The 461,373-nt window shown below is 63.7% G+C and carries 403 protein-coding genes, 10 tRNA genes, 3 rRNA genes and 2 pseudogenes (2 of these 418 cut by a window edge); 227 read left to right on the top strand and 191 right to left on the bottom strand.

Annotation, left to right across the window (positions count from 1 at the left end):
* The 6 genes from FB466_RS05965 to FB466_RS05940 all read right to left on the bottom strand — a co-directional run.
* Positions 1 to 521 carry the 5' portion of an MFS transporter gene (locus tag FB466_RS05965; protein WP_211344763.1) on the bottom strand. 835 nt of this gene lie to the left of the window's left edge, so the window shows 521 of its 1,356 coding nt (coding positions 1-521); the start codon lies at positions 519 to 521; the stop codon falls past the left edge of the window.
* A gap of 152 nt (positions 522 to 673) precedes the next feature.
* Positions 674 to 3,064, bottom strand: coding sequence for a bifunctional salicylyl-CoA 5-hydroxylase/oxidoreductase (locus FB466_RS05960; RefSeq protein ID WP_141916638.1), 2,391 nt, complete (start codon positions 3,062 to 3,064; stop codon positions 674 to 676).
* Entirely contained in the window at positions 3,064 to 4,710 is a 1,647-nt protein-coding gene (locus FB466_RS05955; protein WP_141916637.1) for an AMP-binding protein, read from the bottom strand. Before FB466_RS05955 ends, FB466_RS05960 begins: the two co-directional genes overlap by 1 nt.
* Before the next feature lie 193 nt (positions 4,711 to 4,903).
* The gene (locus FB466_RS05950; RefSeq protein ID WP_141916635.1) at positions 4,904 to 5,815 is read right to left on the bottom strand and encodes an acyl-CoA thioesterase; all 912 of its coding nucleotides are present in this window, start codon (positions 5,813 to 5,815) and stop codon (positions 4,904 to 4,906) included.
* A complete protein-coding gene (locus FB466_RS05945; protein ID WP_141916633.1) occupies positions 5,812 to 6,246 on the bottom strand; it encodes a cupin domain-containing protein in 435 nt (144 codons plus the stop codon). Before FB466_RS05945 ends, FB466_RS05950 begins: the two co-directional genes overlap by 4 nt.
* A gap of 63 nt (positions 6,247 to 6,309) precedes the next feature.
* Complete coding sequence (locus FB466_RS05940; RefSeq protein WP_141916632.1) at positions 6,310 to 7,167, bottom strand: fumarylacetoacetate hydrolase family protein; 858 nt, start codon at positions 7,165 to 7,167, stop codon at positions 6,310 to 6,312.
* Positions 7,168 to 7,287: 120 nt separating this feature from the next.
* On the opposite strand from FB466_RS05940, the gene FB466_RS05935 reads away from it, so the two are divergent.
* Together FB466_RS05935 and FB466_RS05930 are read left to right on the top strand one after the other, a co-directional pair.
* A complete protein-coding gene (locus FB466_RS05935; RefSeq protein ID WP_141916630.1) occupies positions 7,288 to 8,058 on the top strand; it encodes an IclR family transcriptional regulator in 771 nt (256 codons plus the stop codon).
* A gap of 49 nt (positions 8,059 to 8,107) precedes the next feature.
* The gene (locus FB466_RS05930) at positions 8,108 to 8,503 is read left to right on the top strand and encodes a RidA family protein (protein WP_141916628.1); all 396 of its coding nucleotides are present in this window, start codon (positions 8,108 to 8,110) and stop codon (positions 8,501 to 8,503) included.
* A 67-nt stretch (positions 8,504 to 8,570) separates the two neighbouring features.
* Here FB466_RS05930 and FB466_RS05925 read toward each other — a convergent pair whose 3' ends face one another.
* Entirely contained in the window at positions 8,571 to 10,253 is a 1,683-nt protein-coding gene (locus FB466_RS05925) for a PucR family transcriptional regulator (protein ID WP_170206043.1), read from the bottom strand.
* A 267-nt stretch (positions 10,254 to 10,520) separates the two neighbouring features.
* Between FB466_RS05925 and FB466_RS05920 the strand changes: the two genes are divergently transcribed.
* Entirely contained in the window at positions 10,521 to 13,991 is a 3,471-nt protein-coding gene (locus FB466_RS05920) for a bifunctional proline dehydrogenase/L-glutamate gamma-semialdehyde dehydrogenase (RefSeq protein WP_141916625.1), read from the top strand.
* Between the two features lie 75 nt (positions 13,992 to 14,066).
* Here the strand turns inward: FB466_RS05920 and FB466_RS05915 are convergent, their stop codons facing one another.
* The 3 genes from FB466_RS05915 to FB466_RS05905 all read right to left on the bottom strand — a co-directional run bounded on the left by FB466_RS05915 (position 14,067) and on the right by FB466_RS05905 (position 16,140).
* Positions 14,067 to 14,831 carry an SGNH/GDSL hydrolase family protein gene (locus FB466_RS05915; protein ID WP_141916623.1) on the bottom strand — a complete coding sequence of 255 codons (765 nt, stop codon included), beginning with the start codon at positions 14,829 to 14,831 and terminating at the stop codon, positions 14,067 to 14,069.
* Positions 14,832 to 14,945: 114 nt separating this feature from the next.
* Positions 14,946 to 15,200: a hypothetical protein gene (locus FB466_RS05910; RefSeq protein ID WP_141916622.1), complete on the bottom strand. Its 255-nt coding sequence runs from the start codon at positions 15,198 to 15,200 to the stop codon at positions 14,946 to 14,948.
* Between the two features lie 373 nt (positions 15,201 to 15,573).
* On the bottom strand, positions 15,574 to 16,140 hold the full coding sequence (locus FB466_RS05905) for an NADPH-dependent FMN reductase (protein ID WP_141916620.1): 567 nt from the start codon (positions 16,138 to 16,140) through the stop codon (positions 15,574 to 15,576).
* Between the two features lie 209 nt (positions 16,141 to 16,349).
* On the opposite strand from FB466_RS05905, the gene FB466_RS05900 reads away from it, so the two are divergent.
* The 3 genes from FB466_RS05900 to FB466_RS05890 all read left to right on the top strand — a co-directional run bounded on the left by FB466_RS05900 (position 16,350) and on the right by FB466_RS05890 (position 24,195).
* Positions 16,350 to 18,215 (top strand): HSP90 family protein, encoded by a 1,866-nt coding sequence (locus FB466_RS05900; protein ID WP_141916618.1) that lies wholly within the window; start codon positions 16,350 to 16,352, stop codon positions 18,213 to 18,215.
* A gap of 124 nt (positions 18,216 to 18,339) precedes the next feature.
* Positions 18,340 to 21,231, top strand: coding sequence for a tetratricopeptide repeat protein (locus FB466_RS05895; RefSeq protein ID WP_141916616.1), 2,892 nt, complete (start codon positions 18,340 to 18,342; stop codon positions 21,229 to 21,231).
* Between the two features lie 132 nt (positions 21,232 to 21,363).
* Positions 21,364 to 24,195, top strand: a complete 2,832-nt coding sequence (locus FB466_RS05890; protein ID WP_141916614.1) for a hypothetical protein — start codon at positions 21,364 to 21,366, stop codon at positions 24,193 to 24,195.
* Positions 24,196 to 24,275: 80 nt separating this feature from the next.
* On the opposite strand, the gene FB466_RS05885 is transcribed toward FB466_RS05890, so the two are convergent.
* On the bottom strand, positions 24,276 to 24,659 hold the full coding sequence (locus tag FB466_RS05885) for a hypothetical protein (RefSeq protein WP_211344762.1): 384 nt from the start codon (positions 24,657 to 24,659) through the stop codon (positions 24,276 to 24,278).
* 445 nt (positions 24,660 to 25,104) lie between these two features.
* Positions 25,105 to 25,980 carry a hypothetical protein gene (locus FB466_RS05880; RefSeq protein ID WP_141916613.1) on the bottom strand — a complete coding sequence of 292 codons (876 nt, stop codon included), beginning with the start codon at positions 25,978 to 25,980 and terminating at the stop codon, positions 25,105 to 25,107.
* 279 nt (positions 25,981 to 26,259) lie between these two features.
* Here FB466_RS05880 and FB466_RS05875 point away from each other — a divergent pair, with 279 nt between their 5' ends.
* The 4 genes from FB466_RS05875 to FB466_RS05860 all read left to right on the top strand — a co-directional run bounded on the left by FB466_RS05875 (position 26,260) and on the right by FB466_RS05860 (position 30,067).
* Complete coding sequence (locus FB466_RS05875; protein WP_141916611.1) at positions 26,260 to 28,413, top strand: TPM domain-containing protein; 2,154 nt, start codon at positions 26,260 to 26,262, stop codon at positions 28,411 to 28,413.
* Positions 28,414 to 28,441: 28 nt separating this feature from the next.
* On the top strand, positions 28,442 to 29,176 hold the full coding sequence (locus tag FB466_RS05870) for a PspA/IM30 family protein (protein ID WP_141916609.1): 735 nt from the start codon (positions 28,442 to 28,444) through the stop codon (positions 29,174 to 29,176).
* Between the two features lie 154 nt (positions 29,177 to 29,330).
* Complete coding sequence (locus FB466_RS05865) at positions 29,331 to 29,801, top strand: DUF6325 family protein (RefSeq protein WP_141916607.1); 471 nt, start codon at positions 29,331 to 29,333, stop codon at positions 29,799 to 29,801.
* A 2-nt stretch (positions 29,802 to 29,803) separates the two neighbouring features.
* On the top strand, positions 29,804 to 30,067 hold the full coding sequence (locus tag FB466_RS05860) for an SHOCT domain-containing protein (RefSeq protein ID WP_141916605.1): 264 nt from the start codon (positions 29,804 to 29,806) through the stop codon (positions 30,065 to 30,067).
* A gap of 6 nt (positions 30,068 to 30,073) precedes the next feature.
* Here the strand turns inward: FB466_RS05860 and FB466_RS05855 are convergent, their stop codons facing one another.
* A complete protein-coding gene (locus FB466_RS05855) occupies positions 30,074 to 30,556 on the bottom strand; it encodes a VOC family protein (protein ID WP_141916603.1) in 483 nt (160 codons plus the stop codon).
* 209 nt (positions 30,557 to 30,765) lie between these two features.
* Here FB466_RS05855 and FB466_RS05850 point away from each other — a divergent pair, with 209 nt between their 5' ends.
* Positions 30,766 to 33,210: a Tex family protein gene (locus FB466_RS05850; RefSeq protein ID WP_211344761.1), complete on the top strand. Its 2,445-nt coding sequence runs from the start codon at positions 30,766 to 30,768 to the stop codon at positions 33,208 to 33,210.
* A 102-nt stretch (positions 33,211 to 33,312) separates the two neighbouring features.
* Here FB466_RS05850 and FB466_RS05845 read toward each other — a convergent pair whose 3' ends face one another.
* Complete coding sequence (locus FB466_RS05845) at positions 33,313 to 34,596, bottom strand: M18 family aminopeptidase (RefSeq protein ID WP_141916602.1); 1,284 nt, start codon at positions 34,594 to 34,596, stop codon at positions 33,313 to 33,315.
* Between FB466_RS05845 and FB466_RS05840 the strand changes: the two genes are divergently transcribed.
* The 4 genes from FB466_RS05840 to FB466_RS05825 all read left to right on the top strand — a co-directional run bounded on the left by FB466_RS05840 (position 34,595) and on the right by FB466_RS05825 (position 37,853).
* Positions 34,595 to 35,218, top strand: coding sequence for a hypothetical protein (locus FB466_RS05840; RefSeq protein WP_246054534.1), 624 nt, complete (start codon positions 34,595 to 34,597; stop codon positions 35,216 to 35,218). The genes FB466_RS05845 and FB466_RS05840 overlap by 2 nt on opposite strands.
* Before the next feature lie 202 nt (positions 35,219 to 35,420).
* Positions 35,421 to 35,885, top strand: coding sequence for an SRPBCC family protein (locus FB466_RS05835; protein ID WP_141916600.1), 465 nt, complete (start codon positions 35,421 to 35,423; stop codon positions 35,883 to 35,885).
* A gap of 226 nt (positions 35,886 to 36,111) precedes the next feature.
* Complete coding sequence (locus FB466_RS05830) at positions 36,112 to 37,200, top strand: S-(hydroxymethyl)mycothiol dehydrogenase (RefSeq protein ID WP_141916599.1); 1,089 nt, start codon at positions 36,112 to 36,114, stop codon at positions 37,198 to 37,200.
* Positions 37,197 to 37,853, top strand: coding sequence for an MBL fold metallo-hydrolase (locus FB466_RS05825; RefSeq protein ID WP_141916597.1), 657 nt, complete (start codon positions 37,197 to 37,199; stop codon positions 37,851 to 37,853). The genes FB466_RS05830 and FB466_RS05825 overlap by 4 nt, the downstream gene beginning before the upstream one ends.
* A gap of 39 nt (positions 37,854 to 37,892) precedes the next feature.
* Here the strand turns inward: FB466_RS05825 and FB466_RS05820 are convergent, their stop codons facing one another.
* Complete coding sequence (locus FB466_RS05820) at positions 37,893 to 38,768, bottom strand: PhzF family phenazine biosynthesis protein (RefSeq protein ID WP_141916596.1); 876 nt, start codon at positions 38,766 to 38,768, stop codon at positions 37,893 to 37,895.
* A gap of 198 nt (positions 38,769 to 38,966) precedes the next feature.
* Here FB466_RS05820 and FB466_RS05815 point away from each other — a divergent pair, with 198 nt between their 5' ends.
* Positions 38,967 to 40,856: a DNA methyltransferase gene (locus tag FB466_RS05815; RefSeq protein WP_141916594.1), complete on the top strand. Its 1,890-nt coding sequence runs from the start codon at positions 38,967 to 38,969 to the stop codon at positions 40,854 to 40,856.
* Positions 40,853 to 43,906: a DEAD/DEAH box helicase family protein gene (locus FB466_RS05810; RefSeq protein WP_141916592.1), complete on the top strand. Its 3,054-nt coding sequence runs from the start codon at positions 40,853 to 40,855 to the stop codon at positions 43,904 to 43,906. The genes FB466_RS05815 and FB466_RS05810 overlap by 4 nt, the downstream gene beginning before the upstream one ends.
* 57 nt (positions 43,907 to 43,963) lie before the next feature.
* Here FB466_RS05810 and FB466_RS05805 read toward each other — a convergent pair whose 3' ends face one another.
* Complete coding sequence (locus FB466_RS05805; RefSeq protein ID WP_141916591.1) at positions 43,964 to 44,266, bottom strand: helix-turn-helix domain-containing protein; 303 nt, start codon at positions 44,264 to 44,266, stop codon at positions 43,964 to 43,966.
* Between the two features lie 287 nt (positions 44,267 to 44,553).
* Positions 44,554 to 47,436 (bottom strand): FAD-binding and (Fe-S)-binding domain-containing protein, encoded by a 2,883-nt coding sequence (locus FB466_RS05800; RefSeq protein ID WP_246054533.1) that lies wholly within the window; start codon positions 47,434 to 47,436, stop codon positions 44,554 to 44,556.
* 218 nt (positions 47,437 to 47,654) lie between these two features.
* Here FB466_RS05800 and FB466_RS05795 point away from each other — a divergent pair, with 218 nt between their 5' ends.
* On the top strand, positions 47,655 to 48,449 hold the full coding sequence (locus tag FB466_RS05795; protein ID WP_141916589.1) for a GntR family transcriptional regulator: 795 nt from the start codon (positions 47,655 to 47,657) through the stop codon (positions 48,447 to 48,449).
* A gap of 7 nt (positions 48,450 to 48,456) precedes the next feature.
* Positions 48,457 to 48,891, top strand: coding sequence for a DUF1801 domain-containing protein (locus FB466_RS05790; RefSeq protein WP_141916588.1), 435 nt, complete (start codon positions 48,457 to 48,459; stop codon positions 48,889 to 48,891).
* Positions 48,892 to 48,902: 11 nt separating this feature from the next.
* On the opposite strand, the gene FB466_RS05785 is transcribed toward FB466_RS05790, so the two are convergent.
* On the bottom strand, positions 48,903 to 49,301 hold the full coding sequence (locus FB466_RS05785) for an NUDIX hydrolase (RefSeq protein ID WP_141916587.1): 399 nt from the start codon (positions 49,299 to 49,301) through the stop codon (positions 48,903 to 48,905).
* A gap of 32 nt (positions 49,302 to 49,333) precedes the next feature.
* Complete coding sequence (locus tag FB466_RS05780) at positions 49,334 to 51,307, bottom strand: M13 family metallopeptidase (protein ID WP_141916586.1); 1,974 nt, start codon at positions 51,305 to 51,307, stop codon at positions 49,334 to 49,336.
* A 144-nt stretch (positions 51,308 to 51,451) separates the two neighbouring features.
* On the opposite strand from FB466_RS05780, the gene FB466_RS05775 reads away from it, so the two are divergent.
* The gene (locus tag FB466_RS05775; RefSeq protein WP_141916584.1) at positions 51,452 to 52,771 is read left to right on the top strand and encodes an MATE family efflux transporter; all 1,320 of its coding nucleotides are present in this window, start codon (positions 51,452 to 51,454) and stop codon (positions 52,769 to 52,771) included.
* A 26-nt stretch (positions 52,772 to 52,797) separates the two neighbouring features.
* Here FB466_RS05775 and FB466_RS05770 read toward each other — a convergent pair whose 3' ends face one another.
* Positions 52,798 to 53,913, bottom strand: coding sequence for a LacI family DNA-binding transcriptional regulator (locus tag FB466_RS05770; protein WP_141916582.1), 1,116 nt, complete (start codon positions 53,911 to 53,913; stop codon positions 52,798 to 52,800).
* Positions 53,914 to 54,000: 87 nt separating this feature from the next.
* Between FB466_RS05770 and FB466_RS05765 the strand changes: the two genes are divergently transcribed.
* The 4 genes from FB466_RS05765 to FB466_RS05750 all read left to right on the top strand — a co-directional run bounded on the left by FB466_RS05765 (position 54,001) and on the right by FB466_RS05750 (position 57,362).
* Positions 54,001 to 55,233, top strand: coding sequence for an MFS transporter (locus FB466_RS05765; RefSeq protein WP_141916580.1), 1,233 nt, complete (start codon positions 54,001 to 54,003; stop codon positions 55,231 to 55,233).
* A 20-nt stretch (positions 55,234 to 55,253) separates the two neighbouring features.
* Positions 55,254 to 55,946, top strand: coding sequence for an endonuclease NucS (gene nucS / locus FB466_RS05760; protein WP_141916578.1), 693 nt, complete (start codon positions 55,254 to 55,256; stop codon positions 55,944 to 55,946).
* Positions 55,947 to 55,973: 27 nt separating this feature from the next.
* Entirely contained in the window at positions 55,974 to 56,489 is a 516-nt protein-coding gene (locus FB466_RS05755) for an SseB family protein (RefSeq protein ID WP_141916576.1), read from the top strand.
* Between the two features lie 120 nt (positions 56,490 to 56,609).
* On the top strand, positions 56,610 to 57,362 hold the full coding sequence (locus tag FB466_RS05750; protein ID WP_141916574.1) for an HAD hydrolase-like protein: 753 nt from the start codon (positions 56,610 to 56,612) through the stop codon (positions 57,360 to 57,362).
* Here FB466_RS05750 and FB466_RS05745 read toward each other — a convergent pair whose 3' ends face one another.
* On the bottom strand, positions 57,363 to 57,785 hold the full coding sequence (locus FB466_RS05745) for an acyl-CoA thioesterase (RefSeq protein WP_211344760.1): 423 nt from the start codon (positions 57,783 to 57,785) through the stop codon (positions 57,363 to 57,365).
* 103 nt (positions 57,786 to 57,888) lie between these two features.
* On the opposite strand from FB466_RS05745, the gene FB466_RS05740 reads away from it, so the two are divergent.
* Positions 57,889 to 58,563, top strand: coding sequence for a metal-dependent transcriptional regulator (locus FB466_RS05740; protein WP_141916570.1), 675 nt, complete (start codon positions 57,889 to 57,891; stop codon positions 58,561 to 58,563).
* A gap of 21 nt (positions 58,564 to 58,584) precedes the next feature.
* On the opposite strand, the gene FB466_RS05735 is transcribed toward FB466_RS05740, so the two are convergent.
* Positions 58,585 to 59,247: a C40 family peptidase gene (locus FB466_RS05735; protein ID WP_170206042.1), complete on the bottom strand. Its 663-nt coding sequence runs from the start codon at positions 59,245 to 59,247 to the stop codon at positions 58,585 to 58,587.
* A 234-nt stretch (positions 59,248 to 59,481) separates the two neighbouring features.
* Between FB466_RS05735 and FB466_RS05730 the strand changes: the two genes are divergently transcribed.
* The 4 genes from FB466_RS05730 (at position 59,482) to FB466_RS05715 (ending at position 62,979) form a co-directional block, all read left to right on the top strand.
* On the top strand, positions 59,482 to 59,952 hold the full coding sequence (locus FB466_RS05730) for a DUF2867 domain-containing protein (protein ID WP_141916567.1): 471 nt from the start codon (positions 59,482 to 59,484) through the stop codon (positions 59,950 to 59,952).
* A 218-nt stretch (positions 59,953 to 60,170) separates the two neighbouring features.
* A complete protein-coding gene (locus FB466_RS05725) occupies positions 60,171 to 60,416 on the top strand; it encodes a hypothetical protein (protein WP_141916565.1) in 246 nt (81 codons plus the stop codon).
* Between the two features lie 5 nt (positions 60,417 to 60,421).
* On the top strand, positions 60,422 to 61,324 hold the full coding sequence (locus tag FB466_RS05720; RefSeq protein WP_141916563.1) for an FHA domain-containing protein: 903 nt from the start codon (positions 60,422 to 60,424) through the stop codon (positions 61,322 to 61,324).
* Positions 61,325 to 61,410: 86 nt separating this feature from the next.
* Complete coding sequence (locus FB466_RS05715) at positions 61,411 to 62,979, top strand: cryptochrome/photolyase family protein (protein WP_141916561.1); 1,569 nt, start codon at positions 61,411 to 61,413, stop codon at positions 62,977 to 62,979.
* Between the two features lie 90 nt (positions 62,980 to 63,069).
* On the opposite strand, the gene kdpC is transcribed toward FB466_RS05715, so the two are convergent.
* The 5 genes from kdpC to FB466_RS05690 all read right to left on the bottom strand — a co-directional run bounded on the left by kdpC (position 63,070) and on the right by FB466_RS05690 (position 68,559).
* Complete coding sequence (kdpC, locus tag FB466_RS05710; RefSeq protein ID WP_141916559.1) at positions 63,070 to 63,681, bottom strand: potassium-transporting ATPase subunit KdpC; 612 nt, start codon at positions 63,679 to 63,681, stop codon at positions 63,070 to 63,072.
* Between the two features lie 10 nt (positions 63,682 to 63,691).
* Entirely contained in the window at positions 63,692 to 65,827 is a 2,136-nt protein-coding gene (gene kdpB, locus FB466_RS05705) for a potassium-transporting ATPase subunit KdpB (protein ID WP_141916557.1), read from the bottom strand.
* Positions 65,824 to 67,497 (bottom strand): potassium-transporting ATPase subunit KdpA, encoded by a 1,674-nt coding sequence (kdpA, locus tag FB466_RS05700; protein WP_141916556.1) that lies wholly within the window; start codon positions 67,495 to 67,497, stop codon positions 65,824 to 65,826. The genes kdpB and kdpA overlap by 4 nt, the downstream gene beginning before the upstream one ends.
* On the bottom strand, positions 67,497 to 67,586 hold the full coding sequence (locus FB466_RS05695) for a potassium-transporting ATPase subunit F (RefSeq protein WP_170206041.1): 90 nt from the start codon (positions 67,584 to 67,586) through the stop codon (positions 67,497 to 67,499). The genes kdpA and FB466_RS05695 overlap by 1 nt, the downstream gene beginning before the upstream one ends.
* 232 nt (positions 67,587 to 67,818) lie before the next feature.
* Positions 67,819 to 68,559: a hypothetical protein gene (locus FB466_RS05690; protein ID WP_141916553.1), complete on the bottom strand. Its 741-nt coding sequence runs from the start codon at positions 68,557 to 68,559 to the stop codon at positions 67,819 to 67,821.
* Positions 68,560 to 68,955: 396 nt separating this feature from the next.
* Between FB466_RS05690 and FB466_RS05685 the strand changes: the two genes are divergently transcribed.
* Positions 68,956 to 70,068, top strand: a complete 1,113-nt coding sequence (locus tag FB466_RS05685) for an IS1249 family transposase (protein WP_141916551.1) — start codon at positions 68,956 to 68,958, stop codon at positions 70,066 to 70,068.
* Positions 70,069 to 70,194: 126 nt separating this feature from the next.
* Here the strand turns inward: FB466_RS05685 and FB466_RS05680 are convergent.
* Positions 70,195 to 70,278 (bottom strand) — tRNA-Leu (locus tag FB466_RS05680).
* Between the two features lie 403 nt (positions 70,279 to 70,681).
* Between FB466_RS05680 and FB466_RS05675 the strand changes: the two genes are divergently transcribed.
* The 7 genes from FB466_RS05675 to pknB all read left to right on the top strand — a co-directional run bounded on the left by FB466_RS05675 (position 70,682) and on the right by pknB (position 79,689).
* Entirely contained in the window at positions 70,682 to 71,434 is a 753-nt protein-coding gene (locus FB466_RS05675; protein WP_141916549.1) for an FHA domain-containing protein, read from the top strand.
* A complete protein-coding gene (locus FB466_RS05670; protein ID WP_141916548.1) occupies positions 71,431 to 72,003 on the top strand; it encodes an FHA domain-containing protein FhaB/FipA in 573 nt (190 codons plus the stop codon). Before FB466_RS05675 ends, FB466_RS05670 begins: the two co-directional genes overlap by 4 nt.
* 65 nt (positions 72,004 to 72,068) lie before the next feature.
* Positions 72,069 to 73,304, top strand: a complete 1,236-nt coding sequence (locus tag FB466_RS05665; RefSeq protein ID WP_246054532.1) for a Stp1/IreP family PP2C-type Ser/Thr phosphatase — start codon at positions 72,069 to 72,071, stop codon at positions 73,302 to 73,304.
* Positions 73,297 to 74,697 carry an FtsW/RodA/SpoVE family cell cycle protein gene (locus tag FB466_RS05660; RefSeq protein WP_141916546.1) on the top strand — a complete coding sequence of 467 codons (1,401 nt, stop codon included), beginning with the start codon at positions 73,297 to 73,299 and terminating at the stop codon, positions 74,695 to 74,697. The genes FB466_RS05665 and FB466_RS05660 overlap by 8 nt, the downstream gene beginning before the upstream one ends.
* Positions 74,694 to 76,154: a peptidoglycan D,D-transpeptidase FtsI family protein gene (locus tag FB466_RS05655; protein ID WP_141916544.1), complete on the top strand. Its 1,461-nt coding sequence runs from the start codon at positions 74,694 to 74,696 to the stop codon at positions 76,152 to 76,154. Before FB466_RS05660 ends, FB466_RS05655 begins: the two co-directional genes overlap by 4 nt.
* On the top strand, positions 76,151 to 77,914 hold the full coding sequence (locus FB466_RS05650; RefSeq protein WP_141916542.1) for a protein kinase domain-containing protein: 1,764 nt from the start codon (positions 76,151 to 76,153) through the stop codon (positions 77,912 to 77,914). The genes FB466_RS05655 and FB466_RS05650 overlap by 4 nt, the downstream gene beginning before the upstream one ends.
* A gap of 80 nt (positions 77,915 to 77,994) precedes the next feature.
* Positions 77,995 to 79,689 carry a Stk1 family PASTA domain-containing Ser/Thr kinase gene (gene pknB, locus FB466_RS05645; protein ID WP_141916541.1) on the top strand — a complete coding sequence of 565 codons (1,695 nt, stop codon included), beginning with the start codon at positions 77,995 to 77,997 and terminating at the stop codon, positions 79,687 to 79,689.
* A 72-nt stretch (positions 79,690 to 79,761) separates the two neighbouring features.
* Here pknB and FB466_RS05640 read toward each other — a convergent pair whose 3' ends face one another.
* The 3 genes from FB466_RS05640 to FB466_RS05635 are packed head-to-tail and all read right to left on the bottom strand — an operon-like array spanning position 79,762 to position 81,425.
* Positions 79,762 to 80,424 carry an anthranilate synthase component II gene (locus FB466_RS05640; RefSeq protein WP_141916539.1) on the bottom strand — a complete coding sequence of 221 codons (663 nt, stop codon included), beginning with the start codon at positions 80,422 to 80,424 and terminating at the stop codon, positions 79,762 to 79,764.
* The gene (locus tag FB466_RS13460; RefSeq protein WP_170206039.1) at positions 80,421 to 80,585 is read right to left on the bottom strand and encodes a hypothetical protein; all 165 of its coding nucleotides are present in this window, start codon (positions 80,583 to 80,585) and stop codon (positions 80,421 to 80,423) included. Before FB466_RS13460 ends, FB466_RS05640 begins: the two co-directional genes overlap by 4 nt.
* Positions 80,586 to 80,588: 3 nt before the next feature.
* On the bottom strand, positions 80,589 to 81,425 hold the full coding sequence (locus tag FB466_RS05635; protein WP_141916538.1) for a class E sortase: 837 nt from the start codon (positions 81,423 to 81,425) through the stop codon (positions 80,589 to 80,591).
* A 66-nt stretch (positions 81,426 to 81,491) separates the two neighbouring features.
* On the opposite strand from FB466_RS05635, the gene FB466_RS05630 reads away from it, so the two are divergent.
* Positions 81,492 to 81,761 carry a cell division protein CrgA gene (locus FB466_RS05630; RefSeq protein WP_141916536.1) on the top strand — a complete coding sequence of 90 codons (270 nt, stop codon included), beginning with the start codon at positions 81,492 to 81,494 and terminating at the stop codon, positions 81,759 to 81,761.
* 186 nt (positions 81,762 to 81,947) lie between these two features.
* Here the strand turns inward: FB466_RS05630 and FB466_RS05625 are convergent, their stop codons facing one another.
* Positions 81,948 to 82,601, bottom strand: coding sequence for a rhomboid family intramembrane serine protease (locus FB466_RS05625; protein WP_342777446.1), 654 nt, complete (start codon positions 82,599 to 82,601; stop codon positions 81,948 to 81,950).
* A gap of 248 nt (positions 82,602 to 82,849) precedes the next feature.
* Positions 82,850 to 83,359, bottom strand: a complete 510-nt coding sequence (locus tag FB466_RS05620; RefSeq protein ID WP_141916533.1) for a peptidylprolyl isomerase — start codon at positions 83,357 to 83,359, stop codon at positions 82,850 to 82,852.
* A 156-nt stretch (positions 83,360 to 83,515) separates the two neighbouring features.
* On the opposite strand from FB466_RS05620, the gene FB466_RS05615 reads away from it, so the two are divergent.
* Positions 83,516 to 84,037: a DNA/RNA helicase gene (locus tag FB466_RS05615; protein ID WP_141916531.1), complete on the top strand. Its 522-nt coding sequence runs from the start codon at positions 83,516 to 83,518 to the stop codon at positions 84,035 to 84,037.
* A gap of 107 nt (positions 84,038 to 84,144) precedes the next feature.
* Here the strand turns inward: FB466_RS05615 and FB466_RS05610 are convergent, their stop codons facing one another.
* The 11 genes from FB466_RS05610 to dnaA all read right to left on the bottom strand — a co-directional run bounded on the left by FB466_RS05610 (position 84,145) and on the right by dnaA (position 95,914).
* A complete protein-coding gene (locus FB466_RS05610) occupies positions 84,145 to 84,627 on the bottom strand; it encodes a hypothetical protein (protein WP_141916530.1) in 483 nt (160 codons plus the stop codon).
* 5 nt (positions 84,628 to 84,632) lie between these two features.
* Complete coding sequence (locus FB466_RS05605) at positions 84,633 to 85,385, bottom strand: metallophosphoesterase family protein (protein ID WP_141916528.1); 753 nt, start codon at positions 85,383 to 85,385, stop codon at positions 84,633 to 84,635.
* A gap of 245 nt (positions 85,386 to 85,630) precedes the next feature.
* Positions 85,631 to 85,703 (bottom strand) — tRNA-Ala (locus FB466_RS05600).
* Positions 85,704 to 85,735: 32 nt separating this feature from the next.
* Positions 85,736 to 85,809: transfer RNA gene (locus tag FB466_RS05595), tRNA-Ile, on the bottom strand.
* 97 nt (positions 85,810 to 85,906) lie between these two features.
* Entirely contained in the window at positions 85,907 to 86,317 is a 411-nt protein-coding gene (locus FB466_RS05590; RefSeq protein ID WP_141916526.1) for a DUF3566 domain-containing protein, read from the bottom strand.
* Complete coding sequence (gene gyrA / locus FB466_RS05585; RefSeq protein ID WP_141916525.1) at positions 86,307 to 88,847, bottom strand: DNA gyrase subunit A; 2,541 nt, start codon at positions 88,845 to 88,847, stop codon at positions 86,307 to 86,309. The genes FB466_RS05590 and gyrA overlap by 11 nt, the downstream gene beginning before the upstream one ends.
* A gap of 94 nt (positions 88,848 to 88,941) precedes the next feature.
* Complete coding sequence (gene gyrB, locus FB466_RS05580) at positions 88,942 to 90,930, bottom strand: DNA topoisomerase (ATP-hydrolyzing) subunit B (protein ID WP_141916523.1); 1,989 nt, start codon at positions 90,928 to 90,930, stop codon at positions 88,942 to 88,944.
* A 121-nt stretch (positions 90,931 to 91,051) separates the two neighbouring features.
* Positions 91,052 to 91,666 (bottom strand): DciA family protein, encoded by a 615-nt coding sequence (locus FB466_RS05575; protein WP_141916522.1) that lies wholly within the window; start codon positions 91,664 to 91,666, stop codon positions 91,052 to 91,054.
* Positions 91,656 to 92,900 carry a DNA replication/repair protein RecF gene (gene recF / locus FB466_RS05570; protein WP_141916520.1) on the bottom strand — a complete coding sequence of 415 codons (1,245 nt, stop codon included), beginning with the start codon at positions 92,898 to 92,900 and terminating at the stop codon, positions 91,656 to 91,658. Before recF ends, FB466_RS05575 begins: the two co-directional genes overlap by 11 nt.
* Before the next feature lie 21 nt (positions 92,901 to 92,921).
* Positions 92,922 to 94,064: a DNA polymerase III subunit beta gene (gene dnaN / locus FB466_RS05565; RefSeq protein ID WP_141916518.1), complete on the bottom strand. Its 1,143-nt coding sequence runs from the start codon at positions 94,062 to 94,064 to the stop codon at positions 92,922 to 92,924.
* A 512-nt stretch (positions 94,065 to 94,576) separates the two neighbouring features.
* Positions 94,577 to 95,914, bottom strand: a complete 1,338-nt coding sequence (gene dnaA, locus FB466_RS05560; protein WP_425460898.1) for a chromosomal replication initiator protein DnaA — start codon at positions 95,912 to 95,914, stop codon at positions 94,577 to 94,579.
* A 412-nt stretch (positions 95,915 to 96,326) separates the two neighbouring features.
* Here dnaA and rpmH point away from each other — a divergent pair, with 412 nt between their 5' ends.
* The 8 genes from rpmH (at position 96,327) to FB466_RS05520 (ending at position 101,365) form a co-directional block, all read left to right on the top strand.
* Complete coding sequence (rpmH, locus tag FB466_RS05555; protein WP_141916515.1) at positions 96,327 to 96,464, top strand: 50S ribosomal protein L34; 138 nt, start codon at positions 96,327 to 96,329, stop codon at positions 96,462 to 96,464.
* 27 nt (positions 96,465 to 96,491) lie between these two features.
* Positions 96,492 to 96,860, top strand: coding sequence for a ribonuclease P protein component (gene rnpA, locus FB466_RS05550; protein ID WP_141916513.1), 369 nt, complete (start codon positions 96,492 to 96,494; stop codon positions 96,858 to 96,860).
* On the top strand, positions 96,857 to 97,171 hold the full coding sequence (gene yidD, locus FB466_RS05545) for a membrane protein insertion efficiency factor YidD (RefSeq protein WP_141916511.1): 315 nt from the start codon (positions 96,857 to 96,859) through the stop codon (positions 97,169 to 97,171). Before rnpA ends, yidD begins: the two co-directional genes overlap by 4 nt.
* Before the next feature lie 6 nt (positions 97,172 to 97,177).
* A complete protein-coding gene (yidC, locus tag FB466_RS05540) occupies positions 97,178 to 98,143 on the top strand; it encodes a membrane protein insertase YidC (RefSeq protein ID WP_141916510.1) in 966 nt (321 codons plus the stop codon).
* Positions 98,144 to 98,152: 9 nt separating this feature from the next.
* On the top strand, positions 98,153 to 98,674 hold the full coding sequence (locus FB466_RS05535) for a Jag family protein (RefSeq protein WP_425460891.1): 522 nt from the start codon (positions 98,153 to 98,155) through the stop codon (positions 98,672 to 98,674).
* A gap of 14 nt (positions 98,675 to 98,688) precedes the next feature.
* The gene (gene rsmG, locus FB466_RS05530) at positions 98,689 to 99,339 is read left to right on the top strand and encodes a 16S rRNA (guanine(527)-N(7))-methyltransferase RsmG (protein WP_141916506.1); all 651 of its coding nucleotides are present in this window, start codon (positions 98,689 to 98,691) and stop codon (positions 99,337 to 99,339) included.
* 78 nt (positions 99,340 to 99,417) lie between these two features.
* Entirely contained in the window at positions 99,418 to 100,320 is a 903-nt protein-coding gene (locus FB466_RS05525) for a ParA family protein (RefSeq protein ID WP_141916504.1), read from the top strand.
* Positions 100,310 to 101,365: a ParB/RepB/Spo0J family partition protein gene (locus FB466_RS05520; protein ID WP_141916503.1), complete on the top strand. Its 1,056-nt coding sequence runs from the start codon at positions 100,310 to 100,312 to the stop codon at positions 101,363 to 101,365. The genes FB466_RS05525 and FB466_RS05520 overlap by 11 nt, the downstream gene beginning before the upstream one ends.
* A 243-nt stretch (positions 101,366 to 101,608) precedes the next feature.
* Here the strand turns inward: FB466_RS05520 and FB466_RS05515 are convergent, their stop codons facing one another.
* The 7 genes from FB466_RS05515 to FB466_RS05485 form a co-directional block, all read right to left on the bottom strand.
* Positions 101,609 to 102,631: a D-alanine--D-alanine ligase family protein gene (locus FB466_RS05515; protein WP_141916501.1), complete on the bottom strand. Its 1,023-nt coding sequence runs from the start codon at positions 102,629 to 102,631 to the stop codon at positions 101,609 to 101,611.
* 37 nt (positions 102,632 to 102,668) lie between these two features.
* Positions 102,669 to 103,979 carry an aminotransferase-like domain-containing protein gene (locus FB466_RS05510; protein ID WP_141916499.1) on the bottom strand — a complete coding sequence of 437 codons (1,311 nt, stop codon included), beginning with the start codon at positions 103,977 to 103,979 and terminating at the stop codon, positions 102,669 to 102,671.
* A 183-nt stretch (positions 103,980 to 104,162) separates the two neighbouring features.
* Positions 104,163 to 104,489: a thioredoxin gene (trxA, locus tag FB466_RS05505; RefSeq protein WP_141916498.1), complete on the bottom strand. Its 327-nt coding sequence runs from the start codon at positions 104,487 to 104,489 to the stop codon at positions 104,163 to 104,165.
* A 103-nt stretch (positions 104,490 to 104,592) separates the two neighbouring features.
* Entirely contained in the window at positions 104,593 to 105,519 is a 927-nt protein-coding gene (gene trxB, locus FB466_RS05500; protein ID WP_141916496.1) for a thioredoxin-disulfide reductase, read from the bottom strand.
* A 144-nt stretch (positions 105,520 to 105,663) separates the two neighbouring features.
* Positions 105,664 to 106,482 carry a putative protein N(5)-glutamine methyltransferase gene (locus FB466_RS05495; protein WP_141916494.1) on the bottom strand — a complete coding sequence of 273 codons (819 nt, stop codon included), beginning with the start codon at positions 106,480 to 106,482 and terminating at the stop codon, positions 105,664 to 105,666.
* A gap of 6 nt (positions 106,483 to 106,488) precedes the next feature.
* Positions 106,489 to 108,138, bottom strand: a complete 1,650-nt coding sequence (murJ, locus tag FB466_RS05490; protein WP_246054531.1) for a murein biosynthesis integral membrane protein MurJ — start codon at positions 108,136 to 108,138, stop codon at positions 106,489 to 106,491.
* Positions 108,135 to 110,216, bottom strand: coding sequence for a DUF6049 family protein (locus FB466_RS05485; RefSeq protein ID WP_141916493.1), 2,082 nt, complete (start codon positions 110,214 to 110,216; stop codon positions 108,135 to 108,137). The genes murJ and FB466_RS05485 overlap by 4 nt, the downstream gene beginning before the upstream one ends.
* Before the next feature lie 79 nt (positions 110,217 to 110,295).
* Here FB466_RS05485 and FB466_RS05480 point away from each other — a divergent pair, with 79 nt between their 5' ends.
* The 6 genes from FB466_RS05480 (at position 110,296) to FB466_RS05455 (ending at position 114,522) form a co-directional block, all read left to right on the top strand.
* The gene (locus FB466_RS05480; protein WP_141916491.1) at positions 110,296 to 111,729 is read left to right on the top strand and encodes a CCA tRNA nucleotidyltransferase; all 1,434 of its coding nucleotides are present in this window, start codon (positions 110,296 to 110,298) and stop codon (positions 111,727 to 111,729) included.
* A complete protein-coding gene (locus tag FB466_RS05475; protein WP_141916489.1) occupies positions 111,716 to 112,450 on the top strand; it encodes a PIG-L family deacetylase in 735 nt (244 codons plus the stop codon). Before FB466_RS05480 ends, FB466_RS05475 begins: the two co-directional genes overlap by 14 nt.
* 110 nt (positions 112,451 to 112,560) lie before the next feature.
* Entirely contained in the window at positions 112,561 to 112,959 is a 399-nt protein-coding gene (locus FB466_RS05470; protein WP_141916487.1) for a YbaB/EbfC family nucleoid-associated protein, read from the top strand.
* Entirely contained in the window at positions 112,956 to 113,270 is a 315-nt protein-coding gene (locus FB466_RS05465) for a hypothetical protein (protein ID WP_141916486.1), read from the top strand. The genes FB466_RS05470 and FB466_RS05465 overlap by 4 nt, the downstream gene beginning before the upstream one ends.
* A 10-nt stretch (positions 113,271 to 113,280) precedes the next feature.
* Complete coding sequence (locus tag FB466_RS05460) at positions 113,281 to 114,120, top strand: WXG100 family type VII secretion target (RefSeq protein WP_141916484.1); 840 nt, start codon at positions 113,281 to 113,283, stop codon at positions 114,118 to 114,120.
* A gap of 9 nt (positions 114,121 to 114,129) precedes the next feature.
* A complete protein-coding gene (locus FB466_RS05455; protein ID WP_141916482.1) occupies positions 114,130 to 114,522 on the top strand; it encodes a YbaB/EbfC family nucleoid-associated protein in 393 nt (130 codons plus the stop codon).
* A gap of 1 nt (position 114,523) precedes the next feature.
* Here FB466_RS05455 and FB466_RS05450 read toward each other — a convergent pair whose 3' ends face one another.
* The 3 genes from FB466_RS05450 to FB466_RS05440 are packed head-to-tail and all read right to left on the bottom strand — an operon-like array spanning position 114,524 to position 116,180.
* On the bottom strand, positions 114,524 to 115,492 hold the full coding sequence (locus FB466_RS05450; protein ID WP_141916480.1) for a hypothetical protein: 969 nt from the start codon (positions 115,490 to 115,492) through the stop codon (positions 114,524 to 114,526).
* A gap of 34 nt (positions 115,493 to 115,526) precedes the next feature.
* The gene (locus FB466_RS05445; protein WP_141916479.1) at positions 115,527 to 115,814 is read right to left on the bottom strand and encodes a WXG100 family type VII secretion target; all 288 of its coding nucleotides are present in this window, start codon (positions 115,812 to 115,814) and stop codon (positions 115,527 to 115,529) included.
* A gap of 33 nt (positions 115,815 to 115,847) precedes the next feature.
* Complete coding sequence (locus tag FB466_RS05440; RefSeq protein WP_141916477.1) at positions 115,848 to 116,180, bottom strand: WXG100 family type VII secretion target; 333 nt, start codon at positions 116,178 to 116,180, stop codon at positions 115,848 to 115,850.
* Between the two features lie 277 nt (positions 116,181 to 116,457).
* Between FB466_RS05440 and FB466_RS13455 the strand changes: the two genes are divergently transcribed.
* From FB466_RS13455 to FB466_RS05425, 3 genes are read left to right on the top strand one after another with little or no spacing between them, the layout of a single operon-like run.
* The gene (locus FB466_RS13455) at positions 116,458 to 116,973 is read left to right on the top strand and encodes a hypothetical protein (protein ID WP_170206038.1); all 516 of its coding nucleotides are present in this window, start codon (positions 116,458 to 116,460) and stop codon (positions 116,971 to 116,973) included.
* The gene (locus FB466_RS13615; protein ID WP_141916475.1) at positions 116,970 to 118,349 is read left to right on the top strand and encodes a S8 family peptidase; all 1,380 of its coding nucleotides are present in this window, start codon (positions 116,970 to 116,972) and stop codon (positions 118,347 to 118,349) included. Before FB466_RS13455 ends, FB466_RS13615 begins: the two co-directional genes overlap by 4 nt.
* 4 nt (positions 118,350 to 118,353) lie before the next feature.
* Positions 118,354 to 119,682, top strand: coding sequence for a hypothetical protein (locus FB466_RS05425; RefSeq protein WP_141916474.1), 1,329 nt, complete (start codon positions 118,354 to 118,356; stop codon positions 119,680 to 119,682).
* Positions 119,683 to 119,736: 54 nt separating this feature from the next.
* Here FB466_RS05425 and FB466_RS05420 read toward each other — a convergent pair whose 3' ends face one another.
* The 9 genes from FB466_RS05420 to FB466_RS05380 form a co-directional block, all read right to left on the bottom strand.
* The gene (locus FB466_RS05420) at positions 119,737 to 120,984 is read right to left on the bottom strand and encodes a glycosyltransferase (RefSeq protein WP_170206037.1); all 1,248 of its coding nucleotides are present in this window, start codon (positions 120,982 to 120,984) and stop codon (positions 119,737 to 119,739) included.
* Between the two features lie 100 nt (positions 120,985 to 121,084).
* On the bottom strand, positions 121,085 to 122,785 hold the full coding sequence (locus FB466_RS05415; protein WP_246054530.1) for a long-chain-fatty-acid--CoA ligase: 1,701 nt from the start codon (positions 122,783 to 122,785) through the stop codon (positions 121,085 to 121,087).
* 93 nt (positions 122,786 to 122,878) lie between these two features.
* The gene (locus FB466_RS05410) at positions 122,879 to 124,237 is read right to left on the bottom strand and encodes an acyltransferase family protein (protein WP_170206036.1); all 1,359 of its coding nucleotides are present in this window, start codon (positions 124,235 to 124,237) and stop codon (positions 122,879 to 122,881) included.
* A gap of 155 nt (positions 124,238 to 124,392) precedes the next feature.
* Entirely contained in the window at positions 124,393 to 125,064 is a 672-nt protein-coding gene (locus tag FB466_RS05405; RefSeq protein ID WP_141916467.1) for a response regulator, read from the bottom strand.
* Positions 125,061 to 126,317: a sensor histidine kinase gene (locus tag FB466_RS05400; protein ID WP_141916465.1), complete on the bottom strand. Its 1,257-nt coding sequence runs from the start codon at positions 126,315 to 126,317 to the stop codon at positions 125,061 to 125,063. The genes FB466_RS05405 and FB466_RS05400 overlap by 4 nt, the downstream gene beginning before the upstream one ends.
* 113 nt (positions 126,318 to 126,430) lie before the next feature.
* A complete protein-coding gene (locus FB466_RS05395; RefSeq protein ID WP_141916463.1) occupies positions 126,431 to 127,126 on the bottom strand; it encodes a PepSY domain-containing protein in 696 nt (231 codons plus the stop codon).
* A gap of 70 nt (positions 127,127 to 127,196) precedes the next feature.
* Complete coding sequence (locus FB466_RS05390) at positions 127,197 to 128,600, bottom strand: sensor histidine kinase (protein ID WP_211344759.1); 1,404 nt, start codon at positions 128,598 to 128,600, stop codon at positions 127,197 to 127,199.
* Positions 128,593 to 129,270 (bottom strand): response regulator transcription factor, encoded by a 678-nt coding sequence (locus tag FB466_RS05385; protein ID WP_141916462.1) that lies wholly within the window; start codon positions 129,268 to 129,270, stop codon positions 128,593 to 128,595. The genes FB466_RS05390 and FB466_RS05385 overlap by 8 nt, the downstream gene beginning before the upstream one ends.
* 92 nt (positions 129,271 to 129,362) lie before the next feature.
* The gene (locus tag FB466_RS05380) at positions 129,363 to 130,463 is read right to left on the bottom strand and encodes a glycosyltransferase (protein ID WP_141916460.1); all 1,101 of its coding nucleotides are present in this window, start codon (positions 130,461 to 130,463) and stop codon (positions 129,363 to 129,365) included.
* Positions 130,464 to 130,663: 200 nt separating this feature from the next.
* Here FB466_RS05380 and FB466_RS05375 point away from each other — a divergent pair, with 200 nt between their 5' ends.
* The 9 genes from FB466_RS05375 to FB466_RS05335 all read left to right on the top strand — a co-directional run bounded on the left by FB466_RS05375 (position 130,664) and on the right by FB466_RS05335 (position 137,696).
* The gene (locus FB466_RS05375) at positions 130,664 to 131,653 is read left to right on the top strand and encodes a GDP-mannose 4,6-dehydratase (RefSeq protein WP_141916458.1); all 990 of its coding nucleotides are present in this window, start codon (positions 130,664 to 130,666) and stop codon (positions 131,651 to 131,653) included.
* A gap of 33 nt (positions 131,654 to 131,686) precedes the next feature.
* Positions 131,687 to 132,610 (top strand): NAD-dependent epimerase/dehydratase family protein, encoded by a 924-nt coding sequence (locus FB466_RS05370; RefSeq protein WP_141916457.1) that lies wholly within the window; start codon positions 131,687 to 131,689, stop codon positions 132,608 to 132,610.
* 181 nt (positions 132,611 to 132,791) lie between these two features.
* The gene (gene rpsF, locus FB466_RS05365) at positions 132,792 to 133,145 is read left to right on the top strand and encodes a 30S ribosomal protein S6 (RefSeq protein ID WP_425460897.1); all 354 of its coding nucleotides are present in this window, start codon (positions 132,792 to 132,794) and stop codon (positions 133,143 to 133,145) included.
* Between the two features lie 3 nt (positions 133,146 to 133,148).
* A complete protein-coding gene (locus FB466_RS05360; protein ID WP_141916454.1) occupies positions 133,149 to 133,652 on the top strand; it encodes a single-stranded DNA-binding protein in 504 nt (167 codons plus the stop codon).
* A 65-nt stretch (positions 133,653 to 133,717) separates the two neighbouring features.
* Positions 133,718 to 133,984 carry a 30S ribosomal protein S18 gene (gene rpsR / locus FB466_RS05355; RefSeq protein ID WP_141916452.1) on the top strand — a complete coding sequence of 89 codons (267 nt, stop codon included), beginning with the start codon at positions 133,718 to 133,720 and terminating at the stop codon, positions 133,982 to 133,984.
* Positions 133,985 to 133,996: 12 nt separating this feature from the next.
* Entirely contained in the window at positions 133,997 to 134,452 is a 456-nt protein-coding gene (gene rplI, locus FB466_RS05350) for a 50S ribosomal protein L9 (protein ID WP_141916450.1), read from the top strand.
* A gap of 416 nt (positions 134,453 to 134,868) precedes the next feature.
* On the top strand, positions 134,869 to 136,248 hold the full coding sequence (gene dnaB / locus FB466_RS05345) for a replicative DNA helicase (RefSeq protein ID WP_141916448.1): 1,380 nt from the start codon (positions 134,869 to 134,871) through the stop codon (positions 136,246 to 136,248).
* A gap of 49 nt (positions 136,249 to 136,297) precedes the next feature.
* Complete coding sequence (locus FB466_RS05340) at positions 136,298 to 137,257, top strand: endonuclease/exonuclease/phosphatase family protein (RefSeq protein ID WP_141916447.1); 960 nt, start codon at positions 136,298 to 136,300, stop codon at positions 137,255 to 137,257.
* A 52-nt stretch (positions 137,258 to 137,309) separates the two neighbouring features.
* Positions 137,310 to 137,696, top strand: a complete 387-nt coding sequence (locus FB466_RS05335; RefSeq protein WP_141916445.1) for a hypothetical protein — start codon at positions 137,310 to 137,312, stop codon at positions 137,694 to 137,696.
* Positions 137,697 to 137,765: 69 nt separating this feature from the next.
* On the opposite strand, the gene FB466_RS05330 is transcribed toward FB466_RS05335, so the two are convergent.
* The 5 genes from FB466_RS05330 to FB466_RS05310 form a co-directional block, all read right to left on the bottom strand.
* Positions 137,766 to 140,102 carry a Xaa-Pro dipeptidyl-peptidase gene (locus FB466_RS05330; RefSeq protein ID WP_211344758.1) on the bottom strand — a complete coding sequence of 779 codons (2,337 nt, stop codon included), beginning with the start codon at positions 140,100 to 140,102 and terminating at the stop codon, positions 137,766 to 137,768.
* A 270-nt stretch (positions 140,103 to 140,372) separates the two neighbouring features.
* The gene (locus FB466_RS05325) at positions 140,373 to 142,718 is read right to left on the bottom strand and encodes a M64 family metallopeptidase (protein WP_141916444.1); all 2,346 of its coding nucleotides are present in this window, start codon (positions 142,716 to 142,718) and stop codon (positions 140,373 to 140,375) included.
* A 301-nt stretch (positions 142,719 to 143,019) separates the two neighbouring features.
* Entirely contained in the window at positions 143,020 to 144,081 is a 1,062-nt protein-coding gene (locus FB466_RS05320; RefSeq protein WP_141916442.1) for a COG1470 family protein, read from the bottom strand.
* Positions 144,082 to 144,232: 151 nt separating this feature from the next.
* Positions 144,233 to 145,498, bottom strand: coding sequence for a PucR family transcriptional regulator (locus FB466_RS05315; RefSeq protein WP_141916441.1), 1,266 nt, complete (start codon positions 145,496 to 145,498; stop codon positions 144,233 to 144,235).
* 189 nt (positions 145,499 to 145,687) lie between these two features.
* Positions 145,688 to 146,926 (bottom strand): MFS transporter, encoded by a 1,239-nt coding sequence (locus FB466_RS05310; RefSeq protein WP_141916440.1) that lies wholly within the window; start codon positions 146,924 to 146,926, stop codon positions 145,688 to 145,690.
* 55 nt (positions 146,927 to 146,981) lie between these two features.
* Here FB466_RS05310 and FB466_RS05305 point away from each other — a divergent pair, with 55 nt between their 5' ends.
* Positions 146,982 to 147,350, top strand: coding sequence for a MerR family transcriptional regulator (locus FB466_RS05305; protein ID WP_141916438.1), 369 nt, complete (start codon positions 146,982 to 146,984; stop codon positions 147,348 to 147,350).
* 71 nt (positions 147,351 to 147,421) lie between these two features.
* Here the strand turns inward: FB466_RS05305 and FB466_RS05300 are convergent, their stop codons facing one another.
* Positions 147,422 to 148,333: a CPBP family intramembrane glutamic endopeptidase gene (locus FB466_RS05300; protein ID WP_170206035.1), complete on the bottom strand. Its 912-nt coding sequence runs from the start codon at positions 148,331 to 148,333 to the stop codon at positions 147,422 to 147,424.
* A 141-nt stretch (positions 148,334 to 148,474) separates the two neighbouring features.
* Here FB466_RS05300 and FB466_RS05295 point away from each other — a divergent pair, with 141 nt between their 5' ends.
* The 4 genes from FB466_RS05295 (at position 148,475) to FB466_RS05280 (ending at position 151,497) form a co-directional block, all read left to right on the top strand.
* Positions 148,475 to 149,689, top strand: coding sequence for a sensor histidine kinase (locus FB466_RS05295; RefSeq protein WP_141916435.1), 1,215 nt, complete (start codon positions 148,475 to 148,477; stop codon positions 149,687 to 149,689).
* Between the two features lie 8 nt (positions 149,690 to 149,697).
* Complete coding sequence (locus FB466_RS05290) at positions 149,698 to 150,324, top strand: response regulator transcription factor (RefSeq protein WP_141916433.1); 627 nt, start codon at positions 149,698 to 149,700, stop codon at positions 150,322 to 150,324.
* Positions 150,325 to 150,550: 226 nt separating this feature from the next.
* Entirely contained in the window at positions 150,551 to 151,222 is a 672-nt protein-coding gene (locus tag FB466_RS05285; protein ID WP_141916431.1) for a hypothetical protein, read from the top strand.
* A complete protein-coding gene (locus tag FB466_RS05280) occupies positions 151,219 to 151,497 on the top strand; it encodes an ABC transporter ATP-binding protein (protein ID WP_141916430.1) in 279 nt (92 codons plus the stop codon). Before FB466_RS05285 ends, FB466_RS05280 begins: the two co-directional genes overlap by 4 nt.
* A gap of 47 nt (positions 151,498 to 151,544) precedes the next feature.
* Here FB466_RS05280 and purB read toward each other — a convergent pair whose 3' ends face one another.
* The 4 genes from purB to FB466_RS05260 all read right to left on the bottom strand — a co-directional run bounded on the left by purB (position 151,545) and on the right by FB466_RS05260 (position 154,647).
* Complete coding sequence (purB, locus tag FB466_RS05275) at positions 151,545 to 152,942, bottom strand: adenylosuccinate lyase (RefSeq protein ID WP_141916428.1); 1,398 nt, start codon at positions 152,940 to 152,942, stop codon at positions 151,545 to 151,547.
* Complete coding sequence (locus tag FB466_RS05270; protein ID WP_425460896.1) at positions 152,939 to 153,418, bottom strand: low molecular weight protein-tyrosine-phosphatase; 480 nt, start codon at positions 153,416 to 153,418, stop codon at positions 152,939 to 152,941. Before FB466_RS05270 ends, purB begins: the two co-directional genes overlap by 4 nt.
* Positions 153,419 to 153,565: 147 nt before the next feature.
* Positions 153,566 to 154,225 (bottom strand): pentapeptide repeat-containing protein, encoded by a 660-nt coding sequence (locus tag FB466_RS05265; protein WP_141916426.1) that lies wholly within the window; start codon positions 154,223 to 154,225, stop codon positions 153,566 to 153,568.
* Positions 154,226 to 154,230: 5 nt separating this feature from the next.
* Positions 154,231 to 154,647: a phage holin family protein gene (locus tag FB466_RS05260; protein WP_141916424.1), complete on the bottom strand. Its 417-nt coding sequence runs from the start codon at positions 154,645 to 154,647 to the stop codon at positions 154,231 to 154,233.
* 99 nt (positions 154,648 to 154,746) lie between these two features.
* Here FB466_RS05260 and FB466_RS05255 point away from each other — a divergent pair, with 99 nt between their 5' ends.
* The 11 genes from FB466_RS05255 to FB466_RS05205 all read left to right on the top strand — a co-directional run bounded on the left by FB466_RS05255 (position 154,747) and on the right by FB466_RS05205 (position 165,706).
* Positions 154,747 to 155,868, top strand: a complete 1,122-nt coding sequence (locus tag FB466_RS05255) for a histidinol-phosphate transaminase (protein WP_141916423.1) — start codon at positions 154,747 to 154,749, stop codon at positions 155,866 to 155,868.
* Positions 155,865 to 157,028, top strand: coding sequence for a thiamine pyrophosphate-dependent dehydrogenase E1 component subunit alpha (locus FB466_RS05250; protein WP_141916421.1), 1,164 nt, complete (start codon positions 155,865 to 155,867; stop codon positions 157,026 to 157,028). Before FB466_RS05255 ends, FB466_RS05250 begins: the two co-directional genes overlap by 4 nt.
* Positions 157,028 to 158,020 carry an alpha-ketoacid dehydrogenase subunit beta gene (locus tag FB466_RS05245; protein WP_141916419.1) on the top strand — a complete coding sequence of 331 codons (993 nt, stop codon included), beginning with the start codon at positions 157,028 to 157,030 and terminating at the stop codon, positions 158,018 to 158,020. The genes FB466_RS05250 and FB466_RS05245 overlap by 1 nt, the downstream gene beginning before the upstream one ends.
* Before the next feature lie 47 nt (positions 158,021 to 158,067).
* Positions 158,068 to 159,366 carry a dihydrolipoamide acetyltransferase family protein gene (locus tag FB466_RS05240; protein WP_141916418.1) on the top strand — a complete coding sequence of 433 codons (1,299 nt, stop codon included), beginning with the start codon at positions 158,068 to 158,070 and terminating at the stop codon, positions 159,364 to 159,366.
* 51 nt (positions 159,367 to 159,417) lie between these two features.
* A complete protein-coding gene (locus FB466_RS05235) occupies positions 159,418 to 160,824 on the top strand; it encodes an MFS transporter (protein ID WP_141916416.1) in 1,407 nt (468 codons plus the stop codon).
* A gap of 31 nt (positions 160,825 to 160,855) precedes the next feature.
* Complete coding sequence (locus FB466_RS05230) at positions 160,856 to 161,908, top strand: metal ABC transporter substrate-binding protein (protein WP_141916414.1); 1,053 nt, start codon at positions 160,856 to 160,858, stop codon at positions 161,906 to 161,908.
* A gap of 4 nt (positions 161,909 to 161,912) precedes the next feature.
* Positions 161,913 to 162,692 (top strand): metal ABC transporter ATP-binding protein, encoded by a 780-nt coding sequence (locus tag FB466_RS05225; protein ID WP_246054529.1) that lies wholly within the window; start codon positions 161,913 to 161,915, stop codon positions 162,690 to 162,692.
* 4 nt (positions 162,693 to 162,696) lie between these two features.
* Positions 162,697 to 163,665 (top strand): metal ABC transporter permease, encoded by a 969-nt coding sequence (locus FB466_RS05220; protein WP_246054528.1) that lies wholly within the window; start codon positions 162,697 to 162,699, stop codon positions 163,663 to 163,665.
* Positions 163,666 to 163,667: 2 nt separating this feature from the next.
* Positions 163,668 to 164,492: a metal ABC transporter permease gene (locus FB466_RS05215; RefSeq protein WP_141916411.1), complete on the top strand. Its 825-nt coding sequence runs from the start codon at positions 163,668 to 163,670 to the stop codon at positions 164,490 to 164,492.
* Positions 164,473 to 164,871: a Fur family transcriptional regulator gene (locus FB466_RS05210; RefSeq protein ID WP_141916410.1), complete on the top strand. Its 399-nt coding sequence runs from the start codon at positions 164,473 to 164,475 to the stop codon at positions 164,869 to 164,871. The genes FB466_RS05215 and FB466_RS05210 overlap by 20 nt, the downstream gene beginning before the upstream one ends.
* A 199-nt stretch (positions 164,872 to 165,070) precedes the next feature.
* Positions 165,071 to 165,706, top strand: coding sequence for a ScbR family autoregulator-binding transcription factor (locus tag FB466_RS05205; RefSeq protein ID WP_141916408.1), 636 nt, complete (start codon positions 165,071 to 165,073; stop codon positions 165,704 to 165,706).
* Between the two features lie 3 nt (positions 165,707 to 165,709).
* On the opposite strand, the gene FB466_RS05200 is transcribed toward FB466_RS05205, so the two are convergent.
* A complete protein-coding gene (locus FB466_RS05200; RefSeq protein WP_170206034.1) occupies positions 165,710 to 166,705 on the bottom strand; it encodes a ScbA/BarX family gamma-butyrolactone biosynthesis protein in 996 nt (331 codons plus the stop codon).
* Positions 166,706 to 167,613: 908 nt separating this feature from the next.
* Between FB466_RS05200 and FB466_RS05195 the strand changes: the two genes are divergently transcribed.
* From FB466_RS05195 to FB466_RS05135, 13 genes are all read left to right on the top strand, one after another.
* A 16S ribosomal RNA gene (locus tag FB466_RS05195) occupies positions 167,614 to 169,134 on the top strand.
* 413 nt (positions 169,135 to 169,547) lie between these two features.
* Positions 169,548 to 172,659, top strand: a 23S ribosomal RNA gene (locus FB466_RS05190).
* A 126-nt stretch (positions 172,660 to 172,785) separates the two neighbouring features.
* Positions 172,786 to 172,902: ribosomal RNA gene (gene rrf / locus FB466_RS05185) — 5S ribosomal RNA — on the top strand.
* Together the 16S, 23S and 5S rRNA genes form the textbook arrangement of a ribosomal RNA operon.
* 282 nt (positions 172,903 to 173,184) lie before the next feature.
* On the top strand, positions 173,185 to 174,048 hold the full coding sequence (locus FB466_RS13710) for a G5 domain-containing protein (protein WP_141916405.1): 864 nt from the start codon (positions 173,185 to 173,187) through the stop codon (positions 174,046 to 174,048).
* Positions 174,049 to 174,247: 199 nt separating this feature from the next.
* Positions 174,248 to 174,484: a 50S ribosomal protein L28 gene (rpmB, locus tag FB466_RS05175; protein WP_141916404.1), complete on the top strand. Its 237-nt coding sequence runs from the start codon at positions 174,248 to 174,250 to the stop codon at positions 174,482 to 174,484.
* Positions 174,484 to 174,651, top strand: coding sequence for a 50S ribosomal protein L33 (rpmG, locus tag FB466_RS05170; protein ID WP_141916402.1), 168 nt, complete (start codon positions 174,484 to 174,486; stop codon positions 174,649 to 174,651). The genes rpmB and rpmG overlap by 1 nt, the downstream gene beginning before the upstream one ends.
* A gap of 2 nt (positions 174,652 to 174,653) precedes the next feature.
* The gene (rpsN, locus tag FB466_RS05165) at positions 174,654 to 174,959 is read left to right on the top strand and encodes a 30S ribosomal protein S14 (protein ID WP_141916400.1); all 306 of its coding nucleotides are present in this window, start codon (positions 174,654 to 174,656) and stop codon (positions 174,957 to 174,959) included.
* Positions 174,960 to 175,080: 121 nt separating this feature from the next.
* Positions 175,081 to 176,196 carry a glycosyltransferase family 4 protein gene (locus FB466_RS05160; RefSeq protein ID WP_141916399.1) on the top strand — a complete coding sequence of 372 codons (1,116 nt, stop codon included), beginning with the start codon at positions 175,081 to 175,083 and terminating at the stop codon, positions 176,194 to 176,196.
* Positions 176,197 to 176,343: 147 nt separating this feature from the next.
* Positions 176,344 to 176,622 (top strand): HU family DNA-binding protein, encoded by a 279-nt coding sequence (locus FB466_RS05155; RefSeq protein ID WP_141916397.1) that lies wholly within the window; start codon positions 176,344 to 176,346, stop codon positions 176,620 to 176,622.
* A gap of 115 nt (positions 176,623 to 176,737) precedes the next feature.
* On the top strand, positions 176,738 to 178,813 hold the full coding sequence (locus tag FB466_RS05150) for a bifunctional copper resistance protein CopD/cytochrome c oxidase assembly protein (RefSeq protein WP_141916395.1): 2,076 nt from the start codon (positions 176,738 to 176,740) through the stop codon (positions 178,811 to 178,813).
* A 251-nt stretch (positions 178,814 to 179,064) separates the two neighbouring features.
* Positions 179,065 to 179,874, top strand: a complete 810-nt coding sequence (locus tag FB466_RS05145; protein WP_141916394.1) for a hypothetical protein — start codon at positions 179,065 to 179,067, stop codon at positions 179,872 to 179,874.
* On the top strand, positions 179,871 to 180,638 hold the full coding sequence (locus FB466_RS05140) for a WXG100 family type VII secretion target (protein ID WP_141916392.1): 768 nt from the start codon (positions 179,871 to 179,873) through the stop codon (positions 180,636 to 180,638). The genes FB466_RS05145 and FB466_RS05140 overlap by 4 nt, the downstream gene beginning before the upstream one ends.
* On the top strand, positions 180,635 to 181,090 hold the full coding sequence (locus tag FB466_RS05135) for a hypothetical protein (protein WP_141916390.1): 456 nt from the start codon (positions 180,635 to 180,637) through the stop codon (positions 181,088 to 181,090). Before FB466_RS05140 ends, FB466_RS05135 begins: the two co-directional genes overlap by 4 nt.
* A gap of 18 nt (positions 181,091 to 181,108) precedes the next feature.
* Here FB466_RS05135 and FB466_RS05130 read toward each other — a convergent pair whose 3' ends face one another.
* Complete coding sequence (locus FB466_RS05130; protein WP_211344755.1) at positions 181,109 to 181,633, bottom strand: hypothetical protein; 525 nt, start codon at positions 181,631 to 181,633, stop codon at positions 181,109 to 181,111.
* A gap of 43 nt (positions 181,634 to 181,676) precedes the next feature.
* The gene (gene dcd, locus FB466_RS05125; RefSeq protein WP_141916389.1) at positions 181,677 to 182,282 is read right to left on the bottom strand and encodes a dCTP deaminase; all 606 of its coding nucleotides are present in this window, start codon (positions 182,280 to 182,282) and stop codon (positions 181,677 to 181,679) included.
* A gap of 138 nt (positions 182,283 to 182,420) precedes the next feature.
* On the opposite strand from dcd, the gene FB466_RS05120 reads away from it, so the two are divergent.
* The gene (locus tag FB466_RS05120) at positions 182,421 to 182,780 is read left to right on the top strand and encodes an ImmA/IrrE family metallo-endopeptidase (RefSeq protein ID WP_141916387.1); all 360 of its coding nucleotides are present in this window, start codon (positions 182,421 to 182,423) and stop codon (positions 182,778 to 182,780) included.
* A gap of 82 nt (positions 182,781 to 182,862) precedes the next feature.
* On the opposite strand, the gene FB466_RS05115 is transcribed toward FB466_RS05120, so the two are convergent.
* The 9 genes from FB466_RS05115 to FB466_RS05075 form a co-directional block, all read right to left on the bottom strand.
* Positions 182,863 to 183,306, bottom strand: a complete 444-nt coding sequence (locus tag FB466_RS05115; protein WP_141916385.1) for a hypothetical protein — start codon at positions 183,304 to 183,306, stop codon at positions 182,863 to 182,865.
* Positions 183,307 to 183,320: 14 nt separating this feature from the next.
* Positions 183,321 to 183,623 (bottom strand): hypothetical protein, encoded by a 303-nt coding sequence (locus tag FB466_RS05110; protein WP_141916383.1) that lies wholly within the window; start codon positions 183,621 to 183,623, stop codon positions 183,321 to 183,323.
* A gap of 35 nt (positions 183,624 to 183,658) precedes the next feature.
* Positions 183,659 to 184,477, bottom strand: coding sequence for a peptidoglycan recognition protein family protein (locus tag FB466_RS05105; RefSeq protein WP_170206033.1), 819 nt, complete (start codon positions 184,475 to 184,477; stop codon positions 183,659 to 183,661).
* Between the two features lie 348 nt (positions 184,478 to 184,825).
* Complete coding sequence (locus tag FB466_RS05100; protein WP_141916380.1) at positions 184,826 to 187,204, bottom strand: glycosyl hydrolase family 28-related protein; 2,379 nt, start codon at positions 187,202 to 187,204, stop codon at positions 184,826 to 184,828.
* A 311-nt stretch (positions 187,205 to 187,515) separates the two neighbouring features.
* Complete coding sequence (locus FB466_RS05095) at positions 187,516 to 189,747, bottom strand: glycosyl hydrolase family 28-related protein (RefSeq protein WP_211344754.1); 2,232 nt, start codon at positions 189,745 to 189,747, stop codon at positions 187,516 to 187,518.
* Positions 189,748 to 189,899: 152 nt separating this feature from the next.
* A complete protein-coding gene (locus FB466_RS05090) occupies positions 189,900 to 190,544 on the bottom strand; it encodes a DUF7341 domain-containing protein (protein WP_141916378.1) in 645 nt (214 codons plus the stop codon).
* Positions 190,537 to 190,827 (bottom strand): hypothetical protein, encoded by a 291-nt coding sequence (locus FB466_RS05085; RefSeq protein WP_141916376.1) that lies wholly within the window; start codon positions 190,825 to 190,827, stop codon positions 190,537 to 190,539. Before FB466_RS05085 ends, FB466_RS05090 begins: the two co-directional genes overlap by 8 nt.
* A 128-nt stretch (positions 190,828 to 190,955) precedes the next feature.
* On the bottom strand, positions 190,956 to 191,165 hold the full coding sequence (locus tag FB466_RS05080) for a helix-turn-helix transcriptional regulator (protein ID WP_211344753.1): 210 nt from the start codon (positions 191,163 to 191,165) through the stop codon (positions 190,956 to 190,958).
* Entirely contained in the window at positions 191,165 to 191,401 is a 237-nt protein-coding gene (locus FB466_RS05075; protein ID WP_141916375.1) for a helix-turn-helix domain-containing protein, read from the bottom strand. The genes FB466_RS05080 and FB466_RS05075 overlap by 1 nt, the downstream gene beginning before the upstream one ends.
* Before the next feature lie 170 nt (positions 191,402 to 191,571).
* Here FB466_RS05075 and FB466_RS05070 point away from each other — a divergent pair, with 170 nt between their 5' ends.
* The 3 genes from FB466_RS05070 (at position 191,572) to FB466_RS05060 (ending at position 192,609) form a co-directional block, all read left to right on the top strand.
* The gene (locus FB466_RS05070) at positions 191,572 to 192,036 is read left to right on the top strand and encodes a hypothetical protein (RefSeq protein ID WP_141916373.1); all 465 of its coding nucleotides are present in this window, start codon (positions 191,572 to 191,574) and stop codon (positions 192,034 to 192,036) included.
* Positions 192,033 to 192,476 (top strand): ImmA/IrrE family metallo-endopeptidase, encoded by a 444-nt coding sequence (locus tag FB466_RS05065; protein WP_141916371.1) that lies wholly within the window; start codon positions 192,033 to 192,035, stop codon positions 192,474 to 192,476. Before FB466_RS05070 ends, FB466_RS05065 begins: the two co-directional genes overlap by 4 nt.
* A gap of 59 nt (positions 192,477 to 192,535) precedes the next feature.
* Positions 192,536 to 192,609, top strand: a tRNA-Gly gene (locus FB466_RS05060).
* Between the two features lie 500 nt (positions 192,610 to 193,109).
* Here FB466_RS05060 and FB466_RS05055 read toward each other — a convergent pair.
* Positions 193,110 to 194,729, bottom strand: a complete 1,620-nt coding sequence (locus tag FB466_RS05055; protein ID WP_170206032.1) for a leucine-rich repeat domain-containing protein — start codon at positions 194,727 to 194,729, stop codon at positions 193,110 to 193,112.
* 527 nt (positions 194,730 to 195,256) lie between these two features.
* Positions 195,257 to 196,564, bottom strand: a complete 1,308-nt coding sequence (locus FB466_RS05050; protein WP_141916368.1) for a serine hydrolase domain-containing protein — start codon at positions 196,562 to 196,564, stop codon at positions 195,257 to 195,259.
* 91 nt (positions 196,565 to 196,655) lie between these two features.
* Between FB466_RS05050 and FB466_RS05045 the strand changes: the two genes are divergently transcribed.
* Positions 196,656 to 196,952, top strand: a complete 297-nt coding sequence (locus tag FB466_RS05045; RefSeq protein WP_141916366.1) for a DUF2470 domain-containing protein — start codon at positions 196,656 to 196,658, stop codon at positions 196,950 to 196,952.
* A gap of 80 nt (positions 196,953 to 197,032) precedes the next feature.
* Positions 197,033 to 197,686, top strand: coding sequence for a biliverdin-producing heme oxygenase (locus FB466_RS05040; RefSeq protein WP_141916365.1), 654 nt, complete (start codon positions 197,033 to 197,035; stop codon positions 197,684 to 197,686).
* Here the strand turns inward: FB466_RS05040 and FB466_RS05035 are convergent.
* Positions 197,683 to 199,005, bottom strand: coding sequence for an ATP-dependent DNA helicase (locus FB466_RS05035; protein ID WP_141916363.1), 1,323 nt, complete (start codon positions 199,003 to 199,005; stop codon positions 197,683 to 197,685). The two genes, FB466_RS05040 and FB466_RS05035, sit on opposite strands and share 4 nt — an antisense overlap.
* 121 nt (positions 199,006 to 199,126) lie before the next feature.
* Here FB466_RS05035 and FB466_RS05030 point away from each other — a divergent pair, with 121 nt between their 5' ends.
* Both FB466_RS05030 and FB466_RS05025 read left to right on the top strand, forming a co-directional pair.
* A complete protein-coding gene (locus FB466_RS05030; RefSeq protein ID WP_141916362.1) occupies positions 199,127 to 200,116 on the top strand; it encodes a DUF2804 domain-containing protein in 990 nt (329 codons plus the stop codon).
* Between the two features lie 52 nt (positions 200,117 to 200,168).
* A complete protein-coding gene (locus tag FB466_RS05025; protein ID WP_141916360.1) occupies positions 200,169 to 200,537 on the top strand; it encodes a DUF6578 domain-containing protein in 369 nt (122 codons plus the stop codon).
* A 313-nt stretch (positions 200,538 to 200,850) separates the two neighbouring features.
* On the opposite strand, the gene FB466_RS05020 is transcribed toward FB466_RS05025, so the two are convergent.
* Positions 200,851 to 201,105: a hypothetical protein gene (locus FB466_RS05020; RefSeq protein WP_141916358.1), complete on the bottom strand. Its 255-nt coding sequence runs from the start codon at positions 201,103 to 201,105 to the stop codon at positions 200,851 to 200,853.
* A 221-nt stretch (positions 201,106 to 201,326) separates the two neighbouring features.
* On the bottom strand, positions 201,327 to 202,757 hold the full coding sequence (locus FB466_RS05015; RefSeq protein WP_141916357.1) for an MFS transporter: 1,431 nt from the start codon (positions 202,755 to 202,757) through the stop codon (positions 201,327 to 201,329).
* A gap of 118 nt (positions 202,758 to 202,875) precedes the next feature.
* Between FB466_RS05015 and FB466_RS05010 the strand changes: the two genes are divergently transcribed.
* Both FB466_RS05010 and FB466_RS05005 read left to right on the top strand, forming a co-directional pair.
* Positions 202,876 to 203,640 (top strand): methylenetetrahydrofolate reductase, encoded by a 765-nt coding sequence (locus tag FB466_RS05010; RefSeq protein ID WP_170206031.1) that lies wholly within the window; start codon positions 202,876 to 202,878, stop codon positions 203,638 to 203,640.
* A gap of 236 nt (positions 203,641 to 203,876) precedes the next feature.
* Positions 203,877 to 204,791, top strand: coding sequence for an alpha/beta fold hydrolase (locus tag FB466_RS05005; RefSeq protein WP_141916353.1), 915 nt, complete (start codon positions 203,877 to 203,879; stop codon positions 204,789 to 204,791).
* 212 nt (positions 204,792 to 205,003) lie between these two features.
* On the opposite strand, the gene FB466_RS05000 is transcribed toward FB466_RS05005, so the two are convergent.
* Positions 205,004 to 205,300 carry a HipA domain-containing protein gene (locus tag FB466_RS05000; RefSeq protein WP_246054527.1) on the bottom strand — a complete coding sequence of 99 codons (297 nt, stop codon included), beginning with the start codon at positions 205,298 to 205,300 and terminating at the stop codon, positions 205,004 to 205,006.
* 217 nt (positions 205,301 to 205,517) lie between these two features.
* Here FB466_RS05000 and lplAB point away from each other — a divergent pair, with 217 nt between their 5' ends.
* On the top strand, positions 205,518 to 206,567 hold the full coding sequence (gene lplAB / locus FB466_RS04990) for a lipoate-protein ligase LplAB (RefSeq protein ID WP_141916349.1): 1,050 nt from the start codon (positions 205,518 to 205,520) through the stop codon (positions 206,565 to 206,567).
* Here lplAB and FB466_RS04985 read toward each other — a convergent pair.
* On the bottom strand, positions 206,551 to 206,880 hold the full coding sequence (locus FB466_RS04985) for a GNAT family N-acetyltransferase (protein ID WP_141916347.1): 330 nt from the start codon (positions 206,878 to 206,880) through the stop codon (positions 206,551 to 206,553). The genes lplAB and FB466_RS04985 overlap by 17 nt on opposite strands.
* A 183-nt stretch (positions 206,881 to 207,063) precedes the next feature.
* Between FB466_RS04985 and FB466_RS04980 the strand changes: the two genes are divergently transcribed.
* A complete protein-coding gene (locus tag FB466_RS04980) occupies positions 207,064 to 207,888 on the top strand; it encodes a DNA-methyltransferase (RefSeq protein ID WP_211344775.1) in 825 nt (274 codons plus the stop codon).
* A gap of 13 nt (positions 207,889 to 207,901) precedes the next feature.
* On the opposite strand, the gene FB466_RS04975 is transcribed toward FB466_RS04980, so the two are convergent.
* Positions 207,902 to 209,353: a GH1 family beta-glucosidase gene (locus FB466_RS04975; RefSeq protein WP_141916343.1), complete on the bottom strand. Its 1,452-nt coding sequence runs from the start codon at positions 209,351 to 209,353 to the stop codon at positions 207,902 to 207,904.
* Between the two features lie 287 nt (positions 209,354 to 209,640).
* Between FB466_RS04975 and FB466_RS04970 the strand changes: the two genes are divergently transcribed.
* The 4 genes from FB466_RS04970 (at position 209,641) to FB466_RS04955 (ending at position 218,199) form a co-directional block, all read left to right on the top strand.
* Positions 209,641 to 214,377, top strand: coding sequence for a type VII secretion EssC family protein (locus FB466_RS04970; RefSeq protein ID WP_246054554.1), 4,737 nt, complete (start codon positions 209,641 to 209,643; stop codon positions 214,375 to 214,377).
* 248 nt (positions 214,378 to 214,625) lie between these two features.
* A complete protein-coding gene (dnaK, locus tag FB466_RS04965; protein ID WP_141916338.1) occupies positions 214,626 to 216,485 on the top strand; it encodes a molecular chaperone DnaK in 1,860 nt (619 codons plus the stop codon).
* A gap of 90 nt (positions 216,486 to 216,575) precedes the next feature.
* Complete coding sequence (locus FB466_RS04960) at positions 216,576 to 217,202, top strand: nucleotide exchange factor GrpE (RefSeq protein WP_141916336.1); 627 nt, start codon at positions 216,576 to 216,578, stop codon at positions 217,200 to 217,202.
* Positions 217,195 to 218,199 carry a DnaJ C-terminal domain-containing protein gene (locus tag FB466_RS04955; RefSeq protein ID WP_141916334.1) on the top strand — a complete coding sequence of 335 codons (1,005 nt, stop codon included), beginning with the start codon at positions 217,195 to 217,197 and terminating at the stop codon, positions 218,197 to 218,199. Before FB466_RS04960 ends, FB466_RS04955 begins: the two co-directional genes overlap by 8 nt.
* A 187-nt stretch (positions 218,200 to 218,386) precedes the next feature.
* Here the strand turns inward: FB466_RS04955 and FB466_RS04950 are convergent, their stop codons facing one another.
* Positions 218,387 to 219,493 carry a Fic family protein gene (locus FB466_RS04950; RefSeq protein ID WP_141916332.1) on the bottom strand — a complete coding sequence of 369 codons (1,107 nt, stop codon included), beginning with the start codon at positions 219,491 to 219,493 and terminating at the stop codon, positions 218,387 to 218,389.
* Positions 219,494 to 219,597: 104 nt separating this feature from the next.
* Complete coding sequence (locus FB466_RS04945; RefSeq protein ID WP_141916330.1) at positions 219,598 to 220,128, bottom strand: Lrp/AsnC family transcriptional regulator; 531 nt, start codon at positions 220,126 to 220,128, stop codon at positions 219,598 to 219,600.
* A 167-nt stretch (positions 220,129 to 220,295) separates the two neighbouring features.
* Between FB466_RS04945 and ald the strand changes: the two genes are divergently transcribed.
* From ald to FB466_RS04915, 6 genes are all read left to right on the top strand, one after another.
* Positions 220,296 to 221,408, top strand: coding sequence for an alanine dehydrogenase (gene ald, locus FB466_RS04940; RefSeq protein ID WP_141916328.1), 1,113 nt, complete (start codon positions 220,296 to 220,298; stop codon positions 221,406 to 221,408).
* Positions 221,409 to 221,417: 9 nt separating this feature from the next.
* Complete coding sequence (kynB, locus tag FB466_RS04935; protein ID WP_211344752.1) at positions 221,418 to 222,092, top strand: arylformamidase; 675 nt, start codon at positions 221,418 to 221,420, stop codon at positions 222,090 to 222,092.
* A gap of 2 nt (positions 222,093 to 222,094) precedes the next feature.
* Complete coding sequence (gene kynU, locus FB466_RS04930; RefSeq protein ID WP_141916325.1) at positions 222,095 to 223,393, top strand: kynureninase; 1,299 nt, start codon at positions 222,095 to 222,097, stop codon at positions 223,391 to 223,393.
* Between the two features lie 162 nt (positions 223,394 to 223,555).
* Positions 223,556 to 225,046 carry an amino acid permease gene (locus tag FB466_RS04925; RefSeq protein WP_141916323.1) on the top strand — a complete coding sequence of 497 codons (1,491 nt, stop codon included), beginning with the start codon at positions 223,556 to 223,558 and terminating at the stop codon, positions 225,044 to 225,046.
* A gap of 179 nt (positions 225,047 to 225,225) precedes the next feature.
* On the top strand, positions 225,226 to 225,639 hold the full coding sequence (locus FB466_RS04920; RefSeq protein ID WP_141916321.1) for a heat shock protein transcriptional repressor HspR: 414 nt from the start codon (positions 225,226 to 225,228) through the stop codon (positions 225,637 to 225,639).
* Positions 225,636 to 226,763: a class I SAM-dependent methyltransferase gene (locus FB466_RS04915; protein WP_141916319.1), complete on the top strand. Its 1,128-nt coding sequence runs from the start codon at positions 225,636 to 225,638 to the stop codon at positions 226,761 to 226,763. The genes FB466_RS04920 and FB466_RS04915 overlap by 4 nt, the downstream gene beginning before the upstream one ends.
* Before the next feature lie 26 nt (positions 226,764 to 226,789).
* On the opposite strand, the gene FB466_RS04910 is transcribed toward FB466_RS04915, so the two are convergent.
* From FB466_RS04910 to FB466_RS04900, 3 genes and pseudogenes are all read right to left on the bottom strand, one after another.
* The gene (locus tag FB466_RS04910; protein WP_141916317.1) at positions 226,790 to 227,149 is read right to left on the bottom strand and encodes a hypothetical protein; all 360 of its coding nucleotides are present in this window, start codon (positions 227,147 to 227,149) and stop codon (positions 226,790 to 226,792) included.
* A gap of 54 nt (positions 227,150 to 227,203) precedes the next feature.
* A pseudogene (locus FB466_RS04905) lies at positions 227,204 to 228,245 on the bottom strand (IS30 family transposase).
* Positions 228,172 to 229,320 (bottom strand): hypothetical protein, encoded by a 1,149-nt coding sequence (locus FB466_RS04900; RefSeq protein ID WP_141916315.1) that lies wholly within the window; start codon positions 229,318 to 229,320, stop codon positions 228,172 to 228,174. The pseudogene FB466_RS04905 and the gene FB466_RS04900 overlap by 74 nt, the downstream one beginning before the upstream one ends.
* Positions 229,321 to 229,602: 282 nt before the next feature.
* Between FB466_RS04900 and FB466_RS04895 the strand changes: the two genes are divergently transcribed.
* Positions 229,603 to 230,802 (top strand): glycosyltransferase, encoded by a 1,200-nt coding sequence (locus FB466_RS04895; RefSeq protein ID WP_246054526.1) that lies wholly within the window; start codon positions 229,603 to 229,605, stop codon positions 230,800 to 230,802.
* 5 nt (positions 230,803 to 230,807) lie between these two features.
* On the opposite strand, the gene FB466_RS04890 is transcribed toward FB466_RS04895, so the two are convergent.
* Genes FB466_RS04890 through FB466_RS04880 form a run of 3 tightly spaced genes read right to left on the bottom strand, consistent with a single transcriptional unit; the run spans position 230,808 to position 233,259 of the window.
* On the bottom strand, positions 230,808 to 231,542 hold the full coding sequence (locus tag FB466_RS04890; protein WP_141916313.1) for an ABC transporter permease: 735 nt from the start codon (positions 231,540 to 231,542) through the stop codon (positions 230,808 to 230,810).
* A complete protein-coding gene (locus FB466_RS04885; protein WP_141916311.1) occupies positions 231,539 to 232,273 on the bottom strand; it encodes an ABC transporter ATP-binding protein in 735 nt (244 codons plus the stop codon). The genes FB466_RS04890 and FB466_RS04885 overlap by 4 nt, the downstream gene beginning before the upstream one ends.
* 32 nt (positions 232,274 to 232,305) lie before the next feature.
* Positions 232,306 to 233,259 (bottom strand): methyltransferase family protein, encoded by a 954-nt coding sequence (locus FB466_RS04880; protein WP_342777445.1) that lies wholly within the window; start codon positions 233,257 to 233,259, stop codon positions 232,306 to 232,308.
* 160 nt (positions 233,260 to 233,419) lie between these two features.
* Between FB466_RS04880 and FB466_RS04875 the strand changes: the two genes are divergently transcribed.
* From FB466_RS04875 to FB466_RS04860, 4 genes are all read left to right on the top strand, one after another.
* On the top strand, positions 233,420 to 234,472 hold the full coding sequence (locus FB466_RS04875; RefSeq protein WP_211344750.1) for a LacI family DNA-binding transcriptional regulator: 1,053 nt from the start codon (positions 233,420 to 233,422) through the stop codon (positions 234,470 to 234,472).
* A gap of 125 nt (positions 234,473 to 234,597) precedes the next feature.
* Positions 234,598 to 235,875 (top strand): ABC transporter substrate-binding protein, encoded by a 1,278-nt coding sequence (locus FB466_RS04870; protein ID WP_141916310.1) that lies wholly within the window; start codon positions 234,598 to 234,600, stop codon positions 235,873 to 235,875.
* A gap of 76 nt (positions 235,876 to 235,951) precedes the next feature.
* Positions 235,952 to 236,842, top strand: a complete 891-nt coding sequence (locus FB466_RS04865; RefSeq protein ID WP_141916307.1) for a carbohydrate ABC transporter permease — start codon at positions 235,952 to 235,954, stop codon at positions 236,840 to 236,842.
* Positions 236,839 to 237,768 (top strand): carbohydrate ABC transporter permease, encoded by a 930-nt coding sequence (locus FB466_RS04860; protein ID WP_246054525.1) that lies wholly within the window; start codon positions 236,839 to 236,841, stop codon positions 237,766 to 237,768. The genes FB466_RS04865 and FB466_RS04860 overlap by 4 nt, the downstream gene beginning before the upstream one ends.
* A 108-nt stretch (positions 237,769 to 237,876) precedes the next feature.
* Here FB466_RS04860 and FB466_RS04855 read toward each other — a convergent pair whose 3' ends face one another.
* On the bottom strand, positions 237,877 to 238,575 hold the full coding sequence (locus FB466_RS04855; RefSeq protein ID WP_141916305.1) for a ScbR family autoregulator-binding transcription factor: 699 nt from the start codon (positions 238,573 to 238,575) through the stop codon (positions 237,877 to 237,879).
* Between the two features lie 55 nt (positions 238,576 to 238,630).
* On the opposite strand from FB466_RS04855, the gene FB466_RS04850 reads away from it, so the two are divergent.
* Positions 238,631 to 239,551: an AfsA-related hotdog domain-containing protein gene (locus tag FB466_RS04850; RefSeq protein ID WP_141916303.1), complete on the top strand. Its 921-nt coding sequence runs from the start codon at positions 238,631 to 238,633 to the stop codon at positions 239,549 to 239,551.
* Between the two features lie 720 nt (positions 239,552 to 240,271).
* Here the strand turns inward: FB466_RS04850 and FB466_RS04845 are convergent.
* From FB466_RS04845 to FB466_RS04825, 6 genes are all read right to left on the bottom strand, one after another.
* Entirely contained in the window at positions 240,272 to 244,012 is a 3,741-nt protein-coding gene (locus FB466_RS04845) for an SCO7613 C-terminal domain-containing membrane protein (protein WP_141916301.1), read from the bottom strand.
* 105 nt (positions 244,013 to 244,117) lie between these two features.
* A complete protein-coding gene (locus tag FB466_RS04840) occupies positions 244,118 to 244,327 on the bottom strand; it encodes a hypothetical protein (protein ID WP_141916299.1) in 210 nt (69 codons plus the stop codon).
* A gap of 7 nt (positions 244,328 to 244,334) precedes the next feature.
* Entirely contained in the window at positions 244,335 to 244,493 is a 159-nt protein-coding gene (locus tag FB466_RS13445; protein WP_170206030.1) for a hypothetical protein, read from the bottom strand.
* Between the two features lie 78 nt (positions 244,494 to 244,571).
* Entirely contained in the window at positions 244,572 to 244,934 is a 363-nt protein-coding gene (locus FB466_RS04835; RefSeq protein ID WP_141916297.1) for a helix-turn-helix domain-containing protein, read from the bottom strand.
* A gap of 151 nt (positions 244,935 to 245,085) precedes the next feature.
* Positions 245,086 to 247,239 (bottom strand): YhgE/Pip family protein, encoded by a 2,154-nt coding sequence (locus tag FB466_RS04830; protein ID WP_141916295.1) that lies wholly within the window; start codon positions 247,237 to 247,239, stop codon positions 245,086 to 245,088.
* Between the two features lie 3 nt (positions 247,240 to 247,242).
* Positions 247,243 to 250,191: an MMPL family transporter gene (locus FB466_RS04825; protein ID WP_141916293.1), complete on the bottom strand. Its 2,949-nt coding sequence runs from the start codon at positions 250,189 to 250,191 to the stop codon at positions 247,243 to 247,245.
* Between the two features lie 150 nt (positions 250,192 to 250,341).
* Here FB466_RS04825 and FB466_RS04820 point away from each other — a divergent pair, with 150 nt between their 5' ends.
* The gene (locus FB466_RS04820; protein WP_170206029.1) at positions 250,342 to 251,088 is read left to right on the top strand and encodes a TetR/AcrR family transcriptional regulator; all 747 of its coding nucleotides are present in this window, start codon (positions 250,342 to 250,344) and stop codon (positions 251,086 to 251,088) included.
* 18 nt (positions 251,089 to 251,106) lie between these two features.
* On the opposite strand, the gene FB466_RS04815 is transcribed toward FB466_RS04820, so the two are convergent.
* A complete protein-coding gene (locus tag FB466_RS04815; RefSeq protein ID WP_141916289.1) occupies positions 251,107 to 251,682 on the bottom strand; it encodes a TetR/AcrR family transcriptional regulator in 576 nt (191 codons plus the stop codon).
* A 94-nt stretch (positions 251,683 to 251,776) separates the two neighbouring features.
* Here FB466_RS04815 and FB466_RS04810 point away from each other — a divergent pair, with 94 nt between their 5' ends.
* The 5 genes from FB466_RS04810 to FB466_RS04790 all read left to right on the top strand — a co-directional run bounded on the left by FB466_RS04810 (position 251,777) and on the right by FB466_RS04790 (position 257,196).
* Complete coding sequence (locus FB466_RS04810) at positions 251,777 to 252,085, top strand: YdhR family protein (RefSeq protein ID WP_141916287.1); 309 nt, start codon at positions 251,777 to 251,779, stop codon at positions 252,083 to 252,085.
* Entirely contained in the window at positions 252,078 to 252,818 is a 741-nt protein-coding gene (locus FB466_RS04805; protein WP_141916285.1) for a VOC family protein, read from the top strand. Before FB466_RS04810 ends, FB466_RS04805 begins: the two co-directional genes overlap by 8 nt.
* A 111-nt stretch (positions 252,819 to 252,929) precedes the next feature.
* The gene (locus tag FB466_RS04800) at positions 252,930 to 255,527 is read left to right on the top strand and encodes a hypothetical protein (protein ID WP_141916283.1); all 2,598 of its coding nucleotides are present in this window, start codon (positions 252,930 to 252,932) and stop codon (positions 255,525 to 255,527) included.
* Positions 255,524 to 256,225, top strand: a complete 702-nt coding sequence (locus tag FB466_RS04795) for a hypothetical protein (protein WP_141916281.1) — start codon at positions 255,524 to 255,526, stop codon at positions 256,223 to 256,225. The genes FB466_RS04800 and FB466_RS04795 overlap by 4 nt, the downstream gene beginning before the upstream one ends.
* Positions 256,226 to 256,236: 11 nt before the next feature.
* Positions 256,237 to 257,196 carry a hypothetical protein gene (locus FB466_RS04790; RefSeq protein WP_141916279.1) on the top strand — a complete coding sequence of 320 codons (960 nt, stop codon included), beginning with the start codon at positions 256,237 to 256,239 and terminating at the stop codon, positions 257,194 to 257,196.
* On the opposite strand, the gene FB466_RS04785 is transcribed toward FB466_RS04790, so the two are convergent.
* Positions 257,193 to 257,924, bottom strand: a complete 732-nt coding sequence (locus FB466_RS04785; RefSeq protein WP_141916277.1) for a ribonuclease H family protein — start codon at positions 257,922 to 257,924, stop codon at positions 257,193 to 257,195. The genes FB466_RS04790 and FB466_RS04785 overlap by 4 nt on opposite strands.
* Positions 257,925 to 258,248: 324 nt before the next feature.
* On the opposite strand from FB466_RS04785, the gene FB466_RS04780 reads away from it, so the two are divergent.
* Entirely contained in the window at positions 258,249 to 260,393 is a 2,145-nt protein-coding gene (locus FB466_RS04780) for an ATP-dependent Clp protease ATP-binding subunit (RefSeq protein ID WP_246054524.1), read from the top strand.
* A 452-nt stretch (positions 260,394 to 260,845) separates the two neighbouring features.
* Here the strand turns inward: FB466_RS04780 and FB466_RS04775 are convergent, their stop codons facing one another.
* The 9 genes from FB466_RS04775 to FB466_RS04735 form a co-directional block, all read right to left on the bottom strand.
* Positions 260,846 to 262,015, bottom strand: coding sequence for a globin domain-containing protein (locus FB466_RS04775; protein ID WP_141916275.1), 1,170 nt, complete (start codon positions 262,013 to 262,015; stop codon positions 260,846 to 260,848).
* Between the two features lie 117 nt (positions 262,016 to 262,132).
* The gene (locus tag FB466_RS04770; RefSeq protein WP_141916273.1) at positions 262,133 to 262,585 is read right to left on the bottom strand and encodes an RrF2 family transcriptional regulator; all 453 of its coding nucleotides are present in this window, start codon (positions 262,583 to 262,585) and stop codon (positions 262,133 to 262,135) included.
* A 30-nt stretch (positions 262,586 to 262,615) separates the two neighbouring features.
* A complete protein-coding gene (locus tag FB466_RS04765; protein WP_141916271.1) occupies positions 262,616 to 263,539 on the bottom strand; it encodes an AEC family transporter in 924 nt (307 codons plus the stop codon).
* A 69-nt stretch (positions 263,540 to 263,608) separates the two neighbouring features.
* Positions 263,609 to 264,700 carry a threonine aldolase family protein gene (locus FB466_RS04760; RefSeq protein WP_141916269.1) on the bottom strand — a complete coding sequence of 364 codons (1,092 nt, stop codon included), beginning with the start codon at positions 264,698 to 264,700 and terminating at the stop codon, positions 263,609 to 263,611.
* 25 nt (positions 264,701 to 264,725) lie between these two features.
* Complete coding sequence (locus FB466_RS04755) at positions 264,726 to 265,826, bottom strand: ABC transporter permease (RefSeq protein ID WP_141916267.1); 1,101 nt, start codon at positions 265,824 to 265,826, stop codon at positions 264,726 to 264,728.
* Positions 265,823 to 266,710: an ABC transporter ATP-binding protein gene (locus FB466_RS04750; RefSeq protein ID WP_141916265.1), complete on the bottom strand. Its 888-nt coding sequence runs from the start codon at positions 266,708 to 266,710 to the stop codon at positions 265,823 to 265,825. The genes FB466_RS04755 and FB466_RS04750 overlap by 4 nt, the downstream gene beginning before the upstream one ends.
* 145 nt (positions 266,711 to 266,855) lie before the next feature.
* A complete protein-coding gene (locus tag FB466_RS04745; RefSeq protein WP_141916263.1) occupies positions 266,856 to 267,890 on the bottom strand; it encodes an NAD(P)-dependent alcohol dehydrogenase in 1,035 nt (344 codons plus the stop codon).
* A gap of 107 nt (positions 267,891 to 267,997) precedes the next feature.
* A complete protein-coding gene (locus FB466_RS04740; RefSeq protein ID WP_281285155.1) occupies positions 267,998 to 268,729 on the bottom strand; it encodes a response regulator in 732 nt (243 codons plus the stop codon).
* Positions 268,726 to 270,177: a sensor histidine kinase gene (locus FB466_RS04735; RefSeq protein WP_246054523.1), complete on the bottom strand. Its 1,452-nt coding sequence runs from the start codon at positions 270,175 to 270,177 to the stop codon at positions 268,726 to 268,728. Before FB466_RS04735 ends, FB466_RS04740 begins: the two co-directional genes overlap by 4 nt.
* Positions 270,178 to 270,407: 230 nt before the next feature.
* Here FB466_RS04735 and FB466_RS04730 point away from each other — a divergent pair, with 230 nt between their 5' ends.
* Genes FB466_RS04730 through FB466_RS04720 form a run of 3 tightly spaced genes read left to right on the top strand, consistent with a single transcriptional unit; the run spans position 270,408 to position 272,819 of the window.
* The gene (locus FB466_RS04730; protein ID WP_141916261.1) at positions 270,408 to 270,704 is read left to right on the top strand and encodes a WXG100 family type VII secretion target; all 297 of its coding nucleotides are present in this window, start codon (positions 270,408 to 270,410) and stop codon (positions 270,702 to 270,704) included.
* A 7-nt stretch (positions 270,705 to 270,711) separates the two neighbouring features.
* Positions 270,712 to 270,978, top strand: coding sequence for a hypothetical protein (locus FB466_RS04725; protein WP_141916258.1), 267 nt, complete (start codon positions 270,712 to 270,714; stop codon positions 270,976 to 270,978).
* Complete coding sequence (locus FB466_RS04720; RefSeq protein WP_141916257.1) at positions 270,975 to 272,819, top strand: alpha/beta hydrolase; 1,845 nt, start codon at positions 270,975 to 270,977, stop codon at positions 272,817 to 272,819. Before FB466_RS04725 ends, FB466_RS04720 begins: the two co-directional genes overlap by 4 nt.
* A 33-nt stretch (positions 272,820 to 272,852) precedes the next feature.
* Here the strand turns inward: FB466_RS04720 and FB466_RS04715 are convergent, their stop codons facing one another.
* Both FB466_RS04715 and FB466_RS04710 read right to left on the bottom strand, forming a co-directional pair.
* Complete coding sequence (locus FB466_RS04715; protein WP_141916255.1) at positions 272,853 to 273,743, bottom strand: exodeoxyribonuclease III; 891 nt, start codon at positions 273,741 to 273,743, stop codon at positions 272,853 to 272,855.
* A 32-nt stretch (positions 273,744 to 273,775) separates the two neighbouring features.
* The gene (locus FB466_RS04710; protein ID WP_141916253.1) at positions 273,776 to 274,324 is read right to left on the bottom strand and encodes a hypothetical protein; all 549 of its coding nucleotides are present in this window, start codon (positions 274,322 to 274,324) and stop codon (positions 273,776 to 273,778) included.
* A gap of 99 nt (positions 274,325 to 274,423) precedes the next feature.
* Here FB466_RS04710 and pyrE point away from each other — a divergent pair, with 99 nt between their 5' ends.
* Positions 274,424 to 274,987, top strand: a complete 564-nt coding sequence (gene pyrE / locus FB466_RS04705; protein WP_141916251.1) for an orotate phosphoribosyltransferase — start codon at positions 274,424 to 274,426, stop codon at positions 274,985 to 274,987.
* A 28-nt stretch (positions 274,988 to 275,015) separates the two neighbouring features.
* Here the strand turns inward: pyrE and FB466_RS04700 are convergent, their stop codons facing one another.
* The gene (locus FB466_RS04700) at positions 275,016 to 275,813 is read right to left on the bottom strand and encodes an HAD-IIA family hydrolase (protein WP_141916249.1); all 798 of its coding nucleotides are present in this window, start codon (positions 275,811 to 275,813) and stop codon (positions 275,016 to 275,018) included.
* A gap of 246 nt (positions 275,814 to 276,059) precedes the next feature.
* On the bottom strand, positions 276,060 to 277,520 hold the full coding sequence (locus FB466_RS04695; RefSeq protein ID WP_141916247.1) for a dicarboxylate/amino acid:cation symporter: 1,461 nt from the start codon (positions 277,518 to 277,520) through the stop codon (positions 276,060 to 276,062).
* Between the two features lie 220 nt (positions 277,521 to 277,740).
* On the opposite strand from FB466_RS04695, the gene FB466_RS04690 reads away from it, so the two are divergent.
* The 4 genes from FB466_RS04690 to FB466_RS13440 all read left to right on the top strand — a co-directional run bounded on the left by FB466_RS04690 (position 277,741) and on the right by FB466_RS13440 (position 281,284).
* Positions 277,741 to 279,315, top strand: coding sequence for an APC family permease (locus FB466_RS04690; protein ID WP_141916245.1), 1,575 nt, complete (start codon positions 277,741 to 277,743; stop codon positions 279,313 to 279,315).
* A gap of 57 nt (positions 279,316 to 279,372) precedes the next feature.
* The gene (locus tag FB466_RS04685) at positions 279,373 to 280,662 is read left to right on the top strand and encodes a saccharopine dehydrogenase family protein (protein WP_141916243.1); all 1,290 of its coding nucleotides are present in this window, start codon (positions 279,373 to 279,375) and stop codon (positions 280,660 to 280,662) included.
* A 22-nt stretch (positions 280,663 to 280,684) separates the two neighbouring features.
* The gene (locus tag FB466_RS04680; protein ID WP_141916241.1) at positions 280,685 to 280,927 is read left to right on the top strand and encodes a hypothetical protein; all 243 of its coding nucleotides are present in this window, start codon (positions 280,685 to 280,687) and stop codon (positions 280,925 to 280,927) included.
* 189 nt (positions 280,928 to 281,116) lie between these two features.
* Positions 281,117 to 281,284, top strand: a complete 168-nt coding sequence (locus tag FB466_RS13440; RefSeq protein WP_170206028.1) for a hypothetical protein — start codon at positions 281,117 to 281,119, stop codon at positions 281,282 to 281,284.
* Positions 281,285 to 281,334: 50 nt separating this feature from the next.
* On the opposite strand, the gene pgm is transcribed toward FB466_RS13440, so the two are convergent.
* Entirely contained in the window at positions 281,335 to 282,954 is a 1,620-nt protein-coding gene (pgm, locus tag FB466_RS04675) for a phosphoglucomutase (alpha-D-glucose-1,6-bisphosphate-dependent) (RefSeq protein WP_141916239.1), read from the bottom strand.
* 52 nt (positions 282,955 to 283,006) lie between these two features.
* Here pgm and pheA point away from each other — a divergent pair, with 52 nt between their 5' ends.
* Positions 283,007 to 283,972 (top strand): prephenate dehydratase, encoded by a 966-nt coding sequence (pheA, locus tag FB466_RS04670; RefSeq protein ID WP_141916237.1) that lies wholly within the window; start codon positions 283,007 to 283,009, stop codon positions 283,970 to 283,972.
* Here the strand turns inward: pheA and FB466_RS04665 are convergent.
* Entirely contained in the window at positions 283,969 to 284,298 is a 330-nt protein-coding gene (locus FB466_RS04665) for a hypothetical protein (RefSeq protein WP_141916235.1), read from the bottom strand. The genes pheA and FB466_RS04665 overlap by 4 nt on opposite strands.
* Positions 284,299 to 284,351: 53 nt before the next feature.
* Between FB466_RS04665 and FB466_RS04660 the strand changes: the two genes are divergently transcribed.
* Positions 284,352 to 285,101 carry an SDR family oxidoreductase gene (locus FB466_RS04660; RefSeq protein WP_141916233.1) on the top strand — a complete coding sequence of 250 codons (750 nt, stop codon included), beginning with the start codon at positions 284,352 to 284,354 and terminating at the stop codon, positions 285,099 to 285,101.
* A 6-nt stretch (positions 285,102 to 285,107) separates the two neighbouring features.
* Here the strand turns inward: FB466_RS04660 and FB466_RS04655 are convergent, their stop codons facing one another.
* Positions 285,108 to 286,100, bottom strand: a complete 993-nt coding sequence (locus FB466_RS04655) for a diacylglycerol/lipid kinase family protein (RefSeq protein WP_141916231.1) — start codon at positions 286,098 to 286,100, stop codon at positions 285,108 to 285,110.
* Positions 286,101 to 286,157: 57 nt separating this feature from the next.
* Here FB466_RS04655 and serS point away from each other — a divergent pair, with 57 nt between their 5' ends.
* The 4 genes from serS to FB466_RS04635 all read left to right on the top strand — a co-directional run bounded on the left by serS (position 286,158) and on the right by FB466_RS04635 (position 289,279).
* Entirely contained in the window at positions 286,158 to 287,426 is a 1,269-nt protein-coding gene (gene serS, locus FB466_RS04650) for a serine--tRNA ligase (RefSeq protein ID WP_141916229.1), read from the top strand.
* Position 287,427: 1 nt separating this feature from the next.
* Positions 287,428 to 288,228, top strand: a complete 801-nt coding sequence (locus tag FB466_RS04645) for an HAD family hydrolase (RefSeq protein WP_141916227.1) — start codon at positions 287,428 to 287,430, stop codon at positions 288,226 to 288,228.
* 119 nt (positions 288,229 to 288,347) lie between these two features.
* Positions 288,348 to 288,432 (top strand) — tRNA-Ser (locus tag FB466_RS04640).
* Between the two features lie 97 nt (positions 288,433 to 288,529).
* Complete coding sequence (locus tag FB466_RS04635) at positions 288,530 to 289,279, top strand: DUF3800 domain-containing protein (RefSeq protein ID WP_141916225.1); 750 nt, start codon at positions 288,530 to 288,532, stop codon at positions 289,277 to 289,279.
* 757 nt (positions 289,280 to 290,036) lie between these two features.
* Here the strand turns inward: FB466_RS04635 and FB466_RS04630 are convergent.
* Entirely contained in the window at positions 290,037 to 291,407 is a 1,371-nt protein-coding gene (locus tag FB466_RS04630) for a hypothetical protein (RefSeq protein WP_141916223.1), read from the bottom strand.
* Between the two features lie 277 nt (positions 291,408 to 291,684).
* Here FB466_RS04630 and FB466_RS04625 point away from each other — a divergent pair, with 277 nt between their 5' ends.
* Both FB466_RS04625 and FB466_RS04620 read left to right on the top strand, forming a co-directional pair.
* Positions 291,685 to 293,004: an LCP family protein gene (locus FB466_RS04625; RefSeq protein WP_246054522.1), complete on the top strand. Its 1,320-nt coding sequence runs from the start codon at positions 291,685 to 291,687 to the stop codon at positions 293,002 to 293,004.
* Positions 293,005 to 293,102: 98 nt separating this feature from the next.
* Positions 293,103 to 293,194: transfer RNA gene (locus FB466_RS04620), tRNA-Ser, on the top strand.
* A gap of 470 nt (positions 293,195 to 293,664) precedes the next feature.
* Here FB466_RS04620 and FB466_RS04615 read toward each other — a convergent pair.
* From FB466_RS04615 to FB466_RS04590, 6 genes are all read right to left on the bottom strand, one after another.
* The gene (locus FB466_RS04615) at positions 293,665 to 294,132 is read right to left on the bottom strand and encodes a hypothetical protein (RefSeq protein ID WP_246054521.1); all 468 of its coding nucleotides are present in this window, start codon (positions 294,130 to 294,132) and stop codon (positions 293,665 to 293,667) included.
* A gap of 102 nt (positions 294,133 to 294,234) precedes the next feature.
* Positions 294,235 to 294,768 carry an ankyrin repeat domain-containing protein gene (locus FB466_RS04610; RefSeq protein ID WP_141916222.1) on the bottom strand — a complete coding sequence of 178 codons (534 nt, stop codon included), beginning with the start codon at positions 294,766 to 294,768 and terminating at the stop codon, positions 294,235 to 294,237.
* 686 nt (positions 294,769 to 295,454) lie between these two features.
* On the bottom strand, positions 295,455 to 295,868 hold the full coding sequence (locus FB466_RS04605; RefSeq protein ID WP_141916219.1) for a hypothetical protein: 414 nt from the start codon (positions 295,866 to 295,868) through the stop codon (positions 295,455 to 295,457).
* Between the two features lie 432 nt (positions 295,869 to 296,300).
* On the bottom strand, positions 296,301 to 296,564 hold the full coding sequence (locus FB466_RS04600; protein ID WP_141916217.1) for a hypothetical protein: 264 nt from the start codon (positions 296,562 to 296,564) through the stop codon (positions 296,301 to 296,303).
* A 30-nt stretch (positions 296,565 to 296,594) separates the two neighbouring features.
* Complete coding sequence (locus FB466_RS04595; protein ID WP_170206027.1) at positions 296,595 to 297,083, bottom strand: SMI1/KNR4 family protein; 489 nt, start codon at positions 297,081 to 297,083, stop codon at positions 296,595 to 296,597.
* A 42-nt stretch (positions 297,084 to 297,125) separates the two neighbouring features.
* Complete coding sequence (locus FB466_RS04590; protein WP_141916214.1) at positions 297,126 to 297,674, bottom strand: GAD-like domain-containing protein; 549 nt, start codon at positions 297,672 to 297,674, stop codon at positions 297,126 to 297,128.
* Between the two features lie 263 nt (positions 297,675 to 297,937).
* Between FB466_RS04590 and FB466_RS04585 the strand changes: the two genes are divergently transcribed.
* From FB466_RS04585 to FB466_RS04570, 4 genes are all read left to right on the top strand, one after another.
* On the top strand, positions 297,938 to 298,573 hold the full coding sequence (locus FB466_RS04585; RefSeq protein ID WP_170206026.1) for a GntR family transcriptional regulator: 636 nt from the start codon (positions 297,938 to 297,940) through the stop codon (positions 298,571 to 298,573).
* Complete coding sequence (locus FB466_RS04580) at positions 298,570 to 299,067, top strand: OsmC family protein (RefSeq protein ID WP_141916210.1); 498 nt, start codon at positions 298,570 to 298,572, stop codon at positions 299,065 to 299,067. Before FB466_RS04585 ends, FB466_RS04580 begins: the two co-directional genes overlap by 4 nt.
* A 110-nt stretch (positions 299,068 to 299,177) precedes the next feature.
* A tRNA-Arg gene (locus FB466_RS04575) sits at positions 299,178 to 299,254 on the top strand.
* Positions 299,255 to 299,349: 95 nt separating this feature from the next.
* Positions 299,350 to 300,420 (top strand): acyltransferase family protein, encoded by a 1,071-nt coding sequence (locus tag FB466_RS04570; RefSeq protein ID WP_170206025.1) that lies wholly within the window; start codon positions 299,350 to 299,352, stop codon positions 300,418 to 300,420.
* Between the two features lie 71 nt (positions 300,421 to 300,491).
* On the opposite strand, the gene FB466_RS04565 is transcribed toward FB466_RS04570, so the two are convergent.
* From FB466_RS04565 to upp, 3 genes are all read right to left on the bottom strand, one after another.
* Positions 300,492 to 301,481 (bottom strand): malate dehydrogenase, encoded by a 990-nt coding sequence (locus FB466_RS04565; protein ID WP_141916205.1) that lies wholly within the window; start codon positions 301,479 to 301,481, stop codon positions 300,492 to 300,494.
* 464 nt (positions 301,482 to 301,945) lie between these two features.
* The gene (locus FB466_RS04560; RefSeq protein WP_141916203.1) at positions 301,946 to 302,662 is read right to left on the bottom strand and encodes a winged helix-turn-helix domain-containing protein; all 717 of its coding nucleotides are present in this window, start codon (positions 302,660 to 302,662) and stop codon (positions 301,946 to 301,948) included.
* A gap of 413 nt (positions 302,663 to 303,075) precedes the next feature.
* Positions 303,076 to 303,711: a uracil phosphoribosyltransferase gene (upp, locus tag FB466_RS04555; protein WP_141916201.1), complete on the bottom strand. Its 636-nt coding sequence runs from the start codon at positions 303,709 to 303,711 to the stop codon at positions 303,076 to 303,078.
* Positions 303,712 to 303,819: 108 nt separating this feature from the next.
* On the opposite strand from upp, the gene tadA reads away from it, so the two are divergent.
* Complete coding sequence (tadA, locus tag FB466_RS04550; RefSeq protein WP_281285154.1) at positions 303,820 to 304,305, top strand: tRNA adenosine(34) deaminase TadA; 486 nt, start codon at positions 303,820 to 303,822, stop codon at positions 304,303 to 304,305.
* A gap of 10 nt (positions 304,306 to 304,315) precedes the next feature.
* Here the strand turns inward: tadA and FB466_RS04545 are convergent, their stop codons facing one another.
* Positions 304,316 to 305,278: a cation diffusion facilitator family transporter gene (locus tag FB466_RS04545; RefSeq protein ID WP_141916830.1), complete on the bottom strand. Its 963-nt coding sequence runs from the start codon at positions 305,276 to 305,278 to the stop codon at positions 304,316 to 304,318.
* Between the two features lie 57 nt (positions 305,279 to 305,335).
* Between FB466_RS04545 and proC the strand changes: the two genes are divergently transcribed.
* Entirely contained in the window at positions 305,336 to 306,184 is an 849-nt protein-coding gene (gene proC, locus FB466_RS04540; protein WP_281285153.1) for a pyrroline-5-carboxylate reductase, read from the top strand.
* Positions 306,185 to 306,353: 169 nt separating this feature from the next.
* Positions 306,354 to 306,959, top strand: coding sequence for a hypothetical protein (locus FB466_RS04535; protein ID WP_141916199.1), 606 nt, complete (start codon positions 306,354 to 306,356; stop codon positions 306,957 to 306,959).
* Here the strand turns inward: FB466_RS04535 and FB466_RS04530 are convergent.
* Complete coding sequence (locus FB466_RS04530) at positions 306,956 to 307,627, bottom strand: potassium channel family protein (protein ID WP_141916197.1); 672 nt, start codon at positions 307,625 to 307,627, stop codon at positions 306,956 to 306,958. The genes FB466_RS04535 and FB466_RS04530 overlap by 4 nt on opposite strands.
* A complete protein-coding gene (locus FB466_RS04525) occupies positions 307,620 to 309,062 on the bottom strand; it encodes a TrkH family potassium uptake protein (RefSeq protein ID WP_246054520.1) in 1,443 nt (480 codons plus the stop codon). The genes FB466_RS04530 and FB466_RS04525 overlap by 8 nt, the downstream gene beginning before the upstream one ends.
* Positions 309,063 to 309,155: 93 nt before the next feature.
* Between FB466_RS04525 and FB466_RS04520 the strand changes: the two genes are divergently transcribed.
* The 4 genes from FB466_RS04520 (at position 309,156) to FB466_RS04505 (ending at position 310,549) form a co-directional block, all read left to right on the top strand.
* A complete protein-coding gene (locus FB466_RS04520; RefSeq protein WP_141916195.1) occupies positions 309,156 to 309,599 on the top strand; it encodes an ArsR/SmtB family transcription factor in 444 nt (147 codons plus the stop codon).
* Between the two features lie 174 nt (positions 309,600 to 309,773).
* Positions 309,774 to 309,872 (top strand): 30S ribosomal protein bS22, encoded by a 99-nt coding sequence (locus tag FB466_RS04515; protein ID WP_003792170.1) that lies wholly within the window; start codon positions 309,774 to 309,776, stop codon positions 309,870 to 309,872.
* A 99-nt stretch (positions 309,873 to 309,971) separates the two neighbouring features.
* A complete protein-coding gene (locus FB466_RS04510; protein WP_141916193.1) occupies positions 309,972 to 310,247 on the top strand; it encodes a glutaredoxin family protein in 276 nt (91 codons plus the stop codon).
* A complete protein-coding gene (locus tag FB466_RS04505) occupies positions 310,244 to 310,549 on the top strand; it encodes a Dabb family protein (protein WP_141916191.1) in 306 nt (101 codons plus the stop codon). The genes FB466_RS04510 and FB466_RS04505 overlap by 4 nt, the downstream gene beginning before the upstream one ends.
* Before the next feature lie 8 nt (positions 310,550 to 310,557).
* Here the strand turns inward: FB466_RS04505 and FB466_RS04500 are convergent, their stop codons facing one another.
* The 3 genes from FB466_RS04500 to FB466_RS04490 are packed head-to-tail and all read right to left on the bottom strand — an operon-like array spanning position 310,558 to position 312,187.
* The gene (locus tag FB466_RS04500) at positions 310,558 to 311,226 is read right to left on the bottom strand and encodes an HAD-IA family hydrolase (RefSeq protein WP_141916190.1); all 669 of its coding nucleotides are present in this window, start codon (positions 311,224 to 311,226) and stop codon (positions 310,558 to 310,560) included.
* A gap of 18 nt (positions 311,227 to 311,244) precedes the next feature.
* The gene (locus tag FB466_RS04495; protein WP_141916188.1) at positions 311,245 to 311,733 is read right to left on the bottom strand and encodes a YajQ family cyclic di-GMP-binding protein; all 489 of its coding nucleotides are present in this window, start codon (positions 311,731 to 311,733) and stop codon (positions 311,245 to 311,247) included.
* A 10-nt stretch (positions 311,734 to 311,743) separates the two neighbouring features.
* A complete protein-coding gene (locus tag FB466_RS04490) occupies positions 311,744 to 312,187 on the bottom strand; it encodes a hypothetical protein (protein ID WP_141916186.1) in 444 nt (147 codons plus the stop codon).
* Positions 312,188 to 312,644: 457 nt separating this feature from the next.
* Here FB466_RS04490 and FB466_RS04485 point away from each other — a divergent pair, with 457 nt between their 5' ends.
* The 4 genes from FB466_RS04485 to FB466_RS04465 all read left to right on the top strand — a co-directional run bounded on the left by FB466_RS04485 (position 312,645) and on the right by FB466_RS04465 (position 316,291).
* The gene (locus FB466_RS04485) at positions 312,645 to 313,109 is read left to right on the top strand and encodes a prevent-host-death protein (RefSeq protein WP_141916184.1); all 465 of its coding nucleotides are present in this window, start codon (positions 312,645 to 312,647) and stop codon (positions 313,107 to 313,109) included.
* Between the two features lie 216 nt (positions 313,110 to 313,325).
* Entirely contained in the window at positions 313,326 to 313,832 is a 507-nt protein-coding gene (locus FB466_RS13990) for an IS3 family transposase (protein ID WP_425460890.1), read from the top strand.
* Between the two features lie 105 nt (positions 313,833 to 313,937).
* A tRNA-Tyr gene (locus tag FB466_RS04470) sits at positions 313,938 to 314,020 on the top strand.
* A gap of 369 nt (positions 314,021 to 314,389) precedes the next feature.
* Entirely contained in the window at positions 314,390 to 316,291 is a 1,902-nt protein-coding gene (locus tag FB466_RS04465) for a beta strand repeat-containing protein (protein ID WP_170206023.1), read from the top strand.
* Positions 316,292 to 316,299: 8 nt separating this feature from the next.
* Here the strand turns inward: FB466_RS04465 and FB466_RS04460 are convergent, their stop codons facing one another.
* The 3 genes from FB466_RS04460 to FB466_RS04450 form a co-directional block, all read right to left on the bottom strand.
* Entirely contained in the window at positions 316,300 to 317,610 is a 1,311-nt protein-coding gene (locus FB466_RS04460; protein ID WP_141916178.1) for a heparan-alpha-glucosaminide N-acetyltransferase domain-containing protein, read from the bottom strand.
* A 165-nt stretch (positions 317,611 to 317,775) separates the two neighbouring features.
* Positions 317,776 to 319,455, bottom strand: coding sequence for a glycoside hydrolase family 13 protein (locus FB466_RS04455; protein WP_141916176.1), 1,680 nt, complete (start codon positions 319,453 to 319,455; stop codon positions 317,776 to 317,778).
* A gap of 23 nt (positions 319,456 to 319,478) precedes the next feature.
* Positions 319,479 to 320,513: a LacI family DNA-binding transcriptional regulator gene (locus tag FB466_RS04450; protein WP_141916174.1), complete on the bottom strand. Its 1,035-nt coding sequence runs from the start codon at positions 320,511 to 320,513 to the stop codon at positions 319,479 to 319,481.
* Between the two features lie 260 nt (positions 320,514 to 320,773).
* On the opposite strand from FB466_RS04450, the gene FB466_RS04445 reads away from it, so the two are divergent.
* From FB466_RS04445 to FB466_RS04420, 6 genes are all read left to right on the top strand, one after another.
* The gene (locus FB466_RS04445; protein WP_141916173.1) at positions 320,774 to 322,012 is read left to right on the top strand and encodes a sugar ABC transporter substrate-binding protein; all 1,239 of its coding nucleotides are present in this window, start codon (positions 320,774 to 320,776) and stop codon (positions 322,010 to 322,012) included.
* A gap of 185 nt (positions 322,013 to 322,197) precedes the next feature.
* On the top strand, positions 322,198 to 323,742 hold the full coding sequence (locus FB466_RS04440; protein WP_141916822.1) for an ABC transporter permease subunit: 1,545 nt from the start codon (positions 322,198 to 322,200) through the stop codon (positions 323,740 to 323,742).
* Positions 323,742 to 324,665 (top strand): sugar ABC transporter permease, encoded by a 924-nt coding sequence (locus tag FB466_RS04435; RefSeq protein ID WP_141916171.1) that lies wholly within the window; start codon positions 323,742 to 323,744, stop codon positions 324,663 to 324,665. Before FB466_RS04440 ends, FB466_RS04435 begins: the two co-directional genes overlap by 1 nt.
* 131 nt (positions 324,666 to 324,796) lie before the next feature.
* A complete protein-coding gene (locus FB466_RS04430; RefSeq protein ID WP_246054517.1) occupies positions 324,797 to 326,992 on the top strand; it encodes a glycoside hydrolase family 13 protein in 2,196 nt (731 codons plus the stop codon).
* Between the two features lie 114 nt (positions 326,993 to 327,106).
* A tRNA-Thr gene (locus FB466_RS04425) sits at positions 327,107 to 327,178 on the top strand.
* Between the two features lie 51 nt (positions 327,179 to 327,229).
* Positions 327,230 to 327,303 (top strand) — tRNA-Met (locus FB466_RS04420).
* 115 nt (positions 327,304 to 327,418) lie between these two features.
* Here the strand turns inward: FB466_RS04420 and FB466_RS04415 are convergent.
* Entirely contained in the window at positions 327,419 to 327,970 is a 552-nt protein-coding gene (locus FB466_RS04415) for a GNAT family N-acetyltransferase (RefSeq protein ID WP_141916169.1), read from the bottom strand.
* A 49-nt stretch (positions 327,971 to 328,019) separates the two neighbouring features.
* On the opposite strand from FB466_RS04415, the gene FB466_RS04410 reads away from it, so the two are divergent.
* Entirely contained in the window at positions 328,020 to 328,469 is a 450-nt protein-coding gene (locus FB466_RS04410) for a hypothetical protein (protein ID WP_141916167.1), read from the top strand.
* Positions 328,470 to 328,655: 186 nt separating this feature from the next.
* On the opposite strand, the gene FB466_RS04405 is transcribed toward FB466_RS04410, so the two are convergent.
* Positions 328,656 to 329,132, bottom strand: coding sequence for a DoxX family protein (locus tag FB466_RS04405; protein WP_141916166.1), 477 nt, complete (start codon positions 329,130 to 329,132; stop codon positions 328,656 to 328,658).
* Between the two features lie 88 nt (positions 329,133 to 329,220).
* Here FB466_RS04405 and FB466_RS04400 point away from each other — a divergent pair, with 88 nt between their 5' ends.
* Both FB466_RS04400 and FB466_RS04395 read left to right on the top strand, forming a co-directional pair.
* Positions 329,221 to 329,862, top strand: coding sequence for a MerR family transcriptional regulator (locus FB466_RS04400; protein ID WP_141916164.1), 642 nt, complete (start codon positions 329,221 to 329,223; stop codon positions 329,860 to 329,862).
* Positions 329,863 to 330,026: 164 nt separating this feature from the next.
* Positions 330,027 to 330,473, top strand: a pseudogene (locus FB466_RS04395) (DDE-type integrase/transposase/recombinase); the annotation flags it as partial.
* Between the two features lie 87 nt (positions 330,474 to 330,560).
* On the opposite strand, the gene FB466_RS04390 reads toward FB466_RS04395, so the two are convergent.
* Positions 330,561 to 332,165 carry an ABC-F family ATP-binding cassette domain-containing protein gene (locus FB466_RS04390; protein WP_141916163.1) on the bottom strand — a complete coding sequence of 535 codons (1,605 nt, stop codon included), beginning with the start codon at positions 332,163 to 332,165 and terminating at the stop codon, positions 330,561 to 330,563.
* A gap of 314 nt (positions 332,166 to 332,479) precedes the next feature.
* On the opposite strand from FB466_RS04390, the gene FB466_RS04385 reads away from it, so the two are divergent.
* Positions 332,480 to 335,263, top strand: a complete 2,784-nt coding sequence (locus tag FB466_RS04385; RefSeq protein WP_141916161.1) for an InlB B-repeat-containing protein — start codon at positions 332,480 to 332,482, stop codon at positions 335,261 to 335,263.
* Between the two features lie 10 nt (positions 335,264 to 335,273).
* On the opposite strand, the gene FB466_RS04380 is transcribed toward FB466_RS04385, so the two are convergent.
* The gene (locus FB466_RS04380) at positions 335,274 to 336,005 is read right to left on the bottom strand and encodes a TetR/AcrR family transcriptional regulator C-terminal domain-containing protein (protein ID WP_141916159.1); all 732 of its coding nucleotides are present in this window, start codon (positions 336,003 to 336,005) and stop codon (positions 335,274 to 335,276) included.
* A 65-nt stretch (positions 336,006 to 336,070) separates the two neighbouring features.
* Between FB466_RS04380 and FB466_RS04375 the strand changes: the two genes are divergently transcribed.
* Positions 336,071 to 337,114 carry an NAD(P)-dependent alcohol dehydrogenase gene (locus FB466_RS04375; RefSeq protein WP_246054516.1) on the top strand — a complete coding sequence of 348 codons (1,044 nt, stop codon included), beginning with the start codon at positions 336,071 to 336,073 and terminating at the stop codon, positions 337,112 to 337,114.
* A gap of 110 nt (positions 337,115 to 337,224) precedes the next feature.
* Positions 337,225 to 337,671 (top strand): hypothetical protein, encoded by a 447-nt coding sequence (locus tag FB466_RS04370; RefSeq protein WP_141916157.1) that lies wholly within the window; start codon positions 337,225 to 337,227, stop codon positions 337,669 to 337,671.
* 16 nt (positions 337,672 to 337,687) lie between these two features.
* Here FB466_RS04370 and cyoE read toward each other — a convergent pair whose 3' ends face one another.
* Complete coding sequence (gene cyoE / locus FB466_RS04365; RefSeq protein ID WP_141916156.1) at positions 337,688 to 338,641, bottom strand: heme o synthase; 954 nt, start codon at positions 338,639 to 338,641, stop codon at positions 337,688 to 337,690.
* A gap of 153 nt (positions 338,642 to 338,794) precedes the next feature.
* On the opposite strand from cyoE, the gene pnuC reads away from it, so the two are divergent.
* Genes pnuC through FB466_RS04350 form a run of 3 tightly spaced genes read left to right on the top strand, consistent with a single transcriptional unit; the run spans position 338,795 to position 341,270 of the window.
* On the top strand, positions 338,795 to 339,490 hold the full coding sequence (pnuC, locus tag FB466_RS04360; protein WP_141916154.1) for a nicotinamide riboside transporter PnuC: 696 nt from the start codon (positions 338,795 to 338,797) through the stop codon (positions 339,488 to 339,490).
* The gene (locus FB466_RS04355) at positions 339,487 to 340,632 is read left to right on the top strand and encodes an AAA family ATPase (RefSeq protein WP_141916153.1); all 1,146 of its coding nucleotides are present in this window, start codon (positions 339,487 to 339,489) and stop codon (positions 340,630 to 340,632) included. Before pnuC ends, FB466_RS04355 begins: the two co-directional genes overlap by 4 nt.
* Complete coding sequence (locus tag FB466_RS04350; RefSeq protein WP_141916151.1) at positions 340,629 to 341,270, top strand: NUDIX hydrolase; 642 nt, start codon at positions 340,629 to 340,631, stop codon at positions 341,268 to 341,270. The genes FB466_RS04355 and FB466_RS04350 overlap by 4 nt, the downstream gene beginning before the upstream one ends.
* Here the strand turns inward: FB466_RS04350 and FB466_RS04345 are convergent.
* Positions 341,267 to 342,649, bottom strand: coding sequence for a DUF7507 domain-containing protein (locus tag FB466_RS04345; RefSeq protein ID WP_170206022.1), 1,383 nt, complete (start codon positions 342,647 to 342,649; stop codon positions 341,267 to 341,269). The genes FB466_RS04350 and FB466_RS04345 overlap by 4 nt on opposite strands.
* Before the next feature lie 948 nt (positions 342,650 to 343,597).
* Here FB466_RS04345 and FB466_RS04340 point away from each other — a divergent pair.
* The 5 genes from FB466_RS04340 (at position 343,598) to FB466_RS04325 (ending at position 347,239) form a co-directional block, all read left to right on the top strand.
* A complete protein-coding gene (locus FB466_RS04340) occupies positions 343,598 to 343,912 on the top strand; it encodes a hypothetical protein (RefSeq protein WP_141916148.1) in 315 nt (104 codons plus the stop codon).
* A 30-nt stretch (positions 343,913 to 343,942) separates the two neighbouring features.
* Positions 343,943 to 345,165 (top strand): IS3 family transposase gene (locus tag FB466_RS04335; RefSeq protein WP_141916055.1). Its coding sequence is split into 2 segments (ribosomal slippage): positions 343,943 to 344,228 and positions 344,228 to 345,165, totalling 1,224 coding nucleotides; the frame shifts between segments, so codons are not numbered across the junction.
* A gap of 64 nt (positions 345,166 to 345,229) precedes the next feature.
* Positions 345,230 to 345,403, top strand: coding sequence for a hypothetical protein (locus FB466_RS13430; RefSeq protein WP_170206021.1), 174 nt, complete (start codon positions 345,230 to 345,232; stop codon positions 345,401 to 345,403).
* An 868-nt stretch (positions 345,404 to 346,271) separates the two neighbouring features.
* A complete protein-coding gene (locus FB466_RS04330; protein WP_141916147.1) occupies positions 346,272 to 346,520 on the top strand; it encodes a hypothetical protein in 249 nt (82 codons plus the stop codon).
* An 83-nt stretch (positions 346,521 to 346,603) separates the two neighbouring features.
* On the top strand, positions 346,604 to 347,239 hold the full coding sequence (locus FB466_RS04325; protein ID WP_141916145.1) for a DedA family protein: 636 nt from the start codon (positions 346,604 to 346,606) through the stop codon (positions 347,237 to 347,239).
* On the opposite strand, the gene FB466_RS04320 is transcribed toward FB466_RS04325, so the two are convergent.
* Genes FB466_RS04320 through FB466_RS04305 form a run of 4 tightly spaced genes read right to left on the bottom strand, consistent with a single transcriptional unit; the run spans position 347,202 to position 351,829 of the window.
* Entirely contained in the window at positions 347,202 to 348,014 is an 813-nt protein-coding gene (locus FB466_RS04320; RefSeq protein WP_141916144.1) for a DUF4184 family protein, read from the bottom strand. The two genes, FB466_RS04325 and FB466_RS04320, sit on opposite strands and share 38 nt — an antisense overlap.
* 13 nt (positions 348,015 to 348,027) lie before the next feature.
* Entirely contained in the window at positions 348,028 to 350,025 is a 1,998-nt protein-coding gene (locus FB466_RS04315; RefSeq protein ID WP_141916142.1) for a PTS fructose transporter subunit IIABC, read from the bottom strand.
* Between the two features lie 29 nt (positions 350,026 to 350,054).
* Positions 350,055 to 351,044, bottom strand: coding sequence for a 1-phosphofructokinase family hexose kinase (locus tag FB466_RS04310; RefSeq protein WP_141916141.1), 990 nt, complete (start codon positions 351,042 to 351,044; stop codon positions 350,055 to 350,057).
* On the bottom strand, positions 351,041 to 351,829 hold the full coding sequence (locus FB466_RS04305; protein ID WP_141916139.1) for a DeoR/GlpR family DNA-binding transcription regulator: 789 nt from the start codon (positions 351,827 to 351,829) through the stop codon (positions 351,041 to 351,043). The genes FB466_RS04310 and FB466_RS04305 overlap by 4 nt, the downstream gene beginning before the upstream one ends.
* Positions 351,830 to 352,046: 217 nt before the next feature.
* Here FB466_RS04305 and FB466_RS04300 point away from each other — a divergent pair, with 217 nt between their 5' ends.
* Together FB466_RS04300 and FB466_RS04295 are read left to right on the top strand one after the other, a co-directional pair.
* Positions 352,047 to 352,892: an isocitrate lyase/PEP mutase family protein gene (locus FB466_RS04300; protein ID WP_141916137.1), complete on the top strand. Its 846-nt coding sequence runs from the start codon at positions 352,047 to 352,049 to the stop codon at positions 352,890 to 352,892.
* Positions 352,889 to 354,496: a DNA-3-methyladenine glycosylase 2 family protein gene (locus FB466_RS04295; protein ID WP_141916135.1), complete on the top strand. Its 1,608-nt coding sequence runs from the start codon at positions 352,889 to 352,891 to the stop codon at positions 354,494 to 354,496. Before FB466_RS04300 ends, FB466_RS04295 begins: the two co-directional genes overlap by 4 nt.
* 48 nt (positions 354,497 to 354,544) lie before the next feature.
* Here the strand turns inward: FB466_RS04295 and FB466_RS04290 are convergent, their stop codons facing one another.
* The 4 genes from FB466_RS04290 to FB466_RS04275 form a co-directional block, all read right to left on the bottom strand.
* On the bottom strand, positions 354,545 to 355,993 hold the full coding sequence (locus FB466_RS04290; protein ID WP_246054515.1) for an amino acid permease: 1,449 nt from the start codon (positions 355,991 to 355,993) through the stop codon (positions 354,545 to 354,547).
* 182 nt (positions 355,994 to 356,175) lie between these two features.
* Entirely contained in the window at positions 356,176 to 356,754 is a 579-nt protein-coding gene (locus tag FB466_RS04285) for a DUF2165 domain-containing protein (RefSeq protein WP_141916131.1), read from the bottom strand.
* A 183-nt stretch (positions 356,755 to 356,937) separates the two neighbouring features.
* A complete protein-coding gene (locus tag FB466_RS04280; protein ID WP_141916130.1) occupies positions 356,938 to 357,306 on the bottom strand; it encodes a hypothetical protein in 369 nt (122 codons plus the stop codon).
* 115 nt (positions 357,307 to 357,421) lie between these two features.
* Positions 357,422 to 357,760, bottom strand: a complete 339-nt coding sequence (locus FB466_RS04275; RefSeq protein WP_141916128.1) for an ArsR/SmtB family transcription factor — start codon at positions 357,758 to 357,760, stop codon at positions 357,422 to 357,424.
* A 96-nt stretch (positions 357,761 to 357,856) separates the two neighbouring features.
* On the opposite strand from FB466_RS04275, the gene arsB reads away from it, so the two are divergent.
* The 10 genes from arsB to FB466_RS04230 all read left to right on the top strand — a co-directional run bounded on the left by arsB (position 357,857) and on the right by FB466_RS04230 (position 376,879).
* Positions 357,857 to 358,975: an ACR3 family arsenite efflux transporter gene (arsB, locus tag FB466_RS04270; protein ID WP_141916127.1), complete on the top strand. Its 1,119-nt coding sequence runs from the start codon at positions 357,857 to 357,859 to the stop codon at positions 358,973 to 358,975.
* Between the two features lie 33 nt (positions 358,976 to 359,008).
* Positions 359,009 to 359,419, top strand: coding sequence for an arsenate reductase ArsC (locus FB466_RS04265; RefSeq protein ID WP_141916125.1), 411 nt, complete (start codon positions 359,009 to 359,011; stop codon positions 359,417 to 359,419).
* 37 nt (positions 359,420 to 359,456) lie between these two features.
* Positions 359,457 to 360,806: an FAD-dependent oxidoreductase gene (locus FB466_RS04260; protein WP_141916124.1), complete on the top strand. Its 1,350-nt coding sequence runs from the start codon at positions 359,457 to 359,459 to the stop codon at positions 360,804 to 360,806.
* A 795-nt stretch (positions 360,807 to 361,601) separates the two neighbouring features.
* Positions 361,602 to 366,044: an Ig-like domain-containing protein gene (locus FB466_RS04255; protein WP_141916122.1), complete on the top strand. Its 4,443-nt coding sequence runs from the start codon at positions 361,602 to 361,604 to the stop codon at positions 366,042 to 366,044.
* Positions 366,045 to 366,121: 77 nt separating this feature from the next.
* Positions 366,122 to 367,657, top strand: coding sequence for an RNA polymerase sigma factor (locus FB466_RS04250; protein WP_141916120.1), 1,536 nt, complete (start codon positions 366,122 to 366,124; stop codon positions 367,655 to 367,657).
* Between the two features lie 267 nt (positions 367,658 to 367,924).
* The gene (locus tag FB466_RS04245) at positions 367,925 to 368,143 is read left to right on the top strand and encodes a hypothetical protein (RefSeq protein WP_141916119.1); all 219 of its coding nucleotides are present in this window, start codon (positions 367,925 to 367,927) and stop codon (positions 368,141 to 368,143) included.
* A 288-nt stretch (positions 368,144 to 368,431) separates the two neighbouring features.
* A complete protein-coding gene (locus tag FB466_RS13425; protein ID WP_170206020.1) occupies positions 368,432 to 368,608 on the top strand; it encodes a hypothetical protein in 177 nt (58 codons plus the stop codon).
* Between the two features lie 474 nt (positions 368,609 to 369,082).
* Positions 369,083 to 374,317 (top strand): Ig-like domain-containing protein, encoded by a 5,235-nt coding sequence (locus tag FB466_RS04240; RefSeq protein ID WP_141916117.1) that lies wholly within the window; start codon positions 369,083 to 369,085, stop codon positions 374,315 to 374,317.
* 68 nt (positions 374,318 to 374,385) lie between these two features.
* The gene (locus FB466_RS04235) at positions 374,386 to 375,885 is read left to right on the top strand and encodes a sigma-70 family RNA polymerase sigma factor (RefSeq protein ID WP_141916115.1); all 1,500 of its coding nucleotides are present in this window, start codon (positions 374,386 to 374,388) and stop codon (positions 375,883 to 375,885) included.
* A 247-nt stretch (positions 375,886 to 376,132) separates the two neighbouring features.
* Entirely contained in the window at positions 376,133 to 376,879 is a 747-nt protein-coding gene (locus tag FB466_RS04230) for an SAM-dependent methyltransferase (RefSeq protein ID WP_141916114.1), read from the top strand.
* Positions 376,880 to 376,964: 85 nt separating this feature from the next.
* Here FB466_RS04230 and FB466_RS04225 read toward each other — a convergent pair whose 3' ends face one another.
* The 3 genes from FB466_RS04225 to FB466_RS04215 all read right to left on the bottom strand — a co-directional run bounded on the left by FB466_RS04225 (position 376,965) and on the right by FB466_RS04215 (position 380,503).
* Positions 376,965 to 377,534 (bottom strand): TlpA family protein disulfide reductase, encoded by a 570-nt coding sequence (locus FB466_RS04225; RefSeq protein WP_141916112.1) that lies wholly within the window; start codon positions 377,532 to 377,534, stop codon positions 376,965 to 376,967.
* On the bottom strand, positions 377,535 to 378,023 hold the full coding sequence (locus tag FB466_RS04220) for a hypothetical protein (RefSeq protein ID WP_141916110.1): 489 nt from the start codon (positions 378,021 to 378,023) through the stop codon (positions 377,535 to 377,537).
* Positions 378,024 to 378,145: 122 nt separating this feature from the next.
* Positions 378,146 to 380,503 (bottom strand): immune inhibitor A domain-containing protein, encoded by a 2,358-nt coding sequence (locus FB466_RS04215; protein ID WP_211344748.1) that lies wholly within the window; start codon positions 380,501 to 380,503, stop codon positions 378,146 to 378,148.
* A gap of 389 nt (positions 380,504 to 380,892) precedes the next feature.
* Between FB466_RS04215 and FB466_RS04210 the strand changes: the two genes are divergently transcribed.
* From FB466_RS04210 to FB466_RS04195, 4 genes are all read left to right on the top strand, one after another.
* Positions 380,893 to 382,533 carry an ABC transporter substrate-binding protein gene (locus FB466_RS04210; protein WP_141916108.1) on the top strand — a complete coding sequence of 547 codons (1,641 nt, stop codon included), beginning with the start codon at positions 380,893 to 380,895 and terminating at the stop codon, positions 382,531 to 382,533.
* 121 nt (positions 382,534 to 382,654) lie between these two features.
* Positions 382,655 to 383,737, top strand: a complete 1,083-nt coding sequence (locus tag FB466_RS04205) for an ABC transporter permease (RefSeq protein WP_211344773.1) — start codon at positions 382,655 to 382,657, stop codon at positions 383,735 to 383,737.
* A 104-nt stretch (positions 383,738 to 383,841) separates the two neighbouring features.
* Entirely contained in the window at positions 383,842 to 384,834 is a 993-nt protein-coding gene (locus FB466_RS04200; protein ID WP_141916815.1) for an ABC transporter permease, read from the top strand.
* Positions 384,831 to 386,555 carry a dipeptide ABC transporter ATP-binding protein gene (locus FB466_RS04195; protein ID WP_141916106.1) on the top strand — a complete coding sequence of 575 codons (1,725 nt, stop codon included), beginning with the start codon at positions 384,831 to 384,833 and terminating at the stop codon, positions 386,553 to 386,555. The genes FB466_RS04200 and FB466_RS04195 overlap by 4 nt, the downstream gene beginning before the upstream one ends.
* Positions 386,556 to 386,639: 84 nt before the next feature.
* Here the strand turns inward: FB466_RS04195 and FB466_RS04190 are convergent, their stop codons facing one another.
* From FB466_RS04190 to FB466_RS04145, 9 genes are all read right to left on the bottom strand, one after another.
* On the bottom strand, positions 386,640 to 389,282 hold the full coding sequence (locus FB466_RS04190) for an AAA family ATPase (RefSeq protein ID WP_141916104.1): 2,643 nt from the start codon (positions 389,280 to 389,282) through the stop codon (positions 386,640 to 386,642).
* Between the two features lie 112 nt (positions 389,283 to 389,394).
* The gene (locus FB466_RS04185; protein WP_141916103.1) at positions 389,395 to 389,892 is read right to left on the bottom strand and encodes an HXXEE domain-containing protein; all 498 of its coding nucleotides are present in this window, start codon (positions 389,890 to 389,892) and stop codon (positions 389,395 to 389,397) included.
* Complete coding sequence (locus FB466_RS04180; RefSeq protein ID WP_141916101.1) at positions 389,873 to 392,563, bottom strand: beta-ketoacyl synthase N-terminal-like domain-containing protein; 2,691 nt, start codon at positions 392,561 to 392,563, stop codon at positions 389,873 to 389,875. The genes FB466_RS04185 and FB466_RS04180 overlap by 20 nt, the downstream gene beginning before the upstream one ends.
* Positions 392,560 to 395,739 carry a non-ribosomal peptide synthetase gene (locus tag FB466_RS04175; RefSeq protein WP_170206019.1) on the bottom strand — a complete coding sequence of 1,060 codons (3,180 nt, stop codon included), beginning with the start codon at positions 395,737 to 395,739 and terminating at the stop codon, positions 392,560 to 392,562. Before FB466_RS04175 ends, FB466_RS04180 begins: the two co-directional genes overlap by 4 nt.
* A 955-nt stretch (positions 395,740 to 396,694) precedes the next feature.
* Positions 396,695 to 399,400: a helix-turn-helix transcriptional regulator gene (locus FB466_RS04165; protein ID WP_141916097.1), complete on the bottom strand. Its 2,706-nt coding sequence runs from the start codon at positions 399,398 to 399,400 to the stop codon at positions 396,695 to 396,697.
* A 106-nt stretch (positions 399,401 to 399,506) separates the two neighbouring features.
* Entirely contained in the window at positions 399,507 to 399,734 is a 228-nt protein-coding gene (locus FB466_RS04160; protein ID WP_141916096.1) for a hypothetical protein, read from the bottom strand.
* Between the two features lie 158 nt (positions 399,735 to 399,892).
* A complete protein-coding gene (locus FB466_RS04155; protein WP_141916094.1) occupies positions 399,893 to 402,496 on the bottom strand; it encodes a beta-ketoacyl synthase N-terminal-like domain-containing protein in 2,604 nt (867 codons plus the stop codon).
* A gap of 880 nt (positions 402,497 to 403,376) precedes the next feature.
* Positions 403,377 to 403,973, bottom strand: coding sequence for a methylated-DNA--[protein]-cysteine S-methyltransferase (locus FB466_RS04150; RefSeq protein WP_141916093.1), 597 nt, complete (start codon positions 403,971 to 403,973; stop codon positions 403,377 to 403,379).
* The gene (locus FB466_RS04145) at positions 403,970 to 404,509 is read right to left on the bottom strand and encodes an RNA polymerase sigma factor (protein ID WP_141916091.1); all 540 of its coding nucleotides are present in this window, start codon (positions 404,507 to 404,509) and stop codon (positions 403,970 to 403,972) included. Before FB466_RS04145 ends, FB466_RS04150 begins: the two co-directional genes overlap by 4 nt.
* Before the next feature lie 172 nt (positions 404,510 to 404,681).
* Here FB466_RS04145 and FB466_RS04140 point away from each other — a divergent pair, with 172 nt between their 5' ends.
* From FB466_RS04140 to FB466_RS04110, 7 genes are all read left to right on the top strand, one after another.
* Positions 404,682 to 405,674, top strand: a complete 993-nt coding sequence (locus FB466_RS04140) for a hypothetical protein (protein WP_141916090.1) — start codon at positions 404,682 to 404,684, stop codon at positions 405,672 to 405,674.
* The gene (locus tag FB466_RS04135) at positions 405,674 to 406,033 is read left to right on the top strand and encodes a GntR family transcriptional regulator (RefSeq protein ID WP_141916088.1); all 360 of its coding nucleotides are present in this window, start codon (positions 405,674 to 405,676) and stop codon (positions 406,031 to 406,033) included. The genes FB466_RS04140 and FB466_RS04135 overlap by 1 nt, the downstream gene beginning before the upstream one ends.
* 219 nt (positions 406,034 to 406,252) lie before the next feature.
* Positions 406,253 to 406,687, top strand: coding sequence for a DUF1801 domain-containing protein (locus FB466_RS04130; protein ID WP_141916086.1), 435 nt, complete (start codon positions 406,253 to 406,255; stop codon positions 406,685 to 406,687).
* Between the two features lie 515 nt (positions 406,688 to 407,202).
* Positions 407,203 to 407,805 carry a DUF3060 domain-containing protein gene (locus FB466_RS04125; RefSeq protein WP_141916084.1) on the top strand — a complete coding sequence of 201 codons (603 nt, stop codon included), beginning with the start codon at positions 407,203 to 407,205 and terminating at the stop codon, positions 407,803 to 407,805.
* A 108-nt stretch (positions 407,806 to 407,913) separates the two neighbouring features.
* The gene (locus tag FB466_RS04120; protein ID WP_141916083.1) at positions 407,914 to 409,077 is read left to right on the top strand and encodes a type III polyketide synthase; all 1,164 of its coding nucleotides are present in this window, start codon (positions 407,914 to 407,916) and stop codon (positions 409,075 to 409,077) included.
* A 3-nt stretch (positions 409,078 to 409,080) separates the two neighbouring features.
* Positions 409,081 to 409,842, top strand: a complete 762-nt coding sequence (locus tag FB466_RS04115) for a methyltransferase domain-containing protein (protein ID WP_246054514.1) — start codon at positions 409,081 to 409,083, stop codon at positions 409,840 to 409,842.
* A complete protein-coding gene (locus FB466_RS04110; protein WP_141916081.1) occupies positions 409,835 to 410,968 on the top strand; it encodes an FAD-dependent oxidoreductase in 1,134 nt (377 codons plus the stop codon). The genes FB466_RS04115 and FB466_RS04110 overlap by 8 nt, the downstream gene beginning before the upstream one ends.
* A gap of 585 nt (positions 410,969 to 411,553) precedes the next feature.
* Here the strand turns inward: FB466_RS04110 and FB466_RS04105 are convergent.
* Complete coding sequence (locus FB466_RS04105; protein WP_141916079.1) at positions 411,554 to 412,324, bottom strand: class I SAM-dependent methyltransferase; 771 nt, start codon at positions 412,322 to 412,324, stop codon at positions 411,554 to 411,556.
* A 453-nt stretch (positions 412,325 to 412,777) separates the two neighbouring features.
* Here FB466_RS04105 and FB466_RS04100 point away from each other — a divergent pair, with 453 nt between their 5' ends.
* The 6 genes from FB466_RS04100 to FB466_RS04075 all read left to right on the top strand — a co-directional run bounded on the left by FB466_RS04100 (position 412,778) and on the right by FB466_RS04075 (position 421,631).
* Entirely contained in the window at positions 412,778 to 414,421 is a 1,644-nt protein-coding gene (locus FB466_RS04100; RefSeq protein WP_170206018.1) for an RCC1 domain-containing protein, read from the top strand.
* Between the two features lie 148 nt (positions 414,422 to 414,569).
* Positions 414,570 to 415,415 (top strand): NUDIX hydrolase, encoded by an 846-nt coding sequence (locus FB466_RS04095; protein ID WP_425460889.1) that lies wholly within the window; start codon positions 414,570 to 414,572, stop codon positions 415,413 to 415,415.
* A gap of 88 nt (positions 415,416 to 415,503) precedes the next feature.
* The gene (gene nadA, locus FB466_RS04090; RefSeq protein WP_141916075.1) at positions 415,504 to 416,772 is read left to right on the top strand and encodes a quinolinate synthase NadA; all 1,269 of its coding nucleotides are present in this window, start codon (positions 415,504 to 415,506) and stop codon (positions 416,770 to 416,772) included.
* Positions 416,773 to 416,839: 67 nt separating this feature from the next.
* The gene (gene nadC, locus FB466_RS04085) at positions 416,840 to 417,748 is read left to right on the top strand and encodes a carboxylating nicotinate-nucleotide diphosphorylase (protein WP_141916073.1); all 909 of its coding nucleotides are present in this window, start codon (positions 416,840 to 416,842) and stop codon (positions 417,746 to 417,748) included.
* Positions 417,702 to 418,889, top strand: a complete 1,188-nt coding sequence (locus FB466_RS04080) for a cysteine desulfurase family protein (RefSeq protein WP_246054513.1) — start codon at positions 417,702 to 417,704, stop codon at positions 418,887 to 418,889. The genes nadC and FB466_RS04080 overlap by 47 nt, the downstream gene beginning before the upstream one ends.
* A gap of 249 nt (positions 418,890 to 419,138) precedes the next feature.
* Positions 419,139 to 421,631 (top strand): IPT/TIG domain-containing protein, encoded by a 2,493-nt coding sequence (locus tag FB466_RS04075; RefSeq protein ID WP_170206017.1) that lies wholly within the window; start codon positions 419,139 to 419,141, stop codon positions 421,629 to 421,631.
* 215 nt (positions 421,632 to 421,846) lie between these two features.
* Here the strand turns inward: FB466_RS04075 and FB466_RS13985 are convergent, their stop codons facing one another.
* From FB466_RS13985 to FB466_RS04065, 3 genes are all read right to left on the bottom strand, one after another.
* Positions 421,847 to 422,224, bottom strand: a complete 378-nt coding sequence (locus tag FB466_RS13985; RefSeq protein WP_141916070.1) for a WXG100 family type VII secretion target — start codon at positions 422,222 to 422,224, stop codon at positions 421,847 to 421,849.
* Positions 422,181 to 422,465 carry a hypothetical protein gene (locus tag FB466_RS13420; RefSeq protein ID WP_170205953.1) on the bottom strand — a complete coding sequence of 95 codons (285 nt, stop codon included), beginning with the start codon at positions 422,463 to 422,465 and terminating at the stop codon, positions 422,181 to 422,183. The genes FB466_RS13985 and FB466_RS13420 overlap by 44 nt, the downstream gene beginning before the upstream one ends.
* Before the next feature lie 388 nt (positions 422,466 to 422,853).
* A complete protein-coding gene (locus FB466_RS04065; RefSeq protein WP_141916068.1) occupies positions 422,854 to 423,672 on the bottom strand; it encodes a DUF998 domain-containing protein in 819 nt (272 codons plus the stop codon).
* A gap of 172 nt (positions 423,673 to 423,844) precedes the next feature.
* Here FB466_RS04065 and FB466_RS04060 point away from each other — a divergent pair, with 172 nt between their 5' ends.
* A complete protein-coding gene (locus FB466_RS04060) occupies positions 423,845 to 424,882 on the top strand; it encodes an LLM class flavin-dependent oxidoreductase (protein ID WP_141916067.1) in 1,038 nt (345 codons plus the stop codon).
* A 31-nt stretch (positions 424,883 to 424,913) separates the two neighbouring features.
* Here the strand turns inward: FB466_RS04060 and FB466_RS04055 are convergent, their stop codons facing one another.
* The 4 genes from FB466_RS04055 to FB466_RS04040 all read right to left on the bottom strand — a co-directional run bounded on the left by FB466_RS04055 (position 424,914) and on the right by FB466_RS04040 (position 430,928).
* Positions 424,914 to 425,432 carry a DoxX family protein gene (locus FB466_RS04055; RefSeq protein WP_141916060.1) on the bottom strand — a complete coding sequence of 173 codons (519 nt, stop codon included), beginning with the start codon at positions 425,430 to 425,432 and terminating at the stop codon, positions 424,914 to 424,916.
* A gap of 511 nt (positions 425,433 to 425,943) precedes the next feature.
* Positions 425,944 to 426,453: a DUF6174 domain-containing protein gene (locus FB466_RS04050; protein WP_141916059.1), complete on the bottom strand. Its 510-nt coding sequence runs from the start codon at positions 426,451 to 426,453 to the stop codon at positions 425,944 to 425,946.
* 86 nt (positions 426,454 to 426,539) lie between these two features.
* A complete protein-coding gene (locus FB466_RS13600) occupies positions 426,540 to 429,173 on the bottom strand; it encodes a helix-turn-helix transcriptional regulator (RefSeq protein WP_211344747.1) in 2,634 nt (877 codons plus the stop codon).
* A gap of 532 nt (positions 429,174 to 429,705) precedes the next feature.
* Positions 429,706 to 430,928 (bottom strand): IS3 family transposase gene (locus FB466_RS04040; protein ID WP_141916055.1). Its coding sequence is split into 2 segments (ribosomal slippage): positions 429,706 to 430,643 and positions 430,643 to 430,928, totalling 1,224 coding nucleotides; the frame shifts between segments, so codons are not numbered across the junction.
* Between the two features lie 344 nt (positions 430,929 to 431,272).
* Between FB466_RS04040 and FB466_RS04035 the strand changes: the two genes are divergently transcribed.
* From FB466_RS04035 to FB466_RS04015, 5 genes are all read left to right on the top strand, one after another.
* Positions 431,273 to 433,414 (top strand): DUF7927 domain-containing protein, encoded by a 2,142-nt coding sequence (locus FB466_RS04035; protein ID WP_170206016.1) that lies wholly within the window; start codon positions 431,273 to 431,275, stop codon positions 433,412 to 433,414.
* An 81-nt stretch (positions 433,415 to 433,495) separates the two neighbouring features.
* Complete coding sequence (locus tag FB466_RS04030; RefSeq protein ID WP_141916051.1) at positions 433,496 to 435,028, top strand: SpaH/EbpB family LPXTG-anchored major pilin; 1,533 nt, start codon at positions 433,496 to 433,498, stop codon at positions 435,026 to 435,028.
* 107 nt (positions 435,029 to 435,135) lie between these two features.
* Positions 435,136 to 436,071 (top strand): class C sortase, encoded by a 936-nt coding sequence (locus FB466_RS04025; RefSeq protein WP_141916049.1) that lies wholly within the window; start codon positions 435,136 to 435,138, stop codon positions 436,069 to 436,071.
* Between the two features lie 85 nt (positions 436,072 to 436,156).
* A complete protein-coding gene (locus FB466_RS04020) occupies positions 436,157 to 436,567 on the top strand; it encodes a hypothetical protein (protein WP_141916047.1) in 411 nt (136 codons plus the stop codon).
* A 10-nt stretch (positions 436,568 to 436,577) separates the two neighbouring features.
* On the top strand, positions 436,578 to 437,111 hold the full coding sequence (locus FB466_RS04015) for a hypothetical protein (RefSeq protein WP_141916046.1): 534 nt from the start codon (positions 436,578 to 436,580) through the stop codon (positions 437,109 to 437,111).
* A 52-nt stretch (positions 437,112 to 437,163) separates the two neighbouring features.
* On the opposite strand, the gene FB466_RS04010 is transcribed toward FB466_RS04015, so the two are convergent.
* Both FB466_RS04010 and FB466_RS04005 read right to left on the bottom strand, forming a co-directional pair.
* Positions 437,164 to 438,345 (bottom strand): AI-2E family transporter, encoded by a 1,182-nt coding sequence (locus FB466_RS04010; RefSeq protein ID WP_141916044.1) that lies wholly within the window; start codon positions 438,343 to 438,345, stop codon positions 437,164 to 437,166.
* A 129-nt stretch (positions 438,346 to 438,474) separates the two neighbouring features.
* A complete protein-coding gene (locus tag FB466_RS04005; protein WP_141916043.1) occupies positions 438,475 to 441,498 on the bottom strand; it encodes an FHA domain-containing protein in 3,024 nt (1,007 codons plus the stop codon).
* Positions 441,499 to 441,889: 391 nt separating this feature from the next.
* Here FB466_RS04005 and FB466_RS13410 point away from each other — a divergent pair, with 391 nt between their 5' ends.
* The 11 genes from FB466_RS13410 (at position 441,890) to FB466_RS03955 (ending at position 449,729) form a co-directional block, all read left to right on the top strand.
* Positions 441,890 to 442,066: a hypothetical protein gene (locus FB466_RS13410; RefSeq protein WP_170206015.1), complete on the top strand. Its 177-nt coding sequence runs from the start codon at positions 441,890 to 441,892 to the stop codon at positions 442,064 to 442,066.
* A gap of 190 nt (positions 442,067 to 442,256) precedes the next feature.
* A complete protein-coding gene (locus FB466_RS04000; RefSeq protein ID WP_170206014.1) occupies positions 442,257 to 442,940 on the top strand; it encodes a CD225/dispanin family protein in 684 nt (227 codons plus the stop codon).
* Between the two features lie 9 nt (positions 442,941 to 442,949).
* A complete protein-coding gene (locus tag FB466_RS03995) occupies positions 442,950 to 443,762 on the top strand; it encodes a sulfite exporter TauE/SafE family protein (protein WP_141916040.1) in 813 nt (270 codons plus the stop codon).
* A 9-nt stretch (positions 443,763 to 443,771) separates the two neighbouring features.
* Positions 443,772 to 444,221, top strand: a complete 450-nt coding sequence (locus FB466_RS03990) for an FAS1-like dehydratase domain-containing protein (RefSeq protein ID WP_141916038.1) — start codon at positions 443,772 to 443,774, stop codon at positions 444,219 to 444,221.
* Positions 444,218 to 444,643: a MaoC family dehydratase gene (locus tag FB466_RS03985; RefSeq protein ID WP_141916037.1), complete on the top strand. Its 426-nt coding sequence runs from the start codon at positions 444,218 to 444,220 to the stop codon at positions 444,641 to 444,643. The genes FB466_RS03990 and FB466_RS03985 overlap by 4 nt, the downstream gene beginning before the upstream one ends.
* Positions 444,640 to 445,809: a UDP-N-acetylmuramate dehydrogenase gene (locus FB466_RS03980; protein WP_141916035.1), complete on the top strand. Its 1,170-nt coding sequence runs from the start codon at positions 444,640 to 444,642 to the stop codon at positions 445,807 to 445,809. The genes FB466_RS03985 and FB466_RS03980 overlap by 4 nt, the downstream gene beginning before the upstream one ends.
* 68 nt (positions 445,810 to 445,877) lie before the next feature.
* Positions 445,878 to 446,261 (top strand): DUF3592 domain-containing protein, encoded by a 384-nt coding sequence (locus FB466_RS03975; RefSeq protein WP_141916033.1) that lies wholly within the window; start codon positions 445,878 to 445,880, stop codon positions 446,259 to 446,261.
* Between the two features lie 150 nt (positions 446,262 to 446,411).
* A complete protein-coding gene (locus FB466_RS03970) occupies positions 446,412 to 448,328 on the top strand; it encodes a hypothetical protein (RefSeq protein WP_141916032.1) in 1,917 nt (638 codons plus the stop codon).
* Positions 448,325 to 448,849: a hypothetical protein gene (locus FB466_RS03965; RefSeq protein WP_141916030.1), complete on the top strand. Its 525-nt coding sequence runs from the start codon at positions 448,325 to 448,327 to the stop codon at positions 448,847 to 448,849. Before FB466_RS03970 ends, FB466_RS03965 begins: the two co-directional genes overlap by 4 nt.
* A 38-nt stretch (positions 448,850 to 448,887) precedes the next feature.
* Positions 448,888 to 449,211, top strand: coding sequence for a hypothetical protein (locus FB466_RS03960; RefSeq protein WP_141916028.1), 324 nt, complete (start codon positions 448,888 to 448,890; stop codon positions 449,209 to 449,211).
* Positions 449,212 to 449,213: 2 nt separating this feature from the next.
* Complete coding sequence (locus FB466_RS03955; protein WP_141916027.1) at positions 449,214 to 449,729, top strand: hypothetical protein; 516 nt, start codon at positions 449,214 to 449,216, stop codon at positions 449,727 to 449,729.
* Between the two features lie 119 nt (positions 449,730 to 449,848).
* On the opposite strand, the gene FB466_RS03950 is transcribed toward FB466_RS03955, so the two are convergent.
* The 10 genes from FB466_RS03950 to hemE all read right to left on the bottom strand — a co-directional run bounded on the left by FB466_RS03950 (position 449,849) and on the right by hemE (position 460,589).
* Positions 449,849 to 451,048, bottom strand: a complete 1,200-nt coding sequence (locus FB466_RS03950; RefSeq protein WP_141916025.1) for a pyridoxal phosphate-dependent aminotransferase — start codon at positions 451,046 to 451,048, stop codon at positions 449,849 to 449,851.
* Positions 451,049 to 451,153: 105 nt separating this feature from the next.
* The gene (locus tag FB466_RS03945) at positions 451,154 to 451,681 is read right to left on the bottom strand and encodes a hypothetical protein (RefSeq protein WP_141916024.1); all 528 of its coding nucleotides are present in this window, start codon (positions 451,679 to 451,681) and stop codon (positions 451,154 to 451,156) included.
* A gap of 197 nt (positions 451,682 to 451,878) precedes the next feature.
* Positions 451,879 to 453,222, bottom strand: coding sequence for a glutamate-1-semialdehyde 2,1-aminomutase (gene hemL, locus FB466_RS03940; RefSeq protein WP_141916022.1), 1,344 nt, complete (start codon positions 453,220 to 453,222; stop codon positions 451,879 to 451,881).
* The gene (gene hemB, locus FB466_RS03935) at positions 453,219 to 454,211 is read right to left on the bottom strand and encodes a porphobilinogen synthase (protein WP_141916020.1); all 993 of its coding nucleotides are present in this window, start codon (positions 454,209 to 454,211) and stop codon (positions 453,219 to 453,221) included. Before hemB ends, hemL begins: the two co-directional genes overlap by 4 nt.
* A 22-nt stretch (positions 454,212 to 454,233) precedes the next feature.
* Positions 454,234 to 455,238, bottom strand: coding sequence for a uroporphyrinogen-III synthase (locus FB466_RS03930; protein WP_141916019.1), 1,005 nt, complete (start codon positions 455,236 to 455,238; stop codon positions 454,234 to 454,236).
* Between the two features lie 8 nt (positions 455,239 to 455,246).
* A complete protein-coding gene (gene hemC / locus FB466_RS03925) occupies positions 455,247 to 456,215 on the bottom strand; it encodes a hydroxymethylbilane synthase (protein ID WP_141916017.1) in 969 nt (322 codons plus the stop codon).
* Entirely contained in the window at positions 456,212 to 457,270 is a 1,059-nt protein-coding gene (locus FB466_RS03920; protein WP_141916016.1) for a ferrochelatase, read from the bottom strand. Before FB466_RS03920 ends, hemC begins: the two co-directional genes overlap by 4 nt.
* Positions 457,267 to 457,989, bottom strand: a complete 723-nt coding sequence (gene hemQ, locus FB466_RS03915; protein ID WP_141916014.1) for a hydrogen peroxide-dependent heme synthase — start codon at positions 457,987 to 457,989, stop codon at positions 457,267 to 457,269. Before hemQ ends, FB466_RS03920 begins: the two co-directional genes overlap by 4 nt.
* A complete protein-coding gene (locus FB466_RS03910; RefSeq protein ID WP_170206013.1) occupies positions 457,986 to 459,401 on the bottom strand; it encodes a protoporphyrinogen/coproporphyrinogen oxidase in 1,416 nt (471 codons plus the stop codon). The genes hemQ and FB466_RS03910 overlap by 4 nt, the downstream gene beginning before the upstream one ends.
* A 30-nt stretch (positions 459,402 to 459,431) precedes the next feature.
* Entirely contained in the window at positions 459,432 to 460,589 is a 1,158-nt protein-coding gene (gene hemE / locus FB466_RS03905) for a uroporphyrinogen decarboxylase (protein ID WP_141916010.1), read from the bottom strand.
* A 184-nt stretch (positions 460,590 to 460,773) separates the two neighbouring features.
* Here hemE and FB466_RS03900 point away from each other — a divergent pair, with 184 nt between their 5' ends.
* A protein-coding gene (locus FB466_RS03900) for a type I-E CRISPR-associated protein Cas6/Cse3/CasE (protein WP_141916009.1) crosses the window boundary here: on the top strand, positions 460,774 to 461,373 show its 5' portion. Its footprint extends 171 nt past the window's final position; the window shows 600 of its 771 coding nt (coding positions 1-600); the start codon lies at positions 460,774 to 460,776; the stop codon falls past the right edge of the window.

The raw sequence follows: 461,373 nt of genomic DNA, 5'->3' as shown, positions 1-461,373 counted from the left end.
ATGGCCACAATCGCCGCAATCACGCCACCCACCGAGTAACCGCTAAACATCACGGCATTGGCGATCTGGCGGCGGCTCTTGGGCGCAAACTCGACCGTCATGGCAATGCACGTGGGCACCACCCCGCCCAGGCCGAGGCCGGTAAGGAATCGCAGCACCGCGAAGATTTCGACGGTGGGAGCAAAGAAGGTGAGCAGCATACACAGCGAGAACCAGGCGATACAGCCCAGCATGATGCGTCGCCGACCCAGGCGGTCGGTGAGCACACCGACGGTGAGCGTGCCCAGCAGCATCCCCACGAGGGCAAGGCTGCCGATGGAACCGGCGAGCGCGGCATCCACACTCCACGCCGGGTATTCAAGGATGGCCGGCACGGTTGAGCCAAAGACGACGAGATCGTAGCCGTCGAAGATGATGGTGACAAAGCAGAGAATCAGCACGGTCAGACCGCTGCGCCGGGCAGGGGCCGGGTGTGCGGATCGTTCAGATGAGGCGGACGGGGTAGAGAGTGTTGTCGCCATTGACAGCTCCTCGGTTTGGGTGTGTCGGCTCGCCGACGCACGATTCTGCGGTGAAGGGTGTGGTGTCGGGGTAACTCACGGGCGTCGTTGCCCGCGGGAGGGAGGGGGCCGGGTGCTGCACGCACCACCCGGCCCCGGTCGCGGACGTACCGCTACACGCTCACCTTCTCGCCCAGCCGGTTGGGTGTCCATCGAACGTGGTTGTTGACGGGCTCCCCCTCGGCGGGGAGTACCAGTTCGAGGCGGGGGCGCACCGCCTCGGTACGGGATGTCGGCGGACGACGGCGACCGGCCCGGTAGGGCATCGGCCACTGGGCCCCGACCCCCACGTACCCTTGCTCGGCGGCGGCGTGCAGGGTCCAGTGTGGGTTGTAGAGGTGTGAGCGACCGAGCGCGCACAGGTCGGCGCGGCCCGCGAGCAGGATCGAGTTGACGTCGTCGTAGGAGGCAATAGCCCCGACCGCGATCACTGTGACACCGTGCCGGGCCGCAACCCGGTTGCGGATAGCATCGGCAAACGGTGTCTGATAACTGCGGCCAAAGGCGGGTTTCTCGGTCGATACCACCTGGCCGGTGGACACGTCAATCGACTGCGCCCCGTGCGCGATAAACGCCTCGGCGATTGCAACGGCGTCCTCGGTGTGGTTACCGCCATCCGCCCAGTCTGTGGCGGAGAGTCGCACACCGAGGGGTCGCTCGGCGGGCCAGGCGGCTCGCACAGCGTCGAAAACCTCCAACGGAAACCGTAGTCGGTTCTCGAGCGAGCCGCCGTACACGTCAGTGCGGGTATTTGACAACGGCGACAGGAACGACGAGAGCAGATAGCCGTGCGCCGCGTGAACCTCCAGCAGGTCGAAACCAGCCTCAGCGGCACGGCGAGTGGCCTCAACGAACTGCTCTCGCACCGTCTCCATATCGGCGCGGGTCATTTCCCGGGGAACCTGATTCTTGTCGCTGTAGGGGATGGCGGAGGGGGCGATAACCTCCCAATTCCCCTCCTCCAGGGGCTGGTCGATACCCTCCCACATGAGCCGAGTGGAGCCCTTGCGGCCCGCATGGCCCAGCTGCACACCCACCTTGGCGGCGGAGTTCGCGTGGGCGTAGTTGACGATGCGACGCCAGGCATCCGTCTGCTCGTCACTGTACAGACCCGTGTCTCCGGGTGTAATGCGTGCCTCGGGTGAGACGCACACCATCTCGGTCATGACGAGCCCAGCACCGCCCGTGGCACGGCTGCCCAGGTGAGCGAGGTGGAAGTCGCCGGGCACACCGTCAACCGCCGAGTACATGTCCATGGGTGAGAGCACAACACGGTTTACGAGCTCCAACTGGCCGATCCGATGGGGCTGAAACATAGCGGGAGCTGAGGTCTCGCCGGTCCCGACCGCTGCCGCAAACGTCTCGTCCACAAGCTCCGTGAACTCGGGGTCGCGCAGCTTGAGGTTGTCGTGTGTGATGCGGCGGCTGCGGGTGAGCAGGTTGAAGCAGAACTGCACGGGCTCCTGATCGACATACTGCGCAATGTTTTCAAACCATTCCAGGCTGGCCTGGGCGGCGCGCTGGACGGAGTCGGCCGAGGGTCGGCGCTCCCGCTCATACGCCTCCAACGCCTCGGGCACCCCGGCGTGCTCATGCAGGCAGGCAGCGAGCGCGAGCGCATCTTCAAGGGCCAGCTTGGTCCCCGAGCCGATGGAGAAGTGCGCGGTGTGGGCGGCATCCCCGATCAGCACGATGTTGTTGTGGCTCCAGCTCTCGTTCTTCACGGTGGTGAAGTTGATCCACTTGGAGTTGTTGGCGAGGATGTTGTGGCCCGCCAACTCGTCGGCGAAGATCTCGGCGATTTTCGCGATTGATTCTTCGTCGCTGACCCCGGGCGGGAAGGATTTGTCGGCGCTGGCACCGAAGCCTGCACGCTCCCACACATCGGGGTGCATCTCGACGATGAAGGTACTGCCCTGGTCGGAGTAAGGGTATCCGTGGATCTGCATCACCCCGTAGTCGGTCTCCTTGATGAAGAATTTGAACGCCTCGAAGACAAGATCGGTGCCCAGCCAAATGAACTTGCAGGGACGCGGGTCGAGGTGGGGCTTGAACGAGTCGGCGTAGCGGGTGCGCACCATCGAGTTGAGGCCATCGGCGGCGAGCACCAGGTCGTAGTCGCGGCTGAGTTCGTCGGTATCGGGTGCCAGGGTGGAGTAGTGCACGGTCACGCCGAGCGACTCGCAGCGGCGCTGTAGCAGGGCCAGAAGCTCTTTACGGCTCATCGCGGCGAAGCCTTGGCCACCAATCGTGTGCATCTCTCCCTTGTAGTGCACGTCGATATCGGTCCAGCGGGCAAACTGTTCGGCCATCTGGGCGGAGAAAACGGTGTCGGCGTTTTCGATACCGCCGAGTGTTTCATCGCTGAACACCACGCCAAAGCCGAAGGTGTCGTCGGCGGCGTTGCGCTCCCACACCGTGATGTCGTGTTGGGGGTTGAGCTGTTTCATCAGGGCGGAAAAGTAGAGCCCTCCGGGGCCTCCGCCGACGACTGCGATGCGCATTAGTTGTCCTTTCCTACGTAGCTGTACTGCTCTTTAAGCTGCTCACGCAGCCGGAAGTGTTGAAGTTTGCCGCTGGGGTTGCGCGGGAGGCTGTCCACAAAGGTGACCTCACGCGGGTATTTATAGGGGGCGATGGTCTGCTTAACGAAGTCCTGTAGCTCTTTGCGTTTATGGTCGTCGCCGACGATGCCGTCACGGAGGACAACGTAGGCGGCCACGAGGGTACCGCGGGCAGCGTCTGGTTTGCCGATCACGGCGCTCTCCACCACATCGTGGTGTTGACCGAGAGCTCCCTCCACCTCGGGAGCACCGATGTTGTAGCCGGAGGAGACGATCATGTCGTCGGAGCGGGCCTCGTAGTGGAAGTAACCGTCCTCGTCCATTCGGAAGGTGTCCCCCGTGACGTTCCAGCCGTTGCACACGTAGTTGGCCTGGCGGGCGTCGTCGAGGTAGCGGCAGCCGGTGGGCCCGATTACGGCCAGCCGTCCGAGCTCGCCCACGGGGGCCTCCTCGCCGTTCTCATCAAGAATTGTGGCCCGGAATCCGGGGATAGCTTTGCCCGTGAATCCGGGCCGAATATCGTCGCCAGCGGCCGAGATGAACACGTGCAGTAGTTCGGTGGATCCGATCCCCTCGATCAGCCGGAGCCCGGTGCCCTCGTAGACCTCCTGCCAGACGCTCTGCGGCAGGTGCTCCCCGGCCGAGATAGCCACGCGGATGCCGGCCAGCAAGTGGGACCGCCCCTCACGCAGAATGGCCCGGTACGCCGTCGGCACCGTGAAGAGCACGGTCACCCCGTTGTCGGGGCACAGTTCGACGAGTTCTACCGGAGTTGCCCGCTCCACGAGCAGTGATGAGGCCCCAAACCGCAGCGGGAACACGACCGAACCACCCAGCCCAAAGGTGAAAGCAAACGGTGCCGAGCCAGCAAAGACATCGTCTTCGCGCGGCTGCACCATGAAACGGGCGAAGGTGTCCGCGTTGGCGAGAATATCGCGGTGAAAGTGCATGGTGATCTTCGGCACCCCCGTGGTGCCGCTCGTGGGGCAGAGCAGGGCCACATCATCGGCAGCGGTCACCACATCGGTGAACTCACCGCTCTTAGTAGCGCAGCGGCTGGTGAGATCTCCCGAGTCTTCGGCCCCATAAGACACTACCGAGAGGGTGGAGTCGGCCACCGCGAGCACGTCACCGGCGAAGCGGTGATCCACGAGCGCTACGGTGGGTTTCGTGCGCTCCACAACGGGTGCGAGTTCCCGAGCGCGCAGGGCGTGCATGGTCGTGACAACCACGGCACCCGCTTTGAGCGAGCCGAGCCAGGCCGCCACAATCCAGGGCGTGTTGGGGCCGCGCAGCAGCACCCGATTTCCGGGCACAACGCCGAGATCCTCGGTGAGGACCTGAGCCACCTGGTTGGCGCGGTGCAGCAGATCGCCGTACGTCCAGACCTCACCGTCAGGCGTACGCAGGCAGGGGCGGTCGGCACCAAACCGGGCCACCCCGTCGGTAATCAATTCGGTGGCGGCGTTGAGTCGGGCCGGATACTGCACCTCGGGAATCGTGAACTCCAGAGTGGGCCACTGCTCGCGAGGCGGCAAGTGATCTGCGGCGAAGGTATCCACGTGCGCCGTTGCACTGAGAACCATAACGAACCTTCCTAAGCTAATTAAGATGATGCGGCCGGTGATGCGGCCGCATGTGGGGTGGTAACGAGAGTAGAGGGGGTGTCAATCACAGGGGGCGGGACGGCGCGGATGGGGATAGCATCCGTCTGTCGTCGCCTGTGGAGGGGAGCCGGGGCCTACCGTTTACGCCAGGCCCCGGCGGAGGTGCAACCGCCTAGCGGGGCGAACGCACCATTCCCTCCTGCGCAACGGTCGCCAGGAGCGAGCCGTGGCGATCGTAGAACCGTCCGAGGGCGAGACCACGACTGCGCTGCACCGACACGGCCTCCTGGGCGTACAACACCCAGTCGTCCGCCCGGCCAGCACGGTGGAACCACATGGAGTGGTCCAGGCTGGCGGTGACCAGCCCCGGGTCGGTCCAGGCGATGCCCTGCACCCGGAGCAGCGACTCCAGGATCGTGTAGTCACACACGTAGGCGAGGGCGGCCCGATGCAGGATCGGGTCATCGGGCAGGTGCTCGTAGGCTTTTACCCACACGGCCTGGTGCGGGGTACGTTCACCCTCAACCGTGAGGTAGACCGGACCCTCCACATGCCTCATATCGAAGCTGCGTTCGGAGGACCAGTAACGGGCTGCCGCCGAATCCACCCCCGCCAACGTCTCGGCCGATGAGGGTAGTGACTCGGGCTCAGGGACACCCGCGGGTAACTCGCTCGCCCACTCATGCCCCGCCTCGGGCACGTGGAACGAGGCCAGCGCCGCGTAGATGGCCTTGCCACCCTGGTAGCCGCGCACCTGGCGGGTGGAGTATCCACGGCCATCCCGAAGCAGCTCCACCTCGTAGCGCACGGGCGCTCCGATATCGGCGGGCCGCATAAAGTAGCCGTGCATGGAGTGCAGCTCCCGGTCGCTGTCCACCGAACGCATGGCGGCGAGTGCGGATTGTGCCACCATATCGCCACCGTACGCTTTGGGCCAGGGCACCGGTTGGGTGACGGCCTCAAACGCCTGGTCAAACACCTCAGGCTCGACGGCGCGCAGGGTGAGCGCGTCGAGGAGCCGCTGCGAGGTGGGCTCGGTGGCGGCCACCGCCGGAGTGGCCGAGGCGACGGGGGCGGGGGTCATGCTCGGCGGTATCCGGCCAGCGTGGAGTCGTCCACGTCGGGGAGGTTGACGACGATGTTGTCGGGTGTACGGGCGGTCAGCCAGACGAGCTCCTCGGTGGTGCTCATATTGACCTCCACATGGGGCATGAAGGGGGGAACAAAAACGAAGTCGCCGGCGGTCATGTCCACGTATTCCTGGTAGCCCTCACCGAAGTAGATGCGGCCGTGCCCGATCAGCACGTAGCCGCCGGTCTCGGCCTCGCCGTGGTGGTGGGGCAGGGAGCGGAAGCCGGGCTCGTTGCTCACGCGGCCAAACCAGATCTTGGTGGCGGGCGAGCTGTGGATGCTCACGCCGGAGAGGCGGTGTGCTCCGCCCGAGTGTCCGGTGTCTTCGTGCAGCGCGTTGGCGCGGGTAACGACGGGAACAACAGCAGCAGTGGTGTCGGTCATGGGTGTGTCCTTTCGGGGTTAATACGGTGTGTGTGGATTCCGGGGTTTAGTGGGGGGTCGGGACTATACGCGCGCAGGCTCGGCAATGCGGATGCGGTTCGTCATCGTGCCGATCCCCTCGATTGTGGTTGTCAGTACGTCGCCCTCGGTGAGGAACTGCGGCGGCTGCATGGCCATGCCCACCCCGCCGGGAGTGCCCGTGAGCACAACATCGCCGGGGCGCAGGGTGGAGAACTGGGAGATATAGGAGACGAGGGCCGCGGCCGAGAATACGAGCGTGGCGGTGTTGCCGTGCTGCACCGTGACGCCGTTGACCTGGCAGGTGATGTCGAGACCGGCTGCCGGGTCAACGGCATCCGCGGTGACCAGCACGGGGCCGAGCGGGGTGGAGGCGTCGAACGCCTTGCCCTGTAACCACTGAAGCGTGCGGTGCTGCCAGTCGCGCATCGATACGTCGTTGGCAACCGTGTACCCGGCGATAGCCCGGGATGCTTCGGCCTCGTCACCCCGATAGATGGTCGCCCCGATCACGACGGCCAGCTCGGCCTCCCAGTCCACACGGGTCGAGTCTCCCGTGAGGAGGATGTCGGCCTCGGGCCCGCACAGCGTATCGGCGAATTTGGCGAAGAGGGTGGGGTACTCGGGGATGGCCCGCCCGGTTTCACGAATGTGCTCGGAGTAGTTGAGGCCGCAGCAGAAGATCTTGCCGGGGCTGGGCACAACCGTGGCAAACTCTGGATGGGGCAGGGGCTCGGTGCGGCCCGCTGCGGTGGTGGCCCGGTCGCGCCACTGCGGGTCAAGCAGCAGTTCACTGACGCTCGCCGCGCGGAGCCGGTACCACGTACCGTCGAACTCAACGGCTGCGGCCGTCCGGGCCCCGTGGTTGGTGTCGGGGGAAACACTCACTGTTGCTAACCTCACGGCTGGCCACACCCTTTCTTCGTTGAATCGGTGTTGTGAGTGGAAAGCTATCACAATTTCCCGGAGATAGGAATTTGATGATATGTTTTTCCTGCATGCGGAATTTTTAGGAGGGTTGACGTGGCTCAGACACTGCAATCAGTGAGTCAAGCGCTCAAGATCTTGGAGCTGCTCCAACAGCATCCGAGTCTCGGCGTCTCCGATATCTCGGAGTTGTTAGCTGTGAGCCCGTCAACCGCACACCGCCTACTCTCCACCCTTCTGGAGAGCAACTTTGTGAAGCAGGAACAGCCCGGGCGCAAGTATCAACTGGGGCCACTGATGAGCGGTAGCCGCACCGCCTCGGCCGTGGAGCACTGCATCGAGATTGCCACGCCCCACATGCTCACCCTGCGCGACACCACCCAGGAGACCGTGCACCTTGCGACCCTCACCCGGGCACACACCCGCTTTGTGGCGGCCTACGAGTCGCCCCACATCATGCGAGTGACCAGCCGAGTGGGCCGCCAACTGCCCGCGCACGCGACCGCCGCGGGAAAGATCCTGCTGTCTGCACTGAGCGATGCCGAACTCGCCGAGCTCTACCCGGAGGGGGACCTGGCGCAACCGACAACCGGCAGCATCGGCACCGCCGCCGAGTTGCGCCGCCACGTGGCACACGCCCGCGAGGTGGGCTACGCGCGCAATATGTCGGAGGCTGAACCGGGGGTCGGCGCGTTGGCCGTGCCACTACGGCATCCGGCTGGCGGGGTCGTCTGCTCACTAACCGTCACCGGCCCGGATGCCCGCCTCAACCCTACGGGAGACGTCCGTCTCTCCGCCCACGAGCGCGACCTGCTGCGGCAGCTCTCTGCCACCGCGCGATCCATCGAAGCCGAACTGCGCTACTAAACGTTTTCGACCCCACCTCATTACCCCCACCAATCACAGGAGATGACCCATGGCACACCTCACAGCCAACCCCGCCCACATGGCCAAGCCCTCCGGCTACGCACACGGTATTGTGGCCGGTCAAACCGTTTATCTGGGCGGACAGACCGCCCTCGACCAGGACATGAATATTGTGCCGGGAGGGATTGTGGAGCAGTTCACGCAGTGCTTTAAAAACGTGCTTGACACCCTGGCAGAGGCCGGGGGGAAACCGGAAGATCTCGTCTCGGTGACGATCTACCTCACCGATGTGGACGACTACCAGAAGAACGGCCGCGAGATCGGCCGCATCTGGCGCGAGATGGCCGGCACCAACTACCCCGCAATGGCCGGGATCGGTGTGACCCGGCTGTGGCAGAAGGAGGCCCTGATTGAGATCGAAGGGGTTGCGGTTCTAGGGTCATAGCCCGCCACCGCACCGGGTGAGTTTTCCTCACAGATCGACGTTTATTTCCTCGTACCTCGACTTTTTCTCACCCGTTAGCACCATCGCACGACAGCCGCAACAAGACACCCAGCACAATCCGCGTCGCCGGGTCGTTGAGGGCCAGGCCGCTAAGATCCTCGGCCCGACCCAGGCGGTAGCGCAACGTGTTGGGGTGCACGCGCAACACGGCGGCAGCGGCACGCACGTCGCTAAAAGCATCCAGGTACGCGCGGATACTCGCCACCAGCTCGCCCCCCGACCGCGTGTCGTGCTCCCGCAGCGCGTCCAGGCGGGGGTCGCGCAGGCGCGGCTGATCGGCCACGAGCGCAACGATATCGCTCAGCAGCACATCAGAGCGTAGGCCCGAGAGCGACACCACGGCGGGGTATCGGGCAGGGTCGCGGCGCACGGCATCCAGCAAATGGTCTACCGAGCGGCGGGCCTCGGGCAACGCGACCATGCCCCCCGGTGCCTCAGCGACGGCGGCGCGCAGGCTACGGCCGAAGCGGCCGCCCGCGTCGGCGAGCGCGCTGGCAGCCCAGTGCTGGAGGGCATCCGGGTCGGAGGTGGCGACGACGCCATAGATCGTGCCGCGATGAGCGGCGAGCGCGATGGGCCTGCGGTAGCTGGCGGCGTGCAGTCGCAGGTAACTCATGGTGTCGGCGGTGAGTTCCGCGGCGGGCGGGTCGGCCACGGCATCCGTGTCGACTGTGGGCACCTCCGGCACCGGCAGCACCGTCACCCCGATCACGGCGAGCAGGTCGTGTGGCTGCGGGTTGAGCAGCGACGCGAGCGCGTACGTCTCGGTCACGGTGGCCAACCGCGGGGCCTCGCCCGCGGGCTCCGCGCCGAGCCCCAGCCCCACGAGAACGAGCCGGTCGTCACGGTGCGCGGGGTGCTCCCGGCCACGCATGAGCCGGGCGGCCAAGCGCGCGGCACCGGGAATCAGCGCGTTGGCATCCGCCGAGAACGGTTCGCGGCCTTCCTGCACCCACAGGGTGCCCAGCTGTCGGCCGTCGCTGTGGATACCGGCGGCCAACCGCGCCGCCCGCCCCAGTTCCTCGTTGGCCGGCACCCGCAAGACACTGCCCTCGCTCGCCAGGGCGCTCAGCACGCCCTCATCGCTGAGTCGGCGCATCTGATCGGCGGGGCCGCGACGGCCCAGAATGGAGGAGATTCGCAGCTCATCGGCTCCCTCAATCGCGCGCGAGTAGGCGAGCACCTCACCACCACTGTCCTCGATGGTGACGAGCCCGCGAACCTGTGCAGCAACAGTCTCAGCGAGAGCGAAGAGATCACTGACGGTACCGGCGAGTGCAGAGGTGGCGGGGTCGGCGGCCTCAAGCGTGCCGAGCAGACGGTGCAGGATGCTCGTGAGCTGGTCCCAGCTGGCCTCACGGTGCACACGCACCACGCTGATTCCGCGGCGGGCGGCGGCGGACAAGAGCCCGACATCCGGCTCTCCGCTGAGCTTCACAAAGACCACGCTGTTGTCGGGTACAAACGGCAGCAAACCGGGCAGGAGGGCATCACGCGCGCCAACGAGTAGGAGGGCGTCGGCGGCCGGGAGGCTGCGCTCGCGTAGCTCCTCGGCCTCGACGAGCGCCAGGGTGCGGAGGGGCTGGTCGCGGGTGCGCGGGCCGGAGAGGAGGCGCACGAGCGGCTCACCGACGGTGTGCAGGAGCGCACGCAGGGTGACGGAGCCGGGGGTGCGGTGTGGGGCGGGCATGGCTTCTCCTGGCTGGTTGGCGGGGCGTGGGGCGGGGCACACCCCGCGCATCCATTGTGCAGCTGAACTAGAAAATGGCATAACTATTTAACGATTGGCCAAAAGATTGACGGGTCTGCGCGCCTATCGTGGACGCAGGGATACTCGCACCCGCACCGCCGCGCCGCCGAGTGTCGGTGGCTCGTGCAACACTCTCCACACGACACCATCCCGCTCAAAACGCATCATCAGACCGCATAACCACCCTTCGTCGTCAGGACCCTCATCATGGCTACCCCGCACCCCACCTCCTCCGAGACCGACCGCCCCGGCACGGAGGTCACCGGTGAGCAAACCGTCGCCCTCGTGGAGCGCTGGCTCACCGAGAGCGAACGGTACAAGCCGAGCACCTCGGCCTCGCTGCTCGCCGATACCCTGAAAGACCCGGCCGGACTGGCCTTCACGCTCGGCTTCGTGGACCGCGTGGTGCGCCCCGAAGATCTCGGCGTGGCCGCCCGCAACCTCAAGAAACTGGCTTCGGGTGCCCCCACCTTCCTGCCCGGCTACATGCGCCTGGCCATTGGCGCTGGCGGCGTGATGGCCCCGGCGCTGCCCGGCGTGGTGGTGCCGATCGCCCGCAGGGTACTGCGCGGGATGGTCAACCACCTCATTCTGGATGCGCGCGAGCACAAGCTGGGGGCCGGAATCACGCACCTCACCGCGAGTGGCAACCGCCTTAACATCAACCTGCTCGGCGAGGCCGTGCTGGGCGATGCGGAGGCCGACCGCCGACTCCAGGGCACGCATAACCTGCTCAGCCGGCCAGACGTGGACTACGTGTCGATCAAGGTGTCCTCGGTGGTCAACGAGTTGAGTCTGTGGGACTACAGCAACACGGTCACCAAAGTGGTCGAGCGACTCACCCCGCTCTACCAGCTCGCGGCCAACTCACCCACGCCCAAGTTCATCAACCTGGACATGGAGGAGTACCACGACCTCCACCTCACCATCGACGTGCTCAAAACCCTGCTGGATAAGCCCGAATTCCTCACGCTGGAGGCGGGTATCGTGCTCCAGGCCTACCTGCCGGATGCCCTCGCCGCCCTCCAGGACCTCACCGCCTGGTCGCAGGCCCGCCGTGACCGCGGCGGCGCACCCATCAAGGTACGCGTGGTCAAGGGGGCCAACCTGGCGATGGAAACCGTCGCCGCCACGGTACACGGCTGGCCGCTGGCTACCTACAGCACCAAGCAGGACTCCGACACCAACTACAAGCGCGTGCTCGACTGGGCCCTCCGCCCCGAAAACACGGATGCCGTGCGCATCGGTGTCGCCGGCCACAATCTCTTCGATATCGCCCACGCGCACCTGCTAGCCGGGGCCCGCGGCGTGACGAAGCAGATCGAGTTTGAGATGTTGCTGGGCATGGCCGAGGGCCAGGCGAAGGCCATCACGAAAGATGTTGGCGATCTGCTTCTCTACACACCGGTTGTGCACCCCGACAACTTCGACGCGGCAATCAGCTACCTGGTGCGCCGCCTGGAAGAGAACGCCAGCCCGCAGAACTTTATGTCGGCCGTGTTCGAGCTTTCAACCAACCGTGAGCTGTTCGAGCGCGAGAAGAACCGCTTCCTCGCCTCGCTCGCAGCCGTAGATGACGTGGTACCCGGCCCCAACCGCCAACAGTCTCGACTCACGGAGGCGGCGCCCCTGCCCGCCGCTCCGTTCGAGAACGCCGCCGACACCGACTCCTCGCTCACCGAGAATCGGGCGTGGGCTAGCCAGATCATCACCAACATCCCCGCCTCGCAGCTGGGTGTTGAGACCATCGCCGCCGCCCGAGTGAGCGATGCCGCCCGGGTGGAGGAGATGGTGACAACCGCCATCGCCGCCCAGAGCGCCTGGGCCACGGGCGGGGCCGCCGCCCGCGCCGCCATCCTGCGCCGCGCCGCGCAGGGCATGGAGGCTCGCCGCGGCGACCTGATCGAGATTGCCGCCGCCGAGACCGGAAAATCGGTCGAACAGGCGGACCCCGAGGTCTCCGAGGCCATCGACTTTGCCGCCTACTACGCCGAGCAGGCCGAACTGCTGGAGAGTGTCCAGGGGGCATCCTTTACCCCCGCTCGACTGACCGTGGTAACACCACCGTGGAACTTCCCCATCGCCATCCCCACCGGCTCGGTTGTCTCCGCGCTGGCCGCGGGCTCGACCGTGATTATGAAGCCCGCCTCGCTATCCAAGCGCTGCGGGGCCGTGATCGCCGAGATTCTGTGGGATGCTGGCGTCCCGCGCGATGTCCTCCTGCTGGCCAACATGGCCGAAAGCGTCCTGGGCAAGCAGCTGGTGTCACACCCGCTGGTCGAGCGCGTCATCCTCACGGGGGCCTACGAGACCGCCGAGCTCTTCCGCTCGTGGCGGGATGATCTGCCCCTACTGGCCGAGACGAGCGGTAAGAACTCGATTATCGTCACGCCGAGCGCCGATATCGACCTGGCCGTCGCCGATGTGGTCTACTCCGCGTTTGGCCACGCCGGCCAGAAATGCTCGGCGGCGAGCCTCGTCATCCTGGTGGGTTCGATGGGTAAATCCGAACGTTTCCTCAATCAGCTGATCGACTCGGCCTCGAGCCTGCGCGTGGACTACCCCACCAATGCAGCCGCACAGATGGGGCCGATTATCGAACCCGCCGCGGGCAAGCTTGAGTGGGCCCTCACCACGCTGGATACCGGCGAAACCTGGGCCGTGAAGCCCGAGAAACTCGATGACAGCAACCGTCTCTTCTCCCCCGGCATCCGCCTGGGGGTCACCGAGGGCAGCCGCTTTCACACCACCGAGTTTTTCGGCCCGGTGCTCGGCGTAATGAGCGTGCCCACGCTGGCCGACGCGATCCGCGTGCAGAACGGCACCGCCTACGGTCTCACCGCGGGGCTGCACTCCCTCGACCCCGAGGAGCTCGGCCAGTGGCTGAGCGGGGTTCAGGCCGGAAACCTGTACGTGAACCGCGGAATCACCGGGGCCATTGTGCGTCGGCAGCCGTTTGGCGGTTGGAAGCGTTCGGCCATCGGCGCGGGCAGCAAGGCCGGCGGCCCGAACTACCTGTACGGCCTGGGCTCCTGGCAGCCCACCGAGGTGGCGTCCGCACCACCCGTCAACCCGCTGCACTCGCGTGTGAACGCCGTGTTGGATGCCGCTGGGGCCCTCACCGGGGAGGACTCTGCCCTGCGCACCGCCGCCCTGCTCGACGAGGCCGCCTGGCGAGCCGAGTTTGGGGCCAGCACCGATGTGTCGGCGCTGGGCGTGGAGCGCAATGTGTTCCGTTACCTGCCGCTCGGCACGGGCATCCGCGTTCGTGAGGGTGCCAGCCAGGATGACGCCGTTCGGGTGATTCTGGCCGCCGTGCGCGCCGTGGTCGCCTCGCCCGCCACGACGACCGACCTGAGCTGCGGCATTCAGTTGCCCGACGCCATCGTGCGCGCCGCCCGCACCGCCGATATCACGGTACGCACCGAGAGTGATGCCGCCTGGCTGGGCGGCCTGGCCGAGACGCCGCTGCCGCGCATCCGCGTGGTCGCCGCCCCCGGCACACCCGCGGGCGACGCCCACACCGCCCTCGCCGGCCGCGTGGATGTGGCCCTCTACACGGACCCGGTCACGCTGGCCGGGCGAGTGGAGATCCTGCCCTTCCTGCGGGAGCAGTCCGTGACCATCACGGCGCACCGCTTCGGCAATCCGGACGCCTGGTCCGAGGGCGTTATCTAGACCTATCCGCCGCAGCAACCGCGAAGCGGGTCACGATGAGGTTCGTGGCCCGCTTTGCACCGTGCAGCTCCCCCACTATCCCCGCGGCCCGATCTCGACCCACTCCGCGTACTTGGCCACGCGTCCGTCACCCGACGAACGACCCGTCAATCGGCGCTTAATCCACGGCATCACGTGCTGGCGGTAATACGCGGCATTGTCGCGGAAGCCCGGGGCGCGCTCGGGGGCCGGGGCGGTGACGACCCAGCGTTGCGGGGCGGCGTAGCCCATGGCGTCCAGCACCCGCGCGGCCACGCGGTGGTGGCCCGTTGCGTTGAGGTGTAGACGGTCGGTGGACCAGTACTGCGCGCCTATGAGTTCTTCGTCGGACCAGTTGTCGGCGAATGGCACGCCGAGGTCGGCAGCCAGGTCGCGCACAATCGCGTTCAGCTGATCGCCCTTAGCCTGAATGGCCTCACGCAGGGGAAGGCCGCGTGTGGGGTTGGCTCCGCTCAGCACGATCAGCTGTGCGCCCGACTCGTGCACGCGGCGAAACACCTTCTCGGTGCGCGCGATGAGGGCGGGTAGATCGGCCCTGGGGCGCAGGATGTCGTTGCCCCCGCCGTTGAAGGTCACGAGGGTGGGGCCCAGGGCGAGTGCCGGCTCCAGCTGCTCGTCGATGATTGGCCCCAGCAGACGACCACGGATGGCCAGGTTGGCGTAGCGAATCGGCCCACCCTCAGCCTCCGCAAGCCCCTCGGCAACGAGGTCGGCCCAGCCGCGGACCCGACCGTCAGCCTGATCGTCGCCCACACCCTCGGTAAAGCTGTCACCTAGAGCGACATATCTCAACTCTGACATTCCCCCAGCATACGGCCGGATGCGCGCGGCCCGGGCCACACCCCGCATCCCACCCCGCTGTGGGTGACTTTTCTCTCCCAGACCGGGTAAAAAAGTCGGTCTGGGGGAGAAAAGTCACCCACGGTTCACAGCCGGTCCAACCTCGGAGTCGCACGCCTCAACCTTCAGCGACTCGCGGTAACGAAGCCGCAGATAGCGCGGGCGTAGCACATCTCGCCAGGCCCACCCCCATACGCTCAGGCGCGGATCGAGCTTCTCGCGCCGCCACAGCACACCCGCATAGACCGTGGATGCGACAAAGAAACCAACAAAAAATGCGTAGCCATCATAAGGTACGCCCGGCTCCCGAAGAAAAAAGAAATAGATCATAACAACAAGCAGAAGCCAGGCACTCAGAAATTCCGGCCACCGCAACCGGGGGACACGAGTTCCCGCCGTCAACACGCCAAGAAAGACACCAACAAACCCGGCTAATACCATTTTGATTCGCCCTTCATAACCCACATTTTCGCTTTTTCATAAAAATGTTTAATTGCCCCCCCCGGAACGATTTATCGACTAGATAACAAAAACACTAAAGCGCATCCTTGAAATATAATATTGAATTATCTTCACGCTATCAGAATCAATAAGAATCCGTGCAAATAAATTTCCAACCGAAATTTCGCTCCCGAAATATTATTCGCACTAAAAAAGTCCGAATACCCAATATGAGCCATTGGGATTGATGGCCTCTGGCGGTCTAGGCGGGGGCGGCGAGCGCCGCCGTCAGACCGGCATCAAGCGCACGAACCTGATCGCGGTACGGGGCCAGGGTGGCCTCGACTTCCCGGAGGTGACCGGCGGCGTCTTTGTCGGCCTCCGGCAGCGCGAGCTCCAGGCTCGTATCGATCACCCGCAGGTGGAGACGGTTGAGTACGGCGAGAAACCCGGCCGCCGCCCGGTTACCACCCCGCGTTCCGTAACTGACCAGAGCGGCCGGTTTATCCCGCCACTCGGCATACAGAAAATCGACGGCGTTCTTGAGCACCCCGGGATATCCCCCGTTATATTGCGGAAAGACAAAAACGACAGCGTCGAAGGAAAGAATCAACTCACTCCACGCACGAGTGTGGGCGTGAGCGTACTCGCCGAGGGCGGGCATCCGGGGCTCATCCAGAAACGGGAGGGCCACCTCCGCGAGGTCAACCAGCTCGTAGTGGAGGCTGCTGCCCTCCCGAAGGGCATCCCGCACCCAGACCGCAATCTCGGGGCCAATCCGGTTGGCCCTCGTGCTGCCGATAATGACCGCTACCCGTTGAGATATCACAGGGGCAGCCTAAACCGCGCAGACACGTTGAACCAGCGTCCCGTGCCGGAAATCCGGGGATCTCCTCTGCGCGGTACCCGCCGGGTACGCGTCAATCGGTCCAGCTTAAAACCGTATAATCGGCGGATGGGCTCGCGGGGTTGAGGCGACCCACGGCAACACCATCACCCACCGGTCGCCCCGCGGCCGTTCCGCTAGGAGCATCCCACATGACTACCCTGCCCAACGCAGCCACCCCCTTCCAAGTTGATCTCCGTGGGGTCGTCGATCTACTCAGCCGACACATCTACTCCAGCCCCCGCGTGTTCCTGCGCGAGTTGATCCAGAACGGTCGGGATGCCGTGGCCGCCCGCCACGCCGACAACCTGGCCGCCCCGGATGGGCTACTCCAAATCATCCCCCTCGACGCCAACGAGGCCACCACCCCCACATTTGTCTTCCGCGACAACGGCATCGGCCTCACCCGCGCGGAGGCCACCGAGCTGCTCGCCACCGTGGGCCGCTCCTCCAAACGCGACATGCTCAATATGCGCCGCGACGACTACCTCGGCCAGTTTGGTATCGGCCTGCTCAGTTGCTTCATGGTGTCCGACACCATCACGGTGCGCAGCCGCTCTGCCCGCGGGGACGCCCCCATCGAATGGCAGGGGCACACGGATGGCACGTTTACCATCCGCGAACTGGACGAGCGCGAGGCCCGCGATCTGGAGATCGGCACCGAGGTGCGGCTCAGCCCGCGCCCCGACGACAGCACCCTGCTGATGTCCTCAACTGTCACCCGCCTGGCGGAAAGCTACGGGCGCTACCTGCCGCTGCCCATCCAGGTGGCGGAGGTGGTCTCGGAGACGGCCCACGGCATCCGCTGGACCGACATTAACGCCGAACCGCTCTTCAGCAAACCCTTCGACCAGCCCAGCGAAGAGCTGATGGCGTTCGGGGAGAAGATACTGGGCCGACGGCCCTTCGACGCGATTGAGATCGTGGTACCCGGCACCGGCACCCGCGGCACCGCATTTGTACTGCCCTACTCGCCCCGCCCCGGCGGACGCCAGGCGCACCAGGCCTACCTGGGCGGGATGCTGCTGAGCGAGAGCATCGACGATCTGCTCCCCGAGTGGGCCTTCTTTGTGCGCTGCGTGATCGACACGACAGGGCTGCAACCCACCGCATCCCGGGAACAGTTTGTCGCCAGCGGAGCCCTGGAACAGACCAGCGAGGAGATCGGGGCGGCCGTGCGTCGCTGGATCATCCTGATGGCGGCGACGAGGCCACACCGCCTTCAGGAGTTCATCCAGATTCACGAGCTGGGCCTCAAGGCGCTGGCCGTGTACGACGATGAGCTTGCGGAGTCTGTGGTCAACTGGCTGCGCATCGAAACCTCCGTGGGTACCATGACCCTCGCCGACTACCGCGACCAGTACGGAGTACTGCGCTACACCTCCACGGTGGACGAGTTTCGCCAGCTCGCCCCCATCGCCTCAGCCGACGCCCCGATCACCAACGGCGGCTACGTGTACGACAACGACCTCTTCGAGCGCCTGCCGCTCCTGAACGATGGGATGCCCACCGAGCGGGTGACGGTGGCCGACGAGCTGGACAGCCTCGACATCCCACCGCTCGCTGACCGCGACCGGGTGGTCTCGCTGGAGGACCGCGCCTCCGCGGTACTCGCCGGGGTGGACTGCCGGGTGTCGGTGCGCTCCTTCAACCCGCACGACATCCCAGCGCTATACGTGGCCGACCCGGCCGTGCTCAAGCGCATGGAGCGCACCAAGGCCGCGACGGTGGCACCGGGCCTGTGGTCACAGGTGGTGAAGAATGTGGACAGCTTCCTCACCGCCACCCAGGGCGAGGAAGCAGCGGCGACGGCCCAGGCCCAGCTCTGCCTCAACTGGGGCAGTGAACTCGTGCGCACACTCGCCGGGCTGAACGACCCGGTGGTCTTTGACCGCAGCATCCAGCTGCTCTACGTGCAGGCGCTGCTCGCCGGACACCGCCCGCTGAGCACCGCGGATCGTGGGATGCTGGGGCAGGCCATGACCGACCTCATCCAGCTCTCGGTGGGGCTGGACTAGGGCCGCGCACCCACAGCGTACGCCCATCACAACGGTGTTAAGCTCGTCGCTATAGGTCGCACCCAGACCTCCTCGCACACCGGGCTGACAAGCGACACCACCACCCCAACACCCGAGGACCCCCATGTCTGACACCCCCCGCGCCGATATTCTGGAACAGATTGACAACCTTCCCTACGGACCGGAGCTACGCAATCTCATCGACGAGGCCATCCGCCAGGCCGAGGAGAGCGGTGACAACGATCTGGCGTACGCCGCCCGGATGCGACTCAGTAACCTGGCCTTCAATATGGGAGACCATGACACCCTCCTGAGTTCATTTGCCTGGTGCCTGGGGATGCACGACAGCGACCCCCTCCGATACCCCTACGAGACGGACGGGGGCGATCTGCTCTGGCAGTTCAAGTGGATCTCCGAGGCACTCGGAGTCAACCCGCTGTTTCCTCTCGAAAAGATCACCGAGATCCACGGCGATATGGAGCGCCGTTACCGGGAGGCGGGTCTCTCGCAGAGCGGCGTGCTACAGGCCAAGCTGGGCGTCGCGGTACCGATGGGCTATCTGGATGAGGCGCGCCGCCTCCGCGCGGAGCGCGACCTGATCGAGCGTGACGACTACAGCCACTGCGAGGCCTGCGTTCGCAGAGAGGATGCGGGTTTCTACCGGGTGTTCGGCGACGAGACCGAGGCCGTCCGTCTCTACGACGAGATCTTCGCCAACAACTTCAGCTGTGGCGATGAGCCGGAGCGCAGCGAGGCCGAGGTGCTACTGCCCTACCTGCGCGCCGGCCGCCTGGACGATGCCCGCACCGCCCACCTGCGCAGCTACCGGGCCTCACGCAGCAAACTCGACGGCATCACCATCATTGCCGACCACCTCGTGTTCTGCGCCGTCACCGGAAACGAGGCCCGCGGGCTCGCGATGCTGGAGCGTCACATCGGTCGGGTGGTCGGCGACCCGCTCAACTTCCTCGACCACTTCATCACCTTCACCGCCATGGCGGTGCTGCTGGATGCCGTCACCCGCGCGGGCCACGGCCACCAGCCCGTCCGTGGTGCCGACGCCCCCCGACTCCACGGGTACCTTGGTGAGCGCGACACCTCCTGGACGGCCGCGGAGCTCGCGGCAGCCTGCTGGGTCGCCGCCGAGAGCCTCGCCGAGAAATTCAACACCCGCAACGGCAACACCCACTTCAGCACCCGCCTCGCCGAGGCGCGGGCGCTTGCCACCGAACACTACGAGGTGCGCATCCAGAGCGAAAGCTTCCGGGCACCCGAGCCGGTGCGAGCCACCCCGCAGTCGGCCGCGGAGTGGCTCAGTCTCGCCCATGCGGCCCTGTTCTCGGAAGACCGTGAGGCCACACAGGCCGCGGTCTCGGCCGGACTGGCCCTCGCGGAGACCCCCACCGACGGTGGAACCGACCCGGCACGCATCGCCACCGCGCTCACCCATGCCGAACTGTGGGGAACCCAGTCACTGCTGTATACCCGCCGCGCGGAGCACGCTCTCGCCGCCGAAGCGCAGCGCAGCGCCAACGCCGTCCTGCGGGCTGCGGGCTTCACCGAGTACGCAGATTTCCGAGATGCCGTTCTTAACGAGAACCCCGTCGGTGAGGAAGCCCCCGACGACGCCGACACCCGCCTGGCCACCCTGCGCGAGCGGGTGACCGGGGCCCGGGCCGGGGGCAATACACAGATTCTCATCCGGGCCCTTCTCGATGTGTCGGGCAGCCCTCAGAGCGCTGCCGAAGCGGCTGCCCTCGCCGTCGAAGCGGAGACGCTCAGCGCCGAAGCGGTGGCCCTCGCCGCACGCGATGATTCGCTGCATCTGCTGGGCGTTGCGCGCCTCCATCACGCGGAGGCCCTGCTCGCACTCGACCGGATTGATGACGCCATCCACGAGTTCGACGCCATCCTCGCCGAACCCACGAAGAGCACCTTCATTCAGCTGTCGGCACTGTTCCGCCGCAGTCAGACGGCGACAGCCCAGAACGACAGCGCCACGGCCATTGCCCGGGCCGAGGACCTCCTCAACGCGCTGGTCACGTATGACGTGCGCGGCGGTATCATCCAGGTCGCCGACTACTCGGCCAATCTGCTGGGCAACGCGGGGCGCACGGAGGAGGCCGTGCAGCGGATACTCTACGCGCTCACCCAGGCCGAACGGGCCGAAAGCCCCCGTGTGCTGGAACTGCGCAGCGCCCTGGGTCGCCACCTTCTGTATGCCGGTCACCCAATGGAGGCGCTGGAACAGCTGGACGCCGTGTACCGCGTGCTGGATGCCGATGAGACGGCGGCTCCATTCGACATTGCAAGCACCCTGTACTGGATGGGGAGCGCGGCGTACAACTCCGAAGAGTACGGCCTCGGCTACTGGGCCTGGAACCGCGCCCTGGGGCTGCTCGCCGAGGAGGCCAACGGAGCCGCCCTCCTTCACGAGGTGGGCACCTCGCTCACCACGCTACTCCTGCGTTTCCGGGATGAGGCGGCCGTGGAGGTGGCGGAGATCACCCTCGCCTCGGCCCGAACCACGGAACACCCCGAGTTCATCGGAGCCGCACTGCACAAGCTGGGCGTCGCCCAGACCCAGTGCGCTCGGGCGGAGGAGGCCCTCGACACCCTCGCCGAGGCGCACCGAATCGTGGAGCAGTTGGGAGCGGAGGCCTGGGCCGCCGACATCCTCGACGACACGGCCCGCGCCCTCGGGGCGCTCGGCCGCCTGGAGGAGGCCGTGAGCATGGCCCTCCGGGCCGCCGACGCCTTCACTCAGGTCGAGCTGCTTCCGCAGGCCGGGGCCGCGGAGTACTACGCCGCGACCCGCATCGCCGATACCGACCCCGAGGCCGCCATCGGCCTCTTCCGCTCGGCCTGTTCCCGGTTTGAGGAGGGCTCCTCCAACTGGGCCGCCATGGCAGTCCGGCTCGCAGACACCCTCGAAAGCGTGGGTCGGCATGGTGAGGCCGCCGAGGTGCGCGCCGGGATCACCCCGACGGGTGACGAGCCGACCACCGGGGAGTAGGGCATCATGGCCGCCGTGGATCGCCAACTCGACCGTGCCCGCACCCGCGCAGGGCGGTAGGCCGGGCCTCGGGTATTCCTCATCCCGTTCACGGTACTGTGGACCCCGACGGGAAGGGAGGACCCACTCACCATGACTGACGAACCCACATACGACGTCATCCAACAGATCGACGGGATGCCCTACGGGCCCGAGGAACGCGCGCTCCTCGCCGAGGCCATCCGCCTCGCCGACGAAACCCGCGACACCCAGCTAGGCTACGCCGCGCGGATGCGGCTCACCCAATCCGCCCACATGACGGGCGACACCGACGCCATGTTCAGCTCGTTCGGCTGGTGCGTTGGGATGCACGACAGCGACCCCGTGCGCTTCCCCCTCGACACCCCCGGCGGAAACCTCCTCTTCCAGTACAAGTGGATGGTCGGCCGCCTCACCACCAACCCCATGTTCAGCCTCGACCAGATGGACGCCATGCATGTGGACATGGCCAGTCGCTACCTGGAATACGGGGCCACCCAGAGCGGCGTGCTCCAGTCGCGTTTCACCACCGCGGTGTTGACCGGTCGGTACGACGAAGCCGAGGAACTGCGCGAGGCGCGAAACGCCGTCCCCGAGGACGAGTTCAGTCACTGCGCCGCCTGTGTGCGCAGCGAAGATGCCTGGTACTTCCAGCAGATCGGGGATGAACCGCGAGCGCTCAGCGTCTATGACGACATCATCGAGAACCACCTCAGCTGCGGGGCGGAGCCCGAAACGGCCGAGGCCGAGGCTCTTCTCCCCCTGCTGCGGGCTGGCCGCTTCGCCGACGCCCGCGCTGCCCACCTGCACAGCTATCGAGTTGCCCGCCGTCAGCCCAACTCGTTTAACCTCATCGGCCATCACCTCATCTTCTGCGCCGTCACGGGCAACGAGGCCCGTGGCCTCGCCCTCCTGGAGCGTCACATCGGGATGATCGCCAACGACCCGCTCAACCAGGCGGCGCACTTCAGCGCCATGCTCGCGGTGGGCGTGATTCTGGATGCCGTGGCCGCGGCAGGCTACGGCCATCAGCCCGTCCGCGGTGCCGACACCGCCGAACTTGCGGGTATCTACGGTGGCCACTCCCAGCCGTGGACGGTCAATACGCTCTCGATGGCCGCGTGGAACACGGCGGAGCGGCTGGCCGCATCCTTCAACGCCCGCAACGGCAACGCGCACTTCACCCAGCGGGTGCGCGCCGCGCGGGCCCTCGCCGATGAGCATCACGATGTGCCCATCGCCACGGACACTTTCCGCGACCCGGAGCCCACGGTTGAGGAGCCCACCACCGCCGATGAGTGGTGCGAGCGGGCCATCGTCTTCCTCATGTCCGGCGATGCGGCGGCCGCGAAGGAGGCCGTGGAGACCGGGCTGCGCCTCCCCATCGACAACCGGCGGGCCTCCCTGCTCGGTTTGGCCGTTCGCGTCAACCAGTCGCTGGGCCGGGAGGAGGCTGCCGAGGAGTCGTTCCAGCAGCGTCTCGCCGAGCTGCGCGCCACGGGCCGAGCCGACACGGCCGCCCTGGAGGAGCGGCTCGGGATGCTGCTCTACGACGACAACAATCCCGCCCGCTTCCGAGTCCTCCGCGACGAGTTGGAACGCAGCCGCGACGGCGGGGACCCCGACGATGTGGTGGTGGAGTTGCTCCTCACGACCGCCGAGGCTGCACTCGGCGATGCTGAGGGCACCACCGCTGAGGCCGTCACCTGGGTGGAGGAGCTCGTGAGCGAGGCCGTCACCCGCACCACCGTGTCCGACCCGCACGATATCCAGCCCTCAGCCCGCCTCCTGCACTCCCACACGCTGCTCGCGCTCGGCCGCCTCGAGGAGGCCATCGCCGAGCTAGATGTCCTGGTCACGGCCGATAACCGCCCCCGCGTGCGCATCCCGGCTATGGTCATTCGCGCCCAGATCGCCGGGGCCTCCAACGACTACCCCACCGGTATTGCCCTGGCCGAAGAGCTTGTCGCGCTCCAGGCCCGTCTGGGCAACCGCACCGGCACCGTGGCCGCGAGCCTGCTCTCGGCGGTGCTCCTGAGCGACCACAACCGCGACGAGGAGGCCGCCCACCGGATGCGCTACGCCATCGCCCAGGCGGAACTCGCCGAGTTGCCCAACATCCCGGAGTTCACGGCACAGCTGGGCCGTTACCTGCACTACGCGGGCCACTCCGCCGAGGGACTCGAAAAACTCGATGAGGCCTACACGCAGCTGCGAGCGGCGGATGCCGAACTCACGGTTCTCGCCGACATCCTGTACGTTATGGGCGAAGCGGCCCGCGTCATTGACGAGAACGCCATGGCCTACGGTGCGTGGCAGCAGGCCGTCCGTTACGCCACCGAGGCGGGCGACAATGTGCTACTCATGCGGGCCAGCCTCGCCCTCGGCACCCTGCTGGTGAACCAGGGCGATAAGGATTCTGTGGGGGCGCTCCGGCAGGCCACCGCGGCAGCCCGTGCCCTCGACAACCCCCAGGCCACCATTCTCGCCCTGCAACGGCTGGGCAACGCGCAGGCCTTCTTCGGAGAGGAGGCGGGCCTCGCCACCATCGAGGAGGCCATCGCCCTGGCCGGCGATCAAGGCTCACCGTGGCTGATCGCGGACCTCACCGATAGCCTCGCCCGCGGCTATCAGGCCCTGGGCCGGATCGACGAGGCTGTGAGTGCTGCCCTGCGTGCGGCCGACGGGTATGCGGAGTCGCAGGATGACGCCTCCGCCGCTCTCGCCGAGCTTTTTGTGGCCCGCGCGCTGGCGGAGCGTGAGCACCGTGAGGAGGCGGTGCCCCTGTACCAGTCGGCACGCGAACGGCTGCCGATCGCGTCTCCCCACTGGAACATCATGTCGCTCGAACTCGGCGATATTCTGGCGGACCTGGGCCGTCACGAGGAGGCCGCTGCGGTCCGTTCCGCCGTCGATTCACCACCGGCCGACCTGCCCGCCGACTAACCGTCGGTATCCCCGGACGCTGAAAAGGCCCTAGGTGGGGGGGAACCTAAGGCCTTTTCATTGTGTGGGTCGATGCGGGCTTAGCCCTGGCTATCGACCCATTCCCGGAGCGAGCTCGCCACGAACTGAAAGAACGGCGGAACTAACGCGCCGAGTTCGCTGGAGTAAACGCTGAGGTCGTCGCTCAGGGAAACCAAAAATCCGTGGGTGCCGTTATCCCCCACCAACACGTAGCCGGGGCACTGCCCGGCGATGCCGTGGAGGGCGTTCTTCTCGGCAATCACACCGAGACCGTACACATGGACACCCGTCGCCAGGTGCAGCCCCTCGATGTTGGCCACGAGCAACTCCAGAACCGACTTGGGTAGGGAGGGCAGGGACAACGTGACGGGCGCTGAACTGGCGGAGGGACCGTGCGCATCGCCATCCATAACGGCTGCTGATGCGTGCGGTGGGTTAGTCATGGGCACACCTTATATCGGTGCTGGCGGGGGGCCGCGAACCCGGTCGCCGGTAACGGCACCCCCCGGGTACCCGAGATAGAACACAAAACCGATCACACAGCACGAACACTGGCTGCTCTCCCGCGGCGCTGTCACCACCACGCCCCCCAAAAAACCTTGATAATCCGCATTTTTTGACCGCATCGAGGGAGCCACCATCGGGGTGACCGAGCGCGCACACGGTCGGCAGACCGGCCACCCCCTCCCCATTGTCAGGCAAGTTTACGCCCATGATAAACCCGAAGAGACGGCGTTAAATCATCCCGCACCTCACCTTTGGCCCGACGAGTAGACAACCCCCGGGAGGCTGAGCCATCATCCCGTCAGTCAGGCCATTCCGGCCGCGCTGCACAGATGCGGCAGACCGCGCACGCATCATGCCGGGTACCCGTCGAGGGATACCTCGTTACAGGCGACGCAGGCGCTCTGAGGCGTAGCGGCGGATGCGCTTGGTGCGCCCGCGCGAGGCGATGACGGCCAGGACATCCCAACTCATCTCGGTCTCGGCGATGCGCTGCTGCAACCAATTGGACCAGTTATCAACCGACATTTTGACGTCGCTGACATTTTTCTGACCCGCGTTGAGGGAGTCGAGTACGCCGATTTCCCACTCACGAGTGCGCACGGAGTCTTTCTGCGAGTCGTCAACGGCCTCCACCCAGCGACCGCGGTCTTGCGGAGGCACCGTCTCCAGCACCTCAACCACGACGGCGGAGGCCAGGGCCGGGTCGGGCTCGGACTTCACACACGAGTAGAGCAGATCCACATGCGCACGGGACTCGATCACGCGGCGGTACGCGTCCCACCGGGCATCCTCGTTGGCCAGGGCGGAACTGTCAACACCGACAGTACGGGCCAGCTCCGCCAGGGCATCCACCGAGTACTGAACGGGGAGCGGCTCGGGGGCGGGGTCTGCCACGCGCGTACGTGCACGCTTACTCATGGCCGCCGCAGCAGCGGCCACGGGGCGCGCGATGCGGAATTCGTCGAGCAGCGTGAAGAACTCGTCAAACGCTCGACTGGGGTCGCGGTGGTAATAGGCGATCTTGGCCTCAAAGCCGCTCGTGTCGTGCCACGAATACTTGTTTTGCACAAACGTGTCAAAGTGCGTGAATTCCTCCTCCTCGGGAGTATTCACCCCCATCTGAGCGCGCGCGTAGCGGTAGCCGTCAAGCCAGACCCGGAGGTCATGCAGGGAGCGATTCCCGAGGTATGCCTCCGGGCGACGACGAATGGAGCCAAGGAGCTCATAGAAAGAGCTTGGCTTTTCTGAGTTCGTCATAGTCGGTCACCAGAGAGTGGCATGTTGGCTAGCATAGATGACCCCGCCTGAAAGCTTCCCGGAACGACAGCGGGGGTCGGGGAAATCCTCAGGGACACAGTGCAAAGCGAACTCAGGGGCCCACCAAACTATCACCTTTGTGATCACCCGCCCCGGCGTAGCGGGGTGAAATATTTGGGTGGTCCCTCAACCGTCCACACCGCGGGACGCACTCAGGGTTTACTCCTCCATCGTGAAATAGACTCTGGGTGCAACATTCGGCGCTTTTATGGAGGAGCTATGCGGATTCGGTGGAGCACACTGGTGGGGGCGTCGCTCCTCACCGCGGCCCTGACCCTCTCCGGGGTCGGCCCGGCCCTGGCCGCCAACCCCCTTGACCTCGGGTCGGAGCACGTGACCGATACCGTCAATGCGCTCGGTGACCAGACCTCCGCCGTCAACCAGACCCTCACCGACCTGGCCGACACCCGCAACATTGACCTCTTCGTGGTGTTTGTTGATCGCTTCTCCGGCCCGAGTGCAGCCGAGGAGTGGGCCAACGAGACGGCAGAGCGCAACGGCCTGGGCCCGCGCGACTACCTCCTCGCCATCGCTACCGAGGGTCGCACCTATTACCTGTCAGCCGATTCTGCCGGGCCGGTGAGCTACGACCAGATCGGCACCATCGAGTCCACCGTCATTGAGCCGCAACTCACCGCCGGCAACTGGGCCGGTGCCGCCACCGCGGCCGCCTCGGCGCTGGGGGATGCCGTGTCAGGCACCGGCTCAACGAGCGGCACCGATGCACGCACAACCGACTCAAACGACACCGGAACAACCGCAACCGATCCCGCCGCCGGGGCGGTATCCAGCGCAGTAGTTGGCGGTTTGTCCTTTTTCCTCCTCCTCATTGTTGTGGGCGGCATTATCGCTCTCGTGGTGATCCGCCGCACTCGCGCCCGCGCCCGGGGAGACATCGAATCGCGCATCGAGTCGCTGCAACAGCAGGGCGGTGCCGCCCTCGTGCAGACCGATGACGCGATCAAACGCAGCGAGCAGGAACTCGACTTTGCCCTCGCCTCCTACGGTGCGGAGGCCACGGCCCCCTTCACGCGAGCCCTCAACGACGCCCGTGCCGCGCTCATGACGGCGTTTGGCCTTCGGCAGAAACTGGATGACCACATCCCGGATACCGACCAGGAGCGTGAGGCCTGGAACCGCCAGATTCTCGACCTGTGCACCCAGGCCAATGCCGCCCTCAATGCCCAGGTAGAGTCGTTCAACCGGATGCGCCAGCTGGAGCAGAACGCGCCGCAGGCCATTGCCGCCGCCGAGGCGAGCGCGCAGGCCACGCGCACCCGGCTCGGGGCGGCCCGCAGCACAATCGACATCCTGAAGACCCAGCTCACCGAGGATGCCGTTGCCCCTATCGCCGACAACGCCGTGCAGGCCGAGGAACGCCTCAACCTCGCCGACGGCCTGATCGCCAACGGCCGCGAACAGATCGCGAATGGCACCAACGCCCAGGCCGTCGTGGCCGTACGCACCGCCGAGGATGCCATTGCCCAGGCCAATCTGCTGGTCGAGGCGGTTGATCGATTTTCGCGCGACCTTCAGCAGGCCTCTGGCAGCATCGAGAGTATGCTCGCGCGCCTCCAGGCGGATGTGGCGAGCGCCCGCCAGATGCCGGCCGCCAACGACTCGGCCACCTCGGGAACCGTGTGGGGGGCCATCGAGAGCGCTGAACGCACCTTGACCGGTGTGCGCACCCGCATGAGCAACCCTCCCGTCAACCCGTTCCAGGTGGTCCACGAACTGACGGCGGCGCAACAGAACATCAATATGACCCTGCACAACGCGATCAACACGCAGGCGGCTGTGCAGCGCCAGCGCGACATGCTCGACCGCGAAATGATGAACGCGGGCGCACAGATTTCGGCGGCGTCTGACTACATTGCCGCCCGGCGCGGGGCGGTCGGGGCGAAAGCCCGCACCCTCCTCACCGAGGCAAGCCGCGAGTTGGAGAAGGCCGACGAGATGGCCCAGTACAACATGGCGCAGGCCCTCACGAGTGCCCAGCGCGCCTCACAGCTGGGCGATAAGGCCGCGCGCACGGCACGTCAAGACGTCAACCAGTACGAGCCTCCCGTTGTTGATATGCGGATGTCCAACAACCGCTATACCAGTTCCACCGATATCGCAGGGGCCTTCCTCGGCGGCCTCGTCGGCGGGCTCGTCGGCGACCTGCTGGGCTCCGACGACGATAACGACCGCGGCGACAATCGACACCGCCAGTCGAGCGGTTGGGGTGGGTACACCCCGGGCCCGTCGCGCCCCTCAGCATCCCGGCCCTCCTCCGGCGGCGGGGGACGATCACGATCCGGGGGCGGCGGCAGTCGCTCTCGCCCCGGGGGTGGCGGGGGTCGCTCTCGCCCCGGCGGCGGACGATTCTAAAAGAACCAACGAAAGGGAACCATCACTCATGGCAAAACAGTCAATTTTTGGCCGCATCGCACAGCTCACAAAGGCAAACATCAACGCCCTGATCGACTCCGCGGAAGATCCGCAGAAGATGCTCGACCAGATGGTGCGCGACTACACCAACAGCATCGCCGAGGCCGAGAGCGCGGTCGCCGAGACCATCGGCAACCTACGCTTTTTGGAAGATGACCACCGCGAGGATGTTGACGCAGCTCGCACCTGGGGGTCCAAGGCTCTCGCCGCGAGCCGCAAAGCCGACGAGTACCGCGCAGCCGGTAACGCCGCCGACGCCGACAAGTTCGACAACCTCGCCCGCGTCGCGCTCCAGCGCCAGGTACAGTCCGAGAACGAGGCGCGCGTAACAGAGCCACAGATCGCGTCCCAGACGCAGGTGGTTGAGCAGCTCAAGAACGGCCTCAGCGGCATGAAGCAGAAGCTCACCGAGCTCCAGTCCAAGCGCAACGAACTCCTCTCCCGCGCGAAGATGGCGCAGGCCCAGGGCAAGGTTGTGGATGCGCTCAAGAGCATCAACCTGCTGGACCCCACGAGCGAAATCAACCGCTTCGAGCAGAAGATCCGCCACGAGGAAGCCCGCGTGCGCGGAGCCCAGGAACTACAAGCCTCCAGCCTGGACGCTCAGTTCGAGAGCCTGGAGGACATCGGCGAACTCACCGAGGTCGAGGCCCGTCTGGCCGCCCTCAAGAGCGGCACAACACCACAGTCGCTCGAACAGTAAAGACCCACACGGAAGACGGGCCGGGCCGACCTGGACGTGACTGGTAGTTGGGTGGGATGCTGCGACATCCCACCCACTGCGTCCGAGGTCTTCCCCCCGGCACCCCCGATGATTAGGCTGGGTCCATGCCGATGTGGCAGCTGAGGGGGTTCACATGACAGTCACTTTTGACGATCAGCTCGGGCCGATCGACTATCTCATCATCGAGTTTCCCGGTGGGCGGGTCACCGCCGCCGGGTTTGCACAGCTTCTTGAGCTGGTTGACGGGGGCAGTATCCGCGTACTCGACCTGGAATTTGTTGCGGCGACTGCCGACGGTGGGGCGCGTATTATCGGACTGGACGAGTTGGGACCGGTGGAGGGCTTCGATATGACCGTGTTTGACGGAGCCTCCTCGGGGCTGGCCGATACAACCGACCTGGCCGAGATCGGCCGGGCGCTGCGGCCGGGAAGCATCGCGGCAATTCTGGTGTACGAAGAGTTGACGATGCTGCCCGTGATTGCCGCGTGGGAACGGGCCGATGCACGAGTGCTGGGCGAGGGCGTCATTCCGGTGGCCGATATGCTGGCCGCGCTCGACACCGAGCCGAATACGGTGGCTCCCGATTCTCACGGGAGGAGCTGACCATGAGTCTCTTTCGCACAGCGGCACGGGTGGCCGTCGCCAGTTCCGTTCACGGCCGGGTTCAGGAGCGCCAGCGGCAACGGTGGGGGGCGCAGAGCGCGGCCCCGGATACCCTCGGGCAACCGGTTCCGCCGGCCACCCCTCCTGCTGCCCTCGATGCATCGCTCGCACAGTTGAAGCAGTTGGGCGAGTTGCGCGATGCCGGTATCCTCAGCCAGGCGGAGTTTGAGACCAAGAAGGCACTGATTCTCGGGCCCTCGGCGTAATGCGGTTTAGGCGGCGGTGCCGTCGCGCGCGGCTTCAAGCTCGGCAATAACGATCTTGGTCATCCCCATGAGCGCGCCCGTGGCTCGGCCGGCCTTCTCCGGGTCGGGGTCGGAGAGGATCTCCCCCAATTGCGCCGGAATAACCTGCCACGACAGACCAAACTTGTCGTCGAGCCACCCACACTGGCCGGGGGTTCCACCGTCGCCAGAGAGGGCATTCCAGTAGTGGTCAATCTCGGCCTGGTCCCGGGCGGAGATCGCAAACGAAACCGCGGGGCTGAACTGGAAGTGTGGTCCGCCGTTGAGCGCCTGAAACAGCACGCCATTGAGCTCAAACTGCACCACCATCACGGTGCCGACCGGGTAGGGGGCACCCTCCGAGTAGTAGGAGGTGGACAGGATGCGCGAATTGGGGAAGATGGAAACATAAAACTGTGCGGCGTCCTCGGCCTGGGTATCAAACCAGAGAAACGGGCTGATCGGCTGCATGGTGAACTCCCTCGTTGTACCTCGCGGTTGGTTGTGCGAGTCATTTTACGCCCGACCTGGGTTTTTGTACCGACTATTTCGCGTTCGTGGCCGCGGTTGTGAAGGAGAACGCCCCGCGGCTCTCCTCCACAACCCGGCCCGGGCAGAATATTTCCACAACCGCGTTGGCCCGGCCCCGAACATCCGCAGAACCTGACAGAATTCTTCTCGTGACTTCTCTTCCGCTTCCCTCCATTGACCAGCAGATCGCCACCGAGTTGGGTGTGCGCGGCGACCAGGTCCGCGCGGCCATTGAGCTCCTGGATGGCGGGGCCACCGTGCCTTTCATCGCCCGATACCGCAAGGAGGTCACGGGCACGCTCGACGACACCCAACTGCGCACACTGGAGGAGCGGCTGCGCTACCTGCGCGAACTGGCCGAGCGCCGAGTCACTATCCTGGAGGCCATCCGGGAGCAGGGCAAACTCACGCCGGAGGTGGAGGCACAGATCACCGCGGCCGACTCGAAGGCGCGATTGGAAGACATCTACCTGCCCTACAAGGTAAAGCGCCGCACCAAGGCACAGATCGCGCGCGAGGCCGGGCTAGAGCCGCTCGCACACTCGCTACGTACCGACCCCTCCCAGGTGCCCGAGCGGGCCGCCACCGCCTTTATCAATGCGGAAAAGGGCATTGAGGATGCCGCAGCCGCGCTCGACGGTGCCCGCTCCATCCTTACCGAACTTTTCGCCGAGGATGCCGACCTGATTGGCCGCCTGCGCGAACGCCTGTGGAACACGGGCCGCCTGGTCTCCGTGGTGCGCGACGGCCAGGCCGTGAAGGGGGCCAAATACGCCGACTACTTCGACTTCTCAGAACCGTTACCCCAACTGCCGTCGCACCGCATCCTGGCGCTGTTCCGCGGGGCCAAGGAGGATGTGCTCACCCTCACGATAGACCCCATGCCCGAGGTTCTCGACGATACCCCGACTGATCGTTCTGCACTCACCCCCTACGAGATGGCCATCGCCACCCAGTTCGGGATCAGCGATCAGGGTCGCCCGGCCGACGGGTGGCTACTGCTCGCGGTGCGCACATCGTGGCGCGGCCGCATTATGGTGCGGCTGGAGCTCGATCTGCGTACCCGGCTACGCGAGCGCGCCGAGGAGGATGCCATCACGGTGTTTGCCGCCAACCTGCGTGACCTGCTCCTCGCGGCCCCCGCCGGTCAGCGCGCCACCCTCGGCCTCGATCCCGGCCTGCGCACCGGCACCAAGGTCGCCGTCGTGGATGCCACCGGCAAGGTTGTCGCCACCGACACCATCTACCCGCACCAGCCCCACAACAAGTGGCAGGATGCACTCGTCACGCTTGATCGGCTCATCACCGAGCACAACGTGGAGCTGATTGCGATTGGCAACGGCACCGCGTCCCGCGAGACGGACAAGCTCGCCGCCGAGCTCGTGAAGCTGCGGCCCGAGCGGAAGGTGACCAAGGTTGTGGTCTCCGAGGCGGGGGCCTCCGTATACTCAGCATCCGCCTTCGCCTCGCAGGAACTGCCCGAGCTGGATGTGTCGATCCGCGGTGCCGTATCCATTGCACGGCGCCTGCAAGATCCGCTCGCCGAGCTCGTGAAGATCGACCCCAAGTCAATCGGTGTCGGCCAGTACCAGCACGACCTCCCCGACTTCACGCTGTCCCGCTCGCTTGATGCCGTGGTGGAGGACTGCGTGAACGGCGTGGGGGTTGACCTGAACACGGCATCTGCCCCCCTTCTGCGGCGCGTATCGGGCATCGGGCCCGGGCTGGCCGAGAGCATCGTGGAGTATCGGGACGCTCACGGACCGTTTACGTCGCGCAAAGCGCTGGCTCAGGTGCCCCGGCTGGGGCCGAAGGCGTTCCAGCAGTGCGCGGGCTTCCTGCGTGTGCGCGGCGGGGACAACCCCCTCGATGCCTCGGGGGTGCACCCGGAGGCATACTCGCTCGTGGGCCGCATCGTGGAGGTCTCGGGGGCCGAGGTATCAACCCTTCTGGGCAACGGCTCGGCGCTGCGCGGCATCCGGGCGGCCGATTTCGTGGACGGCACCTTTGGCCTACCCACGGTCACAGATGTTCTCCACGAGTTAGAAAAACCGGGTCGGGACCCCCGCCCCAGCTTCGCCACCGCAACCTTCGCCGAGGGTGTCGAAAAGATCGGCGACCTGGTTCCCGGGATGATCCTGGAGGGAACCGTCACCAATGTAGCCGCGTTTGGTGCCTTTGTGGATATCGGCGTGCACCAGGACGGCCTCGTGCATGTCTCGGCCCTGAGCGACAGGTTCGTGAAGGACCCCCGAGAGGTGGTCAAACCGGGCGACATCGTGCGCGCCAAGGTTATGGAGGTGGATGTCGAGCGTAAACGCATCTCGCTGAGCCTCCGGCTGAGCGACGAACTGCCTGCACGTAGCGGCGGGCGCGATACGTCGGGCAGTGCCGGGAACAGCGGCGGGCGCGGGCGGGCGGACAGCGGGCGCGGCGGCGCTGGCGGGCGTGATGGCCAGGCGCGCGGTGCACGCGAGGGCCGCGGCGCTCCGGCTCCCCGCGGCGGCACGTCTGATCGCGGAGCAAAACCCCCGGTCAACAGTGCAATGGCAGACGCGCTGCGGCGAGCAGGGCTCGTGGCGGATGATCGCTAGCGGTGGCAGCGCTACGGGTGAGAAAACCTCACAAGACCGGCAAATTTTCGTCGATATGTGAGGTTTTCTCACCCGTAGTAGCTTTGCCGGGGCACGAGCACCCTACGCCCCCGCGAAGAATGCGCCCGCTGCCGCACCCAGCGCCACGAGGTCGTCCACCTGCGCCAACTCGCGAGCCGAGTGCATCGAGAGCAGCGGCACGCCAACATCCACCGTCCTGATGCCCAGCCGGGTTGCCGTCAGGGGGCCGATGGTGGAGCCGCACGGCACCGTGTTGTTCGACACAAACTCCTGGTAGGGAACGCCAGCGGCGGCGCAGGCGCGCGACCAGAGGGCCGCGCCGTGGGCATCCGTGGCATAGCGCTGGTTAGCGTTGATCTTAAGCAGTGGGCCACCACCGGCAACGGGACGGTTGGCGGGATCATGCTTCTCGGGGTAGTTGGGATGCACCGCGTGACCCGCATCAGCCGAGAGACACCAGGACGCGGCGAGCGCCCGCTGCCGGTCCCCCTCCGAGGCACCCAACCCCGCGGCCAGCCGCCCCAGGACGTCGGCCAGGAACGGCCCGCTCGCGCCCGAGCGCGTCTCGGAGCCCAGCTCCTCGTGATCAAACGCGGCGAGCACGCTGATATGCCCGGCATCCTCGGAGGCACCCAGTAGCCCGCGCAGCCCGGCAAACACCGAGGTCAGGTTATCCATCCGCCCGGCCGCACACAGGTCATGGTTCAGGCCAAACCGCGCGAGCGGGGCGGTATCGGCCGTGAGGATGTCGTACCCGGCAACATCCCACGCCGCAACGCCCGCGAGCTGCGCAAGGTGGCCCAGCAGGTCGGCTTGCGTGGCATCACCAACGGCATAGACGGGCGCGGTGTGCCGCTGACGGTCGAGGGTCAGGCCACTATTTGCCTCCCGGTCCAGGTGAATCGCCAGTTGCGGGATGCGCATGAACGGCCCCGTGCGCACCAAATGCTCGGTTCCGCTGCGGGTCACGAGCCGTCCGGCGAGTTCAAGCTCGCGGTCGAGCCACGAGTTGAGCAGCGGGCCACCATACACCTCAACCCCCGCCTGAATCCAGCCGTGCGCACCAATCGTGGGCTTGGGCTTGAGCTTAAAGCCGGGCGAGTCGGTGTGCGCACCGAGCATCCGAAACGGGGTCAGCCCGGTGGATGCCGCCGGCTGGCTCCACGCAATAATCGCGCCATCCCGAATCACGTAGTGCCTGCCCGCCGTCGTGTCCCAGGCGTCGGTCTCACTCAGCGGCTCGAAGCCCGCCGCGCGCAGCAGTCGGGCGGTCTCGGCGGCCGCGTGGTAGGAGGAGGGGCTGGCCGCGATGAAGGCGGCGAGCGCGTCAACGTACTCGGTGGTGTGCTCGGCGGTGATTGACATGGGTCCATCCAATCATGTGCGGGCGGGCTCGGGTCCGCGCAACCCGGCTGGTACCCTGGCCGGTAGGCTCCGTCGCACCCGCAGCATCCCCGGCAGAATCGAGCACGATATGACCACGCCCTCCACCGCGTCACCCGGCACCTCCGAGGCCCCGACCACGCCCGCTCGCTCGCCCCGCTCGGGCGCGTTGGGCGCCTTCGTGATGGTGTCGGGCGTTCTGCTGGCCGCGTGGATGACCGCGGGCCGGGCGCTTTTTGGGGCCGGCGGCGATATGGTGGCCTGGTTTGCGTTCTCGCTGGGGCCCGTGATGGCAACGCTTCTGGTGGTGACCGGGTGGTGCATCCGGGTAACGGCGCGGCGCGGGTTCCGCACCCGGCGGTCCACGGTCGTCTCCCTCTCGATCACCGGGGCGCTGGGGCTACTCTTTGGGCTGACCGTGCCCGACACGACGGACGAGGGGCTCGCCTCTCTTCTGAGCGTCTGGAGCGGGCCCGACTCGCTTGAGATGTCCATCGGGCTGTGCAACCCACTGGGCACCATCACGGTGGCACTCGCGGTCTTTTCGCTCGTGTTTGCGGTGGGCGATTCACGCGGGCCCAAACCCATTATCGAGGAAGACTAGGCCGCTCTGCCGGGGCTGAAAGGTCACCGGAGGATGCTCCCGGGATGACCGCGGAGACGAGCAGAAACCGGTGTACGCATCGCACCGTGGATCATTAACAACGCGATTCCGCTGCTCCGGATGCCCGCAGGACATCCCCGCAACCCCCTGGTAGTAACCTCGCCACCGTCCTACACTGCGGAGAAAAGTACAGGAGCTTCTCATGAGCGGCATCACCCAGGATCTTGTTATTTTCCGGCATTTTGCGGCACCCCCGCGGCAGGTCTACCACGCGTTTATTGACCCGGACACAATTGCCGAGTGGTTTGGCCCGGACGGCTGGCACGTCCCACGCGACACCATCGCCGTGGATGCGCGGGCGGGCGGATATCAGCGCCTGGTCATGGTCAGCGATGACAATCCCGAGCTGACCGCCGTGGTGGACACCACATTCTCTGAGGTTATTGAGAACCTTCTCCTCGTGGCACACCAGGATGTCCCAGATATGGATGGCGACGGTACCATCACCCGCCTCACCACGAGCCTCACCTTCACCGAGGAGGGTTCGGGTACGCAGCTGGAACTGGTGCAGGGTCCGTTCAGCGCCGAGGTGGCGGCCGGTCCACGGAGTGGCTGGGAGGAGTCATTCGCGACCCTGGACCGCGTTCTTCAGAAGCGGGAGAAGTAGCGCGCCTCCCGCAGCAGGTGTGATCTGGAGCCGTGGGCTCTCGTCGGACAAAGATCGCTATTGGGCCTTCGAATTGCAGCCGCCATCAGGATTTCTTGTGATCTCCTCACGACTCCCTCCGGTCAGCACTTATCCACAGGCTGCACAGGTGGTCGTCAACGCCTGCGTGGAGTGGGTACCGTAGAGGGTGAAACGTGAACGCGAGATCTATGAAGGGACCAGCTGTATGGTTTACGAAGTGCAGGGCGTTGTTGTTCGCTCCAAAAACGCACCGGCCACAATCGAGACCATCCTGGTGCCCGAACCCGGCCCCGGGGAGGCTCTCGTTGACATCCTGACCAGCGGGGTCTGTCATACCGATCTGCACTACAAACAGGGGAGCATCAGCGATGATTTCCCGTTCCTATTAGGACACGAAGCCACTGGCATCGTGAGCGGTGTGGGGCCAGATGTGACCAACATCGCCGTGGGCGACCGCGTCATCCTCAACTGGCGCGCGGTGTGTGGCACGTGCCGCGCCTGCGCCAAGGGTAAACCCCAGTACTGCTTTAACACCCACAACGCCACCCAGAAAATGACCCTGAGAGATGGCACCGAGTTGTCACCCGCGCTGGGCATCGGTGCCTTCATCGAGAAGACCCTCGTGGCCGCCGGTCAGTGCACCAGAGTGGATACTGAGTCGGATGCGGCCGCAATCGGCCTGCTGGGCTGCGGCGTGATGGCCGGCATCGGTGCGGCCATCAACACGGGCGAGGTGCAGCGCGGCGAGTCGGTGGCCGTGATCGGCTGTGGTGGCGTGGGTATCGCGGCCATTGCGGGCGCTCAACTGGCCGGTGCCACCACCATCATCGCGGTCGATATCGACCAGGCCAAGGTAGACATGGCACTCTCGCTGGGGGCAACGCACGGGGTGAACTCTCGCGAGACCGATCCCGTGGAGGCTATCCGTGCGCTCACCGGCGGCAACGGTGCCGATGTTGTGATCGAGGCCGTTGGTCGGCCCGAAACCTATCGGCAGGCCTTCTACGCCCGCGACCTCGCCGGGCGCGTTGTCCTCGTGGGTGTGCCCACACCCGAGATGATGATTGAGCTACCCCTGCTAGACGTTTTTGGCCGCGGTGGGTCGCTCAGGTCTTCGTGGTACGGTGACTGCCTACCCAGCCGTGACTTCCCCATGCTGGTTGAGCAGTACGCACGTGGCCGCCTCAATCTGGATGCGTTTGTGTCGGAACGCATCGGGCTCGCCGATATCGAGTCGGCCTTCGAAAAAATGCACGCTGGCACAGTACTTCGATCGGTGGTTGAACTCTCATGACGGACACAACACACACAACAGGGACTCTCGCTCGCATCGAGCACCTGGTCACGAGCGGAAAATTCTCCCTCGATGGCGACGAGTGGGATGTTGATAACAACGTGTGGATCATCGGCGACGACACCACCGTCATCGTGATCGACCCCTCGCACGACGCCCGCGCAATTGCTGCGGCCGTTGGCGGCCGCGAGGTCGCCGCGATCCTGCTCAGCCACGGCCATGACGACCACATCCGCGCCGTTGGCGAGTTTGTGCGCACCAACGGCGCACCCGTCTACCTCAACAGCAACGACCGGATGCTGTGGAACGACGTCTACCCAATGCTCGCCCCGGACCACGACATCCGGGAGGGTGACACCTTTACGGTGGCGGATGTCACGCTCACCGCCCGGCATACCCCCGGTCACTCGCCCGGCTCGGTCAGCTTCTACTCCGCAGAGTTGGGCACCGTCTTCACGGGCGACACGCTCTTCCAGGGCGGCCCTGGGGCGACCGGACGTCTCTACAGCAGCTTTGACACCATCATCGAGTCGATCACCACCCAGTTGCTTACGCTCCCGGCCGAGACGGTGGTGCGCACCGGACACGGCGACACAACCACAATCGGGGCGGAGGCTCCGCAGCGCGACGAGTGGATTGCTCGGGGGCACTAAACCTGGGCGGTCGGGTCGATACGAAGAAGTGGCATCCGACTAGCTTTCCGCCGGACTCGCCGGGATTTCTACCGCGGAGCCCGTCACGATGATCCCGCCCGAGGGTGGGATGTCAACCGTCAGCAGGCTGGGTCGGCCCACGTGTTCGCCCTGATGGATGAGCACGCGCGCGGGCGCGGTGACCCGCCCGATTGCACGCAGGTAGGCCCCGACGGCCGCGGCGGCGGAGCCTGTGGCGGGGTCCTCGCGAACACGTCCGGCTGCGAAGGGGTTGCGGGCCACAAACTCCGCGGGTGAAAGTTCCCGCAGGGTGGTGATCGTGCCGGTCCAACCCTGGGTCTCTTTCAGGTCGCGCACGGCCGAGAAATCAAACGTGTAGGTGTCGAACCGGAGCGGGTCGGCAATCACGATCACGGGGTGCCAGTTGCCGGCGTACGACAGTCCGGGCGGGTACACGGGATTCAGGTCGGCACGGGTGAGACCGAGTACGGCGAGGAGGGCCTCGAACGCGGCGGCATCAAGGGGAGCCTGCTGCGGCTCGACGCTGGTGAAGGAGGCCCGTAGACCCTCGACGGTATCAGCCGTCTCAATCACAACGGGGCCGGCAGCCGTGTCGAAGGTAAAGGTCCCCTCGCCCTCCCGCTCGGCGAGTGCGGCAGCCGTGGCAACCGTGGCGTGCCCGCAGAACGGCACCTCAGCCACCGGCGAGAAATACCGCACGCGACTGCGGCGCGGGTCTCCACCCACGGAGCGCTCGGTGAGGAACGCCGTCTCGGCGTAGCCGATCTGCGCGGCGATCTCCTGCATCTCGGAGACGCCCAGGGCGGCAGCATCCAGCACAATTCCGGCGGGATTTCCCCCCTCGGGTCGGGTGGTGAAGGCGGCGTAGCGGAGGGCGGAGGAGAGCACAGTCATGACACGATTTTTTCACGCAACCCGAGAAACCACGAGAGGCCGGTTGCGGGTTCGTGGCCTGACACGCACAGGGGTGTTGGAGAGACGATGACCAGAGCCAGTCGCCACATCGAGCCCCAATGTCGGTGGCTTATGCTTTTATACCTATAGTTAACAGTGCCGCATGTGCTGGCGGCCCGCGCAGCTATAAGGAGATTCATGGCGCCCTCGCTTCTCGAACAACTGCCCGACATCGTGCGCGCTGGCAAACGCCAGGCGCAACAGATCCTCGCCCAGCTGGAGGGCGAACAGCGGGTCAGTCTACAAACCCGGGAGTTGGTCTTTCCCCATCGTGACGCGGCGGGGATGGATATCTTTACCTCGGGAGCGGGTCCAGAAGATGCTCTCAACCACCTGATCTACGGCGACAACCTCCTCGCCATCGCCGCCCTGCTGGCGGGTGACGAGCACACCCCCAGCCTGCGCGGGGCCGTTGACCTCATCTACATCGATCCGCCCTTCGATTCCAAGGCCGACTATCGCACCCGCGTGGAGCTTCCCGTTGGTGGGGTTGACCAGCGGCCCACCGTGGCCGAGCAGTTTGCCTACTCGGATACGTGGAAGAAAGGCACGGCTTCATACCTGGAGATGATCACGCCACGGCTCGTTCTGATGCGCGAATTGCTGAGCGAGAGCGGCTCGATTTACGTGCATCTGGACTGGCATGTGGGGCACTACGTGAAAGTGGTGCTTGACGAGATCTTTGGCAAGCAGAACATGCTCAACGACATCTCGTGGTTGTACGGTCTGGGCGGTAGCTCCTCGCGTTACTGGCCGCGTAAGCACGACCAGATCATGTGGTATTCCAAGGCTGTGGATGGGCAGTATTTTGTGGCCGACATGATCCCAGCCACCTCGAATCGGATGAAGGGCGAGTTGAAGAAGGCCCCCGACTACTGGGACATTCCCACACTCAACAACCAGGCACATGAGCGACTCAACTACGGCACCCAGAAGCCAGAGGCCCTCTTGGAGCGCATCATCGGCTCATCGTGCCCGCCCGGCGGGCTTGTCGCCGATTTCTTCTGCGGTTCCGGCACCACAGCGGCTGTGGCCGAGCGTCTCGGGCGACGCTGGGTGACGAGCGATATTGGTAAGCCTGCCACGATGATTACCCGCAAGCGACTCGTGGACCAGGATGCCCGCCCCTTCCTCTACCAGGCCATTGGCGACTACCAGGTTGAGCAGGCCCGCAGCACCCTCGGGCGTCGATTCAGCGTTGGCCAGCTCGCCAAAACCGTCCTGGAGGTCTACGGCGCACAGCCGCTACCCGCCGAGATCAGCGCCAACGGGTCCCTCGGCCGGATGCCGGGCACCTCCACACTCGTGTACGTGGACAGCCCCAGCAGATTGACCACGGCATCCACCCTGCTGCGAGCGCAAAGCTACCGCGACTCGGTGCTGGGCGGATGTGAGCGGGTGATTGTGCTGGGCTGGAATTTTGCCGAGGGTATCGGACAGACCGCGGCGGACCTGGACGATCCACGATTGGAGGTGCGGGTCATTCCGGCAAACCTACTGGACGAATTGAAGAAGAAGGGCCTCGACCGGCTGAGCCGCAACGGCAACATACGATTTGCCACTCTGCAATACGTGAGCGCCACCGCTGGCCGCAGCGTCATCAATTCGGAGTGGGAGTCGCTATCCGTCACCCTCGACAACTACGTGTTGCTTGACCCGTCCGCGATGCCGCTTGACGCGGCCAACCGGGCTCGGGTGATCGACGTGATGAACCGCGACCCACTCGCTCTGATTGAATACTGGGCAGTGGACCCCGACTACGACGGGATAACCTTCCGCTCGACCTGGCAGGACTACCGGGGCAACACGGCCAACGATGGCGATAGCCTGCACGTGGAAACGACCACCACACTGACTCAGCCGCGTGACGGGCGCACCGACACGGCCCGCACGGTGTGTGTCCGTGCCGTGGACGTGTTTGGGTACGAGTCTGAAACGGTGCTGCACCTGGGGGCGCTGGTGCCCGAGAGTGCCGTGGACACCGTGTCGGCCACCCCTCAAAAATCCGCAGCGGAGAACACAGCATGAACCTCCAGCGACACATTTTTCCGCTCGCAGAGCGGCTCGGGTTAGCCGTGGCCGACGATATAGCCGCGTTTGAGGCGGGGCTGCCCGCGCCCATCCTCACCCGGGTAACCCCCACGACCGCCGAGTTGCTGCGCTATTGGTTTGCACCCGAGTATCGCGACTCACGGCAGGTAAACTTTCATCGCGGACAGCGGGACGCCATCCTGCACATCATCTACGCCCACGAGGTGTTGGCCTGCACCAGTCTGAGGGACCTCTTCCAGCACCTCGCCCCAACAGCTCCCGAGGCGGGGCCGGAGGCCGGCGGGAGGCAACCCGGCTCGCAGCATCCGCTCTACGCCGCCAAAATGGCCACGGGAACGGGTAAGACCTGGGTCTTGAGCGCCCTGCTCGTGTGGCAGTATCTCAATGCCGCTGCCAGCCCCGAGGACGTTCGTTTCACACGAAACTTTTTGATCGTGACCCCGGGGTTGATCGTGTATGACCGGATGCTGGATGCTTTTCTCGGGCCACGCATCACGCCACCCCCGCCCGCGCCACACGGCCCAGCCACTCGCGGCCACGGCGCAGCCGCCCGGCTGGGTACCACCACGCCCAGCACCGGACAGCGCGATTTCTCGGGCAGCGACCTGTACCGCTTCCGTGACCTGTTCGTGCCCGATGGGTCTCGCACTGCCGTGTTCAGTTTTGTGCGGGGGAACGTGGTCACCAAAGAGGATATCGGGGTGCGCACAACCGGCTCGGGCGTCATAGCGATCACCAATTGGCACCTGCTCGCGGGAAAACGTGACCCCGGGATGCTTGACGAGGCCTACGCAGACACCACAGAGGCCGCCGAAAACGACGAGAACGACGCAACATCCACTGCCCGGACCGCCGCCCTCGCTATCGTGCCTCTGACACCGGGAACAGCAACGGGTAATGACCTGGACGCCCTCGACCGCCGCGCCCAACGCGGCCGCGCCATGCGTTGGCTCGCCGAACTGCCGAGCCTGCTCGTGTTCAACGACGAGGCGCACCACGCACGCTCGGCCCCCGCAGGGCAACGCGGAACGATCACCGGCGAGGCCGCCGCAGGCGAAGTTGAGTGGCACAAATCCCTCACCCGCCTGGCCACCCCGCTCGGTCGCCGCTTCATGCGGGTGGATTTCTCCGCGACACCGTACACTCCGACGGGCCGCGGCCGCAAAGACCGCGCCTACTTTCCACACATCGTGGTTGACTGCGACCTCCTGGATGCCATGAATCAGGGGTTGGTGAAATCGATTGTGCTGGATACCCGACGCGAGGTACTGGCACTCGGCGAGCACCCCCTCGACTTTCGGGCAGAACGGGATGAGCATGGCCGCGTCTCCTCTCTCTCGGCGGGCCAGCGGGTGATGCTCCGCGCGGGCCTCAGTAAACTGGATATTCTTGACCGCCAGTTTGCCGACGCGGGGCCCACTAAGCACCCCAAACTCCTCGTGGTTGTGGAAAACACGGAGGTATCACCCCTTGTGGAGGACTACCTCCTGGAGTGCGGGCTTGCACCCGATGACGTACTGCGGGTGGATTCGGGTCGGAAAGCTGAACTCGGCGAAGCGCAGTGGGCGCATCTGCGCGATCGGCTCGACGCGATTGACACTCAGCCCCACCCCCGCGTCATCATTAGCGTCCTCATGCTGCGCGAGGGGTTCGACGTCAATAATATCTGCGTGATCGTTCCGCTGCGGTCGAGCGCATCAGACATTCTGCTGGAACAGACCATCGGCCGCGGCCTTCGTCTCATGTGGCGGGGAGACCCGACCCTTGATGAGCTCAAACGCGACACCCGGGAGCGGATGCACGCACACCGCGAACCCACCAACTACCACGACGTTCTCTTTGTTGTTGAGCATCCGCGCTACGCCGATTTTTATCGCAACGAGTTGGGCGATGGGCTCGTCGCCCAGGTCGGTGACACGGAGGTGACCGCCCGCGGCGACGCCATCACGGTTGAGCGGCGTCCCGACTACGCGAACTTCGACGTTGCGGTACCGATCATCCTGCACACCGCAGACGAGCGGTTACGCCCACCCACCATCACGGTCGGCGAGCTCCCCCTCAGCCCCTACCTCCTCGACGACCTCCTCAGCCTCGCGGGGCGGCACGAGACGTTTGTGTCGCAGGATATCCAGGAAGGCACCCAGTTTGGCGAGTATCGCGTGGATGCGGGTGGATCGCCGACCCGCGGCTACAACGACTATCTCGCAGACGTGACGGCACGCGTGACCGGCACAAAAAATCGCAGCTTCACCCGAGACGGGCTACTCCGCCGACACCCCGCGCCCCGCCCGGTGCTCCCCCTCTACAGGCCGCTGGTTGCCCGGGTTGCCGACAACTATATCCGCACCCGGATGTTTGGCCGTGACTTCGACCCGCGGGCGGGCGACGCCTGGCGGGCGCTCCTGCCCGAGGCGGTCACGAACAATCTCGTTGGCACACTCACGGCTGCGCTCCTCTCGGCGCTCCACACCGAGACCGTCGGCGAGGCGGAGGTCCGCCACCGGCGAATATCCGAGGTTGTCAGCATCACAGCGCGCAGTAGCTCCGCCATCCCCGTCACCAAAAGCGTGTACCCGCTGCTTCCGGTCCCCTCGCGGGGCGGAGGGCTGGAACGGCTCTTCATCGAGTGGGCGGATGCCGACGGTGCCGTCGAGGCCCTTGTCAAGGTGCACGAACACCGGCACGATTTTCTGCGTCGGCCCTACCTCACCGCCCAACACGTCCCCGCCCACTACTCACCCGACTTCCTCGTGCGCACGGCCGAGTGCGTCTACGTGGTCGAGACGAAAGCGTCGAGCGCGCTGAGCGACGACAACGTTCGGCGCAAGGCGGATGCCGCCCGCGCCTGGTGCCACCAGCTGAACGAGTTGCCGGCCCACCATCGCGATCATCGCTCCTGGCACTACGTGATCCTCGATGAGGAGAGTGTGCGCAGCTGGCATTCCGGCGGTGGACGAGCGAGCGATCTATTGGCCCACGCACGACTGGTCCCACCGCAGGTGGGTGCCCCGGGGCGGCTCTTCTAATCAGCGGTGACGGCTGGAATAGGTGGCACGGCGGCGATCGAGCGAGTCCGGGGTGAGCTAGGAGTTGCCTTTCTGCCGTTCACGGATCAGGTCAGCCGCGGTGACCCGGTGGGAACGGTCGGGCAGGTCGTCGCCGGCAATTCCCGCGACAAGTTTACCGGGGTCGGTATCGAGAGCCACGGCGATGCGCACGATCGTTGTCAGGCTCGGATTGGCCTCACCCCGTTCGATCTTGCCCAGGTTCGTGAAGTGCATTGAGGCCAGATCTGCCAGGTCCATTTGGCTCACCTGAATCGCCAGACGATGCTCGCGAATGCGGCTGCCGAGGATGCGTGCGGCTTCGGAGTGAGGTGCGGACATAACATTCATGTTCGCGTGCCCCAAGCTTCTGTACCAGAGCGAATGTCAATGTAGTTTTTGTACCTGAAGAATACATGTTGAGCGTCCTCCACAGGCGGCACGCGACGAAAGTTCTCCACATCCTCATATTTACAAGGATTAATGACGGGTGCTACCCGATAGAACGGAGGTATGACTCGAACACCACACCTCGAAAAAATCCATGCGAACCCGCTTCGGTGCCACCTCCTCCGCGGCTGCGCGGGCCACCACCCGACGAAAAACCAGCTCTCTGAGGATGCGGAACGTCACCCGCCGTTCCCCTCCGGTGCGGTATCCGGATTACGAGACAGGGCAAGCAGCAGCGCCTCGGCCAGATGCAACCCGTGCACACCCGTGCCCTGCGATACCTGCGTGCGACACGAAAACCCGTCGGCCAACACGAGCGAACCCTTCCCCCGCTCACGTACCCGGGGAAATAGCTCACGCTCCGCCAGCGCCGTCGAAACCTCATAGTGGCCGGGCTCAAAACCAAAGTTACCGGCCAGGCCGCAGCATCCCCCGCCCACCTCGTCCGGCACGATACCCAGGCGTCGCAACACCTCACGATCCGGGTCGTACGACCCCTGAGCCGCCTGGTGACAGTGCACCTGGGCAATCGCAGGCAGGTCAAGCCGACCAAATGGCCAGGTTCCCGTGTGGCTGGCCACCACGTCGGCGAGCGTCACCACCTGCCGGGAGAGCGCGATCGCGCGCGGGTTTCCCGGCAGCAATTCGGTGATCCCCTTGGCAAGCATCACGGTACAGGACGGCTCCAGGCCGATGATCGGGATGCCGGAGTCGAGGGCCTCCCCCAGGGCGTCAAGCGTCTGCGCAACCACCTTCGCGGCCCGCGTGAGCTGACCGGTGGAGTGCCAGGTGAGGCCGCAACACACCTGCCCCTGCGGCAGGATCACGCGGTAGCCCAGCGCCTCCAACACCTCGACGGCCGCGCGGCCCACGCCAGGGGTACTGAAGTTGGTGAACGTGTCGGGCCAGAGCATCACGGTGGGTCGCGGGCTGTCAGCACCTCCGGGAACCCCGCCCCGTATCGCCGGGGCGGCCGAGGTATCACCTGCTCGCTCCCGCCGCCTCAGCCAGACACGCAGGGTCTCGGGGGCGCAGTGGATCATACGTCGGCGGGGTTCAATACCACCGACACGTTTGACCAGTTCCTCGACGGGGCGGAACCCGAGCAGCCCGTTGACCACCCGGGCCGAGCCGGGCAGCCGCTCCAACGCCCGCAGAATCAGCGGCAACCAGCCCATGACGTAGTGCGCCGTGGGCCGCAGCCGGTGGCGGTAGTGGTGGTGCAAAAACTCGGCCTTGTAGCTGGCCATATCCACGTTGACCGGGCATTCCGTGGCGCAGGCCTGACACGAGAGGCACAGATCAAGCGCCTCCCGTGTTTCTCGGGAGCGCCAGCCATCGGTGACAAGTTCGCCACGCAGCATCTCGGAGAGCATCCGGGCACGACCGCGTGTGGAGTGCACCTCATCGCCCGTGACCTGGAAGGAGGGGCACATCGGCCCCGCCTCCGACCGGCAAGCTCCCACACCCACGCAGCGGTTCACCGCACTCAAAAACGAACCGCCATCGCCAGCGAGCGCGTGCACGGGAGTGAGATCAAAGAGGCGACTACCCGGTCCGGGGCGGATCCCCTGGGTGATCGGTTCTGGAGCCACCAGGATGCCGGGGTTAAAACATCCAGAACCGTCAAATATGGCTTTGAACTGGGTAAAAGCCGCCAGCACCCGGGGCGAGTAGAGGGTGGGCAGCAGGGCCGAACGGGCCCGACCGTCCCCGTGCTCACCGGAAACCGAGCCCCCGTAGCGGGCCACGAGTCGGGCGGCCTCCTCGATGAACGCGCGGTAGCGCTCAACACCCTCCGTCGTACCCAGAGTGAAATCAATGCGAATGTGCACACAGCCCTCACCAAAGTGCCCAAACGGGATGCCCCGCAGGCCGTGCGCATCCAGGACCCCATACAGGTCGCGCAGGTAGTCGGCCAGATGCTCGGGCGGGACCGCGGAGTCCTCCCACCCGGGCCACGCCTCGCCGCCGTCGGGCAGGCGCGTCACAATACCCGCCCCGGCCTCGCGGATACGCCACAGCGCCCGCGCCTGAACCGGGTCGGTCACAACCGTGAACCCCACAATCTGCCCGCCCGTGAGTAGTTCAGCAACAAGCCCGCGAGCAGCCGCGGCGACCTCAGCGGCGGAGGCCCCACCCAGCTCCACATACAGCCAACCGCCACCCCGGGGTAGTTCGGCCCCCGCGCTCCCGGCACCGGGTCGAGCGTGCAGCGCCTCCAACAGATCGGCGCCCATCCCCTCGATTGTCAACACCTCGGGGCGGCGCAGTCGGGGTGCGATCTCGGCGGCGGCAAACACGTCTACGCAGCCGAGCACCACGAGGGCCGTTGCGGCGGGTGGTTGCACGAGGCGCACCGTGAGCTCGGTCATCACGCCGAGGGTGCCCTCAGAACCGGCGAGCGCCCTGGCCACGTTGAAGCCGTTCTCGGGCAAGAGGTGGTGCAATCCGTAACCGGATACCTGACGAGCGAACCGCCCCAGTTCGGTGCGGAAGACGGCGAGGTTGCGGTCACGCAGGTTCCGCAGTTGCTCCTCAATAACCGGGTCATCGCAGCCGGTCTCGGTTGCGGTGATGATGCGACCATCCGCGAGCATCATGGTCACGGAGAGGATATTGTCGGCCGCGGTCCCCCAGGCGACCGAGTGCGACCCGCACGCGTTATTGGCCACCATCCCCCCCACGGTGCACCGGGAGTGTGTTGACGGGTCCGGACCGTAGGTGAGACCGTGGGCCGCAGCCGCGGCGCGGAGGGCATCGCAGATCACACCGGGCTGGACGGTGGCGGTGCGCGCAACGGGGTCAACCCCGAGGATGCGGTTAAAGTGGCGGCTCGTGTCGATGACAAGACCGTCACCGATAGCGTTACCGGCCACGGAGGTTCCACCACCGCGCAGTGTCACGGGCCACCCGCGCTCACGGGCGATGACGAGCGCCTCGGCGATCTCGGTGACGCTGTGCGGCTCCACGATGGCCGCGGGGACCCGCCGATAGATGGACGCATCCGACACGTAGGCGGCGCGGGAGGCCAGATCATCGCGCAGGCTCACTGGGCTCACGTCATCTCCTTCGCAACCGGACGCCATTGTGTTGTAGGGGGAGGCCTCTGACGGAGACTACCCCAGGAGTGCTCTGCGGCACGAGAGTTTTATCTGAGGGTGTGCCGCTGTGTTCCCCCGGGTAACCCGCACACCCGGCCGCTTCACCATATGCCGAGAACCGTATATTCCCTCGCTCGTTCACAGGAATCCTGACCTTACCCGGTTATGCTGTCGTCATGCCGACACACGCCCTCAGCTTCGATGCTCCCGAGGACCCGACAACATCCCTCACCGATCAGGTAAAACGGTCGGTGCGCGCGGCCATAGCGTCCGGCAACATGAAGCCGGGAGAACTGTATTCAATTTACCAGTTGGCGGATGCCTTCAACGTCTCCCGCTCCCCCGTGCGCGACGCGATGGTGCGGCTGGAGGAGGCCGGGCTCGTGCGCTTCGAACGCAACCGGGGTTTCCGTATCCTGCAGTCCCGCCCCGAGGATGTCGCCGAGATCTTCGCCATGCGCATCGCCCTGGAGGTGCCCTCGGCCCGCCGCGCGGCACTCGTGATCGCATCCGGTGAGTCCCTCATCACCGTTCCCGACGACGGATTCTCTGCCGAGGGGGGTGCGACTATCCAACTCGCCGACGCCCTCCGCAACGAGATCAATCAGATGCAGGCGGCCAGCGAGGAGGGGGACGAGGACGGTTTCTTCCACCACGACCAGCGGTTCCATGACCTCATCATGCACGCGGCCCGCAACAACCACCTGCGCGACTCGGTCAACCGGATGCGCGTCTCCACCCGCATCCTCGGCTCGTCAACGGCGGGCGTGGACCGCACCCTCGCCACCATCGCCCACGAACACGATCCCATCTTCACCGCGATCTGTGCCGGCGAGGCGGAGGCCGCCGCCGCCGCGATGCGCACCCACCTGGCCACGACGGGCCGTCTCCTGGTGAAGCAGGCTGTCAACAAGCAGGGTCTCGACCTGGACGGCGAGCAGATCTGGGCGCAGATGACGGTCGGATACTAGGCGCATCATGGCTGACTCCGGCAATAAGACCCGCCCCCACGATGGCAGCATCGAGGAGTTTATCGCGAACCTGAAGCGCGACGCACAACGCCAGGACTGCCTACAACTCGTGGATCTCATGCGCGCGGTGACGAACGAGGAACCCCGAATGTGGGGGCCCAGCATCATCGGCTTTGGCGAACACCACTACGTGTACGCATCCGGCAGGGAGGGAGACTCCCCGATCATGGGCTTTGCGCCCCGTCAGGGCAAGCTCTGTCTCTACCTGCCACGCAACGCCTCGGAATACGCTCACCGGCTCACTGAGGTCGGCCCACACACCACGGGGGTGGCGTGCATCTACGTCCGCACACTCGCCGACCTCGATCTGGCTGCCCTAGAGCGGTTGCTTCGAGACGCCTTCCTCGCGGGCCCGGAAACCCGCGGGCCTGGATCCGCATAGCGATGATGTGGTTAGTCGATCACCCCGAGCCTCCTCAGCCGCGCCAGCACCTCGGCCCCGGCCGGCGGGCAACGGTGCAGTTCAGCGGTTGAGGCCCAGTGCAACTCGCTCACCTCGGCGGAGGCCACCGGTTGCTCCCCCGTCCTGGCCAAGAAAATCGTCATTCGCACGAGACGACCCGCGGGCTCCCCGTGTGCCTGTGTCACCACCGTAAACATCTCGCTCAACGCCGACTCGGTGAGCGCCAAGCCCACCTCCTCCCTCGCCTCACGGGCCGCGGCCTGGGGCAGGGTTTCCCCCGCATCCACCTTGCCACCGGGCATGTAGATCACGTCGCGGCCGCGCGCGGTCACCATGAGCACGCGGCGATTCCGGATGAGTGCGATGGCGGCCACCAGGATGTCTGGCATCTCCGCACCCGGCAGGTCACCGGCAGCGCTCCCTACCAAATGGTCACCCGTGCGGCCGGGTCAAGCCAGAGGGCATCTCCCTCCACAACCTCAAAAGCCGAGTAGAACTCGTTGATGTTGCGCACGATCTGGTTGCAGCGGAACTCGTTGGGTGAGTGCGGGTCAATCGTCAGCAGACGGATGACCTCCTCGTCACGTCCCTTCTGCTGCCAGGCCTGCGCCCAGGACAGGAAGAAGCGCTGGGCGGCGCTGAGGCCGTCAATCACGGGAGGCTCCTGACCGCCGAGGGACAACAGGTACGCCTCCCACGCGATTGAGAGGCCGCCGAGGTCACCAATATTTTCGCCGATTGTGAGCTCGCCATTCACAAAGTTGTCGGGCACCTGGGCCGGGGCGAGGGCGTTGTACTGGTCAATGAGCGACGCCGTACGCTGCTCGAAGGCCGCGCGGTCGGCATCCGTCCACCAGTCGGTGAGTTTGCCGTCGCCGTCGTAGCGCGAACCCTGATCGTCGAAGCCGTGACCAATCTCGTGACCGATCACGGCACCGATGGCACCATAGTTGGCGGCTGCATCCCGCCCCACGTCAAAGAACGGAGCCTGCAGAATAGCCGCAGGGAAGACGATCTCGTTGAAGCCGGGGTTGTAGTAGGCGTTGATGGTCTGCGGGGTCATAAACCACTCGTCGCGGTCGATGGGGCTGCCGATTTTGTCAAGCTCGCGACGAAACTCCATCTCGGAGACCCGGCGCGCATTGAGCACGGGGTTGGCCGCGTCCACCTCCAGCATCGAATAGTCGCGCCATTTCACGGGGTAGCCCACCTTCGGGGTGAACTTATCCAGCTTCTGCAGCGCACGCTCGCGCGTCTCCGCCCCCATCCAATCCAGGCCGGTGATCGAGTTGCGGTAGGCCTCAATGAGGTTGCCCACGAGATCATCCATCGCCCGCTTGGCCCGCGTATCAAAGTGCCGCTCCACGTAGACCTGGCCAATCGCCTCACCCACGGCACCCTCCGTGAAAGCCACGGCCCGCTTCCACAACTCACGCTGATCCGGCGTGCCCGTGAGGGCCGTACCGTAGAAGTCGAAGTTGGCCCGCGAGATCTCCTCGGAAAGGTACGCGGCCGACGAACGCACAATCTGCCAGACGAGCCAGTTACGCCACGCGGGTAGGTTTTCTTCGCTCAGGAGATCGGTGATTCCCGTGATAGCGGAGGGCATCCCCGCCACCACCTCGGCAAACGAGGACTCCGGGATACCGATCTCGCCCAGATACTGCGACCAGTCGAGCGCCGGGGTGAGGTGCCGCAGCTCGGTGAGCGTGCGCAGATTGTAAATCTTCTGGATGTCGCGGCTCTCGACATTGTTCCAGTGCACCTTCGCGATGCGGGTCTCCAGCTCGAAAATGCTAGCGGCTGCCGCAGCCGCATCGGCGATACCGACGAATGTAAGCATTCGTTCCAGGTGGCTCCGATACGCGGCGCGTACCTCCGCAAACTGCTCCTCCCGGTAGTAGGCCTCGTTGGGCAGACCGATGCCGCCCTGCATCACAAAGATGATGTAGCGCTCGGGGTCACCCGGATCGTTATCGACCCCCATCCCCAAGAATCCGCTGGTTCCTGCGCGCTCCAGGCGAGCGGTGAGACCGACAAAATCGCGGATGTTCGACACGGCGAGCGCCCGCGCCACATCCTCCGCGATGGGCTGAACGCCCCGGGCGTTACGGCCCTCTGCATCCATGAAACTCGCGTAGAGGTCACCGATCTTGCGCTGCTCGGTGCCGGGCTCTGCGGATTGGGCCTCCACGATGATGTCGCGCACGGCCCGCTCAGCCTCCTCGGCGAGTTCGGTGAACGCACCGTAGCGCGCCTTGTCGCCGGGGATCTCGGTACGGTCGATCCACCGACCGTTCACATGCCGAAAAAGGTCGTCCTGGGGCCGGATGCTCGGGTCGAGCTCTGCCAGGTTGATGCCGGAGGGGAGGTGATCTGTCGAGTTCTGAGCCATGCCCACTACCCTATGCCGTGCGGCTATCACTCGGCCATGCGGCAACCGGGACTGTGGAGAGGCGGGCACCCTCACCGGGCTGTGGAGGGGAGTCTGCGCCCGCCACCCTCTGCACTGCGTGACCCCTCCAGTAGCCTGGAGCGCATGAGGCTCACCGACACCGACCGCTCCATCGGTCGTCTGGCGATCCCGGCGCTCGGCGCGCTCATCGCCGAGCCCCTCTTTCTGCTCGCGGACTCCGCGCTGGTGGGCCACCTCGGGGCGGCACAGCTGGGCGGCGTGGCGGTCGCCGCCGCCATCCTACAGACCGTGATCGGCCTGATGGTGTTTCTCGCCTACGCCACCACCCCGCTCGTTGCCCGGCGAATGGGGGCCGGTGACCCCCGCGGTGCCGTGGCGGTGGGCATTGACGGCCTGTGGTTTGCGGGCGCTCTCGGCCTCGTGGTCGCTGCGGTGGGGGGCCTCGGTGCCACCCCGCTCATCGCCCTCGTGAACCCGTCCCCCGAGGTCGCCGAACACGCACACACCTTCCTCACGGTCTCGCTTCTGGGCGTGCCCGCGATGCTCATTGTCTTCGCCGCCACTGGCCTGCTCCGCGGGATACAGAACACCATTACTCCGCTCTGGGTTGCGCTCGGCGGCTGCGTGCTCAACGTGGGCCTCAACGCCGTGCTCATCTACGGCCTCGGCTGGGGTGTGCTCGGTTCGGCGATCGGCACGGTTGCGGTGCAGTGGGGGATGGTCGCGGTCTACGTCATCGTTTGTGTGCGGCTGGCCCGACGGGTGGGGGCGACCCGGCGACCCAGCCTGGCCGGTATCCGCCTCGGGGCCGCCAACGGCGGGTGGCTATTCGTGCGCACGCTCAGCCTGCGCGCATCCCTGCTGATCACGATTTTTGTGGCCACGAAACTCGGCACAGACGAGCTCGCGAGCTACCACGTGGTCTACACCCTCTTCTCGACGGCCGCGTTTGCCCTCGACTCGATTGCCATCGCCGCCCAGGCGCTCGTGGGCACGAGTTTGGGCGCGGGTGACCGTGAGCGTACGCGTCTCATCGTGACCCGCTGCATCCGCTGGGGGGTCCGATGCGGCCTGGCCGGGACCCTCCTGATGGCAGCTCTCAGCCCGGTGCTGGGAAACCTTTTTTCACGCGATCCGCAGGTGCTCGGGATGCTCACACCGGCCATCCTGGTGATGTCCCTCAGCCTGGGCCTCGGCGGCTACGTCTGGGTGGTTGACGGCGTGCTGATGGGGGCGGGGGATGTCCGTTACCTGGCCGCCGTCGGCGCGGTGAACCTTCTCCTCTACCTGCCTATTGCCGCGGCGGTATGGCGGTGGGCTCCCGGTGGTGTCGGCGGCGTCTGCCTGCTCACCGCCTCCTTCACAATCGGCTACATGCTTGTTCGGGCATGTACTCTGGGATTGCGCGTGCGTGGGAATAAATGGATAGCCATAGCGGCATAAATGCGGATTCTCACCCGTTTATCGACTCACGGGTCGGGAACCGGGCCCGTCGTATCCCCCGCGTGCAGCACCGAGTGGTATCGCAGCCGCTCCGGCTGCTCCCCGGCGACGAGCGCGAGCGCCGCACGGCCCGCAGCCCGTCCCTTCTCCTGGGCGGGCTGGATCATGGTGCTTAGATCTCGATCACTCAACCCATCGAGCCGGATGCCGTCAAACCCGATCACGCTCACATCGGCAGGCACCCGTAACCCCAGTTCTCCTGCAGCACGAATCATGCCGAGCGCCAGGAGATCACTCTGCGCAATGATCGCGGTGGGTCGGGCGGATGCCGCACACGCGCCGCCCTCGCCGTATCGCGGAGCGTCCGCCCCACCCAGTAATTCGTGACCGGCCACCCGACCCTCCTCAACGAGGCTCGCGGCACACACGATGGTGTGGGCCTCCGGGAACACCTCGCGCACCCCGAGCAGACGCTCGACCGCGACAAAGTTGTGGCCGGGAACAGGGTCGGCCGCGGCGAGCGCGCGGTGAACCCGCGGTCGATCAAGGGGAAGGGTGAGGGTGGCGACACGGCGATGGCCCAGATCGTAGAGGTGCTGGGCGGCAGCGCGGGAGGCCCCCCGATTATCGGAGTCAACCGCGAACACATCACTCTCCACGCGCCCCTCCAGTTCCACGAGGGGGAGCCCGCGGCGACGCGCCTGCTCAATCGAGTCGAGGGTCCCCGTGCTACAGCCGAAAAGGATGACGGCATCTACCGGGGCCGTGGCGATGCTGAGTGGACCGGCTGCCACGTCGCCGAGCAGGGCGAGACCCGAACCGGCAGCGCCCACCTCCTCGGCGATGCCATCGAGAAGCGAAATGCGCACGGGGTCACGAAAAGCCTCACCCAGCCGCTCCTCCAGAACCACCCCGATCAGGCCGCTGCGCCCGCGCCGCAAGGAGGCGGCGCGCGGATCTGGTCCGGTGTAGCCCAGCTCGGCGGCGGCGGCGTGCACCCGCAGGCGCATGGCATCCGAGACGGGACCGCCCTCGCCGAAGGCAATCGACACCGTCGAGGTACTCACTCCGGCGAGCCGCGCCACATCGGCGAGGGTGACACGGCGGGCCGGTGAGCCCGCGGCTTGACGGGAAGAGGTCATACGCGTTAGCTTAGTCGAATCGTTTCGAATTCGAAACGATTCGATCTCGATTCGCCCCACAAACCACGCCCCAGAGAAAGCTCCCGGATGCCCCACCCCGCCACCTCCGCCACCCCCGCGGCCTCGCGTCACACCACAATCGGCTGGCGCAACGGGGTCTTTGCCGTGTTTGCGCTGTGCGGATTTGGTATTGCTAATTGGCTCAGCCGCGTCCCAACAGTGCGAGACACGCTGGGGGCCAGCACGAGCGAGATGGGGGTGATTATCCTGGGTATCGCCATCGGCTCTATCAGCGGACTGCTGCTCTCCAGCCATGTGGTTGCCCTCCTGGGGCCGCGCCGCACGATTGCCGTCTTTCTCAGCTCAAGCGTGTGGGGCCTCCCCCTCGCCGCCCTCGCCGTGGCCGGTGATAGTGCGCTCGGTGCCGTCGTAGCACTGGCGCTCTTCGGCGCGGGCTACAGCATCTGCGATGTGGCAATGAATGTATCCGGTGCCGCGAACGAACGCGCAATCGGCCGCACAATCATGCCCCTGTTCCACGCCCTCTTCAGTGGCGGGACCGTGCTGGGTGTGGCCACGGGCACCCTGGCCGAGGTGGCCGACCTGCCCATCCTGATCCATATGCTCGCCACCGCCGTGCTCGTCTCCGGTGGTGCCCTGCTCAGCGTGCGCTACTTCCCGCACAACGAAACCGCCGCCCACTCGACCGCCGATACCGCCGAAATCGCCCTCACCTGGAGGGATCGCCTGGCCGTCTGGACCCAACCGCGCACCCTCCTCCTCGGAGTGATCGTCCTGGGCATGGCCTGGGCCGAGGGCTCGGCCAACGACTGGCTGCCGCTCGCCCTCGTGGATGGTCACGGGCTCGACAACGCACTTGGTGCCGCCGTACTCGGCATCTTCCTCGCCGCCATGACCGTCGGTCGCATTGTGGGCGGCCCCCTACTCGACCGCTTCGGTCGGGTGGCCGTCCTGCGCACATGCGCCGCCCTGGCCGCGGTGGGCCTGTCCATCGTGATCTTCGTGTCGGTACCCTGGCTCGTCATCCTCGGCGTGGTTCTGTGGGGCCTCGGTGCCTCCCTCGGCTTCCCGGTGGGGATGTCCGCCGCCGCCGACGACCCCCGCTCGGCCGCCGCCACGGTGAGTGCCGTCGCCACAATTGGCTACCTCGCCTTCCTCGTCGGCCCGCCCGCCATCGGCTTCCTGGGTGAACATATCGGCCTGCTCAACGCCCTGATTCTTGTGCTCGTGCTCATCGTGCTCGCGGGCCTCGCCTCACACGCCGCCCGCACCCCCGCAAAAACATCGTCACCCGGGTAACGTCCCGGTAAGATGTGTGGGTGCGAGTGGTGATAGCAAAGTGTTCCGTTGACTACGCGGGTCGGTTAAACGCCCACCTTCCCCTCGCCACCCGGCTCCTCATGCTCAAGGGCGATGGCAGTGTGCTCATCCACTCGGATGGCGGCTCCTACAAACCCCTCAACTGGATGAGCCCGCCCTGCACCCTCAGTGCCATCGAGGTCGAGCCCGACCAGGCGGAGGCCGGCATCACCGAAATCTGGAAGGTCACCCACGCCAAAACGGCGGACCTGCTCGTCATCAACATCCACGAGATGTTCAGCGATACCAGCCACGACCTCGGCGTAGACCCCGGGCTCATTAAGGACGGCGTGGAGGCCGACCTCCAGAAGCTGCTCGCCGAACACATCGAAACCCTCGGCGAGGGCCACACCCTCGTGCGGCGCGAGTACTACACGGCTATCGGACCGGTCGATATCCTCGCGCGAGACGCGATGGGTGTCCACGTGGCCGTCGAGCTCAAGCGCCGCGGTGATATCGACGGCGTTGAACAGCTCACCCGCTACCTCGAACTCATGAACCGCGACCCGCTCCTGGCTCCCGTGACGGGAGTCTTTGCCGCGCAGGAGATCAAACCTCAGGCACGCACGCTCGCCGAGGATCGCGGCATCCGCTGCGTCGTGCTCGATTACGACGCCCTCCGCGGCCTCGCCAACCACAACACTCTCTTCTAAGCCCGCACCCTCGATAGCATCGTTGCTATGGCTCATCGCGATAACGAAACCCCGCCCGAGACGCCCTCGGGCGGTGCGCTCCCGGATGGCAGCGCCCCCAGTGTGGTTCCCGAAGGGGTCACGGCCGACTACCGCAACGACGCGGCCCGGGCCGCACTCGACACCCTCATGGCAAGCCCCGACTACACCACACTCGCCGCGTTTTTACGGGCTATTAGCACCGACTACCTCGTGGTTGACGTGAGCGGGTCGCGGCATAAGAAGGGCACCCGCATCCGCACCGTGCGCTCCACTCAGGGCCAGCTCATCCTGCCGCTGTTCACCTCGATGGCCGAGCTACGCGCCGCGGTTCCCGTGGCCCAGCGCAGCACCGTGCAGGGTGCCGTGATGCCCGCCATCACCGCCCTCACGCTCATCACCACCGACTCGTTTGTCGCCGCACAGTTTGACGCGGGCTCGGCCAAATTTATTGTGCTGCGAAAGTTCATCTCCCGTATCCTCACGGGGGAGGAGATCACGGCCGAGGCCCTCGAAAAGAAGTAGGCCCCTCCCGCCCCGACGCAGCCCGGCACCAGAGCGGCCGACCTCGACCCACAAAATCCCCGAACAGGAATAGAAACGGCTCCCGCCATACGCCCAGAAACGCCGGGTAGTATTGGCCGAATGTTCACTCAGGTTGACAGTTCCCTTGTCTCACGCCCCACGCCAATCGCCCCCGATATCGCCGCTCAATTGGCGGCCAAGACGGCCCCGTGGTCCTGCGTACTCTTCGACCTCGACGGCACCATCACCGACTCGGCCCCCGGCATCATGAGCCGCATCTCCGAGGCCCTCGCCCAGGTTGGCCACCCCATTCCCAGCGACGAAGAACTCTTTGCCCTCATCGGCCCGCCCCTGCGCGACTCCTTCATCCACACGCTCGGGATGTCGGAAGAACTCGCCGACCAGGCCCTCATCATCCAGCGCGACATCGCCGCCCTGCGCGGCCCCAGCTCGGGCGCGGCTGTCTACCCGGGCGTCGCCGGTCTCCTCCGCGAGCTGCACGCCGCGGGGATGCCGTTGGCCCTCGCCACGTCCAAGGGGGAGTTGCAGGCCGTCGATATCCTCACCTTCTTCGACCTGACCGAAAACTTCACCGCCATCGTCGGCGCTTCCCCCGACGAAACGCGCAGCGCCAAGGCCGACGTGGTTGCGGAGGCCCTACACCGGCTCCGCGCGGCCGGTATCGACACGAGCAACCCTGTGATGGTGGGCGACCGCATCTTCGATATCAACGGAGCCGCGGCCCACGGCATCCCCACCATCGTGGTGGAGTGGGGCTACGGCTCACCCGAAGAATCAACGGCCGCGCTGTCGATCGTGCACTCAATCGACCAGCTCCGCTCGCGTCTGCTCACACCAGCCGCTGCCGAGTAGTTACAGCCGCCGACTCGCCCGCCGCGGGATCCGCTCGTTACCCTCGGCTGCCTCGATAAACCCGTGCTCAACGGGCAGTCCGTTGTCGCCCAGGCCCACGAGCACAATCGTGCTGATGGTGAGTACCTCGTCGTCGGTAAACACGTTACGGACGTGGCATTTGAGGGTGACGGATGTACGACCAAACGCCACGACCCGGAAATTCATCTCAATCAGGTCGCCCCGCACCGAGGAACTGACGAAGTTAATCTCCGAGAGGAACTTGGTCACCATCCGGTCGTTGCCCAGCTGGTAGATCGCACAGATCGCGGCCTCCTCGTCAATCCAGCGAAGGAGGCTGCCGCCGAAAAGGGTTCCATGCTGGTTAAGGTCCTCGGGTTTGACCCACTTGCGCACCGTGTAGCTGGCTGTCGTCATTGTCATACCCTACCCACCCGGCCTGTGTGCGCCCTCCTCTGACCGCCGGGTCACAGGATCTTTTACACCGGTCATCCCCTATTTTTTCTGTTTATCGTAGAATTGGCGAATGGCTGTTTCTTCTCTCACCGCATCAACCCAGGACTACCTGAAGGTGATTTGGGCTGCGACCGAGTGGGAAGAGGACACGACGGTCAGCGTCACGTACGTCGCCGAGTCGCTCGGGGTACGCACCTCGACCGCCTCGGACGGCCTCAAGAAGCTCACCGAGCAGGGACTCGTGGTGCACAAACCCTACGGCGGTGTCACCCTCACCGAGTTGGGCCACAGCCACGCGGTCGATATGGTACGACGCCACCGTCTCATCGAGACGTTCCTCGTCAATATGATGGGCTACACCTGGGATGAGGTGCACGACGAGGCCGAGGTACTAGAGCACGCCATGAGCGACACCCTCGTCAACCGCCTTGACGCGGTACTGGGCCACCCCGAACGCGACCCGCACGGCGACCCCATTCCGGATGCCGCGGGAACCCCACGCCGCCAAAACGCGTTCCAGCTCGGCGGTGCCGAGGTCGGCGTCACCCTCACCGTCAGCCGCATCGCCGACGACAACCCCGAGATGCTGCGCTACTTCGCCGACCTGGGCCTGCGCCCCGGCGTGACCGTATCGGTCGTGGAGCACCGCCCCTACGCGGGCGTGAGCAGCGTCATTATTGGGGATGCGGATGCCGCGGTAGACCTCGGATCGGTCGCCCTCGCCTCCGTCTGGGTCGAGAAGTAACCGCCACCGGAACCGCAGCGGCTAGAAGCGCAGAAAAACCGGCGCAAACCACATGGTTGATACGTGGACGCCTGTCGCGGGTGTTCCCGCATCAATCATCTGATTGCCACCAATGTAGATGCCCACATGGCCGGGGGTCCACACAATATCTCCCGGCTGTGCCTCGGCCGCGGAGACCACGGTGCCCTGGTAGCGCTGGGCGTCCGAGCTGCGCGGCACGGAGACGCCGAGCTGCGCGTAAACCCACGAGGTGAATCCCGAACAGTCGAAGGCGTCGGGGCCAGCCGCACCGGAGACGTAGACGGAGCCCACCTTGGTGGCGGCGATATCCACGAGGCTGCCACCGTTCACGTTCACGGGTGCCGCCACCGGGGGGAGGGCTGCCGCGGCGGTGTCGGATGCCGCGCTGGCAACCGAGGCCCGCGCCGCCGCCGCTTCGGCCTCCTGTGCGGCGGTTTCGCTGGCAATCTGCGCGTCAATCGTGGCGAGGGTCGTCGCCGAGAATGAGCTCACATCGAGGGGATCCTCGGTCACAGCGGAGCCGACAGTCAACGATTGAAAACTGACCGGCGCAATCGCGGCCGAGGAGTCCTCCGGGGTGGCCGCGTAGGCGGGAAGTGCACAGGTGGCGAGCGTCCCCACCCCGATAAGGAGGGCACAGGCCTCACGCAGATGTGACCGCACCGACGACCTCAATCCCATTACTCCGTCATCCTCATATCTTCACGCTGGTGTATCACGTATGGGTAACAAACCGATCTCAACCCCACCGACGCTACCGCACCGCGCCTGGGATGTTGCCCCATGAACACGGAGCTCCCAGGGGCCGCCCGGAGTTACGCCCCACCGGCCACGCGCCACGCACGGTCCCCACACCGGGTAGGGTGGCGACCATCCCCGGCTGTAAAGGAATATTGGATGTCCGAACCCCGCTTCGATTCCCTCGCCTTCGACGAGATCCCCCGCCCCCACTTCGCCGATGTCATCGTGCGCCCCCTCCCACCCGGGGTCACGCTTGACCCGGCCGAGTGGGCGGATGCCATTTTCAGCCCCGAGGGTGCGCCCCGCTGGGTCCGCGCTGCCTTCATCCTGCGCGAGGCACTCGTCCCCTTAATAGGGGTGCCCCGCGGCTCACCAGACACGTTTACCGTCGCCCGGGTGGAGGGGGAGGAGGCTGTGATCGTGGCTCCCGATACCCACCTCTTCTTCTGCTGCGCCGTGGGGGTTGATCCGCGGCGACGGCTCGTGCGGGTGACCACAACGGTGCGACTGCACGGCTGGCGCGGCCGCCTGTACTTTGCGCCCGTGAAGCTGGTGCACCCCGTCGTGGTGCAGTCGATGCTGCGGCGGGCATCGCGCACGCTGCATCGGCGGGCCAGAGCCCGCTAGCGCCGACCCCCCGCGCATCCGGATCACACTCGTCGGCCCCACCGCCGGTGTCCTCAGTGCGTTAACGTTTATACAGATCATGTGCTTTTTCGTGAGATTGAGAAACCGCTTTACCTCTCCGTAAAGCCGGTATAAGGTTATGGAAAATGACCAGATCGGCTCACTATTCCAGTAAATTCGGTGGTCTTTTGAGTCGCCCACGATTAAAGGAGCGAATCATGTCTGAGCACGAAAAAAATAGCCAGGTTGAACCGTCAGAAGAAACACACAGTATTCGCGATTGGGCAGATCTCGGCCAAGAAATGTGGTCCTATCTAACCGGCCGACACGCAATGGTCAACTATTCTTTTGAGGATATGACCGTCGAGGTTCCCCGTGATATCGGCCCGGATGCACCGCGAGCCGTCTGGAAATTTAACGGCTCGGTGAAGATTACAACAAACGATGATCATGTTCGGGAATAAGCGTCATGACCACCTCAGCGCGGTTTGATATTGATCTTCACTTCGAGGTCCACATTCCTGCATCCCCGAGCGGGGAGAGTCGGCAGATTACGGGGAGAATCGAGGCGGCGGGGGCCGATATCGTTCTGCACTGCTCCGAGCCGGAGATTTTTCTCGACAGTGGGGCCAGCGACCCGGCACTGTTCCGTGCCCTCGCCGAGGTTCTTGCCACACACGGCACAACCTTTGCCATTCATGGCCCGCAGGGGCTTATCGTTCGAGCGGGCAGCCTGAAAAATCCGCTCGTGCAACGGTTACTGACACGAAGCCGACACATCGAAATTGGCTCAGCCTCCACCTTTGCCGCCCTGCTCGGCCAGCGCCTCTCAGAACACGGCACCGCACGGCCGTCACCGCTTCTGCCCCCGCCAACGCTCAGCCCCATCCTGCCCACCTTCCTGAAGCGCAGGAGAAGACGTGTCACCACCACAAACTACGCCTACGGAGCAGGCCGTCCGCGGTTGATTTTTGTGGTGGATTCTGCGCGCTGGGATGGCAGGCCTCCGCGCACCTTTGACCTCACACAGGAGGTCACCTCACTCGGCTCCTCCCCGCTTGCGGACCTTGTCCTGGCGGGCTCGCACCCGTTCCACGCCGAAATCAGGCACACAGAAGAGGATGAGTATGCGCTCTTCCCGCTTGCCCCGATGGGATTGGGCATTGACCCGGCACACACGACGGCGGAGTGGGCCCAGGGGGGAGTCGCGCTCAGAACCGGTGCCCGCCTACAGATCGGCGAGTGGAAGCTGGCATTTTTCCGGGAAGAATACGCCGATCACGGTCGGCCATTCGGCGGGCGGGCCGGGGGAGAGTGGGCGCATCAAAGCCCGCAACCCGCACGACGAATCCACGGGGAGGAAAACGGCTAGGCACCGCGCGATGTTTTCCGCAGGACTCCGGGCAGCAAGGAGAGCGGTGGTCGATACTGTCGCTGCCCGGCAGTATCTTTAGCGGTATGTCCAATCGCACCACTACGGCCGTCGCACCCGCTGCGAGCGCGACCCTCCCCACCGACACAGGTCATCCTGCGAGGGCAGTATCCCCGCGCACACCCCCGGGAACGGATGCTCCGGTCAGCATCGTCTGGCTGCGCAACGACCTTCGTCTCGCCGACAACCCGGCGCTCCGCGCCGGGGTTGAGGCGGCGGGGTCGAGCGGTTCAACACTCGTCGTGTACGTGCTCGAAGAGGCCGTCGCACCGCACGATCACGCCGAGCTGCACGACTCAGCGGCTCCCCGCCCCCTGGGCGCGGCCGCGCGCTGGTGGCTGCACCACTCGCTGGCCGCCCTCGCCTCCGACCTGCGTGCGGTGGGCGGCGAGTTGGTGCTACGCCGGGGAACCGCGGTGGAGGTCATACCGGCACTGGCCGACGAGGTAAACGCCTCGGCCGTGTTCTGGAACCGCCGCTACACCAACGCGCGCAACGCCGACAGTACGATCAAGAAACAGCTCACGGCGGCCGGGCTCCGGGCCGAGAGCTTTCACGCAAATCTGCTCAACGAGCCGTGGACCGTTCAGACCGGCGGCGGGACCCCTTTCCGCGTGTTTACACCCTATTGGCGGGCGTGCCTCGCCCGGCCGGAGCCGCGGGAGCCACTCCCGGGTCCGACAAGCATCCGTGCAGCCTCCGCCCCCGGTGATGCCCTCAACGACTGGGCTCTGCTCCCCACCGACCCCGATTGGAGCGGTGGCCTGCGCGAGACCTGGACTCCCGGCGAGCGGGGAGCCCACGAGCGCCTCGCCGCCTTTATGGGTGACGGCCTCGCCGCCTACCACCGCAGGGATGAGCCGGCCGCAGGGGGAGCCTCGATGCTGAGTCCACACCTCCGTTTCGGTGAGATCAGCCCCTTTACCGTGTGGGAGGCCGTCCGCTCGGCCCGTCGCGCGGGGCTTGACGGGCAGAGCGCCCACAACACCGCCACCTTCCTGAGCGAGGTGGGCTGGCGCGAGTTTCACGCGAGCATCCTCTTCTCGCTGCCCACGCTGCGTGAGCGCAACGTTCGCCCCGAGTTTGATGGCTTTCCCTGGGGCGAGCCGCACCCCGCCGAGTTGGCCGCGTGGCGCGAGGGGCGCACCGGCATCCCCCTGGTGGATGCGGGAATGCGGGAACTCTGGCACACCGGAACCATGCACAACCGGGTGCGGATGGTCGTTGCCAGTTTCTTGGTGAAGAACCTGCTGATCGACTGGCGGGTGGGCGAGACCTGGTTCTGGGATACCCTCGTGGATGCCGACGAAGCCAGCAACCCGGGCAACTGGCAGTGGGTGGCCGGCAGCGGGGTGGATGCCGCACCATATTTTCGCGTGTTCAACCCCGAGCTACAGGCCACAAAGTTCGACCCGCGGGGCGAGTACGTGCGGCGCTGGGTGCCCGAATATGGCACCGCCGAGTATCCGGCTGCCCTCGTTGACCTGCGCACGACGAGGGCGAACGCGCTGGCCGCGTACCAGGCGATGCGGGCGGCAGCGGGGGTATCCGAGGATATGCCCGGCGAGACCGGGAACCACCCACGGGTTCGATAAGAAAGAGACAGGTGGTGCTGTCGCGTAGCGGTTTGCCAGGACTCAGGATGATGCGCCGCTGTGGGTCGGACGGTCCAGGGTTGTGGTCGCTCACCCGAGCCCGTCAAGCGCGAGGTTCAGTTCAACCACGTTGACCCGGGGTTCGCCGAGGAACCCGGCATCCCGCCCCGTAGTGGACCGTTCGAGCATCGCGGCAACTCTCTCTACCGACAGGCCTCGCGCCTCCGCCACGCGCCGTACCTGGATGCGCGCATACTCGACGCTGATGTGCGGGTCGAGACCGGACCCCGATGCGGTAACCGCGTCAACGGGAACCTCCGATTCTGTGACCCCGTTGAACGCGGCGATCTGCGCTGTGCGCTCCCGGATCTGGGCAAACAACTCCGGACTTTCCGGGCCGAGGTTTGATCCGGCAGACGCCGTCGGGTCGTATCCGTCCCCGGCCACAGAGGGTCGGGGCTGAAAGTACTGCGTCAGGGGGGAGCCGTCGGCCGCGTCGAAGCGCTGCCCGATCAACGCCGACCCCGCGACCCTCCCCTCATTCGTGTGCACGAGTGAGCCGTTCGCCTGGCCGGGGAACACCGCCTGGCCAATGCCGGTGACGAGCAGCGGGTAGGCGACCCCCAGCAACACGGTGAGGATCAACATGAGGCGGAGGCTGATCCAGAGGGGTGCGAGTCTGCGAGTAATGGGACGGGTCATGGCGGACTCCTCAGTATCCCGGCATCAGGCTGACGACCAGGTCGATGAGCTTGATGCCAATGATCGGGACGAGCAAGCCGCTGAGTCCGTTAATAACGAGGTTTCGGCTGAACATCGGTTTGAGCTCCGTGCTGCGGTAGGGGACGCCGATGAGGGCCAGCGGGATCAGGATGCCCATGACCAGACTGCTGAAGATCACGGTTGAGAGAATCGCCGACGCGGGTGAGTGCAGCTGCAAGACGTTGAGCGCGGCGAGCCCGGGGAATACGCCGACAAACAGCGCCGGGAAGAGGGTGAAATACCGCACGACGTCGTTCGCCAGGTTAAACATCATGAGCGCACCGCGCGTCGCCATCTGGCGCCTCCCCACCTCGATGATGTCCACAAGATGCGCGGGGTCGTCATCCAGAATAATCATGTTGGCCGACTCTTTGGCCGCCGAGGTTGCGGTGTTCATCGCAATGCCGATGTCGGCTTGGGCGAGCGCAGGAACATCGTTGAAGCCGTCACCGCTCATAGCAACGAGGTGTCCCTGCTCCTGCTCACGCACGATCAGGGCGAGTTTATCTTCGGGCGTGGAGTTGCCGACATACTCGTCGATACCGGCCTCCTCGCTGATCGCCTGCGCGGTCAGCTCGTGGTCACCCGTAACCATAACGGTGCGAATTCCGAGTGCCCGCAACACGCTGATTCGCTTCGGAACGGTGTCTTTGACAACATCCTGAAGGTGGATGACGCCGAGGGCGTGCCCCGGGCCGGGGGAGGGTTTCATCACAACCACGAGCGGGGTGCCGCCCGTGCGGGCGATCTCACGGGCGGTCGCCTGCAATTCCTCGATAACCTGGCGTTGCGGTTGTGTGCCCTGTTTTTTCAGCCAGGTGACGGCCGCCGTGACCGCACCTTTGCGAACCTTCATCCCGTTCGGGAGGTCGATTCCCGAGATGCGCGACACCGCGCTGAACAGCACCGGGTGACCGCCAGCGGTGTCTGCCGCGCTCGGCTCAACACCCGATTCGGCGGCAAGCCGAACAATTGAGGCACCCTCGGGGGTTGGATCCGCGACGGAGGCCAGCGCCGCAAGCCGTATGAACTCGTCAGGTTCCTCTCCCGCAAGCGGCAGAAACGCAATCGCGCTGCGGTTTCCCCTGGTCACAGTTCCGGTCTTATCGAGCAGCACGGTGGTGATGTCCCCCGCCGTCTCAAGTGCTTTCGCCGAGGTCACGAGCACTCCCCGGCGCAGGAGTTGGGACATCCCGGCGATTCCCGTCACCGACATCAGCGCCGCAATCTCTGTCGGGATCAGGCACACCACGAGGGCCACGAGCACGGGGATCGAGACCGGCGGAGCGACGGGCGACACCACAGAGTTCAGCGTCAGCGCGACGATCACGAAGGACAGCGAGAACGAGGTGAGGAGCGCGCTGAACGCGACCTCGATGGGCGCTTTCTTGCGGCGTGACTTGCTGGCGAGGCGGATCGTGCGCTCAAAGGCGCTCGCCTCGTAGGAGGCGGTGATTCGGATGATGAGGCGATCAGACAGATCGCGGGTGCCGCCGGTGACTGCCGTGCGGTCGCCGCCGGCCTCGCGGATCACGGCACCGGCGTGCCCGGTGAACTCGGACTCGTCAACCTCGGCCGCGCCCCACAGCACCTCGCCGTCTGCCGGAATCGCCTCGCCGGGCTCGACAATCACCACGTCACCCGCCACCAGCTCGTGGGAGTCAACCTCTTCAACCACGGCTCCCCGCGCGGCACGATTCTTCGCGTAGTCGTAGTCGCAGATCCGGCGCGCCATCGTGCTGTTCCGGGCGTGACGCAGCGATTCGGTCTGCGAGCGCCCGCGGCCTTCGGCGATTGATTCCGCAAGCGTCGCGGTAAACAGGCACACCCAGAAACCGATCGCGAGCGCCCAGGTGAAGCCTGGCGGCATGACGGACCCGCCCGAGGGCATCGCGCCACCAACAAACGGCTCCAGGATGGCGATGCAGGTCGTCAGCGCCGCCCCCACCTCCGTCAGGAGGAGCACCGGGTTGTGCCACAGGTAGCGGGGGTTGAACTTGCGGAGCGCGTCGAGAAGCACCGCCCGGATGGCGGTCGGTGCGAGGACGCTGTTGCGGCGGCCCGGGGCGAGGGTGGGGGCGGTCATCTGATGAACCCTTCAGCAAACGGCCCGACGAGCAAGATCGGCACGAACATCGGGACGGCGATGAACACGATGAGACCGACCAGCAGCCCGACGAACTGCGGACGGTGCAACGGAAGTTCGAGCGTGCTCTCCGCCTTCCCCTGCATCGAGAGCGACCCGGCAAGCGCAAGCACGAGCACGATAGGAATAAACCGCCCGAGCAGAATCACCACGCCCAGCATGATGTTGAGCAGCGGCGTGTTTGCGCTCAGGCCGGCAAACGCCGAACCGTTATTGATCGCGGCCGAGATGAAGGCGTAGAACACCTCGGAGAGCCCGTGCGAACCGTCGTTGCCCATACTCGACACGATCTCGGCTTTCACGGAGGGGATCGCGAAGCTCATCGCGATGCTGCCGATGGCGAGTGTCGGCATCACCAGGATCGCGATGCTCACGATCTTCAGCTCCCGCACACCGAGCCGCTTCCCCAGGTAGACGGGTGACCGACCCAGCAGCAGCGCCGTGAGGAACACCGCGATCACCATGAGGATGAGCAGGGTGTAGACCCCCGACCCGGCACCTCCGGGGGCGACCTCACCGAGCATCATGTCGAACATGAGCATCAGCCCACCGAAGGCCGTGTACGATCCGTGCATCGAGTTAACGGCACCGCCGGTCGTTCCGGTCGTCGCCGTCGCGAAGAGGGTGGAGCCCACGATCCCGAACCGCTGCTCTTTGCCCTCCATCGCCCCACCGGCGAGTTGGGGTGCGGATCCCGAGCCGGCGAATTCAAACGCCGTGAGTGACGCGTACACGAGGATGAAGAGCACGGCCATCGTCGCAAGCAGCGCGTATCCGGCACGCTGGTTCCCGACCATCGTGCCCAGGGTGCGCGGCATCGTGAACGGGATGAGGAGCAGGAGCAGGACCTGAAGCATATTCGTCCAGGGCGTGGGGTTCTCGAAGGGATGCGCGGAGTTCGCGTTGAAGAATCCGCCGCCGTTGGTTCCGAGCATCTTGATCGACTCTTGGGAGGCGACCGGGCCCCCGGGAATCGCCTGGGTGACCCCGGCAACAGATTCAACGTTGGTGAAGCCCGAGAAGTTCTGGATCACCCCGCCCGCGAGCAGCAGCACCGCGGCCACAATCGAGATCGGCAGTAAAATACGCAGGTTTGCGCGCACCAGGTCCACCCAGAAATTGCCGAGACCGCTGCGCCCACCCCGCGACGCAATACCGCGGATGAGGGCGATAGCGACGGCCATACTGACGGCGGCCGAGACAAAATTCTGGACGGCCAGACCGGCCATCTGCGCCACATATCCGACCGTCTGCTCGGGGGAGTAGGACTGCCAGTTGGTATTCCCCACGAAGGACGCCGCGGTATTAAAGGCCAGATCTGAACTCATCGGCGGCAGGCCCAGCGAGTACGGGAGCAGGTGCTGGAGGCGCAACATCACGTAGAGCAACACAAGCCCTGCAAGCGAGAAGGCGATGATCGACCGCAGGTAGGTACGCCAGGATTGCTGCCGCTCAGGATCAACACCGGCGAGCCGATAACAGAGACGTTCGATGCGCCAGTGCCGCTCCGAGGTGAACACCCACGCCATGTAGTCGCCCAGCGGCCGGTAGAGCACCGCGAGCACAAGGGCCACGAGGAGGAGTGCCGTGACGGCAAATACCCAGGCCATCAGAACCGATCCGGATTCAGCAGGGCATAGGCAAGGTACAGGAGAGCCCCGAGACCAACGATTACGGCCACGACTTCGATGATGCCCATAACTTCTCCATCTTGAGGACTGCCCATTGAGCATAGTCCACCGCGCACCGTGTTATGCGCGCGGGTTCAGGCTGCACGAGGCTATTGGCCACAAGAGGTTGTCGAAAATTGGGTCTCAAGCGCTATCACGAGGTAAGAGAGGAATCACGCGCACAGGCCTTTACGAGAGAATATGGACTCGATACTCCTCCGGCTCAGTGGTCACCACCTGATGAGGTCGGGGTGAGTCAACTCAGCTGAGAACAGACTCATTGGTTACGTGCACGGGTGTCCAGGATATTGGTTTCATGGCCAATATCCTGGGCACCCTGTCAATTCGCTTGAGCGCGTCCGAAGCGGCTGGACTCACTGCCCGCAGCAATACGGTCATGTCTTTTCTCAACCGCGAGTGATTCACGGTAAGAATCTGCTCATGGTGTCCAATCCTGTTCCTCAGACGAAGAAGCCGACCTAATGCTTGTCCCACCGCATATCCGGCGACAACGTCAGGAGGTACGTCTGCGGGGAGGTTCACGACCCACCGCTTTGCAGCCTCTTCTGTGAGTCTCGGAAACGCACCGAGAAGTCCTGTTTTCCAGAGGTTCTCTCTTTGGGTGTACCCGCTGCGCAGACTTTGACGATTCGTTGGAGGATCAGCCGGCATGAGAAACGAAATGCTGCCAAAAGAGAGCTGAGCGATCAAGTCATCGAGCCCCACTGGCGAGTTCTTGCGGGGATGGTCCGGGGCGCGTCGCTTCTTGGCGGTGTCAGCTTGGCGCTCTGCATCCTTCGCTGATTTTTTCACCAGAGAAGCCAGTCTGCTATTGGGGGTACGGAGCCAATCTTCACTTCCCGACCTGGCAAAGTTCCAGCTCCTGAGGGCGGTATCTGCTGAGTGTCGCAGGATCGCTTCCGTATAGGCAAGATTCTCAAACCAGGCGGCACCCAGCGCGGTCTGCCAGACATAGAGTGCTGCTACCTGCTCCTCGGGCACACTGTCAGCAGAAACCCCGGCTGTTCGAGCGCACTCCTTCCTATAGGTATCCAGGCGAACCGGGTTCATAGGGGTCAGGAGTCTGAGCGGCATCGTTGTCCTTTAATAACAAAACAAAGACCCCGCACGAGGCAGGGTCTTTGGCTAGTAACGAGGGATCTGGTCCACGTTGTTCAAAAGAACGGTATCACACGGATAGCCGGGTATTCAACCGAAGCTCGTATCCGGACTCTTAGCCCTGGGCGTCTCGACTCACCCCGCTCCACGAGAGTGCTGTCTTATCTACGCATTACTGCGGCCCACAGGGTTATAGGACAAAAAGAGTGGATGAGATCTTGATCTAGCCCCGTGATCATGAGGCAGAACGGCGCTGGTCATACCCCGGCATGATTAGGAGTGCCAAACACCCCCAACTCCGGCAAATGTGCGGTATGCGATTCCAAGCTCGTGAAGAACGGGAGACATCGTTCTGGCACGCAGCGTTGGCGTTGCCCGAATTGCGGGGCTTCCGCGACCCGAAAACGTGCCGATCTCACACAGCGACATCAACTCCACGAGTTCCTGAGCTGGCTTGCCGGGAAGCACTCCCAGGCTGACCTCGGTGGCCCGTCTGCCGCGCGGCAGTTTCGACGCTCAACGAGGTGGTGTTGGGATATTGAACCCCGCCTGGGTCCCGTCACGACCGCGCACCACACGATCCTGGTCGACGGCATCTACATCGGTTCCTGGTGTCTACTCATCGCGGTCACGCAATCGTTGCAAGTGCTGGCGTGGCAATGGTGCGCGCGAGAATCAACTGCGGCGTGGCTGGCACTCCTGGAACGTCTCCCGGCACCAACGGTCGTGGTCTGTGACGGTGGCACCGGGATTGCGTCTGCGCTCCGCCAACAATGGCCCGCCACCCGGATACAACGCTGCATCTTCCACGTCCGCATGAACCTCCGCCGTCACCTCACCCTCAACCCGAAAACAGGCGCCGGCAAGCACCTCGCGCAGATCGGTCGCGCGCTTTCAGAAGTCACCACCATTCACGACGCGATCGAGTGGCAGAAACTCCTGAACGTGTGGTGGCAGGCATACGGACACCTCACGAAAGAACGCACCCGATACCGTGACGGAAACTGGGGATACACTCACGACCGGTTACGCAAAGCCTGGAATCTGCTCCACAGCCTCAACCGAAAAGGGGTCCTATTCACATACCTCGAACACGGAAATGCTCGAACCACGTCGCCACTCGAGGGCGGGATCAACAACGGCATTAGGACGGTATTGCGGAACCATCGCGGAATGAGCGAAGTACACATGAAACGAGCCGCGGAATGGTTCCTCACACTGAAAGAGATCCCCTCTGACCGCGCACACGAACTCATCCAACACACACCAGAACCCGCCCCAGACAACACCACCGAGCCAGCCGAACAAACAGACCAGCCACCGCTCTACGACACCGGCCTCGACGCCAGCGAAGGCCTCTGGGTACGCGCCGGATGGGCAGGCAGCGGATGACGCACCCGGGGCCATCCACTCTTTTTGTCCTATAAGCCAACGCTTAGCACATATCTCAACACACGGCACGAAAATGACCCCCAACCCGGAGAACTAAATCCCAGGTCAGGGGCCATTTCATTCGCGTGCGCGAGGGGGGACTTGAACCCCCACGCCCTTGCGGGCACTGGCACCTGAAGCCAGCGCGTCTGCCAATTCCGCCACTCGCGCGTGTTACTCCGCCAATCTTTCCGGTCTCACCCACGGGCACTATCCAGAAAATTTCGACGACTAAGCGAGATTATCAGGAACCAGACGAAAACCCAAAAGCCAGCCCAACTATTATTCACGGGAGACCCTACATCGCACTCCGTCTTCACACCATCACAACCTCGTCCCCGCCCAGCACACCGCCCACTCTGCCCACCCTTTCCCGGCCCCTACCCCCGCACAAATCCCGCACAATCCACCCCAGCCTCCGCACCAACTTCCACCCCACATTCCACGTAATTCCACAGAAAGAACCCGCACCTCAGCGGCACGCACAGACACCTCCTAGGCATCCCAGGTATCGCTTACTCAGGCTAGCCGAGTAGCATTCTGTTGATACTGTTCGATAACAATCGGAGAAGCCGTGGGCATTCTGGACAACTTTGAACGCGGGCTGGAGCGCGCGGTCAATGGTGCCTTCGCGCGCACGTTCCGGTCGGGCCTCCAGCCGGTAGAGATCGCCGCCGCTCTCAAACGCGAACTGGATATCAACGCCGTTGTCGTTGATCGTGATCGCATCCTGGCCCCCAACTCGTTTACCGTGCGCATGTCCGCCACCGACTACACACGCATGTCCGCCCTCGGGGCCGCACTCAGCGACGAACTCATGCAGATCGTGCATAAACACGCCAAGCGCCAGCGCTACCAATTTGCTGGTGGCCTCACGATCACACTCGCCCCCGACCCCAAACTCACCGACGGAGTGCTCGAGGTTGATGCTGCCACGCTCAAGGGCACCGTCTCCTGGACCCCGGTTATCGACATCGGCGGCACTCGATACACACTTACCGGATCCCGCACGGTGATTGGCCGCGGGTCTGACGTCGACATCACCATCAACGACACGGGCACGTCCCGAAAACACGTCGAGATTCTCTGGGATGGTCGCCGCGCGAAGGTGCGCGACCTGGGCTCCACAAACGGATCAAAACTCAACGGCCATCCGTTCCGTGAGGCCACACTCGAACCGGATTCCGAGATATCCATCGGACAAACGCGTATTATCTATCGGGTGCTCCCTCAAGCGGCAGCCCTGAAACCCAAGGTGGACAATCGCGTGAGCGACAACACGACGGTTCAGCCCCGAGTTGATCAAGACTTCTGGAGAGACCTGTGAGTGATGAACTGACACTTCTTGTCCTCCGCCTGGTGTTCCTTCTGGTGCTCTGGGGCTTTATCTTTGCTCTCGTCTATGCCCTGCGCAGCGATTTGTTCGGTGCCCCCGTGCGCCGCATCAAAAACGCCGGCCGCAACGACGATCTGATTGACCCGTTTCTTGCGGAACCCATGCCGGTGGCCACAGCCCCGCAGCAGGCCCCCACCAACCCGGTCGTCGCCGGAGCCCTGACGGAGCCCCTGGCCAAGGTACCCAGCGCAGCCGCCGGCCCCAGCGGAACAGCGACTCGCCTCGTCATCACCACGGGCACTAAGGCCGGTGTGGAGATTCCCCTCAATGGCGAGCCATTGACGATCGGTCGGTCAAGTGATTCGAGCCTCGTCATCCGCGACGAGTACACCTCAACCCACCACGCACGCCTCGTCTTTCAGAACGGAGAGTGGTATCTGCACGACCTCGATTCCACCAACGGCACGTTCCTGAATGCGCGGCGCATCGGCTCACCCGTTGTCATTCCCAACAACACACCGTTCACCATCGGTAAAACATCCTTCGAGCTGAGACGCTAAGTCGTGATCATCATCCGCGCCGAGATCCCCCGGCCCTCCGACCGCACGGCGAGACGGAGGGCCCTGTGAGCGTCTATTTTTCGAGCGCGAGTGGATCCCATGTGGGTATGGTCCGCGCTAACAACCAGGATTCCGGCTATTCGGGCCACAACATGTTTGTGGTTGCGGACGGCATGGGCGGTCACGCCGGCGGCGACGTAGCATCAGCCCTCACGATCAAGAACATCGTTGAACTCGACCACGAGTTTGACACCCCAGAGGAGGCGGCTGAGGCTTTCCGCAAGCGGCTCCTCAGCACCAACCGGCTTCTTTCGGAGACCGTCTACGAGCATCCCGAGTTGGCCGGAATGGGCACAACCGTCAGTGGCGTCATCGCCGTCGGCAACCAGCTGGCCCTCGCGCACATCGGCGACTCCCGGGTCTATCTGCTCCGGGACGGCGAATTCAGCCAGATCACGGCCGACCACACCTTCGTGCAGCGTCTCGTTGATAGCGGCCGCATCACCGAGGAAGAGGCCAAAACTCACCCCCGCCGCTCGGTCCTGATGCGTGTGCTCGGAGACGTTGACTCGTCCCCCGAGATTGATACCTCGGTGTTCACGACACTGCCGGGGGATGTCTGGCTCCTGTGTTCCGATGGCCTGAGTAGCTACGTCGAGAACGACGAATTACACAGCATCCTCACCAACCGCCACTCACTCGACAACGCGGTCGATAAGCTCATTGAGAAGAGCCTGGTGCACGGCGCACCGGACAACGTGACCGCCGTTCTGCTGGAGGCCCACACCGAACCACAGCCGCCCCTGGAGGCTCGGATGGTGGGCGCAGCTTCGATGCCCATCGCCTACGGCGAGCCCGAGGCCGATGCCTCCCACGGCGGCGGCTGGCTCCGCGGCGGACGGCGCGGCACCCCCGTTCCCGAAAGCCATTTCGAACCCCGCGGTGACGAATACCTGGACGAACTGATCGCCGAGGACCGCCGCCGGATACGCCAACGCCGCGTCTTCTGGCTGCTCGCCATCACCCTGGTGATCGCCGTGCTATCCAGCGCGGCCTTCCTCGGCTACCAGTGGACCCAGTCACGCTACTACGTGGGCACCAACGGCGGAACCGTCGTGATTTACCAGGGGATCCAGCAAGACCTGGGGCCAATCTCGCTGTCGTCGGTGTTTGAGGACACCGGCATCCCGGTCGATGAATTGGGCGCTTACGACAGGCGTCGGGTGGAGGCAACGATCAGCGCCGAGTCAATCGAGAACGCCCGCGAAATTGTGTTGCGCCTTGAGGACCTCAATGAGTAGCCCCGAACTGGTCGCCGATGATGCCCCCGCGGATGTATCTGTTGGTCGCATCCGCGGCGACCGTACCCCGCGCAAACTGCGCAACCTCGAACTGATCCTGCTACTCGCCGCGTGCGCGATTAACGGCGGTGCCATATACCTGGTGCAGCTCGCCGTCCTCGACACGATCGACCCCACCCCCTTCCTTCTCACCTCGATGCTCACGATTGCCGTGCTCGCGTTGCACATCACGGTACGTTCTGTGGCACCGGATGCCGACCCCATCATCATCCCCGTCGCCACCCTACTGAACGGTATGGGCATCGCCCAGATCTACCGCATCGACCTCATCGTCAAGTCGAGCGGCTGGGAGGCCACCGCCAACCGGCAGGTGGTCTGGACGGCCCTCGCCATTGTGCTCGCCATCCTCGTGCTACTCTTCATCCGCAACCATCGCGTACTGCTGCGCTACACCTACATCGCGGGTATCCTGGCCCTCGTTCTCTTGCTACTGCCCCTCGCCCCCATCATCGGCAAGGCCGATGGCGGCGCACAGGTGTGGATTAATCTGGGCATGTTCAGCTTCCAGCCCGGTGAGATCGCCAAGATTCTGCTGGCCATATTCTTTGCCGGTTACCTGGTACGTAATCGCGACTCACTCTCCATGGTGGGAAAAAAGTTCTTGTGGATGTCCTTCCCCCGCATCCGCGACCTCGGCCCCATCATGGTGTTCTGGCTTCTCGCCATGTCTGTTCTGGTGTTCCAGCGCGATCTGGGCACCTCGCTGCTCTATTTCGGCCTGTTTCTCGTGATGATCTACGTTGCCACCGGGCGCGCCAGCTGGGTTTTTATCGGCCTCGGCCTGTTCCTCACCGGTGCCGTCGTGGCAAGCCAGTCGCTTGACTACGTTAACTCGCGCTTCCGTAACTGGCTCACCCCGTTTGATCAGGCTATTTACGATGCGAAACGCAGCAGCTATCAGCTGGTGCAGGGTCTTTTCGGCCTGGCCCACGGCGGGATGTCCGGCACGGGTCTCGGCCAAGGACGGCCCAACATCACCCCCCTGCCACAGAGCGACTACATTGTGGGGAGTATCGGTGAAGAACTCGGTCTCGTCGGCATATTTGTGCTCCTCGCGCTCTACGCGATCCTGGTGGCCCGGGGCCTGCGTATCGGCTTCGCGGGCCGGGACGACTTCGGCAAGATGCTCGCAACGGGTCTGTCCTTTGCCCTCGCCCTCCAGGTTTTTATCGTCATTGGTGGGATCACCCGGGTGATCCCGCTCACGGGTCTTACCGCACCGTTCCTCGCGGCCGGTGGCTCCTCCCTGCTCTCAAACTGGATCATTGTGGCCTTGTTTTTACGTCTCTCCGACACCATCCGCAACCAACCTAAGCTGGTGATTGACGCGTGAATAAGCAGCTCAAGCGTGTCAGTATCCTCATCTTCCTGATGTTCGTGGCGCTCATGACCTCGACGAGCATCATCCAGGTATTCCAGGCGGATAACCTGGCCGCAGACCCCCGCAACAAGCGCACCCTCTACGACAGCTTCGACGTGGAGCGCGGTGCCATTCTCGTCAACGGGGTTCCCGTGGCGCAGTCGATGCCGACGGGAGACAACTACAAGTTCCAGCGCGAGTACCCGCAGGGCGATCTTTATGCCGCCGTGACCGGCTACTACACGATTGACCAGGGCACGACGGGCATCGAAAGCTCCATGAACTCCGAATTGAGCGGCACCTCCAGCTCGCAGTTCCTCGACAAGATCAACCGCATCGTCACGGGCCAGCCGCCGCAGGGTGCGTCGGTGGAGCTCACGCTCGACCCCGTGGTGCAGCAGGCGGCCCGGGATGCTCTGGGTACCCTCCAGGGCGCCGTCGTGGCGATGCGCCCCAAGACCGGCGAGATTCTCGCCATGGTGTCCACCCCCACATACGACCCCAACCTCATGACCAGCCACGACTCGGCCGAGGTCATTGCCAACTACAAGGCACTGCTGGCCGACCCCGCGAAACCCCTCGACAACCGAGCCATCACGGGCAGCCTCAACCCGCCCGGCTCCACATTTAAGCTTGTCGTCGCCGCAGCAGCCCTCGAATCGGGTAACTACACTCCCGAGTCCACGTTTGCCAACACCGGCGGGTATCAACTCCCCGGCAGTTCATCGGTCGTGCGCAACTCCTGGCGGGGCACGTGTGGCTCCGGGCCCACCACCACGCTGCTACTCGGCCTGACGATGTCGTGCAACACTCCCTTCGCCGAGTTGGCCGCCACGATGGGCAACACCGACCTACACGCCCAGGCCGAAAAGTTTGGGTTCGGTCAGGACCTCGGCATCCCCACCAAGGTCACCCCCAGTATTTTTCCCCGAACACAGGATTCCGCCCGCACCGCCCTCTCGGGCATTGGCCAGGCGGATGTCCGGGCCACACCCCTCCAGATGGCCATGGTCAGCGCAGCAATCGCCAACGACGGTAAGCTCATGAAGCCGCAGCTGGTGCAGCGAGTCGTCGCACCCAACCTCAGCACGATCAGCGAGTTTGAACCCGAGGTTTTCTCGGAGCCAATCAGCAGCGCGACGGCTGAGACCCTGACCGAAATGATGGTGAATGTGGTTTCGGCACCCAACGGTAGTGCACGAACTGCCACAATAGACGGTGTCAGGGTTGCCGGAAAGACGGGAACGGCGGAAAACGGCACGGTTGCACCATACACGCTGTGGTTTACCGGGTTTGCTCCCGCCGACGATCCCGAGGTTGTTGTCGCGGTCGTGGTAGAAGACGGCGGGGGACTAGGACAAAACGGCACCTCTGAAGGAATTGCCGCACCAATTGGAAAGAAAGTTATAGAGGCGGTGCTGAACCAATGAGACCAACAGCAGGACTAACATTCGGTGGACGTTACGAGCTCATCTCCCGAGTTGCCATCGGTGGCATGGGTGAGGTGTGGAAAGCCACCGACCGCATCATTGGACGCACGGTTGCCATCAAGATCCTTAAAGACGAGTACATGGGCGATCCGGGATTCCTGGAGCGCTTCCGCGCCGAGGCCCGCCACGCCGCCCTGGTCAACAATGAGGGCATCGCCAACGTCTTTGACTACGGCGAGGAGCAGGGTTCCGCCTACATTGTGATGGAGCTGGTTCCCGGTGAGCCGCTATCAACCATCATCGAACGCGAGGGGGTCCTCCCCACTGATCGGGTCCTGGGCATCGTGGCGCAGACCGCCAGTGCGCTGCACGCGGCGCACGAGGCTGGCCTGGTGCACCGCGATATTAAGCCGGGAAATCTGCTCATCACGCCCGAGGGTCGCGTAAAAATTACCGACTTCGGCATCGCCCGGATCGCCGACCAGGTGCCGCTCACGGCTACCGGTCAGGTGATGGGCACCGTGCAGTACCTCGCACCGGAGCAGGCCAGCGGCCACACCGCCACCGCCGCCACCGATGTCTACTCACTCGGGATTGTGGCCTACGAGTGCCTCGCCGGTAAACGCCCATTCACGGGTGAATCGCAGGTCGCCATCGCGATGGCTCAGATCAACGAAACACCGCCCGAGCTACCGGAGACCGTGAGCGAGCCCGTGCGCAACCTCGTCTTCGCCTGCCTCGCCAAAGACCCGAAGGAACGTCCCGCGAGCGCCATGAAGCTCGCCCAGGCGGCAGCGGCCCTGCATCGCGGGGATATCCGTGCGGCAGCCCTGTCTGTTCCCGCCATCATCAGCGGCGACGTATCCGGTGAGGATGACGCCACGCGCCTCCTCACCTCACTCAGCGATACCGCCGCCGAGGACGCCACCACCGTGTTGTCCACTGCCAGCCTGGCTGGCCTGGATGATGACGAGGAGGGCGACCCGGATGCCCTCGACGACGAGAAGAAACGCAGCCGCTGGACCTGGCCGCTCGTGGCACTCATCGCTATCCTGCTCATCGTTGTGGTGGGCACCGTCTGGGCGATCAACTCGGGCAACAAAGAGGACACCCCCGCCAGCACCACACCAACATCGTCATCTCCCTCTTCGCCACCACCCACCACGGAGGAAACCTCGGAGCCCCCTGCCGAAACCGGTGCGCCGATTAACGGCTCCGATTGGGAGGGCAAGTCTGAGGCTGATGCGCGCGCTGGTCTGGGCGCGCTGGGTTTCAATTCCATCGTGTCCGCCCCGGGAGATGTCGCCCCCTCGGATGCCGCCGTCGGCACCGTTCAGTCCATCAACCCCACCGGGGCAAACGTTCCGTTCGACCGCGAGATCACCCTCACGGTGTACACGGCACCCTCGGCACCCTCGGCACCCTCAAGCGCCCCGTTCATCTCGGCTAACCAGGATCCGAGTATCGACCCGGCGACCAACACCGTTCCCGCCGACACCGAGTTCGAGATCCAGTGGAGCGACGCCTCCAGCAGCTGCCCCGCTGGCACAACCGTGCAGTCCTATACCGTGTCGGTGGATGGTGGCGCCTCGATTATCCGCCAGCCCAATGCGGCCACAAGTGCACGCATCCGGTCGGGAAGCAGCAACTTCTCGATCTCGTACACAGTCTCGTGTGGTTCGGGAACCATCTCGCCGCAACAATCGCCCGCATCTCCCACGCTGGCCGTGTCGATTGCGAGCGATACCAGCCTCGGTTAGATCGGAAACTCAGCTTTCCGTGACATCCCACGCCCTAGAATAAAGCAGCAATACAGCAGTTCATCCCAGAGAGGCCTTTAGTGACCGACCCACAACGAATCCTTGCGGGGCGCTACCTGGTTGGCGATCTCATCGGCCAGGGTGGTATGTCAACCGTTTTCCGCGGCACCGACACGAAGCTGGGGCGACCCGTTGCCGTGAAGATTTTGAAGGCGTCCCTCGCCAACGACTCAACATTCCGGGAGCGGTTCCGTCAGGAGGCGCAATCGGCCTCGCGGATGGCGCACCCCACTATCGTGCGGGTCTTCGACGCGGGTGAAGAGCTCATGCAGACGGCAGACGGCACGCAATTGCAGTTGCCCTTCATCGTGATGGAGTACGTCGAGGGCCAGAATCTCAAGGAGATTCTGGCTCCGGGGCCGCTCGCGGGCGAGGAAGCGTGCCGCATCATGGAGAGCGTCCTCACCGCGCTCGAATACTCACACCGCGCTGGTGTGGTGCACCGTGACATCAAACCCGCCAACATCATGATTACCTCGGCCGGGCAAATCAAGGTCATGGACTTCGGGATCGCCCGCGCCATTTCAGATACCTCGTCAACCGTTGCCCAGACCACCGCCATCCTCGGCACGGCCGCCTACTTCTCTCCGGAGCAGGCTAAGGGCGAGACCGTAGATGCCCGTACCGACCTCTACTCTGCGGGCATTGTGCTCTACGAGATGCTCACCGGCAAGGTCCCGTTTACGGGAGACACGGCCGTCGCTGTCGCCTACCAGCACGTCAGCGAACCAGCCACCCCGCCGAGTGACCGGAATCCCGAGGTGAGCGCCCCCCTAGACAAAATCGTGATGCGCGCCATGGCAAAGGATCGCGCCAAGCGGTTCCAGACCGCCGCGGAGTTTCGCGAGTTTGTGAAGGTTGCCGCGAGCGGCAAGATGCCCGTCTTCCGCACCGAGGAAAACGTCGAGGATTCTCTGTTCAGTTCCTCCGGCGGCAGCCAGCTTTCCGAGTCGGAATTGGCCCTCAAGCAGCTCGCCGACAACACCTCCGTCGTGCGCACCCAGAGCCGCCCGCCCGTCATGTGGATCTGGGGCACTATCCTCAGCATCGGTGTCATCGTCATCGCCGTGATCTTCTGGCTTCTTTTCACCCTGGTACCGGCAAACATTGTGCCCGAGACGACACGCATCATCCCCGACCTTGTCGGGCAGACCCAGGAGGAAGCCACCGACGCACTCAACGAGCTCGACCTGGTGGCCCAGCCCCTGAACGAGGAGAGCAGCGAGGTGGAGGCTGGCACCGTCATCCGTACCGACCCCGCCACCGGGGCCAAAGTCTCACCCGAGACGGTCATCAACGTGTACATATCGGTGGGCCCGTCGAGTGTTGTGATTCCGAACTTCCAGAACATGACGGTGGAGGCGGCCTCGGCCGCACTGACAAAACTGGGGCTCACGGTGGGCACCATCGACCAGGTTGACGATGCCACGGTACCCAAGGGTGCCGTAATTGATGGAACCCCCACTGTGGGCACCTCCGTCCCCGGCGGAAGCACGGTTGATCTCAAGGTGTCCAACGGCAAGGTGTCGGTGCCGGATGTGGTGGGCCAGAGTATGACCGTGGCCCGCGATATCCTCTCCGACCTCCAGCTGGATGTAAAACTCACGCCCAATAATCAGTGCCCCACCGAGAGCGGCTCACCCGTGGTGTCGCAGTCGATTGCCGGCTCCCAGCCACAGGGAAGCACCGTCGAGATCGGCTACTGCAGCGGGTAGGAGCGAGTTAACGTGTGGGGGCCCCGGCAGTGCCGGGGCCCCCACACGTTAATCCTGTACTCGCGCTGTGGCTCAGTTCGGGGCCGCAGACGGAACGGGAACCGCGCCCAGTAGCGGAGAGAGGGTGGCGGCAGTGGCGGGAGCCTCGGCCAGGCCCGCGCGCGCCAACCAGTTACCCAGCATGGCGTAGCCGCCCTCCGTGAGCACCGATTCGGGGTGAAACTGAACACCATAAATCTCGGCCTCCCGGTGTCGGAGCCCCATAATAACCCCGGATGCCGTACGTGAGTTCACGACCAGCTGCTCCGGAACGGTGTCGCTCACCACCGCGAGCGAGTGATACCGTGTGGCATTAAAGGGTGTACTCACCCCGCGGTAGAAGTCGCTCTCGTCATGCTCAACGCGCGACACTTTCCCGTGCATCAGTTCTTCGGCATAGGTGACGGTTGCCCCAAAAGCCTCGGCGATAGCCTGATGCCCCAGGCACACACCCAGCAGCGGGGTCCCCGTGCTCAACGCGGCGTGCACCATGCCAATCGAGACCCCCGCATCTGCGGGCTTGCCGGGCCCGGGGGAGAGGAGTACACCGTCATACCCGTCAAGGACGGCCACAGCGTCCGCCTCGGTGATGGTGTTGTTGCGTACCACGTCGGTCTCGGCGCCCAGCTCCTGCAGATAACCGTTGAGCGTGTAGACGAAGCTATCGAAGTTGTCGATGACCAGGATGCGCGTCACTCGCCACTACCCACCGTCGAGCCGGGCTCGGGCAGCATCGTCGCCACCCACGGGTACGCATAGAAAAACAGCCCGTACACAATCGCGGCCACGATGAGGAGCGACTCAACGACCTTGAGCCAGGCGGGGCCGGGCAGAATACGCCAGATCAGTCCGTACATATTTTAGGCCTTCACATTCGGGTTGAGTTCAACAAGTTCGGCGGGCGGGCCGTCCTGCAGAGCTTGCCAGTTATCAAAGACGGCGTAGCCAATCGCCCGCTCATCACTACCGGCCAGTTTGGGGTGGCAGGTGGTCATGGTGAGGATGCGGTCGGTGCCGGGGGTGCCCTCCAGCCGGGGAAACGGGTTGAGCACATCCGTCTGGGTGGGCTGCACATACTCCAGGTCGCGGAAGCGGTAGGTGTACCACCCCGCGGGGGTCTGGATAAAGATGGGGTCACCGATGCGGAGGTTCATGATCTCGCGGAAGGGCGTGGGCACCCAGCCGGAGCGGTGGGCTGCCATCGCAAAGTTGCCGATCTCACCGGGCTGCTGACTCAACTCGTAGTGGCCAGTGCCCAGGGTGCGCTTGTTTAACACGGTGCGCAGGTCGGTGGTCTCGCCGATTGCCGAGGAGAAGTCAGCGCCAAACGCCGGAACGTAGATCACGCCCAGGGGTTCGCCTGCGGCAACCGCACCGGGAATGGGGATATCGCCATCCGTCATGGTGGGGGCCGGCTGGCCCTCCGCATCCTTCTGCCACTTGTCGCTCCACACCTGTGCCGAGCTGCGCTGCTCGCTGGCAACCACTGTGGACGACCAGAGGGGCTGCCACACAATAAAGCCGAGCACCAGGACGCCCGCAGTGAGCAGCAACTCGCCAAGCACGGTTGTGACCGACAGTTTACGGCGACGGCTGCGACCCTCGGGTTGGCGGCGGGCTCGGTATCGGGGGTCGTCAGCACCCTCGTGGGGATCGAATGACGACACGTCTGAGCGCGCGGAAGGAACCTGGGACATAGGCATTATTCTAATCCGCCAGGGCTGGATGCCCGGTGAGTTAATTTATTGGCTAAACTCTTACGCATGGCAGCATCCAAAGAGGTCAGTAAAAAGAAGTCCGGCATCGATAAGCGGCGGGCGCCTCAGACTACCCGTCCCGACGAGCAGGCCCCCAACCCGGTGTGGTTCAAGCCCGTCATGTTTGGGTTCATGCTACTCGGCCTGATCTGGATCATCGTATATTACGTGGGTGGCAGCCTTCAGCTTCCCGTCCCTGCTCTTCAGCAGGGCAATATATTTGTCGGCTTTGGGATCATGTTCATCGGGTTCCTCATGACTACCCGTTGGCGCTAGCACCCGTATTCCGGGAATTTTCATCCACACGTTCTCCATAGACCGGATGAACTACACCGGTGTAGTTCTCCCCAACTGGGGATAAGCCTGTGGATAACCTGACCGAAAAACTGCGACGTGGGGCCTCCATCACACACGGTGATGGAGGCCCCACCTGCATATCGGGTTCCCGGAGAAGCGCTCTTCCTAGGACCAGAAGGTGGTGTAGGGCACCACAAAGTAGGCGCAGCTCAGCACGATCAGGGCGGCCGCCCACGCGGCGACAAGCCCCACCCGGAGCCATTTCTGCTGGGGCTTGCGTGCGTACATATATATCGCAGCAACCACGAGCCCACCAATGAGCCCGCCCACGTGGGCCTGCCAGGCGATGTTCATACCGGGCAGGAAGGTAATCACAAAGTTGATCCCGAGCAGCACCAGCAACTGCCGGGTTTGCCCGCCGCCCGTGCGCTGAATCACCAGGAAGGCTCCGAGTAGACCAAAGATGGCACCGGATGCGCCCACCACCGGGGTGAGCAGGTAGTCCTGCGAGAGATAACCCGAGAGCAGCACCATCACCGAGCCGGCGAAGCCGGAGACCAGGTACAGCGCCAGAAAACGCCACCGACCCAAAAAGAGTTCCAGTGTGCGGCCAAAGATCCACAGCGAGTACATATTGAGCAGGATGTGGAAGATAAAGCCGGGCGAGTGGGCGAACATTGAGGTGACCATCCGCCAGGGCTCAAACTGGCCGGGAATGCCGTAGGCCGGGGCGTACCAGATGGCCTGCGTGACAAACGGCTGAATAAGCCACTGCAGGGCGAAGACCGCCACGCAGATGCCAATAATCCAGTAGGTCACAAGGGGTTTGTCGTTCTGAGTGACGGCCCGGAGGCGCCGACCCAGGGGCCGACGGGTAGCCTGCTGTCCCTGCCGGAGGCAGTCGGGGCAGATCACACCCACCGGCGCCTGGGTCTGGCAATCGGTACAAATCGTGCGGCCGCACCGCTGACAGAGAATAAAACTCTGGCGATCAGGATGCCGATAGCAGGTATCGGATGATCGACCCGTTGCCTTTTCCCCGTATGTCGGTGCCACTGCGAGTGAGCCTAAACGACCGTGATGGCGACGCTGTTGATGACAACATCCTCAACGGGACGGTCGTTGGCACCGGTCTTGACCGCGGCAATGGCGTCCACGACGGCGCGCGACCCATCGTCTGCAACCTCACCGAAGATGCTGTGCTTACCCATGAGCCAGTCAGTGTTGCCCACGGTCACGAAGAACTGTGAGCCGTTGGTTCCGGAGAGCTTGCCAAAGCTGTCGGGCCGCTTCCCCGAGTTGGCCATGGCCAGCATGTAGGGGGCGTTGAAGTTCAGTTCGGAGTTGATCTCATCGTCGAAGGTATAGCCGGGGCCACCCGTTCCGGTACCGGTCGGGTCACCGCCCTGAATCATGAAGCCGGGAATAATACGGTGAAAGATCACGCCGTTGTAGAAGTTTTTCTCGGCGAGATCGGTGAAGTTTTTCACCGTCTTGGGGGCGTGGTCACCAAAGAGGTTGATCGTGATGGGGCCGTGGTTAGTGTCAAGTGTCGCAACTGCGGTATGTAGAGCCATGCGCACGATTCTACTGCTCAGTTCTCACAATTTTTCGGCCATCACACACCTGGCGATCACCTGTCAGCGAACAGACCCGGATGTCATCCCATAACGATTCGGTGTAGCGTTGGACCATACTGGCGTCGTCGCCGACTAGAAGCGGAGGAACCCACTGTGTCGCTCTCACGCAAGCGCAAACGCGAACTCAAGAAACTCAAGTCCTATGCAGAGGACGTCCTGCATGACCAGAAGATTGTTCTGGACCGTGCAAAGGATGTCCTGCTTGAGGCTGGCGTCCAAGCCAAGCACCTGTCGGACGAGTACGTTGCCCCACGGGTGAACGATGCCTGCGAGAATGTGCGCCCCACGGTTGAGCGGGGGATTCGCTCCGCTAAACAGGCCGCCAACAGTGTGCGCCGCACCGCGGCTCCGGCCGTGACGGCAGCGCTCATCACAGCAGTCAATGCCCTGGATGCCGCCGACAATCCCGGTGCCCGCAGGGCATCGGAGAGCATCGTGCGCCTGGGCACGAAGACCGGCTTCCCGGTGAAGCAGCAGAAGAAGAAGAAGCGCTCAGCGGGCGGTGTCATCGCTCTTATCCTGGGTGCCGTCGCTGCCGTCGGTGTTGCTGCCGCCCTGTGGCAGACCTTCCGGGCCGATGACGAGCTGTGGATTGCCGCCGAAGACGCGGAGTAGTCAACAAACCATCCGCACGCAGAGCTTGTTAACAGTGGAGACCCACCCTGGAGGGTGGGTCTCCACTGTTAACCGCGACTGTTAACCGCGGAGAAAAAGAGGGAGAGCTACGCCGCGCGCTCGGGGGAGATCAGCAACCGCGGACATCCACCACCCTCTTGTACGGGGGCGAGTAACACGTCATCCGTGAAGGAGCGTGACGTACCGCCACTGCGTAATTGCAGGTTGTCGGCGGTGATGGCGCGCGCAACGTGGCCTGTCAACTGGAAAACCAGGAGGACGCTGTCCGGCGCGACGAGAGTCTCCGCGACGACGGGTTCACCAACCTCTCGATTAATATCGGTGGCGGTGGCACCATCCTCAAAGATTGAGACACGATCCCATTCCCACTCCGTCATGGTGGTGAGGGGAAATGAATCGGGCGAACCGCACATTTCCTGCACCCGGGCGGCAAAAGCCTCATCAACGGAAACCGTCGGGGTAGAGGTGGGGGCGGGGGTCTCCGGCGCGGCGCACCCCGAAAGCACCAGGGGGAGCGCCAGAAGCGCAGCGCAAAGGCCATTCACGCGGATCTTGAGAGATGTTGTCACCGCGCTCACCGCCCCGCCATGACGCGGCCGGTGCGGAGCGCGCAGGCAACATCTGGCCGGTTGAGTCCCTCAGCATCGCGCGCGGCCGCCTCCCAGTCGTAGTGCACGGTATAGAAGGCAGCCTCCCACTGGCCGCTTGTATCCTCCACAATCGCGTAGCGGGCACCGGGAGACCCGGCCTCCATCACGTGCGGAAATGGCTCATCATCGTCGTACGCCGGCCAGCCAACGCTGCCGGGGTTGACCACGAGCGTTCCACTGTCGAGCCGGAGGGAACGTGGGATATGGGTGTGACCGCACAGCATAAGGCCCCACCCGGAGGACCATTCGCCGAGCCGCTCCACCACCTCGTCGGCCGTGGCCGCCCGCGCACCGTCGGTATCCACCGATTCGAGCAGGTAGGTGGCATCGTCGTTCGGCGTGCCGTGAAACATGAGCACCCCGGGGGCTGGCTCACACGCGAGGGGCAGTGATGCGAACCATCTCAGGTGCTCGGCGGTCATGGTGTCACGAGCCCGACCATCCGACAGGCCCATCAGCTCACGAGGAATCGTGAGCACCTGATGCTCGTGGTTACCGCGCACGGTGGGCAGGGCCAGGGGGATGAGACGATCGGCCGTCTCCGCCGGGTGCAAGCCACCCGAGAGCAGGTCGCCCAGGTTGACGGTGAGATCCACGGATCGCGACGCGCTATCGGCCAACACCGCATCGAGCGCACGAAGGTTGCCGTGTATATCGGATACAACTGCGATTCTCATGGCGCCACTTTACGGGTCAAACCTACCCGCCAACCGTGAATATCTGACAACGGTGGATAAAAGCGGGCGGAGAATGCCCCGTGAGGGAGGAAGCTGCGGGAGTCACAGGGGAAGCGCCAGCACAATCCCCAGTGCCGCAGATCGTAACCTCGGCGCGATGAGGTAGTGGTGGGACGGGTCTCGGCCCTGCCCGCTACCCCCAATACAACGAAACCCGCCACGGGGGCGGGTTTCGTTGTGTGCTGTGGAGCCTGGGAGAATCGAACTCCCGACATCCTGCTTGCAAAGCAGGCGCTCTACCAACTGAGCTAAGGCCCCGTACTACGGGAGAGATATTTATCATATCTCAGTGGGGCTACCAGGACTTGAACCTGGGACCTCTTCATTATCAGTGAAGCGCTCTAACCACCTGAGCTATAGCCCCGTTTGACCAAGAAGAAACATTACCGGATATTGAGCCAAACTCCCAATCGAGAGTGAGAAAAAATACTGAACCCGGAGATTTCCGCTCGAAAAACCCGTTAGTTACTCGTGAAACCGAGCTGAAATCCGCCCGTCACCTTCACGATGAGGTTGTAAATCACGGCCGAAATCGCACCGAGTGCGGTGCCGATAATCACGTTGAGCACGGCCACAACAATCGCAAAACCCATCACCTGCTGGATACCCAGGATGTTCATGAGATTGAGGTCGTCGCCGGTGACAATATCCATAAACAGCTTGTTGATGCGCTCGAAGATGCCCGTCTGGTTGAGCACCATGTACACCAGGAAGGTGGCCACAATGAGCACGATGGCGGTGCTGAGCGACAGCAGGAACGAAAACTTCACCGCAGACCAGAAGTCAACGTAGACCAGCTTGAGCCGCACCTGCTTGGCTGGCGTCTTCTTACGAGACTTACTCGCCAGCTTGTCAGCGACACTATTGCTCATCGGTTGCGTCCTTCTCTCGTGCGTCCGTCACCGGCTGACCATCGACCTCGTCGATCTCATCCGATTCAAGATTGCGTTCTGAATTTCGTGCGATACCGATGATACGGTCGCCGTCTGGGAATCGTGCGAAGACAACTCCCATGGTGTTGCGTCCCTTTGCGGGAACCTCCGCCACAGCGGAACGCACAACTTTACCACTCGCCAACACCACCAGGACCTCATCAGCCTCGTCCACGATCAACCCACCAACGAGATCACCGCGGTTCTCGTCGAGCTTAGCCACCTTGACGCCGAAACCACCACGGTTCTGTACACGGTACTCGTCCACCCTGGTCCGCTTGGCATAGCCGCCCTCGGTGACAACAAAGACAAAGCCGTCGTCGGAGACAAGGCCGGCATCCAGCAGATGATCTCCCTCACGGAAGCCCATACCGCGCACGCCGCTCGTGGAGCGGCCCATCGGACGCAGGGCGGTGTCATTAGCCGTGAAACGGATCGACATCCCTTTACGGGAAACCAGCAGGATATCGTCATCCTCGTTAGCGAGTAGGGCAGAGACAAGCTCATCGCCCTCCCGCAGCTTGATCGCAATGATGCCGCCGGTACGGTTGGTGTCGTACTCGGTCAACGCGGTCTTCTTGACCAAGCCCTCCTTCGTGGCCAGCAGCAGGTACTGCGCGGCCTCATAGGTGGGGATGTCAAGAATCTGTGTGATCTGCTCGTCAGGCTGCAGCGCGAGCAGATTGGCCACGTGCTGACCCTTTGCGTCTCGACCACCCTCGGGAACCTCGTAGGTCTTAGCCCGATAGACCCGACCCTGGTTAGTGAAGAACAGGAGCCAGTGGTGTGTGGTCGTCACGAAGAAGTGCTCCACGATGTCGTCGGCGCGCAGTTGGGCACCCTTTACGCCCTTACCACCACGGTGCTGACTGCGGTAGTTATCGCTGCGTGTGCGCTTGACGTAGCCACCGCGGGTAACCGTCACCACCATCTCCTCCTCGGGGATGAGGTCCTCGATCGACATATCACCGCCGTAGCCCATCATGATCTCGGTGCGGCGATCATCGCCAAACCGATCAACGATCTCGGTGAGTTCCTCACTCACAATCTCGCGCTGGCGCGTGGGCGTGGCCAGGATGTGGTTGTACTCGGCGATCTTGACGGAGAGCTCATCGGCCTCCTCCATGATCTTCTGGCGTTCGAGGGCGGCCAAGCGGCGCAGCTGGAGGTCGAGGATGGCGCGAGCCTGCAACTCGTCAACCTTCAGCAGGTCCATCAGGCCGTCACGAGCCTCCTCGACAGTGGGGGAGCGACGGATGAGCGCAATCACCTCGTCGAGCGCGTCGAGCGCCTTGAGGTAGGCGCGCAGGATGTGCATCCGCTCCTCCGCCTTGCGCAGACGGAACTGGGTGCGGCGCACGATCACCTCAATCTGGTGTGCCACCCAGTGCGTAATAAAACCGTCAACCGGGAGCGTGCGGGGCACACCATCCACAATCGCGAGCATATTGGCACCAAAGTTGTCCTGGAGCTGCGTGTGCTTGTAGAGGTTATTGAGCACCACCTTGGCCACGGCGTCGCGCTTGAGCACGATCACCAGGCGCTGACCGGTGCGACCGCTCGTCTCGTCCCGGATGTCGGCGATACCGCCGATCTTGCCATCCTTCACGAGGTCAGCGATCTTGATGGCCAAGTTGTCGGGATTCACCTGGTAGGGAAGTTCGGTGACCACCAGGCAGGTGCGGCCCTGCAGCTCTTCCACACTGACAACCGCGCGCATGGTGATCGAGCCGCGACCGGTAGTGTAGGCGTCCCTGATGCCCTGGGTGCCCAGGATCTGAGCTCCGGTCGGGAAGTCTGGGCCCTTAATGCGTTCCATCAGCGCGACAAGCAGCTCCTCGCGGGTGGCCTCGGGATGCTCCAGGTGCCACAGCGCACCCTGGGACACCTCGCGCAGGTTGTGCGGTGGGATATTGGTGGCCATACCCACCGCAATACCCACCGATCCGTTGACCAAGAGGTTTGGGAACCGGCTCGGAAGAACCGCGGGCTCCTGGGTGCGACCGTCGTAGTTGTCCTGAAAATCGACGGTTTCCTCGTCGATATCGCGCACCATCTCCAGCGCGAGCGGGGCCATCTTGGTCTCGGTATACCGCGGCGCCGCGGCACCGTCGTTACCGGGGGAGCCAAAGTTTCCCTGGCCGAGCGCGAGCGGGTAGCGCAAACTCCACGGCTGCACCAGACGAACGAGCGCATCGTAGATTGCGCTGTCGCCGTGCGGGTGGAACTGGCCCATCACATCCCCCACCACGCGTGCGCACTTAGAGAAGGCCCGATCGGGTCGGTAGCCGCCGTCGTACATCGCGTAGATCACGCGGCGGTGCACGGGCTTGAGCCCATCGCGCACCTCGGGCAGCGCCCGACCCACGATCACGCTCATCGCGTAGTCGAGGTAGCTGCGCTGCATTTCCAGCTGCAGATCTACCTTGTCAATTTTGCCGTGGTCGTGTGCTGTGATCTCTTCTGCCATGTCTCTTCTCACTCGCTGTGTCGAGTCGCGCTGCTCGCTATCTGTATTCGGGATGCCCGGTGCGGCTCCGTGGGACACTCACCGGGGTTTCGTCCTAGATATCGAGGAACCGCACATCCTTTGCGTTGTTCTGGATAAAGCTTCGACGGCTCTCCACATCCTCACCCATCAGGGTGGAGAAGATGGTATCGGCCGCAACCGCATCGTCCAGGGTGACCTGCAACAGTGTGCGGGTTTCGGGAGCCATTGTGGTCTCCCACAGCTCTTTGTAGTCCATTTCTCCCAGACCCTTGTACCGCTGGATGCCGTTATCTTTGGGAATCCGGCGGCCGGCGGCCTGACCCGATACCAGCTTCGCGTCGCGCTCCTCATCGCTATACACGTATTCGTGCTCGGCGTTGGACCACTTCAACCGGTAGAGCGGTGGTTGAGCCAGGTAGACGTATCCCTGATCGATCAGCGGGCGCATGTACCGGAATAAAAGCGTGAGCAGAAGCGTGGTGATGTGCTGGCCATCGACATCGGCATCCGCCATCAGGACGATCTTGTGGTAGCGCGCCTTTTCGGGGTCAAACTCATCGCCGATACCGGCACCGAACGCCGTAATCATGGCCTGTACTTCGGCGTTGCCGAGCGCGCGGTCGAGGCGTGCCTTCTCAACGTTGAGGATTTTTCCGCGCAGCGGCAGGATTGCCTGCGTCTCGGGATTACGACCCTGCACGGCGGAGCCACCGGCCGAGTCACCCTCCACAATAAAGATTTCGGAGACAGATGGGTCCTTTGACTGGCAATCCTTAAGCTTGCCGGGCATCCCACCGCCCTCCAGGAGACCCTTGCGACGCGCGGTCTCGCGAGCCTTACGGGCCGCCATACGCGCGGTGGCCGCCTGAATGGACTTGCGGATAATGTCTTTTGCCACGGTGGGATTGCGACCGAACCAGTCGCCAAGCTGGTCGCCCGTGACCTTCTGCACAAACGCTTTAGCCTCGGTGTTGCCGAGCTTGGTTTTGGTCTGACCCTCAAACTGAGGCTCACCCAGCTTGATCGAGACGACCGCAGTGAGACCCTCGCGAACGTCGTCGCCGGAGAGGTTGTCGTCCTTGTCTTTCAGGAGACCCTTTTCGCGAGCATATTTGTTCACAAGCGTGGTGAGGGCAGCGCGGAAACCCTCCTCATGGGTACCCCCCTCATGAGTATTGATGGTGTTGGCGTAGGTGTGGACGCTCTCGGTATAGGAAGTGGTCCACTGCATAGCCACCTCGAGGGCAATCTTTTTCTCGGGATCCTCCAACTCGAAGGAGATGATCTCCTCGTTGACGATTTCTGCCCGCTTAGCTTTGTTCAGATGCTGAACGTAGTCAACCAGACCGTTTTCGTACAGGAAAACGTCGCTGCGGGGGACGGCTTCTTCCTCGCCTTCGGCGAGCTCCATCACACGCTCATCGTTGAGTGAGATGCGGAGACCCTTGTTCAGAAATGCCATCTGCTGAAAACGATTACGCAGGGTGTCGTAGTCGTACTCGACGGTTTCAAAGATCTCGGGGCTGGGCCAGAAAGTAATGGTGGTGCCGGTCTCATCGTAGGTTTCATCCTGAACCAGGGGGACCTCCGGAACTCCCGTGTTGAAGCTCTGGCGGTAGACCTTACCCTGACGACGAACCTCCACCTCAAGGTGCGTGGAAAGCGCATTAACCACGGAGCTACCCACCCCATGCAGACCACCGGAGACCGCGTAGCCGCCACCGCCAAACTTTCCACCGGCGTGCAGAATCGTCAACACCACTTCAACGGTGAACTTCTTTTCCACAGGGTGGATGTCCACCGGAATTCCTCGTCCATTGTCCACAACCCTGACGGCACCGTCTTTCAGGATGGAAACCTCAATGTGGTCGCAGTACCCGGCAAGAGCTTCATCCACAGAGTTATCCACAATTTCGTACACGAGGTGGTGGAGACCTCGGGGCCCGGTAGAACCGATGTACATACCCGGGCGCTTACGCACCGCTTCGAGCCCCTCAAGAACCTGGATGTCTCCAGCTCCATACTCGTTTTCAGTGTGATCCGTGTGAACTTCGGGACTCATATAGAAACGTTTCTCCTGACATGGAACATCCGACTATTAATCCTATCAAGTTAAGCTGAAAGGACGCGTCTATTCGGCGATCTAACGGGCGAAATTTTCCCGGGTGACCTATTTTGCGTCCCTAGCCGTATGTATCGCGCGGGCCGCGCCCTGGAACCGATCTGAAGCCGTGTTTCCAGGATGGAACGTCCGGGCCAATGAAGCGGATCGAAGCAACCTTGGCATCGGCGTGAGCGAGGGCGATACGCTCCAGTATTTCCGCGCGCATAAATCGGAGTTGCGTTGCCCAGGCGGTTGAATCGCATTGAACCATGAGCACACCATCGGCTAGGTCCACCACCGTGGCGTGCTCAGCCAAATTTTCACCCACGAGCGCTGGCCACCCCAACAGAACCTCGGATTGCGCAAGCTGGGGACTCCACCCCAGCTGCTTGGTGAGGTCACCGATGGTGTCGCCGACCGGACGAGGATCACGACCGCGGCCAAAGGGGAGAGACTCGCCCTGGTCATGTTTCCGCGCGCGCCGGTGCACGGAGTGCCGACGCCCGGACCAGGCCTCCTTGAGATGGATATAGACCCGGGTGGTTTCGGGGAGGGCACGAACCGCCTCGGCATAGGGGGAGCGGGGAGCGGGGAGCGCATCATCGGGCGCGTCGGTTCCTTCGATTGCAGCAGCACCGAGTGCGGGTGGGGCTGGCTCATCGACCGCGGACCGATCACGATCATTACTCGACATCAGGTGTCCGTTCCGAGGTCGAGTGCTGATCCGAAAAATCCGGCCGTACTGCCCCACCGTGGATGTAGATAGTGTTCCACGTGAAACCCTCGGGAACATCTTCGGCGACTGCCGCGGTCACGATGACCTGCTCATAACTGCGGATGGCCGCAAGTAACCGCTCTCGACGACGCAGGTCTAACTCAGCAAAGACATCGTCCAGGATAAGTACGGGATCACCCGTCGTGCTGTGTGCTCGCATCCTATCTGCGGAACCCAGTCGAAGCGCGAGGGCATATGACCATGACTCACCGTGACTCGCGTATCCCTTAACTGGGAGGTTATTGAGTTCCAGAAAGAGATCGTCGCGATGGGGACCCACAAGCGTTATTGCACGTTCGATTTCCTTCGGTCTGATGGCCCGAAGGGCCGCGCGAAATTTTTGCATCGTGTGTGGATGATCTCCGCCGCGATCCGTTGCCATGCTGATATCCGGTGGTGCCCCCACCGCAATCTCACCGAGCTCTGCCTCGGAGAGAGCGACGCCGGCAAGAACCGTTTCGGTGCTACGGATGATCGTCATCCGAGGTGAGTGGTCATCGTTCGCAATGTGGTGGTAGGCCGCGGCAACCGGGGGACCGAGTTCATGGATAAGCCGGGTTCGGGCATCCATAATCTCGGAGCCGAGCTCAACCAAGCGATCATCCCACACATCGAGTGTGGAGAGCTGATTAGCTTTGGTGCCCGAGGTTCGTGCCGATTTAAGTAACGTATTACGCTGCTTAACCACACGATCATAGTCGGCCATTACCGTCATCATGCGCGGAGAATCAGCCACGATTCGCTCGTCCATAAAACGGCGACGCAGCGAGGGGTCGCCGCGCACAATACTGAGATCTTCTGGCGCAAAGAGGATGCTCGAAAAATATCGAGGTAGATCACGCGGCTTACTCGCGCCACGGTTGATCTGGGCGCGGTTAGAGCCCGAGCGATTGATCTGCAACTCAAGCAGAACCTCACGTTCCTCGTGAGCTACCCGCATCCGTACAACCGCGGCGTCCTCGCCCTGACGAATCAGCGCGTGGTCACCGCTCACCCGGTGCGAGCTGAGAGTAGCAAAATACCCGATCGCCTCGGCAATATTCGTTTTGCCCTGGCCATTCCGACCGAGCAAAAGATTTGGCCCCGGCTGGAACGAAAGGTGCGCGCCCCGGTAGTTGCGATAATCGGCCACGCTGAGCTGGGTGACCCGCATTCAATCAGTCCTCCGAAACACCTAGCGTAGAAGAAGGTTGGGCTGGAGCAGATACTTGTAGCTGTCGAGTCCCGCCTCGTCCTTGCTGGTCTGGCTGGTGATGAGAACCGGACCCGGTTTATTGGGGTTGTCGGTTTTCGTGAACGAGATGCGCGCATATTCGGAGTGTGCCGAACGCAGGCCATCCAGCAGAAACTGCGGCTTGAGGGACACAACCGTGTCGTCGCCAGCGAGGTGTGCATCAATAGTTTCGGAGGCCTGGGCGGCTTCCGAACCCGCAGCCTCGAGCGTAACCGAGCCCTCACGGAAACTAAATCGCAGCGCAGCCTCACGATCAAGCACCAGACCGACACGGTTAGTTGCCTCGATGAGATCGTTGGTGTTCACAACGGCATAATTCTCGACCTTCTCAGGGAAGAGACGACGAACGGGTGGGAAATTTCCCTTGATCAGGAGCGACGTCACAGTCTTATTGTCGGCAGTGAAGGAGATCAACTCGCGCTCGTCTTTGCTGACAATGGCAACGGATACCGTGGTGCTGTGCGCAAATGTCTTGCCCACCTCGGTCACGATGCGGGCCGGAACCAGGGCAGTCAGCGCATCGCCAGACATCGAGTTTTCCCAATCAATCTCTCGCACCGCTACCCGGTAGCGATCGGTAGCAATCAGGCCCAGACTGTTTTCGTTGATCTCAAACTGGACCCCCGTAATCACGGGGGTAACGTCATCTTTCGAGGCGGCAAGCGATACCTGGGCAATTGCCGACGCAAAGTCCTCGCCCGGAACCAGACCCGAAACATCGTCAATTTGCGGAACCGTGGGGTATTCATCAACGGGCATCGCCGGCAGGCTGAAGGATACCGAACCACACTTGACCTGGATTCGACCGTCCTCAGTTGAAATGACGATGGGTGCCTGGGGAAGACGGTTGGCAATGTCGTTCAGGAGCCGACCGGATACGAGTGCCCGGCCTCCCGCTTCCACATCGGCTGTGACCTGTGTGCGGGCCGAAACCTCGTAATCAAACGAGGAGAGCGTGAGAGTGGATCCGTCGGCCTCAATGAGGGCACCGCTGAGCAGCGGGAGCGTGGTTCGTTGGGGCAGTAGTTTCACAACGAACGACACAGCCTCGCTGAAAACATCTCGGTTGACAGTAAATTTCACTCAGGTCACCCCTGCGTTGTAAATGGAGACAAATATGCACACTCATCCTTGCATACCTGGAGCCGGTGGGGGAGACAGGATTATCGGATCTCCGTGGTACTGCTCCCGAGAGGTGCCTCCCTGTCGTGGCGCCACGACAAGTTCTCCCCAGGTCACGGCAAATGACAGGAAATATGTCATGCCTCCGACGCCAGTCACAGCAACAAATTGTCATTCGTTTCCACAGCTCCTGTGGATAACTTTCGGGTGCTGGGCCAAAATCTGTTGATGAATGACCTCAGCTTGTGGAATCACGCTTCGGGAGCATCCCCGGTTTTGGGCCGGAATGACGGTAATCTACAGGCCATCAACAAGTAACACCGGTGTAGTTCCCTAGTGAAATATGGCCACGCGGGAGTTATCCACATTTTCCACAGGGGTTAAGACTATTAACGAATAACAAGTTAATTAAGCAACTCGATAACCATCTCCGCCACACAGTTTCTGTGGCGCCACAGCCGGTGAGTTGAAGGCTAGTTGTAACGATTCGTCTGCTTGATACGACTCGTGAGCTCGGTTACCTGGTTGTAGATGGAGCGACGCTCCTTCATCAACTCGCTGATCTTCTTGTTGGCGTACATCACCGTGGTGTGATCACGACCACCAAAAAGCTGACCAATCTTGGGCAAAGAGAGGTTCGTGAGTTCACGGCACAGGTACATCGCAATCTGCCTGGCCGTGGCAAGCGTCTGCGAACGGGAGGAGCCGTAGAGATCATCCACACTGAGTTTGAAATAATCAGCCGTGTGATTGATGATGTCGATCGGCGAGATCACATTATCTTCGTCGAGGGTAATGAGGTCTTTCAAGACCGTTTGGACGAGCGGCATGTCAACAACCTGACGGTTGAGACTTGCGAATGCGGTCACCCGAATAAGTGTGCCCTCCAGCTCACGGATGTTTGACGATGCTTTCGAGGCGATGTACTCCAGGATCTCGTGGGAGACCTGTAGCTGGTCGTTCTGAGCCTTCTTCCGGAGAATTGCGATGCGCGTTTCGAGGTCAGGCGTCTGCACATCCGTAATCAGGCCCCACTCAAAGCGGGACCGCATCCGGTCTTCGAACCCGGTGAGGTGCTTGGGTGGGAGGTCACTCGTGATGACAAGCTGTTTGTTGTGGTCATGCAGTGTGTTGAACGTGTGAAAAAAAGCTTCCTGGGTTTCAGCTTTCCCCTGCAAAAACTGGATGTCGTCGATCAGAAGTACGTCAATGTTGCGGTAGCGGGCGTGAAATTGGTTGCCCTGGTTGTTCGCAATCGAGTTGATGAAGTCATTGGTGAACTCTTCACTGCTCACATACCGAACACGGATGCCGCTGTAGAGGCTCTGAGCGTAGTGTCCGATTGCGTGCAGTAGGTGGGTCTTACCCAGCCCGGACTCACCATAGACAAACAACGGGTTGTAGGCTTTGGCCGGCGCTTCGGCGACAGCGACGGCCGCAGCGTGTGCAAAACGGTTTGATCCGCCGATCACAAAGTTGTCGAAGCTGTATTTGGGGTTGAGGCGGCTATCCTCAATGCTCTGCTGTGGCTCGCGTTCGGTGGTGGTGACGGGTTCGACAATTGCAACCGACTCCGGGCGTTCGTCGCCGGGGAGAGAGTCGTTACTTTCTGATTCCGGTTCGATCTCTGGGTTTACCACGACCGCAAATGTGGTGATGCCGTGCTCAGCGTCCAACTCGGAGATCGCCTTCATGAGTGGAAGACGGAGTCTGTGTTCGATCATGCTGCGGGTGAATTCATTGGGAACTTCGAGGTAGATGGTGCCCGCCATCACTCCCCGAGGCTCGGCCAGAGTCACAAATCCGCGCATAGCGGAGGTTACTCGCTCGTCGCTGACTAACTTGTCAACAATCGTTGACCACGCCCATACGACGCCATCTGAACCCGACATGAACCCTCAGCATTCTCAGTGATTTATACACAGGTTTATCAACATATTTTAGGGAATCGCGCGGGGGGAACGCCTGATTTCGGTTAAAACTGGGGATAACTTACTCACAACGGTAGTCAATGGGGGAGGCCGTAATCAAGTTGAGGGTGGGACACGCCGCTGTCATGCCCCGTCTCGCCCGGTTCGTCTGTGCATAATCGTCTGTTATTGTGTTTACGGTTTGACGTGGACACAGAACCAGCGTATTTTTAATCCTTTGGATGGGCGCACTGTGTGCCCCAGGACTTTCCGGCCGATCAGGTCGGCCAATCGCAACAGTGTGGAGTTTGTCATGAGTAAGAGAACGTTTCAGCCCAACAACCGTCGTCGCGCAAAGGTTCACGGCTTCCGTCTGCGTATGCGTACGCGCGCCGGCCGTTCAATTCTCTCGGCACGTCGTACCAAGGGGCGCACCAAGCTTTCTGCCTAGAGCACCAAGCGACCGTGCACAATAATCGTGCTCTCCCAGGAACACCGAATCCGGACTGCGGCTGACTATCGCCGCGTTGTACGTTCCGGAGAGCGCCTGCGCGGTCGCTTTTGTGTGGGTTATCTGGTGTCTGCTGAAGGCGATGCACCCGCGCGGTTTGGATTTATCGTTTCGCGCGCGGTGGGTATGGCCCACACTCGAAATCTGGTGCGTCGTCGGTTGAAAGCGATCACCGCTGAGTTCGTTGCCGAGGGGCTGAGTGGCGTAGATGTGGTTTATCGGGCGTATCCTCAGGCTGCTTCTGCCAGCTTTGATCAGCTACATGAGGATCTCCGACGTTCTCTTGAGAAATCGCGGACAGTCACTTCCGCATCCGTGGAGGTGACCTCACCATGAGCGCAGTGGCGAGTAATGCGCTTCTGATTCCGCGGAATATTGCGGTTGGTCTTCTCGTGATTTACAGATTTCTTATCTCACCCCTGTATGGTGATGTGTGTCGGTACTACCCGTCATGCTCCCGCTACTCCCTTGAGGCCATGCAATCTCACGGTTTTTTGCGCGGTGTATGGCTCACGGCTCGTCGGCTCATACGCTGCCATCCGTGGTCTGCCGGGGGTATTGATGACGTTCCGGAACGGGCATCCTCTGATCTCAGGGTCACGAAACACGGTTTCGTGGTTGCTCATCCCCACAGAAAGGCTCAGTAACACCACATGGACTTTATCGGTACCATTCTCTGGCCAATCCGGTGGGCGATCGAACTCATCATCGTGGGGTGGCACTACCTGTTTACCTTCATCGGGCTTGACCCGAATGTCGGTATCACCTGGGTGCTGTCCATCGTGGGTCTGGTGGTTGTGGTGCGTGCCGCACTCATCCCCCTCTTCGTCAAGCAGATCAAATCTCAGCGTCGAATGATGGAGATTTCTCCTAAGCTGAAGAAGATTCAGGATAAGTACAAGGGCAAAAAGGATCAATTTTCGCGCGAGGCTATGTCCCGCGAAACTATGGCGATGTACAAGGAGAACGGCACAAGTCCGTTCAGTTCGTGTATGCCCATCCTGGTGCAAATGCCCATCTTCTTTGGCCTGTTTTCGGTGCTGCGCAACGCGAGTGACGATAAAGCCGGTGTTGGTCTCCTGACCCAGAATCTTGCGCACTCGTTCGCCAACGCTGAGATTCTGGGCGCCCCTTTGAACGCAACGTTCATGGATGCCTTGAACAACGGACCCTGGCAGGTCATGGTGATCGCCGCCACACTGGTGATCCTGATGACCGCCTCCCAGTTCTATACTCAGCTGCAGATCACCTCAAAGAACGTCTCTGATGAGACGAAAGAGTCACCGATGTACAAGCAGCAGCGAATCCTGCTCTACATCATTCCCTTCATGTTTGTCTTCTCTGGAGTGGCTTTCCCCCTGGGACTCAATTTTTATTGGTTCACCTCAAATGTGTGGGCCATGGTTCAGCAGTTCATTATTATTCGACAGATGCCGACGCCCGGCAGCGAGGCCTATCGTCTGCGTCAGCAACGTCTTGAGCGTAAGGGCAAGCTGGAGGTTACGGATGAGGGTACCGAAACATCTGGCCAGGGTCCTCGTAGTAACCAACGTCAGCAACCCATGAATAGTAAACGAGCAAAGAAGAAGAATCCGGGTTCCACCGGACCGAACAGTTAGGTTGTTATCGTGACGGACAGCGTACAAGAACTCCCCCTGCAGGATGAAACTCTCAGCGAGGTTCGTTCGGTGTCACAGCTGGACGATGAGGGTGATATTGCCGCAGATTATATCGAGGAACTACTCGATATAGCCGATCTTGATGGTGATATCGACATTACGGCCCGTAACGGCCGGGCCTATGTGTCCGTGAATGATGAGGCCGGTCAGAGCCTGATCCCGCTATCGCGCCCCGAAACGGTTAACGCCCTTCAAGAGTTGACGCGGCTTGCGGTCCAGAACAAGACGGGACTGTTCTCACGGCTCATTTTGGACATCGGCGGATCTCGTGCCGCCCGCATCCAGGAACTAAAAGATCTGGTGGATGATGCGATTGATCGGATTGATCGGGGAAGTAATCGGGAAGCTTTTCCCGCCATGTCTTCGTATGAGCGCAAGCTCGTCCACGACTTTGTTTCGGAGGCCGGTTACCACTCGGAATCCGAAGGTGAGGATCGTGCTCGCCACATTGTTGTCAGTCCCATCGTTTAGTTTCACGTGAAACAGTGACGAATAACACGATTGAAGTTGAGCCTGCCGTTGCGGCAGAGTTGCTGGGCGACCGTATTGAACTGCTCCGACAATTTACCGAGAATCTTTCCGCGCGTGGAGAAGAGTTGGGGCTTATTGGCCCGCTCGAACTTCCTCGTATCTGGACTCGTCATATCCTGAACTGTGCGATCGTAGCTCCACTGCTTCGACCCGGTCTTGTGGGTGATGTTGGCTCGGGTGCGGGATTGCCGGGCCTGGTACTGGCAGTTGCTCGACCGGATGTGAACTTTGCTCTGATTGAGCCCATGGAACGCCGCGTGGCCTGGTTGAATGATCAAGTTGATGAATTGGGATTAGTTAATGTAACTGTTGTTCGAGCACGTGCCGAGGAGGTTCGGCTCGCCGACCCGCTCGATCAGGTGACGGCTCGTGCGGTGAGTTCCCTGCAGAAACTTGTTCCGCTTACCGCACCACTGGTGCGCCCCGGGGGTGAACTTGTGTTAATGAAGGGTGCTGCGGTGGATAATGAGATTGTGGCTGCGCAGAAGCAGCTGAGGAAGTATCGGATTTCTCTGCCGGAGGTTCTTGTTTTAGGAACAGGGGTTCTCAGCGAAGAAACCCGAGTCTTTCGGGCTACAGTAGGAGAACGGGTCCCGGCAAACTGATGATTGTCAGTGCTGGACGGTAGCGTTTCACGTGAAACTTTACAATCCAATTCTCCCCGACAGTACAACAAAGGAATCATGAGTTTAGACGCCAGTGCGCCGCTTGGTCGGCACGTTGCCGATAAGGCACGTCGTCGCCGATTACTGAAAGAGCAGCCCGCGCCGCTTCCTACCCACACCCGAGTCTTAACGATTTCGAACCAGAAGGGTGGAGTGGGTAAGACCACAACGACGGTTAATTTGGCGGCCGCGCTCGCGCAGAGTGGCGCACGCGTTCTTGTGATTGACCTGGATCCACAGGGGAACGCTTCAACGGCTCTGGGTGCGGAGCACCGGGAAGAAACTCCTAGTGTGTACGACGTGATTCTGGGCGATAAAGCCATGAAGGATGTTGTTCAGAAAAGTTCAGAATTTGACTCTCTCTACTGTGTTCCCGCAACCATTCACCTTGCGGGGGCAGAGATTGAGCTTGTTTCCCTCGTTGCCCGAGAACAACGATTGCGTCGAGCACTCGATACATACCTTGCCGGGACAGAGGAGCCCTTCCACTACGTTTTTATTGACTGTCCACCGTCACTAGGGTTACTTACCATCAACGCTTTTGTCGCTGCCCGTGAAGTGCTGATCCCAATTCAGTGTGAATACTATGCGCTGGAGGGTCTGAGTCAGTTGTTGAAGAATATCCAGCTCATTGAGCAGCACCTTAACCCTGATTTACGTGTGTCAACCATCCTCCTGACGATGTTTGATTCTCGAACAAACCTTGCCCAGGAAGTCGCTAACGAAGTGCGGGAACATTTTCCCCGTCAGACGCTGAATTCGGTCATTCCGAGATCCGTTCGTATCTCTGAGGCTCCCAGTTATGGGCAGAGTGTCATTGAATATGACGAGTCATCAACGGGTGCCCTGGCGTATCTTGAGGCGGCGGCAGAGATTGGGCATCGTGGAACGCGCTGGGAAGGAACAACTGATGGCAGCTAAAAAACGTACGGGTCTAGGTCGGGGGATCGGGGCGCTCATCCCCAATGTTGAAGAAACGGGTAAGCGTCCGGTTGATATTTTCTTCAATTCGCAGACGACCGCGAATGTTGCACGTGACACACAGGTGGGAGAAATTCCCGAAAAGTCGGTAGCTGACACTACTGCTCCGTCAGTAGAGGCACCAATTGTGCCGGCTTCTACCGCGCCGGAGCACGAGCTTGTTCAGGTTCCCGGTGCTCGACTCGCCCAACTGAGCCCCAGCGACATTGTTCCCAATTCGCAGCAGCCTCGCACCGAGTTTGCGCCGGAGGCTTTGGCTGAACTGGAACACAGTATCCGCGAGTTTGGCGTGCTGCAGCCGATTGTGGTTCGTCCAATCGAACCAACTCCGCCCGCAGGTCAACCTCAGTATGAACTCATCATGGGTGAACGTCGGTTGCGGGCGAGTAAGGCCGTTGGCCGCAAGTCGATTCCCGCTGTGATCAGGGAAACTGCTGATGAGGATATGCTCAGGGATGCGCTCCTGGAGAACCTTCACCGGGCCGAGTTAAACCCTTTGGAAGAAGCCTCGGCCTATCAGCAACTTCTTGCCGACTTTGGAATTACGCAGGAACAGCTCGCTCAGAAAATTGGACGTTCGCGACCGCAGATCAGTAACACCATGCGTCTTCTTCAGCTTCCGGAGAACGTTCAAAATCGGGTTGCCGCCGGTGTTCTCTCGGCCGGACACGCTCGGGCAATTCTTTCCTTAGGGGGAGATCCAACGGCAATGACCTCACTTGCCGATAAAATCGTGAACGAAGACCTGTCGGTACGAGCTGCTGAAGCTGTGGCGAGCCAGTCGCCTCAGCGTAAGAATAAGCCCAAGGCGGGTGGACGACTGGGACAGCTTAACGTGATTTCGGAGCGGTTGGGAGATCGGCTTGATACCCGGGTCCGGATTAACCTGGGAGCCAAGAAAGGCCAGATCGTGATTGAGTTTGCAACGGTGCAGGATATGAATCGGATTCTGAACGAGCTTGGTGACCCCGGGTTTGGTGCCTAAGACATACACGCATCGGAAGGGGTCTGTGTTTCACGTGAAACACAGACCCCTTCCGATGTCTTGACACTCAATGCTTGACCCTCAACACTGGGGGACAGTCTTTCTTCGGATTTAGTCCGGACCAACAATCCGCAAACTACAAACAAGCCCCTGATCAGGTGATTTTTAGGGAATAGCTGGGTTGCTAATGACGCCTTCGGTGACCCCTGTGTATTACAACCGGGCAATGGCTCTATCGTGTGGTTACTCGGTGACGGGATCGTCGGCGAAGGCCTCGGTATTGGAGTAGAGAGGCGGTATAGCCCCACGATCTGAGGCGGCCATGGCATCCAGTGCCAACTGTGAGCAGATCTCAGGCAGGGTGAGGTTCGCAGCACTCGCGGCCAGGGGAAATAGTGAGGTTTCGGTGAGGCCAGGCATCACGCTCGCTTCCAAAAACACGGGCGAACCATCGCTATCGACGATGAAGTCGATGCGGGAGAGCTGTCGGAGACCGAGCGCGTCATGCGCGGTGAGAGCCGCCTCAGAGACGGCCGTTGTGACAGTATCTGTCAGGCGGGCCGGGGTATAAAAGTAAGTTTCGCCGGCGTTATAGCGTGCCTCGTAGCTGTAAATACCTGATCGGGGCACTATTTCTACGGCGGGAAGAGTGGTGGTGATGCCCTCGTGCTCGACGATACTGACGGCCACCTCGGTGCCGATAATGCGCCGCTCGATCACCGCGATATCGCTGTACGTGTAGGCGTCTACCATTGCTCGGGGCAACTCGCTGGCCTCCGAGACAATCGTGACCCCCTGTGCCGAACCACCCTGGGCGGGCTTAACGACGAGGGGGAACCCCAGCGCTTCAGCGATCAGAGGGAGGACGCTATGAGCGCCAAGTTCGCGGAACTCGTCACGGGGGAGCGTGATGGACGCCGGTGTGGCCACACCGGCTGCGGCAACGATGGCCGCGGCGTGTGGTTTTGACCAGGCTAATCGTGCTGCACTGGCGGGGGAGCCCACATAGGAAATCTTCATCGCCTGAAGGAGCGAAAGGAGCGCACCATCCTCACCACTCGCACCGTGCAGAGCAGGCCAGACGAGGTCGGGGGTATTGGCCCGCAGATAGGGGAGGAGCGCGGCGTCCGGTTCTCGTTCGATGACGCTGTGACCGGCAGCCTCAAGGGCCTCGGCAACACGGCGCCCCGTGCGAAGTGAGACCTCGCGTTCGTGTGAAATCCCCCCGGCTAGGACGACGATGGTGAGTGCAGAAAAGTCCGTCATGATCAGGTGTGTCCTTGTTGTGCTAGGAAGTTTCGTACTAGGAAATGTTGGGCGGAGGTGCGTTGTAGCGACCGGGTGTGGGCACTGCGCTGATGGATCCGGAGCCACCGAACGTGTTGAGTAAATCAAGTTCACCGCGAATTACTGTGGTGAGGCGCCGGATGCCGAGAGCGATACTCTCTTCGGTCGGGTAGCAGAACGAGAGCCGAATATTCTGTCTGCCGCCACCATCCGCGTAGAACGCGGTGCCGGGGGTGTAGGCAACGAGTTCCTTGACCGCCCGGGGGAGCATAGCCTTGGAATCCAGTTGCTCTGGCAGGGTGAGCCAGACAAAGAAGCCGCCGTTGGGGTTGGTCCAGCTGAGGCTGGGGAGATTGTCTTCGAGCGCGGTAATCATGGCGTTTTTGCGGCTGTGATAGATGCCCCGGAACGTGTTGATCTGGGTCAGCCAATCGGTGTTGTCCAGATAATCACTGATGACAAATTGACTAAACGAACTGGGGCAGAGAATAGCCGACTCGTTAGCCAGGATAAGTTTTTCGCGGATCGCGTGTGGTGCGAGAGCCCAACCGATACGGAAACCGGGTGCGAGCGTCTTTGAGAAAGAGCCCAGGTAGATTACGCCATCGTCAAGAGAGCGCAGGGCGGGCGGGGCTGGCTCATCGAAGGCGAGCATACCGTAGGGGTTATCTTCCAGCACCAGGATGCTGTGCCGACGGCAGATTTCCAAGATTTCAACCCGCCGATCGGTTGTCAGGGTGACGCCGGCAGGATTGTGGAAGTTGGGGATTGTGTACAGAAACTTGAGGGTCTCCCCGGCCGCCATCAACTCGACGATGCGTTCCTCTAGTGCGGCGGGAATCAGGCCATGAGCATCCATCGCAACGTGGGAAATTTTTGCCTGGTAGGAGCGGAAGATACCAATAGCACCCACGTAGCTGGGGGCCTCAGCCAGAATGACGTCTCCCGGGTCGATGAACAGCTTGGTAACCAGGTCAAGTGCCTGTTGGGATCCCGTGGTGACAACCACATCGTCCGGACTCGCGGTAATTCCCTCCGCAGCCATCACCCGTGTGATGTGCTCGCGTAACTCAGGGACCCCCTGGCCGGAGCCGTATTGGAGGGCTTGCGGGCCGTGCTCGGTCATTACCCGCTCCAGGGAGGCTGAAACGACCGTATTGGGCAGGCCAGCTACAAACGGCATTCCCCCCGCGAGGGAGACCACCTCGGGCCGGGAGGCAACGGCAAACAGCGCGCGAACCTCCGATGCGCTGAGACCCGCGGCCCGGGCCGCATAGTGGTCGTACCACGGGTCAAGACGGGTACCGAGGTTGGCCTGTGCCGTCACAGATCCTCCTAAAGACGAAGCGAATATCTGTCCACCCTACCCCCCGAGCAGTCGTGGAATAGCCCGCATATCCCTTTCAGTGGACTGATCTGGTGGTGGGGTTGGGGTGCATATAAATGCGCCCGCCCCACCGGAAAGGTGGGGCGGGCGGCAGGCGGTGAATCCGCGCGGCGCGGATGCGGACTAGGAGAGATAAGGGGCGAGCTTTTGTTCGAGGGCAACCTTGGGCTGGGCACCGATGAATGTATCGACAACTTCGCCACCCTTAAACACCTTCATCGCGGGGATGTTAGTGATCCGGTACTTTGCCGCGAGTGATGGGTTCTCGTCTACATTAACCTTGACGATAGTGATTTTCTCGGTGTTTTCTGCCGCGATCTGATCCAGGATGGGGCCCACCAAACGGCAGGGGCCACACCACTCTGCCCAAAAGTCCACCAGGACGGTCTTGTCGCTGCTGAGGACATCCTCCGCGAAGCTGGACTCGGTTACATTGACTGCTGTTGACATGGTATCTCCTTGTGAAAATCTGTGATGTGGGAGGGCCGGATGCGTTGTCGGTGCTGGCACCATTCCTTAACGCACGTCGGCACGAATTATTCGCGGGGGCTTGTTACTCTCCGAGGGCTGCCAGGAAATGCTCAGCATCCAGAGCGGCCACGGTGCCCGAGGCGGCCGCGGTGACGGCCTGGCGGTAGGTGGGGTCAATCACGTCGCCGGCAGCAAAAACCCCGGAGACGCTTGTTCGTGAGCTGCGCCCCTCGACGGCAATGGTGCCCTCGGCAGTGAGCTCTAACGTGTTGTGGATCAGGTGAGTGCGCGGGTCGTTACCAATCGCGATGAAAAGACCGCCGACATCGAGTGAGCTCTCGGCCCCCGTGACCGTGTTGCGGAGGGTGAGACCCTCAACCGCCTCCGCGCCGGTGATGCCGATAACCTCGGAGTTCCACACAAACTCAATCTTGTCGTTATCGAACGCGCGTTGCTGCATGATCTTGGAGGCGCGCAGGGTGTCTGTGCGGTGTACCACGTAGACCTTGCTGGCGAAGCGAGTGAGGAAAGTTGCCTCCTCCATAGCGGAGTCGCCCCCACCCACGACGGCGATGGTTTTTTCTTTAAAAAAGAAGCCATCGCAGGTGGCGCACCACGAGACCCCGCGGCCAGAGAGACGCTCCTCATCCGGTAGACCCAGCTTGCGATAGGCCGAACCTGTCGCAAAGATGAGGGCATGTGCCTCGTGGCTCTCGCCATTACCGAGGATAACCTTCTTCGTCGTGCCGGTCAGGTCTAGTTCGGTGACATCGTCGTAAGCGACGGTGGTGCCAAACTTCTCGGCCTGTTCCTGAAGTTTCTCCATGAGCGCCGGGCCCTGAATTCCCTCGGGAAAACCGGGGAAATTTTCGACCTCGGTGGTGTTCATGAGCTCACCACCCGCCTCAACCGAACTGGCGAGGAGCAGCGGCTCCAGCCCCGCACGTGCGGCATAAATAGCGGCGGTGTATCCGGCCGGGCCGGAACCAATAATGATGATCTCTCGCACGCGAAACTCTCCTAGTGTGTCGGGGAATACAACCCATCCTATTGTTCGACTATTCCCCGTGGTGTCTGTAGGGGGCGAGTGTGGATGGCGGGAGAAAGGTGCGGCCTGTGGAGGATAACCTGTCACCGGGCAGAACCGATTGGTTTAGAGTTGTCGAATTCCGATCACAACTGTGGCATCCCACTCCTCGGAGCGTTCGATGCGTGCGAGGAGGCCCACAGCCGCCAGGAGGTCTCGGGTGCGTTCCGCCTGGCGTGCGCTCGTCTCGATCACTAAGCTGCCACCCGGGCTCAGCCAGCTCGGGGCATCCGTGGCAACCCGGCGCTGGAGGGCGAGTCCGTCCTCCCCGCTGTCGAGTGCGGCGGGGGCCTCGTAGAGTCGTGCCTCGGTGGGCATCAGGGCGATCTCGTCGGTGGGAACGTAGGGGGCGTTGGTGACCAGGACATCCACCCGGCCGCGCAGTGACGTGGGTAGCGGCGCATAGAGGTCGCCCAACCAGGTGTGGCAGGCCTCGGGATGCCACGCGTATTCTGCGAGGTTGCGCCGGGAACAGGCCACAGCCGCCGGGTCGATGTCTGCGGCGTGCACCGTGACCCGGTCGAGTGCGGCGGCGAGGGTGACCGCCGCGGCCCCTGCCCCGCAGCACAGATCGAGGACGACAGGATCGGCGCTGGCGCGGGCACAATCGAGGGCGCGCATCGCCAGAAATTCGCTGCGGTGCCGCGGCACGAAAACCCCCGAGGTCACGGACAGGCGCCGCCCTCCAAAATCGGCCCAGCCGACGATGTACTCAAGCGGTTCGCCCGCGACTCGCCGAGCAACGAGGGTGTCGAGATCCGGCCCGGTTGGTGCCTCGGCACGAAGCAGCGCGGCCTCCTCCTCGGCAAACACGCACCCCGCAGCTCGCAGGAGTGCGACGATAGGCTTGGCCTCCTCTGATGCGGATGCAGGCGTGGAGGTCACGGAATACTACCGCCGCAGCCGACGCATAACAGGGTTGAGGACGGCCTGAAGGTCGGCGGATCGCATGACCACGAGCATCCCGAGGTAGATCACGCTCATTACGGCACCCACAATGGCCATAGTGACGAGCGCGCCCAGGACAGAAGAGTTTCCCCAGCCGCCCTCGCTATTGCCCCCCAGCCAGCGGGTGACAAGATAGCCCGCGAGGGAAGACACCACACCGGCGATCGTAAACAACACAATGCTGCGGGTGATACGGGCACCATCGAGTCCTACCGTGAGCACGCGTTTGAGCCACATCAGGGCGACCGGCATTGTGATGGCCATGGCGAGACCCTGGGCAATCGAGATGCCGAATGCGATGAACTGGTCGGTGATCGTCAGCGCGACCACCACGCACAGGATGGACTGTAAGCCGTATTGCAAGACAAAGAAGAGGAACGGCTTACGCGTGTCACCGAGCGCGTAAAACGTGCGCTGCACAAGAAAGATGAAGGTGAAGAAAAGGAGCCACACCATATGCCCCACGAGCACGAGTGCCATCGGCATGACCTGGGCATCGGTGTTGGCAAAGAGGCGGCTGACCGGGATGGCGAGCACGATAATCCCGCACATAATGAGGGTGATGAGAAGGAAGACACTGCGTGCCATCTCCGAGAAGTCCCGGCGCACCGCCGCCAGATCACCCGCTGCGGCGTGTTCGCTCATACGGGTGAAGTGGGCGGTGGTGATGGAGACCGTGATGATTGAGTGGGGCAGGACAAAAACGAGCCACGCCATGTTGAGCACAAATACCGAGGGGAAACCCGAGTCGGCCGCGATCCAGGCCACATTATTGGTGACCAGGTAGGCTAGCTGGCCCGCGATCATAATGCCGAACGCCCAGCTTGACGCCTTTCCCGCGGCCTTGAGACCCACGCCCCGCCACTGAAAATCGAAGCGGAACTTCAGGCCAACGCGCCGCCAGAAGACCATGAGGATGCCCGCCTGGGCAATCACCCCGAGGGTGGCGCTCCCCGCGAGCACGGCGATCTTGCCGGCATCCCACGCGCCCGCGGTCAGGGTTCCCTCGGGGTCTGCCCCAAACATCACCGTGAAAAGCACCAGGCCACCGATGGCGACCACATTGTTGAGGATGGGGGCCCAGGTAAACGGGCCAAACATCCGACGGGCGTTCAGAATCTCGCCGAGGACCGTGTAGAGACCGTAAAAGAGGATCTGGGGCATACACCAGTAACCGAAAGCGATTGCCAGCGCCAGAATGGCGTCACCCGAGGCGGAAGAGCCGGTCACCGAGGATACCGCATAGATCGACACGATCCACGGTGCCAGCAGGGTGGTGAGCAGGGTCGTGACCCCCAACACCACGATTGCCAGGGTAACCAGCTTGTTGATGTAGCCGAGGCCGCCGTCACCCTGTTTGGTTGCCCGAACGATCTGCGGCACGAGCACCGCGTTGAGCACGCCGCCCGCAATGATCATGTACAGCTGGTTGGGCAGCGAATTGGCGAGGGTGAACGCGTTGATTCCCACGCTCGCGGCCCCAATTGTCTGGGCGAGGACGGCGACCTTCACAAAACCCAGGACCCGAGAGATGATCGTTCCCGAGGCCAGCCACATGCTGGCCCGACCGATATTGTCGGTGCGTGTTGTCACTCGCTATCACTCTCTGTTGCGGTAGGGGATGCCGTGTGTGCCTGCTTGCGCCGATTGCGTACGCTGCGCCACGCGCCGAAGCCGAAGAACAGCACAACCAGACCGCCGAGGATCACGATGCCGATGCTCTCCCAATCGCCGTGTAGGGACACATCCGCGGTAACGGGTGATCCGACAGGTTGGTCCGCACCGTTGTGCAGTGTCATGATGATCTTGACCTCGCCGTTGGACACGGTTGCCTTCACGGGTACCGCAATATTGACCTGGGAGGACGGCGCAATGGTGGTGACCTCCGTTGAGGCCGGGATGTACAGGCGGTTATTGCTGGCCTCGGCGTGCACACGGACGGCAACCGGGAAGAGCAGCGAGTTGCTCACCTGCACCGGGATGGCCGACTCGGTGCCCAGCAGAACAAGCGGTGTGGGGGTAATTGTTACACCGTTGAGGGTGTCGGAATCACGGGTGAGGGCGGGGCGCACGCGAGCCGAGAACGTATCCTCTCCCGTGGCCAGACCGGCACCGAAAGTGTGAAGAACTCGGGAGCGTTGCAGGCTGGCAAGTAAATCTGGTGTGACGAGTACGGACGCAAACGAGTCAATGGCTGTCTCGTTGCCGAGCACGGTCATCAGGGTTGTCAGGCGGTTCTCGTCGATGGGTCGGTTGTTGATGGTCACGCTGTCTGAGCGTTCGGCGGCCGAGTCGAGTGAGGCCAGGGTGAGCCCGGAGAGTGAGCGCAGGGTGTTAACAGTCGAGGTGATTCGTGTGGAATCGGCCACGGCGCCGCGATCAAGTGGAAGCAGGATGTGCTGCGGCGTGGCCCCGGTTTGCTGCGCCTCCAGCGTGAGCTCGGCGGCGGCGAGGGAGGTCGCGGCACTGTAGTCGGTGGTGGTCTTGGCGGCGAGGGCATCGCCAACGGCATCCGCGATGCCACTATCGGTGATGAGTGCCGAAAGGCCCTCTACCGTAGCTCGCGGGGTGGTGCGGGCGGTGGCGCTATCGGCCACATTGGTGGAGTCGAGGATGACGGTGCCCCGGCCGGACTGCTGGAAGAAGGCGAGGTCCTCGGTGACAACGGAACCGGCGGCGGGCCAGACCACATCATCCATGCTGTAATTCCAGGCGGTTAGTGCGGGGAGGGCGGTGGCCCAGTCGGAGGTACCGAGGAAGGTGCCGTCCTGGTCGGCGTAGGAGAGGCTGGTGATAGCGAGAGGTGCGGTGAGGCCCAGCTGAGACTGGGCCGCGAGGTCGGCATCCGCAAATTGCAGCTCGAAACTGGGATTACTCAGGGCCGCCAACTGGTCCAGCCAGGTGATTGCGCTCTGTGGCGCCCTCTTGCCCAGAATGCGGATGGAGGCCAGCACGCGCGGGTCGATGGCCAGGATGCCGCCCGTGCGCTCCGCAATCGGGATGAGCTGGGAGAGGGTACCCGTCTTGCTCGTGAGGTCACTCAGCTGAGCTGCGGTGGCGAGGGCGTCGAGTGAGCTGGGGAGCGTGACGGGAATGATCAGGGTGGCGGTGGTCTGCGTATCCGCGGTGGCGTTACCCCAGACGAGGGCGCTGCGGGTGACGGGAGTCTCGCCCCGGTCGGATAGCGCGCCCGAGAGCAGATATACACCCGGTTCGTCGGCACGCAGGCCCAGGGCCGATACGGGCACCGTGAGGGTCTGTTCGAGTGAGTCACCGGCCGATATCCGGTCGAGTTTGCTATTGAAAACCTGGGTTCCGAGCTGGGAGGTACTGGCGGTGGGGGTCGCGTTGATCTGGCTGCTCAGACCCTCGCTTGTGGTGACCCGGTCGCGATCGACGTAAAGGTTGAGAGTGGGGGCCTCGACGGCTGCATCAGTGTTGTTGGTCACCTGCACGTTGACGCTGAGCGTCTTCTGGTCGGTGGCGAGCATCGGGCTCGCGGAGGCGACCGTGAGGGTGACGCCGACGGAGTCACCGCCCGTGCTGGAATCCTCGTCGGCGAAAGAGGCCGCCGGCCCGGTGAGCGTAGAGCCGACCAGAAAGAGTGCTGCACTGAGGCCGAGAGCGGGGTACCTGAGCAGGCGAAAACGGGGTCTGCTCGTTACGGCCATACGTGTGATTCTACGATGTCCGTCTGTGTTTTGTGCCCGGGTCCCTCCCGCGACAGCCGTACCCTCTAACATTGCAATCATGCTTAACATGGCCGACTCTCTCGCTGCCCTGCGCTCCGTAGCCGAATCGCCCACGGTGGAAATACTCTCCGCGGCCTTCAGCCGGGCCGGTCACGAGTTGGCTCTGGTGGGCGGTCCGGTTCGGGATGCGCTGCTGGGGCGCCCCGTGAACGACCTGGACTTTACCACCTCCGCTTCGCCCGAGGAGATCATCCGTATTGTTAAGCCGCACTCCTCGGCGCTGTGGGATGTTGGCCGTGAGTTTGGCACGATTGCCGCCCGGGTTCTTGATGAGACCGTTGAGATTACCACCTATCGCGCCGATAGCTATGATGCCGATTCACGCAAACCCGAGGTGGTCTTTGGGGACACCCTGGAGGGCGATCTGCGCCGCCGCGACTTCACCGTCAACGCGATGGCCCTCCGCCTGCCCGGGCAGGTGCTGGTTGACCCCGCCAACGGGGTGGATCATCTACTCGCTCGCGTGTTGCGCACACCGAGCACACCCGAGCAGTCGTTCAGTGATGACCCGCTGCGGATGCTGCGGGCCGCCCGCTTCGCCGCCCAGCTTAACTTTCGTGTCGATGAGGAGGTCTCGGCTGCCATGGCCCGGATGGCCGACCGACTCACGATTATCTCGGCTGAGCGTATCCGTGACGAGCTCAATAAGTTGCTGCTCAGCGATATCCCGCGTGTGGGAATCAGCCTGCTGGTGGATTCCGGACTGGCCGAGCGGTTTCTCCCCGAGTTGCCAGCCCTCACGCTGACCCAGGATGACCACAAGCGCCACAAGGATGTGTATGAGCACAGCCTCACGGTGCTTGACCAGGCCATTGCACTCGAATATGAGCGCTCGACTGACGAGGTTTTTGTGCCCAACCTTGTGGTGCGCCTGGCCGCCCTACTGCACGATATTGGCAAGCCACCCACGCGTCGCTTCGAGCCTGGAAACGTGGTCACCTTCCACCACCACGATGTGGTGGGTGCAAAAATGGTCAAGAAGCGGTTGCGTGAGTTGCGCTACGACAATGACACGATTAAGGCTGTGGCCCGCCTGGTGGAGTTGCACCTGCGTTTCTTCGGCTACACGGATGCCAAGTGGTCGGACTCCGCGGTGCGCCGCTACGTGCGTGACGCCGGACCGTATCTGGAAGAGCTGCACATTCTGGTGCGCGCCGATGTCACCACGCGCAACGTGCGCAAGGCAGACCGTCTCGCTTTTGCCTACGACGATCTTGAGAACCGTATCGAGGAACTCAGCAAGGAAGAGGAGATGAACGCCGTTCGCCCGGATCTGAACGGTGAGCAGATTATGGCGATACTCGATCTTCGCCCCGGCCCGATCGTGGGGCAGGCGTACGCTTTTCTGATGGAGCTGCGACTCGATCACGGCCCGCAGAGCGAGGAGGCTGCGACAGCTGCCCTGTTGGAGTGGTACCGTGACCCCGCCTGATCCGTCTCCGCTGCTGGAGGCGCGCCGACCGTTATTTATTCACGCGCATCCGGATGATGAGACGATTACCACGGGCGGGACTCTCGCGACGCTCGTGGCTCGCGGCGCCGAGGTAACCGTGCTGACCCTGACGCGGGGGGAGCGCGGTGAGGTTGTGGCGGGGCCGCTGCACCATCTCGAAGGAACAGAGCAGCTGGGGGCATACCGCGAGGGTGAACTCGCCGCGGCTATGCGTGCACTTGGTATCTCTGATCAGCGGTTTTTAGGGTTTCCGGGCCGAGTTTTTCGGGATTCTGGGATGCGGTGGGGGCCGGACGGTTACGCGGTTGCCGACCCCTCGGCCTCGGCCGACTCGCTCTGCCTGGCACCGTTTGATGAGGTTCTGGATGCTGCGCGTTTGGTGGTGGCGGAGGTCCGGCCCGACGCCCTCGTGAGCTATGACGAGCGGGGTGGGTACGGGCATCCAGACCACGTTCGGGCGCACGAGGTGGCGGTACGGCTGGCCGAGGAGTGGGCGGTGCCGCTGTATCTCATTGTTCCGGCGGATGCTGTGCGTGCCGACGTGGGTGCCGTGGACGTGGATCCTGTGGCGTGGTCGCGCAAAGTTGCTGCACTGCGCTGTCACGCCACGCAGGTAACGGTTGACGGGGATGACCTGGTGCACTCGGGCGGGCAGCGGCAGGCGATTGATCGGGTCGAGTGGTTTCGACGGGTTCTGTGAGTTATCCACAGGGGTGCAAAAAGAATTTCAATGTTTAAGGTACGGGTTGCTAGAGTCTGAAGAGATTTCATGAGCAGCCCGGGGGGACTGCCGGACCTGTAGAGGATTCAATGTCAGAGTCAGCCCCCCAGTCTCACACCGATGATGCGTTGCGCGCCGTTTGGGAGCGGGCCGAGCGTGTGCGGGAGGCTTCGGAGAAGCTCCGCGAGATCGTGGGTACCGCCGAGTCGCCGGATGGCGGCATCCGCATTACGGTGGGCGGGAATGGCATCATCACAGAGTTGAGCCTCAGCCCGGTTGTTGACGGGTATTCGCCCGAGGAACTTCGTGAGGCTATCCTTTCGACCCTGCAGCGGGCCCGAGGTGAGTGGCAGCAGCGCAGCGAACCTATCCTGGGGCTCGTTAAACCCTCGGAGGAGGAGCAGGCCCAAGCGGATGCTGCTAAAGCTCGGTTGGAATCTTTTCTTGCACTATCCGTTCCCCGATCCCCCCTGGGAGGAAATGTATGACCACCTATGAGGTTAACCTCGATCTGCTCGATCACCATTCGGAGGCGATGTCTCGTTTGGCAAGTGACCTTGACCCGATCACGAGTGCGATGTCTGCGAGCCAGCTTCAGTGGTCACATCTGGGTCTCTACGGGTTGCAATTTCTGGATGGTTCCAACCATACCCGTGCCATGGTGCAGACCGTGGTTACCGCGATGGCAACCCTGATTGACACCGTGTCACAGGCCGACCAGGTGATGCGAACGGGCTACCAGGACATTGACGATCAACAGAAAACGAAGTTTTCTCGTCACCGTGAGGAACTGGGATAGGGAGCGTACTATGACAAATCTTATCGTTGAGCCCGGAGAGGCTAATCACGAGGGGACGCTAGGGTACATCTTTCGAGATTTGCCGGGGGAGGCGTTAGCAATGAGTCCCCTCAGTGTGAAAGTGATTCAGTTCCGTCCGATTGTGGATGAGGTGGCAGCCTCCATTGAATCCGCGCGTGAGGGGCGGTCGGCGGATGCCGCTTTGGGATTCGTTGAGGCGGCATTGGATACCACGGGCAATATCATCGACCCGATTGGATCGCTGGTATCTGCTGGACTCAGTATTCTCATTAATGAACTCCAGCCCATCACGGCGATCCTTGACGCACTTACCGGCGACAAAGCCGGGGTCGAGGCGAATGCAGCGACCTGGCACAATATTGCACAGTCGCTAAGAGATCAAGCTGATCCGCTGAGTCAGGAAGTCGTTCGAGGTCGCGAGGGGTGGGTGGGGGCAACCGCGCAGCGTTACACCCGAGACCTTCAGGATGCCGATCAACTTTTTACCGTATTAGCTGATGCTGCCACTTTGGTGGCGGACGGTACGCTGTCCATCTCGGCCCTCCTAGAGGCGCTGCGGAACCTGATCATCGGTGTGTTGAGTGACACAATTTCTTTTATTCTCATGAAGGCCTGGGAAAATATTTTGCCAGCAGTCGGTACTGCAATCTTTATTTCACAGTGCATGGTACTCATTTATCGAAATGTCGTTAAATTGTTGGAGTTTGTCAATCTGTATTGTGATACAAATGCGGAGCTCGCTCGAGAAATGGAAATCCTCAACGAATCTCTTGAACTTGCGGTGCGAGAAATTGTGAAGATTACTCAAGCTTTCGCCGGAGTGCGGTAGGCCAAGCCGATGACGAAAAATCAGGAGGGTCACGGGATGGTTGACCTCACATCTCTGGGGGTTTTGCTCGATGAGGCGTCCCAGCGTCTCGCAGCTGCCGAACGGTTGAGAGATTCTCTGGGTGCACTGTCGTGTGAATCGGAGTCTCGTGGCGGGCACATCACGGTTCAGGTTGATGGCTCGGGTAACCTGACCGATCTGCGGGTGACACAGAGTGCTATTGACTCCGGGTACCGCAACCTTGAATACACAATCCTTCTCACTCTGCGCCAGGCACTCGCTGCGTTGCATGATCGGGTGGAGGACACAACGGCTGGAATGGGGGAGACTGGTGCCGCGATTGTGCGGGGGTACTCCCGGGATTGTGGTGGAGACCTGTCGAGCCACGACATAATCCGCTAGATCAGTGTGGTGGTGTGCCCTGCTGTTCGGGATAGTTGGGCACCGGGAGACGGTTCGCGAGAGCCGTGAGCAGCTCCAGTTGTTGGTAAATACTCAAGGCTGACCCCTCGTAATTGCGGTAGGCGACGAGTTGACCATTGACCTGGGCGATCGAACACAGCAAAGGCGGTGCGGTCAGTAAGACGCGCACCACTTCCGGTGTCATCATGGTTTGGATAAACCGGGGGTCAGCGGATTGAACCACCCACCGCTCGTTGAGCGGGTTGTTGCGTGCTGCAATGTGTGGAAGATTATCGCCGTAGTCGTGCTGCGACGACATATTGTTGTTGGTGAGCCGAAACGGGGGAAGCCAGTGGGGAAGCTGAAGAACCACGATATTTTCGGACATATCGGCGTCGCGGAAGCGTGGTCGGCGCTTACTCTCGGCGCGAGCATCCTCGTCGATCCACGCCCACAGGGGCAGAAATAACACGACCAACGAAGCGGTTTCGTGGTATCCGACGATATGGGCTGATGTGAAGGAGTACGACCTGTGGGTGCCCGTGACGACGTGGGTCGTGTTCCATACTCGGATCCACCGGGAGGGAGAGAACGTCGCGTACAGAATATCCAGCGGTGGTGATCCGCTGTCGGATTGGTAGACCCACCGATGTGCGTCTGCCCACGGCTGGATCGAATCTCGGTAGGAGCGGTAGCGGGCTGTAACGTTCCGCTTCGCGACGTAGTGCAGCTTTGCGAAGGGGAGGGGAAGCGTAAACAGCACAAGAGCGAAGTACACCAGCGTGAAGATCAGAAAACCCGTGGGTGTCCAGGGTGGGCGTAGCCCTCCGCCTCGCTCCGTACTTACAAAGAGGGTGAGAAGGTACAGAAAAAAGAAGCCCAGCATGAGCACCCCCCACCCCAGCGCGAGGGGGATGGCATACCTGTTGAGCGCTTGCTTCTCGGACATCGTTGCCGGAGGCGGTGGCATGATAGGTGCGTACGTCTGCGGAAAAAAGGCGGAGTTAAAGCTGTTGCTCATAGCCGTTTTCACGCTCGGCATACTCGGTCTGTGCCGCGCTAATATCGGCTGCGTAGGCTTCTAATTTGGCGTTGAGGTCGTCCATATCACCGAGCCAGGTGGACAGGGAAAACTGGAATGCGTTGGCGGCGGCCCCCGTCCATTGAACGCTCAGCGTGCGGGCAGTGATTGCAAGACGCTCGTTGATTTTGTCCATCTCCTCGGCAACCGTATCTACGGTATCCGAGAGGGCGAGGATGCTTTCGCACGTGACTTTTTGTTCAGAAATCATGGGGATGCTCCTGGAGGGAAGTTGTGGTGGGTGTTAGGGGCATGAGCAGGTAGACCCGCACATCAGCGCGCACAGGCCTTTACTGACCTCAACGTGTTCTTCTTCGAGCTGGGCGAGGTCTTCTTCGGCGCGACGAAGGGCTGTGTTGAGGGTGTCAAGGTCAGCGTGCTTGCGGCGAACTAGATCCATCCACTCGTTTAGCAGGGTTGCGAGCTCGACACTCGCATCCGTGCTCCAGTACCCGGGAATAGCATCGCAGGCAAGGTCAAGATTTTTTAGCTGGGTGGAGATGTCGTCATACGCCTCGGTGAGAATCTGCTGGGCAACTGCGAGTGCACCTTCTTGTGCAGAAATAACCAAATTCATGTGCTCGTTCCGTTCAGGGGGTTCGGAATAATCTCACTCATCCTAGCGACGTTAGGGAAGTGAACCCGAGTTATCCACAGGCCGTGCAGTGGGCTGGCCAGCAGTGTCACGTTGTGGAGTGAATCGAGGGGTTCAGGTTGCGGTGGTTCGGATAAACCATTACCCTGGGGATGTTTTATGTTGGGTGTGTGTGCCTGGCGTGCTGGTTGTGGGGGCGTTACCGAGTTGTTCGGTGGTGCTCCTTTTTTTGTTTTTTGTGCGGTGATGGAGTAGGGATATGACGTACAACATTGGGATCCGGGAAGAAGAGGTTCTCACGGCTATTCAGAAACTCCGAAATGCGCAGGAAGATCTCGCGGCGGCGTATCCTGGTCCGCCGCCGAATCTTACGTGTGCGGCGGATCCTACGGCTACTCAGGAGCTTGACGATACGTTGGACTGGGCGATGGTGCAGTTGAAGAAGCGTACTGATGGGTGGCAAGGGTATCTTGCGACTCAGGCGGATAATATCAAGGCCACGGTTGAGGATCTTAGTGCTCTTGATGAGAACTTTGCGCATGAGTTGCGGGTTGAAACGGAGTGGGTTGAGGGTGTCGTGGCCGCTGTGGTCCCGGTGTCTTCGCCGGTGGCGGGGCCGGGTGCGGCTCCGGGTGGTGCGGGCGGTACTGGTGCTGCGGCATCTGGTGCGGGCACCGGGCCGGGTGTGGTGTCTGGTGGTTCGGGGCCGGGGGCGGCTCCGGGTGGTGCGGGTGGTTCGGGGAGTAGTGCGTCGTCGGCTGGGGGCGAGGGGTGACCCGCCCCTGGAGGGTGGGGGTGCGGGTGTTTGGTGCCGGGGTTGTGGTCGCGGTGCTGGGGGGTGTGGGGCTTGTCCCGGCTGCGGCGGAGGGCACTCCCGGGCTCTGGTACTACGACAATTATGGTGTGCAAGAGGCTCATGACAGTGGGTTCACGGGGCAGGGTGTCACGATCGCTATTATTGACTCGCCTTTGTATCGTGAGATGCCCGCTCTCGCGGACGCGAATATCACGGTGCGTGAACCGTCTTACTGTGGAACCCTTGATAACCCCGGGACGCGTGCCCCGGCCACCAGCAGTAACCCGGCGGAGGCCCGTCACGGGACTGCTATGGCGATGTTTATCGCGGGTAATGGGGATGGCGGTGCGCCCGGGGTGCAGGCACCCCTCGGCGTCGCACCGGATGCCCAGATCAACTACTACGCGGCAACGCTTAAGAATGTGGACTTTGGCAAAGACCCCTACATACACTGCTATCGCGGTGATGAAGACCTGAGTGATGTGGGCGTGGCTGAGGCGATTACGCAGGCGGTTGATGATGGGGCAGACATTATTTCCATGTCACTCGGAGCGGGTGCTACTCGTCCGGTGGTTCAGGCGGTGACCTACGCGTTGCAGAAGGGGGTTGTGCTCGTTTCGGGGACCTCGAATGATCTGGTCACCGCCTCGGGACTCTCTACGCTCAATGGCGTTGTGACTCTGCAGGCGGAAACGCCCGCGGGTGCGATTGTCGCTAACTCCGCGAAAGTGGATCCAGCGGTGACCGTAGTCGGTCCCGGTGGAGACATCCTGACTCTGAATCGTTCGTGGACAAGTTTTGGGACGAGTTCGGGAACGTCGATGGCGACCGCGATTACGTCGGGTTTCTTGGCCCTGGTGAAATCAAAGTATCCAGAGGCCACGGGAAACCAGTTGTTACAGACTCTTATTCGTAATACCGGGAGTGAGGATCATGATCTTTTCTTTGATCCCGCTGGGTATTGGGGGTATGGGTCTGTGTCGTTGCAGCATATGCTTCGTGTTGATCCGACGCAGTACCCGGATGTGAATCCTCTTTTCGACAAGGATTTCGGTTCTCCGTTGTTTGAGGATGTTTTTGGGGCGTCCGCGCAGCCGACCTCGGCCGCGCCTGCGGGTGCGGTAACTCTGCCTGATCTCTTGCTGTGGGGTGGGGTGGCGGTTGGCGGGTTGGTTGTTGTTGCAGCGGTCACCACGGTGCTTATCCTTCGAAACCGACGAAAAACGACTCCCACGACTCCCACGACTCCCACGACTCCCACGACTCCCACGACTCCCACGACTCCCACGACTCCCACGACTCCCACGACTCCCACGACTCCCACGACTCCCACGACTCCCACGGAAGGATTGTAGCGATATGGGCTACTACGAAGAACTCTTGTATGAATCGGCGTACCGATCGAAGTGGAATAACAGTGATTTTGTGCGGATCGCGACCGTGGCCGATACTGCTGCGGCAGCGATGAAAGTGGTCGCGGGTAACCCGGGGTGGGACGGGAAATCAGCGGATGCCGCGCGCGACAAGCTCGATGTTGACGGGCGTAAGCTTTCGTATAGTTCTCGTTCTATTGCGGAGATTGCTCGTGTGGTGGAGTCGGCGAATATGCTGATTGATTTCGCGCGTGATGCGTATGAGGAGATCCAGGGAATTGCTCTCAGCCCCGTGGATAAAGCGGCGGTGATCGCGGGAGGAACGGTTCTCCTCCCGGGGTTGGGCACGATTATCAGCGCGGCCGGTATCGTGACTGCCGAGTCTGCTCTTGCGGCTCAGCGTGAACAGGAAGCACAGAAAGCCGTCAAAGAACTCGCTTCCGCTACACAAATCATCGCCCAACGCATCACAAGCAGCGTGAAGGAGCTGTGGCCAGGAGAGGGCTACCAGAAGCCTGAAGCGGGTAGTGATGTTCCGCCGGAGTATGACTATCCGGACCCGCTTGAACGGGGTAGGACCGGTGGTCTTGAAACACCCGGTGGTGGGGGCCCGGTTTTCCCAGGCCCGGGTTCCACGGTCCCGGGCATAACACCCCCCGGCGGCGGCGGTGGTGGCCCGGGCGGTGGCGGTGGTACCGGCCCCGGTGACGGCGGTGGTGGCCCGGGCGGTGGTGGCGGTACCGGCCCCGGTGACGGCGGTGGCGGTGGTGGCGGTGGTGGTACGCTGCCGGGTGATGGAATCGTGTGGGATCCTGAGTCTCCGTACTATCCCGGAGACACGTCCGCGGATGACGGCAGTGGTTCTGGTGGCGGTACCACGGGCGGTTTAGGGAACGGTACCGGCGGTGTCCTCGGGGGTATCGCGGGTGCGGGAGTAGCCGTAGGGGCCGCGAAACTCAGCACGGGCGGCCTGGGCGGCGGCGGTGTGGTCCTGGGTGGTGGTAACACCCCGGGCGGTACAGGACTCAAACCCGCACCCGCGAGCACGACCCCCACGGGCACGGGTGGTGCTCGTGGTGGGATGGGCATGATGGGCGGCGCCCCGGCCGGTAGCGGATCAGGAGAGAAAAAACGACCCACCACACGAGGACTCATCGCGCCGAGACTCGAAGACGATGAACCCTTCGTGCAACCTAAAGCCGGTGCCGGCTCACGCGTCCCCGGTGATCCCCTGTATGAAGCCGCGCAAGCACAACGCCGCGCCGAAGAAGAACGCAACAAACCCACACCCAAAAAACGATGGTGGCACCACTAACCACGAACAACCTGACAACAACTGAGCAGACAAGGAGGAGGCCCCCAGCGGCAGTCAGATGCGAGCGACCGGAGAAGTTGTCGCACCCGCTAGTCGCGCGTAAAGATCTTCCACTCGTGCGGCGTGCGCCTCCCAGGAATGGTTGTGGGCCCAGTCGCGGGCGCTGCGGGAGAGTCCATCCAGCCGAGTCGGGTCATCCAGAAGCCTCGCGGCCTCTCGGGCCCACGTCTCCGGGTCCCGGCCGTCGCAGAGGATACCGCTCTCACCATCCGATATTGACTCGATAAGACCCGTGGTGCGCTGCGCCAGCACGGGTGTGCCCGAGGCGGCCGCTTCGAGGGCAACCAGCCCAAACGTTTCGGAGTGCGAGGGTACGAGCGCCAAGCGGGCTCCGGCGAGCAGTGCCGCCGCGTCTGCCCGGGAGCGCGCGGGTAAAAAATGTACCCGCTCGGCCACGCCGAGCGAGGTGGCGAGGGCACGTAATCCGGTCGCGTAGTCCTCCTGCCCGAGGGTCGGTTCCCCTGCGAGCACCAGATCGGGCCGGGCGGCTGCGGGCAGGGCGGCGAGCAGGCGAATCGCCAGATCCTGGCCCTTGAGTGGTTGCACCCGGCCCAGCACCGCCAGGTAGCCGTGGGGGAGTGCGCGCAGTGGGGCCGGGGAATTCGCTGCTCGCGCGGGGGAGAACAGGTCGGTATCCACACCGGGTGGGATGTGGTGCACCCGCTCGGGGGCGGGGCCATAGTGCCGGATGATGGCGTCGCGCTCCCGCTCGCTGCCTGCCACGGTATCCCCCGAGCGGGTGAGCATCCGCTCGGAGGCGCAGCGTTCGGGAGATTCGGGGCTGTCGCCGGGAGCCCGATGTTCATCTTTGAGCGCCACAACCGTGTGCAGATTGAGTACGTGTGGGATGCCGAGACCTGCGGCCACGGGCTGCGCCGCGAGCCCCGAGAGCCAGTAGTGTGAGTGGATGACGTCGGGGGTGGGCAGCGCGGCGAGATGGTCACTAAACTCGGCCACGACCTTCGGTAGCTGCTCTTTGCGGAGCGGCCCGAGTGGGCCCGCGGGCAGCGCCAGCACCTCGGCGCCACCGGGGGTGAGGGCGCGTTCGGGTTGATCGCGGCCGTGGCGTCGGGTGAGGATGGATACGCGGTGGCCACGGGCCGTGAGAGTGTCGGCGAGGGCCAGCACCTGCACGTTGAGACCACCGGCGTCGCCCCGCCCGGGCAGGTCGAGCGGGGAGGTGTGGAACGAAACAAGGCTGACGGTGAGCGGTCGCACGCCCGCGTTGTCAGCTATCGGCACCGCATCCACCCTTTCTCCGTTTTACGTGAAAAATCGTTTCACGCCCCCACCAGGGTAGCCCGAACCCCTGAACGTGGCGGACGGTGTGGGTGGGGGAGTCCTACGAGTCGCGTAGTGCGATCAATTCGTCGCGCACGGTGCGTCGCAGGACCTTGCCGATGAGCGAGCGGGGCAGGTCGCTCACGGCGATGACGCGTTTGGGAACCTTGTAGGCCGTGAGGTTCTGACGACAGAAGTCCCGCAGAGCCTCCGAGTCAAATGTGGTGCCCTCCCGGAGTACCACCGCGGCCGAAACATCCTCACCACCCGAGGTGCGGGGAAGGCCCACGACCGCGGCACCCTCGATATCGGGGTGACGGAGGAGCACCTCCTCGACCTCGGAGGGGGACACATTGAAGCCGCCGGTAATGATGATTTCCTTGACGCGATCAATGACCGTGACGAAGCCGTCCTCGGATACCGTGACAATGTCCCCCGTGCGCAGCCATCCGCCCGGGAGGAGGGTGGCCGCGGTGTCGCTGTCGCGCCCCCAGTATCCCTGGAATACCTGAGGCCCCCGCACGAGCAACTCGCCCGATTCGTTCGCGTTGCGGTCCTCGTGCGGATCGTCGGGGTTCACCACGCGGATCTCCGTGCTCGGAAATGGCACCCCCACGGTGCCGGGGCGCCGCGTGGCACCCATGGGGTTTCCGAGGGCGATGGGGGAGGCCTCGGTCATTCCGTAGCCCTCCACGAGCAGGCCGCCTGTGGCCTCCTCCCAGCGGGCGACCGTGGCCACCGGCAGCGACATGGCCCCCGAGATGGCAAAACGGATGCTCGAGAGATCGACTCCACGCCGCTCGGAGGCCCGGGCTAACTGCTCGTAGATGGGCGGCACGGCGGGCAGGAACGTGGGCGGTGACTTCCGGGTGGCCGCGATCACCATATCTACGTCAAACGTGGGGAACAGTACGAGCCGCGCGCCCATGGCCATCGCGTAGGTGAGGCAGAGGGTCATCCCGTAAGCGTGAAAGAGGGGGAGCACACCGTAGAAGGTCTCCTCACCCTCGCGCAGCCCGGGCACCCAGGCCTGGCCCTGCATGGCGTTGGCTCGCAGGTTACCGTGGGTGAGGATGGCCCCCTTGGGTGTCCCGGTCGTTCCGCTCGTGTACTGCAAGAGCGCAATATCACCCACACCGGGTCGCACGTAGCGCTTGGCGATGCGGCGGTTCTTGAGCAGGGTTTTCCAGGTGAAAACGCGGCGGGCCGAGGGGGTGGCGGTCATCGCCGCTCGGGTCTGACGGGCTCGGGGCACGGGCAGCCGCAGGGCGAGGCGTTTACCCAGAGGCAGGGCTTCCGGCAGGGTGACCGAGATGAGGTGATCGATGGGGATATCCGCCGGGAAATCACTCACGGTATCGTGCACCTTGTCCCAGACAATCGCCACTCGGGCACCGTGGTCTTCAAACTGGTGGCGTAGCTCGCGCGCGGTGTACAGCGGGTTGTGCTCAATCACGATGGCACCGACGCGCAGGGCCGCGTAGAAGGCGACGACGTGTTGCGGACAGTTGGGGAGCACAATCGCCACGCGGTCACCGGGAGCGACCCCCACCCGGCGGAGGCCTTCGGCCGCACGGGCTACCTGATCGCCGAGCTCGGCGTAGGTGGTGGTGGCACCAAAAAATTCGAGGGCGACTCGGTGGCGGAACCGGGTGATTGAGTCATCCAGCATATCCACGAGGGATTGAGTGGGCGTCTCAATTTCGGGTGGAACGCCTTCGGCGTAGGAGGCGAGCCAGGGCTTGTGTTCGTACCGGTTCACCGGGTCCTCATTTCTTATGGCATCCGGCCGTGGTGCGTGACAGTGAACGAGCACACCGGGAGATGGTTCCATAACGACAGTGTTCGGCCCATTCTAGTGACGGTGGATACGGCCGTCAGCATATATCTGCGTGGCCGCTCGGGCGGGTGCACGGGCAGCCGCGAGGCGCAGCGTGGCCAGTAGCACGGCACTCGTCATCATCACGAGTGCGATGCCAATGCCAACCAGGGACAGACCCGTCACGAGCAGGACGAGGACGCCGCCGGCTCCCAGCAGCACGGCAATCCCGGTGCGCACACGCACGGGGGTCGAGGTGCCAAGAAACGGCATCGCGAGCCGCATATTCTCCAGCCGCCCGGTGAGCCGGACGACCGGGATGAGGGCCAGGCCCACGGCTGCCAGCCACAGCGGGCGGGTGGCCCACCAGTCGCCGGTCACGGGTGCGGGCAGCGAGATCTGGGCGAGCAGAAGAATCGCAGCAAAGACGAGAAGAACCGGCATATGCCAGAGGTAGATGGTCATCGAGCGGGTGTTGATGCCGTCCATGATTGCCTTCGCCCGGGGGTGTTCGGCGAGCAGCCGCAGGCGGTCGCGCACGAGAGTGAACGCGCACAGCTGGGCCAGGCCGAGCAGTACCAGGCACAGGGTTGGCGGGTTGAGGTTCTCGATCATGTCGAGCGAGTAGGGGCCGCCGATGGAGAGCACCAGCAGGGCGAGCAGTGCGTTCACCCCGAGTTGGATGCGTGCGGTGCGGCTCAACCCCTCGAAGCGGTTATCGGCTAGCCAGAAGCCCAGCTGCTGCACGCACAGCCAGACGAAGAGGAGGTTGAGGAACCCGATTGCCTCGATGCCGGAGATGAAGCGGATGGTGTCCACCGCGGCGATGGCGCCGAGCAGGACGCCCAGGGTTGCCACAGGGCGCGATTCGTGCAGGCGCACGAGCAGCGGCACGGCTGCCGAGCACAGCACGTAGACACCCAGGAACCAGAGCGGCTGGCTGAGGCGGAAGCCGGCGGTGGCGACGATCTCGGCCGGGACTCCGCTCATCGACATCACGAGCAGGCTGGTGCCGGCCGTGGCGATCACGGCGAGTGTGGGGGTGAGCAGGCGGTGAATGCGGGCGCTCACATAGTCGCTCGCGCTGTGACCGCGCTCGCGCATCCGCCGCCAGTGGGTGATGCTGGAGTATCCGCCCACGATGAAGAAGAGGGGCATTACCTGGACGACCCAGCTGACGGGGGCAAACCAGTCACGGTTTTCGAGGGCGTTTTCGAGCAGTGGGCCGTGCGGGCCGATGCTTACGCCGACCATCATGGAGTGCAGCGCGACCACGACAACGAGGCAGAAGGCGCGGGCCAGGTCGATGCTGCGGTCGCGGTGCGACCCGGCGGGCGGCGCTGCGCGTGGCGTTGCCGTCTGGGTGGGCGTGGGGGCCGGACCAACCAGTGTCATGATGCTCTCCTCGGTGCGACGGCCTGTCCGTCGGCACATGAAGAGTAAAACGGCGGTGCAGGTGGACCCATCACCCCGGGGAGTGATTGTGCACCCCTACCCCGGTAGGGGGTGTTTTGCCACCCCGGATGTCACCCCCGGTGGGGTCTCACCGTCTACCGGTGTGGCTCTACCAGGCCCGTGTCGTAGGCGAGCACGACGGCCTGCACCCGGTCGCGCAGTCCCAGCTTGCTGAAGATTTTGCTGACGTGGGTTTTGACGGTCTGCTCAGCCACAAAAAGTTGCGCAGCAATCTCGGTGTTGGAGAGACCGCGCCCCACGAGTGTGAGTACCTCGCGCTCGCGGTCGGTGAGATCGTTGAGCTCGACCGCGCGGCCAGGCTGTGTCGGTGCGGTCTCGGCGAACCGTTCGATCAGCCGCTTCATCACGCGCGGCGCGATCAGGGCCTCCCCGGCCGCGATGACACGTACGGCCTGCACGAGATCCTCGGGCAGGGCATCCTTCAGCAGGAAACCACTTGCCCCGGCCCGCAGTGCGTCGTGCACGTACTCGTCAATGTCGAAGGTGGTGAGCACGAGGATGAGGGGGGTGTGGTGGTCGCCCCGGCTGGGGTGGGTGAGTTCACGCGTGGCGTCGATACCGTTCATGACGGGCATCCGCACATCCATCAACACCACATCGGGTCGGAGTCGGCGTGACAGGGTGACGGCCTCGGCCCCGTCGCAGGCCTGGCCCACAACGGTGATGCCCTCGTGGGCGTCGAGAATGGCGGCAAAGCCGGCGCGTACCATGGCCTGGTCGTCGGCAATCAGGACGGAAATGGTCACGGTTTCTCCTGAGAATGGGGGTTGGTGGTGGATTCCCGTCCCGGCGCTGTTCCGGGGTCCGGCGAGGGTAGCAGTGCGCACACCCGGTACCCGCCCTCGGGGGTGGGGCCGTGTTCCAGCGTGCCGCCCAGCAGGGCCACGCGCTCGCGCATCCCGACGAGACCGTGCCCGCCACGGTCGCGGTCGGCCAGCGGTGGTCGCGGTGGCGGCTCGTTGCGTACCGTCACCCGCACACTGCCCGATTCGCGTTCAACGGCAACGAGGGTCTCCGCCTCGGGCGCGTGCCGCACCACGTTGCTGATGGACTCCTGCACAATACGGTAGGCGGCGAGGGCCACCGGGCCGGGGGTGGGGTGCGCGGTGATGTCGGGTGACCACGCGAGCGTCACCGGGTTGCCCGCCCTCCTGCTCGACTCCACGAGACCGGGGATGTCGTGCAGCGAGGGCTGTGGGCCCAGCTCGGCCGGGTCGGTGCTGCGCAGCACGCCCAGCAACTGCCGCATCTCGGTCAGGGCGGTGCGGGCGGTTGCCCCGATCTCGTCAAACTCGCTGGCCGTGGTCTCGTCCATGCCGGATAGCCGGTACCGGGCCGAGGTGGCCTGCACCTGGATGACCGACATACCGTGGGCGACCACGTCGTGCAGTTCGCGGGCGATGCGGTTGCGCTCCTCCATCAGCTCGCGGCGCGCCTGCTCGGCGGCCGTCGTCTGCCGCTCGTGCACGAGCTGCGCGCGGATGCTGCGTCGCTGCGCCAGGAGAAGGGAGATGCCCAGGGCACCCCCCGAGATACAGGTGAAGACAACCGTGTTGGCGACGGAGCCATCGGCCTCCGGGTATCGGGGGATGGTGGCGGCGATCACGAGGGCCGAGACCAGAACGCTCAGCAGCCAGGCCATGATGGCCACCGACCAGCGGGCGGTGAGGGCGAGCACCGCGATCACGGCGCTCTGCGTGATCAGCAGGGTCACCGACCACGGCCAGGGTCCGTCAACGGATGCGCTGCTGAGCGATTGCAGCAGCAGGACGGCAGTGAGCGACAGGGCAACCGCGAGCCGCGGCATCCGCACGGCCAGGGGCAGGGCCCCACAGTGCAGGGCTCCGAGCACAAACGCGAGGGCGAGGGGGGTGCCGTAGAGGACGGTGTGGATGGGCACGCTAATCGCCATCAGGGCGATGCCCAGCAGCCCGAGCAGCAATCGGCTGAGCAGGCTGGGCTGTCCGGTGTCGGGGTCGGTGAATTTGAGCGCTGGCATGATCCTGCGTCTACTCTGACACACGGGGGGTGGGTCCGCCTGTCCGGCACGTACGGGCACGACCACTTCTCGGTGTTCTTCGGGTAGCGGCGGTGTCGCCTGGATCGGAGCTCCTAGTTGGCGAATCCGTCCTCGTCAACCCGCAGTGTGGTGAGGTCGCCATTGAGGAAGATATCCGCCTCGGTACCGTCCGCTCGCTGCACCTCGACCTCGTAGACGGTGCCGTTGCGGCTGCTCCACTCCACGTCGAGGTCGGTCACCACGCCGCCGGTTCCCCCGGCCGCTTTCAGCGCGGCATCCTTCACGCGGGTGAGCGTCGCGTCGTCGAGCACAACGTCGTCACCGCGCACGGTCAGACCGTCGGTATCCTCGGCGATGTTTTGCCGGTCCTCATCCGCATCGTTGAGGTGGTCGTTGTCGTCGAAGCGGTCTACCTCATCTCCCCGGTTCCCGGTGCTGCTGTCGTCCGGCGTCCGGTGTGTTGTCACGGTGTACGGCTGGTCCCGGTCGTCGTCAAAGGCGTTGGCACCGACGGCCACGCCGCCGCCCAGCAGGACCAGACCGGCCGCGGCTGCTCCGCCGATCAGCCACCACTTCTTGGGGGTGGATGCCGGGCCTGTCGGTGCGCCCGGAGCCGGGTATCCGCCCCCAGCGTTTCCACCGGCATACGCGTTGGCAAACGCCTCGGCGCCGGGCTGTGCGGGCGGTTCCGGGAATATCGGCTGCTGCACCGTGGGCTGTGAGTCGGCCTCCTGGCCCGGGGTGACCGGTGTGGTGGGTGTGCTCTCGGGGGTTTCGTTGTTGTTCATACCCGTACCCTCTCAACCGGGTGCTGAAGCGTTCCTGAAGTATCCTGAAGCCGCCTTCAGAAACCCGCGCTCACAGCCGTGCGGGCAGAAACACCCGCACCCGGGCTCCGCCGCTCGGGGCCGCGCCGATCACCACCTTCCCCCCGTGTGCCGCCACAATGTCTCGCACAATTGCGAGCCCCAGACCCGACCCACCATCGTCGCGAGCCCGCGCCTCATCGAGCCGCACAAAGCGGTCACATACGCGCTCTCGGTCGGCCTCGGGGATGCCCGCACCGTCATCGTCCACCGTGAGCGTCACCCCGCTGGCGTCTTCCGTGAGGCTCAGCGTCACGGTGCTGCGCGCGTGTCGCGCCGCGTTGTCCACGAGGTTGCGCAGTACCTGGCCGAGCAGGCCCTCGCTGCCCCGCACCTGCGCGGCGGAGACGTCGGCTGTTTCAACCGTGACCGTCCCGCTGCTCCGCAGCCGGTGGGCCTCAGCGAGCACGAGGTCGTCGAGGTCAACCGGGGTGGGCGGAATGTGTAACCGTCGTTCATCTGAGCGGGTGAGTATGAGTAGTGACTCCACCAGCCGCTGCATCCGCAGGGTTTCCGCCAGGGTGAGGCGGGCCAGTTCGTCGTCGCCGAGTGCCCCCGGGTAGGTTGCTGCGACCTCCGCATTCTGCCGGATTGCCGCGAGGGGTGAGCGGAGCTCGTGCGAGGCATCCGAAATAAACTGTCGCTGGGCTGCCTGGGCGGAGTCGAGCCGTGCGAGCATCGAGTTCATGGTTGTTGCGAGGCTCGCGATCTCGTCCCGTCCGCCCGGGTGTGCCACCCGCCGATCAAGACTCGACGAGCTGATCTCCTCCACCTCCCGCCGCATCAGCTCAACCGGCCGCATCGCGCGGCCCGTCAACCACCAGGTGAGTAGGCCCACCACGACCAGGATTGTCGGGATCGCTACGACAAACATCACCAGGACCACCCGCACCGACAGCTCGGGGTCCTCGGTGCTGCGGCCCACGAGCACGGTTACCCCGGCGTTATTTTGGGCATCGGCCGGGATCACCTGGTTTACCATCGTAAACAGGGCCTCATCCCGGTCCGAGTCACTGTCCTCATCGTCATCGGAGTCCTCGCGGAGCACCAGCTGAAGGGGCCAGGCGTCCGACACGATCGGGTCGGCACCCTCAAGGTCATCGGAGGCCGCGATCACCAGCCCGGTGGGGCTGAGGATCTGGATGAGGTCGTCGCTATCCGCGAACTCCTCCACCAGCTCCCCGGCCTCCTGCCCCGAGGCGAGTCGTTCCGCGAGGAAGTTCGCTTGGGATTGTGCGGCCGCGGTCACATCGGTAACGGGGAATGCCTCGCGGGCGTAGCGCAGCGCCAGGCTGGCTCCGATGACCAACACCACGGCCAGCACGGCCACGGCGGCACCGGCGGCCCGCAGTCGTACCGAGCGCCAGGGCCGGCCGCGCTCGCCGCGCTCAGCCACCGTTGCTCGCCAGCCGGTATCCGGCCCCCCGCAGCGTCTCGATGGCGGTTCGCCCAAACGGCCGATCCACCTTGTTGCGCAGGTGCCGTATATAGACCTCCACAATGTTGGGGTCGCCCTCAAAATCGTCGTCCCATACGTGGTCCAAAATATTGCGCTTCGACACGGCCTCACCCCGGTGCCGTAGCAGGTATTCGAGCACCGCCGACTCCCGTGAGGTGAGTTCCACCCGGGTATCGCCGCGCCAGGTGGTGCGTGCGGCCGGGTCGTAGCGCAGGTCGCCCGCAACAAGCTCCGCGGGCCGCTCCTGGGCCCCGCGTCGCAGCAGAGCCCGGATGCGCGCCAGCAGGATCGCAAACGAAAACGGCTTGGTCAGGTAGTCATCGGCTCCGGTATCCAGACCCTCCACCTGGTCCCACTCGCCATCCTTGGCGGTGAGCATGATGATGGGCGTCCAGTTTTCCTCGTCGCGCAGCGCCTGGCACACCTGGTAGCCATTGAGGTAGGGCAGCATGATGTCGAGCACGATGACGTCGTAGGGCTTCTCCCTGGCCAGCCACAGGCCGTCCGTCCCGTTGTGGGCCACATCCACTGCACACCCCTCGGCCTCCAGACCCGAGCGCAGGCCTGATGCCAGGCGCACCTCGTCCTCTACCACCAGAATCCGCAACGATAACCTCTTTTCCTGGTCTGAACCACCAGCGTAACCTTCGCATTCGGATGCTGAAGCTGCGCTGAAGGCCCGGTGCGGTACCAGCCGGGTTACGTTTTCGGCAGCCAGGCCCTAATGTTTTTGAGAAACACGGAGCGGTCAAACTCCCAGGCCCGCGCCACGCAGTCTTCGGGGCGGGCCTGTTCTGCTCGGCGGAGCGCGTCGCGGCAGCTCTCGGCGCTGAAATCGGCGAGGAGGGCACCGGTCTTTCCATCCACAACGGTTTCGGTCGCCCCGCCCACATTGCGGGCCACCACGGGAGTGCCTGTGGCCATCGCCTCGACGGGCATGATGCCAAAATCTTCCACCGGCGGGAAAACAAAAACGCGCGCCCTGCGATACATTTCGCGGAGGAGTGGCTGCGACGGGCGCGGGATAAACGTGACCTCGGCCTCGCTTGCGGCGGCTACCCGTACGAGTTCCTCGCGGTGTGGTCCGTCACCGGCCAGCACAACGGGTGCGCCGGTATGCCGACCAAACTCGATCACATCTTCAAGCCGCTTGTAGGGAATGAATCGGGAGGCTCCCAGCACAAAGCCATCGGGTAGCGATGCCAGGATGGCCGCATCCTCCGGCGTCAGGTCGGCCGCGCTGCCTGAGGTAAAAACGGTCACATCAACCGGGGGGTAAATGACCACACTCTCACGGCCCCAGCACTCCCGAATTCGCTCCGCAATCACGTTACTTATCGCGGCATAGCTCGTCGCTTCCCGTGCGCGGGCGCGGTCAATGCGGCGCAGCAGCGGGGTGATGAGACGCACGATCGGGTTGTTCCCGCGCTGATCGAGCTCCGGGTACCAGATATACCGTGCGGGGGTATAGGTATAGACAAATTTCTGCGGCGTGCGTTTCCACCGCGGGAACCGGGCGTGGTGCGCAAAGAGGTGTGAGCTGCACAACATCCAGTCGGCTTCGGGGGCTTTCAGTCGACGCCAGACGAACGGCATAATCGGCACCGAGAGGGCCTTGCTGCGGCGCAAGGGTGTTCGGGCCAGCCACGTCTCGATCACTCGTCCGGGTGCAAATCGAGTGGGGGCGTCGTCCCACAGGCAGACGATTCGAGCCTGTGAGTATTCTGCGGCCAACTGCTCGACAACGTACTCGGCTCCGCCGTGCGGTTCCAGCCACTCATGCACAATGATTCCAGTCACAGGTCTCTACCCTAATGCGGAACGCTGAGTTCGCATCAATTCGGGAGCGCCGGGGTGCGGGGTCGGCCTGCGAGAATATTTTCGGTGCGGTATCCAGGGTGAAGAAACCCTGCCCACAGCCAGATGCCGCACCGGTCTTGCTATACTCCAACAGAATCACGGGTCGGGACCCAGAGAACGCTAAAAAGAATAGGGGCACTATGCCACAGGGGAAAGTCGCACTCGTCACGGGTATTACCGGCCAGGATGGCGGACATCTCGCCGAGCTGCTGCACAACGAGGGATACGAGGTGCACGGTCTGATCCGTGGCCAGAGCAACCCGCGTCGGGTTGCGCTGGAGGCCGAGATGCCGTGGATCAACCTGGTGGAGGGTGATCTCACCGATCCCACGTCGCTGATCCGGGCCGTGGATCTCACCGACCCCGATGAGCTCTACAACCTTGCTGCTGTCAGTCATGTGGGCTACTCGTTCAAGAACCCCACCCTCACCGCCGATGTTACGGGCAAGGGTGTGCTCAATGTCCTGGAGGCTGTGCGGCTCACGGGTCGCGCCGAGAAGACACGCATCTACCAGGCCTCCACCTCCGAAATGTTTGGTGGCCTCGACTACAACCGCCCGGGCCAGGGGTACGACGAGAGTTCGTTGTTCCACCCGCGCAGCCCCTACGGTGTGGCCAAGCTCTACGGCCACTGGATTGCCAAAAACTACCGCGAGAGCTACGGGATGTTCGTGACCTGCGGCATCCTCTTTAATCACGAGGGCGAGCGCCGGGGTGTGGAGTTCGTCACCCGCAAGATCACGCACGCCGTTGCCCGAATCAAGGCGGGTCTGCAAGACACCATCGAGCTGGGCGACCTCTGGCCCAAGCGAGACTGGGGCTACGCCGGAGACTTTGTGCGCGGGATGCACCTGATGGTGCAGCATGATGTGCCCGACGACTTTGTGCTCGCCACCGGTGAGACGCACTCAATCGAGGAATTCCTGACCCTCGCCTTTGCCGAGATCGGCGTTGATGATTGGCGCCCCTACGTGGTGCAGAACCCCGCGTTCATGCGCCCGGCCGAGGTGGACATCCTCTTGGGGAACCCGGCGAAGGCCGAGAAGGTGCTCGGCTGGAAGCGTGAGGTAGATTTCCCGGGCCTCGTGAGCCGGATGGTGCGCCACGACCTCGCCCTCCTGGATCTGTAGGCACCGCGTATCGCTTTTTATCAGAGGCAGAGCATGACCGTGAACCGTGTGACCGTGACCGGTGTGGACGGTTTTGTGGGCCGCCACGTAGCCCGCCTGGCCGCTGATGCCGGGCTTGAGGTGATTGGTGTGTCGCGCTCGCCACAGCTCGATCCCGAGCTCAGTGGCGTGGTACATCGCTACCTCAGCGCGGACCTCACCGAGGAGTGGCCGGCGGATGCGCTCGGCGACGCCGTGATCCACCTCGCCGGTCTCGCCGCCGTGGGTCCATCCTTCGACGCCCCCCAGGAGTACCTGAGTGCTAATAGCGCTATGGTCACCCACCTGGGTGAGGCGATTCTGCGGGAGGGCCGGGCCGGGCAGACGCGTATCCTGGCCGTCAGCTCGGGCTCGGTGTACGGCCAGGGGCTCGGTGAAACGCCCATTGACGAGAGTGCCCCCGTGCAGTTCACCTCGCCCTACGTGGTGAGCAAAGTGCTGGTCGAGAACCAGCTGGCCTACTACGGTCGGCGCGGTATCGCCACGGCAATTGCCCGCCCGTTCAATCACATCGGTCCGGGCCAGCGGCCCGGCTTCCTGGTGCCAGACCTCCAGCGGGCACTCGCCGCGCACCGGCCGGGTGAGCCACTTGCGGTGGGAAACCTCGACACGCGGCGCGACTATTCGGATGTGCGGGATGTTGCGGACGCCTATCTGCGCCTGGTCACGTCTCCCGAGCCCGTCACGGGTGTGTTCAATGTGTGCTCGGGTCGGGCCCGCTCCGGGTGGGAGATTCTGGATGCACTGTGCGAGTCGATGGGTCGTCCGCGCCCCGAGGTCGTGGCTGACCCGTCGCGGTTCCGGCCCACGGACCCGCAGGTTATTGTGGGGTCCGCCGACCGGCTGCGCGCCGAGACGGGGTGGGCACCCGAGCGGGATGCGGGCCAGAGCATCCGCGACTTCGTGGATTCCCTGTAAACAGGACGATCCACCCGGGCAATATCACGATTGTGCTGCGCGGCCGGGTAAAAACACGCTACAATCGGAAGGTTGTTCGCGCTATCTGGCGTGAACACGATGCTATTTACCCTCCTGTTACAGACCGTCTGTAACCGTTAAGTCCGAAGGAGGTGGGTTAGTGACGCATCAGTACGAACTCATGGTCATCCTCGATCCAGAAGTGGACGAGCGCACCGTGGCACCCAGCCTGGACAAGTTCCTCGCCGTCATCACCAAGAGTGGTGGCAGTGTTGACAAGGTTGACATCTGGGGCAAGCGACGTCTCGCCTATGAGATCAATAAGAAGTCGGAAGGCATCTACGCCGTTGTTGACTTCACCGCGACCTCAGAAGCAACCGACGAGCTCGACCGTCAGCTGGGTCTGAGCGAAGCCGTGCTTCGCACCAAGGTCCTCCGCGCCGACGAGGGCATTGCCCAGCGCGCCGAGCAGGCCGAGCGTGACGCCGCCAAGGCTGCCCGCGCCGCCAAGGCCACGCCGAAGCAGAGCGCTTAGTCTATGGCCGGCGAAACCGTCATCACCGTGGTGGGAAACCTCACCGCTGACCCGGAGCTGCGTTTCACTCAGAGTGGCGTAGCCCTGGCAACCTTCACCATCGCATCGACTCCGCGGACTTTTGACCGCCAGTCGAACGAGTGGAAAGATGGCGAAGCTCTCTTCCTGCGCGCAAGCGTGTGGCGGGAGTTTGCCGAGCACGTCGCGAGTTCGCTCACGAAGGGCTCGCGCGTGATCGCCACCGGTCGCCTCAAGCAGCGTTCTTACGAAACAAAAGAGGGCGAAAAGCGCACCAGCATGGAGATCGACGTCGATGAAATCGGCCCGAGCCTCCGGTACGCCACCGCATCCATCACCCGCTCGCAGTCTCGCGGTCCCGGTGCTATCCCCGGCGGTGCCGGTGGAGCAGCCCCCGCCGCGAGCGAGCCGTGGGCCGCGGCTCCCCCGTCAAACGACGGATGGGCTAACCCCGGTGCCAGCTTCGATGGAAACGACGCACCCTTCTAGTTTCGTCACACGTTTCGCCGGCACTCGTGCCAGGCACTGCAGAATTATCAGAAAGTTAGGAAACCATGGCTGGAAAGTCGAGCGGCGGAAGCCGCAAGCAGGGCGGTCGCAGCGGTAAGGGTGCAAAGACCCTCGCCCCCGCGAAGTCCATCACCGTTGGCGTCATCGATTACAAGGATGTTGCTACACTTCGTAAGTTTGTCTCTGAGCGTGGCAAGATCCGCGCGCGTCGTATCACCGGCGTTTCTGTTCAGGAGCAGCGCCTGATCGCTAAGGCCGTGAAGAACGCCCGCGAGATGGCTCTTCTTCCCTACGCCGGCTCTGGCCGTTAGGAGTTCGCCACCATGTCGAAGATTATTCTGACCCACGAGGTGACGGGACTCGGCGCGCCCGGGGACGTCATCGAGGTCAAGAACGGCTACGCCCGTAACTACCTTCTGCCCCAGGGGTTCGCGATTTCGTGGAGCCGTGGAGCCGAGAAGCAGGTTGAGCAGATTCGGGCAGCCCGTGCCGCCCGCGAGCTGGCAACCGTTGAAGAGGCACTGGATATCAAGGCCAAGCTGGAGAACGCCCGCGTGCGTCTTCCCGTGAAGACCGGTACCGGTGGGCGCCTCTTCGGCTCCGTCAAGACCGGCGATATCGCCGCCGCCGTGTCGGCTGCGGGCATTGCCGAGTTGGACAAGCGCAAGATTGAGATTCCCACGGCTATCAAGACCGTTGGGGACTACCAGGCCACCGTGCGTCTGCGGGAGGACCTCATTGCCACCATCACCCTCCAGGTGATTGCGGCAAAGAAGTAGCCACACACTTCTGCGGCTGGCGGGATGCTTTAACAGCATCCCGCCAGCCGTTTTTTATCCCCAAAATTCTCCCCAACCCGCCACCTCTGCTCGTGACAAACGCAGAGTTATCCGCAGGGTTACCCCCAAGCATCACCCGATTATCCAAAGAAGTTTTAATCCACAGGGTGTGGGATTTGAAATCCCTGTTCAGGGCATATATTTTAAAGTTATTCCGATGTTTATCCACAGTTATCCACATGACTTTTGCACATGATTTACGGCGTTTCGCGCAGTCTATCCACAGATTTATCCACAGGCTTGTTTGAGGGTGTGCTATGGAGTGCCTAGGGTGGGGATAACCGCTCGGTGCTGTACCCCTCATCCTGCCCGTTTCCCGGGTAGGGTGGCTCACGGTTAGTTAGTAAGGAGAATCGTTGTCCATTGCGCATCTCGGTATCCCGGATGATGTTCCCCCGGCCCACGAGGGCTACGGCGGGGAGCGCACACCACCGCACGACCTGCTCGCGGAGCAGAGCGCGCTCGGCGGTATGCTCCTCAGCAAGGATGCGGTAGCCGATGTGACCGATGCCGTGCGGGGCACCGATTTTTACGTGCCCAAGCATGAGGTGATCTTTGACGCCATCCTCAGCCTGTACTCCCACGGTGAACCCACCGATGTGATTGCGGTCACCGATGAGCTCACCAAAGCCGGTGACCTGCAACGGGCGGGTGGGGCCGAGTACCTGCACACGCTCACGAGCCTGGTGCCCACCGCGGCCAACGCCGGCTACTACGCCGAGATTGTGGGAGAGCGCGCCCTGCTACGCCGCCTGGTTGAGGCGGGCACGCGCATTGTGCAGATGGGCTATGCGGGGGAGGGCGAGGCCACCGATCTTGTCAACAACGCTCAGGCTGAGATTTACGCGGTAGCGGGTGGCAAGACGAGTGAAGACTACGTCTCGCTCAATGTGGCCGTGGATGCCGCCGTCCAGGAGATTGAGGCCGCCGAGAGCGCCGGATCCGGTATGACCGGTGTGCCCACGGGTTTCCGGGAGCTGGACCAGATGACGAACGGCCTGCATGCCGGACAGCTCATCATCATCGCGGCCCGGCCCGCCCTCGGTAAATCGACGTTGGCGCTGGATATTGCGCGCGCCGCCTCCGTCGGCCACGGCCAGGCCACCGTGTTTTTCTCGCTCGAAATGGGCCGAGCCGAGATTGCGATGCGTCTCCTCTCAGCCGAGGCGGCCATCCCCTTGCAGGCTATGCGCAAGGGAACGCTGGAACCGCGCGACTGGACCCGCATCGCCTCGACAACCGCGCGGGTCAATGACGCCCCCCTCTACATCGACGACAGCCCCAATATGACCCTCGTGGAGATCCGGGCGAAGTGTCGGCGGCTCAAGCAGAAGAATGAGCTCAAGATGGTCGTGATCGACTACCTCCAGTTGATGACGAGCGGGAAGCGGGTGGAGAGCCGCCAGCAGGAGGTGAGCGAATTTTCGCGCGCGCTCAAGCTCTTGGCCAAGGAAATCGAGGTCCCCGTGATTGCGCTCTCGCAGTTGAACCGTGGGCCCGAGCAGCGCGCCGACAAGATGCCCGCGATCAGCGACCTGCGTGAGTCGGGGTCGCTGGAGCAGGACGCCGATATGGTGATCCTGCTGCACCGCGAGTCCGCCTACGAGAAGGACAACCCGCGCGCGGGCGAGGCCGATTTTATTGTGGCCAAGCACCGTAACGGGCCCACCGGCACGGTCACGGTCGCCTTTCAGGGCCATTTTTCTCGGTTCACGGATATGGCTCCTGGGGTGTAGCCGAGAACGTATTCGGTGGATATGGATGTCGGCTGGTTAGGCTTCTCCTATGTTCGCATCGCCCCGCTCCTCGCGCCCGGCATCATTGCCGCGCTCACGGCGTGGCCGTGCCTCCGCCTGGTTTGTGGTGATCGTGTCCCTCGCGCTGCTCGCGGTCTTCATCGGGCACCGTGTGATTCGTGGCACGCTGGGCACGGTGGTGGCTGCGGCGCTGCCCTGGCTGGGTCTGCTCCTCCCGGTGCTCCTCCTTGTGGCCCTGGTTGCCCGGCGGCCGCGTGCGGCCCTCGTGGTGCTGGCCCCCGCCGTGGCCTGGTCACTGATTTTTGTGCCGCACCTGGTGCCGCTCACACCCCCGACAACTGCCGCGCCGAGCGGCACAATCGTGGCTGCCAGTCAGAACGTGGAGGTGTCCTCGGGTACCGCCGCGGAGTCGGCGCTGGGGCTGGTGGATGCCGGGGCCGATGTGATTGCCCTCGTCGAGCTGAGCACCGACGCGAGTGCGGAGGCGGCGGCCGCTCTCGCGGACACGCATCCGTACTCGTATGTGGTGGGCACGCTCGGGGTGTGGAGCGTTTTTCCGATTCGAAACGAGCAGCCGCTCACCCTGGGCCTGTCCTGGAAGCGTGCGATCACGCTCGATGTGGAGACGGAGGCCGGGCTCGTGAGCATCTACGCGGTGCATGCGGCCTCGTTTCGCCCCGGGGAGCAGGTTGACCGCGATGTGATGCTCAATAACCTGGCCGAGATGGTCAAGAATGACCCCAACGAGCGGGCGATCATCCTGGGTGATTTTAACGCCACGAGTGACGACCCGGCCCTCTCGCGCCTCTACGAGTACGCGGTCGAGGCCAACCAGTCGGATATCTCGCTGGGTTTCACCTGGCCGACCATTTTTCCCGTGGCCCGCATCGACCACATCTTTGCGGTGGGCCTTGACCCGGTGGAGAGTACCGTACGCCGGGTCGGGCATAGCGACCATTTGGCGGTTATCGCTACGTTTAATCTGTAAAAACCTTTACCCTGTACTCAGCCCCCAGAAAACTCAACGATGAGGACACCACATGGGCACGAGCACTCTTGACCTGACAATCATTAACCGCCGCAGCGTTGTGGTAGGACGGCCCGTCTTCTTCGTGTACATGGAGTTGCGTGAGGATTCCGTGCTCCTTGAACTGAAGCTCCTGGACCGGTTGAACTCCGATGACCCCGGACCGCTGAGTCGGCACGAGGCGTCACGGTTGGGCTTGCTGCCCGGGGATGTCCTGGCTCGGCTGGGTCTGCGCGACTCGCTGGGCCGTGAGTATCCGTTTCGCCTCGGCACGGGGGGCGATGAGCATAACGCGACGTGCATCGTCACGTACGGTCGGCCGAAGGGCCCGCGGCCGGGGTGGCTGGAGATCGTTGCCGGTGCCGGGGAGGCGCTCGTGCGCATCCCGCTCGGTTCCTGATGCGTCGATCCGGTTAACGTGGTGAGGCCCGCGCCGAGTGATCGGTGCGGGCCTCACCTGTTCATCCGGTTAGATCAGCGTGAGCGTCAGAATACCCGTGTAGGTGCCCACACGCGTGGCACCCGGGATACCCAGGTTGAGCCCGCCGGAGCAGGTGAAGCTGCCCGAACTCTGCCCGGTGGGGGAGGCGCACAGCGTCTTGGCCTCGCCGAGACCCGTGCCGGGGGTGGCCGTGGTTCCCGCGTTCACAAGGCTGGCCTCGCCGGGAGCTGTGGGTAGTGTGCCCACGTAGGTCTCGGCTTTCGGGCTCCAGCCGAGGTTGTTGGCCAGGATGGTGCCCTTTCCGCTCGTGAAGTTGGAGACCTGACCGGTCAGGTCCCAGCCGGCCGAGGTGCCGCGGGAATCAACCACCTGCACGGGGTGCAGGTTACCGCTCGTCACCTGGTCGATGCCCGTGAGGGTGACGGGGGTCATTGTCACGGGGTCGGTGCTCGACACGGTCAGGGTCAGGGGAGAGCCCGAGACACTGGCCGTGATGACCTGGTAGTTAGTGCCGGGCTCGCTTGCGCCGAGGCTCGTGGCGAGCTTCTGTGCGCCGCCAACGAGGGGCAGTGAAACTGAGGATTTCGCCGGGTTCACCGTGAGCGTGGTACCCGTCGCCGGACGAACCGTGTACTCGTTATCGGAGGACATCACGACGACACCGATGCGTGAGCCGGTGCTGAAGATGTAGTCCTTTGGCTCGAAGTCGAAGCTGAACTGGTACGCCTTTCCCGCCGTGATGGGGTCGGTCGCGGCGGCCGAGTTGCGGTTCTCCACATCCATCCAGCCCCGCGTGATGATCTTCGGTGAGCCCGTCGCCGGGTACTCCACGAGCAGTGCTGTGAGGTTGGCCTTCGTGCGGTCCACCGCCACGTTGAGTGACACCGTGGGTGTGCCGGATAGCCGCACGGAGTCCGTGAGTGGGCGGGTCTGGTAGACGAGCCGGTTCGCGGAGGTGGCGGCGGCGGCCAGCGCGGCGGCCTTCTTGGTGGCGTCATCCGTCACCGTCTCGGTCTTTCCGCTCGTGTCGAGTTTGAAGTCCAGCACGCCGAGCGCGTTGGGCGTGGCGGAGGAGGTGAGGTTGAGCGATACGGGGGTGGCCGCGGCATCGGGCCAGTCGGCGTACTCGACGAGGGTCTTATCCTCGCGCTGGATGTACGCCTTGTTCAGGTTCTCCACCCCGTTGTTCTGCTTGTACAGGTAGCGGGTGAACCAGCGGTTGAGCAGTGTGTCGTTGGGTGCCCCGCCGTGGCCGCCCTGGTGCAGATAGATCTGGTGCGGGGTGCCGTTCGCTTTCACGGCCTCGTAGAGGTCGGAGGCGTTCTTGGTCATCACGTTCCAGTCGTTGAGGCCGTGCGCCACGAGGGTGGCCGCCTTAATCTTGTCTGCGTTGTTCAGGTAGTTGCGCTCGTCCCAGAAGGAGCTGTAGTCGCCGGTGTTGCGATCCTGCTGGGCGGCGAGGTCGGCGATGACGGGCTTGCAGGTGGCCTGGGGCAGGCGGGTGTGGACGTAGTCGGCGAGGACATCCGCATCCTCACCCTGGTAACCGCCGGGCGCGCGCACCGCGCCGTTGGAGCGGTAGTAGTTGTACCAGCTGGAGATCGCCGAGATGGGCACAATCGCGTCGAGGCCTTCCACCCCGGTGCTGGCCACTCCCACGGGGAGTGTGCCGTTGTAGGAGGTGCCGATCATGCCGACGGATCCCGTCGCCCAGTTCGCGGTGACGGCCCCGGTGCGGTTGGCGCTCGTGTAGCCCGTGGTGCGGCCGTTTAGCCAATCGACCACGGCCTTGCCGCCGAGGGATTCGTTGGTTCCCCCGGTGGTGGGGCACCCCTCGGAGAAGCCGCTGCCGAGAGATTCGGCGTGCACAATGGCGAAGCCGCGGGGAACCCAGGTGGATTCAAATGTGCTCGAAACTTTGGGGCTGGTTTTGGGTGCTGCGGGGGCGGCAAAGTTGGCCTTGCTGGTGGGGGCCGAGCCGATCTCGTGGTCAACCGACCAGTTGGGGACGGTGCTGCCGCCCGCATAGTAGGGACTCATCTCCATGATGACCGGGACTTTCAGCCCCGCCGTGTTGGTCTCGGGGACTCGGGTGACGTCGATGTGGACGAGGTCATTTTTACCGTCACCATCCGAGTCCACCTCGCTCTCTACCCAGACCTCCTGGCGAATCCACTCGCTGGAGGTTTTGGTAAAGACCGCCTGCGAGAGGCCGTCCACAAAGGTGGGTGTTGCGGGTGCCGGGGCGGCGGCGGCAATCGCGGAGGAGGAGAGAACGAGCGTTCCGGCCATCAGCGGTACCGTGGCGCACGCGAGCCAGCGGGTTGCCCGGCGGCGCTGTGCGCCGGGGTGGGGTGTAGACATTTAATAACTCCCTCGTTATACAACATGAAACACGACACGCGCCGGGGTGGGGTTGGCCTTCCCCGAAGAGACCCCGGGCAACGTTAACGTGCAGCTTAGGGAGGGCGTGGCGCGGGCGCATCCGCCACATGTCGGAGGTTTGGGGGAGCGGGGGCGACGCGGTGTCGGGTGGGGATAACGCCGTGAGCGTGCGATCCGGTGGGGGATGACCCACTCGCTGCGGGGGCTCGCACCAACCGGCGTGATCCGAGCCCCCGAGGTATCGTCCCGCTAAATGAGGGTCAGGGTGAGGATGCCCGTGTAGGTGCCCAGCCTGCTGGCCCCCGGTATACCAAGGTCAAGCCCGCCACCGCAGGTAAAGCTGCCCGAGCTGTGACCGCTGTCCGCCGCGCAGAGGCTGAGTGGTGAGCCGAGTCCCGAGCCGGGTGCGGCCGTGCCGCCCGCGCGCACGACGCTGGCGTCCGACTCCGTTGTGGGTAGGCCACCGCCGGTCACGGATGCGCTGGGTCGCCAGCCCAGGTTATTGGCCAGGATGGTCCCCTTCCCGCTCGTGAAGTCGGAGACCTGGCCGGTTAGGCCCCAGCCCACGGCCGTGCCGCGGGCATCCGCCACCCGCATCGGGTGCAGCGAGCCGCTCGTCACCTGATCGACACCCGTGAGGGCCACCGGTGGCAGCGTGATCGGGTCGGTGCGTGACACCGTGAGGGTGAGCGGTGCGCCGGTGGCTGTGGCCATAATCACCTGGCGAGGGTCGGCGTCGTCGCCGCCCAGCACGGTGACGGTGAACGCTCCGACCTCGCCGATATTGCCGGCGGCATCCGTGGCCCGATATTCGACGCGGTGGGTGCCGTAACCGGGTTCGCGGTCCTGGAACGGGGAGAGCGACATGCCGCCGGTGCCCAGGTTGCCGTAAACCAGGTCGTCAATGTTGGTGCCGGTGGGGGTGAACAGGAACGGTGCCTCCTTATCGGTGGGCCACCCGTAGTAGTTGTGCCAGCCATCGCCGTCGAGGCGGAACTCGGTGACCACGTAGCCGGGCTGGTCATCCGCGGGCGTGAGTTTCAGGGCAAACGACTCGTTGACGGTGTAGTGCGGCTCGCCCGTGCCGTTCTGGGTCACCGCGATGGGTGCGGTCACCTGGGCCGTAACCGTGGGGCTGCCGTTATCGACGGTCCAGGAGGTGGTGTCGGAGGGTGCCCCGCGCGTGGTCGGGTCGCTCACGGTCGCCGTCACGGTGTGCGAACCCGCCGTAAGATCCAGCCGCGCCAGGGCGAGGTTGCGGGATTGGCTGGGGTTGGGTACGGGTGTCCCGTCGAGCGTCCATTGCACGTCGAAGACGCGATCCTCCATGTGTGACGTTTCAACGTAGAGCACCTCCGTGGCCCCGGTGGGCCGGGTGGTGGGGCTGGACTGGGTGAACTTTGGTGCGGTATCACCGCGACTCACGGTTGTGTCACCCACGGTCCAGGTGCGCACCTGGGTCATGGATGCGCGGCCCCGCAGCGCGGGGTCGCGCACGTACTCGGTGTTGTCTACGGTGGTGGCCGTGACGGTGTCGCCCGCCCGGGCACCGTGATCCTCCAGGGAGAACTGTCGCGAGTTGTTGGTGTCGGTCACGGGTGTGCCGTTGATGGCCCAGGTCACATCGAGCTCATGGTAGACCGGGTGGGCCGTCTCGACCCAGAGGATGGAGTTTTCGGCGACCGGTGCATTCGTTGGTGTGGAGCGGGGCACCAGCTTGGTCTTTGCCGAGATTTTTTCGGTCATGATTTCGCGTGAGACCTGGTCGTACTGGTAGCCGAGGGTCTTCATCTGTGAGTGGCGGCTGGGCCGGTACACCCCCGTCGAGTAGTACTGGCCGCCCTCGTAACGGCCGATGATCCCGCCGGATTCGCTGGGTTCACCCATCCATCGCCACCATTTTTTCTTCTGGTCCACCATCTGCTGCTCGGTGAGGAGCGTGTGGTGTGCCGAGCTGGGCTCGCTGCCCGTGTAGTTACCGGTGGTGACACCGCGGCTGTAGTAGTCGTACTCGTCTTGGAGTCCGCCGAGGGAGTGCCCCAACTCGTGGGGTGAGATGAGAGCGGAGAGGGCGTTTCCGCCGCTGGCCGTGGCGTACGATCCGCCAGCGCCGCCATACGTGTCGCTGTTGGCGAGAGCCAGAATCTGGTCCACCTTGGGTGCGGTGGCGGCGTACTGCTTGGCGAGGGTGCTGTTGACCGTCAGGAGTCGCTGCACGCTGCTCGCGTTACAGCCGCCCCAGAAGGCCATCTTCAGCGGGGTGTTCTTTGTGCCTGAGGTCAGCTGGTTGTCGCAGCTCACGCCCGACTCGCCGGAGACGATCTCGACCGCGTACACGTTGAAGTAGTTGCGATAGCTCTTGTAGGGCTCAATGCTCCACATCACGTTCAGGTGCTCCTCGACCTGCTCCCGGAAGAGCGGCATCTCGGCGGCCGTGTAGCCGTCGCCCAGGATGACGAGCGAGAAGCGCTCCTGCGGGTCACCCGTTACCTGGATGGGCACAACGGTTGAACTGCCAACCGCGGGTTCGTTGGCCTGGGCGGGGAGGGCCGTTGACACCATGAAGCCCAGCGCCATCACGGGCGCGGTGAGCATCGCGATCAACCTCCGCCCCCGATGCGGGGGTCTGCGTGTGAGTATGGACATAATTAACTCCGTCGTTAATGTCGTGGTGGATGCGGCCGCCCGGTGGGCGTGCCGCGGGGACTGTGTCCTAGGAGCCTAGACATCCCGCCGCGCGCCGTCATCGTCGCTATGACGAAGGAATCCGCGCCGGGTGCCGACGATCGTCGAGGGCATTGCCCCGTACCCTTCCGGGTGACTTTTCCTCACACATCGACGTTTATTGCTCGGTCGCATGAACAGAACTCACCCAAAACGGGTCCGGCCGTCTCGGTCAGGCGGTGGGTTGCGGATGCTCGCTAGCCGTGCCGGCCAGCGCCGCCTTCGCCTGCGTGCGCCAGCGGCGTCCGCGCCACCAGAGCCAGAAGATCAGCCCGGCCAGCAGCAGGATAATAATGAGCACCGTATAGGGCAGCGCCAACGCCCACCCGCTGGCCGAGTCGTTCGTGCCCACGTCGTCGCCCGCGTCACCTACCGAGGTGGGGGTGAGCGAGACATCCGCGTTGACAAAGACCGCGGGGGCCACGCCCGTGACAGTCTCGGTGAACTCCACGGTTGAGCCGGGCAGCACATCCGGCAGCTGGCGATCCTCGGCGGCACCCAGTGACCAGCCGAGCAGGCCCGTGAGGGTGAGCGCGGCGGTGCCGCCTAGGCGCACATTTCCGGTGTTTTTGACGCTGTAGGTGACGGTGCTGGTGCCACCAAACAGGTCCCAGCCGCCGTCGTAGTTCACCGTCACGTCGGAGACCTCCAGGTGCGGTGTGCGCTCGCCGGGGATGTTCACGTACAGTCGCACGCCCACGCGCCGGTCCACCGAGACCTGCTGCGCGCCGTCGCCGGAGGTGCCCAGCTCGCTCAGCGAGGCCACGATGCCACCCGCGTGGTCGCCCGGTGACGCGGTCGGCGGCACGGTCAGGCGGAAGGGGATGTCGAGCCGTTGGCCGGGTTCGATTGTATAGGTGCCTTCGCCCGTGATGCCCACCCAGTTGCCCACGTCCACCGAGGGCGTGCTAGCGGGTGGTAGCGTGAAGGAGCCGTCGGTGGTCATGGCCGCGTCCATCGCATACACCCGCATCGAGAGGGTGTTGTGGCCGAGGTTGGAAACTCCCACGTAGTCCGTGACGGTGTCGCCGGGGGAGAGGGTGTAGCTCATCACGTCGCGGCCGTCGGGACCCTCGGCGGAGGAGGGCTGCACGGCCCACGAGATGTCGTCGTCGGCCGCAAACGCGGCCGGAGCGAGACCTCCGCTGAGCACGACGACCAGGGCGAGCGCGAGAGCACCGGTGAGCCCTCGCCGGTGGGGGGCACGGGTGGGTGCGGAGGGGTTCGACGTCATTGGTGATCTCCAGTGTGCTGCTGTGGCTGCCCGTAGGGGGCACGGGCGGGTGGGGTCGGGATGCGCGGGCAGGGCTGGGCTGCGGCGGGCCGGTACCGGCGTCCCCAGCCTAGAGCGCGGTGGGGTGGACGACATGGGCCGTCTGTCGGGTTCACGCGGCTCCCGACGCAACATCTGTCGAATAGACTGCCGCGTCGGCGAATTGGTCGGTGCCGATGCGCGTGAGCATGATGGCGAGGTGCAGGCCCAGGCGCTGCACGCCATCCTGAAGGTCAACGCCCACGATGCGTTCGATGCGCTCCAACCGGTAGTAGAGCGACGTGCGGTGTAGGTTGAGCTGGGCCGCCGCATCCTGCACCCGGCAGCCCAGGTTGAGGTAGCACTCGGCGGTTTTGAGCAGTGTCCGTCCGTCTTTTTCGCTCAGTAGGGCGGCGAGTCCGGCCTGCACGTCGCTCGCCTGGACGCCGTGCGCCGCGATCGAGTACACGCTGCGGTAGACGCCCAGCCGTCCCCAGTGCACGATCCGGTCGGGGACGTCGAAGGCGACAGCGATCTGCGTCGCCCGGCACGCGTTGGTGTAGCTCTCCTGCGCCCTGTCGAGCCGGTCGTGACCCTCGCCAATCCCCACGATCACGCGGTCCACGCCGGGCAGGGTGGCCAGGATGTCGTTGGCGGCGGCGAGCAGGCGCTGCGCGGTGTCCTCCGCATCGGGAAATCGGCCGGGTGTGTCCGATGTGGGGACGAGGAGCACGGCGTGGTCGGGGCGCACGAGGCTCAGGACGTTGATCTGGCCACAGGTGCGGGTGGCGGCACGCACGGTCTTGTCGAGCCGCTCGCGCAGTTCGCTGGCGTGTGGGCCACCCGCTGTCATGACCGGGCGGATGACGAGGGCGCGCACGGCTGCCCCCGCGGCAAAGAGGCCGTCCTCCGTCACGTCCTCCGCGGCGCGCGCGACGGTCTCGCCCGAGCCCAGTAGCAAGTTGCGCACGCTCACCGAGTTTCGGGAGGCGGCGGTGTTCTGCTGCATCCGCCACCGGTACCATTCCTCGGCGAGGCGGTCGCCGAGGCCGTGGGCGCGCTCCACGTCGAGGGCGTCCATGCGGTCGGGTGCCTCGATGAACCAGAGGTATCCGAGTGGCAGGTTCGACTTCCAGATCGGCACGCACAGCCGCGGCAGCATGTTTAGCTCGGCATTCTGCGGCAGGTGGAAGGACTCGCGGGCCTGGTTCACGCCCAGCCCGAGCAACCAGGAACTCACGTCGGGGCCCGCGTGGTGCTCCAAGATGGTCTTGCGTCGCACCTCGTCAATGAAGTTCGACTGGGGACTGTACGCCACCACCCGCTGCTTTCGGTCCTCGATCAGGGCCGGCCGCCCCAGCACCTGAGCAATGTAGTTGACGGTTTGCTGAATACTCATTGAAACCCTACTTTTGTCTGACTGTCACGCTCCTCGTCTTTGAGGTGCGCCACACGGTGGACTGTCATACACAGGTAACACACTACACTCACCCGGGAGTTTCCTGCACGTTCGGCCGTGATCGGGCGGTAACGCCAAAGGGCATATATAATGCAAGCTTCGTTGTTATCTTGCGCCGCCAGTACCGCACTACGGATGCCGCGGCCCGGCCAGCGGGAAGGCCCGCTTCCGCCCCACCACGGCCACAACAAGCGCCACTGCGGCGGCGGCGAACGCGAGCCAGGCCGGCCCTCCGTCGCCCAGTGTGCCCAGGGTCACGCCGCCCAGCACGGCACCCAGGCCGATGCCGAGGTTCCAGATGGTCACGATCATCGCCTGCGCGACGTCCAACTCGCGGCTCATGAGCTTGGCCGGCACGGTCTGGAAGAGGGGTGAGACCGAGCCGTAGGTGAGACCCCACAGGGCGACGGCAACCAGCGTAACGGCCACCTCACCCGACAGGGCCGCCAGCGCCAGCATGGTGGTGGCGAGGAGGGCCATGGCCCCGAGAATCAGCAGGCGCAGGTGGCGGTCGATAAACATACCCACAAGCCAGATGCCCACGAGTGCGCTCACGCCAAAAACGAGCAGCACCGTGTCGAGCGAACTGGTCAGCCCGGATGTGCGCATGAGGGGTCCGATATACGTGTAGGCCACGTTGTGGGCCACCACAAAGGCGAGTGTTGTGGCCAGCAGGAGGAGCATCCCGCGCGTGCGCAGCACCCGGCCAAACGACCCGTGGGCACCGGCTACCTCGCCGGGCAGGGGCGGCACGGCGGCCACGATCCAAACGATGACCAGGGCCGTGACGGCCGCGATCCCGCCGAACACCGGGTGCCAGCCCACGATCCCGCCCAGGAAGGTGCCGAGCGGCAGCCCCACGGCAAAGGCCAGCGGTGCCCCGGCCATCGCGATTGTGAGCGCCCGCCCCTGGTGCTCGGGGCGCACGATCCGCAGGGCGTAGCCGGCGAGCATCGACCACAACATCCCGGCAATCATGCCGCCGAAGATGCGCGCCACGACGGTGAGCGCGTAACTGTCCGAGACGGCGGTCACGGCGTTGACGGCGGCAAACCCGGCGACCAGGGCGAGCAGGAGCGTGCGCCGGGGTACCCGGCGAGTGAGCGAGGTGAGCAGGATGGCCGTGAGCGCGCTTGTGGCCGCGTAGACCGTGATGAGCTGGCCGATCTCCGGCTCGCTCGCCCGCAGGTCCGCGGACATCGCGGTGAGCAGCCCGGCGGGTAGCGTCTCGGTGACGATCGCGAGGAAGACCACGAGTGCGAGGGCGCTGAGGGCGCTGAGCGGCAGTCGCTCGCCACGGGGTTCCTGATGTCGGGGTGCGGGTGATGCCGTCTCAATCGTGCCGGTCTGTGGTTCTTTAAGTGTCATTCGGATAGTATGAAACCTTCACATCTATGTGAAGGTCAAGTGGGGGAGAGATATCATGAAAATTGGCGAGCTTTCGGCCCGGACGGGTGTGGTCGCGCGCCTCCTGCGCTACTACGAGGAGCAGGAGCTCCTGTTTCCGGAGCGCACGGCCAACGGATACCGTGCGTACGCCGAATCAGATGTGGAGCGGGTGCGCAACATCCGCGAACTGCTTGATTCGGGCATCCCCACCTGGATCATCCGGCGCATCCTGCCGTGTGTGATGAACTGCGGGTCGCCGTCGGACGCCTCCGTTGTGCCCTCGATTGACGCCGAGACGGCCCGGGTTCTCAACCAGGAGCGGGAGCGCCTGACGTGCAAAGTAGAGTGCCTCACGCGCAACCGCGACGCCATCGCGCTGTACCTGAGTAAGGCGCAGTGGTAATTAGCCGTTTTTTCGCAGTGTTATCTGTCATTCCCGCTGCGACAAACTCCGCTTCCTTCGCGACTGTTTCCTCAGCTATCGCCGTCCAGAATGCGCTTGCCGCGTCGCAGGGCTGTAATGACTAGTGCCAGGCCGATGGCGGCCTGGACCCCGCCGATGGCGAGCCACGATGCGACCGCATCCACCTGGTGCAGGAATCCCACGGCGAGGTAGTTTCCGACGTGGAAGCCGCCGTGCACCCCGATGGCTGCCCAGAGCGATCCTGTCCAGAGCAGCAGCCCCACGGCGAGAAGAGCAAAGCCGAACGGCTGAGCAAGGTAGAGTACGTGCTCCCACGCCGACTGCTGTCCGCCGTTGGACACGAGGTGGATCGCTGTGAAGGCGAGCGTCGTCACGACGACCGCGAGGAGGGGGCGCTCTCGCACGCGCCACAGCAGCATGCCGCGGAACAGCAGTTCCTCGGGAATGCCCTGCTGCACGAACGCCAGGCCCAGGTAGTAGACGATCAGCAGCGCGAGCATTACCGGCGTCGCGGTCTGGTCGCCAAGCAATGCCTCCTCGCCGAGCACGGGGCCGGTGGCGGGCAGAAGCGCGACGACCGCGAACAGGCTGGCCGCCGCCGCCGCGACGCCGAGCAGAAGCCACACCGCTGAACGCTTGCCCCAGCGCCACCCGGCGGCGCGGATCGGGGTGCGCTCGATCCACCGCATCCACATCCACACCCCGAGCACCACGATGCCGAGCGTGAGCGCCTGGAGCACCAACGCCAGCGCGAAGCCCCACGGCGACGACCCGCCGAAGATCTCGACGGCGCCGGGGATGATGCTCAGCGCTGCGGGTGCGAGACTCGCGACGAGGTTGGCGATCATGAGGATTCCGATGGCCGCCACGACCCGCACGGCGATGCCGAGCGGACCTAGGCCGAGCCGCGGAGACAAAACGGGCCAAGTGGGCGAGACTGATGAGTCAGGTGTGGTGTTCATACAGGGGACGCTACGGAGTCGCCAGGCATCCCGCGCGCCCCCGCAGTCACGTCTGCGACTTACCCCGGTCATCAACGACGCTGCGCGAATCGTGACCCCGGTCACGTGTGGCCGAGCCCGCGACTGTATACGCTGAAGGATATGTCCAGCATCCCGACCCGCCGCGCCCTGCTGCTCGACCTCGCCGCGGCCACCGGATTGGGTGGGCCGGCGCTCATGGTGCTGTACTCCTACGATCGCAGGCCAACGTGGATATCGGTGGCTGTCGTGCTGCTGCTCACCGCCGCCATTGCGATCTGGGTGCTGTGGCGCCGCGACCGGCTACGGTCGCACGTCGCAGCGATCGCGTTCGCGGTGATCGCCACGGCGACCATGACGCTCGGCGATGGCTCGCTGTACTACGGCATCATTTGGGTGGCCTGTCTTGTGCTCGGTATCACGTTCGCGTCGGGGTTCGTCGTGTGGGGTTACGCGGCGGCACTGGTCGCGCTGGTCGTCGTACTGCACCTGTCGACCGGCAGCTCGGTCGAGCTTATGGTGAGCGAAGCGATCGCCGCGATGTTCTTCGCGGGCATTGCTGCGGTGGTCGCGGCGATGCTGGGCGACAGCCTTCGCGCCGGTGAAGCGTTGCGTGACGCGCTTCGGCAACTGGATGCGGCCAACGTTGACTTGCGCGGCCGTCTCAACACCGACCGCGACCTCGTGCTCGCGCGCGAGCGAGAACGCACAGCGCGCGAGTTACACGACAGCCTCGGGCATCGCCTCACAGCCATCGGCCTCTCCCTCGACTACGCCGCCCGCGTCGATGACTCGGATGCGGCGCACGAGGAGCTGCGCCGCGCACGCGAGCTTGTTGGGGAGTCTCTCGACGCGATGCGGTGCCTCGTGCGCGCGATGCACCCTGTCGAGCTCAGTACCCTTCGCAACGCCGAGGCGTTCCGCGCGGTCGCCGAGGCGTTCCGCGGCACGGGCATCGACATTCGCGTGTCAATAGAGGGCGACGACTCCGCGCTGAGCCACGAGCACTCCCTGCTGCTGCTGCGCTTCGTGCAGGAGGGGCTGACAAATGTGGTGCGCCACTCGAATGCGACCACCGCGGAGCTGCGCATGATCCTCGGCGGGGCGAACGACACCGTTGCACCTGCCGCAGTTGTGCAGGCCGTGCTCGAGGATCACGGCGTCGGGCCGTCCACCATCCCATTCACCGAGGGATTCGGCCTCCGCTCCCTCAGAGCTCGAGCCGAGGAGCTCGGGGGAACGCTCGACGTGACCCCGATGCTAGACGGCTTCCGGCTTGCAGTTGCCCTGCCAGCGGCGGCGAACGACATGCGCCTCGTGAGCAGCGCCACGGCATAGGACGTAGCATGAGTGCAATCCGCGTGATCATCGTAGACGATCAAGAGCTGCTGCGGCGAGGCCTGCGCATGATCCTCGAAACCGATCCGGTTATCGACGTTGTCGGCGAAGCCGAGAATGGGATGCGGGCACTCGCGCTCATCCCGCACCTCGCGCCCGACGTTGTGCTCGCCGACGCCAGGATGCCCGTGCTCGACGGGCTCGGTCTCGTACAGCAATGTACGGTGTCGCATCCCGGCCTGCCCGTGCTCGTGCTCACGACATTCGACGACGCTCGCCTCGTGCACCAGCTGCTCAACGCGGGGGCCGCCGGATTCCTCCTGAAAGACATCTCGACGGAAGCGCTCACGGATGCCATCCGCCAAGTGCTCGCGGGCGGTCTCGTGCTCGATCCCCGCGTCGCACGTGCAGCACTGTCGTTCGGTTCGTCGGCTGACAGGCAACCCGCTCTCACCGATGCCGAGCAGGCAGTTGCCGACCTCGTCGCACGTGGCTTGCCGAATGCTGAGATCGCCACGCGCCTCCACCTCGCGCATGGCACGGTGAAGAACACCGTGTCCGCACTGCTGCGCAAACTTGACGAGCCCGATCGCACCGCTCTCGCGCTCCGACTCGCCCGCGGGTTAGCGATTTGACGTCGTGACGGCGTGATAGTCGGTGCGGGGCACGTGGCCGGTTCATCGAACATGACGCGCGCGGGCCTAAGCGGTCAGGATCTGCACTTATTGGCCTCGCCGTCCTTGCTGCCGAAACCGGCAGGAAAGTGGTCGTGAATACGATCGGTCCAGAACCCGGGGCCGGATTGCGCTAAGCGTCCAGCAGGTACACTGGTCACATTCCCACACGAGAAGAGATCTAAGCGTGTCTGCTGTTCTACACGAATCCGCCACCGCGGCAACGGGCGAGGCATCCGCCTTTCGGCTGGTGAGTTCTATCCGTGCCGCCGTGTACGTGCCGGGCGCGATTGTGCTGGCGTTCACCGCCCACCTGCACCGGACCATCATGTTTGATCTGATCTTTGTGGGCATCTTTGGGATCGTCTCCGCCCTGGCTCTGGGCGCGACGGTGTTCCGTGTCGGCGTGCGTTCGCTGGGGAGGGCGGTCGTGGCTCATGCCGCGCTGAACGCCGCGGTGGGAATTCTGGCGCTCACCCTGGTGGCTTCGGCCCTGGAGGCTCAGTCCCTCGTCTCGGGGGACGCCGCTGCCGTGGCGCAGGCGTTGACCCTGCGCGAGGGTGTCATCGATATGCTCGCCATCCTGGTGATCGCCTGGGCGGCCGGTACGGCGGTTATTGACGTCCTGCTCGGCTGGTTCAGCCGCGGCCGCAGCTATGCACGCGACTACTTCGTGCTGGCGGCGTGTGCCGCCATACTGGCCATTGTGTGTCTTTTTGTGGGTGAGGACATCGTTGCGCTCATGGGCTTCTGTGGTGGATACCTCGCCATTGCCGGTGTCTACCTGGGGATTGCGGCCGCCTCGGTAGGAGTCACCCCCCACCCTCGCGGCAGCGTACAAGCGGAGATCCAGTCATGACCCTGATGCCCCCGACCCCCTCACACGAGCCCAGCAAGCGCGACCGGCTCAAGCCGGTCGAACTGGTGGGTTTCGCCGCCATCCTCGCGATCTTTGCCGGTCTCATCAGTCTGATGTCAACCCGTCAGATCGAGCTGGCGCTCATCTTCGCCGGTGGGGCCTTCATCGTCACGCTCGTGCTGCTGGCCCTGCTCGGCATGGGGATGAAACCCAACGACCTGGAGAAGCGCGACATCGACGCGCAGGACCGCGACGATGCGGGTGGCGGGCACTAGATCGGACGATCACCACCGGGGCGGTTGTGTGCGCTCGGTTGATGCCGCTACTCTGCGGCGACCGCGGGCAAGTACCCCAGCAGTTCGGAGGCGAGCCCCACGTAGCTGGCGGGGGTGAGCGCGAGGAGGCGGGCCCGGGCATCCGCCCCGATCTCCAGCCCCTCCACAAAAGCGGCCAGGTCGGCGGCACCGATGCGCTTGCCGCGTGTGAGTTCTTTGAGCGCCGCATACGGGTCCTGAATGCTCGACCGCCCGGCGGTCACCTCGGCGCGGATCACGGTCTGGATAGCCTCACCCAGGACCTCCCAATTGCCGTCTAAGTCTGCGGCCAGCAGCTCGGGGGCCGCATCGATCTCGCCCAGGCCGCGCAGGATGTTGTCGAGCGCGAGCATCGAGTGGCCAAAGCCCACACCGATGTTGCGCTGCGCCGACGAGTCGGTCAGGTCTCGCTGCATGCGGCTGGTGACGAGCGTCGCGGCGAGCGAGTCGAGGATAGCGCAGGACAGTTCCAGGTTGGCCTCGGCGTTCTCAAACCGGATTGGGTTGACCTTGTGCGGCATGGTCGAGGAGCCCGTGGCCCCCTCCACCGGGATCTGCCGGAAGTAGCCGATCGAAATGTACGTCCAGATATCCGTGGCCAGGTTGTGCAGGATGCGGTTGGTGTGTGAAATCCGTGCGTACAGCTCGGCCTGCCAGTCGTGCGATTCGATCTGCGTGGTGAGCGGGTTCCAGGTGAGCCCCAGTGAGGTGACAAACTCCTCGGAGGCTGCGGGCCAGTCCACGGCGGCATCAGCCGCGATATGCGCGGCAAACGTGCCCGTGGCCCCGCTGAACTTGCCCAGATACTCGGCCGCCTCGATCTGCTCACACTGGCGTTCCAGGCGGTACACAAACACCGCGAGTTCCTTGCCCAGCGTGGTGGGCGTCGCGGGCTGGCCGTGGGTGCGGGCCAGCATGGGCAGTTCGCGGTACTCCTCGGCCTGGCGGCGCAGCTCGGCGATGACCTGGCGTAGGCGGGGCAGCCAGGTGCCCTGCACGGCCTCGCGCACGGTGATGCCGTAGGAGAGGTTGTTGATGTCCTCGCTTGTGCACGCAAAGTGCGTGAGCTCGGCGATGGAGTCGAGGCCCAACTGGGAGAGTTTCTCGCGCACCAGATACTCGACGGCCTTCACATCGTGCCGTGTGCGCGCCTCGATGGTGGCGAGGGTGTCGATCTCGGTTTGGCCGAAGTCGCGGGCAAACGCGCGCAGGGCATCCTGATTCTCGGCACCGAGCGGGGTCGAACCGAATAGTGAGTGGTCGGTGAGGTAGAGAAGCCACTCCACCTCCACATGCACGCGCGCCTTGTTCAGGCCGGCCTCGGAGAGCGTATCGCCCAGGTCGGCGACGGCAGCGCGGTAGCGGCCGTCAAGCGGGCTGAGGGGCTGGGGAGGAAGGGTGCTCATGCGGTGATATCTCTCTGTCGGATGGCGGGCTCAAGCTGGTGGAACAGGGCGGCACACGCCGCCTCGACGGTGTGCAGCACCTGGCTGAACATCGCATCGTCCGAGTAGTAGGGGTCGGGCACGTCAAGCTGGTCACCGCTGCGCGAGGCGAATATCATGAGCAGTTCTACCTTGTCGAGCTCCTCGGGCGTGGGTGCGAGGGTGCCGAGCACGCGCAGATGGGTGCGGTCGAGGGCCACGATCAGGTCGTTATTGGTGAAGTCGTTCAGATCCATCTGGCGGGCGCGGTGGCTATGACCGTCGTAGCCGCGGGCTGTCAGGGCCGTCAGGGTGCGGGAATCTGCCTTCTCGCCGACATGCCAATCGCCCGTGCCGCGTGAACTCACCTCCACCTCCCCACTCAGGCCAGCGACATCCACAATGTGACGAAAAACAATCTCGGCCATGGGGGAGCGGCAAATGTTGCCGGTACACACAAAGCACACGCGAAAGGCATCTGAGGAACTCTGCTTGGGCTGGGGCACAGTCTCTATTGTGGTGTAGTTCGAGGCGAAAGACACGTTCGGTTCTGTCACCCGGGCACATCCAGCACAATCGGGTGGTCTCGTGAGGGGATGCGCATACTATTCCTCGATCCGGATGCCGGCCTGCTGCGCCAGCAGCGTCGCCAACTCTGCGACCTGCGTACCGTTGAGGGTGGCCCCGCGTAGCCCGGACATCCCGTGAATCACCCGCAGGTCGAGCCCGCGCAGATCAACGTGTTCGAGGGTGGCGTTGGTGACGTCGAGTGTCTGCACGGCGGTGTCCACACAGGCCACGCGGGTGGCGGTTGCGCCGCCCAGGTCAAGCTCCTCCACGCTGCAATTGCTGAGGAGCACGTCTCGTAGGTGTGCCCCGCGCAAGTTGAGGTAGCCGATCTTGCAATTGCTGATGTGCACCGAGTTCCAGCTGGAGTCGTAGAACTCGGCGGACCCCCAGCGGCAGGTATCCACCCTCACATCTGCGAGCCGGGAGCGTGGCGCTCGCAGGGTGGGCGCGTTGAAACGCTCCAGCGTGGTGTCGAGAAATGTGGCGGCACGCAGCGTGGTGTCATCGGCGGTCACCTCAACAAACGCGCACTCACGGAAGGTGACACCCGAGAGATCCCGTTCGCTGAGGTCATCCCCCCGATAGCGTTCGCCCTCGCGAGTGTCGTGGGCACGGAGGCTGCCGAGCTCGGCCTCCGCCAGGTCGGGGGTGGTGAGGGAGTCGATACGGGGGGCGTGGGTGAGTTGGTGGGCCATGTCGGTCAGTCGCGGTCCCGCTTCGAATCCTGCGACGGCTTGACCACGAGGTTAATCGCCCAGGTAAACAGGCTCAGCACGATGGCCCCGAGTACGCCCCACCAGAAGCCGTCCACCCGCAGGCCAAACCCAATCAGGTCCGAGAACCACGCGGTGAGCAGCAGCATCAGGCCGTTCACAATAAAGGCAAAGAGCCCCAGGGTAATGATGTACAGGGGGATCGACACGATGCGGATGACCGTGCCCAGCGTGGCATTCACGAGACCAAAGATGAAGGCCACCACCAGAAAGGTGAACGTGACCCCCACCGCGGTATCCGAGAGGGGATCCACCCAGACGCCGGTGTTGCCATTGCCGCCCACAATCAGGGTCGTGAACCACAGAGAAACGGCGCTGATCAGAACACGAATCACAAATGCCATGCGTCTACTATTGCACCGCTTTGGTGCGTGTGCACGGGGGTTATCCACAGCCCGCCGAAAAATGCCCGCCTGAGAATACGCCGTCGGTAGACTCTATGGATGACCAGCACAAACGATGCTCCGGTACGACTACGCAGCGAGATCCTCGCCACGCCGCCCTACGCGCAGGGCGTCGCACCGGCACCGGGGGGGTACAAACTCTCCAGCAACGAAAACCCTTTCGATCCGCTGCCCTCGGTGGCCAGCCGGGCTCTCACCGTCGCCGATTTTAATCGGTATCCAGATGCCAGAATGCCCGCCCTCCGCGCCGCCCTCGCCGAGCGTTACGGCGTGCCGACCGAGAACATCCACGTTACCGCGGGCTCTGTAGCGCTGCTCTATCAACTGGTCTCCGCCGCTGCCGGACCGGGAGACGAATACATTTACTCGTGGCGTAGCTTCGAGGCGTACCCCGGTCTCGGTGTTATTTCGGGGGCCCGCTCGGTACAGGTACCCAACACGCCCAGCTACGCGCACGACCTGGCGGCGATTCTGGCGGCGATCACCGACCGTACCCGCATCATCCTGCTGTGCAGCCCCAATAACCCCACCGGCACCGTCATCGCCGCGGCCGAGTTCGAAGACTTTATGGCGCGTGTGCCCGCCACCCTGCTCGTGGCCCTCGATGAGGCCTACTGCGAGTTTGTCACCGACGGCTCGGCGGTCAACGGTCGCGACTACATTGGCCGCTACCCCAACCTCGTCATTCTGCGCACCTTCTCCAAGGCGTACGGTTTGGCCGGGCTGCGCGTGGGCTACGGAATTGGTGATAGCCGCATCCTGGATGCCGCCCGCACCGCCGCCATCCCGCTCGCCGTCACGGATGCCGCCCAGCAGGCCGCCCTCGCCTCGCTCGACGCTGAGCGCGAGCTGATGGCGCGGGTGGCGCACCTCACCGCGCGCCGTGACCGAGCCGTCACCGCCCTGCGCACCGCTGGGTGGAATATCCCGGAGGCTCAGGGCAACTTTTTTTGGCTGCCGCTCGGGGAACAGACCGAGCATGCCAACCGGCTGTTCACCGACGCGGGACTCATCGTGCGCCCCTTCCCGCCCGAGGGCATCCGCGTCTCGGTGGGTGAGGACGCGGCCATCGCCACCCTCCTCTCTGTTGCCGAGACCATCCTGTCCGACCTCCCCGCCGATTCACCGGCCCGCAGCGCGCAGAAAGCGAGTACACGATGAGCCCCGCTACCCCGGTGCCGCAGAGCGACCCGGCCCCCGTGCAATTCCTCACGCCCGCGGGCGAACTGGTTGAAGATGCCGCCAACGAGGAGTACCTTCCCTATCTGAACACCCTCGATGAAGCCGACTACCAGCGGTTCCATCACGACATGGTGATGACCCGCTACTTCGATGAGGCCTGCACCAACCTCCAGCGCCAGGGTCAGCTGGGTCTGTGGGTGCCCAGCCACGGCCAGGAGGGTGCCCAGGTGGGTTCGGCTCACGCCGCGAAACCGCAGGACCACATCTTCCCGTCGTACCGGGAGCACGCGGTGGGCCTCGTGCGCGGTATTGATCTGCTGGGCATTGCGGCGCTACTTCGCGGCGTCACGCACAGTGGGTGGGACCCTAACGACCCGAAAAACGGCAACTTCCGTCTCTACACGCTCGTCATCGGCTCGCAGGCGCTGCACGCCACAGGCTACGCGATGGGCCAGCAATTCGACGGTGTCGTGGGCACCGGCAGCCCGGAGACGGACGAGGCCACCATGGTCTACTTCGGCGATGGTGCGACGAGCCAGGGAGACGTGAGTGAGGCGTTTGTGTTCGCCGCAAGCTACCAGACCCCGCAGGTGTTCTTCCTTCAAAACAACCAGTGGGCGATTTCAGTCCCGGTGAGCCGGCAGTCACGCACCCCGCTCTATCGGCGCGGCACGGGTTTCGGCATCCCGAGCGTGCAGATCGACGGAAACGACGTGCTCGCGGGCTTCGCCGTAACCGCCAAGCACCTGGATGACGCCCGCGCCGGCCGGGGCCCGTCACTGATTGAGGCTCTCACCTACCGCATCGGTGCCCACACCACGAGTGACGACCCGACCAAATATCGCGGCGACAGCGAGGTGGCGGGCTGGGTTGCCCGCGACCCGATCACCCGGATGGAGGCGTTCCTGCGCTCGCGGGGGGTGGGGGAGCGGTACTTCACCGATCTGACGACGGAGGCAACCGATTTTGCTGCCGATATTCGTCGTCGCACACTCGCGCTCGACAACCCGCCCACCGACGTGATCTTCGACTACGTCTATAGCGAGCCGCACGCTGTGCTGGATGCGCAGGCTGAATGGTTTGCCCGCTACGAGAACTCGTTCGAAGACTCCGCGGAGTCAGGACAGGGGAACAACTAATGGCTCAGAACGACGACATTCAGAATATCCCGATGGCCAGGGCCATTAACCTCGGCCTCCGCCAGGCATTGCTCGATAATGAGAAGGTCATCCTGATGGGCGAGGATATCGGCACGCTCGGCGGCGTCTTCCGGATCACCGAGGGGCTGCACGCCGAGTTTGGCGACAAGCGGGTGCTGGATACTCCGCTCGCCGAGTCCGGCATCATCGGCACCGCGATTGGCCTGGCCATGCGCGGCTACCGGCCCGTCTGCGAGATTCAGTTTGACGGCTTCATCTTTCCCGGATTTGACCAGATCACCTCACAGCTTGCCAAGCTGACTAACCGCTACCTGGGTTCGCAAACGTTCCCCGTGGTGATCCGGGTGCCCTACGGCGGGCACATTGGCGCGGTTGAGCACCACCAGGAGAGCCCCGAGGCCTATTTCGCGCACAGTGCTGGCCTGCGTCTGGTGAGCCCCTCCACCCCCAACGACGGCTACTGGATGATTCAGGAGGCCATCGCCAGCAACGACCCCGTGATGTTCTTCGAACCCAAGAGTCGCTACTGGCCGAAGGGCGAGGTCGATTTCCGGGTTCCCGTTGCGGGTTTGCACACGAGTCTCGTGGCCCGCACGGGCACCGATGTGACGGTCGTGGGCCACGGCGCGATGGTGTCGGTGCTGATGCAGGCCGCCGCGCTCGCCGAGGAGGAGGGTACGAGTATTGAGGTCATTGATCTGCGCACGCTCTCACCGCTCGACTACGATCCCATCCTGGAATCGGTGCGCAAGACCGGCCGTCTCGTGGTCGCACAGGAGGCTCCCGAAAACGCCAGCGTGGGCAGCCAGATCGCCGCAACCATCGGCGAACGGGCCTTCTACTCGTTGGAGGCACCGGTACTGCGGGTGTCTGGTTACGACGCACCCTTCCCACCCGCCAAGCTAGAGTCTCAGTACCTGCCCGATGCCGACCGCGTGCTGGAGGCCGTGGACCGCGTCCTGTCCTACTAACAGCATCCGTTTCTACCCGTCCAGATCTACTCTCCGAGGAGAACCCCATGAGCGACACACCGTTCCTTCTGCCCGACGTCGGCGAGGGGCTCACCGAGGCCGAAATTGTCTCGTGGCGCGTGGCCCCCGGCGACTCGATCGCCATTAACCAGGTGATTGTGGAGATCGAGACGGCCAAGTCGCTCGTAGAATTGCCGTCGCCGTTTGCCGGCACCGTGGGCGAGTTGCTGGTGAAGGAGGGCGACACCGTGGCGGTGGGTGCCCCCATCATCATGGTGAGTGGGGCCGCCTCCGATGAGCCCGCTGCCGACACCGATGTCGCCGAGGCGGTTCAGGATGCCGCGGCCACCATCACCGATGAGGCTGCGGTCGGCACGGTCCTCGTGGGCTACGGCACCTCCGGTCACGCCAAGAGTCGCCGTCGCCGCGGCGGCGAGTCGCCGCTTGTCCCGGTGCGGCCCAGCTCGGTGCCCGCTGCCTCCGCCTCCCCGGTTGTCGCCAAGCCGCCCATCCGTAAGCTGGCCAAAGATCTGGACGTGGATCTCGCCGAGGTGCAGGGCACGGGTCTTGCTGGTGAGATTACGCGGGATGATGTTATCCGGCACGCATCGCAGGCGAGCTTGTTCCGCAACATCCAGACCCCGGAGGAGTCGGATGAGCGTGAGGAACGCATCCCCGTCAAGGGCGTGCGCAAGACTATCGCCAAGGCGATGGTTGACAGCGCCTTCACCGCCCCGCATGTGAGCCTCTTTGTCGATGTGGATGCCACCCGCACCATGGAGTTCGTCAAGCGACTCAAAGCCTCGCCAGACTTTGCCGGGGTGAAGGTGTCACCGCTGCTCATTATCGCCAAGGCGATTATCTGGGCCGTGCGACGCAACCCCACCGTCAACTCGGAGTGGACCGATGAGGAGATCATTGTTCGCCACTTCGTCAACCTTGGTGTCGCCGCCGCCACCCCGCGCGGGCTCATCGTGCCCAATGTTAAAGAGGCGCAATCGCTCAGTCTGCTCGCCCTGGCGCAGTCTCTCGAACAGCTCACGCTGACCGCACGGGAGGGTCGTACGAGCGCCGCCGAGATGACTGGCGGCACCATCACGATCACCAACATCGGTGTGTTTGGGATGGATACGGGTACGCCCATCCTCAACCCCGGCGAGGTTGCGATTGTTGCCCTGGGTACGATCAAGCAGAAGCCCTGGGTGGTTGACGGCGAGGTCCGCTCGCGTTACGTTACGACGGTGGGTGCCTCGTTTGATCACCGCGTAGTGGATGGCGATGTGGCGAGCCGATTCGTCGCCGATGTGGCGAGCGTGATTGAGGAACCGGCCCTCCTCCTGGACTAGGCGTGCGGACCGGGCCGGAGGCTCACCCCTCAATCCGATAGGGAGCAGTGGATGGCCGAGAGAATGACGTCCGAGAAGCGCACCGTGCTCTCGCTCGCGGTACTCGCATCCTTCGTCGTGTTCCTGGATGGCTCGGTCGTTAACGTGGCTCTGCCCGCGATCACGGCGGATGTCGGCGGCGGCCTCGTGGTCCAGCAGTGGATTGTGGATGCCTACCTCATCACCCTCGGCTCGCTCATCCTGGTGGCCGGCTCGCTCAGCGATGTTTTTGGTCAGGTCCGGGTGATGCGGTACGGCTTGATCGGTTTTGCGGCCGCATCCGTGGCGATTGGTTGTGCGCCCACGCCCGAGCTCGTGGTAATTATGCGCGGTGTGCAGGGCATCGCTGGCGCGTTGCTCGTGCCGAGTTCTCTTGCGCTCATCACGTCCACCTTTCGCGACGAGGAGCGGGGTCGGGCTATCGGGGTCTGGACCTCTCTCACGAGCGGTGCCATGATTGTGGGGCCCATGCTCGGCGGTCTCTTTGTGGACCTCGGCCTGTGGCGCGGTATTTTCTTTATCAATGTGTTCCCGGTCGGGGTCGCTCTCTTCCTGCTGGCGGGCCTGCGTCGGGTTGATGTTCGAGCCCCCGGCTCCGCCGTCGATTATCTGGGTGCCGTGCTGTGCGCCGCGGGTCTCGGCGGGGTGGTTTTTGCCCTCATTGAGCTGCCTCGTCTGGGGGCCGATAATCCGGCCATTTTTGTGCCCGCTGTGGTCGGCGTGCTGGCGCTCGCCGGTTTTGTCTGGCGGCAGGCGGCTATCACTTACCCGCTCATGCCTCTCGACCTGTTTCGGGTGCGTAATTTCTGGACCGGCAACATTGCCACGGTTTTCATCTACGCCGCGCTGAGCCTGAGCGGCTTCGTGATCGTGGTGTATTTGCAGCAGGAGGCCGGTGTGTCCGCGCTGGAGGCGGGGCTCTCGATGCTGCCGGTGACGATCCTGATGATCCTGTTCAGTTCCCGGGTGGGTCGCCTATCCGGTCGCTACGGTCCGCGGTTTTTCATGACGGTGGGCCCACTCGTCTCGGCAGCCGGGACGCTACTGATGCTCGGTATCCGCCCCGACTACAGTTACTGGACCCAGCTGCTCCCCGGGGTGGTTCTCTTTGGTGTGGGTCTCACCCTCACGGTGGCCCCGCTCACATCCGCGATTCTGGGCTCAATCGACACGGGTCGCTCGGGTATCGCCTCGGCGGTCAATAATGCGGTTTCTCGGATTGCCGGCCTGGTGATTACTGCCATGCTCGGCGTGATTGTGGGGGAGCGGCTCGATCTGGCCGGATTCGGCCGCAGTCTGATCGTGTGTGCCGTGTTACTGGCGGCGGGTGGTATCGTGTCGTTTTTGGGCATCCGCACCCCGCGGTTATCGGAAACGAGCCCTGTTTCGGGGCCATCAGAGAAGCCTCGCCAAGATTGAGAATCGTTCTCAATAGAGGTAGTGTGGTCGAATGCCCCACCATCGAGGGGCCGATACGATCAACTTAGACAGGCACCACCGCATGAAGCGAGCCTCGCTGCTCACTGCCCTCACCCTCACCGCCGTTCTTTCGGCCACAGGTTGTTCGGCCACCACCGCACCGAATCCCTCTCCCGCCAGCAGCCTCGCTGTTGTTGCGACCACAACGCAGGTGGGTGATTTCACCGCCAATGTGGGGGGCGACCTGATTGCCCTCACCCAACTACTGACTCCCGGGGCCAGTGCTCACCACTTTGATCCCACCCCGGCCGATTTGGCCACGCTCGCGGATGCGGATGTCCTGGTCATCAACGGTGCAGGCTTGGAGGGTTTCCTGGATTCCGCGATTGAGGCCTCCGGTTTTGACGGCATCACAATTGATTCGAGTACCGGTATTGCCCTGAGCGGCGGCGAGGATCACGCCGAGGCGGCCGAATCAGAGGGTGCCCCTGAGCGCGCGACCGGGGAGGCCAAAGGCAACCCCCATGTCTGGACGGATCCCGCGTTGGCGGAGAAGATGGTCATCACTATTGCGAGCGGCCTGGCGAAGGCCGACCCGGCGCACGCCAGCGCATTTGAGGCCAATGCCACGGCATACAACGCCAAACTGGCCGAGTTGGACACGTGGGTCAGAACCAATGTCAACGCGGTTCCGGCCGAGAAGCGCCTGGTGGTGAGTAATCACGACGCGTTTCATTACTTCCTGGATGCGTACGACATCACGTTTGTCGGCTCGATTATCCCGAGTTTTGAAGACAATGCGGAGCCGAGCGCGGCCGAGATTGACGCTCTCGTCGCCAAGATCACGAAGCTCGGTGTCCGGGCGATCTTCTCCGAAAGCTCTGTGAGCGACAAGACCGCGGCGGCGATTGCTCAGGCGGCCGGTGTGACGGTCTACTCGGGGGAGGACGCGCTGTTTGGGGATTCCCTGGGAGCGGCTGGCTCTGGCGGTGAGACCTACATTTCGGCGACCATCCACAATGCCACGGTGATTATGGAGTCCTGGGGCATCACACCGACCCCTGTTCCCGCTGGCCTAGAGTAGTTTCGTGACCGAGATCTCCACCGACTCCGCGGCGATTGACCTGCGGCACGCCTCCTTTTCCTACGGTGGCGCGCCGCAGTTGAGCGATGTGACCGCCCGTATCGAGCGCGGCGAGGCGGTGGCCCTGGTCGGTCCCAACGGGTCCGGTAAGTCCACCCTCCTGAAGGGCATCCTGGGCCTGGTTGATGTGGTGGATGGCGAGATTACTGTCCTGGGTGGCTCACCGCGAGAGGCCCTCCGCCGCGTCGGCTACCTGGCCCAGTTGAGCGAGGTTGACCGCGAGTTTCCGATCAGCCTGCGTCAGGTGGTCACGATGGGCCGTTACCGTTCGCTCGGCCCGTTCGGCTGGCCGGGGCGACGTGAGCGCGAGCTGGTGGATGCCGCGATCACGCGTGTGGGTCTCGCCCCGCACGCTCATCGCCGGTTTGGCGAACTTTCGGGTGGCCAGCAGCAGCGCGCACTCCTGGCGCGCGCGCTCACGGTCGAGCCCGAGATCCTCCTGCTTGACGAGCCCTTCAACGGGCTTGATCGCGCGAACCGCAGCGCTCTTCTGGATACTCTCAACTCCCTGCGAGCGGAGGGTGTCACGATTGTCACCTCAACGCACGACCTTGAGCTGGCTCGCGAGGTCTGCACGCGGGCGATGCTCCTCAATCGCACGCTGATCGCGTTCGGGTCGGTGGAGGAGACGCTCAAGCTGCCGCTCGTGGAGCGCACGTTTGAGGGCACCGTGGCGCATGTGGACGGCCACAATATTATCCCCGTCCCACCCGAGCACGGATAGCCCCGTGGATCTCGGTTTCTTCTTCGACCCGTTTAGTGTGCCGTTCATGGCGCGCGCCCTCACGACCGTGCTCGTGCTGGCCGTGGCGAGTGGCATCGTGGGTGTTTTCATCAATCTTCGCAATCTGGAGTTCATCAGTGATGGCCTGGTGCACGCGGTCTTTCCCGGGCTGGTCGTGGGCTTTGTCGCGAGTGGCACCGATGGCCTGCTCCCCGGAGCCCTCGTCGCGGGTGTGCTTGCCGCCCTCCTGCTCACGGTGGCGAGCCGCAGGGGGGTGGGGTCGGATGCCGCGATTGCGGTCGTTCTGGCCGGTAGTTTCAGTATTGGCATCGTTATTGTTTCCCGTGAAACAAACTATGTCAGTCAACTGGAGCAACTCCTCTTTGGCGGTGTGCTCACCGTCACGCCATCCCAGCTCACGCAGATCATCATCGTGGGGGTGGTCGCGGTTGTTCTCGTTGTCATCACCTGGCGTCGGCAGCTCTTCCTCGCCCTCGACCCCGTGGGCTCGCGGGCCGCCGGTTACCGGTCGCTACCCACCGAGATCGTCCTCAACTGCGCCATTGCCTTGCTGGTGGTCGCCGGCTCTCAGGCGTTGGGTAACCTGCTTGTGCTCGCGCTGCTTGTGGTTCCCGTGGCCATCGCCCGCCTGCTCGTGCGTCGCCTGATGCTGCTCGCCCCCCTCGCGATCATCTCTGCGGCCCTGGCCGGCTGGCTCGGTTTGGTTACGAGTTTCCACGCCTCGATCTCCTATGGGATTACGGCCTCTCCGGGTTCGCTCATCGTGATTATTCTGATTACCCTGTATGCCGTCGCCTTGTTGGGTCATCTGCTCGTCGAGCGCATCCGCACGGCGCGTCGCGCGGTTCCGCACACCTGCTTTGAGCACACGGGCCAGCACCCGGTTCTTGACCTGGACCAGGATGTCTCGGCCCGCCGTCGCTGGTCCGCTCGCTTCCGGCGGGCGGTGTAGTCGTGGGTTTCTTCGAACTGGCCATCCTCGAGGCGGCCCTCCTTGGTGCCCTGAGCGGCATCGTCGGCACAATCGTGGTTCTGCGCCGCCGTGCTTTCTTCACGGTGGCCCTCACCCATGCAACCTTCCCCGGCGGGGTGATTGCCGCCCTGCTTGGCCTCAATATTCTGCTCGGTGCGGCCGTATTCAGCATTGTTTTAGTCGGGATCATGTTGGTTATTTCACGCGTTGATCGCCAGGGGAGCCAGGTTGCCTCCGGCGTTGTGCTCACATTTGGCTTCGCGCTGGGTGCACTGCTGCAATCGCTCAATCGCGATATGTCGGTGCAGGTGGATACCTTCCTGATCGGCAACATTCTCACGGTGTCACCCGGTGATATCGCGGTCACGGCGGGCGTTCTTGTGCTTGCCGTCCTGTGCGTGCTGTTCGCGGGTAAGCAGTTGCTCTTCTCCAGCTTTGACCCCCAGGGGTACCGTCTGGCAGGATTCCGTCCCGTGGCTATTGATCTTGTGGTGCTCGGCCTGATCGCGGCAACGGTGGTTGTGTCGATGCCCGCTGTGGGTTCGATTCTCGCCATCGCGCTGATTGCCGGTCCGGCCGTGAGCGCTCGGCTCATCATGCGCCGCATCGAGTGGATGATTCCCCTGGCGGTCCTGTTCGGTCTTGTTTCCGGCGTGGGGGGTCTCTGGGTATCCCGCGTCTTTTCGGTTGCGGCCGGGGGGGGCATTGCTCTCACGGCCTGTGCGATTGTGATGTTGGCTGTGGCCTATGATCGGGTCAGGCAGTACCGGGCCGAGAGGAGCGCCAATGGCGGCCGTGAAGCGTAATACGTGGCAGCGTGAGGCTGTGCGGGCCGCTTTGCTGGCCGGGGAGGGCTTCGTGAGTGCGCAGCGTCTGCACGCCACTCTGCACGCCACGGGCTCACCTATCGGGCTGGCGACCGTGTACCGGGCCCTTGCCGATTTGGCTGTGGTGGGGGAGGCGGATTCTCTCCAGTCTCCCGAGGGCGAGAATCTCTACCGCGCCTGCGATTCGAGCGGCCACCATCACCATCTGATCTGTCGTGTGTGTGGTACGACGGTCGAGATCGCGGCGCACGACGTGGAGTCGTGGGCGCAGTCGATTGCGCTGGAGCACGGCTTCACGGATGCCCACCATGTTGTCGATGTTTTTGGTCTCTGTCGGCAGTGTTCGGCCTCCACCTAGGTACGTATTCCCGCGTTCTCTGATGTCTCGGGCGTGTCGCAGACCTCCCATTTTGAACAAAACGCTCGGTATGCAAGGCAAGATCTCAGGCTTTTGGCGTATTTTGTACCGAATATTCGCTTTTCACGTGTGAGATTGCTCGTTTTCGCGCAAAACTGCGGATACTCTTGGTTTAGGAATAGTTCAGAAAGGGAGGCTCGTGGCAAAGCAAGCTCGTGCAATTGCTACGCGGGAGGCCATCATCCAGGCTGCTGGAATGGTCTTCTCCGATCTTAGTTACTCGGCGGCAAAGTTGTCCGACGTGTTACGTGAGGCGGGGGTTACGCAAGGTGCATTATATTTTCATTTCGAATCGAAACATGATCTCGCGGTGGAAGTCATCAAACGCCAACATGAAACGACTTGGAGCGCAAGCGAAAAGTTCTTAGAGGCCGATATGCCCGGCATCGAGGCGTTGGTGATGATTTCTAAGTCAATTGCGACGCAACTTACGGGTGATCCCGTGGTTAGCGCCGGTTTTCGATTGACGACCGAGTCGGCCAACTTCTTCCCTGAGTCCGCTAGCAGTCCATACATCACGTGGATTCAAACTGCCGAGCGTTTCTTGGAGAAGGCCGTTGCCGAGGGTGATGTCGATCCCGATATCAACATCCCAGATACGGCTAATTTTGTCATTCAAAACTTCACCGGCGCGCAGTTCATGTCGCAGTCGTTGAGCAACCGTCAGGACCTGTTTGAGCGTCTCGAGAAGATGTGGAACCGTCTTCTCCGTCTCCTTGTTCTTCCGGACCGTTTTGAGAAGTTCGCTGATCTTCCGGTGAAGTCGCGTCCTTAGGTTTTAGCTGACGGTTCTCCCGCCAATCACTGGCGGGAGAACCGTCATATGAATATCGACACTGGGTCGGTCTTTCTCCTGCGTGACAATACATGTCAGGGTGTTAAGACCGGCCTTGTCTGTTGTCTGGGCGTGCAACTGTAGTCGCGCCTGCCGGTCGAGTTCCACCCAGTCTGTCCCCCTCAGGGAGTAGCGGAGGCTGTGTGACCCCGCCGCCCCACACACCGCCTGGGCCGCCTGGGCCGCCTGTCGAGCCGCCTCAAGCAGCACTAGCGGGGGAACCTGGTCGGTCGGCCCGTCGAAGAACACCGGTTGTGTGCGCGGTGGGACGATGAGCCATTCGCGCCCCGAGGCTGTCGTAGATTCGTCGTCTCCGCTCCGTGGTGGTTGTGAAATGTCGATAATCACGGATCTGTCGTGGTCGTCACCGTCGAACGGTTCGGGCACGGACGAATGCGGCCGTGCGCCTCGGATGCGGTTGTAGGTGCGCGCCGGGATGACCCGTATCCGCACCTCTCCGCGTGCGATCGGTGTGTCATTGCGCCGAAGCGTCACGGTGGACCGTAGGTCGCGCGGGCACGTACCGCCACCAACCAGCACGTCGATGCTGATGTCGGCGATCACGTTCTGGCCGTCGCCCGCCGTATCTCCGGTGCCGACTAGCGGTTCGATGAGCAGTTCTGTCGGTTGAAGGTGGTGGGTCACGGGTACGGCGTAGTATGCGTGTGCGATGAGGAGCGTGGCTTGCTGTACCGTTTCGGCAACGAGCAGGATGTCCACTTCGCCTGGTTGAGTTCGAAAAAAGTGGTGTTGCCGCGGCCATTGCGCCGCGGCCACATAGTGGTGGGCATCGACTCGGCGGTGATCGGTGAGAAGAACGTCTGTCACCGAGCTCTTGTGGACGTAACTTCGCGCAACGGTCTGTTCGAAGCGCAGGGCCTGTGTCGCCGGACGCGCTGCATGCACATCCGGCGGCGCATAGTTAACCGGGTTCTGCATCAGGTCTCCCCTCGGTCTGGGGTAAGCAATCGGTGGATACGGGCCCCATTCAGCGCAGCCCTCTGGGCTGGCCCATATACTACTCAGGTTTTCCTGGGTGGATGTCGTGTGCCGGCTGTCCCGCCCATCGTTACCCCCGTCCATTCCGGGCACTCCTGTTGCCGCTCATACCGCGTGATACCTGCGTCTGAGGCGACCGACCGCGGTCCCGATCCTCAGCTTCTGCACCAACTTCCTGCGTACCACCTGGCTTCGGCGCGCTTGTGGGCGCACGCTAATCGTGTTCGTCTGCTGCGTGCGGTACGAAGCGCAGTCCGTTTTTGTCAGTGTGTTGACGTGTGACACGCCCGGGTTGTGTTGGTGGTTGGGGTGGTTTGGCCTGTGGTGGTGGGGTTTTTGGGTGGTGTGGGGTGGTGTGGATTTGCGTGGTGTTGAGTTTCGGCTGTAATGTAATCCAAGTACCCCACAGGTGCGGCAGAGCGGTTAGCTCGCCGGCCTCAAGTGGCACCGATTCATACTCCACATTCCCTGCTTGGTTGCGGGGGTCAGGTTTTAGTGTGATGATGTAACTCCTGCTCTTGTGAGTGTCAGGTTCTTTTCTTCTGCTGTTATGGCGGGGTTGATTTGACAGGAGCTTGTGGGAGTGGCAGGATAGAGAAGTTGCCTAGAGGGCAGGTTGTGAGACTGGAACTCTGGTGCGTCCGATCCTTGAGAACTCAACAGCGTGCACAATGTCAAATGCCAAATTATCCTCGCCATCAGCTTTGGTTGGTGGGAGAGATTCCTTTGGATTAGACAGATTGTCAGACAATCTGATTTAGTCAGATCAAACTCGTGTGTTGTCCGCCTTTTTCCGGTGGCTTCATGCACAAGATTTAGTGGCGAGCTTGCTTGCTGCTTATTAATCATTTACGGAGAGTTTGATCCTGGCTCAGGACGAACGCTGGCGGCGTGCTTAACACATGCAAGTCGAACGATGAACTGGGAGCTTGCTCCTGGGGATTAGTGGCGAACGGGTGAGTAACACGTGAGTAACCTGCCCTTGACTCTGGGATAACTGCTGGAAACGGTAGCTAATACTGGATATGACCCCTGAAGGCATCTTCTGGGGGTGGAAAGAATTTCGGTCAAGGATGGACTCGCGGCCTATCAGCTAGTTGGTGAGGTAATAGCTCACCAAGGCGACGACGGGTAGCCGGCCTGAGAGGGTGACCGGCCACACTGGGACTGAGACACGGCCCAGACTCCTACGGGAGGCAGCAGTGGGGAATATTGCACAATGGGCGCAAGCCTGATGCAGCAACGCCGCGTGAGGGACGACGGCCTTCGGGTTGTAAACCTCTTTTAGTAGGGAAGAAGCGAGAGTGACGGTACCTGCAGAAAAAGCACCGGCTAACTACGTGCCAGCAGCCGCGGTAATACGTAGGGTGCAAGCGTTGTCCGGAATTATTGGGCGTAAAGAGCTCGTAGGCGGTTTGTCGCGTCTGCTGTGAAAACCCGAGGCTCAACCTCGGGCCTGCAGTGGGTACGGGCAGACTAGAGTGCGGTAGGGGAGATTGGAATTCCTGGTGTAGCGGTGGAATGCGCAGATATCAGGAGGAACACCGATGGCGAAGGCAGATCTCTGGGCCGTAACTGACGCTGAGGAGCGAAAGCATGGGGAGCGAACAGGATTAGATACCCTGGTAGTCCATGCCGTAAACGTTGGGAACTAGATGTAGGGGCCATTCCACGGCTTCTGTGTCGCAGCTAACGCATTAAGTTCCCCGCCTGGGGAGTACGGCCGCAAGGCTAAAACTCAAAGGAATTGACGGGGGCCCGCACAAGCGGCGGAGCATGCGGATTAATTCGATGCAACGCGAAGAACCTTACCAAGGCTTGACATATACAGGAAACGGCTAGAGATAGTCGCCCCGCAAGGTCTGTATACAGGTGGTGCATGGTTGTCGTCAGCTCGTGTCGTGAGATGTTGGGTTAAGTCCCGCAACGAGCGCAACCCTCGTCCTATGTTGCCAGCACGTAATGGTGGGAACTCATGGGAGACTGCCGTGGTCAACACGGAGGAAGGTGGGGATGACGTCAAATCATCATGCCCCTTATGTCTTGGGCTTCACGCATGCTACAATGGCCGGTACAAAGGGCTGCAATACCGTAAGGTGGAGCGAATCCCAAAAAGCCGGTCTCAGTTCGGATTGAGGTCTGCAACTCGACCTCATGAAGTTGGAGTCGCTAGTAATCGCAGATCAGCAACGCTGCGGTGAATACGTTCCCGGGCCTTGTACACACCGCCCGTCAAGTCATGAAAGTCGGTAACACCCGAAGCCAGTGGCCTAACCGTAAGGGAGGAGCTGTCGAAGGTGGGATTGGTGATTAGGACTAAGTCGTAACAAGGTAGCCGTACCGGAAGGTGCGGCTGGATCACCTCCTTTCTAAGGAGCATTTGGCGCTCTTCGGAGTGTCCAGAGCCATTACAGGAGCGAATGTTTCCTGGTGGTTGCTCATGGGTGGAACATTGACATTGATGCATCATGCCGGATGGTGTGGTTTTAGTACGGTCTCTTCGGGGATTTGGAACGGGCTGTGCCGGGGGTGTGGTGTTTGCACGCTGTTGGGTCCTGAGGGACCGGGCATGACCTTTGGGTTGTGACTGTTCCTTCTGGGCCTTACTGAGGTCAGGAATTGTTTCCTGGTTGAGGTTTGGTACCGCCCGTACTTTGAGAACTACACAGTGGACGCGAGCATCTTATTGACAGCAACTTTTGTTGTTGTTTTTACAAGATCTAAATTTTTATAGATCATTGGTCAATTTTTCTTTAATGATTAATCGATTCAACTCATGTGATTTCAAGTTTATAAGAGCAAACGGTGAATGCCTTGGCATCTGGAGCCGAAGAAGGACGTAGTAATCTGCGATAAGCCTCGGGGAGTTGATAAACGAACTGTGATCCGAGGATGTCCGAATGGGGAAACCCCGCTGGGCTAGCGATAGACCCAGTGACTCCCGCCTGAATATATAGGGCGGGTAGAGGGAACGTGGGGAAGTGAAACATCTCAGTACCCACAGGAAGAGAAAACAAAAGTGATTCCGCTAGTAGTGGCGAGCGAACGCGGAAGAGGCTAAACCGGTCATGTGTGATACCCGGCAGGGGTTGCATGGTCGGGGTTGTGGGACTTTTCATTGGTTTCTGCCGAAGCCTGAGAGTTAGAACGTTGTATAGGCGAATGGTTTGGAAAGACCAATCATAGAGGGTGATAATCCCGTAGTCGAAATGCAGCAATCGCTCGAAGAGTATCCCAAGTAGCACGGGGCCCGAGAAATCCCGTGTGAATCTGTCAGGACCACCTGATAAGCCTAAATACTCCCAGATGACCGATAGTGAACAAGTACCGTGAGGGAAAGGTGAAAAGTACCCCGGGAGGGGAGTGAAATAGTACCTGAAACCGTTTGCTTACAATCCGTTGGAGCAGCCTTGTAGCTGTGACAGCGTGCCTTTTGAAGAATGAGCCTGCGAGTTAGTGATATGTGGCGAGGTTAACCTGTGAGGGGAAGCCGTAGCGAAAGCGAGTCTTAATAGGGCGTTATAGTCGCATGTTCTAAACCCGAAGCGAAGTGATCTATCCATGGCCAGGTTGAAGCGCGTGTAAGAGCGCGTGGAGGACCGAACCCACTTAGGTTGAAAACTGAGGGGATGAGCTGTGGATAGGGGTGAAAGGCCAATCAAACTTCGTGATAGCTGGTTCTCTCCGAAATGCATTTAGGTGCAGCGTTGCGTGTTTCTTACCGGAGGTAGAGCTACTGGATGGCCGATGGGCCCTAAAAGGTTACTGACGTCAGCCAAACTCCGAATGCCGGTAAGTGAGAGCGCAGCAGTGAGACTGTGGGGGATAAGCTTCATAGTCGAGAGGGAAACAACCCAGATCACCAAATAAGGTCCCAAAGCGTGTGCTAAGTGGAAAAGGATGTGGAGCTGCTTAGACAACCAGGAGGTTGGCTTAGAAGCAGCCACCCTTGAAAGAGTGCGTAATAGCTCACTGGTCAAGTGGTTCCGCGCCGACAATGTAACGGGGCTCAAGCACACCACCGAATTTGTGACATTCATATTATTGGTAGGCCTTCGTGGTCCAGCCGTGTGGATGGGTAGGAGAGCGTCGTGTGGCGAGTGAAGCGGCGGTGTAAACCAGCCGTGGACGCTACACGAGTGAGAATGCAGGCATGAGTAGCGAAAGACGGGTGAGAAACCCGTCCTCCGGAAGACCAAGGGTTCCAGGGTCAAGCTAATCTTCCCTGGGTAAGTCGGGACCTAAGGCGAGGCCGACAGGCGTAGTCGATGGACAACGGGTTGATATTCCCGTACCGGCGAAAAACCGCCCAAGCTAATCTAGTAGTGCTAAGAGTACTAATCCTGGTTTCGAGCCCTTCGGGGTGAGTTTCTAGGGGTAACCCTCGACCCCGTTCTAGTGCGGTTAGCGTATTAACAGGTGTGACGCAGGAAGGTAGTCAATCCCGGGCGATGGTTGTCCCGGGCTAAGGATGTAGGGCGAACGATAGGCAAATCCGTCGTTCATGTGTCTGAGATCCGATGGGGAGTCTTAAGTGACGAAGTTGATGATCCTATGCTGCCGAGAAAAGCATCGACGCGAGGTTTTAGCCGCCCGTACCCCAAACCGACTCAGGTGGTCAGGTAGAGAATACTAAGGAGATCGAGAGAATCGTGGTTAAGGAACTCGGCAAAATGCCCCCGTAACTTCGGGAGAAGGGGGGCCTGAGGCGTTAGCGGACTTGCTCCGTGAAGCGTTTGAAGGCCGCAGAGACCAGTGGGAAGCGACTGTTTACTAAAAACACAGGTCCGTGCTAAGTCGCAAGACGATGTATACGGACTGACGCCTGCCCGGTGCTGGAAGGTTAAGAGGAAGGGTTAGCTTTGGCGAAGCTCTGAATTTAAGCCCCAGTAAACGGCGGTGGTAACTATAACCATCCTAAGGTAGCGAAATTCCTTGTCGGGTAAGTTCCGACCTGCACGAATGGCGTAACGACTTCCCAGCTGTCTCAACCGCGAACTCGGCGAAATTGCATTACGAGTAAAGATGCTCGTTACGCGCAGCAGGACGGAAAGACCCCGTGACCTTTACTATAGTTTGGTATTGGTGTTCGGTGTGGCTTGTGTAGGATAGGTGGGAGACTGTGAAGCTTGGACGCTAGTTCAGGTGGAGTCATTGTTGAAATACCACTCTGGTCACTCTGGATATCTAACTTCGGACCCTAATCGGGTTCAGGGACAGTGCCTGATGGGTAGTTTAACTGGGGCGGTTGCCTCCTAAAAAGTAACGGAGGCGCCCAAAGGTTCCCTCAACCTGGTTGGCAATCAGGTGGCGAGTGTAAGTGCACAAGGGAGCTTGACTGTGAGACTGACAGGTCGAACAGGGACGAAAGTCGGGACTAGTGATCCGGCAGTGGCTTGTGGAAGCGCTGTCGCTCAACGGATAAAAGGTACCTCGGGGATAACAGGCTGATCTTGCCCAAGAGTCCATATCGACGGCATGGTTTGGCACCTCGATGTCGGCTCGTCGCATCCTGGGGCTGGAGTAGGTCCCAAGGGTTGGGCTGTTCGCCCATTAAAGCGGTACGCGAGCTGGGTTTAGAACGTCGTGAGACAGTTCGGTCCCTATCCGCTGCGCGCGTAAGAAATTTGAGAGGATCTGACCCTAGTACGAGAGGACCGGGTTGGACGAACCTCTGGTGTGTCAGTTGTTCCGCCAGGAGCACCGCTGATTAGCTACGTTCGGAATGGATAACCGCTGAAAGCATCTAAGCGGGAAGCCGGCCTCAAGATGAGATTTCTATCCCTTCGGGGGAGAGGCTCCCAGTAGACGACTGGGTTGATAGGCTGGATGTGGAAGTGAGGACTAAAGACTCATGGAGCTGACCAGTACTAATAAGCCGATAACTTGATAACACTTTTCTATATTGATCCTGATTTTGTGATGATAACGCGTCCACTTTGTGGTTCTCGATGTACGGTCGAGAACTAGTGACACAAACTTTGTTGTGTGTTACTTTTCGTTTGATACATCAATAGTGTTTCGGCGGCCATAGCGCGAGGGAAACGCCCGGTTACATTCCGAACCCGGAAGCTAAGACTCGTTGCGCCGATGGTACTGCAGGGGGGACCCTGTGGGAGAGTAGGTCACCGCCGAACTTAACCTGTGAGAAAGCCACCCAGAAATGGGTGGCTTTCTTGCGTTAACAACTTCTTTCTAGCTGTGTTCTCCTTCCTGTGGGTTTGTTGGCTTGCTGAGAGTTACTGTTCCTCTCGTTCTTCGGATGACGGCGAGTTTTTCTATCGTCGCGCCTGTACTCAGCCAGAGGTGCGATTTTGCGAGAATCGCACCGTCTGAGATGATGTTGACGGCACGCACATACTGAGTGATCGGTTTGTGAAACCGTGTGCCGCTTAATGGTGAGCGAAGAGGGTGGGGATATGAACGAGCAGTACGAAGGTGCCCGTAAGCACGCGGGTGTGCAGGGTGTCGAACAGTTGGCTGGGAAGCGCAACGAGGAGCGCGAGGATGCGATATCCCTGCCGTGGCCCATCGCCCGGACCGCCGTCCTGGTGGTGGCAGGAGGGTGTGCGCTACTGGGACTTCTCGCCGGTGGCCTGGGGGGATTTTTGATCTTTGTGGGCTTGCCGCTGCTGATTGTGGGTCTGTGTGGGACAGCATCCGGTCGGCTGCACACGCTGTGGTTGCGGTCACGACGTGCTTCTGTTGTGACCCTCGGGGCCGGGCTGATTGTGGTACTGGTGGGTTCGGCCGCATACGGAGCGCAGAGGGATCCGGATGTTTCGGTCGCGGCGGTCACCACATCCGGGCATTCGACAGCGCTACCCAGCTCTACGCCGACAGGGCCGGTGGTGACGGAGGCCGACGTTCCCGTCGTGGAGCCGATTCCCTTCGAGAGCACGGTTGCGGAGAGCGGCGGGATGGATGTGGGCACCAGCGTTGTGACGGTATCGGGCGTCAACGGCGAGCGGACCACGATGTATCGCGTGACCTACGAGGATGGTGTGGAGGTGGCCCGTGTGATTGCCTCAACGACGGTGACTCGGGAGCCGGTCAACCAGGTGACGACCAACGGGACCAGGGTGCCCGCTCCGGTGCCGGCACCCGCTGCGGCATCCGGATGTGATCCCAACTACACGGGGGCGTGCGTTCCCGTTGACTCTGACGTGGACTGCTCTGGCGGAAGCGGTAACGGCCCTTCCTATGTGAGGGGGCCGGTGACGGTGGTCGGGAGTGATATTTACGATCTGGATCGGGACGGTGACGGGATCGCCTGCGACTAGAGCATCCGAAAACGGGGGTCGGGTCACAGATTCGCGTTGGCATAGTTGGCAGAATGTGTGTATAGTTGCTCTTTGGCTGTGTGGACTTCCCCGCACAGATCGCACAGGCGCTCTCAGCTCTCGAAAGATGGCCAGAGGCTTGTGCCGACAAGAGATCTTGGGCAGGACATTCGTCCTGCGGTATTGATGGAGGATAACTATGGCAGCAGTCTGCCAGGTGACCGGAGCCGTTCCCGGCTTTGGGCACAACATTTCACACTCACACCGACGCACCAAGCGTCGTTTTGACCCGAACATCCAGAAGAAGACGTACTACGTACCGTCGCTTCGTCGCAACGTTACTCTGACACTGTCGGTAAAGGGCATCAAGGTCATTGATGCTCGCGGTATCGAGTCGGTTGTTAAAGACCTGCTCGCCCGAGGGGAGAAGATCTAATGGCTAAGGCACAAGACGTACGTCCGATCATCAAGATGCGTTCGACTGCAGGCACGGGATACACCTACGTGACGCGCAAGAACCGTCGTAACAACCCCGACCGCCTCGTGCTCAAGAAGTACGATCCCGTAGTGCGTAAGCACGTTGAATTCCGAGAGGAGCGCTAAACATGGCTAAGAAGAGCATGATTGCGAAGAACAACCAGCGCCAGGAGATCGTCGCGCGCTATGCCGCGAAGCGTCTTGAGCTGAAGAAGGCCCTGATTGATCCCAAGGGCACCGATGAGAGCCGTGAGGCTGCACGCGTGGGGCTGCAGAAGCTTCCCCGCAACGCGTCGCCCGTGCGTGTTCGGAGCCGCGACGTGATCGACGGCCGTCCCCGTGGTGTGCTCACCAAGTACGGTGTCTCCCGTGTGCGTTTCCGCGACATGGCACACCGTGGTGAACTGCCCGGTATCACCAAGTCGAGCTGGTAAGCATCCGTTCGGGGCAACTCGAATAATCAAGAGGGCATCATCCATCAGGATGATGCCCTCTTGATGTTAACGGTTGTGCGCCGGAGGGTGGTGCGGGATGCCGCTGGTAGTCTCGATAACCATGAAGGTTCTGTTCGACGCCCGCTACATTCGAACCGACTTTCACGACGGCATCAGCCGGTACTCGGCCGAGTTGGGGGCGGCGCTGGCCGAATTCATCCCGGTAACCTTTCTCATCCACGATGACGCGCAGCGGGCCTCACTGCCTGCGGGTGCCGATTGCGTGCTGATCCACCCGCCGACCTCGGCGAAGGAGCCGTGGACGGCGCGCATTCTGAACAAGCACCGACCCGATGTGGTGTTCTCACCCATGCAAACAATGGGGACGGCCGGGCGCCGCTTTGGCCTGATTCTGACCCTGCACGACATGATCTACTATCGACACCGCACGCCCCCCCGAGACCTGGCCTGGCCAATCCGGCTGGGGTGGCGGATGTTCCACCTGAGCTACCTGCCTCAGCGGGCAACGCTGAACGCGGCGGATATGGTGGCGACCGTGAGCGAGACGAGTAAGCGAGACTTTGAGCGGGTGCGGCTGACGAAGCGACCGATTGTGGTGATCCCGAATGCGCCCCGCCCGGATGATGCGCTGAGCCCCTACCGTGAGGTGCCGAGGGAGGCTCCCACCAATCTCATCTACATGGGCTCGTTTATGCCGTATAAGAATGTGGAGACGCTTATCCGGGGGATGGCGGGCCTGCCCCAGCACACATTGCACTTGCTGAGCCGGATCAGCCCCCAGCGCAGGGCGGAGCTTGCGGCCATCATTCCGTCGGGCTCCCGGGTGGTTTTTCACGGCGGGGTGACGGATGAAGAGTATGCCCGATTGCTGCGGGATAACGCCATCTTGGTGAGTGGAAGCAAAGATGAGGGGTACGGATTGCCCCTGGCGGAAGCGCTTGCCCTCGGGGTATCGGCTGTGGTGAGTGACCTCCCCATCTTCCGGGAGGTTGCGGCGGGCGGTGCCCTGTATTTTGCGCCGGATAGTCCCGAAGATTTTGCCGAAAAAGTGCGGAAACTCAACGATTTTGAGGTGAGGGAGGCCGTGATCGAGAGCGGGAGCGCGCACATCCGTACGTTCTCCTGGACGCGCTCCGCCCAGATTCTGCTGACGACGCTGCAATCGGTCACGGAGAAACGGCAGCTCGCACGGAAAACACGACACGCTGCATCTTGAAATACCGCCGAAAAATGCAGAATTTGCGCGAAAAGCTGGTAGATTACAGGCGATCGTTCGATCACGCGAGGCAGAACCTTTTGCCGAGCGACAGAACAAACGGGCTGTAGTTTCAGCAGCACTGAACGTCCAAGGAGGACACCCACAATGTCATTGAACAAGACTGAACTTGTTGTCAAGATCGCTGCGGAGACCGGCCAGAGCCAGGCTGCTGTACTCAGCGTTGTTGACGGCTTCTTTGCTGCCGTGTCCGAGACCGTTGCTGCTGGCGGTAAGGTCACTGTTCCCGGCTGGATCGCCTTCGAGTCAGCCGACACCTCCGCTCGCACGGGTCGCAACCCTCAGACGGGTGAGACCATCAACATCCCCGCGGGCAAGCGTGTCAAGGTGAGCGTTGGCAGCAAGCTGAAGGCTTCGGTCAAGTAGTCCTTCCAAGACTCTGAGGGAGCGCACCCACTCGGGGGCGCTCCCTCTTCGGGTTAAAGCCCACACAACCCCGGCCCGGTGTGCTCGACCCCACGGTAGCGCGTAGGGTAGACGTGTGCCCCGATTACTCCGCGTCGTTGGGCCTGGTCTTCTGCTGCTATCCGGGCTTATTGCGCTACTCATCAGTCTTGCCGTTGGTGGAGCAGCCGCCCCGCCGACCAGCGCGCTCTCTTCGATTGACCCCGGTGCTGCGGTTCGTTATGGGCGCCCCATCGCCGGACTAGTGGTGAATCTCTCGGCTGCAGTCGCCATTGGCTCTCTTGTCCTGGCGTGCTTTGCGCTATCTCCCGGGAAAAAAGAGTACGACCTGGCGCTGGATACCGCAGCAGGTGCGGCGGGTGCCTACACCGTGAGCGCAATAGCCGTCACGATCCTGACCTTCCTGGAGATCGCGCCCGACGTCACATTTGGCTTTGACGATAAGTTTGGGATGGCGCTGGGGCAGTTCGTCTCCCAGATTCCACTCGGTCAGACCTGGCTTGTTGTCATACTGCTCGCGTCGATCGTGACGGTTTTGTGTTTTGCCGTGCGAGACCAACGCGTGTTGCTTCTCGTTGTTGTTGTCGCCCTGGCGTCCCTGGTGCCCATGGCTTTGCAGGGTCATGCCGCCGGCAGCGCCGGGCACGATGCCGCTGTGAACGGGCTCGGGCTTCACCTGGTTGCGGCTGCGGTGTGGCTGGGCGGGCTTGTGTGCCTGGCCATCCTGTCGCCCCGGGTGGAGGCCAAACGGATGATTATCCTGGTGGGTCGGTACTCGTCATTGGCGCTTCTCGCTTTTATTGTGGTGGCTTTTTCCGGTTATGTGAGTGCTCAGCTGCGCCTGGGAACGCTTGAGAGCCTGTGGGGCCCCTACGGGATTCTTGTGCTGTCTAAGGTGGGCCTGCTGACGATCCTCGGGTTGTGCGGGGTTTTCCAGCGGAAATTTCTGACGGGGAAGATGTCACAGACACCCCGGCTGCGGATGCGCTACTTCTGGGTGCTCGTCGCCTCCGAACTGTTTTTTATGGGGGCTGCTTCCGGCGTTGCGGTCGCCCTTGGCCGGACCCAAACCCCGGTGTCACAGGTTCCCGCTTCCGATGTGGATGGTTCCCAACCCGCGCAATTCCTCACCGGCGAACCCCTTCCGCCGGAAATTACGGGCATCGGCTCGTACTTTACCGAGTGGCGCTTTGATCCGCTGTGGACGTTGATTGTGGCGTGTGGAATCTTCTTCTACCTGGCCGGTGTGTGGCGACTACGCAAGCGGGGGGACTCCTGGCCTGTGTACCGCACGGTGCTGTGGTGTCTCGGTCTCCTCGCCCTCTTCTACGCCACTAATGGCGCGCTCAACGTATATGAGCGCTACCTTTTTAGCGTGCACATGATGGGGCATATGGTGCTGACCATGGCCATCCCGGTGATGCTCGTGTTTGGCGCTCCCGTGACGCTTGCTGCCCGCGCGGTTAAGAAGCGTCAGGATGGCTCGCGCGGAGTTCGTGAGTGGATTCTGTGGGCCGTGCACACACCCTGGGCCAACGTGATCTCCCACCCGATCTTTGCGGCCATCATGTTTGCCGGGTCGCTGTGGGTGTTCTACTACTCGGGCCTGTTCCGTTGGGCGACAACCGAGCACCTGGGGCACCAGTGGATGCTTGTGCACTTCCTGATGAGCGGGTACCTATTCGCCCAATCACTTGTGGGAATTGATCCGGTCAAGTATCGCTTGCCCTATCCGTTCCGACTGTTGCTGTTGCTGGGCACCATGGCATTCCACGCATTCTTTGGCCTGGCGATTATGACAGGCACGGGCCTGATGCTCGCCGATTGGTACGGAGCGATGGGTCGTACGTGGGGGGCGCTTCCGCTCGTTGACCAACAGAACGGCGGTGGCATCGCGTGGAGTATTGGGGAGATCCCCACCCTCGTGCTGGCCATTATGGTGGCCGTGATGTGGAGTAAAAATGACGATAAAGAGTCCAAGCGCACCGATCGCAATGCGGACCGGACCGGTGATGCTGATCTGAACGAGTACAACGCGATGCTGGAGCAGATGGCGGCCCGCGATCAGCGCGCTGACGAGCGGGCGGCGGCACGGATCGCGGCGGCTGATGCTGCTAGTGGTGCGGCGAAGGCGGGCACGGCCGTCGAGTAACCGCGGGTATCGCCAGAATCGTGTCATGCGGTGGGTCCACGGGGGGGCAACGTTGTGATGGGAGGGCGGTGTCACCCCTGTGGAAAACACATTGCGTTGTGAATAACACATGCCGTAGGGTGTCACATGGTTGTGGGTCGGATTCTTTACCCGAAGACACAGCGGTGGGGGCGTTGCCGAGATATCGGGACGCCCTTTTCTGTGGGTGTCGGTGGTGTCGGCTATAACGGGTGATGACGAGAGGTGAGAGTGTGGCGAGTGACGATTACATGCTGGTGGTGGAAGCGGAGGTTTTTCCGGAGTTGACCGGCTTTTACCGGGATCAACGGGCCGCTGTCGAGAGGGCAAGCGGAGTTCTCACCGCACACGGTGACCTGGGCGGTGGTGAGTGGGGTGCCATCCTGAAGCCGTTGAGCGGGCTTTACGCATCGGGCGTCCGGGTGACGGGGGAGATCCTCTCAGGTCTCGGTGAGATGTTCGACGGGGTCACGCACAACCTCACCGGTTATCTGGCGGATACCATTCGAGAGGAGGAGGCTCGAATACGCGAGATTGGTCGCCTCGACCAGCCCCGTGGGGAGGGCCAGGAGGTGCCTGGTGGGGAAATGCCGGGGGCGGGGGAGCCGGCCAGCGCGGATCCGGCCGCAGAGGAGGGGCCCGTGAGAGAAATTGCTCACGAACCGGTGCCGGACAATTCCGTTACTCCGCTTCCGGCTGTTGCGATTGACCCTGTTCTCGGACCCCCGGGGGGGAGGGATTCGCTTGAAAACCACACTCTGCCCCTCGCTATTGCCCCTCTGGGTGATGGTGACGGAGCAGCCCCCGATGTGGATCGGCTGCGTGAGGCATCCGCCTGGGAACGTCGTGCGGAAACGGATCCTCTGGGGCGCACCGCCGAAGAATTGCGGGTGGCCTGGGAGAATCGTGACCCGATCAGCGTACCCGAGCCCGAGGCTCTTGCCGACGGTGTGCAGGGGTCCGCTGACGGTTCTGGGAGGTCAGGCTCGTGGGGCAACATCCACTACCCGTCGTATTTTGAGGCGAGGGGGAACAACTCGTGACTATTACCGCGCCAGCCGACCCGGTATCCTGCCTGTCTCTTCCTCGGAATGGTCCGGATAATTTTCTGCACGACACTGTTGTCGAACTCCAGGGGTGGATGCGTCCGGTTGATTGGGTGCTGAGCGAGGTCATTAGCTGGAGTCCCATTGAGGAGTGGATTGTGAAGCCGCTTGGGGGCGACTGGGGGGCTATGCAACTCGCCGCCGATGCGTGGACGGGGGTTGGTAAGGCCATTGCTGCGACGGCGGAGAACCTGGAATCGATCCCGGCCCAACTCGTCGGCAGGTGGGAGGGTCAGGCCGCTAGCGCGTTTATGCAACAGAACCAAGCTGTTGCAGAGCGGCTAGCAGACTATCCGGATGTTTGCTTTTCGATTGCCGAGTTCTTGGAGAACTTGATCCGCCTGATGAAGGCGGCGCTCGCGGTGATTGTGAACACCATCAATCTGTTGATCGAGCATCTGAAGAATCTGTCGCACCTCGTGTCCGGGGCCGATGATATTTGTGGACGCATTGACGACATCCGCAACCTTCGGAATCGGATCGCCACCTGGTCGCAGGACGCCGCCGATGCCGCGAACACGGTGCTGGAGGCTGTCAATAATTTCTTGGCGTTTTTGCGGAACCTAGAAGGGGAGGCGGACGATGTGGGTGACCTGTTGAAACGTATTCGGGACAGGGTCCTGGGCGTACTTGGGCGGGGCTCCTCCGGGCCTGAATCGTCACCCGGTGGTGGCGCTGGTCGGTCGGTGGGGGCGCGATGAGTCGGTCAATTCACCTTAACAGTATGCTCGCCGAGATGCGGGAGGCGGCCGAGGAGCTAACCCAGCAGGCCAGGCACCGCGCCGACGAGATTGTTCGAGTGCGCGCAGAGGGGGAGGATGCGGAGCGTCTCACCGCCCAGAAACGCCGTGCTGGTGATTGGGGGGCCGATTGGCGGACGCTTCAGGGCCGCATCGACCTTAACCAGACAAGCGCGGAGGACATCTACAACGGTCTCGACCACTCTCCTGAGGCTCGGGCGGTGCGCCGCGCAATCGGTCAGGGTCTGGCCATGACGCGCGCCGCCATGCTGGCGCGGCACGAGGCGGAGGCCGCGGTTGATCCGTTCACGCGTGACATTGCCACCATTGAGGTGAGCGGATACGACGTTGCACTGGTCTACCGGGAGGAGTTGCTGTGCGAGATCCAATCGGAGATTGACCGTCGGGGGTGACCGGGGAGAGGGTGGGCCTTATCCCCTGCGGGTGGCGAGCATTCGCTGCTGCAACCACCAGGTGCGGCCCTCATCATTGGAGACGTAGCCTTCCCAATCGAAGGATTTCTCGGTGATATTGAGGTAGTTCCAGCGGATGGGACGGCCATCTGTCTGTGTGCCATCCTGCAGGATATCGCCGTGACGGTCAATGGCCACCAGCGCGCAGAACTCGTTGGTGGCCGTGCCAAACCAGTTCACCCGCCACGCCCCGATGGAGGCGTCATAGACGCGCACGGAGGAGCCGAACGCCTCGTCGTGGTTGCCCGTGCAATCGGCGGAGCCCGTGATCACATCCTGCACGGCGCGGCCGCCGAGCACGTAGGAAAATACCCAGGTGCGGTCGGACTCGGACCACTCCTGGGTGCGCTCGTTGAAGTATTCGTTGGCGATTGACCATGTTCCCACGAGGCGGCCGAACAGGGCCATGCGGGATGGGTAGGCGGCGGTGGGCGCGTCCGCAACCAGATGGCTTGCAAAGGTCTGGGCTGTTGGCACGCTCATGCATTCCAGCGTAACCGGCGAAGGGCCCGCGGGAAAGTGAAGATTACCGACCTGGGCTGCCGGCATCCGTCACGGTAACATCGCTCCGGTGGAAGTTGAGGAACGAGCGGGACGCCGTCGGCCCACGCTGCCCCTGGTACCGGGAGCTGTACTCCTGCGAGCCATAGGGGTGCTCGGCGGCAGAGGACAGCCGGAAGAAGCACAGCTGGCCGATCTTCATGCCGGGCCACAGCTTGATGGGGAGGGTGGCCACATTGGAGAGTTCGAGAGTGACGTGACCCGAGAATCCGGGGTCGATGAACCCCGCGGTGGAGTGCGTGAGTAGGCCGAGGCGACCCAGCGAACTCTTCCCCTCAAGGCGTGCGGCGATGTCGTCGGGCAGGGAAATTTTCTCGAAGGTTGAGCCGAGCACAAATTCGCCGGGGTGCAGGATGAACGGGTCGGTGCCATCCGTTTCGATCAGGTGGGTGAGGTCGGGCTGATCGACCGACGGGTCGATGAAGGGGTATTTGTGGTTATCAAAGAGGCGGAAGAAGCGGTCGAGGCGCACATCAACACTGGAGGGCTGGACCATGGAGGGGTCGTAGGGGTCGAGCCCGATGCGGCTGGCGGACAATTCGGCGGTGATGTCGCGGTCTGAGAGAAGCACGATTACAGCCTAGTGTGTGTGGGTTGGCGGGTACCGGCATGGAATGTCGGTGGTGTCGGTCACACTGGAGGAGTACCAAATGCCGACCCGGTTTTTCGTTCGGGTGGCGGTACAGCACACGAAAGGCCGTTACCCCTCATGTACGATCCGTTCCAACACGCAGAAGAGCTGGGCGTTAGCATCGTCTATCGTCGGCTGCATTCCGGCAGGGGGCTGTGGGTGCCCGAGGCGCGCACCGTCTTCCTGCAGCAGCGGATGGGTGCCGTGCATGAGCGAAATACTCTCGCTCATGAGCTGGGTCACGCGGTACTCGGCCACAGCGGTACGAGCGAAAAGTACGAGTTGCAGGCCGATCGTTTTGCGGCACGCAACCTGATTAGTCGCGAGCGGGTGCTGTGGCTGGCCCAGGAGCGCTCGGATGTGGCCGCCTGGGCGAGCGACCTGGGGGTGAGTGAGTATCTGCTCACGCTGTGGCTGCGCGAGAACAGGTCAGCGTGAACACACGAGCGAAATGTATCGTCGTTAACGACCGCCTGGCCCCCGCCTTGGGTTCCGAGGAACCGAATGCGGGGGCCAGGCGTCAGGTGGTGTATGAATCGCGAGTCTCCTTTCCGAGGCCGAGCCGGCCCAGCCACCCGTCTACGGCCGGGATGGCCATGATCTGAGTGAGTACTACCTGGATAGCGATAAGCTGCCCCATCGTGGCAACGAGCCACTGCGACGACCAGGTGCCGAGGACGATCTCGCGCAACTGCGGGAGGATCGGCAGCAGAGAGACGACCACCTGCAGCAGGCCACGCAGGACGCGCTGTCTGCTATCCAGCCGGTTGGCGGTGCGGACCTTAGCTAGCTCGCGGGCGGTCTCGGCCTCTGCGGCGGCGGCCAGGAGGACATCCACTTTCTGGGCTTCGGCCTCCTCTTCGGCTTCGACTTCAACCGCGGCGAGTGCCGCGGCTTCTGCCGAGTCCTCCAGTTCGTGCACAAACGGTGTGGCCGGGGCAATTGATGAACGGCGACGCACCATGATGCTCCTTTCTGTCAAGCGGGTACGATGGCACGGATGAGTGTAATGATGGCCACGAGGGCCGATACGCCGAGGGCCCCGTAGGGTACCCACGAGGTTGAGCGACGTTCAAAGCGCGTCAGGTCTCGTTCGTGTTTTTCGCGAACGCGCTTGAGCTCGAGTGCGACGTGCTCGCGAAAAAGCTCCCACTCGGCCCGGGTCACGTAGTTGGCTTCGAGTCGCTGGATATCGCTTTTAATCTCGATGAGATTGTTTTCCATGCGGGCCATAAGTCGGACGACTTCGGCCAGCGAATAGGATTTGGGATCATTGACCATGCGCATTCTCCCCCCTCGTGGTGGGTTCTCGGGCGTCACGCCCGGACGCCGCCGTTCCCCGGCTCGTCCCGGGTGAGGATATCTGCGAGAATCTCGTATCCTCGTGCGCTAATCAGTCGCGGCTCTCCCCAGATGTCGCGGCAGAGGGCGATCTCGCCCTGCCCTGACCACGTGGTGATGCCGCGTTTGGACTCGGATTTGAGCCCTTTAATCGGGTAGCGCGCGTCCACCCCCACGAGGATGTGCGTTTTTGTTCCTTTCACGTGGATGTAGGCCATTCCACTTCTCCTTATCTCTGCGAATACCCGCGCAACCTCCTGTTGTGCGAGAGCTTCCTGATCTGGCGGTGCAGCGGCACCAACGCTTGAACCGGGAGGGGATGATTCCAGGATCTGGTTGGCGCGGGCGATGAGCCAGCTCAGGTTGGTACCGCCCGGACAGGCGGTGGGTTTATCTGCGACTTCGTTGTGGCCGTAGACGTTGACTCCGCGGCGTAGCGGCAGGGAGTACTCCCACCGCCGAGCCGCGGACGCCATGATCTGTGCCGCCGACTCAAGGGTCGCCTGGCTGGGCGGCTGCATACCCGGTGCGTTGGCCAACTCAAAAGTGATCGACTTTGTGTTGCTCGCCCAGTTGTTGTTGGTCCACGGGGTGTCTCCCTCGGGGACCGAGGCCACGACATCCGCACCGGAGATGATGTAGTTGGCCGAGGGCGCACCCTGGCCGGTGGTGAGTGCGCGGATCGAGTTCTCTTGGTACCCCGCTTGGTGATGGATAACGAACAGGTTGGGTGTGCCGTTGGGGCGGCCACGGGTGTACTTCCGGCCGTCGGGGACGATGGTGCGGATATTCATCCGGGGGCTCCTTTGACACGATGCCGCCGCGACGTGGGTGGTCGAGGGCGGAATGCCGCGCACAGCACAGCGGACAAGAGAGAGAAACCGGTTGTGCTGTGCGCGGCCGACGGGCGTTACTGAGAAGCGCCTGCCGTGTGTTTCTGGTTGAACGGGGAAACACGCCCGTGTGTGCCGCGCGGTGTGACGCGGCACCTTCCCTGAGGGGGCTTGTGTGAGTTGGTCCACCCTGTTTTTTAGACAGCGGTAGAAGCTCATTGATAAATTTACACAAGTCGTTGCAGATAAGCAACACAATGCGGGAAGAATATTTTCAATTATTCTTCCCGCATGGGCGCACCCGTGCGATTATCCGTAGGTGTTGACCCGCATATTACTGATCGTGAAAGACGTGCCAGCGCTACCGGAATAATCGGTTTTCGTCGTGCCCCCCTCGGTTGTCACGGTGTTGCGGCAGGGGAGCACAATGCGGATATTCCTCACGGCCTGGGGATTCCAGCCCAGCTGATAGCTCCAGTCAACTCCCTGGTGATCGTTGTGGCGAACGAGACGGTAGTGTGTGCGCGTGGTAGAGACCGTGACCCCCCACGAGGAGGTTGTCGCGGTGGTGGTGAGGTACGCTTTCTTGTTTTCCTCAAAGAGGCGTCCGATCGTGTTGCCCCGGGCATCATTGAAGTCGATGTGGGGTCGGCCGAGGATATCGTCTCCCTCCACGTCAAAGCTGAACCCCGTGATTCGTCCGACGCCTGTTACCGGAATCACGAGTGCCGCGCTGAAGTCGCCCGCAGCCGTCTGGGTAATCTTAATCTCGCGGGAATTTTTGCTCTCGACGCCCGTCACGCTGGCGTTGATGGCTGTCCATCCGGAGAGCGCCGGAAAGCTGGTCGTGCTGTTTGTGATCCGGTGGGTGCCCTGTGGCATCAGGTCGTGCTGGGGGTTACGCCCCAGCAGGGGGATATCGTAGGACTCGGTCGCAAACCGGGGGTTGGTGATCGAGATCCGTCCGCCGCCCGTGCTGAAGGCCTCCACAGCGGGTGTGTGGAGGGAGCACTGGTCGAGGCTGACGCTCCCGAGTGGGCTGATGTAGAAGAGGAACGGGACCGGGTTGGGGATGTGGGGCGGTTCGTCCACATAATTGACGGTCATTACGGTCTGTGAAATGTTCACCGAGGCATTGCTGTGTACCGAGGCAAAACACTTATTGATGAAGGCGGAGTCGTCAGCGTCCGTGGGGTCGCCGGTGTTGGACTGGTTGACATAGGTGATGACTTCGCTGTTGTCGGTTGAATTTGGGTGACGCGATCCACGCAGCATCTGCCCGTCGCCCGGGGACTCGATGTGGCTGTTGGCGATGTTGATCTTGGCACCGTTCTCCGCGCGCAACAGCATCCCGAACCAGTCGAAGGAGCAGTTCATGAACTGGAAGGTTTCGCCGGCGGCCAGGTGGATCAGCCAGGAGAAACGATTGTTGTTCACGAAGTCGCAGTTGTCGTAGAAGATGCGCTCGCCGCGGTCTACGTGGCGGGTGGGTGCCGATGCCTTGGTGATGGGAACGCCGCTCTCCGTGTAGGAGACCGCGCCCATCTCGGCGGCCGGGAGGTAGGCGGCCGTGTTGTTGTCGCGGAAGGTGCAATCGCGAAAACCCGTCATGAAGGTGTAGCTGCTGATGCAGTGGGCGATGTTGAAACCCTCGAAAACGAGATTGTTAAAAGTCAGATGGGCATCTTTGCGGCGACCCCGTTCGAAGGTGCCGTTGACCGATTGAGACTCGCCAATTTTACCCTCGAGGAGCAGGCCGTTACAGGACCTGTTTCGCGCGAAGAAGCGGATGCCACCGCTGTGCACGAGTCGGTTATGCGCCGTTGACCCGTTGCGGAACGGTGCCGAGGAGACGACTCTGATGGCGTAGCTGTCGCGGTTTGTGGCTGTTCCGGCGGCCTTGGTCGCGGGCGTTGTTGCCTCCGGGGTTGCCGTGTTCAGGTCACACCAGATGCTGGCACCGGTTCCGTGTAGTTGGGCGCTGTAGGGGTCCCAGGTGAGCTGCCTCTTAATGCGATAGGTGCCGGGCGGGAAGACGACGGTGGCGAGCGCTCCGCCCAGATTGAGCGCCTTCTCCAGGGCGTCGCTATCATCGTGCACCCCGTCTCCGACGGCACCGTAGTCTGTCACAACGTTGCGGGTATAGGCGGAGGGGATCTGTGTGATTGTTGCGGTGGGGGCGGTGCCCCCCGCGATGACCGACAGGAGTTTGACCTCAATCTCGTCACCCGTCCGCACGGCGTCGAAGAAGAGACCGGTGTAGGGACCGGTTATATTCCAGAACGGTGACTGCTGACTGCCGTCGGCGGCGTAGTTGCGGAATGCGGTGGGGGTGGTCTTTGTGAGGGTGATACGTTGCCAACTTGTGGTCAGCGGGAGTGGCGTGTCTGCGCGATCCCAGATGCTGCCCACTCGCCCCCTGGCTGTGATGCTGCGACCCGTGATGGCGGTAGTGAGGCGCGCGTAGGCTATGAGGGTGTATTGCGTGTTGCGGGCAAGCTCCTCGATGCTAAATCCGATCCCCGGTTCGGTTGTGTTGGCGGTGAACTGTACGCGGGCGATGGTGGTGCCGGTCATGGGCTCAACGGTGGTAAAGAGCGTTGATACGCCGGGGTTGGTCAGCGCATAGCCGCTGCCCAGGCTCGTGATCTCGGGGGTAAAGGTATAGCGTGAATAAAAATTTTCCATGATTTCTTTCGTTGTGTGGACGCGCGGCGGCGTCCGTGGGGATGGGGCGCTCGGGCGCGGCGGTATGCCGATGGTGCGCGAGCGTGTGTGACGGTGGCGTCGGTGGCCCGATTGTTACCCCGTCGGTGGGCGGCCCGTCGCGGGCGGCCAGCAAAAAGCTCCTCACCGCCTGTTATAGATACAGCGGTAGGAGCTCGGTACTTACTCTAGGCAAAATGTTGCAATTAAGCAACACAAAGAGGCAAATATTCTTTGCAGAGAAAGGGGCCCGCCCGGACGCCGTTACGCACCACCCGGGCGGGCCTCAGTGACTAGCCGAAGTAGTTCACAAACGCCTCACCAACGTAGAACGTCTCACCGTTTGACCCGCTGCTTCGCACGAAGGCAATCCGCATATTCGTCACCAGGTCAGAGTTCCACCAGGTCTCGTGATCCACGTCTCGCACCAATTGGTAGGTGGTCCACTTTGTGGAAGAGAGTGTGATCGGGTTGCGCCCAAACTCGTCGTACATCGAGCCGAGCACGGTGCCCGTTCGGTCGAGAAAATCCATCCGCACGGTGTTGATCTTTCCGGCCGGCCGGGTACCGTCGGCGCGCAGTTTAACCGAGACTCCGGCGACCCGCAGTGGCCCCGAAACCGGAAGGGTGACCCGCAACTCTGCCGCTGCAGTGGTTCCGTGCACCATTCGAATCGATGAGGAGTGGATGACGGGGCTGGTTACCGCGGTCGCAGCACCCGTTCCCCCGTTCAGGTGGCCCCAGGTATCCGACACCGTCGCCCTCGGAAATTGGCCATCCCGAAGACGGTTATGTTTGGTGTTGAGCCCCAGCATAGGAATGAACTCGTCCTGCGTCCAAAACTTGGGCTGGCTGATGGTGAGCCGCCCACCCCCGGAGGAGAGTGCCCGCACCGAGGGTGTCTTCATGTAGCTCTGGTGGATATTGACCGATGCCCACGGGCTGATGTGGAACACAAATGGCAGCGGGTTGACCGTCTGGTCCATCTCGTAGTAGTTGAGCGTGATGACCGAATTGGTGATGTTCAGCGCACCCGTTCCCGTCACGTTCACAAAACAGCGGTTGTTGAACTGGTCGCCCCCGATCCCCAGAAGGATCTCGTTGTCGCGCAGCATCGGCGAGGGGTCGTACTGGCCGGCCGGGGGGCGGGGGTCGCTGGGACTCTCGATGTGGCAGCTGATGAGGTTGACCTTGGACCCATCGTCCACCCGCAGAAACATCGCCATCCAGTCGAAGGAGCAATTGATGAACTGGAAGGTTTCCGTGGCCTCCATGTGGATCATCCACGTGTATCGATCATTATTGGTGAAGGCGCAGTTCTCGTAGTAGACGCGCTCACCGCGGTCGATACCGCTCTTGGGCATGTAGAGGGCGGTCTTGTTGTACCGGAAAACCGAATCGCGGAATCCGGCCATGTAGGTGTAGTCCTCAATGCTGTGGGCGATATTGAACCCGCGAAGCACCATATTGGATACGGTCAGGTGGCCGTTCTTCCGTCGCCCGCTCTCGTAGGAGCCACCGACCTGGCTATCGTTACCGACAGCGCCCTTGAAGAGCATCCCGTTGCAGCGGAAGTTGGTTGTGTAGAACTCGATACCGCCGTTCGTTACGAGAGTGTTTCGTGCGGGTGAACCGCCCGGGAAGCGGGCTGAAGAGCAGACCCGCACCGCGTAGGTGTTGGGGTTGCTAATGTCGCAGAATACCGAGGCATCTTGGCCGTGGAGCTGGGCCCGGTACGGGTCCCACGTGATGGGTTTCGTGATCCGGTAGCAGCCCGCGGGCAGGAAGACGATGGCGGTGCTGTCACCCACATCGAGGGCGGCCTGGAGGGCGGCGGTGTCATCGGTTACCCCGTCACCGGTGGCCCCGTACTTTCGCACGTTGCGCACCGGCATGAAGTCGGTGTGTGGTCGAGCTTCCCCCGAGCTCCAGCGCTCGATGTCGCCGTTGACGGTGGAGAGTGCCTCCTCAGAGAGGAGAGACTGCGACTTATGGGGTTCCCCGGCCCACTCGGCCTCGGGTATCGTGCCGTCAAAGTACGGCCCCTCGAAAGACCCGTCGAGGAGGCACACCGTTTTCACCTCGATCCAGTCGCCGAGACGGGCCGCGGCGGATGCGGGGATCAGTACCCCCGTTGAGGTTGCGAGGGCCCCCGAGCCCGCCGACCCGATCAGTCGGAGGCTCTGCCACTGGGTCCCTACGGCGTACAGGTCGCCTGATGCGCCCCTGATCTGGAGTTTTAAATTGAGTTCGCGGGATGCCCGGAGTTCGACCAGGAGTGTGTACTCGCGGTTGGTCGTGATGTTGGCCGAGGTCAGCCCAATCGCCGTATCCGCGGTGGGTGGTGTGGTGTAGGTAGCCCGGAGGATATGGTCCCCTGTCGAGTCAACCTGCGGAGTGATCTTCAGTCCCGACCCCGTCGTGCTGCAGCCGACGATGGTGGTGGAGGCATTGCTGCCGTTCACGTCCCCGAGATTCAGTACCACCGTTTCAAAAGATGGGTTGGTGGCAAGGTTTATGAGCATAGTGTGGTCCTTACGTGGTCTTCACGACACCGCATCGGCGTGACGCGATGACGTGGTGGTGTTGGACATGCAGAACGCCGAAGCGTCGGGGGGCGTGTGGGCGCGACCCTGCGCGCCGGGCCGGAGCCGACGCGCAGGGTCGCGCGGGTGGGTTATGAGGGGGTCATGAGGCGCTGAACCTGATCGGCGAGGAGGGTCGCGCGGGCTTCCAACTCCCAGGCGAGCTCGCGGGCGTTCCAGGTAGCATCGCAGGCCCGGCAGTGGGCTCCAATATCTCTTTCGCCGCCGTCAACGCGGTAGCTCAGGACAAGGGGGCGCTGGTACTCCGAACCCGTGCTGGGGTTCCACCACGATGTGGCTTTGCATGCTGGGCACGGATAGGGCAGGTCCTGCATCCGGGCCGGCTCCAGCTTGTCGAGAATTTGCGCCCGCCATTCGCGGAGCTGGCGCACCGCGAATGTGGCCGGGGCGTCGGAGGTACGCATGGCCTGATAGGCCGTATACCAGGCGCGGAGGTCAACCGTGGGATTCCGGGTGGGTACGACATTCGCGATTCGGCACCAATCGGAGACCTGCGTGGCGATGAGGGTGAACCGGTAGAGGGCATCCGCGTCGATCACGGAGCGCTCGTGTTTGGCGCTTCCGGAGGAGCCGGTACCCACGCCCCCGCCGATGGCGTTGTGCAGCTGGGTGAGGAGAGGGGGCTGTTCAACGGTTTCGGTCGTGCCGTCATCCCGTGTGACGGTCACCTGAACGGGGGCGGTGAGCGCATCAACTGCGGCGAGTAGGTCAGTCATTGAGGTCCCCCTGTTGTGCTGCGTCGGACGACGGGAGGAAGGCGAGCGGGGTGGGGCTGCGGGTCGTGCTGGCCGCCGACGCGAGCGGGTCGTCTTGAGGTGGTCGGGGTGCTCCGATTCGGCGGGGGTTGCTCAGGTTACGTGGACAGTCTTCGCGGCCTCCCGTGAAGGGGTTGTGGCAGCGGCCACAGGAGTGTGCGCGGTTTTCGACGGTGGTGGTGGGGCCCCCCGCTATGGATCCTCCGGTCACGAGGGAGCGGCCGGGTGTAAAGAGATTTTTCATGGTGTTGGCTCCTGGGAGATGTGCGGCGGGGTGCTTCCCGCCGGTGGGTGTGGATCGTCGAGGAGCAACCGGAATGCTGGTTGAGCCCGCCGAGGCGGTCGGTTGTGCGACGTGTGGGGGAGGTCGGGCTAAACCCTGGTGGGTGATTGGCGTTCCATCTCTGCCATCCACTCGTCAACGGCGTCCAGGGAGTAGCGAACGAGGCGGCCCACCTTGGCGAAGGAGGGTCCGCGTCCGCCCAGGCTGCGCCAGTTTTGCAGGGTGGAGACGGCGACGCCGGTTTTCTCGGCGACCTCGCGTTCGGTGAGCCATCTGTGGGTCATCGTGGTGCCGTTCATCAGGCCTCCTCTCCGGTGGTGCCGGGGACGATTTCGAAGGCTTCGCCCAGGCTGAGGCCAAAGGCGTCGTGGACGGCAGCCATGAATGCGCTTGAGGGGGCCTTGCCGGAATCGACCCGGCGTAGTGTGCTGCGGTCCACGCCCAGGAGGCGCGCTTGTTCCAACTCGTTGACGATCCCCCGCGTCTCGCGGAGTCGTTGTAGTAGCCCCGACCGTATCCGTACTGAACTTGACATCTCTGTCCCCCATTGTGTAGAAAACTTGCTTCTATATATTGAAAGTATTCACCATCATGCGGGGACTCGCAAGTTGATCTATTGCACATGTTCATGAAATATCGAAGCTTTGGTGAATATTCGCGGATGTTGGGGTTGACAGTGTTGCAAAAATTCATCAGACTGGACACGTGAATTCGACCTTCAAAGAGCACCTGTTGTCCCTCACCGGCGAGAAGAGCCTCCGCGCTCTCGCCCTCCGTTCCGGAGTCGAGCCCAGCAAGCTCTACAAGCAGCTCAAATCTGAGGTCAAGGTGGAGTCGGTTGTGAGCGTCTGTCGCGCCTACAACCTCACGATGCTTCCCGTCTTCGTCGCCGCGGGCTTTATTACCGAGGGCGAGGCGCAGACGATGGCCGTGGAGGCCGCCCTGCAGAATGCGACCGACCGCCAGCTTGCCGAAGAAACCCTTCGTCGCGCTGTCGCCGGTAGCGAGCAGCCTGCCGGGGTGGAGGCTTCGTGGGAGCCGGAGCGTCCGAATGTCACACCCATCGGACAGACTGAGGACCTGCACACCACGAGCGTTGACTGGGGGAAAATGGCCGCCGACAAGAAAACCGATCGCAAGAGTCCGGATGAGAATCTGAGAACACCGTGACTCAACTGGAGCTGCCGGTGGCCGCAGCGCCGATGTACGGCCGAGATACGCTCGTTGACTCGGACTGTAGCCGCGACTACGACCCGTGGGAACACGCCGTATCGCTTGGCCTACCCGTCATCTACCGCAGCGATGTTCCGGAAGACTCCAATGCGCGCTACTCCCTGGAACACCGCGCCGTGTTTGTCCGCCCCGGGTTGCACGCCGCGGTGGAGCGCAGCACGATTGCCCACGAGATTGTGCACCACGAGCACGACGATGAGGGGTGCGAGACGATGCAGGAGGAGCGTGCGGATCGTATCGCGGCTGGTCGGCTTATCCGGCCATCCCTGCTCTGGCGCTATGAGGGAGTCACGGAGGACCCGGGTGCTATCGCCCTCGAACTGGGTGTGACTGATCACCTGATGCTGGCTTATTTGCGGTGGCACGCGCGGCGGTAACGTCGCGGGCACCTCCATCATCCAGTAGGGTAGAGGATGTTCGGGCTGAGCCCGGATGCGCGAGTGTAGTTCAATGGTAGAACTTCAGCTTCCCAAGCTGATAGCGCGGGTTCGATTCCCGTCACTCGCTCCACGAAGAAGGCAGGATCGGCGGCGGGGGTTTCGGTCGGTTCGAGATATCCCCGTCCACGGTATCCGTGCGGTCGATCTGGGCGGTAGCCGGTTCCCCCGAGGGCGCTCCCCTGGACCCTGGGTTTTGCCTGGGTGTTTTCTCCACAGGGTGTGGGATTCTGATCGGAGGAACCTGGTGCCCCGGGGGAGATCTTGGGGTTCTCATCCCCGGAAAGTCAATGTTTTACCGGCATCTACCTGTTGATCCCCAGGTGTGGATAACTCTGTGGAGAGCCTGTTGAGGACGTGTGGAAAGAGCGACCGTGGACTGCACTGTTGAACGCCGCCGGAGCAGACCGCAACCGCACAAGATCGCAGCGACCGGGTCGAGGGGCAGACCTCCGAATCGTGATCTGGAGTGAACGAACCCCGCCACGCCGCCACGGCATTCTTCCACTAAAAATGGCGTGTTCTCGAGTCCCGACAAGGGTGGAGAACACGCCATTTCTGTGGGATTGTGCGTTAACTCGCGTCCTGTGCGTGTCGGCGCCGGGAGGCTGCGGCGATCATTACGCCGCCGACGAGGAGCGCCAGGATGGTTGCCGCGAGAACGCTAGAGAGGTCCTCATTACCGGTCGTGGAAAGTTGACCAGAACCGGCTGCCCCGGCGGGAACGGTTGGGTTATGTGGTGTGGCCGGTTTCTGGGGTTCAGCCGGGTTGATTGGATCGACCGGGTCCACGACGAGCGCTTCCGTCACGACGAACGTGTAGGCGCGGTCAATCATGTTGCCGTAGGCATCGGTGCGGCGGATATCCAACGTGAACGTGCCTTCCTCCGTCGGGGTTCCGGTGAGCGCGCCAGTGTCGCTGAGTGACAGCCCAGGGACCGATCCGTCAACGAAGGTGAATGGGCCGGTGACAAACGAGGCGTCCACGCTGAACTGGAACTGGTAGACGCTACCCAGGTTCATCTCGATGGAGTCGCCGTTGGTGAAGTCGGCGCGGCTGAGCGGGTACGTCAGGTTTGCCGAGTAGGTCGCGCCGGAGCCGGGCAGTGGGTCGCCGGAGACGGTCGCCGTCAGCCCCGTCGCATCGGCCGGAATGTCTGACCATACGGTGAGGCCTTCGGGCGTTGTGGCGGCATCGGTCGTGGTTGTGAGCACGACGCCGTCGAGCATCGTGAACGGTGCCGTTGTGGCCTCGGTCGTACGGTAGGTTGACTCCGTTTTGGATGCGACAACCGGTATGCCGGTGACCTGCTGGTTCAGGAATCCCACCTGACGAAGATTCGGCCAGGTGTCGAGCATCGACAGGTCGGCAACGCGAGCTCCGTTGACATTGACGACGGCGAGGTTGGGTAGGCCAGCGACGGGATGAAGATTCGAGATCTGCGTGTTTGGCGCGGAGAGCGCGTAGAGATTCACGAGTCCGCTCAGCGGGGTCACATCACTCACGGGGGTTTCTTGAAAATAGAGTGCCGTGAGCGCGGTGAGGTTCGTCACCGGTTCCAGGCTGGATACCTTCGTGCCGGCGAGTTCGATGCGCCAGATCAGTGGGTGATCACGTACCGGGCCCAGATCGGAAACCGATGTCCAATTGAGCTGGAGATAGTCAAGGATGGGCATCGTGGCAACGGGTGCGATATCCGAAATCTTGGTGCTACTGACGTTGAGCTGGCGGATATTCGCCAGGCCACGTAGCGGCTCGATGGTGGTAATTGCGTTCTTGCTCAGGTCCACAAGATCAAGATTCGTGGCATACTCAAGACCCGTCAGATCGGTGATGCCCGCATCCGTCACGTAGAGAGATCTCAGTTGACGGATGGCGCCACGCGTCAGCGTAGACGCGCCAACCTTTTGCAGGACGGCTGCCCGCAAGACGGGGTCGGGCATCGTGACCAGTTCGTTGTCGTCGGGCAAGAGTGCGCGGCCCGAGATTGCCGCGCGGGGGCTGTCTGGAAGCGGGATGAAGCCCGAATTAACTGACCCCACACCACCGTGGTTGATCGGGATATTGATGACCTGATCGGGCGAGGATGTGGCAGCGCTGGCAGGCTCCGCTTCAAGCGCAAGGCTAGCGGGAGCGCAGAGCGCCGCCGCAATTGCGGTGGCAGTGATGACTCTGAATGCGTGGAGTTTCATGTGGCCTTTCAATCGCAGCGCGACAGAAGTAGAGGGGACTGGATGTGCTGCTGACGTAGGAGTGCCCGTCATGTCATGCTGAAATAACGCATTAAACAATTGGCGATAAGCTCCGCTCCGCGGCAATTTTCCCTAAAGAATTACCGGCGCAGGCCAACTAACGCGCGCGGACTATCCCTAAAATAGTTCGCTCGCGTTGAGCACGTGAGAGCGTTCCCCTTCAGAACCGCTCTCTGTCACACCGCACAGACCCCCCTAAGAATACGTGCGGTCATCGCGATAGAGATCACGATGTGCCCATCGTAACAATGTTCATTGGGAAAGCAATGGTTTTTCCCGAAATCTTGAATGCCGCAAGTGTTCATTAGATAAAAAGTCAATTTCAACGGTGTGGCCGGTGACTCTATAAATGCAAATATGGTGTAGTCAATTTTCAGGCTCTCGACACGGTCATGAGCCACATAACCAGTTCGCTCGTGCAAAATTGCGATAATCCGCTGTGCCGTCGGTAGGCATCCGCTGTGATCTTACGGGGCGGGGCAGACCCGGTATGTCTCCATGGCGGCGGTCGTGTCGGCCTCGGTCCAGGTGACGGAGAAGGTCTCGCCGCCGTCCGTCTCGGCGATAATCGACGCAAGACGCAGGGCCAGCTGGGTGACAAAGTCGCTCTTCACGGCCGACGAGTTAATCACGACGGCAATGGTGAGTCCGCTCGTGGGATCGTGCAGCAGTGCCGTGGTGTATCCGGGGATGGAGCCGCTTTGACCGTAGAGCGGGCCGTTCTTGATGACGCCCAGGCCGGAACCGGTCAGGTCGGCTGCCGCCTGCTCCTCGGCGGTGAGAGGCACGGGGTTGCCCGTATCGTCCAGCTTGGGTGCCGTGAGGGGTGCCGTCTCGATGATGCTCGCCGTGCTGCCCTCGTTCAGGAGATTGCCGTCCATGTAACCGCTCGCAAAGCGCTGAAGGTCGGACAGGGTGGAGGTAACGCCGCCAGCCTGCGCCAGCATCGAGTTGGAGAGTTTCTCTATCGGGATCGGATTCGCGCAATCGGGCACACCGTCTTTCGGTACAATCGCGTAGCCGGGGAGGGAGTCCGTGGGCAGGGTGAGCTCGGATGCCTCCGGGTAGTTGGTGTGGCTCAGGCTCAGCGGGCCAAAAAGATACTTGTTGATCAGATTTTCCCAGCTGCTGTTCGCTGCCACCTCAAGAGCGCGGCCGAGCACAACCATGTTGGTGGAGCTCTTCGCGTAGAGGGTGCCGGGGGTGAGCGGATCGGGGCTCATCACGAGCCCGTTTGAGATGAGTTCTCCGGGGGGCCAGATACGCGTGGGGTTCTTGTCGAATTGTGCGCGGAGGCCCGGCTCAAAATCGCCGAGGCTGGAGGTGCCCTGGCAGAGTTGGCGGAGCGTGATTCCCGTGATCCCGGCCTGGTGGGCGAGGTAGTCGGCGGCTTTATCGTCGAGCCCGACAACGCCGTCATCAACCATAGCGAGCAGTACGGCGCATGTCATCATGCCGCTCACGTGGCCGACCCGGAAGGCCATATCGGTGGTCACCTCAGAGCCGCCCCCGGTCTCGGTGGTGCCGATTCCGGCCTCCCAGTTGCCGGCCCAGGGGGCCCATACGCCGACGAGGGCGCCGGAGGCACCCGCCGCTTGCATGGCTTCGGTCACTGCGGTCTGAAGGCGCTCGGTGGTGGTGTCGCTCAGGGCTTGGTCGCCCGGCCCGTCAAGGTTAAGTGCCCCGTCTTCGGTGCAGCCCGAGACGCCTAACAAGACCGCTATGACACCGGTTGCGGCAAGCGTGCGCAGAGTCTTAGACGAAAAAAAGCTCACGTCGCCCCCTCATAGGTTGAGTATCTGTAGTGAACTAATCCAGGAGTCTATCGCTTATGCTCCTGTGTATATGCCTACTACTGTGGTCATCATGACTGAATTTGACCCGGCGGTTGTTGCTGCCGTGCTGCGGCACATGAACGGTGAGCATAGCGAGGACAACCTTCTCATCGTGCGTGCGTTTGGTCGGCCCCAGGCCACCGAATCCGTCATGGTGGGGGTTGACGGCGCGGGTGGTATCTGGTCGGTGACCGATGGGACAGGGACCCAGGATGTTCGGGTCGCCTGGTCCCAGCCCATCACGGAGCGCTCTGACATTCGGCGCGAAATTGTCGCTCTCTACGAGGAGTCGTGTCGGCATCTGGGTGTGGTGCCCCGCGAAGCCTGAGGAATCGGTCCGGGAACTGTTATTTTTAAGTAAGGGTCGGCTAAGCTACGTTTCAATTCACTCAAACGTTGGAGGACACCGTGTCGAACGTCATCCCCTTCTCGCAGGCGCTGCGGGAGCGCACCACATCCAGCCACCGCGAGAGCGAGGGCGCAGCCTTCATGGACGACCTGGTTGCCGGTCGGGGTACGCGCGAAGACTACGTTTCGCTGGTTGCCCAGCACTTTTTCATCTATGAGGCGTTGGAGGCTGCTACCGAGCGGATGAAGAATGACCCGGTAGCCGCATCCTTCATCACCCCCAAGCTCACACGTTTGCCCGCGCTGCGTGCCGACCTGGCCTTCCTCCTGGGTGACGACTGGCGGGACCAGATTGTTCCGCTGCCCTCCACCGCCGCCTACGTGGCACGCCTCACCGAGGTGGCGGCCACCTGGAATGGCGGCTTTGTGGCCCACCATTACACGCGCTACCTGGGGGATCTCTCGGGTGGGCAGATCATCCGCACCCTGATTCAGCGCCAGTTTGGCTTCGAAACCAACGGTGTGGGCTTCTACCTTTTTGACGAGATCGCCAAGCCCAAAGAGTTTAAAGACACCTACAAGGAGCAGTTGGACGCTGTTGACTGGGATGAGGCCGAGCGCAACCGGGTCATCGACGAGGTGATGCGCGCCTACCGGTTCAACACCGAGGTGTTCAATGACCTGGCCCGCGCGAAGGCGGAGGCTGCCGCCTAGGTGTCGTGGGTCGCCGACCCGTCGGCGATATCTGCCGCCTGCACCCGTGAGGCCCGTGAGGCCGCCATAAACCGGCGCACATTGTCGTCAACCTTCACATCTCCCGGCCGCAGCGGCCGGGTGAGGTACAGGCCCTCAATGCTCGTGATGCGGCTGAGTGCCACATAGGTCTGCCCGGGGCTGAAGGCCCGCGTGCCCAGGTCGATGATGGCGCGCTCATACGTTTTACCCTGGGATTTGTGGATGGTGACGGCCCAGGCCAGCCGCAGCGGAAACTGGATGAACTCGGCCACGACATCCTTGGTCAGGGTTTTGGTCGCGGCCACATAGGTGTAGCGGTGTCGTTCCCAGCTGGCGGGCTCCACCTCGTGCAGTTCGCCCTCAACCTCCACCCACACATTGCCGTCGATGTGGTCAACCGTGCCGAGAGTGCCGTTGACCCAGCGCTGATCGGGGTCGTTGCGCAGGAACATCACCTGCGCGCCCGGTTTGAGCTCCAGGTTTTCGTCGGCCGGGTAGGCCCCCTTACGAAACTCGCCGTTGACCTCGGCCACGGCCTTGAGCGGGCGGCCCTTCAGCCGACCCAGCTCCTCGGCGTTGATGCGGTTCACAATCGCGTTGGTGGTGGCGAGTGTAATCACGCCGTCGGTGGGGGCTGGCCGCGCCCCGGCCGCATTGAGTTCGCCCGCCATCTCGGCCGTTACCACGCCGTGCCGCACGCCGTTGAGCAGCTGCTTGAAACGGTCATCCCGTTGCCGGTGAATCTCGGTGAGTTCGACGATGCTGAGGTGCGCCTCCTGCCAGACTTTCGCGTCGAAAAACCACAGCGAGCGGTACGTATCGGCGTAGTAGGCGCGCTCCTCCGGGTCGCTCGGTGGCACGGGTGGCAGCTGGTAAGGGTCACCGAACATGATCACCTGCACGCCGCCGAACGGCTCATGCCTGCGGCTGCGCGCCTGGCGCAGGGAGCGGTCGATGGCGTCCATCAGGTCGGCGTTGACCATCGAAACCTCGTCAATCACGAGGGTGTCGATGGCGTTGAGGAGCTTCTTCACCTCGGCGTTCTGGTCGATGGCGTGGTCGGCAATCACACCCGTGGGCAGGCGGAAGAGCGAGTGGATGGTCTGGCCCGCCACGTTCAGGGCGGCGACCCCCGTGGGCGCGCAGATCACGATCTGCTTACCCGTGTGCCAGGACAGGTGATTGAGCAGCGTGGATTTACCGGTTCCGGCGCGGCCGGTAACAAAGACGTGCTCGCGAGTGTTCTCGACCCGGTCGAAGACGATCTGCTGCTCGGGGCTCAGCGTGACCTCGGACATCCGCTCTCCTTGCGTCTCGTGCTGGCCCTGGACCCGATCAACTCTACCGACCCCCACGGCTCTCACGGCCAACAGTGGAGAAAACCTCGGGTCTCGCCGGTGCGGGGGTAGTCTGGCAGGTATGAGTTCGCCCCTCGCCGAGATTACCGATGCCGTTGACCTGTGTCTCACCAACGGCACGCTTAACCCGGGGGCGCGCGGATTCACCCGCCGCCCGCTGCACCGTACCAACCTCACGGGGTGGGGGCGCAACAAGCGGTGGGAGTACTGGGGTATCGTTACGCCGCGCTTTGTGCTGGGTCTCACGATCTCCAGCCTCGACTACGCGGCCGTGAACCAGTTCTACTTTCTTGACCGCGAGACGGGTGAGGAACGCGAGCTGGGCAGCACCGTTCCGTTGGGTCGCCGGGTGAATCTGCCGGATACGCTGCCACCGTTTACCGCCAACGCCACGAGTCGCAACGTGGTGCTGAGTTTTGCCGAGGGGGGCGACGGGACGGTTATCCGGGCATCCGTTGAGGGCATCGACCTCGATCTGAAGGCCGCACCCGGTGGGGACAGCCTGGGCGTTGTGGTGCCGTGGTCAACCAAACTCTTCCAATACACGCTCAAGGATGTGGCCCGCCCGGTCACGGGCACCCTCACGATCAACGGTGAGCGCCACGAACTGCCCGCCAAGACGAGCTGGGCGGTGCTTGACCGTGGGCGTGGCCGCTGGCCCTACTCGTCCACGTGGAACTGGGGCGCGGGCTCCGGTATGGTGCGCCGCAAGCGGGTGGGCCTCCAACTCGGCGGTGGCTGGACGGTGGGCACGGGCTCCACCGAGAACGCGATTTTTGTGGATGGCCACCTCGACTACATCCCGAACGAGCTGGGTTGGACCTTCAACGCGAGCGACTACACGCAGCCCTGGACGGTTGTGGGGGACCGGGTGAGCGTGACGCTGACCCCCTTCCACGTGCGCAACGCCTCGACCTCGGCGCTCGTGGTGTCCTCGGAGACGCATCAGGCGTTTGGCGAGTGGTCGGGCTGGGTGCGGCGGTCATCCGGTAAAGAGATTTCGGTGGACGGCCTGGTGGGCTGGGCCGAGGTGGCGGCAAATCGCTGGTAGCGAGAATCGTTGCCCCCGTTACTGTTGCTCGTGATCAGAAAGGGTGTGTGCGATGTTGGAGCGGATTCTGGTTGCGGGTTGGCAGCTTGACTGCTGTGGAGACGCTTTCGCGGTTGATGAGGTCATCACGTGGAGCACCACCGCAATGCTTCCTGAATGGTCCGCGTTGTACTCCGAGTTCGGGCAGCCTGTCGTGTGCGCGGAAGAGCACCATGATGACACGTCTACCACGATCACGGGGGTGATCCGCGCGATCCACGGGGTTAAGTGGCGGTACGAGGAGCGTGAGCAGCGAGTTGGCGGCTCGACCGGTCGGGTGCTCACTCCGATCCCCGGTACCGGAACGATCTTCCCCTGCGATGCCGTTTCGAGCAGCGGTGATTTCGCTGACTTTCTCGTAGACATCGAAACGCCTGAATAGCTGCTGCCCGCCGGAGTTCTTCGGGGTGCGTCGCGGTGTCAGATGCTTTCGGGTGCTCGTTGGTTCGTGAACGGGGGGATGGTGTCTCGCTGGGGGCAGAGCCTAGGGGATCTGACGCAGTGTTCGGCTTGTGGCAGGCAGTGTGGACCGGTCCTCGTCTTGTCCGCTGAATATATTCAGCACATGGTTGACGCATGCAGGCCACGACATCCGGACACCTCGTCGTCACCTCCTCCGACCTCTAACATGACTTTAAGTGTGTATTCCGCGAAGCTGAAAAGCACCGGTTGAAGTCACGCGACGTGACGGAGAATCACTCATGCTCACCACCACAGCAGAGCGAGACACTCACGAGGTCATTCTTACCGTCATCGCTCACCTGATTGTCGTCGCCCTTGACGAAGACCGGGGCCCTCTCGACGACCGACTTGCCGTTCACTACCCGTGGATCAAGCTGCCCAACGCAACCGAGCAAAGGCAGTGCGCGAAAGATATCATCGACACCGTACGAGCCGCGTTCGTCGTGGACGAGCCCCTCCACATTGTTGCCAAAAAGCAAACGAGACAACCCTGTCCCTCGACCAACCAGAAAAGGCGAATACACCCTGCACTATGCCAGCTGCGAAGCAACCGTTGGCTGGCGGAGTCTCAGCGCAACCAAGACGAACGCACTTCAGGGCGCGCGGGACGCTCTCACCGCAAACCTCATCCCAAACGACGTAAAGGTTTGGAACTGCGCGGCGGCAGGCCCGAACCTTCTCCGAAAAATCACATATTCAAGGTGATCCGCTAGACGAGCGTGTCCTGCCGATCCTTCACCGGGATCATGAGGGCGAGCCCGCCCGCAAGCACGATCGCGATGCCTAGGATGCCGTAGCGGGTGTCGTGTGTCACGGTCACAAACAGCGTGAACAGGGCCGGCGTGAGGAAGCTCACGGCCCGGCCCGTCGTGGCGTAGAGCCCAAAGATTTCGCCCTCGCGGCCCTCGGGGGTGATGCGAGCCAGGAAGCTGCGACTAGCCGATTGGATGGGTCCCACAAACAGGCAGAGCGCAAGTCCAGCGATCCAGAACCCGCTCTGGGCCGTGCCGATGAAGAGCACCACAACTGCCGCCGCCACGAGCCCGGCGAGCGACACGATGATGATGGTCTTGGCCCCCACCCTGTCGTCGAGGGAGCCGCCCACAAAGGTGCCGATGCCCGCCACGAGGTTCGCGGCTACGGCAAAGTAGAGCACCTCGGTGGCGCTGAAGTGGAACACATTGGCCGCGATAATCGCGCCAAAGGTAAACACCCCGGCCAGCCCGTCGCGGAAGATTGCGCTCGCCGCGAGAAAGAGCAGCGCCTGCGGCCGGTGTCGGTATAGGTCGCGGATGGTCTGTATCAGCACGCGATAGCTGCCCAGGAATCCCACCCGGTTGTCGCGACGATACCGCGGAATCTCGGGTACGGATACGAGTACCGGGATGGCGAACACGGCAAACCACACGGCCGAGGCCAGCACGGCCACGCGGATGTCGAGCGAACCGCCCGCCGCCCCCGTCGGCATCCCCAGGATGCCGCCCCCACCCGCGCCCACGTCGAGAATAAAAAACACCAGCAGGATGATGAGTAGCACGATGCCACCCACATAGCCGAGACCCCAACCGAATCCGGAGATCCGCCCGATGGTGCGGGGGGTGGACACCTGCACGAGCATGGCGTTGTAGTTGACGCTGGCAAACTCGAAGAAGATGTTACCCACCGCGAGCAGTGTGGCCCCCAGCACCAGAAACTCCTGACGCGGTTCGACAAAAAACATCGCCGCCATCGCGAGCACCACGAGGCCCGTGTTGACGCCCAGCCACAGTTTGCGCCGCCCCGAGCCGTCCGAGCGTTGGCCCAGCACGGGCGCAATCAGCGCGATGAGGATGCCCGCGATGGTCAACGCGATTGACACAACCGACGCGCTGTCTGCCCTGGCCGCCACGAGTGCGGGGTTGTTGGCGTCATCACCGGCGGCTGCCACGATGGCCGGGTCTACGAAGAGGCCACTGGCCAGGTAGGTGCTGAACACAAACGTGGTGACCACGGCGTTGAACGCGGCAGACCCCCAATCCCATAGGGCCCACGAGACCACACGGCGCCGGGGCGCGGGTGTGTTCCCGTCGAGGTGTGGTGACACCCGCAGCGCACCCGTGGATGCGGTGGGGGGTGCGGTCGGGTCTCCCGGTTCGCTCATGTGCTCAGGCTAGCGCGAGTATTCAGCGAATCGCCAGGGTTCGGGGGTAGTTGTGGAGATGAACAGTAGGGTTTTTCCCGGGCCGCATCACGCTGGCGCGACAACAAGATGGGATTATGTGCGCATCGAAATCATCCCCACCCCCGGTATCGTCGATCGGGTGGCCGTCACGTTTCCCGCCCACACGGATATTACCGTGACGTGTCTGCCCCAGCACGGCATCACCCCCACGGTACAGACCGCCATTGAGCTCGCGGGCCGCGATTTTACCGCCGTGCCCCATCTCGCTGCTCGCCAGGTGGGCAGCGAGGCGGTTCTGCATGACAGTTTGGACGCGTTTGCCGAGGCCGGTATCCGCACCCTTTTTATTGTGGGTGGCGATGGTCGCGGCACGGGCGGGCCCTATGCCGATGGTGGCGAGTTATTGGAGGCCGTGCGAGCACACAGCGGGGCCTTCTACGAACTGGGGGTGGCCGGGTATCCGGAGGGGCATCCGCACTTCGACGTGGCCGAGGGCATTGACCTGCTTCGGCGCAAACAGGTGCTGGCCGATTTTGCCGTCACCCAGATGTGCTTCACCCCGGATACCCTCGTCGCGTACCTGGGTGCCCTCCGCGCCGAGGGGGTGGCCCTGCCGATATGGCTGGGTGTGCCGGGCCGCGTGCGTCTCCACCGGCTCCTGGCGGTTGCCGCCCGGATCGGGGTGGGGGCTTCGCTGTCGTTTGCGCGGAAGGGGTCAACTCGTCAGTTGCTGCGGGGTGGCCACTTTGATAGCGACGCGTTTATTGCTCGGGTCGAGGCGGAAACGGACCAACCGGAGAGGTTTTTTTCGGGCCTCCATTTTTACAGCTTTAATGACCTGGACAGTGTGAAATTGCGCTGATTCCACAGGTTATCCACATCTGTGGAGGTTATCCCCAGATTGTGCACAGGCTTGTGCACAAAGTTCCCACAGGCTTATCCACAATCTGTGGAAAGGTGTTGTGAGGAACTTTCCGAGGTGATATACAGGGTGATCTGAGCTGTTGTCTGATAAAAAAAGTTGACGAATTCGGGTAGCTGCGTATTATTTACTGGCAAAATCCCCCGCGTGGTGAAACGCCGTGACACACTATCCACATGCCTCGCTATCTGGACGACTACGGTGTGCCGATAACCTACAACGAGTGGTTGGTGGCGGCACCCCGGGCCGTCATCCAGATCGTCCACGGGATCGGCGAACACGCTGGTCGCTACACCGAACTGGCCGGTGTGCTGAACGCCGCCGGATACTCCGTGGTCGCGGACGACCACCGAGGCCACGGAGCCACCGGAATTGATCAGTACGGCGGTGATACCTCGCGGCTGGGCCACCTGGGGGTGGGCGGGCTGCGGGCCACCGAGAAGGCGATTCGCCGACTCGGCACGCTCATCCGCATCGCCCACCCGGGTGTGCCCGTTGTCTACCTCGGACACTCCTGGGGGTCACTGATGGGCCAGCGGCTGCTCAACGCTCACCCCGAGGACTACGACGCCGTGGTGTTCACGGGTAGCGCCTACCGGATGCCCGGCTTTCTGGAGGCCGGCCCCCTGAACAAGCGCTACGCGCACCTGGGGGACACGGGTTTCGAGTGGCTCAGCCGCGACCCGGAGGTGCACCACGCGTTTGTTGCCGATCCGCTCACCTTCGAGGCCAACATCCTTCGCCTCTTTGGGCTGCGGGATGCGCTGCGGCTTTTTGGTCGCCCCCGACGCGCCCTCGCGGCGAACCCGCCCCTGCTCCTGATGGCCGGTGACGACGATCCGGTGGGCGGCGAAAAATCGGTTGAGCGCCTGGCGCACGAGTACGTGCGGCGCAGTGGGCTCACGGAGGTCACGGCCATTATTTACGAGGGGGCCCGGCACGAGATCTTTAATGAAACCAACCGCGACGAGGTCTACGCCGACCTGGTGGAGTGGTTGAACCTGAATCTACCGATCTACGAGGCGACACTACGCAAGTGCACATCGCCACAGACTTCGGTATCTCACAGTGAGCCCTCACCGCGTGGCTGAGGCAACACGCCGCAGGCACACCCGGCACCGACGCCCCGGCATCGGTAGCGAAGTCTGCTGCGGAAAAAGACGTCCGGCACGAACGTGCTGCTGCGAAGAAACGCATCGTGTTATTGGAGCAAGAAGCTGAAAGTACGCGCACTAAAACTTGATCACACCCCACCCCCCTACCTGATCGGTGGATTCAGGCTGTGCAGCGCACCCCCTGGCGTTTAACGTCGCCGCGAAGACACCCCAACCGCTTCAACCCGCGGCGAGATGGACTCCGCCATCACGCGAACCTCTCGCTCCGAGACACCGCTGCGGCGCGCGACCGCCTGCCATTCAGACATTGACACTGCAACACGGCCCATGATCCCTTTCGCCTGGGCCGGGGTCAGGCCGCAGTCCTCGGCCAGGGCAAGCAGCCCCTCAACCTCATCAGGAAAAGCGTCAGCTCCAGCGATTGATGTGGACCTCGTCCGGTATAGATCGGGGGTCGGGTTGACGTCGAACGCCGGGCTGAGCATCCAAGAGCCATGAGACGAAAGAAAGCCATGATTACGCACATGGTCATCCGTGTGCCGAGGGACACCCCAGAACTGCCCGTTTCCAGCTTCCGCAGGGTGGCGCGAGTGATCCATGCTCGTTCAGCGACCTGCTGGGCAGTAAACCCCAGCACCATCCGCCATCCGTGCACGTGCTCGCCAAACTCTGCGGCCTGACGGTGGGATTAGGCTGGTGTCCATGCACGGTGAATATAAGGTCCCTGGCGGAAAACTGGTCGTCGTCGATCTTGAGGTGGTGGAGGGCGCGCTCCACCACGTGAGGGTGGCCGGGGATTTCTTCCTCGAACCGGACAGCGCCCTCGACGACATCAACAACTCTCTCAACGGCCTCCCCCGAGAAACGGACGCCGAACAGATGGCCCGCGCTGTGCGAGATGCTCTCCCACACGATGCCCAACTGCTCGGGTTTAGCCCCGAGGCTGTGGCGACGACCGTGCGCCGTGCGCTGGCCAAGGCCACGAGTTGGCGTGAATACAACTGGCAGATCATCCACGGGGAGCCCCAACCGCCGGCCGTGCAGCTCGCCCTCGACGAGGTGCTCACCAACGCGGTGGGTGACGGCAGCCGTCAGCCCACGCTGCGCATCTGGGAGTGGGCCAGTCCCGCCATCATCATCGGCAGTTTCCAATCTCTGCGCAACGAGGTAGACCGGGAGCAGGCGGAGGCTCACGGGGTGACCGTTGTGCGCCGTATCTCCGGTGGCGGTGCTATGTTCGTCGAGCCCGAATCGGCGATCACCTACTCCCTCTACGTGCCCGGCGACCTCGTGCACGGTCTCAGCTTCGCCGACTCCTACGCCTTTCTCGACGAGTGGGTATTGGAGGCTCTCCGCTCGCTCGGTATCGACGCGGCCTACAAACCGCTCAACGACATCACAAGCCCGGACGGTAAAATCGGCGGGGCCGCGCAGAAGCGGCTGGGCTCGGGGGCGGTGCTACACCACGTCACGATGAGTTACGACATGGACGCCGACACGATGGTGAAGGTGCTGCGTATCGGGCGAGAGAAGCTGAGCGACAAGGGCACGGCCAGCGCACAGAAGCGGGTGGATCCGCTGCGCAGTCAAACCGGGTTGAGTCGGCAGGAGATTATCGCCCGGATGATCGAGACCTTCACGACCCTGTATGGGGGTACCGAGTCCCGGATCACCCCCGACGAGTACGATGAGGCCGCGCGCCTTGCCGCCGAGAAATTCTCGACCGAAGCGTGGCTTAACCGCGTTCCGTAGACGAGCTGTCCGTGGGGTGCCGGGTGAGCAGATCTCGTTCGTCAGGATGGGCGGCGAACCAGTCAACCACAAACGAGCACTCGGGGACCACGCGGAACTCGGTGCGCTCGCGGATATCCGCGATCATCGCGGTGATGAGTTGATCGCCCAGCCCCCGGCCGCGTAGCGCGGGGTCAACGAGCGTGTGGGTCGCACGGATGTCCGAGCCCGTTAGGGTGTAGGCGGCCTCGCCACGCACTACGTTGTTGACCACGAGAACGTAGCGTGACGACTCCGGCTCGTGCTGGACGGCGACATCCGAGTGCTCTGTCATGTGGACTCCCTCGCGTTTTCATCAAGACTACGTCTCGTGCTTCTCCCCTGCTACTGCCAGAATGGGCAGGTGAAGACTACTGAGGGCCTTGCCGATCACCGCGGGGAGCGGGTTGATGCGGAGGCGCCTGCCGAAGCTACCGCGGTATCTGCCGAGCCGGAGCGCCTAGCGGGACACAGCCGGGTGCTGGTGGGTGACAATTTACCGGCCCTCCGTGCGCTGCCTGATGAGAGCATCACACTGATCTATGTGGACCCTCCCTTTAATACCGGGCGGGTGCAAACCCGGCAGCAGACCACTGCCGTCCGCGCTCCGGGGGCAGGGACGGGTACCGTGAGCGGGTTTAAGGGGCTGAGCTACGAGCGCATCCGTGGTGCGCTGCGCAGCTATGACGACAGCTTTGACGACTATTGGGGATTTTTGGAGCCGCGTTTGGTGGAGGCCTGGCGCCTCCTTGCCACTGACGGCACGCTCTACCTGCACCTCGATTACCGTGAGTCTCACTACGCCAAGGTGCTGTTGGATGCCCTATTCGGCCGCGAATGTTTTCTGAACGAGATTATCTGGGCGTACGACTACGGGGCCAAGTCGAAGTCACGTTGGCCAACCAAGCACGACACAATCCTGGTCTATGTGAAGGACCCCGACGCCTACTACTTCGATTCGACCACGGTTGACCGCGAGCCGTATATGGCCCCCGGCCTGGTCACGAAGGAGAAGGTCCGGCGGGGAAAGTTGCCCACCGATGTCTGGTGGCACACCATCGTCTCGCCCACGGGTAAGGAAAAAACGGGATACCCCACCCAGAAGCCGGAGGGGATCCTTCGCCGCATCATCCAGGCGTCAAGCCGCCCAGATGATTGGGTGCTTGACTTCTTTGCGGGCAGCGGCACGACCGGGGCAGTCGCGGCGCGGCTGGGTCGGCGTTTCCTGCTGATGGATCAGAACCCTGAGGCGATTGACGTGATGCGCGCGCGGCTGCCCGAGGGGACAGAGTTTGTGGCCTAAGCGCGGTGCCTGGTCACCTGATTTCTGAGGATTCTCCGCGGAGCACCCCGCTCCGCGCGAGCCGCGAGTACCACAGTGCGCTGTCTTTAGGCGTGCGCACGAGGGTGTCGTAGTTGACGTGCACAATACCGAAGCGCTTGGAGTAGCCAAAGCTCCACTCAAAGTTGTCGAGCAGCGACCAAACCTGGTACCCGGTGAGGTTGACACCCCGCTCAATGGCCCGGTGGGCTGCCGCGAGATGGCGGCGCAGATAGTCGATCCTGGCGGGGTCGTGCACGCTGCCATCCGCACTCATAACGTCGTTGTAGGCGGCACCATTCTCGGTAATCATGAGGGGCTGGGCTGGCCACTCGTTGCCGATAGCGAGGAGTAACTCTTCAAGGCCGGACGGGTCAACCGTCCAGCCCATCGCCGTGTGCGGGCCGCCCTGGTCCAGGAACTCGACGTGATCCAGGCCGGGCCAGGCGGTACCCGGGGTGCGGGGTGCGCCGTCAGCCGACTGCTTGGTGCCGACCCCGTCCCACTCGCGTACTCGCTGGGGGGTGTAGTAGTTCACGCCCAGCACATCGAGCGGTTGGCGGATGAGTGAGGCGTCGCCCGCCGTGACGAACGACCAATCGGTCAGGTGGCCCGTGGCCTCCAGCACCCACTCCGGATAGTGCCCGTTGAGGAGGGGGTCAAGAAAGAGGCGGTTCGCCACGCCATCCGCGAGCCGGGCCGCCGCGACATCCGCAGCGGAGCTGGGGTTGTCGGGGCGGATGAGGTGCAGGTTGAGGGTGATCGAATACTGGGGGTTGTTCGTGACAACCTCACGTAGGGCGGTAATGGCGAGGCCGTGTGCCAGGTTGAGGTGGTGGACGGCACGGAACGCGGAGTCGGCATCCGCGATTCCTGGGGCGTGACCGCCCGAGCCGTAGCCGAGATAGGCGGTGCACCAGGGCTCGTTGAGGGTGGTCCAGACAGCGACGCGGTCGCCGAGTTCGCGACCCACAAGGCGGGCGTAATCGGCGAAGGCTTCGGCGGTGGCTCGGTTGGTCCAGCCGCCCTCATCCTCGAGGGCCTGGGGGAGATCCCAGTGGTAGAGCGTGGCGATGGGTGTGATCCCGCGAGCGAGGAGCCCGTCCACGAGCCGCGAGTAGAAGGCGAGGCCCGCAGGGTTGACCGCTCCTCTCCCGGTCGGTTGCACGCGCGGCCACGAGATCGAGAACCGGTAGGCGTGCAGGCCCAGTGTGACCATCAGGTCGAGGTCCTCCTCCACGCGGTGATAGTGATCGCAGGCGATATCTCCGGTATCGCCATTCCAGACGTTGCCGGGTGTGTGGCTGAACGTGTCCCAGATGGAGGGGCCACGGCCATCCTCGGCCGCCGCTCCCTCGATCTGGTATGCGGCCGTGGCCGACCCGAAGAGAAACCCGGGTGGAAAGGTGAGGTCGGAATCCTGGTCGTCGTCGGTAGAGAGTGCCATGCGCGGTCGGTGCCTTTCTCGGGTGCTGTCTGTGTGGGATGTTGTCTCACTGTAATCGTTAGCCTGAGCGCCGTACAGGGGTGCTCGTCAGTCTGTGGATACAGAGGTTAAGTGGCGGGCCGGGGGAGGAGATTGGCGACTCGGAATCGCGGAAAAGGGTAATTGAGAAGGAGCTGTGTACAACCGAGTGTTTATCCACATTGACGCACGGCTCCTGCGGGGCGACAGATTCTTCCGCGTAGCTTTTTCCTCACGGGGGCCGAAGATACAGGAGAACTGACGTGAAGATGATGCTCATCGTGAGCGGTGGTACGGGGTCGGATTGCCCCGTGGAGCTGACCGCCGACGCCACTGCGCGGGTTGCCGACGTCGCCCGCCTGCTCATCCTGGGCCACCCCGAGGGGAATCCACTCGCCGAGGTTGCCCTGGCCGATGCGGTCCCGCTCACCCTCCGCGTGCGGCGCCCCGGTGAGACGACGGTGTGGGCGCTTGACCCGGCCTCCCCTCTGGAGCGCTCGGGGGTGCGCTCTGGATGCTGGGTACAGCCCATCCCAGAGGGGGAGCACCACCCCGGGGACACGCTGCTGCTGCCGCCCCTCGGTCGCGTCGAAGTGTTGAATGGGCCGCAGGCGGGGGTTCGCTTCAGCGTCATTGAGGGCAGCAATAGCATTGGGCGGGATGCGAGCGCACGCATCCGGCTGCGCAGTGAGAGCGTCTCGCGTCGGCACGCGGTGATCGAGGCTGACTCCTCAATGACGGTGCGGGACGCGGGCTCGGTTAACGGCATTACGGTTGACGGGTGGCGCGTCACCGAGGCCGAACTGGCCGGCGCGCACATTATCCGTCTGGGGGATATCTCCCTCTCGTGCACCCCGGTTCACGCGAGGTCCCGTGGGGCGGGGGAGAGAGAACGTGCGGCCACGGTAGCGTGTGTGCGCTCGCCGCGCACGGATATTGCTGCCGAATCCGTCGCGGTTGACCTGCCTCGACCGCCCGCAGCTGTCACTCCGCAGCGCGTGCCTCTCGTGGCTGTGCTCGCCCCCGTACTGATGGGTGGTGCCCTCTTTGCGCTCACCAGCGCGCCCATGAGTCTCATCTTTGTGGCCCTCTCGCCCGTCGTACTGGTCGCTACCTGGCTCGATACCCGTCTCACCGCCCGCCGGGTCTGGCGCACCCGGATGAAGCGGTTCTGGACGGATTTGGGGGAGGCCAGCGCTACCCTCGCCGCCGCCAGGCGGGCGGAGCTGGCCGCGCGCGATCGTGCCTGCCTCGGGGGCGAATCCGCGGCTCTCGCCATCGCGGATCGCACCTCCGCGGTCTGGAGTCGGGAGCCACAGGAGGACGTCTTCCTGCGTCTCCGGCTGGGGATGGGCGAACTCGCCAGTGACACCCGCGTGCACAGTCCCGCACGCGGTGAGGAGCGCGACGGCGCGTGGGACGAGGTGGATGCGGTGGCCCGGGAATTCCGCACGATCACCCCCGTTCCCGTGACCGAGCTCCTGGGACAGTGCGGGTCGCTCGGCATCACGGGCGACCCGCGCGCTGCGGCCGACCTCTTGCGGTCGGTTGTTCTGCAGCTGGCCGGGCTTCACTCCCCAGCCGAATTGGTGCTGGCCGGGGTCGGGATGCACTGGGGGCGGGGAGCGGAGTTGTGCGTAATCGAACCCGCTGAGTGGCTGCCGTGGCTGGAATGGCTGCCGCACGCCGACTCCGCTCGGCGGTTGCTCCGCGCCCGCCCAGTTGCCGGTGATGCTGACTCCGTTGCCGAGCTTGTGGCCGGTCTTGAGGCATGTGTCGCCGCGCGCATGGCTGCGGATCGGTCGCGAGAAAGACGGCCGGCCGTTGTCGTCGTGGTTGCCTCGGTGACGCCCGCGGAATGTGGTCGCCTGGTGGCGGTTGCTGAGCGGGGGGCCGGGGTCGGTATCCACCTGATCTGGGTCGCCCCATCGGTTGACTGCCTTCCCGCTGCCTGCCGCACCTACGTGGAGGTGGCTGGCGAGGGTGGGTCGGTGACCTACGGAAAAACTCGGCGGCGGGTGCCGCTCGTCTCGGTGGAGGCGCTGGCAGGTCCCCAGTTTGAGGTAGCGGTGCGGCGATTAGCTCCGCTGGTGGAGGTGGGGTCACGGGAAGCCGCTGTGGCGGCGGCGCTCCCCCGTGCGGTAGCTCTTCGAGAGTTGTTGGCGGCGGATACTCCTACCGGTGCGGACGCTGACTGGATCATAGCTTCCTGGGCTCGCCCCTCGGCTGGGCTCGGGGCTATCGTGGGGGTGGGTTCGGCCGGGCCATTTGGTCTCGATCTTCGCAGCCAGGGCCCCCACGCGCTTGTGGGTGGCACGACCGGCTCGGGTAAGAGCGAGTTTCTGCAAACGTGGATCATGAGCCTCGCGGCCCGACACGGCCCCGACCGGCTTACCTTCCTCCTCATCGACTATAAAGGGGGCACAGCATTTGCCGAGTGCACATCGCTGCCGCACACGGTGGGGCTGGTGACGGACCTCACACCACAGCTGGTACAGCGGGCGTTGACGTCGCTGAGTGCTGAGCTGCGGTACCGAGAGCGGCTTCTCGCTGAGGCCGGGGCGAAAGACCTTCCCGATCTCGAGTCCCGCAACAACGGTGTTGCCCCGCCCGCCCTCGTCATCGTCGTTGATGAGCTTGCGGCCCTCGCCCGGGAGGTGCCCGAGTTTCTGGAGGGGCTCGTTGATATCGCTCAGCGTGGCCGGTCTCTCGGCCTGCACCTCGTTCTGGCCACTCAGCGTCCGGCCGGTGTGGTTACTGATAACCTGCGCGCCAACATCACCCTCAGGGTTGCCCTACGAGTGGCCGATGAGCGGGATAGCCTCGATGTCGTGGGCGTTCGGGATGCCGCTCATATCGCAGGCGATACCCCCGGTCGCGCCGTGGTCGCGGTGGGTTCTGCACCGATTGCTCACCTTCAGACCGCGTATGTCGGTGGCCGCGCGGTCGGCCCCGCCGCGCGTCCGGCCGTGGCAGTCCGTGAGCTAGGCCTCGGACCGGGCCACCCGTGGTGTGCCCCGGATCCGGCCGCAGATGACCCGCCCGGAGCACCCGGCCCCCGTGATATCGAGCGGTTACGGGATGCCATTGTCTGCGCTGCCCAGAGGACCGGTGCCCTCGTGCCGCGCCGCGTCTGGTGTGATGCTCTGCCCGACATCCTGGCCCTTGAAGGTCTCCCCACCGATGCCAGGGGAGTCCCGCTGGGCCTGGCCGATTACCCTGCCGAGCAGAGGCAGTCAGTTTTCACTATTCGGCTGGACGAGGTGGGCAACGTGGCTGTTATGGGCACCGGGGGTAGTGGGAAAACCACCGCACTGCGTTCGTGTGCTGCGGCCCTGAGCGTAGATGTCGCCGCGGATCCCGTGCATATATATGCGCTGGACTATGCGGGTGGGGCGCTCGCTGCGCTTGCTGCCCTGCCGACGGTGGGGGCTGTTGTGACGGCGGATGACGATGAGGGCACGCGTCGTCTCCTCCGTCAACTTGCGACGATTATTGACGACCGGGCTGCCCAGTTCTCGACCTGTCATGCAGCCTCGTTGTCCGAATACCGTCGGAGACCGGGACAGTCAGGCGAACCGCGGATTGTGCTGCTGATTGACGGGTTCTTGCCTCTGTGGGAAGCCGCTGAGGCCGAGGGTGTTTCGTGCGATCTCCTGCGGACGGTAATGGCCGAGGGGCGGGCGGTGGGTGTGCATGTGATGCTCACGGCTGACCGGGCCGGAGGTATCCCGAGCCCCCTGTTGGCGACGATTCAGCAGCGGATTGTGCTCCGTTTGGCTTCGGAAGGGGAGTACCTGACCGTGGGCGTTACCGCCCTGGCTGGTGAGAACGTTCCGCCCGGTCGTGCCCGGTCGCTGGGCGCATCGCCCGGGGTGGAGGTGCAGATCGGGGTCTACGGCGGGCAGTGTGGCTCCGCGGAACAGGCCGGGGCGCTTCGGGAGTTGGGTGCGCGACTGCATACCCACGGGATATCTGCGGCCCCGCCCGTTCCGCGGATGCCTGAGAGGATCCCGCTGGAGTCGTTGCCGGCACGGGGGAGCGGCCGGGCCACGATCGGCTTGACGTCTGAGTCGCTGCAGCCCATCAGTCTCCCGACAACCGGAGTGTGCGTGGTGGCCGGGCCTCCTGCCTCCGGGCGCACGACCACGATCGCCTGCGTGCTTGCGGCTATGGCGTGCACGCGGGTGCTGTCCGCGGTGCGGCTGTCTGCGACTCGGGGGGAGGGAAGCTCGGTGTGGCGTTGGGTCGCTTCGGCTGAGGGCCCGGAGGAGCTCACCGAACTGGCCGATGCGCTGTGCGCTCGTCTCGGCCACACCCCTGCCTCGCCGGTCGATTCGACGTTACCCGGGTGGTTGCTCACGGAGGCCTCTCCCGCACCCGCCACCGTTGCTCTTCCCCTCGAGTGGCCGCCCCGGGGTACCACCGGAGTCATCGTGATTGACGATGTCGGTGAGTGCGAGGGGAGCGGGGCGGAGGCCTCCCTTGCCGCGCTCCTGCGCGTTGCGCGCCGGGCGGGAGTGTGTGTGCTGGTGGAGTGCGATCCCGCAACTGCGGCGGGGGCCTGGCAGGTGTATGCGGAGTTGCGCGCTGCGCGTACCGGAATCGTGCTTCAGCCCGATGATGCCGACGGTCCCGGCCCTCTCCGGGCAACGCTACCTCGCTCCCGTCGTCGCGATTACTCCCCGGGCAGCGGGTTTTTGGTGGATGCCGGGCGGGTCACGCGGATCCAGGTCGCTGTTCCGTCCGTCCGCCCCTGTGAATCCGCCGTGAGCGTGAGGGGTGGGGAACGGGACGTAGCGGGGTGGGTGGAGCGGCCGGATGTTGCGGTGTCGGTGGTCCGCGATATTGTCGATCCGGCCCCAATTTCCTGGGTCACACCCGAGTTTTCGCCGAGGAGTGCCGGATCTCCTGCACTACGGAGCCTGGTCGATATTGGCGACGAGTGGGATTACGCCCGTGCGGGGACTTTCGTCGCGACAGAACATAAACTTGAGTCGAAGTGACTCAAGTTTATTGACAAGCGAGGAGGGGGTGTCTAATATTGAGTCATCCCGGCTCAAGTCTCTGAGTTCACCCGCATCACACCCACTACGGTTTGACCGACGTGGGCGGTGCGGGGGCAGACGGTGGCCACTCACCGGGGCCGTATACCAATTGAATAGACCAGGCTTCGGCTCGCCGACGGCGACGCCGCACACGAACAGTGTGAGGGCTTTGGCCTCTCACACCCGCACTATCAAGGAGACACACAATGGCACGTGCAGTAGGCATTGACCTCGGAACCACCAACTCGGTGGTTGCCGTTTTGGAGGGTGGCGAGCCCACCGTTATCGCAAACGCCGAGGGTTTCCGCACCACCCCCTCAGTCGTTGCGTTCAGTAAAGATGGAGAGGTCTTGGTTGGCGAAACCGCCAAGCGCCAGGCCGTCACCAACGTTGACCGCACCATCGCGTCAGTCAAGCGTCACATGGGTACCAACTGGACCACCTCAATTGATGACAAGAAGTACACCGCGCAGGAAGTATCTGCCCGCACCCTCCAGAAGTTGAAGAGGGATGCCGAGACCTACCTGGGCGACACGGTCACCGACGCCGTTATCACTGTTCCCGCATATTTTAACGATGCTGAGCGGCAGGCCACCAAGGAGGCCGGTGAGATCGCGGGCCTCAACGTTTTGCGTATCATCAACGAGCCGACGGCTGCTGCGCTCGCCTACGGCCTCGACAAGGGGAAAGAAGACGAACTGATCCTCGTTTTCGACCTCGGTGGCGGAACGTTTGATGTCTCCCTTCTTGAGGTGGGTATTGACGACGACTTCTCGACCATCCAGGTTCGCTCGACCTCCGGAGATAACCGCCTCGGCGGTGACGACTGGGACCAGCGCATCGTTAACTGGTTGATTGATCAGTTCAAGGCCACGACCGGTGTTGACGTCAAGGGCGACAAGATTGCGCTCCAGCGCCTGAAGGAGGCTGCCGAGCAGGCGAAGCGCGAGCTGTCGAGCTCAATGACGGCCAGCATCCAGTTGCCCTACCTCTCCCTCACGGAGAACGGTCCGGCTAACCTGGACGAGACCCTCACCCGGGCAAAGTTTGAGGAACTCACCAAAGACCTCATCGACCGGACCCGCAAGCCCTTCGAGGACGTCATCCGCGAGGCTGGCGTCAAGGTGAGCGATATCGCCCACATTGTGCTCGTGGGTGGATCGACCCGGATGCCCGCCGTAACCGAGCTCGTCAAGAAGCTCACCGGGGGCAAGGAGCCCAACAAGAGCGTCAACCCCGACGAGGTTGTGGCTGTCGGCGCCGCCCTCCAAGCCGGCGTGATGAGCGGTGAGCGTAAGGATGTTCTGCTCATTGATGTGACCCCGTTGTCTCTCGGAATCGAGACCAAGGGCGGCATGATGACCAAGCTCATCGAGCGCAACACGCCCATCCCTGCCCGCCGCAGCGAAACTTTCACCACGGCCGAGGACAACCAGCCGTCCGTGTCGATCCAGGTGTACCAGGGTGAGCGTGAGTTTACCCGGGACAACAAAAACCTGGGCACGTTTGAGCTGACCGGTATCGCACCGGCTCCCCGGGGTATCCCGCAGATCGAGGTGACCTTCAACATTGACGCCAACGGCATCGTGGAGGTCTCGGCCAAAGACAAGGGCACCGGTACGGAGCAGACCATCACCATCACCGGTGGCTCAACTCTCTCCAAAGAGGACATCGAGCGCATGGTTCGTGAGGCCGAAGAGAACGCTGCCGATGACAAGAAGCGCCGCGAGGCCGCCGAGATCCGAAACGGTGCCGAGCAGCTTGCCTACTCGATCGACAAACTGATCAAGGAAAACGACGAGAAGCTCCCTGCGGATGTGAAGAACGATGTCCAGGCCGATGTGGACGCCCTCAAGACGGCCCTGGCCGGCGATGATGACGACGTCGTGAAGACGGCGTTTGATGCGCTCAACGAGAGTCAGGTCAAGCTGGGCGAGGCCATCTACGCGCAGAGCCAGTCCGAGGAAGCTGCCGCTCAGGGTGCTGGCGATGAGTCCAACGATGACGACGTGGTTGATGCCGAGGTCGTTGAGGACGAGGACGACACAAACAACTCGGCTAAGTAACTCGAGTCTCCGGCGTGGGGCCCGCCTCAGGTGGGCCCCACGCCCTCCCGTATTAACACCATCAGACTTTCAGACCGAGGAGAACACGCAATGACTGAACAGAACCAGAATTCGGACGAGTCAGTAGACCCGGGTGCCGGAGAGGTTCCCCAGTCGGCAGCCCCGGAGGCCGAGACGGCAGCCGACGACATCGGGGCGCAAGACGAGGAACTCACGGTAGAGGACATCCTGAACGCGGCACGGGATAGCGAGTCGCTTGCATCGGATGCCGGTCTCCCCGAGCCCGTGGATAACCCGGAGGCCAGCGAATATCTCGCCGACCTCAAGCGCATCAACGCCGAGTACGCGCAGTATCGTAAACGCACCGAGGCCAACCGCGAGTTGGAGCGCGAGCGAGCCGTTGGATCGGCCGTGACGGCCCTCCTGCCCGTGCTCGACGATATTGACCGGGCCGATAAGCATGGTGACCTGGAAGAGGGCAGCGCCTTCACGACCATTGCGCAGAAGACGCGCGCAGCCGTGGAGAAGCTGGGTCTGGTGGCCTTCGGTGAGGTGGGAGAACCTTTCAACCCCACGCATCACGAGGCCATCACCCAGGTGCCCAACCCGGCCGTCACCGAGGCCTCCGTGTTAGAGGTATTTGAGAGGGGCTACCGCCTGGGTGAGGTGCAGTTGCGCGCAGCCAAGGTGGTTGTTGCGGTGCCTACCGATGGCTAGCCAAGACTGGTTCGACCGAGACTTTTACAAGGTTCTCGGTGTGGCGAAAGATGTGTCCGAGGCCGACCTCAAAAAGACCTACCGCAAACTGGCCCGCAAATATCACCCCGACTCCAACTCGGGAGATGCCAAGGCGGAAGCCAAGTTCAAGGAGATCAGCGAGGCGTACTCCGTCCTCAGCGACTCGGAGCAGCGTGCCGAGTACGACCAGGTGCGGGCGATGGGTTCCGGTGCTCGATTTACTCCCGGTGGGGCGGGCGGCCAGGGCGGTTTCGAGGATGTCTTCGGCGGGATGTTCGGCGGTGCCGGTCGCGGTAACACCCAGTACACCTACCAGCAGACCGGTGCCGGTGGTGCGGGATTTGAGGACATTCTGGGCGGGATGTTCGGCGGCCAGGGCGGCTTCGGCTCCACCACCGGCGGCTACCGTGGCTATGGTGCCCCCACACCCGGGCGCGATGTGACGGCCAGTGCAACGATTGACTTCGTGACGGCCACGCGCGGCGATACGGTGTCGTTGCAGACGGCCGAGGGTAAGACCATCCGGGTGAAGATCCCGGCCGGTGTCGCCGACGGTCAGAAGATTAAGGTACGCGGTAAGGGTGAGCGGAGCCCCGATGGCGGTGAACCCGGCAACATCGTGTTGACGGTTCATGTGCGGAAGCATCCCGTGTTTGAGCGGGAGGGGCTGAACCTGCGGCTCACCGTTCCGGTCACGTTTGTGGAGGCCACCCTCGGTGCCACCATCGAGGTGCCCACCCTGGACGGTGACCCCGTGCGGTTGAAGGTTGCTCCGGGCACCCCCAGCGGCCGTGTGCTCCGGGTGAAAGGTCGTGGCGTGACCTCCTCGAAGGGTACCGGCGATCTGCTCGCCGAGGTGCAGGTGGCCGTGCCCTCGCACCTGAGCGACGAGGCCCGAGCGCTGCTTGAAGAGTTCGTGAAGGTGGGGCCGCAGGAGAACCCGCGCGCGGATATCCTGGCCCGCTCGCACACCTAGCAGACTCGATACGCGACACGGCCCCGGCCAGCCCAGCAGGGGCTGCCGGGGTCGCGCCGATGCCGTGGCCTCGTTTTCTGCACCCCTGCCCGCGACGCTGCCGTACCGGATGACGTGCAAAGAATCTTGTCACGTTCCGCAAACGTGTAAAAAATCGGCCCAATTTTTTACACGTCAACGAACGTCATTAGTTCGTAGTGCCCGGGAACGCCTCGGCGCGGGCCAGTACCCGCATGAGCGGGACATTCACAAAGAGGGCCTCGCGACCCAATTTCTCCTTGTGCAGGCGACCGGACGGAAGGAGAGCTTTGAGCATTCCCGATGCTGTCGGGCGGGAGACTCGGCAGGCCTCCATGACGTCAGTAATGCGGCAGTAGGGCTTCACAAAAAGGAGTGCCAGTAGGTCCGCGTTGACGGTTCCTGTAGCTTCGCGTAGGTACTTGTGAAAATCTTGCTGGAGGGTGTGGATGTGTCGTGAGGTGACGAGTGTGCGGTCGGCGGTCACCTTAATCGCCTCCAACATGTACAGGTTCCACGCCTCCCACTCATTGTGTGAGGTGACGCGTAACAGCGTGTCGTAGTAATCGTTTTTCGTCTCGATGATGCGCTCGGAAAGGTACAGTACCGGGTAGGTCAATAACTCGTAGGTAGCGAGCAGCAGAATGTTCAGGATTCTCCCCGTCCGTCCGTTTCCATCCGCAAAAGGGTGGATGGCCTCAAACTGGTAGTGTGCCATGCTCATCCGCAGGAGTGGATCAAGGTCAGTGTCCGTATGAATAAACTTTTCCCAGTGGCTGAGGTGGTCCCGGATGACGGTCGAGCCGGTCGGCGGAGTGTATCGGGGATTGTAGCTGGTCGAACTGCTAATAAATGTTCCGGGGAGATTGCGAACCGTCATTGCGCGACCGGCCAGCGTCGTACAGATCTCTTGGGCGGTCCTGGCGCTCAGGGGGCGCTGGGTGATGCTTTCCATGCCCCGCTCTAGTGCCGTTCGGTAGCGTAGCGCCTCGCGGGTGGCCGGGTCGGCCTGTTTGCTGCGGGCGGGGTCTGCGTAGAGGAACATCGCGTCGTTTGTGGTCACGATATTTTCAATCTCGGAGCTGGATTTTGCTTCGAGCAAGGTGATTGCGTTGATCAGGACATGCGGGTCGGGTAACGTCTCGCAGGAGGCGTTGAGCGCGGCGAGGCTGCTGCGTGCGGCGACAACAGCCTTGAGTACCCGTTTTGTTTCAATCTCTGTGGCGGGTGGCAGCGCGGGAAGCGCGTTGTAGGGTTCAGCTGGGGACCAGGGCATATGACAAGTTTATTGACATGTCGTCAAAACGTGTAAAAAATCGGCCCAATTTTTTACACGTTAGAAGGAATCTGAGTATGAAAAAGCGTCGAGAGTTCGGGCGTTCACCGTTTCCCCGTCCCCTCGGTCTCCCACGCCTGCTGGGCCACATTGTTGGTCAGATGCTCAAAAACGATGTTGGTCTGTGTGTTTGACACGGCCGGGTCGGCGCCCAGGTGCTCGGTAATGAAGTCGCGCAGCTGGGAGGGCGTTTCGCAGGCCACGTGCAGGAGGAAGTCCCGCTCTCCGCCGAGAAAGAAGACGCTCTGCACATTGCCCAGTCGGCCCAGGGCGCGCGCAATCTCGCGCATCCGGTGTCGGGCGTGCGAGTGGATGCGCACTGAGATGAGCGCAAACAGGGAGATTCCCACCGATTCCAGGTTGATATGCGCGTGAAACCCTGTGATAACGCCGGATTCCTGGAGCGCGCGCACCCGGTTGATGCAGGTGGAGGGGGCGATACCCGCGGTTGCGGCTAGTACGTTGTTGGGTACGCGGGCATCCCGGGTGAGTTCCCGTAGGATGACGCGGTCAATCGCATCCAGCCGAATTGGGTTCGATGGGGAGGTGTTTGGGGTGGGTGTTTCTGAATCCATGACAATATTATTACGTAATAGCTGCAAATAATTTGCTGAGCTTGATTTTTGGCGGTAATAAATTCTATCGTCAAGGGAAGCTGTCGAATTGTGCCCGGCACGGTTTCATGTGGGCGGTGTCGCGCGGCAGCCTGGTCGGATGGTCCCTACAAAGGAGTAAAAGCAACATGCGTATTGGTGTCCCCTCAGAAGTGAAAAACCATGAGTACCGCGTAGCTATCACGCCCGCCGGCGTGCACGAACTCGTGCGCAACGGTCACGACGTGACCGTGCAGACCGGTGCAGGCCTTGGCTCCGGGATCACCGACGATGACTACACCTCGGCCGGGGCCACACTTGGCACCGTTGACGAGGTATGGGCCGGTGCCGATCTGATCGTCAAGGTGAAGGAGCCCATCGCGAGCGAGTACGCCCGCCTCCGCTCCGATCAGGTGCTTTTCACCTACCTCCACCTCGCCGCAGACCGTCCCCTCACCCAGACCCTGATTGACCAGAAAGTCACGGCCATCGCCTACGAGACCGTCCAGACGACGGACCGGGCCCTGCCGCTGCTTGCCCCCATGAGCGAGATCGCCGGCCGCCTCGCGGTGCACGCCGGCATTTACCACCTGCAACGCAGTCAGGGCGGGTCGGGCATCCTGGCCAGCGGGGTTCCGGGCGTTGAGCCCGCCAAGGTTCTCGTGATCGGCGGCGGCGCGGCCGGTGAGAATGCCATCCGACAGGCGATGGGCATCGGGGCCAAGGTGACGGTTCTCGACGTCTCCATCCCGCGCCTGCGCGAGCTCGACCGCCAGTATCCCGGCCTCACCACGCTCGCCTCAACGGCCTACGCCCTGGAGCGTGAGGCCCGTCAGACTGACCTCATCATCGGGGCCGTTCTGATTCCGGGGGCCCGAGCGCCCAAGCTGGTCAGCAGTGAGTTGGTCGCGCAGCTCAAGCCCGGCACGGTTCTCGTTGATATCGCGATTGACCAGGGTGGATGTTTCGCCGACTCCCGCCCGACCACCCACGACAACCCCACCTACTCGGTCGGTCAGTCCACGTTCTACTGTGTGGCCAATATGCCCGGCGCGGTGTCGCGCACCTCCACTCTCGCGCTCACCAATGTGACTCTGCCCTACCTCGTGGCCATCGCCAACAAGGGCTGGCAGGGTGCGCTGCGTGACGATGAGGCGCTTGCTCGCGGGCTGAACACCTCGAATGGGTCGCTCACCAACGCCGACGTGGCCCAGAGCTTCCCGGATATGCCGGTGACCGACATCGCCGCCGCCCTCAGCTAGGCACACATAGTGAGTGCCGGGATTATCGACATCAGCCCGCCGGTCTCGTCAGCGAGCCCGGTATGGCCGGGGGATACTCCCTTCTCGGCCGAGCCCGTGTGGCGGGTGGGGGCGGAGGGCGGCGTGAACGTGAGCCGCCTCGTCACCACCCCGCACATTGGGGCGCACGCGGACGCCCCCCTGCACGTTGATCCGCTGGGCGTTGCGATTGGCCTGGTCTCACTTGACCCGTACCTCGGGCCGTGTCAGGTGCTGGACTGTCGCGCTGCCCGCGGTCCGGTGGGGGTGGCGGATGTTCGCGCCGCCCTCGCCCGCCAACCCGGCACGGTCGCCCCACGCCTCCTCCTCCGCACCTACGACACCTTCCCTCGCGAGTGGGATGGTACCTTTGCCGGCCTCTTACCCGAGCTGTTCGACTGGTTTGGTCTGCTCCGCGGCGGCCTGCTTGTGGGTGTGGATGCCGCCTCCATCGACCCCGTTGACAGCAAACGGATGCTCGCCCACCACGCCGCAGCCGGTGCGGGGGTGGCCATCCTCGAAAATCTGCACCTGCAACACGTGCCCGAGGGCCGCTACGAACTCATCGCCCTGCCGCTGCGCCTCGCCGACGCGGACGCGAGTCCGGTGCGCGCGGTGCTCAGGAACATCCAGAACTCACCACAGAAATCCCACCCCCAGGAGTAACTATGACAACTGCATCACCCTTCGCCGTGTCGGCCTCGGCCGGTACGGCTCCCCTCACCCGTGAGGACTGCGTCGCCGCCGACGCCGTCAACCCGTTGGCCCGATTCCGCGACCAGTTTGAGCTACCCGAGGGTGTGCTCTACTTCGACGGTAACTCGCTCGGGGCCCGCCCCCGCGGTACTGCGGAGCGCGCTGCCGAGGTGATCACCGCCGAGTGGGGCACCGATCTGGTGCGTAGCTGGAACACAGCTGGCTGGTTTGATCTGCCCGCCCGTCTCGGTGACAAGCTGGGCCGCCTGATCGGGGCAGGTGATGGCGAGGTTGTCGTGACCGACTCCACCACGCTCAACATCTTTAAGGCGCTCGCGGCTGCGGTGCGCATCCAGAAGGAGGACCACCCCGAGCGGCGCGTCATCGTGACGGAGCGCGACAACTTCCCCACGGATGTCTACATCACCGAGGGTCTGATCGAGTTCCTCGACCAGGGGTACGAGCTGCGCCTGATTGATGCCGACCTGCCCTGGCAGGAGGCCATCACCGATGATGTGGTGGTGAGCCTGCTCTCGCACGTCAACTACCGCACCGGCACCATGTACAACATGGAGAAGGTCACGGCCCACGCCCACGCGAACGGTGTGCTCACGATCTGGGATCTGGCTCACGCGGCCGGGGCGGTGGATGTTCAGCTTGCGGCGGCGAAGGCCGATTTCGCGGTTGGCTGCACGTACAAGTACCTCAACGGGGGCCCCGGCTCGCCCGCGTTCATCTGGGTGAATGCCGCGCACCAGGACCGCTTCTGGCAGCCCCTCTCCGGCTGGTGGGGTCACGCGCGTCCGTTCGAGATGGAGACGCACTACGAGCCGCAGGCTGGTATTCGTCGCTTCCTGTGTGGCACCCAGCCGATTGTGTCGCTCGCGCTCGTGGAGTGCGGGCTGGACGTCACCGTGCAGACCAGCCCCGCAGAGTTGCACCGCGTCTCGCTTGACCTGACCGACCTGTTTATTCGGTTGGTGGAGGAGCGGTGTGGCGACCATCCGCTCACCCTCATCACCCCCCGGGACCACGCCGTGCGCGGCAGCCACGTGAGCTTTGAGCACCCCAATGGTTACCAGATCATCCAGGCGCTCACCGCCCGCGGGGTGATCGGCGATTATCGCGAGCCCGAGGTGCTGCGCTTCGGCGTCACGCCACTGTACCTGGGCTACGCGGATGTGTGGGATGCTGTGGAGATCCTGCGCGATATCCTCGACACCCGGTCGTGGGATGCCCCCGAGTTTCACCGCCGCAACGCCGTTACCTAGGCGCTGCCCGGCTGCCGCCGCGGGTTACCCCGCGGCGGCAGCCGCTACCACCACGTAGGCATCACTGCGTGGTCTCCGCTTCGGCGGACGCGCGGGTTCGGTTGCGCGCCGACCCGTGAGCTCACCCCCCAGCGCAGTGTTTTGCACGACAAGGAGGTCGTCATGAACGATTTTAAGAAAATCCAGGTGCGGGAGCAGGGGCTGAAACGCCAGCTCACCGCCGCACAGATGGGGATGATCGCACTCGGCGGTGCGATCGGTACGGGCCTGTTTCTGGGCAGTAAGTTTGCGATTGGGTTTGCCGGGCCCAGCGTCATCCTCAGCTACCTCATCGGTGGGATTGTGGCCCTGCTACTCATGGCGGCTCTCGCCGAAATGACTATTAAACACCCGACGACGGGCTCGTTTGGGGCCTACGCCGAGCACTACATCGGGCCGCTCGCCGGGTACCTGGTGCGCTACATGTACTGGTCGTGTATCGTGCTCGCGGTGGGCACCGAGGTGACGGCGATTGGCGAGTACATGGGCTTCTGGTTTCCCGGTGTGCCGCCGTGGGTCTGGGTGATCGTGTTTGCGGGTGCGCTGATTCTGGTGAACACCATGAACGTGAAGGCGTTTGGCACGCTGGAGTACTGGTTTTCGAGCATCAAGGTGTTTGCGATTCTGGCGTTTATTGTGGTGGGCCTGATCATCGTGTTTGGCGCGAACCGGCCGCAGTCGGGCTTCCAGAATCTCTTTGAGGGCGGCGGGTTCTTCCCCAACGGCATCAGCGGGATGTGGTTTGCGGTGGTCTTGTCGATCTTTAGCTACCTGAGTATCGAGATGATCGCGGTCGCCGCGGGCGAGGCCGAGAACCCGCAGAAGGCGGTGCGCAAGGCGTTTAAATCCACCATCTTCCGCCTCGTGATCTTCTATTTCCTCACGCTCACGCTGATTGTGGCGATTGTGCCGATGGGTGACCTGATGGCGGGGGGTAGCCCGTTTGTGACGGCCATGCAGTTTGTGGGTATCCCCTTCGCGGATGGTGTACTCAACTTCATCGTGATTATCGCTGCGCTCTCGGCGATGAATAGCCAGCTCTACATCTCCACCCGGATGATGTTCAGCCTGTCCCGGAGTGGCGAAGCGCCGAAGGCGCTCGGCAAGCTGCGTCCCAACGGCTCACCCGTGAACGCCCTGATCGCGTCAACAGCAGGGATCGCGATTGCAACGATTGTGTACGTGATCTGGCCCGCAACGGCGTTTACGTTCATGATGGCGATCTCGATGTTCGGGGCCATGTTCACCTGGCTGATGATCTTTGTGACGCACTGGTTCTTCCGTCGGCAGGTGAAGCGTGACGGCGAGAAGCTGGAGTTTCGGATGCCGTTCCACCCGTTACTCACCATCGTGGGCATTGTGATGATGGTGGCGATTCTCGTGACGACGGTGTTTATCCCGGACTTCCAGATGACGCTCGTTTTTGGTATCCCGGCGGTGCTGCTCGTGACGCTCATGTTCTACGTTACGCGGACGTCGCGCGCGGCGGCGCGGCAGCGTGATGAGGCGGAGTGGGCGGCCGCGGCGGTAGCGGATTCGGCCGCGGAGAGCGAGGGGGTATCCGTCCACCCGGATGAGTCCGATCCGGCCGTTGCCTCCCGGGAGGAACGGTAGGGGTTTCGCGGGCTGTTGAAGAGTAGCCGACCCGGGTGAGTTTTCTCACCCGGGGTGCGATCGGGAATCTCGGTCTGGGGGAGAACGCTCCTCCAGACCGAGATTCGTTGTGTGTTCTGGGGCCGGCCAAGTTCCTTCTGAAGAGCGCGGAAATTTGTGGGGCCGCGTATCCTAGGTGAATGGATGAGAACTCGCCGGTATTCGCTATTGCGATGGCCGCTGAGCTCGCCGAGATGCACCCGCAGACCCTGCGGCAATACGATCGGCTTGGCCTCGTGTCGCCCCAGCGTACGGCGGGAAAATCTCGACGATACTCACTGCGCGACATCGCCCAGTTGCGGGAGGTTGCCCGTCTGAGCGCTGAGGGGATCTCGTTGGAGGGCATCCGTCGCATCATCGACCTGGAGAACCAGGTCACGGGCCTACAGGCTCGTGTGCGTGAACTCGAAACGGCCCTCAGCGACGAATTGCTTAACCGCCCGGGCAGCCGCGTGTTTGCTGCCGGTTCCGCCGGTGATGTGGTCTCGATGCGTCACGGCACCCGCACGCAGCGCCGCACCGAGATTGTGGTCTGGCGGCCCACCCCCCGATGACGTTTCCCTTCGAGGCCCTGCGTCGCTTTCCCGACGTGGAGGCCGCCAACCTGTACGCCGTGGATGGCACCGACCGCCTTCTCCTGGACGAGACTGCGGCGGTGTGGGCGGGGCTCAGTGCGCGGGATACCGTGGTGATTGGCGACCGCTACGGCGCGTTGACGCTGGGGCTGCTGCACGAACTCCCCACCGCCACCCAGCCGCTGCGTGTGCACCAGGACGGCCTGAGTGGGGAGCGGGCTCTCGCCCTCAACGCCGGGCGCGTGGGGATCGACCCGGTGCGCTTCGAGAATCTCCCCCTCGGCGGCGACCTGCTCCGAGGCGCCCGTCTGGTGCTGCTCCAGCTGCCCCGCAGCCTGGACGCCCTCGACGAGATCGCCGGGGCCGTTGCGCGCCACGCCCCCGGGGCCACGCTCTACGCGGGTGGCCGCCTCAAACACCTCACCCTCGCCATGAACGATGTGCTCGGACGCCACTTCGGGTCGGTTCTGGCTAGCCGGGCGCGGCAGAAATCTCGGCTCCTGGTGGCCCGGGATGCCCTCCCCGGCATCCCCGCCACCGACCCGTTCCCCCGTCGTCGGGTGGACGGTGCCCTCGGCATTGAGGTCTGGGCGTACGGCGCGGCTTTTGGCGGGCCGCGCATTGACCCCGGCAGTCGTCTACTGCTCGGCGTGATCGACGGGGCCCTGCCGTCGGCTCGCCGCGTGATCGACCTGGGCTGTGGCACCGGGGTGCTGGCCCGGCGACGGCCCGTGGTCTCCGTGATCGCCACCGATCACTCCGCAGCGGCCGTACTCTCCGCCCGGGAGACCGTCCAGCACAACGGTGTGGCCGACCGGGTGACGGTCGTGCGGGACGATGGGCTTGACGGGCAGCCGGATTCCTCGGCCGACCTGATCCTGCTGAATCCGCCCTTCCACATCGGGGCGACCGTGCACGCGGGGATCGCCCACAAGCTGTTCGCCCACGCGGCGCGGGTGTTGCGTCCCGGCGGTGAGCTGTGGACCGTGTACAACAGCCACCTCGGTTACCGGCCTGCGCTGGAGCGAGCCATCGGCCCCACGCGCCAGGTGACTCGGGACAGGACGTTTACGGTGACCGCCTCGACGCGGCGGCCGGGGTAGGGCCGAGGCAAACCTGTCGCACCGGGTCAGAACGTTCCGCCCGGGTAGACACCCTCCGGGAGCGTGAAGCAGGTAGAACCCGAATCAATTCGGATCGTATTCGGATCGTCCTCGCCAATGAGGTAGTTTTCCATTTCGTCTGGGGCTACCAGCCCAACTTCGTAATGGCCCGAGACATCCAGTCGGTTCCCAACAGTGAATTCGCTGTTCTGGTAGTGGTTCTCTATTGCCTTTATGGCTGTTTCAATTTCAATACCTGCCACTACTGTTACGGTAGTGGCACCGTTCCAGTTTTGCTGTGTCTCACCGCATCGCAGGAGTATTCCAGTTCCATCCTGTACGACCCTCGCAACCATGTCTTTCGGAATCGTTTCTACGATTTCCAATTCAATTTTCTGTGTGCTGGCTTTCGCTTCTTGCCAGGTGAGTCCCTGGTGGTGTCAATTCGTGGTAGCAACAACTGGTTTGGTGAGTAGCTGTTGGAAGATTTCTTTGGGTGTGTAGAACCCGAGCGTTTGTCGGGGTCGGTTGTTTAGCTCGTCAGCGATCGCGTCTAGGTAGGGTTGGTGCGAGGTGATCTCGGTGCCTTTGGGGAGATATTCTCTGATGAGTCCGTTCGTGTTCTCGTTACTCGGGCGTTCCCAGGGTGACCGGGGATGCGCGAAGTACACGGGGAGTTCGGTCGCGAGTGTGAGTTGCGCGTGACGGGCCATCTCGGTTCCTTGGTCCCAGGTCAGCGAGCCCCGTAAATGCTTCGGGAGATCACTCACCCGGTCGATGAGGACATCAGCGACTCCGTCAGCGTTCTTTCCCTCGGGAAGCCCGAGGATGATGACGTATCGGGAGTGACGCTCCACTAACGTGACGGCTGCGGTTGAACCGTGTGCTCCGATAATGAGGTCTCCTTCCCACGCGCCGGGCACCCGCCGGTCAGAAGCCGCCTCGGGCCGGTCATCTATGGATACCATCCCGATAATGCGCCCTCCGGTGCGTTCACCGGGCGGAACCCGCCGCTTCCGCCTCGTCTGTTTCGATCGCAGGAGGATGCCCTCTCTGGCGAGCTCGCCTTTCGGATGAGCATAAATCCAGCGGTAGATCGCTTCGTGAGACACCGTTAGTCCCTCAGCGGTGGGTGAGTTTTCCATGAGTCCCACACAACCGTTCCTGACCTCCACACGCAACCTCCCCGCGATCTGACGCGGCGTCCTGGACGCCCAAAGATCAGCCCGCACCCGGGCCCGTAATGCTGGTACCGCGTCAATACGATGCTGTTGCGGACGGGAACGCCGACGCTGCGCCCGCACATCCGCGCTCACGGGGGCGATACCGGCCGCTTTCCAACGAGTTCCGGGAACGCTCACGCCAAACCACGGACCGGTCACGACCGATCAACTCACCAATCTCACGATCACTCAACCCACGCTTGAGCCCAACCGCGTTCTCTGCCCTGTCCTGAAACGTTAACTGCCGTCGCGGAAACATCAGCAACACCCCTCCCTGTTGCTACCACGCTATGACACCACCAGTGCAGGCGGTCGTTCAATCCTGGTCCAAGGCGCGCCGCGGCTAGTTCTGCTTCAACTGCTTTCAGTAGCCCCGGCGCGCGGTATTGATTCGCCTGCACCCGAGCGGCGGCGGGTAGCCCATCCAGCGACCCAAAGACATCCGCATACTTCCGTAGGAGCGCATCGGTATCCACGTTCGGGTTGTTTGCCAGGAGCTCCCAGGCGGCGGCGACCTGCTCGGGGGTGAGGTTTCCGCCCACGAGTAACGCTTCAACGGTGCCTGGTCGGTTCTGGTCAACGGCTCGTGCCACGTCGAAGTCGCTCAGTGAACCTGTCCCGGCCTTCTCGAAGGCGTCGGCGACGTGGCCGATCCAGGTGGCGTCGTCGGTATTCTCCGTTATGAGCCGTTCAAACCCGCTAATGAATGTCACCGCCTCGGTGGGCACCCACGAGCAGGACGCGGTAAACGCCGCCCACGCACTCTTCACCCGTACCTGTTCGTTCGTCATCGCCGTGTTGTGCGTGCCGGAGTTCGTGACGAAATACCGCAACCGGGCCGGGTCTGCCGACGATGTGCCACCGACAGCGCCAGCACCCGCCCCGGTGATGCGTCTGCGGTCTCGGGGACTGAACGCGGCGGATACCGTGGGTGGTGCGTTCGGGTAATCTGACGGTTTCGGGTCCGCATCTAACGGGCTCCCGCGGGTGATTGACGGGAGCCGGTACGGGTCTTTATCCCGTTCGGCTTCCCGGGCCTCCCACGCCGCCAGGGCGTCGAGGCGTTCGTTCTCTTTCTGCGCAACCCGTTTCACCTCGGTGACCTGCTCGGCCAATTCTTCTCGTATCCGTGCGAGTCGGGCACGGTCTTCGGCCTCGGTCACGGCGGCGGTCGTGAAGAGCTTCGCGTAGCCGCCAGAGAAATTGGTCATGGCGTGAGTCACGGCTGCGCTCCTGGGTATCGCCTGCTGCCGCAGCACCAACGCCGCGGTTTCCGCGGTGGTGATGAGGGTGTTGGCTGCGGTCTCGCTAAACGCTATGGGCACTACTGACACCGGCTAAATTGTCCGGCCCCCTAAACATAGCCCCGAGTATATGGGGCATATAAGCCAACATCAAAAGATGCTCATACTGCCGGTGGTTGTGGTCGTCTGTACCCCTTTTGGTCTCCGGGGAGACAAAAGTCACCCGGTCGCCCCGCCCCGCCCCACCCTGCGGGCGGAAAATATGGCACCACAGTATGATGCCAGCGCCTCCGACTGTGCAGATCAGCACGGTAGACTCAGCAGGTCTGGGTAATTCCCCAGGCCGGCTCGATATCAAGAAGTACAAGTACTGTGACGAACCAAATACCACACACACCAGCATCCCACCCACCCACCGAGGCACCACTGTGTATCCTCATCGGCTGCGATACGTTTTACCCGGATATCAACGGGGCCGCCCGATTCGCCGAGCGCCTGGCCGCCGGTCTCGTGGCCCGCGGGCACGATGTGCACATCGTGGCACCCTCCGTGACGCACAGCCGCACGGGTGTCTTCACCGAGTCCATCGAGGGCGAGCGGATGAAAGTGCACCGCTGGGCGAGCTGGCGCTGGTACCCGCACGATTGGCTGCGTTTTGTGCTGCCGTGGACGGCCCGCGCCCGCGCCCGCGCCGTGCTCAACCGGGTAAAGCCCGATGTTGTGCACTTCCAGTCCCACATTGTGATTGGTCGGGGGCTCGCGATAGAGGCGCAGAAGCGGGGCATCCGCATTATCGGCACGAATCACGTTATGGCCGAGAACATCCTCGACTTTGCCACCATCCCGAACGCCTGGAAAGACTGGTTTGTGCGCGTGCAGTGGAAGTCCGCTGCCCGCGTCTTCAACACGGCTTCCGCGGTGACCACGCCCACGAGGAAGGCCGCCGACTTCCTCGAATTACACAGTGGGCTCACGGGGGTAATCCCGATCAGCTGTGGCATTGAGGCAGCCAACTACACCGCCCGGCTGGAGCCGCGCAGCGAGAATCGCGTGCTGTTTGTGGGCCGCCTCACCTCGGAGAAGCAGATTGACGTGCTGCTGCGCGCCATGACTAAACTGCCCGCTGATCTCGGGGCCACTCTCGATATTGTGGGTGGCGGCGACCAGGATCACAACCTGCGCACGCTCTCGCAGAAGCTGGGACTCTCCGACCGGGTGACGTTCCACGGCCGGGTCAGTGAGGAGCAACTGCTCGGCTTCTACACCAACGCGTCGGTGTGGGCGATGCCGTCGATTGCCGAGTTGCAGAGTATCGCCACGATGGAGGCAATGGCGTCGGGTCTGCCGGTGGTGTGTGCCGACGCGATGGCACTGCCACACCTCGTGCACGACGGCGAGAATGGTTACCTCTTCAAACCGAGCGATTCGGACGACCTTGCCGAGAAGCTCACGCGCGTGCTGACGGCTCCGCCCGAGCGGTACCTGGCCATGCAGAAGGCCTCCCTTGACGGCGTGAAGGTGCACGACATCAACAGCACAATCTCCACTTTCGAGGCGCTCTACCGCGGATAGAAGCCCTACGCCGTGCGTCGGCGCAGGGTGAGTGAGCCCAGCACAATCGAGCCCACCGTGAACGCGGCGATGATGAGGATGCGTAGCCAGATGTATCCGGCATCCTCGGCTCCCGTTGACACGGCGTTGATCGCGTCCACGGCGTAGGACAGCGGCATCCAATCCGAGATCGCACGGAGCACCTCGGGTAGCTGGTCGCGGGGCACCAGGATGCCACCCAACAGGATCTGCGGAAAAATGAACACCGGCATAAACTGCATCACCTGAAACTCGGTGCGGGCAAACGCGCTCGCGAGCAGCCCCAGGCAGCAGCCGAGGAGTGCGTCAACAATCGCCACCACGAGCAGCAGCCACGCGGATTCCACAATCTCAAGCCCGTAGAGCCAGAGCGATAGACCCGCCGCGATGGCGCTCTGCACGATGGCGAGCAGCCCGAAGGCGAGGGCGTAGCCGAGAATGTAGTCCGCCTTGCCCATCGGCATGGTCAACAGTCGTTCGAGCGTGCCGGAGCGGCGCTCGCGCAGAGTTGTGATGCTGGTGACCAAGAACATCACCACGAAGGGGAACAGGGCGATCATCGCGGGACCGACCTGCTCAAAGGTGGTGGTATCGACAAAAATCCAGGCCATCAGGCCGATCAGAAGGCTGGGTACCACGAGCAGCAGGGCAATCGTGCGCGGGTCGCGGCGCACCTGGTTGAGCACGCGACCGGCCGTCGCGAGGGTGCGGGTGGGGCTCATCGTGTGTCTCCCGTGCTCTGCTCGTTGATCAGGTCGATGAAGGCCTCCTCAATGGATGCCGCTCCCGTGCGTTCTCGCAGGGCCGCGGGGGAGCCGCTGGCCAGCATCCGGCCGTCGCGCAGCAGCACGAGGCCGTCGCAGCGACTCGCCTCGTCCATGACGTGACTCGACACGATGATGCTCATCCCGGCATCCCGGAGCCGGTGAAAAATATCCCACAGGTCATTGTGGAGTACGGGGTCGAGCCCCACGGTGGGCTCGTCGAGGACCAGGAGTCGTGGCGAGCCCATCAGGGCAACGGCGAGCGAGGCGCGGCTGCGCTGGCCGCCGGAGAGGGACTCGGCGAGGGAGTCGGCCTGCGGCCCGAGGCCGGTCTGGGCGATGACGCGGTCAACGTCGCTCGCGGGGGCACCGAGCACGCGGCGAAAGTAGCGGAGGTTGTCGCGCACGCTGAGGTCGTCGTACACGCTGGGGGCCTGGGTGACGTAGCCAATCTGCGAGCGGAGTGACCGGTGCCCGGCCGCCTCGCCCAGCACCGTGATTCGACCGGAGGTGATCCGCTGCACGCCCACGATGGCGCGCATGAGTGTTGTTTTGCCGCATCCGCTGGGGCCGATCAGCCCCACGATGTGTCCCGCGGGCACATCAAGTGTGATGTCGTTGAGTGCGGTGGTGCGGCCGCGGACCACCGTCAGCTCCCCAATCTGGACGGCGGGGGATTTATTCAGCATGTGGCGGATTATTCTCTGGCGGTGCGATGTTGTCAAGCGGGCGTGAACCTGCTCCGGGGAACCCAGCAGAAGACACGATCACGATAGTCACGATACTCATTCCCAAACCGGGCCTCAAGGTCCGCCTCCTCACGCGGACGGATCACCCAGTTCCAGACCAACGACCCGCACAGCGCGTAGATGACTACGAGCCACGAGCCGGCGCTGAGGCCCACGGCGACTCCCTGGGCGATGCCGGCGACAGCCATCGGGTTCCGAACGTACCGGTACGGCCCGGCAACGACCAGCCGGTGGGGCATCGCGGCGGGGAGCGGCGTGCCCTCTCCGCGGGTGGACATGGTGACGGCAGACCAGATCCCGAGGGCGCTTGCGATGAGGAACAGCGCGATTCCGGCGGTGGTAAGGGCGAGGGGTACCGCGATGGCGAGACCCCAGCGGCGTTCCAGGAAGGTGATCAGTAGCGGGATCACCCCGAGACAGAGGCCCCAGAACACCACGATCTGCCTCCCCGTTCGCCCCAGGTGGCGCAGTGTTCCGGCGGGGCGTGCGGTGTGGAATGCAAACGGTCCGTTGAAGATCCACTCCGTGGGGAGCCGTCCGTGGGTCACGAGGAGGCTTGCCGCCAGGCTCCCTGTCGTTGCGGTGAGCATCAGGAGCACCCCCCAGCTTGCTTCGCCGGTAACGGTGGCGTAGCAGGCCAGCCCAGCGGTGACGAGCGCTGCCCAGAGCGTGACGACCCATCGTGCCGGTCGGATGCGGGCCGCAGCGAGCCCGGAAGCCGCAACAAATAACGGAATATCGAGGAGGGCAAGCGCAACGGGATCCAACCCGCCGAGGGTCATCTCGCGCACCCACGCGGAAGAGAAAACCGCTAGCCACCACAGCGCCCCGGCCGCGGCCTGAAGCGCAAAATACGTGTATCCCAGCGTGCTGCCCCGGCGGAACCGGGGTGTAGCGGGTGGGGTGGCGCTCGTCTCGGATATCACCACGGCAGTCTACGTCGGCTGTGCGCGCCCTCGTGGCAGTCCCCGGAGAAACAACCGCCCCGCCCCGCAGTTCGCATCCGTGACCCCTTTTTTGGTAACGTTCCCATAGATACCGCGGCTGCATTGGGGCAGATCGCGAACGCTCGATGGGTGAAAATCAATGACTCGAACGTCCCCTCACACCGCAGGATCTGCCTCCCGTGGTCAGCCGCGGGCCACGATGAAAGATGTGGCCGCGCTGGCGAAGGTGGGTCTCTCCACGGTGTCCCGGGTGGTCAACGGAGACAACAGGGTGAGCGATGCGAAGACCGCGGCCGTGCTTCAGGCTATTCGTGAACTGGGGTTTCGTCGGAATGATTCGGCCAGGCAACTGCGAGTGGGGGCAACTCAGAGCATCGGTCTTGTGATCGAGAACGTGATTGACCCGTTCTTCTCGCACCTCACCCACGCCGTCGAGAACTATAGCCTGGAACGCAATACACTCCTCCTCAGCGCCTCCTCCACCCGAGATCCTGAGCGCACCCGTCGTCTCGTGCTCGAGTTTTGTGCCCGCCGGGTTGACGGCCTCATTGTCACCCCGGCAGACACCGAGGAGACCGGCTATCTTCAGGCGGAGATGGATGCGGGTACTCCCATGGTTTTTGTTGACCGCCCGCCCCGCGGCATTGAGGCGGATACGGTGCTCACCGGGGACAGGAGCGGGGCTGCGCGCGGTGTGGCCCATCTCATCCGGCACGGCCACCGTCGCATTGCCTGCGTGACCGACAGGGGCCAACTACATACGGCCGCCCAACGCCTTGCCGGGTACCGCGACGCTCTTGACGCGGCCGCGATTCGCTACGACCCAGAACTGGTGTATTCGGCCACACCGAGCGTCGAGAATTTCCGCACACCAGTGGCCCGGATGCTCGCCCTCGACAACCCGCCCACCGCAGTGTTCACGGGAAATAACCGCTCCACGGTTGCCATTCTGCGTGTGATGGCGGGGTGGGATACCCGCCCGGCGCTCGTCGGCTTTGATGATTTTGAGCTCGCCGACGCCCTGCACCCCGGCGTGACGGTCGTGGCGCAGCACCCGGCCGAGATGGGGCGGGCCGCGGCCGAGCAGCTCTTCCGCCGCATCGGTGGTGACACCGGTCCGCCCCGGCACACGATCCTCGGTACCACGCTCATCCCGCGGGGTTCGGGTGAAATCCCGCCGAGCCGAAAGTAACGTTTTAGCCACCAGGGCACACAAAGTGAGAGCTGTCACTTGTGTTTGGTAACGTTTTCATATTTGAATGTAACAGACCGGGGGATTGCCCGGCACAGCAACTGAATTTCCAACGGAGGAAAACCATGCGCAAAAGATTGTCTCTGATCGCAGGCATCGCGGCTGTTGGGCTTGTCCTGACCGGGTGCTCATCATCGGGAGGTGACGACGAGAAGGCGTCGGATAAGAACCAGGTTGAGGTGTTTACCTGGTGGGCCTCAGGCTCGGAGAAGGTGGGTCTGGATGCACTAACCGCCGAGTTCGCCAAGCAGTTCCCAGATATTGAGTTCATCAACGCCGCGGTTGCCGGAGGGGCCGGCTCCAACGCCAAGGCCGCGCTGGCATCCCGCCTGGAGGCGGACAACCCGCCGGACTCCTTCCAAGCGCACGCCGGAGCCGAGCTCTCCGACTACATCGCGGCCGACCAGGTGCAGGACCTCAGCTCCTTCTACACCGATCAGGGTCTCGATAAGGCATTCCCCGCCGACCTGATCGAGCGGCTCACCGTTGACGGCAAGATCTACTCTGTGCCCAGCAACATCCACCGTGCCAACGTCACCTGGGTCAACACCGAGGTGCTGAAGAAGGCCGGTATCGACCCCGAGAAAGCCCCCGCCGACATTGACGCGTGGCTGGTTGATCTGAAGAAGCTCAAGGATTCCGGAGTCGAGACGCCCCTGGCTCTCGGCACCGAGTGGACCCAGATGCAGCTCTTCGAAAACGTGCTCATCGCTAACCTGGGTGCCGAGGGTTACTCGGGCCTGTGGGATGGCACCACCAAGTGGGACAGTGATGGCGTGAAGAAGTCGGTTGACCAGTACAGCCAGCTGCTCGGCTACGCTAACAGCGACTTCGCCGGTCTCGACTGGGATGCCGCCACGCAGATTGTGATCGACGGCAACGCGGGCTACAACGTTATGGGTGACTGGGCTGAGGCCGCGTTCACGCAGGCCAGCCAAACCTATGGCACCGAGTACACCACGTGGGCCACCCCCGGCACCGAGGGGATCTTCGACTTCCTCGCTGACTCCTTCACCCTGCCCGTTGGCGCTCCGCACGAGACGGCCGCCAAGGACTGGCTGACCACGGTGAGCTCGGCCGAGGGTCAGAAGGCGTTCAACCTGGCTAAGGGGTCCATTCCGGCCCGCACGGATGCTGACCCGGCCGACTACCCCGCCTACCAGCAGACGGCCATGAAGTCATTCAAGGAAGACACCGTGGTGAGCTCGCTCGCCCACGGTGCCGCGGCCCCCGTGGCCTGGTCAACCGATATCTCCTCTGCGGTGGGCAAGTTTGGCACCGACACCAACCAGGACTCTCTCGTGACCGCCCTGGTCGCGGCGGCTGATAAGGCCCTCGGCTAAACACCCCCTCCCGTGATGGTGGGCGGGGCCCCGGCCTCGCCCACCATTCCTGTTCGCTACCCAAAGGAGCCGTATCGTGCGCAAGGGAATCAAAAACTGGGGGCCTCCGCTTCTTCTGATTGCCCCCACAATCATCATCCTGGGGATCTTCGTGTACGGCCTCATTGCCGCGAACATCCAGGTTTCCACGACCAATCGTCACAGCCTCACTCCCGCCACGGAGTTTGTGGGCATCGACAACTACATTCAACTCCTCACGGAGGATCGGTTCCTGCACTCCCTTCTTAACCTCGCGGTCTTCACCGTGGTGTTCATTGCGGGGACCATGATTTTCGGCTTTATCTGGGCCTGGATGCTCGACAAGGGCGTCAACGCCGAGGGTATCTTCCGCTCGGTCTACCTCTTCCCGATGGCTATCTCGTTTGTGGCTTCGGGTGTGGTGTGGCGTTGGCTGCTTAACAGCGCGGAGGGTGATCGTGCCTCCGGCCTCAACCGCATCTTCGAGAGCATGGGCCTCGGTGCCCTGCAAAACTCGTGGTGGAACGAGCCCGTCTGGGGGATGGCGGCTATTGCGATGCCCGCCATCTGGCAGCTCTCCGGCTATATCATGGCCCTGTTTCTGGCCGGCTTCCGCGGCATCCCGGAGGAGCTGCGCGAGGCTGCCCGCATGGACGGTGCGAGCGAGTGGAAGCTGTACCGCTACGTGGTCTTCCCCCAGCTCAGCCCGGTGGCGCTCTCGGCGCTCATTATCGTGAGCCACATGTCACTCAAGGTGTTTGACCTCATTATGTCGATCACCAAATCGATTTATCAGACCGAGGTGCCCGCCACGTATATGTGGGTCACACTCACCTCGAATGATTACGCTAAGTCGGCCACAATCGCCACGATCCTGCTGGTCCTGGCCTCCGTGCTGATCATTCCCTACCTGATCTACACCAACCGCTCTGAGAAGGAAACGCGATGACCACCACAATGGAACCCGCCGTCACGAGCGGAATTGAGAAGAAGGGCTCCGGCGAGCAGCCGGTTGTGGGCACGAAGAGTCGTTTCGGCCGTACAACGAAGTACATTTTTCTCATTCTCTTCGTGATCGTCGTGATGACACCCGTCTACGTGCTCATTGTCACGAGCCTCAAGCCACCGGCCGATGTCAACCCGGCGACCTCGTGGGGGCTGCCGGTGCGTTGGCCCTGGGAGGCTGCCGCCCCGGGTGGCCCCACCGGCCTCGATAACTGGTCTGCCGCCTGGACGGCTCTGGCACCGTCGCTGGGTCGCACCTTCCTGCTGGCGATTCCCGCGGCGCTCATCTCCAGCCTGCTGGGGTCGATGAACGGTTTTGTGCTCTCGCGTTGGCGTTTTCCGCACGCTGACCTGGTATTTACCTTCATCCTGTTTGGCATGTTCATCCCGTACCAGGCCATTATGACGCCGCTCGTGCAGATGAAAACCACGCTCGGGATGCCCAGCAATATTTCCACCCTGTTGATCGTTCACATCATCTACGGCTTGCCGATCTGTACGCTGATCTTCCGCAACTACTACGTGGGTATTCCCATGGAGCTGATGGAGGCCTCACGGGTGGATGGGGCCGGGATGCTGCGCACCTATGCGTCAATCGTCTTGCCCCTATCCTTGCCCGGCTTTGTCGTGACGATCATCTGGCAGTTTACGAGCGCGTGGAACGATTTCCTGTTTGCGATGTTTCTGTCGGATACCTCGGGCGGCCCGGTCTCTCTCGCCCTGAACAACCTCGCTCAGGGGGCCCAATTGGCGAACTATGGTTCGGCGATGGCGGGGGCGTTGATTGCCTCGCTGCCGACGCTGCTGGTGTACATCATCCTGGGTAAGTACTTTATTGGTGGTCTGATGAGTGGGTCGGTTAAGAGCTAGCCCCGCCACCTATGCCAACGGCGTGAGTTTCCAGAGAGTGCGACTCTCGGGCTCACGCCGTTGGTGTGTGGCACTGGAACGCCCCCTCGTTCCGTGCCGACTGCCCGCCTACGCCCCGGTGGTGTCGGAGGTGGCGGCGATGATTGTGGAGGGTGTGATGCTGTCTGCGGCCGTGGCTGCCGCGATGGTGGTGGCGGAAACGTGCGGTGTGGCCGGAACGTTCTTGGGGCTGAGGGCCCGGAGGAAGAAGAACCACATGTCGTCAACTCGCTGGCGCAGATCCTGGCGGTTGTTGAGGTCGTTGGAGATCTGTTGGTTTCCGAAGAACGTGGCGGTGATCTGCCAGGCGAGGGACTCGATGGGGAGGTCGGCCGCCACCTCACCATTCTCCTGGGCCTCGCGCAGGAAAATTTGTACGTTGGAGATCCAGTCCACGTAGGGTTCGGGCAGGGGCGCATCAATCAATTCGCGTTCGCGAACCAGGCGTGCCGCAGCCCGGATGCGGATGTTGTCCCGATACTGATCAGCCACCCGGTAGGAGAGCCAGATGAGTGCGGCAAGGCCCGAGCGGTGCTCTTTGCGTGACTCCCGGATGAGCGGCTCCCACGCCTCAAAGTAGGAGGCGACGACGGCCGCCGCGAGCTCCGCTTTGGTGGGAAAGTAGAAGTACAGAGAGCCCTTTGTCAGTCCCAGACGGTCGGATATGGTACTCAATACCGTGCCGATGTACCCGCGGGCCTCGAACTCTTCCGCGGCGGCATCTAACAGGGCCGCCTTGGTTCGCTCGCGTTGCTCGATTCTTTTCATTGCCGTTTTCACCTTAAATTAATTTGACTAGCCGCAAAGTATGTAAAAATATTGTATGGATTCCGAAACCCCCCTGGCCCAAGCGCCAGCGCACCCCGCGTTTAACAGACTTGTCGATCGTCGTCTTGTCCACAAGCGGGCAAACTCAGAGGTTCTGGTAACCAGTGTCTCACGGCACGGTTCCGGCTCCTGGGAATGTGGAGTACAGTTCCCACCCGGCCACTCTCGTGTGGTCGACCGGAGGGGCCACGTGCCCCTCATTCTGGCCCTGGAGGCCGTGCGTCAATTGGGCCTATCTGTCGCCCACGTGGGTTTTGAGGTGCCCTACGATAACGCATTTATTATGGATGACGCGTGGATTCGGTGGTCCGCGGGAACCTCCCCTCAGCTGGAGCCGTGGTCGTCCCTTGATCTGGTGGTGGCCGTTGCGATTGTCGATCACGGCGTCCGCAACGGGCGCACCACCTCCCTTGCCCTCGACATGGTATTGAAACTTCCCACTGGCGAGCAGGTGGCCTCGGGCGGCGGGGTCTTTCGCTGCCTGACGCCGAGCCAGTATCGAGCCGTGCGCCGCAGGGCTTTGAGTGCGGCTGGCCTCGCCGACGCCGAATATCGACGTGACCTGCTGTGGGGTATGGCCGAGCATCGGGTAGAACCGTGCCTGGTTGGGATGAATGTTCGCGATCCTTTTATTTTTGACCACCTCACTGACCATGTACCCGGTCTTGCCTTCGTGGATGCCTCCAACCGCTTCTATGAGCAGGTTTTCCCCGATCGTGAGCTGATTGATCTCTCGCTGCAATTCACCTCGTTTGCCGAATTCTCCCCGGGGATTGAGGCCACCATCGTGGAGTCGGGTGCCGACTCGCTCACCATCACCTTCACTCAGCGGGATGTGGTGGTCGCCGAGTGTATCTGTAATCCTGCGGGAGCTCGTGTCTCCCTCGCGGCCGAGCAGTACGAACTGGCAACCTAGGAGGCCGAGGCCCCGTTAAGGGAATCGGTCGTGGGAGAAAGAGAGCCAACATCTTCCTCCCACGACCGTGGGGAAACCGAGTGGTGCATCACAACCGCTCAGTTGTATTTTAGGGATTTTGAGAGCGTGACCCGACAGGGGATGTCGTTGGGGAAACCTTCTGTGATGTTCGGCGCAGAAGCGCCCCAGGGCACACTCTCAATGGTGATTTCCAGTTTGGGGCAGGAAATCACGTTTGTGGACCGGTTGATCAGATCAAAATCTGACTATGTGGTCGGTATCTAGTGTATCGCAAAAATCCAGCCAAGGGAAGTGGTGGTAATCGCTGGTAAATTGGTCAAATTCACCGTCCGGCAGTGATAAAACATCCAACCATGCCTCGTTGGCTGTGAAGTTAGCTGGGTGCATGGTATGTTTGTTAACGAAGCGGGGCTCGAGACGAGTTCGGCCGGATGACCTGAAGAACGGGCGCATTGTGTGTGTCTAGGGGCCCGGCTCACATATTTTCTCTTCCTCCGGTTCAGCCAGGGTAACTCGGTCGCACTATCTGCGGGGGTGTTATCCTCCGGCGGGAGCATCAGCGATACGGGCGTGGAAGGCTGCGTAGCGGATGCCCCGCCCCCACATTCCAGCCGCGGGTGCCCTCTGGGGGGAGGCACCCGCGGCTTCTTCTGTGTTGTCGGGGTGTCTGCGGGTCTGCGGGGAGCTGTGGTGACGGCCCTAGGTGAGGTCGCGCATCCGCGCCGCCGCCCCGTTTGTGCCCTCCGTTCGGCGCTCCGAGGTGACCGCGAGCACGAGCAGAACCGCGCCGACCGTCGCGAGCGTGATCCACCACGGGGTCGCGCCGATTGAGCGACCGATCTGGACCGCAAAGACGATCACGTTTTCCAGCGGCAGCACAATCAGGCCAATGATGAACGGGGCACCCAGACGGCGGAGGGAACCCACAAAAATTGCGACAAGCGCGAGGGCCAGCACCAGGATAGCGCGCCAGGTGAGTGGGTCCGTTCCCGTCGCGAGCATTGACGGTATCAGCGTGACGAGGAGCCCGGGGGTGAGCAGAGGCCACGACCCCGTGAAACCGATGGGCCAGGAGGTGAGCGTTCCTCGGCTGGCCCGGGCGGTATCCGTCTGGGCCAGCCCGATGATGCCCACGGTGAGAAGCGCGAGGCCGAGGGGAAGGGAGAAGGTCTCGACGCGCAGCTCGCGCTCGCTCCATCCGGCGACGGCCGTGACCCACGCGAGCACAAACGTGAACCACACGGGTGGCAGTGAGACCGGGCGGGTGCGGGCCCTGGCTGCCGTGACAATCATGAGGCAGAGGAGGGCAGAGGCGAGTGTCCACAGGGTCCAGATGGGGAACCACCCCGGTCGGATGGCGGCGATTGGCCCCAGTGTGAGAAGCAGGAGCGCCGGTGCGTAGAGCCAGCGGGAGCCAAGAAAGCGGGAGGTCAACGTGAGCCCGGTGGTTGCGGCGTTGTGAGGCACAGCGAGAGCGGCGGTCGGGGTCGAAGCTTCCGAAAGACTCCTCGGCCGGCGTATGGTGTGCTCGGGTGGGAGCCCAGCGGCGATCCGGCTCGCACCGGCCGCCAGCGCGGCCGCGATGATGCTAAAGCCCAGTGCGAGCCCCATGATGAGCGGGGGATCAACGGCCAGCGGGTCCAGTCCCCAGCCGAGTCGCAGAGACTGTATCATCCCGGCTGTTGAGGTGAGGGCGGCGACGCCGAGCGTGGGACGTTGTAGTGGGGCGAGACGCGAGGTGAAGTGCGGCAGCAGCATTGCCAGCACAATCAGAACAACCGAGGTCGCGAGCAGGGTGGGGGCTCGCCAGGTTCCTGAGCCATCCGCTTCGGCACCCCAGAAAGCCAAGAAGCCGAGGGAGGGCAGGGGTGCGATGGTGAGACCCAGCGTATAGAGGGTGCGCGAGGGGATGCCCAGGCCACTGGCCCCGCGGGCGACCAGGATCGCCGCGATTACGGCCGCCGCGAGTGTGGGCGGCAGGACATAGGGCTCGACGAGCGTCACGTTCGACAGGGCGAGGAGGCTCCACAGCGCACCCGTGAAACTGACCCCTGTGACCCCCCAGGCGTAGCGACGGTGCGCAAACAGACCCGTGGCTGCCGCGCCCAGGCCCAGAACGATAAAGACAATGAAAGTGGTTCCCAATCCCGCGGCCGTGCGAGCGAGTGCCAGCAGCACGGCGATGGCCGCGGTAACAAGGGCCGAGATTTCGAGGGCGAGGCGGGCGGCGCGCGCCTCGCCCTCCGCAATACCGTGTGCCGAGAGGGCGGACTGGATCCGCCCGGTGAGGGGTAACGCAACGGCTACGATCACCGCGATAACCGGCAGGATGACCGGTGAAGCGCTGCCGGTGAGTACCTGGGCTCCTAGGCACACCACAACAACCGCGAGCGAGGGCACGATCAGGCTGGCCGCAAGTCCGCGAACAAACAGGGTGAGCCCGGGGCGCTGCGAGAGGAGAAGCGTCACGGCCAGGGCACAGGCCACGGCCGTTGAGAGAGCCGTCCATCCGCTGCGCACCGCAATGACCGATGCGATCCCGATGAGGAAGGGTGCCGCCGTGACGGCGAGGATGGCCCACCAGGAGGCTGCCCGCACCCGGGGGAGAAGCGTGGCCGCAAGAGCGGTGAGCAACGCGACGGCTGTGGTGAGGCAGAGCACGGCGATAGATTCGAGGCCCAGCCGGGACATCCCGTAGGCGAAGAGGCTGAGCGCATAGGAGTACCCGACAACGAGGTGGGTGGTGCGCTCCGGCCGGGGGAGGGTGCGGGCGACCGCATACAGCGCGGCCAGTGCGGCAATACCGGAGGGGACGACGAGCCACGTCTCAACAGTCGCGAGGGAGACGACGAGGAGGATGAGGAGGTGGGCCGCAACGATGATCGGTGCTCGCACGGAACCCGAAGCTCGCAACACCCGAGGCCAGCGGGTTACGATCAGGCTCAGGGTAACCGCCGCCGTCAGACCGATGATGGCCTGGGCTACAGGTGGTAAGCCCGCCCAGGCGGTCACCGACCCCAGGGCGGTCATGGCCACCCACAGTCCCACGATGAGGGCGGTGTGTGCCAGCCTCGCGGTGTCGGCCTGTCGTCGCGCGAGAGCCCAGAGCGCCGCCGTGCCCGCCGCTGCGGCGGCGACGCCGAGCGCCCCCGTGAGACCGTCTAACAGGCGGGTGTCTGCGCCGCGACGACCGATATTTTCCAGGACGATGACAAGTGGCCACAGCGCGATGGCGAGGAGGACACTCCAGCCACCGACGAGTGTCACCGGGCGGGTCATCCACCCGGGCAGGGGGGTGGCAGCGAGGAGCGTGAGGGCGAGGGCCCCGGCCGCGGGGACGAGTGCGGGCCAGTAGAGGGAGAGCCTATCCATCAGGAGGGGGAGCATCATGACGGCGGTGACCCCCGCTGCGGCGCTGGCGAACATCCACATCCGGCGCAGCTGGGTGCGGGCGGCGAGGGCTGTGAGGATGGCCAGGATGGCCAGGACGGCGGCGTTGTAGAGGATGTGCTGGGCGTTGCTGTCGAAGTGAGTAAAGAGTGTGATCCGAAGGAGTACGTACAGCGTGGCTATGATGTGGACGACCGTGGCGGTGCTGCGCTCGGCCCTGAGACGGGAGTCGAAGCGGGGACCGAGACGGTTGGCGAGCTGGTGGAGCGCGAGGCCCGCCGCGAAGACGGCCAGAAGCCAGAAGGCTGAGGAATTCTCGGAGCCGGCGACGGAGAACAGGGCCGGGGTGCTCAGGAATCCCAGGAATCCCGTCCACACCCACGTGCGCAGGCGAATGATATAGCCGAGCGCCACGAGTGCCGCCGAGCTGACGAGCACGCCGATGCCATCGAGTACCCACGCGCTCATGGCGGGTGCGGCGAGAGTCGAGAACGCCCAGATATCGAGGGCCACAAAGACCATGCCCAGGCCACCGATAGCCTCGGCCGAGAATTGCAGTTTGGCGCGCGTCATGAGCCAGGCGCTGCCGAGGAAAACGGCCGTGATGACCGCCACGATTGTGGTGCGGGTGGCGAAATTGGTGAGTTCCGGGTTGAGGAAGGTGAAGACGAAGGCGGCGACCGCGACGAGGCTAGCCCCGGCGACCGCGAGTACCGATTGCAGACTGATCGAGCGTGCGGGGGTATTAGCCGGTGAGGTGTGCGGTAGCCGCCCGCGCGGAAACTGTGAGGTTGGGAGTGGCTGTGCCCCGGCCTGTTGCCCTGCAGTGGCGGTTACATGCGCGGGAAGTCGGTTGATCAGCTCCTGTCGCCGCTCAATTGCTGCGGCTGCCGCCAGTGATGCCTCATGCAGCGCAACGCCGGGTGCCCCGCCCAGATCGGCCCCGCACTGGGTGCACCAGCCGGGTTGCCTGAGATACGCGGCGCAGCGGGGGCACGCAACAGTCTGGCGAAGGGCACTCACAGTGTCCGAGGTCCATATCTGGCTCATGGGGCCATCATAGGGAGGCGGCGGTCTCAGTTTCTGAGTGCCACCACGGATGTGAGGTATTTGGGCAGAGGACGAGGTGGGGACCGCCTGTGGAGGAGAACCCCGCTACTCGTTCGAGGCTCGGCGATACCAACGCCGTGCGGGAGGCTTTGCCGGGCTGGCAGGAGCGGCGGGCCTGGCATCCGGGTCTGTACCGTGAAAGCGAGCCTTCCACCGGCGAATGGAGCGGCGCACGTTATAGATGAGGGGTACGCCAAAGGCCAGAAACGCTCCGATGATGATGAGCAGATGAATCCCGCTCAGGCCAGCAGCCATACCGGGCCTACTCGCGTTCCGTGTTGATGGTCGTAGCCTCACCATCAAACGTGAAAGCGGTAATAGTCGCGAGTGGGTACTCGGTGTTGTCTTCGTACGTCTCAGTCTCCACGCCGAGTACTCGCACCTCTTCTACGAAGAAAGAGCTCTCTACGGGAGTGGTCATGCTGCAACCTTCCTGAGGTAGTCGGACGTGTGGTAGCCGTTCTTCCGTCGTTGGTTAACGGAGTAGTTGGAACGGGCACTATGATGTCCAGGACATATACGCTTGCCGATGCGGGTCTGGCATGGGTTCGGTGGCATTGAGCCCGAGACTAAACCCCATTGCGTGAAGCGTTGCCGCTAATTTTCTTACCGTGATGTTTCTCTCGCCCTCTAAGCGGGCCGTAATCTCGCTTTTGCTCACGTTGAGTTTGGCAGCTAATTCGCTTTTACTGAGACCAGACGCTTCGAGAGCGCTCGCGATAACTTCACCCGCGTCAACCATCGCTGCTTCTTCTGCGTAGATTGCTGGATTTTCGCTTGGAAATAAAGACATTTTCGTTTTCACAATTCCCAGGGTGCTATCGCTGGTCGAGAGGAGTCGAACAGTGTGTTGTTCAGTCATAACTTAACACTTTCGGGGAGGGGGTGCACGGTGAACGCGATCAGGCAGAGTATCTCTACGCAGCCCCTCGGGTAGCGGTAGCCTGCGGTAATCATCCATGAAAGTGGCCCCGAAGAAACCCTCCGGGGCCACCGCCTTCAGGAGTGGACCACTAGCTCGCGAGTGCCGCCAACCGGGCCGGCGCAAAGCGCATCGAGCGCTGGCGGACCACAGTGAACAGCGTTAGCGCACAGCCGACGAGCAGCCACGCGATGAGCGCGGCGGCGGCCGGGTAGGCACCGGTTGTCCCGTTTGCGATGGCGCGCATCCCGTCAATCCCGGCGGCGAGCGGTAGTGCTGAAAGCACCGAGGTGTACACCTCGGGCACGGTTGAGACGATACCGGCCGCCAGCGACAGCACCGTGATGACCATCGACACGAACCGGCCGACCCCACCGAAAACGGCAACGAGGCCCTGGTTTACCGCCCCATACGCGGCCCCGGTCAGCGCGGCAAACGCGGCGAAGCCGAGCCACTCCAGCAGGTTCAGGCTCAGGGCAAACTGCATCACGCCAGCGACGAGCACACCCTGTAACACGCCCACGATCAGGCCGGGTGCGATGCCACGGGACGCGATTGTGAGTGCGGGCTGGGCCGCCGTGAGCGTGCGACGTGGCACGGCACGGAGCAGCAGGAAGCTGATCAGGCCACCCACCCACAGGGCGAGCGTGGCAAAGAAGGGGACTCCGGAGGCATCAAACAGGCTGGCCGTGGCGGACCCTGCCGTGACCGGGTTGGCGACCACCGAGGCGAGATTGCTGCGCTCAGCATCCGTGGTCGTGGGTAAACCCGCAACCGCCTGGCCGAGGCCGTCACCGAGGGTACTTGCCCCGCCGGAGAGGGACGTTGCGCCGTCCGCGATGCCCGTGGCCCCCGTGGCGAGGGCGTTCGCTCCGGTCTGTGCTGAGGTTGCCCCCACAGCCAGGCTGCCCGCACCCGTCGCGGCGGTGGTCGCACCCGCGGAGAGCTGGCTGGCACCGGTTCCGAGCTGGCCAATGCCCTGGGTCAGGCTCGTGACGCCCGTTGACAACGTTGCGGCCCCGTCGGCGGTCTTGCTGATGCCACCGGCCAGGGTGACCAGTCCGCTCGCGAGGGTGGGGGTGGCCGAGTCTGGAGTGCCCACCACAGCGGCGACGGTGCCCGCCGTCTTGGCGTGGGTCACGGCGGTGGCGGCGAGTGTGCCCGCCGAGATGTTGGCGGTGCCCGCCGAGGCGGAGACAGCCCGGGCCGATTCGAGTGCGGCGGCGAGGCCTGCGCAGTCGGCACCCAGGTTCGGGTCGCACGCGGTGGAGAGCTCCTGCAGCGTGATCACAAGCGCAGCGGCGCTTTTTGCCGCGCCTGTGGTGCCCGCGGCAAGTGCACCAGCGGAGGCCGCCATCCCGGCTGCCTCGGTGCCGGACGTTCCCGCCTGGCCAGCCAGGTATCCCACGGTCTGCGGCAGGGCCGTCGTGCTTGTTTTCATATCGTTGAGTGCTGCGGAGAGCTCCTGTGCGCCCGTGTCGGCCGTGGTCGCACCGGCGGCCAGGGTGGTGATGCCCGAGCTGAGGCCCGATGCCCCGGCGGCGAGTGCGGAGACGCCGGTGGAGAGTTGGCTGGCACCCGAAGAGAGCGTGCTGAGGCCCGTTGAGAGCTCGGCGGCCCCGCTGCCGAGTATGGTGGCCCCGTCGCCGAGTTTTGTGGCCCCCTCCGCGAGTGTGGTGGCCCCAGTGGAGGCGTCGCCCAGTTTATCGCCGAGCGTGTTGAAGCCCACGTAGAGGTTATCCACGTAGGTTTCGGTGAGCTGCTGGCTGAGCGCGCGGGCGGCGGCGGTGGTCACGGTGGAACTCAGCGCCGAGTCAACCAGTTTGCTCTGCGGCGAGGTGGCGATATCGAGTGTGGCCTGCACGGCACCCTGTGCATCGCCGGAGAACGAGGTCGCCGCCTTCGAGAAATTCTTCGGGATCGTGACCACGGTGGCGTAGGAGCCGTCTGCCAGGCCAGCCTGGGCATCCTCCTCGTTGGTGACCACCCAGGTGAAATTCTCCTCGGCGTCGCTGTTGACGAGTTCGCCCGTGAGCAGGCGGCCCAGCGGTGTGAGTTGCTCGCCCACCGTCACGGGCACGTCGTTGTTGACGATGGCACCGGTGATCTCGGGGAGGCGGGAGGCAGGATTCCAGAGGCCCCAGACGAGCACGCTGCCGATGATGAGCGGGGTGATAACGAGGCCCAGGATGGTCCACACGTTGAGGCGGGTGGAGCTGGCACCGTCGAGTGAGAGTCGTGACATGGGTTACAAAACCTTCTCAAGCTGGGTACGGGTGGTGGAGAGGAGGAGGGTGCGGGGTGCACCCGAGTCGCCATCCGAGATCGAGAGTAGGGCATCGTGCGCCCCCTCGATATCGGCGGCGCTCACCACGAGGGTGAGGGGGCGACGGCCAACCGCCGCGTCGCGTCGCGCGCCCTGGAGCACAGCGTGTAGGACGTCGGGCTGGGTGTCGTCGAGGAGCGTGTCAAATCCGTCGATGAAGAGAATGCGTGGCTTATCCGCGAGGGTGTCCCGGAGGTCGCGCAGCAGCTGGCGGGAACTCCGTGCGAGCAGCACGGCGGTGCGGCGGCGTACGTAACCACCGCGCTGAGGGAGTACCTTGCCGAGCACCTTGAGCTGTCCGTTCACCTCCGGCAGGCGACCCGCGAGGGCGAGCAACAGGGCGGTGCGAGCCTCCGGGCTGGCGCCCGTGATGAGCTGGATGCCGTTGTGCGGCACGGTCAGCATCACCTCGCCAAAAAAGGTGTCGGCTGTGGCAGCGTGGTCGGCGGTTACGGGGTCCTCCGAGGTCTCGCGGGCGGCATCGCCGTCGAGCGTCAGGCTCAGATGCTCGGCGCTGATCGCATTGTCGGTGCCAGGGGCGGGCCAGTTGGTGAGAGCGAGTTCGTGGTGGAGCCCTTCGCCCTCCACATCGAAGGACGGGAGAATGCGGTCGAGCCAGCGGGGCATCCACCAGGCTGTGTCGCCGAGCAGGGCTAGAACGGCCGGTACGAGTGTCATCCGCACGATGAAGGCATCCACAAACACGCCCACCGCGAGGCCGAGCGCGATGGGTTTGATGGAGGTGTCGCCCTCGGGCACAAACGCGGCAAACACGGCAAACATGATGATGGCGGCGGCTGTGACCACGCGGGACGAGCCGAGGAAGCCCCGCTTAATGGCCTCCCGGGCGTTGCCGCCGTGCACATATTCCTCGCGGATGCGCGACACCAGGAAAACCTCGTAGTCCATTGCGAGACCAAAGAGAACGCCCATCAGGATGATTGGCATGAAGCTGATCACCGGGCCGATATTCGCCACGTGGAGGGCATCCGAGAACCAGCCCCACTCGAACACCGCGGCAACCGCACCAAACGAGGCACCCACCGAGAGCAGGTAACCGAGTGTGGCTTTGATCGGCACGGCAATCGAGCGGAACACCATGGTCAGCAGGATGAGCGACAGGCCCACCACGAGGAGGCCAAACGGCAGGAGCGCTCCACCGAGTCGGTCGGAGACATCGATGCCCACGGCCGTGAATCCTGTGACCGAGATGTCGATGCCGTATGTGTCTTGGAAGTGGCCGCGGAGGTCGCGAATCTCCTGCACGAGTGCTTTGGTGACTTCCGAGTCAGGGCCCCCCTTCGGAATCACCTGCACAATTCCGGTGTCGGCCGAGGCGTTGGGGGTGGCGAGGGGCACCGCGGCCACGCCGTCGAGGTGTCGGATCTCGTCGGCGAGGTCGTTCATGAGCCCCACCGGGTCGGTGCTCGATACGATCGAGCCCGTCACGATCAGCGGACCGTTGAAACCTTCACCAAAGTTTTCCGACAGCAGATCATACGTGATGCGAGCCTGGTTGTCCTGGGGCAGCGACCCGGCGTCGGGCAGGGCCAGACGGAGGTCGAGGGCGGGCACGCTGGCCAGGCCGAGCGCCACCACCACCGTGATAATCGTTACGAGAGGATGTCGGGTGACGGTGCGTACCCAGCCGCCGAAAAATCCGTGGGGCACGATGGGCGGCTTCGTTCCGGATGCGGGGGAGGTCGTCGTGGTGCCCGTCTCGGCGGCATCCGTCACGGGGGTGAGATCCCGCGCAGTGTCTGTGGGTGGTGCCCCCGGGTTGGTGTCGTCCGAGGCAGCGGCGTTTGGGGTTGCCGGTGCGGTACGACCGGAGGTGCGGCGGCGCTGCTTGGGCGGCAGGATCTTCATGCCGGCGAAGCCCAGCAGAGCCGGGGTCAGCGTGATCGAGATGAGTACCGATATGGCCACCGCGGCCGCTGCCGCGAATCCCATGGTGGTGAGGAAGGGGATGTTCGCCACAGCCAGGCCGAGCAGCGCGATAATTACGGTGAGCCCGGCGAAGATCACGGCGGAGCCGGCGGTTGCGACCGCACGGGCGGCGGACTCCTCCGGGGCGAGCCCGTCTCGCAGTTGCTCCTGATGTCGTGAGATCACAAAGAGGGCATAGTCGATGCCTACCGCGAGGCCCAGCATGAGTGCAAGCATGGGCGTGGTGGAGGAGATCGAGGAGAAGACGGTGGAGAAGAAGATCAGGGCAATCGAAATGGCAACGCCGAGTAAGGCGTTGAGGAGGGGCATCCCCGCGGCGGCAAACGCGCCGAGGGTGAGCAGCAGCACGCCGAGCGCGATCACAACGCCGACCAACTCCACGAGACTTATGGTGGGCAGGGTCTGCGAGTACAGCTCGCCGCCGAGGGAGACTGTGGCGTGCGGCAGTGCCTCGCCGAGCGCCTCGCGCTCGGCGGTGAGGCCCGCCTTGGTGGCCGTCGTATTGTCTGAGCGCGAGCCAGAAATCTGGATGGAGATGACTGCCGCGGTCTGATCGTCCGAGACACCACCCGTGATCTTCTCGTTGAAGGGGGAGGCCACGGTGGTGACCTTGGGTACCTCGGCCAGGGTAGTGACGGCGCTGTCAATGGCGTTGCGGATGTCGGCATCCGTGACCTTCTCACCATTGGGGGCCACCACCACGATCTGCGCGGAGGTGCCGCTCACCTGCGGAAAGGTGTGCTTGAGCGAGGTGAGTGCCTGCTGCGACTCGGTGCCAGGGATGGAGAACGAGTTATCGGTGCCCTGGTTAAAGAGGAGGGCGCCACCTCCCACGAGCGCCAGGATGCTGATCCAGAGGATCAGCACGAGGCGACGGCTGCGATAGGCCCAGCGGCCGAGCGAATAGAGCAGCGAGGACACGCGGTCTCCTAGGTGTGAGTGAGAAATAATGCGCCGGGGTCATCGATGGACCCGATACAGATTTGTATTCAATACAGTACTGTATCCGAGTGCGTTAGACTGCCACAAGATTGCTGTACTTTAATGGAGGACTGAGGGGGCAGAATCGCTGTGACGCAGTACAATCAGACGGCGAATATCGTGCCGGAGGCGGACGCTTTTGAGGTCACCGACGCCACCGACCCCGGAACAACCATCCGCCGCCGTAAGACTCGTGACCGTCTGATCGAGGCCGCCTACGAGGTCTTCTCCGAGAGCGGCGTGCCCGGTGCGGCCGTCGAAACTATCTGCGAGCGAGCGGGCTTTACGCGCGGTGCCTTCTACTCCAACTTCTCCACCAAGGAGGAGTTGTTTTTTGCCCTGATGGAGCGGGAAAACAACGCCCGAGTGAGCCGCCTGGAGGGGAGCGTGGCCGCCGTGCTGCCCGAGCTGCACAACAGCGCCGAGGCGCTGACCGAGGAATTCATCGTTCGGCTGCTCGACAACTTCTTCGGCGCGCAGGCCGTCGATCGCCGCTGGTGCCTGGTGCAGGAAGAATTTGCCCTGCTCGCTATGCGCAGTAGTGAGGTGGCCGCCGAGTATCGCGCGTTTTCGCACGACTTCTTCGAGAAACTTGCCGCCGTTGTGACCTCCGCGCTCACGAGTGTGGGCCTGCGCTTTCGCGGCGAGGCGGTTGACGTGGTTAAGCTTCTGGCTGGCGTCTACGAGCGGGCGTTGCGCGAGTCGTTACTGGAGGGCTCGCTTGACTCAACGGCCGGTGGGCCGGGGGTGGGCGGTCAGGGATTCGACAACACCGTCACCCTGGTCCCTGCCGTGGTGCTCGCGCTCACCGAGCGGATACCGCGCGCGGGGGTGTAGGTATCGGGTCGGCCCTCTTTAGTTCGGGGTCTGGTCGATGAGGTTCCGCAAAGCCGCGGCTGCGGCTTCAAAGGGTGCGGTTGAACCGGCGGCTCGACAGAGAGGATGTGCCCCTTCCAGAGTCACAATCAGGAGGGTTGCTAGATTCTGGGCATCGGTCTCGTTCATCCCGGTCTGCCCAAATTTTCGAGATAACTCCTCTATCCAACTACTCAGAGCGTCGTTGGCGGTGTTGAGCAGGGATGCCTGTTCCTCGGCCGTCACCTTGGCGTGGACGGAGATGGCGGCAATTGCGCATCCGCTGCCCGCGGCGGATGCGCGTATTGCGTCGCGAATCCCCTCGAAGAAGGCGTTTGCGATCGAGAGGGGGGTGTCTCCATCGAGCGCCGAGAGATACCCGCGAATTTGTTCGCCGTTTTGTGTGGCGGCAGCCCGGGCGAGCTGAGTCTTGCCGCCAGGGAAATGGTGGTAGATGGCCCCCCTGGCCGCTCCGCTCGCCAGGAGGACGTCCGTGAACGACATGCCTTCCAGCCCGCGAGTTTCCAGCAGGGGGATGGCCGCCTCAATCATTCGCTGCTTTGTTTCGTTCGCCACGCTCAATCCTCACTTGACAGTACGGCCATACTAGCGTAGCTTTCATTCAAGCTAGTACGTTCGTACTAGCTTGAAATTATCTCAGGAGATCCATATGACGCAGGCATTCCTCTACACCGAAGTTCACGCATCCGTTCCCTTCGAGCGGGTGGAGTGGCGGTCTATTAACCCCGGGATCAAACAGGCCCCCGGGTTCATCCGTAAGACCTGGCTCGCCGGGGTGGGTACACACACCATCGGCGGTTTCTACGAGTTTGATACCGTGGAGAACGCGCTCGCCTTTGCACAGGGGCCCTTTACCGAAGAGGCGCGGAGCCAGGGGGCAACGGCCACGACAAAGATCTTCGACGGCGATGTCGTTCGAGAAGCGTCCATTGACATGGGATCGCCCTATCATGTCTAATTCCCAACATCACGATCCTGCCGGGGCATCTCCGCCCCGAGGGAGCGTGTACTGGGTAGATCTGGGCACGGTAGATCCCGATGCGACGGCGAGTTTCTATACAGATTTATTTGGCTGGTCGGTGGCTGCTCCCGACTCCAGCGGCTATCGACTCTGCTCGCTGGGCGCGCGGTTTGTGGCCGGGCTCGGGGTGTCCGAGTCGGCTGAATCCCCGCAGTGGGCAGCTAACTTTCGAGAAGAGGATCTATCGGGTCGGGTGGAGATATTCTCTCGGTGGGGCGGAGAAACGATTGTGGCACCCGCCCGTGCCGGGCCGCTGGGGGACTTTGCGCTCGTGGCCGACCCGGCGGGGGCCGCAGTGGGGCTGTGGCAGCCCCGTCAGCCCAGTGGTATGGAACTTCGTGACGAAGAGGGGTCGTTCGCGGGCCTCGTGCTCCTCGCGGAGAACCCCAGATCAGCAGCAGAATTTTACGTGGGAGCTATGGGGTGGTCGTGTGCGGGTGGAGGCGAGGGGCTCATCCTGACGGACGGCTCCCTCGCACGGGTTGAGACGGTGGCTCACCTCGGTGATGACCGGTCACAGTGGATTGTCACGTTTGCCTGTCGAGACGTCGAGAACGCTCGGTCTCGGGCTATTGCCCGCGGCGCGCGGGAGGTCGCTGTCTTAGCTGATGGCCTCCCGCTCATCCGAGACCCCTGCGGTGCCCTCCTGGGCCTGCGGCCTTCACGGTAGATTAGCGGTCACGAACGTACTGCGCTGCGGATATCCTGGTGAGATGCATCGCGTCCTCTTCGTGGACACCGCTATCCCCCCTACCGTGCCTCGCGCGGGGAGCGTGTCCCTATGACAACCCTGACCCTCGTGTTGGCTCCCACTGGGCCGCTCGACTCCGTTCGTGATGCCCTTCAGGACTGGTCAGGGGCCGGTCTGATCGACCGGGTGCTCTGGATTGAACCTCATATGATCACGCGCAGCGACGTGTCAGCGCTCTCGATTGAGAACGGTCGCCTCGAGGGCATCACCCTGGAGCGAGTGCTCGGCGGGGCTGACCTCACGCGCGTGTACCTGACCGTGCTGGTTCCTGTGCTCGCGGGGCACCGGGTGGTGCATCCCGAGGTCGAGCGCTACGTGGCCGAGTATGTGGAAGCCACCCGCTACGACGCGGCCGCCACCTACGTGCGTGCGATCATTACCCGTGTGGGTGAGCGCGCCACAAGCGATGTCCTCGCGGTGGACGGCTGGCACAACATCGTCCTCTCGCCCGAGGACTCCACCGGCCCCGGTATGGGAGCCACCGAGCTGCGCTCCTCGACCGTCTCGCCCACCCTCGGGGCCCACACTGCGGCAGGCCTCGCCGGGTTACTGGGGCTGTGGACGGATGTTGCCACGGGCCCGCTTGACGGCGACGACGGAGCCGTGGGCGGCATCCGCCTAGCCCGTTCCTACTACCGTCACTTGGGTGCGCACGGCGTGGAGACGCAGCTGCGCTCACGCGTTTACGACGTTTCGGGCGGAGTTCCGCTGCCCTCGGGGGCCTCGCTTCCGGTGGAGTACTTCAATCGTCCCGCCGAGGCTGCGCAGGCCATGTCAGACCGGCTCTGGGCCCGACACGGCAGTGTGCTCAGCACCTCGACGCCGCACACGCGAGCTGACACCCCGTCACCCGTTGGCGGAGGCGAACGGTGGCGTCTCTTTGGCGGATTCCTCGCCTCAGCCCTGCGCAACAGCGTGCGGCCCTGGGTGGCCCGCGCCTATCAGCCCGTCTCAGCCGAACCCGCCGCCATGATGCACAGCCACCTGGTGAACGCCGACCCGGCCAGCTATGCGGTACTGACGAACGGAACGCTGGGCGGCGGACTGGCGGCCAGCTGGGCGGACACCCGTCACGCGGCCGGATCGCTGCTGGCGGCGTGCGACCCGGGGGGTGAGGCCTCCGCAACAGACCCCACCGTGAGCCTGTGGCGCGACTACGCCTCGGGTGGGTTTACCCTGATCGACGCGGGTGAGCGTGAGGTGGGCCTGCCGCCCATCCAGGAGGGAGCCTCCCTGCGGGTGGTAACCGAGACCAACCTGGCCCTGCCCGGTGACGGCGTGTCCTTCCAGGGGCTGTCCCAGCCCCTGGCCGAGACGCTCGGGATGCGATCCGTTGCCCCCTACGATGTGCTGGCCACCCGCCAGCTGGATGCCCGGCTGGGGGTGGTCGAACGCCGAGGCGCCTCGGCGGCCAACTCCGACACCGCTCTGGTGCGCCGGTACTTTGACGAGTGGCGCAGCTATTATGCGGCCACCTACGCCGGTCAGGTGGGCGGACGCATCGGCGACGCCTACCAGCGCGCGCTTACGGGGGCGCGTGAGCACCTCGCGGTTCTGCGTACCGCGAGCGGCGGGCATGTGGAACTGCGCGAGGTGATCGACACCCAGCAGGGGCTGTTGCGCTGGGTGCAGATCGGCGCGGGGGTGACCCTCGTTCTCATGATTCTTTCCGTCTGGTTCGGCGTGCAGGGAACCCCCCTGGCTCTCGGTGGTGTGGTACTGTTTCCGCTGGCCTGGCTCGGTACCTGCTCCCTCATCTACGCGCGTGGTGGTCGTGGGTTGGTTGATCTCATCAACTCTCGACGGGTCAGCGTGGGTAAAGAGGGTGCCGCGCGTCAACACGTGGCTGCCGCTCTCGCCGATGTGTGTCGGCTGGGCATCGTGTACGAGCAGTTTTTGGCCTGGTCTCGAATCCTGGGCTCCGTAACCGATGCTCCCTTCGGCACCCCCAGCCGTCGAGCGGAGGCTCCCGAAACGATGGTCTCCGACCTGCCCCTGTCGATGCGCCTCGGTGCGGCCCAGACCGGGGAGGACCAGTTGGCCGCGGCCGTGGTTCCCCTGCGGGGCGAGGTGTTTGAGACCGGGTGGCTGAGCGAGTGCTGGGCGGCCATTGTCGCTGCCGCCCCCGAGCGGCTGGGCGTGCGCGCGGCAGACCTGGCCACCGGCCCGCAGACGATCCTCGGTGCGGCCGCGGCCGCGGGCCGCCCAGGAGAGGAGAGCCTCCTGAGCGTCTGGGCGGAAGCCCTGGCGTCGTCGGGAGTGGACGCATCGGCTGGCGATGAGCAGTGGCAGCGCATCCTGGACGCCCTCGGCGGGCGCCTGAGCGACGTGTCTGACGGGTTACTCGGTAGCGTGATTGACTCCCGCCAGCTCGGCGTCACGGTTGCGAGCGACACCTTTCTGCGTGGCCTGGATAGCCTGCAGCCCCTGCCTAACGACCGGATGAGCGACGGCATTATGACCGAGGGTGCGCGCGCGGTGCAACTCGCACGGGTTGACCGTTCGCATGTGGATGGCTCGCGTCGCGGGCTCAGCCGCGTGATGTCGCTCAGCCAACTCACGGTGCCGTTCGGGCCGGTCGGCCTGGTCGCCCATCACGCGACCCCCGTGTTGGGGCAGCACTCGTGAGCTTCTCGGGGGCCCTCAGCGCGGCGGCACGCGAGGTCGTCGCCGATATCCTCGGCTCGGATGCCTCCGACCTCGGCCACGCGCAGAACGTGATCGTGGCGCTCGACAGTTCGGCCTCCCTGCAACCCCGCATTGCCGAGGGCGCGGTGCGCGCTGTCCTCGACGTTATTGCGGCGGTTGCCGAGAGGCTGGGCACCGGCTGCGAGATCATCGGCACCCTCGCCGGGACGGGCACCGTGCTCACCCGCCTGCCGGGGGTCACGGCCCTCACTCTCGTCGATACGCTCCTGGATGCGGCTTCCCACCAGCAACCCACCACCGGTTTTCGCATCGCCACGCGCGACGTGATGCCGTACGCGCCCCTGTCGAACGTGGGGCGTACCCCCGCTACCCGCACCTACTTGGTGACGGATACCGTGCCCAGCAACGTCGCCGAGTTCACGGCATCCGCCGGGTCGCCCCACGACACGCAGCACCTCGTGGTGCTGACCAGCCAGTCGGCGTGGTCACTGCTGCGCCCGCCCGCGGTGCCGTGCACGGTGGTGGATATCCAACCCGGTCCGCTCTCGCCCGCCGAGCACCTGTTGCATGCGCCGGGGGCGCTGCGGGATCTGATTGTGTCGCTGCTCTCGCGGGGACCGGCCGAGGTGGCGGCGGAGTCGGCGGGCCCGCGCACCGGTCGCCGTGCGGCCCGGTAGACGGGGGCGACGTGGGAGATCTTCTTGCCGAGCTGGGCTTTGCGTTCCTGGGTAATGCCGTCATTGTCTGGGTGGTTGTGTGGGCGGTTGGCTCGGCCGTGATCGGCTGCGCCGTAGCCTCGTGGGGTCGGTTTCCTCTCTGGGTCGGTGCACTCGTGGGCGGGGTGGGTGCGCTGCTGGGGCTGGGGGTGCTGTTGATCGTGGGTGCCGTGCGGCGCTCGGGTGTCGGCGCTGCTCCGGGCACCGGGACCGGGGTTATACCCGGCGGTCAGCCTCGCTGGGCTGCCCGTTGGTCACGTCGTTCCGGTCGGCTCAGCATCGGTGTTCTGATTGTCATCGCTGTCGTTCTGGTGGCCACCCTCCTTGTTGACTGGGTGCGTGTGGTGGCCGCGCGCGTAACGGTTGTGAGCCTGCCCGCATGGGGTACGGGCCTCGACGGGATCACCCTCACCCTGCTGCCGGTGGTTGCTCTCGCCCTGCTGCTCGCGCTCCGGTCACCGTCGCGTTGGGCCGCCGTCCTCATGGCTCTCGTGGGTTCGACGATGGCGCTCATCGCGGCGCTCCTGGGAGTGATTCTGATCCCGCTCAACCGGCTGCTTGGCGAGTTCGCCCGGTTGCCCTACGACTCGATTGGCGAGTTTCTGGAGTCTCTCGGCGTGGATCCTGCGGACGCTCGGCTGCCTCTGCCCGGCTGGTTTCCCTCCGGGCTCTTCGGTGTGGATGCCTCGGGCCTCAGTCTGGCCGGAATAGACATGGATGCGGTGCTTCCCGCCGTGACCGTCAAGCTGGGGCTGGGCTGGGTACTCTTTCTGGTGGTCGCGGTTCTGGCACTCGCCTGGGCGTGTGTGGAGATTGCCGTGGCGCAGCGGGTGGTGGTGGCGCAGCGACTGGCTGCGGCCGAGCGGGATACCGGGGGCTTCCACTCGGCACCCGCGGGTTTCTCCTCCGATCGTCCCGCGCCTCGACCCTAGATGAGCGAGCGGAGGGCCGCCTCCAGGCTCACACCGTCCGCCTGGGCCCGCGCTGCGAGGCGCGTGTGCTCGCTGGGAGTCAGAACGAGGGTTAGCGTGTGCGGGGTGTTGAGCCCGGCATCTGCGGGGTCGTCGAGGGAGAAAAGTGAGAACGGCTCGTGCCCGGGGGCGGGTGTCGGCGCTGTTGGCGTCTTGTCGAGCACTGCGGCGCGGGTCGTGTGGGTGGCGGAGGTGCCGCCCGCTGTGCGGGGGGTGTGGTGGGCATCCCTGGTCCAGCCGGGGCCGGTGGGGATGGCGTCGCCGCGTTGGTACGCCTCGGATACGGCGCGGGCCCGGTCATCCGCCGCCTCGTTGAGCGGGTGGTTGGCGTGCCCCTTCACCCACTCGAAACGGTAGCTGCGGCCCACGAGGGCAGCGTCGAGCTCTTTCAGTAGGTCAACGTTGAGTACGGGTTTGCCATCGGCTTTGCGCCAGCCCTTGCGCTTCCAGCCGGGCATCCACTGGGTGAGGCAGTTGATGACGTATTGGCTGTCGCACAGGATGTGCAGATCGTCGCTCAGGTGCTCGGTGGCGCGCAGAAACTCCAGTACGGCACGCAGCTCTGCCTGGTTGTTGGTGGCGTGTTTCCAACCGCCGGCGGCCCAGCACGAGTCGTCAACGTACCAGGCCCACCCGGCCGGTCCGGGGTTGCCCAGTGCGGAGCCGTCGGCTGCTACTCGGATGCTCACGGGTCTCGTTTCTTGTGTGGGGAAAAGCTCGGGTGTGTGGTTGGATGAACCTACATTTACTCTAGGGGGTGCTTTCGTGTGGGTGAAAACAGCACGGTGATATCCCGGTCGCTCCGGCCTGCCGTGGGGTGGGGGTAGCGGGTCTCAACTCGGTTAGCGGTGTCCGGTTGAGCCGGGCGTCGGGTGCCGGATAGTCCTCCGCTGGCCCTGGTCTTTGTGGTGATCGTTTGGTAAAGTTGAGCCACTGTGACTCAACTTTTTGGTCACGATCCCCAGAGTATCCGGAACTATCGAGGAGAAAGAACAGTCACCGTGCAGGCAGGAATGCAACCCCCACAAGAGGACCAGAAAACCGCCCTTGAGCAGTTTGGCGTGAACCTAACGGAGGTCGCGCGCAACGGCAGATTTGACCCCGTGATCGGGAGAGATGCCGAGATCCGACGCCTCAGCCAGGTGCTCACCCGGCGCACCAAGAACAACCCCGTTCTCATCGGCGAGCCCGGTGTGGGTAAAACCGCCGTGGTGGAGGGGCTCGCCCAGCGCATCGTCGCGGGCGATGTGGCGGAATCACTTAAGGGCAAAGAGCTGATCTCTCTCGATATCTCCGCCCTCCTCGCCGGGGCCAAGTACCGCGGCGACTTTGAGGAGCGGATGAAGGCCGTGCTGCAAGAGATTAAAGACTCCGACGGCCAGATCATCACGTTTATTGACGAGCTGCACACCCTGATGGGCGCGGGCGGCGGTGAGAGTTCCGTGGCCGCCTCCAATATGCTCAAGCCCATGCTCGCCCGCGGCGAACTGCGGCTCATCGGTGCCACCACCCTTGATGAGTATCGCGAATTTATTGAGAAGGATGCCGCGCTGGAGCGCCGTTTTCAGCAGGTGTACGTGGGCGAGCCCTCCGTGGAGGACACCATCGCGATTCTGCGCGGGCTGAAGGAGCGCTACGAGGCGCACCACAAGGTGTCGATTGCCGACTCGGCGCTCGTCGCGGCCGCCGCGCTCTCGAACCGCTACATCCCCTCACGCCAGCTGCCCGACAAGGCCATCGATCTGATCGACGAGGCCGCGAGTCGGCTGCGCATGGAGATCGACTCCGCGCCCGTCGAGATTGACGAGTTGCGTCGCGGCGTGGACCGACTCAAGCTGGAAGAGCTTGCGCTCAAGAAAGAGAAAGACCCGGCCTCCCGGGAGCGCCTCACCAAGCTGCGCGAGGACCTCACCGTGCGTGAGGGTGAACTTGCCGTGCTGGAGGAGCGCTGGGAGCGTGAGCGTGCCAGCCTCAACCGGGTCGGTGAGCTCAAAGAGCAACTCGACGCCGCCCGCATCGGTGCCGACCGTGCCCAGCGCGAGGGCAACCTGGAGAAGGCGTCAAAGCTGCTCTACGGTGAGATCCCGGTGATCGAGCGTCAGCTCCTGGCCGCCGAGAACGCCGAGCAGAGTGACGAGCCACGGATGGTCAATGACCAGGTGGGCGACGAAGACATTGCCGGCGTGATTGCGGCCTGGACGGGCATCCCCGTCGGTCGGCTCCTACAGGGCGAATCCGAGAAGCTGCTGCACCTGGAGGCCGAGCTGGGCAAACGCCTGATCGGTCAGCGGGATGCGGTGGCCGCCGTCTCCGATGCCGTGCGCCGCACCCGAGCCGGCATCTCCGACCCGGACCGACCCACGGGCTCGTTCCTCTTCCTCGGCCCCACGGGTGTGGGAAAAACCGAGCTGGCCAAGGCGCTCGCCGAGTTCCTCTTTGACGACGAAAAAGCCATGGTTCGCATCGACATGTCCGAGTACGGCGAGAAGCACTCCGTCTCGCGTCTGGTTGGTGCCCCTCCCGGGTATGTGGGGTACGAGGCCGGTGGTCAGCTCACGGAGGCCGTGCGTCGGCGCCCCTACTCGGTGGTGCTGCTCGACGAGGTGGAGAAGGCGCACCCCGAGGTGTTTGACGTGCTGCTTCAGGTGCTCGATGACGGGCGGCTCACGGATGGCCAGGGCCGCACCGTGGACTTCCGTAACGTGATTCTCGTGCTCACCAGCAACCTGGGCAGCCAGTTCCTGATTGATCCCGAGCTCTCGGTGGACGAAAAGGAGCGGGCGGTGCGCGGGATGGTTCGACAGGCCTTCAAGCCGGAGTTCGTGAACCGCCTTGACGACATCGTCATCTTCCAGACGCTGAGCGAGGCCGACCTCGCGCTGATCGTGGAGTTGTACATTGACCGGCTGCAGAAACGTCTGGCCGAGCGCCGACTCACGCTCGCCGTGACCCCGGATGCCCGGTCCTGGCTCGCCGAGCGCGGCTACGACCCGATCTACGGTGCCCGCCCGCTGCGCCGCCTGATGCAGACCGAGATCGACGACCACCTGGCGCGCGCGCTGCTCGCTGGTGAGGTACGCGATGGCGACGTGGTCCGTGTGGATGTGGCCGAGAACGGCGACGCCCTCAGGGTGAACGCCGGGGTGTTGGGGGACTAGACCCGTTCTGTTCCGCCGCACCCAGGGTGACTTTTCCTCACACATCGACGATTATTTCTCGGTATTGTGAGTTTTTCTCACCCGGAGACTCCTGGGTGCGGTGGGTGCGGTGGGTGCGGGAAAGACTGGCGTTACGTCGGTGCACCCGCGCCAACTCCGGTTGAGCGGACCACGGCACCAAAGTGCGCTGCGGGTCTGAGGGCTACCGTTCTCGCCGGAATCGTGGCTGGGCTGGTCGGTGCCCCCTGACAGGGGCGTTATTAGTGGTCTGGGAGTGTCCCTGATGAGGGGTTCTGGCGGGTTACGCTCTCCTCCGGCGGAGGGCGGCTATCGCGCGTGCTTTGAGAGAAGAGGGACGATAATTCTCGTCCGTGTGCTGCTGACATCACAACCGGCGAGGGGCCGGATGCGTGATGCACGGCATCCGGCCCCTTCTCCTAGTGGTGTGCCAGTTAGCCGGCGATCCACACATCCGGGCCGAAGATCTCGTAGTGGATCTGCGTGGCGGGCAACCCGGCCTCGATGGCCTCGTTGCGGATCTTCTTCATGAAGGGCAGCGGGCCGCACAGGTACAGCTCGGCATCGGCGGGCACCGGGATGCCGTCGAGCGACATGAAGCCCGGGCGGGCCGCGGCGTCCGCGCCGTCCGTCTTCTCAAGCCAGAGCTGGAGGTCGGCGTTCTGTAGCCGGGCCAGGTCGGCTCTCATCTGGTCGGCGAGGGCCCACGAGGCGGCGTTGTTGTCGGCGTGCAGAACCCGGACCTCACGCGTCGAATTGCCCGCGGCGAGTGCGCGCAGCATCGAGGCGTTGGGCGTGCAGCCGATGCCGGCCGAGGCGAGGATGACGGGGCCGGTGCCCTCGGTGAGGACCACCTCGCCGTAGGGGTTCGAGACCTGAATGGTGTCGCCCACCTGAACCTCGTTGTGCAGCACGGGGGAGACCTCGCCGCCCTCGTCGATCTTGCTCGTGAAGGCTCGCGAGACGCCCTCATCGCCCGTGAGCGAGTACTGGCGGGCCTGGTGCAGACCGCTGGCCAGCTTCACCTTGACGCTCACGTACTGCCCGGCCGTGGCCGGGGTGATGGGGGTGTCGTCGGCCGGTTCCAGGTCGAACGAGACGACCCCGGGAGTGACCTCGGTCTTCGCGGTGACGCGCCACGGTGCCCAGATGACGTCGTTGGCTTGCGTGGCGTAGAGGTCTCGCTCCAGGGCGATCAGGGCGTTCGCCATCAGCCAGTAGACCTCGGTCCAGGCCTCAGCGATCTCGGCGGTGATGACGTCGGCGAGGTCCTCCGCGATGGCTTCAAAAAGGTACTGATAGACGATGTCGTATTGCTCGGGCGTGATGCCGAGCGAGGTGTGCTTATGCGCGATGCGGGCGAGGGCGCGCTCGGGCAGGGTGTCGGGATTGGCGATCAGATGCGTGGCGAATACCGCGATACTGCCAGCCAGGGCCTGCGGCTGCTCGCCCGTGCGCTGGTTGGCGCTGCTGAAGATCCCGTCGAGTAGCTCGGGATGCGCGGCAAACATTTTGCCGTAAAACACGGGCGTGATCTCACCGATTCGTGAACCGACCAACGGAAGTGTGGCCTCGATAACGGGCCGTGATTTATCAGAAAGCACCTGATGCTCCTAGGGTTTTGGCGTGCAGGGTCAGGGTCCCCCAACCCGGCGTATATTCGCATTTAAAATACGAGTATTACAGAACATGTCTACACCCTCGAACCATTGGGGCACAAATCAGGGGGCGGGTGGGCCGATCCCGATGCTCGCGAAGACCGTCTCTCGCTGGGGCCGGGAGGGCAGCGCCGAGATGACGATGCTCTCCAAATCTCGGTAAAAGGCCTCCTGGGCCCGGCGCAGCGCAAAGCGTAGCTGACAATCGCCAATCAGCGGGCAGTTACCGCGGGGGGAGAGGCACTCGGCCGGGTCGAGCCGGGTTTCAAGTTCCCGGAGAACCCCTCCGACCGTCGCGGACATCCCCTCCTCGGTGACGCTGCTGCCGCCGTTGCGGCCGCGAGCCGTGCGGATGACCCCCAACTCACCCAGCCGCGTGACGGTTTTGCTCACATGGTGGTAGGGGCTGCCCACGGCATCCGCAAGCTGCTGGGTGGTCATCTGGGTGCCCTCGGGGGCGGAGGTGAGCGCCATCATGACGCGGAGGCCCACGTCGGCAAAGGCGCTGATCTTCATGCCACTACCCTAAGCCAGGTGCGCGACCCCCTACGCCGCCAGGAGCCAGGCGATGACAAAGATGACGGGCACCGCCAGGATGGTCGTGAGTAGCACCGTGTCACGCGCGACCGTCTCGGCCCGGTTATAGGTGGCGGCAAAGTTGTAGATATTTTGGGCGCTCGGCAGCGCCGCGAGCGTGACCGCCGCGAAGAGCGCGTGGCCGGTCAGGTGAAACACCCCGGCCCCGAGCGCCCAGGCGACCAGCGGCATCCCGACCGACTTAATCGCGGTGGCCGTGATGATGTCGCGGCGCCCCGTGCCCGGCTGCAGCGGGCGTTGGCCGTTGAGCGAGATCCCAAACGCGAGCAGCACGAGCGGGATGGCCGCCCCGCCCAGCATCTCGAACGGTTTGAGTACCGGGTCGGGCAGGTGCACGCCCAGCACCGACAGCAGCACGCCCAGCGCCGAGGAAACAATGATGGGGTTGCGCAGCGGGCGGAGGAGCATACGGCCCACCGCGGTGCTCGTGCTGGTGCTGATATCCAGAATTCCCAGGATGATCGGGGCAAAGATTAGCAACTGCATGAGCAGTACCGGGGCGACGTAGCTGGGGTCGGCGAGTACGTAGATCGCCACGGGCAGGCCGATATTGTTCGCGTTGACGTAGGATGCGGCCGCGGCCCCGAGTGTGGTCTCGGCCAGCGGGCGGCGGAAAAACAGGCGGGACGCCGTGAGGTAGAGCGCCACGCACACCAGCACACTGCTCGCCGAGACGAGCATCACGGGCGAGAGCAGAATACTCACATCGGCCTGGATCATGACCGTGAACAGCAGGGCCGGTGTGGCCACGTAGAACGCGACCCGGTTGAGCACCGGGCGCTGCTCAACCGTGATGAGGCCGATCTTGCCGATCAGGTAGCCCACCGCGATGATCGTCAGGATGATGGAGAAGCCGACGAGTACACCGGACACGCTAGCAACCGGCCATTCTCGGGCCCCCGGGGCCGGTGGGGGGCTGTACCGCGGCGGGCGCTCTCAGCCTCATTCCGACGGTGCGAGCTCGCGCTCGATAGCGCCGACAAAAGCATCAACGTCGGCCTCCGTGGTGTCGAAGGAGCACATCCACCGCACCTCACCGGCCGCGGCATCCCAGTCGTAGAAGTGGAAACCCTGCGCGCGGAGGCGGCTGGCCACACCGGCGGGCAGGCCCGCAAAAACGCCGTTTGATTGGGTGGGTTGGGTGAAGCGGAGACCCGTGACCGGGTTCGAGCTGATGCGGCCGTCCGCGACCCGCTCCTCCAGCTGCGTGCGCAGACGGGTAGCCATCGCGTTGGAATGCGCGGCATTGCGTCGCCACAGGTCACCCTCATAGAGCGCGATCAGCTGGGCAGAGAGGAACCGCATTTTGCTCGACAACTGCATATTGAGTTTGCGCAGGTACGTCATGCCGTCGGCCACCCCGGGGGTGAGGACCACAACGGCTTCGCCCAGCATCACACCGTTCTTGGTGCCGCCCAGACTGAGGATGTCGATGCCCGTCCCGGTCGTGAACTCGCCCAACTCGGCGTCAAGAGATACTGCGGCGTTGGAGATGCGGGCACCGTCGAGGTGAACGCGCATCCCGTGGCGGTGCGCGTGCTCGGTGATCGCGCGAATCTCGTCGATGGTGTAGGCGGTACCCAGCTCGGTGGTCTGGGTGATCGAGACGGCGAGTGGCTGCGCGCGGTGCTCGTCACCCCAGCCCCAGGCCTCCGTGTCGATCAGTTCTGGGGTGAGCTTGCCGTCGGGCGTCTCGATGCTGAGCAGTTTCAGCCCGCCGATGCGTTCGGGAGCACCGTTCTCGTCCACATTAATGTGGGCGGTACGAGCGCAGATTACGGCACCCCAGCGGGGGAGGATGGACTGGAGGGCGAGCACGTTCGCACCCGTGCCGTTGAAGACGGGGTAGGCTTCGGCATCCGCGCCGAAGTGGGAGCGCAGAACCGTCTGCAATCGAGAGGTGTGGGTGTCGCCCCCATAGGCCGGTTGGTGGGCGGAGTTTGCCTCCGCGATGGCCGCCAGAACCTCGGGGTGGATACCGGAATAGTTGTCAGATGCGAAGAACCGCTCCGCCGTGTTATGCACTGTGGTCACTCGCGCAAGTCTACTCGCGGGGAGCCTACGCCTTACCCGCCGTGAGCGCCTCAGCCAGTTTGACCCGCCCGCTCGTGCGGAGCAGCGAACCCTGATAAATGCGTGACCCGAGGGCAATGACGACGAGCGTGGACAGTACGAGGATGGCGAGGGAGACCAGGGGCTCCCACCACTGGACACCGCCGACGAACAGCCGGACGGGCATCCCGACCGGTGCGCTGAAAGGTACGTAGGACATGATCGTGAGCACCACCGGGTTGTCGTTGAAGAAGACCACCAGGAAGTAGGGAATCATGACGAGCATGGTCACGGGGGTCGTCACCGAGCCGATGTCTTCCATACGCGCCACCATTGAGGCGCTCGCCGCAAACATGGCCGCGAGCAGGACAAAGCCGATTGTGAAGAAGATCACAAACCAGGCGATGGGCAGACCGATGGCATCCAGTAGCGCGGTTTGGCCCGTGGCGGTGAGGCCGATCACGCTGAGCGCCGCAATCACCGCGATCTGGAGAAACGCGAGGATGCTATTGCCGATGACTTTTCCTGCGAGCATGGCGCGTACCGGGATGGCCGACATCAGGATTTCGACGATACGGGTCTGTTTTTCTTCGACAACGCTCTGCGAAATGACCCCGCCAAATGTGCTGGCTGAGATGAGGAAGACCACGCCAAACGCGAGCGAGATGATGTAGAGCAGGAACGGGTCGTTGGGGTTTGGCGTGAGGATTTCTACGGGAGGGCTGATACTGAGGGCCTGCTGCACCTCTGCGGGGGCCTCCGTATCCGCCAGGATCTTGAGGCCGAGGGGATTGTCGCTCGCAGTGTCGGATACCACCGCGGCGTTAACCTCGCCGTCGAGTACCAGCTGTGTGGCCTCCTCGGTGGTCGCCACCTCGGTGATGTCGAAGGCATCGCCCTGAATCTGGCTCATCACCTCCGGTGTGGCCGCGATAGCCGTCTTCGAGGTGGTATCGGCGGTGAAACCGCTGATCAAAATACTTGCCAGGATGATGGCAAACAGGATACCCGTGGAGATCAGGAACGCCTTGCTGCGCAGCCGCGTCGTAATTTCACGCTCGGCAACAAGCCAGGTGCTCTGAGCCAGGGTGGGAATACGGGGGTTCATGCGGCCACGACCTCTCGGAAAATCTGTGCCAGGGTGGGACGTTTGGGGGTGAAGCTTCTCACAGTGTTGCTCTCCATCGCGCGGTGCAGAACGGCCTGCGCGGTTGCGTCGCTATCGACGTCGAACAGGGCGTAACCGCCGTCGAACTCCACCACCGTGACACCGGGTTGTTCGCGCAGCCATCCGGCATCGCCCGTATGGTCGAGCTCGTAGCGGTTAGTGCTGTGCTCTTCACGGAGTTGGTCGCGGGGGCCAGCGGCGCGCACCGTGCCACCCGAGATGATGACGAGGTCGTCGCAGAGGCGCTCAACAACGTCTAACTGGTGGGAGGAGAAGAGTACGGGGACCCCCGTTGCGGCGCGATCTTTGAGTACCTGAAGGACCACATCGACGGCCATGGGATCCAGGCCAGAAAAGGGTTCATCAAGGATCAATACCTCGGGCTGGTGGACGAGGGCCGCCGCAATTTGGGCACGCTGTTGGTTGCCCAGCGAGAGGCTCTCGACGGTGTCGTTGAGGCGCTCACCGAGGCCCAGCTCTTCGAGGAGGGCGCGGGCGTTTTTGCCGGCGGCAGGTTTGCTGAAGCCGTGCAGGCGAGCCAGGTACGTGAGCTGCTCTTCGATCTTCATCTTGGGGTACAGACCCCGCTCCTCGGGCATGTACCCGAAGCTGCGGCGGTCGTTGCTGCTCAGCGGGTTCGCATTGCGGGTGATGGTGCCGGAGTCGGCCGCGAGCACCCCCAGAATGATGCGCATTGTGGTCGTTTTTCCCGCGCCGTTGCCGCCGACAAAGCCGGTCATGCGGCCGTCGTCGATTGTGAAACTTACATCTGTGAGTGCCTGCCGGTCGCCAAACGACCGGCTGATGTTGCTGAGTGTCAGCACGCTGTCCTCCTGGGTTGCCGTGGTTAACACGGTACCGAGTGGGGCAGGAGCGGGGCTATCGGTCGTGCGGATGATTTCCGGTGGGGCATCCGTCGGGTGGCGGATGCCCCACCGGGTGATGCGTTATCGTCGAGAGGTTTCTTGGCTACGGTACGACGACCGCACGGCCGAGCACCTGGCCATCGTGTAGCTTGGCGTATGCCTCGGGTGCCCTGTCAATCGGGAACTCCTCGACGGTGACGTGCAGGTGACCGCTGCGAGCCAGGTCGAGGACCTCCATCAATTCGCTGCGGCTGCCCCAGTAGGGTGCGCGCACCGAGACCCCGAAGGGGGTGGAGCCGAAGCCGGTGGCGAGGGTGCCGCCGCCGATGCCCACAGATTCGATGGCACCGTCAATGCGTACCGACCGGCGGGCGATGTCCAGGGTGGGTGTCGCGCCAACGAAGTCGAAGACGGCATCGGCCCCGATGCCACCGGTCAGTTCGCGGATGGCGGCAGGGGCGTCGCTATTAGAGAGCAGCGTTGTGTGTGCACCCACCTCGCGGGCGTGCGTCAGCTTCTCCTCCGAGACATCGAGCGCAATCACGGTGGCTCCCGTGATGGCACGCAGGATCTGGATGGCCACGTGGCCCAGCCCGCCCGTTCCGATGACCACGGCGGTTGACCCGGCGGGGAGTTTAGCCAGAGTGCTCTTGATGGAGTGGTACGGCGTGAGGCCGGCATCCGTGAGCGAAACCGTCTGTACCGGGTCGAGACCCTTGAGCGGGATGAGGTGGCGAACATCGTTGACAATCATGTACTCGGCCATGGCCCCCGGAGCGCCCAGCCCGGGAGGGTAGATGCCCAGATCCGCCGCAAACGGGCAGTAGTTTTCCCGACCCTGGCTACACTCGGAGCAGTGTCCGCATCCCCACGGTCCGTAGACGGCAACATCGTCGCCCACCGCGACCTCGGTAACGCCTTCGCCGACCTTATCGACAATCCCGGCACCCTCGTGGCCCAGGGTGAGCGGCAGGCCGTACGTGTAGGCCTCGGCCGGGAGGCTCATCACAAACCAATCGGAATGGCAGAGCCCGGCGGCGGTGACCCTGAGACGAACCTGTCCAGCCCCGGGCTCGGGGAGGGGGATGTCGGCAACAACGGGTAGTTCGCCGATGGTCTGATATTGGATGGCTTTCATTCCAACTCCTCTACGCTGAGTGGGCGTGGTTGCCCAAACACTCGCCACGCTACTCTGGAGTCTGTCGCAGCGTCGCTTTTTTTCTGTTCAGCGAAACGTTTCGTGGACTACGTACCAACGGCTACGCCGTTCTCGTAGGCGAAGATCACGGCCTGGATTCGGTCGCGCAGACTCAGTTTGCGCAACACATTGGACACATGGGTCTTGACGGTGGCCTCGCTGACGAAGAGCCGGGTCGCGATCTCCTGGTTGGAGAGTCCCTGTGCGAGCAGGTGCAATACCTCGTGCTCGCGGTCGGTGAGGAGCGAGAGCGGATTGCTCGGTGCCACCATCGGTGGGGAGGGGGTGTTGATTATCGGTGTTCCGGTTGCTGTGGGGGTGCCGCGGCTCGGGCTGCCCGACGCCCGTGCGCAGTGTGCGATGACGCTGCGGGTGACCTGGGGAGAGAGCAGCGCATCCCCTGAGGCGATTGCAACTACGGCATCCACGAGCTGCTCCGGGGAGGAATTTTTGAGGAGAAATCCGCTTGCCCCGGCGCGGAGGGCGTCGAAGAGATAGTCTTCGCGGTTGAACGTGGTCAGAATCAAGACGGCCGAGTTGATGCCCGGATCTGTTGTGATGAGACGGGTGGCCTCGATGCCGTCCATATGGGGCATCTGCACGTCGAGGCAGATGACATCGGGCGCGAGGCTGCGAGCCTTCTCGACGGCCTCGATTCCATTGGCTGCCTCCCCCACCACCTCAATCCGGGGGTGGACGGACATGATTGTGCGGAAGCCCGCACGGACGAGATCGTGGTCGTCAACGAGGAGGACGCGGATGGGGCTGGTGTGGGTCACGAGGGGTCCTTGTGTGTTGTGTGGGGGATGTTGGGGTGGTCCCTCTGTTCGTGAGGAACGTGCTGAAGAGGGATATGGGCGCGCACCAGGAAACCACCCCGCTCGCGCAGTCCGGCATGTAGGGTGCCACCATCGGAGTCAACCCGTTCGCGCATCCCCACGATTCCGAGCCCAGACGAGTGGCGCGTGCGCCGTCGGCTGCGTACGGTTCGTGCTGCCGAGGCAGACGCCTCATCTCCGGTGTTGGCAATATCGAGTTCAACCGCCCGAGGCAGATAGCGTAGCCGGACATCGACCGAGGCGTGTTGTCCGCCGTGTTTGCGTACGTTGGTGAGTGACTCCTGAGTGATGCGGTAAAGGTTGAGTGAGGTGAGGGGAGGGAGCGGACGAGGGTCGCCTACGACCGCGTAGATGACGCTGAGATCGTTGGCTCGCGCAGACTCGATCAGGTCGGGGATGTGGCGGACGCCGAACGAGCCGACGGTATCCTCAGACCCCTCCGGGTGGGGTTCGCGCAGGGTCCCCAATAGTGAGTGCAGTTCGTCGATAGCGGTTCGAGCTCCCGTCTCAACCACCGTGAGTGCGGAGCGGGCGGCTTCGGGGTCGCTGTCCAAAACGGTTCGGGCCGCACTGGCCTGTACGCCCATCACCGAGACGTGGTGGGCCACGGCGTCGTGCAGTTCGCGCGCGATGCGCAGCCGCTCCAGTGTGATGGCCTGCTGCGCTGTAATTGCGCGCTGTTCAGTCAACTCGGTCGTGCGTACCTCGGCCCGTGCGCGTTCTCTCGCCGCCTCGAATGCATGATCGCCAAAGAAGTAGGCCCCGCCGAAGTAGAGGAGATTGGTAAGGATTTGGATGAGCATATACGCCACAAATGGCGACATAATCGCGCCCGCCGCAATGTTGGCCTGGTCATCCTTGATATCCGTTGCTGCGATAAAAAGTGCGATCAAGAGCCAGACCAGCATGGCAGCAATGACGACGAGGCGGGACAGGGCGGCCCAACTGCGGTTGTTCTCCCACGAACCCACGGTATAGACCGCGACAAAGAGGGCGATATTGACGACGAGAACCTCGGGAACGCGGTAGGTTCCGACGAGGATGAACGCCGCAGCCACCACCATCGCCACCGGGATGGGCCAGCGCCGTCGGAATGCGAGCGGCAGGGTCGCGGCCGCTAAGAGGAGAAGAGACAGGGGGAGTGGTGCAGGTTCCGGATAGAAGGCCGCGGTACGGAACAGCGTCATGCTCAGTACGGACCCCAACCAGAGGGCGATCGCGCCGATCATGTCGTTCCGCAGATCACTGCGACCCGCTCGTTGACGGATCCAGTTCTCCCCGTCAGGGTCGTTGAATTCGGGCCGCATGGGTGCGGTTGCGCTGTGTTGGCCGTCTAGGCGCTGGATGAGACGGGCCAGTGCGGCGGGGATCCTGCTGTTCTCTGTCACATGCACCACCGTAGCTGCGACCGGTGCCGACCACATCCGCCGACAGACGGAGTGGGATAACTCCCTGTGCGCCGGGCCTGTGAAGGAGAGTCGGGGAGGTGAATATTGTTCACAACCGGGCTCTGAGATTCAGTTATCCACACATGAGCGGCGCTCGCTGCGCGGCCTTATGCAGCCCCGCTACCGTCGCCTCAGGGGCAGCTGCCCCACCTCTCGAAAGGATATCCACCATGCCAAATCTCAACGTTTCCTACCAGGAACTCGACAGCGCAGCGACTCGGCTCACCACCGGCCGTGATGATATCGTGGCGCGTCTCACCGCTCTTCAGCAGGAGATTGGTGCGCTTGTAAGCTCCGGATTCGTGACTGATCGTGCTTCCGGCGCATACCGCGCCGCCTACGACACGTTCACCTCGGGCGCGCGCACGACGGTAGAAGGGCTGGACGGGCTAGCACAGTTCCTGCGCGGCACCGCTTCTTCACTAGAAGAGCTTGACGCCCAGCTGGCCGCTCGACTGGCTCATTAGGCTCAGGATGACCGGCCTGACCATGACCTACGTCACCCTTATTGATGCTGCCCATCGCCTCGCCAGTCCCCGGCCGCTGGGGCCGCGCCCCGCGCCAGCACACGACTGCCTGGCCAGTATTGCGGTGGGTGAGGCTTTTGCACGATCGCTCGCGCTGATCTCTCTCGCCGAGTCGGAACTGCACGCGGCGCGCGCAGCGGTGGAGAGCACGCTCCGCGCGGCCCCCGAGTGCGTGAGTGCGCTGGATGCCGAGTGCGCTCGGGCTCTGCTGTGAGTATCCACTTGCCCGGGTTTCACGGCGATCCCGGTGCTGGCGACCTCTCGGGGATGGCAGCCCTGGTGCGGTCAGCACGCGACCACTCCGTGGCGACCCTGGCTGAGGCTTCTCAGGTTGAGGAAGCGCTTGGGCAGCTCGACGCGAACCGAGGACAGGCAATTAGCGCGGCCACCGAGGCCCTGACAGCGGTTGCGCCCCGGCTAGCAACCGTTGGTCGATCGTACGGGCAGGTGGCGGACGCCCTCGATGCCTACTCTCTCGAGGTGACCCGCCTGGGGGACGATGTGCGCTCCCTGGGATTCGAGGCTCAGCGGGTACACGAGGAGATGCGGCACACGATCAATCGTCTGGCGGGGATGCCGGGGAGTGGAGTGTCCCCTGGAACCCCGTGGAACGGGTCGCCTGCCCCCGGGACGACCCACTCCGCGATGGCGCATTCCGGGATGATTCATCCCGGAACCGACGGAGGGACCGGCCTGCCGAGCACCGATCAGATTCCGACGCTCCTGGCCCGCTGGTCGGCTTTGGCCGATGAGTATCGGGTGCTTCTGGGCCGACACGGTGACCTGACTGTGGGGCGGTCACGCGCCAATGTGCGCGCCGTTGAGGCGCTCAGTATGGTGGAGATTGCTGAGGGATTTGCGGCCTACCGGGCGGCGGATATTCCGGTGTCCGTGGTGGCCGTCTCCGTCTGGGCGCTCAATGCGTCGCGGGTCACCCCCGAGCGATTGGCTCGGTTGGATCCTGTGCCTGCTGCCCTTCTCTGGGCATCGCTCTCGGAGGCCGACCGGCGGCGGCTCGTGCGGGAACGCCCCGATCTGATCGGTTCGACTGAGGGCATCCCCGCCACCGACCGGCACACGGCCAATGTGGCGCATCTCCGCGAGGAGCTACGGCGGGTGAAACATCAGATCGACACGGCGAGCGTGAATCGCACACCTCTCTCGGGTGATCTCATCGAGCGCCTGCGGGGGCTGGAGGTGCTGTATCGACTCTACGGATCGGGGGTTTCGGTAGACCGCAGTCCACCCGAGTATCTAGTGTCGCTCGATACCACGCTGCCGGGTGCGCCCCTGGCCGCCGTGGCGGTGGGTAACCTCGATACCGCCGGCACGGCCGTGTACCTGGTGCCCGGGATGAACAGCAGTACGGTGGGTACCGAAGGCCTCGTGTCGGCCGCGCGCACGCTCTACGCCGGAGCGGTAGCCGAGGGAGACAGCGATCTAGCCGTCGTGGCGTGGCTCGATTACCGCGCCCCGAAGCTGAGTGACACCGCCGCGGGTAGTCTCTCTGTACTCAGCGACCACAGCGCCCGCGTAGGGGCCGAGCGACTTGTTCATTCCCTGGAAGGCTACAACGCTGTGCAGCAGCAGTCGGGTCTGGCCGGTAGCCTGCACGTTGTTGCCCACTCTTACGGCACGACAACGGCCTCCCTGGCGCTCGCGACACGCGATCTGGGCGTTGATTCCTTCACGATGTTGGGGTCGGCCGGGCTGGTGCCCGAGATTGCTCATGCGCGTGATCTTCACGTGGATAACGGTCGGGTCTACGCGATTGAGAACGCGGGAGATGCGACGGCCGACCTGGGCCGACTGTCCACGGCTCACCCGGTTGATCCGGTGCGGGACCGGGATTTTGGTGCCGTTGTTCTGGGCTCGGACGGTGTGGTTCGAGCCGATGGCACCGAACTGAGGGCCGCGCGCGGTCACGACCTCAACGGTACCGGGCAGCAGCATTACCTGAGCCCGGGGACGGAGTCCTGGGCGAACGTGGTCAACGTTATCCTGGGTCGTGTTGACCGGTTGACACTGCCACGCACGGGTTCGGGGGGCCCGTAGATGGCGGTCGCGGCGGCGTCCGGACGGTCGCGGTTAGCCAAAGATCATGGGCATATCGTCACCGGCATCAAAACCGTCCTGCTCATGCAGCGAGAAGTCAACCTCAACGACAACGGGAACGTGGTCGCTGGGGCCGTCGCCCTTGCGCTCATCCCGGTCGATGCGGGCCTCCACCACGATGTCGCGGAAGGCTTCGGAGCCCATGATGAAGTCGATGCGCATCCCCTGATTACGGGGGAAGCGGAGCTGTTTATAGTCCCAGAAGGTGTAGCCCTCCGGGACAAACGGTCGGACCACATCGCTGACGAGACCCTCAAACGAGTGGAACATCTCCCGTTCCGGCTCCGAGATGTGGGTTGAGACGCCCGGAGTGAAACCGGGGTCCCCCATATCGGCATCGAAGGGCGCGATGTTCCAATCGCCCATGAGCGCGAGGCCCAGATCTGGTCGGTCGGCCAACCAGCCCTGCGCGTTGGTGCGCAGCGCGCGCAGCCACTCCAATTTGTAGGCGTAGTGGGCATGATCGAGCGATCGTCCGTTGGGAACGTACAGGCTCCACAGCCGCTGGTCGTTCACCGTTACCCCGAGGGCGCGGGCCTCCAGGGGGATGCCGTGGGCGTCCACCGCAGGCCCGGTCCCGTCCAGCGTGGGTTCAACCGGGTCGCCAAAACCGGGCATCCCGTCGAAGGTGGTGGCCACATCCGTCATCGGGAGCCGACTGGCGAAGGCCACCCCGTTCCACTGGTTGAGGCCGTGAATTTCGAGCCGGTATCCTGCCGCCTCGAAGCGCTCGCGCGGAAATTGGTCGGGGCGGCACTTGATCTCCTGCATCGCCAGGACGTCAACGTCTTCACGGATGAGCCAGTCAACCACGCGGTCAACTCTGGCTCGAATTGAGTTCACATTCCAGGTTGCAATACGCACCACACCACCATAGCCGCTCGCGCGGCAGTGCCCTATCCGGTGGTCGTGGGCAGGTAGGTGACCGTGAACAGGGGGTTGGCGTACTGCGTCAGCACCGCCTGTGTCTGACGGGTGTAGCCGGATATCCCCGACTGCTTATCCTGTTCGCTCAGCGTAAACCCGGCCGCAACGAGCGCCGCCCGGTACTCGGCACACGCGGCGGGTGTGATTCCGCTGAAATTGACACTGATGGTGCCGTTGCTGTTATCGGTTTCTACGAGGGGGCCGCTGGGCGCGGGAACATCAGCGGGCCAACCCTCCGGTGAGGCGACCGGATAGGGGGTTACCTCGCCGCCCTCCGCCGCCTCACCCGTCGGGGCGGCTGGCTCGGCAGCGGCAGTTCCCTCGGCAGGCGGCTCTGTGGGTGGCTCGGTGCTCTGGTTCTCGGCCGCACCCTCGGGGGTTGTCGCGGTGGGGGTCGGGCTCGCCGTTTCACCCGTCGTGTTGAACATGGGTCGCGGGGTGGCGCAGCCGGTGAGCAGGGATCCCGCGAGCAGCGCGGCTGACATGCCAGCGCACACACGGATGAAGATGGATGTCACGGGGTGCCTCGTTCACTCGGGGGTGTGTTCGGGTTCGACTCATAACACTAGCCCGAGCGCGCCCGGAGCGAAAGGCACCGGGGCTATAGGCTGGTTCCTATGAGTGACGCACGCGACAACCTGATCCAGTACATCCGTGATGAAGCCGTTTTTCACGGCGACTTCACGTTGACCAGTGGGAAGAAGGCCACCTACTACATTGATCTGCGTCGCGTGAGTCTCGATCACCGGGTCGCCCCCCTGATCGGTCAGGTGATGCTCGATCTCATCGCCGATATCCCGGATGTTGTTGCCGTGGGCGGTCTCACGATGGGTGCCGACCCCATCGCCTCTGCCATCCTGCACCAGGGTGCCACACGCGGTGCCGACTCGCATCAATACGATGCGTTTGTGGTGCGCAAGGAGCCCAAGGACCACGGTCGCGGCCGCCAGGTTGAGGGCCCCGATTTGGCGGGAAAGCGCGTGATCGTTGTGGAGGATACGTCCACAACGGGCGGCTCGCCGCTGAAGGCTATCGAGGCGCTTGAAAAGGTTGGTGCCATCGTCGCCGGTGTGGCGGTTGTCGTTGACCGTAATACGGATGCCCGCGCCCGCATCGAGGCTGCTGGCTACCCCTACTATGCCGCGATTGGTCTCGGAGACCTGGGTCTCGACCCACAGTAGTGCGGCTTGTGACCCGCCGGTCGGACCCCTACAACTCCGACTCCACCGGCTCGGTCGCCAGCAGGTCTGCCACGGAGCCCAGGATCTCATCCGGTCGGAACGGGTACTTCTTAATCTCGTCCTCGTCGCTGATCCCCGTCATCACGAGGATGGTGTGCAGCCCCGCCTCGATACCCGCGACGATGTCGGTGTCCATCCGGTCGCCGATCATGGCCGTGTTTTCGGAGTGCGCGCCGATGCGGTTGAGTGCCGAGCGGAACATCATGGGGTTGGGTTTGCCCACAACGTAGGGTTCCTTGCCGGTGGCCTTGGTGATGAGGGCCGAGATTGCGCCGGTTGCGGGTAGCGGGCCGTCTTTGCTGGGGCCGGTGGCGTCCGGGTTGGTGGAGATGAAGCGTGCGCCGTCGTTGATCAGGCGGATGGCCTTGGTGATTGCCTCGAACGAGTAGTTGCGGGTTTCCCCCACGACCACAAAGTCGGGGTTGGTTTCGGTCATCACGAAGCCAGCCTCGTGCAGGGCGGTGAGGATACCGGCCTCGCCGATCACAAACGCGGTACCGCCGGGCTGCTGAGACTTCAGGAACGCGGCGGTGGCGAGGGCAGACGTCCAGATTGACTCCTCGGGGACGTCCAGACCGGAGGCCTTGAGCCGTGCGCTCAGATCGCGTGCGGTGAAGATGGAGTTGTTGGTGAGTACCAGGAACGGATTGCCCTGGTCTTTCCACTGCTCGATGAGTTCGCGGGCCCCAGGGATGGCGTGGTTCTCGTGCACGAGAACCCCGTCCATGTCCGTCAGCCAGCACTCAACCTCGTTGCGTCGTTCCATGAAGACCTCCCGTGTTCCTGTTTCTCCAGGGTAGTGCACGGGTCTGACCGGGAACTTTGCGCGGAAGAAAGCATTCGGGGCACGCCAACAGTATGAGGGAGGTGCCAGGGGTGACTTAATTCACCCAGACAGAGTTAAAACTCGGTCTGGGTGAATTAAGTCACCCAATGTGCCGCGTTGGGCCCGCTTGCGCCGAGCGGGCCCAACGGTGACCCCGCTCGGCGCTACCGCCTGGGGCGCTACCGCCTAGACCGAGGTCCGTGTCTCGTCGTGTTCAGCCTTCCCTGCGGCCTCAACCTCCGCGTCGGTGAGGTCGTCACTGAACGGGTTGCCGTTACGCGGCGCGTTGTAGAGCGCCTCGTCAAGAATCCCCTCACGTTTGGCGACAATCGTGGGGACAAGCGCCTGGCCCGCCACGTTGACGGCGGTGCGGCCCATATCGAGGATTGCGTCCACCGCCAGCAGCAGCCCCACACCCTCCAGTGGCAGGCCCACGGTTGTGAGGGTGAGGGTGAGCATCACGATGGCCCCGGTCGTCCCGGCGGTCGCGGCCGAGCCCACAACCGACACGAGCACAATCAGGAGGTATTGCAGGATCGACAGTTCGATTCCGTAGAACTGGGCCACAAAAATGGCGGCGATGGCCGGATAGATGGCGGCGCAGCCATCCATCTTGGTGGTCGCACCGAGGGGCACGGCAAACGCCGAGTACTCGCGGGGTACGCCGAGGTTGCGCTCGGTGACACGCTGGGTGAGCGGCAGGGTGCCGATGGAGGAGCGGCTGACAAATGCGAGCTGCACAGCGGGCCATACACCCGAGAAATACTGCTTCACCGAGAGCCCGTGGCTGCGCACCAGGATCGGATAGACCACGCAGAGCACGAGGGCGAGGCCCACATAGATGGCCGCGACAAACCAGGCGAGCGAGCCGATGGTATCCCACCCGTACGTGGCGACCGCGTTGCCGATCAGGGCGAGCGTACCGAGGGGGGCAATGCGGATGATCCACCAGAGTACCTTCTGGATCACCACGAGCGCCGACTCGTTCAGCGAGAGGAACGGCTCGGCCTTCGCGCCCACCTTGAGGGCGGCGATGCCGACGGCCACGGCGATCACGATGATCTGGAGCACGTTGAAGCTCACGGCGCTTGTGGCCGACACGGCGTCCCCCTCCACCGCTACCGTTGTGTTGACACCGGCACCCAGAAAGTTGCTCGGGATGAGACCGACCAGGAAGTCCCACCAGGTACCCACCCGGTAGGGGTCACCCGCGGTGAGTTCGCCGTGGCTCGCGTGATTTCCGGGCTGCATAATCACGCCGAGCCCGATGCCAATACTCACCGAGATCAGGGCGGTGATACCAAACCACAGGATCGTCTGGCCGGCCAGACGTGCGGCGTTCGTCACCTGGCGCAGGTTACTGATGCTCGACACGATGGCCGTGAAGATGAGGGGTACCACCGCAGCTTTCAGCAGCGACACGTAGGAGCCGCCGATGGTGGATAGCGTGGCCGTGAGGCCGTTGGGGTTGCCCTCGCCGTCCAGCCCGATGCCGCGAGCAATCACGCCCACCACCACGCCGAGCACCAGGGCGGCGGTGATCTGCACGCCGAAGGACTTTACCCACTTCGGGAGGCGCGAGGCGGGTATGGCCGGGGGGCCATCCGCTCCCTGCCCGGGGGTGAGTGTGCTGGTAGTTGTGCTCATGATGACCTCTTCGTTGACCTGGCTGTGGCGGTTGTGTCGGTTGTGTCGGTTAGAGAGTAGGGGCTACCACTGACATCCGAGCGAAGATGACCGGATATTACGGCCGCCCTCAGACTCAACCGGTGAGAAATCCCGCAGAAATTTTCGTTGCTATTGGGCGACAAGTGGTTACGATCAATTCACGGGAACGCTGTTGTTCCCGTTGATCGGGGGGTCAACGATGTCTACGCAGGGAAAACACGCCGCACCAGGTACACCGCCAGCGTCGCCGTTACCGGGCGCGCGGGCGGGTAAGGGTCTCGCCGCGGGCACGCTGGGGCTGTGGGGCTCCACCGTCATTGGTCTGGCCTCCACGGCTCCCGTCTACTCGCTCGCCGCCACCCTCGGCTTCGTGGTCTTGGCTGTTGGCGCGCAGGCGCCCATCGCATTTGTTCTCGCGTTCATCCCGATGCTGCTCGTGGCGTTTGCCTATCGTGAGCTCAACAACGCTGTGCCCGATTGTGGCACCACCTTCACCTGGAGTACCAAGGCGTTTGGCCCGTGGGTGGGGTGGATGGGCGGCTGGGGTGTCGCCATCGCCGGCATGGTCGTCCTCGCCAACCTCGCGCAGATTGGTGGTAAGTACTTCTGGCTGCTAATCAACGCGGACCTGGCCGAGAACACCGCCGTCGTCACCGCGACGGGCGTGGTCTTTATCGCCCTGATGACCTACATCAGCTACCGCGGTATGGAGATTGGCGAGAGGATACAGAACGTGCTGCTGGCCATCCAGTACATCGCGATTGTGCTCTTTGTGGTGTTTGCGTTCGTCTCCGTGTTCACGGGTACCGCACCCGAGGGGGCCACAATGCCGGAGTGGAGCTGGTTCAACCCGTTCGCGTTTGAATCGTTCTCGGCGTTCAACCAGGCGATCCTGCTCGCGCTCTTTATTTACTGGGGGTGGGATACCTGCCTCGCCCTCAACGAAGAGACGAAGAACCCAGAGAAGACCCCGGGGCGCGCGGCTGTGCTGTCCACGGTTATCCTGCTTGTCACGTATGTGGGGGTCGCGGTGGCCGCGATGGCCTACTCGGGGCTGGGCTCGGGCGCGCTCGGGCTGGGCAATGAGGCTAACGCTGATGATGTGTTCTTTGTGGTGAAAGACGCGCTCTTTGGCCCGTGGGCCTGGCTGCTCGTGGTGGCCGTGATGATCTCGGCGGTGTCCTCCACACAGACGACCATTCTGCCGACCGCGCGGGGCACCCTCGCGATGGCCGCCTACCGGGCGTTGCCGAAGCGGTTCGCCAGCGTGCATCCGCGCTACCAGACGCCCGGCTTTGCCACGTTTGTGATGGGGAGCGTTGCCATCGTCTTCTACGTGGGGATGACCCTCATCAGCGAGAATATTCTGGAGGACACCATCCTCTCGCTGGGCCTGGCGATTGCGTTCTACTACGCGATTACGAGCTACGCCTGTGTCTGGTATTTCCGTCACGACCTGTTCACCTCGTTCCGCAACGCGCTCTTCCGCTTCCTCTTCCCGCTGCTCGGGGGTCTCATCTTGACCGGGGCTTTTGTCTTCTCGGTGATCGACATGAGCCAGCCCGATTACGGGTACACCGTGATCTTGGGCATCGGTGGGGTGTTTGTGGTGGGTGTTGGTTCGCTCGCTCTCGGTGCCGTGCTGATGGTCGTGTGGGCGTTCTTCCCGGGTAGTAAACCGTTCTTCCGGGGCGAGAGCCTCAACCGGGAGACCGAGGTGCTGGTACCCGATAGCGATCAGGTGACTATCCGGTCGGTTGACGGCGGGATGTAAGCCAATGGATACCGCGTACCTCACTATTCACACACAACGAAACGGAGAACCTGGGCCATGAAAATCCTTCTGGTGGGAGCCGGCGGAGTCGGCGATGCGATTGCCAAGATTGCCGCGCAGCGCTCGTTTTACGAGTCCATCATCATTTCCGATTACGACGAGTCGCGTGCCCGGCGCACCCGCGATTGGATCGTGGCCCGGCATGGTGAGCATGTGGGAGCGCGCTTCTCGACCGCGCAGATTGACGCGAGTAACTCGGAGGCGGTTGCGGCGCTCGTGCGCGACCTCGCCGTCACCCACGTGATGAACGCGGTGGAGCCCAAGTTTGTTGAGTCCATCTTTGCCGGGGCGCGGGCGGCGGGTGCCGACTACCTGGACATGGCGATGAGTCTCAGTCACCCGCATCCCGAGCACCCGCACACGCAGACGGGGATCAAGCTCGGTGATGCGCAGTTTGCGGAGGCCCAGCAGTGGGAGGCCGAGGGTCGCCTCGCCCTCGTGGGTATGGGCGTCGAGCCCGGGATGTCGGATGTCTTCGCCCGCTATGCCGTCGATCACCTGTTCAGCGAGGTGGAGGAGCTGGGCACGCGCGACGGGGCCAACCTGGTGGTGACGGATGAGGAGGGTAACGAAATCTTCGCGCCCTCCTTCAGTATCTGGACCACGATTGAGGAGTGCCTGAACCCGCCCGTGATCTGGGAGCAGGCCCGCGGGTGGTACACCACCGAACCGTTTAGTGAGCCCGAGGTGTTCACCTTTCCGGCGGGCATCGGCCCGGTGGAGTGCGTCAACGTAGAGCACGAGGAGGTACTGCTCATGCCACGCTGGCTTTCGGCCAAGCGGGTCACGTTTAAGTACGGCCTGGGTGCGGAGTTCATCGGCGTGCTGCGCACCCTCAACCTGCTGGGCCTCGACTCGGTTAAGCCTGTGCGTGTGCGCAGTGCCAACGGCCCGGTGGAGGTCGTGCCCCGGGATGTGGTGGCGGCCTCTCTGCCCGATCCGGCCCAGATCGGGCCCCGGATGACCGGCAAGACTTGCGCCGGAGTGTGGGTGACGGGGTGGGGTCTGGACGGCCAGCCGCGTGAGGTGTACCTCTACCACGTCAGCGATAACGCGTGGACGATGGCCGAGTACAACACCCAGTGCGTCGTCTGGCAGACGGCGCTCAACCCCGTGATTGCGCTGGAGCTGCTGGCGACCGGGGTGTGGGCGGGTGCCGGGGTGCGCGGCCCGGAGTCCTTCGACGCGAAGCCCTTCCTCGACCTGATGGCCCTGCCGGTGGAGGATGGTGGTTACGGCCAGGCCTGGGGGCTGGAGGAACGTGAGCCGTCGGTCGGGGTGCGGTAGGGCGGCGCGGTACAGTCGCAGGGTGAGTGGTAACCGAGAGACCCGGCGGGTGCGGCCCGGTGTGCGCGGGGTATCCCGGCTACGGGTCGCCGCAACGATTGTTGCGTTCATCCTGGTGGTCGGCAGTCTCGGGACGGTTGTGGCCGCCGCTCTCGTCCCGGATGCGGATGTTCGGATACCGTTGGGCGTCACCGCAAGTGTTGCCCTGGTGCTCGGCCTGGCCCTCGGCGTTGGCGCGGTGCTGGTACGCCGTTCCGATTCATGAACACCAGCGAGGAACCGGTCGGTCTCCTCACAATAAACGCGCCGCGGCCCCGCTCGTTGTCGAGTGCCGACGTCGAGATCGTCAAACTTTTTACGCAGATCGTCCAGACCGTCAATCTTGTGTGTAAAGCCATAGATGATGTAGACGACTATGCTCAGGTAGTCTTCCCGAAAGATCGGAGATGCACTCATGAAACCTGATCCTCAGCACGATGCGATGATGCCCCAGTGGCGAGTTGAGATTCAGAACGACAGGGTGGCGTATTTAAATGCGGCACATGAGCGCCGCGAAAAACTCGCGCAGAAGCGCGAGGCCGCGGCCAACCGGCGAGGGTTGCGGCTGATTCCGCACCGGTAATGTGGCGGGCGAGCGGGGCGCGCAACCCACCGTCGGGCGGTAGCCCGCAGCTACTCCCCGAGCGCCGCGTCCACGATCCGTCGTGCCTCGACCTGCACCTCGCGGAGGTGCTCCGCACCCACAAACGACTCGGCGTAGATTTTGTACACGTCCTCCGTGCCGCTGGGCCGGGCGGCAAACCAGGCGCGGTCGGTGACCACCTTGAGGCCGCCGATGGCCGCGCCGTTACCGGGGGCCTCGCTGAGCGCTGCCGTAATGGGGTCACCGGCAAGCTCGGTGGCCGTGATTGCGGTGCTGGTCAGGCGGCCGAGGGCGGCCTTCTGGGCGGGGGTGGCCGCGGCATCCACCCGCTCGTAGACGGGCGAACCGAAGCGTTCGGTGAGTTCGTGGTACAGCGCCGAGGGGGTTTTCCCCGTCACCGCAATGATCTCGGCGGCGAGGAGGGCGAGCAGGATGCCGTCCTTGTCGGTCGTCCAGACGGTGCCGTCGGTGCGCAGGAAGCTGGCGCCGGCGCTCTCCTCGCCGCCAAAGGCGACCGAGCCATCCAGGAGACCGTCCACAAACCACTTGAAGCCCACGGGTACCTCGCGCAGTTCACGGCCGAGCGACTCGGTTACCCGGTCGATCATGCTCGACGAGACAAGGGTCTTTCCCACGGCGGCATCGGCGCGCCACTTCGGGCGGTTCTGGTAGAGGTAGTTGATTGCGACGGCGAGGTAGTGGTTGGGGTTCATCAGCCCGGCATCCGGGGTGACGATGCCGTGCCGGTCGGCATCCGCATCGTTGCCGGTCACCACGTCGTAGTCGTTGCGGTGCACCAGCACGGAGGACATGGCGTGGGGGGAGGAGGGGTCCATTCGGATCTTGCCGTCCCAGTCGAGCGTCATGAACGGCCACCGTGGGTCAACGCCCGGTCCGAGTACCGTGAGGTGCAGATTGTAGCGCTCCGCGATGGCCGACCAGTAGGCCACGCTGGCACCGCCGAGCGGGTCGGCACCGATGCGCACCCCGGCATCCCGGATCGCGGCCACGTTGATGATGTTCTCGAGGTCGCCCACGTAGTTTTCGAGATAGTCGTAGTAGCCCACGTTGAGCGCGAGCGCCCGCTTTACCCCGGTGAGGCCGCCCTCGATCAGTTCGTTGGCGCGCGCCGCAATCCAGCCCGTCGCGTCGCTATCGGCGGGGCCGCCGTGGGGCGGGTTGTACTTGAATCCGCCGTCCTGGGGCGGGTTGTGGCTGGGGGTGATGATGATGCCGTCGGCCAGGTCGTCGGTGCGGCCGCGGTTGTGGCTGAGGATAGCGTGGCTGAGCGCCGGCGTGGGCACGTACTCGTCCTCGGCGCTCGCGAGCACGGTGACGCCGTTGCCGGCCAGTACGCTGAGTGCGGTCTGCTCGGCGGGCTCGCTCAGTGCGTGGGTGTCGCGCCCGATAAAGAGCGGCCCCGTGATGCCCTGGCTCGCCCGATACTCCACGATTGCCTGGGTGATTGCGAGAATGTGGTCCTCATTGAATGAGCCAGTGAGGGAGGTGCCGCGGTGGCCGGATGTGCCAAACACGACGCGCTGGGCGGGGTTGGCGGGGTCGGGGTGGATGCTGCTGTAGGCGTCCAGGAGGGCCTCAACATTGACGAGGTCCTCGGCGGTGGCAAGGGTTCCGGCGCGATCATGCATACACCACAGTCTGACATCTGGCGGCGCGCTTGTCCTCCACTAGGCTCAAGACATGTCAGATTCCCGCGACAATTCTGCTGCCCGCCGCACGTACAGCTACCTGGGTCCGGCCGGAACGTTTACCGAGGCCGCGCTCGCCCAGGTGCCCGAGGCGGTCGGTCAGAACTGGCATTCCGTCAATAACGTGGGTGAGGCGCTGGATGATGTTGTCAGTGGCCGCAGCGACGCTGCCGTGATCGCGATTGAGAACTCGGTGGAGGGTGGGGTGTCGGCCACGCAGGATGCCCTCGCCAACATCCCGGGTATCCGCATCGTGGGGGAGTATCTGGTTCCCGTGAACTTTGTGCTCGTGGCCCGGCCGGGCACCACGCTGGACCAGGTGCGGGTGGTGAACGCGCATCCGGTGGCCTACGGCCAGTGTCACCTGTGGCTTGACGCCACGCTGCCCAGCCACGAGCACATCCCGGCCAGTTCCAATGTGGCCGCGGCCTCCACCCTCTTTAACGGGTCGATTGCGGATGCTGCGATTGCACCGCCCAATATTGTGCACCACTATGATGTGGAGCTGCTGGCCGAGAACGTGGGGGACAACCCCAACGCGGTCACGCGTTTTGTGCTCGTGAGCCGCACGGTGCCGGTGCAGGGGCGGACGGGGAGCGACAAGACGAGCCTGATTGTGGAGCTGCCGTCGGACGAGTCGGGCACGCTGCTGAGTATGCTGGAGCAGTTTTCTACCCGGGGTGTGAACCTCAGCCTGATCCAGTCCCGGCCCATCGGGGATGCCCTGGGCCGGTACCGCTTTGTGATTGACGCCGACGGTCACATTCTTGATGAGCGGGTCGCCGACGCCGTGCTCGGCGTCAAACGGTTCAGTCCCAACGTGATCTTTCTGGGCTCCTATCCGCGCGCCGATAAGCTGCAGATTACACACGAGAACCGCTACAGCAACGAGGTTTTTGTGGAGGCCCGCGACTGGCTGCGCGGTCTCATCGCGGGGGAGCCGGAGACCGACTCCTAGGCGATCATCCCGTCGTTCTGCGACGGTTCCCACAGTTCCACAACCTCAGCGCGGGAAAATTGCACAACGGCGTGCCGCCCAAACGCGTCGTGAACAACCGAACGGACGATGGCGGCACCGCCGTCGAGGGACGCGCGAAAGACCTCCTGGATGTCGGCGCACACCAGCAGCAGCGTCGCCTCCTGTGTGCAGTGACTCAGGGCGGGGGCGGCGAAGACACCGTCAACGAGGCGCGCCCCGGTTCCGCTGCCACGGCAGACCACAATAATTCGCTTCGAGAGAATTTGCCCCCCACCGGGCGGGTCTCCCGGGGCCAGCCCGGGCATCCGTTGTACCCTAAAACCCAAGTACCGTGCTCTAACGCGGTGGTGGGGGACACATGAGAGTCACAGTATTGGGAGGCACCGGTCGGATTGGCCGTCGTGTCGCCATCCGCGCGGCCGAGATGGGCCACCACGTTACGGTTCTTGCCCGGCATGAGCCCCGCGAGGCACTGCCCAAGGGCATCGGCATGATGTCGGGTTCGTCGAGTAATCGCGCCGAGTTGCGCACGGCCCTCGCCGGGGCGCACGTCGTCTTTGATCTCACGGATGCCGTGAAACACCCTCAGCGCCTCGTTGCCGGGGCGCGCGCTGTCACCGACACGATTGAGAGTCTCGGTCAGACCACGCACGTGGTGGTGCTGTCGATTCTCAACGCCGACACCTCGAACTGGTCGTATTACGCGGCCAAGGAGGCCCAGGCGGATGTCTACACACGGGCGTCCTTCCCGTCCAGCGTGCTGATCTGTACCCAGTTTCACTCGTTCCTGGACATGATTTTCTCTCGAGCCCGGGGCCTTGGCGTGATTCTGGCTCCCTCGGGCACGTCGTTTCAATCGGTCGATGAGGATGAGGTGGCCGACGAGTTGTGCACCGCGCTCTCGCCGGATCCGCGCGCGGCCCCGTGGGTGATGCGCGGCCCCGAGACCCTCACCGGACGGGAGGCGGCCGAGCGGTTTAAACGCACGACGCGCAGCCGACGGATGATCGTGGGGTTCCGCCTCCCCGGTAAAATCGGCGCGTTTTTCCGCACCGGTTTTAACCTGACATCCGAGGGTAAGCGCGGGTATCGGCTCTACCGGCCGTAGGTGCCGCTACGCGCCGCTCCCCGGACTCACCCGCACCACCAGCGCTCCCGGGTCTACGCCCCCGTGCACGGCCACCGCCGTGCCAAACTCGTCCCCGTCGAGCTGGACCTCTTCCGGCTGCTCAAGCGATAGGTCAAACCGCTTGCCTGTGAGGTAGGTCACCGATTTGGTGTCGTTGGTGAGGTCGATAATCTTGCGTCCCGTTTTCGTTTTGCGCAGTACGCCGTTCTCCCAGCCGATTGTGCGCCAGATTTTTAGCCAGGAGAACCAGCCCTGGGGGCGCAGTGCAACAAAGTCGAGCAGGCCGTCATCGGGTTTGGCCTCCGGGATCAGCAGCACCCCTCCGGGCATCAGCCCGCAGTTGCCGATCATGATGCTGTAGGCCGAGAGCACGCCTCGTGGGCGGTCGTCAAAGCGGTACTTCACGCGCAGTGGCTTCTGCTCGATGATCGCCCGGATTCCGCCGTCCACGTAGGCCAGCCAGCCCACCCGCTTCTTCAGTTTGGACTGCGTGGCCTTGATCGCGGCGGCATCGAGGCCCACCCCGGCCAGCACGAGGAAGACGTGCTCGGTGCTGTCCCCGTTCTCGCGCACAACCGTCATGATGCCCAGGTCGAGTGGTCGGTTAACGCCCGTGAACACCCGTGCCGCGGAGTCTGTGAGGTCACCGAGGGGGATGTCGATGTTGCGGGCCAGTAGGTTGCCGGTTCCCTGCGGCACGAGTCCGAGGGGAATCCCCGTGCCGCGGAGCGCCTCGGCGACGGCGCGCACCGTGCCGTCGCCGCCGACCGCGACGACGACATCCGCCCCCGCCTCGATGGCGTGACGGGTCTGCGTTTGACCGGCGTCCGCCGCCGTGGTCTCGTACCAGAGGGTCTCGGCCCAGCCGGATTGGCGCTGCTGGGTGGTGAAGGCTTCGCGCAGGGCTGTGACATCCACCTTGTGTGGGTGGTAAATGACGGCAGCGCGTGGGTACTGCGACGAAGATTTTTCTCCCATAGCTGCTTACGCTACGTTATCCGCAGCCGCCGTGGTGCTCGGGTTAGACTGAGTTCCGTGATTGATCCGGTTCTGCTTCGCGAAAATCCTGACGCCCTCAAGCTTTCTCAGCGCGCCCGCGGTGATGCCGAGTCCCTGGTGGATGATGCCCTGGCGGCCGATTCTGTCCGGCGCGCGGCGATCACCTCGTTTGAGGCTCTTCGCGCCGAGCAGAACGCGTTTGGTAAGCGCGTTGCCCAGGCCGCACCCGACGACAAGAAGGCCCTCGTGGCCGAGGTGCAGCAGCTCGCGGCGCAGGTGCGTGCGGCGGGGGTGGCGGCCACCGAGGCGGAGCAGGCGTTTACCGCGGCGGCCACTCGCATTGCGAACCCGATTATCCCCGGCGTTCCCTCCGGCGGCGAGGAAAACTTTGTCACACTGCGCGAGGTGGGTGAGGTTCCCTCGTTCGATTTTGAGCCGCGCGATCACCTCGAAATTGGTGAGTTGCTCGGCGCGATTGACATGGGTCGCGGTGCCAAGGTGAGCGGAGCGCGCTTCTACTTTCTGCGCGGCATCGGGGCCAGGCTGGAGCTGGCCCTGATGAATATGGCTCTCGACCGTGCGCTCGCCGCCGGGTTCATCCCGCTCATCACGCCCACTCTGGTGAAGCCCGAGATCATGGCAGGCACGGGTTTTCTCGGTGAGCATGCCGATGAGGTGTACCGCCTGGCGGAGGACGACCTGTACCTTACCGGTACGAGCGAGGTGGCCCTGGCCGGGTACCACGCGGACGAGATTCTTGACCTCACGGAGGGGCCCATCCGTTACGCCGGATGGTCTACCTGCTACCGGCGCGAGGCGGGCTCGCACGGTAAAGATACCCGCGGCATCCTGCGGGTGCACCAGTTCAACAAGCTCGAAATGTTTGTCTACACCACGCCAGAGGAGGCCGAGGCTGAGCATGACCGTCTCGTCGCCTGGCAGGAGGCGATGTTGCGCTCGCTGGGCCTCAGCTATCGTGTGATTGACGTGGCTGCAGGTGACCTCGGATCGAGCGCGGCCCGCAAGTTCGACATTGAGGCGTGGGTGCCCACACAGGGTGCCTTCCGCGAGCTCACCTCCACGAGTAACTGCACCACGTTCCAGGCGCGCCGCCTGGACACCCGCTTCCGTACCGAGAGCGGTAAAACCGCGCCGGTGGCAACCCTGAACGGAACGCTCGCAACCACGCGCTGGTTGGTGGCCATCCTGGAGACCCACCAGCGGGCAGACGGCTCGGTCACGGTCCCCGAGGCGCTGCGCCCGTACCTGGGTGGGCTTGAGCTTCTTGTGCCCGGTGCCGTCTAGTATGGCCGTCCGCAGGCTTATCGCCCTCGACGTTGACGGCACCATCCTGCATGGTGACGGTCGCATCGCGGGCCCGGTGCGCGAGGCCGTTGCCAGGGTTGTCTCCGCCGGTCACGAGGTCACCATTGCCACGGGCCGTTCGGTGGATGCCACGCTCCCGGTGGTCCGCGACCTCGGCCTGGACCCCGAGTACATTGTGTGCTCCAACGGGGCCATCGTGTTGCAGCGCGATGCGATGTCTGCAGGTGGGTATCGTCGTCAGTTTGTCGAGACGTTCGACCCCGCAGCGATCCTTACCCGCGTGCGCCCGCACCTCCTCAACGCGCGCTACGCCGTGGAGGACGAGACGGGTTTCTACCGCTACACCGAGGCGTTTCCGGATGCGACCTTTGGCGGGCAGGGTAAGCGGGTCCCGTTCGAGGAGTTGCTGCACGCGCAGGCTACGCGCGTGGTGGTGGTCTCACCCGATCACCGGCTAGAGGATTTCCTCCAGGTCGTCGAGCGGATGGGCCTGAGCCAGGTCAGCTACGCCATCGGCTGGACGGCGTGGCTCGATATCGCGCCGGAGGGTGTCAACAAGGCAACCGCACTGGAACGCGTGGCGAGTCTTCTGGGCATCGCCGACGGCGACGTGGTGGCGGTCGGTGACGGGCGTAACGATATCGAGATGCTGCAGTGGGCGGGTCGCCGAGGTGTTGCCGCCGCGATGGGCCAGGCACCACCGGACGTGCAGGCCGCCGGGAACCGCGTGGTGGGCTCAATTGACGAGGACGGGCTCGCGGAGCTGCTCAATAGCCTGTAGGCGAGACAACTCCCCGCCCCCGGATGTTGCGACGCTGACCGGTGGTGCACGGCGAATCCACGGCCCGGATTTTTCCGGTAGACTCCTTCCTTGTGTTTACCCCGATGCGGGGTAACGCTGGAGGGCTGTCCGAGTGGCCGAAGGAGCTAGTCTTGAAAACTAGTAGGCGGAAACGTCTCGTGGGTTCGAATCCCACGCTCTCCGCGGAATAGATACCCTTGATTTTCCCGGAACTGCGGGGGAATCAAGGGTATTTTTATTTAAGGTCAGGGATGTAATAGCTTCATGCCATGATGAGAACATGTTGTTTGCTTTTGTTGACGAAACGGGCGACCGTGGCGTTGGGCCGAAGTCTTCGGAGTTTTTTGCCATGGCCGCTGTCGTTGTGCATGAAGAACAACGGGCTGAATTAGCTCAGGCCATAGCGCGGATCAAAACCGCATTCACTATCCCACCCGCGACGCCACTGCACTGGGTCAAGCACTGCAAAACTTACTCGCGACGTCACCTGGTCACTCGGGAGCTTGCTAAAGTCCCAGGAGTCTGCGTCAACTACGTAGTGTTCCAGAAAGCGGGCATCCCCAGCAAGGCCACGATCCTGGAGGATGGCGTCAAGTTTTACAATTATGTCGCCGGCATCATGATGGAGAGGCTCCTCCTGACGGCAGAATGTTGGCCCGGGGGCAAGCAAAAAATTCAGGTTCAGTTCGGGCACGTCAAGGGATTCGATCACGAAGTCACCCTTAACTACTTTCGGCTAAAGACGAGGGTGCCGTCGGGCTATGCTGATTGGGCGTTGCTTGAGCGGCATCCACGGTTTGCCGATATGAGCTTGAACTCCGGGCTTCAGGCTGCAGACCAGTACGCGGGCATCCTCAAAGTAGCGATCTGTGGAGATAGCTACGGCGGCTTTGAGGCCGTGCACCTGCTATCGCTACGTAATCAGATCCGACGGGCAGGAGACGGCCGCTCGTGGGGCTACGGGTTCAAGGTCATGGGGAGGGTTGACTTCGGCGCTCTCTATGATTGGTGGCCCGAAGGGGGGCTTTAAAGAAATCGAAGACCCGGGGCACCTCATCTGAACGGTGTCAGAAGGACTTGGCAGCAAGTCTGGTGTTGTCCCCGTGGTCTTGATTTCGACTACAGGTTAACACAGGGGGGAACATTTATCAATGTGAGATATGCAAATTATTCACAGGTTTGATGGGCCATATTGTCCAGTAAATTCGCGGAACTTACTGAAGTTATCCACAGGGTTCATGTGGCAGTCCGCCTCGACCGCGAGGCCCCATAGGCCAGCGTCGAACTGGTGCATGTGCGGGGTGGGTATGGTCGGTCACGCGTCTATCGTAGGCGGGGCACCTGATGCTACGCCCTGATTGTGGACACGGGCTCCGTGAGGGCGGTGTCTGTGGAAAAACCATCAGCACATCTTGATCGTTGCAACTGCCCGAGGTAGTAGAGCAGCGATCACAGCAGCGGTTTTCATCATGGGTTGATCATTGTCAGGGCCATCAGGGGGCAACGAGCGCTCTGCCCACAATTAATCGAATAAGCACCTGATTATTGCGCCTCACCCTGAGTGAGTGAGGCGGTGGTTTCCGCGGCACTAAGTTGATCCCTCGCCGTGCGGTGTGACTGTAGATGGGGTCGAATCCCACGCCCTCCGCACGTACGTATCAGGTGATACCGGGGCGGCATCACCTGCCCGGTGCCTGAGCGGAACGAGTGACTCCGTCCGTTCCACGTACCCCCGGCCGGAAGAAGTAGGTCCTCCCAGCCGGGGGGCTACGGATCTCTGCGTGAGACTACGCCCGGTGCACGCCGGTGACGTCGCGGAGGAGGCCCTCGCGGCCATCCTCGTGGCGTAGGAGCAGGGCGTGTCCGCGGTCTTCGACGGCGAGGATCCAGACGCCGGGGGTGGCCACAAAGACCAACCCGCCTGTGGCCTCGTCGATCACGTCGCGCGCGTCGGGGACGGCGATCCAGAAGGAGTCGTACACCACCTCGGCAATGACAACGTCCTCGGGGGTGGCCTCGAAGGCTCCCTCGGCGGCGAGTAGGTCGTTGGGGGCGGTGGCCACGCCCTCCGCTTCTCCTCCGCCCAATTGCCGACTGTCGATCTCAATCGGACCGTCGGCCACGCCGGGAATCTCCCCCCGGTCCACGCCCGCCAGGGAACCCAGCCCGATGCCCAGATTAGCCGGGTTGATGCTGTCGGTCGAGGCTGGGTCAGCTTCGGGCAGTACTCCCGGTGAGAGTGGGGCTGGCGGGATATCCTCCACCGACTTGTCAGAGTCGCCAAACTGCCGGACCTCGTCAATCGGGGGTGCCGACACCAGATACCCGTCGAAGCCATCCGGGTGCTCGGAAAGGGCCTCAGATGCGGCTGGTTCCACCACCCCGGGCGCATCAACGATACTGTCCTCTGGGATACTTCCATCCTGTTCTGCGGAGGCCGGGTCTAGCCCGCCCGAGGATCCCGTGTCGGTGCGCGGGGCGGTGGGGGAGGGACCGGCCGAGGGGAGCTCGAAGTCGAGACTGCCCGTCGTGGTGCCAACTCCCACCCGCATGGCGGGGCGGGCCATCGGGTGAGCGGGGGCCTCCGCGCGGCTGATAAATTCACCACGAAAGAAGGGGATCCGGTACGCACCCGTGGTGAGCGCGACGCTGATGAGAGACAGGCCGAGGCCGCTGAAAAGCCCGGCTCCGGTGGTGGTCAGCGTGGCGGCCGGGAGCGAGATGGTCAACAGGAACATTGTGGTGAGGTAGGTGATGCTCAGGACCACGGAGGCCACCGAGGCGTACTGGTCGATGGAGAGCGAGCCGACGCGCCAGTGTGTCTCGGGCATCAGGCGGCGCAGAGCGATCAGGACGGAGGTGATTGCCGGGAAGACGGCGAAGATGGCGATCAGGACAATCTGCATCCCCGGTGCCGTCCAGGCGTTGTAGCCCACGGTGATGCCGGAGCCGGAAACGCTCAGGATGGGGAGAAATGAGTTCAAGATAAAGAGCACACCCATGCCCAGGAGAAGGTACTCGCGCAGGTTGAAGGGCCCAATAATCGTGGCGGGGGTGGGTTCCGCCACGCCCACCAGGGTGCCCCGTGCGGTGGCTGGCCCACGGGTTTTAGCCGAGGAGCTGGCTGAACGACCCGATTGGGACTTCTTTGCTGACATGATGCTGTTAGGCCTTTCACTCCGACACATTGTGTGGCGGCTGGCACCACTCTACCCGCATCAATCCGGGAAATTAGTCGGTGAGGCCGCGGGATGACCCACCACAAATACCGGTCAAAAAACCGGTTTTCCCTTCCGGCTGCCCGTCACATCCGGGTGAAGCGTGTGGTGTATATCCCGCGACTTCACAGTGTTTTCTCTGATCAATCAGTAAACTGGGTAGGACGTGTGCTCCCGGATGGGGGGAGCCGCAGAGAATGTCAGAGCCCGCCATTCGGTGACTATTGTTACCGAACGTGCGGGAAAATATCCTTTCAGTTTGGTGGTGGTGATGTCGGCTTCGTCGAAGCGCGCGTCGGGTAGTACGGGTGGCACGGCCGTCCGACACGGGCGTCAAAAGCGTTCGGTGTGGTGGGTGAACGGTCTGAAGGTGCTGGCCGCTGGGGTCACCGTTGTCGCCGTCAGTGGGGCGTCGGTTGTGAGCTACGCCACGTGGGTTGTTGCTGACAGCCTTAAACCCTCCGTCAACCTGGTCACCGGCGACGGCAAACCCCCGGTGGTTAACGGTGTGGGGGCAATGAAGGGGGCTATCAACATCTTCCTGGCGGGCACCGATGGCCGCACCGGCGAGTTTGAGGCCGAGAATGCTGGCGGCGGGGCCCGTAACGATGTCAATATGTTGCTGTCCGTGTCGGCAGATCATAAGACCGCTACCGTGACGAGTTTTCCGCGTGACCTAATGATTCCCATCCCCTCGTGCCCGAGTGAAGACGGCACCCCCAACTACTACCCTGAAATGAACGAGCAGCCCCTCAATGTGGCCCTCGACTACGGTGGGCTCGCCTGTGCGGTGCTCACCATCCAGGAACTTACGGGTATTGAGATCGGCTACGCCGGCATGATCGACTTTCAGGGCGTTATCGGGATGACCAACGCCGTCGGTGGCGTGCCCGTGTGCGTGTCCCAGGACATCAACGACCCCTACACGGGGCTGTCTCTCACCAAGGGTATGCACACTCTTCAGGGCATGGATGCGCTCATGTTCCTCCGCTCGCGGCACGGTATTGGCGATGGTGGGGATATGAGCCGTATCAGTAGCCAGCAGGCCTTCCTGTCGAGCCTGGTCCGTGAGATGAAGGCAGCCGATACCCTGACCAACCCCACCCGGCTCTTCGCGCTCGCGAAATCCACGACCGAGAGTCTCACGCTCTCCACGAGTCTCAACTCGATTCCGGCGCTGCTCTCCGTCGCGGCGACCGTGAAGGATATCGACGTCAACAAGATCAACTTTGTGCAGTATCCGGTAAAAACGCACCCCTATAACCCCAATAAGGTGGCGCCGGACTATCCCGCAGCCGAGTCTCTGATTGCCGCGATCAAGAGTGGCACCGCCTTTAACGTAACCGGTGGTACCGGCCCTGCGACGGAGGTTGAGGGTGCTGACAGCACCGCCACAACACCGACCACGGCACCGACCACGGATGGGGCTGTTCCTGATCCCGCCGCGACCACCCCGGCTGTGCCGGGCACAATTGATCTACCGCAGAACGTGAAGGGTCAAAGCGCCGACGAGGTCACGTGCACGGCCGGTCGCTAGCTGAGATCATCCCGAGAATGTGGCCGTAAAAACACCTCGGTTCGTCAGATCGGCGGGGATTCGTTATGATGGTCGTTGTGCGTTCTTCTGAGCGTGCTGGAGACGTCGCATAGTCAGGCCTAGTGCACCACCCTGCTAAGGTGGAGTCCTCGTAAGGGGACCGAGAGTTCAAATCTCTCCGTCTCCGCCAGCGTGAAGGCCCCGACTCTCCTAGGAAACACTAGGGAGGCGGGGCTTTTTCGTATCCGATGAAACGTCAGCAGCAACCCGGGGTAACGGGATATCTGCGAATGCGCCACGCAAAGCGCGGTGCGGGGATATCTCCTGGGAGTGGCTACGTGGCGTAATTCTGTCGATTCACAGAGCACGGCTGCCAGTCATCTTCGCCGCTCTCCAAGACCAAGGAGGGTTTTCTGATGTCCACAACAACGCCCACCTGGTTGACGAATGATTCGATGCCGCCGTTGTCAACGAGGTCACGACCTACGATATTCACAAACCCGACGACACGGGTCAGCTATAGATAGTTATTGAACCAGACGAACAGAACGGCTAGCCTCCCTACACGCTACGAAAGTGCCCTCATCTTTGCGCCCTCATCTAAACGAGTCATGGTATTTGAATAATCTATTTCTTTTACTAAATCTATTCATAATAGTTTTACAGTTCAAGTTCCCGAAGCACATACAAACCAGACACCTTATCGGTGAGGAAGTAGTCGTAGAACACCTCAGCCGCTTCATCAGCGGTAAACACTTCATTGGAGTAGACCTGAGTGCGGTCTTGTTCCCTCTGGCCCCACGAGATCACCTCGGTCGGAGCCTCAGCGTGCTCGTTGAGTGGTTTGCCAACGACATACTGACGAAACACGCCCTCAGACGTTTCAAGGCGGACTTCAACCGTCATCGCCGCCGCAGCCCCGGCACACTGCATATACGTCTCAGAAAGCGGAATATCTTCCAAGAGATCCGCACCTTCTGGTGTGCGCCACAGGCTATACGACCAAGCAGACGAACCGTCCAAGCGATTGAGGGAATACCGGATTTGGTCTGGATACGGGCGCACGGTATCAATCAGCGGACCACGACTGACCCCATCAAGTTGCCTTATGTGGGTGCGCTCAGTCACGATGCTTGCCTCAGAGAAACACTGATAATACTCGCCCGCCGAGGCTTCCTCGCCACGCGTGTGCCACGGGACACCTGAATGCCACCCGCATCCCTCATCAACTCATTTGGCTTCATACTCAACAGCTTCCTCAATTCGTCGCAACAACTCAGGTTTCAGATCTTGTCGGTCTCGAGCGCGAACGAGCGGAGGAAAACCCGCCCTATTTGGTGTTTCAAACCCCGTGATGCCGTGGGAGAAAACGATGTCGTAAATGGGTATCCAGTCTTCGTCACCGTGGGGAAGAATAAGCAGAGCGTCAAGAAGACCGTCACCCCGGCGTGAGCGTGCATTTACGTCCGCTCCGGCATCAATCAGGCGCTGTACAAGTTGCGTTGTCGCTGTTGCGTCATGATGCTGCCGAGTAAGTAAAATTCTGAGCGCAGGCTCTCCCTGCCCAGAGTAGAAGTCTGCTTGTGCGCCACAGTCAAGGAGCAGGTTAGCTATTGCATAGCGCTCCTCCGGTTCGGTATTCGAAAGAGCCATCCCGAGTAGCGTATCCCCGTATGGATCAACGGTGTTTACCTGATCGGGGGAAAATATCTCACGAAACTGCTCAGCAGTTCCAATCTTCGCTGTGACACCTAAACTAGCCATGGTATAAGTATTCCTTATCGATTATAGCTTTACTATTCAAGTGCTTGGCGGGTGCTGAGGTGTCTCCTGCTGTATCGCTGCTGTCGAGACCGCCACGTGAGCACCCCTGCCCATTGCGGCTGATGTTCTCGCCGCATTCTTCGCAGGTCTCCAAGAAGGAGGTCCTCGGAACTTCCGGAGGTGCTAGTTTGCGTTTGCGAAACGGCTCAACACGTTGGCGATACTCTCCTTGTGTCAGCCTGCTCCAATCATCCCTTTGCGAATGACGAATCTCGTTTCCCCTCGTTGGAGGCCACTGACAGCTTGTACCCACCGAAGCCACCCCCAACCTTGACGTTCGATCAGAGTCGATTGGAATAGCTAGTGCCGAAGCGACATCAATCTCTCCCGCTGACGTAACGGCAAACACAATAATCTCTTGTTCGCAGAATTGTGCAACTGCGTAATTCGGTATCGGTGACCCAAACGTCAACCCCGTCTTGAGTTGCACGGCCGTGTTGGGCTGAGGAGTAAAGCCAAGTTCTTAGCCGCTGATTCAAAGTCTGTATTCTTTAGAAGCGCCATGCGCGAATTGCACAGCACGCGAGCCGGAGTGTCTCTCCATAGGTGAAGTCCCTCTGCCAACTCTGTGCCTCGCCAACACTCATCGACCATACGCCGATCTGACGTGCAATAGCAGGAGTTGTTCAGCTCTGGTTCTTGTGCTGGATCTCTTCGTACAACCGATCGGTCTCAGCCCGCTGCGCTGCGACCGTTACGACCGTTGTGGGATTCACGGGCTGGAACGTGTCTACCAGGCCTGCAATCCCGTCAGTGGTCATCCGATAGGCGCGCAGGCCACCGCCTTGATCACGAGCCATTCCGCTTGGCCAGACATCAGCCTGTGCGCCAGTGACCCCGATACGCCACCCTCGTTGCTCAAGCGCTTCACGCACCACACACAATGCCTCAAACGCGTCTGCGGCTTCTGCTGCGGTCGGCTCGAACGCCTGCGAAGTAATGTCAACCGCCCAGCGAGCACCTTCGCGCCACCACGAAACCTTTGCCTCATGAACTGCATCGCCGTTGAGTACCTGAATTATCTGAGGGCTCTGAATCATACGCTTTCAACCTTCGCGGACACAAGAGAAATCGCGACTTCGGCGCAGATCTCATTTTTAAAAGTAAGGGGTGGCACGAGTCATCGGAGCGTGAACTGATTCCACTCCGAAACCGTCAGTAACGCTTACAACAACTTTATAGTAATCAATCATAAATATTTCATCTATTTTACGACACAGCCAAAAGGGCATGATCCCAAGGCTCCGAGTATTTTACCTGTGGTAACCCACGCTTATGACCGCTGCTGGCTGATGTTTCCGGCTGGTAATGGCCTTGACCAGTGTGTTCGTCTCGGAATTTCCTACGGGGAATATCACGATCTTGAGCAGAACGCTGGGCCTGCTTGACCACGCATCGCAACCGCAATATCACCGTTCAGCTTATTGTCGTAGGCAGATCACTCCTGAGACCGTTGCGCTACGCTGTTTCCGCTAGGCCGGGATGCCTCGATTCCACCCCGGTTTCTGAATGAGCCTTTCATCCTCATCGCGCAGATGACACCGCTCCACGAGCGAGCGCGCCTGTTCAGGATCGGCAAGAAATGTCTGAAACTCAGACCTGTCTAGCCTGTAAAACTCTTCGTAGTCTACGATCCCGTTGGAGACGGGAATTGACAAATAGAAAATCTGACTGCCTAGCTCTTCTCCGAGCGAAAACCGATGCTCTATCGACACGTAGCGGTCTTGCAACCTCATCTGCTCCTCTTGTGAGATCTTCTGCATGGCTTATTCCTGCATCTTAATAATGCGGCGTTTTGTGTGGTCGATTATACTCACGAAAAAATGGCTAAAAGTCTCAAACGTATCAATGAGTTCACCCTCGGCTACCCAGTACACCTGACTTTCGGAAACGCCGCCGCCGCCGATCTTCATAAGAAAAATGTCTACGTCCTCAAGGGTGGCTGCAATTGGCAAAAGGTTCTCTGGCGACCAACCGAGATCCTCCAGAAGTTCTGGCATAGCTTCAAATGCCTCACATGCGGAGTCTCTCAGCGGCCCAGAAACAAGCTCTGTGGTAGTCAATAGAGAAACACTCTGATGAAATCCCTTCCACCCACCTGCAAACGTCAAGAAGTTCCGATACTCATGGTCAAACGTAATGTGGAGGGCTCGCTCCGCAGTAGCTATGGCTTCTTCAGATGCCGCGACCTCGGGAAGATGATAAGGAAAGATTCCCTCCGGGTCCCCTGCAGCGAGGGCCTGTTTCGTGGCCACCAGCTCGACAATAGGTGGCCGCCAATCTGCAAAACTGATCATTCAGTGCCCAATCACGCCCTGCAGATCCACCGCAACCTGAATCGAAGCGATCGTGTCACGCTTCTTCAGGTTCTCGACCTTCGCTTTGCCACCCATCGAGGGCAGGGGCACGAAGATAAACGACTCATCAAACGACAGTTCCCCGTGAGTGGCGACTGCCTCAGGGAAGATATCCGCTTTAAATCGCCCTAACAGCATCTCATCCTCAACCAGCCGGAGAAGCCCACGCACCTCACTGGTTATCCCTACGGTGTCACCGAGCCGGTAGAGGATGCCGATAAAGCCTTGCTGACTGGGCTCCCAGGTGATTAGATCTCCCAGCCCAGTGACCATGATCGCAACGCCGTCACCCTGGGTCTTGCCGATACAGTCACCGACTTCCGCTTCATACTTTTTCGGATCAATAATCCGAATGAATCCTTCAGCGAAGGTACCGTATCCGTACCGCTCCCATACCCCACTCAGTTCATCGGGAACCCGGCCTCGGTATTCCTCGATAATCTCGGACGGTACCGGAGCGTGGGGGACAAAATCAGCGAGTTCAATCATTGATGTATTTTACGGTAGCGTGTATAAGTTTACGATCTAATACGTCAGGTATTAGTTTTTTTCGTCTGAGCAGTTAACTCTACTTCACGGAGTTTGGAGAAATTGACCGAGAAGGCACGCAAAGTTTATCTCCACCCCTGCCTCAGGCTGGCCGCCACGATCGTCAGCACTCCCCGGAAGTAGTCATCAACGGGGGAAGGCTTTTTCTGCCCGAGCAAAATCAATGCATTCATTACTTCACAACGTATGCAATGATGGGATGTGTGACGGTGTACGAAGACTTGCGAGATCTGATCGTGTCGGGTGAGCTGGATGCGCACGAGCGCACGAGCGAACTCTCCCTCGCCGAGCGGCTGGGGGTGAGTCGCACGCCGGTGCGGGAGGCGCTACAGCGCCTGGACGGTGATGGTCTCGTCTATGCGCAGGGGCGCGGCGTGCGGGTGCGCCGCCAGGCCCCGCACGAGCTGGCTCTGATCTACGATGCGCGCGCGGCCCTGGAGGGTCACGCTGTCGAGCAGGCCGCCCATCGGCAGGCGCGGGGCCTGCTCCTGCCCGCGGCCCTGGACTCCCTCGATGAGTTGGCCGACGACGTGGATGCTGAGACCCGCGCCGGTCGTCTGGGCGCGGCCATCCGCCTCAACAAGAGCTTTCACCTGGGTGTGGCAGCACTGGCCCACAACCCCGTGATTGTGGGTCTACTCACCGGGCTATGGGATCAGATCCTGGTCTCCACCCGGCAGAACCTGGGCGAGACGGCCCGAGTGGAATCTGTGGCGGCGGAACATCGCGATATTCTCCGTTTGGTGCGGGCCGGGGACGGGGCCGGTGCTCGGTCGGCGACCGTCGCGCACATCGCCCGCACTCGGCTCGTCATCCGCTCTGAGGAGGGCGCACTGTGACCCAGCACACCTACACACTCGACCTCCTCTGGACCGGTAACCGGGGTACAGGCACCTCCGGGTATCGCGCTTATAGCCGCAACCATGACCTCACCGCTCCGGGTGCCGGTGTGATTGCAGGTTCGGCTGACCCGGCCTTCCGGGGGGATCCGGCGCGCTGGAATCCCGAGCAACTTCTTCTCGCCTCGGTGGCCCAGTGCCACATGCTCTGGTACCTGCACCTCGCGTCGGTGGCGGGGGTTGTGGTCACGGGCTATGCGGACCATCCGGAGGGCGTGATGGTTGAGGAGAGCAACGGTGCAGGCCAGTTTAGCGAGGTCACGCTGAACCCGGTCGTCCGCGTGGCCACCGCGGAGCAGGTTGAGCGTGCGCGGGAGCTCCACGGGCGCGTGGGCGAGGTCTGCTTTATTGCCCGTTCGGTGAACTTTCCCATTCGGCATCGGGTGACGGTGGAGGTTGGCGGCGGAGAAGCCCACCGTGCTGAATCCCCGTAGCCTGCTGTCTCCTCTCATCTCGCAGAAATCAGAGCGGTAGGTGCCTCGGTTAGCGTCTGGAAGAAAAGTGATGTAGGCTCTTGCATGGCCCAAATATGAGCCGAGAACATGCGCCTCTAGCTCAGCTGGATAGAGCATCTGACTACGGATCAGAAGGTCGGGGGTTCGAATCCCTCGAGGCGCACCACAGTTCGGAAACGAACACAAGAACCCTGGTCTCACGTAGACCGGGGTTCTTGTGTTTCGTGTGACAGGTCTGGCGGTGATCGTGTGAGTGCTGGTGTGGCATCGTTCCGTGCTGTTCACTCCAACAACCTCGACGCGCTCCGGCTCGTGGGTGCGGTGCTCGTCATCGTCGGCCACGCGTTTGTGTTGCTGGGCCGCCCCCAGGACTGGCCCGAGGTGTTCGGGATGCCCGCCCACATCCTCGGTATTGCCATCTTCTTCACGATCAGCGGATACCTGATCTGGGGCAGCTGGGAGCGCACCCGCTCGCCCCGGCACTACTTTGTGGCGCGCTGTCTGCGGATCTTCCCCGCCCTCATCGTGGTGGTTCTGCTCACCGTGTGCGTGATCGGCCCGGTGGTAACGACGCTCACCACCGCCGAGTACTTCAGTAACCCGCTCACCTACAACTATCTGCGCAATATCTACCTGTTCCAGCCCCAGTACCTGCTGCCGGGAGTCTTTGAGGTGCTGCCGTACCCCGGCGCGGTCAACGGCTCCCTCTGGACCCTGCGCGCCGAGTTCGCCTGCTACCTGCTCGTGCCGCTCATCGCGATCCTGCCGCATCGGTTACACCTTCCCATCCTGGCGGTTTTTGCTGTCGGCTCGGCAGTGGTGGGGGCCGCTGAGGGTGTATCCGTTGGTGATTCCAACCTCTCCGCCGCCGCCTATATGTGGGGGTTCTTTGCCGTCGGAGCGATTGTCAAACGGATGGGGTGGGCCCGGTTCTGCCGCCCCCTGCCCGCCCTCGGTGTGCTCGCCCTCTGGGGGGCTGTCTACGCGGTGATGCCCCAGTTCCACATGATCTGGGCCTGGCTGGCCCTGTCCTATCTGGTGCTTGCGGTGGGTCTCGCCTCCACCCCGGGGGTGCGCAGTGCCGCCCGGTACGGCGATATGTCATACGGTATCTACCTGTGGGCGTTCCCGGTGCAACAGATTCTGCTGCACTATTGCGGGTGGACCTCCCCCGTACTCAACATTGTCACGGTCACGCTTATCTCTGCCGTGCTGGCCCTCGCCTCCTGGTGGTGGGTGGAGAAGCCGTCGCTCGAAGCGCGCGGACGGGTGGCGGATGTTTTTTCCCGCCGACCCCGTCCGGCCTCCGGAACCCCGGTGGCGGGTTCCTAGCTGCTCGTGCCGCGGGCCGGGCCAGACCTCCCCGACGAAAGTCTGATCCGGCCCGTGGACGTGGTGGGTGACTAGTGGGGAAGTAGCCCCAGTGAGGCGACGGCGTCGTGCTCTTCGAGCAGTTCGGTGACGGAAGCGTCGATGCGCTCGCGGGAGAACACATCCACCGTGAGGCCCTGCACGATCGTCCAGGAACCACCCGTGCTGCGCACAGGGAACGAAGAGATGAGCCCATTGGGGACGCCGTAGGAGCCGTCAGAGGGGAGCGAGACGGATGTCCAGTCTGCCCCGGTCCCGTTTATCCAGTCGTGCATATGGTCGATAGCGGCGTTGGCAGCGCTTGCGGCGGAGGACGAACCGCGTACCTGAATGACCTCGCCGCCTCGTTTGGCGACGCGCTCAATGTACTCGCCGCGGGCCCAGGCGGGGTCAACCGCGTCGAGTGCGGGGACCCCGTTCACGATGGCGTGGCTGAGGTCTGGGTACTGGGTGAGTGAGTGATTGCCCCACACCGTGACACCGCTGATATCGCTCACGGATGCGCCGGATCTCTCTGCAAGCAGCCCCACGGCGCGGTTGTGGTCGAGGCGGGTGAGCGCGGTGAACCGGTTAGTCGGGATATCCGGGGCGTTGCGCTGCGCGATGAGCGCGTTGGTGTTGGCCGGGTTGCCCACCACCACAACGCGGATGTCGTCGGCCGCGTGGTCGTTAAGCGCGCGACCCTGCGGCCCGAAGATCCCACCGTTGGCGGAGAGAAGATCGCTGCGCTCCATCCCGGCGGTGCGGGGGCGTGCGCCCACGAGTAGGGCTAGATTGGCCCCCTCGAAGACGACAGCGGGGTCGGTGTCGATTGTGATGCTGTTGAGGAGGGGGAAGGCGCAATCGGCTAGCTCGAGGGCCGTACCCTCGGCAGCGCCAACGCCCTGCGGGATCTCCAGGAGGCGAAGGTTGACGGGGGTGTCGGGGCCGCAGATCTCTCCTGCCGCAATGCGAAACAGTGCTGCGTAGCCGATCTGCCCGCCGGCACCGCTGAGGGCGATGGTTACTGGTTGTGCGCTCATGGAGCTTATTGTATGGGCGAGTTCCGACACGCGGGTACGTGGTGGGTTGCGCCCAGGTTGCGCGGTGGGCTCTCACACGATAGAGACTGCGTTGGCAGCGGAATCTGTGGCTGTGGGTATCGCCCGGAATGCGTTCGTTTTCGCCGAGGAATCGTGGTGTTTAAAAAAGAGAGGGAGGGCCGGTCGTTGAGGTAAACGACCAACCCTCCCTCTCTGCACCAAGAGTGTCCTGCAATCATGTTCACGTTGTCCGCCACAGCAAACGTTCAACGTGAGATACAGAATATAACGGAAAGATAACGGACGCCAGTGGCGTTTTGATTATCTTACGAACTGTTCGGCTTTTCTTCAGGTTGGAGGGAGGTTGGGAGGGGGATCTGGGAAATCGAGGCGACAAAAAGGGCGGATGCCCGGCCGGGTGGCCGGGCATCCGCCCCGGGTGCCTGAGGAAGGGCGGGTGTTGATCAGAAGACGTCGGGGCTGGGGGTGCTGGAGTGGCGGATCGATACATCCGCGTGGCGGTCGAAGCGGTAACCCACACCGCGCACGGTGCGCACGATGTCCTGGTAGTCGCCAAGTTTGACGCGAAGACGGCGTACATGCACATCAATGGTGCGCTCGCTGGGGACCTCTTCGGCACTCGCGGCGTCCCAAAGCCCGGTGATGAGTTCTTGCCGCTCGACCGTGTGGCCCTCGCGCAGCACGAGGTATTGGAGCAGTTCAAACTCTTTGTAGGTGAGGGCAACCGGGTTGTTGTCGAGCACGAGGCGCTTACGAGAAAGGTCAATGACCACGCCGTCACGCACCCGGTCGAGGTCGGGATCCACCTGGGGTTTGCGGTGGCGGGCGATAGCCGCGGGGTCACCGAGGGCGAGGCGGACAACATCCACGTCGCGGCCACCGGAGCCCTCGGGGGCCAGCGCCACGGCGGCGTAGGTTTCGGAGCCGGGAGCCACCTGGGCGGTGAGCTGTTTGAGGGCCTCCACAATCGCACCGAGCGAGGTGCCTGCCTCGGTGGCTTTCTCCTCGTCGAAGCCGACGTAGAGGACAAATCCACGGGCCTCGGTCCCGCTGGGGACGGCACGGGCGGTGGTGGGGGCGGCCGGGGCCACGAGGTCGGGGCGGGCCGCGGCTGCGGTCTGGGGGGTGGTGGCTACGGTGTTGACAGTGAGAAGTGACATGGGAAGTTCCTTCGATGAGGGGAGCCGGTCGTGCCGTGCTCGAATGTTGTGCGGGGCTGGAGCCCGCTAAAGAGGCCGTGGCCCGGGTGCAGAACGCTGATGCGGTAGAGCAAGACGTTCGAGGGGTTCGCGATACTCAACCCACTATCTGGTGGGGAGTAGGGGCAAACCGGCGAGGGGTTAACCTAGCTGCACATTCGACAACACGAAACAACGGTGTCGGCCATCATCATGCCGACAGACCTGGGGCGCTCGAAGGCGGTCAGGGCGTACACGTTGTCAGTCATGAGTGAAAGTAAACCCAATATGTCTCCCCGTGTCAAGTGCGTCGCCGTGTGACGCGTTGTGTGACGCTTTATGGCGGACCCCGGACGAGGGGGCTGCGTCCAGATCGGGTGGGTGGGGGACGGGGGTTAGTCGATTGTGCCGTAGAGGCGGTCGCCCGCGTCGCCCAGGCCGGGGACGATATAACCGTGCTCATTGAGGCGCTCATCAACCGCGCCCAGGACCAGCTTGACATGACGACCAGCCGTGGCCTTTTCGAGGGCGTCCAGACCCTCGGGAGCGGCGAGGATACAGATGGCCGTGACATCCTGAGCCCCCCGGTCGAAGAGGAACTGGATGGCCGCCGCGAGCGAGCCACCCGTGGCGAGCATGGGGTCGAGCACAAAGCAGGTGCGGTCGCTCAGATCGTCCGGCAGGCGCTCGGCGTAGGTGACCGGTTGAAGCGTCTCCTCGTTACGAACCATGCCCAGGAATCCCACCTCGGCGGTGGGCAGCAGCGTGACCATGCCTTCCAGCATCCCCAGACCGGCGCGCAGAATCGGCACCACCAGTGGGCGCGGGTGGCTGAGACGCACGCCGGTGGCCTGCGTTACGGGCGTCTGGATTGTCACCGGGGAGACCGATACCTCGCGGGTGGCCTCGTAGGCGAGCAGGGTGACCAGCTCCTCGGTGAGGGCGCGGAAAGTGGGTTGTGTCGTCTGGGTGTCGCGGAGGACCGTCAGCTTGTGGGCGATCAGAGGGTGGTCCGCAACAAAAACTCGCATGGAACTAATCTAGTGGATTTTTACCCGGTCACCGCCCTATTTGGCGGTGCTTGGACGGGCATCCCCTAGAGTCGGGAGGATAAGGCTTTCAGAGAAAGGTGGCAGCGGATGTCCCACACGGCCGGGCTCGCGGTGAGCGACCAGCACCGGGAGTGGATGCGTGCCGCTCTCGCCGAGGCGCGCCGTACCGAGGCGACGGATGACGTGCCCATTGGGGCGCTCGTCTACGATGCATCCGGTCGGGTGATTGGTCGCGGTCACAACACACGGCATGACGCCGTAGACCCGACGGCGCACGCCGAGGTGCTCGCGATTCGGGCTGCGGCGCAGGAACGGGGCGACCGCATCCTCACCGACTGCACACTCGTCGTGACGTTGGAGCCCTGCGTGATGTGCGCGGGGGCGATTGCCGCGGCGCGGGTACCCACCGTAGTTTTTGGCGCGTGGGACGAGAAGGCCGGTGCCGTGGGCAGCGTGTACGACGTGCTGCGTGATCGTCGGTTGCCGCATCGCTCGGAGGTTGTGGCCGGGGTAGAGGAGGCCGCGTGTGCCGCCCTGCTGGTCGAGTTTTTCGAGCGCCGACGCGGGCGGTAGCCGATGCCGTTTAGTCGTAGCTGCGCGTCACGATGGCCTCGGTTGTGGGCGCGACGCCCTGCGGGTCCTTATAGATGTCGGGTTCGATGTAGATCACACGCGCGGCAGGCACGGCCTCGCGGATGCGGGTCTCAGCGTTGTCGATGAGCAGGGCCAGGTCGGCCACGGTCGTGTGTGGGGGCACGGCGACCTTTGCGCCAACCATGAACTCGTCCGGGCCCAGGTAGAGGGTCTTCATATGGATGATGCGTTCGATCTCTGAATCGTTGAGGAGTGCCGCCTCGATTGCGGCAACGTCCTCGTCGCTGGCCCCCTCGCCAACGAGCAGGCTCTTGACCTCCAGACCCAGGATGATCGCCACGGCCAGCAGCAGCGCACCAATGCAGATGGTGGCAATGCCGTCGAAAATGCTCTCGTGGGTGATGACGGTGAGGCCGACACCGAGCAGGGCGAGCACCAGACCGAGCAGGGCCGCGACGTCCTCCAACAGAACGACGGGCAGTTCGGGGGCCTTGGAACGGCGGATGAACTCCACCCACGACTTATTTCCGCGCAGCGGGTTGCTCTCTTTCACGGCGGTGCGCAGCGAGTAGCTTTCGAGGCCGATCGCCACGACGAGCACCAGAAGGGGGACCCACCAGCGTTCCAACGGGTGCGGGTTCTGGATTTTACTGATGCCCTCGTAGACCGAGAACACGCCACCCACCGAGAACAGGATGATGGCGACCACAAACGCGTAGACAAAGCGCACGCGACCGTAACCGAAGGGATGCTCCTTATCGGCCGCCTTCTGCGCCCGCTTCGAACCCACCAGGAGCAGGAGCTGGTTGCCGGAGTCGGCGAGCGAGTGCACACCCTCGGCAAGCATGGAGGAGGAGCCGGAGGCCGCCCAGGCCACGAACTTGGTCACGGCGATGCCCAGATTTGCTCCGAATGCTGCGATGATGGCTTTTCGACCGCCTGATGCGCTCACGAGTTCCTCCGCGAAGTGGTTGGGGTGTGTGTGGTGCACTCATTCTATGATGGTCGGGTGAGCTCACCGACGGAAACCGTGCATCTGCCCACCATCGCCATTCTGGGGCTGGGCTCCATGGGCGGCGCAATTTTGGCCGGGTTGCGACATCCGCGTGTCGTGGTTGCGGGCGGCATCCGGGTGACCAACCGGTCGGCGGCCAAGGCGGCCGCATTTGACGGTGCGGAGGACGTCACCGCCTACGCGACCGAGACAGACCCCCAAGCCAACCGGGCGGCGGTTGCCGGTGCCCGTGTGGTGCTCGTTGCCGTGAAGCCGTGGATGGTGGCCGACCTGCTTGCCGAGATTGCCGACTCGCTGGAACCCGACGCGATTGTCGTGAGCGTGGCCGCCGGGGTGACGGTGGCCGCCTTCGAGTCGGCGCTACCCGACAGCGTCTCCGTGCTGCGTTCGATGCCCAACACCCCCGCCGTTGTGGGGAGGGCGGTGACGGGTCTGAGCCGGGGTACCCGCTCGTCGGAGGAGGATCTGGCCCTGGTATCCGCCGTGTTTGAGACGGTGGGTAGCGTGGTGGTTGTGCCCGAGTCGAAGCTGGATGCGCTGAGCACGATCTCCGGGTCTGGTCCCGCTTACGTGTTCCTTTTTATCGAGAAGCTGACCGCGGCCGCCCGCGAACTGGGCTTCTCGGCGGCGGAATCGGCGGCGCTCGTGCAGGGCACGTTTGCCGGCGCGGCTGAACTGCTCGTGTCGAGCGGTGAGGACCCGGCCGAATTGCGCCGCCGCGTGACGAGCCCTGCCGGCACCACGGAGCGAGCCATCGCGGTGTTTCAGGAGCGAATTCCGGATGCGGTCTTTAGTGAGGCCACCGCGGCTGCCCTCGCCCGGGCGCGCGAGCTGGCACAGTAGCAGCCCGGCCGCCACCGCCGCCCCCACCACCACCACCACGGGTGATTTTTCCTCACACATCGACGATCTTTTCCCTACTTTTTGCACAAAACTCACCTGGGAGAGGCTCGGGCCACTGTCGCTGATGTTCCCTCTTCCCGTGGATCGTCTGTCGCTCTACACTGTCGGCATGGCACAGTCATCCAGAATCCCGGCAATCGAGCGCGCGACGGAGCGCGACTGGGACGATTGGCTCGCGTTCCTCGACAACATCGGCGCCTCCGACCTCAGCCACGCAGAGATTGCGCAGGCCGTGTTTACCCGACTCAACGGGTCACCCGCAAACAGTGGTTGGTGGGCCCAGGGCGTCACCATCGCCTACGAGCAGCACATCGGTCGGCGCATCCCGGGCCAGAGCAGCGCGGGCGACTACGCGGTCAGCGTCACCAAGACGGTGTCCGGCACTATTGAGGAGGGGCGTGAACGCTGGCTAGCGTTCGTCCGTGGCCGCGCCGAGTTTGGCGATGTTGCGATCACGAGTGGTCCCACCCAGAGCGAGAGTGAGAAGTGGCGCTACTGGCGCTGCGGCCTGGAGGACGGTACGCGGGTGACCGTGAGTTTCACCCCCAAGGCGGCAGCCGCACAGGCCGCAGGTGAGGGTGCTCCGGCTAAGTCGCTGCTCGCCGTCAACCACACCAAACTGGAATCGATTGACGAGGTTGAGCACTGGCGCGCCCTCTGGAAGGCCGTGCTCGCCGAATTCTCGGGAGCTCACCCGGCCACCCTGCCGAGCTAACCGTTCAGCGACGCAAACCTTTCGATATCCGACTCCGTCCCCGACACAATAATCAGGTCGTGATTGGACACCACTGTCTCATTGGTTGCATAGGTAAAGTCTTTCCCCGGCGACTTCACCCCCACCACGGTCACGCGATACTTGGTGCGCACCCCGCTCTCGTCGAGGCTCAGCCCGCGGATGGGCTTGGGCGGGTACATCTTGACGAGCACAAAGTCGTCATCAAACTGGATGAAATCGAGCATCCGCCCCGACACCAGGTGCGCCACCCGCTCGCCAGCCTCACGCTCCGGGTAGATCACATGGTTCACGCCGATGCGCTCCAGGATTTTGCCGTGCGACTGTGAGATGGCCTTCGCCCAGATCTGGGGGATGCCGAGATCCACCAGGTTGGCGGCGACGAGCACGCTCGCCTCCACCGACGAACCCACCGCGACGACGGCGATGTCAAAGTCTTTGGCCCCAATTTGGATGAGTGCGTCGATGGAGCGGGCATCCGCCTGCACCGTGTGGGTGACCCGGTCGGCCCACTTCTGCACGAGCACCGGGTCGGTGTCCACGGCGAGCACGTCGCGGTCCAGGCGGTCGAGCTGGCCGGCTGTTGCCGCACCAAATCGGCCCAGGCCCACGATGAGCACGGGTGAGTCATGTCGAATTCGATCAACCAACGATGGGCCTCTCTTCGGGTCTGCGGAAGAATTGTGCTCGGGTACTCGCGGCGACCCCTGCCGCGAGAGTCACTGTACCAACTCGACCGGCCCACATGGTGGCGGCGAGCACATATTTGCCGCCATCCGGCAGCGATTCGGTCAGCCCGGTGGAGAGCCCGCACGTACCAAACGCCGAGATGACGTCAAAGAGTACGTGGTCGAGTGGTGCCTTCGTCATGTGCAGCAGGATGATGCTCGACGTGGCGATAATGGTTGCCGCCCACAGCACAACGCTCACGGCCACGCGCAGCACCTCGGTGGGGATCCGACGCTCAAAGGCCTGGATGTCCTGATAACCGCGCGCCTCGGCGAAAGCAGCGAGGAAGAGCACGGCCAGGGTTGTCACCTTGATACCGCCTGCGGTTGAGGCCGAGCCGCCGCCGACAAACATCAGCATGTCCATGATGAGCAGGGTGGAGCCATTCATCTGATCGATATCCAGGGTGGCGAGTCCGCCCGAACGGGTCATCGTGGACATGAAGAGCGAGGTCATGAGCCGCTGACCGAGCGTCTGCTCGCCAAGGGTGTCGCCGTTGTCCCACTCCAGACCGAAGATGGCAGCGGCCCCCGCCACAATCAGGATGCTCGTGGTGAGTAGCGTGAGCTTGGTGTGCAGGGGGAGTCGTCGGGGTTTTCGCCAGCCGCGCATCCGGGCAAATCGGTAGAGTGCGAAGATGACGGGAAATCCGATGCTGCCGAGGAAAACGCCCACCCCCAGCACCGTGAGCATGTAGACGTCGGTGGCAAAGGGGTCCATACCCGCGGCCGTTGGCACAAAGCCCGTGTTCGTGAAGGCGGAGGCGGCAAAGTAGAAGCTGTGCCAGAGCGCGGTGAGCAGGTCTTCACCCAGGATGAGCAGGCGAGGCAAGATGAGTAGGGTGAGGGTGCCTTCGATTACGAGGACGCTGAACACCACGGCGCTCAGCAGGCCGCCGATGTCGCCGAGCCCCACGGTCTGACTCTCCGAGACGGGGCCGTGATGGGCCCGCATGGGGTTGGTGTCGCTCGCGGCGAGCAGGCGCTGCTTGAGGCCGAGTCGGCGCGACACGACCAAGCCGAGGAGGCTCGCCACGGTCAGCACGCCGACGCCACCCACCTGGATGCCCAACATAATGACGATGTTGCCAAACATTGACCAGTGGGTCGCCATGTCCACCACGGTGAGGCCCGTCACGCAGACCGCCGAAACCGCGGTGAACAGGGCGTTGACGAGCGGCGTGACGGTGCCATCCGCCGAGGCGATGGGGAGCATCAGCAGCCCGGTGAACACGAGGATGAGGGCCGAAAAGACCATGATGGTGAACCGGGCTGGCCACGATTCGGCAAGCTCGTTTACGGATCGTCGCACCCGCTTGAGCACACCCGTGGGGGTGACAATCATTGAGGCGGTCATACGCAACCCTGAGGGTGCCTAGTAAGCACTGTGGTGTCTTTCTTCTTGGCGGCTGGTTGTCATGCTACACACTGGGGGAAGTACCCTGTACGTATGCCTGATATTTTCAACGTCATTGCGGATGCCACGCGCCGGGATATCCTGCTGATTCTGCTGGAGAGGTATCGGCAGGAGAAAGAGATTAGCGTCTCCGAGATCGTCGCCAAGCTGGAGCTGAGTCAGCCCACCGTGTCCAAGCATCTGAAGGTGCTGCGCGAGGCCGAGCTGGTCTCCGTGCGCGAGGAGGGGCAGCACCGTTTCTACACGCTCTGTTACGAGCCACTCGAATACGTGGAGGACTTCATCGTGCCCTTCCTGAGTGCCGACTTCGACGGGGATGTCACGGTTGAGTTCCGCGATATTACCGAGGGCGAGGATGCTGAGGGGCATGTGCTCAGTGAGGGTGTGGAAACCGCGGCAGCCTCGCTTGGCCGGGTTGCGGCGGAGGCTGGGCACCAGGTGCGCGAACTCGTCGCGCGCTTCCGCCTGCGCTCGTAGCGCCGCGGTTTGGGTCTGTGCCGGGGCGGAGAGCGGGAAAGAAAACGCCGTCTTTCCGGCATCCTGAGTACCAATTCTGGTGTGCGTTTCGCGCTGGGGGTAGGACATGGATAGAATGGGATTTCTGTCGGCCGTACTTTTCCACGGTCGGTTTCCTGATCGTGTGAGGTTTTTGTGGGTTCTGTAATTAAGAAGCGCCGCAAGCGTATGGCGAAGAAGAAGCACCGCAAGTTGCTTCGCAAGACTCGTCACCAGCGTCGTAACAAGAAGTAGTACCAAAGCGTGAGCGCTAGAGCCTTCGGGGTTCTAGCGCTTTTTGCCGCCCAAAAACGAGGTGCCGGGCGGCCGCCTGAGCCCCGCTAGGCTAGACCAATGGCAATTGTTGAGTTGACCCTCATTGGGAAAGACGGATGCCACCTGTGTGACGACGCTCGCGCGGTTGTCACTGGTGTGCTGGCCGAGCCGCAGTTTGTAGAGGGCGGGCACGAGTTCACCCTCACCGAGAAGTCCATCCTCGACGACGACGCGCTGTGTGAGCGGTACGTGGAGGAGATTCCGGTGCTACTCATTAATGACCGGGTGCACAACTACTGGCGTATCGACGCCGACCGGTTGCGCAACGCCCTCAGAGAGGCCACCGCCGTATGACCATCCGGCACGTTGTCAGTTGGCGCTTCGCCGAGCAGGATGTTGTGGTGCGGGACCAGCAGGTCGCCGAGTTTGCCGCCTCGTTGGAGGCGCTCATTCCCATCATTGACGACATCATCTCGTTGCAGATGGGCATCAACTCGGAGTACCTGGACGCGAATTGGCATGTGACAATCATCGCCGACTTCGCCGATATTCCCGCCTTGGAGCGGTACGCGGCGCACCCGGAGCATCAGAAGGTGGTGCAGAAGTTTCGCCCGCTGTTCGCCTCGCGGGCGGCCGTGGATTTCACCCTGTCGTAGGGCGGGTCCTATACGACGCTGATCGTCAGTACCCCGTTGGTCTCAATCGCGGTGACCCGGGCGAGGCTGTCGGTGACACAGTCTGCGTTGAGCTCGTGCGCCGGGTGCGTTCCGGCCGTGCCGAGCGTGGTGCTGCCCGCGGCGCGGCCCGCGGCCAGCCCGGCCGGGGCATCCTCCACCACGAGGCAGCGTGCCGGGGAGACACCCAGCCGCTCGGCTCCGAGTTGGAATGGCTCGGGATGCGGCTTGCCGTTCGTGACATCGTCAAACGAGACGAGGGTGGCCGGGGGAGTGATCCCCGCCTCCCGGAGCCGCACGAGTGCGAGCGTGCGCGTGCACGAGGTGACGATGGCGCGCTTGTTTTCGGGGAGCGAGTCGAAAAGTTCGCGGGCACCGGGGAGGGCGACCACCCCGGCCGTGTCGGACTCCTCCAGTGCGATGATGCGCGCGAGCGCGGCGGGGACCCGCTCGGCGGGCAGGAGGCGGGCGAGCAACTGCTCGGCGGGCATCCCGTGCATGTGCATCAGACGGCGTGGGTCGAGGCCCTCCTCCACGGCGAGTCGCGTCCAGCAGCGAATCACCGCGGGGGTGGAGTCGATCAGGGTGCCATCCAGGTCGCAGAGGACCGCGTCAAATTCGCCGGTGAACCGGGGGTTTTCGAGGGGGACGGGGGACATGGGGTGCCGACCATCCGGCTAACGGAAGTTGACGAATTGGAGGTCAACCTCAACATCGGAGCCCTTGAGTAGGGCCATAGTGGCCTGGAGATCGTCGCGGCTCTTGGAGGAAACCCGCAGTTCGTCGCCCTGGATCTGGCTCTTGACGCCCTTGGGGCCCTCGTCGCGAATGAGCTTGTTGAGCTTCTTCGCGTTCTCCTGGTCGATGCCCTCCTTGAGGGTGGACTCGATGCGGAACTCCTTGCCGCTGGCGAAGGGCTCGCCCGAGTCGAGGCTCTTGAGCGAGATACCGCGCTTGATGAGCTTGGTCTGGAACACGTCCAGCACCGCCACCGCCCGTTCCTCGGTGCTCGCCTTGATCAGGATTTTGTCGCCGCTCCAGTCAATCGAGGCACCGACGCCCTTAAAGTCGTAGCGTTGTTCGACCTCTTTTTTTGCCTGGTTGAGGGCGTTATCCGCCTCCATTTTGTCAACCTTGCTTACCACATCAAACGAAGAATCAGCCATGCCCCCTATGCTAGCCACTCTTAACGGTCGGCACGGACCTGCTGCGGAGGTTTCGGATGGTTAAGCCGCGAGGGGTTCTGAAATGGAGATCTGCTTGGTGTGTACCGCTGAGAACGTGCTGGGGGTGCTCGGTTAGGGTCCACTGGACTGGGGCGAAGATAGGTGAAACGTCTAAGGTCAAGCTGATGAAGGGGCTCCCGTCTTCACCATCGCCAGGGAAGTCTATGGTGAAGTCGATCGCGTCGAGGGTGTGATCGACTGCGCTGTCTGTCCACGCTTTAACTCTCTGCTGAATGACGGGGTCCTCAATGTTCAGCCCCTCTCGTGCGAGGACATCCACCCACCCTCCGGTTTCTGAGTCGTACAGCCCGGAGGCTTGGAGACAGAGAGTGACTCGGATTGCCCAGTCCTCATCGCTCTCTACGAGGGGCTCCGCGCCGTCCTCCTCGTGCACTTGAGCTCGCAAGGCAAACTCGGACGGAAGCTAGAACAGCGGATGCCACCTGATCGCAGGGTTTACCCCCTTCCATCTGAGGGTGTTGCCGTCCGTGCCGGCGGTGTGGATCGGTAGGGGGGTGTGACGATGGTATTGAGGAGGACTTCCGCCGCTGAGAGTCCTGTAGTCTGCAGGAATTCCACGAAGCGATCTGCGGTCGCGCGGAGATCGTGGGACAGCATCAGGGGCTCTCCGGCACCTGCTGAAATGTCTACGGTCGGCTGGCATGTTGTCCTCGCTGTGTTTTCGAAGCGCCAGATACAGCTTCACATAAACACGTGCGGTGATTTTAGAGATGGGGGCTGGCTTACGCCGAAATTAGGGGGATCGGGCGAGGCTGTTTCGGTGTCTACTGTGGGTTATCTGTCGTTACCCACATCTTGTCTTCTGAATATATTCAGAATATGGTTGACGTATGCAAGCCACCACCCCCGACCACCTGGTCGTAAAATCCTCCGACCTCTCACGAGACTCCAAACATGTGTTCCGTGAAGCCGAGAAGGCACCCGTAGAGGTCACACGACGTGACGGTGAACCACTCATGCTCACCACCAAAGCAGAACGCGACACCCACAAAGCCATCCTCAACATCGCCGCCCAGCTGATCGCCGTCGCCCTCGACGAAGACCGCGGCCCCCTCGAAGACAGACTCGCCGTGCACTATCCCTGGATCAAGCTGCTCAACGCAGACGACCAGAAACAGTGTGCGAAAGACATCATCGACACCGCCCGGGCAGCGTTCGTCGTTGACCAGCCGTTCCTCATTGTCACCGAAATCAAATCCTGGCGGGACACAGCCGAAGCTGTAGGTGCCGGCTGGAACTCCCTCCCGGTGACATCCCTTGACGAGCCCGTCACCGTACCGGCACCGCTCGGTTGATGGCAAAAAGTAAACGAGGCGACCCGGTCCCCCGGCCGACCAGAAAAAGTGAATACGCTCTGCAATTTACCAGCCGCGAAGCTTCCGTCGGCTGGCTAAACCTCGTCGCAACCCAGACGAATAAGCTACAAGACGCGTGGGACGATCTCACAGCCAACCCCATCCGAAACGACCCAGAGTGTCACCCGCTCAAAGGTGAACTGGCAACCGTAACCCATGAAGGGGTCTCGCATGTGCGACGGCAATACGAGCTCGCCCACGGCGCGCGAATCTGGTACTTCGTCATTGATCACAGGGTGCTCATCCACTACGTGCACACACGACACCCGAACGAGACGAAATGAACGCTCGGAACTAAGACAACAGTTCCGAGCGTTCAACTACTCCAGACGGTCAGCCAACCGCTCCATCGCCGACGCAACACGAACATCGTGCTCAACCGGAGCGTCTGCCATCAAGCCCAGAGCGCTTCAGCCATGTGAGTGGCGTCGTGTCGGGTTGAAGCCGTTGGTGTGGAAGCTGTGGGATGACTCGAAAGCAGCGTTCGGGGCGCGCAGAATCAGAGCGAAACTCGCCCAGACGGGTGAGGTGGTGTCGGTGTGGTTGGTGGCGAAACTGATGCGTGAACTGGGGATCGCGGGCGTCCAGCCGAGTGCGTCGAAACGCGCCACGATCCCCGCGGACGACGCGAAGACTCGGCGGGATTTGAGGCACCAACCCTGATCACGCGCTCAAAGTACCTGAGTCACGTCGGGATTGGCGTCCGGCGCGGTTCTGTATTAGTCTTGTGGAGTTCGTCGGCACGGGGTCTCCCCGTGCGGCAGACCTGGCGAGTTACCCAAGCGGCCAAAGGGATCTGACTGTAACTCAGCTGTGTTACCACTTCGGGGGTTCGAATCCCTCACTCGCCACTCAATAAAGGAGCCCCCACCAGATCTTTTGACTCTGGCGGGGGCTCCTTCTCGTGATTGTTGAGAGATCGCGCCAGCGGGTCGGTAACCACGGCGCATTAACCCAGGAATGGTTAAGCGGTGGCGAGCGAATCGCCACGACCTGCCGCTGCTGGCATCAACAGCCGTAAGGCCCGAGACCGCCTTGAGATACTGAGCTGTGACCGGACGATCCCCAAGAATGAGCGCGATCTCTAACGCCTCAGCAGCCCCATTTACGCATATTTTCTAATGCTACAATCAACGCCGGATATAACGATATTGGAGGGGATATTGTTAAAAAATATAACGTTAAGACGTGGATTTTCGGCGCTGGGCGCGAAGATCACAGTGGCTGCTGGTGTCTCGATTCTCGTCGCTTCTGCCGCCATAGCTCCCGCATCAGCCGCTTCGTCGGTCATCGAGCTGGACGCTGACTTTCAGGCTTCAGTAGGAACGGGCTTCGACGGGTCCGCGGGCACATTGGACATTCAGCCGGACGGTGCGATTGTTGTGGCGGGAGGATTCACCACCCTGGGCGGTCTTCAAGCGGGCAAGATTACTCGGATCTTGGCTGATGGGACGCAAGACGCGGCGTTCGCCGCTGCGGTCGGCGCGGGACCAAACGGCCAGTTTGGCGCGGTCGCGATTCAGGCTGATGGCAAGATTGTCACCGCGGGGCAGCAACAGGTTTGGGGCTCAGAAGCGCTCCGCTATATCTCACGACTGAACGCAGATGGCACCCGAGATACCGTGTTTGATGCAAACGTGGTGGCAGCAAATTTGGCGATCAACGTAGGGCAGACAACCACCCTACAGCCCGACGGCAAGATTCTTGCGGGTGGCGGCTCGAGTGCCGTCGGAAACCCAGGCGGCTTTGCCCGCCTGAACGCCGATGGAACGGGGGACACGGCTTTCAATACCGCTCTCGGAACGGGAGCCCGGGGTGGGGTGTCACCCACCGTCTATGCGAGCGGTGTCCTTGCTTCGGGAGACGTCGTTGTCGCTGGACGGTTCCAGCTGTTCAACGGAGTGGCCGCGGGAAATATTGTGAAGCTGAGCTCCGCTGGCGTGCGAGACACCTCCTTTGACAGTGCTATCGGTTCGGGCTTCGACGGGATTGTCAGCGACGTGGTCCCACTGCCTGATGGGAGTCTGCTCGTCGGGGGGTCGTTCACGAACGTCAACGGGGTCTCCTCCCCGGGCCTCGCCCGGTTGCTCCCGAGCGGCGCGGTGGACAGCGGTTTTTCGGCTGCGCTCGGGACGGGCTTTGACGCGGCGGTTAACGATCTTGCTCTCACCTCGGCGGGGGACATTATCGTCTCCGGTGGCTTCTCCGCGGTAGATGGAACCCCGTCACCGCGTCTCGCGAGGATTAATGCGAACGGAACCCCGGACACCGGCTTTAACGCGCTGCTCGGCGCTGGGTTTGATAACCAGATCGGCCAGAGTGCCGTTCAATCGGACGGTGCCATCGTGGCCGTGGGAAACTTCACGAACTACAACGCAACCCAGACCGGAGCTATTGCTCGCCTGATACCGGTGACCCTGACAGGAACGAACCCAGGTTCGCAGATGCTCTCGGTCAACACGGCAGTCAACCTCCCGATACAGGCCCAGGTAAATGCCGCTACGGGAACGCTCACCTACACCGCCACCGGGCTGCCCGCTGGCCTCGCAATAAACCCATTGACGGGAGTCATTACTGGAACTCCGACGTCTCCGGGATCCAACACGGTGACCGTGCTCGTCACCCATTCCAGCGGTGCCACGGCCGAGATCAGCTTCACCGTGACAGTCACACAAGACGCTGTCATCACCATTGAGGCGAACGACCAGAGAAACGTAGTTGGTGATACGGTGAATCTCCCGATCGTTGCGTCAGATTCCAGCGGTGCAACACTCACCTTCGTATCGCAGGGGCTACCAGATGGACTTACCCTCGATTCAGCGACGGGAATCATCGTGGGAACGGCGAGTAAAGCCGGAATCTACTCTGTGACTGTCACTGCGACGAACCCGTCGGGGGAGTCCGCGAGTGTGGACTTCGTGTGGACCGTCAGCTCGGGTGCAACAGCGCCCGCTCAGGGGCCATCAACATCAAGCGGGCAGTCCGCCTCCCTCGCGAACACCGGTTCCAACCCCGGCTGGAACCTACTTCTTGGCGTGAGTGGGATCCTGGGGCTTGCCGCTGGAAGCGTCCTGATCGCGAGGGGACGCCCTACGGTCTACCCTCGTGACCGTAGGGCGTGACAGCCTCGCTACGACACCGCGTGGTCGCTCCGATGGGGCCTGCGAACAACGCGGCCGACGGTTTCTGACATCATCGCTTCCAGGGGACCCCGACGGCGCGTTGCCGCGAGAATCGCACCCAGCGCGAGAGCCCCCGCGAGCTGGATCCCGAATGCGCCGAGGCCGACAGCCCACCAGGGAGTGCTATCCGCTCCGGCAGAGGGGTCCCCGGTAAACGGGCCGAGTAAGAGCGCGGTGGCCACAACGTGAAGGCAGTAAATCGTCAGGGGGGCAGCACCGGCGGCACGAATCGGCTCCACAGCGCGTCGTGAGCCGGGTAGTGCGTCACACAGTAGGACGAGGAGTCCAATGACTGCGGCCGAGAGGCCGACGGTCCAGAGCAGATCCACCACCGTGCCGGAGTGCGGTGTTGCGACCAGCTGTACCGCGGCCTCGGGCGAAAAAGTTGCCCCGAAACTTGGGCTTGTGAGTGCCATGCGGATGGTATCCGGTTCAAGTGTGCTCGGGAAAATACCTTCCGCCGACATGAGGTGAGTGACCGCTAACGAGGAGCACACCTGTGCAGCAGAGGCAGCCACTATTCCCGCTGAGAGCAGAACTGTGGATGCGCGGGGAAGCCGGTTAGCTGCAGCCGCCGACACCAGGAGTCGTCCCAGGAGAACGCCGACGAGCAGGTAGACACACCAGGTAATCGCCGGATACTCTCCCGTCACGACCAGGGCGCGGAGGGTGCCCACCGGGTCGGTGAAGAACGAGTCAAAGGTGAGGGACCCGCCTTCGCTGGTGACCCCCAGAGCGTCTCGAATCTGGATGTTCACGAGCCCGCCGACGGTTCCGAGGACGATCGCGACGCCCCCGATGATCCAGGAGCGCACGGCGATGAGAGGAGCAACCAGGATCATTGCGGCACCGTAGTAGCTGAGGACGACGATGATGGGGCTCACGCAGAGGCCCAGCAGCAGCCCGATCACAATCAGAATTACTCCGCGAAGCATGATCGCGCCGATTGCCGCACCCGTTCGGCCGTCGCGTCGCAAGCGTTGGGTTGCAAAGACCATGCTTAACCCGCCCAACACGGCGAAGAGCGCGGCAGCGGTGCCCGACGTCACGGTCTGGATAATCTCGACCACCTGCTGATGCTCTGGCGAAGAACCCTTCGGGACGAGATGCGCCGCAATCATCCCGGTGATCGCGAGGAAGCGTGCGATATCAACGCCGATATATCGTGGCGATGGGGGATGCTGTGCGTGCGGAGAGAGCCGCTGAGGCGGCGGGGCTGAAGGTTCCGGGCGGAGAGGAGAAGGGGAGCTGTTGTGCATGGACCCCAGTCTCTTCACCCCGCGAGAACTTCGCCTCGGCTGAGGGTACAATGCCCGTGGTACCCAGGTACATCATGACTGTCCATCCAGGAACAGCACCCCCCTACAGGGCAAAGGCCCAGCCAGGACACACCGGCTGGGCCCACTCCGCGCGCTGTCGTTTCCCTACAGCGCCGCCAGCCACACCGTCTGCTCGGGCTTGAGTACCAGCTCGCCCGAGTCGTTGCGGCGCTCGCCCGCGGGGTCGGTACTCAGCAGTACGTCGCCGCCGGCCACCTCGACCGCCTCGGTGCCGAAGTTGGTGACCACGACCACATCAGCGACGCGGAACGCGACAACGGCATCCGGATATCCCCTCACCCAGGCGAGGGTGCCCGTGCCGAGGCCGTGTGCGGCGCGCAGCCGCAGGGCGGTGCGGTAGAGCTCCAGGGTGGACCCGGGCACACCCTCCTGCGCATCCCGGGCCAGAGTGGTCCACTCGGCGGGCTGGGGCAGCCAACTCTCGCCCGTGGTGTTGAACCCGTAGGCGGGGGCGGCGGACTCCCAGGGGATCGGCACGCGGCAGCCGTCGCGGCCGTAGCGGGCACCGTTGGTGCGGAACCAGGTGGGGTCCTGACGGGACTCGTCCGGCAGGTCGATGACCTCGGGCAGGCCCAGTTCCTCCCCCTGGTAGAGGTACGCGGAGCCGGGCAGTGCGAGCATCAGGGTCGAGGCGGCGCGGGCGCGACGCAGACCCACGACCGGGTCGGGCAGGCCTGCGGAGCGGGGGCCGATGCCGTCACCCTGCGGGTTGTCCGCGGTGAGGGCCAGGCGGCTCGCGTGTCGCACCACATCGTGGTTGGAGAGTACCCAGGTGCTGGGCGCGCCCACGGCGGCGAAGGAGGCGATGGAGTCGTCAACAACCCGGCGCACGGACTCCGCCGACCAGCCGGTCTCCAGGTAGGTGAAGTTGAAGGCCTGGTGCATCTCGTCGGGGCGCACCCAGTCGGCGAGTGTGGCGAGGGGCTCCACCCAGGCCTCGGCACACAGCACGCGCTCGCCGTCATACTCGGCGAGGATGTTGTGCCAGGCGCGATACACCTCGTGCACGCCCGGCTGGCCAAAGAACGGCGGGGTTTTATCCGTTTCAAGGCCACCGCCCATGCTGCCGCCCTCTGCCGGTGGGGTGTAGTCGGGCAGGCCGTCCACCTTGTAGAGGCCGTGGGCCACATCCACGCGGAAGCCGTCCACGCCGCGGTCGAGCCAGAAGCGCAGGATCTCGGCGAAGCGCTCGTGCACCCACGGGTTGGTCCAGTCGAAGTCGGGCTGCGAGGAGTCAAAGATGTGCAGGTACCACTGGCCGGGGGAGCCGTCCGGGTTGGTCGTGCGGGTCCAGGCCGGGCTGCCAAAGACGCTCTCCCAATTGTTCGGCGGCAACTCGCCGTTCACCCCGTGGCCGTCGCGGAACATGTAGCGGGCCCGCTCCGGGCTGCCGGGGGGCGAGGCGAGGGCCTCCTGGAACCAGGCGTGCGCGCTCGAGGAGTGGTTGGGCACCAGGTCCACGATCACGTGGAGGCCGAGGTCGTGGGCCTCGGCGAGCATCCCGTCGAAGTCGGCGAGGGTGCCGAAGATGGGGTCAACGTCTACGTAGTTGGCCACATCGTAGCCCGCGTCGTTCTGGGGTGAGGTGAAGAAGGGTGACAGCCACACCGCATCAACGCCCAGCTTTTTCAGCTCGGGTAGGCGGTGCGTGATCCCGGCCATATCGCCGATTCCGTCGCCGTTGGCATCGGCAAACGAGCGTGGGTATACCTGGTAGATGACGGCGCTGCGCCACCACTCCGATCCTGCGGTTCCTGTTGTCATCGTGTGTCCGTTCACTGTGGTGGTTATCGGTGGGTAGTAGGTGGTGCCGTGCTGCCACGGATGATGAGGGTGGTATCCAGCGGCGTGTTGAGTTCACCGTGCCGCCACTGCTCCGGCTGGAGCACATCCATGAGCATCTCGACGGCTTTGCGGCCCTGATCCCGCGGGTACTGGGCCACGGTGGTCAGGTCAAAAAAGCGGGCGAGTTCGTGGTTATCGATGCCCACGATCGACACATCATCCGGCACGTTCAGGCCGACCTCGCGCGCCGCCAGCAGGCAGCCGATTGCCATTTCGTCGGAGGTGACAAACACGGCGGTGGGCCCGTCAGGGTCGGTGGGCGGATGCTCGCTGAACAGCTTCGCGGCGGCCGCGTGCCCGCCCTGGATGGTGAAATCTGCGGTGCCGAAGAACTCGTCACGCACGGGCAGCCCCGCTGCGGTGAGCGCCGATTCGAAGCCCTCGCGTCGGTTGGCCGGCAGGTGGAAGTCGGCCTCAAACTCGTCGGTGCCACCGATGTGGGCGATGCGCCTGTGCCCGAGGTCGATCAGGTGCTGGGTGGCCAGGCGGGACACCTCCACATCGTCGATGCTGAGGGTTCGTACGCCCGGCAGGGGGCCACCCACGCCCACGAGCGGCTTGTTGAGCGCGTGCAGGCGGGTGAGCTCGTCTGTTGTGAGTTCAAGGGAGACGGCAATCACGGCATCCACCCGTTGACGCAGGAGAAAGTGCTCAAAAACGCTTCGCCGGGCCGGGCCGCCGTCGTTGAGGCTGTAGAGCGTGAGGTCGTAGCCGTGGCGGATGAGCGCCGACTCGACGCCCTCGACCACGTTGGTGAAGTACCAGCGAGACAGAGCCGGAACCACAACGCCAATGTTCTTGGTCCGGCCGGAGGCGAGGCTTGAGGCGCTGGAGGACATCACGTATTCGAGTGCGGTGACGGCCTGGAGTACCCGGGCGGTGGTGCGTGCAGATACGGTGTTCTTGTTGTTGAGAACCCGGGACACGGTCGCGGTGGAGACGCCCGCGTGTCGAGCGACGTCATCGATGCTGGCCACGGTGTCCTTTCGTCTGTGAGTTGCGGATTCAGATAAAACTACCGGCATTTGGCTGTGCGTTGTTAGCTGTTTCAGAGAACAGTGGTTGCGCATCTGGGAAACCCCATGTAAAAATGTAACCGCTTGCATAACCACTCTGCAAGTAATCAAGAGAACGGTCTTTTGATGAGCTGGAGGCGGGGCCCGGCGCTTGGAACCAAGCGTTGATGCCCAGATCCATTGGCAAAGAGGCCGGTCCAGTATCACGGAAAGGTACACCAATGCTGGTGAAACCACAGCGGTTTATTGCCCTCGGAGCGATCGCGACAAGTGCGGCGCTCCTGCTCTCTGCCTGCTCGGGCGGAGGGACAGATGACAAGAAAGATGACTCCGCAAGCAGCCTGACAGTGTGGGTCGATGCCGAGCGCATCGACGCCCTGAAGGCGGCGGCGGCCGACTACACCACGGAGAGCGGCGTCAAGGTCAACCTGGTATCCAAGGATGTCAGCACCACCAAAGACGACTTCCTTCAGCAAGCCCCCACCGGGAAGGGCCCCGACATCATCATGGGTGCCCACGACTGGGCCGGTGAGCTCGTGACCAACGGCGTGATCTCGCCCATCGAGCTGGGCGATAAGGCCGCCGACTTCAGCGACGTGGCACTCCGGGCTGCGACCTACGAGGGTAAGGTCTACCAGCTGCCCTACGCGGTGGAAAACATCGCCATCCTGCGAAACACCGCCCTCGCCGCGGAGACCACACCCGCCACCTGGGACGACATGATCGCGGCCGGTAAAGCCGCAGGCACGAAGTACCCGTTTGTTGTCGAGCAGAAGGCCGACGGTGACCCGTACCACCTGGCCCCGTTTGCGGCGAGCTTCGGTGCCTCCATCTTCGGCGTGGACGCCGACGGCGGGTACGACCCCAACAACCTGATCCTGGGCGACGCCGAGGGGGTCGCGTTCGCGCAGTGGCTCTCGAAGGTTGGTGCCGAGGGCATCATTAGCCCCGAGATTGACGGTGACATCGCCAAGCAGGCCTTCCTCGACGGCGAATCACCCTACTGGCTCACCGGACCCTGGAACGTGTCGGCGGCAACGGATGCCGGCATCACGGTGGCCGTTGACCCCATCCCCTCGGCCGGCGGCCAGCCCGCCAACCCGTTCGCCGGGGTCAAGGGCTTCTACATCAACTCCGAGTCCAAGAACGCGGTTGCTGCTAACGACTTCCTCGTGAACTACCTCGGCACCAACGAGGTACAGAAGGAACTCGCCGCAGTGGGGAGCGTGCTCCCCGCCCTGACCGAGGCGGCAACGGAGGCCGGAGCCGACCCGATTATCGCGGGCTTCACGGCCGCCGGTAAGAACGCCATCCCGATGCCCGCCGTACCCGCCATGGGTGCCGTGTGGCAGTACTGGGGCATCGCCGAGACCGAGATCCTGAACGGGTCCGAGCCGGTCGCCCGCTGGGCCAAGCTGGCCAGCGACGTCCAGGCCGCAATCGACGCCGACAAGAAGTAAACGCGTCGCACACCCCTGCTGGCGGGCGAATCTGCCCGGTTCGCCCGCCAGCACCCTGCACCACCTCTGCCCCCGAGACAAGAACGAGCGTCGTGAACACACACCAGCCAGATACGGAACACCCGGACTCCGCGGCCGCCAGCGCCCCCGAGCCGGAACGCAAAAAATCGGTTCAGCTGCGTCGGATGGCCGAGCAGGCCGGCGGGGGGATCGGCCCGCTTATCCTCAAGATCGTGCTGCTGGGCCTCTTCGACGCCCTCGGTGTTTTTGCCGTGCTACTGATCGTGCAGGCCCAGAACTGGTTCATGCTCGTCGTGGTTGCCGCGATCATCGTGTTCTTCAACTGGGTGTACCTGCGGCCGGGTGCCACACCCGCCAAATACCTGGCCCCCGGCTTCGCGTTCCTCATTATTTTTCAGCTTTTTGTGGTCGTGTACACGGGCTACATCGGATTCACCAACTACGGAACCGGACACAACGGGTCCAAAGATCAGGCGATCAGTAGCCTCCTCGCCTCCGGACAGGAACGGGTCGAGGACTCCGCGAGCTACCCGGTCACCGTGCTCCAGCAGGGGGATACCCTGGGGTTGCTCGTGACCGAGGCGGATGGCACCGTGAAATATGGCGACGCCGAGCATCCTCTCGACGAGGTGAACGATGCCGAGATGGACGGTGACACGGCCACGGGGCGACCCGGGTTTGACACGCTGACATTTGCCGACATTCTCACGGTGCAGGACACGCTCACCGAGCTGGCCGTGCCCCTCTCGGATGACCCTAACGACGGTTCCCTGCGCACCTCCGATGGCCGCCAAGCCTTTGTTTACGTCTCGAACCTGGTGTACGACGAGGAGGCCGACACCCTCACGAACACCGAGACGGGTGTGGTCTACACCGCCTCCGCGGAGGGTACCTTCCAGTCGGAGAACGGCAAGAATCTCTACCCCGGGTGGAACGTTACCGTGGGCTTCGACAACTTTGCGAAGGCCATTGGCGAGGAATCCATCCGCGGCCCGCTGCTGAGTGTGACCGTCTGGACGTTCGTGTTTGCCGTGATCTCGGTGGCCACCACGTTCTTTCTGGGGCTGTTCATGGCCATCGTCTTTAATAACGACCGGATGCGTGGCCGCAAGATGTACCGCGCCCTCGTCATCCTGCCCTACGCTTTCCCCGCGTTTCTCTCCGCAATGATCTGGGCGGGTCTGCTCAGCAAGAGCTACGGGTTTATCAACCAGGTGTTGTTCTTTGGGGCAGAGATTCCGTGGCTGACCGACCCGATGCTCGCCAAATTCAGCGTGCTCGCGGTTAACCTGTGGCTCGGCTTCCCCTATATGTTCCTCGTCACGATGGGCGCGTTGCAGTCCATCCCGGATGAACTCCAGGAGGCCGCGACCGTTGACGGTGCGCGCCCCTGGCAGATCTTCCGCCTGATCAAGCTGCCGCTGCTGCTCGTCTCGGTGACGCCCCTGCTGATCGCGTCGTTCGCGTTCAACTTCAACAACTTCAACATCATCTACATGCTGACGGGGGGTGGGCCGAGGTTCGAGGATGCGGATGCCAATATCGGCGCCACGGACATCCTGATTTCCATGGTCTACAAGGTGGCCTTCACCGGCCAGACGCGCGACTACGGACTCGCGAGCGTGTTCTCCATTCTCATCTTCATCATCGTGACCATCGTGACCGTGATCAGTTTTAAGCGGACCAAAGCGTTGGAGGACATCAACTAATGACGACCACCCTGAACCCCGAAACCCCCGTTGCCCGCCCCGCGGTCGCCCCGCGCTCGGCCCGTAGTCGCCGCCTGCGCCGCCTGTGGCGCGACACCGGCTGGCGGCACCTCGTGGGGATCGCCGTGGTGATCTACGCGATCTTCCCGATCCTGTACGTGCTCTCGGCGGCGTTCAACCCCAACGGTACGCTCACCGGCTCAAACGCCCTGTTCTCGGAGGTGGGATTTGATAGCTTTGCCCGCATCCTGAACAACCCCGACCAGCCGTTTGCCGCCTGGTTTGCCAACACCGTGATTATTGGCGGTGTGACGGCACTGCTCACTGTTTTCCTCGGGGCGATGGCCGCCTACGCGTTCTCGCGGATGCGGTTTAGCGGGCGCCGGATGGGCCTGCTCACGCTACTGCTGGTGCAGATGTTCCCGCAGCTGCTCGCGGTTGTCGCGATCTTCCTGCTGATGTCCTCGATTGGTGACATATTTCCCGCGTTGGGGCTCAACACCAAGACCGGCCTGATTATGGTGTACATGGGTGGTGCGCTGGGGGTAAACACCTACCTGATGTATGGCTTTTTCAACACCATTCCGGTGTCGATTGATGAGGCCGCCAAGATTGATGGCGCAGGCCACACCCGCATCTTCTTCACGATCATCCTGCGGCTGGTACTCCCCATCCTGGTGGTGGTGGGGCTGCTGGCCTTCATTACCTCCACCAACGAGTACGTGATCGCGAGCGTGATGCTGACCGATCCCGAGAACAAAACGCTCGCCGTTGGCCTCTACCAACTGGTGTCCAACCCGCGATACGCCGATTGGAGCGCATTCTCGGCGGGGGCCGTGATGTCGGCGCTGCCGGTTGTGATTATTTTTGTGGCGTTGCAAAAGTATATTGTCGGTGGGTTGACGGCCGGGTCGGTTAAATAAAGAGAGTTGCGGCTCGGGGCGCTGGTGGTGTGGTCGCCCCAATCGTTATCGGCCACGACAGCGATTCCCGCTGACGGTTTCCGTTTCCACGATAGCGTTGACGGGAAATATGTCGCCAATGGGAGGGGACCATGACTGACTTTACGAGTGAGCCGCACCACGACGGCTCGGCCCTGTACGTCTCGACGGAAAATCCGGTGCTGGGTGAGAGCGTGCGGCTTCGGCTGCGCGTGCCCCGCACCTTTGGCGGCGTCGAATGGGTGCGGGTGCGCTCCAACCCCGACCGCGAGCCCAGCTGGTCGGAGGCGACCGTGCTCAGTGAGACCGCCGATGAGACCTGGTGGCAGGCGGATATTGTGGTCGCCAACCCCGAGCACGGCTACCGCTTTGTGGTGCGCCGGGCCGAGGGCGGCAACGTGTGGGTGAACGCCGCGGGCGTGCACACGGTCGAGACGCTCGACAGCGAAGACTTTGTCCTGGTGGCCCACGAGCCCGCGCCCGACTGGGTGCGCGAGACCGTGCTATACCAGGTGTTTCCCGACCGTTTCGCCCGCTCCGCAGAGGCGGAGGACCGGGAGCTGCCCGGCTGGGCCGTGCCGGCCTCCTGGGACGACCCGGTGATCGGGAGCGGCCCGGACGTTTCCCAACAGTTTTACGGGGGCGACCTCGACGGCATCCGCGAGCACCTGGACCACCTGGTGTGGCTGGGCGTGACCACGCTCTACCTCACACCGTTTTTTCCGGCCGGGTCTAACCACCGCTACGACGCGTCGAGCTTTGACCGGGTGGACCCGCTGCTGGGCGGCGACGAGGCGCTCATCCGCCTGGTTGCGGCCGCGCATGAGGCCGGTCTGCGCGTGGTGGGCGATCTGACGACCAATCACTCGGGCGATAGCCACGAGTGGTTTCGGGCCGCGCTGCACCACCCCGAGGCCCCCGAGAGCGACTTCTACTACTGGCTCGACGAGGAGAACAGCGACTATGTGGGGTGGCTGGGGCATCAGACGCTGCCCAAGTTCAACTGGAACTCGGCCGAGCTGCGCCGCCGCTTCATCGAGGGCCCCGATTCGGTCGTGGGGAAGTGGTTGCAGGCCCCCTACTCGCTTGACGGTTGGCGCATCGACGTGGCCAATATGACGGGCCGCTACCGCGACGAGGACCTCAACCGTGAGGTGCGCCGCACCATCCGCCGCACCATGACCGAGGTGAACCCCGACACGATCCTGCTGGGGGAATCCACCAACGACGCGGCCCCCGACTTTCGCGGTGACGCCTGGCACGGGGCCATGACGTATGCCAACTTCACCCGCCCGGTGTGGGAGTGGTTGGGCACGCCCGGCGCACCCGCCGGTGGCGGGCTGGGGATGACGGACGCCCACGTGACCGGATACTCCAGTGAGCAGTTCTACGCCGCGCACCGTCGCTTTGTTGCGGGCTTCCCGTGGCGCGTGCGTCTGGGTACCCTCAATGCCCTCGACACGCACGACACCCCCCGCTTCCTCTCGGTGGCGCGGCCGGACACCGTGCCCGTGGCGCTGGGTCTCTCGATGACGTTGCCGGGTGTTCCCGTGGTCTGGGCCGGTGCCGAGTGCGGTCTGGGGGGTGTGAACGGTGAGGATTCTCGCCGCCCGATTCCGTGGGCGGTGGACACCGCTGGTGCAGCCGCTGGTGTAGCCGCTGGGAGCGGCGGTGGCTCCGTTACAGCCGGTACGCACCTCTCGGCCCGTCCCGACACGGCGCGGGCCGAGGCCGCCTCGATGGTTCCCGGGGCGCAGGCCACCGTATCCGGTGAGGGTGCCGCTGCCCAGAGCGAACCCGTTGCCGACGTTCCTGCCGATACCGGCCCCCTCAACGAGTATGGTGTGCCTTTTCCGCAGCGCGGCTCTTTTGCGTTTGGCGACTCGCGGTATCCGTTCGACCGGACGGACACCGCCGAACTCGATGTGCCGGTGGATCAGGATAACCCTCCGGCCGACCCCGTCTCCGTCGCCCCGGGGGCGCTGCCGGTGATGAACCTCTACCGCAACCTGATCGCGCTGCGGCGCTCCTCACCCGCTCTCAACTCGGGTGGGATGCGCTGGCTATCGGTGACCGACGAGGCCGTGATCTTTGTTCGCGAGAGCGCCGCGGAGTGCATCCTGGTGTGCGCCGCCCGGGCCTTTTCGGTCGTCACCATCGCGGATGCCTGCCTGCCCACCGAGGTTGGTGAGGTCGAGCGCATCTACGGGGATGCTGAGTTGGCGTTCCGTGGTGACGCCAACACCATGACGTTTGTGGCCGACCGCCCCTCGTTTACGGTGTGGCGGCTCGACGGCATCAGCGTCTAGTGGATGGGAAACAATTCTCACATTGGTGTCGTCAGGATTGGCATTCACCCCGTGCGGGATGATATTCTCTAACGGTTGCCTTACGGCGGGTTGATATCAACCCGCTGAGGCTTCGCCCCGATAGCTCAGTGGTAGAGCACTTCCATGGTAAGGAAGGGGTCCCGAGTTCAAACCTCGGTCGGGGCTCTGGCTGTGATATATATTCCGCTGGTTGAGCGGTTTTTCAACCACAGTCGTGGCTGGGTAGCTCAGTTGGTGAGAGCGCACGACTCATAATCGTGAGGTCGCGGGTTCGAATCCCGCTCCAGCTACAACCACTACTGGTCTCGGGAACCCCCGGGGCCAGTTTTTGTTTGCCCGCTGCCGCTGCCGCTGCCGCTGCCCGCCTGCCCGCTGCCCGCGCCGCGCACCCAGGGTGACTTTTCCTCACAGATCGACGTTTATTTCGTCGTTTTTTGCACAAAACTCCCCCGGGGTGGTGCTGGGGTCGGACAGTCGCCGGATCATGGTCCCTGCGAGGGCCGGCGGCGGCGCATCCGTAAACCCCAGGGACTCGTAGAGGGCCCGTGCGCCGTTGCCCGCCTCCACGCTGAGGCTCACCGCGGGGAGCCCCCGATTCCGGGCAGAGGCGAGTGCCCGGACCATCAGCGCCCGCCCGATGCCCTCCCGCTGGTGCCCCGGCCGCACGCAGACGCTCAGTTCCGGGACGCCCTCAGCCACCCAGCCGTACCCGGGGTCGTGAGCGGGGAGGAGCAGCAGCCAGACGGCCCCTACCCACGCACCCCGCCGGGTGGCCACCAGGCCGAAGTCGCCCCGGGCCGGGTTGAGGCGGGTGTAGTGGGCGAGGGCGGGGTCAGCGAGAATGTCCGCCGCGGTGAAGCGCGGGCCGTTCCAGGTGAGGTTGAGGAGGGTTGCCGAGAGCAGGATGGCGTGGTCACCGGTCGTGAGCGGGCGAAACGTGGGTGGGTTTGAGCTCATTGCTCCAGGGTAGCGAGCCTACGCTCGGGGGCTCATGGCACAATAAACCATGCCCACTTCGCCCGTACTTCAGCAAATTCGTGACGCACTTGTTGGCCTCCCCGGCCTGAGCGAGGCACATATCAGGGATGGCGTGGTCGAGTTCACCGCCCGCGTGGACAACACCACCGTGCGGCTCGAAATTGACCCGGAGTTTGAGGGTCGCTCGGATGTTGACGAACTCGTGGACACCGTGCGGGGGCTGCTCGGCCAGACCGGTCGGTGGTGGGCCGAGCTGCTGCGTGAGGCGGGGCGCGACCTGGCGCACATCGGCGCTCGCCGACCCTCCGCCCGGCTGATTGCGGAGGTGGTTCGTGACCTGCGCATCCACGACATAACGGTTTTTCCGGGCGGGGCGGTGGTGGCACTTGACTCGCCGGAGTTCTTCCCCGACGAGTACCCCCAGGTGCAGTTGGATGAGGATCTGGAGATCGACGAGGTGACGGTGAGCGACGAGTAGGGTGCCAAAGCGCTCGTCACCCGAAAGCGGGTAGGGGCTGTTCAACCGCGTCGGTCCCGCATCACGGCCAGCCCTCCACTGAAGCGCTCCCCGAGCATGCGAGTCTGCAGGCCGCGTGACCTGGCCTGAAGGTGCAACAGACCCCGATACTCATCAGGTTCAGTGGTAACCAAACTGCTGGTCAGGTCATCCCCTGCGGGTTGAGGAAGCCGAAGCCCGCTTGAATCCCACAATTGCGAGGCAACTCGTAGCTGCGAGGAAGATCACCTGGATGGCGGTCCGTGGTGCAAGGGTTTGCGACCAAGGTAGGTCTGCTTCCGTGAGCGCAAGGTTTATGTTTGCTGGGAACATCGCGATGAGCAGTGCTGTGAGCCCAAGTCCTGCCCACGGGGCGACTCTGCGGGAGAACATCGCCATCGCTGCGAGGATTTCGAGAATGCCTGTGGTGAAGACGATGAGGTCGGGAGCGGGTAACCAATTCGGAACCATCTCGATCATCTCAGCGGTCATACCGATGAAGTGGCTTGTGCCGGTGACGAAGAACGTCGCTGCGATACTGGCACGGAGCGACAACAAGATCTTCGAACGACTATTGGTTCCTCGCAGCGAGGTAACCAATAGTGCCCCAAGGAAAACGGCGACGAGAATGACGAGGGGGGCCATGATGCTCCTAATGTTAGGTGTTAGATAGTGACTATATCCAACTGAGGATAGTATTACTATCTAGTGAGAGGGAAAGGCAGGAACTCGTTTGCGAATCTCAGAATTGGCAGCGGCCAGTGGTGCGCCGATCACGACGTTAAAGTTCTATCTACGCGAGGGGATGCTGCAACGAGGGCGTTCGACTAGTCCGACCCGCGCCGAGTACGGCCCGGAACATTTTGACCGTGTGAAGCTCATTAATGCACTCATAAACGTGAGGGGTCTCCCGATCGCAAAAGTCCGCAAGATTCTTTCGATCATTGATGCCCCACAGGGTGACCCCGTGGAAGCGATGGGGAGCGCCATCGGAGCCCTGCCCCCATACGACGTTGCCCACGAGAGTGCAGACTATCCTCATGCGGAAGCGGCCATAAAAAGTCTTGGCTTCACTTTCGACCCGAACTTTCCGGCTACGCGCCATCTTGAAGCGGCACTTGAAGGACTTGATCACGCTGGACTTGAATGGAACAAAAATATCCTCAGCCGATATCGCGACGCTTTGATTCCCTTGGCTGAGGCAGAACTTGTTCCAATGAAAGGTATGGACACGCAGGAAGCTGTTACATACGCTGTGCTCGGCACAGCACTTTACGAACCGGTTATCCTTGCAATCCGTCGCTTGGCCCACCGCCAACTCGTTGAAACCCACGTTCCTAAAATTGATCCAGAGACTCCCGACGTGCGTGGCTGAAGTGTGAGAGGTGGCAAACAGATCTGAAGCGTCATTCAGATACCGAGCTAATCGTTCCTCCATCCGATATTCCTTCACATTCCAGCGATCACAGAACGGTTTTGATGCCTAAAATTTCGAGTTCACAATGCGTACCCGTTTCGTAGGGGCTGCTGAAGGTTTGACTGACGTTTGTGCCGACTTGGCAGGGTGTCGTCTAGGTGTGCTTCATTATCGATGTATTCGACCGTGCGATTGTCGGATGGCGGTGTGCGTCAAATAGGAAGACCGAGACCGTGCCAGGCGTGATCGAAATGGCTCGCTGGTCACGAGGTAAGAAGCTCCCTGAGCTTCGATGTCATTGCGGTGCGGGGTCTCGATTCACGTCGATACGTTACGGAGAACGCCTCGCCGAGATCGGGGCAACGCTTTTGATCGGGATGGTTGGTGATAGCTACGATAATGCCCTGGCCGAGTCCGTGAATGGGTATTACACGGCTGAGCTCGGGTGGGTGCACTGGCACAATACCGGGTGCCTGCACAGCTACCTCGGTGACGTGCCGTCTGCAGAGTTCGAAGCGGTATTCTCTGCTGGGATCACCAGCGCCAAAGAACTGGTCGACATCAGATGAGCTGAGTCTCTCAGAAACCCAGAGCGCTTCACTCGCTGTTTGCCGCAAAGATCGTTTGATCTGGTTTTAAGATCCTCGGTCACTCCCTTACTCGGTAACCTCCACTAACTCTCCCGCCGCGCTCAGTGCCAGTCGTCTGTCAATCCCCAGCCGCCCCAAAAATGCGTCATCGTGGCTCACCACGATCAGCCCGCCGCGGTAGCTGCCGAGCGCCGCGACCAGCTGGTCAACGCTGCCGAGGTCCAGGTTGTTGGTCGGCTCGTCGAGCACCAACAGCTGTGGTGGCGGGTCGGCCAGGAGCACGCAGGCGAGCGCGACGCGGAAGCGTTCGCCGCCCGAGAGCGTGTGCACGGGCCGTTCAACCGCGTCGCCGCGGATCAGGAACCGCGCGAGCCGGTTGCGCAGTTCCCCGGGGGTGACCGTGGGGGCGGCGTCCTGTACGCTGTCGAGCACGCTCGCCAGCGGGTTGAGGGTGTCGAGCCGCTGGGTGAGGTACCCGACCCGTTCGGTGTGGGCCACCGCGGATGCCCGTCCCCGCCGGGCCGTCACCGGCTGTACCAGCGTGTCGAGCAGGGTTGATTTTCCCACACCATTGGGCCCGGTGATCGCGATCCGTTCGCGCCCTTGAACAATAAAACTCCTGTTCAATCCACGTAATTCGGCGAGGTGGCGGCCGGAGGGGATGTGGGGGTCTGGCAGGTCGATGTGAATCTGCTCGTCGGCGCGGAGACGAGCGGCGGCCGTGTTGACGCCCGCCCGAGCATCCTGCACCCGGTGGGTGGAGTTCGCGCGGAGCTTGCCGGAGGAGACCTGCGCCGCGGATGCGCGTCGGCCCATCACGATCCGGGGTTCGCTCCGGCTCTCCTGAACGGCCCGGCCCGTGCGGGCGCGCCGAGCCAGCATGGTTTCGGTTTTGATCTGCTGGCGTTTCTCCCGGGTGAGAGCCTGCTCGGCGGTGCGAACCGATTGGCGGGCGGCCTCCTGTTCCCGGGCGAGGTGCTCTCGGTAGGCGCTGTATGGTCCGCCGTAGACGGTCAGTTGTCCGTCGTGCAGCTCGGCTGTGCTGTCCATCAGCTCAAGTAGCGCGGTGTCGTGGCTGACCGTCACGAGTGTGCCCCGCCAGGACCGCACCATGTCGGCCAGGCGCTCGCGGGCATCCCGGTCCAGGTTGTTGGTGGGTTCGTCGAGGAGCGAGATGGGGGATGCGCGCAGCCGTAACCCCGCAATCGCCAGCAGAACCGTCTCGCCGCCGGAGAGCCGCCCCACCGTGCGGTCGAGGTCGCCCGCACCGAGGCCGACTGAGCGCAGGGCGGCCCCGGCGCGCGTCTCAATATCCCACTCCTCGCCGAGCGTATCGACGTGCGTGACGGAGGTATCGCCCGATTCAATCGCGCGGAGGGCGTCGATCTTGTGCCGCACCCCGAGGAGATCTGCTGCGGTGGTGTCGCGGTCCAGGGTGAGGGTCTGCGGGAGATATCCAACCTCGCCCGAGAGCGTGATTGAGCCGGAGGTGGGGGCACGTTCGCCCGCGATGAGGCGCAACAGCGTGGACTTGCCGGAGCCGTTGTGACCGATGAGTCCGGTGCGACCGAGGCCGAAGACGGCGGTGATGTTGCGGAGGGCGACGGATCCGTCGGGTCGGGTGAGGCCGAGGGTGTTCAGAATGATTGATGATGACTGCGGCGTAGACATGAGGCTCCTGGGATGTCAGCGGATGCGCTGACCTCGGAGCCGTGAGACGGCGAATCGACGAGTGTCAGCGCGGGGAAACTGGCGCGAAACCGTAGAGAGTTGTCACCGGAGTGATCCTTTGTTCGGAAACAGGACGCATCCAGTGTGCCAGGTGATGAGGGGTGGCTGCAAGAGTGGGATACCGCCCCACTGCTTGACGCAAAAAATTAACTAGGATAATCTGTTCAATTGAGGGTTTTAGGGAACCCGAGGGGCTGTATTTTTTGCGCCCCAACTTTATCGAGGGGGCTTCTGTGCGAGCAGATAATATTGTCGTGCGCCAAATTTTTCTGGCTGCAACCGCTTTTATCGTCATGATTGTGGGGATCGTGGTGCCGGGGCATGCTGCGAGGGCGGCGAGTTCTGTGACGGTTAATACCGTGGCAGAGCTTCAGAGTGCGGTCTCGGGGGCGGTAGAGGACACCACCATCACGCTGGGGAACTCGTTTCCACAGACGCTACCCGGAGCGGTGACGCTGAACCTCGCGGCCCCGGTCGCGGTTCGGATTGACGGGTCGGGGATGACCCTCTACCCGGCGGCGACGGGTCGGCACCTCACAGTTACCACCTCCGGTTCGAGTTCGCTCCGGCTAGAGAATCTCACGTTTGCGTTGCCCGCGGGCAGCACCGCCACGAACGGCGGCGTGTACGTCACCCAGCAGGGAACCTCCACGGTTGCGCTCAGCGACCTCGACTTTGTGGGGCTCAAGACCACGGCGCTCGGCTTCGGGGGGAGCGGTACCGGAAAGCTGTCGCTGACCCGGTCCTCTTTTGTGGGGAATTCGGCCTCCTCGGCCGCCGCGCTTCTGTATGGCCGGGGCTCGGCTGTCGCGGCGACGACGATGAGCGGCCTGACCTTTGAGGCCAACCGGGGCCTGTCCGGGGCTGGCTACTCGGGTGGTGCTATGCGTGTGGATGCGGGGGCCCAGGGCTCTCTTCTGATCGAAGACAGCCTGTTTCTCAACAACACGTTTGTTGACGGCGGCTCCCAGCCGCGCGGTGGCGCCATCGCGCTGCACAACGCGAGTGTGCAGCTCACCCTGAACCGCGACTATTTTCGCGGTAACAGCACCGCCTCAAGCTCAAAGCCGGGGAGTGCGGATGGCGGTGCGGTCTCCGTTTTCAACTCCACGCCGGGGTCGAACGGTTCCCTTCGGGTGAGCGATAGCGTTTTTGAGGCCAATCAGGCCCAGGATGACGGGGCCGCCATTTTTTTGGAGGGGCGGGCAGCCACCCAGGCGGAGAAGTTTCCCACGCAACTGGTCGTTGAGAACTCAACGTTCAGCAAAAATGTGTCGGGCGATGCCGGCGGGTTTGACACGGGCGGTGTGATCCAGGCCTCGCTGCGGGTGGAAGCCTCCGTGACGAACAACACCTTTCTGACGAACACAAAGGCCGGGGGTCGCGGTGGAATCGACCTGGGGGCCCACTCGGCCACCGAGGCAACCTACGGTGCCCAATCTCCGAAGGGTACCGTTGTCAACAACATCTTTACCGCCGCGAAATCCGTTGATGTGGGTACGTGGGGCTGTGGCACAAATGTGGGGTGCGCGGCGGATACCGTAACGGTCACCACCGCTCAGGAGCCGCAGCTTCTTCTCGACGTCTTTGGCACCGCCAACCCCGCGCTGGATTCCAACCGGACCACCCGATCCGCGGGCGACCCCCGGCCAGGTAAAACAACGGAGATCTTGGGTACGGTTGCGATTGCTCCGCCGCTGAGCGCAACCTCCTACACGGCCTACCAGTTTGCCGCCGTGGGTTCCACCCCCACCGCGGATGAGCGGGGCATTGCCCACCGTACCGCCCCGGCCCTGCCGGACGCCGGAAGCCTCGCAATGGACTATGTGCGTTTCGACGCGCAGACCAACGGCGGCTCGTGGAGCGGTCTGACCTCGCTCTTTCCGCACCTGGGCGGCCGCTACCTCGGTGATCCGGAGGCGAGCCAGGGATGGTACGAGGTGCGTGACCCGGGAACAGCGGTTCCCCTCCCCACGGTAGACCCGACCGCCCCCGGCGGAACTGAGTTTGTGGGCTGGTTCACCGCCCCCACCGGCGGTACCGCGGTGACCGCGGCTCCGGCCGCCCAGGGTCAGACGCTGTACGCGCAGTTTGTGCCGTTTCCCACCTTCACGGTGACGTTCGATTCGGCCGGGGGCAGCGCGGTCGCGGCTGTGGCCGACCTTGCGAGCGGCGACCTGGTGGCTGAGCCGACCGCTCCGATCCGTGACGGGTTCACCTTCGACGGGTGGGTGCGTGCCGGGGAGGCCTATGATTTCTCCACCCCGGTGACGTCGAACATCACACTCGTTGCCGCGTGGACCCCGGTGCCGCCGCTGACCACCATCGAACTATCGGTGGAGGATGTCGTCCAGGTTTATGGCCAGGTGAAGGCGATTCACCTGAGCGTATCGGGGGTCTCCAGCGGGTGGATCAACGTCACCCTGGGGGAGAGGAGCCTGGGGGGCGTTCCCGTCGTTGACGGGGCGGCCGTGATTCAGCCGGATGGTACTTCGCCTCTCGCCGTGGGTTCCTACGCGATTTACGCGAGCTATTTTAGCTCCGAAACGCCGCTCCGCACCGCGAGCGTGGTCGGTGCGGAGGGCACCTTTACGGTGAACCCCGCAGAGACCCAGACCACCCTGTCCGTCGAGCAGACGAAGGGCGGTGGCACGGTCAGCCTTCAGGGCTCCGTGACCGCAGAGTACGACACGGTGCCAACGGGGTCCGTGCGCGTCCGTGTTGCGGGGCGGGAGGCTTCGCTGCTGCTTCCGCTTGATGAGCACGGCCACTACGGCGGTGAAATGGCCCTGCCGGAGGGGTATGCCGGTACACGTCTTGTGCTCTCATCTGAGTACGTCAACGATGCCGACCACCTCGCCTCGACGGCGCGGGCGGAACTGGCCGTTCCTGTGCGCGGGGGCGCGGGCGGGGGTACGGGTACGGTGCTCGCGACTACCGGGGCGAGCGATCCGGCCGGGTATGCGATTCTGCTGGTATCTCTGGGGTCGCTGCTGCTGGTGGTGACTGCCGCCACTCGCCGACGGATGCGGCGATAGTCCGGAAGAACTACGGAGCCGCTGCCGGGGGTTCCGGGGTGGGATCATCGGTGGCGCGACGGGTGTGCTCGAGGGCCTCGATCAGGAGGTCGAGGCCCCAGGCAAACTCGTCGCGATACGAGTATCCCGGTTGCATCACGACCGTGCTGGCGAGTTCCGCCAGGTGGGGGTAGGTGTCGGCGGGCATCCTGTTGACAATCATTTCTGTGGCCTGCTGGATGTCGCTGAGCGCGTCAAACGGGAGGTTCACGTTCTGTAGTGCAAAGCCGTAGATGTAGCTGTCGAGGGCGGAGAAGGCGTGGGCGGCGAGCCGCACCGAGAACCCGTTGGTGCGCAGGATGCCGAGCACCGTGTTGTGGTGGGTGAGCGTTGCCGCCCCGGGGGTTGCCCGAGACTCCATGAGCGGTGCGGCCCAGGGGTGGCGTTCGAGGGCTTCGAGCGTGGAGAGGGCGCGGGTGCGCATCGCCGCCTGCCAATTGTCGCTGGGTGATGGGAGGTCTATTTCGGCAAAGATGACGTCGATCATCCCGTCGAGCAGGTCCTCCTTGTGCGTCACGTGGTTGTAGAGGGACATGGCCTCGACTCCCAGTTCTTCGCCCACTTTGCGCATCGAGAGTCCGGTGAGGCCGCGAGTGTCGGCGACCGCGATACTGGCCGCCACGATTGCGGCCCGGCTGAGTGTGGGGCTGGGCCGCGGCGCGCCGGTTTTTCGTTTTTTGGGGGGATTTGGAGTCGCATTCACGTTGACAAGCTTACAGCGTAAGGATAAGTTACTGACACTGTAAGTCAATCGAATGGATGAGAACAATGAGTCAGGCAGTGAGCGGACAGCCGGGAGCGCCCGTGGCGGGCAGGGGACAGGCCGGGCGGATGCGGGCCGTGGTCCAGAGCGAGTATGGCGAGGCCGAGCGCGTCCTGAGCTTGGCTACCATCGACCGCCCCGAGCCCGGTCCCGACGAGGTTCTCGTGCGTGTGGCCGCGGCGGGGGTTGACCGCGGGGCCTGGCATCTCATGGCCGGGCTGCCCTACCCCGTCCGTCTCGCCGGCTACGGGATGCGCGCACCCAAGACTCCCGTGCGCGGCCGGGAGCTTGCCGGGACGGTCGAATCCGTCGGTGCGCGGGTGACCACGCTGCGTCCCGGGGAGGAGGTCTGCGGCATCGCCGAGGGCGCGTTCGCTGAATACGCCGTAGCTCGCGCCGAGCTACTGGTGCCCCGGCCGACCGGGCTCACGGCGTGTGAGGCGGCAGCCATCCCCCTATCTGGGCTGACCGCGCTTCAAGCCGTCCGCGACCACGGGCGCGTTACCGCGGGCCAGCGGGTGCTCGTAATCGGTGCCTCCGGGGGAGTGGGCAGTTTTGCCGCCCAGGTCGCCACGGCCGCCGGGGCCGAGGTCACGGGCGCGTGTCGTACCGCCAAGGTCGAGGCGGTGCGCGGCCTCGGTATCCACCGTGTGATCGACTACACGCTCGGCCCCCTGGCGGAGGCTGGCTCCGCCTACGACGTCGTGATCGATACCGGCGGTCATCGGCCCCTGAGCGAACTACGCCGAATGCTCGCCCCGCGTGGCACCCTCGTGATTGTGGGATCCGAGACGGGCGGGAAAGTGCTGGGCGGCACGGAGAGGCAGTTGTGGGCCACCGTGATCGCGCCGTTCACGGGTCACCGGATGGGCTCGTTTATCTCGTCTGAGAACGGTGCCGATCTGCGCGAATTGACGGCGCTGATCGAGGCGGGTCGGGTGCGGCCGCTGGTAGACCGGGTGTACCCGCTGGCGGGTGTACCTGCGGCGATCACGAGGATGGTGGCGGGGTTAGCCACGGGGAAGATCGTGATTGACGTGACGGCGTAGGGGGGTCGATTCCGGTGCCACCGGCGCGGTACCAGGGTCCCATTTTCTGCCCGCGGGTTGGCACCGCGGGGCCTCGTGGTGCCAACCACTTTGGTGCCAGCATTGCACACATGAAATCAACAACACTTAAAGCTATTTCTCTCGTCTCGCTGGCCGCCGCCGGGGCGACCATGCTTGCCTCGTGCGCGGCCATTACTGAGGGGTTAGCCGACGCCCACGCGGTCACCTACCGGGTTGCTCTGGAGGGGCCGTCCACGGCGGCGCTCGAGAACTTTGAATACTGGGGCAAGCCGCAGCGTTCCGCGCCGGCCGAAACGGTGAAGAGCTCGTTGCAGGGTGCCGGGGATCCGCAGAATGCTGCGGTTGGTGGCGTGTGGTCAGTCGAAACCATCGTGAACGCCAAGGAGACGGCCCGGCTGAGTGCCACACCCCCGAAAGGAACGGTGGCGACCTGCCTCATCGTCGTGGACGGAGGGACGGAAATTGCCCGGGAGACGGGTGCGCCCGGCGCGGCCGTCACCTGTCAGGCGGTCACCCCCGCGTTCTCTCGGAAGTAGCGGGCTGCGCGCCGCCCTACGGCAGCACCGGCCCCACCGAGAGCAGCAGGCACAGCGCCAAAATGATCACGAGTGAGAAGCGGAACATCCGGCGCGCCCAGGCCTCGGTGCCCGCGGGCGGCGTGCGCAGGCCGACGACTGCGATCCACAGCCAGTACAGGCAGAGCGCACCCATCACCGCGGTGTAGGTGTAGCCCACGTAGCCACAAGCGGGCAGCAGCAGGGTCGAGACGGCAAAAGCGATGGTGTAGACGAAAATCTGCACGACCGTGTTGCGGATTCCGCGGGTCACCGAGATGACCGGGATGCCTGCACTCTTGTACTCGTCGTGCCGGTAGATTGCGATGGAGTAGAACTCGGGCATCTGCCAGAAGAAGATCATGGCAAACACGAGTACCGCGGCGATGTCGAGTGAGCCGGTCACTCCCACGTACCCGGCGAGGATGGGGGCGGCCCCGGAGACGGAGCCGACAAGGGTGCCGTGGATGGACATGCGCTTGGAGAGCATCCCGTAGAGGACCACGTAGACGACAAATCCGCTTAGGCCTACGACGACGACGAGCCAGTTGGTCCAGGCCACGAGGATGGCCATACCAAGCACGCCGAGCACGGCCGAGAAGATGGTGGCATTGCGTGCGCCGATGCCGCCCGTGACGGTGGCGCGCTTCTGGGTGCGCTCCATGATGGTGTCGATGTCGCGGTCGAGCACGTTGTTGAGTACACACGCCGAGGCGATCACCAGAGTGGTGCCCACGATGAGGGCCACGAAGAGCCAGAGGGAGACCTGCCCGCGGGCCGCCAGCAGGAACCCGGCGGCGGCGGTGAGTACATTGCCGTAGAGCACGCCGGGCTTGGTCAGTGAGTAGTATCGCGTGAAGATGTGGCCGAAGGATTCCCCGCTCGCGCGTGCGGCCAGGGCCGCGTCAGTTCCGTCTCCGCTGGTGGATACGTACTGTCTGCGCGTGGTCATGCAAAAGCTCCATTCGGTGGGCGGGCCAGAGAACAGTTTAGCCGCGACTCGTCCCGGCGTTGAACGGGCGTGAAGGTTGCCATTTTCCTTAAATTGTCTTTAAGACAATTAATCTCTAGTGTTGGTGTACGGGGGCACACGATCGGAGACACGATGGACGTCCTCACCCACATTCTCACCGCCACGGCGTTCACCTGGGGATCGCAGGGTATCACCGTGGCCGAATTGCTCGGCTTTCTCACGGGTGCCCTCTGCGTGTGGGGCGTTACCCGCCAGTACACCTGGAACTGGCCGGTGGGCCTCGCCAACAATGTTGTGTTCTTCGGGCTCTTCTTCTCCGCTGGCCTCTACGCCGACGCCGCCCTTCAGGTGGTTTTCGCCCTGCTCGCGGTCTACGGCTGGATCGTCTGGTCGCGGGGTGGGCGTGACGCACCGGGCGGGGCCGCGAATGCCGCTCTCCCCCTCCGCCGGGCCAGCCGCCGCGATGTTGTGGTCGTTCTAACCCTGGGTGTCGTGGCGCTCGGCGTGGTGGGTGAGGTGCTCACCCGCCTCACCGACTCAACCGTGCCGTGGCCCGACGCGGCGGTGCTCGTGGGTTCGCTGCTCGCCACCTGGGGGCAGGCGAAGAAAATTCTGGAGCAGTGGTGGGTGTGGATCGCGGTAGATCTCGTCTCAATCCCCCTCTACCTCTACAAGGGTCTGTGGCTCACCGCCGTGCTGTATGTGGGCTTCCTTGCGCTGTGCGTTTACGGCTACCGCCGCTGGTGCCGGATACTGGGGGAGCAGGATGGCACCGCCAGCATCCCCGCCACCCAGCCCGTACCCGAAACGCAGGAGGTCGCGCGATGACCGCACAGCCGTACAGCCGCGGACTTGCGATTGGCAAGTTCTACCCGCCACACAACGGTCACCTGGCGTTGATCGAGCGCGGTGCGGCCGAAAGCGGCCGACTCGCGGTGCTCGTCATGGCCAGCCAGTTTGAGTCGATCCCGGTGGGCGTGCGGGTGGACTGGCTGCGCGGGGCAACCGCCCACCTCGGCAACGTGGACGTGCTGGGTATCGTCTCGGATGCCCCGGTGGACTACCGCAGCGACATTGCCTGGGTGGCCAACCACGCCTCCATGGTCGCCGCGCTCGACCGGGTGGGCATCACCCGGGTGGATGCCGTGTTCAGCTCGGAAGCCTACGGTACCGAGCTGGCCGCCCGTTTCGACGCGACCCCCATTAGCTACGACGAGTCGCGCGTCCAGGTCCCGATCAGCGGCACCGCGGTGCGGCGCGACCTGCCCGGCACCTGGCCGCTGCTGCCGGAGGCGACCCGGTTGGGCCTTGCCACCCGCGTGATCGTGGTCGGGGCGGAATCCACCGGAAGTACCACGCTCAGCGAAGCGCTCCTCGCGCACTACCGCCGTCGACCCGGGCTCGCGGGGATGACCGCGGTGGAGGAGTACGGGAGGTGCTTCACCTACGAACTGCACGCGCAGGCCGCGGCGGAGGCCCGCGCATCCGGCCACCCCGTCCCCGGCATAAACAACCTGGTCTGGCAGACCGAGCACTTTGGCCGCATCGCCACCGTGCAGAACGAGTGGGAGGACGCCGCCGCCCTCGCCAGCCCCCTCGTGATCGCCGACACGGATGCGCTGGCCACCACGCTCTGGGAGCGCCGCTACGTGGGCGAGCACAGCCGGGCCGCCACCGCCGTGATTGATGAGTATCTGCCCCGGCGCGACGTGTACCTGCTGACCGACCACGAGGGTGTGCCCTTCGAGCAGGACGGGTGGCGGGACGGCGAGCAGATCCGCCCCGCCATGACCCGCTGGTTCATCGAGGAGCTGACCCGTCGGGAGCTGCCCTGGGTGCTGCTGCGCGGCGATCACGATACCCGGCTGCGCTACTCGATTGACCTGATCGACGCGCTGTGGGCGAAGAATATCCGCTTTGACTCGCCGCCGTGGGCCTCGGTGACCGAGCTGGGTGGGGTCTCCAGATGACCGATCAGCCACTCCTCTCTATTGATGTGGTGCCCGTGCGCTTCACCGAGGAGCGGGGGATGCAGCTGGGGTTGGGTGTGCGCCTCTTCGAGCCGTTCCGCGGCGAGCTGGCCCTGCCGGGCGTGCTGCTGGTGGGGGAGGAGCGGCTGGCCGAGGCCGCGTATCGGGCGCTCGCCGCGAAGGTGGGTCTGGGCTTGGGGGAGGTGCGGGCGCTCGTGCAGGTGACCGCGCGCGATAACCCCGAACGGGATCCGCGCGGGCCAACCGTGTCGGTCTCCTACCTGGCCGTGGTGGCACCGGATGCCGTCGCCCCCCGAGCCGTGTGGCGCGACTGGGTGGGCGGCGATCCGCTGCCGTTTGACCATGATCGCATCGTGGCGGCCGCGGCTGACCGGCTGCGGGTGAGCGTGTGGCAGGCTACCCCCGAGGCCCGGCTGCTCACCCGGGCGCTTACCGGCGAGACGTTCTCCACGCGGCGGGCAGCCCGGCTCACCGAGGCCGTCACGGGGGTGCGCCCCGAGCCGGGCAACTTCAACCGGATGCTGCGCACCGCCCCGGACCTCGCCCGCTGCGCCGGGGTGGAGGCGGCCGGGCGTGGTCGTCCGGCGGCGCTGTGGGCCTGGGGTCAGCGTCGTTAGTGCTGGTGGGAGCGCCGCGCTGTTCGTCCCCGCGCACTGAGCAGTGCAGCGCCCACCGTGAGGGCGGTGAGTGCGCCACCGACGAGGGGCCAACCGGTTGGGGACCCCGTCGCGGCGAGCTCGGTGTGGATGCCTGTGGCCCGGGGTTGTGCGGGTGGTGGTGGCGTCTCGGTCTCGGCGCTGAGGACCGCGGTGGAAGAGTCGGAGTTCACCTCCTGGCTGTCCGAGGACGTGCCGACCGCGGTAGCGGTATTCGAAATGCCGCCCCGAGCGATATCAGCGTCGGTGATTCGGTAGCTCGCGGTGCAGGTGACGCGGGCTGCCGGTGCGAGATTTTGTGCTTCTGCCGGGCACGTGACCGCGGAGAGCCTGCCGGAACCCGTGAATGTGGTCTCGACGATACCCACGTCGGCAAGCGCCACCTCCCCGGTGTTGGTGACGGTGAAGTTGTACGTGACCGTCTCGCCGGACGCTTTCACGGTCGGCTTGTCCACGGTTTTCTGCAGAGAGATGGTGGGCGTGAGATTTGCCGCCGCTACGGTGACGGCGATAGCGGCTGATGAGGTGGTGCCGTTGGGTCCGGTGATGGTGTAGCTGGCACGCGCAATTCCGGCGAAGCCAGCAGCGGGCGTGAACGTGACCGTGTCCGCGGTCGGACTGATCGCCCAGGTTCCCTCTGCCGGGTTGCCGACGACCTCGGTGACGCTCACATAACTGGCGACATCGAGCGCGCTCTGTGCGAGTTCGAGCGTGTCGTTGGCGAGTACCTCGATGGTTGCGGGAACGCCGTGACCGGTTGATCCGGCATCGTCAACGGCGGTTGGAACGGGCCGATCAATGGCAAACTCCCACCAGAAGGTTCCGGATGTGCCGCGGGCAGCATTGGGGGTATCCCAGGGCATCCCCACCGTCAGGGTGAACTGTGTGGTCTGTGCACCGGGGGCAACGATCTGCTCATTCCACCCCTCAACCCACTCGAAGATGTAGGGGGCAATCGTTCCCGCGTCATCGCTGCCCACGTACCGAAGGTTGATGGGGTAGGAGAGATCGTTGGTGATCGTCGTGTACTGCGAGTAGCACCTCGACGGAACAATTCCACTGATTGCTAAACCGGGGCCCGTTCCCGGCTCGATGCCGAGCGTCGAGGCGCTTAACGGCCAGGTTGACTGGTCGTTCACGCAGCGGTTGTATTGCTCCGGGGTCCAGTGGTCGTAGTCCGCGGAGTCTCCGGTGCCCCAGTCGAGGTCGCCCGGTACGGCCGCAGCGGGCCCGGCTAGGGTAAGGCTGGTGAGCAGTGGAAAGCAGGCGAGGAGCAGGAGGAGTACGCTCCTGCGCCGCGGGGAGTGCCGCAGCTGCCCGGCCTGGGTGTGATGGCGCATAGTGGTAAAGACCCTCCCATAAGTTACGAGGGCCATGCATCTCCGGCACGGGTGGTAGCCCACCGTGATACAGCGCGATGGAGAGACCATCGGCCGAGAAACCGAACCCGTTGAGGCCCCTCCCCAACGGACTAACAATGACGACCCTAACTCGTCACGCCAAGTGTAACAGGTGTCGTTTATTGAGGGGGTTTACACGGATTTTTATCTTCAGGAGTGAACGTCCACCGTGTTCTTGCCCTCGTGAATATTCTTTCGTGTGGGGTATCCCCACAGGGGTCAAAGCCAACTCGCATCACTGACAATCAGGTTTAACTCAACGCTATTGCAGCCGTCTGGACCATCGAGGTACGCGCGGACAGCACGACGCATCGGAGTATGACGCCAGAGGGAATGTCTGGGCGGTAGAGCCTGAGCATCGTGAGGACACGAATATCGACGACGTCGCAACCAATGATGCGCGTCAGAATCCGTTCGAGGCAGAGAGCCAAGAAAGGGTCACCTGCACTTGCTATGTGATGCACGGACATTCTGTCGCATACAACCACTGAGGTATGGTTTGACTCAGATCAATATCTGGCTTAAGCTTGCATCCAAGTTTATACCCCTATAGATCTATGTTTTACTGCGAAAAGCTGAGATAGTTTTCCGACACAAAAATTGTCGATGTAGTAGCTGAGTTACTCGATTTGTTCTACTGAGAGAGGAGGTGCTGTTCATGGGAAAAGATATCAAGCGTCGCAATCTGAGAATCTGGATTATTTCTGGCACGAGTTTCCTGCTTTTGACTGGTCTCGTGTTCTTACCAATTCCGGTCACCGTCACGACTAGCAGTTCCTGTGAGGTGGAGAGTTCATCTAATTGCGATATCAGTAGGGAAATTCAATGGATCCCACTGTACAAGTTCTTCTTATCAGATTGACTCCCTAATGATCAAAGGAGATCAGTATGAAAATTATTAATTCCCTCGCTCCGATAGTGCTCATTACAGTTCTCGCGATGCCTGTATCCGCGGTAAACGCGGATACAGAAGAAGTTATCGGCGTAGAGGATCTGGATGAGGTGCAGTCGGAGCCAGGTATAGTGCAGACTCTCGTTCTTCCGGATGGGCGAGATTTCGCCCTCCCGGAGCCGGGAATGGAGGTGCGTTATGAAGCGCTTACCGCTGAGGGCTCACCCGAACTGGATGATGTCCTCCTCGTCGCAAATGAGGAAGGCGAGATTGGTGCTCAAATTGGAGAAGCTGGTTTGGCCTGGGTTTAGTTCCGTACTTTCAACAAGGATAGGAACACCATGGCAAACAAATATGAACCAGAATTCCGTGAACGCGCGCTGCGTATGCTCACCGAAGCGCTCCCCGAGCATACGAGCCTCAACGCAGCCAGCAACCAGGTCGGCAAGCTCCTCGGTGTCTCACCAGACACGCTGCGTATCTGGCATCGTCAAACGCTGATCGATACTGGCCAAAAACCCGGCGTGACCACTGATATGAACGAGGAGAACCGGCGACTGCGCCGCGAAGTCGCTGAACTCAAGAAAGCAAACGAAGTCTTGCGAGCTGCGAGCATATTTTTCGCCAAGGAACTCGACCCGCCACGAACGAAATGATCCAATTCATCGATACCTATCGTGATCGTTTCGGGGTTGAGTTCCTGTGCTGTGTGCTGGGCTCGGCAATTCGTGGGTTTCTGACGTCCCGAGGATATCGGGCAGCGAAACACAGACTCCCGTCGGTCAGGAAACTACGCGACGAGATTCTCGTCACCGAGATCCGTCAACTCCACAAACAGCACTACAGCGTCTACGGGCGCCGCAAGATGCACGCCCTCCTCACCAGAGCAGGGTGGGTCATCGGACGCGACCAAACCGAGCGTCTGATGAAAATCGCCGGAGTGCGTGGGGTACGTCGTTCGAAGAGAGCCTTCACAACAACGAGTGACGTCAGGGATCAGCTGCCGGGTGATCTCGTCGAACGCCAGTTCGTGGCCGACGGGCCAATGAAGTTGTTGGTGTGTGACATCACTTACGTTGCTACGTGGGCTGGGTTCGCATACACCGCGTTCATTATTGATGTCTTTGATCGTAAGATCGTTGGCTGGAACGTTGCCTCAACACTGAAAGCTGAGATACTGCCGCTGCAGGCGCTTGAGATGGCGGCCTGGCAATCAGGTGGAACGCTCGACGGGGCCGTGCATCACAGCGACCACGGATCGAACTACATGTCGATGGTCTACTCCAACCGCGTCAGAGAACTGGGGGCGATTCCTTCAACGGGGACCGTAGGTGACAGCTACGATAATGCCCTGGCCGAGTCAGTGAACGCGCTCTACAAAGCAGAACTCATCCGCATGCGTGGCCCCTGGAAAACAGTTGAGGAAGTCGAACTCGCCACCCTGGAGTATGTGTGGTGGTGGAACAATGAGCGCCTCCACGGCGAGCTAGGCAGGCGAACCCCGGTCGAGGTTGAGACGGCGTACTATGCTGAGGCGCAGTCACTCGTGACAACCGTCGAGTGATGAACAAAATAGTCGGAACTAAACCCAGGCCAAACCAATCTACCAGCTGGGGCCCGGAACCGGAATGAACCTTGGCGAACTCTACGTGGCTCTTTACGCCTGTGCGGAGGATCGGGTGGCCTTCTTCGTGATGACCACCCGGACGGGTAAGCGGATGGGCATCGACACGGGGTGGCGTCCGGTAGAGCTACGCGGAGAGAGATACGACTACGCCGTCTCGCGGTTCAGTTTCTACTAGGTGTCACACCGGCCTTTCTCTTCTCTGAGCGTTCGCGGTCCTCAGAGACCCCGTGTCACGCACCACCGCTGTGTAGATGCTACAGTCTCGTCATTGCCCGGGAAGGAGCAACCGTGAGGGTCAAATTGATTGGTGAGATCCGCACTGCACCTTCAGGCAGATTCCTGGTCTCATGCATCCACTATTGGTACCGAGGTGATCGAGCAGGCTGCACGCGACTTAGGAATTCGGCTTGAAAATGAAGCTGATCCAGCTCAGAATAGCGCGGGGCAAACGGCGGAACGTAGAAGTACGCAGCTAGTAATGGCCTAAGCTCCGATGGAACCGCTCACGCCCGCTGAGAAAAGAAATCTCAAAGTTTTTCGGTGGGTGATCACGTACTCACCTGTCGTGGCTCAGGGTGTAGGCGCAGTCCTGATCGCGGTGCCTTCGTTGCCATTTACTCCTCATGGTTGGTGGGATCTCCTTGCCTTTATTGTGGGTGCTGGCTGCGTGCTTGGTGGGTTGATTGCGGTTGTTCGGCAGCAGCAACAGCAAGAACGGCTTCAGTCTCAAGTCCTCCGGTTGAAGGATGAAGTTGAGGCTCTGTGGTCGCCTGGTCATGAGCGTGTAGTTTTCCTTTTGCGACAGTTTCTCCTCAGCCTGGGTATCGACGACTCGGATCAGTGGGCTTCTCTATTCGTGAAATGCGAAGACGGGCAGTTTCGGCTTATCGGACGGTACTCTCCCAATGCCGTCCTGAACGAGCCGGGTCGAAGCGTGTATCTGTCAGACCAGGGGGGCCGTCGCTGAGGCGTGGAAAAAGGTCGCCTTCCATGTTGATAATTTGCCCACAACGCGTGGTCGATGGGAGCAGACAATCAAGCGAATGTTCACTATGGAAGCTGAGCAGGTCTCGGCGTTGCGAATGCAGAGTCGCAGCTACGCGTGCCTCCAGATTAAGAGACGCGTTGGCGCAGCGCCCCAACCCGTCGGGGTTCTCCTCGTTGAGAGTGTTCGTCCCCGAGGGATCACCCCCACGCACCTTGACCAGATTGAGGGTCATGTGAATCTGCGGCTCATGTCCACGGAATGCGAAGGTTTTTTGCGCTGGGAGTCACTCTGCCACGCCGACTAAACCTGGGTAGCCCGGCAGAGAGCGCTGTTGAGAAGTCGTCCCTACCGCATCCCGCATCCAGCTAAGCCTGCCATGATCTCTCTATGCACGCTGCCGGACTGTTTGACCCTGCCGCGATCATCCAGGGCAGCGGCGGGTGGGGCCTCCTGGTGGTCTGCGGAATTATTTTTGTGGAGACCGGCCTGCTGATCGGTTTTTTGCTGCCAGGGGATACGCTCCTCTTCTTCACGGGGGTGCTCACCTTTGCCGGGGTGATTGACGTGCCGCTGCTCGTGGTTGTGGTGGCGGCCTGCCTGGCGGCGGTTGCCGGTGACCAGCTGGGCTACATCATCGGGCACCGGCTGGGGCCGAGCGTTTTTGAGCGTAAACAGGCGGGCCTGATCAGCCAGGCCACACTCGAACGCACCAACGGCTTCTTCGAGCGCTACGGCGCGGCTACCGTGATGATCGCCCGCTTTGTGGCGGTCGTGCGCACCGTTGCGCCCGTGGCGGCGGGGGCCTCCCGGATGCACTACGCGCGATTCCTGTCCTACAACGTTATGGGCGGCGTGCTCTGGTGTGTGCTGCTCATCCTGGCCGGGTTCTTCCTGGGGCAGATTCCGGGCGTGGCCGACTTCGTCTCGCAGTACATCGATCTGGTGCTGATGGGTATTGTGGGCATCTCGGTGCTGCTGATCGTGATCAGCGCGATTCGGGCGCGGCGACAGGCGCGGGGGTAGCCGCCGTCGGCATCCGCCGTCGCACGGCCTGGGCTACGCCCGCCGCGATGACGATCACGACGAGTATTCCGGCCCCACCGCGGATGCCCATCCGCAGGATCGCAAACCGCCAGCCCAGCACATCCACGGCGGGCAGCACGATCACAGCGCCCAGTAGCAGGGCCGCGACGAGCCCGGCCCAGAACGCGGGCTGTAGCCAGCCGGGGGTGGGTGGCAGCGTTGCCACGGGCGTGGCCCGGCGCAGCGCGCGGGCCGCCCACCCGGCGAGGACGATCAGCCCCAGGAGCGAGGAGGCGTACTGGGCCCACAGGTAGCCGGGCATCCCGGCCCAGTCGCGGCCGAGGGCGGGGAGCAGTGCAACCCCCCAACGGCCGCCGTGGGTGAACTCGTCCCAGAGCACGTGGCTGGCCACGCCCAGGAGGAGACCCGCAACCAGCAGAAGCCCGCCGACGGCCCCGCGCCCTGCGGTGAGCGAGCGCCAGCCATCGCGGGCGGTTCCGGCCCAGTCGGCGGGGAGGCGACGGGCCAGCGGCGTGGGCAGGAGCACCCACGCCACCGGCCGTAGCAGCACCCGCCAGACCAGGGTCAGCAGCGCCGCGAGGGGCAGCGCTGCGAGCAGCAGGCCCGGGAACTCGTGGGTGGTTTCGTAGGACACGCCCAGGTCAAAAAAGATTGGCAGGTCGGGGGCCATCGCCCCGATCGCCACGGCAGCCACCGGAATTCCGGTGCGCTGAAACGGGATCGCGACGATGGCGTGGCTGGGCGTAAACGGCATATCGCCTACCGTATTACACGACGCTGGGCTGGGCCTCCCTCTGGGCGACGGGGGTATCCGCGCTCGCCATCGGCGCGCGGCGGGCGTAGCGCTTCAGGGCAATGACGGTGAGGGCGGAGATGACGGTGCCGGTGGCGATGGCGACCAGGAACATCCCCAGGTTGCCGATGGCGAAGAACACAAAGATTCCGCCGTGCGGGGCCTGCGAGGTGACGCCCGTTGCCATACACAGCGCGCCCGTGACGGCGGCCCCCAGCATGCTCGCGGGGATCACCCGCAGCGGGTCGGCGGCGGCAAACGGGATGGCACCCTCCGAAATGAAGGAGGCCCCCAGCAGCCACGCGGCCTTGCCGTTCTCCCGCTCGGGCGGGCTGAACAGTCGGCGATTGAGCAGGGTGGCGAGCGCCATTGCGAGCGGCGGCACCATACCGGCGGCCATCACCGCGGCCATGATCTGCCACGGGGCCTGGTTATCGAGCGCCCCGGCCCCCAACCCGGCGACCGCAAACGAGTAGGCCACCTTGTTGACCGGTCCGCCCAGGTCGAACGCCATCATCAGGCCCAGGATGATGCCGAGCAGGACGGCGGAGGCCCCGGTCATCCCGGACAGCCAATCGTTGAGCGCGGTCGTGAGGGCGGCGATGGGCGCACCCAGCACCAGGAAGAGCAGGCCGGAGGCCACAATCGACGCGACGAGCGGAATAATCACCACCGGCATCAGCCCACGCAGCCAGCGCGGCACGGTGATCCGCCCGATGTACAGGGCCACCACGCCGCCCAGGAGACCACCGACGATTCCGCCGAGGAACCCGGCACCCATAAACACGGCCACGGCACCGGCGGTGAACCCGGGCGCGATGCCCGGCCGGTCGGCGATGCCGTAGGCAATGTAGCCAGCGAGGGCGGGGACGAGAAAGCCCATCGACAACTGGCCGATCTTGAAGGCTACCGCCCCGAGGTAGGTCAGCAGGCCGCCATCTGGCAGGTTACCGAGGCTGTTCTGTAGCACGATGCTGTCGGCGTGGTCGGTGATCTTGAAGCCGCCGAGGAGGAAGCCGAGCGCGATCAGCAACCCGCCGCCCGCCACAAACGGGATCATGTAGCTCACCCCGGTGAGCAGGGAACGTTTGAGCTGCTGGCCAACACTCTCGTGGGTATCCTCGGGATCTGTGGCGGCGTCACCGTCGGACACCGAACCGGCCACGCGGCGGGCGTGCGGGTCGGCGGCGGCGGCCAGTGCCTCCTCGATCATCACCCCGGGCTCGTCGATGCCCCGTTTGACGGGGGAGGAGATGACGGGCTTGCCTGCGAAGCGTTCGCGGCCGCGGACATCCACATCAACGGCAAAGATGACGGCCTCGGCGGCGGCAATCGTGGCGGCGGGCAGGGGGGTTGCCCCCGCGGAGCCCTGGGTCTCCACCTGGAGGTCGATGCCCCGCTCGGCGGCGGCGGCCACGAGCGAATCGGCGGCCATGTAGGTGTGCGCAATGCCGGTGGGGCAGGCGGTCACCGCGACGAGGTGGCGGGTGGCGGATGCCGGGGCTGGCTCCGGGGTGGGTGGCGGTGACACGGCCGCCGAAACCAGGTCAACCACCTCCGCGCCGCTCGCCGCCGAGCGCAGCGCCGCCGTGAACTCCTCCCTGAGTAGGGAGCGGGCCAGTTGCGAGAGAACCGTGAGGTGCGCCTGGTCGGCACCCTCGGGAGCTGCGATGAAAAAGACCAGGTCAGCAGGGCCATCCGGGGCGCCAAAGCTCACGGGTGGGGCGAGTCGCGCAAACGCGAGCGTGGGTTCGAGCACCGCCGCCGAGCGGCAGTGGGGGATCGCGAGGCCGCCCGGGATACCCGTGCTGGTCTTCGCCTCCCGGGCGAGGGCGTCGGCGGCGAGCCCCGCGACCTCGGTGGCGCGGCCAGTCGAGACGACCAGCCCGGCCAGGTGTCGAATAACGGCGGTGGGGTCCGACCCGATTGTGGCGTCGAGGGCCACGAGCTCGGGTGTAATGAGTGCGTTCACGATGCATCCTCCTTCTGGATGTGTGACGGTTACTGCGATGGTGATGCGGGCGCGGCCGGGTGAATTCGGGGGGCCGCGAGCGGGGTGACCGTGACGGCCTCCAGGCTGGTCTGAGATCGGGCGGGGACGGTTGAGCCGGGGAGGCCTGCGGCGGCGGCCCCGTGGGCGACCGCCTGGCGGAGCCGGGCCTCGGGGCCGCCACCCTCCGCGTGTGTGAGCAGGTAGCCGGCGAGCGAGGAGTCTCCCGCGCCGACGGTGCTGCGCGCCCGGATGGGCGGGGTCTGGGCGAGCCAGCTGCCCTCCGCGGTGGTCAGCACGGCCCCCTTCGAGCCGAGGGTGGCGAGCACCGCGCCCACGCCGCGCGCCACGAGGGTGCGGGCCAGGTCGGCCACGCGGGCGGGGTCGCCTTCCAGGCCAGCCGGGTCCGGGTATCCGGTGAGCTCGGCGAGCTCCTCGGCATTGGGTTTGATGAGGTCGGGGCTGGCGACAATGGCGGCGGCGAGTGGTGCACCCGAGGAATCCACCGCTACGAGCGGGCTCCGGTTGCCGAGGCGACCGCGCAGGGCGGCGGTGAGCGTGGCGTAGAAGTCGGCGGGAACCCCGGGCGGCAGGGATCCGGCCAGCACCAGCCAGGCGGCCCCGGTGGCGTGGCCCAGCACCAGGTCGATCAGGTTCTGCTGCTGTTCGGTACTCAGCTCGGGGCCGGGCTCATTGAGCTTGGTGGTGGTGCCATCCGGCTCCGTCACGGCCACGTTGCTGCGCAGTCGCGCACCGAGGGGCAGGCTCAGATGCGGGATGTTCTGCGCCCGTAATGCCCGCAACACCGGGTCGTCACCGTCCCCCGGCAGGATCGCGAGGCTCAGCACCCCGGAGGCACCGAGCGCGCGGCTGATGTTGACGCCTTTACCGCCCGGCTCCTCCCGTGAGGAGCGGCTGCGCTGCACCGCGCCGCGTTCGAGCGGCCCGGTGAGCTCGATTGTGCGGTCGAGGCTGGGGTTGGGGGTGAGCGTGACGATCATACGACCACCACCTCCACTCCCGCGTTGGCGAGGGCGTCGGCCAGTTCGGCGGCGGGCTCGGCATCCGTAATGAGCGCGTCGATATCGGTGAGGGCGGCGAAGCGCACGAGGGTTTCGCGGCCCAGCTTGGTGGAGTCAACGAGGGCGACGACCCGGCGCGCCGCGTGCACCATGGCCGACTTTGCGGCGGCCTCGGCGGCATCCGGTGTGCTCACCCCGAATCGGGGGTGGATGCCGTTGGCCCCGATAAACGCGATATCCGGTCGCAGCGCGTCGAGCTGTGCGGCCGTTGATGGCCCCACGATGGCGCTCGTAAGCCCGCGCACCCGCCCGCCCAGAACGTGCAGCTGGACGTCGGGGGCTGTCGCGAGTTTGGCGGCGATGGGCACGGCGTTGGTGATGACGAGAAGCTGGTCGCCGGGAGTGGCCGGGGCCCAGCCGGCCAGCAGGTCGGCGAGCCGCTCGGTGGTTGACCCGGAATCCAGGATGATCGACCCGGTGCTGCTGGAGGGAATCATGCGGAGCGCCGCCCGGGCGATTCGGTTTTTTTCGTCTTGCCGCCGGGCCTGGCGCTCGCCGATGCTGGCCTCGGCCAGGCTGAATCGGTCGATGGCGACGGCCCCGCCGTGCACGCGGCGCAGCTGGCGGGCCGCTTCGAGGGCATCCAAGTCGCGCCGCACGGTCTCGGGGGTGACGGCAAAGTGGGCGGCCAGCTGGGCCACGGTCTCGCGGCCCGACGTGGCGACCCGGTCGGCAATGAGCGCTTGACGTTCCTCGGCAAACACGGATACTCCTCAGCGGTGAGTGGGGCGGTGCGCACCGGCACCTTCCCCCGAACGCTACCTGTGTTTATCTGTTTTTGTCAAGCAAACGCAGATAAACGCAGATAAACGGGCATTGGTTGGTGTCGGTGCTGATCGTGAACTCCCGTGTCGTCCCCCGTGCACTCGCGCGTCCGATTCCCGCCAGACCGGGCGGCCGCGCTCGTGTGGACTTGTCCCCATGCAGACAACACCCACAGATACCGCTCGCCTCTTTCACGCCCTCCACACTCCGTCCCGGCCGCTTGCGCTCGTCACCGTGTGGGATGCCGCGAGTGCCCTGGTCGCCGAGGCCGCCGGTGCCCCCGCCCTCGCCACCACGAGCGCGGGGGTCTCCTGGTCACTCGGGTTTCCCGATGGCGACCAGCTCGACCGGGAGCGGGCGCTCGCGGCGGTTGCCCGGATCACCGCGGCGGTTCGCGTTCCGGTGACCGCTGATATCGAGACCGGCTACTCCGGGACGGACGCCGGAGTGGCGGATACCGTCGCGAGACTGCTGGCGGCCGGGGTGGTGGGGATCAACCTGGAGGATGGGGCGCACCCGCCGGGCGAGTGCGCCGCGCGGATTGAGGCCGCCCGCACGACCGCCGAACGGGCCGGGATTCCGCTGTTCATTAACGCCCGCACGGACGTGTTCCTCGGGGGCATCGGACCGGTCGAGGATCGGCTATCCGAGACCATTTCCCGGGCCGCCCGCTATGTGGCGGCCGGGGCCAGTGGGATCTTTGTACCCGGTGTTGTGGACCGCGAAACAATCGCTGCCCTCGTCGCCGCGATTCCGGTTCCCCTCAACGTGATGGTGGGGCCGGGCGCGCCGTCGGTTGCGGAACTTGGTGACCTGGGGGTTGCCCGGGCGAGCCTGGGCTCGGGGGTGGCGCAGGCCGCCTACGCCGTTGTGGCCCGCGCGACCCGGGAGCTGTGCACCGCGGGAACCTACGCCGCGGGTGAAACCCACCTCACCTACGGGGAGTTGAACGGCCTCGCGGCCGCTGCGGGTCGTCCGGTCGGGGCGACAATAGAGTCATGACTGCCGATCATGTCGATTCCCCCGCCCCCCCGGAGGGGGGCCGCCGCTCGCAGGGTGATGCCCTGTTTGCCGAGCGCTACCGGGCAATCAGCGCCAGGGACGAGCGGTTTGACGGGCAGTTCTACACCGCTGTCTCGTCAACCGGTATCTACTGCCGACCCTCGTGCCCGGCGCGGACACCCCGGGAGCGGAACGTCACGTTCTACCTCACCTCCGCCGCGGCGCAGGGTGCCGGGTATCGGGCCTGCAAACGCTGCCTCCCGGAGGCCGTGCCCGGTTCTCCCGAATGGGACCTGCGCCGCGACCTGACCGGGCGGGCGATGCGGCTGATCGCGGACGGTGTGGTGGATCGAGAGGGCGTGGTCGGCCTCGCCACGAGCCTCGGCTACAGCCCGAGGCACGTCCACCGGCTGCTCGTGGCCGAACTGGGGGCCGGGCCGCTTGCACTCGCCCGTGCGCGGCGCGCGCAGACGGCGCGGAGCCTGCTCCAGGGCACCGACCTGGGGGTGGCCGACATCGCGTTTGCGGCCGGGTTTGGCTCGGTGCGCCAGTTCAACGACACGATGCTGACGGTGTTTGCGGCCCGGCCCGGTGATGTGCGGAGAGGCTCCCGGTCCGAGCACCTCAGCCCCGGTGTGGGGCGGGGTCGGGCCGAGGCAGCCCCCCTCGTCCTCGGCCTCGCACTGCCCGTGCGCCAGCCCTTCGATGCTCCCGGCGTTTTTCGGTTTCTTGCGGCGCGCGCGATCCGCGGCGTCGAAGTTGTCGAGGGTGTCGAGCCTGGCCCGCTGCGCTACGCCCGCACGCTCACCCTGCCGCACGGCCCGGGGGCGGTCGAGGTGACGGCCACCCGTGTGGGTGGCTCGGGGTGGCGGTTGCGGGTGCGGCTGGAGCTGCCCTCGCTCGCCGACGTCGCCACCGCGGTGTCCCGCATCCGGCGAGCGTTTGACCTGGATGCCGACCCGGTCGCCGTCGATACCGCCCTGGCCGTGGACCCCCGCCTGGCCCCGAGTGTGGCGGGCACCCCCGGGATTCGGGTGCCGGGCACGGTGGACCCGCACGAGCAGGTGATCCGCGCCATCGTGGGACAGCAGATCTCCGTCGGGGCGGCCCGCACCCAGCTGAGTCGGCTCGCGGCGCGGGTGGGTGCGCCCTACGCGTCATCCTTCGCGGGTCTGTCTCTGGTGTTTCCCAGCCCCGCGCAGATCGTGGCCGGGGTGCCCGAGCCGGTGGCCGGTGAGCCGCTGGACCCGGATCGTCCGCTACGACTGCCCGGCGCGTCGCTACGTACCGTCGTGTCGGCTGCGCGGGACCTTGCCGACGGTACGCTACGGGTGGATGTGGGCTCCGAACCCGGTCGGCTGCGGGAGCAACTCGTGGCCCGGCGCGGAATCGGTCCGTGGACCGCCGCCTACCTCTCGATGCGGGCGCTCGGTGACCCGGATGCCTGGCTGGACGGCGACGTTGCCCTCGTCTCCGGGGCGGTCACCCTGGGCGTGCTGGACCCGGCCGGCCCGCGGCCACAGGCGCACCGCATCCTCGCTGAGCGGGCCCGCGCGTGGGCCCCGTGGCGCTCCTACGCGGCGATGCACCTGTGGCGGGCGTGAACCGGGCGGGGAGTTCGCACCCCGCCCGGTTGCTGCTGTCACAATCCGCTAGCTGGCGAGTCTGCGCTGCTTCCGCTGCACCACAATCCCGGCGACGATGCTCAGCGCCGCAACGGTGAGGCTCACGTAGAGCTCAACGCGGGTCTGGGGGTTGGGGTTAAACGTCATGTACCCGAGCAGACCCGAGAGGGCCACAATCACCAGCCAGGTGAGCCAGGGGTGGCCCCACATTCGGATGACCCCGCTGCCCGAGACGCTCTCGGGGAGAAGCGTGCGGCTGCGCAGCTGGGACACGGCGATCACAATCCAGACAAAGATTGCGGTGGCCCCGGTCGAGTTCACGAGGAACGCAAAGACGTAGTCCGGCACCGTGTAGTTGAGAATCACCGAGATGAGTCCCACAATCGCGGAGGCCAGGATTGCCACGTAGGGGGTGTTGCGTTTACCCACCCGGCGGAAAACCCTGGGGGCTTCGCCGCGCCCGGCCAGGGAGAACGCCATCCGGGATGCCGTATACAGCGACGCATTGAGCGTCGAGAGGAGGGCCGAGAGCACGATGATATCCATCGCCACACCCACCCCTGGAATACCCGTGTACTCAAGCGCCGTTACAAAGGGGCTGATCCCGGGGGTTATTTCGGTCCAGGGGACGAGAAGGATGATGATCGTCATCGAGCCGATATAGAAGAGGAGGATCCGCCAAACCACCGAGTTGACGGCCTTGCGCACGGCGGCCTGGGGGTGCTCCGACTCACCGGCCGCGATGGTGGCCACCTCGGCACCAAACATGGAGAAGATGACGGGGAGCAGGGCGGCAAAGACACCGCCAATGCCGAAGGGGAGGAACCCGCCAAAGTCTGCGGGGTTGAAGGACTCGTGCGCGCTCGGCACAATGCCGATCAGCAGCAGGACGCCAAAGAAGAGGAACACGATGATTGCGGTGATCTTGATCGAGGCGAACCAGAACTCGAACTCACCAAACGACTTGACCGAGATGAGGTTGATGGCCAGGAAGAGCAGGGTGAAGAAGAGCGCCGGAATCCACTGGTCCAGGTCGGGCAGCCACTTGGTGATGATCTTGGCCGCAGCGGTGGCCTCAATGCCGACCACGACAACCCAGAACCACCAGTACATCCACCCAATGGCGAGGCCCGCCCAGGGGCCGATAAACCGCGTCGCGTAGGCGGAGAAGGAACCCGTCTCGGGGCTGGCAGAGGCCATCTCACCGAGCATTCGCATCACGAGGATGACGACGACCCCGGCCGCGATGTAGGCGAAGATGACGCCGGGCCCCGCCGCCGTGATGGCGCTGCTCGACGCGACCAGCAGGCCCGCGCCGATGACACCGCCGAGGGCGATCATGGAGAGGTGACGCGGTTTGAGCGAGTGGGCCAGATGCGTGGAGCCGGCGAGGTCTTTCTCTGCGGCCGTAAACACGGCTGTTGTGGGTGGGGTGGTGGGTAGATTGGTTTCTGCGGGTTCCGCGGGGACAGTCACGAAGGCCTCACCTTTCGACATCGAATGTTGGTACAGGAGGGCCGCATGCACGCCGGTTCTGCGCGTGCAGACGTCTCCGGTGGTAGCAGAGCGTCGGCGACGGTTTAGTGTACCCCGACCGGGGTAAAGTGTTGTCCCCCGTGGGCGCGGCTAGGTGTACTGTCCTTCGCTGGGCAGTACACCTAACTGGGCAGTTCTCCCGGTTTGGCCGTGTTCCACCGCGGCGAGGGCAGGTTGACGAAGACGAGGGCGAAGGAGGCCACCGTCAGGTAACGCAGTGCCGGTTCCATCCCGTTGGCGCTCACCGACCGCCACATCTGGAACCACTCACCACCCACGGCCAGGAACCCGATACCGAAGATCACCACAATCAGTAGCAGCCCGGCGGTGGACCAGTTGCGTGCCGACTGGAACGTATCACCCCGAAATGCCCGCAGCCACTTGACGGTGGCCACGATCAGTACAATCGCGGCCACGGTCTCGGCCACAATAATGCCGATGTAGCCGATCACCTGGAGCGGTTCGAGGGCGACCGCGTGCCACATGACATCCGGGTCGAGGCCGATACCGGCATCCTGGCCGAAGTTGGTGTACTGCATCCCCATCACGTTGCGGACAAAATCCCAGTTGGTGTCCCAATCGGTGATATTGCCAAACGCGATGAGCGTGAGGATGAGGGCGTTCATGCCCGTGAAGACGGTGGCCACGAGCGGGAGGCCGCTCCAGCGGGTGACGGGACGGTGGCCGGATGCTGTGCTCATGAGTGTCTCCTGTGACCTGTGTGGCGAGGGCAGGGGGGCAGCCGCTGCCCGGATATGCGGCTATCCCCAGGGTAGCCGCCGGTGCGCCGATTCGCACAGGTTTATTCGACCGAACAGGGTTCCGGCCTGTTGGAGGCTCGGTCCGGTGGTGTCGATCTCACCTCCGGCCCGTGTGCGGGGGTCCTACCCCTCGGTGAATCCGTTCATGGTGCGGTAGCGCCGCGCCGAGCTCTCGCGGATGCGGACGACGTCTTGTGCGGCGGTGAGGGCGACCTCCCATTCAATCGAGTTGGCGGCCATCAACTCGTGTGCCACGCGCTTGACCTCGCGGGAGGGGGCCGGGACCCGCCGCTCCCTCCCCGCTTCCGCGGGTGGGGTCTGTACAACGGCGCGCGTGGCCCCGGCCCGGCGCCAGCTCACCAGGGTGAAGCCGGGGGGAACCGCCTCCCCATTGAGCACCTCGGTGGGGGATTCGGCGGTCACGGAGACCTCTTGCTCCGTGGAGCGGCCGCGTGAGCCGATGGGTTGTAGACGCAGGATGAACTCGGGCATTGCGCTCCTTGATCGAGGCAGGCATACATGGTAAATGGTACCAGTGATTACTTTTGGTTCGTGTCACGGTGGTGATCTTGCCGCGAGCGCGACCGCGGGTGGCGATGCCGTCGGGTTAGAGCGCGGTAACCCGCTCAACAATCACCCGGAGGGCGTCGGGGATAACCGTGTAGTAGGCCCAGGTGCCGCGCTTTTCCCGCGTCAGTAACCCGGCCTCGACCAGGATTTTGAGGTGGTGCGATACCGTGGGCTGCCCCAGGCCCAGGGGCTCTGTGAGGTCACAGACGCACGCTTCGCCGCGATCCTGGGCCGAAATAATGGAGAGGAGTTTGAGTCGAGCGGGGTCGGCGATGGCCTTGAGTGATTGCGCTAACGCCTGGGCCTCGGCATCGGCGATGATTCCGGCGGGGGTGCCGGGTGCGCACGCCGCGGCCGGGGAATTTTTGGTGAGCATCACGGAAGCGACTCCTCTCTATATTGACAAGCGTCGATGTATCCACAATACTTCTATATTGACACTTATCGATCTATTGTAGCCGATGGAGGCGACATGACCACCCCACGCTCCACCCCGGAGAAACCCCAGCTAGGAACGGTTGACCGGTTTCTTCCCGTGTGGATTATTGGCGCGATGGGGCTCGGTCTTGTGCTCGCCGTCTACGCCCCCGCGCTCGCAGATTTTCTTCACTCCTTCCAGATCGGTTCGGTCAGCGTGCCCATCGCGGTGGGCCTCCTGGTAATGATGTACCCGGTGCTTGCCAAGGTTCGCTACTCCGATGTTGCGGTGATCGCCGCGGATCGACGTTTGCTCTGGTCCTCCCTCCTCCTCAACTGGGTGGTCGGTCCCGCGCTCATGTTCACCCTCGCCTGGGCCCTTCTCCCCGACCTCCCCGAGTACCGGACAGGACTCATCATCGTGGGTCTCGCCCGCTGCATCGCGATGGTGATGATCTGGAACGATCTGGCCTGTGGGGATCGCGAGGCCGCGGCGTTTCTGGTGGCGATTAACTCGGTGTTTCAGGTGATTGCCTTTGCTGCCCTGGGCTGGTTCTATCTGCAGGTCCTCCCGGGCTGGCTGGGCCTCAGCACCACCACGGCGGAGTTCTCGATCTGGGCTATTACCGCCAGTGTTCTCATCTTTCTGGGCATTCCGCTGCTGGCCGGGTACCTCTCGCGTCGCCTGGGTGAGGCCCGCAGGGGTCGGGCCTGGTACGAGGAAACCTTCCTGCCGCGGGTGGGTCCCTTTGCCCTCTACGGGCTGCTCTTCACCATCGTCCTGCTCTTTACTCTCCAGGGGCAGCAGGTGATCGACCGGCCGATGGATGTCGCCCGCATCGCACTCCCGCTGCTCGCCTACTTCGCGGTCATGTTTGTCGTGGGTTTTCTCACCGGAAAGGTGGTGGGCCTCGCCTACGATCGCACGGCTACCCTGGCTTTTACCGCGGCCGGAAACAACTTCGAACTGGCCATCGCCGTCGCCGTGGGAACGTTTGGAGCAACCAGCGGACAGGCCCTCGCCGGTATCGTCGGGCCGCTCATCGAGGTGCCCGTGCTCGTGGCCCTGGTCTACGGTGCGCTGTGGCTGCGGCCGCGGGTATTCCCGCGGGAGGTGGCCTTCGCGCCCGGCCCGGATACCGTGCCCGCCGCATCCACCCGAAACCGTCCCTAATCCTGTCCGCTCTTTCCGAGAAATGAGGTCCTGATGACCACACCACCCACCGTTCTCTTTGTCTGCGTTCACAACGCGGGCCGCTCGCAGATGGCCGCCGGATACCTGGCCGCCCTCGCCGGTGACCGGGTGACCGTGCTCTCTGCTGGCTCCGAACCGAAAGACCAGATCAACCCGGTTGCCGTTGCAGCGATGGCCGAAGAGGGTATCGACATCGCGCAGAACATCCCGAAAATTCTGACCACGGAGGCCGTCCAGGAGTCGGATGTGGTCATCACGATGGGCTGCGGGGACACCTGCCCCTTCTTCCCCGGCAAACGCTACGAAGACTGGGCCCTCGACGATCCGGCCGGGCAGGGCATCGAGGCGGTTCGGCCGATTCGCGACGAGATTAAGCGCCGCATTCAGTGCCTGCTTGCCGAGATCCTTCCGGCGCACCCGTGACCCCCACCCCTCGAAAAAGTGAGAAAAGGAAAAGATCATGACCCTCGTTGATGTTGCTCTGAGCGTTCGCCCCACAGACCGGCTGACCGGCCTTCCCGTGGCCGTTATTGGTGCCGGACCCATCGGGCTGGCTGCGGCGGCGCAGCTGCGGGAACGAGACCTGGATGTTGTTGTGCTGGAAGCCGGTGATTCTGCGGGAACCGCCGTGGCGGCCTGGGGGCACACCCGACTCTTTACCCCCTGGTCCTACCTGATTGACGAGGCCGCGGCCCGGCTGCTCGACGCAACCGGGTGGAACGCTCCACAGGCGGAGAAGATCCCCTTCGGTCACGAACTCGTGACCGAGTACCTGGAACCGCTGGCCCGCACCGCGCAGCTGGAACCGATCATCCGCTACGGACAGCGCGTTGTGGCGGTCTCGCGGCAGGGTATGGACCGTACCCGGTCGGTCGGCCGGGAAGCTGCCCCTTTTGTTCTGCGGGTGAAGACCGTGGAGGGCACCCACGAGGTGCTGGCCCGGGCCGTTATTGATACCTCGGGAACCTACTTCAGCCCCAATAAGGTCATCTCCAGTGGCCTTGATCCGATTGATGCTGATGCCGTGAACGAGTACATGACGCACGCGCTTCCGGATGTGCTGGGCGCGGATCGCGCTCGGTTTGCCGGAAAACGAACTCTCGTGGTGGGGGCTGGTCACTCTGCCGCCAACACGCTCCTCGCCCTTGCCGAGTTGGCAACTGAGGTGCCCGAAACGCGTGTGATCTGGGCGATCCGGTCCGCGAACCCCGCACGGGTCTACGGGTCTGCCGCAGATGAGCTGGCCGCCAGGGGGCAGCTCGGCGGGCTGGTGCGATCCCTCGTTGATGACGGGAGAATTGAACTCATTGACGGGTATGAGATCGACACGATTGTGCGGGGGGATGATCACGCCGTGAACGTTGCCGGTCGCCGTGGCGGCGCATCCGTGACCATCGTGGCCGACACGGTGGTCAACGCGACGGGTTTCCGCCCCGACCTCGACATGCTGCGGGAGATCCGTCTGTCGCTGGACAGTATTGTGGAGGCCCCCGCCATCCTCGCGCCGCTGATTGACCCCAATCTGCACAGCTGTGGAACCGTCTATCCGCACGGTGTCGTGGAGCTTGCCCACCCGGAACCCAACTTCTTTATTGCGGGGATGAAGAGCTACGGGCGGGCGCCCACCTTCCTGCTTGCCACCGGGTATGAGCAGGTCCGGTCGATTGCCGATGAGCTGGCCGGTAATTATGAGGCTGCCCGCACCGTTGACCTGGTCCTCCCCGAGACGGGTGTGTGTAACGCCGCGCTGCCCCGGGAGGATGGAACGGTTACTGCGGCAACGGTCGTTGAGGGCGGGTGCTGTAGCTAGCCTCCTCGGGGGATTTTGTGCAACACGCGGGGAAAAGATCGTCGATGTGTGAGGAAAAGTCACCCGTGGTGGGGGACGGGGAGAGAGGAGGGGGAGCGACACGTTCAGACGGGATATGAAGGTCCCGTGCAGCGAACTATAAGTGTGTAAAATTACGATTACTCGCATGGCCAGTCTTGATGATGGCTTGGTGGTGCATCCCTCACCACCTGTGAAGAACGGCGCGACCCCCCAGTTGCGTCGAAGCGAGTCGCGCTCCTCGTAGGAGCGCTTGATTCCGACAATCGTCACCCGCCCGGCAGTCCCCTAACTCCCCGGCCCGGTGGCGATTGTTGTGTCCGCAACACTCACCGGCGTACAAAAACGAGGAGTGGCTTAACTTGCTGGCCGTGGGGGTGTCAGATGAATAGCCACGCCTCTCTGCGCGTGCCCAGTGAGTTTTCTGGGAGCCTTCGAGGTGTCATTGACACCGCGGCCAGGATAATTTAATGTTATTAAATAATGTCTGAGGGGGCGCGAAATGGGGCGCGTTACGTCCTCGTCTGTACGTGTGCAGACGAGGAACGGCTATCGCAGCCGGTAGCCCTTTCGTGCGGGGCCCGGCTCCCGCGCGCGGTCACAGGCGAAAAATCTCTCCATCGAGAAAACGTTGTAAGAGTTGGGTCAGATCAACGTTATTAACCTGACAGAGCTGTGGGATCGGCATCACCCGAGCCCGTCGCGCGTGCCTACTCGTGAGGGACGCGGAAGCACGTCTGTCGCGTTTACTAACTAACGAGGGGAAACTTAGATTACGTGAATACATCACAACGCCGTCGAACGGGCCAGAGCCTGTTCTCGAAAACGGCTTCTCGGGCTCTGGCCCTGACCGTGACGGGGGTGCTGGCTCTGGGGAGCCTGGCGCTGCCCGGGACGGCCGCGCAGGCCTATCAGGGGGCCGGATCGACCGTGACAGGGGTCAACGTTCTGACGCAGCCGAATGGGCTGACCGTGACGGCCACCCCAACCCCAAAAAGTGGGTCAACCTATTCGTTGGTGACAGCCCGTTCAAACGTGGCTGGGCTGTTCACGAGCCCCAATTATGCTTTCCGTGATACTCCCAGGTTTTCGCTGGATGGTACAACAACCTATGGCGGCTGGGATACCTGGAATGATACTGGCAATATTGAGCTGGCGTTTAGTCGGCCCGTGCTGAACCCGCGGCTGCATCTCTTCAGCCTGAGCAGTTCAGGCTTTTCTGCGATGACCGATCAGTCTATGGCGGCTCGGTTGACGGTGGTCTCGGGGAGTCCGGCCACACCGACGCTCACGCCGGTGTCCGGGTTAGCGGGCTGGGAGGTGACGGATTCCATGGTGAGCCCGCAGAGTAATGGGGTTTATGGTGGCGAGAGCGAGTCGTGTGAGGTTTCTGTGGCGTTTCCCACGGCTTCACCTTTCGCGTGTGGCACGGTAGAACTCACCGGAACGGTGCAGAGCGTGGATTTCTCGTTGGAGGCCTTGTCTCACCAGTTACGCGGAGTGTCGAGCCCGACGACGACTCTTCCCAATATCCGTTTCGCGGTGACGGTGGATGAGGATTTGGCGGGTGGTAACACGGCGCTGCCGGCGTCATATGGTTCTGCGTCGCATGTGTCTACGGGTTTGAGCCTGGGCGCTGGTGTGACTGCGGATGCGACGAACACGGCATCATCTGGTTCTGTGGCGACGGTTCAGAGCACGGACGTGAATGATGCGTTGTCGTCTGTTCCTGCCGGGAAGGTGGGTCAGGATTACACGGTGAGTGGTGTAGCCGTGAACGGTCTGTTGGCTGGTCACTCGGCGACGTCAACGTTGTGGGTGGACGGTAACCGGAATGGCACGTTTGATACGGGCGAGAAGGTTAGTGTCACGGGTGGGAACGGGAATACGTCGTTCACGATTCCTGGTTCGGCGATGACGTCTGCTGGTACGACGTGGTTGCGGTTACGGACCACGGAGAACGCGGCGCAGGCTGCGAGTGCGACGGGTTTCGCGGATTCTGGTGAGGTTGAGGATTGGCCGTTAACGATTGCGGCTGCGTCAGCACCCTCGATGTCGTCTCCTGCCGCTGGTGCTGTGTTAACGACGACGACACCGACGTTTACGGGTTCGGGTGCCGTTGCTGGTCTCCCGGTAGAGGTTCGTCTGGCTGATGGCACGGTGGTGTGCACCGTTGTGGCTGCTGCGGATGGTTCCTGGTCCTGCCCGGCTACTGTGGCGTTGCCGCAGGGGGCTTCAACGTTGACCGCGTTCGTAAAGGATGCCGGTGGGACGAGTTCCCCCGCGGGCACCTCTGTGGCTGTGTCGGTAGACACAATTGCCCCGGATGCGGTGACTCTGGCACCCTCGAACGGTCAGGCGGCGACCGGTGGCCCAATCGCGGCGACGGACACTGTTGCGGTGACGACTGGTGCCGGGGCTGTTATCCCGGGGTCCACGGTCATGAACCCGGATGGCACGTTTACGTTTACGCCGAGCACCCCCATTGCGGATGGTACGACGGTGACGGTGACGGTGACGGATGCGGCGGGTAACGCTGCGGCACCGGTATCGTTCACGGTTGATGCTGTGGCCCCGGCTGCTCCGACGGTGAACCCCACGAACGGTTCCGTGGTGCGTGGTACGGCGGAGGCGGGTTCCACGGTCACGATTACCGATGGTGCCGGTACTGTGCTGGGCACGACAACGGTGACCGCGGGGGGAAGCTATCAGCTTCCGTTTAGTCCGGTGATCGCGGACGGTACGTCCGTGCGGATGACCGTGACGGATGCGGCGGGTAATGTCTCCCCGACGGGTGCAACGACGGTGAACGCTGCCGCGGTTGTGCCACCTCTGGTGACTCCCTCGCAGGGTGATGTGGTGAGTGGTTTTGGTGTTGCCGGGACCACGATTACCGCGACTCTGCCCGGTGGCGCGAAGCTGACGACGACCGTGAAGCCGGATGGTACCTGGTCGATTCCGCTGGCCCCCGCGCTGAACGAGGGGGAGTCTGTGACGGTTGTCGCGACGAACCCCGAGGGCACGGACTCCGCGCCGGTGACGACGACTATTGACCAGACGGCTCAGACGGCTCCGACGGTTGCGCCGTCTAACGGCACCCGGTTTACGGGTGGCCCGGTGGAGTCCGGTGCTGTTGTGACGATTGTTGATGGTGCGGGTCTGCCCATCCCGGGAACCCTCACGGTTGATGTGGATGGCACGTTTACGTTCATCCCGGACACGGCTCAGGGTGATGGCAGTGTGGTGCGTGTGGTCGTGACCGACCGTGCGGGTAACGCGTCGGCACCGGTTCAGGCCGTTATTGACGCGACTGCTCCTACGGCGGCTTCGGTGAATCCGACGAATGGTCAGGTTGTCGGTGGCACGGCTGAAGCGGGGTCCACGGTCACGATCACGGATGCGAACGGCACCGTTCTTGGTGAGACTGTGGTGGATGGTAGCGGCACGTATGCGATGCTTTTCACCCCGGCGATCCCGGATGGAACTACCGTCTCGATCTCGGTGACGGACGCTGTGGGTAATGTATCGGCACCTTCTACGACAACCGTGAATGCTGCTCCGGTGGATGCCCCCGTGGTGAACCCGTCGAATGGTGACACCCTGTCGGGCACCGGCGTTGCGGGGACGACGATTACCGCGATCCTCCCCGGAGGTGTGGAGCTGACGGCGACGGTGAAGGCGGACGGTACCTGGGTGATCCCGGTGGCCCCCGCGCACACCCTGAACGAGGGCGAGTCGATGACGGTTGTCGCGACAAACCCCGAGGGCACGGACTCTGAGCCCGTGGCCGTTGTGGTGGATCAGACCGTTCCTGTTGTGCCCACGATTGGCACGTCCAATGGTGTGACCGTCGAGATTGGTGCGGTCGAGGACTGCGCAACCGTGACGGTTGTTGATGGTAACGGCACGCCGATCCCGGGGACGTTGACGACGAACCCGGATGGGTCCACGATGTTTACGCCCGATGTTCCTCTGACCGAGGGCAGCGCCGTGAGCGTGATCGTGACGGATGCTGCGGGTAACGCGGCACCGGCGGCACCGGTGACGGTGGACACGATCGTTCCGACGGCTCCCGTTGTGGAGCTGGGTAACGGTTCTGTCGTGGCCGGTACGGGTGAGGCGAACTCGCTCGTGACGATCACCGATCAGGACGGTACCGTGCTCGGCACGGTCCGGGTGGGTGCTGATGGCACGTTTGCGTTGCCCTTTACCCCGGTGATCGCGGATGGCACCGTGCTGACCGTGACGCTCACGGATGCCGCGGGCAACGTCTCGGCTACGGCGACCACGACGGTGGATGGCTCGGCCGTTTCGGCACCCTCCGTGAAGCCCTCGACCGGTGAAACACTTGCCGGGACGGCTCTGCCGGGTGGAACCGTGACGGCGACCCTGCCGGATGGTACGGAGCTGACGACGACGGTGAAGCCGGATGGTACGTGGTCAATTCTGGTTGCCCCTGATTACACGCTGGTGGATGGCGAGAAGATTCTCGTGACCGTGCAGAATCCTGCCGGTACGGTGTCTGAGCCGGTCACGGTTGTGGTGGATCAGACGGCTCCGGCTGTTGCTGCGGTGAAGCCATCGAATGGTTCCGTGGTGACCGGTGGTGTTGTTGAGGCTGGTGGCACGGTGATCGTTCTGGATGAGAACGGTGACAGTGTTGACGGTGAGTTGACGATCAACCCGGATGGCACGTTCGTGTTCGTCCCGGCCACGCCGGTAGCTGATGGGGAGGTGTTGGAGGTCATCCTCGTGGATGCCGCTGGCAACCGCTCGGAATCTGTGTCCACCACGGTAGACGCTTCGGCCCCGAAGGCACCTGTGGTCAGCACGACGGATGGTTCCCGGGTGACCGGCACCGCCGAGCCGGGTTCGACGATCACGGTTCGGGACGACTCGGGTCGCGTGATTGGTACGGGTACCGCCGGTGCTGATGGCCGCTTCGACGTGGCGCTGAACCCTGTTCAGCCCGCTGGTAGCCGCATCTCGATCTCGGTCACCGACGCCGCGGGCAACACCACAACATCCGTTGTGACGGTTGTTGACGCACGCGGCACCGGTGACGGTGTTGCGGGTGGCCTCGCGCTGACCGGTGCTGAGGGTGGCCTGGCCACCGTGTCGCTGGCGCTACTGGCGCTGGCCGCCGGTACCGCGCTCGTGGCAGCACGCCGCCGCCGTGGCACGCGTGACGAGCTGAGCTCGTCACAGCACTCGCTCTAACGAGCACCGCATGTGGGGGCCGGGGCTGGGCCCGGCCCCCACACGCTTTTGACGCATCACAGTAGAGGGAACACACGATGACATCACACGACGGAAAACGTCTCACAGAAGACGAATTCGCCGAACGCTTCTCGCGCACTATGGGGCCGCTGTCCCGCTACGCCCTGTCGGTTGCGGGGGACCCGGTTGTCGCTGAGGATGTGGTGGGCGATGCCTTCCTCGCGCTCATGGCGTCGCTACGTCGCGGGGTGGGACCCACCGCCGAAAACTTTGAATCCTACGTTCGTGTGAGTATTCGCAACGAGATCGTGAGTCAGCGCCGCCGACTGCGCCACGAGATCCAGGTGGATGACCTGACCGAGGTGACCGATCACAGCCTCCCGGCATACACCCCCGAGGTGGCCGAACACACCTGGAACGTGACCGCCATCCGCGCGGCCTTCACTGAGCTGCCGACCCGCAGTCAACAGGTGCTGTACCTGAGCGAGGTGGAGGATCGAAAAACCGCCGATATCGCACGCTTGCTAGGTCTGAGTGAGAGCTCCACCTACGTGGTGACGCACCGCGCCCGTGAGGCGCTGCGGGTCAGCTACCTGGTGCACACCACTCCGGAGGACGCCGTGTGCGGTCGCTTTGACCGCGCCCGCCTGGCCGCGTTTGCCCGGGGCCGGGCTCCCGCCCGCCGGGCCGAGAACATTGAGAACCACCTCGCCGACTGCGCGACGTGTGCGGCGACGGTTCGTCGGATGCGCGCGCTACGACTCCCCATCGCCGCCCTCACCGTGGTGGGTCTCTCCGGGTCACTCGCGCAGGTCGCCTCGCTGGCACCGGCAACGCCGCTGCAGGCGCTGATTACCCGGCTCACCACCACCCGATTGTGGGGTCTGATGGGTGGAAGTGTGTCGAGCCCCTCAGCCCTGGGCTCGATCATTACTCTTGTGGCCGCAGTGGTTCTCGTTACCGGTGGTGTTGCCGTGGCCCTGTCCGGTACGGCGGGGGCGCAGGAAGATCTGAGCGTTCCGGTGGATGATGGCCGGGGCGACACCACTGTCTCCGCGCCCGCAGAATCCGACGCTCAGGTCCAGGCGGGTGAGCCACGCGGCAGCCAGGACGCCGTTGCGGATTTTGACCCGGCTGTGCAACCCGATGGGAGTACGACCGACTCGGTGGGTGGAGGCTTCGGCGCCCAGAACCTGGGCAGCCGTCTGGGCCTGCTGCCGGAGCGGGAGAACGGAGAGGAGGGGGCCTGCCTGGTTCCCGCACAGTTACTCACCGCATCCGGGCCGGTCTCGGCCACCTGGGACGCGCCCTCGGAGGATTTCCTGTTCGGAAAGCCACTCAGTCGCATTGACCTGACGGTGGTGAATCGGGGCGGGGGCTCCGACTACCGCGTTGAGGTTCTGCCGGGAGACGGGGTCGCCTTCGACCTCCTGCCCGCTGGCTGCACCCGGGTGGAGGGGGTGGCGACGTGCGCTCCGACGGCGGCTCAGGCCTCAGCCGGCACGTACACGCTCAGCTTTACGGCCACCGTGTTGCCGGGTGCCGACTCTCGCCTGCCCGCGGTGCGGGTGGTCACGGGTTCGCTCTCTGCTGCATCACTCTCGCCTTCGTGAGGGTGGTGGTGCACAGGGTGGGGGCATCGGGCGCAAATTTTTTGTCTCTTCGTGTAATGATGCGGCTGGTTTCTCGCTACTGATTGAATGCCTATGAAATTGCGCGGGGTGTGGCGCTGCAGAGACGATCACATCGCGGTTTCTGAGGGGACACCGAACAATCGGCAGGGGTATCCGAATCGTTCATCATTCTTAAGGGGGAAGCCTCACTGTGCTTATTTCGTTATTACAAGACCAACCCATACGGGTCGATTAGGTCGAAAACTTGTGGCTGCCGCCACGGCCGGAACACTCGTTGCGGGTATGCTGGCGCTGGGAACCAGCCCGGCTAGTGCCTACCAACCAACAACTTCCGATGGTGCCACGTTCACGATGCCCAGCGGAGTGACCGTCACCACGACGGTTGAGAATGGGGGCCATGGCATCCCGTCGCTGTCATCAACCGCACCGGTAGATATGTACTTTGCGTCGAGAAACGGGACCTAATAGCCCGGCCGACGCAATCCAATCGACCTCATCGTTGACCCGGCTGAGCGGTTTCGCGCCCGATAGCACCTATATCGCGCTCCGAATGACCGTCGCCTCGGGCACACCGAGCGCCCCCACCTTCGCCCGCACGACAGGATTCTTGGGCTGGGCCGTCACCTCGACCACTGTGTCCCCCCTCACGACCTGAGCGCGGAGAGTTGTGATGAGCCCGCTGCCGGGGCAACCCCCACCGAGCAGTCCACCGACACCAACGACGCATTTGTCGCTCCGCTGGCCAATGCGCAGGTGGGTAAGGGCTACCCGCTCTCCGTGCCCATGAGCGGCCTGCCCAGCGGTACCGCGGTGACCGCCGCGTGGCTTGACGGTGACCCTGACCGCCCCCGCAACCGGTTCGCTTCTCGCGACGACGACCCCGACCTTTTCGGGTACCAATGCGGTGGCTGGTCAGACGGTCCAGTGTGAACATTGGGGCTATATGGCATTGTATTTGTGGCGCTAAATGACGGTTCATGGTGTCGATAGTTCAGCCAAACCGACAGCAGACCCTAGCCGCCTTTCGGTGGGAAGACCCTGGGCGTTGGGTGTGGAGTCTTGAGCTGGGGGCGAAAGTTAAGTACCCTAAATCTTGGGGATAATATCTTGGGGATTTTGTCTTGGGGATGTTTTTCAGCGGGAAGAATCCGCGCGGGATGTGCACTCGCGCGGAGGGGGATCCTGTCTGTAGTGAGACGTTGGCAAATTTTTTTGCACCGTGGTGTAAGGATGCCGTACCTACGTACGTATTAACCCTGGCAGCGCTGAGCAGGCCACCACTCCAATGTGTGGGCCCACTTGGTGAGTGGTGACCGGTCTTGTGCCGACCGGTCGGATGAAGCGTGCTGTCACAGCACAACAGCACAACAGCACACCATCGCAAACTAAGGGGATTTCAACGAAGTGACTATTTTAACACGCCACCGAACGGGTCAATATCCGTTAAAGCGGAGGGCTTTTCGAACACTGGCCGTCGCCCTTGCGGGTGGGCTGTCTCTGGGTAGTCTGGCACTGCCCGCAACGACGGCCGAGGCTTATCAGGGGCCTGGTGCAACTGCTACGGGAAGCACCGTTGTATTTCCGAGCGGGCTGACGGTGACCGCGGATGTGTCGTCGCAGGGCGGCTCCGACATCGGGGTGACCATGCTGACGGGTACCTTTAGCAGCTACGCCGCATACGCAAGTCCCACATCCGTATTTACTCAGGACTCACCCCTCTTCCGGGTATCCGGCACGAAGACCTATACCGGGGTGGACGTCTGGGACGCGATGGGGGATCTTACCTTGACGTTCAACCGTCCCGTGAAGAACCCCCGACTGCACCTGGTTTCGCTCGGCGGAGCCATGAGTAGCGGTTCAGCATATTACACATCACATGCTCCGAGGATGACCCTGACCTCGGCGAGCCCCTCGATGCCGACCCTGACGCCGAAGGCGGGCTGGAACGGCTGGAATGTCTCGGGTTCTGTGATCAGCCCGGCAGTGAATGGGCTGTTCATAGTGGACGGTACTGACCGGTGTGTCGTGTCTGCTCTCCACCCAGAGACCTCGCCTTTTGGCTGTGGCACGGTGGAGCTGACCGGCACGGTGGAGTCGGCACAGTTTTCGATGGAGGCCCTGAAGCACCGCGTGGAAGGCAGCGGGGGCGACAGTTCGACTACCCTGCCGTATGTGCAGTTTGTGGTCACGGTTGATGAGGACCTGGCCGGTGGAAGCACGGCGCTGCCCGCCTCCTACGGTGCGGCCTCGCACGTCTCGACGGGTCTCTCGCTGGGTGCCGACGTGACCGCAGATTCCACGTCAACCGCCTCGGTGACGACTCCCGAGGTGCAGGCGACGGACACAAACGACGCCCTGGTGTCGGCCCCGGCCGCACAGGTGGGCAAGCCCTATACGGTGAGCGGTGTGGCAGTGAACGGCCTGCTGGCCGGTCACTCGGCGACCTCGACGCTGTGGGTGGACGGTAACCGCAACGGCACGTTTGATAACGGCGAGAAGGTCAGCGTCGCGGGGGGTAACGGTGCCAAGTCGTTTACCGTTCCGGCCTCGGCGATGACCTCGTCGGGAGCATCCTGGTTGCGTATCCGCACCTCGGAGAACGCGGCGCAGGCTGCGGTTGCGACGGGATTTGCGGATTCTGGCGAGGTGGAGGACTGGGCGGTGACGGTGGCCCCGGCGCAGGCACCGACCCTGTCGGGCCCAACAAACGGTTCGGTACTGAAGACCACGAAGCCCACATTCTCGGGTAGCAACGGTGTTGCTGGTCTGCCGGTAGAGGTTCGTCTGCCCAACGGGACTGTGCTGTGCACGGTTGTTGCGGCTGCCGATGGTTCCTGGTCCTGCCCGAGCACGGTGGTGCTGCCCGAGGGCGCTGTCACGGTAAACGCGTTTGTGGTGGATGCTGGCGGCACGAGCTCGCCGGCGAGTAACCCCCTAACGTTCACGGTGGACACCACTGCTCCTGCTGCGATTAGCTTGAATCCGACGAATGGCACGTTTGTGACGGGTGGCACGGTTGATCCCACGGATACGGTGACCTGGACGAATGGTTCTGGCACGGTTATTCCGGGTGTGACGACGATTAATCCTGATGGGACGGTGCGTTTTGTGCCGACGACACCCCTGCCGCACGGCACGGTGGTGACGGCGACTCCGAAGGATGTTGCGGGTAATGTGGGTGCTCCGGCGTCGGTGACGGTGGATGCGCAGGCACCGGCTGCGATTAGCTTGGATCCGACGAATGGCACGTTTGTGACGGGTGGCACGGTTGATCCTTCGGATACGGTGACCTGGACGAATGGTTCTGGCACGGTTATTCCGGGTGTGACGACGATTAATCCTGATGGGACGGTGCGTTTTGTGCCGACGACACCCCTGCCGCACGGCACGGTGGTGACGGCGACTCCGAAGGATGTTGCGGGTAATGTGGGTGCTCCGGCGTCGGTGACGGTGGATGCGCAGGCTCCTGCTGCGATTAGCTTGGATCCGACGAATGGCACGTTTGTGACGGGTGGCACGGTTGATCCTTCGGATACGGTGACCTGGACGAATGGTTCTGGCACGGTTATTCCGGGTGTGACGACGATTAATCCTGATGGGACGGTGCGTTTTGTGCCGACGACACCCCTGCCGCACGGCACGGTGGTGACGGCGACTCCGAAGGATGTTGCGGGTAATGTGGGTGCTCCTGCGTCGGTGACGGTGGATGCGCAGGCTCCTGCTGCGATTAGCTTGGATCCGACGAATGGCACGTTTGTGACGGGTGGCACGGTTGATCCTTCGGATACGGTGACCTGGACGAATGGTTCTGGCACGGTTATTCCGGGTGTGACGACGATTAATCCTGATGGGACGGTGCGTTTTGTGCCGACGACACCCCTGCCGCACGGCACGGTGGTGACGGCGACTCCGAAGGATGTTGCGGGTAATGTGGGTGCTCCTGCGTCGGTGACGGTGGATGCGCAGGCCCCGGCCGCTCCGACGGTGAACCCGACGAACGGTTCGGTGGTGCGTGGCACAGCCGAGGCCAACACGACGGTCACGATCCGGGACGCGGACGGCACCATCCTCGGCACAACCCCCTCGGACAGCACCGGCCGGTACGAACTGCCCTTCACCCCGTCGATTCCGGACGGCACCGTTCTCATGGTGACCTCAACGGATGCGGCCGGTAACGTCTCGCTTCCCGCGACAACGACGGTCAATAACGCCGGTGTGGATGCCCCCGTGGTGAACCCCACCGACGGTACCGAGGTGACCGGTAACGGTGTTCCCGGAAACACGATCACCGTGACCCTTCCCGACAGCACCGAGCTGACCACCACGGTTAAGCCGGACGGTACCTGGACGGTTCCGGTGGCTCCCGGTCACACGCTCACGGACGGCGAGACGGTGACGGTTGTGCAGACGAACCCGGAGGGGACGCACTCGCAGCCGGTGACGGTAGTTGTGGACCAGACCGCGCCCGAGGCGATTGATCTGAACCCGACGAACGGCACACAGGTGACGGGTGGCACGGTTGACCCCACGGATACGGTGACCTGGACGAATGGTTCTGGCACGGTCATCCCGGGTGTGACGACGATTAATCCTGATGGGACGGTGCGTTTTGTGCCGACGACACCCCTGCCGCACGGCACGGTGGTGACGGCGACCCCGATGGACGCCGCGGGTAACGTGGGTGCTCCTGCGTCGGTGACGGTGGATGCGCAGGCCCCGGCCGCTCCGACGGTGAACCCGACGAACGGTTCGGTGGTGCGTGGCACAGCCGAGGCCAACACGACGGTCACGATCCGGGACGCGGACGGCACCATCCTCGGCACGACTCCCGTGGATGCCGCAGGCACCTACGAGCTGGCGTTCTCCCCGTGGATTCCCGATGGCACGGTTCTTCTCGTCACCTCCACGGATGCGGCCGGTAACGTCTCGCAGCCCGCGACGACAACCGTGAACAACGCCCCCGTGGATGCCCCCGTGGTGAACCCCACCGACGGTACCGAGGTGACCGGTAACGGTGTTCCCGGAAACACGATCACCGTGACCCTTCCCGACAGCACCGAGCTGACCACCACGGTTAAGCCGGACGGTACCTGGACGGTTCCGGTGGCTCCCGGTCACACGCTCACGGACGGCGAGACGGTGACGGTTATTGCGACCAACCCCGAGGGCACCGACTCCGCGCCGGTCGCGGTGATCGTGGACCAGACTCCGCCCGCCCCCGCGGTGACGAAGCCGTCCAACGGCTCCACCGTGGTGATTGAGCCCATCGACGAGTGCGACACAGCCACGGTGGTGGACGGAAACGGCACGCCCATCCTGGGTGAGCTGACGGTCAACCCTGATGGTACGATCACGTTTGTGCCCGAGGTGCCGCTCACGGAGGACGACACGGTCCTGGTTATCGTGACCGACCCCTCCGGCAACGTCTCGACCCCCACCCCGGTGGAGATCGACACGACCGCTCCGGAGGCCCCGACGGTCAACCCAACCAACGGTTCTGTGGTGCGCGGCACGGCCGAGCCAAACACGACCGTGACGATCACCGACTCGGATGGCACCATCCTGGGCACGACCCTCGTGGATGCGAACGGTCTCTACGAGCTGCCGTTCAGCCCGGCCATCCCGGATGGCACGGTGCTGCTCGTCACCGCGACGGATGGTGTGGGCAACGTCTCGCTCCCCGCGACGACAAGGGTGGACGGTTCCGCCGTGCTGCCGCCGTATGTGGCCCCCACGACGGGTGAGACGCTGACCGGAACCGCCCTTCCCGGCGGGACCATCACGGCCACCCTGCCGGATGGCACCGAGCTGACCACCACGGTCAAGCCGGACGGCACCTGGACGATTCCGGTGGCCCCGGGTCACACGCTCACGGAGGGCGACACCGTGTCGGTGACCGTGGAGAACTCCGTGGGTACCGTCTCCGAGCCGACGATCGTTGTTGTCGATCAGACGGCCCCGAAGCCCCCGCTCGTGAACCCGACTGACGGCACCGTGGTGACCGGATCGGGAGCCGAGCCGGGTGGCACCGTGATCGTCACGGATAAGGATGGTCGGCCGATTGACGGCGAGGCGACGGTGAACCCGGACGGCACGTTCAGGTTTGTGCCGACAACCCCCCTCCCGGATGGCGAACTGATTGAGGTTATCGTGACGGACCCGGCGGGCAACCGCTCGGAGCCGACACCGGAGACGGTGGACCACACCGCCCCGACCGCGCCCGTGGTGGACCCGACCGACGGCACCAGGGTGACGGGCACGGCTGAGCCGGGCTCGAAGATCACCGTGCGGGATGAGTCGGGCCGCGTGATCGGCACCGGCACGACCGGACCGGATGGGCGCTTCGACATCGGGCTGAGCCCGGCTGCCGCGCCGGGGAGCCGCGTCGCGGTCTCCGCGACCGATGCTGCCGGTAACATCGCCACCACGATTGTGACGGTGAACGCGGCGGGCGGTGCTTTCGGCGCGACCGAGGCCACGGACGGCAGGGCCGGTTCGTTGGCGTTGACCGGCTCGGCTGGCATCCCGGCCACCGCGGTACTCGCCCTGCTGGGTCTGGTCTCCGGTGCGGCCCTGGTGGTTCTGCGCCGCCGACGTGACGCGCGCGACGAGCTGAGCTCGGAAACGCACTCGCTCTAGCGGGCACCGTGTGCGGGGTGGGCTACTCGCCTGCCCCGCACACCTTTTGACTTAACACGGGAGGGTTCATGACAACACGGCACCAGGGCGGCACGCTCACGGAGGACGAATTTGCCGAGCGGTTCTCGCGCAGCATCACTCACCTGCACGCGTACGCACGCACCATCTCCGGTGACGTCTCCGGTGCGGAGGATGTTGTGGGGGAGACCTTCCTTAACCTTTTAGCTTCGGTGCGGCGTGGCGTGGGCCCCACCGCGGACACCTTTGACTCCTACGTTCGGGTGTCGATTCGCCACGAGATCATCAACAGCTGGCGGAAGAGGCGCCACGAGTTCCAGGTGGATGACCTGGTGGGTCTCTCCGACAAGGCGGTCCCGGTGCAGGCTCCCGGCCGGGCCGAGACCACGTGGGATGCGGAGGCCATCCGGGCGGCGTTTGCTGAGCTGCCACAGCGCAGCCAGCAGGTGCTGTACCTGAGCGAGGTGGAGGGCCGCAAGTTCTCGGAGGTCGCCACGTCGCTGGGGCTGAGCGAGTCCACGGCCTACGTGGTGGCGCACCGGGCGCGTGAGGCGCTGCGCGTGAGCTACCTCGTTCACATCACGCCCGAGGGGGCCCTGTGCGAGGTGCTCGATCGCGCCCAACTGGCCGCGTATGTGCGCGGACGAGCCTCCGAGCGTAAAGCCCAGGTCGTCCAGGAGCACCTCGATACGTGTGAGGAGTGCGCCGAGACGGTGCGGCGGATGCGCGGCCTGCGCCTGCCCCTGGGGGCCCTGTCGCTGGCCGGTCTGGCGTACCCCCTCGCGGAGGGGCTGGGCGCTCTTCGGGGGGCCGATTCGGCCGTGCACAGTGCCCGCCTCGCCGATACTCGGGTGGCAGGAACCCGGTCAAGGCGCAGCAGGTTCTTCTCTCTCACGTTTCGCGTGTGCGGTATCGCCGTGATTCTTTTTCTGACGGGGTGGGGTATCGTTGCCGCTTTCAGTTCTTCTCCCGGGCGTGGTGTTGAGGCCCTCGCGCCAGAGCGGAGCGGAGCGGGGTTTGTCGGGGTGGACTCCGGCCTGGACAGCCCGGGCGACCCGGCCGGGGCGGATTCCCCCGTAGAGGAGTCGTCGTCAACGGTTTTTTACGACGGAGCGTTGACGGCAGGCTCGCCGCTGGCCGATGCCGCCGCGCCCTCCGGTGCGGTGGGGTCTGACCCACTGGTCGTGTCGAACGGCGACCGATGGGGATGCCTGGTGCCCTCGTCTCTGCTGGCCGCCTCCGAACTGCCCTCCGTCGCGGCGGTTTGGGGGGAGCCCTCCGTGGAGTTCCTGATGGGGGTGCCCGAGAGTCCCGTTGAACTGACCGTGACGCATCCGGCCGATGCGGGCGCGTATCGGCTCGCCGTGTACCCCGACGCGGGGGTCGCCGTGGACGATCTGCCGCCCGGGTGCACCCGGGGCGACGGTGCGATTATCTGCACCCCCTCCGCGGCGCAGCGGGTGAGCGGCTCTTATACGCTGACCTTTACCGCGACTGCGTTGCACGCCCACGATTCTCGTCTGCCGCGCGTGGTCGTGACGGCGGCCTAGCGGGTAGCTCTCCCGGATGTTTCTGTCTGTGCGGCGGGTCGGTGCCTTCCTCGACGCACGGATGGTGCGCCGGATGGTGCGAGCAGATGGTACCGTGTTTTTTATGGCTCAGAGGAGCCCACCCGGTCGCAATCGGCGAGAGGGTGATCACAGAAGGTTTGATGCCAGATGACGGTCCCGGTGCTGGGGAACGGTTTTACCCGTTCCTACACAAACAACTACCGAAACCAGTGCAAGGAGCACCATCATGTTCGACCTTCGTATTTTTTCAATCCGTGAGTCCGCTCACCGCATTCACAACCCCCTGACCGAGCGGCAGCTTGCCGACTTCGGTGCCGCGCTTGATCTGCGCGCCGGGACCCGCGTCCTCGACCTGGCCTGCGGGTCCGGAGAGATGCTGTCGAGCTGGGCACGCGATCATCAGATCACCGGCCGGGGGGTTGACCTCAATCCCGACTTCATCGCCTCCGCCCGGGCCCGAGCCGACGAGCTTGGTGTGAGTGGTGCCGTTCAGTTTGTTGAGGCCGACGCCTCCGGCTTCGTCGCCGAGGAGCCGGTGGATATCGCGGCCTGCGTCGGCGCGACCTGGATCGGCGGCGGGGTGCCCGGCACCCTCGACCTGTTGCGCCGGAGCCTGACCCCCGGTGGGATGCTGCTGGTCGGTGAGCCGTATTGGCGTACCGTTCCCACCTCCCCGGATATCCTGGCGGGGTGCGGGGTGCAGTCTGCTGAGGACTACCTGACCCTGCCGGATCTGCTCGCCTCGTTCGGTGCGCAGGGCTACGACGTCGTGGAGATGATCTGCGCGACCGAGGAGTCGTGGGACCGCTACCAGGCGGCACAGTGGCTGAGTATGCGCCGGTGGGCGGATGCTCACCCGGATCACGAACTGCACGACGAGGTCCGCCGCCTGCTGGTGACCGAGCCGCAGCAGTACGCGGCCTGCACCCGCGCTCACTTCGGCTGGGGCGTCTTCGCGCTGATCGCGCGCTAACCCAACCTCTCCGCGGCGGGCGGGCGGGCAGGCAGAACGTCTGTCTGCCCGCCCGCCAAGGGGTCACCGCCGCGCGCGAGCAACACTACTTCACCGCGACAACCTCGTCCAGTGCCGCGCGAATCTGCCCCGCCGATCCGCCGCCCAGCCACATCTTCACGATTCCGCCGTTGGTGTCTACGATGGCGGTTGCGGGGGGCTCGGTCACGGCGTAGCGTCGGGTGATCTCTCCGCCGGTGTCGAAGATGACCGGGCCGGGGGTCGCGCTGTCGGTGGCCAGTTTCTGCGCATCCGTGAGCGAGTCGTCGCTGCTCACGAGGACCACGGTCACGGCACCGTCATAGTCTTTCGCGATGGTGTTGATCTCGTCCTGCTGCTCGGCGCACTGCGTGCACCACGAGGCCGTAAAGTACAGGATGACCGGGGTATTTTTCCATAGATCCGCGGAGGGCACGGTCGCGCCGTCAACGAGGAGTGCGTCGAACGCGGGGGCGGGCACGGCATCCTCGGCCGGGGTCATGGTGGCGTTGGTGGGTGCGGCCGTCGGGAGGGTGTCGAGCCCACCGTCCGGTGCCCCGGTGCAGCCCGAGAGCGCGGTGGCGAGGAGGCCCGCGGTGGCGAGGGCCAGGATCCGGGGTGTGTGTGTGGCGCGCATTTAGTCGGTGTCCTCCGTGGTGGGGTCGCCCAGGGGCGGGAGAGCAATGACGGGGTCAGCCTCGGCCGTCTCGCCCGGTTGGTAGGTGAAATCTTGGCTCTTCCGGTCGCCAAAGGACAGGGTGTAGGTGGTCCCCGCGGTCAGCGCGCTACCGTCCACCGTGAAGCGGCACAGGCTCGGTACGCGGGTGGCCTCGCCGTAGTCGCGGTCGTCCGCGGCCACGGCGACGCCGGGGGAGAGGGTGTGGCTGTCGGCGAGGGTGCCCTCTGCGGTTAGGAAGCGCAGCTCGGTGCCCGCGTGGACGTAGTTGTAGGGGGTGGCCCCGGCGCAATCCGCGCCGATTTCGCGGAGGGCGGCATCCCGTACCACAAGTGTGATCGGGTGGGCGGGGTCGCCGGTTCCGGTGCACCCCGTGAGCGTGAGGCCCAGCCCGGCCAGCGTGAGTGCGCCTCGCAGCAGGCCGCGGTTCGTTCGCGTCGTGTGTGTCACTCGGATCTTTCGTCGAAGAGCAGGGGGAAGGGTTAGCGCGGGTGCGGTGCACGCCACACAAGCGGTGCGGGGATGCGGCCGCCACGTGGCGTGTGTGGCCGCATCCCCGCACCGTGATGGTGCTAGTCGATGAACGATTCGCGGCGACGGTTACGCACCGTCACGCCCGTGAGGACCGCCCCCAGGAGGAGCAGTGCGAGCCCGGCCAGACCAAACGGGGCCAGGTTTTCGCCACCCGTGTTGGTCAGCTCGCCGGTTGCGCCACCGCTGGTGCCGCCAGCGTTGCCGCCCGCGGTTCCCGGGTCCGTTCCCGGGTTGGTGCCGGGGTTGGTTCCCGGGTTCGTTCCCGGGCCCACCGCGGGGGTGGGGATCTTGGCGGCCAGGGTGGCCGTCGCGGTCGGGTCGTTCTCCGAGGTGACCGTCACGGAAACCGTGGGGTTCACCCCGGCAGCCAGGGCGCGAGCGCTCGCTGCGGCAACCGCGGCGCGCGAGGCGTAGACGGGAACGTTGACGGTTTCACCGGCGGGGACCGTCACGATCGAACTGGCGGTGTGGGTGCTCCACTCCGTGCTGTCAATCGAGGTCGAGACCCGGTAGATGTCGCTGTTCGCCGAGGCGTCTTTCACCGCGCCACCGCTGTTGGTGACGGGAACCATCAGCTCCACGATTTCGTTGTCCGAGGTGCCCGTGAAGGTTCCGTCGCCCAGGGCGACGCCGCGGGTCTGCGGTCCGGCGCTGTCGAGTGAACGCACGGCCACATCGTAGCTGAGCAGTCCCTGCGCATCGCGCTGCTGGTTGACCACGTAGAAGTGCAGGCGGTTGGCCTCGTCCACGTACTCAAACTCGGAGCCCGAGTTATTGCCCGCGTGGAACAGCGCGTCGTTCAGCTGGCGCTGGTCGCCGCGCGTGATCTTGATGGGGGTACCGTCGGCGCGCACGTAGTCGAGCGTGTCGATGTCCTGTGGGTTGGCATCGATTGTCCAGATGAAGGGGTTGCGATCCGCATTCTTCGTCTTGGCCAGCAACACACCGGCGTCGGGCTGGAAGGAGTCCGTGCCCATCCGGTCAACGACCTCCAGGGTGTAGTTGTCGAAGCTTCCGCCGTCACAGTCAAACTTCTCCTTGCGCGTGCACAGACCCGTTGACTTGTCACCGCCGTCCAGCACCAGGTTGATGCCCAGCTTGCGGTCCTCTTTCGTCACCGCGCGCGACAGCAGGTTGGTCACGAGGGATCCCTGGGCTGCGACCTGCGAGCGGGTCACATTGACCACGTTGGCCTCATCAATGATGTCGAGTTTGATCCGGTTGCGCAGGGCCACGCCGGCAGGTTGCGATCCACCGGCCACCGAGGGGACTCCCCAGCGCTTGTGGGTTCCGCCCGGGCCGTTGAACGAGCCGCGCCCGAGCACATCGTACGGGCCGCTCGGGTCGCGCAGGGCGCCACCGTCGTTGGCGTCCGTACCGTACGGGTTTCCGTAGTTGTCCGAGATGCCGAGGATGTGGCTGAACTCGTGCGCAAACGTGCCCATTCCCGAGGATTCGGCCTGGGTGGAGTTTCCGGCGTTGGTCGCCGTCGGGAAGTTTGCGTTGGGCCAGTGGCTGGTCGCCGCTGCCCACGAGGTCCAGGGCACATACCGGGTTTTGGCCCAGTTGGTCATCTCGTTGCCGTTCTGGTCGTACGCTTTACCGTTGGCATCGCGCGGCGGGCCGAAGTCGTCCGTGACCTGCTCGGGTGAGGCGAAGACCATTTGGCCAAACTCCTCCCAGGTGGAGGACTCGTCGTGACCGGCGGTGACGTAGAAGACCTCGTCAAACTCGGCGAGGGGGTTAGCCACGCCCATATCCGCCGACCACAGGCTGAGGGCATCCGGGCGGATGACCTTGTTGCAGGTGTCGCCCTGGGGGCACGAGGTGGCGTTCGGCTTGTTGAAGCTGTCGTTCAGGCCGTACTCGTGGATTTTACCGGGCAGTTCGTAGGGACCAAAAGCCTCCATATCGACGCTGATGCGGCCGTTGGATTGTTCCATCCAGTATTCGTTGATGGTGCGGCCGTGGTTGAGGGTGCTGGGCTTGTTCAGCAGGTCAACGTAGAACTGCGGAACCTCCTCGCGGGGGATCGGGGCTGAGAGGCCCGAGGGGTTGCCGAAGACGTGCGACTTATCGGCCTGCGTAACCAGAAAGTCCTGGTCAGAGAAGTCAAGAAGCACGATGGCACCCTTGAAGGCGCGCTGGGAACCCTCGGTCTCGTTGACCCAGTTGGCACCCGGGATGGGGGTGTAATCATCCCAGGTCATATCGTCCATATTTTGCCAGTTTTGCGGGTCTACCGGTTCGAGAACGGAGGGGTCCACCGGTTCGGCGGGCGCAGCGCTCGCCACGCTGGTTGAGAGGGCTCCCATGCTGATAACGGCGGCTGCCGTGACCAGTGCGATACCGGTGCGCCGGTACCGTCGGAGGGAAAGGGGGGTTGTGAACTTCACAGATTCAATCTCCTGGTTTCCAAGGGGGTTTTCCGCGCAACGGCTGTGTTGGCGCGGAGTGTTACTGTGCGACTGCAGGAACCGCAGCCAGTGTATTTACAGCACATTCATACGGGTAGCAAGCCGCATCCACAGGATTTGGAGGGCTTTTCCCCGTCACGATGTGATAGGTGTAATTTTACAGAATAGTAGTATGCTACTCACTACCTTCGCTAGTACCGGTGCCAAAGTTGTCCCGGAACCGGTGGGGGCGTCGCCGCAAAACGGGGTGGCGACTATGCCCGTGTTAGCAAGCGCTGTGCTAGGTTAAGCGTCAAATCGCCCATGAGATCGCACACCTGGGTGGTTCCTGCACTGCAATCAACGAAGATCAGAAGGGGAAGGCCTTAATGACCTCCGCATTCACAACCAAGAGGCGAGTACTCGCCGCCGTGGGGGGCGCCGCAGCAATCGCCCTCCTGGCAACCGGATGTTCCAACACCTCCGACGGAAATGACAACAAAAACGCAGCCGGTGGCACGATCACGGTCGGCACCACCGACAAGGTGACGAGCCTCGACCCGGCTGGCGCGTACGACAACGGCTCGTTTGTGGTGATGAACCAGATTTACCCGTTCCTCATGAACACGCCCTACGGTAGCCCGGATGTCGCTCCCGATATCGCCGAATCAGCCGAGTTCACCACGCCCACCGAGTACACGGTGAAACTCAAAGAGGGCCTCACCTTTGCCAACGGCAACGAGCTGACCTCTTCCGATGTTAAATTCACGTTTGACCGTCAGCTGAAGATCAACGACCCCAACGGCCCCGCGTCGCTGCTGTACAACATCGACACGATTGCCGCACCGGACGACACCACCGTGGTCTTCACCCTGAAGCAGGGTAATGACCAGACCTTCCCGCAGGTGCTGTCGAGCCCGGCCGGCCCCATCGTGGACGAAGATACCTTCTCAGCCGACGCTGTCACCAAGGACGCCGATATTGTGAAGGGCAAGGGTTTTGCGGGCCAGTACTCGATTACGAGCTACGAGATCAACAACCTCATCGGGTACAAGGCCAACCCCGACTACAAGGGCATCCTGGGCCTGGCGAAGAACGACATCGTGAACGCCAAGTACTACACGGAGTCGTCGAACCTCAAGCTCGACATCCAGGAGAACAACATTGACGTGGCGTTCCGCAGCCTCTCGGCCACCGATATCGATGACCTGAAGAAGAACGACAAGGTCACGGTTGTGAACGGCCCCGGTGGCGAGACCCGCTACATCGTGTTCAACTTCAACACCATGCCTTACGGTGCGACCACCGCCGAAGCCGATGAGACTAAGTCCCTCGCTGTGCGTCAGGCGATGGCCGATCTGATCGACCGCGAGGAGATTGCCGACCAGGTCTTCAAGGGCACATACACGCCCCTGTACTCCTACGTGGCTGACGGTCTCACCGGTGCGACCGAGTCGCTCAAGCCCCTCTACGGAGACAAGAAGGGTGGACCGGATGCTGCGGCCGCCAAGGCACGCCTGGAAGCCGCCGGAGTCACGACCCCGGTGAAGGTCAGCATCCAGTACAGCAACGACCACTACGGCCCCTCCTCGGGTGACGAGTACGCGCTGATTAAGGATCAGTTGGAGGCCGACGGCCTCTTCGCGGTTGACCTGCAGACCACCGAGTGGGTTCAGTACAACAAGGACCGTACAACGGATGTCTACCCGGTCTACCAGCTCGGCTGGTTCCCCGACTACTCGGATGCCGACAACTACCTCACGCCGTTCTTCCTGAAGGAGAACTTCCTGGTCAACCACTACGATAACCCCGAGGTGAACGACCTGATCCTCAAGCAGGCTGTCACCCCCGACCGGGCCGAACGCACCACCCTGATCGAGAACGTCCAGGACAAGGTTGCTGCCGACCTCTCGACTCTGCCCTACCTGCAGGGTGACCAGATCGCCGTGACCGGAACCAACATCACGGGCACCCAGGACACCCTGGACGCCTCGTTCAAGTTCCGTTACGGGGCCCTGGTCAAGGGATAGTCTGAGCCACGAGTCAGCGTTAACTCGCGTGTGAGTGTGGGGGCGGTCAACTTCCGTTGGCCGCCCCCTGCTCGCCGGTGGTCAGCACCGATAGAACAGGAAAAAATTGTCGATAGCATCTGTGAGCACCGAGGTGGGGCCGCCGCCCGCCTCGCCTCCATCCCCCGCACATAAGCCCAAGGGAGGTGGATTCGGTCGTTACCTCCTCGTGCGGTTTCTGCTGATTATCCCCACCATCTTCATCCTGGTCACCGTGGTCTTCTTTCTGATGCGGACCACTGGGGACCCCATCACGGCCGCCCAGGGCGGCCGGTTGACCCCCGACCAACTCGCCGAACGCATCCACCAGGCCGGTTATGACCGGCCGCTGTTCATCCAGTACATCGAGTATCTGGGGAACATCCTGCGTGGCGATTTCGGCACCACCCTGAGCGATAACCGCCCGGTGACCACGATCCTCGTGACGTACGGCTCGGCCACGGCTGAGCTGGCAGTGTACGCGCTGATTGTGGCCTTCGTCGTGGGCATCCCGCTCGGTATGCTCGCCGCCTACCGCCGAGATCGGGGCACCGATGCCTCGCTGCGCGTGTTCGCGATCCTCTGCTACGCCACCCCGGTGTTCTTTGCGGGCCTGCTGCTCAAGCTGGTTTTTTCGGTCTGGCTCAAGGTGCTGCCCGTTGCGGGTCGAGCCTCCACCGGCTCCGAGTTACAGATGCAAATCTTGCCGAATAAAACCGGCTTTTATCTGATCGACGCGATACAAACGGGCGATTCGGCCGTTATTGCGGATGTCCTCCAGCACGCCGTCCTGCCCGCCGTCGCCCTGGGCCTGCTCACCGCCGGTGTGTTCCTGCGGCTGGTGCGCACCAACGTCATCGGCACACTCTCCACGGAGTATGTGGATGCCGCCCGTTCGCGCGGCGTGGGCGAGTTTCGGCTCGTGCGCAAGCACGCCTACCGCCCCGCGCTGATCCCGATCATCACCGTGATCGGGATGCAGATTGCGTTATTGCTCGCGGGCGCGGTGCTCACCGAGACCACCTTCGAGTGGAAGGGGCTGGGCTTCCAGCTCTCGCAGTACCTCCAATCGCGAGACTTCGTCGCCGTGCAGGGAATCGTGGCGCTGCTCGCGGTTGTGGTGGCCGTCACCAACTTTCTGGTGGATATCATCGCCGCCCTCATCGACCCACGAGTGAGGTACTAACCGTGAACACCACCGCTCCAAAGACGGAAGCACTCTCCTTTAAGACGCCCCGCACGGGCGGCTTCTTCTCCCGCCTCCCCGTGGTGCATCAACTGCGGCAGAGCATGGGCTGGCAGCGCGGGATGCTCATCACCGGCCTGGTGATTACCGGCGTCTTTGTACTCACCGCCCTCCTGGCCCCGCTGATCGCGCCCTACGGCTTCGCCCAGCGCAAAGCCGATTCTCTCGCCTTCGGTACCCAACAGCCCCCCAGCGGAGAGCACCTCTGGGGCACCACCGTGGGTGGCTATGACGTGTTCTCGCGGGTGGTATGGGGGTCGCAGACCGCGCTCTTCGTGATCGTGATCGCCGTGGTCTTCTCGATCTTCCTGGGCGTGCTGCTCGGCCTCGTCTCCGGCTACTTTGGTGGATGGCTCGACCGCGTCCTCGTGGTCCTCTGCGATGCGATCTACGCGTTCCCCTCCCTGTTGCTCGCGATCGTGATGTCGATTGTGATCTCGGGCGGGCGGTCGAGTATGTGGGGCGGGATACTTGCCGCGGCCATCTCGATTACCGTGGTGTTTATCCCGCAGTATTTCCGCGTGATCCGGGCCGAGACGGTGCGGATCAAGGCGGAGGCCTACGTGGAGTCGGCCCGCGTGGTGGGGGCTAGCAGTTCGCGGATCATGTTCCGCCATGTGCTGCGCAACGCGACCCGCACGCTGCCGCTCATCTTCACGCTCAACTCTTCCGAGGCCATCCTCACCCTGGCCGGTCTCGGCTTTCTCGGGTTCGGTATTGAGCCGACCGCCGCGGCCGAGTGGGGTTTTGACCTCAACAAGGCCGTGTCGGATGTCTCGACCGGTATCTGGTGGACGGCGCTCTTCCCGGGTGTCGCCATCGTGCTCGTGGTGCTGGGCATCACGCTCGTGGGCGAGAGCCTGAACGACCTGGCCGATCCGCGCCTGCGCGGTCGGCGGGCCGTATCGGCGGCCTCGGGTGATGTGGCCGAGACGTCTGTTGTGCCCGGTGGCACGCTCACCGCGGGACCCGGCGGGCTCGACGGCCTCGAAACTCCCGATCCTATTGGCGACGAACCAGGCGAGGTACGGTCATGACCCAGACACCAGCATCCGACACCCCCGTTGACCCGTCCACCACGGACGTTGTCAGCATCAAGAATCTCTCCGTATCGTTCTCAACCGACCGCGGGGCGGTCAAAGCTGTTGACGATGTGACCCTGTCGGTTCGCCCCGGCGAGGTTCTCGCGATTGTGGGTGAGAGCGGTAGCGGTAAGACCGTGACCGCAAAGACCATCCTGGGTCTTCTGCCCGAAACCGCCACGACCCGGGGCGCGGTTGTGCTGCGCAGCAAGGATGGCAGTAAATCCAACGACGTGATCTCGCTCAGCAAGAAACAGCTGCGCGAGGTGCGCGGGGCAGACGTGTCGATGGTGTTTCAGGAGCCCTCGACCGCGCTCAACCCGGTCTACAAGGTGGGCTGGCAGATCGCGGAGGGCATCCGGGCGCACAGCAACGTGAGCAAGAAGGAAGCCAGGGAACGCGCGATTGAGATCCTGGGCCGAGTGGGCATCCCGGAGCCGGAGACCCGGGTGGACTACTACCCGCACCAGTTCTCGGGCGGGCAGAAGCAGCGCATCATCATCGCGATGGCGCTCGTTCTCGACCCCGGTCTGATCGTGGCCGACGAACCCACGACGGCGCTCGACGTGACCGTGCAGGCTGAGATCCTTGACCTGCTGCGCCGCTGTCGTGACGACTTTGGTACCGCAATTGTGCTGATCACGCACAATATGGGGGTAGTTGCTGACCTGGCCGACCGCGTTGCCGTGATGTATCAGGGCAAGCTGATTGAGGAGGCGGAGACCACGAAACTCTTCGCCCACCCCGAGCAGGACTACACCAGGGCGCTGCTCGCCGCGGTGCCGCGCATCGGACAGGGGCTCTCGCAGACCCGGGCACGTACGGCCGAGCGTGACGCCGAGTGGCAGGCGAAAACGCCACTCGTGAGCGCCCGCGACCTGCGCATCGAGTTTCCCGGCCGGATGGGTCGCGGCGGGTTTGTCGCCGTTGACGGTATCAGCTTCGATATTCGTGAGGGCGAGGTGCTCGGCCTCGTGGGCGAGTCTGGTTCGGGTAAAACCACCACCGGCCGTGCCATCGCGGGTCTCAACCGGGTGACCGGCGGGTCGCTCACTGTCCTGGGCCAAGAGATGAACGGTGTCAAGGAGCGCGCCTTCACGAGGGTACGCAAAGACATCGGCTTCGTTTTTCAGGACCCCGCGTCGAGTTTCAACCCGCTGCTGACCGTCGCGGAGTGCGTCGCCGAGCCGCTCGTGATCCACAAACGCGCCGCGGATGCCCAGGATGCGCGCGCACGCGTCGATGAGTTGCTGGAAGCCGTTCAACTGCCCCGCGCCTACGGCGACCGCTACCCGCACGAGCTGAGCGGTGGACAGCGTCAGCGTGCCAGCCTCGCGCGCGGTATTGCCCTCGACCCGCGCCTGCTGATCGCTGACGAGCCCACCTCGGCGCTTGACGTGTCGGTGCAGGCGCGAGTGCTGGAACTCTTCGCTGAGTTGCAGAAAGAGTTTGGCTTCGCCTGCCTGTTCATCAGCCACGACCTCGCCGTGGTGGATCTGCTCGCCGACCGCATCGCCGTGCTCTACAAGGGCAAGCTGGTGGAGGAGGGAACCGGCCTGGAGGTTCTGGGCTCGCCGAAGGACCCCTACACCCAGCGCCTGCTGGCCTCGCTGCCCGTGCCGGACCCGGTTGAGCAGGCCCAGCGCCGTGAGGCGCTCCGGGCCCTCGTGTCGTAGCGTCCGGCACAGCAGAGCGCCCTCGTCGCACCGCTTGAATCCACACCGCGGTGCGACGAGGGCTCTCTGCGTTATCCCACAAAGTTACCCCACAAACCGGCGGAGCGCCCCCGCGACCTCGGAGCGGGAGGAGACCCCCAGCGTGCGGTAGATGTGGGTGAGTCGAGACTCCACCGAGCGAACCGACATGAGTACCCTGCTGGCGATCTCGTTGGTGCGCAGACCCTGGGCGACGAGGTCGGCGATGCGTAGCTCCTCGGTGTTGAGGTTTTCCTCCAGACTGGTTGTGGGGGTATTGGCATCGTGTGTGAGGGCTCTGGCCCAGCGGGGAAGGCCCACCGTTTGGAAGCCGGCGACTGCCATCTGTTCGTGCCGCCTCGCCTCGCGGGGCATGTTGAGGGCGTCGAGCCGCCGTGCGAAGGCGCTCAGCGCCCGGGCGTGATCATAACCGGAGTCGGTGATTGAGTAGGACCCGATGAGCGTCGTGAACCGGTCTACGGACTCCTCGGGGTCCGCGATCAACGCTAGACAGCGGTTGAGCGCGAGCGCGCCCCAGCGTGAGGGGCAGCTGGCCACGGCGGTCCTGAGGGCTGCTGTGACCTTTTTCGCCTCCTCCATCTGGCCCATTCGAACGAGCGTTTCTACCAGTTCGGCGTCGAGCCGGATGAAGTGTTTCGGCACGTGGGTGGCCGCCGCCTGGGCGCGCAGCAGGAGTCGCCTGGCATTGTTCAGGTTGCCCGTTGTGAGCTCGTAGCTTCCACGGTGGGCGTCCATCCGTGCCGAGAGGTGGGGGTTCTTGTCGGCGTTGTAGCGTGAGTAGAGTCGGTCGAGGACCTCCTGGACGGGGTGCTCATCATCATCCTCTAGCCGATACAGCGCCTCGACCAGGACGCCTGTGGGGTGGCAAAATCCGGGCGCAACGTTCGTGTGGCTGAGGGCTGCGGCGGAGGTGAATAGTTCGCGAAAATTGCCTGCCAGGAACTCGTTTTCGAGGGCACCCATTCGCACGGTCAACTCGGCGAGGTGGTTGATCCGTGCGGTGCGGTTGAGGAGCAGACGGTAGATCTCGCGGGCCTCGTCGTACTGCTCGGCCAGGCTGAGCATCCGGGCCCGGTCGATCAGGTCGGCGGTGTCGCCGGTGCGGGCCGCGTTCAGGAACGCCTGGGAGGTGCCGCGCCGCGCCCAGCCGCTGTCTACGTGACCGTCGCTTTCGGTCGAGAGGAGGGCCAGGGCGCGCATGCCCACCCGGCGGGAAGGTGTCGTCGTTTGGCCCAGTAGGTCGCGCAGCAGCGTGGCGTAGCCCCGCGCGATCTGCGGCTCCCAACGCTCGGTGCGGTAAATGACCAGTTGGGCGAGCAGTTGCACCGCTTCGTCGGGGAGCTCGTTCGCGTAGTGTTGCAGGGTGTCCAGGGCGACCGTGTCGAAGACGATGTGATGGGACAGGAATTGGAGTTGCACCATCATCGTGACGAGTCTGAGGCGGGTACGCGCCGAGGTGTGCGATTCCAGTGCGTACTCCGTGTACAGCCGGGCGTGGCCGAGCCACCCGAGCTGGAGGAATTCGGTTGCGAGCCGCAGGAGGGTATCCGCTTCATCCGGTGAGGAGACGCCCAGGTGCAGGGCTCGGGCCACAAACTGGGCTGCGATGTGCGCCGTTTCCGGGGTCGCGAGCGACACGGAGTGGGCCAGGAGCGCGTTGCCATCGGCATCGGGCTCACCCTCGGCAGGCTGTGCGAAGCTGGCGTGCCAGACGTGTTCGGCCGTGTCGGGGGCGGCCACCGCGGCGAGGGCGGCGTGCCGCGCCAGGCGAGTAGCGGTATCCATCCCCCAGTAGACGGCGCAGCGCAGCGCCATCGAGACGATCTGTGCCGTGTCGTTGGTGCGCTTCACGAGGCCGTGCCGTTCGAGGTGGTCGAGGGCGGGGAGGGCGTGCGGCATCAGTGCGGTGAGGCTCGCCACCGGCGTGTAGCCGGCGGTGGACAGATGCTCCAGCAGGGCGTCGGTGCCGGGTTCGGCGGCGGCGTGTTGCTGGGCGGTCACACGGGCCATTGTGCGCGGTCCCACGCTGAGGGGGACCACCGGAAGGTGACGTCCGGTCAGGTGGGTCTCGGTGAGGCCATCAACCAATTCGATGGCCGTTGTGGGGTTTCCCTCGGCGACCAGCACGATGTGATCCCGAACGGCCGGGTGAATATCCCGCCCGGCGTGGGCGGTTACCAGGGCAGTCATGGCCGGAGCGGGCATACCGGGGTACACGAGGGTGGGCAGGGCAGCAAACGGGGTGGGCTTGGTCGCGTCTGTTGTGGTCATCAACAGTGACAGGCCCGTGCCGGTGAGGCGTCGGGCGAGGTAGTTCACCACCCGGGCGCTCGCCGGGTCGAGGAGGTCGGCGTCGTCCACGCAGAAGAGGGTGTGCGGTGCCGAGCGGGTGCGGAGGGTGCGGTGGATGCGCCGGGCCGTCGTGAAGACGTTGTCGGGGTCGAGGAGATCGGAGAGTTTGTCGAAAAGTGACGTGCGCAGGGTGGCGAGGAAGGCGCTGAGACCGGAGAAGGGCCAGTCGGCCTCGTCAGCGGCGATGCTCACCCAATTCGTCGGCAGGCCTGAATGACGGGCGGCAGTGCGGAGCAGGGTTGTTTTGCCGATGCCGCTGGTGCCGCTGACGATCAGGCAGGTTTCGCTTGTTGCATCGAGGACACTGACAAGTGGGGGCGGGAGGTGCTCTTTCACGAGTGAAGTTCGCTTTCAAAAAGAAACAATCCCCAATGTTAGCGTGTTGTGGTCCACAAAGATACTTTGTGTGACACTCTGCTAAGCCATCGCCCGCCCCACACCCGTCAGATTACCTCCCGGACTGCCGGGTGAGCGAGTATGCCGCCCACAGGCTCAGCACTATTGCCGGGACCGAGGCCACGTTCCCCACCGCGGTTGCCACCGCGACATCGCGCCGACCCTGGTGGGGGACGCGCCGTAACAGTTGGCGGCCCGCGGCCCACAGCAGAACCGGTGCCGTCACAACCCCGGGGTTGTAGCTGCGCTGGAGGACAGCCCGCATGATGTGGTTGACGGCGTTTCCGGCGAGGGCACCCGTGGCGGCCGTGGCGACAAAGCGGCCCGCCCGTCCGCTGCGGGCGAGTCGCGCATCCGTCATCACTGTGACGAAGGCGGTGAGGATGCCTGTGGCCAGCGCCATCCGGTCTTGTCGGTAGACCTTGGCGATCAGGCCGAACCGTTCGACGAGTTCGGCCGGTAGCTCGGCGCGGTTCAGGAAGGCAATCTCTTCGGCGTTGTGCAGCGTGAAGGCCGCAATGACCGCGGTGTTAGAGAGACGAGAATTCATCGTCGAGAGCCTTTCCTAAAATGCGAAGCGAGTCGTCGTCACGGAAAATGGAGTAGTGGTCTCCCGGTACCCGAGCATAACGGATGGCACCGCGCACATACCGGTCCCACTCGTGCACCGAGGTGGGCGCGATGTTGAGCCGCGCCAATACCTCCGGCGGCTCCGGCTGGGTGGCCTCCAGGATGAGGACGGGGCAGTCGAGCATCCGGTCGGGGGTCCAGCGCTTGAGTACGCCGTGGTTGTTCTGCCAGATGTCAAAAAACGCGGAGAGCTCGCGTCGCATCCCCGCCGACCACTCGGGCGAGAGCACGCTTTCGAGCACATCTCCGTGGCTGCGGGCAGGGTCTGCGGCCGGGTCGAAGCGGATGCCGGGCACGAGCGATTCGAGCAGCGACGGGAACGCCGCAACGTAGGCCGCCTCGCCACAATCGCCCGCGGTGTAGGCGTGTGCGGGGTGGGCATCAATCAGCACCAGCTGCTCGACGGTTTCGCCCGCCTCGTCGAGTTGGAGGGCCATCTCCGCGGCCAGGTTGCCACCAAACGAGTAGCCGCCGATGAGATAGGGCCCTTCGGGCTGCTGCTCACGGATCGCGGCGATGTAGCGGGCCGCGAGCTGGCGCATCGTCAAGTCCCGGTGGCGATACTCGTCGGGGAAGGACAGGCCTACGATGGAGAGGTTTCCGGCCAGGTGGCGGGCCAGATCGGCGTAGCAGGTGGTTGTCCCGCCGGCCGGGTGGGCAAGGAAAAGCGTGCGCGGGCCGCGGCGGAGGATCGGAATGAGGTTGCGAGCGCTCTCCGTGGGGTGCTGCGAGCCGCCGCTCGGGGTGCGGGTCGTGATGGTATCCGGTGCGGTGCCCCCGGTCGTGCCGCCTGCCTGCCGTTCGGAGACGGTCTGGGCGATGGCGCGAACGGTGCGGGCGCGCTCGAGGTCTCCGTATGCGAGGTCCACCGTGAAACGGTCGGCAAGCTCGGCCAGGAGGTCGATTGCGGTGAGGGAGTCGGCCCCCGCATCGAAGAGGTCATCATCGGGGCTGAGCTCGGGCATCGCGAGCATCCGAGATACGAGCGTCAGGATGCCCGTGAGGACCTCGTCGGGGCGAGTGGGCGTTGTCGTACCCCGGGCATCGTTTCGTGCGCCTGTGGGTGCCTCGGCGTCCGCTTCGAGTACCGTGGGAGTGGGTGCGGCGGTACCCGTTGCCGCTGCGCCTGCCGCTGTGCTCCCCGTCTCGCTGCCAAACGCCGACACCCAGTGCCGATCACGCCGTAGTTCGTGGTGGGGGGAGTCGTCTGGGTCGGTGCTGGCCGCTGCCGTGGCCTCGGATGGCTCCTCGGCCCGTCGCAAGACCACGTGCACATTGGTGCCGCCCATCCCGAACGAGCTCACCCCGGCCGCCGCGACACCACCCGGGACCACCGTGGGCTGGGCGCAGGCCTCAAACGCGGCCGCTGCCAAGCCCATCCGCGGGTGGGGGGTGGTAAACCCGGCGAGTGGCGGGATGACACCGTGGTGGAGCACGAGAGCGGTTTTTATCAGGGCGGAGACCCCCGCTGCAGCGTCGAGGTGCCCCATGGAGGCCTTCAGGCTGCCAAGGGCGATGGGGGAGTCACTCGGTTGGCGACCCAGTGCACGCGTGAGCGCCCTGATCTCGATTGGATCGCCCAGGGCCGTCCCCGTGCCGTGGGTCTCGATATAGCCCAGGTCGGAAACGGGGACTCCCGAGGAGCGGACGGCCTCCGCGATAGCCGCCGCCTGGCCCGACACGCTGGGTGCGGGAAAACCGACCTTGTCTCGGCCATCGTTGTTGGTTGCGGAACCGGCCACCTGCGCGTAAATTTGGGCACCGGTCGCCGCGGCAACCGTGTCGGCGCACAGCACCACCGCGCCGGCACCGTGCGCCTTCACGGTGCCGTTGGCGCTGGTGTCGAACGGCTGGCACGTCCCCGTGGGGCTGAAGATACTCCCCGCGCGGGCCAGGTACCCACCCAGGTGCGGCAGCGAGATCGACACCCCGCCCACGACCGCGTAGTCGCACTCGCCCCGTCGCAGGGCGGTCGCCGCCAGGTGTACGGCTAGCAGCGAGCTGGAACACGCCGATTGCACCACGACCGACGGCCCCGTGAGGCCCAGTGTGTAGCTGGTTCTGGTGCACAGGAAGTCTTTGTCGTTGGCGAGCATGGCGCTGAAATTGAGGTCGTTGGCATCCCACATCCCCGCTTCGGTGATCGGGCCGCTCAGGTAGGTGCTGGTGCTGGTGGAGCCGAATAGTCCCACGCGGATGTTGTCGGCCGAGTAATCCACCCCGGCATCGTTGAGGGCCGACCAGACCGTCTCCAAGAACACCCGCTGCTGTGGGTCCATGAGGGCCGCGTCGCGGCTGGAGATGCCAAAGAACGTGTTGTCGAAGGCGTCGTAGCCGTCGAGTGTCGAGCGCACGGGAACAAACGCAGGGTCGGCCAGTTGGGTGTCGCTGAATCCGTAGCGGAGTGAGTCGTCACGGGGCACCGGCTCAAACGTGGTGCGCCCCGACTCGATCAGCGACCAGAAGTCGTCGAGGGTGGAGGCTCCGGGCAGGCGGCAGGCCATCCCGATGATGGCGACCGGGGGTGTGGGGGTTGCGGGTGTGGTCCGGGTGCTCGGGGCGGTGGGGGTGAGGGTCGAGGTGGTGTTCATCGGGGGGTCCTCTCTCGGTTGACGTTGATGGGGTAGATGTCGGAACGGCTCAGCAGATGGGTGGCGAGATCGTTCGCGGTGGCAAACTCAAACAGGTCAACGAGGTTGAGGTCGTCGAGGTCGAGCTCGGTGCGGAGGCGGTCGTAGACGTGCATGACGTGCATTGAGGTGCCACCCACATCCATGAAGCGGTCGTGCACGCCGACGGGTCCGGTGCCGATCACCTCCGACCAGATGTGGGCGATCCGGTCGGCCAGGGGCAGCGAGGCCCCTTCGACTGCGGTGGGTGCGGTGGCAGTTTCTGCTCCGCCCACCCGCGCTCCGGGGTCCGGTAGGCGTTCGATGTCTGGTTTCCCATTGTGGGTCAGCGGGATGCTCGGCAGCACCGTGATCGCGGCCGGAATCATGTACGGCGGCAGGTGCCCGTCCAGACGGCCACGCACCTCGCGCTCGGTCAGTGGCTGGTCGAGCGTGACCCACGCGGCGAGGAACGGTTCCGCACCGGCGGGTTCGCACAGCCGGACGACCACACCGCGGCATCCGGCCGCGGTGACCAGGGCGGACTCGATCTCGCCCAGTTCGATCCGGTAGCCGCGCAACTGCACCTGATTGTCGATGCGCCCCACGTAGGTGAGCGCGCCGCCCTCATCGCCCGCGGTCGTGCCGCACACAACCGAGTCTCCCGTTCGGTAGGCCCGGGTGGGTATCCCGCCGTCGATGATCGTGCGGAATCGTTCGGCGGTGAGGTCATCGCGGCCCAGGTATCCGGTGGCGAGTGCACTGCCGGTCACCAGCAGTTCGCCGGGGTGACCGTCCCAGACGGGGCGCCCGTAGGGGTCGATCACCACGTCGGCTAGGTGGTCGAGCGGGCGACCGATGGGGCTGCGCGTTTCGGTTGCGATATCGGCTGCCGTGAGGTCGTGCAGGGTCACGTGCACGGTTGTCTCGGTGATGCCGTACATGTTGGCCACCCGGGCCGTGTCGCCGTGGTGCTGTACCCAGGGTTGCAGGTCGGCGGGGTAGAGAGCCTCGCCGCCACACACGATCAGGCGCACGCTCTCCATCGCGTTGGCCGGCAGGAGACCCGAGACGGCGACGAGGCGGCGGAGGGCGGAGGGCGTCTGATTGAGTACCGTCACCCGCTCGCGCTGCAGGAAGGTGGCGAACGCCTGGGGGTTGCTCACCTCTTCGCCGCGGGGGATCACGAGGGTGCCGCCCGTGGCGAGGCAGCCGAACATTTCCCAGACGCTGAAGTCGAACGCGGTCGAGTGAAACAGGCACCAGGTGTCGGCTGGGCCGAGGCCCAGACGCTCACCGGTGCTGTCAAGCAGATCGGCCACGTTGCCGCCGGGCACCACGACACCCTTCGGCTCCCCGGTGGACCCGGAGGTGAAAATCACGTAGGCGGGACGATCCCCTCGCGCCTCGATCACCCCGGCCGTATCGGTAGCGGTCGGTGCGGCCCAGAGACGGTCACTGTCGGTTGCGGTGTATTCGGTGGGCATGGTGCCCAGTTCTTCGCGCACCCGTCGGCGGATGAGGTCCGCCCGGTGTGCCGGTGCGGCCGGGTCGATGGGCACATAGGCGCGACCGGAGGCCATCACAGCGAGCATCGTGACCACGGCCGGAATGCCCGCGGGCATCGTGAGCAGGACGTAACGACTCGCCCCGTCCCGGTGGAGGAGGTTCGCGATTGCGCGCATCCGCTCCGCGAGTTCGCCGTAGCTGAGCACCCCGATATCTCCGCCCACTTCGGTGGGTTCTGTTCCGGTGTTGCCCGAGTCGCGCAGCGCGATTGCCTCGGGGTTCGCCGCGGCCGCGGCGAGGATCCGGTGCACGACCGTGTGGTCGTCGGCGTGGGTGGTGGGCGGTGCGGCGGTCTCGGCGGCGGCCCACACCGAGCCGGTCACGACGGGGGTGTGCGGGTTGGCGACCGCGGTATCCCAGGAGGTGGCGAAGAACGCGGCCAACTCGGAGCCGTTGATCGAGTCGGCGATGGCGAGGTCAACCACGTAGCGCTCGCCGTTGTCGGCAATGGCGAGCGCGAGGGGGTACGAGAGTGCCGTGCGTTCGAGCGGCAGCGAGATCAGTTCAACCCCGTCGAGGGTGGGCGCGAGTGCCTGCTGGTAGAAGGTGACCGCGTTGTCGGCGGCCCGGTAGGCCCGGTCAAGCCGGTCGCTGTCGCGGGTGTGGGCGGCCAGGTCGAGCCCCTGGCAGGTCTGCACCAGCCGGATGCCGCGGCTCACCTGGGCGCACAGCTCCCACCAGGTTGTCTCCGCCGTGATGGTGAGTGGGAGGGGGAGCGTGTTGACGAAGTAGCCGATGGCCTGTTTCGCGCGGTATCCAGCCCGGTTGGCCACGGGCATCCCGATCACGACGGTGTCGGTGGGGCACAGGCGGTGCAGGGTGGCCGCATAGATTGCGTAGGTGACGGCGACGGCCCCAAACTCGGTTGCGGCCGCCGAGGAGCGGAATACCGTCGAGGCGGCCCCCTCGACCGTGTGTATGTGGTGTCGGCCGCGGATTCCGTCGAGCGTGGGCCGGGCGGCGAGCCCGGGGTTGGTGAGCAGATCGGCCGTGGAGAGCAGATCGAGGTAGTCGTCAACACGCTTCTGGATGACCGGGGCCGCCGGCACCGAGCCGGGATGCTCGGCCCCGCCCGCGATGAGGTCGGCCCACTCGGCCTCGGGCGCGTTGTACAGGCTCGCGAGGATGTCCATGCCGCGGTAGAAGGCGTAGGCGTCCACCACGAGGTGGCTACACACGATGACGAGGTAGTTCGCCGAGCGCCCGCGGTAGAGGCGTGCGATCAGGGGTGGCCCGGTCTCGGGTCGGATGGGACCCGATTCGATCAGGTGGCCGGTCGCGAGGGCAACCCAGGCGTCTTCCTCGTCGGCGGGGCAGGCCGGATCGACGGAGGCCCACGCCACACTGACGGAGCCGGGTTGGATCACGGCCTCCACCTCGGTTTCCCGGCGGAAGAAGTGCGTGTTGATTCCGGGCATGGCGGGGAAGAGCGCGCTGGTGGCGCGGAAGAGTTTCTCGACATCCGTGGTGGCGGGCAGGCGGTAGGCCGCGGCTAAATCAAACGACACATCCTGGGGATGCGTGTGATGCTGCACGAACATGGCTTTTTGCGAAAAAGTTGCTGGGTATCGTATCTCGGGGGTGAACATGCCAGCCATGTTAGGGTCCGTTATGCCTCCCGGACCGAGAAGTGCGGGGTGGTTGCGGGGTGGTTGCGGACTTTTCGTACTTTTGTAATTTTTGTACTCTGATCAGGATTTATTATGGTTGTAGCGTCAGTTTAACGCCAAAATCGACCAGGATAACACCCGTCACCCGGTCGGTGATCCGGAGCGCGGCGGGGCGCGTCAGCCAGCGCGCGGCCAGCGTGGTGGCGGCGATGATCAGCCCGGCCCAGGCAGACCATATACTCGGCTCCGGCGAGGATTCGGTACGCCAGTTTGGAGGTGGCCAGCAGCGCTGTTGCCCCCACAGCGTGCCCCATCAGTAATGGCCGACCGGAGCACCAGGGCCGTGTCGAGGCCGGGAACAACGGTGAGCAGGGCCGCGATGAGCCCACAGGAGAGGAGGGCGGGGGCTCATCGGGCAATTTTATAGTGGTCGGGTACTGTTGTCTCTCCTGTAATTTCTCTGGGGATCATAGAGGAGTGTCGGCCCCGATGGCACGGGGGACTCAACGAGGCTGCGTGCGGGATGGTGTTAGGGCGATCCAGCGATGCAGGCGACTTCAAGCGACGCCGGGAAGAAGGGTTTCCCAGCTGTGGCGAGTTCTCGGCATCCGGCGGGACGACGGGATGAACCGTAACCGGTGCCTGCGCGGCCGATGGCCGCTCCTCGGTGGTGGCAATGCCTGTCACCAGGGCCGACGCGTGTGGAGCCCAGAACCCGGTGTCCCCAATGAGCGGGCGGAGGTGACCGGAATGTGTGGGTGCTCTCCATGCTGCTCCTTTCGGGGGATTCGTGCTCGCGGCGATGCGGGCAACGTCAACGGATGCGGGGCCACCCCCGGTGTGTGGGGGGATGCCGCCACGTTGAACGGGATTTCACACGTGGGGCAACAACGCAAGAGTAGAACGAATGAAGCCGCGAGAACCCGCTCTGCGGTTAATCTGCGGTTTTTTGCGGGGTTCCTGCGGGGGGAGTCTGCAGCCGTCGGAGTGCTGCCGAGACCTCGCCCCGAGAGCGGATACCCAGCTTGCGGTAGAGCACGGTGAGTCGGGCCTCAACCGAACGACTCGACATTCGGCACTCGGTGGCGATCTCGTAGTTGCGCATCCCGCGCACCACCATATCGGCGATACGGGTCTCCTCGGGGGTGAGCTCCACCTCGGGGGTGGCCGGGTGCCGGGTCGGGGTGGGGGGCGAAGCGGCATCGAGGATGTCGGCCCAGGCGGGGAGGCCCAGGTCGCGGTACAGGGCGGATGCGGTGAGGTTGAGACGCCGCGCCCGGCGCGAATTGCCCAGGGACTCCACCCGCGCGGCAAACGCCGTGAGCGTGCGGGCATGCTCGTAGGGGTTATCGGAGGGGGTGATCTCGGCGAGCAACTGATCGAAGAGGGTGATGGACTCCGGGCCCTCGGCTACGAGCGCCCGGCAGCGCAGGAGGGCCAGCTCGCCCCAGCGTGAGGTGGAGCGTTCCATGTGCCGGGCGAGTTCCTCGGTGACCCGTTGCGCCTCGCTCAGGTCGCCAACGCGCACCAGCACCTCGACCATATCCGCGTCGAGCCGGGTGAGGGGTGGTGACCCTACCTCGCGACTGGCGGCATAGGCCGGGGTGAGGAGTTGGAGGGCCACGTCGAGCGCCCCCCGGTGGAGGTAGCGGGCCCCCCGGTAGGCGGAGTGGCGAATCGACAGGGAGGGGTTTTGTCGGCCCAGGTGTCGGGTGAAGAGCTCCTCGCGGAGTTGGACGGATTTTTTCTGATCACCCTGCTCGCGCCAGTATTCAGCCTCAAGCAGGGTGCGGGTGGGCCGGTACAGGGCAGGGGTGAGGTTGCTGGTCATCATGAGTTTGACCATCTCGAACATGCCAAAGTAGTTGCCCGACTGGCGTTCGTTCTCGGCGATCAGGATGCGTGCAGCTCCCGCCCACAGCGGGTCGGGGAAGGCAATCAGCCGCTCAAAAATATCACGCGCCTCAGCGTATTGTTCGTTATAGGTAAGGTATCTGCCCCGGAGCATGAGAGTCTCGCGCTCTCGTTCGGTGCCGGCACTAAACGTTGCTGTACTGCCCGCAGTGCTCCCGGTCACCGGGTCGCGGGCGGGTTCCGGGGTGGTGACTCTCTCCGGGTCGCTATTAAAAACGTCGAGGTGGGCCAGCACGGCGAGGACGATTCCGGTGGGCTCCTTAAACCCACGGGCGAGGGCCTCTCTCAACTCAACGGCCAGTTCGTGGGCCTCTCGGAGTTCCCACCGCGTTGTGCGGTAGAGCACCAGGTAGGCGCGTAGGGCGGCCGCTTCGTCTGGATCTTCGTGACCGTATTGGGCGAGCACTTCGAGGGCCGCAGTGTCGTGAAGGACCTGTCGAGTGAGATGCTCCGACTGCACCTTCAGGTTCATGCTACGCATTCGCTCCTGGGCGGACATTGTCATTGTGGCGGTGAGGGAGAGGTAATGGTGAGCAAGAGAAAATTGTCCCCGCCGGACGAGGGCGTAGCTGATGACGAGGAGTCGGGATGCTGCTTCAGGGTCGGGCAGGCCCAGCATGACGGCGCGCTCAATCAGGTCGTACGGGAATCGCGCCAGGGGGGCATCGATCAACGTGATGGCGCTGTCAAGGAGGTCGAGGCTGCTGGTGGGTGAGGAGCGACCAAAGCTGCTGTGCCACACGAACATGGCCGAGCCGGGGGTGGAGGCAGCGGCAAGGGCAGCGTGCATCTCTACCCGGGTTTCCGAAGGAATTGACCAGTAGACAACGCTCCGCGCGGCGTAGCCGGTGAGGGAGAGGTCATCGCCCAGGCGCAATACGAGTGCGGTGGCGGTGAGGGCGTCAATCGCGGCCTCGGTGTCGGGCAGTACCTGGAGGAGCTCGCCGATGGCGACGGTGCGGGCGGTGGAGAGGTAGTTCAGTACCTCAAGGGCGAGGGGGCTCAGCCGCGCCAATTGCTGAGTGATTCGTGCACGGGTGATCGGCCCTGAGCGGAGGGGTAGCGTGACAAATTGGCGACCCTGAGCCATTCTTGCCCAGTTATGGGCCAGTAACTCAAGAGCGGTGGCGGGGTTTCCTTCGGATGCCATGGTGACGGCCGGGAGGGTACTCTCAGTGAAGTCGGGTGAGAGCAGGGGCTCGATGATCCGAGCAATGTTTGCATACTCCAACGGGTGGAGATCGATCATGGAGACATGAGAAAGAGGGCTCGGCTCTGTTCCCGGAGAAAGGCTCGCCACGATTGAGATGCGAGTTCCCACCAGCCGGCCAGAGAGAGCGCCCAGGATCTGGGCGCTGAGATGGTCAATGAGGTCGATATCGTCGATGATCAGGACGGCTGGATATGGCGTGAACTTGTGCAGCAGGCTGCGCAACTCGCGGGCGGCGTCAAAATACGAGACGGTGTCGCGCTCGTCCCAGAGGCGGTCACCGAAGGCGCGCAGTTCGTCGTTGTTACTGGCGTGCGTTATTGAGAGGATGCCGGACAGCGGCAGGGCCATTTCTTCGGGATTAATAGTGACCCAGATGGTTGGCTGTGTTGAGTGCTCCGCAACGTAACGGAGAGCGGTTGTTTTCCCGATACCGCGCTCGCCACGGATCAGAACAAGACCCTCTTGCTGATCGTTGAGGGCATTTAGTGCGGTTTCGTAGTCAGGGGGTATCAACGTTTATTGGCTCCAGCGGTTAGCAAACATAACAAACATGCTACCGCGTTCGAGGAGGGCCGCATGGCGATTATGAACTGTCGTGAGGGGTGTCCTGAAGAGCGTATTACACCCTGCGGACCCGATTTTGCGCGGGGGCAATGGCCACATTACCGGGACGCAAAATCGGGCCGCACTTGAGAGCCATCCCCTGGGCTCGGGTGGACTCCCGGGTGGAGTCAGAGGTTGACCGCAGCATCGAAGCGACGAGAGTGCACCCGGTGTTCTCCGTCGATGTGCTGGTCAAAAGATGCGGTGCGCGGTTCATCCCGTAGCTGCCGTATGTGGTGATCATGGGGTGTCCTTTCGCATCGGGCGGTTCTCCAGAAACAAGGGGAGTTATTCGACAGGATGGCCGCGGCAGCCAGACTAGGCCAGGGCGGCAGCGTGTATCCAGGTGCGTGCGGGTTTCCTGCGGTTTTGTGCGGAATTGGTGGGTGGCTGCGGGGTCCGCTAGCCGAGCCGATTGAGTTCGACGGTGAGCGACTTGGCAATCGCCCGCAGCGAGGCAGCGCTGCGGAAGAGGGACTGGTGCTCGCCGGGAATCCGAACAAGGCGCATCCCCGAGTGCGTATATCGGGCCCACTCGCTCAGCGGGGCAGGCGTGATATGGAGGCGGCCGAGTACAGCGGGTGACTCGGGCGCTTCCGGCTCAAACACCAGAATCGGACAGTCGAGCGGGCGGGTGGGTATCCACCAGCGCAACGACGCGTAGTTCTCCCGCCAGACGTAGAAGAAGTTGCAGAGTTCGGTGCGTACCTCGTCGCTGAGTTGGGGGGAGACGACGCGCTCCAGCATCCGCTCCGGGGTGTTGACGCCGATTGGGTAGGCGTCCACGTCCTCGTCAAATTGCAGGCTGGGGACCAAGGAACGTAGCATCTGACGGAAGGCCCCCAGGTAGGCGGATTGCTCGCAGGTGTTGGCCGTGTACACGTGCGGGGGTTGGGCGCTGAGGAGGAGGAGGGCCGAGACCTCCTCGCCCACGGCTTCTAGTTGCAGCGCGATCTCGGTGGCCAGATTTCCGCCAAAATCATAGCCGCCCAGTAGATAGGGCCCCTCGGGTTGGTGGCTGCGGATAGCCGCCACGTACTCTGTCGCCAATTCGTGCACGGTGAGATTCAGGCCGGTGAACCGGTCGGGAAATGACAGGCCCACGAGCGCGAACGTTCCATCGAGGTGCTGCGCGAGGTCACCGTAGGACGTGGTGGTTCCCCCTGCCGGGTGGACGAGAAAGAGAGTAGGGCCGCTCTCACCGGTGAACCGGATGAGGTCCCGGGAGTTCGTTCCCGACGTTTCCCGGCGCGGAAATGTGCTCCGTGGGCTCGGTCCCAGCCGCACCTGCTGGGGGACGGGGCGCAGCGGAATCGGCGCTGGCAAGGGCGTGGGTTGGATCCAGTGTCGGGTGCGTTTGAGGACCGTAGGTGGCAGTGATACGCGGCGGTCATGGTGCTGTGTCTCTGCATAGCGTGGACGGCCGTTGGCATCCTCGTCGGCGGTGTAGGCCTCCCACTCGGCCATCCGGAGCACCTCAGCTTCGCGGAGCCGCGTCGCCAATTGCGCCGTTGTAGTGGCGGAGACCACGATGCCGAAAGCGAGGCGAGCCCGGCCGTGGGAGAGGGTGAACGCGACGTCGGCCAGACGCAACGACGGATCGGCGTCGAGCGCATCGGCGATAGCCATCGCGGTTTTTTGCGTTGATTCCGCGGTGGCGGAGGAGACGATCACCCGGTGGGGAAGCAGCGTTGTGCTGGAGGCGGGAAGCCAGGTGGGCTCCGGCCGAGCCCGGCGCAGCACCAGGTGCACATTTGTACCGCCCGTTCCGAAGGCGTTGACCCCCACCGCGGCGAGCTCCTCGGTGGCGGGTTCTGCGTGGGTTGGTAACCGGAGTGCCGCCTCCGTCAGGCCAAGAAGGGGATGCGGCTGGGTGAGCCCGGCGAGCGGGGGCACCACCTGGTGATGCAGGACGAGCGCGGATTTCACCAGGGCGGCGACACCGGCTGCCGTATCCAGGTTGCCCATCGTGGCCCGGATGCTCCCGATGGGGAGGGGCGGGTCGTTGGGACTCCGTTCCAGGGCGATACGCAGTGCGTGAATTTCGGCTCGGTCGCCGAGCGCGGTCGCTACACCCGTGGTCTCAACGTAACCGACCTCGGCGGGGGAGACTCCCGCCTGAGAGAGCGCTTCGGATATTGCTTCCGCTCGCCTCAGGGGGTGGGGGGCGGTGAAGCTCACCCGGTCGTTACCATCGGAGTTGGTGGCGGTGCCGGCGATGTAGGCATAGACGTGGTCCCGATCAGCGCGGGAGTCCTCCGCCCGGCGCAGCACCACGGCGGCTGCCCCGCTACCGGGGGCGGTACCGTCCATCTTGGCATCAAAGGGGGTTACGGTAGCCGTGGGGCTGATGGTGGTATCGCCGTAGTATATGTAGCCGCCGAGCATGGGAATAAAAATGGAGGCTCCGGCGACCACAGCTATGTCGCATTCGCCCCGGTTCAGGGAGGCCGCGGCCAGGTGGACGGCCAGGAGCGAGCTGGCATCCGCTGCCCGCACCATCACGCTGGGTCCGGTGAAACCCAGTAGATAGGCCGTCCGGTTGCACACGTAGTCAACCGCGTTGGTGAGGAGGAGATCGACCTGGACATCAACCCCGGCCCACTCGTCGGCCTGGGCTAGTGGCCCCATCAGGTAGGTGCTGGGCCCGCAGGAGCCGAATACCCCCACGCGAACCTTCGGGTCTGTGCTCGCGTGGGCGCTGTCTTCGAGCGCAGACCAGACGGTTTCGACGAAGATCCTCTGCTGCGGGTCAAGGATGGTTGCCTCGCGTTCTGACAGGCCAAAGTAGGTGTGGTCGAATGCGGCGGGGTCGTCGAGGGCCGAGCGAATCGGCACAAAAGCGGGGCTGTCGATGACCGCATCAACAAAACCGCTACCGGTTGAATCTTCACGGGGGACGGGCTCTAACGTGGTTTTGCCCGAGACAATAAGCTCCCACAGCTCTGAGAGTGTGGATGCTCCCGGAAGTCGGGCGGCCATACCAATGATGGCGATGTCATTCATTGCGGTGCTCCTTGTGCGGATGGGGGAGATTGTTGTGCATCAGGAGTTCGGCGACTGCGCTGGTTGCGTGGGTCGTTCAACGTACTGAAGAGCAGTGCGGTGGCGGGGCCACTGCGTGGTGTGCGGGGTGTGCCAGCGGATCACGGGTAGTTAATCCGAGGGTGTGTCGATAGGTTAGGCCGCGCACCCATTCGTTCGGGCCCTTCAGGCGGCTTTGTGCGGTTTTTTGCGGGTTTTTGCGGTAAATTTCACCCCGCCTGACCCAATGAATTTGTAAAATACCGGGCACTTTAAAAAGAGAGAGCCCCGCCCCGAGGCGCCCTCAAAAATATTTTTTGGGAAAGTGCGTAATATTCTCGACGCTTTTTACTCGTTACTAGTGAGGGCGAAAATAAGGAGGCGCCACCACCACCAGACCAGGGTCAATCCACGATTGACTCACACACTGTCCGAACCGTGTAGTTACGGGTGCGTCAACCCAAATACGCCGCACCCTCCTCCCTCAGGGCTACACGATCGTGACACACAGCGGTGAGCGCACGATGGCGTGTCATCTCCGCTATCCCAGGCCTTCCCCGGTTCTGGAAGGGCAGTTGAGAGTTCTTCACACAACATCTTCTGTCGGTGCCCACGGGGGCGGGTTAGGTTGCACACCCGCTCGCCCCCGTGGCATCACCACAGTTTTTACGACGTGGACTACCGTGCCACAGTTTAGGGGGTGGCACGGTAGCCCATTTTTCCGGTGTAGACACTCCGTCACCGACCATCCACAAAACGTCACCGTGCAAACCTCAGGAGCCCAGTGCACTGGGCGCACCGGGTTTGAGTCGCACGTAGATCTGGCGGCGCACGGTCATGGAGGGTGTACGGGTGTGTACGCTCATGCGGCCTCCAGGGCAATCAGGGCAGTTTTGGCTTCGGGTCCCCCGGCGTAACCACCGGGCGACCCATCGGAGCGCACCACGCGGTGACAGGGCAGCACGAGCGGCAGGGGGTTGGTGGCACAGGCCGTGCCCACGGCGCGTACCGCGCGCGGATTCCCCACGCGCGCGGCCACGTGGGCGTAGGTTTCGGTGTGGCCGTAGGGGATCAGCGGCAGGTACGTCTGCACGGTCTGACGGAATCCCTTCGACAGCGCGTGGTCGAGCGGCAGATCAAATGTGGTGCGGGTGCGGGCGAAGTACTCGTCAAGCTCACGGGCCGCAGCGTCCAGACGTTCGGGGGCGAAGAGGATGCGCGGGCTCACCTTCGCGGCGATAGCGGCCAGTACAGCGTCGTGGTCCTCACTATCGAAGGCTACGCGGAGGAGACCGCGCGGGGTCGCGGCGAGCAGCAGCGGGCCCACGGGGGAGTCGAGAGTGCGGTAAGCCACGTCAAGCAGATCGGCGCTGGCGGCATCGGCGGCGAGGCGGGTGTGCAGCCGGTCGAGCAGGCCGACGGGGAGGTCAGTGAGGGCGGAGGGGATGTGCTGTGTCATGGGCGCGCTCCTCTCGAAGCGGGGTGGGCGGGTGCGGCGGTTGTGATTCGCGGGTTTTCTGCGGGCGCAGCGAGGTGGCGGCGTAGCGCGGCGATGCCGTCGGAGCCAGCCCGTCGGGCCGCCTCCGCACTGCCCCCGATCACTTCGGCCACCTCCGAGTAGGGCAGCCCGCCGAGATAGTGGTAGGCCACGGCCTGACGCTGTTTGGTGGGCAGGCGGGTGACGGCGTGGTGAAGGTCGGCATCCGTGGCCCCGGGGATACCGAGGGTGCTGGGCCGCTCGGGCACCTCGGCGACGGGGTGGGCCTGCCGTTGACGCCCGCGGATGATGTCGATGGCCTTACGGTGTGCGATTGTGACGAGCCACGCCTCCAGGTTGGCGTTCTCGGGTAGCTGCGGATAGGCGCGCAGGGCGGCGAGGAATGTTTCGGACCAGGCATCCTCCGCGTCATGGATGCCCACAACGGCCCGACAGACGCGCAACACGGCGGTGCCGTGGCGCGCGACCACTGTCTCGAACGGAATTTTTGTCATCATTACCCTGTAGACGCTGCGCCGCGGTGGAGTGTGAGGTATCGGTGGGCTCGGTTTTCAGGGTACTGGGTGGGAGAGGTCGGTGCGAGTTGCGTTCCGCTTTTTGTATTGCTACATTGACACAGAGTTTCGTACAATCTTCGGAATCGACTTTCACCGCGTGCGCAGGAGCCCCATGAACGAACAGCAGCTTTTCTGGATCGGTATCGGTGTCATCGTTGCCCTCTGGCTCGCCCTCGCCCGCGCCAGTCGTACGGCCTGGATGCGCGAACGCTCCGCTCGGCAATTTTTCGACAGCGTCTCACTCCCGCCCGGTCCGCCCGCGATCCACGAGGCCGTCACCCACTACACCCTGCGCCGCGAGAGGAGCGGTCTCGCCGGTCTCGCCTTCGCCGCCCTCGTTGCGCTCAGCGTTCTTCTCGTGTGGCCCGGTGCCGGAGGGTCGGAGCTGCCCTGGCTGGTGCTTATCCCGTGCGCGCTGACGGGTATGGCTTTCGGTCAGGCGAGTACCGCCCTGCGCTACACGCTCTTTCCTGGGGTTCCGGAGGTTCGGCGCGTTGCCCGGTTGCGGACCGTCACCATCGCCGACTACGTTCCTGCCGTGCACCGCTGGGCCGTGACCGTGGTGTGTGCGCTGTCGGCGCTCGCCGTCCTCGTTGCGGTGGTGCTTGTGCTCACGGGGGTCGCCTCGTGGGTCGATCTGCTGCACACCAACATCCCCAGCGCGGCGCTCGTCACCACCCTCATCTGGGGGGCGGCATCCTGGGGGGAGCGTCGAATTCTGGGTCGCCCCCAGCCAGCCACCACCACCCTGGAGTTGGCCTGGGACGATGCCATTCGCTCCAATATGTTTCGTAGTCTTGCCCTCACCAAGGTCGTTGTGGGGCTGATCGTCGCCTCGTATGCGGTGCCCGGCGTGTTGCTGCTCCTCACCGGGGAGAGCCTCGTCCTGGGAATGACGATGACCGATATTTCCCGTTTAGCCTTGGCTCTCGGGATGCTCATTGCCATTGCCAGCATGAACTCACCGAGTGGCACCCTCTACTCCCGTCTCCGGCTCTGGGGCGAGGAGGACTTTGCGGGTAACGCACCCGGCGGTGTGCGGGGGCGGACCGCCGCGATCTCAGAGCCCGCCTCGGTGGGTGGCGTGGTGGGCGGTGCTCGCTAGTGCTCATCGCCGTTGATCCGCGCTCGGCCGTGCCGCCCTTCGAACAGATTCGGGTGCAGGTCATCGCGCTCGTCACCGCGGGGGATCTGGTCCCCGAGACTCGCCTCCCCACGGTACGCAAGCTCGCGAGCGACCTGGGCGTCGCGCCCAACACGGTTGCGCGCGCTTACCGCGAACTGGAAGCCGACGGGATTATTGAGACGCGCGGTCGCAACGGTACCTTTGTGTCTGCCCACGGCGACCCTGCCCGGCAGCAGGCCCAGCGGGTGGCGGCGGAGTGCGCCGACCGGATGCGCCAGCTGGGCATCCCCGTGGCTGACGCGTTGGCCCTCGTCGAAGCGGCGCTGCAACCGCGCTAAACTTTCCGGCGTGAGCGACTCCCTCCGTGAGGAGTCGCCGATCACCCGGACGGTTCCCTTTCGGAGGTGATGGCGCAGGAGTGCCCCGCTCTCGTCGCCCCCACCTGTTATGGGCAGCTACGTGCCGGTCAGGCTGCGTCTATGCAAGGGTTTCGTTTAACTCGGGATGTTCTGGGCGGGTACTATCCGGTAGCAGATACGGAGGAAGAGGTCGCCACCATGAGCACCACACCCGAGTCAACAGTCGAAGCCTACCTGGCGCAGGTGCGGCCCGATGCGGTCGGTGCCGTTCGGCAGCTGGATCGCATCGTGCGCGAGACCGAGTCGCGGCTGGAGGTCAGTGTACGGTACGGCATCCTGATGTACGCCCTCGACGGCGACTGGCGGCACTGGGTGTGCGCTGTTAACGCCACGAGCAAAGTGGTCGTCCTGCGGTTTCTCTACGGGGTGATCCTCGACGACCCGCTCGGGGTGTTGCGTCAGGGCTCGGCAGAACTGTGCAACTGGGATTTCGCCCCCGAGGACCTAATCGAGGAGACGGCCGTCGCCGGATACGTGTCGGAGGCCGTAGCTCGGCACGCCTACTTCCGCGAGAACGCCGTAGCGATCAACGTCGAGAGTAAGAAGAAGGCGGCCGCGCGGAAGCGAAAATAGCCGTACTATGTACGGCCGTGGGTGCGATTTTCACTCGTTTCACGTGTGAAATAGGTGTTTGTGTGGCATGATGAAGGCACGCTGTTTAGGGACAGCTGCATCAACGACACACTCAGATACCTCTCGAGGGGGCTCGGGAGGGGCGGCGTCAGCGCCGTTCATACTCGGTGTATCCGCTGTGCCAACTTCAAGGGATTTTTCGGATGGATACAGTACGCATCACGCGCATCCTCGGTACCGCACGTACCGTTTCTGTCATCTCTTCGACCCACGCCGCGACACGCCCCGGAGGTGTGGCGGCACCCCACGACTAGCCCCCGCATGTGCCCCCTGGACATCCCGTCACCACCGAGTGTGGTGGCGGGATGTTTTGCACGAACAGGACCACGATTCGGGTGGTGGCCCGGTGCGCGAGGGGGTGACTTTCGGGATGCTCTTTCTGCGCCGCCCCGTCTTCGTTTTTGTGGGCCTGATGTGCGCTGCTACGGTGAGACCTCGGCCGAAGGAGAACAAATATGCAACTTTCGAAAAATGTCACGCGCGCCCGACGAATGTCCCTCGTGGTGTGTGGTGTCACGGCAGCGCTGATGCTGTCCGGGTGTGCGTCAGGCGAGACCCCCACCGCCGCCCCCACCTCGGGTGCGGGGGCCCCCAGCTCGAATGCAACGGTGGCACCGCGCGGCACTCTGGAGACCCCGGACACCACGGCGGAAAGCCCCGAGAAGTCTACCCGCGAATCTCCGTATGTGTGTGATGCCGGCGAGAATCTCACGTTCACAGAGGACCAGGCGGTTGTCGCACTCATGGGCAGTTGCGGCACCATTACGTTGTCGGGCACGGGCATCACCGTTGATGCCGAGTTGGCCGACACGGTTAAGATCGGCGGGTCTGAGAACTCCGCAGGCTTCACGAACGATGTCAAGGACGTGGTGATCAGCGGCGGCAGCAGCATCTTTAGTGCCGGTGCGCTGACCTCGATCACGGTGACGGGGGACAAAAACACTCTCTTCATTGACAGCGTTAAAAAGATTGAGGTGGGCGGCTCTGATAACAGCATCATGTCGCTTACCACGCCGGACTCGGTGAGTGATTCGGGTAAGAACAACACGATTCAGTAGGTGGTGTCTGGGTGGGGCGGCCGGAGTGCCGATCTCACCCAGACCCGATCTGTGTGTTCCCCATATAAAACTCTGGTGTTCTGACTGCGGGTGCGCCTAGTCTGAGGCATGGACGTCTTTCTGCACACCATTGCCACTGCGGTTCCCGATCATATCCTGGTGCAGACGGAGGCCAGGGACGTCTTTGCCAGCCAGCCGAATCTGACCCGTCTGGCTCAGCGTCTGGTGCGCGCCTCGTTTGATGGCTCCGCGATTGAGACGAGACGCAGCGTCATTGAGGATTTTCATCTGGGCAGGGTGCCGGAGCATCCCACTTTTTACGATCATCGATCCGGCCTGCTGCTGAGCCCTTCGACGCGCACGCGCAACGAGTTGTACATTCGTGAGGCGCAGCCGCTCACGTTGGCGGCTGCTCGCCGCGCGATTGCCGAGACCGAGGGGCTATCGACTGCCGACATCACCCACGTTATCACCGTATCCTGTACGGGATTTTATGCGCCCGGCCCCGACTACCAGCTCGTGCGTGAACTCGGCCTCGCCAGCAACACTCTGCGCTACAACATTGGCTTCATGGGGTGCTACGCGTCCTTCCCCGCCCTGCGCGCGGCCCGCTCGTTTGTTCGGGCGGACCCGGACGCCGTGGTGCTCGTGGTGAGCACCGAATTGTGCTCCATTCACGTGCGCTCCTCCAACGACCCCGATCAGATCGTTGCGGCCTCGGTTTTTGCCGATGGATCAGCCGCAGCCCTCATTTCGGCCCGTGACGATATCCCGGGCAACAGCCTCAGCCTCGACAGCCTCGCGAGTGATCTCACGCCCGTCGGCGAGGGCGACATGGCGTGGACGATCGGTGACGAAGGGTTCGAGATGATTCTCAGTGCGGCCGTTCCCAAGATTATTGACACCTACATCGCGGGAGCCATCGGCCCCGTACTCGTCGATGAACCCGCTCTCCGTGAGGATCCGGCCGGCCGGATCGCGCACTGGGCGGTGCATCCCGGCGGCCGTAGCATCCTCGACAGGGTGGAGTCGCGTCTCGGTCTGAGCCCGGAGCAGATGGTGCCCTCGCGGGACACACTGCGCGAGGTGGGCAATATGTCGAGCGCCACCATTTTCTTTGTACTCAAACGAATCCTCGACGCCGAGGGTCCCGCTCGGTCCACCTCGGCCGCTCCCGAGCGTGTGATGGCTATGGCGTTTGGTCCCGGTCTCACGGTGGAGACGGGCCTGTTCACTAAGCGGTACGCCGAGCAGAGCGATGCGGGGGTGTAAACCGTGACGCTGCGCGTGCGGCATCCCCACGAGGCCGAGCTGATGGATGATCCGGCCTGTGACCCCGCTGCCCTGTGGCGCACCTACCGCCAGTTTCGCTTTGTGAACGGGCTCGTTGCGGGCTGGCGGCGCACGTATCGCCACCACATCCGCCCCCACCTCACCGGTACCGAACACACCCTGCTTGATGTGGGTACGGGCGGTGGCGACCTCGCCCGCGCGTTTGTGCGCTGGGCTGCCCGCGACGGCGTGCTGCTGCATGTGACCGCGATTGATCCGGATGTCCGCGCCCACCGCTACGTGACAACCGCGCGCCTGCGTACCGCTCGTGCGCGCGCTGAGGCTCATGCGGTTGAGTGGTTGCGCTGCACCACCTCGGAGCTTGTCGCCGAGGGCCGCACCTTTGACGTGGTTGTCTCCAACCATGTGCTGCACCACCTCTCGGGTGAGGAGCTTGGCACGCTCCTGCGTGACGGCGAGACCCTGGCCGCGGGAACCGCGCTGCACAGCGATATCCGCCGCTCGCGAATGGCCTACGTGCTCTTCAGCCTGCTCACCCTGCCATTTGTGTTGATGCCGCCGGGCTATCGGTCGTTTATCCGACCCGACGGGTTCGTCTCTATCCGCCGCAGCTTCACGGTTGAGGAGTTAACCGAGGCGGTGCCCGGTGGCTGGCGGGTGCTCGCCCAATGGCCCTATCGTCTGCTGCTAGTGCACCGGCACTCCCGGGCGGCTGTCGCGAGCGGGGGGCCCGCGGATGCGTGATGTCACGATTGTTGGTGCCGGACCCGTCGGTCTGCTGCTCGCGTGTGTGCTGCTCGACCACGGTCTGGACGTGCAGGTGCTGGAGGCGCGCGAGTTGCCCGTGACGCACTCCCGGGCTATCGGTATCCACCCGCCCGCCCTGGTCGCACTCGAACGGGCTGGCATCACCGAGAGCGTTGTGGCCGAGGCCGTTCACATTGGTGCGGGGAGTGCCTACAGTCGGGGGCGGAGGCTGGGTACCGTGAGCTTCGACCTGCCCGGTTCTCGCTATCCGTTTGTGGCGGCGCTGCCACAGTATCGCACGCAGCGTCTCCTGGTGGATGCCGTGACCCGGCGCTCGCCCGGCGCGATTCTGCGGGGAATTGAGGTGCTCTCGGTGTCCCGGGTGCCTGGCGGTGATGGGGATCATCGTGACGTGCGTTGCGTCGGGGGCACCCAGGTTTTCTCTGCCCGGACGGTGGTGGGCGCAGATGGGCCGCGCGGGGTGGTGCGTGATCGGGCGCACGCGCGCACGATATCCCGCAGGTATCCCGACACCTACGTGATGGGCGATTTTGCCGACGAGACAGCCCTGGGCACCGAGGCGGCGATCTTTCTGGAGGATTCCGGTGTTGTGGAGTCGTTTCCGCTGCCCGGTGGTATGCGGCGGTGGGTGGCGCACTGGACGGCCGCCCGCCATCCGGCCACAGCGCAGGGGCTCGCCGCCGAGATCTCCGTCCGTACGGGCCAGCGGGTTGACGCGGGTACCGTCTCGATGCTGAGTGAGTTTCGTCCGCGCCGACGGGTGGTGCGCCGAATGCTCGGTGAGGGCGTGTTGTTGGTGGGTGATGCTGCCCACGAGATCAGCCCGATGGGAGGTCAGGGCATGAACCTCGGCTGGTTGGATGCGGTGGCCTGCGGCGACGCGCTCGCCCACTTCCTGCGCACGGGCGACCGGCAGCCCCTGCTCGTTGCGGAGCGCGCGCGGCTTGCGGCGGCGCGCGCGGCCGCCCGGCTTGCAGAGTTCAATATGGCCTGTGGGCGACCGCTGGGTGACCGCGCAGCGGCGGCGCGCAACGCGGCGATTCGGCGGCTGGCGCGCTCGCCGTGGGGGCCGATGGCCGCGCGAATGTTCTCGATGCAGTAACCGTGTGGGTACCGTTTCGTTTCCCGGGTGATCGTCCACGGAGAGATGGGAAACGATTATATATTAAAATATATTTATTTCTCGGCCCGGCTGGGGATTTCGCCGGGGAATCCCGCTGTGGCCAGTCGATGTGCGGATTATCTCCCGGAATGAGAAAAATGCGCGCGTAATATTCCCAGAATATTCACAGCAAATGTTTTTATCCTCAGGAATGTCTTGCCTTCGCACATGGCAAGACCGGGCGCACCGGGGGGAAGCCTTTCGATGATGAATCTTCACGGGTGCCGCTGTAACTGAATACGCGCGGATCTTGGCCGTGCGCGTCGGAGAGTGTGTCTCGCGCGACACTCTCCAGCATCACCCCAACGCGTAGTGGCGCGGCCCTTGCGGGTCGGCGCACGGATGTGGATCCACCCGACAGAAAGTACTCCCGACATGCCCACCTTGTTTCACGGCCTGCCGCCGTCGCTGGCTACCCCTGATTGTCGCTGCCGAGCGTGCGGGGTTGGTTATGCCTAATCGGCTTTTTGGTCTCACGATTGCGCTGCTGGGTTTATTGATGATTCTCTTGGCGATCACGCTGTCTTAGCTCGGGACTGTTGTCCGATAGGCGTGTGTCACGTAGGGCAATTCGATGGCCGACCGGCCGGCCGTTTGTGGGTGGCTGCTGAGTAATTCGCGGATAGCCGCAAAAATGCGGGTCTGCTCTTCCGGGTCGGACGTGATGACGTAGCTGCGCGAGCGGACCATCGCGAGGAGGTCGTCCGGCGACATCGTGCGCGTCCACTCCCGCGTGTTGAGCTCAGGGGGGTCGAACGGTGCCGCGATCTCGGGCCCACCGTGGGCGATCATCTGTTCGGCGTTGCTGCTGTGCATGAGCGCGGTGAGTTCCCGGACCCAATCGACGCGCTCATCCCGGATGTTCCAGATCAGGCCCAGCGTGCCGCCCGGTCGTAGTACGCGGGCGGCCTCCGTTGAGGCGCGTTCCGGGCCGACCCAGTGCCAGGCCTGTCCGTACGTGATGGCGTCGGCGCTTCCGTCGGGGAGCGGCAGGTGTTCGCCGGTGCCGAGTGCAGTGTGGATGCCGGGGTAGCGTTCCGTGAGCGCCGCGAGCATGGCCGGGTCGGGATCCACGGCGATGACCCGGCGGCCCGTTGCGGCGATGACGGCGCTCAGCTTGCCGGTTCCCGCTCCCACATCCACGACGGTTCGGCCGGATCCGTCCAGAAGCCAGGCGACCGATTCGCGCGGATACCCTGGCCTGCCACGGTTGTAGGCAGCGCTTTCGGTGCCAAAGGAGGTCGCTGCGAGATCGCGGGGGGAAGGCTCACCGTTGAGCGGGGTGTGGATGGTCATAGTGACAATTCTGGCATCGTTTCCGGTGCGGGCGAAAGGGGGAACTGGGAGGGGCACCAAGGGTCTCCGGGCGTTGAAATTCCAGGAAATTCCGCTCCTCGGGGAGGAGGGTGTCGAATTCGGGGTGAATTTCAGGTGGTAGGCGGGGTGATTTTTTGTGCACCAAGTATTGTCAGACAATCTACCATGTGGGATCAATAGCGCTTCTCATCATGCTTTTTCTTTTTAATCACGCGAAATGAGTCGATTCACCTCCTGAAATTCAGGGAATCTGAGCTCGGGAGGGGTGCTCCGGCCGTCTTAGTCTGGGCGTGTACTTCTACTACGCAGGGGACGTCAGCGTGGCAAAAGTCGAGACATGATGCTGTGCACCATAGCCGGCAGAGACTTCAGTGAAAGAGCCAAAACATGAACAAGGATTCCTTCTCGGGCGGACCACTCGAGCCTACGGCAGTGTCAAATGAAGGCGAGGGCACGGGCCGTTCCGGTCTGAGTCGGCGCACCATGGTCACCGCTGCGGCGTGGTCCGTTCCTGCCGTTGCGCTGGCGACCGCCGCCCCTGCTGCTGCTGCATCACCGCCTACGACGGGCCTCGCGGTTGCGTTTACCAAGGTTGTTTATGATTACCTTCCCAACGCGAGCAGTAACGAGGCGGCCGTCTTGGTCACCTCCGTATCGAGCCCCGCTGGTCCGGTTGCGGGTGCCAGCGTCTCGTTCCTGATTGACGCGATTCCCCCGGGGGCTGGGGTTCCCGCCGAGGTGGAGGAAGACCTGGCCTCCACCGGAACCTCGGGCAGCGGCGTCCTCTCCTTCTCTTTTGCGGCTGGCTCGTCGAGCGCGACCAATGTGTCAGATGCATCGGGTCAGTGTGGTGCCACCACGATCAAGGCTGGTGCCGGATACGGTGTGATGCGTATTACCGCCACCGCTACCAAGGGCTCCCAGACCGCCACGGCCACGGCTTATCTGCGGGTCCAGCGTGCGGGCGCGCTCTACTCCTTCGGTAAGGGCAACTGCTATGGTGCGCTCGGCAACGGAAACAAGAGCTGTGCCCAGTCTGTTCCCGCCACGGTCTCCTACTTTGCCAAGGACATTATCGACATCCAGCTGGCCCGCACGGCCGAGGGCGGCACGCTACTCAACCGCGCTGGGGAAATCTACACCTGGGGTTACGGATGCTACGGTCTCAACGGTCAGTTCAACTCGGGTAACTCCAAGTCATATTTTGTGCCGACCAAGGTGCCGTCGCCCATCACTTACAAGTCGCTGGCAAGCGGGTACTACAGTGTCGGTGCCGTGAGCTCCACCGGTGGGGCATATGCCTGGGGCAAGAACTACGCTTACGTGACGGTCGCCACCCGACCGCTGAATGAGGCCATCACAACCCCCACGCTCATCCACCCCTCGCTCTCCTCCGGAGTCAAGCAGCTGTCGCTCTCCCAGTACAACGGGCTCGCGCTCAAGGAAGATGGCACGGTCTGGACCTGGGGCTACAACTACTGCGGGTACGGCCTGGGTATTGGCAGCACTAAGGCTGAGTATGTCACCACGCCCACGAAGCTCAACTTCCCGGGTGCGGGTCGCATGGTTTACGTCTGCGCCGGTTGGGCAAGCGGTTTTGCCATTGACGAGGCTGGCAACATCTGGAGCTGGGGCGATGGTAGCTACTACCGCCTGGGTACGGGTAACTGCACCAACCAGCGCACACCCGTCAAGCTCACGATTGGTGGCGGGTTTACCCGAATCAACCACTTCCCCTCGCCCGGTGGAAGCGTGCTGGCGATCAAGGGCGATGGAAACGCGTTCTTCTGGGGTAACAACCCGTGTGGAAACGCCGGAAACGGTAACTGCAACACCGTCAAGACCCCCACCAACATCGGTCTCACCAATGTGGCCAACGGTGTTGCGGGTCCCACCTCCACGCACATCGTCCGCAAGGACGGCACCGTGTGGTCGGCCGGAAACGGATGCTACGGTCAGCTCGGTGCGGGAAACACCAAGAGCGTGAAGACCTGGGTCAAGGCCCTGATGCCCGCCAACAACGCGCGCCTCGTGGCCAACAACGAGCACACCACCTTCGTGCTCACCAACGGCTAACAGCTGAGTAACGAGTGGCCCCGCCCGGGATTCCTGGGCGGGGCCACTCGTGTGTATGCGGCCGAGTAGGGTGGTTTCGGGCTCTTCGCGAGCAATGGACAGATGTGTCCGTGTCGTTATCCGGCGCAACCGTTACAGTTTCAGTACGGTGAAGCCCCTGGAGGAGGGGCTTCCGTTCAACCCGAAGGAACTCGTGACTCGATATCCCGCCGCTAACGTGAACGAGCGGCGTCTGCTGCCGCCGCAGGTGGCTGTCTCGACGGTGGCGTTTTCGCTCGCGCCACCGGCCCAGGACGCTCGGGCCGGTGGCCGGGTTCGTGCGGGGCTGGAGGGTGCGGATGCCGGGCCCCGCCCATCCACATCTGTCACGCTGTGGTTGCCGCTGGTTCGGCGCATCCGGGAGCCCTTTCGTGGGCTGTGGGCGCTGCCCGGCGGACCGCTGAGGTGGAATGAATCGCTGCTGGATACCTCGCGACGTACGCTCGGCGATACGACCGGGGCGCATCCCGAGTACCTGGAGCAACTGTACGCTTGTGGTGAGCCGCAGCGGTCCGCTTCCGATCAGCGGGTGGTCACGATTGTCTATTGGGCACTCCTGAGCGACAGCGATGCGGGCGACACCGCGGCGACTAGCCCGGACCGGGTGCGTGAGAACGTGGGCTGGTTCTCGGCCGATGAGCTTCCCCCGCTCGCCTTCGATCACGCAGAGATCGTGCGCTACGCCCTGTGGCGGCTACGCAATAAGACGGAGTACTCGACCGTGGCGTACCGATTTGTGGGCGAGACGTTTACGCTCGCGCAGTTGCGGGCCGTGCACGAGGCGATTGTGGGGCGTTCGGTGGATGCCGCGAACTTTCGCCGCCAGGTTCTCGCCTCGGGCAACCTGGTGGAGACGGGGGAGACGGAAACGGGTGTGAGCTACCGACCGGCCAAGCTGTACCGCTTTGTAGCGGATGCGGGCGGGGTCCTTGGCAGTCCGCGGGAGCTCGGGTAGCCCGTGAGGAACTAGAAGTTGGCTTAAGGTCATTATGACCGTAAGGTGAGGTGGGTGGGTCGAATGCGGCCGGCAGGAGGAGCGCACAGTGACGTCCGTTAACGATCTCATCCGTGGCAGCGCTGCCACGTCCGTACGCAACTGTGGTGCCGACCTTGCCAGCGACCCCTGGACCGTGGATGCCCGCCCCGCGCCCACCTACGGCCCCGGTGCCTCCGTGGCCGATCCTGCCCCGCTCGGGATGCCGCGCCAGGGCCGACTGCCCGAGGAGTACGCCGCGGCGTCACCCGAGGAGCTCGACCGGCGCATCCGCGCGGCGAAAGCCACCCTCGGAAACCGCGCGCTCATCCTGGGGCACTTCTACCAGCGCGATGAGGTGATCCGCTACGCGGATGTGGTGGGGGACTCGTTCCAACTCGCTCGGGCCGCGGCCACCCGTCCCGCGGCTGAGGCGATTATCTTCTGTGGTGTTCACTTTATGGCTGAGACCGCCGACATTCTCTCTGGAACGGATCAGGCGGTGATCCTCCCCAACCTCGCGGCCGGGTGTTCGATGGCCGATATGGCGAGTATCGCCGAGGTGGAGGACTGCTGGGCAGAACTCGAAGCCCTGTACGGTACGGCGGCGGATGCCGCGGGCCGGGTGCCCGTTATCCCGGTGACCTATATGAACTCGTCGGCCGCGATTAAAGATTTTTGCGGGCGGCGCGGCGGTATCGTGTGCACCTCCTCCAACGCGCGGGCAGTGCTCACCTGGGCCTTTGAGCGTGGGCAGCGGGTGGTGTTTTTTCCCGATCAGCACCTTGGCCGTAACACCGCCAAGGCGATGGGGGTACCGCTGGACAGTATGTCGATGTGGAACCCGAGGTTACCGCTCGGCGGGAATAGCGAAACCGCGCTCATCCAGGCCCGGGTGATCCTGTGGAACGGCTTCTGCTCGGTGCACCGGCGCTTCACGGTTGAACAGATCGCGGCGGCACGGGCTGAACACCCCGGCGTGCGGGTGATCGTGCACCCCGAGTGCCCCGTTGAGGTGGTGGATGCCGCCGATGAGAACGGCTCGACCGACTACATCACGAGGGCCATCGTGGCCGCCCCCGACGGCGGCATATTCGCGGTGGGAACCGAGATCAACCTGGTCCAGCGACTCGCCACGCGGTACCCGCAGCACACCATCTTCTGTCTGGACCCGGTTGTCTGCCCCTGCTCGACCATGTACCGCATCCACCCCGGCTACCTGGCCTGGGTGCTTGAACAACTCGTTGAGGGCGAGACGGTCAACCGCATCCGGGTTGCGGATGAGGTGTCCTCCGGCGCACTGCTCGCCCTGCGGCGGATGCTGGCGGTCCAGCCATGACCCTGGCGGTCGGCAGCCGCGCCGAGATTTCCCCGGCCACATCCATAACTCTCTAGGAGGATTCACCGTGCTCACCGCCGACCACATCAGCACCCTCGTTCGTGACGCCCTGCGGGAGGACGCGCCCTGGGGCGATATCACGGCCGAGTCTGTCATCCCCGCGGATGCCGTGGCCACCGCCCAGCTGGTGGCCCGTGTGGGCGGTGTGCTGAGCGGTGGTGAGATCTGGGCGGCGGCCTTCCGTGCGGCCGACCCGCGGCTGCGGGTGGACCTCCACCGGCCTGACGGCCGGGCTTTTACCGCCGAGGATGTGCTCGCAACGGTAACCGGCCCGGCACGGCCGCTCCTCACCGCCGAGCGGGTTGCCCTCAATTTTGTGCAGCATCTCAGCGGAATCTCCACGCTCACGGCCGCCTACGTGGCCGAGGTGGCCGGCACGCGGGCCCGGATTACGGACACGCGTAAGACTACCCCCGGGCTGCGTGCGGCCGAGAAGTATGCGGTGCGCTGTGGCGGTGGGCATAATCACCGTTTTGGCCTGTCAGACGCGGTGATGGTGAAGGACAACCATCTTGCGGTGCTACGCGAGTCCAGCGGGGAGACGGTCACGGCGGCGCTGCGTGGTATCCGGGAGAGGGTCGGTCACACGACCCACATTGAGGTGGAGGTTGACCGTCTCGATCAGATTGAGGAGGTGCTCGCCGCGGGTATCGACACGATCATGCTCGATAATTTTTCGTGTGATGAGCTGCGGGCCGGGGTGGCGCTGGTGGCTGGCCGCGCAGTTGTTGAGGCGAGCGGGGGCATCACCCTGGAAACAGTAGCCGGGGTTGCGGCAACCGGCGTTGACGTCATTTCGGTGGGCGCGCTCACCCACAGCGCGCCCAGTCTCGATCTGGGTCTTGACATCACCATTGAGGTGGAGCCGGGTGCGCCCTCCGGTGGTATCCGCGCCGCTCATTCCGCCGGGGGCTAGCGTGCTCTTCCTGGATACCGCCGCGGGTGCTCCCGTGCACCCCGAGGTGCTGCGTGCCCTTTGGCCATACCTGGCCGAGGAACAGGGGAACCCCTCGAGTGTGCACACGACCGGTCGTCGGGCGCGTGAGGCGGTCGAGTGGGCACGAGCCACGGTTGCCGCCGCCCTGGAGGCCCGGCCCGCCGACCTCGTCTTCACCTCGGGCGGCACCGAAGCCAACAACCTCGCGATTAAGGGTATTGCGCTTGCCCGGCCGCGGGGCGGACACATCATCACGACGGCAGTTGAGCACCCCTCGGTGCTCGAATCGTGCCGCTACCTGGAGCGATTCCACGGGTTCCGTACCACGCTGGTGCCGGTGGATGCCGTGGGTCGCGTTGATCCAGCCACCGTCGCCCTGGCCCTCCGAGAGTCCCCCGAGGCCACCCTCGTCTCCGTTGGCCTGGCCAATAACGAGGTCGGAACGGTGCAGCCCGTTGCGGCTATCTCTGCCCTGGCACGGGCCGCGGGTGTGCCCTGCCACACGGATGCCGTGCAGGCGTTCGGTGCGATTCCCGTCTCCGTGCGGGAACTCGGGGTTGACGCGCTGAGTCTCTCGGGTCACAAACTGGGTGCGCCGCAGGGTGTCGGGGTGCTCGTGGTGCGGCGTGGCCTGCACAGTGAGCCGCTCATCCACGGGGGCGGGCAGGAGGGTGGTGCCCGCTCGGGTACCCAGAATGTGGCCGGAATCGTGGGGCTGGGTGCAGCCGTGCAACGCGCGACGCCCACGCTCGCGGAGCGGGCCGCTTTGCTGGCCGCCCGGCGGGATGCATTCATCGCGGATGTGCGCCAGCGCCTGCCGGATGCCAGACTCACGGGTGATCCGGTGAACCGCCTCCCCGGCCACACCTCCTGGTGTTTCCCCGGGGTGAGCGGCGAGTCGGTGCTGGTGGGGTTGGATGCTGCGGGGATTGAGTGTTCCTCCGGTTCGGCCTGTGCGGCGGGCCGAACCGACCCATCACCCGTGCTGCGTGCGATGGGGGTGCCTGCTGAGCTCGCATCCTCGGCCGTGCGACTGACCTGGAACGAGTCTGTAGGTGAGGCAGACCTGGCTCGTGTGGTGGAGGCTCTGGTGAAGATTCTGGGCTTCTCACTGCGCTGAGGAATCATATGCCGCAAAAGATGTGAACCGGAAACCCGGTCCTCTTATTCGCTCCCTTTTTCGGCCTCGAAAGGGCTGTTATATTCCCTTTATGGTATGTAAGTTGTCGGGGGTGGTCGCGGCCCCGGGTGCCGACTTGACCCCCACGCTTCCCGAGGCCTAGGCTCAGGAATGTTACAGGTGTCGGGGGACACATCGGCGTGTAGACCATGTAACTCCGGCACAGATCTAGCTCAAGGGGGGCTTACTGTGCACAATAGAACGCATCTTGCTCAGCATCACGGACGGGCACCAGCCACAGCGGATACGCCACACCGCTCGCGCTCGGGTTCCCGAAGACTCACATATCCTGCTCTCGTCGCGGTGCTTGCGCTGGGATGCGGGAGCCTATCACTTCCCGCCTACGCCACTGACGGCGACGTGATCGACGGCCAGTCGGTCGCCGAGGAGGTACAGGCCGCACCGCCCGCGGCTGATACCGCACCCGAGGCACTGCCCGTGGGGGAGGCAGTGCCCGAGGACTCCGCTCCGGCCGCGGTTGAGACACCACCCGTCGCGGATCCCGTAGCGGTGGAGAGCCCTGCCGAGGCACCCGTTGCCGGGCCGCCCGTGCCGGTCGCCGCAGCCGCGGCAGCACCATCCGGGATCACCCCGTTTGCCGGAGACACGATTCTGGGGTCGGTCTCGCCGGCCACGGGCGACGAGGCCGGCGGTACCACCGTCATCCTCACGGGCGAATGTTTCACCGACGCGGAGGCGGTTATCTTCGAGTTGACGTCCGCGGCGAGTTTTGTGGTTGACAGTGACACGCAGATCACCGCGGTGACACCCGCCGGGTCGGGCACCGTGCCGGTTCAGGTGGTGGGCGGCCCGGGCTGCACCTTCGCCACCCTGCCCAACGCTTTCACCTACGAGGCTCCCGTACCGGTCGTTGATCCGCCCGTCGTGACCAGTCTTACGCCGGATCGCGGACCGGTCGGCGGCGGCAGCGACGTCACGATCACCGGCGAGAACCTGGCCGACGTTACGGGTGTGACCGTTGACGGCATCGCCGCCACGGGCCTCACGGGGGTCACGGATACCTCGCTCACCGTCACCACGCCGAGTCATGCCGCGGGCCCGGTGGATGTGGTCGTGACGACCACGCACGGCACCAGCAACGCGGGCCTGTTTACCTACCACCCGGTTGCCTCCGTCACCGGTGTCAGCCCCGGTTCGGGCAGCGATGCGGGTGGAACCACCGTGACAATTACGGGCACCTGCTTTGTGGGGGCGACGGGTGTCACCTTTGGCGGCACGCCCGCGGTCTCCTACAGCGTGCTCACCGACTCCACCCTCACCGCGGAGACCCCCGCGGGCACGGGCACGGTTGATGTGAGCGTCGCGACGACCGGCGAGTGCGGTTCGGGGGCGACCCTGGCGGGATCCTTCACCTACACCGCAACGGTTCCGGCTGTCCCGACCATCACGGGCATCTCGCCCACTGAAGGTCCCGACACGGGCGGTACCACCGTGACGGTGACGGGAACCAACCTGGACGGCATCCAGGAGGTGACGGTAGACGGCACGGCGGTGGCACAGTTTTCGCTGCTAACCGACACCTCATTGACGTTTGTGACCGAGGCGCACGCGCCCGGGAGCGTCGTTGTGCGGGTGCGGGATGCCAGCGATGAGTCGGCCACGTCATCCTTCACCTTTGTGGCCGCCCCGGTCGTCGAGGCCCCCGCTATCACGAGCCTGTCGCCCACACGCGGCACAATCGACGGCGGAACCCTCGTGACGATCACGGGTGAACGCCTGGGCGCTGCGACCGCGGTAGCGGTTGGCGGCACCGCTGTTGCCGCGTTCACGACCGTCAGCGATACCGAGATCACCTTTGAGACGGCGGCGCACGCTGCGGGCACGGTTGACGTTACGGTGACCGACGCCAACGGGGAGTCGGCACCCGCCGAGTTTACGTTCTTCGCACCACTGGCCGTGACCGGCATCCTGCCGGCGACCGGCTCGGAGGCGGGCGGCGAAACCGTGACGATCACGGGCACCTGCTTCACGGGTGCGGTGGATGTCCTGTTTGGCAGCGAGCCGGCCACCAGCTTTGTGGTCGTCACCGACACCAGTATCTCGGCAGTGGTCCCTGCGGGCAGTGCTGGCCTCGTCAATGTGACCGTCACCGGCAGCGTGGAGTGCGGAAATAGCGTCCTCACTGGCGGGTACGAATATGTGACGGTGGTGCAGCCGGTGCTCGGCAGTATCACCCCCGATAGCGGCCCGGCGACGGGCGGCACCGTTGTCACCGCGACGGGAAGTGGGTTTGAGACCGCCGTCTCTGTCACCTTCGACGGCCTCCCCGCAACCAACGTCACGGTGGTCAGCGACACCGAGATCACGGTGGTGACCCCGGCACACGGTGCGGGTGTTGTTGACGTGGTCGTCAACGGGCCCACCGATTCGGCCCTCCAGCTGTCACCGTTTGCCGTGGCGTTTGCGGGAATTACTCCCGCCGCCTCCAACGCGGTGAGCTTCACCTATGAGGCCGTGACGACGCCGGGTGTGGGAGAATCCGGCGGTGCGGCAGGCAACGTAACGGGGGGAGCCGCGGGTGCCCCGGCACCAGCGCCGACCGCGGTCGGCCTCGCCGTGACCGGGCTCGGTGGGGTAACTGCCCTCCTGAGTGCTGCCCTGCTGGCCCTCGTGGCTGGGCGATTCCTGCTCGTGCGGGCGCGCCGGGGTGAGCTGAGCTAACAGTTCGTCACACGGTCGGCCGGAGGGGATGGTGCGCTACGCGTCATCCCCTCCGGTCGTTGCGGTCGTCGCTGCGGTGGCCGTGCAGGTCCTGTCGAACACGCCGCCGACAGCGGTCTTGAAGCCTGTGAAACCGTCCACCGCGATGACCTCTCATCACTTGCTGCCACGCCTCAGGGCGCGACCGGTGCGGAACGGGGTAGTGAGTTAGGTTTTCACGAACCCCAGGCTGCGGTGAGTTTGTTCTCCAACTCGGCGAAGGAATTGCCAGAATCTAGCGCAATAGTGGCGCAATGATCGAGAGTTTCGGTGATCGCCTCGACCTGACTCCGCCACTGCATTTGTGCGTGGGAAAAGGCGGTGGCCGCTGCTCCGGTCCAGGCTGGTTCTCGTCGCAGAAGCGCTGATTCTAACTGTAGTAATTCGTTGTGCAGTGAAGATACTGCTCTCTTCAAAGACATTGACAGGGCGTCACTATCTGAAAAATTTACTTGATTTTCTTCTGTTATCGCTAACCAACCTGTTCTTTCTAGATCAAAATTATCCGTTCTAACCCTCAGAGCAAATGAGGCCGTCTGGGGAGAGCGTTGCATGGACTGAGACCCAATCCGGATTACCGCCAGGAGCGTTGCTCCCTGTAGTTGATTCGTATATTGAGCACACCTCAATCAAGTAGCCGAAAGCGATATCATTTTGTCCTTCCGCGAGCTTCAGGTTCTTTTCCTGTCGAGGGTCATCGGAAATAACCTTAAGGCTCGCCCAACTAGATTCAACTGAAACAAGCGCCACGACAAGATCGGTTTGTGGAATGTCGATTTGAATGGCTGCGCCCACACGAACTGCCTCCGGGGGAGTTCTTTCCTCCGCCTCCGTGTTGAGGGGCTGGGCGCAGCTTGTGAGCACTGAGATGGACAGTGCAACGCAGAGGGTGGTCCACAGTTTTTTCGGCACAGGCTGCATTACGGTTCATGTGAGATTGGAGTCAGCAGGAGTTCAACCGTGCTGGGATCGGCTCCCGGGGGGAGTCGTCGGGAATAAGGTTAGCCAGATCAGGTGTGTGAAGAAAATTGAGGGCACCAAATATCAAGGAGGCACCTCGCATCGGCGTCAGAAATCTGGTGTGGTTGTAAACGTGAGGCCATGACGGCACACGGAGGGACGTGCGGTGCGGAACGGGGCGTGGCCTGTGGCGGTGTTTTCGGACAGAGGGATTGGTGGTTTTCTAGGCAGTATGGGCTGGCTGTTCGTCGGTGTCGTGGACTTCGTTTGGCCGACGGTAACCGAGCGCCGAGTGATGCCGCCGACGCTGCCGCCACGGCCCCAGCGTCAACGCCACAAAACCGGCCACGATCTCGCCAAAAACCAGGCTAAAAATGGAGACTCGCTCCACGGCCCCGCCGCCCAGGTAGCGCCCGTCGTAGCCGCTCAGCAGGATGCTCGCCAGGGCCACCGTCCCGACCACCCCCGCCACCCCAAAGAACGTCACAATCGAGCCCAGCCGGGTGCGGCCCACGCGCAACTGCCAGTCATCCCCGCGCATCAGGAGGCCGAGCAGCAGAAAGCCGAGGTTGCCCAGAACCATCATCATCCCGGCTCCGACCACGTGGGGCACCAGTGCGACATCCTCGGGGGCAAGCCCCACAATCACCGTTCCCGCCCCGGCCAGCGCGAGCAGTGCGCGCGCGGTGGTGAGCCGCGTCGTCTCGGTGAGGTGCCCGACGCCAAAAGAGAGGGCCCCCACCAGCATCAGGATGCCGTTGGTCACGAGCGACACGTTCATCAGAACGTGCAGGGGCGAGCAGATGTATACCCCGGACCCGGCAACCGTCCCGCAACTCACCGCGGCCAGGTCGCTCACCGCGTTGCTCATGAGGCTGTAGGGCGCGGTGTCGTGCGGCCAGGCCAGCTGCGCGATGACGTTGACGACGAGGAATTGCAACTGGAGTAGCCAGGCGAGACAGCCCATCGTGTGCCGAGAGAGGCGGCGGTGCCACCTCCGCGGGTGCGGTGGGGGTGTGGGGTCTGCGACGGGGTGTGGCACGCGATCTCCTCGGCTCGGTGGTGTGGGCGGCGGGGCCGGGTCCTTCCCTAACCTACCCGCGCGGTCGCGGCGCGGGTAGGTCTGAACGGGAATGCGCCGCCCCCGACCCGGGTTGAGATCAAGCGGAGGTGCCACTGCCTCCGCCACGCAGAGAGAAAATAGGAAAACACGGATGTCCGCAGAGCTTGAGTTTGGTCTCGACACGTTTGGCGATGTGACGTGGGATGCCGAGGGTGTCCCGATCCCGCAGGCGCGGGTGATTCGCAACCTGGTTGCTCAGGGTGTTCTCGCGGAGGAGGTTGGCCTCGACTTCATCGGCGTGGGGGAGCACCACCGGGCAGACTTTGCCGTGTCAGCGCCCGAGATTGTGCTGGCCGCCATCGCGGGGAAGACCGACCGTATCCACCTCGGCTCGGCCGTGACGGTGCTCAGCTCGGACGACCCTGTGCGTGTCTACCAACGTTTTGCTACCCTCGACGCCGTGTCGAATGGGCGCGCCGAGGTGATCGTGGGCCGTGGCTCGTTCACCGAGTCGTTTCCGCTTTTTGGTCTGGAACTGCGCGACTACGAGCAACTCTTCGAGGAGAAGATGGAGCTCTTCACCGAGCTGCTCACGCAGAAACCGGTCACGTGGAGCGGCGAGCACCGCGCCTCCCTCACCGACCAGATGGTTTACCCGCTGCTGGAGAGCGGCAGCCTGCGCACCTGGGTGGGGGTGGGCGGGAGCCCGCAGTCGGTCATCCGCGCGGCCCACTACGGCCTGCCCCTGATGCTCGCGATTATTGGCGGGGCCGCGGAGCGGTTTGCCCCCTTCACCGACCTGTACCACCGGGCGTTGGAGAAGTTTGAGCGGCCCACCCAGCCGATTGGGATGCACTCGCCCGGCTTTATCGCCGACACCGACGAGCAGGCGCTCGAACAGCTCTGGCCGCACTACGAGGCGATGCAGGCGCGCATTGGTGCGGAGCGCGGCTGGGCACCCCTCACGCCCGAGCACTACCGGGAGGAGGCGGGTCCGCACGGCTCGCTCTATGTGGGCTCGCCCGAGACGGTTGCCGCCAAGATGGCCGCCGCGATCCGTGCGCTCGGTGTCAACCGGTTTGACCTCAAGTACAGCAACGGCACCATGCCGCACGAGCAGCTCATGCGCAGCGTTGAGCTTTACGGCACGAGGGTGGTGCCGCTCGTGCGCGACATGCTGGCGTCGTGAGTTCTTTCCCGCGTCCTCGGCCCGTGTGCTCCTAGGCCCGCGAACCACTGTACAGGAAGCGAGCTGCGCGGCCAGTGGAGCGGGCGAATAGCATCCGATCAACCGACCAGGCTCCGCCACCCAGTACCGCAATCGCTGCGGCCCCGCCGCCGAAGGCGAGCACCAGTTCGAACCCGCCGTTGTCGACAAACACGCCACCGGGCAGGTGCTGGGTAACGAGCGCGCCGAACATATTGAGGGCCAGCAGCGCCGCGACGGGCCGGGTCAGGACACCGAGAATGAGCGCGACTCCGCCCGCCAACTCCAGTGTCGCCACGAGGGGCGCCACAATATCGGAGGCCGGGATGCCCATGCTTGCGAATGTGCTCTGGGTGCCGGCGATGGTGTACTCAAAGTACTTCTGCCAGCCGTGGGCGAGGAAGAGAAACCCGCAGATCACGCGCAGGATTGTGGTGGCAATGGTCGCCCGGGCGGAGCCGGTGTATGCGGCATCGGATGCTGAGTGCGTGCCGGATCCAGCGGTCGTGTGTGTCGTGAGTGATGTGCCCATGAAGGTCCCTTATCTGTGCTGTCGCCCGGCCCGCCGCGGTGTGTATCCGCGAGTTGAGGGGGTGGTGATGCCCGGGTGGGCATCCGATTAATTTATTGAAGCTTCAATAAATAGCATGGCACGATACGTGGAATAAACCCTCGTGCGGGGCACGCGATTGCGGCACTCCCACGTGATTCTCAGGCCCTGGGGGCGGGGTTTCGACTCGTGCCCGCGTCGTACCCTCGAAAGTTTTACCCATTTTGCCGTTACAGCGTCATGGAATGCGCCCCAATGAGTCTGTGTAAGTGAAGGGCTAAATTGCTTTACTGACTCTTTCGCAGTTTGGACCGTCACGGCCCTCCCAACCCCCTGGACGGAAGGGTATCAATGCTCGTGCCGCGAGGCTCGCGCTGCCCCGGTGACATATCCCCGGGCCCACCACGGGGCGGGTAGAAACGGTATCCAGCCGCCGTTAGGGGGTGGCTGGATACCGTTTCTCTCTCCGCAGATCTCGGCCGCTCGGGGTGCGCTACTGTGTTGCAAAGTTGGTGAGCGCAAAACACTCTTCGCCCTCACTGCCATCGGAGGTCTGGCTGAGGCTGATGGTCTGGGGGATGCCCGTTGTGCCGTCGAAGCTCGCCTCGGTGATTGTCTCCGTGCTGCCCTCCAGCAGGTCGAAGATGCCGTCAATCGTGCGGCCGGCGTGTCGGCGCAGTTCGGCAAACGATGCGCGCGGGGTGTCGCCCACCGTGGCCACGTTGGTGACACTGCCGTCGGTGACCTCCACGTCGTAGGTACCCCGCTCCTCCTCGTCACCACAGGTGAACGCGAGGGTAAAGGTGTAGCTGCTGGCGTCCTGGTCCTGCCAGCGGGTACGCGCATCGGCGAGTTCCGTTGTGGGGTCAGCGCAACCGGCGAGGAGTAACCCGGTGACCCCGGCCACGGTCAGCGCTCCAGCCCAAGATCGTCGCTGCTGCTCGCTGCTGCGGGGCGGGAACGTGGCGGCCGGGGAGACAGGCGGGGCAGGTGTGAGCGACATACCCCTATGCTCGCATGCTTTGCCGGGCTGTCACCTGTCGGGTGGCAGGGAGGATAGTGACGAAGAGCGCCTCTCTGCCACAGCCCCTAGGCTGCCCAGTTCGTGTGGGGGGTGATAAAGTGCGTGATGATTTCTGCGGGGCCCGTCTGGTTACTGAGTTCGAGTGTGTTCTTGGCGATCATCTCTTTGAGCTCCCCACGGTTCTTGGCACCCACTTTTCGGCTAATACGATGGAGGTGGCTTTCGACGGTGCGGATGCTGAGGGTCAGACGCTCGGCAATTTGCCGGTTGGAGAGGTCATCCGCAAGCACCCGAAGGATTTCTATTTCGCGTTCGGTGAGGGTGACTGCTCGGCTGATAAACCGGGTGGTGTCGTAGGAATCATCGCCGTGTGTGTCTACGAGTGTCTGTCGGGCTGCGGCTGCGGCTGCGGCTGCGGCGGGATCTCCCTGAGCGGTCAGCAGCTCTTCGGCGAGCGTGTATGCGGAGAGGGCGAGGCCGGGGCGGCCGGTGAAGAGCAACCGCGGTATCACCGCTAACAGGGCACTCGCGTCGGCTGCGGCGACTGCGTGAATGTACGCGGCGTGGGCGAGTAAGAATTCGCCGCCGACCTCAGCCGCCCGTGCGAGCGCAATGCTCACCTGCGGGGCGGTGGTCCTGACTTCAAGGGAGGTCAGTAACCCCATTACTGCGGAGAAACGGGCACCCTGGTCCCATAACAGGTTCGAGGCCTCCCAGAGCGTTGATGCAGCCTGGGTGGTGTTGTCGTGGAAGACGAGGAGTTGTGACGTGGACAAGGCCCTGGACTGTGCGGGTAACGGTCCGTCCAGGGCGGGGAGCGCGGCAAGCTCGCTGGCGAAACGTTCGCTGAGCGCGCCGCGGCCGCGGCGGACCGCGATGATGGAGGCGATATTCAAGAGTGCCAGCTGGTTGGAGCGGGAGAACGGTGGCGGATCGCCGAGGGCAAACAGGGTTTCCAGTATTTTTTCTGCTTTCGTGTAGGCTCCCTGGATGACCAGGCATAGGCACGCAACGTAACCGTGCGCGCGGGCACCCTCGGCATCCAGAGATCCGTGCGCCTCCTCGAATCCGCGCTGCGCCCAGGCCAGGGCGGATGCATGGTCCCCCTCCCCCAGCAGCACCAGGCCGAAGAGCACGTTCGGGAGGAGACTGGCGGCCCCCGTGTCGCTTTCCCGAATGTTCTCGAAGACTTGGCGGGCATCAGCGAATCGACCGTGAATGAGTAGAACATTCATCTGCGCCTCCCACAAGGAGACACGGATCGGTTCTGAGAGGTCGTCGGTCACGTCGAGTCGCTCGGCGAAATCCTGGGGAACACCTCGGAGGTCGGTCTCCAACGTCACCGCGGCGGCATCCGCGACACGTCCGAACGGGTGCTCGTGGGCGAGAGCGGAGAGTTCGGCCAGAGCGCCATCAACATCACCACGAACATACCCACGCCACCGCGCGCGAAGGATTCCGAACTCGGTGCGAGCCTGCTGGTCGCTACCGTCGTCGATGGTGTGATCCAAGACGTAGTCGATCTGGTCGTCTGATGGATTGAGCGTCAGCAACGCCTTCAGGTAGGGAACCGCGGTTGCCGGGGTGGGTGAGCGCACCCATTCGGTGTGCGTAACCAACCGTCGTGTGCGCGCATTCTCCTGAACTAACCACACGAATGCGGCATCAGCGCCGACGGCCGTTCCGGATGCCGGGGCCCCGGACTGGAGGACCGCTTCGGCAGAGTCGCACAGGCCCAGCTTGTCGATGATGTATTCGGTCAGTCGGATGCGTCTGACAGCGAGCGATTCGTGGCGGAAGAAATCGACGAGCACGGGGGGAACCACGCTCACCAACTGGCGGGTCCCGGAGGCATAGAGGTGGATCATCCCCCGCTCCTCCAACCGCTCCAGGATGCCCCAGTCGACCAGCTGTCGCACCGTTTCGGTATCGCTCACTCCGATCAACGCAATGATCTCCAACGCATCCCGTGCCTCGCTGCCCAACGGCTCAAGATACGCTTCGATCACGCCGCGGAGGCTGGAACTCCACAGGCCTCTGGTTGCGATCCACGACCCGTTCTGAAACCGTATACACCCCTCACGCACAGCCGCATCAACCAGGTTGACGGCAAGGCCGACGACCCCTCCCGACTTTGCATACACTCGGCTGCTTGTGGCGGTGTCGATGGCCCCACCCAGGCGCTCTTCGAGCACCTGTTGGAGCTCCTCGAATGTGATCGGGCTGATCTCGACCACATAGGAGGACTCCAATGTTGAGGCACCCAACCCGCTCGGGGTGTGTCTGGCATGAAGACCCTGCAACCGTGAACGCACAATCGGCAAACCTTGACGATGCCTGATTGCCTCCGCCACGCCCCAGGAAGCCTCATCAAGGTCATCCCAGTCATCCAGAAGAAGGACCGTTCTTTGCGACTGAATCTTCTGGGTCAGAGCCTCCACCATCTGGTGAATTGTCGCTGGAAGCCGTTCCTCAGGAGGACCCTCGACCTCGGCAATCTGCAATGCCAGCAGCGGATGCGACTTTAGTGAGGCGACACCACGCACCAGGATGACCGTCCACCCCGCCCTCTCCAACCGGGTCCTCAGTTCGGACAGAAATGCGCTACGACCGCTGCCGCGACTCCCCACAATATCGACACTCGAACCAGCATCGACCATCGCCATTACCATCGCCAAGGATGGTTCACGACCGATCATTGTGAGCTTCTTCCTGACATCCACGGGGTGGTTCTCTCGAACCGGGTGGTGCGGATGATCACCAATGCGTTGAGGGCGGGTTCTCATAGGGTGACCCGGCGTGCTCTGCTAGTGCCGGTGGGGTGGGGTGATCTCGTCACGAGATGGAGGCATGCTGGCCCTGCTCCTCCAGCGGGCGGATCGGCTATAAACTCGACCGTCGGGGTGTCGAGCGCCTTCTCTCGATAACGACCCTTACCGTTACATACGTTATTCACAACACTCCCCATAGCGTTCATGGTGCACGGTCGTTCCCTAAAACTCCGATGCGCCCAAAATACTGGCCTTCAGTGTTAAAGAGAACAATAACCGCAATTGATCCCGTAAAGTCTGAAAAAAGTATCCATGATTGGTTTCCTTTCCCATCGTTCGGGAGAGGGAGGCGTCATCATGTCCCGGTTGTACTCGATCGAGTTCCGTGAGGACGCTGGGGTGGAGATGTTCTTCCACTCTGTTTGGTTTGGCCTGGGTTTAGTTCCGACTATTTTGTTCATCACTCGACGGTTGTCACGAGTGACTGCGCCTCAGCATAGTACGCCGTCTCAACCTCGACCGGGGTTCGCCTGCCTAGCTCGCCGTGGAGGCGCTCATTGTTCCACCACCACACATACTCCAGGGTGGCGAGTTCGACTTCCTCAACTGTTTTCCAGGGGCCACGCATGCGGATGAGTTCTGCTTTGTAGAGCGCGTTCACTGACTCGGCCAGGGCATTATCGTAGCTGTCACCTACGGTCCCCGTTGAAGGAATCGCCCCCAGTTCTCTGACGCGGTTGGAGTAGACCATCGACATGTAGTTCGATCCGTGGTCGCTGTGATGCACGGCCCCGTCGAGCGTTCCACCTGATTGCCAGGCCGCCATCTCAAGCGCCTGCAGCGGCAGTATCTCAGCTTTCAGTGTTGAGGCAACGTTCCAGCCAACGATCTTACGATCAAAGACATCAATAATGAACGCGGTGTATGCGAACCCAGCCCACGTAGCAACGTAAGTGATGTCACACACCAACAACTTCATTGGCCCGTCGGCCACGAACTGGCGTTCGACGAGATCACCCGGCAGCTGATCCCTGACGTCACTCGTTGTTGTGAAGGCTCTCTTCGAACGACGTACCCCACGCACTCCGGCGATTTTCATCAGACGCTCGGTTTGGTCGCGTCCGATGACCCACCCTGCTCTGGTGAGGAGGGCGTGCATCTTGCGGCGCCCGTAGACGCTGTAGTGCTGTTTGTGGAGTTGACGGATCTCGGTGACGAGAATCTCGTCGCGTAGTTTCCTGACCGACGGGAGTCTGTGTTTCGCTGCCCGATATCCTCGGGACGTCAGAAACCCACGAATTGCCGAGCCCAGCACACAGCACAGGAACTCAACCCCGAAACGATCACGATAGGTATCGATGAATTGGATCATTTCGTTCGTGGCGGGTCGAGTTCCTTGGCGAAAAATATGCTCGCAGCTCGCAAGACTTCGTTTGCTTTCTTGAGTTCAGCGACTTCGCGGCGCAGTCGCCGGTTCTCCTCGTTCATATCAGTGGTCACGCCGGGTTTTTGGCCAGTATCGATCAGCGTTTGACGATGCCAGATACGCAGCGTGTCTGGTGAGACACCGAGGAGCTTGCCGACCTGGTTGCTGGCTGCGTTGAGGCTCGTATGCTCGGGGAGCGCTTCGGTGAGCATACGCAGCGCGCGTTCACGGAATTCTGGTTCATATTTGTTTGCCATGGTGTTCCTATCCTTGTTGAAAGTACGGAACTAAACCCAGGCCAAACCAGTTCCAGGTGCGTTTCAGGGACTACGCAACACGAGCGCACAATCACTGCAGGTGCGTCCGTGATCTTCAACGATTCGTGGTAGATCCCGATTTAACTACTGCACCGCCGGTGCCCACCCACTGCAGTCTCGTATTTATCTGATTTCGGCCTGGAGGACGTGCTTATTGTCAAGTAACACAACCAGTATCTAAGGGATCTACACCTCTAATGCCTATGAGTTACGTCACACGAAACAGTGCCCCCCCTGTGTCAGTGGAGGCTAAAAACCGTCGGGTTAAACAGCATTCAATAAAGATGCGTCGGTTTATTGCCACCCTGGTTACGATTCTCCTCGCGGTTATGGGAGGGCTTTCCAGCACCGAAACCGCGACCGCTGAGTCGGCTGCGGGAACTGGATATGTTACGGCTATGCCGTGGGACGTGATTCCCTCTTCCACAACATCGGCCCAGGTGGCGCTGCCGGGCAACCTGGCCGGGCTGGGTAACAGCATGACTTACACGTCCCGCGACGATGGTGTCGTGAGCATTAAGTCTGGGTTGGGGGGTGCGGGTGTGGAGATGTTAATGAACCAAAATTCTCCGAACCTCAATAGGTTGTGTCTGGGAACGGCACCCCCAACCGGGAAAACGGTCTCCTGCGGTACGGGTACGGCAACCATCACGTTTGCGCATCCCATCGCAAATCCGAGAGTGGGATTCGGCTCCGGCAGCTGGGAGTCGGGTGCAGCCACGACAGCCTGCAGTGCGACGTGGGCAGATATTGAGATTTCAGCGGTCAATGGTCAGCCCGCGGATGCCACGAAGTTGCAGTTGATCGCGTCGGATGCAGATTCGACCTGGTCCGGCACCAAGGCGACCCGAAACCCGGCCCTTGACACGACGATGTGCGGCCTCAATCCACAAACGGTAGCCAACAAGGTTGTGGTTAGTGGCATGGTGTCGAGCGTGACCTTCGTCTATACGATGATGGCCCGGATGACCCGGCAGGTCAGTCCTGCGGTTACCCCGACAGTTTCGTGGGGTGGCGGTGTTCTCACCTCGGTAGGTGTTCCGTCTGCGGATCTGCAGGTGGTGAAGTCTGCTCCGGCTCTGGTGGATTCGGGCGGGACGATTAACTGGTCGGTGGCTGTATCTAATGCGGGTCCTGCTGATTCGCATGGTTTCACGATTCGGGATGTTGTCCCGGCGAATGTGACAAATCCGGTGCTTGTGTCCGCACCGGCGGGGTGCACGTTGGTGGTAAAAAACTTAGTGTGTTCGGCGGCCCCTTCGGGATACACAGTTGCGACGAATTCGACGGTATCAACCGTTGCAGACGCTACTCCGAGTGCGGGGACGGATAAGACCGCATGGGTGAAGAGTGTTCTCGATGCCGGTCAAGCGTTCACCAATATTCGGTTGTCGGGGACGGCACCGGTGACGGGGGGTGCTGTTGTGACGAATACGGCGACGGTTGCTGGTGTCGATTCTGACCCGGTTGTGTCAAACAACACGTCTACCGTGACGACGACGACGCGTGCGCCGGTGTGGTCGATATCGAAGACGGCGACGGTGGGTGGAGTTGTCCCGGCGGAGGGGGCAGTGAAGCCGGGCGACGTTATCACCTACACGGTGACGGCATCTGCTTCGAGTGGTGTTGTAACCGGTGTGGTATTGACTGATGACCTGTCGAAGGTGCTGAATAACGCCACGTTTGTGCCGGGCTCTGCACGGTTGACGGTGGCTGGTGGGGCACCGGTTTCTCTTGCTGATCCGGTGGGTGCCACACCGAAACTGGTGACGCCATCGTTGACGTTGACAGCCCCGCAGACAGCGGTGTTGACCTATCAGGTCACTGTTGGTTCTACGGCGTGGTCTTCGGCTGTGACGAATGTTGTGACGGGGACGGGTGCCGTGCCTCCGACGACGTGTGCTGCCGGTGTGACACCTGTTGCTGCGGTGTGTACAACGACAACAAAGACCGCTGGACGGATTCTGATCCAGAAGTTGGGTAGTGACGGAAATGATGGCCGGGTCGCGATGGGTGGCTCGCAGTTCCAGGTACTCACCGATAGTGCGGGTATCCCCGGGTCACCGGTGGCGGGGTCGACGGTGACACCGGTTGTCGGGCAGACGGGTTTGTTCGAGTTCACGGGTGTGCGGGCTGGTACGTACTGGTTGCAGGAGACTGCTGCTCCCGCCGGGCATTCGTTGTTGGCACAGCCGGTCGCGTTCACTCTCTCATCGACCGGTGTCCTCCAGGTCGTCACAGCAGCGGCGAACCCGCAGGTGACGGTGAGCGGGTCAACGATCACGGTTGTTGATGCGCCGGCATTAGCGCTTCCCCTGGCTGGGAGCGGGCCGAGCGTACCGTACACGGTTATCGGTCTTCTCGCACTGGTGTGTGTTGCCTCGTTGGTCGCGATAACGCGGTTCCGCGTTCGTCGCCGGATGTGATCGTCTTACCGGTTACCCCCTCATAGCTTCCTGTGGTTCACAGGATCATTCAATCACGTTAGATCAGATTTAAGGAGTATCGTGTCTTCAATACCAATCAAGCGACGTATGTTGCAGCTTGGGTCGACGGTAGCGGTGGGTGCGGTTCTCGTGCTCGGCGCAGGGTCGCTGGCCTTCGCCGACCCGTCCGGGTCTCTTGTTAACCCCGACCCACAGGCGGTGGGGTCGATCACAATCCACAAGTTCGAACAGTTGAACGCGACGACGAACCTCACCGCGGACGGCACCGAGTTGCCTGCCGGTGATACCAGCGGTCTCACGGCAATGCCGGGTGTGACGTTCTCGGTGAAGCGGATTGACCCGTCAACGTATAACCTGGCGACGAACGCGGGGTGGACGGCGTTAACGGGTCTTACCGCGGATGCGGCGGCGACGGCTCCCTCCGATAATGCATCGAGTGTGATCACCGACTCGAACGGTATTGCGACGGCGGGTAACCTGCCGCTGGGTGTGTACCTCGTCACCGAGACGGGGTATCCGGCGGATGCGGTACCGGCTAAGCCGTTCCTGGTGACCGTTCCGATCACAAACCCGAGCACGCTTAACTCGTGGCTGTATAACGTTCACGTGTACCCGAAGAATGTGGTGACCAAGGCGGGAACAAAGACTGTTGAGGATTATCAGCAGTACGCGGTCGGTGACTCTGTGGACTGGACGATCCTGGGAAACATTCCGGTCGTAGACCCGATTGACGGGTACAAGATTGTGGACCCGCTTGACGCGCGTCTTGACTACACGGGCGCAACAGTTTCGCTGACGAACCCGGACACCGCTCTGACCGTGGGCACTGACTACACCATTGGCGTTGCTCCCAGCACCCCCGTGCTGACGAATGATGTCACTATTCAGTTCACCCCGGCCGGGCTGGCTAAGCTTGTCGCTGCGAAGGCTGCGAACGCCGATGCGCAGGTCAAGGTTGTTATCAACACCACGATTAACGAGATCGGTGAGATCTCGAACACCGCGATTGTTTACCCGAACCTGCCCAGCTTCACCATTCTTCCGGGGGAGCCGGGCGGCCCGACGACGACCAACCCTGCGGAAACCAAGTACGGCAACGTGACTCTGAAGAAGGTCAGCGCGGCGAACACCGCGACGGCGCTGGCGGGTGCGGAGTTCCGGGTATTCGCCACAGAGGCGGACGCACAGGCACAGACCAACCCCATCGTGGTCACGAAGGGTGGCGCCTCTACCAGCACCTGGACGACCTCTTCCGACGGTACGGTTACCATCTCGGGTCTGCACAATTCGGATTGGTATAACGGCGCGGTAGTTCCCCAGACGGACAGCCACTACCAGTACTACTGGATTGTGGAGACGAAGGCTCCGGCCAACTACGAGCTCCTCGCCAAGCCGTATCGGGTGGAAGTTCTCAGCGACGATACCGTCATCGACTACACGATTGAGAACTCGCCTGCTCACGGTGGATTCCAGCTTCCGTTCACAGGTTCGGTGCTGAGCGCGAGCCTTTTCTACGGGAGTGGCGCTGTGATCATGCTGGGTGTTGTTCTCCTGGTGATCCGCAGCCGTCGTCGGGTGTCTGTCGAAGCCTAAGAACGTGCTGCTGTCCCGCCGATTCAGGCGGTGACCGCATCCATAACGTGGTGGAAGTCGGGGGTGTCCTCGGCTTCCACCACGTCGTTAGTGAGGGGAAAACAATCATGAGGCGCACGGGTGTAGCGCGGGGTCGGCGGCAGCAGGTGATGCTGATGGTTGCTGCGGTTGTTGGTGTCAGTGTGATGCTGTATCCCGCGGCAGCCTCCTGGTTCACTGCCAGCGCCCAAAGCGGTGTCCTTGCTGCGTATGCCACGCAGGTTCAGGGCGTGCCGGGGGAGCAGAAGTCTGCGCTTCTGGCTGCTGCGGAGGATTACAACCGGGCCCTCCCTATTGGGGACCTCCGTGACCCATACACCACCGCCCAACCGGCGACGGGCACAGCGGCGGCGGCGGATTACCTGCGCCAGCTGCGTGTTCCCGATACGGACACGATCGCGCAACTGGATATTCCTTCTCTCGGTATCGACCTTCCCATTTACCACGACACGAGCGCGGAAGCCCTTGATCGTGGTGTCGGCCACTTTCTTGGTTCCTCCCTGCCGGTTGGCGGGCCGGGAACGCACAGCGTGCTCACCGCACACTCCGGTATGCCGGAGGCATTAATGTTCACGAACCTCGCGAAGGCTCGCCTCGGCGACACTTTCAGCATTACGGCAGTGGGGAGAACCATTTATTACCGTGTCGATCAGATCCTCGTGGTGAAACCTGAAGACCTGTCAGCGTTGAGAATTGTGCCGGGCGAAGATTACGTCACTCTCGTTACCTGCACACCGATTAATGTGAACTCGCACCGTCTCCTCGTGCGTGGGGTGCGGATCGACGCCCCGACGGGTGCCGCCGCAGAAAATCTCTCCACCAGTACCGCCGCCTCTTTCCCTTGGTGGATACTCATTTTTGTGGGGGTGCTCACGATTATCGCGGTCACCATTTTTGCGCCGAACCGGTGGTGGCAACGGTCGGCGGGTGGACGCCGACGAGAACAATCACCGGAACCGTCCACGGATGATGAGGCCGCCAGGCCCCCTCCGGCCCAGGGCTGACTCGTCCCGGGATGAGCACGGTCCGGGATGAGCACGGTCCGGTAGTTCTGGTGTGGTGGTCTACCCTAGGGAGCGGAGGAAACACATGATTTTACGTAAGACCGTTGCATCAGTTCTACTCGTTGGGGCGCTCGCGCTCACACCGGTGCTCACCGGGTGTGCTCAGGAATCGGGTGCGGCCGAAAACACAGCGGTCGCGCTGCCCGAGGACTTCCCCGTCGATGTTCCCCTCGCCGACGGCACGATCGTCACGGCTGAGCCCTTTGCCAGCGTGGGCTGGGCGGCTACCGTCATTGTTGACAGCGCGGATGCCCAGCAGGATGCCCTCGATAAGCTCACGGATGCCGGGTTTAAGAATATCGGTACCAATGAGGACGACCCCAAGAGTCGCACTTACAACTACAGCGACGGCGATATGAGCGTCACGGTGCTGCTCTCCCAGGAGGGCGACAACTTCCTGGTGGACTACACCATGGCCGCCATCCCCGAGAAGTAGCAGCACACCCGTGACCGAGGATGCCGCCGCGGAGTTGGCGCGTGACGGTGCGCAGTCACCGAGCGATACTGCCGCGCCCGAACGCCGGGGTGGCCTGTGGACTTCCCTGAGCGTCCTTGCCGGCTACCTGCTCGCGATTGCGCTTGCAAGCATCGCCTACGTGTGTGTGATTTTTTCGTTCTATCTCCCCGCAGCGCCCTTTACGTTTGCTGTGGCCTGCCAGGTAGCCCTTCCCGTTGCGGTCGTGGTGGGTATCCCCCTCACCCTGGCCCTTGATCGCCGCGGCCTGTCCCGGCGGCGGCAGCTCATCTGGTCGGCCCCGGTCGGCATAGTGATCGCTGTGCTGGGAATGGTCCTCCAATTCGCGCTGCCTGCCGCCCTCGGGCTGCCCTACCTCTACCTGGTCGTGGGGGTGGTCTGTGCGGTCGCGGGTCGCCGCTGCGCGTACTTCTGTGCCGAGCATCATCGCTGGCTGGTGGCGCTGCTCACCGTGCTGGGCGCTGTCGCTCTCCTCTGGTCGATGGCGCTGTGGCGTTGGTTCTAGGCACACTCGTTCCCGCAGCTGCGGGGGCCGATACCGTCCGGTGAGGCACCTGCTAACCCTTCTTGGCGTCCTGCCGCGGGAAAACGATCTTCTGGATGATGATAATCACCGATGCCGCGATGGGGATTGCCACGAGCGCCCCGAGCACGCCGCCGATCGCACCACCGGCCACGGCCGCGATGACCACAACCGCCCCGGGCACCGCAACGGCACGGTTCATGATTCTCGGGCTCAGCACGTATGCCTCGACCTGCATGTAAATGATGTAGTAGATCGCCGCGACGAGCGCCGTCAGCGGCGATGCAAACAGGCAGACCAGGCTGATAATCACGGCACCGGACAGTGTGCCTACGAGCGGGATAATCGACGCGATAAAGGCGATCACGGCCAGTAGCACCGGCAGCGGGGCCCCGATAATCGTGAGGAAAATAAAGCTGAGAACACCGTTGATCAGCGCGAGACTCACTTGACCCACCACGTAGCGGCCCACGGCCTGCGTGATCTCCTCGCTCACCTCGGCGAAGTCTGTGCGCTTGTCGGCGGCGACGAAGCGATACGTGACCTGCTTCATGGAGCGCAGCGAGGCAAGAAAATACAGCATCAGGATGAGCACAATCACCACGCCGGTAAACCCGCCGGCCACCCCGGCCCCCACGGCCAACAGGCCGCCGCCAATCGACAGCAGGTTATTGGGGTCGCCCACAAAGTCTTCGAGGTTCTTGAGGGCCGCGTCGATATCGACGACACCGCCCAGGCGGTCCTGGACATCCTGCAACCACTTGTTGTTCACGATGTCGTTCACCATGTCGGGCACGCTCGCGATGAGCTTGCTGGTCTGGTCCACGATGATGGGGATGACGGCAAAGAGCAGGCCTGCAAACACGAGTACCACGGCCAGCACCACGGTGCCGATGGCCAGCCCGCGGGGCATCTTCTGCTCCAGCCACGAGACGAGCGGGTCGAGCCCGAGGGCGAGGAAAAGGGCAACCCCGATGTACACCAACACGGTGCTCAGCTGGCTAATCATGCCGCCAATCACGAGCGAGGCGAGTACGCCCAGCCCGCCGACGAGGCCGATCCGGAATGCGTTGATCGACACTCCCCGTGGCAGGCCCCCGTGGTCGGTGGCAATCGCGATATCAGCCTCCGCTTCCGGCGGCCGTTCGGCGGTCACCGCCGCGCGGGGTGTCGCGGCGCGGGAGGCGGGCCTGCGGATGTTTCGTCTGGTTCTCATGGGTGACTCCGGATTCTCTGGCTGCACGGGATGCTGACCGGATGAGCGGCCTCATCCTCTGACCCTAGCGAACCTCCGCCATCGAGAGAAGAGGCTACCGGGAGCGGCGCGTGACCGGCCGCCCACCGTCTAGCTGCGGGTGCGCTTGGCATCCGTGAGGCGGATGATGGTGCCCGCCGCGAAGATGATCGAGAACAGCATCAGCACACCGATCGACAGCCACCAGACACCCGCGTTGTGGTCCCAGAGCCAGTCGTCTTTGGTGGAGGGAACCAGTGCGCGTATGTCGATTCCCGCGGCGGCGGCCCCGTAGCCCCAGCGGGCGGGCATCAGGAAGGAGATCTGATCAAGCACCGCGCGGCCCGTGACGGGGATGATGCCGCCGTGCATGACCAGCTGTGACATCACCACGACGATGAGTACGGGCATCACCTGCTCGCTCGATTTGACGAGCGACGAGATCAGCAGGCCCAGCACCATGGTGGTGGAGGAAGCGAGGCCCAGCGCCACAAACATTTCGAGCGAACCGTTGGGCAGTACGAGTGAATTCTCGGGGGGGTTCTTACCGATCAGGACGATCACCAGCATGATGCCGGTCGAGAGCCAGGCAAGCGCCCCGAGGATGAAGACTTTGGCACACACGTACGCTGAGACGGAGAGCCCCACGGCTCTCTCGCGCTGGAAGATGTCGCGCTCGCCGATCAGGTCGCGTACCGAAATGGATGCCCCCATGAAGGTTGCCCCGATGATGAGGAGGGCGAGGACCTTGGTAGGCTCCGTGACCGTTTCGAGGTTGTGTGGGTCGGTTGCGGTGAAGCCGTATGATCCCGGCACGGTGAGGGCCAGTGCGCCCATCACGAAGGGGAGGGCAACGAGGAAGGAGAGGTAGCCGGGATTGGCGGTGAGCAGGCGAGTCTGACGCGTGGCCACCGTCTTAAACTGTGTCAGCCAGGTGGGGCCGGAGCGCTTGGCCCCGGGCCGGGCGCTCAGGCGGGGCCGCGGTGGCTTGGACTGCTGGGGTGGTTCCATCGAGATGCGATAGTGCGCGTAGGCCTTCTCGGGGCTCTCGGTAATCGTGGCAAAGATATCGGCCCAGTCGTCGGTACCGAAGTGGCCTTTGAGCCCGGAGACGGGGCCGCAGTAGGCGGGCATCCCACCGGTGGAGAGCACGAGTACCTGGTCGCAGAAGTTGAGGTAGGAGACAGAGTGCGTGACCACAACCACGGCCCGGTCGCCGTCGGCGAGTTCGCGCAGCATCAACATCACCTGGCGGTCGAGGGCCGGGTCGAGGCCGGATGTAGGTTCGTCAAGCACGAGGAGCGACGGTTCGGTGAGGAGCTCAAGTGCCACGGAGGCACGTTTGCGCTGGCCGCCCGAGAGCGTGTCGATACGGGTCATCTCGTGGCCGGTGAGTCCCAGCTGGGCCATCACATGGGTAACCTTCTCCACGCGAGCTGCCTCGTCGATTTCGGGGGAGAGTCGGAGCTCGGCCGCAAACGTGAGTGCGCGCGTGAGCGTGAGCTGCTGGTGCAGTACGTCCGACTGTGGCACCAGGCCAATGCGGGAGCTCACGATGGAGTAATTGTCGTGTACATCGAACTCATCGAAGAGTACCGAGCCCTGCGACGGTGAGACGAGGCCCGTGAGGACCTTGGCAAGTGTGGATTTTCCCGCACCCGAGGGGCCGATCACTGCGGTGAGGGTTCCGCGGCGCGCGGTGAGGTCGACGCCGCGCAGGAGTCGTTTGCCGCTGGGCAGACTGTAACCCAGACCGTCCACTTCCAGTCCACCGGCGGTTGGCTCGGCCTCGCGCTCTAGGACGAGCGCGCCGCGGAGCCGCACAAAGTCGTTGTGTCCCACCGTGAGCCGGTCGCCCTCGCGCATGATTCCGGAGGAGATGAGCTGGCCGTTGATGTATGTGCCGTTGAGGCTCCGGAGGTCGTCAATGGCAAAGCCCTCGGCGGTCTCCGTGAGTCGGGCGTGGTGGCGTGAGACGAGTACATCGTTGAGCTGGTGGGTGTTGTCGGCGGCGGTGCCGATTGTGAGCACGGTCGAGCCCTCGGGTGGAGTCTCCAGGGTCTTGGGGATGGCGCGGAAGCGCTGTGGCTCCTGGCCGTCGAGGGTGGTGCTTTCGATATCCTCGTCAAAGAGGTGGCCGCCCTCCCCGCCGGTCTCTTCGGACGCAGCGGGCGGTGGGCCGCCGGGAGCATCCTCGGGAGTGGTGACTGATCCTCCCCGGTGTTCAATGGGCGTGATCGTGACGCCGGGGCGGGCGGGGGTCACGGGGCTCACGGGGCTCACGTAGACCTCATCGTCGGCGGGGGGCATAAAGTGTGGGAGACCAACGAGGTCGTCGGCCTGACCGGGGGCGGGTGGTGCCGCAACCGGGGCGAGTGAGGCGGCCGCTGCCGAGGAGCCCTCGGACGGTGAGTTGAGGGGTGCCCCCGCGCTGACGAGGTTTCCCGCGGAGGCCAGGCGCGCTGCGGACTCGGCATCGGCGTGTTTGCCCGTGACGGGCTGCAACTCGGCAGCGGGAACGGGATGCGGAGTGGGCTCAATCCGTAGGCGAGTGCCCGAGATGGGGTCGCCCAGGTAGATCTCCACGCCGCTGCCCACCCACTCGGCGTCGATGCGGGTGGTTCCCACATAGCTGCCGTTGCGGCTCTCGTTGTCGCGGATAAACCAGCCATCGGAGAAGTGCAGCACCGCGTGGATACGCGACACGAGTGGGTTGGTGAGCACGAGGTCGCATTCGGGGCCGCGCCCAATGAGGACGGTGTCGACGCTGTCGAAGCGGCGTTCCTCGTCGCCGAGGAAGATGGAGATCTCCTGTGAGGGCGGGGCGGTTTTTTCGGCGGGGGAACCGGTCAGGTCAACCGTGAGAAGAGATCCGGATGTCGGATCGCCCAACCGCAACTCGGTCCCGTCCGTGAGCCAGTGGGTATCGACGGCCTTGCCCTCGACGAACGTTCCGTTGGTGCTGTTGCGGTCGGCGATGAGCCAGCCATCGGCGTAGTAGACCACCGCGTGTACTCGGGAGAGCTGCCGTTCAGGGATGACAATTTCGCACTCCGGCCCGCGGCCGATATTGACCGACTCGCCGGGTGACAAGAGTAATTCTTTGTTTCCCCATTTGAGCACTGCATCGCTCATGCTTAAGTCTCTCCGCTTGTCCTGATTATTCCCCGCGTGAGCACGGGTGTCTGGGCTACGCCGCGGATGTGGGTGTGGCCCCCGTCGGCAGGTATCTGCCCCGCGGCGTGCAGTGATCGCTCTCCCCCGGGGAACAACCGCCGCGGCACGCCGTGCGTTGAATGCTGAATCTACGTCATGCTAACACCGCATCCCGGTGACGACGAAAAGCTTCACCCTCTCAGTAGAGGGTGAAAAATTAGAGGGTGAATTAACTTCATAGTGAGGGTTAATATTCTGTTGCGGGTTGGGCAGCCAGCTCCTGCCGTGACCACCGGGCAGAGTGTGCGCCTCCGGCATCCGCGTTGTCCACCCCCTATCTGTGATGCCGTCGCGGGGTTAGCGTGTGCCCATGCGAAAGATAGTGGATGTACGGAGAAGCCGACTTCATGAACCCCCGCACGTGTCATCGAGTGAGGCCGAGCGCTACGAGGATTGGGCCTCCGAGGGAGGGGCGCTTGACCCCTCCGGTCCGCCCGAGATTGATGACGACGAGGGTACGGCCGGAGAGACAGCGGCTCAGGAGTGACCCCGAGGAGTCGGCGTCCCGGTCGCGCGGGGGTCGGACTTCTGGTGTTTAATGGGAGGGCTATGTGCTTTTTGCGCCCGGTGCTATCCGTGTGCGCGTCGTGTCGAACAACGTCCGTTCGCTGAGGTCACCTCCGGGGGGAGGGCGGTGACTGTTGGTGATGGCTAACCGCATCTCAGAAGGAATTGCTGTGTCTACACCTACTCAACTGCCGCCCGAGAAGAGCTTCCTGGGCGAGCTGGGCCCCGGTGATGCCGAGGCCCAGGGTGCCACCCCGGCTGGCCCGCCGCCATCGCGGCTTCCGCTCGCGATTGTGGCCATTGTGCTCTTCCTCCCGCTGGGTATTGTGGCGCTCATCAACTCGATCCGGGTGGGTCAGCGGCTCGCGGCTGGCGACCGGACCGGAGCCGTACAGGCTTCTCGCAACGTTAAACTGTTTGGTCTGTGGGGAGTCGTGGTGGGTGGAGTCTCCGCGGTCCTTACCGGGATCGTGGTATTCGGCGTGATTATGGCCTCGCAGGTTGTGGGCGGTGCGCTGATTGATCCCGAAGAGAACGTTGTGGATAACTCCCGTGGTGGCGCGACCGCGGCCGCGACCGTCCGGTACACGCTCTCCGCCGAGAGCAAGGCGGATTCCGGGGTGCAGGTGGTCGTCAACAACGAGACCATTGTTGATGACAAGTTCTCGGGCACCTGGGGCAAGGAGATCTCGGTGGAGCCCGGCAGCAAGATTGAATTTTGGGTCTTTGATGAGGACTCCGACAGCCAGATGTCCTGCCGCATCCTGGATGCCGATACGACCGAGGTGAGTCATGCCACCGAGACCGCCGAGGACTCCAACTCCGTGCAGTGTGTGGTGTCCGCCGGGGAATAGGGTGGGGGGATGACCACCACTGCCCCAACCGCCCACACCGGATGGCTGATAAAACTCATCGTTATCGGAGTGGTCGGCGGTTTCTTGTCGGGTCTGTTTGGTGTGGGCGGTGGCGTCGTGATCGTGCCGGCGCTCGTACTGGCCCTGGGGTTCGAGCAGCGAATGGCTGCGGGCACCTCGCTCGCCGCGATCGTGCCCACCGTCACGGTCGGCGTGATCAGTTACGCCGTCAACGGCGAGGTCAACTGGATTGCGGCCCTTCTGCTCGCGGTTGGCATGGTGGTGGGGGCGCAGCTGGGCAGCTACCTGCTGGCGCGGATCTCGCAGCGGTACCTGCAGTGGGGGTTCATCCTGTTCCAGGTGTTTGTGATCATCCAGATGTTTATGATCGTGCCCTCCCGCGACGGTGTGTTCACCATGGCCGGGTGGGGTGTTGCCGGGCTGATCGCGCTGGGGTGCGCCACGGGCATCCTGTCGGGTCTTCTCGGTGTGGGTGGCGGCATCATCGTGGTGCCCGTGCTGATCGTTTTTTTTGGCGCGAGTGACCTTGTGGCCAAGGGCACGTCGCTGCTCATGATGATTCCCGGCTCGCTCTCGGGCACGATCGGCAACCTCCGGCGCGGTAATGTCGATCTGAAAGCCGCCGCGGTTGTGGGTCTCTCCGCCTGCACCGTCACCTGGGTGGGGGCCATCGTTGCCGGCGCGCTCACACCGCTGGCCAGCAACATCCTGTTTGCCTGCTTCCTCGTGGTGGTCGTGGCCCGGATGCTCCTCCAGCGCCTCCGCGCCGACCGGGCGGCCCGCGTTCGCCCGCAGCTATAGGATTGCAGGGTGTCTATTAACCCCGAGATTCAGGGTAAGAGCTACCCGCAAACCGAGCCGTATCTGGTTGGCCGCGAGAAGGTGCGCGAGTTTTCCCGCGCCGTCCTCGCCACCAGCCCCATCAACCTCGACGTTGAGGCTGCTCGTGCGGCCGGCCACGCCGATATCGTTGCCCCGCCCACCTTCCCCATCGTCATCCAGGAGCTCACTCTTCAGCAGCTGCTGAGCGACCCGGATGCCGGGGTCGACTTTAGCCGCGTGGTGCACGGCGACCAGCGCTTCACCGCGACCCGCGCCATCGTCGCCGGTGACGAGCTGCGCGCCACCCTCACGGTCACCGCGGTCAAGCAGCTGGGTGGCCACTCGATGATCACGAGCGAGACCGTCGTGGTTGACCCGGGCGGCGACCACGTAGTCACCGCACTTTCGACGCTGGTTGTGCGAGGAGACGAGTCATGAGCATCACACACTATGACGGCCTGGCTGTGGGCGATGTTGTTGCGGAGCGCAGGGTGACGCTCACACGCGATTCCCTCGTGCGTTACGCCGGGGCATCCGGAGACTTCAACCCCATCCACTACCGTGACGATGTTGCCACATCGGTGGGCCTACCCGGCGTTCTTGCCCACGGGATGCTCACGATGGGCCTGGCCGTGCAGCCGGTCGTTGACTGGGTGGGCGACCCCGCCGCCGTGAGCGACTACCAGGTGCGCTTCACCCGGCCCGTGCCGGTGGATGCCGCCGCGGGGGCCGAGGTCTTCATTGTTGCGAAGGTGGGCCAGCTGGATGCCGAGGCTCGGGAGGCCCGGATCGACCTGACCGTTTCGTTCGATGGGGCCACCGTCCTGGGCAAGGCCCAGGTTCGGGTGAGGCTGGCATGAGGCCCCACATCAACCAGGGTGATACGGGCGAACCGTCGGCCTTTCGCGACCTGACCACCATCCGCGTGGGTGGTGAGGCCGGGCGCGTGTTTGTGGGCCGGACATCTGATGAGCTGGTCCACGTGGCCGGCCTCACCTGGCAGGGGCCGGACGAGTGGATGCTGCTGGGGGGCGGCTCCAACACGGTGGTCTCCGAGGAGGGGTTCGACGGCACCGTCATCCTTGTGCGCTCGCAGGGTATCGAGGTGCTCGACACCCCCGGCGAGCCCGCCGATGCTGTGCGCCTGCGCGTGCAGGCCGGGCACTCCTGGGACGCGGTGGTGGAGTACGCCGTATCGCACGGTCTGGCCGGTATTGAGGCACTCTCGGGTATCCCGGGCTCGGCCGGTGCCGCCCCGGTGCAAAACATTGGGGCCTACGGGCAGGAGATAGCGGAGGTGCTGCACGCGATCACCTTCCTCGACTACGAGACGGGGGCGATCACCCGGATGCCCGCCGCGGTGCTGGGTCTGGGCTATCGCACGTCGGTGATTAAGCAGGGTCGCCTGGGCATTGTGCTTTCGATTGATCTCACCCTGCGCCGCAGTGCTGATACCGATAACCCGCTGAGCGCCCCCGTGCGCTACCAGCAGCTCGCCGATGCCCTGGGGGTCAGTATCGGCGACCGCGTGCCTCTTGCAGAGCTGCGGCGCGCCGTCATCCGCCTGCGTGCGAGCAAGGGCATGGTGCTGGATGCCACCGACCCGGATTCGGTCAGTGCGGGGTCGTTCTTCACTAATCCCATCGTGACCGAGAGCGCCGCGCGCACTTTGCCCGCGGTGGCCCCGCGCTGGCCGCTCCAGCCAGAGGAGCAGGCCGTTGCGGTTACCACGTTCGAGGAGTTGGCGAGCGGTGTGCCGCTGCGCCGGGCGGAGGCTCCTGCCGAGCCCCGACTGGTCAAGCTGAGCGCGGCGTGGCTGATCGAGAACTCGGGGGTGAGCCGCGGTTTTGCCCTGCCGGGCTCGGGGGCCGCGATCTCGTCGCGGCACACCCTCGCGATCACCAACCGTGGCGGTGCCACCGGTGAGGAGGTGGCGCAACTTGCCCGTTTTGTGCAGCAGCGCGTGCAATCCGAGTTTGGCGTGGTGCTTCAGCCGGAGCCCGTGCTGGTTGACCTGGAGCTGTAAAGGAGCCGTGGCGTGATGTCGCGCCGCTGAGTGCCCCCGGTCACGAGTGGTGCGTAGGAGGAGAAGTTATGGAAATCATTATTCCGGTGGCAAAAATCATTGCAGGGTTGGTTGCCGTGGTGATCGTTTGCGTGATGGTGTCGGCCGTGATTAACACGAGAAAGCTTCGGAGCAGGGACGAGGCTCTCGCCTTGGGTGGGCTCTCGGCGACGGCCAGGATTCGGTCGTTTCGGAGAAAATTTGCGTCCGATAACCGGATTTCGCCCATCATTATCGAGCTGACGTTTACGTCCGCTGATGGACAACCGGTGTCGTCGCGGATGGAACTCGACCTGGTTAGTCCTGTCTTTGCGGGCAAATATGCGCCGGGTTCTGAGGTGATGGTCACGTATAACCCGGCGCAACCCGAACAGTTCCTCATCGCTGAGCCGGATATTGTGCGTCAGTACTGAGTTTCCCCCAGGCCCCGGGCTTGGTGGGTGTGGCGTGGTCGGGGGTGTCTGGTGGTGTGGTGCAGGTTTTTCGTACCTGGGGTGAGGTGTTTTGGTTGTGGTTGTGGTGGGTGGGTATGATCGGGGCGGTTGGCGTGTGGAGGTTGTGTGGTGTCGTTAGCGTTTGATGTGGATGTCGCGGATGCGTTGGTGCGGGCGGTGAGTGATGCGGCGGTGGAGTTGAGGGGTCAGGGGGTTCCTCGCCGGTTGGCGGTGGAGTGTGCGGCGGAGGGGTTTTCGGGGGCGTATGCGAAGTTGTTTACGACTGCGTGTGTGGTTGAGTCGGAGGATCGGGTGAGGTTGGCTCGGGTGTTGGAGGGTCTTGCTGAGGATGTGGGGGTCGCGAAGCTGAAGGCTCAGGAAGAGTTGGCTCGTCAAGAGGAGGTGGCGGCGTGGGAGGCGCGGGAGGCTGCGCGGGAGGCTGCGCGGTTGAGTGCTCCGGGGCCGTTGTCGTCTTCTCCGTGGATGCCGGTTCCGTTGTATGATCCGGAGCCGTTTGATGTGGCGGTTGCGCCGCCGTCGTTGTCGGTGATGTTTCGTCCGCGGGAGCGGGTGCGGGCTGGTGGTGGTTCGGGGGCGATGAGTTCTGCGGTGCCGGCGAGTTTGCGTGTTTTTGTGGGGCAGTCTCGGGGGAGTAATGGTGTGTTGGATACGCACCTTACTCGGGTTCGGGGTGCGTGGGCGGGGTTCACGGGGTCGTGCTCGTGGGTGCCGATTGATTCGGTGACGTTTTTGTCTGGGTTTCAGTTTTTGGTCTCGGAGAATGAGGAGGATGTGGCGTGGATTGACCAGGTCGCGGATGCTTTTGAGCGGGCTGGGGGTGGCCGGCTGAGTGATGTTGTGTTGGCTCGGGCGTCGGTGGTTCGGGCTGTGCCGGTGGGGGATGCGGAGTTGTTGGAGATTTTTGGGTCTCTGTCTGGGGAGGATCTGGGGGTGCTGCTCGCGGGTTCTCCTGAGTTGTTGTTGCGGTTGCAGGGGATTGATCCGGTAAAGATCTCTGAGTGGTGGGCTGGTCTGAACCCGGTGGGTGTGGGGGAGGAGTATTCGCGGCAGCAGGACGCGTTGTTGGAGGGGTTTCCGGATGTTTTTGGTGCGCTTGATGGGGTTCCGGCGCTTGCGCGGGTGCGGGCGAATCGGGTGAACTCGACGGTGTTATTGAAGGCGGTAGAGATTGAGCTTCGGGGGGTGGAGAGCGGTGAGTTAGCGGGTGGGGGTGACCGGGCGGATTTCTTACGTGAAGAGATCGCGTATCTGAAGCAGGTGGAATCGGGTCAGGTGCAGCTGTACTTGTATGATCGTGGGCAGTCACGGATTGTGGAGATGATTGGTACTCCGGGGCCGGATACGCAGCGTGTTGTGACGTATGTGCCGGGCACGTTTACGGGGTTGGGATCTTTTTACACGGGCGGTGTGCAACAGATTTCTAAGTATCTTGCGGATAACTTGCCGGGTACTGTGGCGTTTGTGTATAAGGACGGGTTGTTTCCGGGGGAGGGCGACACCTCGGCGTCTCCGAATATGCTTCGAGTGACCGAGGCGAATGATCCTGAGACTGCCCGGGCTGCGGGAGAGCAATTAGCTCGTTTTGGGCGGGGAATGCGTACTGATCCGCGTTTGAGCGCGGTGCATCAGATAGGGATTGGGCATAGTTGGGGTGTGGCGAACCTGACGAGTTCTGAGGTCGCGGGCACGGAGTATCGGACGGTGATTTCGTTGTCGGGTGCGGGGATGCTTCCGGAGTGGCAGCCGAGGCCGAAGACGGGGTATGTGGATCTGTCGTATTGGGATATTCTTCAGTCTGCGCAGCAGCAGGGGTATGTGTGGAAGGGGAATAATCCGCGGCGTCATCCGGGGTTTGTGAGTTTCCCGTATTACGAGGGTTCTGATGATGAGGTTCTCGAGGATAACTCGATCCCGGGGGTAGTTGATCGTCTTAAGGTGTTGATGGATAACCATAACCTCATCGCAACCGACAGCAAAGACAACAGGGAAGTGCTCGAAGATTTGGTGGAGTTGACGAAGGCATGAAGATTCGACGTGGTGCGGCGGTGATGGTGATGGTGGTCGCTCTCGTTGGTCTCCTCGGCTGCTCAGATACCGGCGATGTGGGTAATGTGGGAGAGGGTAAGGGTCAAGATATGGGATTGACGTGGCAGGAAGCGAAAGCCGATACGCAGAAAATGGAGTTAGAAATCGCGGACCTCATCCCACCAGATAAGATTGTCTCTATCGAACAGAAAGAGACCGGAATGCTGCTCTCTTGTAGTAAAACGGAACACAACTGGAATGGTGGGATCACCGTTACTGTGGTTCCAGGGGTGGAGGTCGAGCCGATTGTGAAGGATATCGAAGAGCATTATCAGGACAGCCGGTTCGACATTAAGACCCGACTCAACGTTGTGGGGAAGTATCAGGTGCAGCTGCGTTCTCCTGATACCGCGGAAATCTACATCATTACTGAGGGTTTTACTCCGGATGCGATTCGGATTGTTTCTGGTTCGGTGTGTTTCACGCTTCCTGAGGGTGTGTATCCGGGCGGTGATTTCTGAGTCCGGTCTCGTCGAGGCAGCGCACGGAGTATCGGACGGTGATTTCGTTGTCGGGTGCGGGGATGCTTCCGGAGTGGCAGCCGAGGCCGAAGACGGGGTATGTGGATCTGTCGTATTGGGATATTCTTCAGTCCGCGCAGCAGCAGGGGTATGTGTGGAAGGGGAATAATCCGCGGCGTCATCCGGGGTTTGTGAGTTTCCCGTATTACGAGGGTCCTGATGATGAGGTTCTCGAGGATAACTCGATCCCGGGGGTAGTTGATCGTCTTAAGGTGTTGACGGATAACCATAACCTCATCGCAACCGACAGCAAAGACAACAGGGAAGTGCTTAGAGATCTCCGAGAGTTGGTGAAGGCGTGAGGGTGATGCGTGTTTCTGTGGTCGTGGCGGCGGTTGTGCTGCTCGTTATCGGTGTGAGTGGTTGTTCAGGTACGGGTCGTGGGGGAAACGTGGAAGAGGGTCAAGATATGGGATTGACGTGGCAGGAAGCGAAAGCCGATACGCAGAAAATGGAGTTAGAAATCGCGGGCCTCATCCCGCCAGATAAGATTGTCTCTATCGAACAGAAAGAGACCGGAATGCTGTTCTCTTGTAGTAAAACGGAACACAACTGGAATGGTGCGACGACTATTACTGTGGTTCCGGGTACGGAGATTGAGCCGATTGTGAAGGATATCGAAGAGCACTATCTGGACAGCCGGTTCGACATTAAGACCCGACTCAACGTCATGGGGAGATACGAGGCGCAGTTGCGTTCTCCTGATACCGCGGAAATCTACATCCTCGGTGAGGATTTTGTTCCGGGTACGATTCGGATTGATTCTGGTTCGGTGTGTTTCACGCTTCCCGAGGGTGTGTATCCGGGCGGTGATTTCTGAGCGCACCGACCGGGCCGCAGGGTAGCCCGGCGACCGGCCCGGGAGGTTTCCACAACGTGAGGGGCGGTCCGACCTGGTGGTCGAACCGCCCCTCACGGCTGGTTTGTGTGGCGCTCGGGCTAGCGAAACAGCCGCTGAAGGCGCTGCGCGCCCTCACGCAGTTGGGCATCCCCGAGTGCGTAGCTGAAGCGTAGGTAGCCGCTGGGGCCAAAAGCCTCGCCGGGCACCGCAGCCACATCGGCCTGGTCCAGAATGAGGTCGGCGAGTTCCAGCGAGGTGGTGGGGGTGACGCCGTTCCACTCGCGGTTCAGCAGGCCCGTGACATCCGGGTACACGTAGAACGCGCCCTCGGGCGTGGGGGTGGACATGCCGGGAATCTTGTTCAGCTCGCTGACGATTGTCTGGCGGCGGATGTCGAAGGCTCGGCGCATATCCTCAACCGGCCCCTGGTCTCCCGTGAGGGCCGCGATGGCCGCACGCTGGGCCACATTGTTGACGTTGGAGGACAGGTGCGATTGGAGGTTCGCGGCACCCTTGATGATGTCGGCGGGGCCCACCATCCAGCCCAGCCGCCAGCCGGTCATGGCGTAGGTCTTGGCCACGCCGTTGACGAGGATGGTGCGGTCGGCCAGCGCGGGCACGGCCGCAACAATCGAGGTGGCCGTGACCTCGCCGTAGACCAGATTCTGGTAGATCTCGTCGCTGACAACCCACAGGCCGTGGGCATCCGCCCACTCGCCGATGGCGCGGGTCTGCTCGGGGGAGTACACCGCCCCCGTGGGGTTGGAGGGGGACACAAAGAGGAGCACCTTGGTCTTCTCGGTGCGGGCGGCCTCCAACTGTTCGACCGTGACGAGGTAGCCCTGGTCGGCCCCCGCAAAAACGTCTACCTGCACACCACCGGCGAGTGCGATCACCTCGGGGTAGGTCGTCCAGTAGGGCGTGGGGACGAGTACCTCGTCGCCCGGGTCGAGCAGGGTCTGGAACGCCTGGTAGACCGCCTGCTTACCGCCGTTGGTGACGATCACGCTCGACGAGGGCACCTCCAGGCCACTGTCGCGCGCGGTCTTGAAGGCGATGGCCTCCTTGAGCTCGGGCAGGCCCGCGGCCGGGGTGTAGCGGTAGTTGCGGGGATCGAGGAGGGCCTGGGCGGCCGCCTCCACGATGTGCTCGGGCGTGGCAAAATCGGGCTCGCCCGCCGCGTAGCTAATAATGGGCCGACCCTGCGCGGCGAGGGACTTGGCTTTGGCATCCACCTTGAGCGTTGCAGACTCGGCGATGTTGGCGATTTTCTGGGATAACCGGGGGAACTCACTCACGGAAACCAGCCTACGGTATCGCCCCGGTGTTCGATAGCGTCAGGCGGCACCGGGCGGGCACAAAAATGCCCGCCCCCGGAGGGACGGGCACTCGTGTGCGGGATACTAGCGGGCGGCACCCTTGAGTGAGCCGGTGGTCTGGCCGTCGGGGTCGATCACGAAGCAGCTAACCAGGCGGTCATCCATCTGAGTCCAGGTCTGCGAGGTGGGCGCGATGTAGCTCATCTCGATCACCGAGTCGTTGAAGTCAACGCCGATGAATTCCTTGAACGCGGGGCCACACTTGGCGAGGATGTCGTCCTCGAGGGTGACGAGGGGGAACGTGTCGCCCGTCAACTCAAAGTCGAAGAAGATCTCGTTGTCGTGCGGTTCGGAGCAGGGCACCACGGGAACGTCTGAGATTTCCTCCGACTCGGAGGTGCCCTCGTCGTTGAAGCAGTCGCCGACCTTGATCTGGAAGACGTCGGCCTGGCCGCCCTCCGTGACGGTGCCCTCCTCGTCGCGGGTCTCGGTGCCCGTGGTGGCTCCGGTGATGGAATCAATGACGCTACAGCCGGCTAGCGCGCCGACGGTGAGGACGGCCGTTGCGGCGGCCATCAGGATGCGTGCGGACTTGTTAATCGTGAGGCTCACGGTCGTTAACTTTCTCGTGGTGGATGGGGGAATATATGACACACAGTTCGTGTGAGAACTCCTGGCGTCTGTCGAAATAATCCTATGCGAATACTGAATTGAATCAAATTCAACGTCGAGGTGCGCTAAAATATCCCCCTGAATTTAACCGGGCAGGGGTGTGAACATGCCGTCCGGGGAATGTCGCCCCCGGCTGGTTACCCGGGGGCGACGGCCGTAGCCGCTGCCCGTGCCGCGGCCGGTAGGGCCGCGAGTACCCGCTCGATTGCCGTGCTGTCGTGCGCCGCGGTGAGGAACCAGGCCTCAAACACGCTCGGCGGTAGGGCCACCCCGTCGGCCAGCAGCGAGTGGAAGAACGGCGGGTAACGCCAGGCCTCCTGGCCCTGCACCTCGTCGTAGCCGCGCGGGGCATCCGCCACAAACCGCTCGCCAAACACAAAGCTGAACAGGCTGCCCGCCCGCTGTACGCGGTGGGCGACACCGGCCTCGGTGAGTGCGGCGCTCGTGGCCGTGGAGATGGTGTTGGCTGCGGCATCCACCGCGGCGTACACGGAGGCATCGGCGAGCCGCAGTGTGGCCAGGCCCGCCGCAACCGCGAGCGGGTTGCCCGAGAGCGTGCCCGCCTGGTACACCGGGCCGAGCGGGGCGAGGTGCTCCATCACGCGGGCGCTGCCGCCGAGCGCGGCCAGCGGCATCCCCCCACCCACGACCTTGCCGAAGGTGATGATATCGGGCACGTACGCGTGCTCGGGATGCGCTGCGTTTTCGAGGCCCCACCAGCCAGCCGGGCCCACGCGGAACCCGGTGAGTACCTCGTCCAGGATCAGCAGCGCGCCGTGTGTGTGCGCGGTCCCGGCCAGGAACGCGTTGAAGCCGGGTTCGGGCGGCAGCACCCCCATATTGGCGGCGGAAGCCTCGGTAATCACGGCCGCGATCTGCCCGCCGAACTCGGCAAACACAGATTCGACGGCCGCGCGGTCGTTGTAGGGCAGCACAATGGTCTGGGCCGCGGTGGCCGCCGTTACCCCGGCGGAACCCGGCAGGGCGAGTGTGGCCAACCCCGACCCGGCGGCGGCGAGCAGCCCATCCGAGTGGCCGTGGTAGTGGCCGGCAAACTTCACGAGTAGGTCGCGGCCGGTCACGCCGCGGGCCAGGCGGATCGCCGTCATGGTGGCCTCGGTGCCCGTCGAGACGAGACGCACCCGCTCGACGGGGCTGACCCCGCCCGCCGTCACGCGCTCCGAGATCACCTCGGCGAGCTCCGCCTCGGCCGCGGTGGGGGCACCAAAAGACAGGCCGCGGGCTGCGGCGCGCTGCACGGCAGCCACCACCTCGGGGTGGGCGTGGCCGAGGAGGGCCGGGCCCCAGGAGGCGACGAGATCCACGTATTCGGTGCCCTCGGCATCCGATACGTAGGGGCCGGTGGCCGACTCGATGAAGCGGGGCGCGCCGCCCACCGACCCGTAAGCGCGGACGGGGGAGTTCACCCCGCCCGGGATGTGGCGGGAGCTGCGCTCGAAGAGCTCGGAGTTGGTGGTCATGCGGTTTTTCCCTCGCGGATCCAGGCGGCCAATTCGACGGCCCAATAGGTGAGTACGGTGTCGGCCCCCGCACGCGTGATGCTCGTGACCGACTCCAGGATGGCCCGGTTGCGGTCAATCCAGCCCCGCGCGGCGGCGGCCTCGATCATGGCATACTCGCCGGACACCTGGTACGCCCACACCGGGAGGGGCGAGACGGCGGCAATATCGGCGAGCACATCCAGGTAACTGAGCGCGGGTTTGACCATGACGATATCGGCTCCCTCTGCGATATCGAGGCTGGCCTCGCGCATCCCCTCGCGGCGGTTGCCTGGGTCCATCTGGTAGGTGCGGCGGTCGCCCGTGAGCTGCGAATCGACGGCCTCCCGGAAGGGCCCGTAGAGGGCGGAGGCGTACTTGGCCGAGTAGGCGAGCAGGGCCACCTCGGGGTGCCCGGTCTGGTCGAGGGCGTCGCGGGTGGCGGCAACCTGGCCATCCATCATGCCGGAGAGGCCGAGGATCTGTGACCCGGCATCCGCCTGGGCCACGGCCATGTCTCGGTAGCGCTTCAGGGTGGCGTCATTGTCCACCCGGCCGTGCCGGTCGAGTACACCGCAGTGGCCGTGGTCGGTGAACTCGTCGAGACACAGGTCGGTCTGTACCGTGAGCGCGTCGCCGGCCTCCTCGACCGCGATGCGGGTGGCCGCGTTCAGGATGCCGTTCGGGTCGGTTGCCCCGCTGCCCACCGCGTCCCGGGTCTCGGGCACACCGAAAAGCATGATGCCGCCGATACCGGACTCGCACGCCTCGCTGACAGCCCGCCGAAAGCTGTCGGTGCTGTGCTGCACCACGCCGGGCATCGAGGAGATCGGCGTGGGCTCCGAGCGTCCCTCGCGCACAAACATCGGCAAAACCAGGTCTGCGCTGTGCAACCGGGTCTCGGCCACCTGGCGGCGCAGGGCCGGAGTGGCGCGGAGTCGGCGGGGACGAACGGTGGGGTTATCCGGCACGGTGGGTGGTTCTCCTTACGGGTTAGCTGGGGCGGGTGGAGGTGAGTAGCTGGGTGAGGGCGGTGAGCATCCCGGGCACACTCTGCTGCTTCGACACGGTGGATACGGGGATGCCGAGCTCGCGGCACGCGGTCGCCGAGGACTCCCCGATGCACACCACGAGCGTGTCGGGGTGCAGCGGCATGAGTTGGGCCGCAACCTGCTGTGCCACGCTGCGGCTCGTGACAAAGACGGTGTTCAGGAAGCCGCGGGTCACGGCGTTGAGGGTGGAGCCGGGCACCTCGACGGGCACCGTTTGGTATGCCTCGACGGTGGCCACGCGCATCCCGATCTTCGCCAGTTGCTCGCCCAGGTAGGCGGGGGAGAGCTGGGATTGCAGGAGCAACGCGCGCGCGCCCTCAGGTGTGGGCGGCCACTCGGTGACGAGGGCCTTTGCGGAGCTCTCCTCCTGCGGCACGAGGTGCACGGGGAAACCCGCGGTGTTGAGGGCGTCGGCCGTGGCCTGACCGACCGCGGCAACACTCGTGCCGGGGGCAAGACCGGAGGCGGCCGCCGCGATTGCGGGTACGGCACTTGCGCTCGCAACGACGAGCCAGTCGAAGCCGCCACTGCGCAGGGCCTGGATGGCCGCGTCGAGGCGTTCGGGGGTGCTCGTGGGGGCCGTGGCGATCAGAGGTACCACGAGCGGGGTGGCACCGTGTGCCTTGAGCTGTTCGCTCGCGACCCGGCCCCACTCGCCGCCGCGGGGCAGCAGGATGCGTCGGCCGTACAGGGACGCCTTGAGGCGGCGGGGTGCGGGGAGTTCTGGGGTCTCGGGGACTACTGTGTCCTCCGCGTCGGGGATGATGGTGTCCTCGGTGTCGGGGATGATCGTATCCGCAGCGTCCGGGATGGTCGGGATCTCCCGGGTATTCGCATCCAGGTCATCCGGGTCGCCACCCCCCTCGGCGGTCTCGACGCTACGCCGCACGGAGGCGAGGGGGTCAAACGAGTCAACCCTCCGGGGGGTCTGGGGGGAATCGGGCATGGGGTGGGTTACCTTCCGAGTGGGGCCAGGGTGGCGGCCCCGCGGTCGAGGAGCTCCCGCGCGATATCGCGGCCAAGCTCTTCGCTGCGCAGTAGGGCCTGGGCCGATAATACGCCGGGAAGCTCCCTGGTGACAGTGAGGGACTCCATCCCGTCGAGGGAATAGACCTGTGCCGTAACGCTGTGGCCCCGACCGCTTGCGGTGCTGGTTGCCAGGGTGGACACCCCGACGGGGGCCGCGCAGCCCGCCTCCAGGGCGTTGAGAACGGCCCGTTCGGCCGTAATTGAGTTGCGCGTGTGCGGATCGTCGAGGGCGGCGAGTGCCGCCGAGACGGGTGACCCCTCGCGGCTCTCCAGGGCGAGCGCGCCCTGGCCCGGCGCGGTGGGCCACTCGGCGAGGTCGATCAGCTGCGTGATGGCATCGGTGCGACCCAGTCGGCCGAGGCCAGCGGCGGCCAGCAGCACGGCATCCAGATCATCCTCGATGCGGCCGAGTCGGGTGTCGATGTTGCCACGGATATCGATCACCGTGAGGTCGGGCCGGGCCGCGTACAGCTGCGCGATGCGTCGCGGCGAACCCGTGCCCACGCGGGCACCTTCGGGTAACGAGTACAGCGTGAAACCGTCGCGGGCGCAGAGGGCGTCGCGCGCATCCGCCCGCAGCGGGATGCCGCTGATCTCCAGCCCCGGGCAGGGCGCGGTGGGCAGATCCTTGAGGGAGTGCACCACCAGGTCGCACTCGCCGCGCAGCAGGGCGTCGCGCAGGGCCGTGGCAAACACGCCCGTGCCGCCCAGGCTCGACAGTGATGCGCGGGTCACGTCCCCGTGCGTGGTGATGTGTACCAACTCAACGGGATGCCCGGTCAGCTCGGTGATGCGGTCGGCCACCTGCCTGCTCTGCGTGGTAGCGAGAGCGCTCGCGCGGGTGCCCAGCCGAAGCGGGGCACCCGGGGCAAGCGTCTCCGTGGCGGCGGTCACGCCGTTTGGGGTTGGATCGTGCGGGCACCCACCCGGTCGTGGTCGGGCCACGCCCCGAGGGCGGATACCGCGGCTCGGTCGGCCCAGGCCGCCTCGGTGGCGCGCTCGATCACGAGATCAACCAGGCCGGAGACAAACGCGGGGTGCGTGCCCGGTGTGGGCACGCGTACCGCGGCCAGGCCGTGCTCCCTGGCGGTCGCCATGGCCTCGGTGTCGAGATCCCAGATCACCTCCATGTGGTCGCTGACAAAGCCGAGCGGCACGATAATCACGGCCGTGTACTCCATCTCGGCGAGCTCGGCGATGGCCTCGTTGATGTCGGGCTCCAGCCAGGGCTGGCTCGGCGGGCCGCTGCGTGACTGGTAGACGAGCGACCACGGGATACCGGGGGCCGCCTCCTCCGACAGGTACCCGGCCACGGCGCGGTGCTGCGCCACGTAGGCACCGCCCGGGCCAAATTCGGGGCCGGAGGCGAGCGCAGCGGAGTCCGGGATGGAGTGCGTCGAGAAAAGCACGTGGATGCGGCTGGCCGCGCCCTCGTCTGTGAGCAGGGCCACGGCATCCCGAATCCCCTCGACAAACGGGGTAACGAAACCGGGGTGGTCAAAATATTCGCGGATGCGGTCAATCGATACCTCATCGCTCAGACCGGTCTCGTCGAGGCAGCGCACGAAGTCTTCGCGGTACTGATCGACGCCTGAGTACGACGTGTAGGCGCTCGTAACGAGCGCCAGCAGTCGGCGGTGGCCGTGCGCGTGGGCCTCGGTCACTGCCTCGGCAAAGTAGGGGGACCAGTTGCGGTTGGCCCAGTACACCGGCAGGTCGATGCCGCGGGCGGCCAACTCGGCCTCCAGCGCGGCCCGGAGCTGGCGGTTCTGCTCGTTGAGGGGGCTCACCCCGTTATGGGCGCGGTAATGGTGGGCGACCTCCTCCAACCGCTCCTCCGGGACCCCGGTGCCGCGGGTCACGTTTTTGAGGAACGGGATCACGTCCTCCTGGCCCTCTGGGCCACCAAAACTTGAGAGCAGGATGCCGTCATAGGCGTTCAGGCTCACTGCAAGACCTCGACGAGTTCGACGGTCTCAATGCGGCGCCCGGTGAAGAAGGGCACCTCCTCGCGCACGTGGCGGCGGGCTTCGGTGTCGCGCAGGGCGCGCATCAGGTCAACCAGGCTGACCAGGTTGTCGGATTCGAGCGGCAGCAGCCACTCGTAGTCGCCGAGCGCGAACGAGGCGACGGTGTTCGCGACGACATCGCGGAATGCGGCCCCCTTGCGGCCGTGGTCGGCGAGCATTGCGCGGCGCTCCTCCTCGGGCAGGATGTACCAGTCGTACGAGCGCACAAACGGGTAGATGGTGAGCCACTGGCGGGCCTCCTCGCCGCGCAGGAAGCCGGGTACGTGTGAGCGGTTGAATTCCGCATCGCGATGCACCCCCATCGCGTTCCAGGTGGGCAGGAGCGAGGAGAGCAGGGCGCTGCGGCGCAGTTCGCGCAGACCCCACTGGAGGCCCTCGGCGGTGTCCCCGTGCATCCAGATCATCACGTCGGCGTCGGAGCGCAGGCCGCTCACGTCGTAGAAGCCACGGATCGTGATGCCCTCGTCGGTGAGCGCCCCCACGATGTCGTCAAGCTGGCTGACGACGCGGGGAACGTCGCTGTTATCGAAGACAACCTCGTGAGCAGGGTTGCGGCGGAGCACCGAGAACAGGGTGAATCCGCTCGGACCGGTCTCCGGGGCTGTGGTGGCGTCGGCTGAGGGTGATGCGTCGTTCATGATTCCATTCCTTCAGGGGTATCGAATGATTTACAGACTCGTTCGGCTTCGTCAAGTGAGCCCGGGATGACCGAGGCGAGCCCGGTTCCGGTCGCCCACGAGCCGGTGACGCCCAGCCCGGGGTAGTGCGGGAGCCGGGTGCGCACGCTGCGCACCGAGGCGGGGGTCACCGGGTACTGGGTCCAGGTGACGGTGTCGTAGTCGATCAGGTCTGCGGGGGTGAGCGGGACGCCCATCAGGATGCTCGCGTCGTGCAACGCCACCGAGGGGTCGCCCGCGCTCGTCACCAGGCCGCTGCGCTCGGGTATGGTCTCCTCCCGGTACGACACGCGGATGACGTGCACGCCGGGGGTGAGCCGCTCGGCCACCCAGGCCCACTTAGCCGATACGTGGGTGAGGGCCTTAGCGGCGACCAGGCCGTGAGTCTCGCCCAGCAGTATCCCGGTGCCGCGCGGGGCGGAGTCGAGGGCGTGGGAGCGCACCACAACGGTGTCGATGCGGGTGGCGGTGGGCTGGGCCGTGCGTGGTACGAGCTCGCTGTGCACCCCCGCGAGCAGTGTGGCCGCCGCGCGGGGCGGGGTGGCCACGATCACGGTGGCCGCGGTGATGGTGTCGTCGATGACCCAGCCAGTCCCGCCCTCAGCGGGGCTCAGCCGCACGGCCTCGTGGTCGGTGCGCAGTTCGACGCCGAGTGCGCTTAGCTCGCGCACCAGGGCGCTCACGATCTCGTAGTTGCCGCCGATCACGCCGCGCACGGCGGACCCGGGCTCGGCCTGGGCGGTGAGGGCCGCGACGGCCCGGGTGAGCGAGCCCGTGCGGTGCAACTCGGCGCGCAGACTCGGCGCGACGGCGTCAACCGCGAGCGTGTCGGGGTCGGCCGAGTAGACGCCGCCCACCACGGGTCGCACGAGCCGGTCGAGCGTGGCGCTGCCGAGTCGGGTGCGCACAAGCTGGCCGAGGCTCACCGCGTTGAATGAGGGGTCGGGTTTGCGGATGCGGTCGGTTGCGGCGCGCAGGGCCGCCGGTAGGCCGATCACCCGGCGAACATCCGCTGCGAGTGGGTGGCCCGGGATGCCCAGCAGGCCCGTCTTGGGCAGCGGGGCCGCGCGCCGCCGACCCGAGGCATCCGCGCTGAACAGCCAGGCCCCGGCCTGGTGCGGGGCGACAATCTGGTCACCGAGCCCGATGCTCGCGAGGAAGGGCGGTACCTGTGTGCTGCGGGTGGCGAAGCTCTCGGCCCCAGCATCCAACTCAATGCCGCCGAGGGTGTGCCGCGAGACGATGCCGCCGAGGGTTGGTCCGGCCTCCAGGAGGAGCACGGAGTGGCCCGCTCGGGCGCAGTGGAGAGCGGCCGTGAGGCCGCCGAGGCCGCCGCCAATAACGACGGTGGTGAACTGATGTCCGCTGGACACGGGTAGGGCTCGACTCTCGGTGGTGATGGTTTAGCGGTGTGGTGTGGCCGACGCGGCGGCTGGCCCGCTCACGTCGATTGAGTGGACGAGTTCGACCAGGCGCGTGAGCACGGTGGGGTCGGTCTCGGGCGGAACGCCGTGACCCAGGTTGGCCACATGCGCCCGGGCGCTGCGGCCGCGGCTGAGCACGTCTCGGGTGGCCGCCTCCAGCTGAGCCCAGGGGGCGGTGAGGAGGGCGGGGTCGATGTTGCCCTGCAGCGTCACGTCGTTGCCGAGTAGTGCGTGGGCCTCGTCGAGGGGGGTGCGGTAATCGACGCCCACGGCATCCACCTGCCGACTGTCGGTGCCCATGGTGCGGAACGACGGCAACATTCCGGCCCCCACGAGGCCAAAGTGTACGAGCGGTACGGTGCGGGTCTCACCACCGGCCGAGTAGGTCACCCCGTGCACCCGGCTGAGCGCCGCGGCGGATGCCGGGGCCACGTAGCGCAGGTAGTCGGCGCGCGACAGTGACCCGGCCCACGAGTCGAAGAGCTGTGCGGCGCTCGCTCCCGCGGCGATCTGCGCGGCCAGGAACTGCCCGGTGAGCTCGGAGGTGTAGTCCATCAGCGCGCGCCAGGCCTCCGGGTCGGCGTGCATGAGGGTGCGCGCCCGAATGTGGTCCTTGGAGGGGCCGCCCTCCACGAGGTAGGCGGCGAGGGTAAAGGGGGCACCGGCGAAACCAATCAGGGGCGTACCACCCAACTCGGCAACCGTGCGGGCCACCCCCTCTGCCACGGGTGCGAGGGCCGCCGGGTCGAGGCGGGGCAGGGCGGCCACGTCGGCCGCGCTGCGAACGGGATGCTCAAACACCGGCCCGCGTCCGGGCACGATCTCCACGGCAACCCCCGCGAGCTTTAGCGGCACCACTATGTCGCTAAAGAAAATTCCGGCATCCACCCCGTGTCGCCGCACCGGCTGGAGCGTGATCTCGCTGCTCAGTTCGGGATCGAGGCAGGCATCCAGCATCCGCACGCCCACGCGCAGATCGCGGTACTCGGGCAGCGAGCGGCCCGCCTGCCGCATGAACCAGACGGGGGTGACCTCCTGACGCACGCCCTGGTAGGCCCGGACCAGGCGGGACTCCGCGGTGGCCCCGGTAACGAGAGGATGCTTCTGGTCAAGTGTGATGGCGCTGGCCGAATGCATATGAGCAATTGTGTCAGACCCGCCGGGATGCTGCTGAATCGAGGGGTTGCGAGGGGGTTGCGGGGGAATCTGTGGGTGGTGTCGCGGGGGATCGAGTGAGTTGTGTGTGGTGAAGCTCCCCCGCATACGCGGGGCGTTGAGTTTTTCCTCCGCCTAAACAAAAAGAAATGCGGCTGACCACCCGATGATCGAGTGTCGTACCTCGATGTTATTTTACCGTCACGCCCAGCCTTCGTCGAGCGACCACAAGAGTTGTGCATTAATTATTTTGATGCTAAATCTTGAAAAAATTCTAAAGATAAATAAATGGTTGAAATGGAGACGACTGATGGACAAATTTGAACTTTCCTTCGCTGTATCAGATGCAATTCAGAACAACCGGCGATGGGGCCATTCTCACGTGATGGCCGCGTTTCCCCCTGGTCTGGGGGTCAATCCGAGGGCCCAGCTTAAGCTGTTGTGGCACCTCGACGCTAACACCCGCCTGATGACTGTGCAGTCCGAGACCGCGGCCAAAACCCCCGAACTGCTGGGTGCTCGGGTGGGCAGCGTCGCCCAGGTCGGCGCGGAGGCGGGTGCTGAGTTGACACTCAGGATCACACTGAGCTGTCAGAAGACGCCTCCGTCGCAGGTACCTGACGTGCTGAGGCCGCTTCTGAAGCAGGGTCCGGATGCAAAGTCGTACCGGTCTCGAATGGTGATCGTCCCTCCCGTGGAGAGGAGCGTCTGGGCTGCCAAACGACTCGCCGCTATCGGGTTCGAAGCGACGAGCGTTCAGCTGAGC

This window comes from Klugiella xanthotipulae (assembly GCF_006716695.1).
Taxonomy (GTDB): domain Bacteria; phylum Actinomycetota; class Actinomycetes; order Actinomycetales; family Microbacteriaceae; genus Klugiella; species Klugiella xanthotipulae.
Note: the sequence above shows the minus strand (reverse complement) of the source record. Positions and strands in the feature narration are given on the sequence as shown.

What these genes read in the sequence shown, in the direction of transcription:
- FB466_RS04025 (WP_141916049.1), top strand. Translation starts at nt 435,136, where the DNA reads ATGAGGCGCACGGGTGTAGCGCGGGGTCGGCGGCAGCAGGTGATGCTG.
- FB466_RS05440 (WP_141916477.1), bottom strand. Translation starts at nt 116,180, where the DNA reads ATGAATTTGGTTATTTCTGCACAAGAAGGTGCACTCGCAGTTGCCCAG.
- FB466_RS04455 (WP_141916176.1), bottom strand. Translation starts at nt 319,455, where the DNA reads ATGACAACAGGAACCGCAGGATCGGAGTGGTGGCGCAGCGCCGTCATC.
- FB466_RS05465 (WP_141916486.1), top strand. Translation starts at nt 112,956, where the DNA reads ATGACCACCTATGAGGTTAACCTCGATCTGCTCGATCACCATTCGGAG.
- purB (WP_141916428.1), bottom strand. Translation starts at nt 152,942, where the DNA reads ATGAGCACCCTTCCTCCCCAGCCCCTCAGCCCGCTTGACGGCCGCTAC.
- FB466_RS05290 (WP_141916433.1), top strand. Translation starts at nt 149,698, where the DNA reads ATGAGTGCAATCCGCGTGATCATCGTAGACGATCAAGAGCTGCTGCGG.
- FB466_RS05315 (WP_141916441.1), bottom strand. Translation starts at nt 145,498, where the DNA reads ATGAGTATTCAGCAAACCGTCAACTACATTGCTCAGGTGCTGGGGCGG.
- FB466_RS05775 (WP_141916584.1), top strand. Translation starts at nt 51,452, where the DNA reads ATGAGGCTCACCGACACCGACCGCTCCATCGGTCGTCTGGCGATCCCG.
- hemL (WP_141916022.1), bottom strand. Translation starts at nt 453,222, where the DNA reads ATGACCACCAACTCCGAGCTCTTCGAGCGCAGCTCCCGCCACATCCCG.
- FB466_RS04355 (WP_141916153.1), top strand. Translation starts at nt 339,487, where the DNA reads ATGACCGCACAGCCGTACAGCCGCGGACTTGCGATTGGCAAGTTCTAC.
- FB466_RS05280 (WP_141916430.1), top strand. Translation starts at nt 151,219, where the DNA reads ATGACCCTGATGCCCCCGACCCCCTCACACGAGCCCAGCAAGCGCGAC.
- FB466_RS05045 (WP_141916366.1), top strand. Translation starts at nt 196,656, where the DNA reads ATGACTGAATTTGACCCGGCGGTTGTTGCTGCCGTGCTGCGGCACATG.
- FB466_RS05960 (WP_141916638.1), bottom strand. Translation starts at nt 3,064, where the DNA reads ATGCGCATCGCAGTCGTCGGCGGAGGCCCCGGAGGGCTCTACTTTTCC.
- FB466_RS05005 (WP_141916353.1), top strand. Translation starts at nt 203,877, where the DNA reads ATGCCTCGCTATCTGGACGACTACGGTGTGCCGATAACCTACAACGAG.
- FB466_RS13985 (WP_141916070.1), bottom strand. Translation starts at nt 422,224, where the DNA reads ATGCAACGCTCTCCCCAGACGGCCTCATTTGCTCTGAGGGTTAGAACG.
- FB466_RS05160 (WP_141916399.1), top strand. Translation starts at nt 175,081, where the DNA reads ATGAAGGTTCTGTTCGACGCCCGCTACATTCGAACCGACTTTCACGAC.
- FB466_RS13460 (WP_170206039.1), bottom strand. Translation starts at nt 80,585, where the DNA reads ATGTACGGACTGATCTGGCGTATTCTGCCCGGCCCCGCCTGGCTCAAG.
- FB466_RS05115 (WP_141916385.1), bottom strand. Translation starts at nt 183,306, where the DNA reads ATGGTGCGTCGCCGTTCATCAATTGCCCCGGCCACACCGTTTGTGCAC.
- FB466_RS04535 (WP_141916199.1), top strand. Translation starts at nt 306,354, where the DNA reads ATGGCACAGTCATCCAGAATCCCGGCAATCGAGCGCGCGACGGAGCGC.
- kynU (WP_141916325.1), top strand. Translation starts at nt 222,095, where the DNA reads ATGACAACTGCATCACCCTTCGCCGTGTCGGCCTCGGCCGGTACGGCT.
- FB466_RS03965 (WP_141916030.1), top strand. Translation starts at nt 448,325, where the DNA reads ATGAAGATTCGACGTGGTGCGGCGGTGATGGTGATGGTGGTCGCTCTC.
- FB466_RS05235 (WP_141916416.1), top strand. Translation starts at nt 159,418, where the DNA reads ATGGCCGAGAGAATGACGTCCGAGAAGCGCACCGTGCTCTCGCTCGCG.
- FB466_RS04250 (WP_141916120.1), top strand. Translation starts at nt 366,122, where the DNA reads ATGACATCACACGACGGAAAACGTCTCACAGAAGACGAATTCGCCGAA.
- FB466_RS04915 (WP_141916319.1), top strand. Translation starts at nt 225,636, where the DNA reads ATGACGTTTCCCTTCGAGGCCCTGCGTCGCTTTCCCGACGTGGAGGCC.
- FB466_RS05030 (WP_141916362.1), top strand. Translation starts at nt 199,127, where the DNA reads ATGAGTTCGCCCCTCGCCGAGATTACCGATGCCGTTGACCTGTGTCTC.
- FB466_RS05785 (WP_141916587.1), bottom strand. Translation starts at nt 49,301, where the DNA reads ATGCCAGACATCCTGGTGGCCGCCATCGCACTCATCCGGAATCGCCGC.
- FB466_RS04920 (WP_141916321.1), top strand. Translation starts at nt 225,226, where the DNA reads ATGGATGAGAACTCGCCGGTATTCGCTATTGCGATGGCCGCTGAGCTC.
- FB466_RS04005 (WP_141916043.1), bottom strand. Translation starts at nt 441,498, where the DNA reads ATGAGCGATGCAGTGCTCAAATGGGGAAACAAAGAATTACTCTTGTCA.
- FB466_RS04600 (WP_141916217.1), bottom strand. Translation starts at nt 296,564, where the DNA reads ATGAGGTTGCAAGACCGCTACGTGTCGATAGAGCATCGGTTTTCGCTC.
- FB466_RS04035 (WP_170206016.1), top strand. Translation starts at nt 431,273, where the DNA reads ATGCGTCGGTTTATTGCCACCCTGGTTACGATTCTCCTCGCGGTTATG.
- FB466_RS05770 (WP_141916582.1), bottom strand. Translation starts at nt 53,913, where the DNA reads ATGACCTCTTCCCGTCAAGCCGCGGGCTCACCGGCCCGCCGTGTCACC.
- FB466_RS05865 (WP_141916607.1), top strand. Translation starts at nt 29,331, where the DNA reads ATGACAGTCACTTTTGACGATCAGCTCGGGCCGATCGACTATCTCATC.
- FB466_RS04805 (WP_141916285.1), top strand. Translation starts at nt 252,078, where the DNA reads ATGTCTAATTCCCAACATCACGATCCTGCCGGGGCATCTCCGCCCCGA.
- FB466_RS04320 (WP_141916144.1), bottom strand. Translation starts at nt 348,014, where the DNA reads ATGCCGTTTACGCCCAGCCACGCCATCGTCGCGATCCCGTTTCAGCGC.
- FB466_RS04300 (WP_141916137.1), top strand. Translation starts at nt 352,047, where the DNA reads ATGCAGACAACACCCACAGATACCGCTCGCCTCTTTCACGCCCTCCAC.
- FB466_RS05015 (WP_141916357.1), bottom strand. Translation starts at nt 202,757, where the DNA reads ATGAGCGAACCGGGAGACCCGACCGCACCCCCCACCGCATCCACGGGT.
- FB466_RS04925 (WP_141916323.1), top strand. Translation starts at nt 223,556, where the DNA reads ATGAACGATTTTAAGAAAATCCAGGTGCGGGAGCAGGGGCTGAAACGC.
- FB466_RS04155 (WP_141916094.1), bottom strand. Translation starts at nt 402,496, where the DNA reads ATGAATGACATCGCCATCATTGGTATGGCCGCCCGACTTCCGGGAGCA.
- FB466_RS04520 (WP_141916195.1), top strand. Translation starts at nt 309,156, where the DNA reads ATGCCTGATATTTTCAACGTCATTGCGGATGCCACGCGCCGGGATATC.
- FB466_RS04175 (WP_170206019.1), bottom strand. Translation starts at nt 395,739, where the DNA reads ATGTTCACCCCCGAGATACGATACCCAGCAACTTTTTCGCAAAAAGCC.
- cyoE (WP_141916156.1), bottom strand. Translation starts at nt 338,641, where the DNA reads ATGACCACGCGCAGACAGTACGTATCCACCAGCGGAGACGGAACTGAC.
- kdpA (WP_141916556.1), bottom strand. Translation starts at nt 67,497, where the DNA reads ATGGCCTGGGTATTTGCCGTCACGGCACTCCTCCTCGTGGCCCTTGTG.
- FB466_RS05340 (WP_141916447.1), top strand. Translation starts at nt 136,298, where the DNA reads ATGTTCGCATCGCCCCGCTCCTCGCGCCCGGCATCATTGCCGCGCTCA.
- pnuC (WP_141916154.1), top strand. Translation starts at nt 338,795, where the DNA reads ATGGACGTCCTCACCCACATTCTCACCGCCACGGCGTTCACCTGGGGA.
- FB466_RS05300 (WP_170206035.1), bottom strand. Translation starts at nt 148,333, where the DNA reads ATGAACACCACACCTGACTCATCAGTCTCGCCCACTTGGCCCGTTTTG.
- FB466_RS05740 (WP_141916570.1), top strand. Translation starts at nt 57,889, where the DNA reads ATGGCTGTTTCTTCTCTCACCGCATCAACCCAGGACTACCTGAAGGTG.
- FB466_RS05845 (WP_141916602.1), bottom strand. Translation starts at nt 34,596, where the DNA reads ATGTCAATCACCGCCGAGCACACCACCGAGTACGTTGACGCGCTCGCC.
- FB466_RS04610 (WP_141916222.1), bottom strand. Translation starts at nt 294,768, where the DNA reads ATGGCTAGTTTAGGTGTCACAGCGAAGATTGGAACTGCTGAGCAGTTT.
- FB466_RS13445 (WP_170206030.1), bottom strand. Translation starts at nt 244,493, where the DNA reads ATGACCACTCCCGTAGAGAGCTCTTTCTTCGTAGAAGAGGTGCGAGTA.
- hemE (WP_141916010.1), bottom strand. Translation starts at nt 460,589, where the DNA reads ATGCATTCGGCCAGCGCCATCACACTTGACCAGAAGCATCCTCTCGTT.
- FB466_RS05650 (WP_141916542.1), top strand. Translation starts at nt 76,151, where the DNA reads ATGAGACCAACAGCAGGACTAACATTCGGTGGACGTTACGAGCTCATC.
- FB466_RS05055 (WP_170206032.1), bottom strand. Translation starts at nt 194,729, where the DNA reads ATGAAACTCCACGCATTCAGAGTCATCACTGCCACCGCAATTGCGGCG.
- FB466_RS05920 (WP_141916625.1), top strand. Translation starts at nt 10,521, where the DNA reads ATGGCTACCCCGCACCCCACCTCCTCCGAGACCGACCGCCCCGGCACG.
- FB466_RS04850 (WP_141916303.1), top strand. Translation starts at nt 238,631, where the DNA reads ATGGATTCCGAAACCCCCCTGGCCCAAGCGCCAGCGCACCCCGCGTTT.
- pheA (WP_141916237.1), top strand. Translation starts at nt 283,007, where the DNA reads ATGTCAGATTCCCGCGACAATTCTGCTGCCCGCCGCACGTACAGCTAC.
- ald (WP_141916328.1), top strand. Translation starts at nt 220,296, where the DNA reads ATGCGTATTGGTGTCCCCTCAGAAGTGAAAAACCATGAGTACCGCGTA.
- FB466_RS03980 (WP_141916035.1), top strand. Translation starts at nt 444,640, where the DNA reads ATGAGGCCCCACATCAACCAGGGTGATACGGGCGAACCGTCGGCCTTT.
- FB466_RS04410 (WP_141916167.1), top strand. Translation starts at nt 328,020, where the DNA reads ATGCCCACTTCGCCCGTACTTCAGCAAATTCGTGACGCACTTGTTGGC.
- FB466_RS04770 (WP_141916273.1), bottom strand. Translation starts at nt 262,585, where the DNA reads ATGAAGATCAGCGCCTTTGCCGACGTGGGCCTCCGCGTCATGATGGCG.
- FB466_RS04160 (WP_141916096.1), bottom strand. Translation starts at nt 399,734, where the DNA reads ATGATCACCACATACGGCAGCTACGGGATGAACCGCGCACCGCATCTT.
- dnaA (WP_425460898.1), bottom strand. Translation starts at nt 95,914, where the DNA reads ATGCGCGGATTTGTGACTCTGGCCGAGCCTCGGGGAGTGATGGCGGGC.
- FB466_RS05900 (WP_141916618.1), top strand. Translation starts at nt 16,350, where the DNA reads ATGACTACCCTGCCCAACGCAGCCACCCCCTTCCAAGTTGATCTCCGT.
- FB466_RS04225 (WP_141916112.1), bottom strand. Translation starts at nt 377,534, where the DNA reads ATGCGCGCCACACACACACCCCGGATCCTGGCCCTCGCCACCGCGGGC.
- FB466_RS04195 (WP_141916106.1), top strand. Translation starts at nt 384,831, where the DNA reads ATGACCCAGACACCAGCATCCGACACCCCCGTTGACCCGTCCACCACG.
- FB466_RS05260 (WP_141916424.1), bottom strand. Translation starts at nt 154,647, where the DNA reads ATGGCATTTGTGATTCGTGTTCTGATCAGCGCCGTTTCTCTGTGGTTC.
- FB466_RS04635 (WP_141916225.1), top strand. Translation starts at nt 288,530, where the DNA reads ATGTTGTTTGCTTTTGTTGACGAAACGGGCGACCGTGGCGTTGGGCCG.
- FB466_RS05075 (WP_141916375.1), bottom strand. Translation starts at nt 191,401, where the DNA reads ATGTCAAGTTCAGTACGGATACGGTCGGGGCTACTACAACGACTCCGC.
- gyrB (WP_141916523.1), bottom strand. Translation starts at nt 90,930, where the DNA reads ATGAGTCCCGAAGTTCACACGGATCACACTGAAAACGAGTATGGAGCT.
- recF (WP_141916520.1), bottom strand. Translation starts at nt 92,900, where the DNA reads ATGCGGGTCACCCAGCTCAGCGTGGCCGATTATCGCAACTACCGGGGC.
- FB466_RS04125 (WP_141916084.1), top strand. Translation starts at nt 407,203, where the DNA reads ATGCAACTTTCGAAAAATGTCACGCGCGCCCGACGAATGTCCCTCGTG.
- FB466_RS05320 (WP_141916442.1), bottom strand. Translation starts at nt 144,081, where the DNA reads ATGACGTCGAACCCCTCCGCACCCACCCGTGCCCCCCACCGGCGAGGG.
- FB466_RS05575 (WP_141916522.1), bottom strand. Translation starts at nt 91,666, where the DNA reads ATGTCGAGTAATGATCGTGATCGGTCCGCGGTCGATGAGCCAGCCCCA.
- FB466_RS05745 (WP_211344760.1), bottom strand. Translation starts at nt 57,785, where the DNA reads ATGACAATGACGACAGCCAGCTACACGGTGCGCAAGTGGGTCAAACCC.
- FB466_RS05330 (WP_211344758.1), bottom strand. Translation starts at nt 140,102, where the DNA reads ATGTCTACACCCCACCCCGGCGCACAGCGCCGCCGGGCAACCCGCTGG.
- FB466_RS04590 (WP_141916214.1), bottom strand. Translation starts at nt 297,674, where the DNA reads ATGATTGAACTCGCTGATTTTGTCCCCCACGCTCCGGTACCGTCCGAG.
- upp (WP_141916201.1), bottom strand. Translation starts at nt 303,711, where the DNA reads ATGCGAGTTTTTGTTGCGGACCACCCTCTGATCGCCCACAAGCTGACG.
- FB466_RS04945 (WP_141916330.1), bottom strand. Translation starts at nt 220,128, where the DNA reads ATGGATTCAGAAACACCCACCCCAAACACCTCCCCATCGAACCCAATT.
- FB466_RS05930 (WP_141916628.1), top strand. Translation starts at nt 8,108, where the DNA reads ATGGCACACCTCACAGCCAACCCCGCCCACATGGCCAAGCCCTCCGGC.
- FB466_RS04150 (WP_141916093.1), bottom strand. Translation starts at nt 403,973, where the DNA reads ATGACACAGCACATCCCCTCCGCCCTCACTGACCTCCCCGTCGGCCTG.
- FB466_RS04435 (WP_141916171.1), top strand. Translation starts at nt 323,742, where the DNA reads ATGACGACCACCCTGAACCCCGAAACCCCCGTTGCCCGCCCCGCGGTC.
- FB466_RS04655 (WP_141916231.1), bottom strand. Translation starts at nt 286,100, where the DNA reads ATGGGAGAAAAATCTTCGTCGCAGTACCCACGCGCTGCCGTCATTTAC.
- FB466_RS05445 (WP_141916479.1), bottom strand. Translation starts at nt 115,814, where the DNA reads ATGATTTCTGAACAAAAAGTCACGTGCGAAAGCATCCTCGCCCTCTCG.
- FB466_RS04730 (WP_141916261.1), top strand. Translation starts at nt 270,408, where the DNA reads ATGCCAAATCTCAACGTTTCCTACCAGGAACTCGACAGCGCAGCGACT.
- FB466_RS13440 (WP_170206028.1), top strand. Translation starts at nt 281,117, where the DNA reads ATGAAACCTGATCCTCAGCACGATGCGATGATGCCCCAGTGGCGAGTT.
- FB466_RS04605 (WP_141916219.1), bottom strand. Translation starts at nt 295,868, where the DNA reads ATGATTCAGAGCCCTCAGATAATTCAGGTACTCAACGGCGATGCAGTT.
- FB466_RS13430 (WP_170206021.1), top strand. Translation starts at nt 345,230, where the DNA reads ATGAACCTTGGCGAACTCTACGTGGCTCTTTACGCCTGTGCGGAGGAT.
- FB466_RS05840 (WP_246054534.1), top strand. Translation starts at nt 34,595, where the DNA reads ATGGGTCCATCCAATCATGTGCGGGCGGGCTCGGGTCCGCGCAACCCG.
- FB466_RS05120 (WP_141916387.1), top strand. Translation starts at nt 182,421, where the DNA reads ATGTACGATCCGTTCCAACACGCAGAAGAGCTGGGCGTTAGCATCGTC.
- FB466_RS04295 (WP_141916135.1), top strand. Translation starts at nt 352,889, where the DNA reads ATGACTGCCGATCATGTCGATTCCCCCGCCCCCCCGGAGGGGGGCCGC.
- FB466_RS05820 (WP_141916596.1), bottom strand. Translation starts at nt 38,768, where the DNA reads ATGACTGTGCTCTCCTCCGCCCTCCGCTACGCCGCCTTCACCACCCGA.
- FB466_RS05780 (WP_141916586.1), bottom strand. Translation starts at nt 51,307, where the DNA reads ATGGCTCAGAACTCGACAGATCACCTCCCCTCCGGCATCAACCTGGCA.
- FB466_RS05910 (WP_141916622.1), bottom strand. Translation starts at nt 15,200, where the DNA reads ATGATCTATTTCTTTTTTCTTCGGGAGCCGGGCGTACCTTATGATGGC.
- FB466_RS04970 (WP_246054554.1), top strand. Translation starts at nt 209,641, where the DNA reads ATGATGCTCATCGTGAGCGGTGGTACGGGGTCGGATTGCCCCGTGGAG.
- FB466_RS05090 (WP_141916378.1), bottom strand. Translation starts at nt 190,544, where the DNA reads ATGACTGACCTACTCGCCGCAGTTGATGCGCTCACCGCCCCCGTTCAG.
- rpsR (WP_141916452.1), top strand. Translation starts at nt 133,718, where the DNA reads ATGGCTGGAAAGTCGAGCGGCGGAAGCCGCAAGCAGGGCGGTCGCAGC.
- FB466_RS05085 (WP_141916376.1), bottom strand. Translation starts at nt 190,827, where the DNA reads ATGAAAAATCTCTTTACACCCGGCCGCTCCCTCGTGACCGGAGGATCC.
- lplAB (WP_141916349.1), top strand. Translation starts at nt 205,518, where the DNA reads ATGCACGGTGAATATAAGGTCCCTGGCGGAAAACTGGTCGTCGTCGAT.
- FB466_RS13410 (WP_170206015.1), top strand. Translation starts at nt 441,890, where the DNA reads ATGCGAAAGATAGTGGATGTACGGAGAAGCCGACTTCATGAACCCCCG.
- FB466_RS04495 (WP_141916188.1), bottom strand. Translation starts at nt 311,733, where the DNA reads ATGGCTGATTCTTCGTTTGATGTGGTAAGCAAGGTTGACAAAATGGAG.
- FB466_RS04975 (WP_141916343.1), bottom strand. Translation starts at nt 209,353, where the DNA reads ATGGCACTCTCTACCGACGACGACCAGGATTCCGACCTCACCTTTCCA.
- FB466_RS05250 (WP_141916421.1), top strand. Translation starts at nt 155,865, where the DNA reads ATGAGCCCCGCTACCCCGGTGCCGCAGAGCGACCCGGCCCCCGTGCAA.
- FB466_RS05660 (WP_141916546.1), top strand. Translation starts at nt 73,297, where the DNA reads ATGAGTAGCCCCGAACTGGTCGCCGATGATGCCCCCGCGGATGTATCT.
- FB466_RS04460 (WP_141916178.1), bottom strand. Translation starts at nt 317,610, where the DNA reads ATGCACAACAGCTCCCCTTCTCCTCTCCGCCCGGAACCTTCAGCCCCG.
- FB466_RS05720 (WP_141916563.1), top strand. Translation starts at nt 60,422, where the DNA reads ATGACCACCTCAGCGCGGTTTGATATTGATCTTCACTTCGAGGTCCAC.
- FB466_RS04890 (WP_141916313.1), bottom strand. Translation starts at nt 231,542, where the DNA reads ATGAGCCCCACCCGCACCCTCGCGACGGCCGGTCGCGTGCTCAACCAG.
- FB466_RS04700 (WP_141916249.1), bottom strand. Translation starts at nt 275,813, where the DNA reads ATGGAACGACGCAACGAGGTTGAGTGCTGGCTGACGGACATGGACGGG.
- FB466_RS05425 (WP_141916474.1), top strand. Translation starts at nt 118,354, where the DNA reads ATGGGCTACTACGAAGAACTCTTGTATGAATCGGCGTACCGATCGAAG.
- FB466_RS04440 (WP_141916822.1), top strand. Translation starts at nt 322,198, where the DNA reads ATGGCCGAGCAGGCCGGCGGGGGGATCGGCCCGCTTATCCTCAAGATC.
- FB466_RS04370 (WP_141916157.1), top strand. Translation starts at nt 337,225, where the DNA reads ATGAAATCAACAACACTTAAAGCTATTTCTCTCGTCTCGCTGGCCGCC.
- FB466_RS04140 (WP_141916090.1), top strand. Translation starts at nt 404,682, where the DNA reads ATGAACGAACAGCAGCTTTTCTGGATCGGTATCGGTGTCATCGTTGCC.
- FB466_RS05000 (WP_246054527.1), bottom strand. Translation starts at nt 205,300, where the DNA reads ATGCTCAGCCCGGCGTTCGACGTCAACCCGACCCCCGATCTATACCGG.
- FB466_RS04265 (WP_141916125.1), top strand. Translation starts at nt 359,009, where the DNA reads ATGACCACACCACCCACCGTTCTCTTTGTCTGCGTTCACAACGCGGGC.
- FB466_RS04665 (WP_141916235.1), bottom strand. Translation starts at nt 284,298, where the DNA reads ATGCCCGGGCTGGCCCCGGGAGACCCGCCCGGTGGGGGGCAAATTCTC.
- tadA (WP_281285154.1), top strand. Translation starts at nt 303,820, where the DNA reads ATGTCCCACACGGCCGGGCTCGCGGTGAGCGACCAGCACCGGGAGTGG.
- FB466_RS05035 (WP_141916363.1), bottom strand. Translation starts at nt 199,005, where the DNA reads ATGTCCGAGGTCACGCTGAGCCCCGAGCAGCAGATCGTCTTCGACCGG.
- FB466_RS05305 (WP_141916438.1), top strand. Translation starts at nt 146,982, where the DNA reads ATGAAAATTGGCGAGCTTTCGGCCCGGACGGGTGTGGTCGCGCGCCTC.
- FB466_RS04690 (WP_141916245.1), top strand. Translation starts at nt 277,741, where the DNA reads ATGTCTACGCAGGGAAAACACGCCGCACCAGGTACACCGCCAGCGTCG.
- FB466_RS05450 (WP_141916480.1), bottom strand. Translation starts at nt 115,492, where the DNA reads ATGCCACCGCCTCCGGCAACGATGTCCGAGAAGCAAGCGCTCAACAGG.
- FB466_RS04830 (WP_141916295.1), bottom strand. Translation starts at nt 247,239, where the DNA reads ATGTCACGACTCTCACTCGACGGTGCCAGCTCCACCCGCCTCAACGTG.
- FB466_RS05375 (WP_141916458.1), top strand. Translation starts at nt 130,664, where the DNA reads ATGCCACAGGGGAAAGTCGCACTCGTCACGGGTATTACCGGCCAGGAT.
- FB466_RS04340 (WP_141916148.1), top strand. Translation starts at nt 343,598, where the DNA reads ATGAAAATTATTAATTCCCTCGCTCCGATAGTGCTCATTACAGTTCTC.
- FB466_RS05295 (WP_141916435.1), top strand. Translation starts at nt 148,475, where the DNA reads ATGTCCAGCATCCCGACCCGCCGCGCCCTGCTGCTCGACCTCGCCGCG.
- FB466_RS05885 (WP_211344762.1), bottom strand. Translation starts at nt 24,659, where the DNA reads ATGACTAACCCACCGCACGCATCAGCAGCCGTTATGGATGGCGATGCG.
- FB466_RS05755 (WP_141916576.1), top strand. Translation starts at nt 55,974, where the DNA reads ATGGCTCATCGCGATAACGAAACCCCGCCCGAGACGCCCTCGGGCGGT.
- rpmB (WP_141916404.1), top strand. Translation starts at nt 174,248, where the DNA reads ATGGCAGCAGTCTGCCAGGTGACCGGAGCCGTTCCCGGCTTTGGGCAC.
- FB466_RS04695 (WP_141916247.1), bottom strand. Translation starts at nt 277,520, where the DNA reads ATGAGCACAACTACCAGCACACTCACCCCCGGGCAGGGAGCGGATGGC.
- FB466_RS05715 (WP_141916561.1), top strand. Translation starts at nt 61,411, where the DNA reads ATGTCCAATCGCACCACTACGGCCGTCGCACCCGCTGCGAGCGCGACC.
- FB466_RS05605 (WP_141916528.1), bottom strand. Translation starts at nt 85,385, where the DNA reads ATGAGAATCGCAGTTGTATCCGATATACACGGCAACCTTCGTGCGCTC.
- FB466_RS05525 (WP_141916504.1), top strand. Translation starts at nt 99,418, where the DNA reads ATGAGTTTAGACGCCAGTGCGCCGCTTGGTCGGCACGTTGCCGATAAG.
- FB466_RS04955 (WP_141916334.1), top strand. Translation starts at nt 217,195, where the DNA reads ATGGCTAGCCAAGACTGGTTCGACCGAGACTTTTACAAGGTTCTCGGT.
- FB466_RS05635 (WP_141916538.1), bottom strand. Translation starts at nt 81,425, where the DNA reads ATGTCCCAGGTTCCTTCCGCGCGCTCAGACGTGTCGTCATTCGATCCC.
- FB466_RS05860 (WP_141916605.1), top strand. Translation starts at nt 29,804, where the DNA reads ATGAGTCTCTTTCGCACAGCGGCACGGGTGGCCGTCGCCAGTTCCGTT.
- FB466_RS05815 (WP_141916594.1), top strand. Translation starts at nt 38,967, where the DNA reads ATGGCGCCCTCGCTTCTCGAACAACTGCCCGACATCGTGCGCGCTGGC.
- FB466_RS04230 (WP_141916114.1), top strand. Translation starts at nt 376,133, where the DNA reads ATGTTCGACCTTCGTATTTTTTCAATCCGTGAGTCCGCTCACCGCATT.
- FB466_RS04325 (WP_141916145.1), top strand. Translation starts at nt 346,604, where the DNA reads ATGCACGCTGCCGGACTGTTTGACCCTGCCGCGATCATCCAGGGCAGC.
- FB466_RS05210 (WP_141916410.1), top strand. Translation starts at nt 164,473, where the DNA reads ATGGCGGCCGTGAAGCGTAATACGTGGCAGCGTGAGGCTGTGCGGGCC.
- FB466_RS04840 (WP_141916299.1), bottom strand. Translation starts at nt 244,327, where the DNA reads ATGGCTGCTGGCCTGAGCGGGATTCATCTGCTCATCATCATCGGAGCG.
- FB466_RS04120 (WP_141916083.1), top strand. Translation starts at nt 407,914, where the DNA reads ATGGACGTCTTTCTGCACACCATTGCCACTGCGGTTCCCGATCATATC.
- FB466_RS04130 (WP_141916086.1), top strand. Translation starts at nt 406,253, where the DNA reads ATGAGCACCACACCCGAGTCAACAGTCGAAGCCTACCTGGCGCAGGTG.
- FB466_RS04885 (WP_141916311.1), bottom strand. Translation starts at nt 232,273, where the DNA reads ATGCTGAATAAATCCCCCGCCGTCCAGATTGGGGAGCTGACGGTGGTC.
- FB466_RS05245 (WP_141916419.1), top strand. Translation starts at nt 157,028, where the DNA reads ATGGCTCAGAACGACGACATTCAGAATATCCCGATGGCCAGGGCCATT.
- FB466_RS04330 (WP_141916147.1), top strand. Translation starts at nt 346,272, where the DNA reads ATGTTCACTATGGAAGCTGAGCAGGTCTCGGCGTTGCGAATGCAGAGT.
- trxA (WP_141916498.1), bottom strand. Translation starts at nt 104,489, where the DNA reads ATGTCAACAGCAGTCAATGTAACCGAGTCCAGCTTCGCGGAGGATGTC.
- FB466_RS04745 (WP_141916263.1), bottom strand. Translation starts at nt 267,890, where the DNA reads ATGAAAGCCATCCAATATCAGACCATCGGCGAACTACCCGTTGTTGCC.
- FB466_RS05915 (WP_141916623.1), bottom strand. Translation starts at nt 14,831, where the DNA reads ATGTCAGAGTTGAGATATGTCGCTCTAGGTGACAGCTTTACCGAGGGT.
- FB466_RS04500 (WP_141916190.1), bottom strand. Translation starts at nt 311,226, where the DNA reads ATGTCCCCCGTCCCCCTCGAAAACCCCCGGTTCACCGGCGAATTTGAC.
- FB466_RS04950 (WP_141916332.1), bottom strand. Translation starts at nt 219,493, where the DNA reads ATGCCCTGGTCCCCAGCTGAACCCTACAACGCGCTTCCCGCGCTGCCA.
- FB466_RS04280 (WP_141916130.1), bottom strand. Translation starts at nt 357,306, where the DNA reads ATGCCCGAGTTCATCCTGCGTCTACAACCCATCGGCTCACGCGGCCGC.
- FB466_RS05370 (WP_141916457.1), top strand. Translation starts at nt 131,687, where the DNA reads ATGACCGTGAACCGTGTGACCGTGACCGGTGTGGACGGTTTTGTGGGC.
- FB466_RS04565 (WP_141916205.1), bottom strand. Translation starts at nt 301,481, where the DNA reads ATGAGCGCACAACCAGTAACCATCGCCCTCAGCGGTGCCGGCGGGCAG.
- FB466_RS13990 (WP_425460890.1), top strand. Translation starts at nt 313,326, where the DNA reads ATGAAGGGGTCTCGCATGTGCGACGGCAATACGAGCTCGCCCACGGCG.
- FB466_RS04210 (WP_141916108.1), top strand. Translation starts at nt 380,893, where the DNA reads ATGACCTCCGCATTCACAACCAAGAGGCGAGTACTCGCCGCCGTGGGG.
- FB466_RS05875 (WP_141916611.1), top strand. Translation starts at nt 26,260, where the DNA reads ATGCGGATTCGGTGGAGCACACTGGTGGGGGCGTCGCTCCTCACCGCG.
- FB466_RS05200 (WP_170206034.1), bottom strand. Translation starts at nt 166,705, where the DNA reads ATGCAGAACCCGGTTAACTATGCGCCGCCGGATGTGCATGCAGCGCGT.
- FB466_RS04860 (WP_246054525.1), top strand. Translation starts at nt 236,839, where the DNA reads ATGACCACCACAATGGAACCCGCCGTCACGAGCGGAATTGAGAAGAAG.
- yidC (WP_141916510.1), top strand. Translation starts at nt 97,178, where the DNA reads ATGGACTTTATCGGTACCATTCTCTGGCCAATCCGGTGGGCGATCGAA.
- FB466_RS04960 (WP_141916336.1), top strand. Translation starts at nt 216,576, where the DNA reads ATGACTGAACAGAACCAGAATTCGGACGAGTCAGTAGACCCGGGTGCC.
- FB466_RS04055 (WP_141916060.1), bottom strand. Translation starts at nt 425,432, where the DNA reads ATGGGCACATCACTCACGACACACACGACCGCTGGATCCGGCACGCAC.
- FB466_RS05765 (WP_141916580.1), top strand. Translation starts at nt 54,001, where the DNA reads ATGCCCCACCCCGCCACCTCCGCCACCCCCGCGGCCTCGCGTCACACC.
- FB466_RS05795 (WP_141916589.1), top strand. Translation starts at nt 47,655, where the DNA reads ATGCCGACACACGCCCTCAGCTTCGATGCTCCCGAGGACCCGACAACA.
- FB466_RS04020 (WP_141916047.1), top strand. Translation starts at nt 436,157, where the DNA reads ATGATTTTACGTAAGACCGTTGCATCAGTTCTACTCGTTGGGGCGCTC.
- FB466_RS05890 (WP_141916614.1), top strand. Translation starts at nt 21,364, where the DNA reads ATGACTGACGAACCCACATACGACGTCATCCAACAGATCGACGGGATG.
- FB466_RS04060 (WP_141916067.1), top strand. Translation starts at nt 423,845, where the DNA reads ATGTCCGCAGAGCTTGAGTTTGGTCTCGACACGTTTGGCGATGTGACG.
- FB466_RS05825 (WP_141916597.1), top strand. Translation starts at nt 37,197, where the DNA reads ATGACGGACACAACACACACAACAGGGACTCTCGCTCGCATCGAGCAC.
- FB466_RS04415 (WP_141916169.1), bottom strand. Translation starts at nt 327,970, where the DNA reads ATGAGCTCAAACCCACCCACGTTTCGCCCGCTCACGACCGGTGACCAC.
- FB466_RS04810 (WP_141916287.1), top strand. Translation starts at nt 251,777, where the DNA reads ATGACGCAGGCATTCCTCTACACCGAAGTTCACGCATCCGTTCCCTTC.
- FB466_RS05135 (WP_141916390.1), top strand. Translation starts at nt 180,635, where the DNA reads ATGAGTCGGTCAATTCACCTTAACAGTATGCTCGCCGAGATGCGGGAG.
- FB466_RS05025 (WP_141916360.1), top strand. Translation starts at nt 200,169, where the DNA reads ATGTTGGAGCGGATTCTGGTTGCGGGTTGGCAGCTTGACTGCTGTGGA.
- FB466_RS05515 (WP_141916501.1), bottom strand. Translation starts at nt 102,631, where the DNA reads ATGACGGACTTTTCTGCACTCACCATCGTCGTCCTAGCCGGGGGGATT.
- rplI (WP_141916450.1), top strand. Translation starts at nt 133,997, where the DNA reads ATGTCGAAGATTATTCTGACCCACGAGGTGACGGGACTCGGCGCGCCC.
- FB466_RS05945 (WP_141916633.1), bottom strand. Translation starts at nt 6,246, where the DNA reads ATGACCGACACCACTGCTGCTGTTGTTCCCGTCGTTACCCGCGCCAAC.
- rpsF (WP_425460897.1), top strand. Translation starts at nt 132,792, where the DNA reads ATGGTCATCCTCGATCCAGAAGTGGACGAGCGCACCGTGGCACCCAGC.
- FB466_RS05630 (WP_141916536.1), top strand. Translation starts at nt 81,492, where the DNA reads ATGGCAGCATCCAAAGAGGTCAGTAAAAAGAAGTCCGGCATCGATAAG.
- FB466_RS04430 (WP_246054517.1), top strand. Translation starts at nt 324,797, where the DNA reads ATGACTGACTTTACGAGTGAGCCGCACCACGACGGCTCGGCCCTGTAC.
- pgm (WP_141916239.1), bottom strand. Translation starts at nt 282,954, where the DNA reads ATGCATGATCGCGCCGGAACCCTTGCCACCGCCGAGGACCTCGTCAAT.
- FB466_RS04845 (WP_141916301.1), bottom strand. Translation starts at nt 244,012, where the DNA reads ATGAGCCAGATATGGACCTCGGACACTGTGAGTGCCCTTCGCCAGACT.
- FB466_RS13600 (WP_211344747.1), bottom strand. Translation starts at nt 429,173, where the DNA reads ATGATCGGTCGTGAACCATCCTTGGCGATGGTAATGGCGATGGTCGAT.
- FB466_RS04010 (WP_141916044.1), bottom strand. Translation starts at nt 438,345, where the DNA reads ATGAGAACCAGACGAAACATCCGCAGGCCCGCCTCCCGCGCCGCGACA.
- FB466_RS05855 (WP_141916603.1), bottom strand. Translation starts at nt 30,556, where the DNA reads ATGCAGCCGATCAGCCCGTTTCTCTGGTTTGATACCCAGGCCGAGGAC.
- FB466_RS04405 (WP_141916166.1), bottom strand. Translation starts at nt 329,132, where the DNA reads ATGGCCCCCCTCGTCATTCTCGTCGCCGTTTTCCTTGGGGCACTATTG.
- FB466_RS04485 (WP_141916184.1), top strand. Translation starts at nt 312,645, where the DNA reads ATGCAAGCCACCACCCCCGACCACCTGGTCGTAAAATCCTCCGACCTC.
- FB466_RS04390 (WP_141916163.1), bottom strand. Translation starts at nt 332,165, where the DNA reads ATGTCTACGCCGCAGTCATCATCAATCATTCTGAACACCCTCGGCCTC.
- FB466_RS05730 (WP_141916567.1), top strand. Translation starts at nt 59,482, where the DNA reads ATGTCCGAACCCCGCTTCGATTCCCTCGCCTTCGACGAGATCCCCCGC.
- rpsN (WP_141916400.1), top strand. Translation starts at nt 174,654, where the DNA reads ATGGCTAAGAAGAGCATGATTGCGAAGAACAACCAGCGCCAGGAGATC.
- FB466_RS04180 (WP_141916101.1), bottom strand. Translation starts at nt 392,563, where the DNA reads ATGAACACCACCTCGACCCTCACCCCCACCGCCCCGAGCACCCGGACC.
- FB466_RS04835 (WP_141916297.1), bottom strand. Translation starts at nt 244,934, where the DNA reads ATGACTGAACAACACACTGTTCGACTCCTCTCGACCAGCGATAGCACC.
- FB466_RS05460 (WP_141916484.1), top strand. Translation starts at nt 113,281, where the DNA reads ATGACAAATCTTATCGTTGAGCCCGGAGAGGCTAATCACGAGGGGACG.
- FB466_RS05110 (WP_141916383.1), bottom strand. Translation starts at nt 183,623, where the DNA reads ATGGTCAATGATCCCAAATCCTATTCGCTGGCCGAAGTCGTCCGACTT.
- FB466_RS04800 (WP_141916283.1), top strand. Translation starts at nt 252,930, where the DNA reads ATGACAACCCTGACCCTCGTGTTGGCTCCCACTGGGCCGCTCGACTCC.
- FB466_RS05310 (WP_141916440.1), bottom strand. Translation starts at nt 146,926, where the DNA reads ATGACACTTAAAGAACCACAGACCGGCACGATTGAGACGGCATCACCC.
- FB466_RS04050 (WP_141916059.1), bottom strand. Translation starts at nt 426,453, where the DNA reads ATGTCGCTCACACCTGCCCCGCCTGTCTCCCCGGCCGCCACGTTCCCG.
- FB466_RS05400 (WP_141916465.1), bottom strand. Translation starts at nt 126,317, where the DNA reads ATGCCAGCGCTCAAATTCACCGACCCCGACACCGGACAGCCCAGCCTG.
- FB466_RS05870 (WP_141916609.1), top strand. Translation starts at nt 28,442, where the DNA reads ATGGCAAAACAGTCAATTTTTGGCCGCATCGCACAGCTCACAAAGGCA.
- FB466_RS05360 (WP_141916454.1), top strand. Translation starts at nt 133,149, where the DNA reads ATGGCCGGCGAAACCGTCATCACCGTGGTGGGAAACCTCACCGCTGAC.
- FB466_RS04310 (WP_141916141.1), bottom strand. Translation starts at nt 351,044, where the DNA reads ATGATCGTCACGCTCACCCCCAACCCCAGCCTCGACCGCACAATCGAG.
- FB466_RS05455 (WP_141916482.1), top strand. Translation starts at nt 114,130, where the DNA reads ATGACGAAAAATCAGGAGGGTCACGGGATGGTTGACCTCACATCTCTG.
- FB466_RS04660 (WP_141916233.1), top strand. Translation starts at nt 284,352, where the DNA reads ATGAGAGTCACAGTATTGGGAGGCACCGGTCGGATTGGCCGTCGTGTC.
- FB466_RS05410 (WP_170206036.1), bottom strand. Translation starts at nt 124,237, where the DNA reads ATGACACTGGTTGGTCCGGCCCCCACGCCCACCCAGACGGCAACGCCA.
- FB466_RS05155 (WP_141916397.1), top strand. Translation starts at nt 176,344, where the DNA reads ATGTCATTGAACAAGACTGAACTTGTTGTCAAGATCGCTGCGGAGACC.
- FB466_RS05100 (WP_141916380.1), bottom strand. Translation starts at nt 187,204, where the DNA reads ATGGAAAATTTTTATTCACGCTATACCTTTACCCCCGAGATCACGAGC.
- FB466_RS13455 (WP_170206038.1), top strand. Translation starts at nt 116,458, where the DNA reads ATGACGTACAACATTGGGATCCGGGAAGAAGAGGTTCTCACGGCTATT.
- FB466_RS05485 (WP_141916493.1), bottom strand. Translation starts at nt 110,216, where the DNA reads ATGGCCGTAACGAGCAGACCCCGTTTTCGCCTGCTCAGGTACCCCGCT.
- FB466_RS05950 (WP_141916635.1), bottom strand. Translation starts at nt 5,815, where the DNA reads ATGACCCCCGCCCCCGTCGCCTCGGCCACTCCGGCGGTGGCCGCCACC.
- FB466_RS04755 (WP_141916267.1), bottom strand. Translation starts at nt 265,826, where the DNA reads ATGAACCCCCGTATTCCCACCCTGGCTCAGAGCACCTGGCTTGTTGCC.
- kdpC (WP_141916559.1), bottom strand. Translation starts at nt 63,681, where the DNA reads ATGACCCGTCCCATTACTCGCAGACTCGCACCCCTCTGGATCAGCCTC.
- FB466_RS05805 (WP_141916591.1), bottom strand. Translation starts at nt 44,266, where the DNA reads ATGTCCGCACCTCACTCCGAAGCCGCACGCATCCTCGGCAGCCGCATT.
- FB466_RS05480 (WP_141916491.1), top strand. Translation starts at nt 110,296, where the DNA reads ATGCTTAACATGGCCGACTCTCTCGCTGCCCTGCGCTCCGTAGCCGAA.
- FB466_RS04855 (WP_141916305.1), bottom strand. Translation starts at nt 238,575, where the DNA reads ATGAAAAGAATCGAGCAACGCGAGCGAACCAAGGCGGCCCTGTTAGAT.
- FB466_RS05925 (WP_170206043.1), bottom strand. Translation starts at nt 10,253, where the DNA reads ATGCCCGCCCCACACCGCACCCCCGGCTCCGTCACCCTGCGTGCGCTC.
- FB466_RS04375 (WP_246054516.1), top strand. Translation starts at nt 336,071, where the DNA reads ATGAGTCAGGCAGTGAGCGGACAGCCGGGAGCGCCCGTGGCGGGCAGG.
- FB466_RS05470 (WP_141916487.1), top strand. Translation starts at nt 112,561, where the DNA reads ATGTCAGAGTCAGCCCCCCAGTCTCACACCGATGATGCGTTGCGCGCC.
- FB466_RS13710 (WP_141916405.1), top strand. Translation starts at nt 173,185, where the DNA reads ATGAACGAGCAGTACGAAGGTGCCCGTAAGCACGCGGGTGTGCAGGGT.
- FB466_RS05105 (WP_170206033.1), bottom strand. Translation starts at nt 184,477, where the DNA reads ATGAATATCCGCACCATCGTCCCCGACGGCCGGAAGTACACCCGTGGC.
- FB466_RS05750 (WP_141916574.1), top strand. Translation starts at nt 56,610, where the DNA reads ATGTTCACTCAGGTTGACAGTTCCCTTGTCTCACGCCCCACGCCAATC.
- FB466_RS04145 (WP_141916091.1), bottom strand. Translation starts at nt 404,509, where the DNA reads ATGATGACAAAAATTCCGTTCGAGACAGTGGTCGCGCGCCACGGCACC.
- rpmG (WP_141916402.1), top strand. Translation starts at nt 174,484, where the DNA reads ATGGCTAAGGCACAAGACGTACGTCCGATCATCAAGATGCGTTCGACT.
- FB466_RS04445 (WP_141916173.1), top strand. Translation starts at nt 320,774, where the DNA reads ATGCTGGTGAAACCACAGCGGTTTATTGCCCTCGGAGCGATCGCGACA.
- FB466_RS05895 (WP_141916616.1), top strand. Translation starts at nt 18,340, where the DNA reads ATGTCTGACACCCCCCGCGCCGATATTCTGGAACAGATTGACAACCTT.
- FB466_RS05255 (WP_141916423.1), top strand. Translation starts at nt 154,747, where the DNA reads ATGACCAGCACAAACGATGCTCCGGTACGACTACGCAGCGAGATCCTC.
- FB466_RS04780 (WP_246054524.1), top strand. Translation starts at nt 258,249, where the DNA reads ATGCAACCCCCACAAGAGGACCAGAAAACCGCCCTTGAGCAGTTTGGC.
- FB466_RS04725 (WP_141916258.1), top strand. Translation starts at nt 270,712, where the DNA reads ATGACCGGCCTGACCATGACCTACGTCACCCTTATTGATGCTGCCCAT.
- FB466_RS04685 (WP_141916243.1), top strand. Translation starts at nt 279,373, where the DNA reads ATGAAAATCCTTCTGGTGGGAGCCGGCGGAGTCGGCGATGCGATTGCC.
- FB466_RS04560 (WP_141916203.1), bottom strand. Translation starts at nt 302,662, where the DNA reads ATGTCACTTCTCACTGTCAACACCGTAGCCACCACCCCCCAGACCGCA.
- FB466_RS05130 (WP_211344755.1), bottom strand. Translation starts at nt 181,633, where the DNA reads ATGAGCGTGCCAACAGCCCAGACCTTTGCAAGCCATCTGGTTGCGGAC.
- rpmH (WP_141916515.1), top strand. Translation starts at nt 96,327, where the DNA reads ATGAGTAAGAGAACGTTTCAGCCCAACAACCGTCGTCGCGCAAAGGTT.
- FB466_RS04505 (WP_141916191.1), top strand. Translation starts at nt 310,244, where the DNA reads ATGACCATCCGGCACGTTGTCAGTTGGCGCTTCGCCGAGCAGGATGTT.
- FB466_RS05095 (WP_211344754.1), bottom strand. Translation starts at nt 189,747, where the DNA reads ATGCTCATAAACCTTGCCACCAACCCATCTTTTGAAACGGTGGTACTG.
- FB466_RS05230 (WP_141916414.1), top strand. Translation starts at nt 160,856, where the DNA reads ATGCCCCACCATCGAGGGGCCGATACGATCAACTTAGACAGGCACCAC.
- FB466_RS05695 (WP_170206041.1), bottom strand. Translation starts at nt 67,586, where the DNA reads ATGGGCATCATCGAAGTCGTGGCCGTAATCGTTGGTCTCGGGGCTCTC.
- dnaK (WP_141916338.1), top strand. Translation starts at nt 214,626, where the DNA reads ATGGCACGTGCAGTAGGCATTGACCTCGGAACCACCAACTCGGTGGTT.
- FB466_RS04345 (WP_170206022.1), bottom strand. Translation starts at nt 342,649, where the DNA reads ATGCGCCATCACACCCAGGCCGGGCAGCTGCGGCACTCCCCGCGGCGC.
- FB466_RS04985 (WP_141916347.1), bottom strand. Translation starts at nt 206,880, where the DNA reads ATGACAGAGCACTCGGATGTCGCCGTCCAGCACGAGCCGGAGTCGTCA.
- pyrE (WP_141916251.1), top strand. Translation starts at nt 274,424, where the DNA reads ATGAGTGACGCACGCGACAACCTGATCCAGTACATCCGTGATGAAGCC.
- FB466_RS04260 (WP_141916124.1), top strand. Translation starts at nt 359,457, where the DNA reads ATGACCCTCGTTGATGTTGCTCTGAGCGTTCGCCCCACAGACCGGCTG.
- FB466_RS04285 (WP_141916131.1), bottom strand. Translation starts at nt 356,754, where the DNA reads ATGAGCACAGCATCCGGCCACCGTCCCGTCACCCGCTGGAGCGGCCTC.
- FB466_RS05810 (WP_141916592.1), top strand. Translation starts at nt 40,853, where the DNA reads ATGAACCTCCAGCGACACATTTTTCCGCTCGCAGAGCGGCTCGGGTTA.
- FB466_RS04110 (WP_141916081.1), top strand. Translation starts at nt 409,835, where the DNA reads ATGCGTGATGTCACGATTGTTGGTGCCGGACCCGTCGGTCTGCTGCTC.
- FB466_RS05725 (WP_141916565.1), top strand. Translation starts at nt 60,171, where the DNA reads ATGTCTGAGCACGAAAAAAATAGCCAGGTTGAACCGTCAGAAGAAACA.
- FB466_RS04275 (WP_141916128.1), bottom strand. Translation starts at nt 357,760, where the DNA reads ATGCTCACCAAAAATTCCCCGGCCGCGGCGTGCGCACCCGGCACCCCC.
- FB466_RS05835 (WP_141916600.1), top strand. Translation starts at nt 35,421, where the DNA reads ATGAGCGGCATCACCCAGGATCTTGTTATTTTCCGGCATTTTGCGGCA.
- FB466_RS03975 (WP_141916033.1), top strand. Translation starts at nt 445,878, where the DNA reads ATGGAAATCATTATTCCGGTGGCAAAAATCATTGCAGGGTTGGTTGCC.
- FB466_RS04200 (WP_141916815.1), top strand. Translation starts at nt 383,842, where the DNA reads ATGGGCTGGCAGCGCGGGATGCTCATCACCGGCCTGGTGATTACCGGC.
- FB466_RS04185 (WP_141916103.1), bottom strand. Translation starts at nt 389,892, where the DNA reads ATGAATTCTCGTCTCTCTAACACCGCGGTCATTGCGGCCTTCACGCTG.
- gyrA (WP_141916525.1), bottom strand. Translation starts at nt 88,847, where the DNA reads ATGGCAGAAGAGATCACAGCACACGACCACGGCAAAATTGACAAGGTA.
- FB466_RS04525 (WP_246054520.1), bottom strand. Translation starts at nt 309,062, where the DNA reads ATGACCGCCTCAATGATTGTCACCCCCACGGGTGTGCTCAAGCGGGTG.
- FB466_RS04870 (WP_141916310.1), top strand. Translation starts at nt 234,598, where the DNA reads ATGCGCAAAAGATTGTCTCTGATCGCAGGCATCGCGGCTGTTGGGCTT.
- FB466_RS05520 (WP_141916503.1), top strand. Translation starts at nt 100,310, where the DNA reads ATGGCAGCTAAAAAACGTACGGGTCTAGGTCGGGGGATCGGGGCGCTC.
- FB466_RS05590 (WP_141916526.1), bottom strand. Translation starts at nt 86,317, where the DNA reads ATGAGCAATAGTGTCGCTGACAAGCTGGCGAGTAAGTCTCGTAAGAAG.
- FB466_RS05265 (WP_141916426.1), bottom strand. Translation starts at nt 154,225, where the DNA reads ATGGCCCACCAACTCACCCACGCCCCCCGTATCGACTCCCTCACCACC.
- FB466_RS05955 (WP_141916637.1), bottom strand. Translation starts at nt 4,710, where the DNA reads ATGGTTCTCAGTGCAACGGCGCACGTGGATACCTTCGCCGCAGATCAC.
- FB466_RS03995 (WP_141916040.1), top strand. Translation starts at nt 442,950, where the DNA reads ATGACCACCACTGCCCCAACCGCCCACACCGGATGGCTGATAAAACTC.
- FB466_RS03985 (WP_141916037.1), top strand. Translation starts at nt 444,218, where the DNA reads ATGAGCATCACACACTATGACGGCCTGGCTGTGGGCGATGTTGTTGCG.
- FB466_RS05395 (WP_141916463.1), bottom strand. Translation starts at nt 127,126, where the DNA reads ATGAACAACAACGAAACCCCCGAGAGCACACCCACCACACCGGTCACC.
- FB466_RS05880 (WP_141916613.1), bottom strand. Translation starts at nt 25,980, where the DNA reads ATGACGAACTCAGAAAAGCCAAGCTCTTTCTATGAGCTCCTTGGCTCC.
- FB466_RS04510 (WP_141916193.1), top strand. Translation starts at nt 309,972, where the DNA reads ATGGCAATTGTTGAGTTGACCCTCATTGGGAAAGACGGATGCCACCTG.
- FB466_RS05080 (WP_211344753.1), bottom strand. Translation starts at nt 191,165, where the DNA reads ATGAACGGCACCACGATGACCCACAGATGGCTCACCGAACGCGAGGTC.
- yidD (WP_141916511.1), top strand. Translation starts at nt 96,857, where the DNA reads ATGAGCGCAGTGGCGAGTAATGCGCTTCTGATTCCGCGGAATATTGCG.
- hemQ (WP_141916014.1), bottom strand. Translation starts at nt 457,989, where the DNA reads ATGAACGACGCATCACCCTCAGCCGACGCCACCACAGCCCCGGAGACC.
- FB466_RS03930 (WP_141916019.1), bottom strand. Translation starts at nt 455,238, where the DNA reads ATGCCCGATTCCCCCCAGACCCCCCGGAGGGTTGACTCGTTTGACCCC.
- FB466_RS04350 (WP_141916151.1), top strand. Translation starts at nt 340,629, where the DNA reads ATGACCGATCAGCCACTCCTCTCTATTGATGTGGTGCCCGTGCGCTTC.
- FB466_RS04875 (WP_211344750.1), top strand. Translation starts at nt 233,420, where the DNA reads ATGACTCGAACGTCCCCTCACACCGCAGGATCTGCCTCCCGTGGTCAG.
- FB466_RS04235 (WP_141916115.1), top strand. Translation starts at nt 374,386, where the DNA reads ATGACAACACGGCACCAGGGCGGCACGCTCACGGAGGACGAATTTGCC.
- FB466_RS04630 (WP_141916223.1), bottom strand. Translation starts at nt 291,407, where the DNA reads ATGTCAGCAAAGAAGTCCCAATCGGGTCGTTCAGCCAGCTCCTCGGCT.
- FB466_RS04105 (WP_141916079.1), bottom strand. Translation starts at nt 412,324, where the DNA reads ATGACCATCCACACCCCGCTCAACGGTGAGCCTTCCCCCCGCGATCTC.
- arsB (WP_141916127.1), top strand. Translation starts at nt 357,857, where the DNA reads ATGACCACCCCACGCTCCACCCCGGAGAAACCCCAGCTAGGAACGGTT.
- FB466_RS04645 (WP_141916227.1), top strand. Translation starts at nt 287,428, where the DNA reads ATGGCCGTCCGCAGGCTTATCGCCCTCGACGTTGACGGCACCATCCTG.
- FB466_RS05335 (WP_141916445.1), top strand. Translation starts at nt 137,310, where the DNA reads ATGGGCACGAGCACTCTTGACCTGACAATCATTAACCGCCGCAGCGTT.
- FB466_RS05790 (WP_141916588.1), top strand. Translation starts at nt 48,457, where the DNA reads ATGGCTGACTCCGGCAATAAGACCCGCCCCCACGATGGCAGCATCGAG.
- FB466_RS05620 (WP_141916533.1), bottom strand. Translation starts at nt 83,359, where the DNA reads ATGGCTCTACATACCGCAGTTGCGACACTTGACACTAACCACGGCCCC.
- FB466_RS05830 (WP_141916599.1), top strand. Translation starts at nt 36,112, where the DNA reads ATGGTTTACGAAGTGCAGGGCGTTGTTGTTCGCTCCAAAAACGCACCG.
- FB466_RS05325 (WP_141916444.1), bottom strand. Translation starts at nt 142,718, where the DNA reads ATGCTCACCGCGCCCGTGATGGCGCTGGGCTTCATGGTGTCAACGGCC.
- FB466_RS05240 (WP_141916418.1), top strand. Translation starts at nt 158,068, where the DNA reads ATGAGCGACACACCGTTCCTTCTGCCCGACGTCGGCGAGGGGCTCACC.
- kdpB (WP_141916557.1), bottom strand. Translation starts at nt 65,827, where the DNA reads ATGACCGCCCCCACCCTCGCCCCGGGCCGCCGCAACAGCGTCCTCGCA.